Origin of the sequence: Saccharothrix ecbatanensis, from assembly GCF_014205015.1 — a bacterium.
Lineage (GTDB): Bacteria > Actinomycetota > Actinomycetes > Mycobacteriales > Pseudonocardiaceae > Actinosynnema > Actinosynnema ecbatanense.
Window position 1 is genome coordinate 4,658,879 of sequence record NZ_JACHMO010000001.1, and the last position, 458,380, is coordinate 5,117,258.

At 70.7% G+C, this 458,380-nt stretch carries 430 protein-coding genes, 3 rRNA genes and 9 pseudogenes (2 of these 442 cut by a window edge); 173 read left to right on the forward strand and 269 right to left on the reverse strand.

Translation table 11 applies throughout. The features are described 5' to 3' along the window. The 3 genes in view from F4560_RS19085 to F4560_RS19095 are tightly spaced (at most 50 nt apart) and all read right to left on the reverse strand, a layout consistent with a single transcriptional unit that may run on beyond the window. Nucleotides 1-716: the 5' portion of a VWA domain-containing protein gene (locus F4560_RS19085; RefSeq protein ID WP_184921837.1), read on the reverse strand. It extends 250 nt beyond the left edge of the window; only the first 716 of its 966 coding nucleotides appear in the window; the start codon lies at nt 714-716; its stop codon lies off the left edge, out of view. Then, nucleotides 716-1,612, reverse strand: coding sequence for a DUF58 domain-containing protein (locus tag F4560_RS19090; RefSeq protein WP_184929244.1), 897 nt, complete (start codon nt 1,610-1,612; stop codon nt 716-718). The genes F4560_RS19085 and F4560_RS19090 overlap by 1 nt, the downstream gene beginning before the upstream one ends. Nucleotides 1,613-1,662: 50 nt before the next feature. Continuing rightward, a complete protein-coding gene (locus F4560_RS19095; RefSeq protein ID WP_184921839.1) occupies nt 1,663-2,694 on the reverse strand; it encodes an AAA family ATPase in 1,032 nt (343 codons plus the stop codon). Between the two features lie 150 nt (nt 2,695-2,844). On the opposite strand from F4560_RS19095, the gene F4560_RS19100 reads away from it, so the two are divergent. Continuing rightward, the gene (locus tag F4560_RS19100; protein WP_184921841.1) at nt 2,845-3,801 is read left to right on the forward strand and encodes a DUF1152 domain-containing protein; all 957 of its coding nucleotides are present in this window, start codon (nt 2,845-2,847) and stop codon (nt 3,799-3,801) included. Between the two features lie 20 nt (nt 3,802-3,821). Here the strand turns inward: F4560_RS19100 and mobA are convergent, their stop codons facing one another. The 3 genes from mobA to F4560_RS19115 all read right to left on the reverse strand — a co-directional run bounded on the left by mobA (nt 3,822) and on the right by F4560_RS19115 (nt 6,077). Then, nucleotides 3,822-4,358, reverse strand: coding sequence for a molybdenum cofactor guanylyltransferase (gene mobA, locus F4560_RS19105; RefSeq protein ID WP_184921843.1), 537 nt, complete (start codon nt 4,356-4,358; stop codon nt 3,822-3,824). A 21-nt stretch (nt 4,359-4,379) separates the two neighbouring features. Beyond that, a complete protein-coding gene (locus F4560_RS19110; protein ID WP_312869363.1) occupies nt 4,380-5,129 on the reverse strand; it encodes an MHYT domain-containing protein in 750 nt (249 codons plus the stop codon). A 216-nt stretch (nt 5,130-5,345) separates the two neighbouring features. Continuing rightward, entirely contained in the window at nt 5,346-6,077 is a 732-nt protein-coding gene (locus tag F4560_RS19115) for a maleylpyruvate isomerase family mycothiol-dependent enzyme (RefSeq protein WP_184921846.1), read from the reverse strand. A gap of 44 nt (nt 6,078-6,121) precedes the next feature. On the opposite strand from F4560_RS19115, the gene F4560_RS19120 reads away from it, so the two are divergent. Beyond that, on the forward strand, nt 6,122-7,006 hold the full coding sequence (locus F4560_RS19120) for a MerR family transcriptional regulator (protein WP_184921848.1): 885 nt from the start codon (nt 6,122-6,124) through the stop codon (nt 7,004-7,006). Nucleotides 7,007-7,015: 9 nt separating this feature from the next. Here the strand turns inward: F4560_RS19120 and F4560_RS19125 are convergent, their stop codons facing one another. From F4560_RS19125 to F4560_RS19145, 5 genes are all read right to left on the reverse strand, one after another. Next, entirely contained in the window at nt 7,016-8,446 is a 1,431-nt protein-coding gene (locus tag F4560_RS19125) for a sensor domain-containing diguanylate cyclase (RefSeq protein WP_184921850.1), read from the reverse strand. A 372-nt stretch (nt 8,447-8,818) separates the two neighbouring features. Further along, the gene (locus tag F4560_RS19130) at nt 8,819-10,129 is read right to left on the reverse strand and encodes an NlpC/P60 family protein (RefSeq protein WP_184929246.1); all 1,311 of its coding nucleotides are present in this window, start codon (nt 10,127-10,129) and stop codon (nt 8,819-8,821) included. A gap of 181 nt (nt 10,130-10,310) precedes the next feature. Further along, entirely contained in the window at nt 10,311-11,855 is a 1,545-nt protein-coding gene (locus F4560_RS19135) for an AMP-binding protein (RefSeq protein WP_184921852.1), read from the reverse strand. A gap of 46 nt (nt 11,856-11,901) precedes the next feature. Then, nucleotides 11,902-12,465 (reverse strand): carbonic anhydrase family protein, encoded by a 564-nt coding sequence (locus F4560_RS19140; RefSeq protein ID WP_184921854.1) that lies wholly within the window; start codon nt 12,463-12,465, stop codon nt 11,902-11,904. A gap of 62 nt (nt 12,466-12,527) precedes the next feature. Beyond that, nucleotides 12,528-13,265 (reverse strand): SIR2 family NAD-dependent protein deacylase, encoded by a 738-nt coding sequence (locus F4560_RS19145; protein WP_184921856.1) that lies wholly within the window; start codon nt 13,263-13,265, stop codon nt 12,528-12,530. 157 nt (nt 13,266-13,422) lie between these two features. Between F4560_RS19145 and F4560_RS19150 the strand changes: the two genes are divergently transcribed. Both F4560_RS19150 and F4560_RS19155 read left to right on the forward strand, forming a co-directional pair. Then, nucleotides 13,423-13,836: a hypothetical protein gene (locus F4560_RS19150; protein WP_184921858.1), complete on the forward strand. Its 414-nt coding sequence runs from the start codon at nt 13,423-13,425 to the stop codon at nt 13,834-13,836. Beyond that, complete coding sequence (locus F4560_RS19155; RefSeq protein WP_184921860.1) at nt 13,833-15,344, forward strand: proline-rich domain-containing protein; 1,512 nt, start codon at nt 13,833-13,835, stop codon at nt 15,342-15,344. The genes F4560_RS19150 and F4560_RS19155 overlap by 4 nt, the downstream gene beginning before the upstream one ends. A 35-nt stretch (nt 15,345-15,379) precedes the next feature. Here the strand turns inward: F4560_RS19155 and F4560_RS19160 are convergent, their stop codons facing one another. Together F4560_RS19160 and F4560_RS19165 are read right to left on the reverse strand one after the other, a co-directional pair. Further along, a complete protein-coding gene (locus F4560_RS19160) occupies nt 15,380-16,027 on the reverse strand; it encodes a hypothetical protein (RefSeq protein WP_184921862.1) in 648 nt (215 codons plus the stop codon). Next, the gene (locus tag F4560_RS19165; RefSeq protein WP_312869365.1) at nt 16,024-16,770 is read right to left on the reverse strand and encodes an ABC transporter ATP-binding protein; all 747 of its coding nucleotides are present in this window, start codon (nt 16,768-16,770) and stop codon (nt 16,024-16,026) included. Before F4560_RS19165 ends, F4560_RS19160 begins: the two co-directional genes overlap by 4 nt. Before the next feature lie 142 nt (nt 16,771-16,912). On the opposite strand from F4560_RS19165, the gene F4560_RS19170 reads away from it, so the two are divergent. Both F4560_RS19170 and F4560_RS19175 read left to right on the forward strand, forming a co-directional pair. Next, on the forward strand, nt 16,913-19,753 hold the full coding sequence (locus F4560_RS19170; RefSeq protein WP_221483568.1) for an aconitate hydratase: 2,841 nt from the start codon (nt 16,913-16,915) through the stop codon (nt 19,751-19,753). A gap of 417 nt (nt 19,754-20,170) precedes the next feature. Then, nucleotides 20,171-21,871 (forward strand): VWA domain-containing protein, encoded by a 1,701-nt coding sequence (locus F4560_RS19175; protein ID WP_184921865.1) that lies wholly within the window; start codon nt 20,171-20,173, stop codon nt 21,869-21,871. Between the two features lie 76 nt (nt 21,872-21,947). Here the strand turns inward: F4560_RS19175 and F4560_RS19180 are convergent, their stop codons facing one another. Further along, a complete protein-coding gene (locus F4560_RS19180; RefSeq protein WP_312869366.1) occupies nt 21,948-22,550 on the reverse strand; it encodes a TetR/AcrR family transcriptional regulator in 603 nt (200 codons plus the stop codon). A gap of 98 nt (nt 22,551-22,648) precedes the next feature. Between F4560_RS19180 and F4560_RS19185 the strand changes: the two genes are divergently transcribed. Genes F4560_RS19185 through F4560_RS19195 form a run of 3 tightly spaced genes read left to right on the forward strand, consistent with a single transcriptional unit; the run spans nt 22,649 to nt 26,668 of the window. Then, nucleotides 22,649-24,700, forward strand: a complete 2,052-nt coding sequence (locus F4560_RS19185) for an MMPL family transporter (protein ID WP_184921866.1) — start codon at nt 22,649-22,651, stop codon at nt 24,698-24,700. Nucleotides 24,701-24,712: 12 nt separating this feature from the next. Further along, entirely contained in the window at nt 24,713-25,837 is a 1,125-nt protein-coding gene (locus F4560_RS19190; protein WP_184921867.1) for a hypothetical protein, read from the forward strand. A gap of 24 nt (nt 25,838-25,861) precedes the next feature. Continuing rightward, nucleotides 25,862-26,668 carry a hypothetical protein gene (locus F4560_RS19195; RefSeq protein WP_184921868.1) on the forward strand — a complete coding sequence of 269 codons (807 nt, stop codon included), beginning with the start codon at nt 25,862-25,864 and terminating at the stop codon, nt 26,666-26,668. Here the strand turns inward: F4560_RS19195 and F4560_RS19200 are convergent. Continuing rightward, on the reverse strand, nt 26,616-28,202 hold the full coding sequence (locus tag F4560_RS19200; protein WP_184921869.1) for an alpha/beta hydrolase: 1,587 nt from the start codon (nt 28,200-28,202) through the stop codon (nt 26,616-26,618). The two genes, F4560_RS19195 and F4560_RS19200, sit on opposite strands and share 53 nt — an antisense overlap. Nucleotides 28,203-28,313: 111 nt before the next feature. Here F4560_RS19200 and F4560_RS19205 point away from each other — a divergent pair, with 111 nt between their 5' ends. Then, on the forward strand, nt 28,314-29,381 hold the full coding sequence (locus F4560_RS19205) for a DUF4037 domain-containing protein (RefSeq protein WP_184921870.1): 1,068 nt from the start codon (nt 28,314-28,316) through the stop codon (nt 29,379-29,381). Here the strand turns inward: F4560_RS19205 and egtD are convergent. The 5 genes from egtD to F4560_RS44790 all read right to left on the reverse strand — a co-directional run bounded on the left by egtD (nt 29,378) and on the right by F4560_RS44790 (nt 34,377). Beyond that, on the reverse strand, nt 29,378-30,352 hold the full coding sequence (gene egtD / locus F4560_RS19210) for an L-histidine N(alpha)-methyltransferase (protein WP_184921871.1): 975 nt from the start codon (nt 30,350-30,352) through the stop codon (nt 29,378-29,380). The genes F4560_RS19205 and egtD overlap by 4 nt on opposite strands. Beyond that, entirely contained in the window at nt 30,349-31,098 is a 750-nt protein-coding gene (gene egtC, locus F4560_RS19215) for an ergothioneine biosynthesis protein EgtC (RefSeq protein WP_184921873.1), read from the reverse strand. The genes egtD and egtC overlap by 4 nt, the downstream gene beginning before the upstream one ends. 1 nt (nt 31,099) lies before the next feature. Then, the gene (gene egtB / locus F4560_RS19220; RefSeq protein WP_184921875.1) at nt 31,100-32,443 is read right to left on the reverse strand and encodes an ergothioneine biosynthesis protein EgtB; all 1,344 of its coding nucleotides are present in this window, start codon (nt 32,441-32,443) and stop codon (nt 31,100-31,102) included. After that, nucleotides 32,440-33,687: a glutamate-cysteine ligase family protein gene (locus tag F4560_RS19225; protein ID WP_184921877.1), complete on the reverse strand. Its 1,248-nt coding sequence runs from the start codon at nt 33,685-33,687 to the stop codon at nt 32,440-32,442. Before F4560_RS19225 ends, egtB begins: the two co-directional genes overlap by 4 nt. A 138-nt stretch (nt 33,688-33,825) precedes the next feature. Further along, nucleotides 33,826-34,377, reverse strand: a complete 552-nt coding sequence (locus F4560_RS44790; protein ID WP_184921879.1) for a Scr1 family TA system antitoxin-like transcriptional regulator — start codon at nt 34,375-34,377, stop codon at nt 33,826-33,828. 127 nt (nt 34,378-34,504) lie between these two features. Here F4560_RS44790 and F4560_RS19235 point away from each other — a divergent pair, with 127 nt between their 5' ends. From F4560_RS19235 to F4560_RS19245, 3 genes are read left to right on the forward strand one after another with little or no spacing between them, the layout of a single operon-like run. Further along, complete coding sequence (locus F4560_RS19235) at nt 34,505-35,098, forward strand: TetR/AcrR family transcriptional regulator (protein ID WP_184921881.1); 594 nt, start codon at nt 34,505-34,507, stop codon at nt 35,096-35,098. Then, on the forward strand, nt 35,098-36,252 hold the full coding sequence (locus tag F4560_RS19240) for an MFS transporter (protein WP_184921883.1): 1,155 nt from the start codon (nt 35,098-35,100) through the stop codon (nt 36,250-36,252). The genes F4560_RS19235 and F4560_RS19240 overlap by 1 nt, the downstream gene beginning before the upstream one ends. A gap of 10 nt (nt 36,253-36,262) precedes the next feature. Further along, nucleotides 36,263-36,739: an acyl-CoA thioesterase gene (locus tag F4560_RS19245; RefSeq protein WP_184921885.1), complete on the forward strand. Its 477-nt coding sequence runs from the start codon at nt 36,263-36,265 to the stop codon at nt 36,737-36,739. Here the strand turns inward: F4560_RS19245 and F4560_RS19250 are convergent. Next, a complete protein-coding gene (locus tag F4560_RS19250) occupies nt 36,711-37,766 on the reverse strand; it encodes a TetR/AcrR family transcriptional regulator (protein ID WP_184921887.1) in 1,056 nt (351 codons plus the stop codon). The genes F4560_RS19245 and F4560_RS19250 overlap by 29 nt on opposite strands. A gap of 91 nt (nt 37,767-37,857) precedes the next feature. Here F4560_RS19250 and F4560_RS19255 point away from each other — a divergent pair, with 91 nt between their 5' ends. Further along, nucleotides 37,858-39,042 (forward strand): cytochrome P450 family protein, encoded by a 1,185-nt coding sequence (locus F4560_RS19255; RefSeq protein WP_312869368.1) that lies wholly within the window; start codon nt 37,858-37,860, stop codon nt 39,040-39,042. A gap of 30 nt (nt 39,043-39,072) precedes the next feature. Here the strand turns inward: F4560_RS19255 and F4560_RS19260 are convergent, their stop codons facing one another. From F4560_RS19260 to F4560_RS19270, 3 genes are all read right to left on the reverse strand, one after another. After that, nucleotides 39,073-39,555 carry a nucleoside/nucleotide kinase family protein gene (locus F4560_RS19260; protein ID WP_184921889.1) on the reverse strand — a complete coding sequence of 161 codons (483 nt, stop codon included), beginning with the start codon at nt 39,553-39,555 and terminating at the stop codon, nt 39,073-39,075. Further along, nucleotides 39,552-40,034 carry a hypothetical protein gene (locus tag F4560_RS19265; RefSeq protein WP_184921891.1) on the reverse strand — a complete coding sequence of 161 codons (483 nt, stop codon included), beginning with the start codon at nt 40,032-40,034 and terminating at the stop codon, nt 39,552-39,554. The genes F4560_RS19260 and F4560_RS19265 overlap by 4 nt, the downstream gene beginning before the upstream one ends. A 195-nt stretch (nt 40,035-40,229) precedes the next feature. Further along, nucleotides 40,230-40,559, reverse strand: a complete 330-nt coding sequence (locus F4560_RS19270; protein WP_184929250.1) for a winged helix-turn-helix transcriptional regulator — start codon at nt 40,557-40,559, stop codon at nt 40,230-40,232. A 176-nt stretch (nt 40,560-40,735) separates the two neighbouring features. On the opposite strand from F4560_RS19270, the gene F4560_RS19275 reads away from it, so the two are divergent. Both F4560_RS19275 and F4560_RS19280 read left to right on the forward strand, forming a co-directional pair. Continuing rightward, nucleotides 40,736-41,575: an NAD(P)H-binding protein gene (locus tag F4560_RS19275; RefSeq protein ID WP_184921892.1), complete on the forward strand. Its 840-nt coding sequence runs from the start codon at nt 40,736-40,738 to the stop codon at nt 41,573-41,575. A gap of 137 nt (nt 41,576-41,712) precedes the next feature. Then, nucleotides 41,713-42,246: a TIGR03086 family metal-binding protein gene (locus tag F4560_RS19280; RefSeq protein WP_184921894.1), complete on the forward strand. Its 534-nt coding sequence runs from the start codon at nt 41,713-41,715 to the stop codon at nt 42,244-42,246. Between the two features lie 361 nt (nt 42,247-42,607). Here F4560_RS19280 and F4560_RS19285 read toward each other — a convergent pair whose 3' ends face one another. The 4 genes from F4560_RS19285 to F4560_RS19300 all read right to left on the reverse strand — a co-directional run bounded on the left by F4560_RS19285 (nt 42,608) and on the right by F4560_RS19300 (nt 46,315). Then, on the reverse strand, nt 42,608-43,132 hold the full coding sequence (locus F4560_RS19285; protein ID WP_184921896.1) for a DUF4262 domain-containing protein: 525 nt from the start codon (nt 43,130-43,132) through the stop codon (nt 42,608-42,610). A 106-nt stretch (nt 43,133-43,238) separates the two neighbouring features. Beyond that, nucleotides 43,239-43,988 carry a YebC/PmpR family DNA-binding transcriptional regulator gene (locus tag F4560_RS19290; protein ID WP_184921898.1) on the reverse strand — a complete coding sequence of 250 codons (750 nt, stop codon included), beginning with the start codon at nt 43,986-43,988 and terminating at the stop codon, nt 43,239-43,241. 18 nt (nt 43,989-44,006) lie between these two features. Then, a complete protein-coding gene (pdxT, locus tag F4560_RS19295) occupies nt 44,007-44,612 on the reverse strand; it encodes a pyridoxal 5'-phosphate synthase glutaminase subunit PdxT (protein WP_184921900.1) in 606 nt (201 codons plus the stop codon). 479 nt (nt 44,613-45,091) lie between these two features. Further along, on the reverse strand, nt 45,092-46,315 hold the full coding sequence (locus tag F4560_RS19300) for a trans-sulfuration enzyme family protein (protein WP_184921902.1): 1,224 nt from the start codon (nt 46,313-46,315) through the stop codon (nt 45,092-45,094). A gap of 74 nt (nt 46,316-46,389) precedes the next feature. Here F4560_RS19300 and F4560_RS19305 point away from each other — a divergent pair, with 74 nt between their 5' ends. Continuing rightward, nucleotides 46,390-46,863, forward strand: coding sequence for an Lrp/AsnC family transcriptional regulator (locus F4560_RS19305; RefSeq protein ID WP_184921904.1), 474 nt, complete (start codon nt 46,390-46,392; stop codon nt 46,861-46,863). A gap of 80 nt (nt 46,864-46,943) precedes the next feature. On the opposite strand, the gene F4560_RS19310 is transcribed toward F4560_RS19305, so the two are convergent. The 4 genes and pseudogenes from F4560_RS19310 to F4560_RS44795 all read right to left on the reverse strand — a co-directional run bounded on the left by F4560_RS19310 (nt 46,944) and on the right by F4560_RS44795 (nt 50,713). Next, nucleotides 46,944-48,536 carry a M28 family metallopeptidase gene (locus tag F4560_RS19310; protein ID WP_184921906.1) on the reverse strand — a complete coding sequence of 531 codons (1,593 nt, stop codon included), beginning with the start codon at nt 48,534-48,536 and terminating at the stop codon, nt 46,944-46,946. 105 nt (nt 48,537-48,641) lie between these two features. Next, entirely contained in the window at nt 48,642-49,376 is a 735-nt protein-coding gene (locus tag F4560_RS19315; protein WP_184921908.1) for a group II truncated hemoglobin, read from the reverse strand. A 200-nt stretch (nt 49,377-49,576) separates the two neighbouring features. After that, a pseudogene (locus tag F4560_RS43680) lies at nt 49,577-50,359 on the reverse strand (RNA-guided endonuclease InsQ/TnpB family protein); the annotation flags it as partial. A gap of 69 nt (nt 50,360-50,428) precedes the next feature. Continuing rightward, entirely contained in the window at nt 50,429-50,713 is a 285-nt protein-coding gene (locus F4560_RS44795; protein ID WP_246477844.1) for a helix-turn-helix domain-containing protein, read from the reverse strand. Between the two features lie 99 nt (nt 50,714-50,812). Between F4560_RS44795 and F4560_RS19325 the strand changes: the two genes are divergently transcribed. Both F4560_RS19325 and F4560_RS19330 read left to right on the forward strand, forming a co-directional pair. Further along, nucleotides 50,813-52,669 (forward strand): acyl-CoA dehydrogenase family protein, encoded by a 1,857-nt coding sequence (locus F4560_RS19325; RefSeq protein WP_184921910.1) that lies wholly within the window; start codon nt 50,813-50,815, stop codon nt 52,667-52,669. Between the two features lie 19 nt (nt 52,670-52,688). After that, nucleotides 52,689-53,066, forward strand: coding sequence for a DUF6292 family protein (locus F4560_RS19330; RefSeq protein WP_184921912.1), 378 nt, complete (start codon nt 52,689-52,691; stop codon nt 53,064-53,066). Between the two features lie 60 nt (nt 53,067-53,126). Here F4560_RS19330 and F4560_RS19335 read toward each other — a convergent pair whose 3' ends face one another. After that, the gene (locus F4560_RS19335; RefSeq protein ID WP_184921914.1) at nt 53,127-53,435 is read right to left on the reverse strand and encodes a branched-chain amino acid transport AzlD family protein; all 309 of its coding nucleotides are present in this window, start codon (nt 53,433-53,435) and stop codon (nt 53,127-53,129) included. Next, nucleotides 53,432-54,109, reverse strand: coding sequence for an AzlC family ABC transporter permease (locus F4560_RS19340; protein WP_184921916.1), 678 nt, complete (start codon nt 54,107-54,109; stop codon nt 53,432-53,434). The genes F4560_RS19335 and F4560_RS19340 overlap by 4 nt, the downstream gene beginning before the upstream one ends. A gap of 56 nt (nt 54,110-54,165) precedes the next feature. On the opposite strand from F4560_RS19340, the gene F4560_RS19345 reads away from it, so the two are divergent. The 3 genes from F4560_RS19345 to F4560_RS19355 all read left to right on the forward strand — a co-directional run bounded on the left by F4560_RS19345 (nt 54,166) and on the right by F4560_RS19355 (nt 55,458). Beyond that, nucleotides 54,166-54,723: a helix-turn-helix domain-containing protein gene (locus tag F4560_RS19345; RefSeq protein ID WP_184921918.1), complete on the forward strand. Its 558-nt coding sequence runs from the start codon at nt 54,166-54,168 to the stop codon at nt 54,721-54,723. Between the two features lie 88 nt (nt 54,724-54,811). Next, complete coding sequence (locus tag F4560_RS19350; protein WP_184921920.1) at nt 54,812-55,057, forward strand: hypothetical protein; 246 nt, start codon at nt 54,812-54,814, stop codon at nt 55,055-55,057. Next, a complete protein-coding gene (locus F4560_RS19355) occupies nt 55,054-55,458 on the forward strand; it encodes a type II toxin-antitoxin system VapC family toxin (protein ID WP_184921922.1) in 405 nt (134 codons plus the stop codon). The genes F4560_RS19350 and F4560_RS19355 overlap by 4 nt, the downstream gene beginning before the upstream one ends. Nucleotides 55,459-55,525: 67 nt before the next feature. Here F4560_RS19355 and pdxS read toward each other — a convergent pair whose 3' ends face one another. Further along, a complete protein-coding gene (pdxS, locus tag F4560_RS19360) occupies nt 55,526-56,434 on the reverse strand; it encodes a pyridoxal 5'-phosphate synthase lyase subunit PdxS (RefSeq protein ID WP_312869369.1) in 909 nt (302 codons plus the stop codon). 298 nt (nt 56,435-56,732) lie between these two features. Here pdxS and F4560_RS19365 point away from each other — a divergent pair, with 298 nt between their 5' ends. Beyond that, nucleotides 56,733-58,793, forward strand: coding sequence for an elongation factor G-like protein EF-G2 (locus F4560_RS19365; RefSeq protein ID WP_184921927.1), 2,061 nt, complete (start codon nt 56,733-56,735; stop codon nt 58,791-58,793). An 819-nt stretch (nt 58,794-59,612) separates the two neighbouring features. Here F4560_RS19365 and F4560_RS19370 read toward each other — a convergent pair. Genes F4560_RS19370 through F4560_RS19380 form a run of 3 tightly spaced genes read right to left on the reverse strand, consistent with a single transcriptional unit; the run spans nt 59,613 to nt 62,821 of the window. Then, nucleotides 59,613-59,999 (reverse strand): ester cyclase, encoded by a 387-nt coding sequence (locus F4560_RS19370; RefSeq protein ID WP_184921929.1) that lies wholly within the window; start codon nt 59,997-59,999, stop codon nt 59,613-59,615. Nucleotides 60,000-60,035: 36 nt separating this feature from the next. Beyond that, nucleotides 60,036-61,550, reverse strand: coding sequence for a CoA-acylating methylmalonate-semialdehyde dehydrogenase (locus tag F4560_RS19375; protein ID WP_184921931.1), 1,515 nt, complete (start codon nt 61,548-61,550; stop codon nt 60,036-60,038). Then, nucleotides 61,547-62,821, reverse strand: coding sequence for an aspartate aminotransferase family protein (locus tag F4560_RS19380; protein WP_184921933.1), 1,275 nt, complete (start codon nt 62,819-62,821; stop codon nt 61,547-61,549). Before F4560_RS19380 ends, F4560_RS19375 begins: the two co-directional genes overlap by 4 nt. A 107-nt stretch (nt 62,822-62,928) precedes the next feature. Between F4560_RS19380 and F4560_RS19385 the strand changes: the two genes are divergently transcribed. After that, nucleotides 62,929-64,575: a PucR family transcriptional regulator gene (locus F4560_RS19385; protein ID WP_184921935.1), complete on the forward strand. Its 1,647-nt coding sequence runs from the start codon at nt 62,929-62,931 to the stop codon at nt 64,573-64,575. Between the two features lie 5 nt (nt 64,576-64,580). Here the strand turns inward: F4560_RS19385 and F4560_RS19390 are convergent, their stop codons facing one another. After that, complete coding sequence (locus F4560_RS19390; RefSeq protein WP_184921937.1) at nt 64,581-65,048, reverse strand: hypothetical protein; 468 nt, start codon at nt 65,046-65,048, stop codon at nt 64,581-64,583. A gap of 173 nt (nt 65,049-65,221) precedes the next feature. Beyond that, nucleotides 65,222-66,649: a S1 family peptidase gene (locus F4560_RS19395; RefSeq protein ID WP_184921939.1), complete on the reverse strand. Its 1,428-nt coding sequence runs from the start codon at nt 66,647-66,649 to the stop codon at nt 65,222-65,224. Between the two features lie 142 nt (nt 66,650-66,791). Here F4560_RS19395 and F4560_RS19400 point away from each other — a divergent pair, with 142 nt between their 5' ends. Then, nucleotides 66,792-67,142 (forward strand): S26 family signal peptidase, encoded by a 351-nt coding sequence (locus F4560_RS19400; RefSeq protein ID WP_184921941.1) that lies wholly within the window; start codon nt 66,792-66,794, stop codon nt 67,140-67,142. Here F4560_RS19400 and F4560_RS19405 read toward each other — a convergent pair. Then, nucleotides 67,127-68,101, reverse strand: a complete 975-nt coding sequence (locus F4560_RS19405; RefSeq protein ID WP_184921943.1) for a LysR family transcriptional regulator — start codon at nt 68,099-68,101, stop codon at nt 67,127-67,129. The genes F4560_RS19400 and F4560_RS19405 overlap by 16 nt on opposite strands. Nucleotides 68,102-68,334: 233 nt before the next feature. On the opposite strand from F4560_RS19405, the gene F4560_RS19410 reads away from it, so the two are divergent. The 7 genes from F4560_RS19410 (at nt 68,335) to F4560_RS19440 (ending at nt 74,655) form a co-directional block, all read left to right on the forward strand. Beyond that, nucleotides 68,335-69,834 carry an NCS1 family nucleobase:cation symporter-1 gene (locus F4560_RS19410; protein ID WP_184921945.1) on the forward strand — a complete coding sequence of 500 codons (1,500 nt, stop codon included), beginning with the start codon at nt 68,335-68,337 and terminating at the stop codon, nt 69,832-69,834. Next, nucleotides 69,831-70,673, forward strand: a complete 843-nt coding sequence (locus F4560_RS19415; protein WP_184921947.1) for a nitrilase-related carbon-nitrogen hydrolase — start codon at nt 69,831-69,833, stop codon at nt 70,671-70,673. The genes F4560_RS19410 and F4560_RS19415 overlap by 4 nt, the downstream gene beginning before the upstream one ends. Next, nucleotides 70,670-72,055 carry a dihydropyrimidinase gene (hydA, locus tag F4560_RS19420; protein ID WP_184921949.1) on the forward strand — a complete coding sequence of 462 codons (1,386 nt, stop codon included), beginning with the start codon at nt 70,670-70,672 and terminating at the stop codon, nt 72,053-72,055. The genes F4560_RS19415 and hydA overlap by 4 nt, the downstream gene beginning before the upstream one ends. A 9-nt stretch (nt 72,056-72,064) precedes the next feature. Then, on the forward strand, nt 72,065-73,057 hold the full coding sequence (locus F4560_RS19425) for a TIGR03842 family LLM class F420-dependent oxidoreductase (protein ID WP_184921951.1): 993 nt from the start codon (nt 72,065-72,067) through the stop codon (nt 73,055-73,057). Between the two features lie 172 nt (nt 73,058-73,229). Then, nucleotides 73,230-73,667 (forward strand): hypothetical protein, encoded by a 438-nt coding sequence (locus F4560_RS19430; protein WP_184921952.1) that lies wholly within the window; start codon nt 73,230-73,232, stop codon nt 73,665-73,667. A 77-nt stretch (nt 73,668-73,744) separates the two neighbouring features. Next, a complete protein-coding gene (locus tag F4560_RS19435) occupies nt 73,745-74,284 on the forward strand; it encodes a DUF4240 domain-containing protein (RefSeq protein ID WP_184921953.1) in 540 nt (179 codons plus the stop codon). Further along, on the forward strand, nt 74,281-74,655 hold the full coding sequence (locus F4560_RS19440) for a PH domain-containing protein (protein ID WP_033441348.1): 375 nt from the start codon (nt 74,281-74,283) through the stop codon (nt 74,653-74,655). Before F4560_RS19435 ends, F4560_RS19440 begins: the two co-directional genes overlap by 4 nt. Here F4560_RS19440 and F4560_RS19445 read toward each other — a convergent pair. The 17 genes from F4560_RS19445 to F4560_RS19525 all read right to left on the reverse strand — a co-directional run bounded on the left by F4560_RS19445 (nt 74,645) and on the right by F4560_RS19525 (nt 92,391). Then, nucleotides 74,645-76,234 (reverse strand): SPFH domain-containing protein, encoded by a 1,590-nt coding sequence (locus F4560_RS19445; RefSeq protein WP_184921954.1) that lies wholly within the window; start codon nt 76,232-76,234, stop codon nt 74,645-74,647. The two genes, F4560_RS19440 and F4560_RS19445, sit on opposite strands and share 11 nt — an antisense overlap. Nucleotide 76,235: 1 nt before the next feature. Next, nucleotides 76,236-77,504, reverse strand: a complete 1,269-nt coding sequence (locus F4560_RS46230) for a GUN4 domain-containing protein (RefSeq protein WP_184921955.1) — start codon at nt 77,502-77,504, stop codon at nt 76,236-76,238. A gap of 371 nt (nt 77,505-77,875) precedes the next feature. Further along, nucleotides 77,876-78,853: an NUDIX hydrolase gene (locus tag F4560_RS19455; RefSeq protein ID WP_312869370.1), complete on the reverse strand. Its 978-nt coding sequence runs from the start codon at nt 78,851-78,853 to the stop codon at nt 77,876-77,878. Further along, on the reverse strand, nt 78,850-79,971 hold the full coding sequence (locus F4560_RS19460; protein WP_184921956.1) for a glycosyltransferase family 4 protein: 1,122 nt from the start codon (nt 79,969-79,971) through the stop codon (nt 78,850-78,852). Before F4560_RS19460 ends, F4560_RS19455 begins: the two co-directional genes overlap by 4 nt. Then, the gene (locus F4560_RS19465) at nt 79,968-80,900 is read right to left on the reverse strand and encodes a phosphatidylinositol mannoside acyltransferase (protein WP_184929252.1); all 933 of its coding nucleotides are present in this window, start codon (nt 80,898-80,900) and stop codon (nt 79,968-79,970) included. The genes F4560_RS19460 and F4560_RS19465 overlap by 4 nt, the downstream gene beginning before the upstream one ends. 11 nt (nt 80,901-80,911) lie before the next feature. Beyond that, a complete protein-coding gene (gene pgsA / locus F4560_RS19470) occupies nt 80,912-81,520 on the reverse strand; it encodes a phosphatidylinositol phosphate synthase (protein ID WP_184921958.1) in 609 nt (202 codons plus the stop codon). Nucleotides 81,521-81,580: 60 nt separating this feature from the next. Continuing rightward, on the reverse strand, nt 81,581-82,420 hold the full coding sequence (locus tag F4560_RS19475; protein WP_184921959.1) for a helix-turn-helix domain-containing protein: 840 nt from the start codon (nt 82,418-82,420) through the stop codon (nt 81,581-81,583). A gap of 196 nt (nt 82,421-82,616) precedes the next feature. Continuing rightward, nucleotides 82,617-83,375, reverse strand: coding sequence for a zf-HC2 domain-containing protein (locus F4560_RS19480; RefSeq protein WP_184921960.1), 759 nt, complete (start codon nt 83,373-83,375; stop codon nt 82,617-82,619). Further along, the gene (locus F4560_RS19485; RefSeq protein ID WP_184929253.1) at nt 83,372-83,881 is read right to left on the reverse strand and encodes a sigma-70 family RNA polymerase sigma factor; all 510 of its coding nucleotides are present in this window, start codon (nt 83,879-83,881) and stop codon (nt 83,372-83,374) included. The genes F4560_RS19480 and F4560_RS19485 overlap by 4 nt, the downstream gene beginning before the upstream one ends. Before the next feature lie 15 nt (nt 83,882-83,896). Further along, on the reverse strand, nt 83,897-84,739 hold the full coding sequence (locus F4560_RS19490; RefSeq protein ID WP_184921961.1) for an enoyl-CoA hydratase-related protein: 843 nt from the start codon (nt 84,737-84,739) through the stop codon (nt 83,897-83,899). Nucleotides 84,740-84,749: 10 nt separating this feature from the next. Beyond that, nucleotides 84,750-85,979 (reverse strand): FNR domain-containing protein, encoded by a 1,230-nt coding sequence (locus F4560_RS19495; protein ID WP_184921963.1) that lies wholly within the window; start codon nt 85,977-85,979, stop codon nt 84,750-84,752. Continuing rightward, nucleotides 85,976-87,481, reverse strand: a complete 1,506-nt coding sequence (locus F4560_RS19500; protein ID WP_184929254.1) for an amino acid adenylation domain-containing protein — start codon at nt 87,479-87,481, stop codon at nt 85,976-85,978. Before F4560_RS19500 ends, F4560_RS19495 begins: the two co-directional genes overlap by 4 nt. A gap of 249 nt (nt 87,482-87,730) precedes the next feature. Continuing rightward, nucleotides 87,731-88,633 (reverse strand): alpha/beta fold hydrolase, encoded by a 903-nt coding sequence (locus F4560_RS19505; protein WP_184921965.1) that lies wholly within the window; start codon nt 88,631-88,633, stop codon nt 87,731-87,733. A 45-nt stretch (nt 88,634-88,678) separates the two neighbouring features. After that, on the reverse strand, nt 88,679-89,224 hold the full coding sequence (locus tag F4560_RS19510) for an HIT family protein (protein WP_184921967.1): 546 nt from the start codon (nt 89,222-89,224) through the stop codon (nt 88,679-88,681). Then, entirely contained in the window at nt 89,221-91,227 is a 2,007-nt protein-coding gene (gene thrS / locus F4560_RS19515; protein ID WP_184929255.1) for a threonine--tRNA ligase, read from the reverse strand. Before thrS ends, F4560_RS19510 begins: the two co-directional genes overlap by 4 nt. Before the next feature lie 166 nt (nt 91,228-91,393). Beyond that, nucleotides 91,394-91,972 (reverse strand): Clp protease N-terminal domain-containing protein, encoded by a 579-nt coding sequence (locus F4560_RS19520; RefSeq protein WP_246477845.1) that lies wholly within the window; start codon nt 91,970-91,972, stop codon nt 91,394-91,396. Between the two features lie 206 nt (nt 91,973-92,178). Next, entirely contained in the window at nt 92,179-92,391 is a 213-nt protein-coding gene (locus tag F4560_RS19525) for a helix-turn-helix domain-containing protein (protein WP_033440417.1), read from the reverse strand. A 165-nt stretch (nt 92,392-92,556) separates the two neighbouring features. Between F4560_RS19525 and F4560_RS19530 the strand changes: the two genes are divergently transcribed. After that, nucleotides 92,557-93,156: a hypothetical protein gene (locus F4560_RS19530; protein WP_184921971.1), complete on the forward strand. Its 600-nt coding sequence runs from the start codon at nt 92,557-92,559 to the stop codon at nt 93,154-93,156. Between the two features lie 134 nt (nt 93,157-93,290). Here the strand turns inward: F4560_RS19530 and F4560_RS19535 are convergent, their stop codons facing one another. The 5 genes from F4560_RS19535 to F4560_RS19555 form a co-directional block, all read right to left on the reverse strand. Next, entirely contained in the window at nt 93,291-93,989 is a 699-nt protein-coding gene (locus tag F4560_RS19535) for a FadR/GntR family transcriptional regulator (protein WP_184921973.1), read from the reverse strand. Next, nucleotides 93,989-94,756, reverse strand: coding sequence for a 3-oxoacyl-ACP reductase (locus F4560_RS19540; protein WP_184921975.1), 768 nt, complete (start codon nt 94,754-94,756; stop codon nt 93,989-93,991). The genes F4560_RS19535 and F4560_RS19540 overlap by 1 nt, the downstream gene beginning before the upstream one ends. 76 nt (nt 94,757-94,832) lie before the next feature. After that, nucleotides 94,833-96,191: an aldehyde dehydrogenase family protein gene (locus tag F4560_RS19545; RefSeq protein WP_184921977.1), complete on the reverse strand. Its 1,359-nt coding sequence runs from the start codon at nt 96,189-96,191 to the stop codon at nt 94,833-94,835. Beyond that, a complete protein-coding gene (locus F4560_RS19550) occupies nt 96,188-96,883 on the reverse strand; it encodes a gamma-glutamyl-gamma-aminobutyrate hydrolase family protein (protein ID WP_221483574.1) in 696 nt (231 codons plus the stop codon). The genes F4560_RS19545 and F4560_RS19550 overlap by 4 nt, the downstream gene beginning before the upstream one ends. A gap of 64 nt (nt 96,884-96,947) precedes the next feature. Then, complete coding sequence (locus tag F4560_RS19555) at nt 96,948-98,288, reverse strand: glutamine synthetase family protein (RefSeq protein WP_184921981.1); 1,341 nt, start codon at nt 98,286-98,288, stop codon at nt 96,948-96,950. Nucleotides 98,289-98,415: 127 nt separating this feature from the next. On the opposite strand from F4560_RS19555, the gene eat reads away from it, so the two are divergent. The 5 genes from eat (at nt 98,416) to F4560_RS19580 (ending at nt 104,434) form a co-directional block, all read left to right on the forward strand. Continuing rightward, complete coding sequence (eat, locus tag F4560_RS19560) at nt 98,416-99,834, forward strand: ethanolamine permease (protein WP_184921983.1); 1,419 nt, start codon at nt 98,416-98,418, stop codon at nt 99,832-99,834. A 110-nt stretch (nt 99,835-99,944) separates the two neighbouring features. Further along, complete coding sequence (locus tag F4560_RS19565; RefSeq protein ID WP_184921985.1) at nt 99,945-100,415, forward strand: CAP domain-containing protein; 471 nt, start codon at nt 99,945-99,947, stop codon at nt 100,413-100,415. Nucleotides 100,416-100,510: 95 nt separating this feature from the next. After that, nucleotides 100,511-101,374, forward strand: coding sequence for a 3-hydroxybutyryl-CoA dehydrogenase (locus F4560_RS19570; protein ID WP_184921987.1), 864 nt, complete (start codon nt 100,511-100,513; stop codon nt 101,372-101,374). Nucleotides 101,375-101,733: 359 nt separating this feature from the next. After that, complete coding sequence (locus tag F4560_RS19575; RefSeq protein WP_312869372.1) at nt 101,734-102,891, forward strand: tryptophan dimethylallyltransferase family protein; 1,158 nt, start codon at nt 101,734-101,736, stop codon at nt 102,889-102,891. 175 nt (nt 102,892-103,066) lie between these two features. Beyond that, nucleotides 103,067-104,434, forward strand: a complete 1,368-nt coding sequence (locus tag F4560_RS19580; protein WP_184921989.1) for a tryptophanase — start codon at nt 103,067-103,069, stop codon at nt 104,432-104,434. Between the two features lie 468 nt (nt 104,435-104,902). On the opposite strand, the gene F4560_RS19585 is transcribed toward F4560_RS19580, so the two are convergent. The 7 genes from F4560_RS19585 to F4560_RS19610 all read right to left on the reverse strand — a co-directional run bounded on the left by F4560_RS19585 (nt 104,903) and on the right by F4560_RS19610 (nt 113,569). Continuing rightward, nucleotides 104,903-105,496, reverse strand: a complete 594-nt coding sequence (locus F4560_RS19585; RefSeq protein WP_184921991.1) for a GTP-binding protein — start codon at nt 105,494-105,496, stop codon at nt 104,903-104,905. After that, nucleotides 105,477-105,845: a DUF742 domain-containing protein gene (locus F4560_RS19590; RefSeq protein ID WP_033440409.1), complete on the reverse strand. Its 369-nt coding sequence runs from the start codon at nt 105,843-105,845 to the stop codon at nt 105,477-105,479. The genes F4560_RS19585 and F4560_RS19590 overlap by 20 nt, the downstream gene beginning before the upstream one ends. After that, entirely contained in the window at nt 105,845-106,282 is a 438-nt protein-coding gene (locus F4560_RS19595; RefSeq protein WP_033440408.1) for a roadblock/LC7 domain-containing protein, read from the reverse strand. Before F4560_RS19595 ends, F4560_RS19590 begins: the two co-directional genes overlap by 1 nt. 44 nt (nt 106,283-106,326) lie before the next feature. Next, entirely contained in the window at nt 106,327-108,744 is a 2,418-nt protein-coding gene (locus F4560_RS19600; RefSeq protein WP_184921993.1) for a sensor histidine kinase, read from the reverse strand. Between the two features lie 214 nt (nt 108,745-108,958). After that, nucleotides 108,959-109,894: an SMP-30/gluconolactonase/LRE family protein gene (locus tag F4560_RS19605; RefSeq protein ID WP_184921995.1), complete on the reverse strand. Its 936-nt coding sequence runs from the start codon at nt 109,892-109,894 to the stop codon at nt 108,959-108,961. Between the two features lie 153 nt (nt 109,895-110,047). Then, complete coding sequence (locus F4560_RS45670; RefSeq protein ID WP_281391933.1) at nt 110,048-110,173, reverse strand: hypothetical protein; 126 nt, start codon at nt 110,171-110,173, stop codon at nt 110,048-110,050. 411 nt (nt 110,174-110,584) lie between these two features. Then, complete coding sequence (locus F4560_RS19610) at nt 110,585-113,569, reverse strand: ATP-binding protein (RefSeq protein WP_184921997.1); 2,985 nt, start codon at nt 113,567-113,569, stop codon at nt 110,585-110,587. A 285-nt stretch (nt 113,570-113,854) separates the two neighbouring features. Here F4560_RS19610 and F4560_RS19615 point away from each other — a divergent pair, with 285 nt between their 5' ends. Both F4560_RS19615 and F4560_RS19620 read left to right on the forward strand, forming a co-directional pair. Next, nucleotides 113,855-115,003 carry a hypothetical protein gene (locus tag F4560_RS19615; RefSeq protein WP_184921999.1) on the forward strand — a complete coding sequence of 383 codons (1,149 nt, stop codon included), beginning with the start codon at nt 113,855-113,857 and terminating at the stop codon, nt 115,001-115,003. After that, the gene (locus F4560_RS19620; protein WP_184922001.1) at nt 114,990-115,178 is read left to right on the forward strand and encodes a hypothetical protein; all 189 of its coding nucleotides are present in this window, start codon (nt 114,990-114,992) and stop codon (nt 115,176-115,178) included. The genes F4560_RS19615 and F4560_RS19620 overlap by 14 nt, the downstream gene beginning before the upstream one ends. Here the strand turns inward: F4560_RS19620 and F4560_RS19625 are convergent. Both F4560_RS19625 and F4560_RS43690 read right to left on the reverse strand, forming a co-directional pair. Further along, a complete protein-coding gene (locus tag F4560_RS19625; RefSeq protein WP_184922003.1) occupies nt 115,121-117,163 on the reverse strand; it encodes a tetratricopeptide repeat protein in 2,043 nt (680 codons plus the stop codon). The genes F4560_RS19620 and F4560_RS19625 overlap by 58 nt on opposite strands. Nucleotides 117,164-117,533: 370 nt before the next feature. Further along, entirely contained in the window at nt 117,534-118,625 is a 1,092-nt protein-coding gene (locus F4560_RS43690) for an RNA-guided endonuclease InsQ/TnpB family protein (protein ID WP_376775321.1), read from the reverse strand. Nucleotides 118,626-118,784: 159 nt separating this feature from the next. On the opposite strand from F4560_RS43690, the gene F4560_RS19635 reads away from it, so the two are divergent. Further along, nucleotides 118,785-120,197: a DUF1996 domain-containing protein gene (locus tag F4560_RS19635; RefSeq protein ID WP_184922005.1), complete on the forward strand. Its 1,413-nt coding sequence runs from the start codon at nt 118,785-118,787 to the stop codon at nt 120,195-120,197. Between the two features lie 78 nt (nt 120,198-120,275). Here F4560_RS19635 and F4560_RS19640 read toward each other — a convergent pair whose 3' ends face one another. Beyond that, on the reverse strand, nt 120,276-121,754 hold the full coding sequence (locus F4560_RS19640) for a PucR family transcriptional regulator (protein ID WP_184922007.1): 1,479 nt from the start codon (nt 121,752-121,754) through the stop codon (nt 120,276-120,278). Between the two features lie 176 nt (nt 121,755-121,930). Here F4560_RS19640 and F4560_RS19645 point away from each other — a divergent pair, with 176 nt between their 5' ends. From F4560_RS19645 to F4560_RS19670, 6 genes are read left to right on the forward strand one after another with little or no spacing between them, the layout of a single operon-like run. Further along, nucleotides 121,931-122,803: an FAD binding domain-containing protein gene (locus tag F4560_RS19645; RefSeq protein ID WP_184922009.1), complete on the forward strand. Its 873-nt coding sequence runs from the start codon at nt 121,931-121,933 to the stop codon at nt 122,801-122,803. Between the two features lie 2 nt (nt 122,804-122,805). Beyond that, the gene (locus F4560_RS19650; protein ID WP_184922011.1) at nt 122,806-123,279 is read left to right on the forward strand and encodes a (2Fe-2S)-binding protein; all 474 of its coding nucleotides are present in this window, start codon (nt 122,806-122,808) and stop codon (nt 123,277-123,279) included. Further along, nucleotides 123,276-124,631, forward strand: coding sequence for an 8-oxoguanine deaminase (locus tag F4560_RS19655; protein WP_184922013.1), 1,356 nt, complete (start codon nt 123,276-123,278; stop codon nt 124,629-124,631). Before F4560_RS19650 ends, F4560_RS19655 begins: the two co-directional genes overlap by 4 nt. Continuing rightward, nucleotides 124,628-126,847 carry a xanthine dehydrogenase family protein molybdopterin-binding subunit gene (locus F4560_RS19660; protein ID WP_184922015.1) on the forward strand — a complete coding sequence of 740 codons (2,220 nt, stop codon included), beginning with the start codon at nt 124,628-124,630 and terminating at the stop codon, nt 126,845-126,847. The genes F4560_RS19655 and F4560_RS19660 overlap by 4 nt, the downstream gene beginning before the upstream one ends. Nucleotides 126,848-126,876: 29 nt before the next feature. Next, a complete protein-coding gene (locus F4560_RS19665) occupies nt 126,877-127,359 on the forward strand; it encodes a nucleoside deaminase (protein WP_184922017.1) in 483 nt (160 codons plus the stop codon). A gap of 40 nt (nt 127,360-127,399) precedes the next feature. Continuing rightward, nucleotides 127,400-128,749, forward strand: a complete 1,350-nt coding sequence (locus F4560_RS19670; RefSeq protein ID WP_184929258.1) for an FAD-dependent oxidoreductase — start codon at nt 127,400-127,402, stop codon at nt 128,747-128,749. A gap of 11 nt (nt 128,750-128,760) precedes the next feature. Here the strand turns inward: F4560_RS19670 and F4560_RS19675 are convergent, their stop codons facing one another. Genes F4560_RS19675 through F4560_RS19690 form a run of 4 tightly spaced genes read right to left on the reverse strand, consistent with a single transcriptional unit; the run spans nt 128,761 to nt 132,222 of the window. Then, complete coding sequence (locus F4560_RS19675) at nt 128,761-129,378, reverse strand: response regulator (protein WP_184922019.1); 618 nt, start codon at nt 129,376-129,378, stop codon at nt 128,761-128,763. Continuing rightward, the gene (locus F4560_RS46240) at nt 129,375-130,571 is read right to left on the reverse strand and encodes a sensor histidine kinase (protein WP_184922021.1); all 1,197 of its coding nucleotides are present in this window, start codon (nt 130,569-130,571) and stop codon (nt 129,375-129,377) included. The genes F4560_RS19675 and F4560_RS46240 overlap by 4 nt, the downstream gene beginning before the upstream one ends. A 12-nt stretch (nt 130,572-130,583) precedes the next feature. Further along, a complete protein-coding gene (locus F4560_RS19685; RefSeq protein WP_184922023.1) occupies nt 130,584-131,309 on the reverse strand; it encodes an ABC transporter permease in 726 nt (241 codons plus the stop codon). A gap of 4 nt (nt 131,310-131,313) precedes the next feature. After that, nucleotides 131,314-132,222, reverse strand: a complete 909-nt coding sequence (locus F4560_RS19690) for an ABC transporter ATP-binding protein (RefSeq protein WP_184922025.1) — start codon at nt 132,220-132,222, stop codon at nt 131,314-131,316. A 140-nt stretch (nt 132,223-132,362) separates the two neighbouring features. Here F4560_RS19690 and F4560_RS19695 point away from each other — a divergent pair, with 140 nt between their 5' ends. Both F4560_RS19695 and F4560_RS19700 read left to right on the forward strand, forming a co-directional pair. Next, the gene (locus F4560_RS19695; protein WP_184922028.1) at nt 132,363-132,833 is read left to right on the forward strand and encodes a hypothetical protein; all 471 of its coding nucleotides are present in this window, start codon (nt 132,363-132,365) and stop codon (nt 132,831-132,833) included. A gap of 87 nt (nt 132,834-132,920) precedes the next feature. Further along, entirely contained in the window at nt 132,921-133,535 is a 615-nt protein-coding gene (locus tag F4560_RS19700) for a DUF305 domain-containing protein (RefSeq protein ID WP_184922030.1), read from the forward strand. On the opposite strand, the gene F4560_RS19705 is transcribed toward F4560_RS19700, so the two are convergent. Beyond that, nucleotides 133,519-134,031, reverse strand: coding sequence for a DUF2269 domain-containing protein (locus F4560_RS19705; RefSeq protein WP_246477846.1), 513 nt, complete (start codon nt 134,029-134,031; stop codon nt 133,519-133,521). The genes F4560_RS19700 and F4560_RS19705 overlap by 17 nt on opposite strands. Nucleotides 134,032-134,239: 208 nt before the next feature. On the opposite strand from F4560_RS19705, the gene F4560_RS19710 reads away from it, so the two are divergent. Beyond that, a complete protein-coding gene (locus F4560_RS19710; RefSeq protein WP_184922032.1) occupies nt 134,240-134,809 on the forward strand; it encodes a TetR/AcrR family transcriptional regulator in 570 nt (189 codons plus the stop codon). A 70-nt stretch (nt 134,810-134,879) separates the two neighbouring features. Here the strand turns inward: F4560_RS19710 and F4560_RS19715 are convergent, their stop codons facing one another. Beyond that, a complete protein-coding gene (locus F4560_RS19715; RefSeq protein WP_184922034.1) occupies nt 134,880-136,292 on the reverse strand; it encodes an MFS transporter in 1,413 nt (470 codons plus the stop codon). Nucleotides 136,293-136,425: 133 nt separating this feature from the next. On the opposite strand from F4560_RS19715, the gene F4560_RS19720 reads away from it, so the two are divergent. Continuing rightward, complete coding sequence (locus F4560_RS19720) at nt 136,426-136,785, forward strand: BlaI/MecI/CopY family transcriptional regulator (protein WP_184922036.1); 360 nt, start codon at nt 136,426-136,428, stop codon at nt 136,783-136,785. Then, a complete protein-coding gene (locus F4560_RS44805) occupies nt 136,782-137,723 on the forward strand; it encodes a M56 family metallopeptidase (protein WP_184922037.1) in 942 nt (313 codons plus the stop codon). The genes F4560_RS19720 and F4560_RS44805 overlap by 4 nt, the downstream gene beginning before the upstream one ends. Before the next feature lie 130 nt (nt 137,724-137,853). Here the strand turns inward: F4560_RS44805 and F4560_RS19730 are convergent, their stop codons facing one another. From F4560_RS19730 to ehuB, 9 genes are all read right to left on the reverse strand, one after another. After that, nucleotides 137,854-140,166, reverse strand: coding sequence for a heavy metal translocating P-type ATPase (locus tag F4560_RS19730; RefSeq protein ID WP_184922038.1), 2,313 nt, complete (start codon nt 140,164-140,166; stop codon nt 137,854-137,856). Then, complete coding sequence (locus tag F4560_RS19735) at nt 140,159-141,145, reverse strand: DUF8832 domain-containing protein (protein WP_246477847.1); 987 nt, start codon at nt 141,143-141,145, stop codon at nt 140,159-140,161. The genes F4560_RS19730 and F4560_RS19735 overlap by 8 nt, the downstream gene beginning before the upstream one ends. Nucleotides 141,146-141,256: 111 nt before the next feature. Then, nucleotides 141,257-141,463: a heavy-metal-associated domain-containing protein gene (locus F4560_RS19740; protein WP_184922039.1), complete on the reverse strand. Its 207-nt coding sequence runs from the start codon at nt 141,461-141,463 to the stop codon at nt 141,257-141,259. A 26-nt stretch (nt 141,464-141,489) separates the two neighbouring features. After that, the gene (locus F4560_RS19745) at nt 141,490-141,771 is read right to left on the reverse strand and encodes a metal-sensitive transcriptional regulator (RefSeq protein ID WP_184922040.1); all 282 of its coding nucleotides are present in this window, start codon (nt 141,769-141,771) and stop codon (nt 141,490-141,492) included. 237 nt (nt 141,772-142,008) lie between these two features. Then, on the reverse strand, nt 142,009-142,383 hold the full coding sequence (locus F4560_RS19750; RefSeq protein WP_184922041.1) for an ATP-binding protein: 375 nt from the start codon (nt 142,381-142,383) through the stop codon (nt 142,009-142,011). Between the two features lie 54 nt (nt 142,384-142,437). Next, nucleotides 142,438-143,214 (reverse strand): ectoine/hydroxyectoine ABC transporter ATP-binding protein EhuA, encoded by a 777-nt coding sequence (ehuA, locus tag F4560_RS19755; protein ID WP_184922042.1) that lies wholly within the window; start codon nt 143,212-143,214, stop codon nt 142,438-142,440. Then, nucleotides 143,211-143,870 (reverse strand): ectoine/hydroxyectoine ABC transporter permease subunit EhuD, encoded by a 660-nt coding sequence (ehuD, locus tag F4560_RS19760; protein WP_184922043.1) that lies wholly within the window; start codon nt 143,868-143,870, stop codon nt 143,211-143,213. Before ehuD ends, ehuA begins: the two co-directional genes overlap by 4 nt. Further along, nucleotides 143,867-144,544 (reverse strand): ectoine/hydroxyectoine ABC transporter permease subunit EhuC, encoded by a 678-nt coding sequence (ehuC, locus tag F4560_RS19765; RefSeq protein WP_184922045.1) that lies wholly within the window; start codon nt 144,542-144,544, stop codon nt 143,867-143,869. The genes ehuD and ehuC overlap by 4 nt, the downstream gene beginning before the upstream one ends. A 14-nt stretch (nt 144,545-144,558) precedes the next feature. Next, nucleotides 144,559-145,440, reverse strand: coding sequence for an ectoine/hydroxyectoine ABC transporter substrate-binding protein EhuB (gene ehuB, locus F4560_RS19770; RefSeq protein WP_246477848.1), 882 nt, complete (start codon nt 145,438-145,440; stop codon nt 144,559-144,561). A gap of 284 nt (nt 145,441-145,724) precedes the next feature. Here ehuB and ectA point away from each other — a divergent pair, with 284 nt between their 5' ends. From ectA to F4560_RS19800, 6 genes are all read left to right on the forward strand, one after another. Beyond that, nucleotides 145,725-146,261, forward strand: a complete 537-nt coding sequence (ectA, locus tag F4560_RS19775; RefSeq protein ID WP_184922047.1) for a diaminobutyrate acetyltransferase — start codon at nt 145,725-145,727, stop codon at nt 146,259-146,261. After that, nucleotides 146,258-147,505: a diaminobutyrate--2-oxoglutarate transaminase gene (ectB, locus tag F4560_RS19780; RefSeq protein ID WP_184922050.1), complete on the forward strand. Its 1,248-nt coding sequence runs from the start codon at nt 146,258-146,260 to the stop codon at nt 147,503-147,505. The genes ectA and ectB overlap by 4 nt, the downstream gene beginning before the upstream one ends. 13 nt (nt 147,506-147,518) lie before the next feature. Then, nucleotides 147,519-147,986 (forward strand): ectoine synthase, encoded by a 468-nt coding sequence (locus F4560_RS19785; protein WP_184922051.1) that lies wholly within the window; start codon nt 147,519-147,521, stop codon nt 147,984-147,986. Beyond that, complete coding sequence (thpD, locus tag F4560_RS19790) at nt 147,983-148,876, forward strand: ectoine hydroxylase (protein ID WP_184922052.1); 894 nt, start codon at nt 147,983-147,985, stop codon at nt 148,874-148,876. The genes F4560_RS19785 and thpD overlap by 4 nt, the downstream gene beginning before the upstream one ends. Before the next feature lie 144 nt (nt 148,877-149,020). After that, a complete protein-coding gene (locus tag F4560_RS19795; RefSeq protein ID WP_184922053.1) occupies nt 149,021-149,512 on the forward strand; it encodes a MarR family winged helix-turn-helix transcriptional regulator in 492 nt (163 codons plus the stop codon). Nucleotides 149,513-149,606: 94 nt separating this feature from the next. Continuing rightward, complete coding sequence (locus F4560_RS19800) at nt 149,607-149,888, forward strand: hypothetical protein (protein WP_221483579.1); 282 nt, start codon at nt 149,607-149,609, stop codon at nt 149,886-149,888. 9 nt (nt 149,889-149,897) lie between these two features. On the opposite strand, the gene F4560_RS19805 is transcribed toward F4560_RS19800, so the two are convergent. Then, the gene (locus F4560_RS19805) at nt 149,898-150,104 is read right to left on the reverse strand and encodes a hypothetical protein (protein WP_184922055.1); all 207 of its coding nucleotides are present in this window, start codon (nt 150,102-150,104) and stop codon (nt 149,898-149,900) included. A 209-nt stretch (nt 150,105-150,313) separates the two neighbouring features. On the opposite strand from F4560_RS19805, the gene F4560_RS19810 reads away from it, so the two are divergent. The 3 genes from F4560_RS19810 to F4560_RS19820 are packed head-to-tail and all read left to right on the forward strand — an operon-like array spanning nt 150,314 to nt 152,537. Next, entirely contained in the window at nt 150,314-150,991 is a 678-nt protein-coding gene (locus F4560_RS19810; protein ID WP_184922056.1) for a response regulator, read from the forward strand. After that, entirely contained in the window at nt 150,991-152,352 is a 1,362-nt protein-coding gene (locus F4560_RS19815; protein ID WP_184922057.1) for a sensor histidine kinase, read from the forward strand. The genes F4560_RS19810 and F4560_RS19815 overlap by 1 nt, the downstream gene beginning before the upstream one ends. Then, nucleotides 152,349-152,537 carry a hypothetical protein gene (locus F4560_RS19820; protein WP_184922059.1) on the forward strand — a complete coding sequence of 63 codons (189 nt, stop codon included), beginning with the start codon at nt 152,349-152,351 and terminating at the stop codon, nt 152,535-152,537. Before F4560_RS19815 ends, F4560_RS19820 begins: the two co-directional genes overlap by 4 nt. Here F4560_RS19820 and F4560_RS19825 read toward each other — a convergent pair. Further along, nucleotides 152,521-152,748 (reverse strand): hypothetical protein, encoded by a 228-nt coding sequence (locus tag F4560_RS19825; RefSeq protein WP_184922061.1) that lies wholly within the window; start codon nt 152,746-152,748, stop codon nt 152,521-152,523. The two genes, F4560_RS19820 and F4560_RS19825, sit on opposite strands and share 17 nt — an antisense overlap. 31 nt (nt 152,749-152,779) lie before the next feature. On the opposite strand from F4560_RS19825, the gene F4560_RS19830 reads away from it, so the two are divergent. Beyond that, nucleotides 152,780-153,586 (forward strand): alpha/beta hydrolase, encoded by an 807-nt coding sequence (locus tag F4560_RS19830; protein ID WP_184922062.1) that lies wholly within the window; start codon nt 152,780-152,782, stop codon nt 153,584-153,586. A 75-nt stretch (nt 153,587-153,661) separates the two neighbouring features. Here F4560_RS19830 and F4560_RS19835 read toward each other — a convergent pair whose 3' ends face one another. Together F4560_RS19835 and F4560_RS19840 are read right to left on the reverse strand one after the other, a co-directional pair. Continuing rightward, entirely contained in the window at nt 153,662-153,880 is a 219-nt protein-coding gene (locus F4560_RS19835; protein WP_184922064.1) for a hypothetical protein, read from the reverse strand. Nucleotides 153,881-154,290: 410 nt separating this feature from the next. Next, nucleotides 154,291-156,411, reverse strand: a complete 2,121-nt coding sequence (locus F4560_RS19840) for an amylo-alpha-1,6-glucosidase (protein ID WP_312869374.1) — start codon at nt 156,409-156,411, stop codon at nt 154,291-154,293. 153 nt (nt 156,412-156,564) lie between these two features. Here F4560_RS19840 and F4560_RS19845 point away from each other — a divergent pair, with 153 nt between their 5' ends. Continuing rightward, nucleotides 156,565-157,416, forward strand: coding sequence for a coiled-coil domain-containing protein (locus F4560_RS19845; protein ID WP_184922065.1), 852 nt, complete (start codon nt 156,565-156,567; stop codon nt 157,414-157,416). A gap of 101 nt (nt 157,417-157,517) precedes the next feature. Next, the gene (locus tag F4560_RS19850) at nt 157,518-157,853 is read left to right on the forward strand and encodes a PCC domain-containing protein (protein WP_184922066.1); all 336 of its coding nucleotides are present in this window, start codon (nt 157,518-157,520) and stop codon (nt 157,851-157,853) included. Nucleotides 157,854-157,901: 48 nt separating this feature from the next. Here F4560_RS19850 and F4560_RS19855 read toward each other — a convergent pair whose 3' ends face one another. From F4560_RS19855 to F4560_RS19875, 5 genes are all read right to left on the reverse strand, one after another. Then, nucleotides 157,902-160,421 (reverse strand): carbohydrate-binding protein, encoded by a 2,520-nt coding sequence (locus F4560_RS19855; protein WP_184922067.1) that lies wholly within the window; start codon nt 160,419-160,421, stop codon nt 157,902-157,904. 80 nt (nt 160,422-160,501) lie between these two features. Then, complete coding sequence (locus F4560_RS19860; protein WP_184922068.1) at nt 160,502-161,842, reverse strand: ABC transporter substrate-binding protein; 1,341 nt, start codon at nt 161,840-161,842, stop codon at nt 160,502-160,504. 35 nt (nt 161,843-161,877) lie between these two features. Beyond that, nucleotides 161,878-162,789, reverse strand: a complete 912-nt coding sequence (locus F4560_RS19865; RefSeq protein WP_184922069.1) for a carbohydrate ABC transporter permease — start codon at nt 162,787-162,789, stop codon at nt 161,878-161,880. An 11-nt stretch (nt 162,790-162,800) separates the two neighbouring features. Continuing rightward, on the reverse strand, nt 162,801-163,676 hold the full coding sequence (locus tag F4560_RS19870; RefSeq protein ID WP_184922070.1) for a carbohydrate ABC transporter permease: 876 nt from the start codon (nt 163,674-163,676) through the stop codon (nt 162,801-162,803). After that, nucleotides 163,673-165,820: an alpha-galactosidase gene (locus F4560_RS19875; protein WP_312869375.1), complete on the reverse strand. Its 2,148-nt coding sequence runs from the start codon at nt 165,818-165,820 to the stop codon at nt 163,673-163,675. The genes F4560_RS19870 and F4560_RS19875 overlap by 4 nt, the downstream gene beginning before the upstream one ends. 213 nt (nt 165,821-166,033) lie before the next feature. Between F4560_RS19875 and F4560_RS19880 the strand changes: the two genes are divergently transcribed. Continuing rightward, nucleotides 166,034-167,068: a LacI family DNA-binding transcriptional regulator gene (locus F4560_RS19880; RefSeq protein ID WP_184922074.1), complete on the forward strand. Its 1,035-nt coding sequence runs from the start codon at nt 166,034-166,036 to the stop codon at nt 167,066-167,068. Between the two features lie 595 nt (nt 167,069-167,663). On the opposite strand, the pseudogene F4560_RS19885 reads toward F4560_RS19880, so the two are convergent. Both F4560_RS19885 and F4560_RS19890 read right to left on the reverse strand, forming a co-directional pair. Beyond that, a pseudogene (locus F4560_RS19885) lies at nt 167,664-168,863 on the reverse strand (RNA polymerase sigma factor); the annotation flags it as partial. Next, a complete protein-coding gene (locus F4560_RS19890; protein ID WP_184922076.1) occupies nt 168,860-169,219 on the reverse strand; it encodes a YciI family protein in 360 nt (119 codons plus the stop codon). The pseudogene F4560_RS19885 and the gene F4560_RS19890, both read right to left, overlap by 4 nt. A gap of 231 nt (nt 169,220-169,450) precedes the next feature. Between F4560_RS19890 and F4560_RS19895 the strand changes: the two genes are divergently transcribed. Together F4560_RS19895 and F4560_RS19900 are read left to right on the forward strand one after the other, a co-directional pair. Beyond that, complete coding sequence (locus F4560_RS19895) at nt 169,451-170,605, forward strand: glycoside hydrolase family 6 protein (protein ID WP_184922078.1); 1,155 nt, start codon at nt 169,451-169,453, stop codon at nt 170,603-170,605. A gap of 101 nt (nt 170,606-170,706) precedes the next feature. After that, nucleotides 170,707-171,063, forward strand: coding sequence for a DUF2203 domain-containing protein (locus F4560_RS19900; protein WP_376775322.1), 357 nt, complete (start codon nt 170,707-170,709; stop codon nt 171,061-171,063). A gap of 16 nt (nt 171,064-171,079) precedes the next feature. Here F4560_RS19900 and F4560_RS19905 read toward each other — a convergent pair whose 3' ends face one another. The 6 genes and pseudogenes from F4560_RS19905 to F4560_RS19930 all read right to left on the reverse strand — a co-directional run bounded on the left by F4560_RS19905 (nt 171,080) and on the right by F4560_RS19930 (nt 175,308). Further along, entirely contained in the window at nt 171,080-172,624 is a 1,545-nt protein-coding gene (locus tag F4560_RS19905) for a S8 family peptidase (RefSeq protein ID WP_184922082.1), read from the reverse strand. A gap of 137 nt (nt 172,625-172,761) precedes the next feature. Further along, complete coding sequence (locus tag F4560_RS19910) at nt 172,762-173,157, reverse strand: DUF4383 domain-containing protein (RefSeq protein WP_246477851.1); 396 nt, start codon at nt 173,155-173,157, stop codon at nt 172,762-172,764. An 82-nt stretch (nt 173,158-173,239) separates the two neighbouring features. Beyond that, on the reverse strand, nt 173,240-173,656 hold the full coding sequence (locus F4560_RS19915; RefSeq protein WP_184929747.1) for a hypothetical protein: 417 nt from the start codon (nt 173,654-173,656) through the stop codon (nt 173,240-173,242). 61 nt (nt 173,657-173,717) lie between these two features. Next, a pseudogene (locus F4560_RS19920) lies at nt 173,718-174,065 on the reverse strand (STAS domain-containing protein); the annotation flags it as partial. Beyond that, nucleotides 174,040-174,987 carry a Ppx/GppA phosphatase family protein gene (locus F4560_RS19925; protein ID WP_184922084.1) on the reverse strand — a complete coding sequence of 316 codons (948 nt, stop codon included), beginning with the start codon at nt 174,985-174,987 and terminating at the stop codon, nt 174,040-174,042. The gene F4560_RS19925 and the pseudogene F4560_RS19920, both read right to left, overlap by 26 nt. Before the next feature lie 174 nt (nt 174,988-175,161). Next, complete coding sequence (locus F4560_RS19930; protein WP_184922085.1) at nt 175,162-175,308, reverse strand: hypothetical protein; 147 nt, start codon at nt 175,306-175,308, stop codon at nt 175,162-175,164. A gap of 51 nt (nt 175,309-175,359) precedes the next feature. Here F4560_RS19930 and F4560_RS19935 point away from each other — a divergent pair, with 51 nt between their 5' ends. The 6 genes from F4560_RS19935 to F4560_RS19960 all read left to right on the forward strand — a co-directional run bounded on the left by F4560_RS19935 (nt 175,360) and on the right by F4560_RS19960 (nt 180,058). Further along, on the forward strand, nt 175,360-175,731 hold the full coding sequence (locus tag F4560_RS19935) for an SRPBCC family protein (protein WP_184922086.1): 372 nt from the start codon (nt 175,360-175,362) through the stop codon (nt 175,729-175,731). A gap of 9 nt (nt 175,732-175,740) precedes the next feature. Next, the gene (locus F4560_RS19940) at nt 175,741-176,247 is read left to right on the forward strand and encodes a GNAT family N-acetyltransferase (protein ID WP_184922087.1); all 507 of its coding nucleotides are present in this window, start codon (nt 175,741-175,743) and stop codon (nt 176,245-176,247) included. A 42-nt stretch (nt 176,248-176,289) separates the two neighbouring features. Then, nucleotides 176,290-177,216 carry an anti-sigma factor RsbA family regulatory protein gene (locus F4560_RS19945; protein WP_184922088.1) on the forward strand — a complete coding sequence of 309 codons (927 nt, stop codon included), beginning with the start codon at nt 176,290-176,292 and terminating at the stop codon, nt 177,214-177,216. Nucleotides 177,217-177,545: 329 nt separating this feature from the next. Beyond that, on the forward strand, nt 177,546-178,280 hold the full coding sequence (locus F4560_RS19950) for an alpha/beta fold hydrolase (protein WP_312869376.1): 735 nt from the start codon (nt 177,546-177,548) through the stop codon (nt 178,278-178,280). Nucleotides 178,281-178,445: 165 nt separating this feature from the next. Next, entirely contained in the window at nt 178,446-179,093 is a 648-nt protein-coding gene (locus F4560_RS19955) for an HAD family hydrolase (protein ID WP_184922090.1), read from the forward strand. An 8-nt stretch (nt 179,094-179,101) separates the two neighbouring features. Further along, nucleotides 179,102-180,058 carry a TIGR03557 family F420-dependent LLM class oxidoreductase gene (locus F4560_RS19960; RefSeq protein WP_184922092.1) on the forward strand — a complete coding sequence of 319 codons (957 nt, stop codon included), beginning with the start codon at nt 179,102-179,104 and terminating at the stop codon, nt 180,056-180,058. 26 nt (nt 180,059-180,084) lie between these two features. Here the strand turns inward: F4560_RS19960 and F4560_RS19965 are convergent, their stop codons facing one another. Continuing rightward, complete coding sequence (locus F4560_RS19965; RefSeq protein ID WP_184922094.1) at nt 180,085-181,443, reverse strand: serine/threonine-protein kinase; 1,359 nt, start codon at nt 181,441-181,443, stop codon at nt 180,085-180,087. Between the two features lie 193 nt (nt 181,444-181,636). Between F4560_RS19965 and F4560_RS19970 the strand changes: the two genes are divergently transcribed. After that, nucleotides 181,637-181,804, forward strand: a complete 168-nt coding sequence (locus tag F4560_RS19970) for a hypothetical protein (protein WP_184922096.1) — start codon at nt 181,637-181,639, stop codon at nt 181,802-181,804. Nucleotides 181,805-181,856: 52 nt separating this feature from the next. On the opposite strand, the gene F4560_RS19975 is transcribed toward F4560_RS19970, so the two are convergent. Continuing rightward, nucleotides 181,857-182,348 (reverse strand): hypothetical protein, encoded by a 492-nt coding sequence (locus tag F4560_RS19975; protein ID WP_184922098.1) that lies wholly within the window; start codon nt 182,346-182,348, stop codon nt 181,857-181,859. Nucleotides 182,349-182,388: 40 nt separating this feature from the next. Next, nucleotides 182,389-183,690, reverse strand: coding sequence for a PucR family transcriptional regulator (locus F4560_RS19980; RefSeq protein WP_312869377.1), 1,302 nt, complete (start codon nt 183,688-183,690; stop codon nt 182,389-182,391). A gap of 109 nt (nt 183,691-183,799) precedes the next feature. Between F4560_RS19980 and F4560_RS19985 the strand changes: the two genes are divergently transcribed. The 5 genes from F4560_RS19985 to fxsT all read left to right on the forward strand — a co-directional run bounded on the left by F4560_RS19985 (nt 183,800) and on the right by fxsT (nt 192,864). Further along, nucleotides 183,800-185,227, forward strand: a complete 1,428-nt coding sequence (locus tag F4560_RS19985) for an aldehyde dehydrogenase family protein (protein ID WP_184922100.1) — start codon at nt 183,800-183,802, stop codon at nt 185,225-185,227. A 38-nt stretch (nt 185,228-185,265) separates the two neighbouring features. Then, a complete protein-coding gene (locus F4560_RS19990) occupies nt 185,266-185,976 on the forward strand; it encodes an effector-associated domain 2-containing protein (protein ID WP_184922102.1) in 711 nt (236 codons plus the stop codon). 89 nt (nt 185,977-186,065) lie between these two features. Then, the gene (locus tag F4560_RS19995; RefSeq protein ID WP_184922104.1) at nt 186,066-187,568 is read left to right on the forward strand and encodes a VMAP-C domain-containing protein; all 1,503 of its coding nucleotides are present in this window, start codon (nt 186,066-186,068) and stop codon (nt 187,566-187,568) included. Further along, complete coding sequence (locus F4560_RS20000) at nt 187,565-188,575, forward strand: AAA family ATPase (RefSeq protein ID WP_184922106.1); 1,011 nt, start codon at nt 187,565-187,567, stop codon at nt 188,573-188,575. The genes F4560_RS19995 and F4560_RS20000 overlap by 4 nt, the downstream gene beginning before the upstream one ends. Beyond that, entirely contained in the window at nt 188,572-192,864 is a 4,293-nt protein-coding gene (gene fxsT / locus F4560_RS20005; protein ID WP_184922108.1) for an FxSxx-COOH system tetratricopeptide repeat protein, read from the forward strand. Before F4560_RS20000 ends, fxsT begins: the two co-directional genes overlap by 4 nt. 54 nt (nt 192,865-192,918) lie before the next feature. On the opposite strand, the gene F4560_RS20010 is transcribed toward fxsT, so the two are convergent. After that, nucleotides 192,919-194,586, reverse strand: a complete 1,668-nt coding sequence (locus tag F4560_RS20010; RefSeq protein WP_246477852.1) for an aKG-HExxH-type peptide beta-hydroxylase — start codon at nt 194,584-194,586, stop codon at nt 192,919-192,921. A 503-nt stretch (nt 194,587-195,089) separates the two neighbouring features. Between F4560_RS20010 and F4560_RS46245 the strand changes: the two genes are divergently transcribed. Beyond that, the gene (locus F4560_RS46245) at nt 195,090-195,719 is read left to right on the forward strand and encodes a hypothetical protein (RefSeq protein WP_184922113.1); all 630 of its coding nucleotides are present in this window, start codon (nt 195,090-195,092) and stop codon (nt 195,717-195,719) included. Nucleotides 195,720-195,804: 85 nt separating this feature from the next. Here F4560_RS46245 and F4560_RS20020 read toward each other — a convergent pair whose 3' ends face one another. Beyond that, complete coding sequence (locus tag F4560_RS20020) at nt 195,805-196,788, reverse strand: ArsR family transcriptional regulator (protein WP_184922115.1); 984 nt, start codon at nt 196,786-196,788, stop codon at nt 195,805-195,807. Between the two features lie 153 nt (nt 196,789-196,941). On the opposite strand from F4560_RS20020, the gene F4560_RS20025 reads away from it, so the two are divergent. Further along, nucleotides 196,942-197,391, forward strand: a complete 450-nt coding sequence (locus F4560_RS20025) for a peptidase inhibitor family I36 protein (RefSeq protein ID WP_184922117.1) — start codon at nt 196,942-196,944, stop codon at nt 197,389-197,391. Nucleotides 197,392-197,510: 119 nt separating this feature from the next. Here the strand turns inward: F4560_RS20025 and F4560_RS20030 are convergent, their stop codons facing one another. From F4560_RS20030 to F4560_RS20040, 3 genes are all read right to left on the reverse strand, one after another. Continuing rightward, nucleotides 197,511-198,275, reverse strand: a complete 765-nt coding sequence (locus F4560_RS20030; protein ID WP_184922119.1) for a class I SAM-dependent methyltransferase — start codon at nt 198,273-198,275, stop codon at nt 197,511-197,513. 209 nt (nt 198,276-198,484) lie between these two features. Then, nucleotides 198,485-199,030 carry a P-loop nucleotide/nucleoside kinase family protein gene (locus F4560_RS20035; RefSeq protein WP_184922121.1) on the reverse strand — a complete coding sequence of 182 codons (546 nt, stop codon included), beginning with the start codon at nt 199,028-199,030 and terminating at the stop codon, nt 198,485-198,487. Nucleotides 199,031-199,091: 61 nt separating this feature from the next. Beyond that, nucleotides 199,092-199,931: an alpha/beta fold hydrolase gene (locus F4560_RS20040; protein ID WP_184922123.1), complete on the reverse strand. Its 840-nt coding sequence runs from the start codon at nt 199,929-199,931 to the stop codon at nt 199,092-199,094. 351 nt (nt 199,932-200,282) lie between these two features. On the opposite strand from F4560_RS20040, the gene F4560_RS20045 reads away from it, so the two are divergent. Further along, on the forward strand, nt 200,283-201,017 hold the full coding sequence (locus F4560_RS20045) for a class I SAM-dependent methyltransferase (protein WP_184922125.1): 735 nt from the start codon (nt 200,283-200,285) through the stop codon (nt 201,015-201,017). 91 nt (nt 201,018-201,108) lie between these two features. Here the strand turns inward: F4560_RS20045 and F4560_RS20050 are convergent, their stop codons facing one another. From F4560_RS20050 to F4560_RS20070, 5 genes and pseudogenes are all read right to left on the reverse strand, one after another. After that, nucleotides 201,109-202,233, reverse strand: coding sequence for a DUF6183 family protein (locus F4560_RS20050; protein ID WP_184922127.1), 1,125 nt, complete (start codon nt 202,231-202,233; stop codon nt 201,109-201,111). Between the two features lie 160 nt (nt 202,234-202,393). Then, on the reverse strand, nt 202,394-202,888 hold the full coding sequence (locus F4560_RS20055) for a hypothetical protein (RefSeq protein ID WP_184922129.1): 495 nt from the start codon (nt 202,886-202,888) through the stop codon (nt 202,394-202,396). A 257-nt stretch (nt 202,889-203,145) separates the two neighbouring features. Further along, nucleotides 203,146-203,583: an Imm10 family immunity protein gene (locus tag F4560_RS20060; protein ID WP_221483585.1), complete on the reverse strand. Its 438-nt coding sequence runs from the start codon at nt 203,581-203,583 to the stop codon at nt 203,146-203,148. 317 nt (nt 203,584-203,900) lie between these two features. Then, nucleotides 203,901-204,201: pseudogene (locus F4560_RS20065) on the reverse strand (IS701 family transposase); the annotation flags it as partial. Between the two features lie 25 nt (nt 204,202-204,226). Next, nucleotides 204,227-205,129 (reverse strand): phosphotransferase, encoded by a 903-nt coding sequence (locus F4560_RS20070; protein WP_184922135.1) that lies wholly within the window; start codon nt 205,127-205,129, stop codon nt 204,227-204,229. A gap of 123 nt (nt 205,130-205,252) precedes the next feature. Between F4560_RS20070 and F4560_RS20075 the strand changes: the two genes are divergently transcribed. Beyond that, nucleotides 205,253-205,441, forward strand: coding sequence for a hypothetical protein (locus F4560_RS20075; RefSeq protein WP_184929748.1), 189 nt, complete (start codon nt 205,253-205,255; stop codon nt 205,439-205,441). A 188-nt stretch (nt 205,442-205,629) separates the two neighbouring features. Here F4560_RS20075 and F4560_RS20080 read toward each other — a convergent pair. Beyond that, nucleotides 205,630-205,914 (reverse strand): annotated as a pseudogene (locus F4560_RS20080) (type 2 periplasmic-binding domain-containing protein); the annotation flags it as partial. Here F4560_RS20080 and F4560_RS20085 point away from each other — a divergent pair. Continuing rightward, on the forward strand, nt 205,865-206,581 hold the full coding sequence (locus F4560_RS20085) for an SDR family NAD(P)-dependent oxidoreductase (RefSeq protein ID WP_184922137.1): 717 nt from the start codon (nt 205,865-205,867) through the stop codon (nt 206,579-206,581). The pseudogene F4560_RS20080 and the gene F4560_RS20085 sit on opposite strands and share 50 nt — an antisense overlap. A gap of 147 nt (nt 206,582-206,728) precedes the next feature. On the opposite strand, the gene F4560_RS20090 is transcribed toward F4560_RS20085, so the two are convergent. Continuing rightward, a complete protein-coding gene (locus tag F4560_RS20090) occupies nt 206,729-207,292 on the reverse strand; it encodes a TnsA-like heteromeric transposase endonuclease subunit (protein ID WP_221483587.1) in 564 nt (187 codons plus the stop codon). Nucleotides 207,293-207,601: 309 nt separating this feature from the next. On the opposite strand from F4560_RS20090, the gene F4560_RS20095 reads away from it, so the two are divergent. Then, the gene (locus F4560_RS20095) at nt 207,602-208,117 is read left to right on the forward strand and encodes a lytic polysaccharide monooxygenase auxiliary activity family 9 protein (protein ID WP_184922139.1); all 516 of its coding nucleotides are present in this window, start codon (nt 207,602-207,604) and stop codon (nt 208,115-208,117) included. A 162-nt stretch (nt 208,118-208,279) separates the two neighbouring features. On the opposite strand, the gene F4560_RS20100 is transcribed toward F4560_RS20095, so the two are convergent. The 3 genes from F4560_RS20100 to F4560_RS20110 form a co-directional block, all read right to left on the reverse strand. Further along, nucleotides 208,280-209,008, reverse strand: a complete 729-nt coding sequence (locus F4560_RS20100) for an SDR family oxidoreductase (RefSeq protein WP_184922141.1) — start codon at nt 209,006-209,008, stop codon at nt 208,280-208,282. Nucleotides 209,009-209,427: 419 nt separating this feature from the next. Continuing rightward, nucleotides 209,428-210,060, reverse strand: a complete 633-nt coding sequence (locus tag F4560_RS20105) for a UdgX family uracil-DNA binding protein (protein ID WP_184922143.1) — start codon at nt 210,058-210,060, stop codon at nt 209,428-209,430. Beyond that, a complete protein-coding gene (locus tag F4560_RS20110; protein WP_184922145.1) occupies nt 210,044-210,226 on the reverse strand; it encodes a CsbD family protein in 183 nt (60 codons plus the stop codon). Before F4560_RS20110 ends, F4560_RS20105 begins: the two co-directional genes overlap by 17 nt. Nucleotides 210,227-210,602: 376 nt before the next feature. Here F4560_RS20110 and F4560_RS20115 point away from each other — a divergent pair, with 376 nt between their 5' ends. Further along, complete coding sequence (locus F4560_RS20115) at nt 210,603-211,172, forward strand: ANTAR domain-containing protein (protein WP_184922147.1); 570 nt, start codon at nt 210,603-210,605, stop codon at nt 211,170-211,172. On the opposite strand, the gene treZ is transcribed toward F4560_RS20115, so the two are convergent. From treZ to F4560_RS20145, 6 genes are all read right to left on the reverse strand, one after another. Continuing rightward, a complete protein-coding gene (treZ, locus tag F4560_RS20120; protein ID WP_184922149.1) occupies nt 211,150-212,889 on the reverse strand; it encodes a malto-oligosyltrehalose trehalohydrolase in 1,740 nt (579 codons plus the stop codon). The genes F4560_RS20115 and treZ overlap by 23 nt on opposite strands. Then, nucleotides 212,886-215,072 carry a malto-oligosyltrehalose synthase gene (treY, locus tag F4560_RS20125; RefSeq protein WP_184922151.1) on the reverse strand — a complete coding sequence of 729 codons (2,187 nt, stop codon included), beginning with the start codon at nt 215,070-215,072 and terminating at the stop codon, nt 212,886-212,888. The genes treZ and treY overlap by 4 nt, the downstream gene beginning before the upstream one ends. After that, entirely contained in the window at nt 215,069-217,192 is a 2,124-nt protein-coding gene (gene glgX / locus F4560_RS20130) for a glycogen debranching protein GlgX (RefSeq protein ID WP_184922153.1), read from the reverse strand. The genes treY and glgX overlap by 4 nt, the downstream gene beginning before the upstream one ends. Nucleotides 217,193-217,241: 49 nt before the next feature. Beyond that, entirely contained in the window at nt 217,242-217,622 is a 381-nt protein-coding gene (locus tag F4560_RS20135) for a hypothetical protein (protein ID WP_184922155.1), read from the reverse strand. A 103-nt stretch (nt 217,623-217,725) separates the two neighbouring features. After that, nucleotides 217,726-219,612 carry a 4-alpha-glucanotransferase gene (gene malQ / locus F4560_RS20140; RefSeq protein WP_184922157.1) on the reverse strand — a complete coding sequence of 629 codons (1,887 nt, stop codon included), beginning with the start codon at nt 219,610-219,612 and terminating at the stop codon, nt 217,726-217,728. Between the two features lie 104 nt (nt 219,613-219,716). Then, nucleotides 219,717-220,640 carry a LacI family DNA-binding transcriptional regulator gene (locus F4560_RS20145; protein ID WP_184929263.1) on the reverse strand — a complete coding sequence of 308 codons (924 nt, stop codon included), beginning with the start codon at nt 220,638-220,640 and terminating at the stop codon, nt 219,717-219,719. A 109-nt stretch (nt 220,641-220,749) separates the two neighbouring features. Here F4560_RS20145 and F4560_RS20150 point away from each other — a divergent pair, with 109 nt between their 5' ends. Continuing rightward, nucleotides 220,750-221,208 (forward strand): peroxiredoxin, encoded by a 459-nt coding sequence (locus F4560_RS20150; RefSeq protein WP_184922160.1) that lies wholly within the window; start codon nt 220,750-220,752, stop codon nt 221,206-221,208. Nucleotides 221,209-221,381: 173 nt separating this feature from the next. On the opposite strand, the gene F4560_RS20155 is transcribed toward F4560_RS20150, so the two are convergent. The 7 genes and pseudogenes from F4560_RS20155 to F4560_RS44810 form a co-directional block, all read right to left on the reverse strand. After that, nucleotides 221,382-221,978: a TetR/AcrR family transcriptional regulator gene (locus tag F4560_RS20155; RefSeq protein ID WP_184922162.1), complete on the reverse strand. Its 597-nt coding sequence runs from the start codon at nt 221,976-221,978 to the stop codon at nt 221,382-221,384. 2 nt (nt 221,979-221,980) lie between these two features. Next, nucleotides 221,981-222,931 carry an LLM class F420-dependent oxidoreductase gene (locus F4560_RS20160; protein ID WP_184922163.1) on the reverse strand — a complete coding sequence of 317 codons (951 nt, stop codon included), beginning with the start codon at nt 222,929-222,931 and terminating at the stop codon, nt 221,981-221,983. A 167-nt stretch (nt 222,932-223,098) separates the two neighbouring features. Further along, nucleotides 223,099-224,067 carry a M23 family metallopeptidase gene (locus tag F4560_RS20165; RefSeq protein WP_246477854.1) on the reverse strand — a complete coding sequence of 323 codons (969 nt, stop codon included), beginning with the start codon at nt 224,065-224,067 and terminating at the stop codon, nt 223,099-223,101. A gap of 306 nt (nt 224,068-224,373) precedes the next feature. Beyond that, nucleotides 224,374-226,488, reverse strand: coding sequence for a transglycosylase domain-containing protein (locus F4560_RS20170; RefSeq protein ID WP_312869378.1), 2,115 nt, complete (start codon nt 226,486-226,488; stop codon nt 224,374-224,376). A 427-nt stretch (nt 226,489-226,915) separates the two neighbouring features. Continuing rightward, entirely contained in the window at nt 226,916-228,028 is a 1,113-nt protein-coding gene (locus F4560_RS20175) for a PfkB family carbohydrate kinase (RefSeq protein WP_184922167.1), read from the reverse strand. 21 nt (nt 228,029-228,049) lie between these two features. Continuing rightward, a complete protein-coding gene (gene shbA / locus F4560_RS20180; protein WP_184922169.1) occupies nt 228,050-228,748 on the reverse strand; it encodes an RNA polymerase sigma factor ShbA in 699 nt (232 codons plus the stop codon). A gap of 176 nt (nt 228,749-228,924) precedes the next feature. Then, nucleotides 228,925-229,104: pseudogene (locus F4560_RS44810) on the reverse strand (class I SAM-dependent methyltransferase); the annotation flags it as partial. A 396-nt stretch (nt 229,105-229,500) separates the two neighbouring features. Between F4560_RS44810 and F4560_RS20190 the strand changes: the two are divergent. From F4560_RS20190 to F4560_RS20200, 3 genes are read left to right on the forward strand one after another with little or no spacing between them, the layout of a single operon-like run. Continuing rightward, a complete protein-coding gene (locus tag F4560_RS20190; protein ID WP_184922174.1) occupies nt 229,501-230,328 on the forward strand; it encodes an alpha/beta fold hydrolase in 828 nt (275 codons plus the stop codon). Nucleotides 230,329-230,364: 36 nt separating this feature from the next. Then, the gene (locus F4560_RS20195) at nt 230,365-230,550 is read left to right on the forward strand and encodes a helix-turn-helix domain-containing protein (protein WP_184922176.1); all 186 of its coding nucleotides are present in this window, start codon (nt 230,365-230,367) and stop codon (nt 230,548-230,550) included. A gap of 37 nt (nt 230,551-230,587) precedes the next feature. Beyond that, the gene (locus F4560_RS20200; RefSeq protein WP_184922178.1) at nt 230,588-231,154 is read left to right on the forward strand and encodes a nucleotidyltransferase family protein; all 567 of its coding nucleotides are present in this window, start codon (nt 230,588-230,590) and stop codon (nt 231,152-231,154) included. Between the two features lie 9 nt (nt 231,155-231,163). On the opposite strand, the gene F4560_RS20205 is transcribed toward F4560_RS20200, so the two are convergent. Both F4560_RS20205 and F4560_RS20210 read right to left on the reverse strand, forming a co-directional pair. Further along, the gene (locus F4560_RS20205; RefSeq protein ID WP_184922179.1) at nt 231,164-231,790 is read right to left on the reverse strand and encodes a DivIVA domain-containing protein; all 627 of its coding nucleotides are present in this window, start codon (nt 231,788-231,790) and stop codon (nt 231,164-231,166) included. Between the two features lie 22 nt (nt 231,791-231,812). Beyond that, complete coding sequence (locus F4560_RS20210) at nt 231,813-232,571, reverse strand: lysozyme (protein ID WP_312869379.1); 759 nt, start codon at nt 232,569-232,571, stop codon at nt 231,813-231,815. Between the two features lie 435 nt (nt 232,572-233,006). Here F4560_RS20210 and F4560_RS20215 point away from each other — a divergent pair, with 435 nt between their 5' ends. Together F4560_RS20215 and F4560_RS20220 are read left to right on the forward strand one after the other, a co-directional pair. Continuing rightward, nucleotides 233,007-233,402, forward strand: coding sequence for a hypothetical protein (locus F4560_RS20215; protein ID WP_184922180.1), 396 nt, complete (start codon nt 233,007-233,009; stop codon nt 233,400-233,402). A gap of 122 nt (nt 233,403-233,524) precedes the next feature. Next, nucleotides 233,525-235,654 (forward strand): transglycosylase domain-containing protein, encoded by a 2,130-nt coding sequence (locus F4560_RS20220; RefSeq protein ID WP_246477855.1) that lies wholly within the window; start codon nt 233,525-233,527, stop codon nt 235,652-235,654. Nucleotides 235,655-235,668: 14 nt separating this feature from the next. On the opposite strand, the gene F4560_RS20225 is transcribed toward F4560_RS20220, so the two are convergent. Further along, nucleotides 235,669-236,829, reverse strand: a complete 1,161-nt coding sequence (locus tag F4560_RS20225) for an MFS transporter (RefSeq protein ID WP_184922182.1) — start codon at nt 236,827-236,829, stop codon at nt 235,669-235,671. Beyond that, nucleotides 236,822-237,577: a DeoR/GlpR family DNA-binding transcription regulator gene (locus F4560_RS20230; protein WP_312869380.1), complete on the reverse strand. Its 756-nt coding sequence runs from the start codon at nt 237,575-237,577 to the stop codon at nt 236,822-236,824. Before F4560_RS20230 ends, F4560_RS20225 begins: the two co-directional genes overlap by 8 nt. Nucleotides 237,578-237,689: 112 nt before the next feature. Between F4560_RS20230 and F4560_RS20235 the strand changes: the two genes are divergently transcribed. After that, nucleotides 237,690-238,430 (forward strand): SIS domain-containing protein, encoded by a 741-nt coding sequence (locus tag F4560_RS20235; RefSeq protein ID WP_184922184.1) that lies wholly within the window; start codon nt 237,690-237,692, stop codon nt 238,428-238,430. 57 nt (nt 238,431-238,487) lie between these two features. Further along, nucleotides 238,488-240,050, forward strand: coding sequence for a penicillin-binding transpeptidase domain-containing protein (locus F4560_RS20240; protein WP_184922185.1), 1,563 nt, complete (start codon nt 238,488-238,490; stop codon nt 240,048-240,050). 20 nt (nt 240,051-240,070) lie between these two features. On the opposite strand, the gene F4560_RS20245 is transcribed toward F4560_RS20240, so the two are convergent. Then, nucleotides 240,071-241,966 (reverse strand): ABC transporter ATP-binding protein, encoded by a 1,896-nt coding sequence (locus tag F4560_RS20245; protein ID WP_184922187.1) that lies wholly within the window; start codon nt 241,964-241,966, stop codon nt 240,071-240,073. A gap of 89 nt (nt 241,967-242,055) precedes the next feature. Continuing rightward, complete coding sequence (locus tag F4560_RS20250; RefSeq protein WP_312869381.1) at nt 242,056-242,370, reverse strand: acyl-CoA-like ligand-binding transcription factor; 315 nt, start codon at nt 242,368-242,370, stop codon at nt 242,056-242,058. Nucleotides 242,371-242,496: 126 nt separating this feature from the next. Between F4560_RS20250 and F4560_RS20255 the strand changes: the two genes are divergently transcribed. Continuing rightward, complete coding sequence (locus tag F4560_RS20255; protein WP_312869859.1) at nt 242,497-242,742, forward strand: nitroreductase/quinone reductase family protein; 246 nt, start codon at nt 242,497-242,499, stop codon at nt 242,740-242,742. A 111-nt stretch (nt 242,743-242,853) separates the two neighbouring features. On the opposite strand, the gene F4560_RS20260 is transcribed toward F4560_RS20255, so the two are convergent. The 3 genes from F4560_RS20260 to F4560_RS20270 form a co-directional block, all read right to left on the reverse strand. Beyond that, on the reverse strand, nt 242,854-243,663 hold the full coding sequence (locus F4560_RS20260) for an enoyl-CoA hydratase/isomerase family protein (RefSeq protein ID WP_184922188.1): 810 nt from the start codon (nt 243,661-243,663) through the stop codon (nt 242,854-242,856). Nucleotides 243,664-243,729: 66 nt separating this feature from the next. Then, complete coding sequence (locus F4560_RS20265; RefSeq protein WP_015103570.1) at nt 243,730-243,939, reverse strand: helix-turn-helix domain-containing protein; 210 nt, start codon at nt 243,937-243,939, stop codon at nt 243,730-243,732. Nucleotides 243,940-244,116: 177 nt separating this feature from the next. Beyond that, a complete protein-coding gene (locus tag F4560_RS20270; RefSeq protein ID WP_184922189.1) occupies nt 244,117-245,745 on the reverse strand; it encodes an ABC-F family ATP-binding cassette domain-containing protein in 1,629 nt (542 codons plus the stop codon). 152 nt (nt 245,746-245,897) lie between these two features. Between F4560_RS20270 and F4560_RS20275 the strand changes: the two genes are divergently transcribed. Then, complete coding sequence (locus F4560_RS20275) at nt 245,898-246,671, forward strand: SDR family oxidoreductase (RefSeq protein ID WP_184922190.1); 774 nt, start codon at nt 245,898-245,900, stop codon at nt 246,669-246,671. A gap of 610 nt (nt 246,672-247,281) precedes the next feature. Here F4560_RS20275 and F4560_RS20280 read toward each other — a convergent pair. The 5 genes from F4560_RS20280 to F4560_RS20300 all read right to left on the reverse strand — a co-directional run bounded on the left by F4560_RS20280 (nt 247,282) and on the right by F4560_RS20300 (nt 250,045). Then, nucleotides 247,282-247,752: a hypothetical protein gene (locus F4560_RS20280; protein ID WP_184929749.1), complete on the reverse strand. Its 471-nt coding sequence runs from the start codon at nt 247,750-247,752 to the stop codon at nt 247,282-247,284. After that, nucleotides 247,745-248,260, reverse strand: a complete 516-nt coding sequence (locus F4560_RS20285; protein WP_184922191.1) for a SigE family RNA polymerase sigma factor — start codon at nt 248,258-248,260, stop codon at nt 247,745-247,747. Before F4560_RS20285 ends, F4560_RS20280 begins: the two co-directional genes overlap by 8 nt. 4 nt (nt 248,261-248,264) lie before the next feature. Beyond that, nucleotides 248,265-248,696, reverse strand: a complete 432-nt coding sequence (locus tag F4560_RS20290; protein ID WP_184922192.1) for a hypothetical protein — start codon at nt 248,694-248,696, stop codon at nt 248,265-248,267. Between the two features lie 81 nt (nt 248,697-248,777). Then, nucleotides 248,778-249,461, reverse strand: coding sequence for an acVLRF1 family peptidyl-tRNA hydrolase (locus tag F4560_RS20295; RefSeq protein ID WP_184922193.1), 684 nt, complete (start codon nt 249,459-249,461; stop codon nt 248,778-248,780). Next, nucleotides 249,458-250,045 carry a hypothetical protein gene (locus F4560_RS20300; RefSeq protein ID WP_312869382.1) on the reverse strand — a complete coding sequence of 196 codons (588 nt, stop codon included), beginning with the start codon at nt 250,043-250,045 and terminating at the stop codon, nt 249,458-249,460. Before F4560_RS20300 ends, F4560_RS20295 begins: the two co-directional genes overlap by 4 nt. Nucleotides 250,046-250,343: 298 nt before the next feature. Between F4560_RS20300 and F4560_RS20305 the strand changes: the two genes are divergently transcribed. After that, the gene (locus F4560_RS20305) at nt 250,344-251,321 is read left to right on the forward strand and encodes a helix-turn-helix domain-containing protein (protein ID WP_184922194.1); all 978 of its coding nucleotides are present in this window, start codon (nt 250,344-250,346) and stop codon (nt 251,319-251,321) included. A gap of 61 nt (nt 251,322-251,382) precedes the next feature. Here the strand turns inward: F4560_RS20305 and F4560_RS20310 are convergent, their stop codons facing one another. Together F4560_RS20310 and F4560_RS20315 are read right to left on the reverse strand one after the other, a co-directional pair. Further along, nucleotides 251,383-254,172: a S8 family serine peptidase gene (locus F4560_RS20310; protein ID WP_312869383.1), complete on the reverse strand. Its 2,790-nt coding sequence runs from the start codon at nt 254,170-254,172 to the stop codon at nt 251,383-251,385. A gap of 144 nt (nt 254,173-254,316) precedes the next feature. Beyond that, a complete protein-coding gene (locus F4560_RS20315; RefSeq protein WP_184922196.1) occupies nt 254,317-255,882 on the reverse strand; it encodes a deoxyguanosinetriphosphate triphosphohydrolase family protein in 1,566 nt (521 codons plus the stop codon). Nucleotides 255,883-255,948: 66 nt separating this feature from the next. On the opposite strand from F4560_RS20315, the gene F4560_RS20320 reads away from it, so the two are divergent. Beyond that, nucleotides 255,949-256,395, forward strand: a complete 447-nt coding sequence (locus tag F4560_RS20320; RefSeq protein ID WP_184922197.1) for a hypothetical protein — start codon at nt 255,949-255,951, stop codon at nt 256,393-256,395. A gap of 67 nt (nt 256,396-256,462) precedes the next feature. On the opposite strand, the gene rrf is transcribed toward F4560_RS20320, so the two are convergent. The 3 genes from rrf to F4560_RS20335 form a co-directional block, all read right to left on the reverse strand. Beyond that, nucleotides 256,463-256,579 (reverse strand): 5S ribosomal RNA (rrf, locus tag F4560_RS20325). A gap of 117 nt (nt 256,580-256,696) precedes the next feature. Then, a 23S ribosomal RNA gene (locus tag F4560_RS20330) occupies nt 256,697-259,778 on the reverse strand. A gap of 354 nt (nt 259,779-260,132) precedes the next feature. Beyond that, nucleotides 260,133-261,649, reverse strand: a 16S ribosomal RNA gene (locus F4560_RS20335). The 16S, 23S and 5S rRNA genes sit together here, the layout of an rRNA operon. A 337-nt stretch (nt 261,650-261,986) precedes the next feature. On the opposite strand from F4560_RS20335, the gene F4560_RS20340 reads away from it, so the two are divergent. The 5 genes from F4560_RS20340 to F4560_RS20360 all read left to right on the forward strand — a co-directional run bounded on the left by F4560_RS20340 (nt 261,987) and on the right by F4560_RS20360 (nt 267,502). Continuing rightward, nucleotides 261,987-262,955: an MASE1 domain-containing protein gene (locus F4560_RS20340; RefSeq protein ID WP_312869384.1), complete on the forward strand. Its 969-nt coding sequence runs from the start codon at nt 261,987-261,989 to the stop codon at nt 262,953-262,955. Beyond that, entirely contained in the window at nt 262,956-264,029 is a 1,074-nt protein-coding gene (locus F4560_RS20345; RefSeq protein WP_184922201.1) for a lycopene cyclase family protein, read from the forward strand. Nucleotides 264,030-264,070: 41 nt separating this feature from the next. Then, nucleotides 264,071-265,774 (forward strand): GGDEF domain-containing protein, encoded by a 1,704-nt coding sequence (locus tag F4560_RS20350; protein ID WP_184922202.1) that lies wholly within the window; start codon nt 264,071-264,073, stop codon nt 265,772-265,774. 92 nt (nt 265,775-265,866) lie between these two features. Next, on the forward strand, nt 265,867-266,979 hold the full coding sequence (locus tag F4560_RS20355; RefSeq protein WP_184922203.1) for a carboxylate-amine ligase: 1,113 nt from the start codon (nt 265,867-265,869) through the stop codon (nt 266,977-266,979). A gap of 106 nt (nt 266,980-267,085) precedes the next feature. Beyond that, entirely contained in the window at nt 267,086-267,502 is a 417-nt protein-coding gene (locus F4560_RS20360; RefSeq protein WP_184922204.1) for a CBS domain-containing protein, read from the forward strand. Between the two features lie 248 nt (nt 267,503-267,750). Here the strand turns inward: F4560_RS20360 and F4560_RS20365 are convergent, their stop codons facing one another. The 8 genes from F4560_RS20365 to F4560_RS20400 all read right to left on the reverse strand — a co-directional run bounded on the left by F4560_RS20365 (nt 267,751) and on the right by F4560_RS20400 (nt 274,437). Beyond that, nucleotides 267,751-268,110 carry a metal-sulfur cluster assembly factor gene (locus F4560_RS20365; RefSeq protein ID WP_246478614.1) on the reverse strand — a complete coding sequence of 120 codons (360 nt, stop codon included), beginning with the start codon at nt 268,108-268,110 and terminating at the stop codon, nt 267,751-267,753. Between the two features lie 35 nt (nt 268,111-268,145). Continuing rightward, entirely contained in the window at nt 268,146-268,589 is a 444-nt protein-coding gene (sufU, locus tag F4560_RS20370; protein WP_184922206.1) for a Fe-S cluster assembly sulfur transfer protein SufU, read from the reverse strand. Nucleotides 268,590-268,607: 18 nt separating this feature from the next. After that, a complete protein-coding gene (locus F4560_RS20375; RefSeq protein WP_184922207.1) occupies nt 268,608-269,885 on the reverse strand; it encodes a cysteine desulfurase in 1,278 nt (425 codons plus the stop codon). A gap of 70 nt (nt 269,886-269,955) precedes the next feature. Next, nucleotides 269,956-270,729, reverse strand: a complete 774-nt coding sequence (gene sufC / locus F4560_RS20380; RefSeq protein ID WP_184922208.1) for a Fe-S cluster assembly ATPase SufC — start codon at nt 270,727-270,729, stop codon at nt 269,956-269,958. Between the two features lie 67 nt (nt 270,730-270,796). Further along, nucleotides 270,797-271,120 (reverse strand): non-heme iron oxygenase ferredoxin subunit, encoded by a 324-nt coding sequence (locus tag F4560_RS20385; RefSeq protein ID WP_184922211.1) that lies wholly within the window; start codon nt 271,118-271,120, stop codon nt 270,797-270,799. After that, nucleotides 271,117-272,292 carry a Fe-S cluster assembly protein SufD gene (gene sufD / locus F4560_RS20390; RefSeq protein WP_184922213.1) on the reverse strand — a complete coding sequence of 392 codons (1,176 nt, stop codon included), beginning with the start codon at nt 272,290-272,292 and terminating at the stop codon, nt 271,117-271,119. The genes F4560_RS20385 and sufD overlap by 4 nt, the downstream gene beginning before the upstream one ends. 1 nt (nt 272,293) lies before the next feature. Beyond that, nucleotides 272,294-273,739: a Fe-S cluster assembly protein SufB gene (sufB, locus tag F4560_RS20395; protein ID WP_184922215.1), complete on the reverse strand. Its 1,446-nt coding sequence runs from the start codon at nt 273,737-273,739 to the stop codon at nt 272,294-272,296. Beyond that, nucleotides 273,736-274,437 (reverse strand): helix-turn-helix transcriptional regulator, encoded by a 702-nt coding sequence (locus tag F4560_RS20400; protein WP_184922217.1) that lies wholly within the window; start codon nt 274,435-274,437, stop codon nt 273,736-273,738. The genes sufB and F4560_RS20400 overlap by 4 nt, the downstream gene beginning before the upstream one ends. A gap of 98 nt (nt 274,438-274,535) precedes the next feature. Between F4560_RS20400 and mptB the strand changes: the two genes are divergently transcribed. After that, the gene (gene mptB / locus F4560_RS20405) at nt 274,536-276,116 is read left to right on the forward strand and encodes a polyprenol phosphomannose-dependent alpha 1,6 mannosyltransferase MptB (RefSeq protein ID WP_184929269.1); all 1,581 of its coding nucleotides are present in this window, start codon (nt 274,536-274,538) and stop codon (nt 276,114-276,116) included. Nucleotides 276,117-276,413: 297 nt separating this feature from the next. Then, nucleotides 276,414-280,067, forward strand: coding sequence for a patatin-like protein (locus F4560_RS20410; protein WP_184922219.1), 3,654 nt, complete (start codon nt 276,414-276,416; stop codon nt 280,065-280,067). Nucleotides 280,068-280,253: 186 nt separating this feature from the next. Here F4560_RS20410 and F4560_RS20415 read toward each other — a convergent pair whose 3' ends face one another. Beyond that, nucleotides 280,254-282,278 carry a glycosyltransferase gene (locus tag F4560_RS20415; RefSeq protein ID WP_184922221.1) on the reverse strand — a complete coding sequence of 675 codons (2,025 nt, stop codon included), beginning with the start codon at nt 282,276-282,278 and terminating at the stop codon, nt 280,254-280,256. Beyond that, on the reverse strand, nt 282,275-282,970 hold the full coding sequence (locus F4560_RS20420; RefSeq protein WP_312869385.1) for a DUF998 domain-containing protein: 696 nt from the start codon (nt 282,968-282,970) through the stop codon (nt 282,275-282,277). Before F4560_RS20420 ends, F4560_RS20415 begins: the two co-directional genes overlap by 4 nt. A 67-nt stretch (nt 282,971-283,037) precedes the next feature. Between F4560_RS20420 and F4560_RS20425 the strand changes: the two genes are divergently transcribed. The 3 genes from F4560_RS20425 to F4560_RS20435 all read left to right on the forward strand — a co-directional run bounded on the left by F4560_RS20425 (nt 283,038) and on the right by F4560_RS20435 (nt 285,826). Beyond that, complete coding sequence (locus tag F4560_RS20425) at nt 283,038-283,973, forward strand: ABC transporter ATP-binding protein (RefSeq protein ID WP_312869386.1); 936 nt, start codon at nt 283,038-283,040, stop codon at nt 283,971-283,973. 134 nt (nt 283,974-284,107) lie between these two features. Continuing rightward, complete coding sequence (locus F4560_RS20430) at nt 284,108-284,827, forward strand: ABC transporter permease (RefSeq protein ID WP_184929271.1); 720 nt, start codon at nt 284,108-284,110, stop codon at nt 284,825-284,827. Nucleotides 284,828-284,872: 45 nt separating this feature from the next. Further along, complete coding sequence (locus F4560_RS20435; protein ID WP_184922225.1) at nt 284,873-285,826, forward strand: COX15/CtaA family protein; 954 nt, start codon at nt 284,873-284,875, stop codon at nt 285,824-285,826. Here the strand turns inward: F4560_RS20435 and F4560_RS20440 are convergent. From F4560_RS20440 to F4560_RS20455, 4 genes are all read right to left on the reverse strand, one after another. Then, nucleotides 285,763-286,227, reverse strand: coding sequence for a GbsR/MarR family transcriptional regulator (locus F4560_RS20440; protein ID WP_184922227.1), 465 nt, complete (start codon nt 286,225-286,227; stop codon nt 285,763-285,765). The two genes, F4560_RS20435 and F4560_RS20440, sit on opposite strands and share 64 nt — an antisense overlap. 165 nt (nt 286,228-286,392) lie before the next feature. Further along, entirely contained in the window at nt 286,393-286,917 is a 525-nt protein-coding gene (locus tag F4560_RS20445; protein ID WP_184922229.1) for a DUF742 domain-containing protein, read from the reverse strand. 7 nt (nt 286,918-286,924) lie between these two features. Next, nucleotides 286,925-287,368: a roadblock/LC7 domain-containing protein gene (locus tag F4560_RS20450; RefSeq protein ID WP_184922231.1), complete on the reverse strand. Its 444-nt coding sequence runs from the start codon at nt 287,366-287,368 to the stop codon at nt 286,925-286,927. Continuing rightward, nucleotides 287,365-290,049 (reverse strand): nitrate- and nitrite sensing domain-containing protein, encoded by a 2,685-nt coding sequence (locus F4560_RS20455; protein ID WP_184922233.1) that lies wholly within the window; start codon nt 290,047-290,049, stop codon nt 287,365-287,367. Before F4560_RS20455 ends, F4560_RS20450 begins: the two co-directional genes overlap by 4 nt. Before the next feature lie 328 nt (nt 290,050-290,377). On the opposite strand from F4560_RS20455, the gene F4560_RS20460 reads away from it, so the two are divergent. Together F4560_RS20460 and F4560_RS20465 are read left to right on the forward strand one after the other, a co-directional pair. After that, complete coding sequence (locus tag F4560_RS20460; protein WP_184922235.1) at nt 290,378-290,794, forward strand: DUF485 domain-containing protein; 417 nt, start codon at nt 290,378-290,380, stop codon at nt 290,792-290,794. Then, entirely contained in the window at nt 290,794-292,371 is a 1,578-nt protein-coding gene (locus tag F4560_RS20465; protein ID WP_184922237.1) for a monocarboxylic acid transporter, read from the forward strand. Before F4560_RS20460 ends, F4560_RS20465 begins: the two co-directional genes overlap by 1 nt. 142 nt (nt 292,372-292,513) lie before the next feature. Here F4560_RS20465 and F4560_RS20470 read toward each other — a convergent pair whose 3' ends face one another. Genes F4560_RS20470 through F4560_RS20480 form a run of 3 tightly spaced genes read right to left on the reverse strand, consistent with a single transcriptional unit; the run spans nt 292,514 to nt 294,495 of the window. Next, a complete protein-coding gene (locus F4560_RS20470) occupies nt 292,514-293,365 on the reverse strand; it encodes an ATP-grasp domain-containing protein (RefSeq protein ID WP_184922239.1) in 852 nt (283 codons plus the stop codon). Beyond that, nucleotides 293,362-293,649 carry a hypothetical protein gene (locus F4560_RS20475; RefSeq protein ID WP_184922240.1) on the reverse strand — a complete coding sequence of 96 codons (288 nt, stop codon included), beginning with the start codon at nt 293,647-293,649 and terminating at the stop codon, nt 293,362-293,364. Before F4560_RS20475 ends, F4560_RS20470 begins: the two co-directional genes overlap by 4 nt. A 48-nt stretch (nt 293,650-293,697) precedes the next feature. Continuing rightward, nucleotides 293,698-294,495, reverse strand: coding sequence for a nucleotidyltransferase domain-containing protein (locus F4560_RS20480; RefSeq protein WP_184922241.1), 798 nt, complete (start codon nt 294,493-294,495; stop codon nt 293,698-293,700). 107 nt (nt 294,496-294,602) lie between these two features. Here F4560_RS20480 and F4560_RS20485 point away from each other — a divergent pair, with 107 nt between their 5' ends. Continuing rightward, nucleotides 294,603-296,225: a DUF885 domain-containing protein gene (locus F4560_RS20485; protein WP_312869387.1), complete on the forward strand. Its 1,623-nt coding sequence runs from the start codon at nt 294,603-294,605 to the stop codon at nt 296,223-296,225. A 95-nt stretch (nt 296,226-296,320) separates the two neighbouring features. Next, entirely contained in the window at nt 296,321-297,292 is a 972-nt protein-coding gene (locus F4560_RS20490; RefSeq protein ID WP_184922243.1) for a quinone oxidoreductase family protein, read from the forward strand. 55 nt (nt 297,293-297,347) lie between these two features. On the opposite strand, the gene F4560_RS20495 is transcribed toward F4560_RS20490, so the two are convergent. Continuing rightward, nucleotides 297,348-297,941: an FKBP-type peptidyl-prolyl cis-trans isomerase gene (locus F4560_RS20495; RefSeq protein WP_184922244.1), complete on the reverse strand. Its 594-nt coding sequence runs from the start codon at nt 297,939-297,941 to the stop codon at nt 297,348-297,350. A 221-nt stretch (nt 297,942-298,162) separates the two neighbouring features. On the opposite strand from F4560_RS20495, the gene F4560_RS20500 reads away from it, so the two are divergent. From F4560_RS20500 to F4560_RS20510, 3 genes are read left to right on the forward strand one after another with little or no spacing between them, the layout of a single operon-like run. Beyond that, the gene (locus F4560_RS20500) at nt 298,163-299,170 is read left to right on the forward strand and encodes a hypothetical protein (protein WP_184922245.1); all 1,008 of its coding nucleotides are present in this window, start codon (nt 298,163-298,165) and stop codon (nt 299,168-299,170) included. Nucleotides 299,171-299,176: 6 nt separating this feature from the next. Beyond that, nucleotides 299,177-299,824: a hypothetical protein gene (locus F4560_RS20505; protein ID WP_184922246.1), complete on the forward strand. Its 648-nt coding sequence runs from the start codon at nt 299,177-299,179 to the stop codon at nt 299,822-299,824. A 59-nt stretch (nt 299,825-299,883) separates the two neighbouring features. Further along, nucleotides 299,884-300,534, forward strand: coding sequence for an HD domain-containing protein (locus tag F4560_RS20510; RefSeq protein ID WP_184922248.1), 651 nt, complete (start codon nt 299,884-299,886; stop codon nt 300,532-300,534). Between the two features lie 12 nt (nt 300,535-300,546). On the opposite strand, the gene F4560_RS20515 is transcribed toward F4560_RS20510, so the two are convergent. Together F4560_RS20515 and F4560_RS20520 are read right to left on the reverse strand one after the other, a co-directional pair. After that, nucleotides 300,547-301,272 (reverse strand): hypothetical protein, encoded by a 726-nt coding sequence (locus F4560_RS20515; protein ID WP_184922250.1) that lies wholly within the window; start codon nt 301,270-301,272, stop codon nt 300,547-300,549. A gap of 56 nt (nt 301,273-301,328) precedes the next feature. Continuing rightward, nucleotides 301,329-302,252, reverse strand: coding sequence for a heme o synthase (locus F4560_RS20520; protein WP_184922251.1), 924 nt, complete (start codon nt 302,250-302,252; stop codon nt 301,329-301,331). A 255-nt stretch (nt 302,253-302,507) separates the two neighbouring features. Here F4560_RS20520 and tkt point away from each other — a divergent pair, with 255 nt between their 5' ends. From tkt to F4560_RS20570, 10 genes and pseudogenes are all read left to right on the forward strand, one after another. Beyond that, complete coding sequence (gene tkt / locus F4560_RS20525; RefSeq protein ID WP_184922252.1) at nt 302,508-304,598, forward strand: transketolase; 2,091 nt, start codon at nt 302,508-302,510, stop codon at nt 304,596-304,598. Between the two features lie 22 nt (nt 304,599-304,620). After that, nucleotides 304,621-305,733: a transaldolase gene (gene tal, locus F4560_RS20530; protein ID WP_184922253.1), complete on the forward strand. Its 1,113-nt coding sequence runs from the start codon at nt 304,621-304,623 to the stop codon at nt 305,731-305,733. Between the two features lie 31 nt (nt 305,734-305,764). Beyond that, a complete protein-coding gene (locus tag F4560_RS20535) occupies nt 305,765-307,381 on the forward strand; it encodes a phosphoglucose isomerase-related protein (protein ID WP_184922254.1) in 1,617 nt (538 codons plus the stop codon). 73 nt (nt 307,382-307,454) lie between these two features. Continuing rightward, a complete protein-coding gene (gene zwf / locus F4560_RS20540; RefSeq protein WP_184922255.1) occupies nt 307,455-308,996 on the forward strand; it encodes a glucose-6-phosphate dehydrogenase in 1,542 nt (513 codons plus the stop codon). Beyond that, nucleotides 308,993-310,186, forward strand: coding sequence for a glucose-6-phosphate dehydrogenase assembly protein OpcA (gene opcA, locus F4560_RS20545; RefSeq protein WP_184922256.1), 1,194 nt, complete (start codon nt 308,993-308,995; stop codon nt 310,184-310,186). The genes zwf and opcA overlap by 4 nt, the downstream gene beginning before the upstream one ends. Continuing rightward, the gene (pgl, locus tag F4560_RS20550; RefSeq protein ID WP_184922257.1) at nt 310,183-310,947 is read left to right on the forward strand and encodes a 6-phosphogluconolactonase; all 765 of its coding nucleotides are present in this window, start codon (nt 310,183-310,185) and stop codon (nt 310,945-310,947) included. Before opcA ends, pgl begins: the two co-directional genes overlap by 4 nt. 260 nt (nt 310,948-311,207) lie before the next feature. Continuing rightward, nucleotides 311,208-312,482: a sensor histidine kinase gene (locus F4560_RS20555; RefSeq protein WP_184922258.1), complete on the forward strand. Its 1,275-nt coding sequence runs from the start codon at nt 311,208-311,210 to the stop codon at nt 312,480-312,482. A 138-nt stretch (nt 312,483-312,620) separates the two neighbouring features. After that, nucleotides 312,621-312,791 (forward strand): DUF397 domain-containing protein, encoded by a 171-nt coding sequence (locus F4560_RS20560; RefSeq protein ID WP_184922260.1) that lies wholly within the window; start codon nt 312,621-312,623, stop codon nt 312,789-312,791. A 159-nt stretch (nt 312,792-312,950) separates the two neighbouring features. Further along, on the forward strand, nt 312,951-313,358 hold the full coding sequence (locus F4560_RS20565) for a hypothetical protein (protein ID WP_184922261.1): 408 nt from the start codon (nt 312,951-312,953) through the stop codon (nt 313,356-313,358). A 64-nt stretch (nt 313,359-313,422) separates the two neighbouring features. Further along, nucleotides 313,423-313,635: pseudogene (locus tag F4560_RS20570) on the forward strand (Imm1 family immunity protein); the annotation flags it as partial. Between the two features lie 49 nt (nt 313,636-313,684). Here the strand turns inward: F4560_RS20570 and F4560_RS45685 are convergent. Both F4560_RS45685 and F4560_RS20580 read right to left on the reverse strand, forming a co-directional pair. Then, nucleotides 313,685-315,448: a serine/threonine-protein kinase gene (locus F4560_RS45685; RefSeq protein WP_184922262.1), complete on the reverse strand. Its 1,764-nt coding sequence runs from the start codon at nt 315,446-315,448 to the stop codon at nt 313,685-313,687. Beyond that, nucleotides 315,445-316,314, reverse strand: coding sequence for a hypothetical protein (locus F4560_RS20580; RefSeq protein WP_184922263.1), 870 nt, complete (start codon nt 316,312-316,314; stop codon nt 315,445-315,447). The genes F4560_RS45685 and F4560_RS20580 overlap by 4 nt, the downstream gene beginning before the upstream one ends. 99 nt (nt 316,315-316,413) lie before the next feature. On the opposite strand from F4560_RS20580, the gene F4560_RS44825 reads away from it, so the two are divergent. Further along, nucleotides 316,414-317,280, forward strand: a complete 867-nt coding sequence (locus tag F4560_RS44825; RefSeq protein WP_246477857.1) for a hypothetical protein — start codon at nt 316,414-316,416, stop codon at nt 317,278-317,280. An 80-nt stretch (nt 317,281-317,360) separates the two neighbouring features. Here F4560_RS44825 and F4560_RS20590 read toward each other — a convergent pair whose 3' ends face one another. From F4560_RS20590 to gap, 5 genes are all read right to left on the reverse strand, one after another. Then, on the reverse strand, nt 317,361-317,705 hold the full coding sequence (locus tag F4560_RS20590) for an RNA polymerase-binding protein RbpA (protein ID WP_033440747.1): 345 nt from the start codon (nt 317,703-317,705) through the stop codon (nt 317,361-317,363). Nucleotides 317,706-317,741: 36 nt separating this feature from the next. After that, nucleotides 317,742-317,975 (reverse strand): preprotein translocase subunit SecG, encoded by a 234-nt coding sequence (gene secG / locus F4560_RS20595; protein WP_184922264.1) that lies wholly within the window; start codon nt 317,973-317,975, stop codon nt 317,742-317,744. Nucleotides 317,976-318,065: 90 nt separating this feature from the next. Next, entirely contained in the window at nt 318,066-318,854 is a 789-nt protein-coding gene (gene tpiA / locus F4560_RS20600; protein WP_184922265.1) for a triose-phosphate isomerase, read from the reverse strand. Beyond that, nucleotides 318,854-320,050, reverse strand: a complete 1,197-nt coding sequence (locus F4560_RS20605; protein ID WP_184922266.1) for a phosphoglycerate kinase — start codon at nt 320,048-320,050, stop codon at nt 318,854-318,856. The genes tpiA and F4560_RS20605 overlap by 1 nt, the downstream gene beginning before the upstream one ends. 19 nt (nt 320,051-320,069) lie before the next feature. Further along, a complete protein-coding gene (gene gap / locus F4560_RS20610) occupies nt 320,070-321,074 on the reverse strand; it encodes a type I glyceraldehyde-3-phosphate dehydrogenase (protein ID WP_184922267.1) in 1,005 nt (334 codons plus the stop codon). 539 nt (nt 321,075-321,613) lie between these two features. Here gap and F4560_RS20615 point away from each other — a divergent pair. Then, a complete protein-coding gene (locus tag F4560_RS20615) occupies nt 321,614-323,674 on the forward strand; it encodes an acyltransferase family protein (RefSeq protein WP_184922268.1) in 2,061 nt (686 codons plus the stop codon). Between the two features lie 23 nt (nt 323,675-323,697). Here F4560_RS20615 and whiA read toward each other — a convergent pair whose 3' ends face one another. The 7 genes from whiA to F4560_RS20650 all read right to left on the reverse strand — a co-directional run bounded on the left by whiA (nt 323,698) and on the right by F4560_RS20650 (nt 330,666). Beyond that, nucleotides 323,698-324,684 carry a DNA-binding protein WhiA gene (gene whiA / locus F4560_RS20620; protein WP_033440743.1) on the reverse strand — a complete coding sequence of 329 codons (987 nt, stop codon included), beginning with the start codon at nt 324,682-324,684 and terminating at the stop codon, nt 323,698-323,700. After that, entirely contained in the window at nt 324,675-325,706 is a 1,032-nt protein-coding gene (locus F4560_RS20625) for a gluconeogenesis factor YvcK family protein (protein WP_184922269.1), read from the reverse strand. Before F4560_RS20625 ends, whiA begins: the two co-directional genes overlap by 10 nt. Next, nucleotides 325,703-326,560 carry an RNase adapter RapZ gene (rapZ, locus tag F4560_RS20630; protein WP_376775426.1) on the reverse strand — a complete coding sequence of 286 codons (858 nt, stop codon included), beginning with the start codon at nt 326,558-326,560 and terminating at the stop codon, nt 325,703-325,705. The genes F4560_RS20625 and rapZ overlap by 4 nt, the downstream gene beginning before the upstream one ends. 26 nt (nt 326,561-326,586) lie before the next feature. Further along, a complete protein-coding gene (gene uvrC / locus F4560_RS20635) occupies nt 326,587-328,638 on the reverse strand; it encodes an excinuclease ABC subunit UvrC (protein WP_184922271.1) in 2,052 nt (683 codons plus the stop codon). 569 nt (nt 328,639-329,207) lie between these two features. After that, nucleotides 329,208-329,657, reverse strand: coding sequence for a Rieske (2Fe-2S) protein (locus F4560_RS20640; protein WP_312869388.1), 450 nt, complete (start codon nt 329,655-329,657; stop codon nt 329,208-329,210). A gap of 110 nt (nt 329,658-329,767) precedes the next feature. Further along, the gene (locus tag F4560_RS20645) at nt 329,768-330,160 is read right to left on the reverse strand and encodes a Rieske (2Fe-2S) protein (protein WP_184922273.1); all 393 of its coding nucleotides are present in this window, start codon (nt 330,158-330,160) and stop codon (nt 329,768-329,770) included. A 14-nt stretch (nt 330,161-330,174) separates the two neighbouring features. Continuing rightward, the gene (locus tag F4560_RS20650; RefSeq protein WP_184922274.1) at nt 330,175-330,666 is read right to left on the reverse strand and encodes a hypothetical protein; all 492 of its coding nucleotides are present in this window, start codon (nt 330,664-330,666) and stop codon (nt 330,175-330,177) included. A 448-nt stretch (nt 330,667-331,114) separates the two neighbouring features. Here F4560_RS20650 and F4560_RS20655 point away from each other — a divergent pair, with 448 nt between their 5' ends. From F4560_RS20655 to F4560_RS20665, 3 genes are read left to right on the forward strand one after another with little or no spacing between them, the layout of a single operon-like run. After that, complete coding sequence (locus tag F4560_RS20655; protein WP_246477858.1) at nt 331,115-332,500, forward strand: helix-turn-helix domain-containing protein; 1,386 nt, start codon at nt 331,115-331,117, stop codon at nt 332,498-332,500. A 53-nt stretch (nt 332,501-332,553) separates the two neighbouring features. Further along, nucleotides 332,554-333,039, forward strand: coding sequence for a TIR domain-containing protein (locus F4560_RS20660; RefSeq protein ID WP_184922277.1), 486 nt, complete (start codon nt 332,554-332,556; stop codon nt 333,037-333,039). Between the two features lie 30 nt (nt 333,040-333,069). Continuing rightward, on the forward strand, nt 333,070-334,044 hold the full coding sequence (locus F4560_RS20665) for a helix-turn-helix transcriptional regulator (RefSeq protein ID WP_184922279.1): 975 nt from the start codon (nt 333,070-333,072) through the stop codon (nt 334,042-334,044). On the opposite strand, the gene F4560_RS20670 is transcribed toward F4560_RS20665, so the two are convergent. The 8 genes from F4560_RS20670 to rpe all read right to left on the reverse strand — a co-directional run bounded on the left by F4560_RS20670 (nt 334,004) and on the right by rpe (nt 340,780). Continuing rightward, on the reverse strand, nt 334,004-334,672 hold the full coding sequence (locus F4560_RS20670) for a DUF7919 family protein (protein WP_184922281.1): 669 nt from the start codon (nt 334,670-334,672) through the stop codon (nt 334,004-334,006). The genes F4560_RS20665 and F4560_RS20670 overlap by 41 nt on opposite strands. A gap of 13 nt (nt 334,673-334,685) precedes the next feature. Further along, nucleotides 334,686-336,023, reverse strand: a complete 1,338-nt coding sequence (locus F4560_RS20675) for a M28 family peptidase (RefSeq protein WP_184922283.1) — start codon at nt 336,021-336,023, stop codon at nt 334,686-334,688. A 237-nt stretch (nt 336,024-336,260) separates the two neighbouring features. Further along, the gene (locus tag F4560_RS20680) at nt 336,261-336,710 is read right to left on the reverse strand and encodes a PH domain-containing protein (protein ID WP_184922285.1); all 450 of its coding nucleotides are present in this window, start codon (nt 336,708-336,710) and stop codon (nt 336,261-336,263) included. Further along, nucleotides 336,707-337,222 (reverse strand): 6,7-dimethyl-8-ribityllumazine synthase, encoded by a 516-nt coding sequence (ribH, locus tag F4560_RS20685; RefSeq protein ID WP_184922286.1) that lies wholly within the window; start codon nt 337,220-337,222, stop codon nt 336,707-336,709. Before ribH ends, F4560_RS20680 begins: the two co-directional genes overlap by 4 nt. After that, on the reverse strand, nt 337,219-338,487 hold the full coding sequence (locus F4560_RS20690) for a bifunctional 3,4-dihydroxy-2-butanone-4-phosphate synthase/GTP cyclohydrolase II (RefSeq protein ID WP_184922287.1): 1,269 nt from the start codon (nt 338,485-338,487) through the stop codon (nt 337,219-337,221). Before F4560_RS20690 ends, ribH begins: the two co-directional genes overlap by 4 nt. After that, nucleotides 338,484-339,110, reverse strand: a complete 627-nt coding sequence (locus F4560_RS20695; protein ID WP_184922288.1) for a riboflavin synthase — start codon at nt 339,108-339,110, stop codon at nt 338,484-338,486. The genes F4560_RS20690 and F4560_RS20695 overlap by 4 nt, the downstream gene beginning before the upstream one ends. A 9-nt stretch (nt 339,111-339,119) precedes the next feature. After that, nucleotides 339,120-340,115, reverse strand: a complete 996-nt coding sequence (gene ribD / locus F4560_RS20700) for a bifunctional diaminohydroxyphosphoribosylaminopyrimidine deaminase/5-amino-6-(5-phosphoribosylamino)uracil reductase RibD (RefSeq protein ID WP_184929274.1) — start codon at nt 340,113-340,115, stop codon at nt 339,120-339,122. A gap of 14 nt (nt 340,116-340,129) precedes the next feature. Next, nucleotides 340,130-340,780 (reverse strand): ribulose-phosphate 3-epimerase, encoded by a 651-nt coding sequence (gene rpe, locus F4560_RS20705; RefSeq protein ID WP_184929275.1) that lies wholly within the window; start codon nt 340,778-340,780, stop codon nt 340,130-340,132. 193 nt (nt 340,781-340,973) lie between these two features. Between rpe and F4560_RS20710 the strand changes: the two genes are divergently transcribed. Then, nucleotides 340,974-341,618, forward strand: coding sequence for an SDR family NAD(P)-dependent oxidoreductase (locus F4560_RS20710; protein ID WP_184922289.1), 645 nt, complete (start codon nt 340,974-340,976; stop codon nt 341,616-341,618). A 96-nt stretch (nt 341,619-341,714) separates the two neighbouring features. Here the strand turns inward: F4560_RS20710 and F4560_RS20715 are convergent, their stop codons facing one another. The 5 genes from F4560_RS20715 to def all read right to left on the reverse strand — a co-directional run bounded on the left by F4560_RS20715 (nt 341,715) and on the right by def (nt 348,021). Continuing rightward, nucleotides 341,715-344,174 carry a helix-turn-helix transcriptional regulator gene (locus F4560_RS20715; protein WP_184922290.1) on the reverse strand — a complete coding sequence of 820 codons (2,460 nt, stop codon included), beginning with the start codon at nt 344,172-344,174 and terminating at the stop codon, nt 341,715-341,717. Between the two features lie 36 nt (nt 344,175-344,210). After that, nucleotides 344,211-344,759 carry a flavoprotein gene (locus tag F4560_RS20720; protein ID WP_312869390.1) on the reverse strand — a complete coding sequence of 183 codons (549 nt, stop codon included), beginning with the start codon at nt 344,757-344,759 and terminating at the stop codon, nt 344,211-344,213. A 198-nt stretch (nt 344,760-344,957) separates the two neighbouring features. Next, nucleotides 344,958-346,388 (reverse strand): RsmB/NOP family class I SAM-dependent RNA methyltransferase, encoded by a 1,431-nt coding sequence (locus tag F4560_RS20725; RefSeq protein ID WP_184922291.1) that lies wholly within the window; start codon nt 346,386-346,388, stop codon nt 344,958-344,960. Next, nucleotides 346,385-347,314 (reverse strand): methionyl-tRNA formyltransferase, encoded by a 930-nt coding sequence (gene fmt / locus F4560_RS20730; RefSeq protein ID WP_184922293.1) that lies wholly within the window; start codon nt 347,312-347,314, stop codon nt 346,385-346,387. Before fmt ends, F4560_RS20725 begins: the two co-directional genes overlap by 4 nt. Before the next feature lie 164 nt (nt 347,315-347,478). Then, nucleotides 347,479-348,021 carry a peptide deformylase gene (gene def, locus F4560_RS20735; protein ID WP_184922295.1) on the reverse strand — a complete coding sequence of 181 codons (543 nt, stop codon included), beginning with the start codon at nt 348,019-348,021 and terminating at the stop codon, nt 347,479-347,481. A 144-nt stretch (nt 348,022-348,165) separates the two neighbouring features. On the opposite strand from def, the gene F4560_RS20740 reads away from it, so the two are divergent. Continuing rightward, nucleotides 348,166-348,741 carry an RNA polymerase sigma factor gene (locus tag F4560_RS20740; protein ID WP_184922297.1) on the forward strand — a complete coding sequence of 192 codons (576 nt, stop codon included), beginning with the start codon at nt 348,166-348,168 and terminating at the stop codon, nt 348,739-348,741. Continuing rightward, the gene (locus F4560_RS20745; RefSeq protein WP_184922300.1) at nt 348,738-349,949 is read left to right on the forward strand and encodes a hypothetical protein; all 1,212 of its coding nucleotides are present in this window, start codon (nt 348,738-348,740) and stop codon (nt 349,947-349,949) included. The genes F4560_RS20740 and F4560_RS20745 overlap by 4 nt, the downstream gene beginning before the upstream one ends. A gap of 51 nt (nt 349,950-350,000) precedes the next feature. On the opposite strand, the gene ggt is transcribed toward F4560_RS20745, so the two are convergent. The 15 genes from ggt to pyrR all read right to left on the reverse strand — a co-directional run bounded on the left by ggt (nt 350,001) and on the right by pyrR (nt 367,928). Then, nucleotides 350,001-351,791, reverse strand: coding sequence for a gamma-glutamyltransferase (gene ggt / locus F4560_RS20750; protein WP_184922302.1), 1,791 nt, complete (start codon nt 351,789-351,791; stop codon nt 350,001-350,003). A 56-nt stretch (nt 351,792-351,847) separates the two neighbouring features. Then, entirely contained in the window at nt 351,848-353,833 is a 1,986-nt protein-coding gene (locus tag F4560_RS20755) for a primosomal protein N' (protein ID WP_184922304.1), read from the reverse strand. Nucleotides 353,834-353,922: 89 nt separating this feature from the next. Next, nucleotides 353,923-355,083 carry a phospholipase domain-containing protein gene (locus tag F4560_RS20760; protein ID WP_184922306.1) on the reverse strand — a complete coding sequence of 387 codons (1,161 nt, stop codon included), beginning with the start codon at nt 355,081-355,083 and terminating at the stop codon, nt 353,923-353,925. A gap of 236 nt (nt 355,084-355,319) precedes the next feature. Then, nucleotides 355,320-356,522, reverse strand: a complete 1,203-nt coding sequence (gene metK, locus F4560_RS20765; protein ID WP_184922308.1) for a methionine adenosyltransferase — start codon at nt 356,520-356,522, stop codon at nt 355,320-355,322. A gap of 63 nt (nt 356,523-356,585) precedes the next feature. Beyond that, complete coding sequence (coaBC, locus tag F4560_RS20770) at nt 356,586-357,824, reverse strand: bifunctional phosphopantothenoylcysteine decarboxylase/phosphopantothenate--cysteine ligase CoaBC (RefSeq protein ID WP_184922310.1); 1,239 nt, start codon at nt 357,822-357,824, stop codon at nt 356,586-356,588. Further along, entirely contained in the window at nt 357,821-358,099 is a 279-nt protein-coding gene (rpoZ, locus tag F4560_RS20775) for a DNA-directed RNA polymerase subunit omega (protein WP_051772708.1), read from the reverse strand. Before rpoZ ends, coaBC begins: the two co-directional genes overlap by 4 nt. A 110-nt stretch (nt 358,100-358,209) precedes the next feature. Next, the gene (gmk, locus tag F4560_RS20780; RefSeq protein WP_184922312.1) at nt 358,210-358,809 is read right to left on the reverse strand and encodes a guanylate kinase; all 600 of its coding nucleotides are present in this window, start codon (nt 358,807-358,809) and stop codon (nt 358,210-358,212) included. After that, entirely contained in the window at nt 358,806-359,123 is a 318-nt protein-coding gene (gene mihF, locus F4560_RS20785) for an integration host factor, actinobacterial type (RefSeq protein WP_184922314.1), read from the reverse strand. Before mihF ends, gmk begins: the two co-directional genes overlap by 4 nt. Nucleotides 359,124-359,426: 303 nt before the next feature. Then, the gene (pyrF, locus tag F4560_RS20790) at nt 359,427-360,245 is read right to left on the reverse strand and encodes an orotidine-5'-phosphate decarboxylase (protein ID WP_184922316.1); all 819 of its coding nucleotides are present in this window, start codon (nt 360,243-360,245) and stop codon (nt 359,427-359,429) included. After that, the gene (carB, locus tag F4560_RS20795; protein WP_184922319.1) at nt 360,242-363,541 is read right to left on the reverse strand and encodes a carbamoyl-phosphate synthase large subunit; all 3,300 of its coding nucleotides are present in this window, start codon (nt 363,539-363,541) and stop codon (nt 360,242-360,244) included. The genes pyrF and carB overlap by 4 nt, the downstream gene beginning before the upstream one ends. Beyond that, nucleotides 363,541-364,668, reverse strand: a complete 1,128-nt coding sequence (gene carA, locus F4560_RS20800) for a glutamine-hydrolyzing carbamoyl-phosphate synthase small subunit (protein ID WP_184922321.1) — start codon at nt 364,666-364,668, stop codon at nt 363,541-363,543. The genes carB and carA overlap by 1 nt, the downstream gene beginning before the upstream one ends. Further along, nucleotides 364,665-365,150 (reverse strand): PH-like domain-containing protein, encoded by a 486-nt coding sequence (locus F4560_RS20805; protein ID WP_184922323.1) that lies wholly within the window; start codon nt 365,148-365,150, stop codon nt 364,665-364,667. Before F4560_RS20805 ends, carA begins: the two co-directional genes overlap by 4 nt. After that, nucleotides 365,147-366,427 (reverse strand): dihydroorotase, encoded by a 1,281-nt coding sequence (locus F4560_RS20810; protein WP_184929277.1) that lies wholly within the window; start codon nt 366,425-366,427, stop codon nt 365,147-365,149. Before F4560_RS20810 ends, F4560_RS20805 begins: the two co-directional genes overlap by 4 nt. Next, a complete protein-coding gene (locus tag F4560_RS20815; protein WP_184922325.1) occupies nt 366,427-367,359 on the reverse strand; it encodes an aspartate carbamoyltransferase catalytic subunit in 933 nt (310 codons plus the stop codon). Before F4560_RS20815 ends, F4560_RS20810 begins: the two co-directional genes overlap by 1 nt. Beyond that, entirely contained in the window at nt 367,356-367,928 is a 573-nt protein-coding gene (gene pyrR, locus F4560_RS20820) for a bifunctional pyr operon transcriptional regulator/uracil phosphoribosyltransferase PyrR (protein ID WP_184922327.1), read from the reverse strand. Before pyrR ends, F4560_RS20815 begins: the two co-directional genes overlap by 4 nt. Before the next feature lie 258 nt (nt 367,929-368,186). Here pyrR and bldD point away from each other — a divergent pair, with 258 nt between their 5' ends. Beyond that, nucleotides 368,187-368,675 carry a transcriptional regulator BldD gene (bldD, locus tag F4560_RS20825; RefSeq protein WP_015103676.1) on the forward strand — a complete coding sequence of 163 codons (489 nt, stop codon included), beginning with the start codon at nt 368,187-368,189 and terminating at the stop codon, nt 368,673-368,675. 98 nt (nt 368,676-368,773) lie between these two features. Here bldD and nusB read toward each other — a convergent pair whose 3' ends face one another. The 3 genes from nusB to F4560_RS20840 form a co-directional block, all read right to left on the reverse strand. Then, entirely contained in the window at nt 368,774-369,193 is a 420-nt protein-coding gene (nusB, locus tag F4560_RS20830) for a transcription antitermination factor NusB (protein WP_184922328.1), read from the reverse strand. 1 nt (nt 369,194) lies between these two features. Continuing rightward, nucleotides 369,195-369,758 carry an elongation factor P gene (gene efp, locus F4560_RS20835; RefSeq protein ID WP_184922330.1) on the reverse strand — a complete coding sequence of 188 codons (564 nt, stop codon included), beginning with the start codon at nt 369,756-369,758 and terminating at the stop codon, nt 369,195-369,197. Nucleotides 369,759-369,831: 73 nt separating this feature from the next. Further along, nucleotides 369,832-370,920: a M24 family metallopeptidase gene (locus F4560_RS20840; RefSeq protein WP_184922332.1), complete on the reverse strand. Its 1,089-nt coding sequence runs from the start codon at nt 370,918-370,920 to the stop codon at nt 369,832-369,834. A 156-nt stretch (nt 370,921-371,076) separates the two neighbouring features. Between F4560_RS20840 and F4560_RS20845 the strand changes: the two genes are divergently transcribed. Next, nucleotides 371,077-371,496, forward strand: a complete 420-nt coding sequence (locus F4560_RS20845) for a B-4DMT family transporter (RefSeq protein WP_184922333.1) — start codon at nt 371,077-371,079, stop codon at nt 371,494-371,496. A gap of 39 nt (nt 371,497-371,535) precedes the next feature. Here F4560_RS20845 and F4560_RS20850 read toward each other — a convergent pair whose 3' ends face one another. The 8 genes from F4560_RS20850 to F4560_RS20885 all read right to left on the reverse strand — a co-directional run bounded on the left by F4560_RS20850 (nt 371,536) and on the right by F4560_RS20885 (nt 378,736). Further along, complete coding sequence (locus tag F4560_RS20850) at nt 371,536-373,095, reverse strand: glycoside hydrolase family protein (protein WP_184922335.1); 1,560 nt, start codon at nt 373,093-373,095, stop codon at nt 371,536-371,538. Between the two features lie 224 nt (nt 373,096-373,319). Further along, nucleotides 373,320-374,426, reverse strand: a complete 1,107-nt coding sequence (gene aroB, locus F4560_RS20855; RefSeq protein WP_184922337.1) for a 3-dehydroquinate synthase — start codon at nt 374,424-374,426, stop codon at nt 373,320-373,322. 19 nt (nt 374,427-374,445) lie between these two features. Beyond that, nucleotides 374,446-375,474 (reverse strand): DNA glycosylase AlkZ-like family protein, encoded by a 1,029-nt coding sequence (locus F4560_RS20860; protein ID WP_184922339.1) that lies wholly within the window; start codon nt 375,472-375,474, stop codon nt 374,446-374,448. A gap of 28 nt (nt 375,475-375,502) precedes the next feature. Continuing rightward, nucleotides 375,503-376,006, reverse strand: coding sequence for a shikimate kinase (locus F4560_RS20865; RefSeq protein WP_184922341.1), 504 nt, complete (start codon nt 376,004-376,006; stop codon nt 375,503-375,505). Between the two features lie 88 nt (nt 376,007-376,094). Continuing rightward, a complete protein-coding gene (gene aroC / locus F4560_RS20870; protein ID WP_184922343.1) occupies nt 376,095-377,294 on the reverse strand; it encodes a chorismate synthase in 1,200 nt (399 codons plus the stop codon). Nucleotides 377,295-377,387: 93 nt separating this feature from the next. Further along, complete coding sequence (locus tag F4560_RS20875; RefSeq protein WP_184922345.1) at nt 377,388-377,945, reverse strand: prepilin peptidase; 558 nt, start codon at nt 377,943-377,945, stop codon at nt 377,388-377,390. A 105-nt stretch (nt 377,946-378,050) separates the two neighbouring features. After that, entirely contained in the window at nt 378,051-378,503 is a 453-nt protein-coding gene (locus F4560_RS20880; protein WP_184922347.1) for a PTS sugar transporter subunit IIA, read from the reverse strand. Further along, on the reverse strand, nt 378,500-378,736 hold the full coding sequence (locus F4560_RS20885; RefSeq protein WP_033427848.1) for a PTS sugar transporter subunit IIB: 237 nt from the start codon (nt 378,734-378,736) through the stop codon (nt 378,500-378,502). The genes F4560_RS20880 and F4560_RS20885 overlap by 4 nt, the downstream gene beginning before the upstream one ends. A gap of 247 nt (nt 378,737-378,983) precedes the next feature. On the opposite strand from F4560_RS20885, the gene F4560_RS20890 reads away from it, so the two are divergent. The 3 genes from F4560_RS20890 to F4560_RS20900 are packed head-to-tail and all read left to right on the forward strand — an operon-like array spanning nt 378,984 to nt 381,298. Beyond that, nucleotides 378,984-379,685 (forward strand): GntR family transcriptional regulator, encoded by a 702-nt coding sequence (locus F4560_RS20890; RefSeq protein ID WP_184929278.1) that lies wholly within the window; start codon nt 378,984-378,986, stop codon nt 379,683-379,685. Then, a complete protein-coding gene (locus tag F4560_RS20895) occupies nt 379,682-380,998 on the forward strand; it encodes a PTS transporter subunit EIIC (RefSeq protein ID WP_184922350.1) in 1,317 nt (438 codons plus the stop codon). The genes F4560_RS20890 and F4560_RS20895 overlap by 4 nt, the downstream gene beginning before the upstream one ends. Before the next feature lie 30 nt (nt 380,999-381,028). After that, nucleotides 381,029-381,298 (forward strand): HPr family phosphocarrier protein, encoded by a 270-nt coding sequence (locus F4560_RS20900; protein ID WP_184922352.1) that lies wholly within the window; start codon nt 381,029-381,031, stop codon nt 381,296-381,298. A gap of 227 nt (nt 381,299-381,525) precedes the next feature. On the opposite strand, the gene F4560_RS20905 is transcribed toward F4560_RS20900, so the two are convergent. The 6 genes from F4560_RS20905 to F4560_RS20930 form a co-directional block, all read right to left on the reverse strand. Then, nucleotides 381,526-382,365, reverse strand: a complete 840-nt coding sequence (locus tag F4560_RS20905) for a shikimate dehydrogenase (RefSeq protein WP_184922354.1) — start codon at nt 382,363-382,365, stop codon at nt 381,526-381,528. Between the two features lies 1 nt (nt 382,366). After that, nucleotides 382,367-383,587, reverse strand: a complete 1,221-nt coding sequence (mltG, locus tag F4560_RS20910; protein ID WP_184922355.1) for an endolytic transglycosylase MltG — start codon at nt 383,585-383,587, stop codon at nt 382,367-382,369. Further along, nucleotides 383,584-384,096 (reverse strand): Holliday junction resolvase RuvX, encoded by a 513-nt coding sequence (ruvX, locus tag F4560_RS20915; RefSeq protein ID WP_184922357.1) that lies wholly within the window; start codon nt 384,094-384,096, stop codon nt 383,584-383,586. Before ruvX ends, mltG begins: the two co-directional genes overlap by 4 nt. Continuing rightward, nucleotides 384,083-386,755, reverse strand: coding sequence for an alanine--tRNA ligase (gene alaS / locus F4560_RS20920; RefSeq protein WP_184922359.1), 2,673 nt, complete (start codon nt 386,753-386,755; stop codon nt 384,083-384,085). The genes ruvX and alaS overlap by 14 nt, the downstream gene beginning before the upstream one ends. Nucleotides 386,756-386,821: 66 nt before the next feature. Beyond that, a complete protein-coding gene (locus F4560_RS20925) occupies nt 386,822-387,085 on the reverse strand; it encodes a hypothetical protein (protein ID WP_184922361.1) in 264 nt (87 codons plus the stop codon). After that, the gene (locus F4560_RS20930; RefSeq protein ID WP_184922363.1) at nt 387,082-387,477 is read right to left on the reverse strand and encodes a DUF948 domain-containing protein; all 396 of its coding nucleotides are present in this window, start codon (nt 387,475-387,477) and stop codon (nt 387,082-387,084) included. Before F4560_RS20930 ends, F4560_RS20925 begins: the two co-directional genes overlap by 4 nt. Nucleotides 387,478-387,769: 292 nt before the next feature. Between F4560_RS20930 and F4560_RS20935 the strand changes: the two genes are divergently transcribed. From F4560_RS20935 to F4560_RS20945, 3 genes are read left to right on the forward strand one after another with little or no spacing between them, the layout of a single operon-like run. Beyond that, nucleotides 387,770-389,188, forward strand: a complete 1,419-nt coding sequence (locus tag F4560_RS20935; RefSeq protein WP_184922365.1) for a pyridoxal phosphate-dependent decarboxylase family protein — start codon at nt 387,770-387,772, stop codon at nt 389,186-389,188. Then, a complete protein-coding gene (locus F4560_RS20940) occupies nt 389,185-390,834 on the forward strand; it encodes an IucA/IucC family protein (protein WP_184922367.1) in 1,650 nt (549 codons plus the stop codon). The genes F4560_RS20935 and F4560_RS20940 overlap by 4 nt, the downstream gene beginning before the upstream one ends. After that, a complete protein-coding gene (locus tag F4560_RS20945) occupies nt 390,831-391,409 on the forward strand; it encodes a GNAT family N-acetyltransferase (protein WP_184922369.1) in 579 nt (192 codons plus the stop codon). Before F4560_RS20940 ends, F4560_RS20945 begins: the two co-directional genes overlap by 4 nt. Before the next feature lie 106 nt (nt 391,410-391,515). On the opposite strand, the gene F4560_RS43700 is transcribed toward F4560_RS20945, so the two are convergent. Continuing rightward, nucleotides 391,516-392,649, reverse strand: a complete 1,134-nt coding sequence (locus F4560_RS43700; RefSeq protein WP_312869392.1) for an RNA-guided endonuclease InsQ/TnpB family protein — start codon at nt 392,647-392,649, stop codon at nt 391,516-391,518. 116 nt (nt 392,650-392,765) lie between these two features. On the opposite strand from F4560_RS43700, the gene F4560_RS20955 reads away from it, so the two are divergent. Together F4560_RS20955 and F4560_RS20960 are read left to right on the forward strand one after the other, a co-directional pair. Then, complete coding sequence (locus F4560_RS20955; RefSeq protein ID WP_184922371.1) at nt 392,766-394,061, forward strand: lysine N(6)-hydroxylase/L-ornithine N(5)-oxygenase family protein; 1,296 nt, start codon at nt 392,766-392,768, stop codon at nt 394,059-394,061. Further along, nucleotides 394,054-395,814: an IucA/IucC family protein gene (locus F4560_RS20960; RefSeq protein WP_221483592.1), complete on the forward strand. Its 1,761-nt coding sequence runs from the start codon at nt 394,054-394,056 to the stop codon at nt 395,812-395,814. Before F4560_RS20955 ends, F4560_RS20960 begins: the two co-directional genes overlap by 8 nt. 80 nt (nt 395,815-395,894) lie before the next feature. Here the strand turns inward: F4560_RS20960 and F4560_RS20965 are convergent, their stop codons facing one another. Next, the gene (locus tag F4560_RS20965; RefSeq protein WP_184922373.1) at nt 395,895-396,623 is read right to left on the reverse strand and encodes an SAM-dependent methyltransferase; all 729 of its coding nucleotides are present in this window, start codon (nt 396,621-396,623) and stop codon (nt 395,895-395,897) included. 40 nt (nt 396,624-396,663) lie between these two features. Beyond that, nucleotides 396,664-398,010: a replication-associated recombination protein A gene (locus tag F4560_RS20970; RefSeq protein WP_184922374.1), complete on the reverse strand. Its 1,347-nt coding sequence runs from the start codon at nt 398,008-398,010 to the stop codon at nt 396,664-396,666. Between the two features lie 90 nt (nt 398,011-398,100). Between F4560_RS20970 and F4560_RS20975 the strand changes: the two genes are divergently transcribed. From F4560_RS20975 to F4560_RS20995, 5 genes are read left to right on the forward strand one after another with little or no spacing between them, the layout of a single operon-like run. Then, nucleotides 398,101-398,877: a type VII secretion target gene (locus tag F4560_RS20975; protein ID WP_184922376.1), complete on the forward strand. Its 777-nt coding sequence runs from the start codon at nt 398,101-398,103 to the stop codon at nt 398,875-398,877. Further along, nucleotides 398,877-399,905, forward strand: coding sequence for a CHAP domain-containing protein (locus tag F4560_RS20980; RefSeq protein WP_184922379.1), 1,029 nt, complete (start codon nt 398,877-398,879; stop codon nt 399,903-399,905). Before F4560_RS20975 ends, F4560_RS20980 begins: the two co-directional genes overlap by 1 nt. After that, on the forward strand, nt 399,902-400,177 hold the full coding sequence (locus tag F4560_RS20985; protein ID WP_221483593.1) for a YbaB/EbfC family DNA-binding protein: 276 nt from the start codon (nt 399,902-399,904) through the stop codon (nt 400,175-400,177). The genes F4560_RS20980 and F4560_RS20985 overlap by 4 nt, the downstream gene beginning before the upstream one ends. Further along, the gene (locus F4560_RS20990; protein WP_184922381.1) at nt 400,165-400,422 is read left to right on the forward strand and encodes a hypothetical protein; all 258 of its coding nucleotides are present in this window, start codon (nt 400,165-400,167) and stop codon (nt 400,420-400,422) included. The genes F4560_RS20985 and F4560_RS20990 overlap by 13 nt, the downstream gene beginning before the upstream one ends. 34 nt (nt 400,423-400,456) lie before the next feature. Beyond that, on the forward strand, nt 400,457-400,969 hold the full coding sequence (locus F4560_RS20995) for an RDD family protein (protein WP_184922383.1): 513 nt from the start codon (nt 400,457-400,459) through the stop codon (nt 400,967-400,969). Here F4560_RS20995 and F4560_RS21000 read toward each other — a convergent pair. Next, entirely contained in the window at nt 400,966-401,721 is a 756-nt protein-coding gene (locus F4560_RS21000; RefSeq protein WP_184922385.1) for an ESX secretion-associated protein EspG, read from the reverse strand. The two genes, F4560_RS20995 and F4560_RS21000, sit on opposite strands and share 4 nt — an antisense overlap. Nucleotides 401,722-401,775: 54 nt before the next feature. On the opposite strand from F4560_RS21000, the gene F4560_RS21005 reads away from it, so the two are divergent. Continuing rightward, nucleotides 401,776-402,543 (forward strand): helix-turn-helix transcriptional regulator, encoded by a 768-nt coding sequence (locus F4560_RS21005; RefSeq protein WP_184922387.1) that lies wholly within the window; start codon nt 401,776-401,778, stop codon nt 402,541-402,543. On the opposite strand, the gene F4560_RS21010 is transcribed toward F4560_RS21005, so the two are convergent. The 6 genes from F4560_RS21010 to F4560_RS21035 all read right to left on the reverse strand — a co-directional run bounded on the left by F4560_RS21010 (nt 402,470) and on the right by F4560_RS21035 (nt 405,914). Continuing rightward, nucleotides 402,470-403,045, reverse strand: a complete 576-nt coding sequence (locus F4560_RS21010; RefSeq protein ID WP_184929281.1) for a hypothetical protein — start codon at nt 403,043-403,045, stop codon at nt 402,470-402,472. The two genes, F4560_RS21005 and F4560_RS21010, sit on opposite strands and share 74 nt — an antisense overlap. 11 nt (nt 403,046-403,056) lie before the next feature. Then, nucleotides 403,057-403,695, reverse strand: coding sequence for a hypothetical protein (locus F4560_RS21015; protein WP_184922389.1), 639 nt, complete (start codon nt 403,693-403,695; stop codon nt 403,057-403,059). After that, on the reverse strand, nt 403,688-403,954 hold the full coding sequence (locus tag F4560_RS21020) for a WXG100 family type VII secretion target (protein ID WP_184922391.1): 267 nt from the start codon (nt 403,952-403,954) through the stop codon (nt 403,688-403,690). Before F4560_RS21020 ends, F4560_RS21015 begins: the two co-directional genes overlap by 8 nt. Beyond that, nucleotides 403,951-405,087, reverse strand: coding sequence for a PPE domain-containing protein (locus F4560_RS45690; RefSeq protein ID WP_184922393.1), 1,137 nt, complete (start codon nt 405,085-405,087; stop codon nt 403,951-403,953). Before F4560_RS45690 ends, F4560_RS21020 begins: the two co-directional genes overlap by 4 nt. Further along, nucleotides 405,084-405,536 (reverse strand): hypothetical protein, encoded by a 453-nt coding sequence (locus F4560_RS21030; RefSeq protein WP_184922395.1) that lies wholly within the window; start codon nt 405,534-405,536, stop codon nt 405,084-405,086. Before F4560_RS21030 ends, F4560_RS45690 begins: the two co-directional genes overlap by 4 nt. A 222-nt stretch (nt 405,537-405,758) precedes the next feature. Further along, nucleotides 405,759-405,914, reverse strand: coding sequence for a hypothetical protein (locus F4560_RS21035; protein ID WP_184922397.1), 156 nt, complete (start codon nt 405,912-405,914; stop codon nt 405,759-405,761). A 334-nt stretch (nt 405,915-406,248) separates the two neighbouring features. Here F4560_RS21035 and F4560_RS21040 point away from each other — a divergent pair, with 334 nt between their 5' ends. From F4560_RS21040 to F4560_RS21060, 5 genes are all read left to right on the forward strand, one after another. Next, nucleotides 406,249-407,007, forward strand: coding sequence for a GntR family transcriptional regulator (locus F4560_RS21040; protein WP_184929282.1), 759 nt, complete (start codon nt 406,249-406,251; stop codon nt 407,005-407,007). A 57-nt stretch (nt 407,008-407,064) separates the two neighbouring features. Next, the gene (locus F4560_RS21045) at nt 407,065-407,670 is read left to right on the forward strand and encodes a uridine kinase family protein (RefSeq protein ID WP_312869393.1); all 606 of its coding nucleotides are present in this window, start codon (nt 407,065-407,067) and stop codon (nt 407,668-407,670) included. Between the two features lie 30 nt (nt 407,671-407,700). After that, on the forward strand, nt 407,701-408,120 hold the full coding sequence (locus F4560_RS21050) for an SRPBCC family protein (protein WP_184922401.1): 420 nt from the start codon (nt 407,701-407,703) through the stop codon (nt 408,118-408,120). 112 nt (nt 408,121-408,232) lie between these two features. Continuing rightward, nucleotides 408,233-409,525: an MFS transporter gene (locus tag F4560_RS21055; RefSeq protein ID WP_184922403.1), complete on the forward strand. Its 1,293-nt coding sequence runs from the start codon at nt 408,233-408,235 to the stop codon at nt 409,523-409,525. Nucleotides 409,526-409,665: 140 nt separating this feature from the next. Next, a complete protein-coding gene (locus F4560_RS21060; RefSeq protein WP_312869394.1) occupies nt 409,666-410,802 on the forward strand; it encodes a lytic polysaccharide monooxygenase in 1,137 nt (378 codons plus the stop codon). A gap of 37 nt (nt 410,803-410,839) precedes the next feature. Here the strand turns inward: F4560_RS21060 and F4560_RS43710 are convergent, their stop codons facing one another. From F4560_RS43710 to F4560_RS21075, 4 genes and pseudogenes are all read right to left on the reverse strand, one after another. Beyond that, nucleotides 410,840-411,616, reverse strand: coding sequence for an energy-coupling factor ABC transporter ATP-binding protein (locus tag F4560_RS43710; RefSeq protein WP_221484458.1), 777 nt, complete (start codon nt 411,614-411,616; stop codon nt 410,840-410,842). A 15-nt stretch (nt 411,617-411,631) separates the two neighbouring features. Next, a pseudogene (gene cbiQ / locus F4560_RS43715) lies at nt 411,632-412,270 on the reverse strand (cobalt ECF transporter T component CbiQ); the annotation flags it as partial. Beyond that, complete coding sequence (locus tag F4560_RS21070; RefSeq protein WP_184922409.1) at nt 412,267-412,554, reverse strand: PDGLE domain-containing protein; 288 nt, start codon at nt 412,552-412,554, stop codon at nt 412,267-412,269. The pseudogene cbiQ and the gene F4560_RS21070, both read right to left, overlap by 4 nt. Further along, the gene (locus F4560_RS21075; protein ID WP_312869395.1) at nt 412,551-413,240 is read right to left on the reverse strand and encodes an energy-coupling factor ABC transporter permease; all 690 of its coding nucleotides are present in this window, start codon (nt 413,238-413,240) and stop codon (nt 412,551-412,553) included. The genes F4560_RS21070 and F4560_RS21075 overlap by 4 nt, the downstream gene beginning before the upstream one ends. 241 nt (nt 413,241-413,481) lie before the next feature. Between F4560_RS21075 and F4560_RS21080 the strand changes: the two genes are divergently transcribed. From F4560_RS21080 to F4560_RS21115, 8 genes are all read left to right on the forward strand, one after another. Continuing rightward, nucleotides 413,482-415,965 (forward strand): DEAD/DEAH box helicase, encoded by a 2,484-nt coding sequence (locus F4560_RS21080; protein WP_184922411.1) that lies wholly within the window; start codon nt 413,482-413,484, stop codon nt 415,963-415,965. 79 nt (nt 415,966-416,044) lie between these two features. Then, nucleotides 416,045-418,993, forward strand: a complete 2,949-nt coding sequence (locus tag F4560_RS21085) for an AfsR/SARP family transcriptional regulator (protein WP_184922413.1) — start codon at nt 416,045-416,047, stop codon at nt 418,991-418,993. 361 nt (nt 418,994-419,354) lie between these two features. After that, nucleotides 419,355-419,663 carry a hypothetical protein gene (locus F4560_RS21090; protein ID WP_184922415.1) on the forward strand — a complete coding sequence of 103 codons (309 nt, stop codon included), beginning with the start codon at nt 419,355-419,357 and terminating at the stop codon, nt 419,661-419,663. Between the two features lie 36 nt (nt 419,664-419,699). Beyond that, entirely contained in the window at nt 419,700-420,539 is an 840-nt protein-coding gene (locus tag F4560_RS21095; RefSeq protein WP_197043539.1) for a LytR/AlgR family response regulator transcription factor, read from the forward strand. Further along, on the forward strand, nt 420,536-420,922 hold the full coding sequence (locus tag F4560_RS21100) for a DUF485 domain-containing protein (RefSeq protein ID WP_184922417.1): 387 nt from the start codon (nt 420,536-420,538) through the stop codon (nt 420,920-420,922). Before F4560_RS21095 ends, F4560_RS21100 begins: the two co-directional genes overlap by 4 nt. After that, nucleotides 420,919-422,640 carry a sodium/solute symporter gene (locus F4560_RS21105; protein ID WP_184922419.1) on the forward strand — a complete coding sequence of 574 codons (1,722 nt, stop codon included), beginning with the start codon at nt 420,919-420,921 and terminating at the stop codon, nt 422,638-422,640. The genes F4560_RS21100 and F4560_RS21105 overlap by 4 nt, the downstream gene beginning before the upstream one ends. A gap of 5 nt (nt 422,641-422,645) precedes the next feature. Then, nucleotides 422,646-423,809: a sensor histidine kinase gene (locus F4560_RS21110; protein ID WP_184929284.1), complete on the forward strand. Its 1,164-nt coding sequence runs from the start codon at nt 422,646-422,648 to the stop codon at nt 423,807-423,809. A 21-nt stretch (nt 423,810-423,830) separates the two neighbouring features. Further along, nucleotides 423,831-426,695, forward strand: coding sequence for a TIR domain-containing protein (locus tag F4560_RS21115; RefSeq protein ID WP_184922421.1), 2,865 nt, complete (start codon nt 423,831-423,833; stop codon nt 426,693-426,695). Nucleotides 426,696-426,702: 7 nt separating this feature from the next. Here the strand turns inward: F4560_RS21115 and F4560_RS21120 are convergent, their stop codons facing one another. Next, entirely contained in the window at nt 426,703-426,963 is a 261-nt protein-coding gene (locus tag F4560_RS21120; RefSeq protein WP_184922423.1) for a hypothetical protein, read from the reverse strand. 92 nt (nt 426,964-427,055) lie between these two features. Then, nucleotides 427,056-427,397 (reverse strand): annotated as a pseudogene (locus F4560_RS44845) (transposase); the annotation flags it as partial. Nucleotides 427,398-427,817: 420 nt separating this feature from the next. Between F4560_RS44845 and F4560_RS21130 the strand changes: the two are divergent. From F4560_RS21130 to F4560_RS21140, 3 genes are read left to right on the forward strand one after another with little or no spacing between them, the layout of a single operon-like run. Next, nucleotides 427,818-428,663, forward strand: a complete 846-nt coding sequence (locus F4560_RS21130) for a metallophosphoesterase family protein (protein ID WP_312869396.1) — start codon at nt 427,818-427,820, stop codon at nt 428,661-428,663. Then, nucleotides 428,660-429,322 (forward strand): 4'-phosphopantetheinyl transferase family protein, encoded by a 663-nt coding sequence (locus F4560_RS21135; RefSeq protein ID WP_184922429.1) that lies wholly within the window; start codon nt 428,660-428,662, stop codon nt 429,320-429,322. Before F4560_RS21130 ends, F4560_RS21135 begins: the two co-directional genes overlap by 4 nt. Nucleotides 429,323-429,343: 21 nt before the next feature. Further along, complete coding sequence (locus tag F4560_RS21140; RefSeq protein WP_184922432.1) at nt 429,344-430,822, forward strand: glutamate-cysteine ligase family protein; 1,479 nt, start codon at nt 429,344-429,346, stop codon at nt 430,820-430,822. A 27-nt stretch (nt 430,823-430,849) separates the two neighbouring features. On the opposite strand, the gene F4560_RS21145 is transcribed toward F4560_RS21140, so the two are convergent. Then, nucleotides 430,850-431,041: a DUF397 domain-containing protein gene (locus F4560_RS21145; protein ID WP_184922433.1), complete on the reverse strand. Its 192-nt coding sequence runs from the start codon at nt 431,039-431,041 to the stop codon at nt 430,850-430,852. A 2-nt stretch (nt 431,042-431,043) separates the two neighbouring features. Next, nucleotides 431,044-431,901 (reverse strand): helix-turn-helix domain-containing protein, encoded by an 858-nt coding sequence (locus tag F4560_RS21150; protein ID WP_184922435.1) that lies wholly within the window; start codon nt 431,899-431,901, stop codon nt 431,044-431,046. 124 nt (nt 431,902-432,025) lie between these two features. Between F4560_RS21150 and F4560_RS21155 the strand changes: the two genes are divergently transcribed. Together F4560_RS21155 and F4560_RS45695 are read left to right on the forward strand one after the other, a co-directional pair. Continuing rightward, nucleotides 432,026-432,334, forward strand: a complete 309-nt coding sequence (locus F4560_RS21155) for an HC3 family zinc finger protein (protein WP_246477860.1) — start codon at nt 432,026-432,028, stop codon at nt 432,332-432,334. Next, nucleotides 432,331-432,855 carry a helix-turn-helix domain-containing protein gene (locus F4560_RS45695; RefSeq protein ID WP_184922438.1) on the forward strand — a complete coding sequence of 175 codons (525 nt, stop codon included), beginning with the start codon at nt 432,331-432,333 and terminating at the stop codon, nt 432,853-432,855. The genes F4560_RS21155 and F4560_RS45695 overlap by 4 nt, the downstream gene beginning before the upstream one ends. Before the next feature lie 227 nt (nt 432,856-433,082). On the opposite strand, the gene F4560_RS44855 is transcribed toward F4560_RS45695, so the two are convergent. The 3 genes from F4560_RS44855 to F4560_RS21175 form a co-directional block, all read right to left on the reverse strand. Further along, on the reverse strand, nt 433,083-434,537 hold the full coding sequence (locus tag F4560_RS44855; RefSeq protein ID WP_312869398.1) for a cellulase family glycosylhydrolase: 1,455 nt from the start codon (nt 434,535-434,537) through the stop codon (nt 433,083-433,085). Nucleotides 434,538-434,740: 203 nt separating this feature from the next. Next, nucleotides 434,741-435,148: a type III secretion system chaperone family protein gene (locus F4560_RS21170; protein WP_184922440.1), complete on the reverse strand. Its 408-nt coding sequence runs from the start codon at nt 435,146-435,148 to the stop codon at nt 434,741-434,743. Between the two features lie 4 nt (nt 435,149-435,152). Beyond that, nucleotides 435,153-435,722 (reverse strand): TetR/AcrR family transcriptional regulator, encoded by a 570-nt coding sequence (locus F4560_RS21175; RefSeq protein ID WP_184922442.1) that lies wholly within the window; start codon nt 435,720-435,722, stop codon nt 435,153-435,155. A 46-nt stretch (nt 435,723-435,768) separates the two neighbouring features. On the opposite strand from F4560_RS21175, the gene F4560_RS21180 reads away from it, so the two are divergent. After that, nucleotides 435,769-437,379: an AMP-dependent synthetase/ligase gene (locus F4560_RS21180; RefSeq protein ID WP_184922444.1), complete on the forward strand. Its 1,611-nt coding sequence runs from the start codon at nt 435,769-435,771 to the stop codon at nt 437,377-437,379. Here the strand turns inward: F4560_RS21180 and F4560_RS21185 are convergent. The 4 genes from F4560_RS21185 to F4560_RS21200 all read right to left on the reverse strand — a co-directional run bounded on the left by F4560_RS21185 (nt 437,346) and on the right by F4560_RS21200 (nt 442,214). Continuing rightward, a complete protein-coding gene (locus tag F4560_RS21185) occupies nt 437,346-438,068 on the reverse strand; it encodes a DUF998 domain-containing protein (protein ID WP_184922446.1) in 723 nt (240 codons plus the stop codon). The two genes, F4560_RS21180 and F4560_RS21185, sit on opposite strands and share 34 nt — an antisense overlap. Before the next feature lie 141 nt (nt 438,069-438,209). Continuing rightward, the gene (locus F4560_RS21190) at nt 438,210-439,196 is read right to left on the reverse strand and encodes a LacI family DNA-binding transcriptional regulator (RefSeq protein ID WP_184922448.1); all 987 of its coding nucleotides are present in this window, start codon (nt 439,194-439,196) and stop codon (nt 438,210-438,212) included. A gap of 55 nt (nt 439,197-439,251) precedes the next feature. Continuing rightward, nucleotides 439,252-440,955, reverse strand: coding sequence for a discoidin domain-containing protein (locus tag F4560_RS21195; protein ID WP_312869399.1), 1,704 nt, complete (start codon nt 440,953-440,955; stop codon nt 439,252-439,254). Further along, nucleotides 440,952-442,214 carry a DUF1996 domain-containing protein gene (locus F4560_RS21200; protein ID WP_221483595.1) on the reverse strand — a complete coding sequence of 421 codons (1,263 nt, stop codon included), beginning with the start codon at nt 442,212-442,214 and terminating at the stop codon, nt 440,952-440,954. Before F4560_RS21200 ends, F4560_RS21195 begins: the two co-directional genes overlap by 4 nt. 432 nt (nt 442,215-442,646) lie before the next feature. Here F4560_RS21200 and F4560_RS21205 point away from each other — a divergent pair, with 432 nt between their 5' ends. Next, the gene (locus F4560_RS21205; RefSeq protein WP_184922450.1) at nt 442,647-443,135 is read left to right on the forward strand and encodes a hypothetical protein; all 489 of its coding nucleotides are present in this window, start codon (nt 442,647-442,649) and stop codon (nt 443,133-443,135) included. A 115-nt stretch (nt 443,136-443,250) separates the two neighbouring features. Here F4560_RS21205 and F4560_RS21210 read toward each other — a convergent pair whose 3' ends face one another. From F4560_RS21210 to F4560_RS21235, 6 genes are all read right to left on the reverse strand, one after another. Further along, the gene (locus F4560_RS21210; RefSeq protein ID WP_184922452.1) at nt 443,251-443,550 is read right to left on the reverse strand and encodes a KH domain-containing protein; all 300 of its coding nucleotides are present in this window, start codon (nt 443,548-443,550) and stop codon (nt 443,251-443,253) included. Between the two features lie 524 nt (nt 443,551-444,074). Further along, nucleotides 444,075-444,791: a hypothetical protein gene (locus tag F4560_RS21215; protein ID WP_184922454.1), complete on the reverse strand. Its 717-nt coding sequence runs from the start codon at nt 444,789-444,791 to the stop codon at nt 444,075-444,077. Nucleotides 444,792-444,838: 47 nt separating this feature from the next. Further along, nucleotides 444,839-445,417 (reverse strand): isopentenyl-diphosphate Delta-isomerase, encoded by a 579-nt coding sequence (gene idi, locus F4560_RS21220; protein ID WP_184922469.1) that lies wholly within the window; start codon nt 445,415-445,417, stop codon nt 444,839-444,841. Nucleotides 445,418-445,441: 24 nt separating this feature from the next. Beyond that, nucleotides 445,442-446,809, reverse strand: a complete 1,368-nt coding sequence (locus F4560_RS21225; RefSeq protein WP_184922471.1) for a class I adenylate-forming enzyme family protein — start codon at nt 446,807-446,809, stop codon at nt 445,442-445,444. A 5-nt stretch (nt 446,810-446,814) separates the two neighbouring features. Next, complete coding sequence (locus tag F4560_RS21230; protein WP_184922473.1) at nt 446,815-447,888, reverse strand: 3-dehydroquinate synthase II family protein; 1,074 nt, start codon at nt 447,886-447,888, stop codon at nt 446,815-446,817. 34 nt (nt 447,889-447,922) lie between these two features. Continuing rightward, the gene (locus F4560_RS21235) at nt 447,923-448,720 is read right to left on the reverse strand and encodes a 2-amino-3,7-dideoxy-D-threo-hept-6-ulosonate synthase (protein ID WP_184922475.1); all 798 of its coding nucleotides are present in this window, start codon (nt 448,718-448,720) and stop codon (nt 447,923-447,925) included. Between the two features lie 211 nt (nt 448,721-448,931). On the opposite strand from F4560_RS21235, the gene F4560_RS21240 reads away from it, so the two are divergent. Then, nucleotides 448,932-449,888, forward strand: coding sequence for a LysR family transcriptional regulator (locus F4560_RS21240; protein ID WP_246478638.1), 957 nt, complete (start codon nt 448,932-448,934; stop codon nt 449,886-449,888). A gap of 6 nt (nt 449,889-449,894) precedes the next feature. Here F4560_RS21240 and F4560_RS21245 read toward each other — a convergent pair whose 3' ends face one another. Together F4560_RS21245 and F4560_RS45700 are read right to left on the reverse strand one after the other, a co-directional pair. Further along, nucleotides 449,895-450,356, reverse strand: coding sequence for a hypothetical protein (locus F4560_RS21245; RefSeq protein ID WP_184922479.1), 462 nt, complete (start codon nt 450,354-450,356; stop codon nt 449,895-449,897). Further along, nucleotides 450,353-451,939, reverse strand: a complete 1,587-nt coding sequence (locus F4560_RS45700) for a hypothetical protein (protein ID WP_281391943.1) — start codon at nt 451,937-451,939, stop codon at nt 450,353-450,355. The genes F4560_RS21245 and F4560_RS45700 overlap by 4 nt, the downstream gene beginning before the upstream one ends. Nucleotides 451,940-452,015: 76 nt before the next feature. On the opposite strand from F4560_RS45700, the gene F4560_RS21255 reads away from it, so the two are divergent. The 3 genes from F4560_RS21255 to F4560_RS21265 all read left to right on the forward strand — a co-directional run bounded on the left by F4560_RS21255 (nt 452,016) and on the right by F4560_RS21265 (nt 456,857). Then, nucleotides 452,016-453,416 carry an SDR family NAD(P)-dependent oxidoreductase gene (locus F4560_RS21255; RefSeq protein WP_312869400.1) on the forward strand — a complete coding sequence of 467 codons (1,401 nt, stop codon included), beginning with the start codon at nt 452,016-452,018 and terminating at the stop codon, nt 453,414-453,416. 217 nt (nt 453,417-453,633) lie between these two features. Beyond that, nucleotides 453,634-454,587: a P-loop NTPase family protein gene (locus tag F4560_RS21260; protein WP_184922483.1), complete on the forward strand. Its 954-nt coding sequence runs from the start codon at nt 453,634-453,636 to the stop codon at nt 454,585-454,587. Next, complete coding sequence (locus F4560_RS21265; protein ID WP_184922484.1) at nt 454,584-456,857, forward strand: ATP-binding protein; 2,274 nt, start codon at nt 454,584-454,586, stop codon at nt 456,855-456,857. The genes F4560_RS21260 and F4560_RS21265 overlap by 4 nt, the downstream gene beginning before the upstream one ends. Before the next feature lie 121 nt (nt 456,858-456,978). Here F4560_RS21265 and F4560_RS21270 read toward each other — a convergent pair whose 3' ends face one another. Together F4560_RS21270 and F4560_RS21275 are read right to left on the reverse strand one after the other, a co-directional pair. Then, nucleotides 456,979-458,169, reverse strand: a complete 1,191-nt coding sequence (locus F4560_RS21270) for a hypothetical protein (protein ID WP_184922486.1) — start codon at nt 458,167-458,169, stop codon at nt 456,979-456,981. Nucleotides 458,170-458,200: 31 nt separating this feature from the next. Then, nucleotides 458,201-458,380: the end of a hypothetical protein gene (locus tag F4560_RS21275; RefSeq protein WP_184922488.1), read on the reverse strand. The gene runs 783 nt beyond the window's last position; the window shows 180 of its 963 coding nt (coding positions 784-963); the start codon falls outside the window, past its right edge — the gene reads right to left on this strand; its stop codon occupies nt 458,201-458,203.

The window sequence follows — 458,380 nt, forward strand, 5'->3', positions numbered from 1 at the left end:
TCGACCACACCCTCCTCGGTGCCGAACGAGATCGTGGAGATCGGGATGCCGGTCTTCTTCGCGTCGTCGGCCGCGTCGAACGCCTTGCGGGTGCCGACGGTCTCCTTGCCGTCGGTCATCAGCACGACGCGCGCGGGCGGTGGGCCGTCAGCGCCGCCGACGACCTTGCCGAACGAGTCGACCGCCGCCAACGCCGCCATGATGGCATCACCGGTGGCCGTCGACTGGGCCAGCTTCAGCCCGTCGATGCTCTGCGTGACCGCACCGCGGTCAGTGGTCGGCGCGACCAGCACGGTGGCCGATCCGGCGAACGAGATCAGCCCCAGGTTGATGCCCGGCGTGAGCCCGTCCGCGAACGACTTGGCGGCCACCTGCGCGGCCTCCAGCCGGGAAGGCTTGACGTCCGTCGCCTTCATCGACAGCGACGTGTCGATCACCAGCATCACGGTCGCGCGGTTGCGCGGCACCTTCTGCTCGGCGGTCGGCCCGGCCAGCGCCACCGTCAGCGCGATGAACGCCACCATCAGGAACGCCGCCGGCACGTGCTTGTACCAACCCTGCCGCTTGGGCGCGACCTTCTCCAGCATCGGCAGGTTGGCGAACCGCAGCGTCCGCTTGCGCAGCACGCGTTGCAGCACCACGTAGAACGCCGCGAGCGCCACGACCACGACCAACAGCAGGAACCACCACGGCGCGGTGAACCCGGACAAGCTCATCAGGCCACCCCTCCCGACCAGCGGCGCTTGCGTGCGACGACGAAGCGGACGGTGTCGGCGATCCAGTCGGAATCCGTGCGCAGCACCAAGTGGCCCGCACCGGCGCGGCGCAGGCCGGAAGCCACCTCTGCCCGGTGTTCGGCCGCCGCCGCCGCGAACTCACGGCGCAACAGCGGTGACGCCACCACTTCACGTTGCCGACCGCTTTCCGGGTCGGCCAGCACGACCGTGCCGACATCCGGCAGGTCGATGTCACGCGGGTCGATCACCTCGATGGCCACCAGGTCGTGCCGGGCGGACAACGCGCGCAGCGGGCGCTGCCACTCCGTGCCGCCGAGGAAGTCCGAGATCACCACGACCAGGCCGCGGCGACGCGGCGGGCGGCGAAGCTGTTCAACCACGTCGGCCAGCGAACCGCGGGTGCCCTCGGGCGCGCGGGGCGTCTCGGCGACCTTGCGGATCAGGCCCCGCGAGTGCGCCAGACCACCGCGCGCGGGCACGCGGACCAGGTCGGCGCCGGTCGACACCAGGGCGCCGATCCGGTTGCCGCCACCACGCGTCAGGTGCGCGACGGCGGCCGTCGCGGCGACCACGAGGTCACGCTTCTCGCACGCCGCCGTGCCGAAGTCGAGGCTCGGTGACAGGTCGATCGCGAGCCACGTCTCCAACTCGCGGTCGGCGACCGTCTCACGGATGTGCGGCACGGTGGTGCGGGCGGTGACCGCCCAGTCCATCCGCCGCACGTCGTCACCGGGCTGGTAGGGCCGCGCCTCGCCGGGCTCGGAGCCCGGTCCGGGGACGAGGCCCAGGTGGTTGCCCTGGAGCAGCCCGTCGAGCCGGCGGCGCACTTCCAGTTCAAGCGTGCGCAGGGCCGCTTCCATCCGGCCGCCGTGCATGGTCGGCGGCGCCCAGTTCGGCCGCTCGGGGATCGCCGGGGTCGACTCGGTCACGGCCTGCCCGCGGGCTGCGGGGCCTGCGGACGTGCCGAGACCTGCGGCAACGGCACCGTCTGGAGCACCCGGGTGATGATGTGGTCCAGCGGGACGCCGTCGGCGAGCGCGTCGTAGGACAGCACGAGGCGGTGGCGCAGCACGTCCGGCACCACGTCCACGACGTCCTGCGGCAGCACGTAGTCACGCCCGCGCACCAGCGCCAGGGCGCGGGCGGCGGCGATGATCCCGAGGCTGGCACGCGGCGAGGCGCCGTACGTGACCCATCCGGCCACGTCGGTGAGCTGGTGCTCCTTGGGCGCACGGGTCGCGATGACCACCCGCACCACGTAGTCGACCAGCGCGTGGTGCACGAAGACCCGGGAGGCCACGCCCTGGAGGCGGACCAGCTCGTCCGGGCCGAGCACCTGGCTGGGCACCGGCGGCTCGACGCCCATCCGGTAGACGATCTCCCGCTCTTCCTCGGCCGTCGGGTACTCGACCTGGATCTTGAACAGGAACCGGTCGCGCTGGGCCTCAGGCAGCGGGTAGACGCCCTCGTTCTCGATCGGGTTCTGGGTGGCCAGGACCAGGAACGGGTTGGGCATCGGGAACGTCTTGCCGCCGATGGACACGTGCCGCTCGGCCATGACCTCCAGCATCGCCGACTGCACCTTGGCGGGCGCGCGGTTGATCTCGTCGGCGAGGACGAAGTTCGCCACCACGGGGCCGAGCTCGACGTCGAACGTCTCGCTGCCCTGGCGGTAGATGCGGGTGCCGAGGATGTCGGCGGGCACCAGGTCGGGGGTGAACTGGACGCGGGAGAACGAGCCTCCGACGACGTTGGCGAACGTCTCCACGGCGAGCGTCTTGGCCACGCCGGGCACGCCCTCCAGCAGCAGGTGGCCCTTGGCCAGCAGACCGACGAGCATCCGCTCGACCAGCCGGTCCTGCCCGACGATCACCCGCTTGACCTCGAACACGGTGCGTTCGAGCAGCTGGGCGTCACGAGCCGGCGTGTGGATCGCCTCGGCGGCGGGCTCGGACAAAGGTCCTCCTCGACAGGGTTGTGCGACTGCCGGCCCAGTCTCCCCCGAAGACGGTATGGACCTTGTGAAGGGGGTCCTGACATGCCCGACGGCCCACCGGGGTGATCCACAGTGGAGCCCGGTGAGCCGACGGCCGCGTAGCGTGGCCAGGTGTTCTCGCTCGCGGAGCCGCCCCTGTTCACCCGCCTCCGGGCCGCCGAACGCGTCCTTATCGCGGGCGCCGGAGGCGGCTTCGACGTCTACGCCGGCCTGCCGCTCGCGGTGGCGCTGCGTGCGCAGGGCAAGGAGGTGCACCTGGCCAACCTGTCCTTCAGCGAGCTGGACCGGATCGACATCGACGACTGGGTGGAGCCGGGCCTGGCCGCGGTGCGCCCCCACACCGCCGGCAACGAGGACTACTTCCCGGAACGCGTGCTCGCCCGGTGGCTCGAGTCACAGGACATGCCGTCGACCGTGCACGCGTTCCCGCGCACCGGGGTCCGGCCGCTGCGTGCCGCGTACCGGACGCTGGTCGACCGGCTGCGGCTCGACGCGATCGTGCTGGTGGACGGTGGCACGGACATCCTGATGCGTGGTGACGAGGCCGGGCTCGGCACGCCGGAGGAGGACATGGCGAGCCTGGCCGCGGTGGCCGGGATTGAGGGCGTCGAACGCCTGGTGGTGTGCCTCGGGTTCGGCATCGACAGCTTCCACGGCGTGTGCCACGCGCACGTCCTGGAGAACCTGGCCGCGCTGCAACGCGAAGGCGGCTACCTGGGCGCGTTCTCCATCCCGCCGGAGTCGGCGGAGGCGCGGGCGTACCTCGACGCGGTCGCGCACGCCCGTGCCGCCACGCCACTGCGGCCGAGCATCGTCAACGGGCAGATCGCCGCCGCGTTGAGCGGTTCGTTCGGCGATGTCGCCTTGTCGTCGCGCACGGCCGGCAGCGAGCTGTTCGTGAACCCGCTCATGGCCCTCTACTTCGCGGTCGACCTGCCCCTGCTGGCCGCCGGCGTCGGCTACCTCCCACGGCTGGAGCACACCGACGACGCCTTCCAGATCGCCCTGGCGATCGAGCACCACCGCCACGACCTGGACCCGCGCCCCCGCCGGCCCATCCCCCACTGACCCGCCGGCACGTCGACGGGTTACCGGATGAGGTCGTGGGGGGTGTCGACGTCGTGGGCCTCTCCGGGTCGTGCGGCGACCGCCACCGGGGCCAACGGGCCGAGGACGGACCGCATCGAGACGTCACGGGGGTCGGCGGGTAGCGCTTGGCGCAGCGCTTCGGTCCGCCACGCGCCGGTGAGCCACTGGTGCCGGCCCTCGTCGTCCACGAGCACCGCGCCGGTGTCACCGACCGCCGCCAACAGCCGGTCCACAGTGGAGCGGGTGATGCCCGGCTGGTCCACCGCCAGCACCACGACCACCTCGGCGTCGACGTGCGCCAACCCGGCCGCCAGGCCCGCCAGCGGTCCACCGCCCGGCGGATCCTCCCTGGCCCACGTCACCCCGGGCACGTCATCCTTGCGCGGCCCCACGACGACGGTCTGCTCTGCGGACGCGACAGCGTCCAGCACGTGGTCGAGGAGCGCGCGGCCGGCGACCACGACCGACGCCTTGTCGACCCCGCCCAGCCTGCTGCCCCGGCCACCCGCGAGAACCACCGCCGCCCAGGACGCCACAGGCCCCACGGTAGCCGCGACCTACGCGGGCTCGCCCTGCGCGTCGTCCTCGGCGGTGAACAGCATCCACAACAGCGCGGCCACGACCAGCGCGCTCGTCACGAACACCGGGAACACCAGGTCGAACACGCTCGTCCCGAACGGCACGGCGCGCGTCGGGTCGACGCTCACCCGCACCGCCGCCATGCCGGTGTAGTGCATCCCCGTCACCGCCACACCCATGATCAGACCGGCCGCCAACCTCGCCACCGTGGTCTTCACGACCAGGGTGAACCAGAAGGCGGCCGTCGCCGCGACCACCGCGATCACGCACGACAGCACCACCATCGTCCGGTCGTAGGAGATCTCGCCCCTGAACCGGATCGCGGACATGCCCATGTAGTGCATGCCGGCCACGCCGAGCCCGGCCAGCGCACCCGCGATCAGCAGCCGCATCTTCGTGAACCGGATCAGCGTCACCAGGGACAGCCCGATGCCGACCACCACGATCGCGACCACGGCGGACAGCGCGGTGACCGGCGCGGAGTACTTGATCGTGGCACCGGCGATCTCGAAGCCCAGCATGGCGATGAAGTGCATGAGCCAGATGGCGACGCCGCCGATGGAGACCGCCCCGAACACCGTCCACCGCACCTTGGCGCCCCGGGTCTGCTCGGCACGGGCGCGTGCCATGCAGGCCAGGCCGAGCAGCGAGCCGATCACCGAGACGATGAACGCGAGCGTGAGGGTGGAGAGGCCGTCCGAGAAGTGCTGCATCGAGTCGTGGTTCACAAGGGCACCGATCCTGGGTCAGGTGAGACGCGCCGCACTCCCCGTGCGCGCGGCGGCACCCCATATTCCTAACCCGCTGTAGTCACTTTCACTAGAACAGCCCAGTTGAGTTCATCGATTTGCAATCGATTTGGCCGATTTTTCCACCGTGCGTAGCCATCGCCTGGACTGAACGGCCCATCAAGCCCTCACACGGGTGAGGAGCACCGCGGCGGTCTAGAGCGCGGTGTGGGCCAACCAGTGGTCCAACAGCACCCGGTCGCCGCTGATCGTGACGTGCGGGTCGTCGGGTGGCAGCCGCCGGGTGGCGATCAGCAGCAGGTCGCGGGCCGTCGCGGAGACGGTGACGTCGGCGTCGGCGTCGGCGTCACCACGTCGCCAGGTCGGGCCGGCGGGACCGCGGGTGATCAGCCACGGCGTCAGGTCGGGCGGGCGCAGCAAGAGGGTCTGGCCGTCGCCGCGCAGTTCGGCCAACGCAGGTTTCACGGTGGCGGCACCCGGCGCGGTCACGAAGCCCAGGACCTCGTCGACGGCGTCCGACGCGAGGTCGGCCGCGATCACCGGCGCACGGCCCGCGAGGTCGGCGTGGTGCACGGCGGTGTCGTGCACCATCCGGCGCAGCCAGAACCGGGCGGGCCGGTCACCCAGGAACGTCCACACCGGGGCGGTGCCGGCACCCACCACATCGATCAACTCCCGCGCGCCGGCGTGCAGCCACGAGGCCCAGTCCCCCGGCACCTCCTGGGCACGGGGATCGGGCACCGCGGGCGGTCGGCCGGTGCGCACGATGTCGGCGGCCCAGCGGTGTTCCTGGCCGATGTGCGCGACCAGGTCCCGCACCGTCCACTCCGGACAGGTCGGCACCGGCGCGGCGAAATCGCGCACGTGCGCGGCGAAGGCGGAGGTCTGCTCGCACAACCACTCGGCGAGCCGGTCGGTGTTCGTCATGGCCGTACCGTAGGAACGGCACCGGGGTGGAGGTTCAACCGATCGTGACGGGGGACACAGTGCTGGGCATCGGCGACCTGGCCCGGCTGACCGGCGTGCCGGTGCGCACGATCCGGTTCTACTGCGACGAAGGCATCCTCGACCCGCCGCGCAGCACCGGCGGGCACCGGAGGTTCGACCGGGACGCGGTGGAGCGGTTGGAGACCGTCCGGCGGCTGCGCGGCCTCGGGCTCGGCCTGGCCGTGATCGCGGACGTCCTCGCCGGACGGCGGTCGTTGGCCGACGTGGTCGCGGCGGAACGGGCCGCGCTCGACGTGTCGCTGGCGGAGTTGTCCTGGCGCCGGGCTTCACTGCGCGCGGTCGAGGAAGCGTCACCGGCCGCGCGTGACGCACGCCTGGCCCTGCTCGCCGCCGCGCAGGACGGGCAGGCGGTGCGGCAGTCGTTGACGTCGTTCTGGAGCCGGCACTACCTCGGGCCCGCGCCCGCCGACACGGTCGAGATGTTCCTGTCCGTCAGCGCGCCACCGCCGCCGGCCGATCCGACGCCCGCGCAGGTGCTCGCCTACGCCGAGATGGCTGTGCTGACCTCCGACCCGTCGCTGCGCCACCGGTTGGCGGGCCGTGCCCGTGTGCCGGACGAACGGGCGTTGCACGACGGCGTCGGCCAGGCGTGCGCCCTGGCACGTCCGCTGGTCCAGGCCGGTCGGCCGCCGGAGCCAGGGCCTGCGCTGGACGTGTTCGTGGCGGCGTACGCGGCGGTGTGGGGCGCACGGGACACGCCCGCGTTCCGCCGTGCCCTCTTCGGCCGGACGGAGGTCGAGCGCGATCCCCGGCTGCGCCGGTACTGGCGGTTGGTCGGGACGGTGACCGGAGAGGACGTCACCGTCGGCGTGGCGCAATCGTGGCTCCTGGACGCGCTCGCAGCGTGACCACCCGGGCTAACCGCCGCCGGCCCGTCGGCCGATCACCCGGTTCCGGCCCGCGTCCTTCGCCTCCAGCACGGCGACGCTGGCTTCCTCCACCGCGTCCGTCACCGACGCCCCGGGCGGCACCTCGACCACGCCGATCGACACCGTCACCACCCCGCCGGCGTTGCCCCGGTGCTCGACGCCGAGCCGTTCCACCGCCTGCCTGATCCGCTCCCCCAACGCCAGCGCGCCCTCCAGCCGCGTGTCCGGCAGCAGCACGGTGAACTCCTCGCCGCCGTACCGGTACGCGCGATCGGCGGACCGGGCGGTGCGGTGGATGGCCTGGCCGACCTTGCGCAACGTCTCGTGCCCGGCCAGGTAGCGGTACAGGGTGTTGTAGCTGTGGAAGCGGTCGATGTCGACGAGCAGCAGGCTGTAGGGCTCGCCGACGCGGTTGAGGCGGGCGTGGTCGGCGTCGAACGTGGCCGGGTTCGGCAGGCCGGTCCGCTGGTCGATCGTCGCTGCCTCGGCCAGCGCCCGGTTCTCCGCGTGCAGCTCCTCCAGCCGTTCGGCGAGCCGGTCGACCTGGTGCTTGCGGGCCAGCGCCCAGTCCTCCAGGTCCTCGTCGTACACGGCGACGCCCACCGGGCCGATCGTCTTCGCCCGGTACATCGCCAGGTCCGCCTGGTGCAGCAGGTCCTCCGCGCCGTGCCCCGGCCGGACGAACGTGATGCCCGCCGACACCGACACCCGGACCACGCCGTCCGCCAACATCACCGGCGTGGCGATCACGGCCAGGATTTCGTGCGCGGCGGCGATCGCCTGCTGCTCGTCCAGCCGGTCGAGCAGGACGACGAACTCGTCGCCGCCGAGCCGGGCCGCCGTGCCGCGACCGGCCACGACAGCGGCCAGCCGGAACGCCACCAGGCGCAGCACGTGGTCGCCGGCGGCGTGGCCGTGGTGGTCGTTGACCTCCTTGAACTGGTCGAGGTCGAGGAACAGCAGCACCGTGCCCGGCGCTCCGCGCACCGCCTGCTCCAGCCGGGGCAGGAACCCGGGGCGGTTCGCCAGACCGGTCAACGCGTCGGTGTTGAGCCGGATGCCGAGCTCGGCCGCCGTCTCCGCCCAGCCCGTGACGTCGAGCGCGACCACGACGAGGCCGCGCACGTCCGGGTCCGCGCTCAGGTCCCGGGCGACCAGGTCCACCCGTCGGTGCACCGATCCCTCCACCGGCACCGCGCACGTGCACCGCGAAGCACCCGTGCGACCCACCGCCTGGAGGAACGTGCCGACCGCCGCCGCGTCGCCGTCCGCGACGAGTGCGGGGAGGACGCCGGACGCGCCGCCGAACAGCCGCCGTGCCGCCGGGGACGCCCACCGGACGCCGAGGTCGCTCGGGTCGACCACCAGCACCGCGGCGTCGGCGTGTTCGAGCACCGCCTGGTGAAAGCCGCCGTTCATCGCGACGCGCTGGGAAACCGCGGCGCGGCCTGGTCGACGACACCATGGCCACGTCTGTCGATGTTCATTTCGCCGTCGTCGGGCAGCGATGAGCCGGCCGCCATGGTCCCCCCTGGACGTGACTTCCTCAGATCTCCAGAGATTACCGAATCCGTGTCGCGCATTCGGGTGATCATGACCGAAATTCCCAAATATCCGCATTTCCGGACATGAATTCGCAGTCACACCGAATAAGGGGCATATCCGCCCTGAGTCCACAGTGGACCGGTCGCGCTGTTGCTCCTCGGGGGGCATGGTGGCGTGGATGCTCACGTCACCGGGCCGGTCGGGCGACACGGCGGAGTTCTCGGTGCAGGCACCACGCGGCCGCAGTCACAGCAGGCGCGTGGCGTACGGCATGATCCCGCCGTACCGGACCGGGGCGACGCGGACGGACGAGCCGGAGTACGGCGCCTCGACCATCATGCCGCCGCCGAGGTAGAGGGCGACGTGGGTGCCGCCGCCCGGACCCCAGAACAGCATGTCGCCGCGCTGAGCCTGGGCGAGCGGCACTTTGCGGCCGGCGTTGTACTGGTAGCCGCTGTAGTGCGACAGGTAGACGCCCACGCCCGCGAACGCGTACATCATCAGCCCCGAGCAGTCGAAGCCGACGGTGTAGTAGTCGCCGTGCGCATCGCCGACGCCACCGTCACGGATGCCGACGGTCGGCCCGTCGTAGTTGCCGCCGCCCCACGAGTACCGCACGCCGAGTTGGCTCATCGCACGCGCCACGACGGTCTCCACGCCACCACTGCTCGGCGCCACCACGGGTTGCGGTCGAAGCGCCGGCGCCGGGGCGGGCTGAGCGGCAGCCGCCGCGGCCGCAGCGGCCAACGCCGCCTGACGCGCGGCTTCCTCCTCCTCGCGCCGCTTGTCGTCCAGCCACTGGTTGTACTGGGCGCGCTGCCCCTCCAAACCCTGGACGGCACCCAACGCCTGGTCCAGCTGACCCTCCACCGCGGCCTTGTCGTCCTGGATCCGCTGCGCGGCGGCGGCCTGCCCCTGTTGGGCCTGCGAGGCGGCGGTCTGGGCGACCTCCGCGTCACGCTTCGCCTGATCCGCGGCGGCCTCCTTCCGGCCGGCCAGATCCAGCGCGGCACGGGCGGCGGCGTCCTTGTTCGCCTTCTCCCCCCGGCTGCGCTCCACGTCGTCCAGCGCGTCGAGGCTGGACTCGCTGACCGCCTTCAACAGCTGGGCGCGCGCGAGCAGGTCCTCGGGGCTGGACGCGCCGATGTACGCCGAGACCGAGCCGACGAGGCTGCCCTGCCGGTAGCTCGCGCCGGCGAACTCGTCCAGCCGCACGCGGGCCTGCTCGACGGCCTGGCCGGCGGCGGCGGCCTCGACCTTCGCCGACTCGGCCTCCCGACGCGCCCGGTCGGCCTCGGCCTCGGCGGTCTCCAGGTCGACCCGTGCCTTGTTCGCCAGCTCCATCTTGAACGCCACGTCGTCGGTCAGCTGCCGCAACCGGGCCTCGGCGTCGGTGAGCCGACCCGTCAGCTCGCCGACCAGCGCGGCCTTCGCGTCCGCCTGCTGCCGACCGGCGTCGATCTCGGAGTCACTGGGGTTGGGAGGTGGCGGCGGCACGGCGACGGCCGTGCCGGCCACGCCCACCACGGTGATCAGCGCGACCACGGTCGAGACCATCCATCGCGTCACGACTCCCGCCTCCCCGCGCACTCAGCCGATCAGCGTTACGCCGAACGGCGTGACAGGGCCCGACTCTGCCACTCCTACCTCACTGATTCCAATGGTCCCGGCATGAACATCAACCACATGGGTCACAGCAGGCGCGGCAAACACACTGTCCGTCGGACGGGGGACACCCTCAGTTGACCTTGCGGTCCAGATCGGACCAGTACGGCGCGCGCAGCTTGAACTTCTGCACCTTGCCGGTGGCGGTGCGCGGGATGGCGTCGCGGAACTCGACCGACGTCGGCGCCTTGTACCCGGCGAGCCGCGCCTTGCAGTGCGCGATCAGCTCCGCCTCGGTCACCTCGGCGCCCTCGGCGGTCACGATCAGCGCCTTGATCGTCTCGCCCCACTTGTCGTGCGGCACCCCGATCACCGCCGCCTCGGCCACCGCCGGGTGGCTGAACAGGGCGTCCTCCACCTCGATGGACGACACGTTCTCGCCACCCGTGATGATCACGTCCTTCTTGCGGTCCGAGATCGTCAGGTGGCCCTCGTCGTCCAGCGTGCCGCCGTCGCCGGTGTGGAACCAGCCGCCCTCCAACGCCTCGGCGCTGGCCTCGGGGTTCTCCCAGTAGCCGGCCATGACGACGTTCCCGCGGGCCAGCACCTCGCCGCTCTCGGACACCTTCAGCCGCACGCCCAGCCCCGGCGCTCCCGCCCTCGACAGCTTCCGCGCCCGTTCGTCCGCCGACAGCGCGTCGTCGGCCGGTCGGGACCGGTTGAACGTGAGCAGCGGCGACGTCTCGGTCAGGCCGTAGAGCTGGAGGAACTCCCAACCGAGCTCCTCGCCGACGCGGGCGATGGTGCGGCTCGGCGGCGGGGCGCCCGCGCAGATGATCCGCACCTTGTCGCGTCCCGGGATCTCGCCGTCCCACTCCTGGGCCGCGTCGAGGACCGCGTTCCAGACGGCGGGCGCGCCGCACATCAGCGTGACGCCGTGGTCGCGCACCCGCCTCAGGATCTCGGCGCCGTCGACCTTGCGCAGCACGACCTGCGGCACGCCGAGGCCCGCGAGGCCGAACGGCATGCCCCAGCCGTTGCAGTGGAACATCGGCAGGACGTGCATGTAGACGTCCCGCTCCCAGACGCGGGCGTGCATGGCGAACGTGACCGCGTTGATCCAGATGTTGCGGTGCGTCATCTGAACGCCCTTGGGCCGGGCGGTGGTGCCGGACGTGTAGTTGACGGTGGCGGTCGCGTCCTCGTCCGGCTCGCTCCACGGGCGGGGCTCGGTGTCGAACCGCATCAGCTCCGACTCGGTCTGCTCGCCGAGGACGAAGCGGCGCCGGGCGGCGATCCGGCCGAAGTCGGGCGCGGAGTCCAGCTCGGGGTCCACCAGGAGGACCGACGCGCCGCTGTGCTCGACGATGTAGGACACCTCGTCGGCGCGCAGCCGGAAGTTGACCGGCACCGCGATGCGGCCGGACGCGGGCACGGCGTGCAGCAGTTCGAGCAGCCGGGCCGAGTTGTGGCTGACCACTGCGACCCGTTCGCCCTCGCCGACGCCGAGCGCGTCGAACCCGGCCTGCCAGGCGCGGACGCGGGTGGCGAACCGGCCGTACGTGGTCGTCGGCACGGGCGCGGCGGGCTGGTCGGGCTCGTCGACGGCGGCCGTCGTGTCGGCGAAGACCTGCTCCGCCCGGTCGAGGAAATCGGCGACAGTCAGGGGTACGCGCATGCACCGTGACCTTATTGACCACCGCCCGCGTTGACCACCGCTCGGCTCAGCGGGTCGTCAGCACGAACCTGCGGTTGAGGGGCTGGACGGGGCGGGCGCGGTCGGCGTGGGCGCGGACGAAGGCGCGCAGGGCCGGGTCCTCCACCTGGACCGGGTCCTTCATCACCACCCAGCTCACCACCTCGTCGAACTCGCCGGTGGTCAGCGAACCCTCGTAGCGGTGGAAGCCCTCGCCCGGGAACAGCGTGGGCAGGTCGATGCCGCTGGGCGGCTTCGCGTCCGACGCGCCCGGCTCACCGAGGTCGAGGAACACCGCGACCACGCACGCCCGCAACCCGTCGTCCGCCCTCAGGTGGACGGCGTGCATCTCCGCACCCCGCGCCCGACCGTCGATCCAGTGCTCGCCCGGGCGGTGGAAGTGGATGTTGTCGAGCCGGAACTCGTGCCCGGACAGGCGCACCGAGTGCTCGCCCTTCGGCCGCAAGCGCCAGCCGTGACCCTCCTCGGCGGCGCTGAACTGGTCCGCGCGCCACCGCACGGCCAGCTCGTCCTCCAACTGCGGCACGACCACCGCGTCGCGGATGTTGATCGGTGACTGCTGATCTCCCACACCACCGATGCTTCCACCGACGCCTGCTCACGGGAGGATGATCGAGCCGCCCCAACGGGTGACTACCAGCTGCTCGGGTCGCCCCACGTGCGGATCGGCCCGGTCGCCACCACGGGCACCGCCGCCAACTCCGGCAGCGCCGAGGCGGCCGGCTCGCGCACCACGGCAGCCGCCAGTTCGTCGTACGGCGTCGGTTCCAGCGTGCAGATGACCACCGCCGCGCCCGCCCGCGCCGCCAACGGCACCAACTGCGCGGCCGGCTCCACCATGAGCGACGTCCCGGCGACCAACATCACGTCGCAGTCCAACACCGCCGTGCGCGCGGCACGCAGCACATCGGGGTGCAGCGGTTCGCCGAACGCAACCGTGGCCGGCCGGAGAATTCCGCCGCACACCACGCATTGCGGCGACGAGTCACCGCTGCGCACACGCTCCAACGCCCCGCTCATCGCACTGGTGGCCCCGCACGACGCGCACACGACGCGCGACATCGACCCATGCAGTTCGACCACCGACGAAGACCCGGCCCGCTGGTGCAGCCCGTCCACGTTCTGCGTCACCACCGCCCGCACCCGCCCGGCCCGCTCCAGCCCCGCCACCGCGTGGTGCGCGGCGTTCGGCACGGCCGTCCACATCGGATCGTCCAGCCAGGACTCCCACGCCGACCGCCGCGCCCGCGCCGACGTCAGGAACGCCGCCGCGTCGAACCCGAACCGCACCACGCCCGACTCGACGGACACCCCCGCGCCGGTGAGCACGGTGATCCGCCGTGCGACGGCCATCACGTCCCGTGCACTCATGCCACCACCGTCCCACACGCCTGCGAGCATGTCGGGGTGCGTGGGAATCGTCGGCGGAGCCGACCATGAGACAACTGTGGCGGAGCCGACCATGAGACGACCGTCGGCGGAGCCGACCGCCAGGCAACGGGCTGGAGCGGTGCTCGGAGTTATCGGTTTGGTCACAGCGGTGGTGGGCACGTTCCTGCCCTGGCTGCGGTCCGGCACGGTCACGAGGAGCAGTTACGAGGTGCTCGCTCTTCGTGGTTTCGCCGGGTTGGACGGCGTGTCGGGCGAGGTCGTGCGCGGGATCTGGGTCGGGCTCATCCCGTTGGCGGTGTGCTCCGTGGTGCTCTGGGTGATGCGACTTCGCCGGTTCGCCGCGTGCCTGGTTCTGCTCTTTGGCACGATTGCGGGAACGGTGGCGGCACTTGCCGCCGTCCAAGGGGGCAACGAGGCGGCACTGGTCGGGATCAGCACGATCGGACCGGTGACAACCCTCGGTGGTGCTGTGCTGGGGGTCGCAGGAGCGATCACCGTGCTCACCGCGAAATCCCGCACAGCGATCAGCACTCCAGGAGGCGCACCGTGAGCTACCCAGGCGGCGGCGGAGGCGAATGGCCACCGCAGAACAACCCGTACGGCCAGCCGCAGCAGGGGGGCCACCCGCAACAGGGCGGCTACCCCCAGCAGGGCCCGCAGCAGGGGGGCTACCCGAACCAGGGCGGCTACCCGCAGACCGGCCCCCAGCCACAGCAGGGTTACCCGCAGACCGGTCCGCAGGGCTTCGCGCAGCCCCAGCAGCCCGGTTACCAACAGCCCGGCTACCAGCAGGAGTTCGGCCAGCAGCCGTTCGGCTACTCGGGTGGCGAACCGCCGAAGAAGAAGCGCACCGGCCTGATCATCACCTCGATCGTCGCCGTCCTCGCGCTGGCCGCGGGCACGGTCGCCACGGTGTGGGCGCTGCGCAGCTCCGACGACGTCGCGGCCGGCTCCGAGAGCCCGTCCACGGCGGCGAACAACCTGCTCAGCGCGCTGGGCAGCGGTGACGTCATCGGCATCATGAACGGCCTGGCGCCCGCCGAGGCCAAGCTGAGCAAGGACTACACCGAGGCCACCGTCAGCGAGGCCAAGCGGCTGGAGATCCTGAAGAAGGACGCCGACCCGAACAAGCTCACCGGCATCCAGGTCAAGAGCGAGGGCATCAAGTTCGACGACGCCGCCGCGGAGAAGGTCAACGACCGCCTGACGATCAACAAGGTGGTCGAGGGCAAGATCACGATCACCTCGGACGTCAAGCAGATCCCGTTGACGGACAAGCTGGTCGACGCGCTCGGCGCGGACCTCGACAAGGCCAAGCCCGACACGGAGACGCTGGACTTCGCCAAGGAGATGGCCGACCGCAAGGGCAAGCCGATCGGCATCGCCACCATCAAGGTCGGCGACGACTGGTACCCGAGCCTCTTCTACACCATCGCGCACGCCGCGCTGGAGTCCGAAGACCTCAAGTGGCCGGCCCAGGGCATCGCGCCGGCCGGCGCGGGTTCGGCGAACGACGCCGCCAAGCAGATGGTGCAGAAGGCCCTCGCCGGCGACTTGGAGGGTGTCATCGCCCTCCTGCCGCCCGACGAGATGGGCGTCCTCCAGGACGTGGGCCCGGTTCTGCTGGATCAGGCGGGCAAGACGCCCGACACCGGCGCGAAACTGGTGGAGCTGGAGACGGACTCCAAGGACGTCACCGGCGGCACGCTGCTGACCATCCGCAAGCTGGTGGTGGAGGCCAAGGGCGAGCAGTACGAGATCGCCCGCGACGGCGACTGCTACTCGGCCACCGGTGAGGGCAAGACGCAGAAGCTCTGCGCGGACGAGCTCGGGCAGCTGGTCGAGCAGCAGGGCGGTCGCAACGTCCCGCCCGCCGCGGTGGACGTGATCGCACGCGTCGGCGCGCAGGTGCTGAAGGACGGCGTCGGCGTGGTCGCCACCGAGGTGGACGGCAAGTGGTACATCAGCCCGTTGCGGACCTACAACGAGCTGTTCCTGACGCTGATGCGCGGTCTGGAGCCGAAGGACATCGACGAGCTGATCAAGGCCGTCAAGTAGTCCGCTGATCCACCGGTCGGCCCCCGTCGCGAGCGTCACCCGCGGCGGGGGCCGACCGCTGTGCCGAGCCAGGTCGCGCCCGCCACGAAGACCACCGCGAGCACACCCGAGAGCGTCAACGCGGACGTGACGCCGTTGTCGTGGGACAGCGACCACAGCACGTTGCCGATCGGCGGGGTGCTGCCGAACAGGAACACCAGCGCCACCAGGGCGGTCGCCGCGAGGACGGACCAGCCGGGCTGCGTGATCACCGGTCGGCCGCACAGCACGCCGACGCCCACGCCGACCAGCGCGCACACCGCCAGCGCCGCGAACCCCTGCGCCACCGTGCCGGGAGGGTACGGGCGCGGTTGCGTCACCACGGGCACGAGCGCGGCGATCAGGGCCAGCCCCAGGGCCGCGAGGACGGACAACGCCGTCACGGCGGCCTGGGCGCGGGCCCACCCTCCCGCCGTCACCACCGTGATGGTCCGGCGGACCGGGTCCTCGGCGGTCGAGATCACCACCGTCAGCCACACCGACATCGGGTAGACCAGCACGCACGTCCCGGCGTACGCGGGCAGCGGCGGCCCGGCGTCGGAGGCGTAGAGCATCCCGAGCACGGCCAGGTGCACCAGCAGCGGCGGCAGCCAGCGCTGGGTGCGCAGCACGTCCGCCAGCACGTACCGCACCAGAGCCGTCACGAGCGGACGCTCCGCACCGAGCAGCCGAGCCGCAGCGCCTCGGCCAGCACGCCGTCGCTGAAGCCGGCCCGCACCTCGACCCGTGCCCCGCCGCCGACCGCCCGTGCCGCTGACACGCCTTCCAGCGAGCTGATCAGCGTGAACGCCTCCCCCACCGACTCCAGTTCGATCACCACGCCACCATGTGCCACCGTGCCGAGAGCCACCTCACGCGCGCCCGGCACGTCGTGCCCGTGGTGGTCGGTCAGCACGACGGCGGCGTCCGACGACGCCACCAGGTCGGTCAGCACCCCGGCCGCGGCGGCGTCCAGCCCGGACCACGGCTCGTCCAGCACCAGCAGGTCCGTCGCGTGCAACGCCTGCGCCAGCGCGATCTTCTGCGCGTTGCCCTTCGACAGGGTGGCCATCGGCGCGGTCGGTTCGCCGACGAAACCCAGCGCCTCCACCAGGTCCCACCGCACCGGCACGCTCCGGACGGCGGCGAGGTGGCGCAGGTAGTCGCGCGCGGACAGCTTCACGCCGGTCGGGAACCGCTCCGGCACGTACCCGACCGACGCGCCCCTGCTCACGCGCCCGGACGACGGCGCCGTGACGCCCGCCGCGACGCGCAACAAGGTCGACTTGCCGGACCCGTTCCCGCCGCGCAGCACGACGACGTCACCGCGTTCCACGGTCAAGGACACGTCGCGCAACACCCACGGTCCGCGGCCGTAGCGCTTGCCGATTCGATCAAGACGCACCACGGATGTGATGATGCCCCGATCAACGTAGGACCGGGTTGAAGCGGAATACAGGACACGCGTACTGTTTGGGGTGAGAGGGCGCCGCACCGCACGGTGCGGAAGACTCGACAGAAGTTCCCCTACCGACTTCGCGCGTGACCAGATGGAGTTTCACGTGACTGCACCAAGCAAGGACAGCTTCGGCGCCCGCGGCACGCTCACCGTCGGCGACGCCTCGTACGAGGTGTTCCGGCTGAGCGCGGTCGACGGCGCCGAGCGCCTGCCGTACAGCTTGAAGATCCTGCTGGAGAACCTGCTGCGGACCGAGGACGGCGTGAACATCACCGCCGACCACGTGCGCGCGCTGGGCAGCTGGGATCCGTCGGCCGAGCCGAACACCGAGATCCAGTTCACCCCGTCCCGGGTGGTGATGCAGGACTTCACCGGCGTGCCGTGCGTGGTCGACCTGGCCACCATGCGCGAGGCCGTCACCCAGCTCGGCGGCGACCCGACGAAGGTGAACCCGCTGGCGCCCGCCGAACTGGTCATCGACCACTCGGTGATCGCCGACATCTTCGGCCGGCCGGACGCGTTCGAGCTGAACGTCGACCTGGAGTACCAGCGCAACAAGGAGCGCTACCAGTTCCTGCGCTGGGGCCAGACCGCGTTCGACGAGTTCAAGGTCGTCCCGCCGGGCACCGGCATCGTGCACCAGGTGAACATCGAGCACCTGGCCCGCGTGGTGATGGTCCGCAACGGCCAGGCCTACCCGGACACGCTCGTCGGCACCGACAGCCACACCACCATGGTCAACGGCATCGGCGTGCTGGGCTGGGGCGTCGGCGGCATCGAGGCCGAGGCCGCCATGCTGGGCCAGCCGGTCTCCATGCTGATCCCGCGCGTGGTGGGCTTCAAGCTGCACGGCGAGCTGCCCCCCGGCGCGACCGCGACCGACCTGGTGCTGACGATCACCGAGATGCTGCGCAAGCACGGCGCGGTCGGCAAGTTCGTCGAGTTCTACGGCTCGGGCGTCGGCGCGGTGCCGCTGGCCAACCGCGCCACCATCGGCAACATGAGCCCCGAGTTCGGGTCCACCTGCGCGATCTTCCCGATCGACGGCGAGACCATCGAGTACCTGAAGCTGACCGGCCGCACCGCCGAGCAGCTGGCGCTGGTCGAGGCCTACGCCAAGGACCAGGGTCTCTGGCACGACCCGTCGGCCGAGCCGGTGTACTCCGAGACGCTGGAGCTGGACCTGTCGACGATCGTCCCGTCGATCGCCGGCCCGAAGCGCCCGCAGGACCGGATCGACCTGACCAACGCCAAGGAGGCGTTCCGGCAGGCGCTCGGCGCTTACGTCGCGCACACCGACGGCGTGACGAACTCGCCGGTGGACGAGGCGTCCGAGGAGTCGTTCCCGGCCAGCGACTCGCCCGCACTGAGCAACGGTGACGCGGGCGGTTCGCCGCACGTGTTCCACTCCGCCGCCGAGGGCGCGGAGGGCCGGGCGTCCAACCCGGTCAAGGTCTCGCTGGACGGCGCGGAGTTCGAGCTGGACCACGGCGCCGTGGCGATCGCCGCGATCACGTCGTGCACCAACACGTCCAACCCGTCGGTGATGCTCGGCGCGGCGCTGCTGGCGAAGAAGGCCGTGGAGAAGGGCCTGGAGCGCAAGCCGTGGGTCAAGACCACGCTGGCGCCGGGTTCCAAGGTCGTCATGGACTACTACGAGCGCGCGGGGCTGCTGCCGTACCTGGAGAAGCTGGGCTTCCACCTGGTCGGCTACGGCTGCACCACGTGCATCGGCAACTCGGGTCCGTTGCAGGACGAGATCTCGGCGGGCATCAACCAGGGCGACCTGGCGGCGGTGTCGGTGCTGTCGGGCAACCGGAACTTCGAGGGCCGGATCAACCCGGACATCAAGATGAACTACCTCGCGTCCCCGCCGCTCGTGGTGGCGTACGCGCTGGCCGGTTCGATGGACAAGGACATCACCACCGAGCCGCTGGGCACGGACCAGGACGGCAAGCCGGTGTACCTGGCCGACATCTGGCCGACGCCGCAGGAGATCTCCGAGGTCGTCGCGTCGTCGATCTCGCCGGAGGGCTTCGCCAAGGGCTACAAGGACGTGTTCGCCGGTGACCAGCGCTGGCAGTCGCTGCCCACGCCGACCGGCAAGACGTTCGAGTGGGACCCGCAGTCCACGTACGTGCGGAAGCCCCCGTACTTCGACGGCATGCAGATGGACCCGTCCCCGGTGACGGAGATCAGCGGCGCGCGGGTGTTGGCGCTGCTGGGCGACTCGGTCACCACGGACCACATCTCCCCCGCCGGTTCGATCAAGGCCGACTCGCCCGCGGGCAAGTACCTGACCGAGCACGGCGTGGAGCGCACGGACTTCAACTCGTACGGCTCGCGCCGGGGCAACCACGAGGTGATGATCCGGGGCACGTTCGCGAACATCCGGCTGCGCAACCTGCTGCTCGCCGATGAGGGCAACGGGCAGGGCGTGCAGGGCGGGTTCACCCGGAACTTCCTGGAGGAGGGCGCGCCGCAGACCACGATCTACGACGCGTCCGAGGCCTACGCGGCGGCCGGTGTGCCGCTGGTCGTGTTGGCGGGCAAGGAGTACGGCTCCGGCTCGTCGCGCGACTGGGCCGCGAAGGGCACCTCGCTGCTCGGCGTGCGGGCCGTGATCGCCGAGTCGTTCGAGCGCATCCACCGGTCGAACCTGATCGGCATGGGCGTCCTGCCGCTCCAGTACCCGCAGGGGTCGACGGCGGCGTCGCTGGGTCTGGATGGCACGGAGACCTTCGACTTCACCGGCATCACCGCGCTGAACGACGGCGACACGCCTCGGACGGTGCACGTGGTGGCGACGAAGACGGGTGGCGCGAAGGTGGAGTTCGACGCGGTCGTCCGCATCGACACCCCCGGCGAGGCCGACTACTACCGCAACGGCGGCATCATGCAGTACGTGCTCCGCAAGATGGTCCGCAGCTAGTCATCTGCACGTGAACGGGCCGTCCACCTCCGGGTGGACGGCCCTTTCGCTGCTCACGGCCCGCACGGAGCTTGCGGCACTCGGCGCCGGCGACTTCCACGCCTGGGAACGGGTCGCGCGCCGGCCGTCCGGCGCATTGTCGTCACAATTCCGAATACTAATGTAACGAAGCGCCGATCAAAAACGAACGACAATTTCCGCTAGACCGAACGGGTGAACGTATTGTCGTTCCACGGAATGCCCGCCTAACCTCGTCCTGCCGACGCCATCCGATTCGCTCGGAACGTCATCCGGTTCGGATCTTCCCTGGTCCGCACCTGTTCGGGGACTGACACACCCGGCTTCACCGGAATACTCAGGCGTGATTCCAGAGGGGGATTCACACCCGTCGGCACGCACGAGGAGGTGCGAAACCGAATGCTCAAGAACTCTCGAAGACGGGCTTGCGGCGTAACCGCGATCCTGTTGGCCGCACTCGCCGCCCCACTCGCCACCACCACCGCGGCGTCAGCCGCCGATGGAACGGTCACCGGCACGAAGACGCTCGGCGCCACCGACATCACCTGTGGCGGCTCCGTCCCGGTCACCGTCACGCTCGACGCCCAGACCGGCATCGCCGGCAACCCGGTGGACATCGAGCTGGTGCTCGACCGGTCCGGCAGCATGGCGGGCGCCATCGGCGACCTCAAGGTCGCCGCCAAGTCGTTCGTGGACATCATCGACGAGGCCACCGACGGCTCGCTGGACGGCGTCATCGCCAACGGCAGCCGGATCGGCGTGGTCAGTTTCGCCGACGGCGCCTCGGTGGACGCGCCGCTCTCGTCGGACGCGAACGCCGCCAAGTCCGCCATCGACGCGCTCAACGCGTCCGGCGGCACGAACCACTCCGCGGCCATCTCCACCGGCCAGGCACAGCTCGCCGGATCACTGCCCGGCAACTCCAAGATCATGGTCATCATGACCGACGGCATGACGACCGTGGGCAGCGACGCGAGTGACGACGCGGCAGCGGCACGGACGGCCGGCACCGAGATCTTCGGCATCGGCCTCGGCTCCGTCGACTCGGCCGAGATCCGGGACTGGACCACGGATCCCGACGCCACCCACTACTACGAGGCCCCGAGCCCCGCGCAGCTGCAAGAGATCTTCGAGGCGATCGGCGCGGCCATCGTGGTGCCCGCGGCGACGAACGTGACCGTGGTCGACACCGTGGCGCCGCAGTTCTCGGTCAGCGGCGCGGCGGTCTCCAAGGGCTCGGTCAACCAGGCCGGCAACCAGCTCACCTGGACCATCGACGAGTTGAGCACCGAATCGGTGACGCTGACGTTCACCGCGACCCACCTCCCGGCCGCCGGTGGCGGCGTGCTGGCGGTCAACCCGTCGGTCGCCTACTCCGACACCGAAGGCCACGTCGTGACGTTCGGCAACCCGACGGTGAACGTGCGCGGTTGCGCGGCGTTCATCGACGTCGAGCCCGAGCACGAGGTCAACGAGCTCGGCACGCCGGGCCAGACGCACGCCGTGACCGCCACCGTCACCGACGACTTCGGCGACCCCGTGCCGAACACGGCCGTCACCTTCGCGATCCTGTCCGGCCCGAACACGGGCGCGGCCGGTGGCGCGAACACCTCGGCCGCCGGCACGGCGGACTTCGTCTACCCGGCAACCCAGGGCCTCGCGGGCCTGGGCACGGACTCGATCCGCGGCTGCTTCACCCACGCCGCCGGCCACCAGGTGTGCGACGACGTGCTGAAGGACTGGGTGGACACCACTCCCCCGGTCGTGACGTGCCAGCCCACCAACAACCCGGGCGGTGGCAACGAGCCGCCGGCCGACAACGAGGACGGCTTCTTCGTCCTGACCGCGACCGACGCGGTCGACCCGAACCCGCAGATCTTCGTCTCCGACTCGGCGAGCACGGCCGTGTTCGGCGGGTTCGCGTCCGGCACGAAGATCAAGCTGGTGCAGGCGCCGGGTGCGACGCCGAACCAGAAGCCCGGTGTCGGTGACATCGACTGGCGCATCACGCTCAAGGGCGACGCCCTCGTCTACGGCGTGGACGCGTCGGGCAACCAGTCGGCGCCGATCAGCTGCCTGGTCCCGCCGCCGCCGAAGTAAGCGCTGCCGAAGTAAGCGATAGCCGCACGACAGGACGTGAGGGGCGCCGATCAGGGCGTCCCTCACGTCCGCGCGTTCACCCCAGGATCTGCACGAGGTAGCCGCGCAGCACCTTCTTCAGCTCTTCGACCAACGCCGGGCGCTCGTCCTCCCCGGCCGACACGATCATCGGGATCAGCCCGCCGAACAGCCGCATGGTCACCTGCGCGGCACGGGCGCGGTCGGCTGCGGGCAGGTCCGGCCGGCGGGCCGCGAGCACGGCGTCGATCCGCCCGAACAGGGCCGCGTGCACGGCCCGGGTCGGCTCGGCCAGGCGTTCCGGCATGTCGGCCCGGCCGAACAACGCCTTGAAGCCCGGGTTGGCCACGTTCACCTCGATCATCGGCCCGGCCATCCGGTCGACCAGCTCGTCCAGCGGCAGGTGCGCCAGCTCCGGCGTCAACGCGCCGTGCGCGGACCGCAGCTGCTCCAGGTACCGGTCCGCCAACGCTTGCGCGATGGCCTCCTTGTTGCCGTAGAACTGGTACAGCGTGCCCGGCGACACGCCCGCCCGCGCGGCGATGGCGTTGGTCGTCGCGGCCTCGTAACCGACTTCGGCGAACACCGCCGCCGCCGCGTCCTGGAGTTCGGCCATCCGCCGTTCACCCCGCGCCTGCCGGCGCACCACCTTCGGCTCCACGGGCACCACCTTCCCACTCGTTGACAAACACGAGCAAGTGCTCGTATTTTCAGAACACGAGCACTTGCTCGCATTCTGCCCGATCCGAGGAGTACCCCGTGTTCAAGCTGGGGCGATTCGCCGTGCGCCGGCGACGCTTGATCCTGATCGTCGCCGCGATCGTCGCGGTGGCGGCGGCCGTCGTGGGCAGCGGCACGTTGGCGGCGCTGTCCTTGTCCCGCTTCGAGGCGCCCGGCACGGAGTCGCTGCGCGCGGCCGAGGTGCTGGCGGAGGAGTTCGACACCGGCAACCCCAACCTGACTCTGCTGGTCACGGCACGCGACGGCGACGTGGACGACCCGCGCAACGCCGAGCGAGGCCGTGCGCTGGCCGCGGAACTCGCACCCGACGTGCGCCAGGTCGAGTCCTACTGGGACCGCGAGAGCCCCGCGCTCAAGTCCGAGGACGGCAGCCAGGCGTTGATCCTGGCGTGGGTTCCGGGCTCGGCCACCGAGGCCCGCAAGGCCATCGCGGAACTGTCCGAACGGTTCACCCGGGCGGACGACGTGATCACCGTGGGCGTCGGCGGGCAGGACGAGGTGTTCCGCCAGGTCGGCGCCCAAGCCGCCCAGGACTTCCTGCGCGCCGAGATCATCGTGATTCCGGTGGTGCTGCTCCTGCTGATCCTGTTGTACCGCCGGGTTTCCCTGGCGTTGACGACGCTCGGCGTGGGCCTGTTCGCCATGGTCGGCACCCTGGCCGCACTGCGCGGCCTCACGGCCCTGACCGAGGTCTCCACGTTCGCCGCGAACATCACTCTGGTCATGGGCCTGGCGCTGGGCGTGGACTACTGCCTGTTCGTCATCGCCCGCTACCGCGAGGAACTCGCCGGCGGCTCGACCGTGCCGGAAGCGGTCGAACGGGCTGTCGCGACGGCCGGGCGCACGGTCCTGTTCAGCGGACTCACCGTGGCCGCGTCCCTGGCGATGCTGCTGCTGTTCCCCTTCCCGTTCCTGCGTTCCTTCGCCTACGCGGGCGTGTTGGTGGTCGGCTTCGCCGTGGTCGGCGCGCTCACCGTCCTGCCCGCCGCCCTCGCGTGCCTCAAGCCGCACCCGGCCGTCGAACGGTCCAACGGTTTCTGGGCGCGGACGGCGAACACGGTGATGAACCGGCCGCTCCTGGTCGGCGGCGCGGTGCTGGCGTTGCTGCTCCTGCTCGCCTCACCGGTGCTGGGACTGAAGTTCGGCCTGCCCGACGACCGGATCCTGCCCGCCGACGCGTCCAGCCGGATCGTGCAGGACCAGATCCGCGACGGTTTCGGGCAGGAGAAGACCGATGCCATCCGCGTGATCGCCAAGGGCGCGCAGGGCGACGACTTCGCCGCACGGCTCGGGGACGTCCCCGGCATCGTGCAGGTCGACGTGGAGACCAACGGCTACGGCACGGTGTGGACGGCGATCCCGTCCCAGGAAGCCCTCGCGGGTGACGTGCCGGAGTTGGTGGCGAAGGTCCGCGCGCTCCAACCCGACTACCTCGTCGGCGGCTACCCGGCCGAACTGGCCGACTTCCGCGACGCGCTGACCGACCGCGTGCCGCTCGTCGTGGCCCTGATCCTGATCATCACGTTCGTGCTGCTGTTCCTGATGACCGGCAGCATCCTCTTGCCGCTCAAGGCAACCGTGTTGAACCTGCTCAGCCTCGGGGTCATGTTCGGCGTGGTGGTGTGGGGCTTCCAGAACGGGAACCTGTCGGGCGTCCTGGACTTCACGCCGACCGGCACGCTGGAACCGAGCATCCCGATCCTGATGTTCTGCATCGCCTACGGACTGTCCATGGACTACGAGGTGTTCATGGTGTCGCGCATCGCCGAGGAGTACGCGCGCACCGGTGACGAGCGGGCCGCCGTCGCCACCGGGATCCAGCGCAGCGCGCCACTGATCACGGCGGCCGCGGCGATCCTGGCCCTGTCGTTCGCCGCTTACGCGTCGGGCAGCGTGATGTACTTGCAGATGTTGGGCGCGGGCATGGCGGTGGCGATCATCGTGGACGCGACGTTCGTCCGGGCCGTGCTGGTGCCCGCGTTGATGCGGCTCGCCGGTCGCGCGAACTGGTGGGCGCCGGGGTGGCTGCGTCAGGTGCACACCCGCTTCGGGATCTCGGAGAGCCGCTAGGGTTACGCGCCCATGGGGGTCTTCACACCGAAAGCCGTGTGGTTCAACACTGTCTGGGCGTTACTCGTGCTGGTCGGGCTCGTCCTCCCGCTGTGGGAGGGCGGCCCGCCGGTCGAAACCGGGCTCTCGCTGGTGATCGCGGGGCTGTTGCTCAAGGCACGCGAGGTGCACGCCGAGAAGCCCGGCATCTGGTTCCCGTTGCTGGTGACCGGATCGGTCCTGTTCGCGCTCGCGTTGACCAGGGGATCGATCGGCTGGTGGGTGCTCTGGGTCGACCCGCAGGCGTTCGATCTCGGCCGGTTCCTGGTCGGACTCGCGGTGGCCGTCGGCTTGGGCTTCTGGGCGTGGCGGGCGCGCAGCTCCACGATCGCGGCCACGGCGGCGGGGTACCTGGCGGCGCTCTGGTTGTCGCTGCCGATGGACGCCGAGCAAACGGGCTGGATGTCCTACATGCCGCTTCCCACGCCGGAACCGTCCTTCGACGTCAACCTCCCGCCGTACCCGGAGCTGGTGGTGGTCGCGGGCGCCGTGTTCGCGCACGCCCGGATGAACGGCCTGCGACCTTGGCACGTGTTGGCGATCGTCGGGTTGCCCGGCTTGCTGGTGCAGGTCACCGCGGCGACACTGCTCTCGATGGCCCTGCTGGTCGTAGCCCTGCTGGCCGCCGCCTACGACCTGGACTCCCGCCGTCCCGGCGCCTGGTACCCGCTGCTGGTCGTCGGCGTCGGCCTGGTGGTGTGGCTGGCCGTGGACAGGGTGATCCCGGCATCGCCATTTCGCGAGCCGGGGATCTCGAACCTGCCCGACGGCCAGGCCCCGCTCTTGATGGTCTCGGGCCGGAGTGCCGCCACCGAGTCGAACTCGGCGGCCGGCTACGACGAGGTCTTCCTGGCCGTCGTGGTCGCGATCGCCCTGGCCGTGTGGTCGTGGCGGCGCAAGAGCCCGATCATGCTGCTCACGGGCCTTGTCTACGTGGGATTCGCTTACGTGACCCCCAACCAGGAAACCTTGGTCGTCCCACTGTTCATCACGCTGTCGGCGCCGCCGGCGCAGTTCGTGGTCCTGGCGGGTGCGGCGCTCGCGTACGCCACGGCCACCACCCGAACTGTCGGAGGAATGCCCCTGCCGGGTCGCTAGGGTTGTCCGCCGGGGGTGGGGTGCGTGGTCGAACTGATCAGGTTGATGGCCGGGACGGTGATCGCGCTCGGTCTGGGGTTCTGGGCCTGGCGGACACGCGGTGCCACTCTCGGCGGCTCGGCCCTCGGCTACCTGATCGCGCTCTGGTACCTCTACGAGCCCGCTCCTCCGGCGCCGGGCCTGCAGTTCCTGTCCGAGGAGCAGTTCGCGGCGCTGATGTGGAGCGTCACGCCGCTGCCCGGCCCCGGCTACCCGGAGTTCGCGCTCGCCGCCGGCGCGGTCGTCGCCCACGCGCACGCCCACCGCGTGCGGCCGTGGCACGTCCTGGCGGTGGTCGGGTTCGGCGGCGCGCTGTGGGATCCGATGGCGATCCTGCTCTGCCTGGCGGCACTGGTGCTCGCCGGCTACGAGCTGCACGCCCGCCGTCCCGGCGTCTGGTACGCGCTGATGCTCGTCGGCGTCTGGCTGTGGCTGGGCGAAGCCTTCGACGGCTGGTTCATCGCCGTGGACCCGCCGGACGAGGGCTCCTTCACGATGGTGTCGGCCACCGCCGTCTCGTTCGACCACGTGGACCTCGACGAACTGGCACTCGCGGTGGTGGTGGCGGTGGGCCTCGCGGTCCTGGCATGGCGGCGGCGGAACGTGGTCGTGCTGCTCACGTCCGCCGCCTACCTGGCCGGGGCGTTCGCCGTGGAGTCGGGGTCCCTCCGGATTCCCGCCGGCCTGGTGGTCCTGGCGGGTGCGGCCGTCGCGTTCGCCACGGCCGCACCCTGGACCACTAGAACGGCTGGACGTTGGGCTGGAACACCTGGCCGTCGGCCGGGGCCTTGAGGTTCACCAGGTAGTCCGTCACCAGGGTGTCCGCGCCGGCGCTGTCACCGAGGATGCAGTGCCCGAACGAGTCCACGCTGATCAGCCGCGCGTTGCCCAGCTGCCGGGCCATGCGCTTGGAGAACTCGTACTGCGTGGCCGGGTCGTAGTAGTTGCCCACCACGACGACCGGGTTCGGCGTGCGTCGGTGCCACGGCCCGGCCCAGCGGTCGGGACGGGGCACCGGCCAGGTCGCGCACGTCAGCAGGTCGGACGCGGCCTGCTGGCGGCCGAACGTCGGCGACTCCCGCTCCCACTTCGCGGCCAGCGCCGGGAACAGCTGCGGCACGCGGACGAACGGCTTGTCCGTGCAGTTCACGCCGTAGTACGAGTCGTCGTACAGGTACTCGGTGTCGCCGGTGAGCCCGGCCCGGACGTCCGCCAGACCGCGCTTGTTCGCCAACGGCGGCAGCAACTCGGCCTGCGCGGTGAACACGGCCACGCCCGGGTGCAGCACCGCGTAGACGTTCTGCAACCACGCGGCCAGCGCCTTGAACCTGGTCGGCGCGTACAGGTCGCCGCTGACCCGGCCGATGTAGCCGTCGTGGGTCACGACCTGACCGGACGGCAGCGTGATCGACTGCGTGCGCAGGTGGTCGCGCACCTCGTCGAACTTCGCCCGCGGGTCGCCGTCGCTGTACGCGCACTTGTCGCCCTCGGCGTCACAGCGCTTGAGGAACGCGTCCAGCGCCAGTTCGAAGCCCTGCGCTCGCTGCCGGTCGTACTCCGCGCCGTTGGACGTGCGCAGCGCCGGGTCGACGTTGCCGTCCAGCACCAGGGCGCGGGACTTCGACGGGAAGATGTTGGCGTAGGTCGCGCCGAGCAGCGTGCCGTAGGAGAAGCCCACGAACGTGAGCTGCCGGTCGCCGACGCCCTGCCGCAGCAGGTCGAGGTCACGTGCCACGGCTTCGGTGGACATGTGGTTCAGCAGCGGACCCGCGTTGCGCGCGCACGCGTCCGTGTAGTCCTCGGTCGCGTCCATGGTGTTGCGGATCTCGGTGCGGGTGACCGGGATGGCGGACATGCGGCCGAAGATCTCGTTGGCCTCTTCGAGGGTCTTGAAGCAGCGCAACGGCGAACTGCGGCCGACACCGCGCGGGTCGAACCCGATCAGGTCGAACCGCTTCATGATCTCGGGCTGGAAGAACGAGCTGCCGTACGCGGAGTAGATGAGCCCCGCGCCACCCGGACCGCCGGGGTTGATGAACAGCGAGCCGACCCGGTTGGCCTGGTCCTCGGCCGGGCGCTTCATCAAGGCGACGGTGATCTTCGCGCCGTTCGGTCTGGCGTGGTCCATCGGCACCGGGTGGTTGGCGCAGCTGACCTTGTCCCGCTGCGCGGCCGGGATCTCGGCGAGCACGTCGGCCGCGCACGTCGACCACTCGATCGGGGCGGCGCCCCGCGTCTCGGCTTCGGCGGCGGCGATGCCCACGAGACCGGACATCACCGTGCCCACTGCCAGCGTTAAGGCCAGGGCTCTCTGGTGCAGTTGCATGTGGTGGCGCTCCCTCGGTTCACTCGGCGTCGCCCCTCGGTGACACCACGACGCCGTCGCGCGAGAGTGGCACTCGTCGGGGCGGGGCAACACCCGCAGAACGGAGGATTCGTGTCCGACGGACGGTTCGTGCCCGGCCTGGTCCTGTCCGAGCGCTTCTACCGGGAGGCGGTCGAACCGCTGGTCAGGCGGCACTTCGGCGAGGTGCCGCACAGCGCCGCCCGGATCGGCGCGGGTTCGGAGGTGCTGGGCTTCGACACCGAGCGGTCCGCCGACCACGATTGGGGTCCGCGTCTACAGCTGTTCCTGGACCCGGACGACACCCGCGCCGACGACATCCGGACCGCGCTGGCCGAGCACCTGCCCAAGGCGTTCCTCGGCTTCCCCACGCACTTCGAGGGCGGCGACAGCGACCACGTGAGCGCGCGGATGGCCCTCACCGAGGGGCCGGTGGACCACCGGGTGGACGTCACGGACGCGGGCACGTGGTTCGACCGGGAGCTGGGCTTCGACCCGCGCGCCGGCGTGACCGTGCGGGACTGGCTGACCGCGCCCACCCAGCGGCTGGCCGAGACGACGGCGGGCGCGGTGTTCCACGACGGGCTCCGCGTGCTGACCGCTGCACGCGAGGCGCTGGCCTGGTACCCGGACGACGTGTGGCGGCACGTGCTGGCGTGCCAGTGGCTGCGGATCTCGCAGGAGGAGGCGTTCGTCGGCCGGTGCGGCGAGGTCGGCGACGAGCTCGGGTCGGCCGTCGTCGCGGCCCGGCTGACCCGCGACCTGATGCGGCTGCGGCTGCTGGTCGACCGCCGCTACCCGCCGTACGGCAAGTGGCTCGGTTCGGCGTTCGCCCGGTACGCCGACCTGGTGCCGGTCCTGCGGGCGGTGCTCGCGGCGACCGACTGGCACGAGCGGGAGCGCCACCTGGCCACGGCGTACGAAGAGGTGGCGACCCGGTGCAACGACCTGGGGCTGGCCGAGCCGGTGGACCCGACCACCCGGCCGTACCACTCCAGGCCGTTCCAGGTGCTGCACGCCGAGCGGTTCACCGCCGCCCTGCGCGCCGCGATCACCGACCCGGAGGTGGCCGCGCTGCCGCTCGTCGGTGCCGTCGACCAGTACGTCGACAGCACCGACGTGCTCTCGCAGCCGGCCCGGATCAGGGCGCTGGAGCGCTAGCCGGCGGCGCGGGCCAACGTGAGCGCGAACCGGCCCTCCGAGTCGGTCCACCAGCGGTGCACCTCGAAGCCGGAGGCGGCCAGCTCGCGGGCCACGCCGTCAGGCCGGAACTTCGCCGACACCTCGGTCCGCAGCTCCTCGCCCTCGGCGAACTCGACGTCCAGCGCGAGCGCGGCGACGTGCGCCTTGACCGGGCGCAACGCACGCAACCGCATCTCGATCCACTCCTCCTCCGCGTTCCACAGGGCGACGTGCTCGAAGTCGTCCGGGTCGAAGTCCGCGTCCAACTCCCGGTTCATCACGCGCAGGACGTTCCGGTTGAACTCCGCCGTCACGCCCTGAGCGTCGTCGTACGCCCGGACCAGGACCTCCGGGTCCTTCACCAGGTCCGTGCCCAGCAGCAGCCACTCCCCCGCGTTCAGCACCTCGCGCACCGACGCGAAGAACTTGTCACGCTCCTCCGGGATCAGGTTGCCGATCGTGCCCCCGAGGAACGCCACCACCCGCGGCGGCGAGCCGGGCAGCAGGCCCAGGTGCTCGGTGAAGTCGCCGACCACGCCGTGCACCCGCAGCCCCGGGTAGTCGGCCATGATCGCCTTCGCCGCGTCGGTGAGCGCCGACGGCGACACGTCCAACGGCACGAACTCGGTCAACGTGCCGTGGTTGCGCAACGCGCTCAGCAGCAGCCGGGTCTTCTCCGACGAACCGGAACCCAGCTCCACCAACGCGTGCGCGCCGGTGATCGCGGCGATCTCCGCCGCCCGCGCGACCAGGATCTCCCGCTCCGCGCGGGTCGGGTAGTACTCGGGCAGCCGGGTGATCTCCTCGAACAGGTCGCTGCCGACCGCGTCGTAGAACCACTTCGGCGACACCCACTTCGGCCGCGCGGTCAGCCCCGCCCTCGCCTCGGCCCGCAGCGCGACGGCCGCGTCCTCGGGAGTCAGGTGCACGTCCAGCACTGGCTCGGTCATCCTCGTCCAATCCGTCGAACGTCCACAGTAGACACATCTGCCGTGACGACGTGCCCGTCGGGCACCTCCCGCCAACGCGGGTCGTCGTCCAACGGCTCGGAGGCCAACGTCACCGCGCCGTCGCCCGAACGCACCCACAGCGAGTGGGTCCACGTGGTGCCGGCGAGCACAGTTCCGTTGGTGAGCAAAAGGTTCAGCCGCGAACCGGGCGCGGCGGCGGCCACTTCGGACACCACGTCGGCGAGCGCCGGACCGGGCGCGGCGCCCGACGCGAGCCGGGACCGCGCCAACGCCCACAGCAGCGCCGCGTCGGTCGGCGCGTCCAACGTCAGCAGCGTCGCCACCGACAGCGTCTTGGCGACGTCCACCACGGACTCCGGCCAGTCGGCCACCCGCCCGTTGTGGCTGAACAGCCACTGCCCGTCGGTGAACGGCGCGCAGGCGGTGTCCGCCACCGGCATGCCGACCGTCGCCGACCGGACGGCGGCCAGCACCGCGCCGGACACCGTCGCCCGGCTCAGCGCGAGCAGGTTCTCGTCCGACCAGATCGTGCCCGCCCGGCGGTAGCGCAGCGCCGGACCGCCCGGCGCGGGGTACCAGCCCACGCCGTAGCCGTCCACGTTGACCGCGCCGCCGCCGCGCATGTCCCCCGGCGCGTACGACTGCCGGACCAGCGAGTTCGGCGGGTCGTGCACCAGGGCGGCGACGGGCACGGCCGGGCCCAGGTAACCCAGATGGCGGCACACGTCAGACCGACTCGTCGCGCGAGGCGTCCCGCGCGCAGCGGAAGCCGGCGAAGATCTGCCGCCGGATCGGGTAGTCCCAGTTCCGGAACGTCGAGCGCACCGCGGCCTGGTCGCTGCCGAACGACCCGCCGCGCAACACCTTGTGGTCCGGACCGAAGAACACCTGCGAGTACTCCGCGTACGGGAACACCTCGAAGCCGGTGTAGCCGTGGAAGTCGGAGCTGGTCCACTCCCACACGTCGCCGATGAGCTGGTGCACGCCCAACGCCGACGCGCCCGCCGGGTACGCGCCCACCGGCGCCGGCGTGAGGTGCCGCTGGTTCAGGTTCGCGTGCCGTTCCGCCGGGTCCTCGTCGCCCCACGGGAAGCGGCGCGACCGGCCCGTCGCCGGGTCGAACCGGGCCGCCTTCTCCCACTCGACCTCGGTGGGAAGCCGCTTGCCCGCCCACTTCGCGTACGCCTCGGCCTCGTAGTAGCAGATGTGCACCACGGGCTGCCGCGGGTCGATCGGCGCGGTGACGCCGAACGCCGTGCGGTACCACTGGTCCCCGACGCGTTCCCAGAAACGGGGCGCGACCAGGGAAGCCTTGCGCACGTGCGCCCAGCCGGCCTCACTCCACCAACGCGGGTCGGTGTAGCCGCCGTCGGCGATGAACGCCACGTACTCGCCGTTCGTCACCGGGGTGGTGTCGATGAAGAACGCCTCGGTGACGACCTGGTGCGCGGGCCGTTCGTTGTCCAGCGCCCACGCCTCGGTGGACGTGCCCATGGTGAACGGGCCACCGGGCACCAGCACCTCGGCCGGGCCCACCGGACCACCGCGCGGCGGCGGCGGGGCGTCCAGCACCGGCTCGCCCACGCGCAGCTGGTGCGTGGCGAGCATGGTCTCGTCGTGCTGCTGCTCGTGCTGCACGATCATGCCGAACGCGAACCCGCCGTCGATCAGCTTGTGGCCTTCGAGCGGGGTGCGCTCCAGCACGTCGAACACCTTGTCGCGGACCTCGCCGACGTACTTGCGCGCCTCGGCGGGACCGAGCAGCGGCAGTTCCGGACGGGCCGAGCGGGCGTGCTTGAACGCGTCGTACAGCTCGTCGATGTCCGCCCGGACCGGCTCACGGCCGCCCACGTCGCGGACCAGCCACAGCTCTTCCTGGTTGCCGATGTGGGCGAGGTCCCACACCAGCGGTGACATCAGCTTCGAGTGCTGGCGGACGAGGTCATGGTCGTCCACCGCGTCGGTGAGCAGCCTGCTGCGGTCGCGGGCGCGGGTGAGCTGGGCGGCGATCCGGTCGCGGACGCCGTCGACGTGCGACAGGTCGGCGCCGGCGATGTCTGAAGTGGTCATGAACGGCCCCCTGCGGTCTTCTCAGCGAGCGTGCGGTGCAGTTCTTCGGCGATCGCGTCCGTCTGCCCGACCGACAGGTCGGTGTTCGACAGCGCGACGCAGCCCACGTCGACCACGTCGCGCGCCGCGCGGGCGAGCACCGGGTCGTCCAGGCCGTAGCGCGCGGCGGCGAGCCAGCGGTTCGCCGCCGTCTCGGTGGCCGCCAGCACGCCGTCCACGGTCTCGGGGGTGCTGAACAGCGCAGCCATCAGCACCACCGGCGGCAGCCACTGGCCGGCCGGCGGGGTGTCGAGGTAGCGCACCTCCACGTACCCGCGCGGCCGGACCGGCGGGAACTGGAGGGTGAGGTGGTAGTCAAGGTCGTCCGCGGTCGCCGGCCGGTCGTGCGCTCCCGCGATCCAGTCGGCGAACGTGAAGCGGCGCTGTGGCAACCAGTTCGGGCCCGGTCTGCGCACCGCGATGACCGGCGTGTCGAGCACGCGCTTGGCCCAGGCGGCGGCCGGGTCGGCGCACACCGCGGCGGGGCGGGTGCGCACCGGGTCGGTGGCGTAGAGGGTGCGCATCCTGGCGCTGGCCCAGTCGGTGCGACGGCCGTTCACACCGGGCGAGTTGGCGAACAGGGCGTTGAGGACGGGGCCGAGCGCGTGCACCGCGGCCCAGCGCTTCGTCAGGTCACGGGCCAGCCCGAAGTCCAGGCACACCTGGAGGCCGGCGGTGCTGCACATCATCGTGATGCCCTCGGGCCCGAGCGGGGCGAAGGCGTGTTCCATGGCCGCGTAACGCGGGATTCGAAGCATCCGGCGCGGCGGGCGGAACGGGTCCGCGCCGCGGTGGCCGAGCCGCAGACCGGCCGGTTCGAGCAGGTCGCGCAGGTGGTCCATGTCCGCCGAGACGATCTTGATCAGATCCGTCAGCGATTCGCGCGGCGGGGTGGAGATCTCGACCTGGCCACCCGGTTCCACGGTCAGCGGTGTGCCGGAGGGCAGTGGTCGCTGCGGGCTGTCGGGGACGAGCGTCGGTGGAGCGTGCTTGCCGAGGGCGGACGCGAGGGTCTTCGCGTCGAGCGGCCTGGCCGGGTCTTCGACGTGGTGGACGGTCCATTCGAATTCGACTCCGAGCAGCCTCGGAGGTCCGTGTTTGAAGCAGACCGAGGCGACGTAGGCCTCGGCCTCTGCTCGATCCCGGAATACCGCCGGGGTGGGTCCCGGAACCGGGACATTACGCACAGCAGTCACTTTGGGCACTCCCCGTGATCATTATCGCCCGTTCGACGCTACACGGGGGCACCGACACTCGCAGCTATGTAAAAGCCTTACGGATCAACGACATGTCGGTTACCGGCACCACTCGTGACCGCCGATCAGCCGGTGCGCGGACCCGGTTCAGCGGTGGCGGTAGTCGGCGGCCCAGCGGCGGAACTCGGCGCGCGACGACGGCACGTCCAACGCGATCCGGTCCAGCACCTCGACCTGACGGCGCCCGGTGGGCACGGCGAACGACGAGCGCAGCACGCCCACGTGCCCCGCCGCGAACGGCACCAGCCGCACCGGCACGTCACGCCGGTCGGCGAGCACGTCCAACTGGTCGGCCATCACCGATCCGTCGCCGACGCACGCGTGCAACGCCGCCTCGTGCACGAAGAACCGCGCGTGCTGGAGCGCGGCCACCCCGGGACTGCCGTGCGCTCCGTCGTCACCGAGCGCGAGCGTGTACGCGGGTGTGCGCAGCGGCTCCGGGACGCACAACGTCTCGAACACCACCACCTCGCTCCCGATCGAGTTGTCGGCCGGTTCGCCGGGCCGACGACCGACCAGCCTGATCAGATCGATCAAGTCCGGTCCGCGCCGATTGCGGTCCACCGTGGACGGTCCACTCGACCAGCCCAATCCCGGCACCAGCCTCAGCGGCGGCCGGATGTCCTCACCTGCGGTCACGGTGCGCCACCGTAGTGACGTTGACCAGGGGGTTCGAGCGCTGATCGGCAAGTCCACCCCAAAGTGGAACAAGTCAAGCCGTACGTACTGATTGGATTTCCCCGGGCGGCCCTGGCAACATCGACCGGTGCCCAGGGTGAGCCAGGACCACCTCGATGCCCGCCGCCGCCAGATCCTTGACGGCGCGCGTGCGTGTTTCGCGCGTTTCGGCTACGAAGGCGCGACCGTGCGCCGTCTCGAGGAGGCTACCGGCCTGTCCAGGGGCGCGATCTTCCACCACTTCCGGGACAAGGAGTCGCTGTTCCTCGCCCTCGCCGAGGACGACGCGCTGCGGATGGCGGAGGTCGTCGCGGAGCAGGGTCTGGTGCAGGTCATGCGCGACCTGCTGGCGCCGCCCGACCCGGAGGTGGTCGAGCACCCCGCCGACTGGCTGGGCACCCGGCTGGAAGTGTCCCGCCGACTGCGCACCGATCCCGAGTTCCGGGCCCGGTGGGCGGAGCGGTCGCGCCAGCTGACCGACGCGACGCGGCAGCGGTTGGAGCGCCAGCGCGAAGCCGGGAACCTGCGCGACGACGTGGACGTGGACGTGCTGACGTCGTTCCTGGAGTTGGTGCTGGAGGGCCTGGTGTCGCACCTGGCCATGGGCCTGCCCGCGGACGACCTCGAACCCGTGCTCGACCTGGTCGAGGAGAGCGTGCGCCGCCACCGCCGCTCGGGGTGATGGTCCGGTACCTGTGGTCCGCCGGCCTCGCCCGGCTCGCGGACGAGATGGTCGCCGTGGCCGTGGTGCTGCTGGCCTTGTCGCGCACCGACTCGCCGCTGTTGTCGGGTGCCGTGATCGCCGCGTACACGGTGCCGTCGATCCTGTCCGGACCGCTGCTCGGCGCGTGGCTCGACCGGACCCGCCGGCCGGTGTCCGCGTTGGCGGCCAACCAGTTCGTGCTGTCCGCGATGGCGCTGGCGATGGTCTTCGCGTCCGCGCCGTGGCTCGTGGTCGCCGCGTTCGTCGCGGGCATCACGCTGCCGATGACGAGCGGCGGGTTCACCAGCCTGGTCCCGCGTCTGGCGACCGACCTGCCGAAGGCCACGTCGCAGGACGCGCTGTTGTTCAACGTGGCGGCGATCGGCGGGCCCGCGCTCGCGGCGGTGCTGAGCACGGCCGCGTCGCCCGCCGTGGCGGTGGCCGTGGTCGGCGCGCTGTCGTTGGCCGGCGGTCTGTGCACGACGACCTTGCGCGTGCCGCCGCACCCGCCCACCGAGCACCCGTCACTGCGTTCGGCGATGCGGCGGGGCCTGCGGCACCTGGCCACCACTCCCCCGCTGCGCGGCGCCACGGTCGCGTCGGTGATCGGGTACGGGTCGGTCGGCATGCTCGTCACGGCGCTGCCGCTGCACCTCGGCGTGCTGGGCGTCGACGAGAACCAGACCGGGATCGTGTGGGCGGCCATGGAAGTGGGCTGCGTGGCGAGCATCCTGGCGGTCCGCCGGCGGCTGCCGCGGTGGCGTCCCGAACGGGTGGTCTTCACGACCGTCGCGCTGTACGGGGCGACGCTCGCGCTCTGGCCGGTGACCGCGCACTTCCCGGTGCTCCTGGGGTTGGCGGTGCTCAGCGGCATGGCTCAGGGGCCGACGCTGACCGCCACGATCACCGCCCGCCAGCGGTACACGCCCGAGGGATTGCTGGGGCAGGTGTCGACCACCGGGGCGAGCTTGAAGGTCGGCGCGTTCGCGGCGGGCGCGGCGGGCGGCGGCGCGTTGCTCACCGCCTGGCCGCCGACGGCGGTGATCTTGCTGGTCGCGGTCGGGCAGCTGGTGGCGGCGTCGCTCGGAGCAGCAGCCGCTAGGCCGAAACAGGCGGTTCCGGCGACCCCATAGGATCGCCGACATGGCTGACCCGCGAGCTGCCCACGTGCACCGGGTGCGGGTGCGCCCGGTCGACTGCGACCGCCAGGGGATCGTGCACGCCTCGCGCTACGCGGTCTTCTTCGAGGCCGCGATGGTGGAGACCCTGCGCTCGATGCTGGGGTCATACAAGGAGTTGGAGAAGCACGGCATCGACTTCGTGATGGCCGAGACCTCCATCCGGTACCTCAGCCCGGCCCGGTTCGACGACCTGCTGCGCATCTCGGTGCGCGTGCGGACGCTCGGCACCACCACGTTGACCATGGGGTTCGACGGCGACGTGGACGGCACGCCGGTCGTCACCGGCTGGAACCGCTACGTCTCGTTCGGCACGCCGGAGCTGCGCAGCACCCCGATCCCGGCGGACTTCCGCAAGGTGCTGGAACGCCGCCCGGCCACGTCCAAGACCGCGCCCGCGCCGAGGACCGCGCCTAGGTCCGCACCCGCGCCCCGGAGCTGACCGCGTGACCCGCGCCTGAGCCCTCGGCCCGCGCCACGATCCGGCCTCCTTCGACGCGGATCGCGGTCTCGGTCTCGTCGCTCACGGCCGGCACGCCCGCCGCGCCCGCCAACGCGCCCGTCTCGTCGCACACCACCCGCACCGCGGGCCACGCGCCCACCGGGAACGCCTGCCGCAGGCTGACGCACACCTGCGCCACCACCAGTCGTGCCAACGGGGCCAGTTCCGACGGCGTGCCGGTGACCATCGCCAGGGTGACCCGCGCACCGGTCCGCACCGCCTCCTCGACGGCGGCCAGCCGGTTGAGCCCCAGCACGACGACCACGCCGTCCTCGTCCGGCGTCACCGGCTCACCACGCACGAGATCGACCACGGTCGGCGGCGTCCACGGCTTGTCCTCGCGCCGCACCGACGCACGGGCCGGCGGCGGCCACCAGTCGCTCAACTCCAGGCCCGCCAACTGCTCGCACGCGCTGACCACGTCGAACGGCTCCAGGAAGCCGGGCGCGGCGGTTGCCAGCTGGCTCGCGCCGTGCAGGGTCGTGAGCACGATCTCCGCCTTGCGCACCATCCGGAACGGCGGCGAGCCGGGCGGCGTCGTGGCCGGTTCGAGGGCTTCCATCGCCAGGCTCAGCAGCAGCGCGTCCAGCTTCAGCAACTGCGTGAACGGCCGCCGCGTGACCTCCTCCGCGACCACCTCGGGCATGAAGTCCCGCGCCAACGCGTCGTGGCTGAGCGAAGTGACCCACGCGCGGGCCAACGCGCCCAAGGCTTCGCGCACGTCCGGGCCGCGTTGCGGGTTGGTCGGTGTCGAAGCGCGCTCGACGAGGTCGGCCAGCACGGCGAAGTAGAGCGCGCGCTTACCGGGGAAGTTCGAGTACACCGCGCCCCGGGTGAGCTCGGCGCGCTGGGCGATCGTGTCGATCTTGGCGTCCCGGAACCCGCGTTCGGCGAACTCGGCGCGGGCCGCGTCCAACACCCGTGCCCGGTTGCGCTCCTGCGCTTCCGCCCTGCTCAGCCGCACCATCACGCACCCCGTTTGCCACGCGTCACGCAGTCAAGATACCGTCACCATTCAGATGATGAGAACATCTGATCTGAACATGTGGAGGCCCGCGGTGACCGTTCCCGAGATCGACCCCGCCAACCCCGAAGTGCTGCACGACCCGTTCACCGCCTACGCCAAGGCCCGCGAGGACTCGCCGGTGGCGCGGATGACCGTGCCCGGCATGGGTGACCTGTGGATCCTGACCCGGCACGAGGACGCCCGCGCGATGCTCGGCGACCCGCGCTTCGAGCTGAACGCCAACAGCTTCATGCGCCTGCCCGGCATCCCGGACCACTGCCTGCCGTACCTGCGCACGATGTCCGAGATGGAGGGTCCGGAGCACGTCCGGCTGCGCAGGCTGGCCGCGCCCGCGTTCACCGCGCGTCGGGCGGAGGGCTTCCGGCCGCGCATCGAGGCGATCGTGGCCGCGCTGCTCGACGCCCTGCCGGACGGCGACACGGTGGACCTCATGCCGCACTTCGCCCGCCCGCTGCCGATGGACGTGATCTGCGAGCTGGTGGGCATCCCCGCCGAAGACCGGCCGCGGTGGCGTGAGTACGGCGCGGCCGTGGTGGCGGGCTACGGACCGGGGTTCCTCGCCGCGATCCCGGGGATCATCGAGGGCGCGAAGGCGGCCGTCCAGCTGCGCCGGACGTCACCGGGTGACGACCTGATCTCCCAGTTGCTGCGCGTGCAGGACGACGACGGCGACCGGCTGTCCGACGCCGAGCTGGTCACCCTGGTGTGGCAGCTGGTGCTGGCCGGGCAGACTCCGGCGAACCTCATCGTCAACGGCCTGGAAGCGCTGCTCACCCACCCCGACCAGCTCGCGGCCCTGCGGGCGGACCCCAGCCTGATGCCGCGCGCGGTGGAGGAGCTGACCCGGTGGGTCGGCCCGCAACTGCTCACCGCGCCCAGGTACACGCGGGAGGAGGTGACCGTCGGCGACGTGGTGATCGACAAGGGCCAACCGGTGATGGCCGCGATCATGTCCGCCAACCGCGACCCGCGCGTGTTCGCCGCGCCGGACGACCTGGACGTCACCCGGGAGCCCACGGCCGGGCACCTCGGCTACTCGCACGGCCCGCACTTCTGCCTCGGCGCGGCGTTCGCCAAGGTGCAGACCGAGGTGGCGCTTTCCGCTGTGCTGCAACGGTTCCCGGACCTGGCACTGGCCGAGGCGCCACAGGCCATTCCGGACGGCGGCACGTGGCGGCTCGCGTCGCTGGTCGTCAAGACCCGCGGCGCGGAGTGATCAGGCCCGGAATGATCAGCCACGGAATGATCAGGCGCTGAAGAACTCGGCCACGATCCGGTCCGCGATCTCGTCGACGGTCCGGCCGTCGGTGTCGACCACGAGATCGGCGTCCGGCGTGGACGCGGGAACGGCCAGCCGGCGCAGGTCCTCCGCCGACCGTCCCCGGAGGTCGTCACCGGGGATGGGCGGACCCTCTCCCCTGCCCCGCATGAGCAGGCGGGCCACGAGCTCGTCGTGGCTCGCGTCCAGCCTGCACAGCTTCGCCTCCGGCAGCAGGTCGGCGTACTCGCCGGAGACGACGAGGTGCCGGGCGCCTTCCTCACGATGGGTGCGCCAGACCGCGTCGAGCCGGCGTGCCTGGCGTGCCGCGTCGAGCGGCGGCGTGGCGAAGGTGATCTGGGCCAGGTCGACGTAGCCGGCCTTGGTGGTCGTGGTGAGCCGGGTGAACACCGCCCAGCCCACCACCGACTTGCCCACCGCACGCGGTCCGGTGATCCAGAGGACGGTCAATCGATCCACCTCGCGCGCACGTCGGCCGCGACCTCGGCGGGCGCACGGCCGTCGGTGTCCACGGTGAAGTCGCCGAAGTCGGCGCGGTCCAGCTCGTCGGCTTCGGCCAGCACCAGGTCGACCTGGTCGGTGAGCCAACCCCGGCCGAGGAACCGGGTCCGCAGTTCGGCGCGGTTCACCCGCAACCGGCACAGCGTGACGTCCGCGCCGGGCAGCCGGTCGGTGTAGCGGCGGGCGGTGGCCGTGGTGTCGAGACCGCCGGAGACGACGAGCGGGGCGTCCTCGAACTCCGGCCACAGCGCGCCGAGCGCACTGGACTTGACCCGGTGGTTCTCGGGGTCGTCGGCGGACTCCGGGTAGCAGAGGCCGAGCTGGTCGGTGTCGACGTACGCGGCGCGGTCGAGCGTGCGGTAGACCAGCCAGCCGACCGTGGACTTGCCGACGCCGGACGGGCCGAAGAGCCAGAGGACGGTGGTCATCGCGCCGGAGGGTAGTGCGGCCGGGTCCGGCGCGGCGAGGTGTTTTCGGGCGTGACGAATCGACACCCGATCGGGCAAACCATCAGCTGGGATTCAGGAATGTGGTGCATGCTTGTGGGGCGCGTCGACCCGCCGCACCGCCGCCGCGGCGGGTCGTTGCGTTTTATCCGCATTAATGCGGACTTCTCGGGTCACTCAGTTGCGCCGACCACCGACTCGTTCCCGCCCGTCGTGGTCCTGCCGGGCCCGCTCGACTTTCTCCAGGTTGACCGCCGTCCACTCGGCCAAGGCCGCGAACAACGGCGCGAGGCTGCGGCCGAGTTCGCTGATCTCGTACTCGACCCGCGGCGGGACTTCGGCGTGGTAGGTGCGGATGACGAGCCCGTCGCGTTCCAGTTGCCGCAACCGCTGGGTCAGCACCTTGGGCGTGATCGTGGTGATGCGGCGGGACAGCTCCACGAACCGCAGCCGGCCGAACTCGTTCAGCGTCCACAGGATCGGCGTCGTCCAGCGGCTGAACACCATGTCGACCACCGGCGCGATGGGGCACGCCAGCTCCGGATCCGACGTCTCGCCGGCCGTCCACGTTGTGCCACTGGTCACAGCGAGCCCCTTCCGCCATTACTTTCCCCTAGGTACCTACTATACCGAGGACAGTAACTTCCCCCGAGTACGCAGTGAGCGACTACTCGGGAGTGGACATGATCGTGGTGACTGGGGCGACGGGGAACGTCGGCCGGACGCTCGTGCGGGCACTGGACTCGGCCGGTGAGCAGGTGACCGCCGTGTCGCGCAAGATCTCGGCGGTGGACGTGCCCGCGGGGGTGCGCACGCTGGCGGCGGACCTGATGGAACCGGAAAGCCTCAAGCCGGCGCTCGACGGCGCCGACGCGCTGTTCCTGCTGACCGCCACCGCCGACTGGATGGCGGCCGGTGGCGACGGGACCGTGCTGGGAGGCGTCCTCGACCTCGCGCGGGCCGGTGGCGTCCAACGGGTCGTCCTGCTGTCCTCGCAGGGCGTCGGCACGGGCCGCCACCCGTCGGAGCTGGAGGACGCCGTCAAGGGGGCGGGGCTGCCGTGGACGATGCTGCGGCCCGGCGGTTTCGACTCGAACGCCTTCGCGTGGGCCGCGACGATCCGCGCGGAGAGGGTGGTCGCGGCGCCGTTCGGCGATGTCGCGCTGCCCACCGTCGACCCGGACGACATCGCCGAGGTGGCGGCCGTGGCGCTGCGGCAGCCGGGTCACGCGGGCGCGACGTACGTGCTGACCGGCCCCACCCCGATCACTCCCCGGCAGCAGGCGGCGGCGATCGGGGACGCGCTGGGCGAGCCGGTGCGGTTCGTCGAGCAGACCCGTGACGAGGCACGGGCGCAGATGCTGGGGTTCATGCCCGCGCCGGTCGTGGAAGCCACCCTCGGCATCCTGGGCACGCCGTCTGCGGAGGAGCAGCGGGTGAGCCCGGACGTCGAGCGGGTCGTCGGCCGTCCGGCCCGCACGTTCGCCGACTGGGCCGCGCGCAACGCCGCCGCGTTCAAGTGATCCGTCGTTACGCCGTACGGGTGCACTAGATCAAGTCTGCGCACGGTCCCGTGGACCGATACCCGGCTCGGGGTGCGGTTCGGGCCAACGTTTGGTGCACTCGTGGGGTGGATCTGATCGAGGCTCACGGACGCGCGATGACGGAGTTCGACTCGCGGGTGCGCCGGGTGCGCCCCGAGCAGTGGGACTGGGGCACACCTTGCAAGGAGTGGACGGTCCGCGACCTGGTCAACCACCTGGTCCACGAGCAGCTGTGGGCGCCGGAACTGCTGGCCGGCTGCACGATCGAGCAGGTGGGCGACCGCTTCGACGGCGACCAGCTCGGTGAGGACCCGCTGCACTCGTGGGTGCTGGCGGCGGCCGCGGCGAGGGAGGCGTGGATCGCGCCGAAGGCGTTGCTGAAGTCGGTCCACCTGAGCTCCGGCAAGTCGCCGGCCACGGAGTACGGCTGGCAGATGACGACCGATCTGGCCGTGCACGCGTGGGACCTCGCCCGCGCCATCGGGGTGGACGAGCGGATCGACCCGGACGTGGCCGAGGCGGTGCTCGAGTACATCGAGCCGAACGCCGAGTCGTGGGCGGCGAGCGGGCTGTTCGACCCGCCGGTGCCGGTGCCCGCGGACTCGGACGCCCAGACCAGGCTGATCGCACTGCTCGGCCGCACGCCCTGAGCAGCGCCCCGGAGGCTTTGGCCCGAGGTCGTGCCGCCAGCGGTCTTGCCGCCGGAGGTCTTGCCGCCAGAGGTCTTGCCGCCAGAGGTCTTGCCGCCGGAAGTTTGCGGTGGGGGGAGCCTCGGAAACTCCCCCCACGGCCCATTCCTTGGCACGGGCGGGGCCCCCGCGACCAAGCCTCCGTCACGCGCCCCGTCCCACGCAGCTCCCCCTATCGCCTGCGTGGGACGGGGCGTGCCTCCCCCTTACCGCGTGCGGCGTCCCCGACATCCCGGCGCACAGGACAGTGATAACCCAACAGGCGTTGTCCATGGTCGGTCACCTGACACCTGACAACGTTTCCCGGACAACGTGGCGCCGGTCACGGACCGTTGACGCCCGGCTCCCAGCTCTCCGGCCGACCGCTCTCGGTCAGCAGCAGCTGCCAGTCGCCGAAGCCCATCGGCGCGTCGTGGTGCCACGGGAACCGGCCCTCAGCGGTCGGCACGATGATCTGGAGGGCGGCGAAGTCGCCCTTGCCGTAGAGCAGGAACGCGCTGCCGAAGAACTCCGGGTAGAAGCCCTTGAACACCCGCTCGAACGTGACCGGCACGCCCTCGAAGAAGTCGTAGTAGAGCCGGCCCGGCACGAACCGCTCACCCTTACGGGCACGGTCGACGTAGGCGTGGATGAGCACCTTGGCGTGCTCCTCGGGCAGTCCGAGCACCACCGCCTCGGCAACGCCGAATCTGCGCCAGGCGCCGACGGAGAACGAGTACCCGGCGCCTTCGGCGTCCTCGGGCACGGAGACCACCGCGTGGCCGTGCAGTTCGGCCTGCGTCAGCAGCCAATTGCGCAGGTTGATGTCTTGTGGGCTCGGGGCGGCAGGGCTCGACACCCGGCCCATTGTGCCCGTTCCGTCCGTTAACCCCGCATAAGCACCGCTCCGACACAGCCGACAGCCCCGCGCCGGGCACGACCGGACGCGGGGCTGCGGAGACGAGAGCGGGAGGTCAGTCGACCTCCGCCATCACCTCGTCGGTGACGTCGAAGTTCGCGAACACGTTCTGCACGTCGTCGCAGTCCTCGAGCGCGTCGATCAGCTTGAAGATCTTCCGCGCGCCGTCCGCCTCCAGCTGCACGGACACCGACGGCAGGAAGTTCGCCTCGGCCGACTCGTAGTCGTACCCGGCGTCCTGGAGCGCCTTGCGCACCGCGACCAGGTCACCGGCCTCGGACACGACCTCGTAGCTCTCGCCCAGGTCGTTGACCTCCTCGGCGCCCGCGTCCAGCACCGCCATCAGCACGTCGTCCTCGGACAGGTCGCCCTTCGGCACGATCACCACGCCCTTGCGGGCGAACATGTAGGCCACCGAGCCGGGGTCGGCCATCGAACCGCCGTTGCGGCTCATCGCGGTGCGGACCTCGGACGCGGCCCGGTTGCGGTTGTCGGTCAGGCACTCGACCAGCACCGCCACGCCGTTGGGGCCGTAGCCCTCGTACATGATGGTCTGCCAGTCCGCGCCGCCCGCCTCCTCGCCGCCGCCGCGCTTGCGCGCACGCTCGATGTTGTCCAGCGGCACGGAGTTCTTCCGCGCCTTCTGGACGGCGTCGTACAGGGTCGGGTTGCCGTCGAGATCGCTACCACCGGTGCGGGCCGCCACCTCGATGTTCTTGATCAGCCGCGCGAAGAGCTTGCCGCGCTTGGCGTCGATTGCGGCCTTCTTGTGCTTGGTGGTCGCCCACTTCGAGTGGCCGCTCATTTGTCCTCCGTCGAATACTCAGCCCGCCGCACGGACCATGTCCACGAAAAGGCGGTGCACCCGCCCGTCGCCGGTCAGTTCCGGGTGGAACGAGGTGGCGAGCACGTGCCCCTGCCGAACCGCGACGATCCTACCGGCGGCCTCTCCCGCGTCCGGTGATTCGGGCACCCGGGCGAGCACTTCCACCTCTGGACCCGCCGATTCCACCCATGGGGCGCGGATGAACACCGCGTGCACGTCGCCGACGTCGGTGAAGTCGAGATCGGACTCGAAGGAATCCACCTGCCGGCCGAACGCGTTGCGCCGCACGACGATGTCGAGCCCGCCGAGCTGGTGCTGGTCCGGCCGCCCGTCGAGGACCTGGTCGGCGAGCAGGATCATCCCGGCGCACGACCCGTAGGTCGGCATGCCTTCCTTGATCCGCGCGCGCAGCGGTTCCAGCAGGTCGAACGTGGCGAGCAGCCGGCTGATGGTCGTCGACTCGCCGCCCGGCAGCACCACGCCGTCGACCTCGGCCAGTTCCTCCGGCCTGCGGATCGGACGGGCGAGGACGTCGGCTTCCGCCAACGCCACGAGGTGTTCACGGACGTCGCCCTGGAGGGCGAGGACACCGACGACGGACACGGCTGGGATTCCTCTGTCAGGTTGTCGGCTCCGCCGACGGTCTAATTGAACCCCACCAGCCTAGGTGACCGGGCCGGACGGCTGCTCGTGGCACCCGTCCGACCCGGTCGGCCTTCCCGCGGCGCGCTAGTGGTCGCGCACCGCGACCCGTTCGGCGGCCTGGTGGGCTGCCGAACGACGGGCTTGGACGGCTCGCCTGCCGACGGAGGGCGGCACGGCGGGCACCGGAGACACGAGATCCGCTCGACGGTCCGACAAAGATGGATTCGCCGCGGATGCATTGGGTTGCCGGCGGGGCGGGAGAACCGAATTGTGCGGAGACCGCAGTTCGGCGGTCATCACGTCGCCGGCTTCTCGTCGAGGAACGAGCAGACGCGCACGGAGACCCGTTGTGGCAGGTCCGGCAGCCGCACAGCCCGATTGGGGCACTCGACGGCGTCCGACTCCGCAGCACGCTGCTCATTCCTGACGACCGCACATTAGTGGCTCGCGGCGGGCTCCCGGAAACCGCTTGAGGAAGATTTGATGTAATCCTGTTCACAAGGTCCGGAAAGCGCCTGGTCGAGGTCCTCCCAAATGTCCTCGACGTCCTCCAGGCCGACGCTCAGTCGCAGCAGGTTCGCGGGCACGCCGGACGCCTCGCGGGCAGCGTCTGGCACCAGCCGGTGAGTGAGCGCGGCGGGGTGCTCGATCAGCGAGTCGACCGAGCCGAGGCTGACGGCGGGCGTGACGAGCCGCAGCCTGTGCACCACCGCCGCCGGGTCTTCGCGGGTGGTGAACGCGAGCATCGCGCCCGGACCGCGCATCTGCGTGCCGATCAGTCCGGCCGGGTCGGCGCCGGGCAGGCTCGGGTGCCGCACGAGGCCGGTGCCGGGGTGCGCGTCGAGTCGTGCCGCCAACTCGACCGCGCCGCGCTGGGCCGCCTCGACGCGCAGCGGCAGCGTGGCCAGGCCGCGGTGCATGAGGTAGCCGCCCAACGGGTGCAGCACGGCGCCGGTGATGATCCGGACCTGGCGCAACGGCGCGGCGTGCTCCTCGTCGCACGCCACCACGCCGCCGAGCACGTCACCGTGGCCGCCCAGGTACTTGGTGCCCGAGTGCAGCACGTAGGTGGCGCCGTGGGCCGCGGGGTTCTGGAGCACGGGCGTGGCGAACGTGTTGTCCACGACCACCGGCACGTCACCGGCCTGCGCGACGACGGCGGCGATGTCGAGCAGGTCCAGGTTGGGATTGGCCGGTGTCTCGACCACCACGAGGCCGGTCTGCGGGGTGATCGTGTCGGCGACCTCGTCGGCGGCGGCGTAGGTCGTGCGGACGCCGAGCAGGCCGGACGACAGGAGGTGGTCCGTGCCGCCGTAGATGGGCCGCACCGCGACCACGTGCGTCTTGCCGGTCAGCACGCAAGCGGCCTGCACCACGGCGGTCACGGCGGCCATGCCGCTGCCGAACGCCACGGCAGCGCTCGTGCCCTCCAGCGCGGCCAGGGCCTGCTCGAACCGGGCCACGGTGGGGTTGTGCAGCCGGGAGTAGACCGGCGAGGTGGCCCGCGCCGCGCCCTCGGCGAACGCCTGGAGCGCGTGGCCGCCCTCGGTCTGGTCGGGGATCGGGTAGGTGGTGGACAGGTCGATCGGCAGGGCGTGCACGCCCAGGTCGGCGAGGTCGTCGCGCCCACCGTGCACCGCCGTCGTTCGCAACCGCGTCATGCCCGAATCGTGGACTTATCGTCGGCCGCGGAGGGACACTTCCGCAGGTTGTTCGGCGGGCGGAGGGATTCGGCGTGTTGGATTCAGTGGACGCGGCCATCGTGCAAGAGCTCCAGAAGGACGCACGGCTGCCCAACAAGGATCTTGCGGACCGGGTCAACGTGGCGGCGTCCACGTGCGTGGTCCGGCACCGGGCGCTGCGCGAGCGCGGCGTGATCACCGGCTACCACGCGGAGGTCGACCTGGCCGCCGTCGGACGGCCGGTGCAGGCGATCATCGCGGTGCGCGTCCGGCCGCACACGAGGGCGATCGTGGAGCCGTTCATGGACTACGTGCTGTCGTTGCCGGAGGTGATGGCGATGTCGCACGTGGCCGGGCCGGAGGACTTCCTGGTGCACGTCGCCGTCGCCGACACGGCCCACCTGCAACGCCTCGTCCTGGACCGCTTCACCACCCGGCGGGAGGTGAGCGAGGTGCAGACGAACCTGCTGTTCCAACACGTCCGCAAGCACACCGTGCCGCCGGTGGGAGACGACCGGTGGTCTTGAGCACGTGGCCAAGGCGGGGCCAGCGCGAGGCCGGGGCGGGGTCGGGGCTCGGTTTTCCGGGCCCTCGACCCCACGTCCGGTCAGGAGGTGATCCGCACCGACGACGTGCCCGCGCCGTGCGACTTGCCCGGCGAGCGGACGCCGTTCACGGTCGAGGTGTCGAAGGCGAACGTGATGACCGCCGTGGCGATGGCGTCGGCGTTGACGTCCAGCGCCTCCGCGTTGACGTTGCCGCGCAGGTCGTAGCCCGCCGCCAGCTGTGCGTACAGCGCCGCGTCGGCACCGTCCGCGACAGGCGTGAAGCTGTCGCACGGCTGGTGGTAGCACGGGTCGTACGCCGCGCCCGCCACACCGCCGTACAGCGCCGCCTGGGCCGCCGTCTTCACGCCCTCCGCCCCGGTGAACAGGCCACCGGCCGGGATGCCCACCGCGATGAACGGCCCGTAGTCGGACCGGCCGGAGAACTCGGTGTCCTCCGACGGCACGCCGCGGTCTGCGTAGAACTTCTCGAACACGTCCTCGATCTCCGCCGAGCCGGGCGGGATGAAGCCGGGCGGTGCGGTGCCGCTGGAGTTGTCGCCGTCGTAGACGCCGTTGAAGTAGTTCGGCGAGCCGACCATGTCGAAGTTCAGGTACAGCGCGATCCGGTCCTGCTCGGCCTGCGGCAGCGTCGCGATGTAGTGCTCCGAACCGAGCAGGCCCTCCTCCTCGGCGCCCCACCAGGCGAACCGGACCAGGTTGTTCGACTTCACCTTGGCCATCTTGACCGCGACCTCCAGCAGCGCGGCGGAGCCGGTGCCGTTGTCGTTGATCCCCGCGCCGTCCTGGACGCTGTCGAGGTGCGCGCCGGCCATCACGGTGTTGCCGGTGAGGCCTGCCCGCGACTCGGCGAACACGTTCCACGCGGTGCGGGTGTCGGACAGGAAGTCGACCTTCACGCGGACGACGCGCGGACCGTCGGAGGCCAGTTCCGCGCCGACCGCGAAGGTGGCGAAGACGACCGGGATCGCCAGGCCTGGTGTGTCGCCGATCGGCGTGGACAGGCCGGTGCGGCCCGGCTGGCCCTCGTTGAACAGGATCACGCCGACCGCGCCCGCCGCCTGGGCGTTGAGCGTCTTCTGGGCGAACCCGCACGAGCCGCGTTGCAGCAGGGCAATGTTGCCCGCCGGGAACGTCACGAAGTCGGACGCCTCGCAGCCGCTGGTGTTGGAGTTCGGGTCGGGGCCGGGCGGGATGACCACGTCCACGGGGACGACCGTGCTGGTGACCTCGCCGATGAACGTCGGGGTGAAGCCGTTGCGGGTGAAGTCGCGGTCCACGACGTAGGTCTTGGCCGTGGGCGTGAGCTGCTGGAGCTCGGACTTCTCCTCGCTGTAGGGGAACTCGAACTCCTGCACGGTGGGCGCGTAGCCGGAGGAGGTGAGGGTGTCGACCACGTAGTCGACCGACGCCCGGTAGCCCGGTCTTCCCGCGGCCCGGTCGCCGTGGACGTCGGCGATGTCCTGGAACGCGTCGAGGTGGCGCATCACCCCGTCGAGCGTGACGGCTTTGGTGAGCTTGGCGGGTGAGTTGTTGTTGGGATCGGCAGCGGCCGGCCCGACCACGAGGAGTGGTGCGATCAGGACGAGCGCGGAGGTGACGGCGAGCCGCCTGCGGCGGGTACGAGAGGGCATGGCTTGCCTCCATGTGTGACAGACGCCACTAATGGGGTCGCCCGGACGTGGGTCATCCGTTACACCGATCAGCCCAACGCGACGCTGTGTCACCCGCTACTGGGGCTATCCTTGCCAGGGGCGCACGTTGCCCCAGTCCCACGTCGGCATGGGCTCGGCGGGGTTCGGCTCGGCGCCGGGCCGCGAGAAGATCACCGCCATCCTGGTGCCCCACTCCAGGTAGCCGACGAACGCCGAGCGGAACTCCGGGTCGTCCGGCAGGCCGACGTCGTCCGCCGTGTCGAGCAGCAGCGACACCCAGCGCTTGCGCTGCTGCTCGGTGATCCCCTTGCCCAGGTGCCGGCCCACCATCCCCCGGTGCCCGCCGCGCGACGTCGAGTAGGCGCTCGGTCCGCCGAAGACCTCACCGAGCCAGTCCGCGACGTGGTGCGCGTGGTGGGGATCCATACCGGCGAACAACGGCGCCAGCAGCTCGTCCTCGGGCACGCGCAGGTAGAAGGCGTGGAGCAGCTTCTCGAACGCCTCCGCGCCGCCCGCCCACTCGTAGAGCGTGGGCGCCGGCCGGCCGATGTCGACCGGCTCGTGCCGGCGCGGTTCGTCGGCGTACGCGGCGAAGTCGGCGAGTTCGGCGGTGAACGGCGCGAAGTGCGGCCCGGCGCGGAAACCGTCCGGATCCGCCGCCCAGGTGAGGCGGACGACGTAGTCCCCGTCGCCCTTGGTCAGCTCGAAGTCGTGGCACTCGGGGGCGGCGGCGAGGTGCGCGGCGGCACGTCGGTAGGCGGCCTCGAACGCCTCGGCGCGGTCGGCCGGCACCCCGTAGCGGGTGTACTCGATCATCATTTCGGCAGTCGAGCACCTCCGGCCGGACCGGGGCAAGCGCGTTGTCGAGCCGGCGCGGTGGACGTGTGTTAGCAAGGGGGCATGGGGACGACCTTGACAACCTCCCCTCCCTGAAGAGAGGGGATTCCCCGCCGGGCTCGCGCCCGACAGTTCCTGCTTCTTCTCCCCCGGAAGGGAGGTTTCGCCGGATGCCTCGCCGACTAGCGTCGGGTCGGTCTTACCCCGGCTCCACAGGCCGTGACCGCCTGCCCGGCGGCCAGGATGTTGCGCGCGGCGTTCACGTCGCGATCGTGCCGTGCCCCGCAGTCGCACGTCCACTCGCGGACGTGCAGCGGCAACGTGTCCAGCACGTACCCGCAGTCCGAGCACGTCTTCGAGCTGGGCAGCCACCGGTCGACCACGACCAGGTCACGGCCGTACCAGTCGCACTTGTACTCCAGCATCGACCGCAGATCCGACCAGGACGCGTCGGAGATCGCGCGGGCCAACGACCCGTTGCGCAGCATGTTGCGGACCGCCAGGTCCTCGATCACGACCAGTTGGTTCTCCCGGACGAGTCGAGTGGTCAGCTTGTGCAACAAATCCCGCCGACGGTCGGCGATACGGGCATGGACACGAGCCACCCGCAACCGGGCCTTGACCCGGTTCGCGGAACCCTTCTCCTTGCGGGCCAACGCCCGCTGGGCGCGGGCCAGGCGTTCCCGGTCCCGCCGCTCGTGCTTCGGGTTGGTGATCTTATCCCCGGTCGACAGCGTGACCAGGGAAGTGATCCCCGCATCGACACCCACGACGTGATCTGTGGGTGGGGCGTGGATTATGGTGGTTTCGACCAGGATCGACACGTGCCACCGTCCGGCCGGGTCACGCGACACGGTCACCGTGGACGGCTCGGCGCCCTCGGGCAACGGCCTGGACCACACGATGTCCAGCGGCTCGGCCATCTTCGCCAACATCAGCCGGCCGTCGCGCCAGCGGAACGCAGACCGGGTGTACTCGGCGGAAGCCCTGCCCCGCTTGCGGGACTTGAACCGCGGATAGCGAGACCGCTTCTCTCAGAACGCCGCGAACGCCGACTGCAAGTGTCGCAGCGACTGCTGCAACGGCACCTCGTTGAGAAACCCCAACCCGTCGGTCTTCTTCCACGCAGTGAGCAGGGCCGAGGTCTGCACGTAGTTCACCCGACGCTGCTCCCCGAACCACGCCTGCGTGCGGGCCTCCAACGCCCGGTTGTAGACCACCCGCACACACCCGAACGTGCGCAACAACTCCACTTCCTGCGCCGAAGACGGATGAAAACGGTACCGGAACGCCCGCTTCACCACCGACCCCGACACCATGATTCACATTAACACCCAGCGAATGAGCCTTGCCGATGCGGTCGAGCATCGGTTTCCTCCCCGACATGAACGCCGGGGTATCCACCGACAGGAGCCCAGATGAGCGACACCGACTCGTTGCGCGACCTGCTCGACGGCCGCTGGGGGACGCTGCGCCGGAACTCGATGGAACTCCTGGCCGGGCTGCCGCATCCCGGCGACTTGGGCCGCGAGGAGTACCGGGCGTGGGTGCTGGAGCAGCTGCACGCGTTGGCCGACGGTGGTCATCCGCTGATCGGGTTCCCGGCCGAGTACGGGGGCCGCGACGACGTGGGCGGCTCGGTGGTGGCGTTCGAGGTGCTGGGGTTCGGCGACCTGTCGCTGATGGTCAAGGCCGGTGTGCAGTGGGGTCTGTTCGGCGGCGCGGTGCAGGCGTTGGGCACGACCGGGCACCACGACCGCTACCTGCGCGCGATCATGGACCTGGAGCTGCCGGGCTGCTTCGCGATGACGGAGACCGGGCACGGGTCGGACGTGCAGAACCTGCGCACCACGGCGACCTACGATCCGTCCACTGAGGAATTCGTGGTGCACACGCCGGACGTGTCGGCGCGCAAGGACTACATCGGCAACGCGGCCCGTGACGGGCGGATGGCCGTGGTGTTCGCGCAGTTGGTGACCGGCGGCGAGGGGCACGGCGTGCACGCCCTGCTGGTGCCGATCCGGGACGCGGAGAGCGCGCCGATGCCGGGTGTGCGGATCGAGGACTGCGGGCCGAAGGCCGGTCTGAACGGCGTGGACAACGGGCGGCTGTCGTTCGACCAGGTGCGCGTGTCTCGGGAGAACCTGCTCAACCGGTACGGCGACGTGACGCCGGACGGCACGTACTCCAGTCCGATCGAGGGCGAGGGCCGCCGGTTCTTCACCATGCTCGGCACGTTGGTGCGCGGGCGGATCAGCGTCGCCGGCGGGGCGGGCAGTGCGACCAAGAAGGCGTTGGCGCTGGCGATCCGTTACGGCGACACGCGGCGGCAGTTCACCCGGCCGGACACCGGCGCCGAGGTCGTGGTGCTCGACTACCTGGCCCACCAGCGGCGGCTGCTGCCCGCGTTGGCGACGTCCTACGCGTTGCACTTCGCGCAGGAGGAGTTGGTCGCGGCGCTGCACGACGTGGCGGACGACCGGCAGCAGCGGGAGTTGGAGTCGCGGGCGGCCGGGCTGAAGGCGGTGGCCACCTGGCACGCGACGCACACGATCCAGACGTGCCGGGAGGCGTGCGGCGGCGCGGGGTACCTGTCGGAGAACCTGATCGCCGGGCTCAAGGCGGACACCGATGTGTTCACGACGTTCGAGGGCGACAACACGGTGTTGTTGCAGTTGGTCGCCAAGGGGCTGCTGACCAGTTACCGCGACCACGTCGGCGATCTGGATCCTTGGGGCATGGCGCGGTTCGTGGCGGATCAGGCCGTGGGCGTGGTGATCGAGCGGACGGCCGCGCGGGCGATCATCGACCGGTTGGTCTCGGGCAGTTCGGACGCGTTGCTGGACCGGGGCTGGCAGGTGCGGCAGTTCGAGGACCGCGAGAAGCACGTGCTGGAGGGGTTGGCCCGGCGGTTGCGGCGGGCGTCCAAGGAGAACGCGTTCGACGTGTTCAACGCCGCGCAGGACCACGTGCTGCATGCCGCCCGTGCGCACGTGGACCGGGTGGTGCTGGAGGCGTTCGTGGCGGCGGTGGACCGGTGCGGCGACCCTTCGGCCTCGGCGCTGCTGGACCAGGTGTGCGACCTGTACGCGTTGAGCACGATCGAGGCGGATCGGGCTTGGTTCCTGGAACACGGGCGGCTCACGCCGCAGCGGGCGAAGGCCGTTTCGCAGGCGGTGAACGAGCTTTGCGGGCGGTTGCGACCGCGTGCTCGGGCGCTGGTGGACGCGTTCGGTATCCCGGAGACGTTGCTCACGGCCCCGATAGGCGTCTGAAAGGTCCAGAATAGGCGTTATGGATGACAGCGCGCAGATCAGTCTCGGTCTGGCCCGGTACGTGCAGGCGGTGGCCGAGGAGGTCGGCGTGCCGCCCGAGGGCACCGAGTTCGAGGTCAGCGACACCGCCACCGCGTACCTGGGCTTGGAGGGGCCGGGACGTGACCTGATGCTGCTGTGGAGCGAGCACCGCGGTTGGTCGATCGCGGTGGAGACCGATCCGACCGAGAAGCCGCTGGTGGTAGCCCATCTCGGCCTACCGCTCGTGCCGCCGCCGGACGCGGTGGCGAAGTTCGTGGACGACGTGCTGGCGGGCAAGCCGGGCAGCCCGGAGCCGGACCTGGCCGGCACCCGCGACCGCCACCGGCTCGCCAACCGGCTGAGCGATTACCTGTAGCCGGTCAGGTGTCGCGGCGCTTGACCCCCGTCATCGTCCGCCTCGGCCCGCGGGACCGGACTAGGAGACGCCCAGGAACCGCAGGCCGGCGGTCGTCGCGGCGGCGAGGACCACCACCACCACGAACGGGGCCTTCCGCCACGCCGCGATCCCACCGACCACCACGCCGATCGGCAGTGCGAGCCCCGCGAAGCCTTGGCCCTTGGTCAGCGTGGACGTTGCGACGAGCGCGAACAGCAGGACCGTCGCAGAGGTGGACATCAGCAGCTTGACCCGGTCCGACAGCTTGAGCCGGTCGCGCAGCAGCGGTCCGGACAGGCGGATCACGTAGGTGCCGGCGGCGAGCACGAGGATGGCGGTCAACGTCATGCGGGCACCTTCTGACGTGCGGTGATCAGCAGTCCGACCACCGCGCACAGCACCGGCACGCCCGCGGGCAGGAACGGTGTGGCGGCCAGCGCGACGGCCGCGCCGAGCAGGGCGGCGTTCCTGGTCGCGGCGTCCTTGAGCGCGGGCAGCAGGAGCGCGAAGAGCGCCGCGGGGAACACCGCGTCCAGCCCGAAGGCGTTCGGGTCGCCGATGTTCTGCCCGATGAACGCGCCCGCGACGACCGACACGTTCCAGGCGATGAACAGCGAGATGCCGCACAGCCAGTAGGCGGTCTTGGCCTTGCGCGGGTCGGGTTGGGCCATCGCGAAGGCGGTGGTCTCGTCGATCAGGAGGTGGCTGCCGACGAGCCGTTGGACCAGGCCCTTGCCCAGCACGTCGCCGACGGCCAGGCCGAACGGCAGGTGGCGGACGTTGAGCAGGAGCCCGGCCACGACCGCGGCGGCCGGGCTGCCGCCGGCGGCGACCACGCCGACCGCCATGAACTGCGCGCCGCCCGCGAAGACGAGGAGCGACATCACCACGGGGAGCCACCACGACATGCCCGCGCTGGTGGAGATCGCGCCGAAGGAAGCGCCGCTGACTGCGGCGCCGGCGGCCACCGCGGAGACGTCACGCAGCAGTCCGGGGTCCAGGGTTCGCCATATCGAACGCATCGTCTTCTACGATGAACAGTGGGGAAGCGTTCGTCAAGCCGAACGATTGGACTGTCATGTCGAACACAGGCGCGCCGCTCCAGGTCATCGCGGCCTCCCTTCGCCGGGAGCGCGAGCGGGCCGGGCTGTCGTTGAGCGAGTTGGCCAAGCGTGCGGGGATCGCGAAGTCGACGCTGTCCCAGCTCGAGGCGGCGAGCGGCAACCCCAGCGTGGAGACCCTGTGGGCGCTCGGCGTGGCACTCGGCGTGCCGTTCTCCCGCCTGGTCGACCCACCCGCGGCCCGCGTCCAGGTGATCCGCGCGGGCGAGGGCCCCGCGATCTACTCGGAACGCGCCAACTACACCGCGACCCTGCTCGCGTCCTGCCCACCCGGCGCCCGCCGCGACATCTACATGCTCCGCCTGGAACCAGGCGCCGCCCGCGAATCCGAACCGCACATGTCGGGCACGGTGGAACACCTGATCGTCAGCACCGGCCGAATGCTCGCCGGGCCGCGGACGGAACCGATCGAACTGGGCCCCGGCGACTACCTCGTCTACCCCGGCGACATCCCGCACACGGCCCAAGCACTCGAACCGGGAACCACCGCCCTGCTGGTCTCGGAGCACGTGTAGAACGCACGTTCGAGCGATCCAGTCGAGCGAGCAACCGACCGATAGATCTTGCATGCAGACAGCAACCGCACCGCCTACAGTCGAGGACATGAGCGAGCGCGACACCAAGCCGGTCCATGTCCGCGACGTGCCCGCCGACGTGGTCGACACCCTCCAGGCACGGGCGAGCGCCGAGGGCATGTCCCTAACGGCCTACCTGCGCAACATGTTCGTCGAGGTGGCCAGTCGACCGACCATGTCCGAGGTCTACCAGCGAAGCTGGCCGCGCCCGTGGGACGTCGACGGTGAATCGCTCCAGCGCGCCGTCCGGGAAGCGCGGGCGGACGACGAATGAGTTACACCGCCGTGGTGGACAACTCGGCCCTCATCGAGTTCCTGGTCAACCCGAAGCCGAACATCAAGCTCGCACAACGGATGACGACCGGAACGATCGCCGCCCCGGAACTGATCGACGCGGAGGCGCTCAAGGTCATCCAGGGGCTGAACCGCAGTGGCAAGCTGACGAACGGACAGGCGACCGCGATCATGCGGAGCATCCAGGACCTACCCATCGTCCGCTTCGCTCACCGGCACCTGCTCGAACGCGCGTGGGCCATCCGCCACAGCTTGTCCGCGTTCGACTCGCTCTACGTGGCGCTCGCGGAGCAACTCGATGTTCCGCTGCTCACCTGCGACGAGAAGAGCGCCGGCTCCAACAGCCACGGAGCCCGGTTCGAGGTCTACCCCATCTCCTGACGAACGACAGCGGCCCGCCGGGGTGACCGGCGGGCCGTAGTCGTCGCAAAGCGTTACCGCGTCAGGCTTACCAGCCGCGCTCGGCCAGCCGGTGCGGCTCGGGGATCTCCTCCACGTTGATGCCGACCATCGCCTCACCGAGGCCGCGCGACACCTTGGCGATCACGTCCGGGTCGTCGTAGAACGTCGTCGCCTTCACGATCGCCTCGGCCCGCTGCGCCGGGTTGCCGGACTTGAAGATGCCCGACCCGACGAACACGCCCTCCGCACCCAGCTGCATCATCATCGCCGCGTCGGACGGGGTGGCGATGCCGCCGGCGGTGAACAGGACGACCGGCAGCTTGCCGGCCTCCGCCACCTCGCGGACCAGCTCGTACGGGGCCTGGAGCTCCTTCGCGGCGACGTACAGCTCGTCGGTCGGCAGGTTCTGCAACCGCAGCAGCTCCGCGCGGATCTTGCGCATGTGCGTGGTGGCGTTGGAGACGTCGCCGGTGCCGGCCTCGCCCTTGGAACGGATCATCGCCGCGCCCTCGGTGATGCGCCGCAGCGCCTCGCCCAGGTTCGTCGCGCCACACACGAACGGCACGGTGAACTGCCACTTGTCGATGTGGTTGGCGTAGTCCGCCGGGGTCAGCACCTCGGACTCGTCGACGTAGTCCACGCCGAGCGCCTGGAGCACCTGCGCCTCGACGAAGTGGCCGATCCGCGCCTTGGCCATCACCGGGATGGACACCGCGGCGATGATGCCGTCGATCATGTCCGGGTCGCTCATCCGGGACACGCCGCCCTGCGCGCGGATGTCGGCGGGTACCCGCTCCAGCGCCATGACCGCCACGGCGCCCGCGTCCTCGGCGATCTTGGCCTGCTCGGCGTTGACCACGTCCATGATCACACCGCCCTTGAGCATCTCCGCCATGCCCCGCTTGACGCGGGAAGTGCCGGTGACCTGGGTGCCGGTGTCGGGTGAAGTGGTCACGGCCAACCTTTCTCGAAGTAGAGGACCTGCACCTCCATGTTACGGGCAACGTGGACCGCCCAGGCATGCCAATCACGCCCGTTCTCGGCAGGCCACTTGCACTCCCTTCGCAGGTAGTGGCCTACGCCACGGATCGGATCGACACCACCACCCCCAGCACGCCGACCCGGTGCCGCAGACCTGGTCGCACCCCCCGTCCGCGTTCCTCCTGCCGGGTTGGGTCTGGCCGCTTGGGGTTGTCCCCCGAGCCCCACGGGTGTGAGATCGGACACTAATCACTTGTGGAGGTGTGGGTCCCATGGGCAGCAAACACTCCGAAAACGGCCACTCGGCAGGCGCGGTCGCTGTGGACGATCCGGCCAAGGTCCGCAACGTCGTGCTGGTCGGCCCGTCCGGCTCCGGCAAGACGACGCTCGCCGAGGCCCTGCTCGCCGGCACCGGCGTGGTGACGCGAGCCGGATCGGTCACCGAGGGCAACACCGTGTGCGACCACGACCCGGCGGCGGTCCGCCAGCAGCGGTCGGTCGGTCTCGCGGTGGCGCCGATCCGGCACGGTGACATCAAGATCAACCTGATCGACACACCCGGCTACGCGGACTTCGTCGGCGAGTTGCGGGCCGGATTGCGCGCGGCGGACGCGGCGCTGTTCGTGGTCAGCGCGGCGGAGGGCGTGGACGCGGCCACGATCACGCTGTGGGAGGAGTGCGCGACGGTCGGCATGCCGCGCGCGGTCGTGGTCGCGCGGACCGACCACCAGCGCGCCGACGTGGCGGCCGAGATCGCGTCCTGCCAGGCGGCCTTCGGCGCCGGCGTCGTGCCGCTGTACCTCCCCGACGACGATGGCGGCCTGGTCAACCTGCTGATCACCGACGACCCCCGGTACGAGGAGGAGCGCAACACGCTGATCGAGGGGATCATCGCGGAGAGTGAGGACGAGACCCTGATGGACCGCTACCTCGGTGGCGAGGACATCGACCAGGGGACGCTCATCGCGGACCTGGAGACGGCGGTCGCGCGCGGTTCGTTCCACCCGGTGATGCCGGTGTGCGCGCTGACCGGCCTCGGCCTGCCCGAACTGCTCGACGGCATGGCCCGCGCGTTCCCCTCTCCCCTGGAACACCCGTTGCCCGAGGTGACCGGCGTGGACGGCATCCCGCAGCCGCGCCTGGAGGCAGACCCGAACGGACCGCTGGTCGCCGAGGTCGTGCGCACCGCCGTCGACTCGTACGTGGGTCGTGTGTCGCTGGTGCGCGTGTTCTCCGGGACGCTGCGCCCCGAGCGTCCGGTGCACGTGTCGGGCCACGGCATGGCCGACCGGGGTCACGAGGACCACGACGTGGACGAACGGGTCGCGCACATCTACTCGCCGTTGGGCGCGAACCTGCGCGAGGTGCCGTACTGCGTGGCGGGCGACCTGTGCGCGTTGACCAAGCTGAGCTCGGCCGAGACCGGTGACACGGTGTCCGCGCCGGAGAAGCCGCTGCTGATGGCGCCGTGGGAGATGCCGGAGCCGCTGCTGCCGGTCGCGGTCGTGCCGCGCAGCCGCAGCGACGAGGACAACCTGGCCCGCAACCTCGGAAAGCTGGTGGCGGGCGATCCGACGTTGCGGCTGGAACGCAACGCCGAGACCCACCAGCTGGTGTTGTGGTGCATGGGTGAGGCGCACGCGGACGTCGTGCTGGCGCGGTTGCGCGCGGGTGGCGCGGAGGTCGACACGGAGCCGGTGCGGGTGGCGTTGCGCGAGACGTTCGGGAGCCAGGCCAAGGGCCACGGGCGGCACGTGAAGCAGTCCGGCGGACACGGCCAGTACGCGGTCTGCGACATCATCGTCGACCCCCTGCCGCGCGGGTCCGGCTTCGAGTTCGTGGACAAGATCGTCGGCGGCGCCATCCCGAACCAGTTCATCCCGAGTGTGGAGAAGGGTGTGCGGGCGCAGCTCGAACGCGGGCTGCAAGGCGGTCACCCCGTGGTGGACGTCCGGGTGACGCTGGTCGACGGCAAAGCGCACTCGGTCGACTCCTCGGACGCCGCGTTCCAGACAGCCGGTTCGCTAGCCCTGAAAGACGCCGCCGCGAACGGTGGGACCTCGCTGCTGGAGCCGGTGGACGAGGTGACCGTGCGACTGCCGGACGACCACCTCGGCACCGTGCTCGGCGACCTGTCCAGCCGGCGGGGTCGGGTGCTCGGCACGGAGGCGGAGAGCCCCGGCTACACGGTGATCCGGGCGGAGGTGCCGGAGACGGAACTGCTCCGGTACGCGGTGGAGCTGCGTTCGCTCACGTCGGGCACCGGCACGTACACGCGCCGGTTCAGCCGATACGACCCCCTGCCCCACGCGTTGGCGGTCCAGGCGAAGTAGGTCCAACGAAGTAGGCCCGGGTGAGGTAGGCCCAAGTGAAGTAGGCCCGGGTGAGGTAGCGGACACGGGAACGGATCCGGGCCGGCTCCCGCCACCGGCCCGCCACCGGCTCTGCCCTGCCCTGCCCGGCCCAGCCCTGCCCTGCCCAAACGAGCCCTGCCCGCCCTGCCCGGCCCAACCGGCTCAGCCCGACCAGCCCAGCCCAACCGGCCCAGCCCGACCAGCCCGACCAGCCCGACCAACCGGCCCAGCCCAACCGGCCCAGCCCGCCTCGCCCGGCCCAGCCCGGCACGGCCCGGCACAGCCCGGCACGGCACGGCACAGCGGGCCCGGCGCGGCACGGCACAGCGGGCCCGGCGCGGTCGAGGCGAGCGGCACGACCCGGCACGGCGCGGAGCGGTCCGGCATGGAGCGGTCCGGCATGGAGCGGCGCGGTCCGGTCTGAAGCGGCCCGGAGCGGCGCGGCCCGGTCCGGCGCGGTCTGGCGAGCCCTACCTGCCAGCCCTACCTGCCCTGCCCGCCTGGCCTTGCCCGACCGGCTCTGCTCCTGCTTGCCCTGCCCCTGCCTCTGCCTCTGCCTCTGTCTGCCCGATCTGACCCAGCTCGACCTGTTGCGCCCGGCCTGTTCTGCCAGTTGAGCCGGGCTGCCCTGCCCGGGCGCCCAGTCGGTCGGCTCTGACCAGCCGTCAGAGCTGGGTCGGCTCGAGCTGGATGTCCGCTGGAGCTGGGTTCGCTAGAGCTGGGTTCGCTAGAGCTGGGTTCGCTAGAGCTGGGTTCGCTAGAGCGGAATGTGCGCGTCGGTCGAGGTGGGTGGGTGCGCTAGAGCTGGGTGCGCAATGTGTCGAGGTCGCCCAATACCCACGCGTCGGTCAGTTGGCCGTCTGACGCGGTGAAGAATGCTGCGCCGGTGTAGTTGATTGCACGGCCGTTGCCCTGCACGCCCAGCAGTACGCCGTGGTGGTGGCCGGTGTAGAGCAGCCGGGCGGCGGCGGTTGGGGGCTCTACTACCAGGGTCACTATTTCGTTGTGGAAGTCCGGCACGGCGGCTCGCACCTTGTCGCGGTACGTCCGCCAGCCGTCGCGACCGCGGACCGTTGTGCCGAGTGAGCCCCGGAACGTGAAGTCCGGGGCCAACAGCTCGTCCACCGCCGAGTCGTCCCAGCGGTTCCACGCGTCGGCGTAGAACCGCTCGACCAAGTCCCTCATGTCATGCGTTTCCGGTGACTCATGCGTTCCGGTTGCTCACGTGTTCTGCGGGAAGCCTAGGTTGACCCCGCCGTGGGACGGGTCTAGCCAACGGCTGGTGACTACCTTCGTTCGGGTGAAGAAGTGCACACCCTCGGTGCCATACGCGTGGGAATCCCCGAACAACGAGTCCTTCCACCCACCGAACGAGTAGTAAGCCACCGGCACCGGGATGGGCACGTTCACGCCCACCATGCCGACCTCCACCTCGTTCTGGAACCGCCGCGCCGCACCACCATCGTTGGTGAAGATCGCGGTGCCGTTGCCGTACTGGTTGGCGTTGACCACGTCCAGCGCGTCGTCGTACGTCGCCACCCGCAGCACCGACAGCACCGGGCCGAAGATCTCGTCGCGGTAGATCGACATGTCCGCGCCGACGTGGTCGAACAGGGTTGGGCCTAGCCAGAAACCCTCGAGGTTGCCGTCTATTGTATGCGATCGACCGTCTACGATCAGGGAGGCGCCTTCGGATTGTCCATTGTCTACATAAGACAGGACACGATCGCGGTGGGCGCCGGTGACCAGGGGTCCCATTTCGCAGCCAGGGCGGCGGCCGTCGCCTACGTGCAGCTTTTGTATGCGGTCTACGATCTTCGAGACCAGCTCGTCGCCTACCGGGTCCACGGCGACCACGACCGAGATGGCCATGCACCGCTCCCCCGCCGAACCGAACCCGGCCGACACCGCCGCGTCCGCCGCCAGGTCCAGGTCCGCGTCAGGCAGCACCACCATGTGGTTCTTCGCGCCGCCCAACGCCTGCACGCGCTTGCCGTGCCGAGTACCGGTCTCGTAGACGTACCGCGCGATGGGCGTGGACCCGACGAACGACACCGCCTTCACGTCGGGGTGCTCCAGAATCCGGTCCACCGCCACCTTGTCCCCGTGCACCACGTTCAGCACACCGTCCGGCAACCCCGCCTCCGCGAAAAGCTCCGCGATGAAGTTCGCCGCCGACGGATCCTTCTCCGACGGCTTCAACACCACCGCGTTGCCACACGCGATCGCATTCGGCACGAACCACAACGGCACCATCGCCGGGAAGTTGAACGGCGAGATCACCCCGACCACACCCAGCGGCTGCAGCATCGAGTACACGTCAACCCGCGTGGACGCATTCTCGCTGAACCCGCCCTTCAGCAAATGCGGGATGCCACACGCGAACTCCACGGCCTCCAGCGCGCGCTGCACCTCCCCCGCCGCATCGGACAGCACCTTGCCGTGCTCAGCCGTGACGATCGCGGTCAGCTCACCCTTCCGGGCGTTCAGCAGCTCCCGGAACGCGAACATCACGGTGGACCGCTGCGCCAGCGAAGCGTTGCGCCACGACGTGAAAGCCGCACGCGCACCCGCCACCGCTTCATCCACAGTGGACACATCAGCGAAGTCGACCCGCGACGCCACCTGCCCCGTCGCCGGGTCGTAAACGTCACCGGAGCGCGCGCTGTCGCCGTTCCACGGCTTACCGCCGATCCAGTGCGTGATCCTGCCGGGTGCATTCCGCCCACTGCTCACAGCACGTCCTCCAAGATCCCCAACGCCTCTTCGACCTCGTCCTCGGTCACCGTCATCGGCGGCGCGAGCCGGATCACGTTCCCGTAGAGCCCACCCTTGCCGACCAGCAGCCCACGTTCCCGCGCACCCTCCAGCACCGCCACCGCCTTCGCCGGATCCGGCGCCCCGTCGGCGCCGACCAGCTCGACGCCCACCATCAGCCCCTTGCCCCGCACGTCACCCACCACCGGCCGATCCGCCGCGATGGACCGCAGCCCACCGATCAACCGGTCGCCGAGCTTGGCCGCGTTGGCCTGGAGGTCGTGGTCGAGCAGGTAGTTCAACGTCGCCAGCGCACCCGTCGTGGAGATCGGGTTCCCACCGAACGTGGACAGCGAGTGGGCCGTGAGGCAGTCCATCAGGTCACCGCGCGCGACCACGCCGCCGATCGCCAGCCCGTTGCCCAGCCCTTTGGCGAACGTCATCGCGTCCGGCGTCACGCCGTGCGCGTCAATGCCCCAGAAGTGCTCCCCGGTACGTCCCCAACCGGTCTGCACCTCGTCGGAGACGAACAAGATCCCGTACTCGTCCAGCACTTCCTTGAACGCCGCGAACAACCCGTCCGGCGGCGACGAGAACCCGCCGACGCCCTGGATCGGCTCGGCGATCATGCACGCCACGTCACCGGCGGTCGTGGTCTCGATCACCTCGCGCAGGTCCGCCACGCACGCCTTGACGTAGTCGGCGTCCGACAGGTCCTTGAACGGGCTGCGGAACCGGTAGCCGCCGTGCACCCAGCTGACCTTCACCGGGCTGAGCGAGGACGCCGACCAGCCCCGGTTGCCGGTGATCGCGACGGTGGCGAACGCGCGGCCGTGGTAGGAGTTGCGCAGCGCGAGGACCTGGTCGCTGCGGCGGAACTGGGTGGCCAGCATGAGCGCCGTCTCGTTGGCCTCGGTGCCGGAGTTGGTGAAGAACACCTTGGCGTCCGGGATGCCGGACAGCTCGGCGATCTTCTCGGCCAGCTCGACCTGCGACCTGATCAGGTAGAGCGTGGAGCTGTGCAGCACGCCGGTGTCGAGCTGGGACCGGATCGCGTCGGAGATCTCGGCGACGTCGTAGCCGACCGCGTTGGTCAGGATGCCGGCGAAGAAGTCCAGGTAGGTGCGGCCTTCACGGTCCGTGACCCGGCGTCCGCTCGCGCTCGCCAGCTCGATCGGCCGGTCGTAGTAGAGGGCCATCCAGTCGGGCATCACGGCGCGGTGCCGGGCCAGCAACTCCTCGTGTCCCATCGCGTCCTCCGGTGGTAGGTCCGTGACCCAGAAGTCTGGTCGGCCCGGGTGACGCCCGCCATGGACAACCTGTACCGCTTTCCCGCGATCGGCATTACGTTGTGTCCATGTACCCCACGGTCGCCGAAGCGCTCGCACTGCCCGTGGTCCGGCGCGGGAAGCCCACCGTGGTCGCGGGCGCGGCCGGAATGGGGAAGCGGGTGCGTTGGGTGCACGTCGCCGAGGTCGCCGACATCGCCCACCTGCTGCGCGGCGGCGAGCTGGTGCTGACCACCGGGATCGCGCTGCCCGGGGACCCCGAGGGGCTGCGGAAGTACGTCTCGGACCTGGCGTCGGTGGGCGCGTCCGGGCTGGTGGTGGAGCTGGTGCGGCGGTGGAGCGACGAGGTGCCGGGCGCGCTGGTGGCCGCCGCCGAGCAGCACGAGCTGCCGCTGGTCACGTTGGCCGAGGAGACCCGGTTCGTGTCGGTGACCGAGGCGGTGGTGTCGCTGATCGTGGACGCGCAGCTGGCCGAGCTGCGAGCGGCCGAGCAGGTGCACGAGACGTTCACCGCGTTGACCGTGGCCGGGGCCGAGCCCGCCGAGGTGCTGCGCGAGGTGGCGCGGACGGCGGGGCTGCCGGTCGTGCTGGAGACGTTGGGGCACGAGGTGCTGGCGTACGACGCGGCCGGTCAGGACCCGACCGCGCTGCTGGCCGACTGGGGCCAGCGGTCCCGGGCGGTGGCCGTGTCGGAGCGGACGGCGTACCACGACGAGGCCGGGTGGCTGGTGACGGTGGTCGGCGCGCGGGGCGCGGACTGGGGGCGGTTGGTGGTGCTCAGCCCGGACGCGCCGCCGCACCGGCACGTCGTGGTCGCGGAACGCGCGGCGTCCGCGCTGGCCGTGCACCGGCTGGTGGCGCGGGACCGGGAGTCGTTGGAGCGGCAGACCCACCGGACGCTGCTCACCCAGTTGCTCGGTCAGCCGCCGCACGACCTGCCGACGCGGGCGGCTGCGCTCGGCGTGCCGCTGGAACGGCGGCAGCTCGTCGGGGTGGCCATCCGGCCCGGCACGGCCACCGCGCCCGCGCAGGCGTTGGCCTCGCAGGAGGTGTTGCGCGACCTCGCCGAGGCGACGGCGTTGGCGGCCCGGCGGGTGACGGTGCCCGCGCTCGTCGGCGTCGTGGACGACACGAGCGTGCGGGCCTTGCTGTCGCTGCCGACGCAGGCCGGGTTGGACGGTGTGCTGCGGCGGCTGGCGCGGGAGGTGCAGCGGAGGGCGGCGGAGACGCCGCACGCGCTGCCCGTGGTGATGGCCGTCGGGACGACCGTGACCGCGCTGCCGGACGTGCGGCGGTCGTTGGCCGAGGCGGCGCACGTGGCGGGCGCGGCCCTGCGGTCACCGGGAACGCGGCTGTACCACCGGCTGGACGACGTGCGGCTGCGCGGGCTGCTGCACCTGCTGCGCGAGGACGAGCGGGTGTTGGCGTTCGCGGACCGCGAGCTGGGGACGTTGCTGTCGCGGGACAGCGCGCAGGGCACCCGGCTGGTGGAGCTGTTGCGGTGCTTCTGCGAGCACGGCGGCAACAAATCCGCCGCCGCAGCCGCCGCGCACCTCTCGCGGACCGCCTACTACCAGCAGTTGAGCCGAATCGAGCAGGTGCTCGGGGTGTCCTTGGAGGACCCGGAGTCGGTGCTCTCGCTGTACGTGGCGTTGCTGGTGCAGGAAATGGGCGAGCGGGACCCTCAACTGCCCCGCCCGCCCACGTCGTCCTAGGCGATCTAGCCGACCACCGGCACGCGCACCGGCAGCTTCTCCAGCTCCGGCCTGAGGTCCGGCAGCTCCTGAGCCGAGACGGGCGGCGGCAACTGCGGAACGACCGGGGCCGCCGGCAGGGAACGGCCCTGCCCCGTGAGCGCGTCGCCCACCACCGGCAGGCCCAGCTGCGACAGACCCGCCTGCGGCACACCCGGCACGGCCGGGACGTTGGGCGCGGGGGCGGCCTTCGGCACGTTGATCCCCTGCGAGCCGTTGACCACCGGCGGCGGCAGCTTCACGGCCTTGCCGCTGAGCAGGTCGGTGGCGGGCTTGGTGACCACGCCGCCGACCTTGGGCGCATGGCCGATCGTGCTGTCCAGGGAGTCGGTGGGGGCCTCGGCGGCGGACGCGGCGGACGCGAGCAGCGGAGAGGCGCCGACGGCGAGCAGGGCAGCGGCACGCAGAAGGCGGCGCGTGCGGATTCCGGACACGGTTTTCCTAACCTGGTTGGGGACCTGCAAGTGACCCCTATGGCATCGACCGTTTCCGCGTTCTTCCGTAGCCGCTCGATCAGGTGATCTATCCGGGCACGGTCCGTGAAGACCGCGCGGGCCCGTGTCGTGGGAGACGCGACACGGACCCGCGACGGTTCTTCCCCCTGTGGCTAGGGGTTCGTGACCCCGAGCGTGTAGCCGCCGGACCCGCTGTACGCGTGCACCCGGTAGCGGTAGTAGCCGGCGGTGCCGTTGTAGGTCACCGTTTCGTCGGCGGCCGGGCTGTCGCCCTTCGCCACGACGGCCCACGAGCTGCCGTTCCACTTCTGGAGGTACAGGTCGAAGTCCGCGCCGCTCGGACCGACCAGGCAGCCGACGTGCGCGCCGGACACCGTGGACTGGTAGTAGCTGTTGTTCGGCTGGTACGCCTGCCCGCCCGCGGCAAGGGAGCCGTTGTAGGTGGTCTCCGAGCTCTGGCAGCCGGTCGGCGGGTTCGGGTCGCCGCCGCCGGTGACCAGGGTCAGGCCGTAGGTCTGGAGGATCTCGTTGACCGGCTGGAAGTAGGTGGTGCCGCCGGTGCGGCAGTTGCCGGAGCCGCCGGACGTCACGCCCTGCGCCTGCGTGCCCGCGAGCAGGGAGCCGCCCGAGTCGCCGGGCTCGGCGCACACCGTGGTCTGGATCAGGCCGGACACCGTGCCCTGCGGGTACGTCACCGACGAGTTGCGCGCCTGGATCGTGCCGCAGTGCCAGCCGGTGGTGGAGCCGGAGCGGCACACGGTCGAGCCGACCGGCGCGTCCTGCGAGCCCGTGACCGACACCGTGCCGCCGGAGTAGTTGTTGACCAGCCCGCGCGGGGTGTTGCCCGCCGCGACCTGGACCCACGCGTAGTCGTTGCCGGGGAAGCTGGACCCGCGGAACGTGCCGCTCGGGTTGGACGTCGACGCGCCGGTCGAGCCGCAGTGCCCGGCGGTGACGAAGCCGCCGTTGACGGAGAAGCCGACGGAGCAACGGGTGCCGCTGCCGATGTTGTAGGCGTTGCCGCCGATGACGTCGATCAGCGGGCGTGGTTCCTCGGTGGTGACGTAGTAGCGGACGGCGGAGGCCGGGACGCCGGCGGACGCGACGAACTGCCGTGCGGCGGCGACCTTGCCGGGCTGGGACTTCACGACCACGGTGTTGGTGGGCAGGTCGACGTACCAGCCGGGGACGGAACGCGGTGACTTGGCGACGTTCGCGTCCAACGCGGACTTCAGTGCGTCCAGGTCGCTTTCGCTGCGCTGCACCAGCTTCGTGCGCACGCTCGCGTCCACTTCGGACGGTTGGGTGATGCCGACGGTGAGGGTGCCGGAGGAGTCGATCCACGCGCCGCCGAACCGGGCGTCCAGCCGCTTGCGCAGGGTTCGCGCGGTGTCGGCGGAGCGCTCGTCGGCGGCGAGGCGGGCACGCGCCTGGTCAGCGTCCCATCCCAGGTCGCGTTGGATCGTGGACAGGATCTCGGCGTGCTGGTCGGCGGGCGCGGCCTGGGCGGCGGTGGGCGGCAGGGTGCCGGCCGCGACCAGCGCCGCGACGAGCGCGAGCGGTCTGAAGAGTGCTGACATGGGGAGTTCTCCTCGAAGGGAGTGCAGGGATTCCCCGTGAAACCTAGGTCCGCCGGCCCGGCCGCGGTAATACCGGTTGGGTCATAAGACGGGGTGATGGCCAGGCCGGAAAAGCGCTGGCGCCCGTTGTCACACTGGGATCATGGGAGCGCTGGATGCCATGGCGGCAAGGGTCGCCGGAGGTGCGACGGTGCGGTTCCGGCCGACGGGGTCCTCCATGGTGCCGCTGGTGCGCAGTCGTGACCTGGTCGTGGTCGCACCGGTCGACCCGGCGAAGCTGGAAGTCGGCGACATCGTGCTGGTCCGCGTCTCGGGCACGACCTACCTGCACCTGGTCACCGCGTTGCAGGGCGACCGCGTGCAGATCGGCAACAACCGCGGCCGGGTCAACGGCTGGACCGGTCGGCAGCGCGTGTTCGGGCTGTGCGTCGAGGTCGAGGGTGTGCGGCGGCCGAACACCGAGGGCAAGGTGCGCGGTCAGACCAGCGCTTGATGCGGGACCGCGCCGTACTCCGGGTGCCCCGGCAGCCAGGCCGCGTAGCGCGGGTTGCGTTCGGCCGTTTCACGGTAGGCCTCGGCGGCGTACCGGAGCACCTGCGGGCCGACGGCGGCGGCTGGGCCTTCCGGGTTCCAGCCGATCAGGTGCCGCCACCGCAGCGGCGGGCCGGCTAGTGGCATCGCCACGAGGCCCGGGGTGCGGCGGAACGTCGGCTGGCACAACGCCACCGCGTCACCGGACGAGGCGAGCTCGATGCAGCTGTTGGTGTCGACCTCGTACATCGTGCGCGGGGTGAAGCCGGCGCGGCTGCACGCGGCCACGAAGCAGTCGCCGAAGCACCCGTCACCCGGTGTGACGGCCCACTGCATGTCCTTCAACGCCCCCAGCTCGACCTCGTCCAGCAGGGTGAACGGGTGGTCCTCGGGGATCAGCACGAACACCGGGTCGACCGCGATCACGCTCCACGTCAGCCCGTGCTCGGACGGCGGCGGCGCGTCCCCGCACACGCCCACCAGCACGTAGTCGAGCCGGCCCGCGGCGACCATGGCGGCCAGCTCGACACCGGACCACGACACCTGCGTCGAGACGTGCGAGCCGGGGTGCGCCTCGGTCAGGCGGTGCACCAGCCCGCCGAGCATCGGCCCGTTCACCGCGCCGACCCGGTACCGGTCGCCGGGCACGTCGTCGTCCACCAGGCGCAGCGCGTCCTCCTCCAGGCGGGAGAACGCGGGCAGCAGGACGCGGGCGCGTTCCAGCACCAGCTCGCCCAGCGCGGTCGGCCGGGCGCCCTTGTGGTCCCGGTCGAACAGCTTGCCGCCGAGCATGGCCTCGATCCGGTGCAGCTGGGCCGTCAGGGCGGGTTGCGCCAGGCCGAGCAGTCCGGACGCCTTCGACAGGCTGCCCGAGTCCGCGATCGCGCAGACGACCCGCAGGTGCCGCAGTTCGAGCTTCATCCGAAGGACGGTAGGCCACCGGTGAACGGCCAGTCGAGAGCCGACCGGATGCCCCGTGGAACGCACCGGACCAGCGGCTGGAGTGGCAATGGACAGAGTGTGCCCTGATCATGGCAAGCGTGGACACTTTGCCACTGCCGACGCACGCGGGCCGACCGGAGGATGCCGGGATGGAAATCGCGGCGAAGCGCCCGCGCGAAGGGTGTTTCACGAGCGTAACAGGGAAGTGACCGATGGCCCTTGACTCCGCAACGCAGGTCACAGCCGACCCCGACGGCCGCGTCGAACTCCGCGATCATTCGGCGATCGCGGACAGCCCCCACTACAACCCGGAACTCGCGCCGGTTCCGCTGGAGCGTCGCACCTGGACCACTTACAACTTCTTCGCGCTGTGGGTCGGGATGGCCACGAACATCCCCAGCTACCTGCTCGCCGCCGGGCTCGTCGCGATCGGGATGAACTGGTTGCAGGCGTTCCTGACGATCACCCTGGGCAACATCATCGTGCTGGGGCCGATGCTGCTCAACAGCCACGCCGGCACGAAGTACGGCATCCCGTTCCCGGTGTTCGCCCGCGCGTTCTACGGCGTGCGCGGTGCGAACCTGGCCGCGTTGCTGCGGGCGTTCGTGGCGTGCGGCTGGTTCGGCATCCAGACGTGGGTCGGCGGCCAGGCCATCCACGGCATCGTCGGCAAGCTGGCCGGCACGGGGTGGAGCGGGGCGCCGGTCGTCGCGGGCCAGCCGTGGACGCTGTGGTTCAGCTTCTTCGCGTTCTGGCTGCTCCAGATGGCGATCATCTGGCGCGGCATGGACGCGGTGCGGGTGCTGGAGAACTGGGCCGCGCCGCTGGTGGCGCTGGGCCTGATGGCGTTGACCGGGTGGGTGCTGATCAAGGCGGGCGGTCTCGGCCCGATCCTGGCGGAGCCGTCGAAGCTGGGCTGGGGCCTGGACTTCTGGAAGGTGTTCGTGCCGTCGTTGATGGGCATGATCGCGTTCTGGGCCACGCTGTCGCTCAACATGCCGGACTTCACCCGGTTCGGCGGCAGCCAGCGCAAGCAGGTGCTCGGCCAGGTGCTGGGCCTGCCGACCACGATGTCGTTCATCGCGCTGCTGTCGGTGGTCACGACGTCCGGCACGGTCGTGCTGTACGGGGAGGCGATCTGGGACCCGGTCGCGCTGACCGCGAAGTTCGAGAGCCCGGTCGCGGTGGTCATCGGGCTGGTGATGGTCATCCTGGCGACGATCTCCACCAACCTCGCGGCGAACGTGGTGAGCCCGTCGTACGACTTCTCCAACGCCCTGCCGAAGCTGATCAGCTTCCGGGTCGGCGGGCTGATCACCGGCGTGATCGGCATCGTGATCATGCCGTGGCGGCTGATCACCGACCCGAACATCTACATCTTCGCGTGGCTCGGCTTCTACGGCGGTCTGCTGGCGGCCGTCGCGGGCGTCCTGGTCGGCGGGTACTGGGTGCACGCGCGCACCAAGCTGGACCTGCCCGAGCTGTACGTGGCCGGCGGGCGCTACTGGTTCAAGGCCGGCTGGAACTGGCGCGCGGTCGTGGCCACGCTGGTGGGCTCGGTGCTCGCCGTGGGCGGCGCGTACAACGGGCCGTTCCCGGCGGACGGCCTGATCCCGTTCCTCAAACCGCTCTACGACTACAACTGGGTCGTCGGCCTGGTCGGCGGCATGCTCGTCTACCTGGCTCTGACGCCACGGAGGGAGAACGCGTGAGCAAGATCATCCGCGCAGGTCTCGTGCAGCAGAAGTGGACCGGCGACAAGGAGTCGATGATCGCCAACGCGGTCGAGGCGGTCCGCACCGCCGCGTCGCAGGGCGCGCAGGTCGTGTGCCTCCAGGAGTTGTTCTACGGGCCGTACTTCTGCCAGGTGCAGGACGCGGACTACTACTCCTACACCGAGGGCATCCCCGACGGCCCGACCACCGACCTGATGTGCGAACTGGCCGAGCAGCACGGCGTGGTGCTCGTGGTGCCGATGTACGAGGAGGAGCAGCCGGGGATCTACTACAACACGGCCGCGGTGATCGACGCCGACGGCACGTACCTCGGCAAGCACCGCAAGAACCACATCCCGCAGGTCAAGGGGTTCTGGGAGAAGTTCTACTTCAAGCCGGGCAACCTCGGCTACCCGGTGTTCGACACCGCCGTGGGCAAGGTGGGCGTGTACATCTGCTACGAGCGGCACTTCCCGGAGGGCTGGCGGGCGCTCGGGCTGAACGGCGCGCAGATCGTGTTCAACCCGTCCGCGACCAGCCGGGGCCTGTCCGAGTACCTCTGGCGGCTGGAGCAGCCGGCGGCGGCCGTGGCGAACGAGTACTACGTGGGCACGATCAACCGCGTCGGTGTGGAACCGTTGGGTGAGAACGACTTCTACGGCCAGTCCTACTTCGCCGACCCGCGCGGTCAGCTGGTGGGCGAGGCGGCCTCCGACACGGAGGAGGAGATCGTGGTCCGGGACCTGGACATGGACCTGCTGGCCGAGGTCCGGAACCTGTGGGCGTTCTACCGCGACCGCCGTCCCGACACGTACGAGGGGTTGGTGCAGCCGTGAGCATCCTGATCAAGGGCGGCACGGTCGTGAACGCGACCGGCGCCGTGGCCGCCGACGTGCTGGTGGACGGCGAGAAGATCGTCGCGCTGCTGGCGCCCGGTTTCCCGCTGCAAGCCGACGAGACGATCGACGCCACCGGCAAGTACGTGATCCCCGGCGGCATCGACGGGCACACCCACATGGAGATGCCGTTCGGCGGCACGTTCTCCGCGGACAGCTTCGAGACCGGCACGATCGCGGCGGCGTGGGGCGGCACGACCACGATCATCGACTTCGCCGTGCAGGTGAAGGGCACGTCCTTGCTGTCCACGTTGGACAAGTGGCACGGCAAGGCGGACGGCAACTGCGCGATCGACTACGGGTTCCACATGATCGTCTCCGACGTGAACGACACGTCGTTGAAGGAGATGGAGTCCTGCGTCGACGCGGGCGTGAACACGTTCAAGATGTTCATGGCCTACCCCGGGGTCTTCTACGCCACGGACGGCGAGATCCTGCGCGCGATGCAGAAGGCCCGGGAGACCGGCTCCACGATCATGATGCACGCGGAGAACGGCATCGCGATCGACCAACTGGTGGCGCAGGCGTTGGCCCAGGGCCGCACCGATCCGGTCGAGCACGGTCTGACCAGGCCCGCCGAGCTGGAGGGCGAGGCCACGTCCCGCGCCATCACGCTGGCCAAGGTGACCGGGTCGCCGCTGTACATCGTGCACCTGTCCGCCGCGCAGGCGTTGGACGCGGTGACGAAGGCGCGCGACACCGGGCAGAACGTGTTCGCCGAGACGTGCCCGCAGTACCTGTACCTGTCGCTGGAGGACCTGGCGAAGCCGGACTTCGAGGGCTCGAAGTACGTCGCCTCTCCCCCGCTGCGACCCAAGGAGCACCAGACCGAGCTGTGGCGCGGCCTGCGCACCAACGACCTGTCGGTGGTGTCGACCGACCACTGCCCGTTCTGCTTCAAGGACCAGAAGGAGCTGGGGCGCGGGGACTTCTCCAAGATCCCCAACGGGATGCCGGGCGTGGAGCACCGGATCGACCTGCTGCACCAGGGCGTGGTGAAGGGCGAGATCAGCCTGGAGCGGTGGGTGGAGATCTGCTCCACCACGCCCGCGCGGATGTTCGGCCTGCACCCGCGCAAGGGTGTCGTCACGCCCGGCGCGGACGCGGACATCGTGGTGTACGACCCGTCGGCGACGCAGGTCATCTCGGCGGCCACGCACCACATGAACGTGGACTACTCGGCGTACGAGGGCATGGAGATCACCGGCAAGGTCGACACGGTGCTCTCGCGTGGCCGGGTGGTCGTGGACGCCGGCGGTTTCCACGGTGCGCCTGGGCACGGGAAGTTCCTGTCCCGCGAGCTGAACCAGTACCTGGTGTAGGAGGCGCAAGTGGACTTCGGTGTGGTGCTCCAGACGGATCCGCCCGCGCGGGACGTCGTGGCCGCGATGAAAGCCGCGGAGGACAACGGTTTCCGGTACGGCTGGACGTTCGACTCGGTGGTGCTGTGGCAGGAGCCGTTCGTCATCTACTCGCAGGTGCTGGCCGCCACCAGTGAGCTGGTGGTCGGCCCGATGGTGACCAACCCGAGCACGCGGGACTGGTCGGTGACGGCGTCGCTGTTCGCGACGTTGAACGACATGTTCGGCAACCGCACGGTGTGCGGGATCGGGCGTGGCGACTCGGCGCGGCGGGTGATCGGGCAGAAGCCCGCGTCGCTGGCGACCTTGAGCCAGGCCATGACGGTGATCAAGGAGTTGGCGGAGGGTCGGGAGGTCGAGCACCACGGCACGCCGGTGCGCATCCCCTGGGTGCGTGACGGCAAGCTGGAGATGTGGATGGCCGCGTACGGGCCCAAGGCGTTGCAGCTGGTCGGCGAGCAGGCGGACGGGTTCATCCTGCAAACCGCCGATCCGGACATCGCGAGGTGGACGATCGGGTCGGTGCGCGAGGCGGCGGTGGCCGCGGGACGTGACCCGGCGGCGATCACGATGTGCGTCGCCGCGCCCGCGTACGTGGGCACGGACCTGCCGCACCAGCGCGACCAGCTGCGCTGGTTCGGCGGGATGGTCGGCAACCACGTGGCCGACCTGGTCGCGCGGTACGGCGACTCGGGCGTGGTGCCGGCGGCGTTGACGGAGTACATCAAGGGCCGCGAGGGCTACGACTACGCCCACCACGGCAAGGCGGGCAACCGGTCGACGGACTTCGTGCCGGACGCCATCGTGGACCGGTTCTGCCTGCTCGGCCCGGCGTCCGCGCACGTGGACCGGTTGCAGGAGCTGCGGGACCTCGGCGTGGACCAGTTCGCGCTGTACCTGATGCACGACGACAAGGACAAGACCCTCGCGTCCTACGGCAACGAGGTGATCAGCCGGGTGTGACCGGCCCTGGCCGCCATCGTCGCCGATCACGTGGTCGGGTCGGACCCTTCAGCGGTCCGGCCCGGACCGGGTCGTCACCGGGTGCTCGGGCTCGGGCGATTTGCCTTGATCCGGGGGTGGTGTGCTGGGATGGTGCGCATTTCGTTGAAGATCCACAAGGGGGAGTTCGACCATGCGCGCAGTGTTGAACGTCGCTGTCCTCGGACTGGTGGCCGGGCTGTTGGCCGGCTGCGGCGGTGACGGGCAGAACGCGACCGGGACGTCGGCCACGACCACGACCGCTTCGGCGACGCAGGAGCCGACGAAGAAGTCGACCGAGAAGGCGGAGGCCAAGGGCCTGGCCGGGACGTGGAAGCCGATCAACGAGAGCCCGATCGGCACGCTCACGATCACCGGCACCACCGCGGAGACGACCGGTCAGCTCGCCTGCCCCGGCGCCATCACCGGCGCCGACTCGACCGAGCCGGTCCTCACCCTCGACTGCACCACCCCGAACGACGACCGCAAGCGCGGGACCTTGGAGCTCAAGCCGGACGGCTCGGCGCTCGTCATCACCTGGGACGGGCCCTCCTGGGGCGGTGCGATCGACAGCCTGAAGCGAGCGGACTGACCTCACCGGAGCGGTTCCCGGCCGGCCGCCCGCCGCGCTCGCGCGAATTGTCGGACCCCGTTGCTAGCGTCGCCCGCATGATTCTTCCGACCGCTGCCGAAGAGGCCCGTTTCTGGGCGCTGCTGGAGAACGCGTGGGCCGGGCTCGGCCCCGAGCCGAACGGGGTGCGCCGCGCCTTGGCCGGGCGCGACGTGTCCGCGGACGCCTTCGAGGAGGCCACCGAGCTCGAAGAGCACCTCGACCGGGTGCTGGCGACGTTGGCCGATGAGTGCGCAGGGCTGTCCGCCGAGGAGTTGATCGCGCTGGACCGGGTGGTCGAGCGCAAGCTGCACGAGATCGACCGGGCCGACGTGCACGAGGTCACCGAGGGCTCGGACGACGGTTTCCTGTACGCGCGGGGTTTCATCGTCGCCATGGGGCGGGAGTTCTACGAGGCCGTTTCGCGTGATCCGCGGGTGGCCATCGGTGACGCCGAGGGCGAGGCCATGTGCTACTTCTTCGCGCGGGTGCACGCGGACCGGTTCGGGGATTACCCGGAGACGGGGTCGGGGATCTCCCGGGAATCGGGCACGAACCGGGGCGGGTGGGCGGATCTGGAGGTACGGTCGAAGGCGTGATCGACTTCGAGAAGCAGTCCGTCTTCAAGCTCGCGCCGTGCCGTCCCGAGGACATCGCGTCGCAGGTGTCGCCGATCCTGATCCAGGGCGAGCACATCGTGTCGAGCTTCAAGACGGTCCGGGACTTCGTGGTGTTCACCAACAAGCGGGTGATCGCGGTGAACGTCCAGGGCATGACCGGCCGCAAGAAGGACTTCACGTCGCTGCCGTACAGCCGGGTGCAGGCGTTCTCCATCGAGACGGCGGGAACGTTCGACATGGACGCCGAGCTGGACCTGTGGTTCAGCGGCCTGGGTCAGGTGCGGCTGGAGTTCAAGGGCCACGCCGACGTGCGGCTGCTGGGGCAGATGATCGCGACGTTCATCCTGTAGCCGCCGGCGGGGTCAGTTGCTCGGCGGAGCCGTTGTCACCGCTGGTGAGTTCCGACGGCTCGGGTTCCGTCCGTGCCGCCGCGACGTTTCTGATCATGGACATGATGTCCCGCGTCTGCGCCATCGGCATGGCCTGGAGCAAGGCCTGCATGACGTTGCCATCCGAACCGCCGATGTACTGCGGGACGTTGACCTTCACCCACTGAGTGAGGACGCGCTCCACCGCCACGTGCTCGGGACCGAGCAGCTCGACGAGCATCTTCAGCTCGACGAAATCCAGCCTGCGACGTTCTTCTTCCACCTTGACCTGCTGCAACGCGGTGTCGTTGAGGACCGCCTCGCTGTCCTTGCGCGCCCGCAGCTCGGCCAGCCTCGCCTCTTCGAGCTTGACGCTCTCCTGCTGCACGGCGATCTGCCGCCGCATGTCGTTGATCTCCTGCTCGTCGCACTCGAAGTTCTCCAACGTCGTGGTGATGGCCTCGACGCCCGTGCGGGTCAGGGCCTGGCGCACCTCGCCGGCGAGCTCGTTGCACACCTCGTTGTACCGGGTGATGAACTCCTGGATCCGGTAGCGGGAGGAGATCCGGCGGAAGTAGGCGTCCACGGTGGCCGCCAGTTCCTTCTTCACGAACTCCTGCACGGAGCTGCGCCCACCCGCCTCGCCCTGCCCACCGAGGCCGAAGTTGCGCACGATGCCGGGCGCCGCCGTCGCCGGGATACGCACGGTCTGCTTCATGTCCAGCCGGACGGTGTACCCCTGCACGTCCAGGACGACCTGGCCCAGGGAGATGTCCAGGTTGCTGGTGGTCTTCTTGTCCTTGGTCCACTCCAGGATCAGGACCCGCGTCGGCACTTCCACCACGTGCGCGAACCACGGGTTGAGCGCGTAGCGACCGCCCTCGTCCAGCGTCTCCCGCTGGACGCCGCGCCATCCTTCGCCGGCGAGGAACACCCACGGCAGTTGGAAACTGTGATGGCCCTCGACCGGTGGGCCGACGTCGACCAGGTTCGGCTTGGCCCCGAAGTGGGTGACCACCACCCCGGTCTCGCCGATCTCGATCTCGACCTCGGCGAGGGCCTGGGCCGTCAGACCCTCGTGCGCCATCGCCTCCGGCGTGTCCACCGTGATCACCTTGAACAGCACCGGGTTGACGTCGTAGAACCCACTGGTCAACACCTCCAGCTGGCGGCCCTGCTGACCGCCGTCGCGCAGGAAGCGTTCGCCGTTCTGGAAGTGGTCGCACTCGACATACCGGGCGATCGGGCTGTCCGCCGGACGTACGTTTCCCGCCTTGGCCACGACGACGCCGATCGTCCCGCTCGGCACGTACGTCTGCGCGACGAGTTCCACCCGGTACAGCAACGGGACCAGCCACGTGCGTGTGTTCCCGTGCAGCAGCCGCGCCTGGGGACCGGCCGCGGCGCAGAAGCTCACCCGCGGGTCGTCCTCCGGGCGCCGCGGCCGGGTGTTGAACACCTTGGTCACCACGCCGACCTGACCGGCGGGCACGGTCCGCACCCCGGCGACGCCGAACCAGCCGCCGGCGGCGACCACCACGATCAGGATGACGAATTCCATTTCACCGCTCCCACTGCTGCAGCCGGACGTGCACGGCCATGACCGTCGGCGACCACTCGTCGTGCCAGCTCGGATAATTTTCCCGCTCGGGATTGCGCAAGGTCGGGTAGAACGAAGCGTCCGCGCTCGCCCTCCTGACGAATTCCCGGTACAGCGGAATCGTCTCGGTTTTCTCGGCGCGCCACCCCAGTGCGACCGACAGTTCCCGGAACTCGCGCGGCCCGGTCAGCGTCAACCCGCGGACACGGGCGCGCTGGGCACGGAACCCCCACGCGCCGCCGGAGAACTCCGACCACGCCAGGTCCAGTTCGGTCAGCAGCGCGTCGGCCAACAGCGGCCCGTCCGATTCGCGCAGCCACCCCTTGCCGTCGCGTCCCACCGCCACGAGCAGCGTCCGCGTGGTCAGGACGTCCGCGAGGTCGACCTCACCCCGCGCGAGCGCTTCCCGCACTTCACGCATCGCTTGGCGCACCCCGGGACCGAGGTCGACCGGTGTCGGCTCGACCGGCTCGACCACCTCCACCGCACCGGCCGCCGACTCCTTGCCGAACGTCAAGCGCTGCGGGCGGGGCTTGGGTGGTCGCCGTTCGGTGCGCAGCGCGGGCATCACGAAGGGGAAGCCGGGCAGGGGCGACCACGCCGCACTCAGGTCCTGGGGCCGCCCGTCCGGCCGCTCGGCCCGCGGTGCGGGCGACTCACCGGGCACGAACAGGTAGGCCGTCTCGTGGAACTCCTTGGCCGGCAGGTCCACCCGCACTTGCCGGAACTGCCGTGGTCGCAGCCCGCCGAGTTCGGGGAGCACGGCCTTGCGGTAGAGGGAGTCCGAGATGATCTGTGCGAGGTTGGCCTCCGGGGCCGCTGCCAGCGCGTCCCGGACCGGCTCGGAGTCGAGCAGGCGCTGGAGCACGGTCAGGGCCGGCCCGGCGTAGCCGAGCGGACCGGGTCGGGTCACCACGTCGATGTGCATCGCCACCCGCAGCCGGATGCGCGCCCCCGGGTCGTGGTCGTCGTTGTGGTCGGTGAGCCTGATGTCGAGTTCGGTGATGAACCGCCGCACCACCGCCAGGAGGTCCACGTCGGCGGGCAGCACTGCGACCTCGCCGTCCCCTCCAGGGTGCCGCGTCCACAGCTCGCGGCTGAGCCCCGCACTCCACGCGGCCTCGTCGAGCATCCGGTCGAGTCCGGTCTGGAGCACGACCTGCCGGCGGGCCACCCTGGAGGAGAAGCTCTGGATGTCGACGCCGACGACGAATCGCTCAACAAGTGACACGCGGCCTCCCGATGGCGAGAACAAATTCCGCTGATCGAGCCGGACCGACTCGTCCCCGTAGTAGCGGTATTCCCCACCCAGCGTGCCACACACAATAGTCGGATCCGCAGGTAAGAATCCGCAGAAGTGCGGTCGACCCGGTATTCAGGGCAATACGGGCGCACTCGACCTGCGCGTAGCAATCGGATCATCCGCAGAATTGCGGGCACCAATATCCATCACGCGTCAATGACATGCATCCGGCCGGGCGCTCCAGCGGAGGGCGAAATACCTGCTCGCGCTCGCCGTCCTGGTCGTCGGCACGATCGTGTTCACCGTGCGGACCGCCCAAGCCCGAGCCCGAGCCGGCAAGACCCGCCAGACCGGCGGAGTCACCGCACCGAACGCGTCGTGCCGTCCCATTCGGACAATGCGCCGGGCAGCACTTCGGCCAGCTGCACCGGGTACACGGTCTCGTCGGTCGACGCCAGCTCCTCCGCCGACCACCACCGGTGCCGGCGGATGGTCTGCCGCTCGATGTCGTCGAACCGCGAGGTGTCCACGTCGACCCCGGTCACCCGCGCGGCGAAGAACCACTCGGCCGCCGCGTAGCTCAGGCCGTCGAACGCGAACACCGCGTGCCGCTTCCACAGCGGACCGACCAGGTCCTCCCGGGCCAGCCGCACGCCGGTCTCCTCGAACAGCTCCCGCACCGCCGCCGTCCGGATGTCCTCCCCCGGCTCCACCCCGCCGCCGACGGTGAACCAGAACAGCTCGTCCGGCCGGGTCGGGTCGAAGCCCTCGAACATCAGCACCCGGTCCTCGGCGTCCAGCAGCACGACCCGCGCCGACACGCGTCGCGTCAACGGGGACGCCTCGGAATCCACCCCGGGCTCGGCGATCTCGAAGTACGACGGCGTGGGCGCGGTGCCCGCGAGCCGCAGCCACCGCACGGACCTCCGTCGCCTCAACGACAACGTGTCCCGCACCGCGTCGTTGTGCACCCGCCGGGCCAGCACCACCCGCTGCTCGGCGTCCGACAACTCGGCCGCCAGCTCGGGTTTGAGCACCGAACGGTCCAGCCCTTCCAGCAACGCAGACAGCCGGTTCTCCGCCGCCTCGCGATCGGCCCGCGGCGACCGTTCCGCCCGGTCCGCCGCCGCGCGCAGGTCCGGTTTGCCGCACACCGCCGCCACCGCCCGCGTCACCACCGCACGCCGCGCCAGGGCCGCGTCCAGAGCCGCCCAGGCCGCGTCCGTGCGCACGTGCAGCCGGTCCAGCCGGTTCGCCGTGCCGAGCGTCCACGGGCCGATCAGCACCGCCAACCCCAACAGCACCAGGAACGTCATCGCGACGCCGGAACTGGTCACGCCTCGGCCACCCGTCGCGGATCGGCGGCCATGGCGCTCTCGTAGACCCGCACCACCTGCGCCGCCACCACCGACCAGTCGAACATCATCACCCGCTGCCGCGCCGCGGCCACGTAGTCCGCCCGCCGCACCGGATCGGCCAGCAGCTCCCGCAACGCCGCCGCCAACGCGTCCGGGTCGCCGACCGGGGTCAGCACACCGGCCTTGCCGTCGTCCAGCACCCGCCGGAACGCGTCCAGGTCGCTCGACAGCACCACCGCGCCCGCGGACATCGCCTCGGTCAGGATGATCCCGAAGCTCTCGCCACCGGTGTTGGGCGCGCAGTAGACGTCCACGCTGCGCAGAGCGCGCGCTTTCGTCTCGTCGTCCACCATGCCGAGGAACACCATCCGCGACGCCAGCTCCGGCCCCGCCTGCTTGCGCAGCTCGTCTTCGTCACCACGTCCGACGATCAGCAGTCGCACGTCCGGCTCGTCCAGCGCGCGGAACGCGTCGAGCAGCACCGGCATGCCCTTGCGCGGCTCGGTGAACCGGCCGACGAAACCGACCGTGCCGCCGGGACGCGGGTAGCCGTCCAACGGCTTCGCGTCGGCGAAGAACCCGACGTCCACGCCGTTCGGGATCTCCACGGCGTCACCGCCGAGGTGTTCCACCTGCACCCGCCGCGCCAGCGCCGACACCGCGATCCGGGCGGTGATCTTCTCCAGGAACGGCTGGAGCACCGCCTGGAACGCGGACAGCATCTTCGAGCGCGGCGTGGACGTGTGGAAGGTGGCCACGATCGGCCCGTCCGCGACCATCAGCGCCAGCATCGACAACGACGGCGCGGTGGGCTCGTGCAGGTGCAGCACGTCGAAATCGTGCTCGGCGATCCACCGCCGGACCCGGGTGAACGACACCGGCCCGAACGACAGCCGCGCCACCGACCCGTTGTACGGGATGCCGACCGAGCGGCCGGCGGACGTGACGAACTCCGGCACCGGCGTGTCGTCGTCCGCGGGCGCCAGCACCTCGACCTCGTGCCCGAGACCGCGCAGCGCGCGCGCCAGGTCGAGCACGTGGGCCTGCACGCCTCCGGGCACCTCGAAGGAGTACGGGCAGACGATGCCGACCTTCACGCCGTTTCCCCCCGGCGGGCCAGCACCCGGCGCAGCGCCTTCTGCCTGCTCTCCGGCAGGTCGGCCAGCCACAGCTGCTGCATCATGTGCCAGTCGGTGGGGTGCGCGGCGATGTCGGCCGCGAACACGTCCGCCAGCTGCTGGGTCGCGGCCGGCACGCCCGCCGTCCCCTGGACCCTGATCGGCGGGTGCAGCCGGATGACCCAGCCGTCCTCGGTGAACCACAGGCCCGCCGGGATCAGCGCCGCGCCGGTCGTCGCGGCCAGGTGCGCGGGACCGGCCGGCATCAGCGTGCGCTCGCCGAAGAACGTCACCGGCACACCGCCCGCGGTGAGGTCGCGGTCGGCCAGCAGGCAGACGACCTTGTTGGCGCGCAGGCGTTCGGTGAGCACGATCGCCGGGTTGCGGTCGCCCCCGGTCAGCGGGACCACCTCGAAGCCCAGGCTTTCCCGGAACGCGATGAACCGGCGGTACAGCGATTCGGGCTTGAGCCGTTCGGCGACGGTGGTGAACGTGCCGCAGTGGCCGACCAGCCAGACGCCCGCCATGTCCCAGTTGCCGCAGTGCGGCAGGGCGATCACCGCGCCCCGGCCCTCGGCCAGCGCCGCGTCCAGGTTCTCCACGCCGGTCATCGTCCGGTCGCACTCGGCGTAGGCAGCCTTGAGGTCCAGCGACGGCAGCCGGAACGCCTCGCGCCAGTACCGCGCGTACGAGCGCAGCGCCAGGCGGACCAGCTCGTCCAGCTCGGCCTCGCCGGCCTGCGGCACCACCCGGCGCAGGTTCGCCCGCAGCTGCCGGACGCCGTCGCCGCCACGTCTCGCGGCCCGGTCGGCGACGAGGTCGAACAGCGGGCGGGCCCAGCTCTCCGGCAGCAGCCGCACCAGGCGCCACCCGGCCGCGTAGCCGAGGTCGGCCAAGCCGCCCTTGATGTCACGGGCTTTCACGTCCCGAGCTCCTTCGCGGCGCGGCTCACGGCCAGGATGCGCTGCACCACGGTGATCGTGACCAGCGCCGCCAGCAGGTACAGCGCCACGGGCAGGACGTAGGGCACGCCGAGCCCGTGCAGGCCGATGCCGACCAGCGCGATGATGAACCGTTCGGCGCGTTCGGCGATCCCGCCGTCGGCGGACAGCCCGGACGCCTCGGCGCGCGCCTTGACGTACGAGGTGACCTGGGCGCCCACCAGTGACACGAGGGTCGCCGCCGCCAGGCCCTGCTCGCCCTCGCCGAACGCCCACCAGGCGATGGCGGCGAACAGCGCGCCGTCCGCGATCCGGTCGCAGCTCGCGTCCAGCACGGCGCCGAACCTCGTGCCGCCGCCCTGGGCACGGGCCATCGCGCCGTCGATCAGGTCCAGCAGCACGAAAACCGTGACCAGCACGGTGCCGACGAACAGCTCGCCGCGCGGGATGAACCACAGCGACGTGGCGACGGAGCCGACGGTGCCGAGCACCGTGACGGAGTTCGGGGTGAGGCCGCGCCGCAGCAGCCACGCCCCGATCGGATCGGTGACGCGGGAGACGGACGCGCGGGCGAAGATGTTCAGCATGGGGTGGCGAGGCACCTACCGACGGGGACGAAGTGGTCCCCGGCAGCCTAACCGCCCAGCTCAGCCGAGCTTGCGGTGGTCCCTGGAGATCTGCGCGAGCAGGTCGTCCAGCGCGTCGCCGCGCACCGCCAGCCGTTCGAGCCTGCCGAACAGAGCCAGGTACTCGCGCACGTCGTGCGGGTCGGTGATGGTCGCGTTGCCGGTCAGCACGCTCAGCGTCACCACCCGTTCGTCGTACACCTGGAACCCGTGCAGCGCCACCAGGTTGGCGTCCACCGTCCACGGCACCACGCCGAGCTGCACATTGGGTCTTCGGCTGGTGTCGAGCAGGTGGTCGATCTGCTCGCACATCAGGTCGGCCGAGCCCATCCGCCAGCGCAAGGCGCTCTCCGCGAGCAGGAAGACGAAGCGCTTTCCCGGATCGTCCATCCGGGCCCTGCGGGTGCGCAGGGTGGCTATCGCGGTGTCCTGCTCGTGCGAGGGCGTGGCGTTGAGCACGACCCTGAGGTAGTTCTCGCTCTGCAACAGCGCGGGCACACCCGCGTTCTGGAAGAAGCGGCTGGTGGTGGCGCGGGCCTCGATACGTGCCACGGTCTGCTGGTGCCGGTGTGCCCCGCGGTGCAGCACCACTCGGCGGGTCTCCGCCTCGGCGTGCAGCTGGCGGGCCAACTCGACCAGCTCGACCCTGGTCTCCCTGGTCGCGGACAACTCCGCCACCAGGCGCTCCACGTCGGTCACGGACGGGAGGAGCATGCCGTTCTCGATCTTCGACAGCTTGGACTGGCTCATCCCGGTAGCGCGCGCCGTGGCCGTCCCGGTCATCTTGGCCTCGGTGCGCAGCCTTCGTAACTCGCGCGAGAGCCGTTCTCGGGCCAGCCGCGAACGCTCAGGTGCGGTCATGCAACGCACCGTATCGACGCTCACCCCTCTTGACGATCGGCCAGGAAGGTGTCTAAACGTCGGATCATGGTCGCGCTGTGGTGATCTCGACCACGATCAGACGGCGTTCGTGGACGCGCACGCGGGCCGCGCTGGTTCGTTCGCCGCAGGTCCGGGCCCTGCGGGTCGACCGCGAAAGGGTTGATCCGGACGATGTTCAGAACCCGACGCTCAGGATCACCAGGTCGTCCGGCAGCAACCTGATCTCCACACCGGTGATGTCGGACCGTTGCAGCTCGGTCGTCGCGATGGGCCGGGTGGTGGAACCGGGCCCCGCGGTCCAGGTCGCCACGCGCACCGACGTGCCACCCGACACCAGCACGTGCAGGGCGTAGGCGAAGACGGGCGGCCGCGGGCCGTCCGACGGCACGCGGTAGGAGCACAGCACCTCGATCCGGGTGCCCCACGGCTCGTCCAGCAGCTGGACGCTGGCCGTGACGGGGCTGGGCAGGGTCTGGCTCATGATCACGTCCGGCGCGGTCGGGCTCGTCGTCACCGCCGTCGGGCTCGTCGTCACGTCCCGCACGGACGACGGCGACGGGTCCGGGTCCGCCGAGGTGTGGCGGCCGGCCGGACCCAGCGTCATCGCGCCCGCCGCCCCCAACAACGCCGCACCGACCAGCGCGGCGGCCAGCCACACCCTGGACCGCCTCCGCCTGACCCGCTCGACCACCGCCAGCCCGGCCAGCAGGTCCGGGGGCGGCTCCTCCGCCGCCGCGGGCCCCAGCAGGTCGAGCGCCCGGTCACGGGGCACGGCGGAGAGGATGCCGGGGACGCCCGCGAAGGAGGCCACGTCACCCGAGCACTCCTGGCACCCGGGCACGTGTCCCTCGAACTCCCGGCGCTCACCGGGAGACAGCGCACCCATGACGTACGCGGCACCCCAGTCCCGGTACGGATCGACTGGCGAGCTCACCGTCCGGTGACCCCCTTCTCCTCCAGTGCCAGCCGCAGCGCCCGCAGACCGTAGTGCAGGCGGGATTTCACGGTTCCCTCCGGCAGGTCCAGTGCGGCGGCCAGCTCCGCGACGGACTGCCCCATGTAGTACGAACGTACGATCACCGTGCGGTGCTCCGGCGTCAACTGGGTGAGCACGTCGGCCACCAGCCACGCGTCGAGGGCCAACTCGCTCGGGTCGGACCAGGCCCGTTCCGGCAGCCGCTCCGACCCGATCTCCCAGCGTGCGCGAGCACTGCGGCGTTCGTCGATCACCACGTTGCGTGCGACGGTGTAGAGCCACGCGCGGGCGCCCGTCACACCCTGTTCTAGCACTTTCGGATTGCGCCACGCGCGCAGCAGGGTTTCCTGCACCACGTCGCGGGACAGCTCGTCGTCCCCCGTCAGCCGACGCACGTACCGCCACAGCGCAGGAGCGTGCTCGTCGTGGAGAGCACGCAGCAATGTCGTGTGACTGTCCTTGATGGCGCACCTCCTCGGCTAGTCGTGGAACAGCGGTTCCCTGGTGGCGCCGGAGAGGGTCCTGCTGGGGAACGCGGGCGCGCGCTTGGCGAGGAAGGCCCCGGTCCCCTCGCGCATGTCGTCGGCGGTGAACGCCTCGCGGAAGGCGTCCAGTTCGACGGCCAGCCCGGCCTCGACGGTCCGGCCGCCGGCGCCGTTGACCGCGGCCTTGGCCAGCGACACCGCCGTCGCCGAGTTGCCCGCGATCCGGCCGAGCACCTCGCGTGCGGCGGTCAGCATCTCATCGCGCCCGTCGAACACCGCGTTGACCAGTCCCAGCCGCTGGGCCTCCAGCGCGTCGACGTGCCTGCCGGTGTAGATCAGCTCGCGGGCGACGGCCGGTCCGACCAGGCGTTGGAGCCGGACGCACCCACCGAACCCCGGGACGAGGCCGAGCAGGACCTCCGGCTGGCCGAACACCGAACGGCGGGTGGCGTAGGCGAAGTCGCACGCCAGCACCATTTCGCAGCCGCCACCGAGCGCGTAGCCGTCCACGCACGCGACGACCGGGCACGGAACTTCCTCCAGCAGCAGGGTGACCCGCTGCCCGAGGCGCCCGAACCGCTCGCCTTCGGCCGGTGTCATCGCGGCCATCTCCCGGATGTCGGCGCCGGCGATGAAAGCGGGACCGGGCGCGCCGGTCAGCATGATGCCGGCCGGTGCGCGGCCACCGGGGCGTGCGCCGCCGACGAGCACACCGGACAGGAAGTGGTCGAGTTCGGCGAGGACCCGGACGGACAGCGCGTTGCGCGCCGACGGCCGGGACACGGTGACCGTCGTGATGCCGGCCTCTTCTTCGACGAGCAAGGTCGAGTAGTCCACGGAAGGCTCCTCACGAGTCCCAGATGGCGCCGAACGCGGGCACTCCCCGCGCCTCCAACTCCTCCACGACGTGCCACGTCGTCTTCTTGTTCGAGATGCAGATCACCGCTTCCGCGTCGAACTCCCGGCAGGCGCGCAGCGCCAGTTCGACCAAGTCGGGCTTGCCCTGCCCGACCGTGTCCCAGACCAGCGCATCCGGTTGCACGGCTTCGATCTCGTCCACGAGCTCGTCGCCGTAGGTGGCGCGTGGCGTGCGGGTGGACCACACCAGGCGCGACGGCGTCTCCTGCGACAGCAGGTGCGGCAGGCACGGCCCGATACCGCTGCCGGTGGCCACCCACACGACCCGGGTGAAGAGCTTGTCGATGTTGCCCACGCCCGCGGTGGGGACGCCCTTGACCCACAGGTGCGTAGGCATGTCGTCGATCAGCCTGCCGGTCCAGTCGCCCGCCCGGGAGATGGTCAGCCGGAACCCGGCGCGGCCCGGCGCAGGCACGTTGGCGAACGAGTGCCACTCCAGCAGCGGGTGGCGGCTCACCGCCGTGGAGGAACCCGCGAACGGCGTGACGCCGTAGTCGAACGACACCAGGGCGACGTGCTTGGACGGTCGGACGATCCGCACCGGCACCCGGCGCAGCCGCGTCCACGGCAGGACGACGCTCGCCACCACCAGCAGGAGCAGCCAGAACTGGAGGGAGCCGACGAACCCGGGTTGGCGGGAGGAGTGGACGGCGAACAGCGCGAGCACGGTCCAGCCGGCGAACCGGTGCACTCGCTCGAACACGTCGTGCCGCCGTGCCCGCAAGGTCGGCAGGGCGAACACGACCATCGCGACGAGCAGCCCGAGGATCGTCCACGTGAGCGGGTCGGCCAGGGCCCAGGCCAGCACGGCGAACCACGTGGTGGCGCAGAGTGCGGCACCGACGTGCAGGCCGCCGAAGTGGTAGACCTTGCCCAGCGTCCAGCGGACCCGCAGCGGCCAGGTCGTCGGCGCGCTGGTCGCGACCCGGAACAGCAGGTTGATCACGTGCTGCTGGCGGATCAGGACGGCGAGGGCGACGTTCGCCACGACCGCGTCTGAGAGCGCTCCCACCGACTCGATGCCGAACGCCGCGACGGCGTTGATCACGACCACCAGGGCGACGAGTCGGTTGTGGTGGGTGAACGGGCGGCGTCGGAGCGCGAGTGCGAGTCTGGTCTTGAGATGGGTGGACGGCTGGTCGGTGCGCGTGGTGCTCATGCGACCGGCACCAGCGAGGCCAGCGCGGCACGGTCCACTTTGCCCCGTTCGGTCACCGGCAGGTCGTCCACCGCGAGAACCCGTGACGGCACGCAGTAGTACGGCAAGCGGCGGGCGACGGCGTCCTTGGCGTCGCAAGGCGAGACGGTGGCGGGACTGACGAAACCGACGAGTTCGCCGTCGTGCAGAACGGCCGTGGCGCGGACACAGCCCGGGGCCGTCTCCAGGGCCGACGTGATGCCGTCCAGCTCGACCCGGAAGCCGCGGACCTTGACCTGGTCGTCCGTGCGGCCGTGGTGCTCCAGCTCGCCGTCGGGTGTCCAGCGGCCCAGGTCGCGGGTGCGGAACATCAGGTGGTCGCCGCCGCGGAACGGGTCGGGGCGGTACCGCTGGGCGGTCAGCACGTCGTTGCCCAGGTAGCCCGCCGTGACGCAGGCGCCGCCCGCCCACATCTCGCCGACCTCGCCGATCCGGCACGGCCGCAGGTTCTCGTCGAGCACGTAGACCGACGTGTTGGGCACCGGCCGGCCGATGGTCAGCCCACCCGCGGCCGAGTCGTAGCGCTGCACCGTGTTGACGATGGCGACTTCCGTGGGGCCGCAGGCGTTGTGGAACGCGGCGCGGGCGGACCAGGCGTCGGCCAGCGGTTGGGGGCAGCGTTCCCCGGCGACCGCGACCACGCGCACGTCCGGACAGCCATCGGGGTCCACTGTGGACAGAACGCTGGGAGTGGCGATGAGGACGGTGGCGGTTTCCGCCGTCCGTGCCGGGTCTTGACCGCGGATGACGCAGGTCGCGCCGTGGGTCAGCGCGCCGAAGACCTCCCACACCGCCATGTCGAACGCGATGTTGAGCAGTTGCGCGACCCGGTCGCCCGGTCGGATGCCCAGCGAGCCCGGTTCGGTGAGCAGGACGTTGCACAGGTTCCCGTGGGTCACCAGGACGCCGTTGGGGACGCCGGTCGTGCCGGAGGTGAAGATGACGACGGCGGTCTCGCCGTTGGCCGCCGGGCGGGGTGCGGGCGCTTCGCGGTCCGGGAGGGTGTCGAGCACCAGGACCGTGGCCGCGGTGACGGCGGACGAGTGTTCCTTCGTGGTGATCACGACGTCGATGTCCGCGGTGCGCATGACGTGGTCGAGGTGGTGCCGCGGCGTGATCCGCACGTCCTGCGGCACGTAGGCGGCGCCGGCCTTCAGCACCGCCAGCATGCCCACGACCATCGGGATCGAGCGGGTCAGGAACAACCCGACGTGATCACCGGGGCGCACGCCCGCGTCGACGAGGGCGGCCGCGACGACGTTCGCGCGGTGGTCGAGTTCGCCGTAGGTGACGCAGTTGCCCTCGTGCTCGACCGCCCGCGCGCCCGGCGACCGTGCCGCGTGGACTTCGAACGCGTGGTGGATCCGCTGGAACGGCGGTGTGACGCTCGGTCCGTGGCCGAACCGCCGGAACAGCGGACGATCATCCGGGGGCAGGCCTGATAAGGGGTTGGGCTCGGTCATGGCCGTCACAGGTCTTGCACCTCTCGTCCAGCCGGACACGGTCACCCGGTCTGAACGAGACAGCCCCATCAGCCGTTCAAGCTGCGCCCAAAAATGTTTGAAATTTCTCCAAGTTTTCCGACGAGCGCCCGGACCTCGGTGTCGAACACACCGGCCCGGCGCATCGAACACCGAGGACCGGCGTATCGAGCACTCAGGACATTCGAGTCGAACGCTCCGGATGCGACAGTCGAACGGACCGCTCGCGGCTCACGGTGTCGGGACGGGCGGGTGGACGCGGTCCAGGAAGTCCCGCACCAGGGCGACGACCTCGTCGAGGTTGGTCTCCAACGCCCAATGCCCGCCGTCGAGGAGGTGCACCTCGGCGTCCGGAAGGTCGCGGAGGTAGGCCCGTGCGGCGCCCGCCGGCATGTAGCCGTCGTGCGGACCCCACACGATCAGCGTCGGCGGTCGGTGCTCACGCAGGTAGGCCTGCTGGCGGTCGAACCAGTCGAGGGTGCTGCCCTGGTCGGCGAGCAGGTGGACCAGGTTCCGCCGCCGCTCCGGGGTGCCGAGCTGCGACCAGGACAACGTCCACAGGTCGGGGCAGACCCGGTCGACCAGCCGTTCGGGTACCTCGCCGACGAACTCGTCGCGGAAGCCCTCCGCGCTGACCGCGGCGTCGATCTTGGCCCGGCCCTCGGCGGTCGGGTTGGCCCAGTACTCCTTGAGCGGCCGGTACTTCGGGCCGTGCTGGTCTTCGTAGATGTCGCCGTTCTGGATGATGAGCGCGACGACCCGCCCGGGTGCGTGCATGGCGAGCCGGAGCCCGAACTGCGAGCCGTAGTCGTGCAGGTAGATGGCGTACCGGGTCAGGTCGGCCGCGGCGGTGAACCGCTGCAAGAACTCGGCGTACGCGTCGAACGTGTAGGCGAAGCGGGTCCGGTCCGGCGTGCCGCTGTACCCGAAGCCGGGGTAGTCGGGCGCGATCAGGCGCCACCGGTCGCCGAGCGCGGCCATGAGGTTGCGGTACTGGAACGACGAGCAGGGGTAGCCGTGCGGCAACAGCACCACCGGGGCGTCCGGCGGCCCGGCCTCGCGGTAGAAGATGTCGGTTCCGTCGACCGTCATCATCCTGTGGGCCACCGGGGCGGGGATGTTCGACGACGTCATACCTGCCCGGTTACACGCGGAGGTTCGAAGTAAACGTCCGCGTGGTCAGTGGGCCGCCCACGCGTCCGAGAGCAGTCGGCGGGTGTCGCCGAGCAGCTGCGGCAGGACCTTGGTGTGGCCGATCACGGGCATGAAGTTCGCGTCGCCGCCCCAGCGCGGGACGACGTGCTGGTGCAGGTGGGCGGCGATACCGGCGCCGGCCACGACGCCCTGGTTCATGCCGATGTTGAACCCGTGCGGGCTCGCCACGGCACGGATCACGCGCATCGCCGTCTGCGTGAACGCGGCGAACTCGGCCGTCTCGGCGGGCGTCAGGTCCGTGTAGTCCGGCACGTGCCGGTACGGCAGCACCATCAGGTGACCCGGGTTGTACGGGTACAGGTTGAGCACCGCGAACACCAGCTCGCCGCGCGCCAGGATCAGCCCTTCGGCGTCGTCCAGCCCGATCACCCGGCAGAACGGGCACCCCTCCGGCTCGTCGCCGACCGCCTTGCCCTCGCCGCGCACGTACGAGAGGCGGTGCGGGGTCCACAGCCGCTGCAACGCGTCGTGGACCCCGACCCCGTCCTGCTCCTCGTACTGGTCCGTCACTGGACGAGTTCCGCCGTCGGCGAGGAGTTCTCCCGCCGTGCCACCCAGTCCACGACCGTCTCGACGGCCCGCTCCACCGGCACGCCGTTGATCTGCGTGCCGTCGCGGAACCGGAACGACACCGCGCCCTGCTCCACGTCCTTGCCGCCGGCCAGCAGCATGAACGGCACCTTCTGCGTGGTGTGGTTGCGGATCTTCTTCTGCATCCGGTCGTCGGACGCGTCCACCTCGACCCGGATGCCCTTCGCCTTGAGCTGCTTCGCCACCGCCAGCAGGTGGTCCACGTGCTCGTCCGCGATCGGGATGCCGACCACCTGGACGGGCGCCAGCCACGCCGGAAAAGCGCCCGCGTAGTGCTCGGTCAGCACGCCGAAGAACCGCTCGATCGAGCCGAACAACGCCCGGTGGATCATGACCGGGCGCTGGCGGGCGCCATCCGAGCCGGTGTACTCCAGCTCGAACCGCTCGGGCAGCGTGAAGTCGAGCTGGATGGTCGACATCTGCCAGGTGCGGCCCAGCGCGTCCTTCGCCTGCACGGAGATCTTCGGCCCGTAGAACGCCGCGCCGCCCGGGTCCGGCACCAGTTCGAGGCCGGAGTCCTCGGCCGCCTCGCGCAGGGCCTCGGTCGCCTTCTCCCACACCTCGTCGGAGCCGACGTACTTCTCGTCGTTGCGGGTGGACAGCTCCAGGTAGAAGTCGTCCAGGCCGTAGTCGCGCAGCAGCCCGAGGACGAAGGACAGCAGCGACTTCAGCTCGTCCTGGACCTGGTCGGGCGTGCAGAAGATGTGCGCGTCGTCCTGCGTCATGCCGCGCACGCGGGTCAGGCCGTGGATCACGCCGGACTTCTCGTACCGGTAGACCGAGCCGAACTCGAACATCCGCAGCGGCAGCTCGCGGTACGACCGCCCGCGCGACTTGAAGATCAGGTCGTGGAACGGGCAGTTCATCGGCTTCAGGTAGTAGTCCTGGCCGGGCTTGCGCAGCTTGCCGTCGTCGTCGTACTCGGCGTCGAGGTGCATCGCCGGGTACATGCCGTCCTTGTACCAGTCGAGGTGGCCGGACGTCTCGAACAGGTTGCCCTTGGTGATGTGCGGCGAGTAGACGAACTCGTAGTCCTCCTCGGCGTGCCGGGCGCGCGAGTAGTCCTCCATCGCCTTGCGGATGATGCCGCCCTTGGGGTGGAACACCGCCAGGCCGGAGCCGATCTCGTCCGGGAAGCTGAACAGGTCCAGCTCGACGCCGAGCTTGCGGTGGTCGCGGCGCTCGGCCTCGGCCAGCAGCTCCAGGTGCTTGTCCAGCGCCTCCTGCGACTCCCACGCGGTGCCGTAGATGCGCTGCAACTGCGGGTTCTTCTCGTTGCCGCGCCAGTACGCGGCGGCGACGCGGGTCAGCTTGAACGCCGGGATGTGCTTGGTCGTCGGCACGTGCGGGCCGCGGCACAGGTCGCCCCAGACGCGGTCGCCGGAACGCGGGTCGAGGTTGTCGTAGATCGTCAGCTCGCCGCCGCCGACCTCCATCACCTCGGCGGTGTCGACGTCGCTTTTGATGTCCACCAGTTCGAGCTTGAACGGCTCGGCCGCCAGCTCGGACTTCGCGGCGTCGACCGACTCGACCACCCGGCGGTTGAACCGCTGCGCGCCCTTGATGATCGACTTCATGCGCTTCTCCAGCGCCTGGAGGTCTTCGGGCGTGAACGGCTTGTCGACCTTGAAGTCGTAGTAGAAGCCGTCCTTGACCGGCGGGCCGATGCCCAGCTTCGCGTCGGGGAACTGCTGCTGCACGGCCTGCGCCAGCACGTGCGCGGTGGAGTGCCGGATGACGCTGCGGCCGTCGGCGGTGTCGGCGGCGACCGCTTCCACCTCGACGTCGACCTGCGGCGTCCACGAGAGGTCGCGGAGGTGGCCCTCGGGGTCGCGCACGACCACGACGGCGTCCGGGCCCTTGCCCGGCAGCCCCGCTTCACGCACCGCCGTCCCCGCGGTAGTCCCCGCCGGCACCACCACGCGCGGTGGGGTTGGAGCGGCTGCGGGGCGCGGCTGGGACACGGTGACTCCTCGATGTGGGTGCTCGGGCTTTGCCGGAGATGTTATCGGTGCTCACCGACTGGTTTTCCGGCGCACCGGATGGACCGCCGCAGTGCGCCGCCGGATCACCCGCTCGGGGTGCCCGTCAGCCGCGGATCAGGGCCGGCAACGCGTCCGTCGAGGTCACCGCACGTCCGGTGGTGCGCTGGTAGCGGCGAACGAGGTCGCGGTGGCGGGAGGGGAGGGCGAGGCGGCGTTCGGCGGTGAGGAGCGGGTTGCGGCGTGGTGGCGGGAAGGTCGCGGCCAGGTCGGCGAGGAGGGCGTCGCGGTCGACGTTCGCGGTCTTGAGGACCCAGGCGACGCCGGGGTCGAGCGCGATGAGGGCGAGGGCCAGGTGTTCGGGGCGGTGCTCACGTTCACGGCGGGCCAGTGCGAGGCGCAGGGCTGCCTCGTAGGCCGCTTGGGCGTCCAGGCCGAGTGGTGGGGTGAGGCGGGCGCAGTGCCGGCGGGCTTTGGCCGCGCCGAGTGGGAGTAGGGGTTCGCGGCCGGCGGGGTGGTCCAGGGTGGCGGTGGCGGGGCCGAGGAGGCGGTCGAGGTCGACGCCCAGTGGTGCCAGCACGGCCCGATCCGCCGCGCCGCCTGCGCCTAGCGGGGCGGCTAGGTGGGCGGCGTTCAGGATCGCGGACGTGGTGGCGCCGTGGCGGTGCAGGACGTCGCTGAGCATGTCGCCGCGTGTGCCACCGAGTGTGTCGCCGCGTGTCGGGCCTGTTGGGGCTGGTGGGACGTCGCTGATTGCGGAGGTGGTGACGTCCGCAGCGGCGGCGAGTAGGTGTTCGCTGCCGGTTCGCGGGTGTCCTCGGTCAAGGGCTAGCCGGAGTGCGCGGGCGATGGTGCGTTTCAGGTCGGGGTGGTCACCTCTGAACACGTGGGTCAGTCCTCTCGGCCGTACTTGCGGTGGACGGTCTGCTTGGTGACGCCCAGGCGGGTCGCGATGTCGCGCCACGACCAGCCGGCCCGGCGTGCGGCGGCGACGTGCTCTGCTTCAAGTTGCTCCACCAGGCGACGCAGGCGGGCCACGGCGCGCAGGCCGGCGTCCGGGTCCGCACCGTGCGCGGCCTGGTCGAGATCGGCGATCGTCGACATGTCGTCAACATATGCTGACGCTCGCCCGACCGTCAACACATGCTGACGACAGGCGTTCACAGCTGACGTACAGCCGACGATCAGGATCCGCTCAGGTCGACCGCGCATCATGGCGTCAACCAGGACGATCATGTTCATCAGCACGGGAGAGCAGGAGTTCCGCCGATGCCAGACCCGCAGCAACCGTCCCAGCAGCCACCGGAAGGATCGGCCGAGCCGGCCGCGAGCGCCACCACCCCGGCCACCGACCCGGCCACCATCCCGGCTGCCGCCCCCGCGCAGCCCGCGGCCGGCGGCGCAGGTGAACCGGCCGCCGCAGCCCAACCAACCGCAACCCAGCCAGCCGCAGCCCAGCCAACCGCGGCTCAACCAGCCGCCGCGGAGCCGGTCGCGGAAGCCCTTGGTGAACCGGCCGCCGCAGGTCAACCGGCACCGGGCGTGCCGCACCCCGCGTACAGCCGGCCAGCTCCGGGCAAGGGCGCGGTCGTCGGCCGGGTCGTCAAGCACCGGGCCACCCAACTGGTCGCCGTCGGACTGCTCGGGCTCGTCCTCGGCGGCGGGATCGTGGCGCTGGCCGACCGTGACGACCACCCCCGGTACGGCGTCGGGTTCGACCGGTCCGGTCATCCCGATCACCCCCGGTTCGAGGAGCGCATTCCCGAACGCAGGTCAGAGCGTGGACCGGAGCGCGGCTCGGAACGCGGGGCCGAGCGGTTTCCGGAGCGGTTTCCGGAGCGGTTTCCGGAGCGCGATTTCGAGCGCTGAGCCCAGGACCGGGTGACCTCGGGGTTGGTGATCTCAGGGCCGCGCGATCGGCAGGGCCGCGCGATAATCAAGGCCGGGTGATCGTCAGGCCGCGCAATCGTCAGGACCGCGCGATCGTCAGGACAGGGTGATCGTCAGGACAGGAAGCCGCGCAGCAGCAGGGCCGTGCCGTCCAGGTGCTCGGCCATCGCCCGCCGCGCGGCCTCCGGCTCACCCGCCACGATGCCCGCCACGATCACCTCGTGCTGCTCGTTCGAGTGCGCCAGGTTGGGCGCCAACAGCGGGATGCGGTCGAGCAGTGCGTTGACCCTGGTCCGGGCGTCGGCGACGGCCGCCGTGAGCGACGCCGACCCGGTCGCCTCGGCGATCGCCAGGTGCAGCCGCGAGTCCTTGCGCCGGTACTCCTCCAACGTCGCGTCCCGGCACTCGGTCAACCGCGCCACCAGGTTGCGCCGGTCGGACGGCCCCAGCGCGCGCGCCGCCGCGCACTCCGCCGCCCCGGTCTCCACCGCCGCGCGCAACGTCAACGCGTCCGCCAGCTCCTCCGGGTCCACCCGCCGGTCCGGCGCGGGCACCGGGACCGGCGACTTCACGAACGTCCCGCCGTACCGACCACGCCGCGACTCGACGTACCCGGCGTCCTGCAACGACCTGATCGCCTCGCGCAACGTCACCCGGCTGACCCCCAACCGGGTGGCCAGCTCACGTTCCGCGGGCAGCCGCTCCCCCGGCCCCACCACCCCGAGCCGGATCGCCTGCATGAGCCGTTCCACGGTCTCCTCGAACGCGTTGCCCGCCCGCACCGGGCGGAACAACGCGTCCTGCACGGGCATCACAGCGGTGTCACGTAGGCACCGGCGATCCCGCCGTCCACCAGGAAGTTGGAGGCGGTCATGAACGACGAGTCGTCACTGGCCAGGAACGCCACCGCCGCCGCGATCTCCTCCGGCTCGGCGAACCGCCCCAACGGCACGTGCACCAACCGCCGCGCGGCCCGCTCCGGGTCCTTCGCGAAAAGCTCCCGCAGCAACGGCGTGTTCACCGGCCCGGGCGACAAGGCGTTGACCCGCACCCCCTGCCGCGCGAACTGCACGCCCAGCTCCCGGCTCATCGCCAGCACCCCGCCTTTGGATGCTGTATACGATATTTGGGATGTAGCCGCGCCCATCGTCGCCACGAACGACGCCGTGTTGATCACCGAGCCGCGCCCGCGCTCCAGCATGTGCGGGATTGCATACTTGCAGCACAAATACACTGACGTCAGGTTGACCTTCTGCACCCGTTCCCACGCCTCGATGCCCGTGGTCAGGATCGAATCGTCGTCCGGCGGGGAAATCCCGGCGTTATTGAATGCAATATCCAGTGAACCGTATGTGTCTACAGTAGTCCGGTACAGCGCCGAGACCTGCTCCTCGTCGGTCACGTCGACCTGGACGAACAGCCCGCCCACCTCGTCCGACGCCGCCTTGCCCGACTCCGCGTCGACATCGGCGACGACGACCCGCGCGCCCTCCGACGCCAGCCGCCGCACCGACGCCAGCCCGATGCCGCTGCCACCGCCGGTCACCACGGCCACCCGGCCCTCAAGTCGCTGAACCACGTTCTCTCCCATCAGTGTCGGTAGAGCCCAACGAGCATCAGTGATGCCCAACCAGCGTCAGTGAGCCCAACCAGCGTCAGTGAGCGATGAAGACGTTCTTGGTCTCGGTGAACGAGTCGAGCGCGTCCGGCCCCAACTCGCGCCCCAACCCGGACTGCTTGAACCCGCCGAACGGCGTCCAGTACCGCACCGAGGAGTGCGAGTTCACCGACAGGTTCCCGGCCTCGACCGCACGCGACACCCGCAACGCCCGCCCGACGTCCCGCGTCCAGATCGACCCGGACAACCCGTAGGAGCTGTCGTTGGCCAACCGCACCGCGTCCTCCTCGTCGCTGAACGGCAGCACGGCCACCACCGGCCCGAAGATCTCCTCGACCGCCGCCCGGTCACCACGCCCGACCGGAGCCAGAACCGTTGGCGGGAACCAGAAACCCGCACCAGAAGGAGCCGAACCTCGGAACGCCACCGGCGCGTCGGAAGGCACGTAGGACGCGACCTTCTCCCGGTGCGCGGCCGAGATCAGCGGCCCCATCTCGGTCGCCTCGTCCCCCGGCGCACCGACCACGACACCCTTGACGGCAGGCTCCAGCAACTCCATGAACCGGTCGTAGACCGACGCCTCGACCAGGATCCGGGACCGAGCGCAGCAGTCCTGCCCGGCGTTGTCGAACACCCCGTACGGCGCCGTCGCGGCGGCACGCTCCAGGTCCGCGTCGGCGAACACGATGTTGGCCGACTTGCCGCCCAGCTCCAGCGTCACCCGCTTCACCTGGTCCGCGCACCCGGCCATGATCTGCTTGCCGACCCGCGTCGACCCGGTGAACACGACCTTGCGCACGTCCGGGTGCGTGACGAACCGCTGCCCCACCACCGTTCCCGCCCCCGGCAGCACCTGGAACACGTCCGGCGGGATCCCCGCCTCCAGAGCCAAGGACGCCAACTTCAAGGCGGTCAACGGCGTCAGCTCGGCGGGCTTCAGCACCACCGTGTTCCCCGCCGCCAACGCGGGCGCGAGACCCCACGCGGCGATCGGCATCGGGAAGTTCCACGGCACGATCACGCCGACCACGCCCACCGGCTCGTGGAACGTCACGTTCAGCCCGCCCGGCACCGGGATCTGCTTGCCGAACAACCGTTCCGGCGCGGCCGAGTAGTAGTGCAGGACGTCCCGGACGTTCCCCGCCTCCCACCGCGCGTTGCCGATGGTGTGCCCGGAGTTCAGCACCTCCAGCGCCGCCAAGTCCTCCAGCGCGCCGTCGACCGCCTCCGCGAACCGCCGCAGCAACCGGGCACGGTCCCCCGGCGCGACCGAACGCCACGCGGGCAACGCCGCCGACGCACGGGCGATCGCCGCGTCGGTCTCCTCCAGGGAGGTCAGCGGCACCGACCGGACCACCTCCTCGGTGGCCGGGTTGATCACGTCGAACGTCGTCACTTCACTCCCCTGTCCAAAGTGGCCCTGCCCGAAGCAGCGCCGACCAGCGCGGCGAACAAGCGGTCGTCCTCGGTGTCGGCCTCCGGGTGCGACTGCACGCCGAGCACGAACCGCGCACCCGGCAGCTCCACCGCCTCCACCGTCCCGTCCGGCGCGCCCGCGACCACCCGCAGACCGTCACCGACGATGTCCAACGCCTGGTGGTGGTGGCAGTGCACGGTGGTGGCCAGACCGACGACCTCCGCCAGCCGCGAACCGGGCGCCACCGCGATGCCGGTGTGCTCGAACACCGCCGGCGCCGGGTTGTGGCCCTCCACGTGCTGGACGAGCGTGCCGCCCAACGCCACGTTGAGCACCTGCATCCCCCGGCACACCGCGAGCAGCGGCAGGTCCAGCTTCAACGCCGCACGGGCCAGCCCCAGCTCTGCCGCGTCCCGCTCCGGTCGCGCCGGACCGGTGCGCGGGTCGCGTGGCCGCCCGTACAGCGCCGGGTCCACGTCCGCGCCGCCCGCCAGCACCAGGCCGTCCAGGAACGCGATGGCGTCCGCGTCCCACTCGCCGACCGGCGGCAGCAGCACGGGGTTGCCGCCCGCGCGCACGACCGAGTCGAGGTAGTCCCGGTGCAGCACCGCCGCCTCCACGTCCCACACGCCGAACCGTGCGCGTTCCAGGTACGTGCTGACGCCGATCAACGGCCTGCCACCCCGACCGCCAGAGCCGCCAGACCCGACAGAGACGACAGGGCCGCCAGAGCCGCTAGAGCCGTTCGAAACCACGGATGCGCTCCCAATCCGTCACCGACGAGTCGAACGCGGCCAGCTCCACCCGGGCCGCGTTGAGGTAGTGGTCGACCACGTCCTGCCCGAACGACTCCCGCGCCAGCTCGCTCTTCGCCAGCAACGACGCGGCGTCACGCAGGGTGGCGGGCACGGTGGGCTTGTCGGAGCCGTAGGCGTTGCCGATGAACTCGTCCTCCAGCGGCAGCTCGTTGTCCACGCCGTGCAGACCGGCCGCGATCAGCGCGGCGACGGCCAGGTACGGGTTCACGTCACCGCCCGGCACCCGGTTCTCGAACCGCAGCGACTGCCCGTGCCCGACCACGCGCAGCGCGCACGTCCGGTTGTCCTTGCCCCACGCCACCGCCGTCGGCGCGAAGCTGCCCGGCACGAACCGCTTGTAGGAGTTGATGTTCGGGGCCAGGAAGTACGTCAGCTCGCGCAGCGCGGCCAACTGGCCGGCGAGGAAGTGCTCCATCAGCTTCGACATGCCGCGACCCTCGGCGAACACCGGCTCGCCGTCGTCCGAACGCAGGCTGAGGTGGATGTGGCACGAGCTGCCCTCGCGCTCGTTGTACTTCGCCATGAACGTCAGCGACTTGCCCTGCTGCGCCGCGATCTCCTTGGCGCCGGTCTTGTAGATGCTGTGGTTGTCGCACGTCGCCAGCGCCTCGGTGTAGCGGAACGCGATCTCGTGCTGGCCCGGGTTGCACTCGCCCTTGGCCGACTCGACCACCATGCCCGCGCCCGCCATGTTGTTGCGGATGGCGCGCAGCAGCGGCTCGATGCGCGCGGTGCCCAGCAGCGAGTAGTCCACGTTGTACTGATTAGCCGGGGTGAGGCCCCGGTAACCGCGATCCCAGGCGTCCTCGAACGTGTTGTCGAAGACGATGAACTCCAGCTCCGTGCCCACGAACGCGCGCAGCCCGCGTTCGGCGAGCCGGTCGAGCTGGCGCTTGAGGATCTGGCGCGGTGAGGCGACCACCGGCCCGCCGTCCTCCCAGACCAGGTCGCACATGACCAGCGCGGTGCCCTCGTGCCACGGCACGCGGCGCAGGGTGGAGAGGTCGGGGCGCATCACGAAGTCGCCGTAACCGCTGTCCCACGACGACATGGCGTAACCGCCGACCGTGTTCATCTCGACGTCCACGGCCAGCAGGTAGTTGCAGCCCTCGGCGGAGTGCGGCAGGACGACGTCCACGAAGTACCGCGCGGCGCAGCGCTTGCCCTGGAGGCGGCCCTGCATGTCGACGACGGCGACCAGCACCGTGTCGACCTCCCCGGCGTCCACGAGCACGCGCAACTCCTCCACGGCGAGCATCCGCAGTACCTCCAAAGGTATGTCAGCGAGCCATTGGACGGCTCATCTTGACACCATCAGGTGGTCCGCGCCACCCTCCAACCACCCTCCAAAGGAGCGCGACTGACCCATTAGGGAGCGAGCGCAGATGGCCAAGCACGTCGAGTACGAGAAGGTGGGCAGCGATTACCTGGAGCACCGGCAGCTGAAGCGGGGCGCCGCGGGCTGGGTGCTGTTGGCTGGACTGGGTGTCTCCTACGTCATCTCCGGCGACTTCGCCGGGTGGAACTTCGGCATCGCGCAGGGCGGTTGGGGCGGGCTTCTCGTCGCGACGATCCTGATGGGCGCGATGTACACGTGCATGGTGTTCGGCCTGGCCGAACTGGCCGCCGCGCTGCCGGTCGCGGGCGGCGGTTACGGCTTCGCGCGACGTGCGCTCGGGCCGTTGGGCGGGTTCGCCACCGGTATCGCGATCCTCATCGAGTACGCCATGGCGCCGGCGGCCATCGCGGTGTTCATCGGCGGGTACGTGGAGACGCTGGGGCTGTTCGGGCTGACCAACTCGTGGCCGGTGTACCTGGTGTGCTTCCTGATCTTCGTCGGGGTGCACCTGTACGGCGTGGGCGAGGCGTTGCGGCTGATGTTCGTGATCACCGGTGTCGCGGTGGTGGCGCTGGCCGTGTTCGTGATCGGCATGATCCCGAAGTTCGACTCGGCGAAGCTGTTCGACCTGGCCGAGGGCGGCGGTTTCCTGCCGTTCGGGGTGACGGGCGCGCTGGGCGCGTTGGTGTTCGGCATCTGGTTCTTCCTCGGTGTCGAGGGCGTGCCGTTGGCGGCGGAGGAGGCGCGCGACCCGAAGCGCGACATGCCGCGCGGCATCATCGCCGCGATGCTGGTCCTGCTGGTGTTCGCGGGCACGATCCTGGTGTTCGCGCCTGGCGGTGCCGGGTCGGAGGTGTTGAAGGGGTCGGACAACCCGCTGCCGGCGGCGGTGCGCGCGGCGTACGGCGGGGACAACCTGCTCGCGCAGGTGGTGAACTACGTCGGCCTGGCCGGGTTGGTGGCCAGCTTCTTCTCGCTGATCTACGCCTACTCGCGGCAGTTGTTCGCGTTGTCGCGCGCCGGTTACCTGCCGCGGTGGCTGTCGCGCACCGGGAAGCGCAAGACGCCGTACCTGGCGCTGGTCGTGCCGGGTGCGATCGGGTTCGTGCTGGCAGCGGTGACGCGGGACGGCGCGTTGCTGATCAACATCGCGGTGTTCGGCGCGGCGCTGTCGTACGTGCTCATGATGGTGTCGCACATCGTGCTGCGCGTGCGCGAGCCCGGGTTGGAGCGGCCGTACCGGACGCCGGGCGGCATCGCCACGACCGGTGTGGCGCTGGTGCTCGCCGTGGCGGCGGTGGTGGCGACGTTCTTCGTGGACGAACTGGCGGCCGGCATCACGGCGGGCATCGTCGTGGTGGCGTTGGCCTACTTCTGGTTCTACAGCCGCCACCACCTGGTGGCCTCGGCGCCCGAGGAGGAGTTCGCCGCGATCGCGCAGGCGGAGGAGGAGCTGAAGGACTGACCGGCGTGGAGCCGGGTGGCGCGCGGCCACCCGGTTCCACCGATCGTGGAACGCAAGTCCTCCCGGAAGTGGGCACCCCTGGACGGGGCACCGACGAACAGGAGGCAACCATGACACCCAGGATGATCACGGCCGGAGCGGCCGTCGCGGCACTGCTCGTCACGACCGCCCCGGTCACCACGGCCACCGCCGCCCCCATCTACGAGCAGCAGGTCTTCGCGCTGACGAACACCGAGCGGACGGCGGCCGGGTGCCCGGCGCTGGCGTCGAGCGCGCAACTGGACGCGGCGGCGCGCAGGCACACCGTCGAGATGGCGCGGACCGGCAACTTCAGCCATACCGGCGTGGACGGCAGCACGCCCGCGCAGCGCGTCACCGACGCCGGCTACCGGTACCGGATCGTCGCGGAGAACATCGCGGCCGGCCAGACGTCGGCGGAAGAGGTCGTCCGGGCGTGGATGAACAGCGCGAGCCACCGGGCGAACATCGTGAACTGCGAGTTGCGCGACCTCGGCGTCGGCTACGCCGTGGACAGGAACAACAAGCCTTACTGGACCCAGGACTTCGGCGCCCCGGGGTGACCGTCCCCGTCACGGGGGTGACCGTCCCGAAGGGAATCGCACCGGCGGGAGGCCGGGCACGTGCTGCCGGCAGTGCTCCCTGGCAGGATCAGGGCGTGAGTGACATTCAACGTGTTGGAGTGGTGGGCTCGGGCCTGATGGGCTCCGGCATCGCCGAGGTCTGCGCGCGCGCGGGGCTCGACGTGCTGGTGGCCGAGGTCAACCCGGACGCCACCGAAGCCGCGCGAGGGCGGATCGCCTCTTCGCTAGGCAAGGGCGTGCGCAGCGGCAAGCTGTCCGCCGAGGACCGGGACGCCGCACTGGAGCGCCTCCGGTTCACCACAGACCTCGCCGACTTCGCCGACCGTAACCTGGTCGTGGAAGCCGTCGCGGAAATCGAGCACGTCAAGACCGAGGTGTTCACGACGCTGGACAAGGTCGTCGCGGACCGGAACGCGATCTTCGCGTCCAACACCTCCTCGATCCCGATCATGAAGCTGGGCATGGCCACCAGCCGGCCCGAGCAGGTCATCGGAGTGCACTTCTTCAACCCGGTGCCGGTGTTGAAGCTGGTGGAGCTGGTGCCGTCGCTGCTGACCGGCGACCAGACCAAGGCCAGGGCCGAGTCCTTCGTGACCGGTGTCCTGCACAAGGAGGTCATCCGCTCGCAGGACCGGGCCGGGTTCGTGGTCAACGCCCTGCTGATCCCGTACCTGCTGTCCGCGATCCGGATGCTGGAGTCCGGGTTCGCCAGCGCCGAGGACATCGACACCGGCATGGTGCTGGGCTGCGCGCACCCGATGGGGCCGCTGCGCCTGGCCGACCTGATCGGCCTGGACACCACCAAGGCGATCGCCGAGTCGATGTACGAGGAGTTCAAGGAGCCGCTGTACTCCCCGCCGCCGCTGCTGCTGCGCATGGTGGACGCGGGGCTGCTGGGCAAGAAGAGCGGGCGCGGGTTCTACGACTACGCGTCCTGACCACTCGCCCGCGGGCCGTCGACCACAGTGGTCGGCGGCCCGTTCGCATGTCCGGGCAATACCACACGACGCGTGCGGCAGTCACGCCGACAAGATGTCGAACAATTAACAGCAGCATCTTGAATGGCGGGACAAAACATTAGCCGCGAAACGTTCGACCGTACCTCACGGGGGCACCGGCACAAAATGCCACGATGCGTCATCGAAGATCGTCCGGACATTAGTGCGAAAGACTGACGGACGCCTAGTCAATAGGCCATTCGGCGTAGTCTTGATTACGGGCGTCCAGCGTAAGGCAACTGATCGACAGAACCCGTGGGCTGCCTTTAGAGTGCCATACGTCACGCTACGGCCGACCGGTGGACAAGATTGCTTCGCCTAGCGTAACTTTTCGACTCGCCCCCCACGAGGAGAACCCCGCCTTGGACCCTCAAGAAGTCTCCATACGCGATTTCACGGGCCGACAGCTGAGTGCACTTCTGCATTCCGCGGGCATCACGGACAATACCCTTGAATCCGTCGGACTGCTCGCGGACGCACTCGGCCCGGGTGGCCTGCGCCCGGTTTCCACCAGCCCTGCCTGGCCCTCCGGCGTCGCCGACGACCACACCCCGGTCGAGTTCTCGACGGCGTTCGCGGCGGACGAGTCCCCGGTCGTCCGCATGATCGTGGAACCCACCGCGAGCAGGCCTTCCCGCACCGCGAACATGGCGGCGGCGCTCGCCTCGCTCGACCGGATCAAGCGGCGCGGCAACCTGGACACCAGCCGTTTCGACGCCGTTCGGAGCCTGTTCCTGCCGGACGATCCCGGAACGGATTTCACGTTCTGGTATTCACTCGTGTTCCGCGCCGACGCCGAACCCACGGTGAAGGTCTATTTGAACCCGGACGTGCGCGGCGAGGCTGCCGCCGAAGGGCTCGTGCGCGAGGCGTTGGCCCGGACCGGTTTCGCCACCGGTTTCCGGACCATGCGGGACAGCGCGATGACCCGGCCAGGGCTTGACAGGTATTCCTTCTTCGCACTCGACCTGGTCGAACAACGGCAGGCGCGGGTGAAGGTGTACATCTCCCACCACGCCGCGGAAGTAACCGACGTCACTCGTGCGGCTAAGGCGGCGCGCGGGGTGGACGTGGCCAGGGTACCGGACTTCTGCCTGCTCACGGGAGGCAGCACCGGAACGTTCGACAAGCGCCCGCTCATTTCCAGCTACACGTTCCTGGACGGCGACGCCGACGCGCCGAGCGGCTATTCGCTGTACGTGCCGATCAGGGACTACGTGACCGACGACGAGGAGGCCCGGCGACGGGTGCTCGCGGTGATGGCCAAGTACGACCTCGATCCCACCCGGTTCGACAACGCGCTGCGCACCGTCGCACGCCGGCCGTTGGACGAGGGCGTCGGCCTGATCGCCCACGTGTCGCTGCGCATGGGCAGGCCGCGCCCCGGAGTCACCGTCTACCTCTCGTCCGAGGCCTACGACGTGGCGACGCCGCGTTCGATCAGCCTGGCTGTCTAGGCGGTGTTTCGAAAGCCCGTGTTCGCGATAGCCGCGCCGGATGCGGCCCCTGGCGGCACGGGCCGAGGGCTCCGATACAACACCGGTATCGGAGCCCTCGTCCCGCACCGCCAGGAACCACCCCGATCACGACTCTCATCGAACGAGACTTCCGAAACACCGCCTAGGAGTCACCATGCCGATCATGGAGCCGTACCGCATCAAGGTCGTGGAGCCCATCCCGATCACCACACGCGCGCACCGCGAGCGCGCGCTGGCCGCCGCCGGGTACAACCCGTTCAACCTCGCCGCCACCGACGTGACGATCGACCTGCTCAGCGACTCGGGCACCGGCGCCCTGTCCGCCGAGCAGCAGGCGGCGGGCATGCGGGGTGACGAGACCTACGCGGGTGCGCGCTCCTACCACCGGTTCCACGACGTGGTGTCGGAACTGACCGGGTACCCGTACGCGTTCCCCGTCCACCAGGGACGCGCGGCCGAGCGGATCCTGTTCACCGCGCTGATCAAGCCCGGTCAGATCAGCGTCAGCAACACCCACTTCGACACCACCCGTGCGAACGTCGAGATCGTCGGCGGCGAGGCGGTCGACCTGCCGTGCCGGGCCGCCGACGACCTCGACAGCGACGCGCCGTTCAAGGGCGACATCGACCTGGAGGCGTTGGAGGCGGTCCTGTCCAGCCGGCGGGACGTCGCCGTCGTGCTGATCACGATCACCAACAACGGTTTCGGCGGGCAGCCGGTGTCGATGGGCAACATCAAGGCCGCGGGTGAGATCGCCCGCCGCCACGGTGTGCCGTTCTTCCTCGACGCGGCCCGCTTCGCGGAGAACGCGTGGCTGGTCACGCAGCGGGAGCCGGGCTACGAGAACCACACGCCGCGGCAGGTCGCGGAGGAGGCGTTCCGGCTGTCCGACGGGTGCGTGGCGAGCCTGAAGAAGGACGCCATCGTCCACATCGGAGGGTTGCTCGGGCTTCGTGACCCGGAGCTGGCGGCCAAGTGCGAGTCGCTGCTGATCGCGACCGAGGGCTTCCGCACGTACGGCGGTCTGTCCGGCCGCGACCTGGAGATGCTGGCGCAGGGGCTGCGGGAGGTGACCGACCCGGAGTACCTGCGGGCTCGGGCCGACGCGACCTCGTACGTGGCTTCGCTCGCGGCGGCGGCGGGCGTCGACAGCGTGCGGCCGACCGGGGTGCACGCGGTGTACCTCAACGCCGGACGCCTGCTGACGCACCTGCCGCCGAGCCAGTTCCCGGGGTTCGCCCTGGCCAGCGAGCTGTACCTGGCGGGCGGCATCCGGTGCGCCGAGCTGGGTTCGCTGTACCTCGGCGAACTGGACGACGTGGGTGAACTGCTGAAGCCCGCGCCGTACGAACTGGTCCGCCTCGCCATCCCGCGGCGGGTCTACACGCAGAGCCACCTGGAGTACGTCGGCGAGACGTTGGCGGAGATCGCGAAGGAGCCCGAGCGGGTGCCGGGATACCGGTTGACGCACGCGCCGAAGCTGTTGCGGCACTTCAACTGCAAGCTCGCGCCGGTGGTGTAGTCCGACGGTCGGCTCGTGGTTCTTCTCGGGACCACGAGCCGCTGGCGAGGTGCGCCTCACGATCTTCGCGGAGCTGCGTGCCATGCCGGGCGAGTGGGGTTTCACGAAGCGCCGCAGTACCGACGCCGCAGCCATACCCCCACCGCGGGCTATCCACAGGCACCGCGCACAGTGCCCGAATTGTCGGCCCCAGCCGGCAGAATCAAGACAGGGGTCCCCTGCGGGGGACCCCTGCGAAGCAAGACCGCGCCAGGCCGTGGCCGGCGCGGCAGCCACGCGAAGCGATGACCGCGCCCAAGCGCGTACCAGGGCGGCAACCGCGCGAAGCGGTGACCATGCTCAAGCCGCGACCCGGCGACAGCCACGCGAAACGGCGACCATGCTCAAGCCGCGACCCGGCGACAGCCACTCGAAGCGGCGACTGCGCCCAAGCCCTGGCCAGAGCGGGGAACCGCGTGGGGCGGTTCCCTAGGCCATCGCGTCGAGCCGGTCCATGGTGTGCTGGATCAGGCTCACCAGCACCGTCTTCGCCGACTCACGATCCCGCGCGTCGCACAGCACCAGCGGGATCCCGGCGTCGACGTCGAGAGCCCGCCGCACCTCCTCCGCCTCGTACGCGTGCCCGCCCTCGAAGCAGTTCACCGCGATGATGAACGGGATGCCGCGCCGCTCGAAGAAGTCGATCGACGGGAAGCTGCTGTCCAACCTCCGGGTGTCGACCAGGATCACCGCGCCGATCGCGCCGTACGCCAGCTCGTCCCACATGAACCAGAAGCGGTTCTGGCCGGGGGTGCCGAACAGGTACAGCACCACTTCCGGGTTGATGGTGATCCGGCCGAAGTCCAGGGCCACCGTGGTGGTCTCCTTGGCCTCCAGGCCGACCACGTCGTCGACCCCGACACCGGCCTCGGTGAGCAGCTCCTCGGTGTGCAGCGGCGGTATCTCGCTGACGGAGTTGACCATCGTCGTCTTCCCGGTGCCGAAACCACCGGCGATGACGATCTTCACTGGGGTGGGGACCAGCAGTTCCCCACCCGGCCGCTCAGATTCCACGGACACCATCCAGCACCGCCTGCAGCAAGTTCCGGTCCGGCACCTGCGGGACTCGGGAAGGGTCTCTGATCACCACGTCACCGCGTTGGATGAGGTCGCTCAACAACACCTTGACGACCACCAGCGGCACGTCGAGGTACGCGGCGACCTCGGCCACCGACAACGGCCGCCGGCACAGCTCCATGATCTCCATGTGCTCGACCGCCAGCGCGTCCGGGTCCGACGGCGACGGCATCGCGCGCACCTGCGTCACCAGGTGCAGCTCCGGCCGCAGCGGGCGCGTGCGGCCGCGCACCATCGCGTACGGGCGGACCAGCGGGCCCGCGGCCTCGTCGTACCACCAGTCCTTGCCGGCCATCAGGACGACCTTCGGGCGGCGGGCAGGCTCGCGGCGGCAGTGCCGCGCGGCGCCGAGGACAGGTAGGTGCCGACGCGCTTGACGAGCATGTTCATCTCGTAGGCGATCATGCCCATGTCGGAGTCCTCTTCGCCGAGGACCGCCAGGCACGCGCCGTGCCCGGCCGCGGTGACGAAGAGGTAGGCGTGCTCCATCTCGACGATGGTCTGCCGCACCGCGCCGCCCCCGAAGTGCCGCCCCGTGCCGCGGGCGAGGCTCTGGAACGCCGACGCCATCGCGGACAGGTGGTCCGAGTCGTCCTTGGACAGCCCCGGCGAGCGGCCCAGCAGCAGACCGTCCGCCGAGAGCACCACCGCGTGCCGAGCTCCGACCACCCGGGAGACCAAGTCCTCCAACAACCAGTTCAGTTCGTTGTGCTGGCTGGTCATGTCGTTCATCGGGTTGCCTTTCCGGTTTCCAGTCGTCCGGCCACTGCTGCTGGTCAGGGTTCGAGGTCGTCGGGTGTCCGACGGGCGTCGCGTGTGCCCCGTTGGAACGCCGACAGGCCCTTGCGGACCTTGTCGGCGGACTGCTCCGGGTCGACCTCGACGAGCGGTTCGGGCGAAGGGTGGAAATCGTTGCGCACCAACTGCGGCGCCAGGTTCTGCTGCCTGCGCCGCCTGGGCAGTTCGGGTCGGTCGGCACTGCCGTTGGTCGACTCCGAATCCGCCGCGGGCCACTCGGACGTGGCCCGCTTCCGCTGCGGCAGTTCCAACTCGCCGCTGCGCTGCGACAGGTCCAGCCCGCCGCTCAGTCGTTCGACCTCTGGAAGGGGATCCTCGGTGACCGCGGCCTCGGCCTGGGCCCAGAACCCTTCCAAGTCTCGGGAACTGTCGGGAAACCTGGCGTCTCGCACTGAGTCGTCGCCCTGCTCGGGGATGTCGTGGAAACTGCGGCGCGGCAGCTGCCGGGTCTCGGCCGCCTCGGTCGCCGTGGTGGGGCCCGCGACGATCGCGGACGGGATGAGCACCAGCGCCAACGTGCCGCCGTAGGGCGACTCGCGCAGTTCGACGTGGATGCTGCGGCGTGCGGCCAGCCGGGCCACCACGAACAGGCCGAGCCGGGACTCGCCGCGCAGGCGCATCGCGTCGAACTCCGGCGGGTCGGCCAGCATCGCGTTGTGCTGCTCGCGGTCCTCCGGGTTGATGCCGAGACCGTGGTCCTCGATCTCCACCACGATGCCCTGCGGCACTTCGCTGGCGTGCACCTGCACCTGGGAACGCGGTGAGGAGAACGCGGTGGCGTTGTCCACCAGCTCGGCGATCAGGTGGATGGTGTCGGCCACGGCCGCGCCCACCAGCGCGGTGTCCGGCACCGGGTTCACCTTGACCCGGACGTACTGCTCGGTCTCCGCGACGCCGGCGCGCAGCACGTCCAGCAGTCGCACCGGCTTGCGCCACTGCCTGCCCGGCTGCTCACCGGCGAGGATGATCAGGTTCTCCGCGTTGCGGCGGGCGCGGGTGGCGAGGTGGTCGAGCTGGAACAGCGCGTCGAGCTGCTCGGGGTTCTCCTCCTCCCGCTCCAGCTTGTCCAGGATCTTCAGCTGGCGGTGCACCAGGCCCTGGTTGCGGTGCGCGATGTCGAGGAAGACCCGGTTCACGCCTTCACGGGCCTGGCTCTCCTTCACGGCCGCCGCGACGGCGGTGTACTGGGCGGCGTTGAACGCGTCGGCCACCTGGCCGATCTCGTCGCTGCCGTAGTCCAGCGGCGGCACCTCGACCTCGACGTCCACGTGCTTGCCCTCGCGGAGCCGTTCGACGATGTCGGGCAGGCGTTCGTGGGCCAGTTGCAGCGAGTCCTTCTTCAACGCCGTGAGGCGCGTGATCAGGGCGCGGTTGACCAGGCGGTTCGACGTGCGGATCGCGATCATGATGCCGATGATCACGGCGAGCAGCGCGACCAGGCTGCCGATCAGCACGGTGCGGAACTTGCTCTCACCGCGGTCCATGGTGAGGTTCACGGCGCTGGCGGCCTGCTCGTTGACCAGCGCGGTCAGCTCGGCCGAGATCGGGCCGCTGATGCTCTGCCAGTCCTGGAGCGACCCGGCGGTCGACGGCTTCTGGCCGTTCCCGATCAGCTTGCCCTCGAACTCGATCAGCCGCTTCCAGTCGTCGCCCTCGATCATGAACTGGTAGTGCTGGCGCACTTCCGGCTGGGCGTAGGGGGCGATCGACTCGTACGAGGAGTGGTAGGCGCCGACGAGGCTGGCGAACTCGATGTGCTCCTCGGGCGAGAACTGGCCCGCCGCGAGCGCGCCCGAGGCGAGCGAGGTGGCGCGGGACATCCAGTCGGCGGCCTTGAAGTACTCGGTGGCGGTGATCGCGCCCTTCAAGGACTCGTGGTCGGGCACCACCCGGGCCTGCACGCTGAACAGCGCGTGCCCGGCCTCCAGGAGGTTGTTGTAGTACGTGTAGATCTCGGTCTTCGAGGCGCGTCTCGCTTCGAGGGCGGCGCGGCGCTGCGGCAGCTGGTCCAGCAGCACGGTGAGCGCGTCGATCCGTTCGACGATCTCCTGCGGCGCCTGGGTTGCCAGCTCGTCGAACGCCGTGCGCATCTCGGTCACCGCGCGGTCGGTCTCGCCCTGCTGGACTTCGAGGTCGCTGGTGCCGCGGTCGGGCTGGCTCAGCGCCGTCATGCTCAGCTCGCGTTCCTTCTGGAGCGCGGCGAACGTCTCGACGGCCGGGATCGAGGCGTCCTTGACACCGGAGGCGACGGCGCGCAGGTAGAAGCCGTCGAACACGGTGTAGGAGGAGAACAGCGCCCACATGATGAGCAAGACGATGCTGGGGACGACGACGACACCGGTAAGTCGTGAACGGATCGTCTTGTAGTTCGTCTCCGTGGTGCTCTTCTGCTTCACAGCGCTCCGCAGCCTCGTCCGTTGGCAGGTCAGGCGTAGCTCTTATGCCACTGCCTCTTCTTCACCCGATCGGCGACGGAACGGTAACACTCTGAAGATCATCATTACGAAGAGACAGCGATCACTTGCGCGACGCGACGGTCAGGCTACCCAGTCGAGTGACGCCGCGAACAGGGGGCCGATGTGAACTTCTCGACATCGACCCCCTGGACTTTCAGATCCTGGGAACGGAAACCGCGTTGTAGTTCGTCGTCGGCGTCGGCGGCGTGGTGAAACGGGCGTTCGGCAGGTACAGCCGGTGACCGAAGGACGCGACCGTCGTCGGCACGTCGAACCGCGCGTCAGTGATCTTGGTCACGAGCTTTCCGGTGGTCCCGTCCAGCGCCAACGTGAACACCGCGACCGTGTTGAGCCGGTTCTGCACCACGTAAAGGGTCTTGCCCTCCACCAAGAGCCCGTCACCGTTGGTGAGCACCTCGCCTTGAAGGTCGACGAGAGTCGTGCGCCCCGATTCCTTGTCCACCCGATGCAGTTGCCCGGTGTTGCTCTGGACGATCAGCAGCGCTTGGCGGTCGGGGGTCTCCGCGATGCCGTTGGCGTTGTTGACGCCGGGAGTGAGGACGAAGTCGCCGGTCAGCGGAATGGCGGTGTGGGAGTCGGGCAGCGAGCCGTGCCGGCCGAACGCGACCCGGTACAGCACCGCCTTGCGCGAGTCGGTGAAGTAGGCGGCGTCACGGGTGATCGTGACATCGTTGACGAAAGTGTTCGTGTCGTTAACGAATTTGTAGGACTTGAGGACCTCTCCGGTCCGCGCGTCGACAACCCGCCCGTCACCACCGGCGCCGCCGGACACGAACAGCCTCTGCCGCCGGTCGACCTTCAACCCGACCGAAGCCGTCCCCGGCCCCTGGCTGAACACCTCGCCGCGGCCGGTGCGCAGGTCGACCCGGAACAGGTCGCCGTCGGCGCGCGAGCCGAAGTAGGCGGTAGGGGCGGAGCCGATCGCGATGCCCTCCGGCAGGAACCCGTCGGGCAACGGGAACTCCGTCGGGAAGGGCTGGTGTGCTTGCTCTGCGGTGGCGGGCGCGGCGGTGATGAGGGAGGCGACCCCCAGCACCACGGCTGCCAGCGCACCGAGTGTCCGAGACATGACCACTCCTTCTTCGCTTGTGAGGCGATCCGGAGTCTTTCGCAGCTCGCGTGGCGGGGAGTAGGAACTGCGAGCCTCTACAGCAAACCGACAGGGTCGGCCGGAGGTCGGGGCCGGCCCGGTGCACGCGACCGGACCCGACCTCCGCGTGCATCAGGCGGGCTGGACCACCTGGGCGTCGTTCGCCTCGTTGATCGACCAGTAGTCGGTCCCGACGGGGACGGCGAGGACACCCAGTAGAGCGAACGTGGTGCCGATGCGCTTGAAGCGAGCGGTCAAGGGTCTTCCTGTTCTACGCGTGCCGGTGGGAGGGGACCTCCGGCCCCGACTTCGGAGCCCTCTTGATCTTGTCAGAGCGTCCGGGAGCCCCGGCATTCGGGGCAGCGATGCAGGTAGGGCCGAACGGGCGTATACCGTCAACGAACCCTCACGATCGCGCGATGCCCGCCCCAGTGGGTCAGCGCCAGTGAGCAGGATCGGAGCACGGCGACCCGCGATTCCACCCGATCAACGCAAGGCTGGTCCGTTCGGATGATCACTTGCTGTGATCGTACCAGTGGCCACTACTACTTTCGCGCCGTCGCCACTGTCACCCGAGCCGGGATCATCGGCCTACCCAGGCGATAGGCCCCGCAAAATGCGGTGACCCCCACCTGTACGTGCCGGGGTCGCCAACCGCCGACCCTCCGCTCAGGGGTGCAGGGTGTCGCTTCCGGTGCCGGAGCGCTGGTCCGGCCACTGCTGATCCGGCCGCTGCTGATCCGACCACTGTGGATCGCGGGCGGTGGGCACGGTGCGGTCGCCGGTGAACGGGTCGAGCTTGGCGGCCACCTCGGCGGCACGGGGGTCACCGGCCTCGGTGAAGATCCCCCACGCCTGCTCCCAGCCCTCTTGCGCCGCGGCGTACGCCTTCGCCTTCCACCTCAGTTCACCGAGCAGCAGAAGCACCTCGGCCTTGTGCCTGGAGTTGCCCACCCGGTCGAACAACTCGACGGCGCGGCGGGCCCAATTGGTCGCTCCGGCCAGGTCGCCGCGATTCAACCGGATCACGGCCAACACCTCGTACGAACGGGCGGCGACCGCCAGATCCCTGGTCCGCGCGGTCAGCTGGATCGACTGCGTCACGTAGTCCTCCGCCGAGCCCAGCTCGCCCCGCATCCTGTGCAGCTCGGCCAGCTCGTTGTAGGTGTCGGCGAGGCCGGAGTGGTTCTGGAGCTCGCCGCGCAGCCGAAGGGCGTCGTAGAAGAACGTGGACGCGTCGACGCGGTTGTTCTGGGACATCGCCAACACGCCCAACCGGTGCCGAGTGCCGGCCTCGAGTTCGCCCTCGCCGATCTCTCGGGCGATGCGCAAGGCTTCCTGGTACCGGCCTACACCGACTTCCTTCAGTCCTTCGGCGATGTCGACCCGCGCCAAGTTGTGCAGTGCCGTCGCGATGCCGCGTTCACTGCCCATTTTCCGGGCCATCAGCTCCACGAGGTGGAAGTGCTTGCGGGCTTCGAAGAACGCCTCCTGCTGGAAGCAGAGCAACCCGAGGTCGTTCAAAGCGGCGGCCTCGGCATCCGCGCTGCACTCCAGCTGGGCCGAACCGACCACGAGGGTAAGCACCGAGCGGGCTTCCTCGTAGTAACCACACCTCCGGAACATGTCGCTGCTCGCGTGGGCGATCTTGGATACGCGAGAGTGCATGCCCTGGCGTGCGGCCAAATCGATGACGGCGCACAAGTTCGCACGCTCGGCGATGAACCAGTCCTGCGCCGCACGATCGTGGGCGAAGTCGAGCGGCAGGACGTCCGCCACCGGCTCCCCCACCGGCACACCGTCCCGGAACGGGAACGCCACCGAGTCCGCCGCTTTCGCGGTGTGCAGGAAGAAGTCGACGAGCCGCAGTTCGGCGAGGTCGCGTTCCGCCTCGGGTTCGTCCGCCCGCGCGCACTCCTCGGCGTAGTCGCGGAGCAGGTCGTGGAACCGGTAGCGGCGCAGCGAGCCCGGCTGTTCGAGCAGGTGCGCCGACGCCAGCAGTTCCAGGCAGTCCAGCGCGGCCGACCTGGTCGAGCCGAGGATCGCGGTCGCCGCGTCGACGCTGAAGTCCGGCCCGGGGTGCAGGCCGAGCAACCGGAACGCCCGGCGGTCCTGCTCGCCCAACGCGCGATAGGACCAGGAGAACACCGTCTTGAGGCTGATGTCCCCGGTGTCGCCGTGGTTGCCGAGGTCCAGCAGTCGGCGTTCGTGGCGCAGTTGGGCGACGAACTCGGCGAGTTCCGCGCCGGGGCTCGCCGCGATCCGGTGGGCCACGATCCCGATCGCCAACGGCAGTCCTCCGCACAGCGCGACCAGGTCCGCCACGGCGTGCCGGTCCCGCACGGCGCGGTCGCCGATGCGCGCTTCGAGCATCCGCGACGACTCGGCCGCGGGCATCGGCGCCACCGGGAACGCGCGCGGACCGAGGCCCGGCAACCGGTTGCGGCTCGTGACGAGCACGGTGCAGTCCCGCAGCAACGCGAGCAGCGGCGTCACTTGGGGCAGACCGCGGACGTTGTCCAGCACGATCAGCACTTGGCGGTCCTGCAACGTGGACTCCAGCCGCCGCGCCCGCCGGTCCGCGGTGCCGAGGTGGTCGACGTCGACCCGGAGCGCTTCGAGGAAGCGGTCGACCACGACGCCGGCGTCCAGCGCCTTGTCCTCCGAGAACCCCTTCAGGTCGCAGTGCAGCACGCCGTCCGGGAACAGGTCCGCCACCCGGTGCGCCCAGTGCAGCGCGAGCGCGGTCTTCCCGACACCGGCGGCGCCGTCGAGCATGACCACCCCGGGCCGTGGCGCGTTCTTCGCGCAGCCGGTCGCGGCGTCGATCTTGGCCAACAACGCGTCCCGACCCACGAAATCCTCTGCGCCCTGCGGCAGTCGCCTTGGCGTGCTTCCCCGTCGGCCCGGCGCCGGCGATTCCACACGTGCGGGCTCGGTCAGGCCCTGGTAGAACTCCTTGAGAGTCGCCGCCGCGGCGTCCTCGAAATCGTCCTGGAGCCGCCGGCGCATGGTGTAGTAGTACGCGTCCGCCTCGGAGCGCAGGCGCAGGCCGCGCATCGCCTCCAGCCTGCACATCACCAGCGGCAGGTACGTCGAGTCGGCGGCGGGCAGTCCGTCGATGTGCGCGAGCGTGCCGCGGAAGTCGTTGTCCTCCAACATGCTCCTGCACAAAGTGCCCTGGAGGGGCAGCCACAGGTTCTCGCGGGCCTGGCGACGCCACGACCGCGCGGGTTCGCCGGGCAGGTCGGCGAGGGGGACGCCGTCGGCCCAGTGCTCCACCGCCTCGCGGATGATCCGCACCGCCGCGCCCGGTTCCCGGATACCGCGCGCCCGGTCGAGCAGTCGGGCGGATATGAAGTAGTCGATGCTCGTCGGGAGCGCTTTCAAGCGGTACGCGCCTTTTCGCGCCTCTAATTCCACGCCGACGTTCATCGCGGTCAAAGCCCGCTTGATCCGACCGGCGTAGTTGTAGAACGTCTGCGCAAGATTTCGGGGCAGCGGGTCGTCTTCGTCCCACATCCAGGCGACCAGTTCGGAGATCGTGAACCAGCTCCCCGGACGGGTCAGCAGCACACCAAGCATCCCCCGCGGCTTCGGCGGGGCCCAGCTCTCGTGCAGCCGGGAGCCGATACGCAGCCTCGTTTGACCCAAGATCGAAAATAAGCAGGTCACAGCGCCACCCCTCGCTGACGTCCAGTCGGAGTGTGACGGAGAAAGCGACTGACAGGCAATTACCGTTGCGTAATCGCGATTAGCGTTCTGACAGATCCATGACAGCCCCGTGGTGGAACAGGCCGCAACTTTGCGGAACAGCACGTGCAGCACTGCTCCGGACAGCCCGTAGAGGGTTTGGAAAGACCTGCGTGCAGCAGATCGACAGGTGCGCACCGGATTCTCGGGACGACGAGATCGACCTGATGAATGGGGGTGTGCCACATGATCGGAGATCATTGGACGAACGGGCCCGTCGGGCTCGGCGCGGCGGGCCGGGTGACGCGGGCGGGGTGCAAGTCCGTGCTCGTGGTCGTGCCGCACGTGGTCGCGGGGACGCGGTTGGCGGACCTGCTGCCGTTGCTGGAAGCGGACCACCGCGTGCAGGTGCTGTTCACCATCGAGGGGTCGGTGCACGGCACGGAGGAGTTCACCCGCCGGCTCGGCGGGCACGTCCTGCCGTGGGACCAGGCGATCCGGCAGCGGTTCGACCTGGTGCTCGCGGCGAGTTTCCGCGGGCTCGACCGGCTGCACGGGCCGGCGCTCGTGCTGCCGCACGGGGTCGGGGCGCTGAAATCCCGACTGCGGCCACGAGCCTCGAACGCGCTGCCGGCGCACGGCCTCAGCCGGGAGCAGTTGGTGCGCGACGGGCGGGTGGTCGCCGCGGCGTTAGCGCTGTCGCACCAAGACGAACTGGACGCGTTGCGCGCGTCGTGCCCGGAGGCCGAACCGGCCGCGGTGGTGGCCGGTGACATCTGCCTCGACCGGATGGTCGCCGGCCTGCCGTACCGGGAGCACTACCGGCGGGCGCTGGGGATCACGCACGATCAACGGCTGGTGGTGGTCAGCTCGACGTGGACGCCGCACTCGGCGTTCGGTGCGCACATCGGGCTGTACCGCACGCTGCTCGACGCCGGTCACCCGGTGGCGGCGGTCCTGCACCCGAACATCTGGAGCGTGCACGGCGCCAGGCAGGTGCTCGCCTGGCTGCCGGACGGGCTGCTGGTGATCCCGCCGGAGGAGGGGTGGCGGGCCGCCTTGATCGCGGCGGACGTGGTCATAGGCGACCACGGCTCGTGCACGCAGTACGCGGCGGCGATCGGCAGGCCGGTCCTGCTGACCCCGCTCGCGGAAGGTCTGCTGCGCGAAGGAAGCCCTGCCGACGTGCTCTACCGACGTGTGCCCGTGGTCGACCCCGGCCGCCCGGTGCTCGACGACGCCGTCGTCGTGCCGGGGATGGCCGAGGTGATCAGCTCGTGCCCCGGCGACGCAGGCGTCGTCCTGCGCCGCACGATGTACCGCCTCATGAACCTGTCCGAGCCCGCGCGTGCGGTGCCCGTGTCGCCGGTGGAGGTGCCCCGTGTGGTGGGGTGACTGGCAGACGGAGGCGCCGGGCGTGTGGCGGGTGGTGGGCGGTCCGTGGGACGGATTCGTGGTGGCGGACGGCGAAGTCGCCACACGGCGCTGGGTGGCGGTCGCCGATGTGGTGGTCTACTCGGCCAAGCGGGACCGGACGCGGTCCGGCACCGGCTCGCCGGCACTGGTGTAGGTGTCCGCCGCCGCCCTGACGTGGTCCTGCTCCGCCGCCCGTTCACCACGACGGGCCGCCACGTCGGCGAGGAGCAGGAGCACGTCGGCGACGTAGCCGGGCGACTTCGTCTCCGCCATCACGGGCAGGGCCTCGCCCAGGAGCCGGGCCGCCTCGTCCACGCGGTCCAAGGCGAGGGTCGGCACGGCGAGCACGGTGCGGACCCGGGCCAGTTCGAGGACCTGGTTCAGCTCCGCCATGATCGACGCGGACGTGGTGAGCTCGGCCACGGCGTCTTCGTGCCGTCCCAGGTCGGTCAGCGCCTCACCGATCCTGCGGTGTGCCAGTGCCTCGCCGCGCCGCCTGCCCAGCGCCGATTCGATCCCGAGCGCCCGCCGGAAGTACTCCAGCGCGCTCTCGGGATCGCCCTGCTTGCGGGAGATGCGGCCGAGTTGCCGCAACGCGGTGGCGACCGAAGCCCGGTCGCCTTCGCGTTCGGCCAGTTCCAGCGCCGTCGACACTTCACGGGACGCGTCCTCCTGCCGTCCCGCGTTGAGGTAGCCGATGGCGAGCTGCATCCTGAGCCGGGACTGCGCCACGGCGTGGTGGTCGAGTCGCGCGGCCTCCGCTCCGGCTTCGGACACGGCGATCCAGTCGGCGATGTGGTGCCGGTGCAGGAAGAAGCCGAACATGGCCTCGGCCGTCTGCCAGGTCAGCGCGTGCCAGCCGCGGTCGGCTGCCTCGCGGATCGACTGGACCAGGTTCGCGCGCTCGGTCTCCAGCCAGTCGAGCGCCGGGGCGGCGTGGTCGAACGCCGCGACCGCCGACGCATAGCGCGGTCCGAGGCGAGGCCGGTCCGGCACCACGGCGAGGTCCGCGGTCACCGCCCGGTCCAGGTACCACTCGACCACTCGGCGCACCACGGCCTCGTTCTCCGTCGCCGGGTCGCCTTCGGTCTGCCGGCGGGCGTGCAGCCGGAGCAGGTCGTGGAAGCGGAACCGTTCGTCGCCCACTTCCGTGAGGAGGTTCTTCTCCACCAGCTGCTCCACCACCGCACGCACCTCTTCCTCGGGTTCACCGGCTGCCGCGGCCGCGGCTCCCACACCGAACGACACACCCGGATGCAGGCCGCACCTGCGGTAGACCCGGGCGTGGTGCGCCGGAAGCTCCGAATAGGACAGATCGAACACCGCCTCGACCGAAAGCTCTTCGTCCAGCTTCAACGCCGTCAGACGTCCCGCGCGCAGAGTCCCGACCTCCATCGACAGCGAGCGTTTCGGCCTCGTTGACAGACGGGCGCCCACTACCGACAGGGCGATTGGCAGTCCACCGCAGAGCCTCGCCAGTTCGCGCGCCGCGCCGAGTTCCGACGCGACCCTCTCACCCAGCGCGCGGGTGAGCAGTTCGACGGAGGCGTTCTCGTCGAACGAGCCGACGTCGACGAACCGGGCGCCATCGGCGGCGAGCCCGCTCAACCGCCACCGGCTGGTGACCACCACGGCACTGCGGGACGACGCCGGTAACAGCGGCCTGACCTGCGCCGCGGACACCGCGCCGTCCAACAGCAAGGCCACCGCCCGTTCCGCCGTGAGCGTGCGGAACGCGGCCTGTCTTCGGGCCAACCCCAACGGGATGTCGGCGGACGGGACGCCGAGCGCGAGCAGGAACCACTCCAGCACTTCCGTGGGGGTGACCGGACCGTCCACGCTGTCGATGCCCAGGTCGACGTACAGCTGACCGTCCGGGAACCGGGAGCTGGCCCCGTGCAGCCACCGCAGCGCCAGCGACGTCTTGCCCACCCCGCCTGCACCGCTCACCACCGCGACGAGCGCCTCGTCGACGTCCAGCCAGTCGTCCAGCTGGGCCAACTCCCTGCCCCTGCCGGCGAACAGCTTCGGCGCGGGCGGGAGTTGGTGCGGTATCACCGCTTCGACCCGCGGGCCGTGAAAGTGCACCGCCCCGATGCTGCCCGCCTGCACCACCTGCCCGCTGACCGTGCCTGACATGGAATTGTCGCTGCTGTGCGGCAAGTCGCACCCCTCCCCTGACCTCGCCCTCCACCGCAACACGCGGCAGGCGATGGGACAACAGACAGGAAGAGTGGTTCGACGGCGATCTCGGCCAGTGGTCCCAAGTTAGGGGGTGATTTCGGTAACGAACAGATAACGGTCAGGTCGCGGGCCGGGGACGGTACGTATGCCACTGTGTCCACCGCCCACCGGCGGTCGGGGTTCTACGCAAAGCATGCGCGTACCTACGACGAGGTGACACATCCTTGACAACCTCCCCTCCCTAGGGGGATTCCCCGTCGGGCTCGCGCCCGGCAGTTCCTGCTTCTTCTCCCCGGAAGGGAGGTTTCGCCAGATGCCTCGCCGACTAGCGTCGGGTCGGTCTTACCGCGGCTCCACAGGCTGTGACCGCCTGCCCGGCGGCCAGGATGTTGCGCGCGGCGTTCACGTCGCGGTCGTGCGAAACCCCGCAACCGGGGCACGTCCACTCCCGCACCCGCAACGGCAGCAGGTCCAGCAGGTACCCGCAGTCCGAGCAGGTCTTGCTGGAGGGAAACCACCGGTCCACCACGACCAGGTCGCGGCCGTACCAGTCGCACTTGTACTCCAGCATCGACCGCAACTCCGACCACGACGCGTCGGAAATCGCGCGGGCCAACGACCTGTTGCGCAGCATGTTGCGAACCGCCAGATCCTCGATCACGACCAGTTGGTTCTCCCGGACGAGTCGAGTGGTCAACTTGTGCAACAGATCCCGCCGGCGGTCGGCGATACGGGCATGGACACGAGCCACCCGCAACCGGGCCTTGACCCGGTTGGCGGAACCCTTCTCCTTGCGGGCCAGCGCGCGCTGGGCGTGGGCGAGGCGTTCCCGGTCGCGTCGTTCGTGCTTCGGGTTGGTGATCTTCTCCCCTGTGGAGAGGGTGAGCAGGGAGGTGATCCCGGCGTCGACCCCCACGACGCGGTCGACGGGTGGGGCGTGGGCGACGGTGGTCTCGACCAGGATCGACACGTGCCACCGCCCGGCCGGGTCACGCGACACGGTCACCGTGGACGGCTCGGCACCCTCGGGCAGCGGCCTGGACCACACGATGTCCAGCGGCCCGTCCATCTTCGCCAGGGTGAGCCGCCCGTCACGCCAGCGGAACGCCGACCGGGTGTACTCCGCCGATGCCCTGCCCCGCTTACGGGACTTGAACCTCGGATACCGGGACCGCTTCTCCCAGAACGCCGCGAACGCCGACTGCAAGTGCCGCAACGACTGCTGCAACGGCACCGACGACACCTCGTTGAGAAACCCCAACCCGTCGGTCTTCTTCCACTCCGTCAACAGCGCCGACGTCTGCACGTAGTTCACCCGACGCCGCTCACCGAACCACGCCGCCGTACGGGCCTCCAACGCCCGGTTGTACACCACCCGCACACACCCGAACGTACGCAACAACTCCACTTCCTGCACCGCAGAAGGATAGAAGCGGTACCGGAACGCCCGCCTCACCACCGACCCCGACGACACGCATCACATCTAACACCCCAGCAAGTGAACCTGCCGATGCGGGCGAAAGCATCGGTTTCCTCCCCGGCGTGAACGCCGGGGCATCCACCAACAGGAGCCCAGATGACGCGAAACCAGGGGCGGCACCGCTTCTCCCGGCGCACGAAGCTGACTGCCGGCGTGACCGGGTTGGCACTCACGATCGGCCTGGCCGTCGCGATCAGCACCACCGGCGATCAGGGCACCGCCCAGGCGGACGGGGCCGACATCTCCCTGTTCACCGACATCACGAAGCAGCAGCGCAACGTGCAAGCGCCCCGGCCGCAACGGGGCGGCAGCACGGGCACGTTCACGGTGGACTGCGGTCGCAACGAGAACGGCCACTTCAACCCGGACAACTTCATCGCGCAACCCGGCGTCCGCAACGGCGCCGAGCACCTGCACGACTACGTGGGCAACGTGTCGACCGACGCCGACTCCACCGACGAGAGCCTGCTGGAGGCCGACACCACCTGCAAGAACGGTGACAAGTCGGCCTACTTCTGGCCTGTGGTCCGGATCGACCGCGAGAACGAGGACGAGGAACCGGGCGAACCGGCCGCCGCCGAGGTCGAATGCCCGGACGTGCAACGAAAACTGCGCAACGTGCCCCGCCAGGCCAAGGCCGAGGTGGACCGCAACCTCAAGGCGCTCAAGGACCAGATCACCGAGGCCAACGCGAAGCTGAAGGCCGCGGCGGACGTGGACGACGCGAACTTCGTCAACAACACCGTCCTCAAGCCGTTGCGGGACAAGCGGACCGCGACGATCGACCGGATCGTCCAGGCCGTCGACCGGGTCGCGGAACGCCCGCGCGGGCTGAAGAGGCTCGCGCCGTGCACCGTGAAGGACGGCGACGCCAACGACGCCCGGGTCGCCGAAGCGGCGCAGGAAGCCGAAGCGGACGCGCCGGAGAAGGGCGACGGCAAGAGCGCCAGCGACGAGAACGAGTTGCCCGGCAACGAGGGCGAGATCCAGCGCCCCGAGGCCGTGGACATCACCTTCCGCGGCAGCCCGGTCGACAAGGTCGAGGCCATGCCGCAGTTCCTCCGGGTCCTGTACGGCGACGCGAAGGTCTCCACGAACGGCCCGAAGAACGCGCGGAAGTCGTGGACCTGCACCGGGTTCGAGGACAAGGTGCTGATGGACAAGTACCCGATCTGCCCGGAAGGCAGCAAGGTCAAGCGCGTCCACGACTTCGCCAGCTGCTGGGACGGCAAGAACACCGACAGCGCCAACCACCGCGACCACATCGTCTACCCGAACGGGAACGGCAAGTGCCCCAGGGGTTTCAAGGCCGTGCCGCAACTGCGGATCAGCCTGACCTACGACATCCCGCGGGACGTGCAGCTCGCCGGGCAGTACGCCGTGGACGCGTTCCCGCAGGAGGAGCACAACCCGTTCTCCGACCACGACGACTTCGCGAACGTCATGTCCGAGGAGATCATGGACCGGCTGGTGGACTGCGTGAACTCCGGCCGCAGGTGCGGGGAGTGACGACGGTCCAGGCGTGAGGTGACAAGGACGCCATCCCCGACCCGCGCGGCGGCCGGTCGGGGATGGCCCACCTCCAGGTCAACCGGCTTGGAGTGCCAGGTACAGGTCGACGCGTTCGGCGAAGTCCGAGAGGTCCACGCCGAGCAGGTCCTCGACCCGCCCCACCCGGTACCGGAGGGTGTTCACGTGGACGTGGAGGCGGGCGGCGGCTGTGGTCCAGGAGCCGGAGCAGTCGAGGAACGTCCGGAGCGTGCCGACGAGGTCCGAGCCGTGTTCGGCGTCGTAGTCCAGCACCGGCCCCAGGAGTCTGCGGCGCAGTGAACGGCGCAGTTCCTCCGGCACGCCTGCCAGCAGGAGCTGGTGCAGGGCGATCTCCTCCCCCGCCACCACGCACGTCCGCCCCGAACGCCGCTCACCCAGCCGCCGCGCGTGCGACGCCTCGTCCGCCGCACCACGCAGCCCCGCGTGCCCGACCGGTGACGAGATCCCCACCAGCACCCTGGTCGACCGCAGCCCCGGCTCCAACGTCCGCAACGCCGACCGCACGCCCTCGGTCCACGACCCGGACGGCACCAGCGCGTAGACCTCCGCCCCGACAGCGGCCACCAGGAACGTCGGCGTGACGGCGGCCAGCACCTCCTCCACCAGCGCCACGGCCTGCTCGGGCCGACCGTCCGACACCGAAGCCGCCACCACCCGCAGCGGCACGTCCGGGTCCCACCCGACGGCGGCCACCCGGGCACCGACATCACCGCCGGCGAACACCTCGCGCAGCAACGGCCCGGCCGCCCGGTTCTCGATCTCCCGCCCCTGCACGACCCGCGCCCGCTCCACCCCGGCCAGGCTGGCCAGCTCGGCGGCCACGTCGTCCCGCGCACGGTCGCCGGCGACCACCAGGATCCACCCCGTCAACCGCGAACCGCCGCGCGTGGACACCGGCAGCAACGTCACACCGCGCACCACCTTGGGCAGCCGGTCGGCCAGCAGGAACTCGCGGACCAGCGCCGCGGCCTCGGGCAGCTCGGGTCCGGCGACCACGTGACCGGTGCACGACAGGACCCAGCACGGCGCGTCCAGCTCCGCCGCACCGACCGCCACCAGCTCCGACAGCCCACCACCGTCGGCGACCACGGTCAGCAGCCGCCGGTGCCGGCCGAGCTGCGCCCCCGCGTCGCCCACCCGTTCGGCGGCCAGCTCCAGCACCACCCGTTCGGTGATGGCCGCGAACGACAAGTCGACCGGCACCTCCAGCAGCGGCACGCCGTGCCGTTGGCACGCCTCGATCAGCGCTTCGGGCAATTCGCCGACATCGGGTGAGCTGGCTGCCAACGCGGCCACTCCGGAAGACGCCAAAGACGAGACGAACTGTTCACAATCGGCCGCCGTGCGATGCCACAACAACCCGGAAAGCACCAGCTCACCACCGGACAGGTAACGGGCGGGATCGGGCAGTTCGGTGCCATAGAGCCTGGTCACGGGCCTGTCCAGCCACTCGGCGCCGCTGACCAGCCGCAGCCGGAGTTCCGGCATCCCGAGCAGGCTGCGCACCAGCAACACGCCCGCCTCCTCCACGTCACACCGCTCGTTTACCTTCGTCCGATCGTGTTTGTAGGAAAGCACAAATCCACTGCCTGTAGGAGCCTGGGATTCATGCGGCGCCGCCGTAGCCGATCACCCGTCCAGGTCTGTGTACTGGCTCACACACCGCGCACGTCCAGACACCGAGGTAGCCGATGGATTTCCTCCGCCCCGACACCCTCGCCGAGGCGCTGGCCCACAAGGCCGAGCGCCCCGACGCCGTGCCCATCGCCGGCGGCACGGACGTGATGGTGGAGCTGAACTTCGACCACCGCCGTCCCGCCGCGCTGCTCGACCTGACCCGGATCGCCGAGCTGCGGACCTGGGACGAGGACGACGGCGCGGTGCGCATCGGGGCCGCCGTCCCGTACACGCGGATCATCGAGGAGTTGGGCGGGCGGCTGCCGGGCTTGGCGATGGCGTCCCGCACGGTCGGCTCACCGCAGATCCGCAACCGGGGCACGGTCGGCGGCAACCTCGGCGCGGCCTCCCCCGCCGGTGACACGCACCCCGTCCTGCTCGCCGCGGGCGCGACGGTGGAGGCCGCCTCGACCAGGGGCACCCGGCTCATCCCGGCCACCGACTTCTACCTGGGCGTGAAGCGGCACGCGCTGGAGCCGGACGAGCTGATCACGGCGGTCCACGTGCCGGTCACACACGCGCCGCAGCAGTTCTCGAAGGTCGGCACGCGCAACGCCATGGTGATCGCGGTGTGCTCGTTCGCCGTCGCCCTGCACCCGGCGCAGAGCCGGGTCGGCGCGGCGGTCGGCAGTGCCGCTCCCACGCCACGCCGGGCGTCGGCCGCCGAGGAGTTCCTGTCCGCCGAGCTGACGTCCACGAACCAGTGGGAGTCGCCGAAACCGTTGCTGGACTCGGTGAAACGGCGGTTCGGCGACCTGGTCGCGGAGGCCGCGAGCCCGATCGACGACGTGCGCGGCTCGGCCGCGTACCGCAAGCACGCCCTCTCCGTGCTGGCCCGCCGCACGCTCGGCTGGGCCTGGCAGGACTACTCCGGGAAGGTGGCCTGAGCATGCGCGTGAACGTGACGGTGAACGGCGAGCAGCGGCAGGCCGACGACGTGTGGGAAGGCGAGAGCCTGCTGTACCTGCTCCGCGAGCGGCTGGGGCTGCCCGGTTCCAAGAACGCCTGTGAGCAGGGCGAATGCGGCTCGTGCACGGTCTACCTGGACAGCGTGCCGGTGTGCGCCTGCCTGGTGGCCGCGGGTCAGGCGCAGGACCGTGAGGTGCGGACGGTGGAGGGGTTGGTCCAGGGCGATCGGCTCGACCCGGTGCAGGAGGCGTTCGTGGACGCGGGCGCGGTGCAGTGCGGGTTCTGCACGCCCGGTCTGGTGGTCGCCGCGCACGACCTGCTCGACCGGGTGCCGAAGCCCAGCGACCCGGAGATCCGCGAGGCGTTGGCCGGGAACCTGTGCCGCTGCACGGGTTACGAGAAGATCCTGGACGCGGTGCGCCTCGCAGCGAGCCGCAAAGAGGCCGGCGCATGACCCCCACGATCCTGGACGGCGTCGCGGTGGCCACGGTGGACGCCGCGGGCACCGAGCACGCGTTCGGCCACGTCGTCATCGAGCACGGCGTGATCACCGCCGTCGGCCCCGGCCAGGCGCCCAAACCCACCGGCCCGCACACCTGGATCGACGGCAGCGGCTGCCTGGTCACGCCCGGTCTGGTCAACACCCACCACCACCTCTACCAGTGGGCCACCCGGGGCTTCGCCCAGGACGCCACCCTGTTCGAGTGGCTGACCACGCTGTACCCGGTGTGGGGCGGCCTGGACGCGGAGATCACGCACGCGGCTGCATCCGCCGGGCTGGCGCGGCTCGCGTCCACCGGCTGCACGACCGCCGCCGACCACCACTACGTCTACCCGCGCGAGGGCGGTGACCAGTTCGAGGCCCTTGTCGCCGCAGGCAAGCGCATCGGCATCCGCCTGCACGCCATCCGCGGCTCGATGGACCGCGGCCGGTCGCACGGCGGGCTCCCGCCGGACAACCTGGTCGAGGACACCGAAGGCGCGCTCATCGCCACCGAACAGGCCGCGAACGACCACCACGACCCCCTGCCGGACGCGTTGATCCGGGTGGCCGTCGGGCCGTGCTCGCCGTTCACGGTCAGCCCCGAGCTGATGAGCGGAGCGGCGGAACTGGGCCGTGCCAAGGGAGTCCGGCTGCACACGCACCTCGCCGAGACCGTGGACGAGGAGGAGCAGTGCCTGGCCGAGTTCGGCTGCACGCCCACCGAGTACGCCGAACGGCTCGGCTGGCTGGGTGACGACGTGTGGCTCGCACACACCGTGCACCTGTCACCCGAAGCGGTGAAACGGCTGGGCGCGACCGGCACCGGCAGCGCGCACTGCCCGACGTCGAACGGTCGGCTGGGCACCGGTATCGCACCGGTCCGCGACCTGCTCGACGCGGGCGCGCCGGTCGGCTTGGGGGTGGACGGCGCGGCGTCCAACGAGTCCGGCGGGATGGTCGAGGAGCTGCACCAAGCGCTGCTGCAAGCCCGCCAGCGCGGCGGACCCAAGGCGCTGAACGCCCGTGAAGCGCTGTGGCTGGGCACGATGGGCGGCGCGCGGTGCCTCGGGCGTGATCAGGAGATCGGCTCGATCGAACCGGGCAAGCTCGCCGACCTGGCCGTGTGGCGGCTCGACGGCCTGGACCACGCGGGCATCGACGACCCGGTGGCCGCCCTGGTCCTCGGCCCGCAGCCACGGCTCAAGCTGCTGATGGTGGGCGGCCGGACCGTGGTGGACGACGGCGAACTGCGCACCGCCTCCGAAACCGACCTCGCGCGCGACCTGCGTGCCGCGGCCGAGCGACTGAAGGGGACGCAATGAGCCTCACCCCCGCCGACCTGACCTCCGCCGTGGCCGGTGGCATCGGCGCCAGCGCCCAACGACCGGACGGGAACCTCAAGGTGCGCGGCGAGTTCGCCTACGCCTCGGACCTGTGGCACGAGGACATGATCTGGGGTACGACCCTCCGCAGTCCACACCCGTACGCGCGGATCGTCTCGGTCGACATCACCGAGGCGCTGAAGGTCCCCGGCGTGTACGCGGTGCTGACGCACGAGGACGTGCCAGGGCAGAACCGGTACGGCCTGGAGCACAAGGACCAGCCGGTGCTCGCCGAGGATGTCGTGCGCTACCAAGGTGAACCGGTCGCGGTGGTCGGCGCGGACCACCCGGAAACCGCGCTGCGCGCCATGAAGCGCATCAAGGTCGAGTACGACGTGCTCACGCCCGTGGTGGACATGGAGACCGCGGCCGACGACACGCCGCTGCACCCCGCCGGCAACGTCGTGCGGCACGTGCCGATCCGACGTGGCGACCAGCACGCGGCAGCCGAGGTCGTGGTCACCGGGCGGTACGAGGTCGGGATGCAGGACCAGGCGTTCCTCGGTCCCGAGTCCGGATTGGCCGTGCCGGACGAGGAGGGTGGCGTCGACCTCTACATCGCCACGCAGTGGCTGCACGTCGACCAGGCGCAGGTGGCGGTGGCGCTGGGCCTGCCGCTGGAGCAGGTGCGGCTGACGCTGTCCGGTGTCGGCGGCGCGTTCGGTGGGCGTGAGGACCTGTCGATGCAGGTCCACGCGTGCCTGCTGGCGTTGCGCACCGGCAAGCCGACCAAGATGGTCTACAACCGCGAGGAGTCGTTCTACGGGCACGTCCACCGGCACCCGGCGGTGCTGTACTACGAGCACGGCGCGGACCGCACCGGCAGGCTCGTGTACGTCAAGGCGCGGATCTTCCTCGACGGCGGCGCGTACGCGTCCAGCACGTCCGCCGTGGTGGCGAACGCGGCGACGCTCGGTGTCGGGCCTTACGACGTGGACAACGTGACCGTCGACTGCTGGGGCGTGTACACGAACAACCCGCCGTGCGGCGCGATGCGCGGATTCGGTGCGGTGCAAGCGGCTTTCGCCTATGAGTCCCAAATGGACAGACTCGCCGAGGCGTTGGACATGGATCCGGTGGACGTGCGGATCGTCAACGCGATGAGCGAGGGCTCGGTCATGCCGACCGGTCAGGTGATCGACTCGGCCGCCCCCGTCGCGCAGTTGCTGAAGTTGGTGCGGGACAAGCCGATGCCGCCGCTGCCGGCTGCGGTGGACCTGCTGGACATGCCCGGCGGCGTCTCGAACACCACGCACGGCGAGGGGGTGGTGCGCGGCGTCGGTTATGCCGTGGGCATCAAGAACATCTGCTTCTCCGAGGGCTTCGACGACTACTCGACCGTGCGGGTCCGGTTGCAGATCATCAACGGCGAGCCGGCCGCGTTGGCGCACACGGCGGCGGCCGAGGTCGGGCAGGGCCTGGTGACGATCATGCAGCAGATCGTGCGCACCGAGCTGGGGGTGGAGCGGGTGACGATCCTGCCGATGGACACCAGCATCGGCAACGGCGGCTCGACGTCCGCGTCCCGGCAGACCTACGTGACGGGTGGCGCGGTGAAGGCCGCCTGCGCGGCCGTGCGGGAGAAGCTGGTCAAGCTCGCCGGCGGACGTGAGCCGGTGGACCTGGTGGAACTCTTGGGCGACGAGGTGATCGACGAGACCGTGGAGTGGCGGCACCGGGCCACCGAGCGGATCGACCCGCTGACGGGGCAGGGCAACGCGCACGTGCAGTACGGGTTCGCCGCGCACCGCGCCGTGGTGGACGTGGACGTGGAGCTGGGTCTGGTGAAGGTGGTCGAGCTGGACTGCGCGCAGGACGTCGGCAAGGCGCTCAACCCGCAGGCCGTGCTGGGTCAGATCCAGGGCGGGTCGGCGCAGGGGCTCGGGCTCGCGGTGATGGAGGAGATCCAGCTCGCGGGCGGCAAGGTGCGCAACCCGTCGTTCACCGACTACCTCATCCCGACCGTGCTCGACATGCCGCCGATGAGCATCGACGTGCTGGAACTCGGCGACCCGAACGCGCCGTACGGTGTGCGCGGCGTCGGCGAGCCGCCCACCATCTCGTCCACCCCGGCCATCGTGGCGGCCATCCGCGCCGCGACCGGCCTCGCCCTGACCCGCGTGCCCGTGCGGCCCGAACACATCACCGGCACCTGAGCTGTGGCTCATGCCTTGAGGAGCGCTTCATGACCACGTCCGTCTCACCCGATGACGCCTGGCTGCGTGCGTCGATCGACCTGGCCACCCGCAACGTCGCCGCGGGTGGCGGGCCGTTCGGCGCGGTGATCGTCCGGGCCGGCGAGGTGATCGCGACCGGCACGAACCAGGTCACCCCGACCCTCGACCCGACCGCGCACGCCGAGGTGGTCGCCATCCGTGCGGCTTGCCAGGCCGTCGGCGACTTCCGCCTCACCGGCTGCGTGCTGGTGTCGTCCTGCGAACCGTGCCCGCTGTGCCTGTCCGCCGCGCTGTGGGCGCGGGTCGACCGGGTCGTCTACGCCGCGGACCGGGACGACGCCGCCGCGGCGGGCTTCGACGACCGCGCGTTCCACGACCTCTTCGGCCGTCCCCGCGACACGTGGAGCCTTCCGGTGCACCGGATCTCCACCGGCGACGACAACGCCCCGTTCACCGCCTGGCTCTCCCGCGCGGATCGCATCGACTACTAGGCAGTGTCGCGCGTAGAGCTAGCATGCCGCCGTGGCTGACATGATCGGAAAGCGCGCGGTAGTGGTGGGCGGCGGCATCGCGGGTCTCACCGCGGCGCGTGCACTCGCCGACCGGTTCGAAGAGGTGGTCGTACTCGACCGCGACGAGTTACCGGACGAGGTGGAGCCGCGCAAGGGCGTGCCGCAGGGTCACCACGCGCACACCCTGATGGCCGGTGGTCGCCGGGCGCTGGAGGAGCTCTTCCCGGGGCTGGACGCCGAACTGGTCGAGGCCGGAGCCGTCGACCTCGACCACGGCCTGGGCATCTCGACGGCCCGGTTCGGCCGGGTCGGATCGCACTGGACGGCCGGCGTGCACATGATGAGCGCGAGCCGGCCGCTGGTGGAGACCTCGATCCGGCGCCGGGTGCGTGCGGTGGAGTCGGTGCGGCTGCGGACCGGGGTCGCGGTGTCCGGGCTGGTCGGCGAGGACGGCCGGGTCACCGGTGTGTCCCTGGACGACGGCGAGGTGATCGAAGCGGACCTCGTCGTCGACTGCACGGGCCGGGGAACGCGGTCCAACCACTGGCTCGCCGCGCTGGGCCTGGCCGTGCCCGAGTCGGTCGAGGTCAAGGCCGGAGTCGGCTACGCCAGCAGGCTCTACCGCAGGACGGACCTGGTCGAGCCCAAGATCGCGTTCGCGGTGCCCGTCGCGCCCGCGGAGTTCCGGGCCGGGCTCATGCTGCCGATCGAGGGCGACCGCTGGCTGGTGTCGCTCAGCGGGTGGCACGACCGGTTCCCGCACGACGACGAGGAGTTCGAGTCGCACGCCGCGTCGTTGCCGCACCCGGCGATCCGGGAGGTCGTGAGCACCGGCGAGCCGCTGACCGGGATCTCCGTGATCCGGTTCCCGGCCAGTCGGCGGCGGTACTTCGAGCGCTTGCGCCGGTCGCCCGCCGGTTTCCTCACCCTCGGCGACGCCGTGTGCAGCTTCAACCCGATCTACGGCCAGGGCATGTCCTGCGCCGCGATGGCCGCCGCGGAACTGCGTCGGCTGCTCGGCGTGCACGGGGCCGTGACCCCGGAACTGTCCACCGAGTACTACCGCCGTGTCGCCGGGATCCTGGCCACCCCGTGGCGGTTCGCCACCGGCGGCGACTACCGCTACCCGCAGACCGAAGGCCGACGGCCGCGCGGCATCCGCCTGACCAACGCCTACACCATGCTGATCCTGCTCGCGTGCTCGGCGGACGAGGACCTGCGCCGGACGTACGTCTCGGTCCAACACCTCCTCCTCGACTCGGCGGTGCTGCGAACCCCGACCATGGCCCTCCGCGTACTCCGCCGCGCCCTGCAGGCAGCCCGACGTTCACGCCGCCAGGCCGCAGCCGCGAAATCGTCTTCGAGCTGATCACGGCGTAGCTAGGCGCCGAGCAGGCCCCGTTCGTACGCGACCGCGACCGCCGCGGCGCGGTCCTTTACGCCGAGCTTCGTGTACACGTGCACCAAGTGCGTCTTCACGGTCGCCTCGCTGATGAACAGCTTCGCCGCCGCCTCACGGTTCGTGCACCCCCGCGCGATCAACCCCAGCACCTCCACCTCACGATCGCTCAAAGGCTCCGCGGCCGGCGTGCGGACCTGGCCCAGCAATCGCGTGGCGACCGACGGCGACAGCACCGCGTCCCCCCGAGCCGCCGAACGCACCGCACGGAACAGCTCGTCGCGCGGAGTGTCCTTCAGCAGGTACCCCGTGGCCCCGGCCTTGATCGCCGGCAGCACGTCGCTGTCCGTGTCGTACGTGGTCAGGACCAGGACACGGGTGGGGAAGCCGCGCAGCCGCTCGATCGCCGTGACGCCGTCCACCCCCGGCATCCGCAGGTCCATCAGCACGACGTCCGGCGACACTGCCCGCACCACGGCCACCGCCTCCGCGCCGTCCGCCGCCTCACCCACCACCTCGACGTCACCGGCGCCCGCGAGCATCCCGCGCAGCCCGTCCCGCACCACCGGGTGGTCGTCCACGATCACCACCCGGATCACGCGACGACCTCCGCCGGGATCGCGGGCACCGATGCCGACACGGCCGTGCCGCCACCCGGCTCGGACTCCACCACCAACGCGCCCGCCAGCCGTGACACCCGTTGCCGCATGCCGATCAGCCCGAAACCGTCCGTCTGCACCGCCGGGTCGAACCCTGAACCGTCGTCACGCACGTCCAGCGTCACCACGTCCTCCATGTACGACAACGTCAACCCGACCCGTGAAGCGGCGGCGTGCTTGGCCACGTTGGCCAACGCCTCCTGCGCCGCACGCAGCAACGTCACCTCCACCTCGGGGTGCAGAGCGCGCGCCGCACCCGTCGTGTGCACGGACGCGGCCACCCCCGTCTGGTCCGTCCACCCCGTGACGACCTCGGCCAACGCGTCCGGCAGGTTCGCGTCCACCAGCGCGGGCGGGCTGAGGGCGTGCACCGAACGACGCGCCTCGGCCAGGTTCTCCCGCGCCAGCCGCAACGCCCTCTCCACGTGCCGCGGCGGGTTCTCGTCCGCCTGGAGCTGCGTGATGATGCCGGTGAACCCCTGGGCGAGGGTGTCGTGGATCTCCCGCGCCAACCGCTGGCGCTCGTCCAGCACGCCCGCCTCCCGCGCCTGGATGAGCAACTGGGCGTGCAGGCCCGCGTTCTCCTCCATCATCGCCGCCATCTCGGCCACCATCTCCTTGCGGCGCCGGGACTGCTCGGACGTGATGTGGCCGACCGTGGTGAACGTGCAGGCGATGACCACGATGACCACGACGACGACCAGGTACACCACGATCGGCCCGAGCTCCGCCGGCGGGAAGCCGCCGTACAGCGACGTCGCCGCCAGCACCCCGGTCGCCGACACCCCGACGAGCTTCCACCGGCCGGGCAGCACCTCGATGGCGTAGATGTACCCGGCGAAGGAGTAGAAGCCGAACATCGGATCGCGCAGCCCCAGCAGCGCGTACGCCACCAGGATGCCGACGAAGAACACCGCCATCAGGCCGCGCCTGGAGCGCCAGTCCGGGTGCAGGGTGAACCACCACAGCATCCACAGGCCGGTCGCCATCGCGATGCCGGCGTTGACCGCTTCGGTCGGCCACGGGTCCGTCCCGGTCACCAGGTACACGGCCGTCGTCAGCACCAGCACGAAGTACGGGATGGCGTGCCCGGCGACGGTCAGCCGCCGTTCCCACATGTCCAGCACGTCCATCGCGCGCACCCCCTACTCCCAGCGGAAAGACTTCGCCGCGACGGTACCCGCCACCACCGTGACCAGCGCCAGCACGCCGAGGTGCACGGGATCGGGTGCGGCGCCCAGCCACGACTCCTGCAACGCCTCCACGCCGGGCGGCAGGTACGCGCCGATGGTGTTGAGGAAGTCCGGCAGCAGGAACCGGGGCAGGTACACGCCGCCGAAGAACATGACCAGCATGAACACCACGGTCGCCCACCCTCCGGCGGACCGCGCCGTCGGCGCCCAGGCCGCCACCAGCAGACCGATGGCGGACAGCGACAGCATGCCGAGCAGGCACGTCACGAAGAACCCGAGCGGGTGGTGCGGCAGGTCGATGTCGAACACCAGCCGGGCCACCGCCATCAGCAGCACGATCGAGATCGCGCCCGCGATCACGTTGACCGCCACCTGCGCCACCAGCAGGCGTGCCGGGTGGACGGGGGTGGTGGAGAAGCGGCGCAGGATGCCCTTCTCGCGGTAGGTGGCGACGGACGTGGGCAGCTTGTTCAGGCCCAGGAACGCCATCGTGACCACCACCAGGCTGGACATGAAGGCGTCGACGAACCGCAGGTTGCCGAAGTTCGGGTCGGGCGTGCGCAACGCGGGGATCGCGCCGAGCACCAGCAGCAGGATGGTCGGGAAGAGGACGGCGAACACGACCATGCTCGGCTCGCGCAGGAACAGCTTCCACTCGGTGCTGATGATCTTCAACATGCTGCTACTCCGAGAGCGTTCGGCCGGTGAGGCGGATGAAGGCGTCGTCCAGGCCCGCCTGCTCGATGCGCAGGTCGGCGGCGACGATCTGGTTGCGGGCGAGCACGGACGTGACGGCGTGCAGCAGGTTGCCGGTGCCGGTGACGACGAGCTGCGGCCCGTGCTGCTCGACGCCGGAGACCTCCGGCAGCGCTTCGAGCAGCTTCACGTCGAGCGGCGCGGTGGGTCGGAACCGGACCCGCTGCTCACCGTCCACTCGGGACACGAGCCCGGCCGGCGTGTCCACCGCGACCAGCTTGCCCTCGTCGATCAGGGCGATCCGGTCGCACAGCCGTTCCGCTTCCTCCATGAAGTGGGTGACCAGGACGACCGTGACGCCGGAGTCCCGGATCTGCTCGACCAGGCTCCACGTGTCGCGGCGGGCCTGCGGGTCGAGGCCGGTGGTCAGCTCGTCCAGCACGGCGATCCTGGGCTTGCCGATCAGCGCCAGCGCGATGGAGACGCGTTGCTTCTGGCCGCCGGAGAGCTTGCGGTACTCCGTTTTGGCCCGATCGGCCAGGCCGAGACGGGCGAGCAGCTCGCGCCAGTCAGCCGGGTCGCGGTAGAAGGACGCGTAGAGGTCCAGCGCCTCGCCGACCCGGATGCGGTCGGGCAGTTCGCTCTGCTGCAACTGCACGCCGAGCCGGGTGCGCAACTCCGCCCGGTCGCGCTTCGGGTCGAGCCCGTCGACGCGGATCGTGCCGCCGTCCGGTGTGCGCAACCCCTCGACGCACTCGACGGTCGTGGTCTTCCCCGCCCCGTTCGGGCCGAGGATCCCGAAGATCTCCCCCTCGTCGACGGAGAACGAGACACCGTCCACCGCGACCTTCCGGTCGTACCTCTTGACGAGGTCGACCACCTCGATGATTGCCATGCCACAAGCGTCGTCGCGGAGGCGGCCGTGCGGATCACACGGCGGGCCAGACGTCGCATCAACCAATCGGTTGATTCACCCGTAGACCACCCCGAGACCTCAGGGGTCGTCGCGCCGCGCTCGTTCGGTATCGTGGCGGCGTGGTCGCCCCGGTCCGTGTCCGCGCCCTCCAATGGGTGTTGGTGTTGGCGCTCGCGATCGCGGTCGTGGGGATGCACCACCTGAGCGGTCACGGGGCCGGTCATTCCGACGCCGGGATGAACGCCGGGATGCCAGCGGCCGTCGCGGTCGAGTCCGTCGCGGTCGACTGCTGTGCCGGGCACGTGGGCATGGCCGAGCCGCTGCCCGCGATGTCCACCCTGTCCTCGGTGCCGACGGCGACCTTGATGCCCTCGATGCCCGAGCCGTCCGGACAGGACCTGTTGCACCTGTGCCTGGCCGTGCTCGTCGCGGCGCTCGGGCTGGGGCTGTTCCTGCGCGCCCTGCGCCGAAGCCCGGTCTGCGACCTCGTCGGCGCGTTCGTCACCCGGACGATCGGGCGGCGTCCACCACTTCCTCCGCCACGCGGCGCGCCCGCCGTGCTGGCCTCCCTCTGCGTGCTTCGGCTGTGACAGGTCGCGCGTCGATCGTCCTCAAAGGACTGGACGCGCGTCCACACCACACCGCCAGGTCGGCACACACAGAGGAAACACCACACCATGACCAGGAACCACCTGGTCGTGGCGGCGCTTGCCGTCATGACCACCGTCCTCACCGCATGCGGCGGGAGCACGGACCACGGCACGGATCACGGCACGAGCACCACCAGCGCCCAGGCGACGACGGGCTCCGCCGCCGCGCCGTCCGGTGAGCACAACGACGCGGACATCGCCTTCGCGCAAGGCATGATCCCGCACCACGAGGGCGCGATCCGGATGGCGCGGCTCGCGCCGAGCCGCACCACCGACACCCGGATCCTCGACCTCGCGGCACGCGTCGAGAAGGCACAGGACCCGGAGATCAAGACCATGACCGCGTGGCTGGACGCCTGGGGCGCGAGCGCCAAGCCGGGCGGCGGCCACGACGGTCACGGCTCGTCCATGCCCGGCATGAGCGACGAGGACACCGCCAAGCTGGAGGCGGCCAAGGACGCCGACTTCGACCGGACGTTCCTGGAGCTCATGATCGAGCACCACCAGGGCGCGATCGACATGGCGAACGTGCTGCTCGGCTCGGGCCGGAACGCGGGCGCCAAGCAGCTGGCCGGAGAGATCGTCTCGGCTCAGCAGGCCGAGATCACCGAGATGGAAGGCCTGCTCAAGACCGTCGGCTGAGCCTGGACGCGAACGCCGTGACGCCCTGGGGCTTGTACACGCTCAGGGCCGTCGCGGCGACCAGCACGGCCATCGCGGCCACGGCGTCGACCAGGAGTTGGACCCGCATCCCGTCGTGGTCCGCGCCGAGCGACGACGTGGCCGCCGCCGAGGCCAGGTGGCCGATCGGGTTGGTGTGCACCAGCAGCACGATCGTGGCCAGCGCGGTGAGCACCAGTTTGATCAGCACCCAGTAGTGCCGGAACAGCCCCCACTGCGTGCCCAGACCCTGGATCACGCCCGTGACCAGCGAAGCCACGCTCAGCGGCACGATCACGAACCACGTGGTCGGCTCCATCGCCAGGTACGCGGCCCGCGTCAGCCCGTCGTCCCGGGCGGTCAGGCCCACGACGGCCAGCGCGAGGAAGCTCGCGACCGCGCCGAGCCAGCCGACCGACGTCAGCACGTGCGCGGTGAGCGCGAGCTTGCGCGCCCCCGGCTTCATCAGCGACGTCATCAGTGGCCGCTCGGGCTGTTGCCGGTGAGGTGCAGGACCACGAACGCCACGAACCCGACCAAGGCCACCGCACCCCAGACTTTCACCCAACGCGGCACGCCGACCGACTGTTCACCCATGTCACACCTCGATGTCTCGGATTTATCGAGACACTGTGTCACGTCCTCGGTCACGGTGTCCAGACCACGTCGTCCCGTACAGTGACCGGGTGCCCAGGTTGTGGAACGACACGATCGACGCGCACCGCCGTGCGGTGCGGGACGCGACCCTCGACGCGACCGCCGCGCTGGTGGCCGAGCAGGGCCTGACGTCCGTGACGATGTCGCGGATCGCGGAGAAGGCCGGCATCGGGCGTGCCACGCTCTACAAGTACTTCCCGGACGTCGAAGCGGTCCTGATGGCGTGGCACGAACGCCAGGTCGCCACCCACCTCGACCACCTCACCGCCGTCCGCGACCAGGGCGGCAGCCCCGCGGAACGCCTCCGCGCCGTCCTCCACGCCTACGCGTTCATGTCACGGGCGAAGGGCAACCACAGCCCCGGCCTCTCCGCCGTCCTGCACCAGGGTGAGCACATGGCCAGGGCGCACGGGCACCTCCGCGACTTCCTCCGCGAGCTGCTGGCCGAAGGCGTCGAGGCAGGCGAACTGCGTGACGACGTCGACCCCGCCGAGCTCGCCGGCTACTGCCTGCACGCGCTGGGCGCGGCGACCGACCTGCCGTCCGAGGACGCGGTCCACCGCCTGGTCGTGGTCACGTTGGACGGTCTGCGCAAGTAAGAACGGGCCTGGGGCAGCAGTCTGCCCGACACCGTGGCGCCGGGCAGACTGGTCGGTTCGCACTTCCGGTTCACACTTCGGCGGGAACCGGCTCCTGCCGGACAACCCGACCGCGCAACGTGAACGCGGCCAGCAGTGCGGCGGCCAAGGCCACCAGCGCGGCCCCGGTGAACGCCGCCGAGTAGCCGTCGGTCAACGCGACCGCGTCACCCAGCCGGTCCGCGCCCTGCGACGTCGCCACCGCCGTCATCGCGGCCAGGCCGAGCGCCGAGCCGATCTGGTAGGTGGTGTTGACGATGCCCGACGCGAGCCCGCCCTGTTCCGGCGTGACGCCGCCGATCGCGGTCAGCGTGGCCGGGATGAAGACCAGCGCCATGCCGACCGCCGAGATCAGCGAACCGGGCAGCACATCGGCGACGAAGCTGCCGTCCGGATCGGCGGTGGCCAGCAGGCCCAGACCGGCGGCCAGCACGGCCAGGCCCGCGACGATCAGCGGCTTGGTGCCGAAGCGGCCGATCAGGCGACCGGTCACCGTCGTCATCAGCACCGTCATCAACACGGTCATCGGCAGCAGCGCCGCGCCGCTGGCGAACGAGTCGAACCCGAGCACCTGCTGGACGTAGAGGTTGAGGAAGTACCACATCGGGATCCACGCCGCGCCCAGCAGCGCCATCGCCACGTTCGACGCCGCGAGGTCGGGCGTGCGCCAGACCTTCAACGGCATCAACGGGTTCTTGGCCGCCCGCTGCACCAGCAGGAACGCGATCAGCAGCACCACCGCCGCGCCGAGCTGCACGAGCGTGGAGGTCGACGTCCAGCCCCGTTCGGGCGCCTGCACGATGGCGTAGACCGCCAGCGCCAGCCCACCCGTGACCGCGACCGCTCCCCCGACGTCCAGCCCACCGCTGCGACCGGGGACGACGGGCAGCAGCTTCGGCGTGAGGGCGAGGGTCAGGACGCCGATCGGGACGTAGATGACGAACACCCACGGCCAGCTCAGCCACTCGGTGATCACGCCGCCGAGGAACACGCCCGCCGTGCCACCGGCCGGGGCCGCCGCGCCGTAGAAGGCCATCGCCTTGGGGAGTTCGGTCGGCTGACCGGCGAACAACACCATGAGCAACGTCATCGCGGCCGGTGCGATGAGGGCCGCGCCGACGCCCTGCACGGCGCGTCCGACGACCTCCGTGCCCGCGCCGCTCGCCGCCGCCGCGATCACCGAACCGACGATGAGGGTCGTCCAGCCGACGGCGAACACGCGGCGTGCTCCCCAGAGGTCGGCTAGTCGGCCGCCGAGCAGGAGCAGGCCGCCCAGTGCCACCGCGTAGGCGTTGAACACCCACTGGAGCCCGCCGGGCGTGAAGCCCAGGTCGCGCTGCATGTCCGGCAGCGCCACGGCGATGATCGAGGTGTCCATGATGACCATGAACTGCGCCGCGGCGAGCACGACCAGTGCCCACCAGCGCCGGGGATCGGGGTTCATGACGGGTCCTTCCGAGTTGTCGTTGATACCCCCAGGGGGTATCTGCAAGACGGACGTTAACATACCCCTGACGGGTATCAAGGTGAACTGGATCACGGTCGCCGGATACGATGGCCGCGCCGAAGGGGGCGTGATGCGAGGACTGGGCGAGTTGGAAGCGGCGGTGATGGACGTGCTGTGGCGCACGTCGGAACCGCTGAAGGTCCGTGAGGTGATGGACCGGTTGGACACGGGCAAGCAGCTCGCCTACACCACGGTCATGACCGTCCTGGACAACCTGCACCGCAAGGGGTGGGCGGTCCGCGAGCTGGACGGCAAGGCGTACCGGTACGAGCCCGCGATGAGCCGGGCCGAGGCGGCGTCGGCGGCGTTGCGCGAGGTGCTCGACTCGTCGGGTGACCCGGAGGCGGTGCTGCTCCACTTCGCCCGGTCGGCGTCGGACCGGGAGACCGAGCTGCTGCGCAAGGCGTTGCCCCGGAAGCGCCGGAAGTGACCGTCGCGGTCGCGTTGATGCTCGGGGCGGGGCTGGTCGCCTGGTTCGGGCCACGCGGACTGCGACGGCTGACGGCGGTCGGCGTGCACCCGCGGGTGGTGCTGGTGGCGTGGTTGTCGTCGATCGTCAGCGTGGTGACCACTTCTGGTCTCGCCGTCACCGCGCTGGTGCTGCCCGATCACGGCGCGCACGCGTTCGCCGGTTTCCCGCACTGCTTCGAGGTGCTGCTCCACGGGTCGCCGCCGCGGGTGGAGGCGTTGAGCGGTGCGGTCGGCGTGCTGTTGCTGGCCGGGCTCCTGGTGCGGCTCGCGGTCATGGGGACAGGGCTCGTGCGGCGGCGGGCGCGGGCGCGGCGGGAGCACTTGGCGGTGCTGCGGTTGGCGGCGCGGCTGGAGCCGGGCAGTCCGACGATGCTGTGGCTGGACCACGAGGAGCCGTTGGCGTTCAGCCTGGCGGGGTGTCCGGGGGTGGTCGTCGCCACGGAAGGGCTGGCGCGCCGGTTGGCCGGTGCGCAGGTGGACGCGGTGCTGGTGCACGAGCGGGCGCACCTGCGTGGGCGGCACCACCTGCTGATCACGGCGGCCGACGCGGTGTCGGCGCTGCTGCCGTTCCTGCCCCTGTTCCGGCAGGCGCCGACGGCGGTGCGGGAGTTGGTGGAGCTGGCGGCGGACGCGGCGGCGGTGCGGGTGTGCGGTGCGGCGGTGGTTCGTGCGGCTTTGACGGCCGTTACGGGGGATGGTGCGCCTGGTTCGGCGTTGGCTATGGGCCGTGACGCGGTGGAGGCGCGGCTGGCGCACCTCCGTTACGCGGACCACCACCCCGGCCGCACCCGCACCGCCGTGACCTGCGGCATCGCCGGCGTGATCACCATGGCCCTGCCGCCGTTCGCGGCCCTCAGCGGCCTACTCACCCTAGTCACCCTCACCTGCTCCGCGTGAGTCCTACGTTCACGTCGCGTGAGTCCTACGTTCGGAACCCCCGAGTTCAACGCTCAGTACAAGATCGACTGTTCTGAGCGTTGAACTCGGGGGTCCTGAACGTAGGACACGGTGGTCCTGAAGGTACGACTCACGCGTTCTGAACGTAGGACTCACGGGTTGTGGGGGTTGAGGTGGTTGGGGTGGGGGCCGGGAGGGGGGTGGAGGTGGTGGTGCTGCGGAAGCCTCGTAGGCGGAGGCTGTTGCTGACCACGAAGACCGAGGAGAACGCCATGGCGGCGCCGGCGATCATCGGGTTCAGGAGGCCGGCCGCGGCCAAGGGCAGGGCCGCCACGTTGTAGGCGAACGCCCAGAACAGGTTGCCCTTGATCGTGGCCAGCGTGCGGCGCGAGAGCCTGATCGCGTCGACCGCGGCGAGCAGGTCACCGCGCACGAGGGTCAGGTCGCTGGCCTCGATCGCGGCGTCCGTGCCGGTGCCCATGGCCAGCCCGAGGTCCGCCTTGGCGAGCGCGGCGGCGTCGTTGACACCGTCACCGACCATCGCCACGACCTTGCCCTCGGCCTGGAGCCGGGCGACGACGTCGACCTTGTCGGCGGGCATGACCTCGGCGATGACCTCGTCGATGCCCACCTCGGCCGCCACCGCACGCGCCGCGGCCTCGTTGTCGCCGGTCAGCAGCACCGGGGTCAAGCCCAGCGCCCGCAGCTGACGGATGGCCTCGGCGGACGTCGGCTTCACCGTGTCCGCGACGACCAGGACCGCACGAGCCTCGCCGTCCCAGGCCACCAGGACCGCGGTGCGACCCTGCTGCTCGGCCGTCTGCTTCGCCTCGGCAAGAGAACTGGCAAGTGAACCGTCCAGGTGGACGCCCCACTCGGCCAGCAGCCGCTCCCGCCCGACGATCACCGCGTGACCGTCGACCACGCCCTGCACACCGAGCCCTTCGAGGTTCTGGAAGTCCTCGACGGACGGCAGCTCGCCGACCCGCTCCGCCGCGCCGACCGCGATGGCCTTCGCGATCGGGTGCTCGGAGGCGTGCTCCAACGCCCCGGCGAGCCGCAGCACCGACTCCTCGTCCACACCCGAAGCGGTGTGCACGGCCACCAGGCTCATCCGGCCCGCGGTGACGGTGCCGGTCTTGTCCAGCACCACCGTGTCCACCCGACGGGTCGACTCCAGCACCTCGGGCCCCTTGATGATGATGCCCAGCTGCGCGCCACGCCCCGTCCCGACCAGCAACGCCGTCGGCGTGGCCAGCCCCAGGGCGCACGGGCACGCGATGATCAGCACCGCGACCGCCGCCGTGAACGCCGCCGACACACCGCCACCGGCGCCGAGCCAGAACGCCAGCGTCCCGACCGACAACGCGATCACGATCGGCACGAACACCGCCGAGATCCGGTCCGCCAGCCGCTGCGCCTCGGCCTTGCCGTTCTGCGCGTCCTCGACCAGCTTCGCCATCTGCGCCAGCTGCGTGTCCGACCCGACCCGCGTGGCACGCACGACCAGCCGACCGCCCGCGTTCACCGTCGCCCCGACGACCGCGTCACCGGGGCCGACCTCGACCGGCACCGACTCGCCGGTCAGCATGCTCGCGTCGACCGCCGAACTGCCCTCCGCCACCACGCCGTCGGTGGCGATCTTCTCGCCCGGACGCACCACGAACCGGTCGCCGACCGCCAACTCCGCGATCGGCACGCGCACCTCACGGCCGTCACGCAGCACGGCGACGTCCTTCGCGCCGAGCTCCAGCAACGCCCGCAGCGCCGCACCCGCCCGCCGCTTGGACTTCGCCTCGAAGTACCGGCCCGCCAGGATGAACGTCGTCACCCCGGCCGCGACCTCCAGGTAGATCGCCCCCGCGCCGTCACCACGCGAGATGGTGAACTCGAACGGGTGCGTCATGCCCGGCGTCCCGGCCGTGCCGAACAGCAGCGCGTACAGCGACCAGGCGAACGCCGCGATCGTGCCCATCGAGATCAACGTGTCCATGGTGGCCGCGCCGTGCCGCAGGTTCGCCCAGGCGGCCCGGTGGAACGGCCACGCGCCCCACACCAGCACCGGAGCGGCCAACGTCAGCGAGATCCACTGCCAGTAGGTGAACTGCAAGGCCGGGATCATGGCCAGCAGCACCACCGGCACGGACAGCACCGTCGACGCGATGAGCCGCTGCCGCAACGCCGCCGTCGGGTCCACCTCCGCGGGCGCCTCGGCCGACGGGGTCTCGACGACCGGCAACGCGGCCTGGTACCCGGCGGCCTCGACCTGCTCCACCAGCGTCAACGGGTCCACGTCCGCCGGGAACGTGACGCGGGCCTTCTCGGTGGCGTAGTTGACCGTCGCGGTCACGCCGTCCAGCTTGTTCAGCTTGCGTTCGATCCGGGACGCGCAGGAGGCGCACGTCATGCCCGTGATCGCCAGCTCGATCTGCGACTCAGCCATGACCGTGTCCTTCCTTCTCCTCAACGGGCACTGTCTCGACGGGCGCTTCCTCGACGGGCGTCTGCGCAGTAGGCGGGGTTCCCGCTGTGTCCACGGTGAACTCGGCGGTCCGCACGACCCCGTTGTGCTGGAAGTCCAGGAACAACCGGTAGCCACCGGCCGACGGGACCTCGGCCACGAACGCGATCTCCGGCCCGGCCGCCGTCTTGCCGTCACCGGGAGTGCCCTCGGGATGCACGTGAAGGTACGCCAAGTCACCCTGGCGCAACGCGACGAGGTGCCCGTACGCGGCCAGGTAGGGCTGGAGGTCGGTGACCGGCGCGCCGTCCTTGCTCACGGTCAGTCGCACCGGGGAAGCCTTGCCCGCCACCAGGTCACCGTCCAAACGCACCTGGTAACCGTCCACTTCGGCCACCCGTGAAGGCGCGTAGGCACGAGGTTCGAAGTTGCCCGCGACCGACACGTCGACACCCAGCGTGTCCGCTTCGGCACCCGTCGGCTTGAAGTCGGCGAACACCCGGTAAGAGCCCGCCTCGGTGACGTCCAGCGGCACGGTCCACGTGCCGTCCGCCGCCATCTCCGGGTGGACGTGCCGGTAGCCGGACGTGTCGCGCCGGACCACGATCAGGTGCATCCGCTTGTCGTGCTCGACGTCGAACGCGGTCACCGCGGCGCCGTCCGGGCCGGTGATGCGGAATGAGAAGGAGTTGTTCCCCGTGGTCAGCGTCGTGTCGGTGGGCGTGAGGGTGTAACCGCCCCTGGACGACGCCAGCCCGCCGGGCTGGTCGTTCGCGGCCTCCGCGACGGTGCCGCTGTGGTCGTCCCCGTGGCCGGCGCCCTCAGCGCCGGACGTCCCGTCGGCACCGCGCGGGGCGGCTTCGACGGAAAAGGGACCGACAGCGCTACCGGCCGCCCAGGCGCCACCGGCGACCAGGGCGAGTACCGCACCGTAGGCGGAGAGCTTCGCTGCTGTGTTCATGTGCTCAGGTCCTCGAGACTGGTGGAGCCCGCCGCACGGGCGGGCTCCGGATCGGCCACTGTGCCGTTCGTGCCTGTCTTCACCTCGACCGGCCGAGACCGGTCATGCCGTTCAGCCGGCGAGCGCGTAGCCCGCTTCCTCGACCGCCGCACGCACGTCCGCCTCCGCGACCGGGGCCGCGCTGGTGACCTTGACCGCGCCGGTCGGCAGGTCGACGGCCACGTCGGTCACGCCGTCGATCTTGGTGACCTCCTCGGTCACGGACGCGACGCAGTGGCCGCAGGTCATGCCGGTGACGGTGTAAGTGGACTCGGCCATCGGGTGCTCCTCGTAGTCGTTTCGGTTCAGGACCGCACCAGGCGGGCGATCGCCTCGCTGGCCTCGCGGACCTTGTCGTCGGCGCCTTCGCCGCCCTGGGCGAGCGCGTCGGCGACGCAGTGCTTCAAGTGCTCGTCGAGCAGACCGAGGGAGACGGCCTGGAGGGCCTTGGTCGCCGCGGCGATCTGGGTCAGCACGTCGATGCAGTACTCGTCGTCCTCGACCATCCGCTGCAACCCGCGGACCTGCCCTTCGACCCGGCGCAAGCGCTTGAGGACGTCATCCTTGCCCGCCGTGTAACCCCGCATGTCCCACTCCCTTCGGCCCCCGCCGGTCCGTTCGTTCCAGTGGGTCGCCCTACAGCGATATTTATACCCCCAGGGGGTATCGGAGTCAAACAGGTCGCCGACCAAAGGTGAGCGCCGTCACCGACAACCGCTGTTGGTGATACCCTACCGGGGTTCCGTGCCACGCGCGCAGAGAGCCCTCGAAGTGGAGGCAGGCTCGCGCCGGGTGAAGCCGGATGAAGTCGGATGAACGGGCCGCTAGTCCTCGAAGACCAGCTCGGCCCAGACGGTCGTCGTCGTGTCCTGCGACAGCACGCCCCAGCGCGCGGACAGCGCGTCGACCAGCAGCAGACCGGCGGCGGGGCGCCACGGCCCGACCCGCCGGTCCGCGCGGTCGCGGACGCTGATGGTCAGGGACTCACGCCACCGGTCGAGCACGAGTTCGACCACGTACGGCGGCGAACCGTGGTTCCAGGCGTTGTCGAACAACTCCCCCACCACGACGGTGACCAGCTGCACGTCGTGCTCGGGCCAGCCTTCGAGGCGCTCCAGCAGCCACAAGGCGACGTCGGCGGGCGAGGTCGAGTCCTCGTCCTGGACGACCAGGACAACCGCGTCGTCACCGGCCGTCACCACACCAGCGTGCCACCACCGGCCCGGATCGCACCTGACGAGAACCTGACGATCTCAGGACTCGTCGAGCACCGAACGCAGGAACTGCCTGGTCCGCTCCTGCTTGGGCGCGTCGAACAGCTCGTCCGGCGGCGCCGACTCGATGATCCGGCCCTCGTTGAACATCAGCACGCGGTCCGACACGTCACGGGCGAACTTCATCGCGTGCGTCACGCAGAGCATCGTCACGTCGAACGTGCGTGCGACGTCACGCAGCACGTCGAGCACCTCGGCGGCCAGTTCGGGGTCGAGCGCGGACGTCACCTCGTCCAGCAGCAGCACGTCCGGCCGCATGGCCAGCGCGCGGGCGATCGCGACCCGCTGCTGCTGGCCGCCGGACAGCTGCGACGGGTAGGCGTCGAGCTTGCCCGCCAGCCCGACCATGTCCAGCAGCGCACGCGCGCGCTCCTCGGCTTCTTCCGGGGAGAGCCCCAGCACGTGCACAGGAGCTTCGGTGACGTTGCGCAGCACCCGCATGTTGGGGAACAGGTTGTACTGCTGGAACACCATCGTGGTGTGCCGGCGCATGGCCCGCAGGTGCTGTTCGCCGGCCGGGACCAGCGCGTCACCGCGCTTCTCCTGGAACAGCGGCTCACCGGCCACGGTGATCGTGCCGCTGTCGGGCCGGGTGAGCGTCATCAGCATCCGCAGGATGGTCGTCTTGCCCGACCCGCTGGGCCCGATCAGGGTCACCCGTTCCCCCGCGCGGACGCCGAAGGACAGGTCGTCGAGCACGACGGCGTCCCCGAACCGCTTGCCGACCCGGTCGAACGCGATCAACTCCGCGGTCATGCGACTTCCCTTCGGTACCGACGTTCCAGGACCCGCACCGGCCACGCGATGACGAGGGCGGTGATCAGGTACAGCAGCCCGGCGACGGTGATCAGTTCCAGGTACTGGAAGTTCTGCGAGCCGACCGCCTTCACCACGCTGAGCACTTCGGCGATGGTGATGACGGTGAGCTGGGGCGTGTCCTTGAACAGCGCGATGGCGTAGTTGCCCAGGGCGGGCACCACCCGTGGCACGGCCTGCGGCAGCACGACCCTGGTCCACGTGCGGCCACGGGACAGGCTGAGCGCCTGGGCCGCCTCCCACTGCCCGGCGGGGACACCGTCGATGCCCGCGCGGTACACCTCCGAGGTGTAGGTGGCGTAGTGCACGCCGAGGCCGATCGCGCCGGTCGCCATCGCGGACAGCTCGATGCCGACCGTGGGCAGCACGAAGAACAGGAAGAACAGCTGCACCAGCAACGGCGTGGAGCGGATGAACTCCACGAAGAACGCCACCGGCAGCCTGACCCAGCGCCGACCGCTGCGGCGCAGCAGCGCGAACGCCAGCCCGAGCACCAACGCGATCACGTAGCCGAGCGCGGCGGCCTGGAGCGCGATCACCAGACCGCGCAGGAGTGCCGGCACCGCGTCCCACGCGGCCTGCCAGTCGAACGTCATCGTGCCCCCTCGACGGCCAGTGGCCGGGTGGTGCGGCCCAGCGACGCCGCCGCCCGCCGTTCGACCAGCTTCATCAGCCGGGTGAGCACCAGCGCGATCACGCCGTAGCCGACGAGCAGGCCCGCGAACGTGGCGGCGGTGTCACCGGTCGCGGCCCGCACGATCTGACCCTGGAACGTCAGGTCCTGGAGGTACACCAGCGACACCAGCGCGGTCGCCTTCAGCAGCTCGACCAGCAGGTTGCCGAACGGCGGCACCATCGCCACGAGCGCCTGGGGCAGCACCACGAGCCGCATCCGCTGCCAAGGCGTGAAGTTGAGCGCGGTGGCTGCTTCCAGCTGCGCGGTCGGCACGGACACGACCGCGCCGCGCACCACTTCGGCCCCGTACGCGCCGATGTTGAGCGACAGCGCCAGCACCCCGGCGAACAGCGGCTCCAGCTGGAGGCCGAGACCGGGCAGCGCGAACACGAGCCAGAACAGCACCACGAGCGCGGGCAGTCCGCGGAAGCCCTCGGTGTAGGCCAGGGCGACGCCGCGCAGCACCCGGTTCGGCGACAGGCGGGCGAGACCGGCGGCGAACGCGAACACCAGGCCGATCGCCGCGCCGAACACGGTCAGTTCCAGGGTGACGACCAGCCCGTCGAGCAGGCGCAGCCACAGACCTGTGGACATCGGTGCCCTCCCCCTCAGGCCGGATCGGCCCGGCAGAGCCGGTCCGCGGTGAGGTCGGTCATCTCGGACTCGGTGAACCCGAACGGCCGGACGATCTCCAGCAGCTCACCGCTCCGCTTGAGGCCGGTCAGCTCGGCGTTGAACGCGTCACGCAGCCGCCGCTGGTCCGGGCGGAAGCCGAACCCGCCCGCGCCGTACTGCTCGACGCCGTCCAGCACCGGCACGAACGGCTCGGTCAGCTCCACCGCCGCGTCCGGCCTGCGGGCCATCGCGTCACGCAGCGAGATCGCGGTGAGCAGGAAGCCGTCGGCGCGGCCCGCCAGCAGCCCGTCGATCCCGCCCGCCTGGCTGGCGAACGTGACCGTCCGGTCAGCGGGCACCCCGTACCCGGCCGCGATGTCCACCTCGAAGCTGCCCAGCAGCAGGCCGAGCCTCGCGGCGCCGTCGCGGACGAAGTCCTCCAGCGTGCGGAACCGCCCGACGTCCTCACGGCGCACCAACACGGCTTCCGGCGCGTTGTAGTCCGGGTCGGAGAACAGGATCTGCTCGCACCGGGGCGGCGTGATGAACATGCCCGCGGCGATGACGTCGAACAACCCGGCGCGCAGGCCGGGGATCAACGCGCCGAAGTCGGACAGCGCGGGCACGAAGGTGTGCACGCCGAGTCGGCGGAACACGGCCTTGGCGACCTCGGGCGCCTCACCGGTCAGCTCGCCGTCGCTGTCGACGTAGCCGTAGGGGGCTTCGTTGGCGAAACCCATCCTGACCTCGCCGGTCGCGCGCAGGCGTGCCAGCAGGTTGCCGCCGTCGCGCTCGGCGGACAGGTCGACGGCGCTGCACCCCGTCGCGGTGAGGCCGGCGCCCAGGCCGGCCAGCAGGAACAGACGACGGGACAACTGTGGAGTGGACACGAAGCGGGATTCCCAACTTCGACGACAGGACGGCCCGCCGCACCGTGATCAAGCGGGGCGGACGTGGCGACCTTAGAGACCGGTCACCGGACCGTCAACACGGCACGACGTCGCGTTAGGAGCAATCGAGCGGATTCACCTTGCACAGCAACAAGAATTCTCTTGTTGCACAGCGCAATAATCCACAGTGGACGGTCAACCTTGCGGTTTCGTGACAGCTGTCACAACCCCCGTTCGCCCGTTCCGACCGACTGTTACGTTCCAGCAGCATGTTCGCCAAACCGACGAAACACGGCGCGGTCGACGTCGATCCGGGGCCCGGTCTCCAGGTCGGCCGGCCGAGCCCGGCAGACGGGGGCGCGCTCTGGCGACTGGCCCGGGACACCGGGGTGCTCGACGTCAACTCCTCGTACGCCTACCTGCTGTGGACCAGGGACTTCGCGGCCACCTCGGTGGTCGCCCGGCACCACGGCGACGTGGTCGGCTTCGTCAGCGGCTACACCCGTCCGGACGCCCCGGACACCCTGTTCGTCTGGCAGGTCGGCGTGGACGCGCGGCACCGTGGCCGCGGCGTCGCGCGCGCCATGCTGGACGACCTGGTCGGCCGCGGCACGCGGTTCCTCGAAACGACGGTCACCGCGACCAACGAGGCCTCGATCCGGCTGTTCGGCGCGTTGGCGCGGGACCACGACGTCCGGCACACCCGTGAGCCGCTGTTCACCGCCGACCTGTTCCCCGACCGGCACGAAGCCGAGGAACTGCACCGGCTCGGCCCGTGGCCGCACCCGACACCTGGAGTGATGTGAGCATTTTCGCCAGTCTCGAATCCGAGGTACGCAGCTACTGCCGCAGCTGGCCGGTGGTGTTCGACCGGGCGGTCGGCGCCCACCTCTACGACGAGGACGGCCGGGCCTACCTGGACTTCTTCGCGGGCGCGGGCGCGCTCAACTACGGGCACAACAACCCCGTCCTGAAGAAGGCCCTGGTCGAGTACCTGGCCGAGGACCGGATCACGCACTCGCTGGACATGCACACGGCCGCCAAACGCGACTTCCTGGAGACGTTCGACGAGGTGGTGCTCCAGCCGCGCGAACTCGACTACAAAGTCCAGTTCCCCGGCCCGACCGGCACGAACTCGGTGGAGGCCGCGCTCAAGCTGGCCCGCAAGGTCACCGGCCGCGAGTCCGTCGTCAACTTCACCAACGCGTTCCACGGCATGACGCTGGGCGCGTTGTCGGTGACCGGCGACTCGATGAAACGCGGCGGCGCGGGCATCCCGCTCGTGCACGCCACGCCGATGCCCTACGACAACTACTTCGACGGCCAGTACCCCGATTTCCTGTACTTCGAGCGGCTGCTGGGCGACGCGAGCAGCGGGCTCAACGCGCCGGCCGCCGTGATCGTGGAGACGGTGCAGGGCGAGGGCGGGATCAACGCGGCCCGGTTCGAGTGGCTCGCCGGTCTCGCCGCGCTGTGCCGCGAGCACGGGATCCTGCTGATCGTGGACGACGTGCAGATGGGCTGCGGTCGCACCGGCCCGTTCTTCAGCTTCGAGGGCGCCGGGATCGTGCCGGACATCGTCTGCCTGTCCAAGTCCATCGGCGGGTACGGGCTGCCCATGGCGCTCACGCTCGTGCGCCGTGACCTGGACGTGTGGGAGCCGGGCGAGCACAACGGCACGTTCCGGGGCCACAACCCGGCGTTCGTCACGGCCACCGCGGCGCTGCGCGCGTACTGGACCGACGACCGGCTGGAGAAGAGCACGCTGGCCAAGGGTGAGCAGGTCGAGCGCGTGCTCCAGGAGGTCTGCGCGACGGTGCCGGGCAGCCGGGCGAAGGGTCGTGGGCTCGCGCGCGGCATGGCGTTCGAGCAGGCGGGGCTGGCGGGTCGGGTGGCCGGCGCGGCGTTCCGGCGCGGGCTGCTGGTCGAGACGTCCGGGCCGGAGGACGAGGTGGTCAAGCTGATGCCGCCGCTGACCGTCACCGACGACGAGCTGGACCAGGGGTTGGCCCTGTTCACCGAGTCCGTGCGCGAGTGCGCGCCCGCCTGACGAGAGGGTCACCATGATCGTCCGTTCCCTGCACGACCTCGACGGCACGGACCGCGATGTCGTCACGCCGAACTGGCGCAGCAAGCGCATCATCCTGGCCGGTGACCGGGTCGGGTTCTCGATGCACGAGACGGTGCTGAAAGCGGGCACCGTCAACGACTTCTGGTACGCGAACCACGTTGAAGCGGTGTTGTGCGTGGAAGGCCACGGCGAGTTGGTCGACCAGGAGACCGGCGAGGTCCACGCGCTGCGGCCGGGCACGCTCTACCTGCTCGACGGGCACGAGCGGCACCAGGTCCGGCCGATGACCGACATCCGCGCGATCTGCGTGTTCAACCCTCCGGTGACCGGGCGGGAAACGCACGACGAGCACGGCGCGTACCCCCTGATCCGCCTGGAAGACCTGGAAGACCCGGAAGGCCTGGACAACGCCCCGGGCGACAGCGCCGACCGGCCGTCCGACGAGGAGACGCGCGTATGACCACGACCACGACCGCAGACCGGTACCCGACCCGCACCGCAGGCGAGTCCGCACCGATCACCCGCGCCGAGCCCGCCCTGTGGAACGGCGCGGCCTCCGGACCGCTCGACGCCGCGACCGCGTCCTCCTACGACGCCAAGGGTTTCCTCACCGTCGACGGGCTGCTGACGCCCGACGAGGTCGAGGTGTTCCGGGCCGAGGTCGACCGGTTGCGCACCGACCCGGCCGTGCGTGCCGACGAACGCACCGTCGTGGAGAAGCAGTCCGACGACGTGCGCTCGATCTTCGAGGTGCACCGGATCAGCGACCTGGTCGGACGCCTCGCCGCCGACCCCAGGCTGCTCGACCGCGCCCGCCAGATCCTCGGCTCGGACGTCTACGTGCACCAGAGCCGGGTGAACTTCATGCCGGGCTTCACCGGCAAGGGCTTCTACTGGCACTCGGACTTCGAGACCTGGCACGCCGAGGACGGCATGCCGCTGATGCGGGCGGTCAGCGCGTCGATCGCGCTCACCGACAACTACCCGTTCAACGGCGGTCTGATGCTGATGCCCGGCGCGCACCGGACGTTCGTGCCCTGCGCGGGCGCGACACCGGACGACCACTACCGGGAGTCGTTGAAGGAGCAGGAGATCGGCGTGCCGAGCCGGGCGCACCTCACCGCGTTGGCCGCCGCGCACGGCATCGAGCAGTTCACCGGCCCGGCCGGGTCGGCGCTCATGTTCGACTCCAACAGCATGCACGGCTCGGGCAGCAACATCACCCCGTTCGCCCGGTCGAACATCTTCCTGGTGTTCAACAGCGTGGAGAACGCGCTGGTGGAGCCGTTCGCGGCGAGCCGGCCACGGCCGGACTTCGTCGCCTCGCGGGATTTCACACCGCTGGGCTGAGGAACACTCGTCAACTGTTCGTCAGCTGTTCTTCAGGTTCGGCGGGCGCCGGTTGCGCCATGATGGTGCCGCGACTCGCGGAGCTTCACGCGCCGCGAGTCGACCAAACTTCCGGCGCCCGCCGGGTGGGGTACAACTTCACCCATGAACCGGGCCAAGGTCTCCAGCGGTGACGTCGACGCGCTCACCGACGCGGTGCTCACCGCGTCACGGCTCCTGGTCGCGGTGTCGGCCCGGTCCATCGCGGCGGTGGACGAGTCGATCACGCTGGCCCAGTTCCGGATGCTCGTCGTGCTCGACAGCCGTGGTCCGGTCAAGCTGACGTCGCTGGCCGAGCACCTGTCCGTCAACCCGTCCACCGCCACCCGCATGGTGGACCGCCTCGCCGCCAACGGTCTGGTGGTGAGACAGGCCAGCCAGACGTCCAGACGTGAACTGGTGCTGGGCCTGTCCGCCGAAGGCAAGCGGGTGGTGCAGACGGCCACCCGCCGGCGGCGCGCCGAGATCCGCAAGATCGTGTCGCGGATGCCGGCGGAGACGCGGGTGGGGCTGGTCGACTCGCTGGTGGCGTTCGCCGACGCGGGCGGTGAGCCGGTGGTGCCGGACAACTGGACGCCGCTCGGCACACCGGCCTGACGTTCTCCTTGCGGTGCGGCGCAGGACGTCGTAGGGCGTCCACAGCCGACCTAGGCTCGGGGTGACCGCACGTCGCGCACCGGAGGGACGGACCGTGCTGGACATCGACGAGACGGCGATCAGCGCCATCAAGGAGTTGACCGACGCCGCAGGCGTGGCGCCGCGCGGCGGGCTGCGGATCGCCCGGACACCGGACCAGCGGTTCGACCTGTCGATCGCGGCACGGCCGGGCGGTGACGACGAGGTGGTGACGTCCGAGGACGGCGCCCGGGTGTTCCTGGAACCGCGGGCGGCGGAAGTGCTCTCGGAGAAGGTCCTGGACGTGCGCACCGACGACGACGGCCGGTTCCACTTCGGGGTCTACCCCAAGCTCTGACCAGGCGGTTCAGTCGGCGCAGCGGAAGCAGTGATGGGGGCCGGTCGGGTGGTTCTGGCCGCGCCATCCCGCCGTGGACGCCTGCGTCCAGAGTAATCGCCAGTCGTGGACGACCTGGTCGACGCGGTTGTGGGTGCGTCCGCAGTGGTCGCAGACGAGGATGAGGGCAGACTCGTCATGGTCGCCGGGGATGGCGGTCACGGTGCCGGTAGCCACTTTCTCGTCGGGCGTGCTCGTCGGGCGCGGGCAGGTGTCGGCCGCATCCTTGCGGCCGACACCTGGTTGTGCACCCAGTGATTGCTCGGGAGCTTCGTACCACCTTGGCGGAGAACGGCCGGGGTGAACCTTGCGATCGGCTTGCGATCGCGGCGGGACGAGTCCCCGTGCGACAGTCTGGGGCCGACCGAAGGTGAGGATCGGGGTAGATGGAATTCTCTGTGCTGCTGGTCGAGGACGACGAGCACATCCGACAGGCCCTGGGGCTGGCGCTGGACGACGAGGGCTTCGCCGTCCACGACGCGGTGTCGGGTGAGGAAGCGCTCGCCATGCTGGACACGGCCACGTTCGACGTGGTGCTGCTCGACCTGATGCTGCCCGGAGTGGACGGCCTGGAGGTGTGCCGCCTGCTGCGTGCGCGCGGCGACCTGCCGATCATCATCGTGACCGCGCGCGCCGACGCCGCCGACGTGATCGCCGGGCTGGAGGCGGGCGCGGACGACTACGTGACGAAACCGCTGGTGGCGAGCGTGTTGGCGGCCCGGATCCGGGCGCTGTTGCGGCGGCGTGGCGGCGGGCGGCAGGACGAGGTGATCCGGTTCGGGCACCTGGAGATCCGCCCCGACGTCGGCACCGTGCACCGGGCCGGCAACGAGGTCCACGTCACGCGGACGGAGTTCCGCCTCCTGGTCGAGCTGGCGTCGGCCGGCGGCCGGATCGTGAGCCGGGAACAGCTCCTGCAACGCGTGTGGGGTTACGACTACTTCGGCGACACCCGGCTCCTCGACGTGCACATCCGCCGGTTGCGCCGCAAGGTCGAGGAGAACCCGGACGAGCCGAAGCTGGTGGTGACCGTGCGCGGGGCGGGCTACCGGATGGACCTCTGATGGGACGTTTCTCGGTGCGCTGGCGCGTCGCGCTGGCCCTCGGGCTCGGCTCGGTGCTGCTGACCAGTGTCGTGGCGGTGGTGATCTGGAACCTGACGTCGGGCTACATGCTGCGGCAGCGGGAGCAGAGCGCGGTCCGGCAGGCCGAGGTCAACGTGCGGTTGGTCGCCGAGGCGCTGCGCAACGACTCGGACGGGCTGAACGAGCTGCTGACCGGTCTCACCACCGGCCCCGACTCCACCGTCCTGCTGTTCCAGGGCGGGCAGGTGCTCACCAGCGGGCGGCAGGTGGACGCGCGGGCGCTGCCGCGTCGGCTGGTGGACCTGGGCCGGGCGGGCACGCCCGCGTCGCAGCGACTCGTCGTGGACGGCATCCCGGTGCTGGCCGTGACGCTGCCGATCGAGTCGACCGACGGCGCTTACGTCGAGTTGGCGCCGCTCGTGCAGCTGGACCGGACGTTCCGCTTCCTCAGCGGGCTGTTGGTGGCGGTCACCGTGATCAGCGGCCTGCTAGGCGTGGTGCTCGGGTCGTGGGCGAGCCGACGGGCGCTGCGGCCGTTGACGGAGCTGACGAAGGCCGCGTCGCGGATCGCGGGCGGTGACCTGCGGGCGCGGCTGCCGGCCCAGAACGACCCCGACCTGACCCCGTTGGCGGCCACGTTCAACTCGACGGCCGACGCGTTGGAGCAGCGCGTGCGGCGGGACGCGCGGTTCGCCGGCGACGTGAGCCACGAGCTGCGGTCACCGCTGACCACCATGGTCAACGCCGCCGAGGTGCTGCGCCGCAGGCGGGTCGAGGTGCCCGGCACGGCGGGGCGGGCGCTCGACCTGCTGACGTCCGAAGTGGACCGGTTCGCGCGGATGGTGGTGGACCTGCTGGAGATCTCGCGGGCCGACCAGCAGGACGAAGACCCCACGTTGGAGACGATCGACCTGGGATCGCTGGTGCGCAACGTGATCGCGGCACGTCCGGGCGACCAGGCGCCGGTGCACGCCCAGTCGCCGCCGCCGCAGGTGCTCGGCGACCGGCGACGGCTGGACCGGGCCGTCAGCAACCTGCTCGACAACGCCGAACGGCACGCGGGCGGCGTCGTGCGCGTCACCGTGTTCAGCTGTGAGGGACAGGCCAGGATCGAGGTGGACGACGCCGGTCCCGGTGTCCCGCCCGAACTGCGCGACCGCATCTTCGACCGTTTCGACCGGGGCGCGCGGGCCGGTAGTCGCGGTGGGGACACCGGCAGCGGCCTGGGTCTGGCCCTGGTCGCGCAGCACGTCCAGCGGCACGGCGGCACCGTGCACGTGGAGGACCGGCCCGGTGGCGGCGCCCGATTCGTGGTCGAGATCCCCGAGGCGGACAGATGAGAACCGCCGCCGCACTGCTCGCCGTCCTCACCCTCCTCACCTCGTGCGGCGTGACCACCGAGGACGACCCGACGCCACTGGTCACCTCCACCGCCAACCCCCTGCCGACGCCGACGCTCACCCAGCGCCCGGACCCGACCACGCCCTCCTCCCCCACCACGACCGCTACTACGCCGACCACGTAGGCAGGACGGTCGCCCGCGCGAAAACCCGCCGGGCGAACAGCGTCGACACCGCCGCCGCGGCGCCCACCGCCACCGCACCCACCAGGAACAACCCCACGGCCGCCACGTGCGTCGACGCGACCCCGCCGAACCAACTCCCCGCCGCACCGGCGACCAGCCCGACTCCGACCCGCGCAACACCCCGGGCCGCGTGCGCAACACCCCTGCCCACCTGTGCAACACCCAGCCCGGATGATGGGGTGATGCGCAGGCGGGTGGTGGCGGTGGTGGCGGTGGTCGTCGCTATCGTGGCTGTGGTGTCCGGTGGAGCGTTCGCGTTTCAGCGCAAGCTCATCTACCTGCCGTCCGGCGGGCCGCTGCCGAGCGCGGCGGAGGTCTTGGACGGTGGGCGGGACGTCACGCTGGTGACGGTGGACGGCCTGCGGCTGGCGGCCTGGCACTTCCCGGTCGACTCGGCGCGCGCCACCGTGCTGGTCGCGCCGGGCAACGCGGGGAACCGGCGTCTGCGCGCCCCACTGGCCCGTGCGCTCACCGCCCGTGGCCTGTCCGTGCTGCTGCTCGACTACCGCGGGTACGGCGGGAATCCCGGTGATCCCACGGAGGAAGGGCTGGCGCTGGACGTCCGTGCCGCACGCGAGTTCCTGCTGCGCGACGCCGGTGTGCCGCCCGAACGCTTGCTGTACTTCGGCGAGAGCCTGGGGTCGGCGGTCGTCGCGGAACTCGCCACCGAGCACCCGCCGGCCGGACTGGTGCTGCGGTCGCCGTTCACCGACCTCGCCTCGGTCGGCTCGCTGCACTACCCGTTCCTGCCGGTGCGGTGGCTGTTGCTGGACAAGTTCCCGACCGCCGAGCACGTGGCCAGGGTCGACGCGCCCGTCACCGTGGTCTACGGCACGGCCGATTCGATCATCCCGCCGGGCCAGAGCCGGGCGGTGGCGACGGCGGCGGGCGCCAGGACCGTCGAGGTTCCGGGTGCCGACCACAACGACCGCGTGCTGCTGGACGGGCCGGACCTGGTCGACGCGATCACCGACCTGGCACCGCCGTGACCAGCGGCAGCCGGACCACCGACGCTCGTCGGTGACCGACAGCGACTACCAGCGCTCGTTCGTAACCCGCAGTGGCTACCAGCGATCGTCCGGCACCGGCACGTCGTCCGGCAGCGGCACGGCGCGGCGCTGGTCGGCGACGTCCGCGGGGTCGGCTTCGGGCACTTCCGGCGGCTCGGGAGCGGGTTCCGCCCGGCCGACCGCGGCCTCCTCGTCCACGGCGCCGGCGTCCACCTCGGGCTCAGCGGTGCGCAACTGATCGGCCACGTCGTTCCACGGCTTCTCCATGCTCATCACGACCTCCACAGCGGCAACGGGCAGGACAAGGCCCGCTGCGAACAAGGGTCGCAGCGGGCCGACGGATACGACGTTCAGGAACGGATTCACACACCATCGGGGGATACCGCTCGCGGGCCACGCACTAACTCGCCGAACGAGCCGGATCCCCGCATCGGGTCACCTGCCCCTCGCTATCGGTCCTCCAAAAACACGAACGAACAGTCCACCGTCGATCCCGCACAGCGGAGGAGACCGCTCACAGGGATCGACCCGGTGGGCTCTGAGGTGCGCGGGACTGCTGCCGCGACTGGTGACGAACACGTCGATCACTCCCAGGCCACGTTCACCAGGTCTCTGACCGAGTACACCCTCGATTGTAATCGCCATTGGCCGGACAGGCACCCGACCTGCTCGGCGTGCGGCCGTCAGGTGGTCCAGTCGGCTGACAGCCCGGTCACCGCGGCCTCATCGCCACTGGCGCTGATCTGCGCGGTCTCGTTGCCCAGCCTCAGCTCGGACAGCGTCAGCTCGCCCCACCGCGCGGGCAGGTGCGGTCGGGTGGACAGGGTCCGGCGCGGCACGTGCGGCTCCAAGCCGAGGAACGCGCGGACCAGCAGCAACGGTGAGGCGCTGGCCCACGCCTGCGGTGAGCAGGACGTCGGGTACGGCACGGGCGGGTGGAAGTCGTCCCGGGAGAAGCCGCAGAACAGCTCCGGCAGCCGTCCGCCGAACGACGCCGCGGCGTCGAGCAGGCCGTCCGCCAGCCGGTGCGCGAGGTCCACCGCACCCGGCAGGTGGGCGTAGCGGAGCAGCCCGGCGACCGCGATCGCCGTGTCGTGCGGCCACACCGACCCGTTGTGGTAGCTCATCGGGTTGTAGGCGCCCATGGACGAGGCGAGCGTGCGCAGGCCGTGCCCGCTGTCCATGTCCGGCTCGGCCAGCCGCCGGATCAGCACGGCGGCGTGCTCGTCGGTCGCTATACCGGTCCACAGGCAGTGCGCGGTGTTGCTGGTCAACGCGTCCACCTGCTCCTTGCGCCCGTCGAGCGCGACTGCGTACCAACCTCGATCCGGCAGCCAGAACGCCGACGCGAACCGTTGCCGCAGGTCCGCCGCACGTTCGCGCAGACGTGCCGCGGTGGCCTCGTCGCCGAACCCCTCGGCCAACTCGGCCCGCGCCAGCCACGCCGCGTACACGTAACCCTGGACCTCGCACAGCGCGATCGACGGCACGGCCGGTCGTCCGGAGATGTCGTTGACGCCGTCGAAGCTGTCCTTCCACCCCTGGTTGGCCAGCCCTCGGTCGGTGGCGCGGCGGTACTCCACGAACCCGTCGCCGTCACGGTCGCCGTACCGGTCGACCCACGCCAGCGCGGCGTCGGCGGCGGGCAGCAACGAGCGGATCACGGCCTCGTCCGCGCCCCACCGCCAGCACTCGGCCAGGAGCATCACGAACAGCGGCGTGGCGTCGACGGTGCCGTAGTAGTGGTTGCCGCCCAACACGGTCGTGCTGTCCGGACCGAGGCGCAGCTCATGCAAGATCCGGCCCGGCTCCTCCTCGGTCAGCGGGTCGACCGCCGTGCCCTGGGTCTCGGCGAGGGTCTGCAACGTGCCCAGCGCCAGCCCGACGTCCAGCGGCAGCGCCATCCACGCGGTGAGCAGGCTGTCCCGGCCGAACAGGGTCATGAACCAGGGCGCGCCGGCGGCGACGAACGGCCGGCCGTCCCGCGCCGGGTCGTGGATCAGGAGCGCTCCGAGATCGCTTTCGGTGCGGCGCAACACTCCCGTGAGCACCGGGTCGGACGCGGTGACGAGCGTGCTGGCCGCGCGCCACGCACGGATCTTGCGCGCCGGACCGCTGCTCTCGATCCGCTCGCCCCGGTCGAACTGGGGTTTGACCGCCCGGCCGCCCACGGTCGGCTGCACGACCACCTCGGTCGACCACCGCCCGCCCGCCGGCACCACCACCTGCCAGCTCAACGCGCCGGGCACCACCACGGGCTCGGCGGTGGCGGTGAACGACACGCCACGCGAACCGTCCCGGCGGTCACGCAGCAGCAGTTCCGGTCCGGCGGCCGTGGCGTCGGACCCGCCGTGCACCGCCCGCCCTTCCTTGACCGCGAACAGGTCCGCGAAGTCCGCGTCCACGTGCAGGTCCAGCCGCACGGCGGTGGCTTCGCGGCCGAGGTTGTCGACCGTGATCGTCTCCCGCATGCCGTCGCCGACCAGCCGTTCGCGCACGAGGAGCAGCGTGCTGTCGGAGGTCCCTGCGGCGGGTGGCCGGCGCATCACGAACCGCCCCGCGAACGCTTCGGGGTGCGATACGGACAGCGGGTGCGGTGTGCGGCCGTCCAGCCGCAGTTGCCAGCGCGACACCACCCGCGCGTCACGGAAGAACAGGCCGTGCGGTGTGCCGGGCTCGATGTCGCCGGTGCTGCCGGACAGGCAGAACGTGCTGCCCTCGACCAGGGTCGTCGTGCCGCCGACGTCACCGGTGAACGCCGGTTCGCCCGCGTTGAACGGCTCCGGGGGCAGGTCTGCGGTCACGCGCGGTCTCCCGGGGTGTGGGCGGATCCATCGACAGTTCGTTCATAGACGCGGTCGAGCGCGTAGTCCACTGCCACGCCGTAGTGCCGTGTGCGCCTCGCGGGCCACAACGATCATGATGGGGCGGGGCCAGGACGAGAGGATGTTGCGGTGATGGCGGTGGACGTGGACTTGGTGCCGTTGCGATCGGACTTCGACGTGGTGTGGCGCGGGTACGACAAAGGCCAGGTGCGGCACTACGTGGAGGGCGCCGAGGCGGAGCTGCGGATGCTCGCGGTGGACCGTGACGCGGCCGTGGCGCGTGCCGACGACCTCGCCCGTCAACTGGAGGCCGCCCGGTCCGAGATCCGCGACCTGCGGGACCACGTGGACCGGATCAGCCGCACGCCGATCGAGCCGGACGCGCTCACCGGACGCCTGCGGCGGATGGTGGAGCTCGCGCACGAGGAGGCCACCGAGATCACCGACCGGGCGAAGGCCGTCGCGGAGCACCACTGGGCCACGGCGGAACGCGCGGCGACGCGGTTGCGTGAGAGGTCCGACCGGCTGGTCGAGTCACTCGACGCCCGGCGGCGGGAGGCGGAGGCGGAGCACCGGGACCTGATGCGGTGGGCCGTCGAGCGGATCGCGGCAGAAACCCGTCAGGCCGCGCGGCGGCGGCGTGAGCTGGACGAGCGGGCGGCGGGGGTGAGGGAGGAGGTCCGGGTCGACTTCGAGCTGGCCATGAGCGCCCGGAGATCGGAGGCGATGGCCGCGATCGCCTCAGAGGAGGCCGCCGCGAAGGCTCGGGCCGAGCAGGTGGTGCGTGAGGCGACCGAACACGCGCAGCGGATCATGGCCGAGGCGCTGCGGCGCGTGGACGAACTGCGGGCCCGCCGTGACCACATCGCCGCCGGCCTCCGCAACGCCAGACAACTCCTCGCCGAGGCCGACCCGTTGCTGCGCACGCCGTTGGACGACATCCCGACCCAGCGCACCGAGGCACAAGTCGAACCGTCGGGCTGAAGAGCCCCCCGTCGTAGCCCCCGTCCTCCGCACCAGTCGAGCCGCGAAGCCATGACGGATGCCCAGTCCAGGTCACCGCTGTCACCACGCTCGGAAGGTAAATGGTGTTCGTCCTCGAAGTGACCAACGATGAGCTGATGGAATCGCTCACGAGGCAGGCGAAAGAGCGCGGCATCACGGATGCCGCCATTGTCAGCCTGATCGGCGGCGTGGACTCGTTCACGGTCTCGACCATGCCCGCCGACGACGCGAGCAAGGACCTCGTCTCGACGTACTCGCTACCCGCCGAGATGCACGGCTCCGGCGAGATCAAGGACGGCGTCGTCCACGTGCACGCCACGATGGCGGTCCAGGGTGACCGGGCGGTGGCGGGGCACGTTCACCGCGCGCGGATCGGGACGTGGTTTGCTCGGGCGTACGTAATCGGTTTGGAGTGATCAGTGAAGAGCCGGCACCCCGGGATGGGGTGCCGGCTCGTCACCGCACTACCGCTGAGGCGTCACGGACTTCGCCACGACCAGCGGGGCGAGGGAGATCCAGTCGACGTTCGGACCCGCCCCGGTGGCGTTGCCGAACGTGACCTCACCGCCCTCCGTGGTCAGGTCCAGCGGTGACGTCTCCGGCCAGAAGCCGTCCCACGTGTAGTTGTGCCGGTACGGCGCACGGGTCGTCCCGCCACCCGCCTCCGTCGCGTCGAGGTACCGGGTGATCGTGTCCGCGTTGTACGCGTGGCCGGTGTTCTTCTCCGCCTGCGCGTAACCAACGGTCAGGTTGTACTGACCGGGCGCCGCCGGACGCGGCACGGTCACCGTTCCGCCGTTGCCCAGCGACCCGACGTACGAACCGCCGGACGCCCAGACCCCGGACTGCACGACCGCACTGCCGCCCAACCGCCCGGACTCGGCCTCGACGACCGCCGCCCGCGCGTCCGCGTCACTCGCGCGGACCTGGGTGAGCGCACCGAGCACGACCTTCCCACGCGCCTCGTTGGTCAGCTTCACCTCCGTGACACCCGCCTTCAGGTGCACGGTGGCACTGCCGTTCCACACACCCGCCCGGTCGGTGGTCAGGTCGCCACCGGCCACGCGCCGCCCGGACAGCGTCACGCCGATCTTGCTCGGCCCGGCCCCGACCCACGTGGTGGACAAGGTGTAGTAGCCGTCCTGCTTGGCCGACACGTACGTGGTGACCGAAGCGTCCGCGTCGAGAGAGACGGCGGTAGGCGTCAGAACGGCGGCGTCACGCACACCCCGCTCGACCACGGTGCCTGAGGTACGACGGGCGTCCGCCAGCGAGTACACCGCCTTCTCCGGCCCGGTCACCTCGGTGAGGTCGATCCGGTCCAGCGTGTTGTCGCCCGCGGCGCCCAGGTGGCCGGTAGGTCCGCTGGTGCGCAAAGACAGGCGGTGCTTGCCGGCGGACAACGTGATCGGCACGTCGACCCGCCCGCGGTACGTCCAGTTGAGCACCGCCGGGTAGGTCACCGTCTGCACGTGCACGTCATCGACGTACAACGCCTGCTGTCCCACGAACCCGCCGTTGCCGTACAGCACGCCCAGCTCGTACTTGCCGGAACGCGGCACCTCGACGTCCACGGTCACCCGCGAGCCGGCGTTGTTCATGTACCCGACGTCACTGCCGCCCGACGTGGTGTAGCTCCAGCCTCCCGGATCGTGCTGCGAGACGACCCGCGCGTTCTCCACCAGGCCGGACTCGGCCTCGTACTTGGCGGACCAGGGCGCGTTGGCGACCGGCGCCGCGCCGTGGCCGGCGGGCGTGATCAGCACCTGGTACGCGGCGAGCGGGTCGCCACCGGGCACGTCGACCTTCACCTTGCCGTCCACGACGGCGACCCGCGACGCCGCCACGACCGGCGGCTGCTGCGCGTCACCCTCGTAACCGGACCAGGTGGCCTTGGAGACCCGCACGTCGACCGAGCGGCCGAACGTCGACTTCGCCAAGCCCGACACCTCGACCTCGACCGCACTGGCCGAGCCGCCGAGCAGGACGGTGGCCTTGGCGTCGTCGCGGTCGAGCGTCGCCAAGCCCTGCAACGAGTCCTTGGTGCTGGGACGCGGCGGCGTGACGCGAACGGTGTCACCGGACATGTCCGCGTACCACTTGGACAGCCACCAGCCGCCATTCGCACGCGTGGTGCGCACGGCGTGGTCGCTGAGGTTGCCCGCCATGGTCCAGAAGGCCATCTGCCCGTCGACCTTGGTGTCCTCCAGCATGGTGATCCACTGGATCATCTGGCCGGGCACGGAGGTGTCCCGCCGGTTGGCGTACTCGGTGATGTTCACCGGCAGCGGCCCGATGCCCAGCGACCGCTCCATCTCCCGGTAGTGCGCGAAGTGCTCGCGGTAGTTGGTCAGGGAGTCCGGGCTGAGCTCGTGCCAGGTGACGATCTCCGGCAGCACGTCGTTCGCCTTGGCGTAGGTGAGGAAGTCCCGCAGCCGGCCGGGGTTGTAGTTGGCCTCACCGGGACCGTCGATCCGCGCGTTCGGCAGCACGGACTTCACCGTCCGGTACACCTTGGTCCAGTCGGCGAGGAACTTGTCCTTGCTCTTGGACCAGTCCCCGTACCAGATCCAGTCCGGCTCGTTGAAGATCGTCCACACGAACCGGTCCCGATCCGGGCGCGCGGCGACCTTGTCCAACTGGGGCCGCAGCCGGGCGATGTAGTCGTCGATGCCGAGGTCCTGGTACGGCCACTTGCTGTAGATGTCCTGCGAGTTGATGTAGATGTCCGTGCCGCCGGACGACAGGAAGTCGTCCGCGGTCACGAGCGCGTCGCCGCCGGGGTGCTGCTCGCCGTCCGGCGGCTTCTGGGCGACAGTCCGCGGGCGCATCCCCGCGATCAGGTCGCGCGACGGCACGCCTTGGTCACCGAGGCCGTACAGGATGCCGGTGGCGCCGCCGTAGAAGGCCCCGGTGGAGTCGGCCAGGTCGACGCGCAGCGTCTCCGCGGGCGCGGCCGACGCTCCCGTCGGTGTCAGTGGCACGAGCACGAGTGTGGCTGCCACAGCCACGCTCGTCAGTGATCGGTATCTCAAGGGAACTCCTCTTCGAGTGTCTTGAACAGCTACCGGAACAGTGCGTTGACCTGCTCGTTGATCGCGGTCAACGACGAGGGGTCGGCCTGGGAGGACAGCACCGCGTCCACCGCCGGGCCGACGAGCGACGCGATCTCGGGGGCGTGGTCGGTGATCGGGTACAGGTGGGTCGCGCCGTCGTCCACCGCGCCGGTGAACGCGGTGATGTCCACGCCCTTGGCGGCGAACTTGTCCTTGGCGATGGCCAGCGCCTCGGGGATCGCCGGGAACACGACGGCCTGCTCGCCGACCTTCTTCTGGCACTCGGCGGAAGCCAGGTACTTGACCCACTTCCACGCGCCGTCACGGTTGTCCGTGCCGGTGTAGATCGAGTCGGCCAGGCCGTTGAAGATGGTGGCGCGCTTGCCGGACGGCCCGACGGGCGTCGGCGCGACACCGGCCTCGACGCCGTCGTAGCCGAAGTAGCTGCCGATCATCCAGGAACCGTTGGTGCTCAAGGCGTACTTGCCCGCGCCGAACCCGTCGTTGACGCTGGAGCCGGAGCGCGCGGTGGCGAGGCTGGGCATGTAGCCCTTCTCGATGAGGCCGCTGAACCAGCCCAGCGTCTGCTGGAATTTCGGGTCGTCGTAGTTGAACTTCGTGCCCCACGGGTTCTTGTCCGTGTACTCCCAGCCGGTGCTGAGCGCGTACATGCTCCACATCTGCTGGCCGACGCCCGCGCCGTTGTTCTCGTCCAGGCCCAGTCCGTGCACGGCCACCTTGGACTTGTCGAAGCCGGGCTGGTCGCCGCGCACGCCGTTGGCGTCCACGGTCAGGTGGGCGATCAGCTTCTCGTAGCTGCCGCCGTCCTGCGGGTTCCACGTGAGCTTGGTCAGGTCGGCCTCGGCGACACCCGCGTCGCCGAGCATCTTCTTGTTGTAGAACAGGGCGACCGTGTCGAAGTCCTTGGGCAGGCCGTACCGCTTGCCGTCCTGGGCGACCCACAGGTCGGCCAGGCCTTCGGCGTAGACGTCCGTCGCCACCGCATCCCGTTGGACGAACTCGTCCAGCGGCACGAGCTGGTTCTTGGACGCGTAGGTCGGGAAGTAGTTGAGGTGGTTGGTGAACACGTCCGGCGCGGTGCCCGCGACCAGCCCGGTGGTGATCTTGTTCCAGTAGTCGGCCCAGCCGAACTGCTCGATCTTCACCTTCGTGTCGGGGTTGGCGCTCTGGAAAGCGTCGGCGCACGCCTGGTAGGCGGGCAGCTGGTTGGCGTCCCACAGCCAGTACGTGACCTCGTTCGAACCGCCGCCGTCGGCGGGCGCGCCCGCGCAACCCGCCAACGCCAACGGGATCAGGGCGGCGATGGCCGCCAACTTCGGGAACCTCACGGTGAACTCCTTTGTCCCACCCGCGTCCGGACGCCTCACTTGATGCCCGAGAACTGGATGGAGTCGACGATCCGCCGGCCGAAGGCGACGAACAGGGCGATGACTGGCAGCGCCGCGAGCAGGGTGGCGGCCATGAGGCCCGCCCAGTCGGGACTGCCTTGTGGCGTCTGGGAGCGGAACACGCCCAGTGCCACCGTGAGAACGCGGACGTTCTCACCCTGGCCGACCAGCAGCGGCCAGAAGTACTCGTTCCAGGCGGTGATGTACGCCAGCAGCGTGAGCGTCATCAGCGGCGCCCGGCTCATCGGGAGGATGATGCGGAAGAAGATCCGCGGGTGTCCCGCGCCGTCGATGCGGGCCGCTTCTTCCACCTCGCGGCTGATCCCGAGCATGAACTGGCGCATGAAGAACACCGCGAACGGGGTCATGAAGAAGAACGGCAGGATGATCGCGGCATACGTGTTCAGCAGGTTCAGATCCCGCATCAGCACGAAGTTCGGCAGCGCGGTGAAGATCGGCGGGATCATCAGCGCGGTCAGGAAGACGAAGAACACCGCCTCCCGGCCACGCCACCGCAGCCGGGCGAAAGCGTACGCCGCCATCGCGCTGAACAACACCTGCCCGGCCGTGATGACCGCCGACGTGAGCACCGAGTTCCACAAGTAGCGCCAGAAGTCGATGGACGCGCCCGAGCCGCCCTGCTTCCTGGCTTCATCCAACGAGGACAGGCCCAGCACCCGTTCGAACGCGCCGAGGGTGAAGTCGGCCGGCAGCATCGAACCGGCGTTGGCGGCCAGCGCCCGGTTGTCGGACAACGAGATGCGCAGCATCCAGTAGAAGGGGAACAACGTGATCAGGACCAGCAGGCCGAGCACCACCCAGCCCAGCACCTTCTGCCACCGGATCCGTTGCCACCACAGTGGTTTTCCGTTGCGCGCGAGAGTCATCACCGGCTCCTTCAGTCCAGGTCCGAGCTGCCCGCGCGGAGCAACTTCAGCTGTGCCAGCGCCACGCCGACGAGGATCAGGAACAGCACGACGCACAGCGCCGCCGCGTACCCGAAGTCGAACTGCTGGAACGCCTTCTCGTAGATGTAGAAGTAGATGACGCGGGTGGCGTCGACCGGGCCGCCCTTCGTGGTCACCGCGACCGTGTCGAAGATCTGGAACGAGCCGATCACCGTCAGCACCAACACCATCGCCAGCACCGGCCGCAGCAGCGGCATCGTGATCGTGCGGAACACGCGGGCCTCCGACGCGCCGTCGATCGCCGCCGCCTCGTACACCGACGTCGGGATCGCCTGGAGTCCGGCGAAGATCAGCAGCGCGGTGTACCCCATGTGCCGCCACACGTTGACCAGCGCGATGGTCGGGATGGCGGTGGACGTCTCGCCGAAGAACGCGACCGGGTCGATCCCGACCCACGTCAGCATCGCGTTCACGATGCCCAGCTGCGCGTCCAGCATCGTGTACCAGACCAGCGCCACGACGACGTTCGCGATCAGGTACGGCAGCAGCAACGCGCCTCGCACCACGGAAGACTTCGTCAACCGGTGCATCAGCACGGCGATCAGCAACGCCACCACGGTCTGCACGCTGATGTTGATCAGCACGTACTCGCCGGTGACCAGCAGCGCGTTCCAGAACTTCCGGTCCGACATCGCGTCCGCGTAGTTCTGCGCGCCCACCCAGTTCGGCGTGGCCAGCAGGCTGTAGTCGGTGAAGCTCAGGTAGAACGTCTGGAGCGCGGGCCAGGCGTAGAACAGCACGAAGCCGAAGCCCGCCGGCAGCAGGAACAGCAACGCGACCCGGCCTTCGCCGCGGCGGGCGATCATGCGACGTCCTCCTTCAGGTGCAGCACCAGCGCGTGCTCGGGGTGCAGCGGCGGGATCTGCACGCCGACCTCGCCGAGCGCCCGTCCCGACAGGCGTGCGCCGTCGGCGAGCCACGGCACCTGGACCAGGGCGATGGACGACGGCAGGCCGTCGGGTGCGACCGGGCGGACGGTGAACCGGGTGTCCGGCGGGAGGCCCGGCAGCGTCACCCGGCCGGGCGAGGTGGTCGTGCCGGACGCCAGGCGTGCCACGGAGAACAGCGCCTGCGTGCCGTCCGCCGACACGACGCCGTGCACCAGGACGGTCGGGTCGGGCGAGTCGGCGCGGACGACGCGTCCGGTGTGCAGCCAGCCGCGGACGTCCTTGTAGAACGCCACCCAGCGGGCGAGCCCGGCAAGTTCGGCGGGCGTGGCGGCGGTGAGGTCCCACTCGATGCCGAGGTGGCCGAACAGGGCGGTCGCGCCGCGGAACGACAGGTCGTGCCGCCGTCCCGTGGTGTGCGAGCGTTCCGCGCCGATGTGCGTGCCGATCAGCTCCGGCGGCAGCAGCAGACCGGTCCAGCGCTGGATGCCCTGCCGGTCCAGCGCGTCGATGCAGTCGCTGGCCCAGACGCGGTCGGTGCGTTCCAGGATGCCGAGGTCGATCCGGGCGCCGCCGGAGGAGCACGACTCGATCTCCAGGCCGGGGTGCTTGCGGCGCAGGTCGTCGAACAGGCGGTAGGCGGCGTGGGTCTGCGCGTGCACGGCCGGCGCGCCGGTGCGCGAGTCGCCCGCGTCGACCAGATCCCTGTTGTGGTCCCACTTCAGGAACGCCAGTCGGTACTCGCGGATCAGCGCGTCGAGGCGTTCCAGCAGGTACGCGTGGACGTCGTCGCGGGTCAGGTCGAGCACGAACTGGCCGCGGATCAGCGGCGGGTGACGGCCGCAGGTCGCCAGGATCCAGTCGGGGTGCGCGCGCAGCAGGTCGGAGTCGGCGCTGACCATCTCCGGCTCCACCCACAGGCCGAACTCCAGGCCCAGGCCGCGGACGTGGTCGACCAGCGGGTGCAGGCCGTCCGGCCAGACGTTCTCGTCCACGTGCCAGTCGCCCAGGCCGGCCGTGTCGTCACGCCTGCCGTGGAACCAGCCGTCGTCCAGCACGAACAGCTCCGCGCCCGCCTCGGCGCCCGCGTCGGCCAGTTCCTTGAGGCGGTCCAGGTCGTGGTCGAAGTACACCGCCTCCCAGGTGTTCAGCACGACCTTGCGCGGGCCGGTCGGGTGGTGCGGGCGGGCGCGCAGGTGGTCGTGGAAGCGGGCGGACAGCTCGTCCAGCCCGTCGCCGTAGGACGCGAACACGTCCGGGGTCGTGTAGCCCTCCCCCGGCGCGAGCCGGACTTCACCGGCCAGCAGCAGTTCGCCGCCGCCGATCACGGCGTCACCGGTGGGCAGCCGCTCGGCGTACGTGCGGTGGTTGCCGCTCCACGCCACGTGCACGCCCCACACTCGGCCGCGCCGGAACCCGAACCCGGCCTCGCCTGCCACCAGCACCAGCGTCGCGTCGGACCCGGTTCGGCCGCGCCTGCTGTCCCGGACGTGGGCGTCCACTGCGAACGGTCGGCGCTGCGGGGTGCGTTCGCGCCCCCACCGGCCCGTGAGGTCGAGAATTTCGTTGGCGTGACTTGGAATCGGGAGCGCGAGGGCCAGGCCGTCGAGCGTGTAGGGCAGCTCGGCGACGTTGCGCAGCGTGGCCTTCATCCGCACCAGGCCCGCCGGGGTCAGGCCGATCTCCAGGTCGAGCGTCAACCCGGCCTCGACGTCCGCGGCCCGCACCAGGCAGACACCGGAGGACTCGGTCACGGCGCTCACGACGAACAGCGGTGACCAGTCCGCGCCGTCACGATGTCCCCGCACGCCAGGCAATCCGGCCCAGCCGGTGGCGTGCTCGGGGACGACCGCGACGGCCACCGGGACGTCCGGGGAGTTCGGGATCACCGCCGGGACCGCGGTCTCGGCCAGGCCGCGCTCGCCCCCGACGCCGAGGTCCGCGCCCCAGTGCAGCACTTGCGGCAGGCGGAAACCCGCGCAGTGCAACACGAGGCTGACCCCGGCCGCCCTGAGGTGGACGAGCCGGTCGGCTGGTTCGACGGCCGGTGGATCGGCGGACACGGGCGACTCCTGTGCTTCGTAGCCGACTTGGCCGGCTTGGTGGGGCTTGTGAGGGCTTGACGGGCGGGGGCGACATTGACCGTTCAATGGCATTGAACGTTCCATGCAAAATGTCACCGCCATGCCACCCCGTCAACGGAAGTGCGGGTAACGAGTCCGCAACATTGACCGGTCAATGTGTCCATGTCGTCACGGTGGGTCAATCATGTGCGAGTGCGAGGAGACGGACAGGCGCCCAAGGGCGAAGCGCGGCGGATCAGCATCGTGGACGTGGCCGCGGCGGCGGGCGTGTCCCGGCAGACCGTCTCCAACGTCCTCAACGGGCGCGACTCGTACTACTCGGAGACGACGTTCGAGCGGGTCACGGCGGCGATGCAGGCGCTGGGCTACCAGCCGAACCGGGCCGCGCAGACGTTGCGCTCGCGGCGGACCATGCAGATCGGCTACCACATCTTCGGCGAGCAGCTGGAGAGCATGCAGGGCTTCACCCTGCACTTCCTCCAGGCGCTGGTGAAGGCCGCGTCCGAGATCGACAACCAGGTGCTGGTGTTCACCCACCACCGCGACGACCCGCTCGGCGTGTTCAAGGACCTGGTGGCCCGGCGCACGGTGGACGCGGTGATCCTGTCGGAGTCCCGGATCGACGACGCGCGCGCCCGGTTCCTGGCCGAGAGCGGCCTGCCGTTCGCCTGCTTCGGCCGGCTGGCGGCGGACCTGCCGCAGCAGTGGGTGGACGTCGACAACGTCGCCGGCATGCAGCCGCTGGTGGACCTGCTCGTGGCGGAGGGTCACCAGCGGATCGCCTACCTCGGCGCGGAGGGCGAGGAGTACTGGAAGATCGAGCGGCTGGAGGGGTTCACGGCGGGCCTCGCACGTCACGGCCTGCGGTTGCCCAAGGCGTCGGTGTACCGGGGCACGGACGCGGCGATCCGGCGGCGGGCGCGGCAGCTGCTGACCGGCAAGAACCCGCCGAGCGCGATCGTCACCGGCAGTGACTCCGTCGGCGCGGTGGTGGTGAACGTGGCGCACTCGCTGGGGCTGAAGGTCGGCTCGGACGTCGCGGTCACCGGTTTCGACGGCGGCGCGGTGGGGCTGTTGACCGAGCCGACCCTCACGTGCGCACGGATCCCGGTGGAGCGCATCACCCGGGAACTGGTCGCCCGCTGCCTCCGCCAGGTCGAGGGCGGCCCGAACGACGACCCGGGCCAGCTCGTGCCGACGGAGGTCGTGCGAGGCGGCAGCGCCTGACCCAGCGAGGCGGCCAGGCGTTATGGCCGGTCAGGCGTTGCGGCCGGCCAGTGTCGTGGCCGACCAGGTGTTGCGGCCGGCCAGGTGCTGTGGCCGGTCAGGCGTCCTCGCGGTCCGGGTTCTCCAGCCGGAAGAAGTTGCTCTGCGTGCCGTCCGAGCGTTCCTCCTGGTAGATGAAGTTCAGCCGGCGCTCGTCGAACGTCTTGAACCACTCGTCCCAGCCGACCTTGCGCAGCGTGTCACCCCCATACCCCGGGAAGTCGAACCGCAGCACGCCGAGGTGGTCGCCGTGCTCGGTGCCCTCGACGGTCGCCGGGGTGGCGTCACGCGCCGCGGCCCACTGCTGGATGACCTCGTGACTGGTGGTGGCGAGGCTTCGACCAGGGCGTTCCGGCTCGTCACCCGGCGACTTGACCTCCTGCGAGTACTTCAGGCTCTTCGACGTGTCCTCACCGGTCCGGATGCCGCCGCCCGTGTTCTTGCCGCGCGGCGGGCCGGGCTTCGGGGTGCCTTGTTGGTTGGTCATGTCGTCCTCCTTCCCCCGGTTGGCTACCCCCGCACGCGCGGCCGATTCGTTCCAGCCCTCCCGAGGCGGCAGGCGGGCCGCCCGGAGTGCGAGATAACGCTGCTCAGGCGCGCTCGCCGTCATCGTCGCCGCACGCAGGTAGGCCTCGCGGGCGGCGGCCGTCTCGCCTGCTTGTTCCAGCAGGTGGGCGCGCACGGCGTCCAGCCGGTGGGTGTGGGTCATCCGGTCGTCCGCGTCCAGCGTGCCCAGCAGGGCGAGCCCGGCTTTCGGACCGTGCACCATGGCGACCGCCACCGCCTTGCCCAGGGTGACGATCGGTCCCGGCGCGACCCGGTCCAGCACCTCGTAGAGCGCGAGGACCTGCGGCCAGTCGGTGTCCTCGGCAGTCGGGGCCTCGTCGTGCACGGCGGCGATCGCGGCCTGCACCTGGTAGGGGCCGATCGGACCGGCGCCGAGGGTGCGGGCGACCAGCGCCAGGCCCTCGGCGATCGCGGCGGCGTCCCAGAGGTCGCGGCGTTGGTCGGCCAGCGGCACGATCGACCCGTCGGCGTCGGTCCTGGCCGCCCGGCGCGCGTCCGTGAGCAGCATCAACGCGAGCAGCCCGGCCACCTCGCCCTCGTCCGGCAGCAGGCGGCGCAGGAGCCGGGTGAGCCGGATCGCCTCGGCAGTCAGGTCGGCGCGGTGCAGCGCAGGCCCTGAACTGGTCGTGTAGCCCTCGTTGAAGATCAGGTACAGCACGTGCAGGACCACGTGCAGCCGTTGCGCGCGTTCCGACGCGGGCGGCAGTTCGAAGCGGGCTCGGCGGACCACCTGCTTGGCCCGGCTGATGCGGCGCGTCATCGCGGACTCGGGCACCAGGAACGCGGCGGCGATCTCGGCGGTCGTGAGGCCGCCCACGGCCCGAAGGGTCAGCGCGAGCTGCGACGGCGGCGACAACGCGGGATGGCAGCACAGGAACAGCAGCACCAGCGTGTCGTCCCCGTCGACCGGCTGCACGTCGACGGGCGCGAGCGCGGCCACCGCCAGCTCACGACGTCGGCGGGCGCTGTCACTGCGCCACTGGTCGACCAACGACCGTTCGGCGACGGTCAGCAGCCACGACCGGGGCCGGTCCGGCACGCCGTCCGCCGGCCACCGCAGCGCCGCCGCGAGCAACGCCTCCTGCACCGCGTCCTCGCACTCGTCGAACCGGCCGTGCCGCCGCACGAGCACGCCGGTGACCTGCGGCGCGAGTTCACGCAGCAGGTCACCGACCGGCGGTCCGGTCATACCTCGGCGGACTCGTGCATGACCTGTCGCACCTCGATCGGGTACTCGATGAACGCGACCACCCGGGACGCGATCTCCAACGCCCGCTCCTCGCTCGCCTCGATCACCCAGTAGCCCGCCAACGACTCCTTGACCTCGGCGAACGGCCCGTCGGTGACGACCGGAGCGCCGTTCTGGAAGCGGACGGTCTTCGCCCGGCCCGGGTCGACCAGCCCACTTCCGCCGACCACTTCGCCGGACGCGCGCAGCTCCTGGTCCAACCGCATCATGAACTCCTGCATCCCGGTGATCCACTCGGGGTCGCGGTCCGCCAGCGTGGCGCCGAACCCGCCGAACATCATGATCATGTACTTCATCGCGGTCCTCCGTCCGACGCCCGCGGCGAGCGTCCACCTCCCGGTCGGAGCCGCGACCGGGTTCCGGACATCCCACCCCGCAATCGTGCCGCCATGTGGGACGCAGGTCACGACCGCATTGCGAATCGGTGTCCGCAGGCGGCGTGGGGGGTTGTGATCCAGGTCATCAGCACGCATGCTTGCCCCTCGTTATGGGAGCGCTCCCAGATGCGCTACGTGAGGAGCAGTCGAGTGGAAATCGGAGCGAGACGACGACGCGTCGGACTGGCCCTGGCCGCGACCGTCGCGTGTGCGTTGGCCGGCGCCGTCGGCGCGACGGCGCAGACCTCGGACGCGGCCGGACCGCCGCACCTGCCCAAGGGCACGTCGTTCTACGTCGAGCCGGACACCAGCGCCGGGCGCCAGGCCGCGCAGTGGCGGCAGGAGGGCCGGGTCGCGGACGCCGACCTGATGGAGGCGATGGCCGCCCAGCCGACCGCGATCTGGTTCACGAACGCGGGTGCGGACAAGGTCCGCCAGGACGTGAAGAAGGTGGTGCAGGCCGCGCGCGCGAAGGACCAGGTGCCCGTGCTGGTCGCGTACTTCGTGCCTTACCGGGACTGCTCGCAGTGGTCCGCGGGCGGCGCGCTCACCGAGCAGGAGTACAAGGAGTGGATCGACGCCTTCGCCGCCGGCATCGGTGACGAGAAGGCCGTCGTGGTGGTCGAGCCGGACGGCCTGGCGCTGATGACCAGCGAGCCGTGGTGCGCGATCGGCCCGGACGAAGAGCTGGTGCCGCAACGGTTCCGCGAGATCAACCACGCCGTGGACGTGCTCAAGCGGGGCAAGCACACCCGCGTCTACCTCGACGCCGGGCACTCCGCGTGGCAGGCGCTCAACGACTACGACGCGGGCTACGGCGAGCCGCGCCAGCAGCTGGGCATCGTCAACCGCCTGTTGCAGGGTGGTGTCACGCGGGCGGACGGGTTCGCGCTGAACACGTCCAACTACCGCTTCACCGAGGACCTGGTCCGCTACGGCACGCGCGTGTCGAAGTGCATCTACCTGCGCACCTCGCGGGGCGCGGCGAACTGCCCGGCCGACGCCGAGCTGGACGCCATGGACGTGCACAAGCCGAAGATGACCCACTTCGTGCTGGACACCAGCCGCAACGGCAAGGGGCACTACACGCCCGGCGCCGGTGAGACCGACTGGTGCAACCCGCCGGGCCGCGGCCTGGGCGAACGTCCCACCGCCGACACCGGCATCCCGCTGGTGGACGCGTTCGTGTGGACGAAGCGCCCCGGTGAGTCGGACGGCGAGTGCCAGGGCGGGCCCGCCGCGGGTCGTTGGTGGCCCGAGCAGGCGCTGGAGCTGGCGAAGCTGGCCTCCCCGCCGCTGAAGTGATCTCGGAGTGATCTCCGGGGTGGGGCCGCCTGACCGTTCGGGCGGTCCCACCCTTGGGTAGCCTTGTGCGGGTCCGACGTTCACGGCGGCTTGGAGTGACGGTGTTCAGCGTGCCCGAGGCACGAGAAGAGCTGGCCAGGCTGATGCCTGTGCTGACCGAGATCGTCACGATCAGGGCCGACGCCGCCGAACTCGCCGCCTCGCTGCAAGAGGGCGGACGGCCGACCGGCCTCGGCGGCCTGCCCGAGCTGAAAGCCGCGCAGGCCCGGCTGGACGACCTGATGACCACGGTGCAGCAGACCGGCGCCGAGCTGAAGGGCTTCGCTCCCCTCCTGGTGGACTTCCCGTCCGAATTGGACGGTGTGCCGGTGCTGTTGTGCTGGCTGGAGGGCGACGAAGGCCTCGACTGGTACCACCGCGCCGACCTCGGTTTCACCGGCCGACGTCCCCTGGACTGACCGTTCGGCTTCCGTCCTAGAAGGCGATGCTCCAGCCGTCGATGTGGCCGGTGTCGTAGTCGTAGACGTCCTTCACCCGCAGCTGCCACGTGCCGTTCTTCGTCTCCGACGACGTGTCGACGGTGAACGTCTCGTGGATGTCGTCCGGTAGACCGATACCACCGGGCTCGCGCAGCTCGAACACCTTGCCGCTCGGAGCCACCAGGTCGACCGCCAGGTCGGCGGTGTACGGGTGCACGATGTCCACCTTCACCGCGGTCGCGGCGCTACCAGGACCTTCGCACCCGGACACCACGATGCTCGACGTCACCGCGTCGCCGGCGTCCGGGATCTGCACGTCGTCCGTGTTCGAGCCGCCGACGCACGGGTCCGGCTCCGGGTCGCCGCCATCGATGAAACCCGTGTACAGCAACCGGTTCGGCGAACCTGGACCCGGGTCCTTCACCACGTCGGCGGTGGCGTTCTCGGTCAACGCCTTGGCCACGTCGGCCGGGTCGGCCCGGTTGGCGGTGGTGGAGCCGGACAGGTACAGGGCAGCCGCGCCGGCGACGTGGGGTGCGGCCATCGAGGTGCCGTTGATGGTCTTGGTGCCGCCGTCGGACCAGGTCGAGGTGATCTTCGACCCCGGCGCGAAGATGTCGGTGCAGGGGCCGTGGTTGGAGAACGAGGACCGGGTGTCCGAGTCGTCGGTCGCGTTGACCGTGATGGCCTCAGGGGTTCGGGCGGGTGAGGTGCTGCACGCGTCGCGGTTGTCGTTGCCCGAGGCGACGACGACGGTGATGCCCGCCGAGACGGCCTTCCGGACGGCGTCGTCCAGGGAGGTCTGTGCCCGGCCGCCGAGACTCATGTTGACCACCGCGGGCTTGGCCGCGTTCGCCACCACCCAGTCGATGCCGGCGATGACCTGCGACCACTGGCCGGAGCCCTGGCAGTTGAGGACCCGGACGCCGACCAGCTTCACGCCCTTGGCCACGCCGTACGTGGTGGAGCCGATGGTGCCGGCGACGTGCGTGCCGTGACCGTTGCAGTCCTCGGCCACCTCGTCCTCGTCGATGAAGTCGTAGCCGTCGGTGGCCCGGCCGCCGAAGTCGTCGTGCGCCTTGTGGATGCCGGTGTCGATGACGTACGCGGTGACGTCGGACGCGGTGGTGGTGTAGGTGTACTTCGAGTCGAGCGGCAGGTTCTTCTGGTCGATCCGGTCCAGGCCCCAGGTCGGGTCGGTCTGGGTGTCGGTGGTGTGCGCGATGCCGTCCTGCTCGACGTACGCGACCGTGGGGTCGGTGGCGAGCGCGTCCGCCTGCGCCCCGGTCATCGCGGCCGAGAAGCCGCTCAGGGCCGCGGTGTAGGTGAGCTTGACCTGGCCGCCGTACTTGCCGACGAGGGCGGCGGCCGTGCTCGCGGTCTGCTGCGGGGTGGTGTCGCGCAGCACGACGATGTAGCTGTCAGGCACCGCGCTCATGCGGCTAGCGCCCGCGGTCGCGTGGGTGGCGCCGGCCAGCACCAGGGCTGTAGTGGCCAGGCAGACGGTCGCCCGTCGCCGGGCAGAGGGATCGTGTCGCATCGGCGGTCGCCTCCGGACCTCGACGGGCTCAACGATCCACGGCTACCCGGGGTCCGGACGTTGATGCGCCGGGCGGTGTCACTGGATAGTGGGATCAACCAAGATCAGCCGCCGCGCGGGGTCACGCACTGGGGTGGTCAGGCGCTGCGGGCGGCGGGGTTGCCTTTGAGCGCCAAGGCCAACGCGACCATGCCGAGGCCGAGGCCCAGGTGCAGCCAGTCGTCGGCGTCGTTGACCGGCACGAAGTTCGCCGCACTCGCCTTGTCCACGATCAGCCCGTAGAGCCACAGGACCAGGTAGATCAGGCCGCCGCCGAGGAGGAACGCCCTGGCGGTCGCCGCGCTGCGCGCCATGGCAAAGCCGACGACGCCGAACAGCAAGTGCACCAGGTTGTGCAGGACCGACACGTGGAACACGCCCAGCAGGTGCGCGCCCGAGTCGGGACCGGCGAACGTGATCCGGTCGAGGTCGCTGGTCAGGCCCGGCACGAACCCGAGCACGCCGACCAGGAGGAAGACGACGGCAACCGCCATCGCCGCCCCCCGCACCGGATGCGGTAGACGCGTTGTGGAAGCCATGCGGATCACCCCGCCTAAGAAGGTGGTTTCCGCTCGACTACCCCTTGCTCACCCCCCGAAACCGCCCGCCCATCCCCACCAGAGCCGGCAAGCCCCTCCCCCGCCGACCCAGCAGACCCACCACCAGCCACCGCACGCCCGCCATCCACCGACCCAGCAGACCCGCCGCCACCACTCGCCGCACCCGAGCCACCCGCCGATCGAGCAGACCCGGCCACCGCACGCCCGCCACCCGCCGACGCAGCAGACCCACCGCTACCAGACACGGCACGCGAGCCACCAGCCGACGCGGCAGGCCCGCCACCGCCGCCGGCCACCGCACGCCCCCCGCCCCTCGACACCGCACGCCGACCACCGGCCGACGCCACCCGCCCATCACCAGCCGAGGCAGCACGGCCGCCACCACCCTCCCCAGCAGCGGCAACACCAGCAGCCCCGGCAACACCAGCGGCACCCGGAGTCCCCGCGACCCCGCCACCGCTCGGCGCCGCACGTCCCGTCGCCGCCGCCCCCACGTCCGGATAGCGCGGGAACAGCCGGTCCAAGTCGGTCCGCTCGAACACCCGCCGCACGTGCGGCGGCACGGCGGCCAGCCGCAGCCAACCCCCCGACCGCTGAGCCCGTGCCCGGGTCCGCACCAACGCGCTCATCGCCTGGGCGCCGCAGAACGACACCCCGGACATGTCGAGCACGATCCGGTCCCGACCCTCCGTCACCAACCGATCCATCCGGTCCAACACCCGGCGCGCACCCGCCAAGTCCAACTCCCCGGTCGCCACGACCACCGCACACCCCGTCCGGTGGGCCTCGACCGACAGCGCCAGCATCCCGATCCCTTCACGCCGCCCGGCAGTACTCGTCATCGCCCGCCCTGGTCAGGGTGAGCAGCAGGCCTTCTCTGGTGGACCAGGGACAGATCTCCACCTCGTCGTGCCCGGTCGCCACCATCAACGCCTCCGCCACCAGCGCACCGGCGAGCGACTGCTCCGCCCGGTGCCGGGAGATACCGGGCAACCGCGCGCGTCTGGGCGCGGGTATCCGGGCCAGCTTCGGTATCCAGCCGCGCAGATCCGTGAGCCGCAACGTCCGCCGCACGAACGGCCCGTCGTGCTGCGGTCGCGCGCCGGCCAGTCGCGCCAACTGCTGGAACACCTTCGAACAGCCCACGGCCCGCTGATCGGCGACGCCCGCACCCTCCAGCGCGGCCACCACCCGGTCGTGCACCAGAACCTGCTCGTGGGCCAGACCGCGGTGGTCCCGTGCCCTCTCCAGGGCCAACCTGCGGGTCAACGTCCGGGCGCCGAACGGCAGCGAAATCGCCCACGACGGCTCGACATCGTCGCCGGCCGCGAGTTCGACGGTACCGCCGCCGACGTCGAGCACGAGCAGCGGACCGACGTGCCAGCCGAACCAGTGCCGCGCGGCCATGTAGGCGAGGCACGCCTCCTCGCAACCGGGCAGCACCCGCAGCCGCGTGCCGGTGCGGCGGGCGACTTCGCTGATCACGTGGTCGGCGTTGGCGGCGTCACGGATGACCGACGTGGCGAACGGGACCACCTCGACCACGCCGGCCCGTTCGGCGATCCGACGTGCGGTGCGAACAGCGGTCACAACCTGTTCCACGCCTTCCGGGTGGAGTCGATTGTCCTGATCGAGGGTCCGGTCGAGGCGGAGCCGGGTCTTGTGCGAGACGACCGGGCGCAGCGGGGAGCCCGACACGACCACGAGGTGGGCGCTGAAGCAGCCCACGTCGAGCACACCGACCTGACCAGGCCGTCCGGACATACGTCACCACCAGCCGCTGCTTGTGAGGTACCGAGGGGTGCCCACGAACACATCGGGTGAAACCGGATTGGGTGATCCGACTCCGGGTAGTTCACGGCCAAGGGTGCTGCGGAGAGGCCGTCGGCGGTGGTGACCGGCGCGTCGAGCGGGATCGGTCCGGCTCGCCCTCGTCCATCACCGCTTCGGGTCTTGGTCACCTATCAGCTCGCGGTACTCGTCCACTTCCTGCGGAGTGGGATCGACGGGCGCGTCCTCCGCGATCTCGTCCGGGTCGATGGGGTCGCCCACGGGCTCTTCCGGCGGTTCCTCGATTGTCGTCATGGCCGCTGGTTACCCCGGTGTGCCCGCGCTCGAACGGGGTAACCGCACGCCGTGACCATCCACGCCAGACGCGATGTGCCGGCCCTGCCCGACCTCGTCTTCAACGCCGCCGCCGATCCGGTCCGCCTCGCCTCGTGGCTCCCCGCCCCGTACCAGGTCGTCGGCCGAACGGACGACGTGCTGATCCTCCGCAGGCACGACGAGCAGCGCCAGGTCCAGCTGGCCGCGGACTACGACCAGCTCCTGCTCACCTGGGAATCGCTGGCCGACCACGGCTGCCGTGGAGCGCTCCGCGTGTCGCTGGCCGGCGTCGCGAGCAGCGTCGCCGAACTCCAGCTGGACGGCTGCCCCGACGACCAGCTCCCGGCACGTCTGCTCGAAGCGCTCGCAAACGAGGTTGAACAGAACCTCACCGCCGGTTGACCATGCACCGTGGACATCCGCCCCGCCCGGCCCGACGAGCTGCCGCTGCTCCCCGAGATCGAACGGGCATCCGGTGAGCCGTTCCGCGATTTCGGCATGCCGGAGATCGCCGACGACGACCCGATGCCGCTGGAGACCCTGCGACACCTGCACGTCTGGGTGGCCGCCGACCCGCACCCGGTGGCCTGGGTCGCGGTGGAGGTGGTGGACGGCGCGGCCCACGTCGAGCAGATCAGCGTGCACCCCGACCACGCCCGGCGCGGTATCGGCGCGGCGCTGCTGGACCACGTCGCGCGGTGGGCCGGTGCGCGGCGCCTTGAGGCGTTGACCTTGACCACGTTCCGCGACATCCCGTGGAACGGCCCGTACTACCGTCGGCTGGGTTTCCACGAGGTGACGGATCCGTCACCGGGTCTGCGGGCCGTCGTCGAGGCCGAAACCGCACGCGGTCTCGACCCGTCGACGCGCGTTTGCCTGCGCAGACCACTCAACAGCGGCGTTTGGGCGCAATACTGAACAGGCAGACCTCCCGCCAGCAACCGTTCGGAGGTTCCCCCGGTGGTCGACTTCGTGCACGAGGCACTGCTCTACCGCGACGACGAGCAGTACCTCACGGGCACCGTGCCGTTCGTGCGCGACGGGTTGGCGGCCGGCGAGCCGGTGCTGGTCGCGGTGCCGCAGCGGGGGATCGACCTGTTGCGCGGCGCGTTGGGCGGGCAGGCCGACCTGGTCGAGTTCCTGGACATGAGACGTGCCGGGCGCAACCCGGGCCGCATCATCCCCGGAGTGCTGTCGACGTTCACCAACCACGCGGCCGAGGCGGCGGCCAACGGGCGGGTGCGGATCGTCGACGAGCCGACGTGGCCGGACCGCACCGAGCTGGAGTACCCGGCGTGCGTGCAGCACGAGGCGCTGATCAACACCGCGTTCGAGGACCGTCCGGCCTGGATCCTGTGCCCGTACGACACGGCGAACCTGACGCCGGAGGCGGTGCGCGACGCGGAGGCCACGCACCCGATCGTGGTCGAGGGCGAGCACCGCCGGCCGAGCACCCACTACCGCGAGCCGTACCTGATCGCCGAGGAGTTCAACCGGCCGCTGCCCGCGCCGCCGCCGGACGCCATCACCCGCGGCTTCGACCTCGACGCGCTGGCCGCCACCCGACGTCTGGTGGCCGGGTTCGCCACCGAGGCCGGGCTGTCCGCCGACCAGGTCGAGGACCTGGTGCTCGCGGTGAACGAGCTGACCACCAACAGCGTGGTGCACGCGGGCGGCTTCGGCACGCTGTTCCTGTGGCGCGAGGGCGGCGTGGTGGTGTGCGAGGTGCGTGACGCGGGGCGGATCCACAACCCCATGGTGGGCAGGCGGAACCCCGGCGTGAACGCGCGCGGCGGCTACGGCGTGATGCTCGTGAACCTGCTGTGCGACCTGGTCCGCGTGCACACCCGCGAGAACGGCACGACGATCCGCGTCTACGTGGGCTGACCCCCGCTGCGAGCCGACCCCCGCAGTACGCCGACCCGGTTGTGCGCCGACCCCACAGTGCGCTGGCCCCGTTGTGCGCTGGCCCCGTTGTGCGCTGGCCCCGTTGTGCGCTGGCCCCGTTGTGCGCTGGCCCGTTGTGCGCTGGCCCGTTGTGCGCTGGCCCGTTGTGGGCCGGCCTCGCTTGGCCCACCGCCCGTCGGCGAACCGAAGCCACGTTCATGTGTGCTTGCACACCAATCAGCCCCCGACCGCGCGTTCTCGGTGCTCGCGGGCCGTCTTCGTGCGGAATCGGCCCCGCCGCACGTCCGCGTCCCGGCAGAATCGGCCGAGTGACTCCCGCACTTCTGCTCGCCCACGGGGCCGGTGGCACCGTCCGCGCGAACTTCAGCCCGCTCATCCCGCAGCTGTCGCGCAAGCGCAAAGTGCACGCGGTGGACTTCCCCGGCTCCGGGACGACGCCGCGCGCGACCGCGCCGCTGGAGCTGGACGACCTGGCCGACCGCCTGGTCGCCGCCGCCGACGGCGAGGAGCGGTTCGCGATCATCGGCTTCTCGATGGGGTGCGCGGTGGCGATTCGCGCCGCCCAGCGGCACCCGGAGCGGGTGACGGCCCTGGTGCTCACCGCCGGGTTCGCCCGCATCGACGACGAGACCCGGGCGCGGATGCAGAAGTGGGCTCGGCTGCTGGACGGCGACCGCACCGCGTTGGCGCGCTACCTGATGACGATCGTGCTGGGCGAGCCGTTCCACCGGCGGATGACGTCCGAGCAGGCCGAGGGCTTCCTGGAACTGATCGCCCTCACCGTGCCGCCCGGCACCCCCGAACAGGTCGACCTGGTGCTGCGCGCCGACCTGCGCGCCGAAGTCCCGTCCCTGACCGTGCCGACCCTCGTGATCGGCACCAAGCACGACCGCCTGATCAACCCGTCCACCACCCGCGCCCTCGCCGACCTGATCCCCGGCGCCCAGTGGGCCGAACTGGACAGCGGCCACGCCCCCTCCATCGAGGCCCCCGCCGAGTGGTTCCGCCAGATCGAACAGTTCCTGGACGCCCAGTCCCAATAACCCGCGAGCCGAACCTTCAGGCCCCGCGAGTCGAACGCTCAGGCCCCGCGAGTCGAACCTTCAGGACCCCCGAGTTCACCGCTCAGACGGACGACTCGGGGTGTCCGGGCGGCGGGCTCGCGGGTGGGCGGTTTGCGGGTGGTCCGGCCGGGCTAACCAGGCCACATGACCAACACGCTCGTCCTCGACGTCGACGGCACGCTGGTGGACACCAACTACCACCACGCCGTGGCGTGGTTCCGCGCGTTCCGGCGTTTCGACATCACCGTGCCGACCTGGCGCCTGCACCGCGCCATCGGGATGGGCGGCGACAAGCTCGTCGGCGCGGTCGCGGGCGACCACGTCGAACGTGAGCACGGCGACGACATCCGCACCGCCTGGGAAGCCGCGTTCGAGCCGATGCTCGCCGAGATCCGACCGCTGGAAGGCGCGCACCGCCTGATCTCCACCGCCATGGAGCAGAACTGCACGGTCGTGCTGGCGAGTTCCGGCAAGCGCCACCACGTCGACCACTACCTGAAGCTGCTCGACGCCTCCGGCATCACGTCGACATCAGCGGACGACGTCGACAACAGCAAACCCGCGCCGGACCTGATCGAGGTCGCGCTGCGGCGGGTCGACCGGAACGGTCGCGCGGTGATCATCGGCGACTCCGTCTGGGACTGCGAAGCAGCGCAACGCGCCGGCCTGCCCTCGGTCTGCCTTCGCACGGGTGGTTTCGGCGAAGCCGAGTTGCGGGAGGCCGGGGCGTCGGAAGTCTACGAGGAACTCGACGAGTTGCGGGCGGATCTCACCGACCTGCCCATGGCGTAGGAGGAAGCGTGCGGATCGGCTACACACTGATGACGGAGCAGGCCGGCCCACGCGAGTTGGTCGACCACGCCACGCTGGCCGAGCAGGCCGGTTTCGACTTCGAGGTGATGAGCGACCACTACTCGCCGTGGCTGGACGAGCAGGGGCACGCCCCGTACGCGTGGAGCGTGCTCGGCGCCGTCACGCAGGCGACCGACCAGGTCGAGCTGATGACCTACGTGACGTGCCCGACGGTGCGGTACCACCCGGCGGTCGTGGCGCAGAAGGCGGCGACCGTGCAACTGCTGTCCGGCAACCGGTTCACGTTGGGCATCGGCGCCGGGGAGAACCTCAACGAGCACGTGGTGGGGCGCGGCTGGCCACCGGTGAACGTGCGGCACGAGTTGCTGCGCGAGGCCGTGGAGATCATCTCGCAACTGTTCGACGGCGGGTACGTCAACTACTCGGGTCAACACTTCCGGGTCGACTCGGCGAAGCTGTGGGACCTGCCCGAACAGCGGGTGCCGATCGCCGTGGCGGTGTCCGGCGGCCAGTCGGTGCGGACGTTCGCGCCCTTGGCCGACGCGATGGTCGCGGTGGAGCCGGACGCGGCGCTGAGCCAGGAGTGGGACGTCTTCCAGGGCGGGCAGTCGCGGAAGATCGGTCAGCTGCCGATCTGCTGGGACCCGGACCGGGACAAGGCGGTCGAACGGGCGCACGAGCAGTTCCGGTGGTTCGCGGGCGGCTGGAAGGTCAACTCGGAGCTGCCCGGGACGGCGGGGTTCGCCGGTGCGACGCAGTTCGTCCGACAGGAGGACGTGGCCGCGAAGATCCCGTGCGGGCCGGACGCCGGGCCGGTGGTGGAGGCGGTGGCGAAGTTCCGCGACGCGGGCTTCACCGATCTCGCGCTGGTGCAGATCGGCGGCGACCACCAGCCGGAGTTCCTGGACTTCGCCAAGGCGGAACTCCTTCCCGCCCTGCGCTGACGACGAGCCGCTGACGAGGCGACCCGTCACCCGCGGCCGGTCACCGCGCCTTCCCTCGCCGGGGGCCCTGTGGTCGGGATGACCGGCGTGGGAGTGACGACCGGCGGGTTCGGTGGCGTCTTGGTCCCCGGATCCACCGGCTCCTTGCGGGCCTTGGTGGTAGTGGCGGTCGTGGTGTCGCCGTCGTCCACACCGTCCGCCGGCACGTCGGTCCCGGCGCCGGGCGTGACCCCGCCGACGGTGCCGTCCTCCTCGGTGCTCCCCGCCGGCCTCGCCTGCGCGGGCGCGCCATCCCGCACGGTGTCCGTGACCGGGGAGTTCGGGTCCACCACGCCGCTCATCGGAGCCTGTCCCGCGACCGGCTCGGTCGCGGTGGTCGTGGTGGTCTGGCCGGCGTGCTCGCCGGAGCCGGACCCCGGCGCGAACGCGTCCCCGAGCGTCACCGCGCCAAGCAGCGCCAACGCGCCCGCGGCCACCGCCGCACCGGCCAGCACCGCCCGGTTCTTGCCCTTCTTGCGCTCGACCGCCACCTCGGCCCGGTCCACCACCGCCAACTCGACCAGCGGCAGCAGCCCCACGCTCGCCCGCGCCGCCTCTTCGAGCATCCGCCGGCACTTCGCCGCGGTAGGCCGCTTGGTCGGGTCCGACGCGGTCATCCCGGCCAGCACGGCGGTCCACGGCTCGGGCAGGTTCGCCGGGATGCGCGGCTCGCGGTGCAGCCGCGACAGCGCCGCCTCCGTGTCACCGCCGGGGTACTCGGGCCGCCCGGTCAGGCACTCCAGCAGCACCAGGCCCAACGCGTAGACGTCGGCGGCCGGCAGCACGTCGCCGCCACGCACCTGCTCCGGCGCGAGGTAGCCGGCGGTGCCGACCAGTATCCCGGACCGGGTGACGCGGGTGACCTGGCCTTGCAGCGCCAGCCCGAAGTCGGCCAGGTACGCGCGCCGCCCCTCGGTGTCGAGCAGGATGTTCGACGGCTTCACGTCCCGGTGCACGACGTCCTGCGCGTGCACGTGGGCCAGCACGCCAGCGATCTGCGCGCCGACCGTGGCGACCACCTCGGGCGCCATCGCACCGCGCATCCGCCGCCGCAGCGTGCCGCCCTCGACCGCCTGCATGACGAAGTAGGGCCGACCGCGGAAGACGCCGGTGCCGTAGACCTCGACCAGGCCGGGGCAGTTCATCTCGCCCAGCACCTGCGCCTCGCGGTCGAGCCGGATGCGGTCCTCGCCGGAGGCCTCGCCCTGGAAGAACTTGATCGCGACCTTCCGGTCGAGACGGGTGTCGAACGCGCGGTACACCTCGGCCATGCCGCCCGACCCGTACAGGGCGCCCAGCGCGTACCTGCCGTCGACCACCTCTCCGGTCAGGTCACCGTCCCACATTCCGGCTGAACCTCCGCTGTGTCGACGACGCCGGCCCGGGGGCCGTCGCGAAAGCTACCGGTCGTGTGACACGGGCAGCCACCCTGTTTGCACTTTCCAGTCCACTTACCCGTTGCGCGTCCGTCACAAACCCATCATTTCTTCGCGTTCCCGAACCCGTGTCGGACCACCGTCGGATGGGTACCTCCGCGGCATGACCGAACGCGAGCGGGAGCCCACGATCAACGAGTTCATCGACGACCCGGCGGCCAAGGTGGACGCCCTCGGCGAGGTGAACGAGGTCAGGCCTGCGCAGTACGGCGCCGACCCGGACGAAGAGTACGAGCACGGGCCCGTCGGAGGCGACGAACCAACGGGATGAGCGCCGGAGATCACCCAAGCGAGTGAACCCCGGCGCTCAAACGGCCCAGCTGTTACGGCGTAGCGGTCGCGCACGGTGTCGTCATGGGCGTGGTCGTCGTCGTCATTCCGGGAGAGGACGGCGACGTGGTCACCGGCGGGCCCGACGCGGCCGACCTGGTGCCGCCGCACTGGTCGATCTCCACCAAGCCGTCCGACGAGAGCAGCTTCGAGAAGATCACGTACTCGCTGCCCACCGTGAGCTTCAGGCCGCACGAGTAGTTCCTGAGCGTCACGACGTTGACGAACTTCGGCACGTCGCCCTTGTACTCGGCGTGGACGACCACCCCGTACCGGTACCGGTCGTTGTGACCGTCCCGCACGTCGACCTTCTCGCTGACCACCTTGCCCGAGAAGACTTGCGTCGCCTGCTGGTAGCGCCACGCCTCGTTACCGCCGGGGAAGCAGACGCATGCGCTGGCAGGACTGGTGAGCACTGCGGCGAGCAGCACGGCGGTGACAGTGACGACACCGGCCGCGTGCGCCAGGAATCGGAAGCGCGCCAAGGGGTCCCCCTCGAAATAGGGCATGGGCGGCGGTGCTTGATCACCTTATCGGCCGAACGTGCAGAGCCAGCCACAATTCGGCCCGCAGACCTGCGGATTCCAACGAACGCCCCAGCAGTTCCTCCACTCGCCCCAACCGGTTCCGGACCGTGTGCCGGTGCACGCCGAGGCGTGTGGCGGCCGGATCGGCCTGACCGTGGCACGACAGCCACACCCGCAACGTCTCGCGCAGCACGTCGTCCAGCGGCGCCAGCAGCACGGCGGCGAACTCGGCCGCGTCCGCCGCCAGCAGACCGGCGCCGGCGACCTCCTCGAACGTCGCCACCCCTTCCTCGAACGCCCGCAGCGCCTCCCGATAGCCCCGCGCGACGCTCCGCACGTCCACCGGGCTCGACGCGGCGGCGGGCACGTCCACCTCGTGGGCCAGCACGACCACCCGCCCGTCCACCTCGGCCCAGAACCCCGCACGCGGTTCAGCCGCGCCACGCAACACGAAGACCCGGAACTCCCCCTCCGGCACCCCATCGACCGGAACACCGGCCAGCAGCAGCCGGAACCGCGCCTCCCGCAGGTCCCGCCGAACCGCGTCGACCTCGTCCGACCGCGCCAACGCCACCGTGAGCAGTGACGCCGCGATGTTGACCGCGCCCGCGTCCAGCGCCCGGTCCGCCGCTACGGCCAGGTACCCGAGCCGGCCGAGCACCTGCATCGCGGCGTGCCGCTCCCCCACCTGCCACGCCGCGCCCGCCGGTCCGCCCGACGCCGCCAGCCGCCGCACGTGACCGGAGAGGTCGGGGAGCGAGCCCACGACGTGCAGCGGAGAGCCGTGGGGATCCAACAACGCCGCGCCGCCGTCGATGAGCCGCGCCAGCCTCCGCACGACACCGAGGGGCCCCTCGCCGACCGCCGCACGGGTCAGCGCGCGCTGTGCCTCACTGGTGCGTGCGAGCGCCGCGTACTCGTCTGCCGCGACGGCCCGCGACACCGCCTTGGTGATCGCGATGAACGGCGTGGCCCTGGGCACCTCCAGCAACGCCAACCCGGCCTCGCGCGCGGCCTCGATCAACCCGTCGGGCACGTGCTCGTGGCTCAGCCCCGTCCCGAACCCGAGTCCCACCACGCCGGCCGCCACCAGCCGCCGCACGTACTCGGCGTGTGGGCCGAGCGCGATACCCGTGGTCAGCAGCAGCTCGCCGCCCTCCAGGAACGGCGTCGGATCGGCCAACTCCGTGCTGTGCGCCCACGCCACGACCCGGTCCAGCCCGGCGTCCACGCGCACCGCCAGATCGAGCTCGCGGGCCAACGCCCCGACCGTCAACGCCATGGACACTGTGTACAACACTGATCGGCAGGGTCGCCATATTGGATACTGTCGCCCGTCCACCGTGAGGTCGATGCTGGACCCCACTGCCCGACTGCGCACCGAGGGACGTCCTCGAAGGAGCCATTCAGTGACGACGCCGTACTGGGTCGCGGGGCAGCCCGCGACGAGTGCCGACCTGGTCGAGATCCGCACCCCGCACGACAACGCCCTGGCCGGCGTCACGTCGAACGCCACGGCCGAGGACGTGGAACGGGCCGTCGCCGCCGCGCACGCCGTGGCCGAGGAGTTCGCCGCACTGCCCGCGCACGCCCGTGCGGCGGCACTGGACCACGTGTCGCGGCGGCTGGCCGAACGTGCCGACGAAGTGGCCGAGCTGATCACGTCCGAGTCCGGCAAACCGGTGAAGTGGTCGCGGATCGAGGTGACCCGGGCGGTGTCGACGTTCCGCTGGGCGGCCGAGGAGGCACGCCGGTTCTCCGGTGAGCTCCAGCGGCTGGACACCGATCCGGCGGCGGACGGCAGGCTGGCGTTGGTGCGGCGGGCGCCGCGCGGGCCGGTGCTGGGCATCGCGCCGTTCAACTTCCCGCTGAACCTGGTGGCGCACAAGGTCGCGCCCGCGTTGGCGGTCGGCGCCCCGATCGTGGTCAAACCCGCGCCGTCCACCCCGCTGGTCGCGTTGCTGCTGGGCGAACTGCTGGCGGAGACCGACCTGCCCGCCGGGTCGTGGTCGGTGCTGCCGGTGCCGAACGAGGTGGCGGGCGCGCTGGTCGAGGACCCTCGGCTGCCCGTGGTGTCGTTCACCGGATCGGGTCCAGTGGGCTACTCGATCCTGGACCGCGTGCCGCGCAAGCACATCGTGCTGGAGCTGGGTGGCAACGCGGCGGCCGTCGTCTGTCCGGATTGGACGGACCTGGACCGGGCGGCGCAGCGGATCGCGATGTTCTCGATGTACCAGGGTGGACAGTCGTGCATCTCGGTGCAACGCGTGTACGCCCACGAGGACGTGTACCCGGCGTTGGCGGAAGCGGTGGTGGCGCACGTGCGCAAGCTCGGCACGGGCGACCCGACCGACCCGGCCACCGACGTCGGCCCGCTGATCAACGAGGCTGCCGCGCGGCGGGTGGAGGCGTGGGTGGACGAGGCCGTGGCGGCGGGCGCGCGGGTGTTGACCGGAGGCCGGCGGGCGGGTGCGGTGTACGAGCCGACCGTGCTGGCGGACGTGCCGGCGGGGTGCAAGGTGGTGGACGAGGAGGTGTTCGGCCCGGTGGTGGTGCTGGACTCCGTCCCGTCGGTGGAGGAGGCGTTCGACCGGGTGAACGCGTCCCGGTTCGGTTTGCAGGCGGGGGTTTTCACGCACGACGTCCGGCTGGCGTTCCGCGCGGCCAAGCGGCTGGCGGTGGGCGGGGTGATCGTGGGCGACGTGCCGAGCTTCCGCGCCGACCAGATGCCGTACGGCGGGGTGAAGGAGTCGGGAACCGGCCGCGAGGGTGTTCGTTCGGCCATGGACGACCTGACCGAGCAGCGGGTCCTGGTGCTCACCGGTCTGGAGCTGTAGATCTTGACGCCCTCGGGCGGTGTCCGCATGCTCGTGCCATGCCGGTCACCGCCGGGGGCGCTCACGCCGTCCTCGCGATCGCAGCGGACCGAGCCGCCGGGATCGAATCCGCGTGGCGGCTGGTGCGCGGCGCGCTGACCGGCCCGACCCGGTCCACCGACCACGACGCCGTGCTGCTGATCCACCCGCCGTCCGACCGCTTCCCGGTGCGGCTCACCGAAGCCGTGCACCGGCACAACGACTCGGCCCCCGCGCCGATCCGGCTTCGGGTGGTCGTGGCCGACGAAGTGCCCGAAGCCTTGGCGGTGCTCGACTCGGACGCCTTCCGCTCGGCGCACGCCGCGTCCACCAAGCCGGTCCTGATCGCGATGACGGACGACTACTTCCGCGTTCACCCGATCGACGGACCGGAGCGCCACCGCACCGTGCGGGTGCCCGGCCTGGCGGAACCGGTCTGGCTGCTCGACGCCCGCGTGCCGGACCAGGAAGCCCTGTTCCACGCGCTGATGGCGATGCCGTCGATGCGGACCGAGGCCGACCGCCGGCTGGTGCTCGACCTGCTGCCGCCGGCCATCGCCGGCGCGGTGCCGCATCACCCGGTCGCCGCGTTGCACGTGCACGGCCTGCTCCAGACGTGCCTGGAGTACGAGCACGGCCTGACCGCGCTCAGCCACGCATTGCACACGGTGGAAGGTGAGGGTTCCACACTAATGAACCGAATCGACACCCTATTGCGCACCGAAGGTTGAGCGGCAATCCGTAGCCTGTACCCGGTAATACTGAGATCGTTGAAAGGGCTTCGACACTGGGTGCGGACCGCTCGAACGGGGGACCACCAATGGTCCATGCGGACGACAACGACGGCAGCCGGTTGCTCTTTCCCCTTGTCGACGTGCTGTGCCGGGTGCCGACGCTGACCAATCTCGTCGGACGGAACCTGGTCGTCCGGGCAATGTCCGCAGAATTGCGGGAAACCTTGGCGGTCGAGGAGCACCCGAACACCTACGGGCACCTCTACAGCCTGGCCGAAGTGTGTCAGCAGAGCCCAGAACGGCTATCCGCGCTCGTGCGCATCGTGAGTCGCTTCGAGCAGGATTCGCGCACGATGGTTGAATTGCGCCGCGTCATCGCCGAACTGACGCCGTTGGACCTGTTCCCGACCTCCGAACGAGCAAGGCTGTTCACATTGCTGGCTGGCGTCGTCGTGCCCGACATCGCGGACATCTACCGCGTCGTGGCGGGCGAGACCGCCCCCGGCCTGTACGGGTCGACCACGTACGCCGGCGTGTTCCGGGTGCTGGAGACGCTGAACGCCGGGTCGGACGGGGTGCCGAGGCCGATGGTGTTCGTGGAGCACATCGCGGCACGGGTGCGCACCGAGTTGGCGATCGACCTGCACCGGTGGAACGAGACGCAGGCCGAGTCGATGGACCTGATGGACGAGCTGACCGCGATCCGGGAGAGCCTGCGCCCGGAGACCGCGCCGCCACTGGCGCCGCCGCTCGGCTCCCCCGCCTACCTCGTGCTGCTGTTGCGCCGCGAAGGGCCGGCCGGCGACTGGTTCCGCCTTTCGCACTGGCGCCAGCTCGGCGGGCCCGAGCCGTGGTCGCCGCTGCACGGCACGGACGAGGTCGGCACGCTCGCCGAGATCAAGGGCCACGTGGCCACGCTCATCGAGAAGGTCGAGGACGACTGGGCCCAGTACCGCCCGGACATCCGGATCGAGTTCGTGCTCGACTACGAGAACCTGAACCTGGACGTCGACCAGTGGCCGTGGGAGAACGACCCGGACCTGTCGGTGCCGATGGGCTGCCGCTACCCGGTGGTGGTGCGCAGCCTGGAGCGGATGGTGGCGCGCAAGTACCACCGCGAGTGGCGGCAGCGGTGGGACGAGATGGCCGGACAGCTCGGCCGGGACAAGGGCCTCGCGCACACCTCCACGTGCCGCGCGCTGAGCGACAGCGAACAAGGCCTGCGGGAACTGCTGTCGCGGTTCAACCGGGAACGCGCGCTGGTGTCGCTGGTGCTCAGCGCGCCGCCGCGGCCGGAGAGCGCGGGGCGGGACGAGATCGCGGCCGGGGTGCGGTCGGGCGTGCCGCTGATCGTGTGGCACCGGCGGGACTGCGGCACCGGCGAGTTCACCGAGGTGGTCGAGTCCGTGCTGCACGGCCAGGACGAGCTGCACCTGTTGGAACGGGTCCGCATGACCCGGACCACGGCGTTCGCGGAAGGCCCCACGCGACGCCACGTCGGCGAGGCGCTGACGATCCTCTACGACGACCCCACGCGGCTCGTCGTGCCCAGCCAACCGGGGCCGCCGGAAGGGATTGCGGTCGGATGAACGACGGTCGAGTCGGCCCTGGCAACGTCTACCAAGGCACCGGTGACGTCGCGCAGACGCCCGTCGCGGACCTGCCACCGCCACCGCCGTGGCGGACGTTCACCGGTCGCGGCGCCACGTCCCGGCCCGCGGACGACGGCGGCGAGGGCGACCGGCGGGTGGGCGGCGTGCGCGCGGTGCGCCGGACACCGCACCCGAACGAGGTCGCGATGGTGAACGCGGCGATCAGGCTGCGCCGCCCGCTGCTGGTCACCGGCGCGCCCGGCACCGGCAAGTCGTCGCTGGCGTACCTGGTGGCGCGTGAGCTGGGCCTGGGTCCGGTGCTGCGGTGGCCGGTGACCAGCCGGACCACGTTGAAGGACGGGCTGTACCTGTACGACGCGATCGCGCGGGTGCAGGCGGTGGGCGCGAACGACCCGGAGTCCGGTATCGGCGACTACATCCACCTGGGGCCGTTGGGCACCGCGCTGCTGCCGTACGACCTGCCGCGCGTGCTGCTGATCGACGAGCTGGACAAGGGCGACATCGACCTGCCGAACGACCTGCTGAACACGTTCGAGGAAGGCGAGTACGAGATACCGGAGCTGGTCCGGTACGCCAAGCACCGAGACGAGGTGGAGGTGCTGACGGCGGACCGCGGCCACTCCGCGACGGTCCACCACGGCATCGTCCGCTGCCGCGAGTTCCCGGTCGTGATCATCACCAGCAACGGCGAGCGCGAGTTCCCGCCCGCGTTCCTGCGCCGCTGCCTGCGGCTGCACGTGCGGCAGCCCGGCACGGAGCAGCTGGGCGAGATGGTGGCGGTGCACTTCGGCGACGCGCACGGCGTGGACGTGGCCCGGCTCATCGGCGACTTCCTGGCCCACCGGTCCGACGTCGGCACGGTGTCCGCAGACCAACTGCTCAACGCGGTGCACCTGGCCACGTCCGGCGCCTACCAGCCGGACGAGGAGTGGACCGAACTGCTCAAGGCGATCTGGCACCCGCTGTCCGCGGAGGCCGGGTGAACGGACCACGGGCCGAGCCGGCGGGTGTCGAGGTGCTGCTCCAGCACCTCGACGCGACCGACAGCCGGGTGGAGGCGCTGCGCACCGCGGACCTGACCTTGCGCGAGGTCCGGGATTCGCTGTGGCTCGCCGGCGCGCTGCGACCGCCCGCGCAGCCCGAAACCATCGCACCGGAGGCAGAACCTCCCGAGCCTGAGGACGAAACGGACCCCGACGAACCCGGTCCGACGCCGGAACCCACGCCCGAACCAGAGCCGGAATCCGTCCCCGACCCCGATCCGGGCCCCGCGGAACCCCAGCGGTGGACGCCGACGCCGACCACGATGGCGCGCGCCGACCCGGTGCTCGCGCTGGGAGGGAAGGTCGGCGCGGTGTCCGCGTGGCCGACGGTGCCCGCACTGCCGGAACGGCGGGGTATCAGCCGGGCGCTGCGGCCGTTGGCGCGCAGGCAGACGTCACGGCGGCTGAAGGTGCTGGACGAGGAGGCGACCGCCGTGCGGGCCGCCCAGGACGGGCTGTGGCTGCCGGAGTGGCGTGCCGCGCCGTGGCGCCGGTTCGAGGTGGCGCTGGTGGTCGACACGACCGTGGCGGCCGAGATCTGGCGGCAGACCGTGCGCGAGTTCCGGGTGCTGCTGGAACGCCAGGGCGCGTTCCGGGACGTGCGGGTGTACGAGCTGAACAGCTCGTGCCCCATGCCGCACGACGTGACGCTGCGGTCCGAGGGCGGCGCGACGCACGAGTGGCGGTACCTGGTCGAGCCCGCGGGCAACCGGATCGTGCTGGTGCTCACCGACACCATCGGCCGGGCCTGGCACAGCGGCGCGGTCGGCCACGTGCTGCACCGGTGGGGCCGCTCGATGCCGGTCGCGGTGGTGCAGACGCTGGCGCAGCGCCTGTGGTCCTGGGGCGGTCTGCCGACCCGCCGGCTGAGGCTGTCCGCGCCCGCGCCCGGCGCGCCCAACCGCCAGTTGCGCGTCGCCGGGGCGACCGAACCCGGCGCGATGGCGGTGCCCGTGCTCGGCCTGTCCGCCGAGTGGATGGCCCGCTGGGCCCGGCTGCTCACCGCGCCGGGCGCCGAGTGGGTGGAGACGACCGCCGCGCTCGTCACGCCCCAGGCCGCGCCCCCGCCCGACCCGGCGGCGGACGAGCCGTCGACCGCGGCCGAACGCGTGCTGCGGTTCCGCACGTACGCCTCGGTGGACGGGTTCCAGCTCGCCGGCCTGCTCGCCGCCACCCCGTTGAGCCCGCGGCTGATGGGCCTGGTGCAGCGCGTCCTGCTGCCCGGCTCGGATCTGTCGACGCTGGCCGAGGTGATGCTCGGCGGCCTGATGACCCGGCTGCCCGGTGTGGACGGCGCGGCCGACGCCGTGGCCTACGACTTCGACACCGGCGTCCGGGAAGAGCTGCTGGCCGGCTCCCGCCGTTCGGACACCGCACGGGTCGCCCGGGTGCTGGACGACTACGGGGGCGCCGACAACGCGGCCCTGCGCAACTTCCGGCTCGCCCTGGACGAGCCGGACGACACGCGCGACCTGGACCCCTCCCCGGAGAACCTGCCTTACCTCAAGGTCCAAGCGGCCGTCTTCCGCGCCCTGTCCGGGCCCTATTCCCGGAGGTCGCAGCGCCTCCGGCGAGTCCTCGGCACCGGCGGCGCGGGCCCGGACGGAACACCGAACCAGGAGAACAGCGCTGTGACGAACACCGACACCCGACCGCCCGCACCAGAGGTCGGGTCGTTGCCGCCAGAAGGAGACGACGTGAACGCTCCCGACACCCCTTTGTTCGTCGCCGATCGGCAGCCCGGGACACAGCCGCAGGTGTGGGGTCACGTGCCGTTGCGCAACCCGGACTTCGTCGGGCGGGTCGACCTGCTGGCGCGGCTGGGGCAGAAGTTGGACGAGGCCGGGCCGACCGCGGTGCTCCCGGAGGCGTTGCACGGCATGGGCGGCGTCGGCAAGTCGCAGACCGTGGTCGAGTACATCCACCGGCACGCCTCCGAGTACGAGGTGGTGTGGTGGATCACGGCGGAACAGCCGGCGCAGATCAAGGCGAGTCTCGTCGAGTTGGCCAAGAAGCTCGGCGTCGCCGCGGCGGCCGCGGCTGACACCGCCGTGCCCGCCGTCCTCGAAGCGCTGCGCCGCGGCGAGCCGTACTCGCGCTGGCTGCTGGTGTTCGACAACGCGGACCAGCCGCAGGACGTGCGTCCGTACTTCCCCGCGGGCAACGGCCACATCGTCGTCACGTCGCGCAACTCCGAGTGGGGCGGCTTCGCCCGTCCCGTCGAGGTGGACCTGTTCACCCGGCAGGAGAGCGTCGAACTGCTCCACCGCCGCGGCGGCGACCTGGACCCGGCCGAGGCCGACGCGCTCGCCGAAGCCCTCGGCGACCTGCCGCTGGCCGTCGAGCAGGCCGCGGCCTGGCGCGCGCAGACCGGCATGCAGGTGTCGGAGTACCTGGAACTGCTGGAGCAGAACCGCACCGAACTGCTGGAGACGGGCACGTCCAGCGCGGACCAGCTGCCGGTGGCGGCGGCGTGGAACGTCCCGCTGAACCGCCTGAAGCGCGACCACCGCGCCGCCCTCGAACTGCTCCAGGTGTGCGCGTTCTTCGGCCCGGACCCCATCTCGCAGAAGCTCTTCCGTGGTGTCCGCGACGCACCGGTGCCGGATGCGCTGGCGGACGCGCTGCGCGACCCGATCAAGCTCAGCCGGGCCGTCCGGGAGATCAGCCGGTACAGCCTGGCGAAGATCGACCACCGGGCCAACTCGCTCCAGCTGCACCGGCTGGTGCAGACGGTGCTGAAGAACCGGCTCGACCCGGAGGAGCAGGACCGGATGCGGCACGCGGTGCACGTGCTGCTGGTCAACGGCGACCCCGGCGACCCGGACGTCACCGTGAACTGGCCGCGGTACGCCGAGCTGCTGCCGCACGCGCTGGTGTCGCGCCTCATCGGCTGCCAGGACAGGTGGGTCCGGGTCCTGGTCATGAACCTGGTCCGCTACCTGCTCAACGCCGGCGACTTCGACGGCGCACGCGACCTGGCCGAGCAGGCCATGCAGTCTTGGCGGAAGTCACTGGGAGATAAGGCCTTCGACACTCTGGAGATGACCCGCCGGTACGCGATCGCGTTGCGCCGCATGGGGCGCAACGCGGAGGCGCAGCAGCTCAACGAGCGGACGCACGAGCTGATGCGGGAGGTGGCGGGCGACGACCACGAGATCATGCTGAACATGCTCGACACCCTCGCCGCCGACCGCCGGGAGCAAGGTGAGTTCGCCCGGGAGCTGGAGATGCGCCAAGAGGTCTACGACCGCGCCGCGGCGATCCTCGGCAAGGACGAGCCGCAGACCACGAGCTACGCCAACAACCTCGCCAGCGCGTTCCGGCTGATGGGCGACTACGACCGGGCGCGCCGGATCGACGAGGCGAACCTGCGCCGGCGGATCGCGGTGCTCGGGCCGGACCACACGCTCACGTTCAGCTCGCACAACAGCCTCTGCATGGACCTCAGGGAGTTGGGGCGCTACGGGGAGGCGGTCCGCCGGCAGGAGGAGTCCCTGGTCGTGCAGCGGGACCTGTTCGGCACGGACCACCCCCGGGTGATCGGCGCGACGCGGAACCTGTCGGTCGCGCTGTGCCGGGCGGGTGATCACGTGCGGGCGCTGGAGCTGGCCGAGGAGTGCGCCGCGCTGTACCGGCTCCGGCTCGGCGAGGAGCACGTCGACACGGTGACGTCGCAGATGAACGTGTCCATCGACCTGCGCCACCTCGGCGATCTCGAACGGTCGCTCGTCCTGGCGCGGGAGAGCTACGCGGACATGCGGCACGGGATGGGCGAGACACACCCGTTCACACTCATCGCCGGGCTGAACCTGGCGGTGGTCCTGCGCCTGCGCGGCGACGTCACCGAAGCGCTCGACCTGGACCGCGCGATGTACGCGCAACTCGTGGAGGTGTTCGACGCCGATCACCCGTTCAGCCTGGTCGCCGCGACGAACCTGGCCAGTGACCTGGCCGCCGGCGGTGACCACGCGGGGGCGCGGGAATTGGACGAGGACACCCTCGAACGGTCCACCAGAGTGCTCGGGCCGGAGCACCCATCGACGCTCGCGATCGCGTTGAACCTCTCGATCGACCTGCGCGACCTCGGCGAGGAGAACGAAGCCGCGGTGCTGCACGCCCGCACGGTGACGAGTTTCCGCAAGGTTCTCGGCGACGAGCATCCGGCCACAGTCGCCGCCACTCAGTACGCACGGGCGAACTGCGACACGGACACCATGCAGTTCTGACCTCCAACCGGGTGGTGGTCCGCTGACATCGGGCCACCACCCTGACTCGTCCTTTCAGGCGTCTCCGGTGAACACCGGCCGCGCCATCGCGCGGTCGAACCAGGCGACCAGCCGCAGCGGCGCGGGCGCGGTTCCGGTGCGGACGGCGATGTCGTGGTGGACAGCTCGGACCAGCTCGGGGACGCGGCGCAGCGCGGTGGAGTCGAGCGCGAGCCCCAGTCCGGCCCACGAGGCGACGTCGTGCGACGCGGCGCGCAGGCGGGCGGCGTAGCCATCGGCGGCGGCAGCCCGCTCACCTCGGACGTACGCGAATTCCGGTCCCGCGCGGTCCGGCACGCGGTCGAACTCGACCGGATCGAGCACGCGCAGCTTGAGCAGGCCCGCGAGCAGCGATTCCCCGGACGCGGCCGTGGGCACGACCTCCCCGTCAGGCACAAGGTCTGGTGGCGTGCGCCCATCCAGCCACGCCGCGACCACCTCGGCCACGCTCCGCTGATCCGGACGGATGTGCCGCAGGCGCCAAGTGGTCGCGTGCTCGGCGGTGAGCTCCGCGACGGCGGTCTCCGTCGCCGGTGACACGTCCACCGGTTCACACGCCGCCAGCCGCACCGCGACCGCCGCGACGAACTCGCGGCCCAGGTCGGTGAGCTGCGTCAGGCCGCACATCCCTGCCACCGCGACGCCCACCTGACGTGCCCGGAACGCGAGGTTGAACTCGGCGCGCCGGGCCAAGGGCGGGGTCACCAGATCGTGTTGGGCGTGCCAGAACTCCACCACGCTCACGAACGCGTACACGCCGTGCAGCAGTCCGTCGAGCGGGCGCGGGTCGTCGCGCCACGGCGCGTAGAACGCGGGCTCACGGTCGGCGCGGTGCAATTCGACCAGGTCGAGGAGGGCGTTGACCTTGGAGTGCTGCAACTCGTGCACGAGCGCTTCGCCGAACTCGGTCGCGGACCGCTTGGGTGACATGGCGATCGCGCCGTACGCCGCAGCCGAGGACGCCGCGAACATGTCCCGCCGGGCGTCCAGCGGGATGACGGTCGTCAGTCCGGCCGCCAGTTCCTCCGCCGGCCCGGGGTGCCGCGCCGTCAGCAGGTCCCAGGCCTCATTCAGGAGTTTTCGCCACTGGTCCCACTCACTGTCGTCCAGCGGGCCCGGTGGCACCGGACCGGTGAACTCGCGGTAGGGGTCGAGGTCGTCCACCACCACGTCGACCGTGTGCCCGCGCGCGGTGCCTCGGTGCCGCTTGACGGCCTCCCACCCCACCGTCCGCGTCTCACCCGCCACCTCGACCGAAAGACCGTTGTCCGAGTTGAGCAACCGGGCGTGGCCCACCGGGAACCGGTTCGGCAGCCGGTACGCACCCACCGACGGCAGCGACACCGCGCCGTGCACGACGGGCACGGCGATCGCGCAGGACAGTCCACTTCGGACAGCCGCGGCGGCGGCGACGGCGTGGAACCAGCCGACCTCCGACCACAGCGGGGTGGCGTCGGCCGCCGTGCCGAGCACTTGGCGCAGGGCGCGGCTCAGCCAGACACCGACCGACGGGTGCATCAGCACGTCCTCGACCACGTCCGGTGCTATCCGCTCCGCCTCCGCCAGCACGGTCCACGACCCGTCCAGGTCGGCGAAGGGCCCGAGCCGGCCTGTGACCGCGTGCGCGGCCTCCAGCAACGTGCGCAACCGCAGCCGCCGGACGCTGTACTGTGTTTTCCGCAATATTGCCATTCCAGCAGCGGATACCGATCCCGCGCAGATCTCGTCGAAGACGAAACGCGGGAGCCAATGGGCCCGCAGTCCGCTCGACCTCACATCGGCGCCGACGAGAAGCCGCTCTCGCCCTGCTTTTGGACCGAATCTCCCGCACGGCCATGCCGAAAGCGGGTCAACGTGCACTGAATCGCCTGGTCAAGGGCGCTACAGCGGAGCGTTCTCATCTCGGACAACGACGTCGCCGTCAGGTCCAACAAGTCCGAGGACAGTCCTTCTGGTGTTTCCACTGTCATACCGGCCACCTCCCCGATACCGCCCGATTCCATCATGCACGAACATGCACATGCGCGGGAGCGCCCAGCCGGATAATCCATCCGACGGCTACCTCGTCTACGGCGAACGGCCCCACTTCCGCAGCTTCCGCAGGAACGCCATTCGACGCACCGGCGCCGTACGTGGAGGGGGTGGAGCAGCGCGGGGCGCGACGCGCACAGGTACGGTCGCCGATCGTGGACAGGGTGCGCGTCACGTCGAGGGCCGGGCTTCGCGGTGCGGGTCTGCCGGTGAGCCGGCCGGTGCTGGTACTCGTCGGTGGTGCCGCCGGGATGGAGCCGGCCGACTTGGAGGCGCTGGAACTGGTGCTGCGCGGGCTTGTCGGGTTGTTGGACGAGCTCGACGCCGTGGTGGTCGACGGCGGCACGGACATCGGCGTGATGCGGGCCGTCGGCCGGGCACGGGCGGCGGAGGGCGGGCGGTTCCCGCTGATCGGGGTGGCCGCCGAGGTCGCCGTCGACGAGGTCGCGTTCGAGCCGAACCACACGCGCCTGGTGCTGGTCCCGGGCGGCAAGTGGGGTGACGAGTCGCCGTGGCTCGCGGACGTGGCCGACGTGGTCGCCGGGCCGCAGCCGTCGCTGACCGTGCTGGTGAACGGCGGCGCGATCACGTTCGAGGACGCCGAGCACAGCCTCGGCCGCAACCGTCCGCTGGTGGTGCTGCGCGGCAGTGGGCGCACGGCGGACGCCATCGCCGAGAGCGCCGACGAACGCTCCACCGCGATCGCCACCTCACCGCTGACCACCGTGCTCGGGCCGCACGAACTGCGCACGCACGTCGAACTGCTGCTGCGCCCGCCGCACTGACGTCCCTGCCCGAGTTGACGCGGGCGGTGCTGCCCGGCCCGAGCCGGCGACGAGAAATGCCTGCCCATCCCGGGAGTCCTGCCGGCTAGTCGCGAGCTTCCTCCAGCAGACGTGCTGCCTGAGCGGTCCGCTGGTACAACACGAAGCGCCCGTCCCTGACCTTGGTGACGAGACGTGCGCGGTGCAGTGCGCTGAGGTGGTAGGAGACGGTGCCCGGGGTGTACCCGATCCGGGTGGCGAGTTCCGCGGTCGACCGGGCGGCTTCGAGGTCCGCCAGCAGGGTCGCCCGGACGTTGCCGACCACTTGCGCGATCCCTCCGGACCTGCGGTCCCGGCCGGCTCCGATCCGCTGGGCGGGGTAGTAGAGGACGAACTGCCCGGGGACGTCGACCTGGATGACGACGTCGGGCCGGGTGAGCACGCCGGGGGCGAGGACCAGGTCCCGGCCGGTGACGTCGATCTCGCCGTCCCACGACGTGGCGAGGGTGACCGCGTCGCCGGCCCACTCGATGTCCGGGTGGAGTGCTCCGAGCGCTCGGCCGACGCCGTGGGTGGCGATGGCCGTCGCGCGATGGGCGATGTCCTGATCGATGATCGAGCGCAGTTCCGGCCAGCCGTCGGCGAGGGTGTCCCGCCAGAACCGGGCGAGACCGTTGGCGAGACGTCGCTGCATCCGGCCCGACTCCGCGATGCGGCGCGTCGTGGCCGGCAGCGGCCTGCTCCAGTGAGTGCGGGTGTAGGTGAAGACCTGGGTTTCGAGGTCGTCCTGCGCGGTGGCCTCGATCTGCGCGATCTGCTCGTCGAGCAGGTCACGACGCTGGGCGTCCGTTCCTGGCTGCGGGGTGAGCATGTCGGGCGTGTAGGTGTCGCCGTTCTGCGGCAACAGGTCCGCGAGCAGGGCGACGTCCGGATGGGCGAGAGACGCGCGGGCGAGTGGCCCGGGATCTCCGAACACCGGGTGGCATCCCGACGCGGCGGCGAGTTTCAGCCACGCCATGGATTCCGACGCCGGCGAGGGCGACAACCGTGTCCTGGACACCGTGTCGGCGTCTACACGCAGCGTGAGCACCACCCCGACGGTAGCAGTCGTCGCGGTGGATTCGAACTGGCTCGAATGCTTTCCGGTGCGAGGTCGTCGCCCGGTTGAGTGGTCGTGTTCGCGCTTCATCTCTCGCAGCCGGCTCCGGGTCGGCGCAGCCAGAGCAAGTTAGGGAGACATGTCATGAGCACTCGGAGAAGGCACCTCGTCCGTGCGGTGGTCGCCATCGGCGCCGCTGCCGCGCTGGCGCTTCCCCTGGCAGGCTCCGCGGCCGGCGCCCCGACCCCGCGCAACGGGGTCTGCGAGGCCGGCGAGTTCTGCCTGTACTGGGGTCTCGGCGGCCCCTCCGGAGGATCGTCGGTGTCGGACTTCACCACCTCCATTCCGGAGTACGGCAACACCCAGCCCACCTGCTACGACTTCAAGGGTCCGGGCGTCGGCAAGGGCGAGTGCGTCAAGAACAACGCCGCATCGGCCTACAACCGGAGGTCGGGAACCGTCCGCCTCTACATCCTGCCGAACTGCGGGAGCACCGGGAGGTGGGTCCTCCAGCCGGGTCAGCGAGTCGACGATCTGACCCCTTACATCGACAGGAACCAATCGCACAGCGTGGCGTCGTCGGGAACCTGCTGAGCCCTGCGGGGTGGGCAGGCTGCTGATCTGCGGTTTGCGCGGTGGGCCCGGACAGTTGGCGGGTGCTGTCCGGCCCCACCATTGTGGACGAGCATGCCCTGACAGTCGATCGATGGCTTTCAGAGCCGCCGGACGCGCAGCACACCGGTCAGCATCGGAAGGGTGAACTCGCCGCGGCCGGTTTCCGGTCTGCTCGCGAGGAAAGCGCGGATCCCGCCGAGCGTGGCCTCTTGGTCCCGTTGCGGCATGACCAGCATCCCGGCGCGCGTCGCGAGGGTCGCGACGAGGGAGTCGGCGGTTCGGCGCTGCCCGTGCGGGAACTCGGCCTGCTCCGACGAGCCGAACCGGCCGGTGTTCGGAAGGTGCATGTCCGCCGTCGCGGCGCGCCAACTGCTCAGCGTGTCACGCGGGCCAATGGCCGCGCTCCCGCTGATCCGCTCAAGTCCCGCGACCCAGTCGACCCGGTCGTCCAGGACGTTCCACAGGCCGGCCAGGACGCCCCCGGGCGCGAGGACCCTGGCCATCTCCGGTCCCGCGACGACCATGTCGAACCAGTGCAGGGCATTGCCGGCCAGCACGGCGTCGACGGACGCGTCCGGCAGCGGTATCGCCTCGGCACTACCCGGCAGGACGCGGACACCTGGCAGCGCGCGGCGCAGCTCGATCAGCATCGCCGAGTCAGGCTCGACCGCGACAACGTCAGCGCCCAGCGCGACCAGCGTGGCGGTCAGCTTGCCGGTTCCGGCCCCGAGATCGAGCACCCGCAGACCAGGCGCGGGCTCCAACGCCCAGCGCACCGCAGCCTGCGCGTAGTCCGGGCGGTGCTCGGCGTAAGCGGCCGCCGCTGAGCCGAACGACGAGCCGAAAAGCAGCCGTTCCTCCACACGGCCACCCTACCCACCGCGCCCCACCGTCAAGGAGGAGAGCGCTCACCGTTCGGCACCCTGCCGCCGCTGACTCCGCGTTGCCGTCGCTGCATCCAACGTCGTCGGCCTGCTGGTTGAGGTGCCCGAGTACCGGACACCGCAAGGTTTGGCAGGGCAGGACATCCGTCAGGTAGGTCCGGACACTCCGCTCGGCGAGTCGTCCGGGTCTACTTGCCGGAATCGAAGCGCTGGTGGCCTGCGGCCAGCACCTCGTCGGCCAGTTCGGCCGGGGTGAGCCGGTCCGAGCGCAGCACGACCGTCCCGTCCGGCTGGCGGGCGCCGGCAGCCGGATCCATACGGCTCAGAGCCCATTCGAGACCCGACTGGCCCGACTCCGGATGGCCAGGGACCGGCGTACGGGCGCCGAGCCGCTCCCTTAGCACGTCGGCGTCCGCCTCAAGGAAGACGTGCAGGACGTCCTCGCCCGCGTCAGCCAGGCCGCCAAGGATCTCCGCCCGGTAGGCGTCGCGGATCAGCGACATCGGCACGATGAGCGTGTGCGCGTGGTGCCTGCGCAGCGACAGCGCCGTAGCGACGACCAGCTCCCGCCAGCTAGGCAGGTCCTGGAAGTCGTCATTTGGCCGCATCCACTTCCACAGCATGAGGCCGACGTCCTCGGGGTCGTACACGAGCGCGTCCGGGAGCCGCCGTCGCAGCTCCTCCGCCAACGTCGTCTTCCCCGCCGCGAACCCACCGTTGAGCCAGATGATCACCGCCGCAACGTATCCGGGTAATCCGCGACACGGCCACCTCCAGCCGGCGAGGACGGACGTGTCACCCCACGAACGACACGACGGCCTTGGTGAACCAGGTGGGGTCGTCGAGCCAAGGGAAGTGGGCGGTTCCCGGCTGGGTGACAAGCGTGGCGTTCGGGAAGAGGTTCGCGCATTCGGCCACGACGCGCGGCGGGCTGTTCACATCGACTTCTCCGGCGATCACGAGGACCGGCGCCCCGAGGGTGGCCAGGGCCGCGCGCGTGGCCTCGGGGTGGAAGGCGCCGTCGGTGCCGAAGATCGCGGCGGCCTCGGTGTTGCGCCGAGCCTCGCCCCTGGCGCGGTGGGCTTGTGTCGCGGCGTCCCACCGGCCGTAGGCGAGGGGTGCGAGAGCGGCCCAGTCGTCGTCCCCGGCCTGTCCGGCGTTGATCCTCTCGAAAGCCGCCGACGCCGGCCCGAACCACGATTCGCCTTGGCGGAGCCACAACACCTCACGCCGGTCCTCGACGGTAGCGGTGAGGCCGACCGCGTAGGTGCTCGGTGTCACCAACACGAGCTTGCCGATGTGCTCGGGGTACCGGGCCGCGTACAACATGGCGAGGTTCGTGCCGCCGGAGTGGGCGAGCAGGTTCATCCGGGCCAGGCCGAGGTGCTCGCGCAGCGCCTCGACGTCGTCGACCAGGCGATCACAGCGGTACGAGGCGGGGTCGGCCGGCGTCGCCGACCGCCCGGTGCCGCGATGGTCCAGCAGGATCAGCCGGAGATCCTCGGACAGGCCGCCGAGGTCGCCGAGGTATTCGGAGTCCTGCATCGGACCGCCCGGCAGACACACGACCTGGGCGCCCTCGCCGAGCACGTGGTAGGCGAGTTTCGTTCCGTCATGTGCGGCGAGGGCAGGCATGGACCGGATCGTCCCACGCGATCTTGGCCGGGCAACAAGCTGTCGTCCAACGTCCGCTTCTCGACGGAAGCGGACGTTCGTTTGATGGGCTCGGTGGCCGCTATGCCCTGTTGCGGTCGGCGGCGAATTGCTGCGCTCGTTCTGCGGTCGAGTCGATCCCGCGCGGTGGTTTAGCTGGACCCAGCAGCCGGCCGGTGGTCATGACCTGCCGGATCACCGGCGTGTGCGCGAGCGGGAGTTGCGCGTGGTAGTCCCGTCGTGCCTGGTCCAGTCTGGACCGCTCGGCATTCGACAGGGTCAGCAGATCGGATCTCGTGGCGACCTGATTGATCGTTCGGCAGTATGGGAATCATGCCTGCCGATCCCGAGAGTTCCGCCGACGTGGCCGTGGAAAACGACTACGACAGCTTCGCCGAGGCGTACACGGTCGAGAACGACACCAGCCTCATCAACGCCTACTACACCCAGCCCGCGATCGTGGACCTGGCCGGGGACGTGGCCGGTCGGCGGATCCTCGACGCCGGGTGCGGCTCCGGTCCCGTGTCCCAGGCGCTGCGCGAGCGGGGCGCCGTCGTGGCCGGCTTCGACCGCAGCGCGAAAATGGTGGAGCTGGCCCGGCAGCGGCTCGGCGACGACACGGACCTGCGGGTCGCCGACATCGGCCAACCGCTGCCATACCCCGACGGCGCGTTCGACGACGTCGTCGCCGCCCTGGTGCTGCACTACCTGGAGGACTGGACCTCACCGCTGGCCGAGCTGCGACGGGTCCTGAAGCCCGGCGGCCGGCTGATCGTGGTCGTCAACCACCCCATCGTCCTCAAGATGGCGCATCGCGAGGCTGACTACTTCGCGACCGCCAAGTGGTCCGACGAGTACGACTTCAACGGTCAGAAGGCCGTGCTCACCTTCTGGCACCGGCCGCTGCACGCGATGACCGACGCCTTCACCGCCGCCGGCTTCCGCACGGCCGTCATCAGCGAGCCGCCCCCGGCGCCGGAAGCCCGCGAACTCTTCCCCGACGAGATGGCGAGGTTCCCCTCCGGGGCCTTCCTGGGCTTCCTGTTCTTCGTCCTGGAGGCCGTCTGACTGCGACGCGGCGGAGCGGCCCGCAAACCAGCTCCGGATGGTCAACGCCGAAGTTCGTCCGGACCTGCGTTGCGGATTCGGTCCGGGATCCTCAGTCGGTATCCGTCGCGGCCAGCACTGCTAGTCGCGTTCCGTTCGGAGCAACTGCGGCCACACCGAGGTCCCAGGCCACGTGCTCGAACCACTCAGTGTCAGCGTCGAAGACGTGCCATGCGCAATTCCCCACAAGTGCTTCAACCTCGTGGAAAGAGGCGCCTTCCGGAGCGCCGGAGAGACCGGCCAGAGACTGCCACGCTGCAAGGCGGCCATAGGCACCGTAGACACCAGAGTTGTAGGCGCCTCCCGTGGACGCGGCAGCGTAAAGCAACGCCCACACCTGGCTGGGCGCGCAGGCGGACACCGAGACCGCGGCCTTCTCGCCCACCCCGTTCAGGCACTCCAGCTCCAAGGCCGGCAGCGCTTTCGGGGTGGACTCGGCGTCCAAGGGCTCGGCGAAGTCGAACACGCGTGCCTCGATGCGCCCGTTCGACTCATCGGTCCAGTTCATCACGGCCGCGGTCACGGCCGCGACCGCTTCTTGCGTTGTGGTCTCCCGTGCCAGCGGTCCGCCGGCCGTGCTCACGGTCGCCGCGCCACGGCCTTCGGATGGGCCGAACGGAAGAGAGTGAGAGCCGCCGTGGCGGCTGTATCCCGGCATGCTCGGGCGGCCCTCGACGTTCGACAGCGTCAACGGCAACCAGCTCAACGGGTGGTCCTGCCAGTACGACGATGTCGCCCACTCCGCGATCCGTGTTTCCGTGACGACGACGCCCCTGAGCACCAGCTCGTGGACCAGGCAGGCATGCAGCTCCTCCGCTGCCTGCCCGGCGAACGCGACGGCGAGATCGTCCGGCGATTGGGCGGCCGCCAGCAACGAGGCCGCGTAGCGACCCAGCGCGTTGCCACCGGCCCCCACGGAGGAAACCAGTCGCAACGCCTGGGTGACGTTCTGCTGACCGGCGGTGGTGGTCAACGACCGGAGCAGGTAGTTGAAGACACTCTTGTACTGCCACATCCGGTCGGCGTTGTCGCCGTACGCCGTGGCGAGGGCGATGCCGAGGTCCGAGACGAAGGCGGCGTCGCCTCGCGCGAGACGGTCGTCGGCGACCGCCCACACACCCTTGACGTCCGCCAGGTCCGGCAGCCCCGCCACGATCTTCTGGATCTCTTCGGTCACCTCTCGCAGGGTAGAGCCGAAGTCGGCGCTGCCGTGAACAGGACAGCGGTCCGCCAAGTAGGTCCCGGACGGCCGTTCGCCGAACTGTCCGGACCTACCTGGCGGATTCGACGCCCCTGCGCGGTCACGGGTTCAGACCGGACTGCGCCGCAACCGCCGATCAGCCATCAAGGGGCGGCGAATAGGGCCTCCCCACATAGGGACCGTCGCAGAAGCTGAAGCCGCGATAGCAGGTGAAGTATTCGAGGCCGTCGTAAGCGTTTCCGCTGGTCATCCAGACATCGACCTCGGTGGCACCGCCGGGGACGTCCGCGAGGAGGGAAAGGGGTGCATGGTCGGCGCGGTCGCACCAAGTGCTGGAACTCGCCCAGCTCAGCCAGGTGGCGCCTGCCCAGGCCTGGGCGTACACCCGCCGGCACCCGACTGCCTTGAACGCTCCGGTGACGCCGACCGAGCGGTTGTACCAGGTGACCGTGCCTTTGTAGTAGCTCGCCCCAACCTCGATCGAGAAGGTGCTGGTCGGGTAGGCGGCGGCAGTGGCGGTGGCCGGCGCCGCCGCGAAAACCATCCCGGCAACCGACGCCACCGCGGCCACTGCCGCGCCGAACTTCCTCGTGCGGCTCTTCGTCGCCGTTCCGTGTTTCAGTCTCGCCATGACAACCACCCCCGGTTCTCCGGACCACGGGCGCACATCGCCCGATAACGGTTAGTCGTCACTCACTTGCAGAACGTTACATCGCGAGTCGCCCTGTCGACGTGCTGACCCGACCCGACGGGAGGAACCGCCCCGCGGATTCTGTGCTCGAACAGCGACAGCGAGCCTCGTCGATGGCGATCCTGCGGTGGTCGACGCCCGGCGGGGCTGCTCCCCCTCGTACCCCGGATCCCACCCGCCTTCGACGCCTGGGAACTTCACTCACCGGAGGAGGGACCGGAAACGCCCAACCCGATCAACTCCGGTCGCTTCTCGCGAGCGCCCCAGTCCAGGATCTCGCGGAGCCTCCCGGACAGGTCCGCGTCATCGACCCCCGACCCGCTCAGGTCTACCTCCACGTGAGTCGGGACCTCCAGGATCCCTGCGTCCTCGGCCGTGAACTCCAGGGTGAGCAGCGCACCGGTGAGCCGCACGCTGCGCAGGCAGCCGTACACCGTGAGACCTCGTTCCGTCGAGACGTTGTAGGAGTCCATCCCTGACCGGACTTCCTGTTCGTCGGGCTCGTAAGTGGACCGCTGGATCGAGAACGACCTCCGGACCCTGGCGCCGTCGACCCCAGCGATCCCCACCTCCAAGGTTTCCTCGTCCTCGTGATCCTCGAAGAACCCGACCTCCGCAGCGGTCAGCCTCATCATCGGCCTCTTTCTCGCGACCCACGTCCCGGAGCCCTTGACTCCGGACCACTCGTGACGCCACCGGGACCAGACCCGGGCTTCGGCACGTGCCACATTCTCCTGATCGGCTACCTACCGATGGTCAGCACCCCGCAACCTGGGTCGGGACACCGCAAGGTTCCGGACAGGACAACGACTGTCCGTTCCGCTCGAAGTTGGCGGCGGCACGAGCGGCTGACCTGCGGTCCGCCAACTAGATCCGGACAACTGGCAGGCGAAGTGTCCGGACCTGGTGGGCGGAATCTGCTGGCGTCTGAACTCGTTGCACGACAACGGAATCAGACACTTTCGACCTCTGGTGGAGCCCTCTTTGCGTCGCGGACCCGTTCGGCGTGTGCGGTGACGGCGAGGAACGCGGCGGCGAGCATGGACAGCGTGATGTGGCGGTACCAGGCGTCGTACTCGCGGACCGGGTAGTGGTCAAGGCCGGTCTCGTTCTTGGCGAACTGGAAGGTTTCCTCGACACCCCACCGGCTCCCGGCGGACGAGGACGAGTTCTGCCAGTGGCGCGGGATGGCGGGTGTGGCAGACGTAGTGGGCCAGTTCGGCGGGTTTGCCGATCGAGCGACGCACCAACAGTTCGCGCGTGTCGAGGCAGCTGACCTCAGCAATCTTGTACTGCTTGACCTTCAGCGACTTCTACAGGGCCGCCCACTCGTTTGTTCATCGTGTCGAGTGTCGGCCAAGGAGGACCGTCGTGCAGCGCGCGCAGGAGTTCTTCTCCGAATAGCCTCCCATTCGGAAACTCGTCGCCAAGCTGCCAACGCCACGCTGCGACCATCGCGAGGACGAGCTGTCGGCACTCGTCCAGCAGCCCTTGGTCGATGTTCGGGTAGTGCTCGCAGACCGCCTCGGGAACATGGGCGAGGTCGAACTCGACGGGTCCACGGCAGCACGTCTCAAGGTCGATGAACAACGGGCCGTCTTTCGTGCTGAGCACATTGCCTGGATGCGGCTCGCCGTGGAGCAACTGCTCCACGGCGCCGCGCTCCTCGATCGCTCGTCGCAGGCTTGCCAGCCTGCCGCCGAGGAAGACGCGGTCTGCGTCGGCGAGGTCCGGCGAGCGATCCGGGTCGGCAACGATTTCTTCCGCCTCCGTGATCCGGTCCGTGAACCGTGGGCTCGGCAAATCGACCTTGCGCATGCCGACGTGCAGCAGTTCCAGCGCCTTGGCGCAGTCGACTGGTGAGACGTGAGGTGTCACGGGCTCGTAGTAGGTCCACAGCGTCACTGTGAAGCCATCGCGCGTGTACGCACGCGGGTCCGCCCGAGGCTCCAAAGGGCACACCGGGCATCCGACCTCGGCGAGCCGCTGAGCGAGCTCGACTTCGAACTGCGCAACCTCTTGTCCCACAGGGGCGACCCGGGCAAAGACGTCGCATGGCGTCAGCCGCAGTGCCAGCTTGTTCGAGTTGTGGAGCACGGTTGCGCCGCTGACTGGCAGGCCGAGCGATGCGGCGACCGAAGTCGCAGCCGCCATCGCACGCGTAACGTCGGACGTCTCCATTCTCAGATCTTGGCACACTGGCCGCCCGCAGTCTCCTCGATTTCTGCGTCAGGCGCGCGAACATCTGAACGGGAGAATTAGTGGGAACGTTTGGCGAGAGCCGACTACAGATCTTGAAAGGCCATGGGTGATCGTGCGGTTCTCGGTGTGTCCTGTGTGATGGTGATCGGCGTTTGGTCTACTCAGGAGTACGGCATCGACCACCTGGCCGCGATCGTGAAGAACCGGCTCAAACGGATCCAGTACCGACCCGACCTGATCGACGCCTTCTTCGCCCATACCGGACTGAACCTCGAAACAGAACCGCCGTAATGCCAGCGTTTCAAGACCTGGAGCCGCTAAGTCACTGCAGGATGATCGCTATCGCGATCAGGTACGCATGGATGGAACCCAGCCCGGGGATACCCTCGCCTCAAGCGCTCGGCTTTCGCCGTTTCTGCAGGGTTGACCGGTTGTCGAGCCGGGCCACGATAGGTGGAACGTGGCCAGGCATGTTGGAACTACTGGAGATGTGTCGCAGTCCGGACAAGGTCGGCGACGGCTCTGGACCGACTGTGCGGTGGCCAGGCGATCACGGTGGTGACTTTCGGCGCGTCCAGCACGGGCACGGCGGCGAGGTCACCGTGCAGTTGGGCTCGGCACGACTCCGGTGAGACCGCGCAAGCCCGGCCGAGCCCGACGAGCTGCAACAACTGCGCGTGGTCGCGGACCTGCGGGCCGGGGCCGGGTGGGTAGGTGCCGTCGGGGTTGGGCCAGCGTGGCAGGGGCAGGCCCGGCATCGCCGCGGGCCTGGGCGCCCTCGGCTGGAGAGTCGGCGTCGGCGCCCGCGACGATCAGCGCCGCAGGGCCGCAGTGGAGCGACTGCGCGCGGCCGGCGTCGACGCCTTCGGCGTACCCCTGGACGTGACCGACGACGCGAGCGCGACCGCCGCCGCACAACTGATCGAGGAACAGGCCGGGCGCCTCGACGTGCTCGTCAATAACGCCGCCATCGCCGGTGGCATGCCGCAGGAGCCCACCCGTGTCGATCCCGCCACCATCCGAACGGTCGTGGAGACCAACGTGATCGGCGTCATCCGCGTCACCAACACGATGATGCCGCTGCTGCGCCGCTCTGCCTCACCGCGGATCGTGAACATGTCCAGCAGTGTCGGCTCCCTCACCCGGCAGGCAGGACCCGCTGCAGAGCAGACGGCAGGTCCGGTGGCCGTGGCGTACGCGCCGTCGAAGACGTTCCTGAACGCCGTCACCCTCCAGTACGCCCGGGAGCTGAGCGGCACGAACATCCTGATCAACGCCGGCTGCCCCGGCTACGTCGCAACCGACCTCAACGGCTTCCGCGGCGTGCGCACCCCCGAACAGGGCGCGGCGATCGCCGTCAAACTCGCGACCCTGCCCGACGACGGCCCGACCGGCCAGTTCTTCAACGACACCGGCGTCGTGCCCTGGTGATGTGCACGGCGCACGTGCCGGGGTGAGGCCGCGTCGCGGAATCCGCGCGCAGACGCACCGACGTGCCGGCCAGCCCGACCACCAGATGGTCGTCACCGTCGAAGGCGATCCGGTCCCCGACTCGCAATACCGCTCCGTGCCCGGTCATCACGCCGCCGCCGTGGTGACCACCGCGTCCGGGTGCAGCGGACGGTCAAGCTCGGTGCAGAGCCGCTGGCGCCAGAGCAGGTGGTAGAGCACCGGCAGCACCGCGATCGGATCGCCGACCTGTTCGGCACCGTTCAGTAGGCCCGTCGGGACGGCGAACGCCGCGCGCAGCGCGGCGGCCGTGTCGGGCACGTGGTGGCGTGGGTGTCGGTAGCCGGCCAGCCATCGGAGGTTGGCCAGTAGCGTTTCCAGTGGTGCGCCACCGACCTCGTAGCGCCGGCCCAGCTGTGCGCAGGCGGTGCGGGCGGCGTCGAACGCGGCCTGGTCGCGAGGCTTGATTCGGTTGAGCGGGCGGCAGTCGAGGACCAGCGCCGTGCCGTCGGTCAGGCGCGCGAAGTAGTCGGGGGCGTGAGAGCGGGGCTTGCCTTCCGGGTGGTCCAGAACAGCCAGAACGGCTGTGAGGCGATATCGACGATGCTGGGCTCGAAGTCGAGCAGGACCAGCCTGTCCCGTTCTAGCCAGGACTCGTAGCCGATCAGGGTGCCGGTCGTGGCGGTCCGCCAACGGCCGACGAGGTTGCGCTGTCCCTTGTAGGAGGGGAATCCACGTACCGGCTGGCAGGACTCGAACGGCACACCCGCCAAGTTCTCCGGACTCCGCCACCGGCCCCGCCAACTACCCCGGATACCCACAACTTCAGCCGGACGGGACAACGACGGCTGATCCTGTCCGGTTGACCGTTGTCATCATGCAGTCACAGAGAGTATGGTCTAGACCTGCCGCCGCGTTGGGTGAACGCCTGTTCCGACCCACGCGCACCTCGGGTTGGCGTTCGCCACAAGCGTTTCCGCCCATCCGACCAGAGGAGTCCACATGTCACTCCGCCGAAGGATCGCCGCGGTGGCGGCAGGCGTGCTCGCCGCGCCGCTCGTGACGGTCGCCCTGCCCTCGGCGCCCGCGTTCGCGCACGGCTACGTCACTTCACCGCCCAGCCGTCAGGCCCAGTGCGCCCGTGGCCTCGTGCCGTGCGGCGACATCAAGTACGAGCCGCAGAGCGTCGAAGGCCCGAAGGGGCTGCGCAGCTGCAACGGCGGCGTCGCCCGGTTCGCCGAGCTGAACGACAACAACAAGGGCTGGCGGGTCGCCTCGACCAGCCGGTCCGTCACCTTCAACTGGACCTTCACCGTCCGGCACCGCACCGCGAACTACGAGTACTACGTCAGCGGCAGGCGGGTCGGCTTCTTCGACGGCGGCAACCAACAGCCCCCGGCCACCGTGTCGCACACGGTGAACCTGGGCGCCTCCGGCCGTCAGACGGTGCTCGCCATCTGGAACATCGGCGACACCGGCAACGCGTTCTACGCCTGCATCGACGTCAACGCCGGCTAAAACCAGTGAGTCCTACGTTCAGAACGCGTGAGTCCTACGTTCCGGTACCCCGAGTTCAACGCTCAGGAGCGCCCTGCCCTGTTCTGAACGTTGAATTCGGGTGTTCCGAACGTAGGACTCACGCGACGCGAACGTAGGACTCACGCGGAGCGGAGCGGGAGGTCAGGCGGTGAAGCCGCCGTCCACGTGCAACTGCGCGCCCGTCACGTAACGGGCCTCGTCGGACGCCAGGAACGCGACCGCCGCGGCGACCTCCTCGGGTGAGGCGTACCGACCGACCGCGGTGAAGCCGCGGATCACGTCGGCGCCCGGGCCGTCCGCCGGGTTCGAGTCGGTGTCCGTCGCACCGGGGTGCACCAGGTTCACCGTGATCCCCCGCGGCCCCAACTCCCGCGCCAACGCCTTCGTCATACCCGCCAACGCCGCCTTGCTCGCCGCGTACAGCGAAAACCCGGGGAACACCGCGCGCACCGAAACGTTGCTACCGATGCCGATGATCCGCCCGCCGTCACCGAGGTGCGGCAACGCCGCCTTCACCGCCACGAACGCCGCCCGCACGTTCACGTCGAAAGTCCGGTCGAACTCGGCCACGCCAAGCTCCTCCACCGGCCCGACGATGAACGCTCCGGCGTTGTTCACCAGCACGTCCAAGCCCCCCAACACGGCCACGGTCTCCTCCACCGCCGCGACCACCGCCCCCGGATCACCGCTATCCGCCTGAACCGCGACCACGCGCCGTCCAAGCCCCTTCACCCGGTCGACCACGTCTCCCAGGCTGTTCTGGTACGTGAACGCGACATCCGCGCCCAACTCGGCCAACCGCACGGCGATCGCGGCCCCGATTCCCCTGCTGCCGCCCGTGACCAGTGCGACCTTGCCTTCGAAGTTCATACCGACAACCCTGCCCGCACAACGCATCCACGTCCGGCGGGAATCGGACTCCGTGCTGCCACAACGAATCCCGGACGGCACGACCCGAGGCGACCGTGATCAGGTCCACCTGGTGGACCCGCGAATAATTCCCGTTGCGAGGCACGGGGAAGCTCGCATAGCGTTCGCGGTACACGAGGAAGGAGGTGGTCCGAAGTTGAATAGCTATAGGACTCGTCGTGAGGTGGCTGTCCGCTAGGACCGACCTTTCCCAGGTGGTCTGGGCGAATCCCAGGCAGCCACCCGGCCCCCGTGACCCCGAGCCCAGTCCAGCTCGGCCCGCACCGAGTGCGGGAAGCGGTCAGGGGGCCGCTTCACGTTCCCCGCCAGCCCGAATCCGCTCAAGCAGCTCAAGCAGCTCAAGTCAGCCCAAGCTCAAGTCAGCTCAAGTGCGAGCGCACTACGCGCAGGTCGGCCAGGAAACCCTGGTACGCCTCGTCACGGTCGGGAGCTCGGAGCACCGACGACGGGTGCACGGTCGCGATCACGTCGTACGGGTCGACGTGCTCCAGCCGACCACGACGCTCGCTGACCTTGTACGCGTTCCCCAGCACGGCCTTCGCCGCCGTCGCCCCCAGGCACACGATCAGGTCGGGCCGCACCTGCGACAGCTCCGCGTGCAGCCACGGCAGACAAGCCGCGACCTCGCCACGTGACGGCGCCTTGTGGATCCGCCGCTTCCCCCGCTCCGCGGGCACGAACTTGAAGTGCTTCACCGCGTTGGTCACGTAGACGCCCTCACGCGCCAGATCGGCCTCGTCCAACGCCTTGTCCAGCAGCCGACCGGCGGGCCCCACGAACGGCTCACCCTGCCGGTCCTCCACATCACCCGGCTGCTCGCCGACGAACATCAACCGAGCGTCCTCCGGTCCCGCGCCGAACACCGTCTGCGTGGCCGGTTTGTACAGGTCACAGCCCTCACACCCGGCCGCCGCACGACGCAGCGCCGCCAGGTCCGCGCCCTCGGGCACGAACGAGGCGGCGCTGGAGGTCCGCTTAGCGGTTGTCGTCACGGAAGGCGTCCTTGACCTTCTCCCCCGCCTGCTTCATCGAGCCCTTGGCCCGCTCGGCGCGCCCCTCGGCCTGCCACTGCTCGTTGTCGGTCGCGTCGCCGACGGCTTCCTTCGCCCGGCCCTTGAGCTCTTCAGCCTTGTTGCTGAACTTGTCGTCCGTACCCATGACCGGTCCTCTCGTCAGGCGTCTCGTGCCGTCCAGGAGTACCCGGCACCCGATCGGGGAAACTTTGACGACATGGGCGCCCACCTGGTCACCAACGCCGTGGACAACCCATCAGAGCAGGTCACAGCCTTGATCAACGGATGAGTTCCGGTGCCGCGAGACCCGCTGAACCCCTCCAATTTCGCCGAGCCGCACGCCCTCTACTACGGTGATCGTCTACGCGGTTGAAAAGCCAGCCGCAAGCCACCCGGCACCCGCGAGGGCACTCTGGGTCAGCGAGAGCTGTGGGCTTGCCTGTGCCTGCGACCGCGTGTCCGGACGCTCTCGCACTGCCGGCCTGGCTGACCGGTTACCGACGTGCGAGAGGAGCCCGACCGTGGTCGGGGACAACGGCCGTGACGATTCGCTGACCGCGCGGATCGCCGGCCTGGAGGCCGAGATCGCCGGTTTGCGGAAAGCGGTGCAGACGCGCACCGTGATCGGGCAGGCCACAGGCTTGATAGCCGCCGTGCAGGGCTGCACGCCCCAGGAGGGGTTCCAGCTGCTCGTGCGGATGTCGCAGCACCACAACGTGAAGCTGCACACCATCGCACTGAAACTGCTCGACCTCGCCGCCGAACTGGGCCCGCACCACGCCGTGCGCGCCGTGCACTCGACCGCAGAGCCAGCCGAGCCGTCCGAACCGGCCGAACCCATCGGGGCCGTCCAGACCGCAGCGCCGGCCGAACCGGTCGGGACGGAGCCACGCCGGGCCGACGAGTGGCCCGGCGTGGAGGTCGTGCACGCGGCACGTCGGCTGGTCGCGGCCTACGACGCGGCCCAGCACTCCGGGGACGACCGGCCCGAGGTGCGAAGACAGCTGGCCGACCAGGTCGCGCTGGCCGGTCGGCAGCTCGCCGAGAAGCTCACCGAGGTGGGCTGGCTCACCCCGGAACCGGCGGAGTAGACGCGACGACCGAGACGACCGCGAAGGAGTCGGCGGGCAGGCGAACCACCTGCCCGTCCACCTCCGCCCCCACGTCCGACGACAGCAGCACCTCACCCACCGACGCGTCGAGCCGGACCTTGGCGTCCGCCCCGAGGTTGCACACCACCCGCAGCGAACCCCGGTGCAGCACCAGCACCGATCCTTCTTCCCGCACCACGAACCGGTCCAGCCGCGGATCCGCGAGCTCCGGCCGTGACCGGCGCAGCGCGATCAACGCCCGGTACAGGTCGAACAGCTCCCGGTGCCCGGGCCCGGACACCTCGTCCCAGCGCAGCGTGGACCGGCGCACGGTCTCCGGGTCGATCGGGTCGGGCACCTCCGACTCGCCCCACCCGTGCCGGCCGAACTCCCGCCGCCGCCCCGTGCGCACCGCCTCGGCCAGCTCCGGGTCCGGGAACGACGCGAAGAACTGCCACGGCGTGCTCGCCGCCCACTCCTCGCCCATGAAGATCATCGGCGTGTACGGCGAGCACAGGACGATCGCCGCGCCCACCGCCTGCCGCTGCCACGACACCGTCGCCGACAGCCGGTCACCGGTGGCGCGGTTGCCGACCTGGTCGTGGTTCTGGAGGTAGGCGAGGAACCGGTAGCCGGGCAGCCGGTGCCGGTCCACCGGACGGCCGTGGCGCCGCCCCCGGAACGACGACCACGTGCCCGCGTGGAAGAACACGTCCCGCAGCGTCGTGCCCAACGCGCCCTCGAAGTCCGGGTAGTAGCCGAACGTCTCCCCGCTCAACGCCACGTGCAGCGCGTGGTGCAGGTCGTCCGCCCACTGCGCGTGCAGCCCGTGCCCGCCGCCCTCCCGCGCGGTCACCAGCCGGGCGTCGTTCAGGTCGGACTCGGCGATCAACGTCAGCGGACGGCCCGCGGCGGCCGACAACGCGTCCACCTCGACGGCCAACTGCTCCAGCACGTGCAGCGCGCTGCGATCCGCCAACGCGTGCACGGCGTCCAGCCGCAGCCCGTCCACGTGGAAGTCCCGCAACCAGCCGAGCGCGTTGTCGACCACGTACCGGCGCACCTCGTCGGAGCCCTCGCCGTCGAGGTTCAGGCCGGGCCCCCAGTCGTTGCTGCCCGCGAAGTACGGCCCGAACCGGTCCAGGTACGCGCCGGACGGCCCGAGGTGGTTGTAGACGACGTCCAGCAGCACGGCCAGCCCTCGCCCGTGGCACGCGTCCACGAACCGCTTGAACCCGTCCGGACCCCCGTACGGCTCGTGCACCGCTCCCCACAGCACGCCGTCGTAACCCCAGCCCGCCGTGCCGTCGAACGAGTTGACCGGCATCACTTCGACGTGCGTGACGCCCAACTCCACCAGGTGGTCCAGCCGCTCCACCGCGCCGTCGAACGTCCCGGCCGCCGTGAACGTGCCGATGTGCAGCTCGTAGACCACCGCACCCGGCAGCCCGCGCCCGGTCCACGCCTGGTCTGTCCACGTGAACGCCGAGTGGTCGTACACCCGGGACGCCCCGTGCACCCCGTCCGGCTGCCACCGCGACCTCGGGTCGGGCAGCGCGTCGTCCGAGTCGCCCAGCAGGAAGGCATAGGCGGTGCCCGCTTCCCCGGGTACGTCCGCGTGCCACCACCCGCTTTCCCCGGCCGCCATCTCGTGGTCCCGACCGTCGACCCGAACCCGGACGCGCTCGTGCGACGGCGCCCACACCGCGAAAGTCACCGATCTCCTCTGACCAACAAAGCCACCGGGTAATGATCAAGCATGTCGGCCACCCGCGGCGCGGCGGGACGGGAGGTGAGCACGTCGGTCCACTCCCCCGGCGGCAGCGGCAGCACCGTGTCACCCCAGCCGCCCGCGTCCGCCAAGCCCACCGGAAGCCGAGTCGCCACCGTGACCAGGCCGTTCCGCTCGAACGCGACCACGTGCGACGCCGCCTCACCCGACGCCGACAACGGCCGGTAGCCGCGGAACAGCTCAGGCCGTTCCCGACGCAACCGCAGCGCGCGCTGCACCACGAGCAGCTTGGCCGCACCCGAGTCGTCCACGTCCGGCAGCCAGCCGTCCTCGATCCGCTCCAGCAGCCGCCGCCGCACCTCGTAGTCCACCGGCCGCCGGTTGTCCGGGTCGACCAGGGACAGGTCCCACAGCTCGGTGCCCTGGTACACGTCCGGCACGCCGGGAGCGGTGAGCTGCACCAGCTTCTGCCCCAGCGCGTTGGACCAGCCCGGCGCCACGATCCGGTCCACGAACGACGCCACCTCGGCCGCCACCGGACCGGTCAGCACCTGCTCCGGCCACGCCTCCACGGCCGCCTCGAACTCCTCGTCGTGGTCGATCCACGTGGTGCGGACCTTCGACTCCTTGGCCGCCTTGTCCAGGTAGCCGCGCATCCGGTCGGCCGTGATCGGCCACGCGCCCACCAGCGACTGCCACGCCAGCATGTTCAGCGACGGCTCGTCGATCGGGTGCGCGGCGGTCCACCTGCGGACCAGTTCGGCGAACTCGTCGGGCACCTCGGCCAGCACCGCGAGCCGCGCGCGCACGTCCTCGGACCGCTTGGTGTCGTGCGTGGACAACGCCGTCATCGCCGCCGGGTACCCGGCCTCGCGCAACGCCGCCCGCGCGTGGAACTCCTCCGGTGGCACGCCGAACCGGTCCGGCGCGCCACCGACCTCGTTCAGCGCCACGAACCGGCTGTACCGGTAGAACGCGGTGTCCTCGGTGCCCTTGGCGACCACCATGCCGGACGTCTGCTGGACGCGGGTGGCCAGCTCGCCGTGCGGCTCGGCGCGCACCTGCCGGTCCAACGCCCGCGCCGCCGGCGATGTCGCCGCGCTCACCGCCGCCGCCCACGCGTCCAGCCCTTCGGGCAGGTAGGAGCGGTAGACGGGGAAGTGGACCATCACCTCGGCGACGGCCTGTTCGGCCTGCTCGCGGTCCGCGTCACGGACCAGGGCGGCGATCCGGCGGATCTCGGCGCGCAGGATCGTCCGGGTGATCAGCTCGCGGCACTCGTGCTCCACCGCGGCGAAGTCCGTCGGCACGCCGAACTCCTCGGCCAGCGCGGTGAACCCCGCCTCGCCCGCCGGGTCCACGAACAGCCCGCACACCTCGCGCAACGCGTCGTAGCCGGTGGTGCCGTCGACCGGCCACGACGCGGGCAGCCGCTCGTCCGCGCCGAGGATCTTCTCCACCACCAGCCACACGCCCGAACGTTCCTTCAGCCGCCGCGCGTACCCGCCGGGGTCGGACAGGCCGTCCGGGTGGTCCACCCGCAGGCCCGTCACCTCGCCCGCCGCCACCCACCGCAGCACCTCGCCGTGGGTGGCCTCGAACACCTCCGGTTCCTCGACGCGCACCGCGGCCAGCGAGGTGATGTCGAAGAACCGCCGGTAGTTCAGCTCCGAGTTGCCGCGCCGCCAGTCGACCAGCCGGTAGTGCTCGTGCTCCTCCTCCGACGCCTTGTCCGCGGCGAACGGCAGGAGCAGCGGCCCGGAGTCCCAGTCGATGTCGAAGTACTCCGCGTACCGGGAGGCGCGGCCGTGCCGGAGCACGTCCCACCACCAGGCGTTGGTGTCGTCGTGGCCGACCGCCATGTGGTTGGGCACGATGTCCAACACGAACCCGAGACCGGCCCGCTTCAGCGCCTTGTGCAACGCGACCCGGCCCGCCTCGCCGCCCAACTCCTCCCGGGCCCGCGTCGGGTCGACCACGTCGTAGCCGTGCGTCGAGCCGGGCGCCGCTTCCAGCACCGGCGAGGCGTACAGCGCTCCGACACCCAAGGCGTCCAGGTAGTCGACCACCACTTCAGCGTCCGCGAAGGTGAAGTCGGGCGTGAACTGGACCCGGTAGGTGGACGCAGGCGCCGCTTCACCGGGCGCCGCTTCCCTGGGCGCCGTCATTCCTGGCCCGTCCGCTGGAGCACGACCAACGACCGCGCCGTCAACGTGACCAGGCCGCCCGCCGGCACCGGTTCGCCGTCGTCGGGCGCGGTGACCTCGCCGGTCGCGGTGTCCACCACGACCGTCCACTGGAGACCGTAGCCCTCCTCGGGCAGGGTGACCTCGATGTCCTCGTGGTGGGCGTTGAACGCGAGCAGGAACGAGTCGTCCAGCACCCGCATCCCCCGCTGGTCGAGGTCCGGGATGCCTTCGCCGTTGAGGAACACCACGACGCAGCGGCCGAAGTCGTCACCCCAGTTCTGCTCCGTCATCTCTTCACCCGACGGCGTGAACCAGGCGATATCGCGCAGCTCGTCGCCCTTGCGGATCGGCTTGCCCTGGAAGAACCGGCGCCGGCGCAGCACGGGGTGCTGCCGTCGGAAAGCCGTCAACGCGGAGGTGAACTCCACCAGGTCGCGGTTCTTCTCCGCGAGCGTCCAGTCCACCCAGGACAGCTCGTTGTCCTGGCAGTAGGCGTTGTTGTTGCCCTGCTGCGTGCGCCCCAGCTCGTCACCGTGCAGCAGCATCGGCACACCCTGCGACAGCAGCATCGTGGCCAGCAGGTTCCGCCGCTGCCGCGCCCGAAGATCGTTCACGTCCGGGTCGTCCGTCGGCCCCTCGACGCCGCAGTTCCACGACCGGTTGTCGTCCGCGCCGTCCCGGCCGTCCTCGCCGTTGGCCTGGTTGTGCTTCTGGTTGTACGACACCAGGTCGTGCAGCGTGAACCCGTCGTGCGCGGTGACGAAGTTGATCGACGCGTACGGACGGCGGCCGTCGTCCTGGTAGAGGTCCGACGAGCCGGTGATGCGGGACGCGAACTCGCCCAGCGTAGCCGGCTCGCCACGCCAGAAGTCACGGACCGTGTCCCGGTACTTGCCGTTCCACTCCGTCCACAACGGCGGGAAGTTGCCGACCTGGTAACCGCCGGGCCCGACGTCCCACGGCTCGGCGATCAGCTTCACCTGGCTCACCACCGGGTCCTGCTGCACCAGGTCGAAGAACGTCGACAGCCGGTCCACGTCGTAGAACTCGCGCGCCAGGGTCGCGGCCAGGTCGAACCGGAAGCCGTCCACCCGCATCTCGGTCACCCAGTACCGCAGCGAGTCCATGATCAGCTGGAGGGTGTGCGGGCTGCGCACGTTCAGCGAGTTCCCGGTGCCGGTGTAGTCCATGTAGAACTCCGGCTCGTCGTCCACCAGCCGGTAGTAAGCCTGGTTGTCGATACCGCGCATGGACATCGTCGGGCCGAGGTGGTTGCCCTCGGCGGTGTGGTTGTAGACCACGTCGAGGATGACCTCGATGTCCGCCTCGTGCAGGGCCCGCACCATGCCCTTGAACTCCTGCACCTGGTTCGCCGACTCCGGCAACGCCGCGTAACCGGCGTGCGGCGCGAAGAACCCGATCGTGTTATAGCCCCAGTAGTTGCGCAGGCCCTTCTGATCCAGCCCGTGGTCGGTGATGAACTGGTGCACCGGCATCAGTTCGACGGCCGTGACGCCGAGGCTCTTCAAGTGCTGGACCACCGCCGGGTGCGCCAGGCCCGCGTACGTGCCGCGCAGCCGCTCCGGCACCTCGGGGTGCAGCATGGTCAGGCCGCGCACGTGGGCCTCGTACACGACGGACTCGTTGTACGGCGTCTTCGGCGGCCGGTCGTTCGCCCAGTCGAAGAACGGGTTCACCACCACGGACAGCGGAACGTGACCGGCCGAGTCCTGGTCGTTGCGGGTGCCGGGCGCGCCGAACCGGTAGCCGAACAGCGACTCGTGCCAGTCCACACCACCGCTGATCGCCTTGGCGTACGGGTCGATCAGCAGCTTGTTCGGGTTGCACCGCAGGCCGCGCTCCGGCTCGTGCGGGCCGTGCACGCGGTAGCCGTACTTCTGTCCCGGGCCGACGCCCAGGAGGTAGCCGTGGTGGACGAAACCGTCCACTTCGGGCAGTCGCACGCGGGTCTCGGCGCCGTCGTCGTCGAACAGGCACAGTTCGACGTACTCCGCGACCTCCGAGAACAGGGTGAAGTTGGTGCCGACGCCGTCGTAGCCCGCACCGAGCGGGTAGGGCGTTCCGGGCCAGGGCCGCACAGGATTCCTCCGGGACGAGCTGGGACGATCCGACCCGTACCGTTCTAGATCATGTCCGGCCGGCGTGCGACCTGGCGAGTTGACCGCGGGCGGCGACCAACAGCAGGCGGGCCTCCTGGAGTTCGCAGTAGCGCAGGTGTTCGCAGGCGGCTTCGGCGCAGGCCACGGCCTGGGCCAGAGCCTTGTCGGCGTCCGCGTCGACGCGCCGGAGGATGGCGCGCAGGGATTCTTCGGCGTTGCGGGCGCCGGACAGCGAGTCGGCCAGGTTCGCCGGCCTCACCGCCGTGAGGATCCGCTCGACGGTCGCTTCGAGAGCGTCGGCCGGGGTGCTCGGCGCGGTGCTCGTGGCAGCGGCGCCCATCGGGGCAGGGCTCTGCGGGGTGCTTTGCTCGGGCACCATCCCGGTGCGGGACACCAATTCGGTGTTCACGGGTGAATGCCACCTCCAACCATGGCGCGGGTGACGGCTTGACGATACCTCGCGGCTGGGCCGCGTGCTGTGACGTGGGTGTTTCGCTTCGCGCGCAAGCGCTTCACGGCCGGCCGCCGGCGCGGGGAGCGCGGCTTTCGGCCAGCACGGCGGCGACGCGACGCACCCTCGGGTCGGCGAACAGGTCGTCGAGCCCGACGGGCAGTGGGATGCGCCAGTTCGGGTACTGGTCGGTGGTGCCGGGCAGGTTGGGCTGGCGGGTCTCCCCCAGCGCATCCTGTGGCGATGTCAGCACGAGCACGGAACGGGCCTTCGCGAGAAGTGCGTGGAACGCGGTAACCAAGTCATCGGCATCCACGCCTTCCTGCTTGAGGAGTTCGAGCAATTCGCCGCGTTCGCGCTCGGCGGCCCGGAATTCCCGGTCGACCGGCCCGTCAAACCGGTCCAGCTCCGCTCGTACCCGAACGTGTTCGGCGGCCAGGAACCCGGCCACGGTCGGCAGGTCGTGGGTGGAGATGCTGGCCATCGCCGACGTGGTCCACTTCTCCGGCGGGATCAGCGGGTGGTCCGGCAGGTCGTACTCGCGCTGGAACCACAGCACCGCCGAGCTGAGGATGCCGTGCTCGTGCAACGCCGCGGTGACCCTCGGCTCGATCGTGCCCAGGTCCTCACCCACGACGACGGCGTTCGCGCGGTGCGCCTCCAGGGTCAGCACGGCCAGCATCGCGTCCTCGTCGTAGTAGACGTACGTGCCGCGCTTGGGCGGCTCGCCCGGCGGGACCCACCACAGCCGCCACAGGCCCGCCACGTGGTCGATGCGGATGCCGTCCGCGTGCCGCAGCACGCTGCGCACCACCGCCCGGAACGGCTCGTAGCCCTGCTCGGCGAGCCGATCGGGTCGCCACGGCGGCAGGCCCCAGTCCTGCCCCTGCTCGCTGAACGCGTCCGGTGGCGCGCCGACCGTGACGTCCGCGGCGAACGCGTCGCGCACCGCCCACGTGTCCGCGCCGCCGGGGTTCACGCCCACCGGCAGGTCGTGCACGACGCCGACGGGCATGCCCGCGTCGTGCGCGGCGCGGCGTGCGGCGGCCAGCTGCTGCTCGCACAGCTCCTGGAGCCACGCGTGGAACGCCACCCGTTCGGGGTCGGCGGTCGCCGTGGCCGGGTCCTGCTGCGCGGCCGGCCACTCGCGCCAGTCCGGGCCGTGCGCCTCGGCGAGCGCGCAGAACCGGGCGAAGTCGAGCAGGTCGCCTTCGGGCGCGTGGTGCTCTTCGTGCCGCCAGAGCAGTTCCAGCGCTTTCGCCTTCGCGGCCCACACCGCGTCGTAGTCGATCAGGTCGGTGTCGTTCGGCGGGCGCAGCGCGTCGATCTTCGCCCGGGTCTCCGGGTCGGCGTTCGCGTAGGCCGGGATGTCGGCGATCCGCAGGTAGAGGGGGTTGGCGAACCGGCGGCTCGACGGCGAGTACGGGGACCGCTCGACCGGTGAGGTGGGGCTGATCGCCTGCACGGGGTTGACCAGCAGCACGCCCGCGCCCAGTTCGGCGGCGCTGCGCCGGGCCAACGTCGCCAGGTCGCCGTAGTCGCCCATGCCCCACGACTCGGCCGACCGCATCGCGTACAGCTGGAGCATCCAGCCCCACGACCGGGGGACGGGCCGGAGCTTGCGCGGCGCGACGATGACCGTGCGGTCGCCGAAGCGGTGGTAGCCGAGCGGGAGCGCGGCGGGCAGCTCCAGCCGTCCGCCGTCCTCCAGGTCGACCGTGCCGGTCTCCGCCAGCACGTCACCCTCGCGGAGGACAACTGTTCCGGGTGGTTTCGCGGGCGCGGCGAGCGCGCGGCGCACGGCCTCCGGCGTCGAGGCGTCCACGTCCAGCTGTGCGAGGACGGCCACCACCACGTCGGGGTCGACGTCCGCCCGGCGTTGTCCCGCGTCCTCGTAGTAGGTGGCCACACCGTGTGCCTCGGCCAGTGCCGCGAGCTCGTCGTCCACGACGGACAGCTTCGCCCTCACCTCGGGTCGGAAGCCAGGGCGGTGACGTCCGGTCACCCGAAGGTTGCAGAAAGTTCCCCGTGGGTAACAACCCGTCCGGGTGATCAGCGCTCCGGCCGCGGCCCGGTCGAGTCACGGACCGCGAGGTGCACGGTGGGTGGCTTGGTCTCGTGCTCCTCGCCGCGCAGAGTCGCCAGCAGCACGTCTACGGCGTGCTCACCGCGTTCGCGCCAAGCTCCCTCGACCGCGGTGATGCCCACGGCGCGGGCCAGGTCCGGGCCCTCCAGGCTGACGATCGACACGTCGCCGGGCACGTCCCGCCCGTCGCGGCGCAGCCGCAGGAACACCCCGAGCGCCACCTCGCCGCTGGTGGTGATGACGGCGGTCGGCAGGGGTTCGGCGTCCAGCAGCGCGTCCACCACCTGCTCGCCGCCCGCGACCGTGGACGACGACCACAGCGTCCACTCCGGACGGACCAACAGCCCTTCGGCGACCAGGAGCTCGTCGTAGAACTCGTCGATGTCGCCGGCCAGCACCAGGGCGACGTCCCGGTGGCCCAGCCCCATGAGGTGGCCGACGGCCAGCCGCAGCGCCTCACGCAGGTCTTCGTCCCGCACCGAGACCACGGGCACGTCCAGGCTCCTGAGCGCGGCGTCCTCGGAGTCGGTGAGGTGCACCGACAGGGCCAGCACGCCGTCCACGCGTCGGCCCAGCGGCAGCTCCTCGAAGAACCGCCGGCGCCCCTCGGCGTCCTTGAGCACGTAGAGCAGGACGTCGTACCCGGCCTGCCGCAAAGCGCCCTCCGCGCCCGCCAGCAGGTCGCCGCGCGCGACGTCGGCGGTGAGCACCGCGATGGCGTACCGCCGCCCGCCCGCGAGGCTGGACGCGTCCCGTGCGATCGCGTACCGCATCTTCTTGGCGACCTCGGTGACGTACCGGCGGGTCGCCTCAGAGACGCCGGGCTCGCCGCGCAGCGCGCGCGACACCGTCGCCGCGGACACCCCGGCGGCCCGCGCCACGTCGGACATGCTCGTCAACTCACACCTCCCGGCCTGGTACGAGGTTAGCGAGAACCGTACGGTTGCCTTGTCGCGAGCACCCTGCGAGACGTGATCGGCACCCTCCGGAAGGATTTACATGAAGCCCGGCGACCAGGCACCCGACTTCGACCTGCCCGACCAGGACGGGACGCCCCGCAAGCTGTCCGAACTGCTCACCGGCGGGCCCGTGGTGCTGTTCTTCTACCCGGCCGCGATGACCCCCGGCTGCACCGCGGAGAGCTGCCACTTCCGCGACCTGGCGGCGGAGTTCGCCGAGGTCGGGGCGCAGCGGGTGGGGATCAGCCGTGACGCGGTGGAGCGGCAGAAGGAGTTCGCCGACAAGCACGACTTCGGCTACCCGCTGCTCTCCGACGGCGACGGCGCGGTGGCCGGGGCGTTCGGCGTGAAGCGCAAGCTCGGGCCGCTGCCCGTGAAGCGGCACACGTTCGTCATCGACACCGACCGGACCGTGATCGAAGTCATCAAATCCGAGTTCGCCATGAACGCCCACGCCGACAAGGCGCTGACCGCGCTGCGCCAGCGGGACTCTGTTTGATTGCCGCTGCTCCGCAGACGGCGGGCTCGGTCGCCTCGAAGTCGACCGCTCGCGACCCATTTTCCGACGATCGAAGAGCGTGATCGCCGGAAAATGCACCGCGAACGATCGACGCGACCTCGCTTCTCAGCGGCCGGGAGCTTCCGGTCGGCGGCCCGGCGTTCCGGTCGGAGCTAGCGGCCGGGGGGTTCCGGTCGGAGGCCGGCCAGGACGAAGTCGGCGATCTCGGCGCCGAGCCGGGCGGGGGATTTGGGCCCGTCCGGCCGGTACCAGGTGGGCAGCTGGTTGACCACGCCCAGGGCGATCAGCACGGTGGTCTCGGCCGGCACGGCGGAGCTGAACTCGCCCGCCTCCTGGGCCTGCTCCACCACCGCGCGGAACGTCTCGTGGTAGCGCCGCCGCTCGGACCGGAAGCTCGCCATCCGGTCCGCGTCCAGCCGGTGCATCTCGCGGACGAACACCGCCGTCTCGTCCACGCTCTCGGCGGTCGTCTCGACCAGGCTGACCAGGATCCGCCGCACGGTGGTGGCGGCGTCGAGCCGGGCCGACACGATCCGGTCCAGGTCGGTCATCTGCCGGCCGATCAGCGACCGGTAGATCTCGAACAGCAGGTCGTCCTTGGACTCGAAGTAGTGGTAGAGCGCGCCCTTGGTGACGGAGGCGGCGTCGACCACCTCCTGCACCGTCGTCGCGTCGAACCCCTTCGCGGCGAACAACCGCACGGCCGCGCCCACGATCCGCTCGGACGTCGCCCCGGTCCGCCGCGCCACGGTCAGGCCCCTGGCGCCAGCGCGCGCACCAGGTCGAGCTGGTCCGCACCGGTGGGCAGCAGGGCGATGACGGGCGTGTCCACGCCGTTGGACGCGTACTTCGCCACCCGCGCCCGGCACTCGTCCACGCTGCCGTGCACGATCAGCGCGTCCACGACCTCGTCCGGGATGAGCGCGCCCGCGCCACGCCGGTCACCGGCCGCCCACGCCTCGTGCATCGGGCGCAGCGCCTCCCCGCGCCCCAGCCAGTCGTGGAACGCCGCGTAGGCGGGCACGGTGAGGTAGGTGCTGATGAGCATCCGACCCAACGCGCGCGCCGCGTCGGCGTCCTCGGTCGGGCACACGAAGATCCGCGCGGCCAACTCGCCGCCGCCCATCTCGGCGCGCACCTTGGCCACGTCGTCGGCGCCGAGCCAGTTGGTGATGGCGCCGTCGGCCTCACGCCCGGCGAGCCGCAGCATCCCGGGGCGCAGCGCGGCCAGCATGATCGGCACCCGGTGCTCGGGCTTGCGCTCCAGCTTGAAGCCGCGCACCGAGAACGTCTCGTACTCCTCGGTCACCTTCTCGCCCGCCAGCGCCGCCTTGAGGAACCTCAGCGTGTCCCGCGTGCGCTTGAACGGCTCGGTGAACGGCACGGAGTTCCACCGCTGCACGATCACCGGGGACGACGACCCGATGCCCAGCACGAACCGGCCGCCGGACACCTCGGCCAGCGTGGCGGCCGTCATGGCCAGCGTCGCCGGGCCGCGCGTGTAGACGGGGGCGATCGCGGTGCCCAGGCGGACGCTGTCGGACCACTGGGCGGCCAGGGCCAGCGGCGTGAACGCGTCCGTGCCCGCGGTCTCCGCCGACCACACGTCCGTGTAGCCGAGATCGGCCAGTTCGGCCACCAGCGCGCGGTGGTCGAGCACCGGCACACCGGTCAACGGCAAGGTGATTCCCCAACGACCCACGATCGCCTCCCTGAAACGCTCGGACCGCCACCGTACCGCAGGTACCGACCAGTCGGTATGTCCGCCGACGACACATCGGCCTACACCGCCGCCGAACAGAGCTCTGCCCCGCCGGTCGGGGTACCGGCGGGGCAGAACAGGGGAGGTCGTCTACTGGGCTGCGAACGTCAGAGCGAGATGCCCCGCTCGCCCAGCCAGCCGACCGGGTCGATCTTCTGCGAGCCGTTGATCCACACCTCGAAGTGCAGGTGGGGACCGGTGGACTGGCCGCGGTTGCCCATGGTGGCGATCTGCTGGCCGGCGCGCACCTGCTGACCCTGGGACACCAGGGTCTCGTTCACGTGGCCGTAGATCGTGATCGTGCCGTCGTTGTGCTGCACGCGCACCCACAGGCCGAAACCGGACGCGGGGCCGGACTCGACCACGACGCCGTCCATCACGGACAGGATCGGCGTGCCGATGGCGTTCGCGATGTCCACGCCGTAGTGGGTCGTGCCCCAGCGGGCGCCGTAGCCCGAGGTGAACGAGCCCTCGGCGGGCTTGACGACCGACGGACGCCGGGCGGCCTGCTCGGCGGCGACGCGAGCCGTCTCCTGCTGGGCCGCCTGCTGGGCCGCCTGCTCGGCCGCGACGCGCGCGGCCTCCTGCTGCGCGGCCTGCTCAGCCGCGACCCGGGCCTGCTCCGCGGCGACGCGGGCCTGCTCGGCGGCTGCGGCTTCCTGCTGCTTCTTGAGCTCGACCTGCCGCACGGTGTAGGTGTTCGACGCGTGCTGGATCGCCTGGTCGATGCACTGCCGGACGATGAGCCCTTCGGACCGCATGAGCTTCGCGGCCTCGAACGAGGGCTGGACCGAGTGCACGGTCCTGACCTCGGGAGCCTTGGGCGCCGAGGTGGCGGCGAGCGCCGCGATCAGGTCTTCGCTGGCGGCGAGCGGGATGATCGGGGTGTCACCGCCGCTCATGGGGCCGGCGGCGCCGACTCCGGTGGCGAGGGCGCCGGCCGCGACCACGACGGCCGCGACCCTGCCGCTGATGGGTTTCCGGTCCTGCTCCGCGCGGTGGGAGCTGCGGTTGCCGGTGGTGTTGGGGGGCGCTGAGAACGCGCGTCGACCACTGGCTTTCGAATGCCGTGCCAAGGTGTTGCCTTCCTGCATCGGGGAGCACGGGCCGGCCAAAGGGACGCCTGGCGGGGGATCCAGGTGGCGCCGCTTTCGGGGAGCGACGCCGTGTCCCTTTGGTGACCGAACCGTGACATGCGGCCGGAACCGTAACCCGATGTGACAGGAATGGGCAACCCCCAGCGGGATTGCTGGGCCTTTTGGTGAGAAGGACCACGGAAGGTGACTCTACGTGTTCAGTTCCTCATGGCTTCCGTGGTGGTCCGTTATAAAAGGCCTGGTCAGAGGTGACGTAAGCCGTGACGGAACGGCGTCCGAGGGCCGTTACCGGTAGCGCGGGTCCACCGGCGGCAGCGGCGCGACTTCCTTGCCCTGGTGGATCACGTTCATCGCCCTGAACCAGGTCGGTGCGGCCACCAGACCACCGTAAACACCGTTGGCCTCGTTGGTCCCGCACAGCCTCGGCGGGTTGCCGATGCAGATCACCTGCGGTTGCGCGCCATCGGTGAAAGTCATCACCGCGCCACCGAACTGGGGGGTGGCGCCCATGAAGGCCACGGAGTGGTGGTTCTCGGTGGTGCCGGTCTTGCCGATCATCGGCCGGTTCCAGCCGGCCGACGCACCCGCGGCCGTGCCGCCGGGCTTGGTGTCGGCGCTCATGCCGTTGGCCAACGCGTTCGCCACCTCGGGCGCGACGGCCTGGTCGCACGGCGTTTCCTTCAGCTGCACGGGCTGCCCGTTGCGGTCCACGACCTTCTCGACCGGCGTCGGCGGGCACCACTTGCCGCCGCTCATGATCGTGGCCGAGACGTTCGCCAGTTCCAGCACGCTGGTCGGACCGGCGCCGAGGGTGAACGAGCCGCTGTTGTCCCGCTTGTAGGTGTCGCCCTGGGACGGTCCGTTCGAGCCGTCCGGCTTGAGCGGGTTGCCCTCGTTGTTGACGCCCTGCATGGACTCGCGCAGACCCAGCCGGTGGGCCATGTCCACCACGTTGTTCAGGCCGGCCTTCTCCTCCAGGATGATGAACGCGGTGTTCGGCGACTGCGCCAACGCCTCCGTCAACGTCATCTTTTCCTTGTAGTTGCCGGCGTTCTTGACCGTGTACGGCTTGCTGCCGTTCTTGTAGACCCGCGAGGTGTACGTCTTCGGCACGTCGATCTGCTTGTCGATGCCGGTGATGCCCCGCTCCAGCGCGGAGGCGGCGGTGAACACCTTGTAGATCGAGCCGGCGCCGAACTTGGTCACCTCGGCCGGGATCGAGTAGGCGCTCTGCCCGGCGTCGGCGTTGTTGCCGAAGTCGCGGTTCGCGGCCAGCGCCCGCACCCGGTGCCGGTCCGGACCCGGTTCCACGACGGCCATCGCGTTGGCGATGCCCGGCTGGGTCTTGGGCACCTGCGCCTCGGCCGCTTCCTTCGCGGCACGCGTCGCCACGGGGTCCATGGTGGTGCTGATCGTGTAGCCGCCGCGCCGCAGCTCGTCGACCGGCAGGCCGGCCTTCTCCAGGTAGTCGATCAGGTAGCGGCAGAAGAAGCCGTAGACCGGGCCGTCGCCCGCGCCGACGCAGCCGTTGGGCAGCAGCTTGAGGTCGGGGACGACGCCGATGTCGGCGGCCTTGTACTCGGCGGCCTTCTCCTCGGCGTCCTTCGCGTCCGGGCCGAACGCGCCGTTGTCGCGCATCCGGTCGAGGACGGTGTTGCGGCGCTTGATCGCGGCGTCCACGTCGGAGCCCGGGTTGAGCCGGCTGGGCTCGTTCACCAGGCCCGCGAGCATCGCGGCCTGCGGCACGGTCAGCTTGTCCGGGGTGGTGTCGAAGTAGGTGCGGGCCGCCGCGCCGACGCCGTACGCGCCGTTGCCGAACGGGACGACGTTGAGGTACGCGGTGAGGATCTCGTCCTTCGTCATCTTCTGCTCGAGCTGGGTGGCGATGCGCGCTTCGCTGATCTTGCGGCCGATCGTCGCCTCGGTCGCCTTCTCGTACGCCTCTTCGGAGCCCTTGCCCACGACGAACGCGAGGTAGTTCTTCACGTACTGCTGGGTGAGCGTCGAGGCGCCCTGCGTCGTCTCACCGTCCACACCGGCCTTGGCGGCGGCACGGGCGATGCCCTGCCAGTCGACGCCCTTGTGCTCGAAGAACCGCTTGTCCTCGACCGCGATGATCGCGGCCTTCATGGTGTCCGAGATGCCCTCGGACGGGACCGGGATGCGGTACTGGTCGTACAGGTAGGCGATCGGCTGGCCGTGCATGTCCAGCACGGTGGTCACCAACGGCAGCTCGGCCTTGGTCAACTCACCGGAGGTCTGGTCCACGGTGTCCGCGGCCCGGTTGGACGCCAGCCCGAGACCTCCGACGACCGGGAACAGCATCGCCGCGACGAGCACCCCCGCCATCAGGCACAACCCCATCAACTTGATCAGACCTGTCGCGCGCGCGGCGAACACTGAACCAGCAACCCCTTCCAAGCACCGCGGGAAGCCCCCACTGACTAAGTCGCACGACGACCACCGCGGGTTGCCCGAGGCCGGGCAGAAGTTTTGCGGGGTGATCTCCGACGACCGTTGTCGAAGTTACTCCTGCCCACGGAAGCCCGTGGTCAAACCCCGGTGGGCCGAACGGAGGCGTGCGCCAGGCACGGGCGGGTGATCAGCCTCACGTCGTGCGGACGGCTCCGGCGGACGGCTTTCAGCGGGGTCGCACCCAACGCGTTACACCTCGGCGCGTGACGGCTCGGCGGGTAGCGGCCCAGCGGGTGGCGGTGGCGGGCGGCGGGTGGCGGTGGCGGGTGGCGGTGGCGGGCGGCGGTGGCGGGCGGCGGTGGCGGTGGCGGGCGGCGGGTGGCGGTGGCGGTGGCGGGCGGCGGGTGGCTCGTCACCGGGTGGCGCGCAGCCGGATCGTCGCGCTGGCCCGACGCACCTCGACCCCCGCGTGGTTGGGCAGCACGTCCTCCAGGAACGCGTACCCCTTCAGCTCCTCGTCCGCCCGCCGCGACACCGTCCGCCACCACGTGGCGATGTCCACCCACCCCGGCGCGGACAGCGAGCCGCCGAAGTGCTGCACCGACAACGCGGCGCACAGGTTCGCGAACCGCACCCGCTCCACCAGCGGCCACCCGGCCAGGGTGCCGAGCACGAACCCGGCCCCGAACACGTCACCCGCCCCGGTCGAGTCGAGCGGCGCGACGTTCAGGCCCGGCACGTCCGCCACCTCGCCGGTGGCCGAGTCGACCGCGACCGCCCCGCCACCGCCGCGCGTCACCACCACCACGGGCACGTGTTCCGCCAACGCCGCCGCAGCGCGCTCAGGCGTGTCGCACCGCGTGTACCGCTGGGCCTCCGCGTCGTTGGGCAGGAACACGTCGTACCGCTCCAGCCGGCGCAGCAGCTCGGGCGCCCACAGCCCGGTCCGGTCCCAGCCGATGTCGGCGAACAGCAGCGCGCCCTGCTCCTTGGCCCGGATCACCCACCGCTCGTCCTCGGCGCCCACGTGCACGAAGCACGCCCGCGTCCGGGGCGGGGGGTCCAGCATCTCGTCGGCCGACACGGGCGGCCGGTGGCCGTGCGTCACCATCGAACGGTCGCGGTCCATCGCCATCGACACCGTGACCGGCGAGTGCCAGCCGTAGAACCGCCGGCAGTAGGAGAGGTCGACGCCCTCCTGCTCGGCCAGCACCTCCCAGCAGAAGTCGCCGTAGGCGTCCTCGCCGAACGCGGCGGACAACGCGGTCCGCAGCTCCAGCCTGCTCAGCGCCACGGCCAGGTTGGCGATGCCTCCCGGGCACGAGCCGAGGCCCTCGGCCCACACCTCCGTGCCGGGCGCGGGCGGGCGCGGCAGACCGGTGAAGATGATGTCCAGGAACACCGTGCCGGACAGCAGCACGTCGAACACGGGCGAACTCGCCGGGGCGGGAGCCGGACCCGACGACCGCGTGGGCGGCGCGACGGGCGGCTGGGGCGGCGGCACTGGCGGAGGCGTGTCGGCCATCCCCACACGATGCCAGTCCGGTCAGCCGTTCACAGCGGCGAACATCTCCCGCATCCGCGCCAACGCCCGGTGCTGGGCCACGCGGACCGCGCCGGCGGTCGAACCCACGGCCGCCGCGGTCTCCTCCGCCGACAGACCAACCGCGATCCGCAGCACCAGGATCTCGCGCTGCCGCACGGGCAGCTTCTGCAACAACTGGGTGACGTGCCCGATCATCTCGCCGGTCATGGCCCGCTGCTCCGGCCCGTCCTCCAGGGCGGGCGTGTCGGGCAGCTCGGGCACGACCTCGGCACGGCTGCGCACCGCACGTCTTCGCGCGTCGGCGACCTTGTGCGCGGCGATGCCGTACACGAACGCGAGGAACGAGCCGGGCTCGTACCGGTACGTGCCGAGCGCCGACACGACGGCCAGGCAGACCTCCTGGGCGATGTCCTCGGCCGAGACGAGCGTGCGCTCGCGCGAGCCGACCCGTGCCCGGCAGTAGCGCAGCACCAGTGGCTGGATGCGCGCCAGGACCTGGCCGATCGCGCGCGGGTCACCCAGCAGCGCCTCGTCGACCAGCTCGGACAGGTCCGCCTCGGCCAGCCACCGCGCGGTGACCCGCTCCGGGTCGCCCACCGCGACCAGCCTGACCCCGCGATGACCGGGCACGTCCGCGTCGCCGCGGACCGCAACAGTCTCGACCTCGACGTCGGCTCGCACGGATGCGTGCTGCACCATCCGGCGACCTCCTCACGCTCGTCAACCTCCGGCCATCCCGGCTCATTGATGTAGAGCGCGTGGAAGGGCTCCTGATACCGGAATGGTGAAAAGCCGACCACGGTCCGACGGAGCGTGGTGGAACGACACCCGAGCGCGACGGCGGATGAGCCGATCGGCCGAGTGGCAGCCGCCGGCTACTTCACCATGGCGAACTGCCGCACACCCAGGTGGCCCACCCGGAAGCCCGCTTCGGAGTAGGCGAGGTAGAACTCCCACATCCGGCGGAACGTCTCGTCGAACCCGAGCGCGGCGACCTCGTCCCAGCGGTCGAGGAAGCGCTCGCGCCACCGGCGGAGGGTCCGGGCGTAATCTTGGCGTCCACGCCGAGCCTGGCGAAGAACGCGTGCGGCCGGTGGATGCGCATGACGGGCGCGTCCGGACCGCCCGCGCCGAGCCCGCGCCCACCGGGCAGCAGCACCCTCACCGGCAACGAGCGCACCGCGCGGCGGAACAGGGATTCGGCGATCCGGGCGCGGAACGCGGACCTGGGCGGCTTCCGCAGACCGGGCCAGCTCCCCTGGCCTGGACGGGGCAGGTCGACGGTGCTCATCGGCTACGCCTCCGTGGCACGCGTCGATCCCCTGGTCGACGCGATCGGTCGGTTCAGGGTTACCACGTGTCACCCGGCTCGACCAGCGTGATTCCGGCGCTCGGCGACCCGCGAGAATGACCGCCGAGCGAGTCGACCGGTGGAGGGGCTGGAGATCACGGTGATCGAGCAGGTGGGCGTGCGGACGGACCAGGGCGACTTCGACGCGATCGCGGCGGGTCCCGAGGACGGTCGGCCGGTGTTGCTGCTGCACGGCTTCCCCGAGGCCGCATTGGAGTGGGAGCACCAGGTCGCGGTGCTGGGCCGCGAGGGGTTCCGGGCGGTGGCGTTCGACCAGCGCGGCTACTCCCCCGGCGTGCGGCCGGAGCGTGCCGCCGAGTACGGCGTGGACGCGCTCGTCGGCGACGTGCTGGCGGTGGCGGACTCGTTCGGCTGGTCGACGTTCGACCTGGTCGGCCACGACTGGGGCGGCGCGGTGGCGTGGTGGACCGCGTCGGAGCACCCGGACCGGCTGCGGAAGCTCGCGGTGGTGTCCACGCCGCACCCCGGCGCGCTCGCCGACGCGCTGCGCACCGACGAGGACCAGCACATGCGGTCCGGGTACATGGTCGACTGGCGCAACAGCAACACCGAGAAGCGGATGCTGGCCGAGGACGGCGCGGCGTTGCGGCAGATGTTCGAGTGGCGGGTGCCGCCGAGCCGGGTGGACGAGTACGTGCGGCGGCTGTCCGAACCGGGCGCGCTGACCGCCGCCCTGAACTGGTACCGCGCCGGTCGGCCGGGCGGGAAGGCCGGGAAGGTGTCCGTGCCCACGATGTACGTGTGGAGCACGGAGGACGTGGCGTTCGGCTCCACGGCGGCGTTGGCCACCGGCGACTGGGTCACCGGTCCGTACCGGTTCGAGATGCTGGAGGACCTGTCGCACTGGGTGCCGGAAGAGGCCCCCGAGCTGCTCACGTCGCTCCTTTTGGAGCATCTCTCACACTGATTGAACCGCGCCGCGACGCGGGACGTGTTCTGGCGTATGACGGAGTTGACCTACTCGGAGCGCAGGGTCGCGACCCTCGCCGCGTGTGGCCACAGCAACCGGGCGATCGCGATGCGGTTGCACATCACCGTGAGCACGGTCGAGCAACACCTCACCAGGGTCTACCGCAAGCTGTCGGTGGCCAGCAGGGCGGAGCTGAAGGGTCACCAAGCGCTGGTGTGACGGGTTCCCGGTCGAGGGCAGACCCTAGGGTGGCCCCATGCGGGTCGCCGGGTTGCTGCTCGCCGCGGGCGCCGGACGGCGGTTCGGCGGGCCCAAGGCGCTGGTGTCGCACGGCGGCGTGCTCTGGGTCGACCGGGCCGCGGGTGTGCTGCGTGACGCGGGGTGCTCGCCGGTCGTCGTGGTGCTCGGCGCCTCGGCGTCGTCGGTGCGCGCGCGGGCGGCGTTGGACGGCTGCGTCGTGGTCGACAACGCCGAGTGGGCCACCGGCATGGGGTCGTCGTTGCGGGCCGGCCTGGCGGCGCTGACCGGCACGGACGCCGCGGCGGTCGTCGTGCTGCCCGTGGACACGCCTGGCGTCACGGTGGCGGCGGTGGAGCGCTTCCGCGAGCTGGCGACACCGACGGCGCTGGCACGTGCGTCGTACGACGGCACGCCCGGCCACCCCGTGCTGATCGGCTCCGAGCACTGGCCGGGGGTGTCCGCGTCGGCCACCGGTGACGCGGGGGCGCGGGACTACCTGCGCACGCACAGCACGCTCGACGTGCCGTGCGGGGACGTCGCGGACGGCGCCGACGTGGACCACCCCGGGGACCTCACCAGCTGAAACCGCCGGTCAGGCCGACGTGGGGCGTTGTCGCCCGGCGTCCGGCTGCACGACCGGCTGCACGACCGGCAGCGGGCCGGAGGTGATGCGGGGCAGGGGCAGGTCGGGCTCGGTCTCCGCGGTCCACCGGTCCGGCACGTCCAGGTGGCCGGCCAGCAGGGCGCGTGCCTCGGCGGTCGCCTGCTCCACGATCCCGCGGGCGCGCTGCTCGGCCTCGGCGAGCCGCCGTTGCGTCTCCTGCTCGGCCTCGTCCAGCAGCACGGCCTGCTGCCGCGCCACGTCCTCGGCCCGTTTGAGCATCTGCTCGCTGCGCTCCCGCGCGTCGGTCTCGAACGCGTCCGCCTTCTGCCTGGCCACGTGCATCAGGTAGCGGATGCAGCCGGACACGGCGTTGTCCTTGGAGTAGCCCGCGTGCAGGACCCGGTACTCGCCGAGTTCGCTGCGCGCGTCCTCCAGCTCCCGGATCAGGTCGTCGGCGGTGGCCAGCGCGGCGTCCCGGTCCACCCTGAGCACGTCCAGCTCACGCCGCAGGCGGGCCAGCTCCGCGTCCACCTCGTTCCGGTCGTAGCCGTGCCACCGCACGGTGAAGGGTGTGCCCTGGGTTTCGCCTGCGCCCCGGGGGTTGTCGTTGTGCATGGCTGCCGCCGTTCCGGACGACTCAGCCCCGGGCCAGCGCCACGAGGTCGTCCATGGTGCCGTTGAACAGGTTCTGGTCGATCGGGGTGGACGTGTGCTGCCAGATGGTGTGCACCGACCAGCGGTGCGGGAGCGGGCCGACGCTCTCCGCGTAGCGGGCCACCCAGACCGGGTTCGTGGTGGTGAAGTCACCGAGCTTGCCGGTGCACTGGTCCCACCACAGGGTCGACGTGTAGATCACCGGCCGGCGGCCGGTGCGGGCGAGGTAGGTGTCGCTGAACTGGCCGATCCAGGCCACCATCGCCTCCGGAGCGAGGCCGTAGCACTTGTTGTCGCTGTACGGGTTGTACTCGACGTCGAGGGCGCCCGGCAGCGTCCGGCCGTCACCGGACCAGCCGCCGCCGTTGTCCACGAAGTAGTTCGCCTGCGCGGCGCCGTCCGAGCGGTCCGGCAACGCGAAGTGGTACGCGCCGCGGACCATGCCCACCTGGTACGAGCCGTTGTACTGCTGCCCGTACTTGGGGTTCACGTAGCCGGTGCCCTCGGTGGCCTTGACGTAGGCGAACCGCTTGCCCTGGCCCCACCAGTGCGGCCAGTCCACGTCGCCTTGGTGGCTGCTCACGTCGATGCCGGGGACGCCGGCGCCGTCGAGGCGGAGTTCCGCCGGGTCGACCGGCGCCTGGCGCTCGTGCTTGGCGATCTCGGAACCCGCGTAGGCGGACCCCTCGGGCGGCTCGGCGGACGTCACGGGCGTGTCCGGCCCGGCGACTGTCGCTGACATATGCGGTCCGGCGCCCGACGCCGGCGTGTCCCGCCCAGTGGCCGTCGCCGACATGTGCGGTCCGGCAGCCGACGCCGGGGTGTGCAGGACGGCGAGGCATGCCAGCACCAGTGCGGACGCGGCCGTCCGGGACATCAGCCTGTGCGATCGCGCCGGCATCGGACCGTCCTCCCCTTCGCCGCCGACTCTTCGGCGGAGCCCGTGTGACTTCTGGAGAACGGCTACCACCACTGACACCCGGACAACCTGAAGATGTCGTTTCCACCCGACCGAATGACGGCCGACGCCTTTCGAGTCGCGTGCGTGACCGTCCGACTCCGGTCCGACATGATCAATTCCCCCTCAGCGGGGATATGCCGGCATTAAGGATCACATCCGGGGGCACTCCGTTATCGGGCGCGACTTCGGGGCGCGACGCATCGGAAGGTGGGAACCATGAGCTCGACCCAAGTGGACTGGGAGCCGTTCATCGAGTCGCTGCACGAGGCGGCCGGACTGTGGGACCGCGGCCTCGCGTGCCGGGCCAGCCGGTGCGACCTCGACGCGGAGGTCGACGCCGACCCGCCGCGGGTCGTGCCGATCACCGAGGCGGAGGCGGAGCGGCTGATGAGGGCCGTGGCCTTCCTCGCCCGCCGGCTGAGCGTCGCCGCCGAGTGCGTCGTCTACGTGACGGCCGAGTCGCGGCTGGAACCGGCCATGGGCAACCCGGAGGCGGAGGCCGACGCGCTGTCGCTGACCGCGCTGCACGCCGCCGCCATGCGGCACGCGGCCGATCTGGCCAGCGCCGCGTTCACCCGCACCGACCACACCGACCGTTTTCACGCTGCGTGAATTCGTTCACGATCGGGTGAACAAAGCCGGGTTAAACGTCGGGGCGCTATTATCCGTACGTTACAGTGAACCCGGTTCCGCGGGCCCTTTCGGCCGGCCGCCCGAGCGTAACGTCAATGGTCATGCGAACCGCGTGCCTCGCCAAACTCGCCGGCCTCTGCCTGGTGGCCGGGCTGCTGCTCGCCGGAATGGCGATGCCGGTCGTCGGCGCGGCCGGCCTGCTCTCCAACAGGATGAGCGACCACGTCGCCGCGACGTCGGTCAACCTGCTCGACACGCTGCCGCCGCTGATGACGACCATCACGGACAAGGACGGCGTGCCGTTCGCGTACCTCTACGACCAGTACCGCGTGCTGACCCCGCCGGACAAGCTCGCGCAGGTGATGAAGGACGCCCTGATCTCCGCCGAGGACCGCCGGTTCTACGAGCACAAGGGCGTCGACTGGCTGGCCACCATCCGGGCCGCGTTCCGCAACCAGTCCGAGGGCCAGATCTCCCAGGGCGCGTCGACCATCACGCAGCAGTACGTGAAGAACCACCTGGTGCACGTGCAGGAACGGGAGAACGTGGCCGGGCAGAAGGCGGCCCAGGAGCAGACGATCGCCCGCAAGCTGCGCGAGGCCCGGATCGCGATGCACCTGGAGAACCAGCTGAGCAAGGACGAGATCCTGTCGCGCTACCTGGACGTGGTGCCGTTCGGCGGCACGGTCTTCGGCATCGCCGCCGCGTCGCAGGCCTACTTCGAGACCACGCCGGACAAGCTGACCGTGCCGCAGGCCGCGATGCTCGCCGGACTGGTCAACAGCCCGACGTTCCTCGACCCGGAGGCCCGGCCGGACAAGGCGATCGAGCGGCGGAACATGGTCATCGACCTGATGGTGGAGAACGCCAAGCTGTCCCCCGAGCAGGCCGAGGCGCACAAGCGCTCGCCGCTCGGCCTGGCCACCCCCGTGCGACCGCTGCCCACCGGGTGCGTCGGCGCCGGGCCGGACTTCGGGTTCTACTGCTCGTTCGTGGTGAACCACCTGACCCGCACCGGGTACACGCTGAACGAGCTGAAGGTCGGCGGCTACACGATCCGGACGAACCTGGACCGGGCGCTCACGCAGCAGGCGAAGTTGGCGGCCGAGGCGCAGGTGCCGAAGACGACGCCGGGCATCGCGAACACGGCGGCGGTCGTGAAGCCGGGCAAGGAGCGGCACGAGGTCGCGGCGGTGGTGTCGAACCGCGATTACGGGCTCGACCAGGCGAAGTTCCAGACGCAGTTCGACCTGCCGACCGCGGTGGAGAACAAGTTCGGCGCGGGGTCGGTGTACAAGGTGTTCACGGCCGCCGCGGCGTTGGAGAAGGGGTACGGGATCGAGACGGTCGTCGACTCCCCGTTCCACCACACGTCAAGGGTGTTCCGCGGTGGGGCGCCGTCGTGTCCGGGCACCGGCGAGCCGTACACGTACTGGTACTGCCTGCGAAACCACAACTCCAGCTACCCGCCCCGGATGACGTTGAAGCAGGCGTTGGCGACGTCGCCGAACACGGCGTTCGTGATCCTGGAGGAGAAGGTCGGGTTGGACGCGGTGGTCGACATGGCGTCCAGGTTGGGCATGCGGGACACGATGGCGACGAACATCGCGGGCGTGCCGCCGGACAAGAAGTCGAAGCAGAAGGAACTGCGGGTGACGCAGTCCGAGTTCTTCAAGTCGGCCGGGAACGCGTCGTTCACGTTGAGCCCCGCGCCGACGAGCACGTTGGAGCTGGCGAACGTGGCGGCGACGCTGATGTCGGGCGGCAAGTGGTGCCAGCCGTCGCCCGTGGACGCGATCCTGGACCGGTACGGGAAGCCGGTGCAGCTGACCGAGCCGCCGTGCGAGCAGGTGGTGGACGAGGCGTTGGCGAACGCCCTGGCGGTGGGGTTGAGCGAGGACGACCAGGGCCAGGGCACGGCCGCGGCGGCGGCGAAGCAGTTCGGGTGGACGCGGCCGGCGTTGGGCAAGACGGGGACGACGGAGGAGTACAAGTCCGCGGCGTTCCTGGGTGCGACGCCCGATTACGCCGGCGCCGTGCAGGTGTTCAACGACAGCACCTCTCCGTCCGGTATCTGCGTCAACGCCGGGCCGCCGCGGTTGTGCGGCGAAGGCGACATCTACGGCGGCACGCTGCCCGCGCGGACGTGGTTCGACTTCATGTCGAAGGCACACGCCAACCTGCCGGAGAAACCGTTGCCGCCAGTGGAACCGCGCTACATCGGACCGTGATCAGGCGGACGTGATCAGGCGGACGGGCGACCGCCGAGCGACCGTGCGCCCAGGACCACGCCCAGGCACAGGACGGGCAGCACAGCCAGCGCCCAGGTCTGCGAACTCGCGTGCGAGAGCAGCCCGATCAGCGCGGGACCGAGCAGGAACCCGGCCCAGCCCGCCGTCGCCACACCCGCGATCGCCTGCGCGGCATGGGCGTCGGACTGCGCCGCCGCCGCGCTGAACGCCACTGGGACGATGCACGCCAGCCCCAGCCCGAACGCGCCGAACCCGGCCAGCGCGACCCAGAACTCCCCCACCACCAGCGCCACCGCCATGCCCACCGCACCGACCGCCGCGAGGCCGCCGACGACGCGGGCCGGGCCGAAGCGCACCACCCACCGGTCACCCATCACCCGGCCCACGAACATCAGCGCCGCGAACACCGCGTAACCCCACGCCGCGCGATTCGCCGGCACCCCGACGGTTTCCCGCAGGTACAGCGCCGCCCAGTCGCCCACCGCACCCTCGCACAGCAGCCCGGCGAACATGATCGCGCCCAGCAGCAACACCCGCTTGTCCCGCCACGGCAACCCGAGCCGGTGCTCGTCCACCGAGTGGTCGTCACCCAGCATCGCCCTGGTCAACGGGAACGCGAGCAGCAGCACCAGCCCGGTCACGACGAACATCTGCGTGGTCAGGTCCAGCCCCACGGCGATCGCCACCGCGCCCAACCCCACCCCGACGAACCCGCCGAAGCTCCACCACGCGTGGAAGCTCGACAGGATCGGCCGGCCGTACCCCCGCTCGACCGCGATGCCCTGCGAGTTCATCGCCACGTCCAGCGCGCCCTGGAACCCGCCCCACACCGCCAATCCCACGAACAACGCCCACGGTTCCCACGCCAAGCCCAACAACGGCGACGCCAGGCCGTACCCGACGAACACGCCCAGCACGACCCGCCGGCTACCCCAGCGCGCCACCCACCCGCCGACCAGCAGCATCGCGGCGACCGAACCCACCGGCGCGCCGAGCAGCGTCAACCCCAGCGTGCCGTCGTTCAGCTCCAGCCGGTCCTTCACCGCCGGGATGTGCGGCGTCCACGCGGCGAACACGGCGGCGTGCACGGCGAACACGATCGCCGTCGCCACCCGCGCCCGACGGGCCGGAGCCCTCACTGCGACGTCAGACAAGCCGCACCTCCACGCCGGCTTCCCTCAGCAGTGCCACCTCGTCCTCCGGAGCGTCCGAATCGGTGACCAGGACGTCGATGTCCTCCACCGGGCATACCCGCCCGAACGCGGTCCGCCCGAATTTCGAGCTGTCGATCGCGGCGACGACCCGTGCCGACGCCTCGACAGCGGCCTTCTTCACCGCGCCCTCGGCGAGGTCGTGCGCCGACACACCGTTGCGGGCGCTCAGACCACAACTACCGAGCACCATCGTGTCGAACCGCATCACCTGGAACGCGTGCTCGGTCAGCGGCCCCACGAACGCCAGCTCACCGGGCCGGACGTCGCCACCCGGCAACACCAGCCGCACCTGCCCGCCGCCCCGCAGCACGTCCGCCGAGTGCAGGGACAGCGGCAGCACGGTCAGCCGCCGGTCGGCCAGCCGCCGCGCCACCTCCAGCGTGGTGCTGCCGCCGTCGAGCACGACCGTCTCGCCGTCGTCCACCAGGTCCGCGACCGCCGCGCCGATCCGCCGCTTGGCCTCCAACCGCTGACGGGAGCGCGCCGCGTACGGGGTCTCCTCACCCGTCAACATCCCGACCGCCGCACCGCGAACGCGCCGCAGCAGCCCTTCCCGCTCCAACACGTCGAGGTCGCGCCGCACGGTCATCTCCGAAGCGCCCACCAGTTGCGCCAGGACGCCGACGGCCACCCGCTCGCCACCCCGCAGGCGCTGGAGGATCTTCTCGTGCCGCCAAGCAACATCCATGGTGTTCATCTGAACATCCGGCGTGTTCAAACGTCAACACCCTGGCAACTGGTGGGACTATCCGGTAGGACTTGGCGTGCGACAGGTTGGTATAGACCACTGGAGGGTCCGCATGACGATCGAGACGGTGACCGACTCCGACTACGGCGACGTCGTGCGCACCCACCTGACCAGAGTGGAGCAGCACAACGCCGCCGCACTGGACGACGTCGCGGAACTGGTGCTGGCCAGCGTGCGCGCAGACGGCATGGTGCTCACCGCGGGCGCCGGCCACTCCCTCGCCGCCGTCGCCGAGACGTTCTACCGCGCGGGCGGCCTGGCGTGCGTCCGACCGGTCTACCACCCGGAACTGCTACCGATGCACGGCGCGGTCAGCAGCACGTCCGCCGAACGCCGTTCCGGCCTGGCCGCCGAGGTCCTGCGCGAAGCCCACTTGGCCGCGCACGATGTGCTGTTCGTGTTCTCCACCTCGGGCGTGAACCCGTACCCGGTCGAACTGGCCGTGCTCGCGGCCGACGCCGGCTGCCCCGTGGTCGCTGTGACCTCGGTCGCGGCGAGCGCGCTCGCACCGCGCCGGGCGGGCACGACGCTCGCCGAGAACGCGACCGTGGTGCTGGACAACATGGTCCCGCCCGGTGACGCCACCTACCCGCCGGACAACCCCGTCACCGCCGCCGTGTCCACGCTGGCGACGACGTTCCTGTGGAACCTGCTGATGGTGCGGCTGTTCGACAAGGCCGCCGAGGCGGGCGTGCCGCTGCCGCTGTGGCGCAGCGCGAACGTCGAGGGCGGCGACACGGCCAACGCGGACCTGCTCCGCAAGTACCAGACGAGGGTGCCGCAGCTCGGCTGATCGTTCACGAAATCTCCACACGTTCGCGTTAGCCTCCGACTCAAGGGGGTTCTATTCGTGAACACGAGAACAAAGCGCTGGGTGCTGGCCGTCGGGGGCGTCGCCACGGTCGGGATCATCGTCGCGGGGTCGTTGGCGCTGTGGTCGGGCGACGAACCGAAGGCCGAGGAGAGACCGGCACGGGTGCCGCCGGGGACCGTCGCCCAGCAGTTCGCCAGCGCGTTGATGTCCGGCCAGGCGGGACAGGCGGGGGTGTTCACCGACGCGTCGGAGGTGGCGGCTCCCGTCATCACCCGCACGCGGCAGGGAATGCCGGGCGCGACCGTCCACGTCCAGCTCGGCCGCAGTCCGCAGGTCCCCGAAGGGACCACGACCAGCTCGATCGACGCGAACGTCACGTGGACGCTGCCCGGCGGCGTGCCGCTGAAGTACCCGGTCAAGATCGAGATGCGGCTGGTGGACGACAACTGGAAGGTCCACTGGTCGCCGATCTTGCTGCACCCGCAGCTCACCGAGGGCCAGAGCCTGGCCTACACCACGACGTCCGGTGACGGCGCCCTGCTCGACCGGGCCGGCCAACCGGTGCCGCCGGGCTTCGCGCCCGCGGTGACCGGGTCGGTCGTGCAGAGCGTCGGGTCGCTGGCAGGCACGCCCGGCTGGCAGGTCGCCGTGGTCGACGCGGCGGGCACTCCCGTCACGGTGTTGCAGGAGCAGAAGCCCTTCGTCAAGCAGTCGATGACGCTCACCCTCGACCCGAAGGTCCAGGCCGCCGCCGAGGCCGCGGTCGACCAGTTGCCGCAGGCGGCGATGGTGGTCGCGATCCAGCCGTCGACCGGCGAGATCCTGGCGGTGGCGCAGAACGCCGTCGGCGCGGCGCGTCCGCTCGTGGACTACTACGAGCCGGGTTCGACGTTCAAGGTCGTCACCGCCACGGCGGCGATGACCGGTGGCCTGGCGACCATCGACACGCCCGTGGCGTGTCCGGGCAAGGAGACCATCGGCACCCGGACGATCACCAACGAGGACTCGTTCGAGCTGGGCACGGTGACGTTCCGCCGGGCGTTCGCGGCGTCGTGCAACACGAGCTTCGGCCGGTTGGCGGCGACCCTGCCCACGTCGGCGTTGCCGAACGCGGCCGGCTACTTCGGGCTGACGTCGGACTTCACGGTCGCGGGCGTCACCACGAACACCGGCCAGATTCCCGAGCCCGCGCCGGGGGCGGCGCAGGTGGAGGCGGCGATCGGCCAGGGCACGATCAGGACGACGCCGTTCGGCATGGCTTTGGTGGCGGCCACGGTCGCGCAGGGCCGCACGCCGGTGCCGCGGTTGATCCGGGAGATCGAGACCGAGGGCGTCCAGCCGCCGGCGTTGCCCGGTGGGGTCGCCGGGGCGCTGCGGTCGATGATGAGCGACGTCGTCACCGGCGGCACGGCGCGCGAGTTGGCCGGGTACGGCGGCGTGCGCGGCAAGACCGGAACCGCCCAGTTCGGCGACGGCACCCGTTCGCACGGGTGGTTCATCGGCTATCGCGGTGACCTGGCGTTCTCGGTGTTGGTGGTGGAAGGCGGGTCGTCCAAGGCCGCGGTCGCCGCCACCGGCACGTTCCTCTCGGGTCTCTAGACAGGTCTCCAGGCGGGTCTTTAGACGGCGGCGGGAGTCTCCAGATCTTCGTCGTCCCGGGTGGGCGCTTCGTCGAACTGCGTGTGGTACAGATCGGCGTAGCGTCCCCCGGCCGCCAGGAGTTCCGTGTGCGTGCCGCGTTCCACCACCTGTCCGGCCTCGACGACGAGGATCTGGTCCGCCGCACGGACCGTGGACAACCGGTGCGCGATCACCAGCGCGGTCCGGCCGCGCAACGCCTCGGTCAACGCGACCTGCACCGCGGCCTCGGACTCCGAGTCGAGGTGGGCGGTCGCCTCATCGAGGATGACCACGCGTGGCCGGGCGAGCAGCAGGCGGGCGATCGTCAGCCGCTGCCGTTCACCGCCGGAGAGCCGGTAACCGCGCTCCCCCACCACCGTTTCGAGGCCGTCGGGCAGCGACTGGACCAGCTCTTCCAGACGTGCGCGGCGCAGTGCGTCCCACAGTTCTTCTTCGGTGGCCTCGGGTCGCGGGTAGGTCAGGTTCGCGCGGATCGTGTCGTGGAACAGGTGGCCGTCCTGCGTCACCACGCCCACGGCTCCGCGCAGCGACTCGAACGACACCTCACGAACGTCCACATCGGACAGTCGGACCGTGCCGCCCTCCACGTCGTACAGTCGCGGCACGAGCGAGGCGATGGTCGACTTGCCCGCGCCCGACGACCCGACGAGTGCCACCAGCTGGCCAGGCTCGGCCCGGAAGCTGATGCCGTGCAACACTTCCTCGCCACCACGTGCGTCCAAAGTGGCCACTGATTCCAGTGAGGCGAGCGACACCTTGTCCGCCGACGGGTAGCCGAACCGCACGTCCTCGAACTCCACCGACACCGGCCCGTCCGGCACGCGGCGCGGCTGCTCCGGCTCGGCGATCATCGGCTTCAGGTCCAGCACCTCGAAGACCCGCTCGAACGACACCAGCGCGGTCATCACGTCGACGCGCGCGTTGGCCAGGGCGGTGAGCGGCGAGTACAGGCGGGACAGCAGCAGCGCGAGCGACACGACCGTGCCGGCGGCGAGGCTGCCGGTGAGCGCCAGGTAGCCGCCGAGGCCGTAGACGAGGGCCTGGGCGAGCGCCGACACCAGCGTCAGGCCGGTCATGAACCAGCGGGTGGCCATCGCCGTGCGGACGCCGATGTCGCGGACGCGCGCGGCCCGGTCGGCGAACTCGTCCACCTCGGCACGCGGTCGGCCGAACAGCTTCACCAGCGTCGCGCCGGGCGCGGAGAACCGTTCGGTCATCTGGGTCGTCATGCCCGCGTTCAGCGTCGCGGCCTCGCGCTGGAGGTCCGCCATCCGGGTGCCCATCCGCCGCGCGGGCAGGATGAACACCGGGAGAAGCAGGAGGGCGAGAGCCGTCACCTGCCACGAAAGGGTGAACATCACGGCGAGGGACAGCCCGAGCTGGATCACGTTGGTGACCACGCCGGACAGGGTCGAGGTGAACGCCCGCTGCGCGCCGATCACGTCGTTGTTCAGCCGGCTCACCAACGCGCCCGTGCGCGTGCGGGTGAAGAAGGCCACCGGCATCCGCTGCACGTGCTCGTACACCGCGCGGCGCAGGTCGAAGATCAGACCTTCCCCGATCTGCGACGACTGCCAGCGCTCGACCAGGCCGAGCGCCGCGTCCAGGATCGCGATCCCCGCGATCGCCACCGCGAGCCACACCACCACGGACACGTCCCGACCGCCGACGATCGCGTCCACCACCCGCCCCGCGAGCACCGGCGTGCTCACCGCGAGCACCGCCGACACCACCGTGAGCAGCAGGAACACGACCAACTTCGGCCGGTGGGGGCCGGCGAACGCCAACACCCGCCGGAACGTCCCGCGCCGCACCCCGCCGGGTGCGTCCGACGCCTGCATCGCGCTGCGCATCAAACCCCAGTTACCGTCCACGACAGACAGCAACGCCGGCGGAGTGCGTGACGTTCCCGTTTCACGCGCGCAAGTGCACATCGTGACCACATGCGCGCGTGAGGTTCGGACTAGCTCGGGGCGGCCGGGTAGTCGAGGCCCGCGGACAGCAGGTCGAACGCCTGGCCGATCAGCTCGGAGTCCGGCGCGTCACGGCCGGTGGCCCGCCACGCGGTGACCGCCGTCTGCACCGCGCACAGCACGACCGAGGCCACCAGGTGCGGCCGCGGGTCGGTGGCCGGGTCGACCCCCATCCGGGCGCCGATCAGCCGCGCGACCTCGTCCAGCCGGACCGCGCCCCGCTCGACGGACGCCGCCATCAGCGCCGGGCTGACCGAGACCAGGTCCCGCATCCGCTGGTAGCAGGCCCGGTCGAGGCCGCTCACCCTCACCCTCAGCCTCGGCCTCGTAGTCCCAGGCGCCCCCGTGCTGCTGCTCAACCACGTCTGCCGCAAGTCCGGACAGGCCGAACCAACCCGCTGATCTACCTCGACGACGCGCCCCGCCTGGTCATCGTCGCGTCGAAGGGCGGCACGGACGCCAACCCGGCGTGGTTCCACAACCTGATGGCGATGGCGACCACCGAGGTGGAACTGCCCGGCGGCGAACGTCGCCACGTCCGGCCGCGCGTCGCGGAGGGCGACGAGCGTGCGGCGCTGTGGGAACGACTGGTCGCGGTCTACCAGCCTCACGCGACCTATGCGACCCACACTGAACGGCAGATCCCGGTGGTCGTCCTGGATCCCGCCACCGCGTAAAGCCGACCGCCGCCAGTGCCGACCGCCGCCGGCCCAGGAACGTGATCAGCCCTGGGCGCCGTCAGTCTCGGGCGCTGTCCGTCTTGGGGCGTGGGCCGGTTCCAGCTCGCTCTAGAGTCCGGCGAGCGTGCTCAGCTCGGTCATCCGACGAAGCTGGGCTTCGCGTTCGGCCCGCAACTGCTCCTGCTCGCTCGCACCGTCCGCCGCCGACGCCAGCAGCGCCAACGTCTCGCGCACCGCGCCCGGCAGGGGTCGGAGGAGTTGGGCGACGAGGTCGTCGACCGCCGCGTCCAGCCCGTCCCCGGGCACCACGGCGTTGGCAAGGCCGATCCGCAGCGCCTCGTCCGCGTCCACCCACCGCCCGGTCAGGCAGATTTCAGCCGCGCGGGAGTACCCGACCAGCCGCACCAGGGGCAGCGTGCCGCCGAGGTCGGGCACCAGGCCGAGTGACGTCTCGGCCATGCGGAACTTGACGTCGTCGGTGGCCACGCGGAAGTCGCACGCGAGGGCGAGTTGGAAGCCCGCACCGATCGCATGCCCGCGCACCGCGGCGATCGTCACCCGATCGGGATCGCGCAGCCAGCGGAACCCCTCTTGGAAGTCCGCGATCCGCGCCGCACCCTCGACCGGGCCCAGGCGGGTGATCTCCGCCAGACCCGGTTCGCCCTCCAGCGGGGGTCCGGCGAACATCTGCCGGTGCAGCCCCGCGGAGAAGGCACGACCGGAACCCCGGACGACCACCACGCGGACGTCCGGGCCCAGCTGCTCACCGATCGTCCGCAACGCCACCCAGGTCGACGGCGTCTGTGCGTTGAGCACGTCGGGACGATCGAGCGTGATCGTCGCGCGCGGTCCGTCCACGACGAGCCGCACGCCTCCGCGTTTCAGCAGGCCGGCGTCGATGGTCGTCGGTGCCGACATGCGTGAGCCTCCGGGTTTCGTCAGGCGTCGTCTCTCCTCGACACCGTGTGGTTACCGGAGGGTAGCTTACTTCTTCTTCGTGCGGGTGGCGCCACCGCGACCGCGCAGCTGCACACCGGACTCGCTGAGCACCCGGTGCACGAAGCCGTAGGAGCGTCCGGTGGACTCGGCCAACGCCCGGATGCTCGCGCCCTTTTCGTACTTCTTCTTCAGGTCAGCGGCCAGCTTGTCCCGCGTGGCGCCGGTGATCCGGGCGCCCTTCTTCAGGTCAGCCACCTTGTCCCGCCTTCCGTAGACAGCAGGTCGGGCCTTCGAAAGCCCCTGTCGTCGCAATGATCGAACACGAAGACCAAGAACGCCAGGTGATCAAGCGAAAAGATCGGCGAGCGGTCGTTCGATCACAGAGAGTCGATCAAAGCTCACGTTGCGGGCCAGGCGGTGGAAACCGTTGGCTCAGGCCAACTGCACGAGTTCCAGGTACTCCTGGGACCAGTGATCCTCGGTCCCGTCGGGCAGCAGGATCACCCGCTCGGGCTCAAGGGCCTCCACCGCACCGGCGTCGTGCGTGACGAGCACGACGGCCCCCTCGTAGCGGCGCAGCGCGTCGAGCACCTGCTCGCGGCTGGCCGGGTCGAGGTTGTTGGTCGGCTCGTCCAGCAGCAGCACGTTCGCCGCGCTCGACACCAGCCCGGCCAGCGCCAACCGGGTCTTCTCGCCGCCCGACAGGGTGCCCGCGGGTTGTTCCAGCTGCTCACCGCTGAACAGGAACGTGCCGAGCAGCGACCGCAGCTGCTGCTCCGGCGTGTCCGGCGCGGCGTGTCGGATGTTCTGCCAGACCGTGGCCTCGTGGTCGAGCGTCTCGTGCTCCTGCGCGAAGTACCCCAGCTTGAGGCCGTGACCTGCGATGACCTCGCCGCTGTCCGCGCGCTCCATCGAGCCGATCAGGCGCAGCAGCGTCGTCTTGCCCGCGCCGTTCAGGCCGAGGATGACCACCCGCGAACCGCGGTCGATGGCCAGGTCGACACCGCTGAAGACCTCCAGCGAGCCGTACGACTTGCTCAGGCCCTCCGCGGTCAACGGCGTCCGGCCGCACGTGGCGGGCTGCGGGAAGCGGATCTTGGCGACCTTGTCCGCCTGGCGGGTGTCCTCCAGGCCGGAGAGCAGCTTCTCGGCACGGCGGGCCATGTTCTGCGCGGCGACGGCCTTGGTGGCCTTCGCGCGCATCTTGTCCGCCTGCGCCATCAGCGCGCCGGCCTTCTTCTCCGCGTTCGCACGCTCACGGCGACGGCGCTTCTCGTCGGCGGAGCGCGCTTCGAGGTACTTCTTCCAGCCCATGTTGTAGATGTCGACCTCGCCGCGCGTCGCGTCGAGGAACCACACCTTGTTCACCACGTCCTCGATCAGCTCGACGTCGTGGCTGATCACGACCAGACCGCCCTCGTGGGACTTGAGGAACCCGCGCAGCCACGCGATCGAGTCCGCGTCGAGGTGGTTCGTCGGCTCGTCGATCAGCAGGATCGTGCCGGACTTCGCGCCCACGCCGCCCTCGGAGGCGGCGAACAGGATGCGGGCCAGCTCGACGCGGCGGCGCTGGCCGCCGGACAGGGTGCGCAGCGGCTGTGCCAGCACGCGGTCGGCCAGGCCGAGGTTCGCGCAGATCCGGGCGGCTTCGCTCTCGGCCGCGTACCCGCCGAGGGCGGCGAACCGCTCTTCGAGGCGGCCGTACTTGCGCACGGCGTTGTCGAGCTCGGTGTCGTCCACCAGCTCGGCCATCGCGGACTGCATCTTCTCCATGTCGCGGAGCAGCTGGTCCAGGCCTCGGGCGGACAGCACGCGGTCCTTGGCGACGACCGACAGGTCGCCTTCGCGCGGGTCCTGCGGCAGATAGCCGAGCTCGCCGGACCGACGCACCTCGCCCGCGTACGGCTGGCCCTCGCCCGCGAGCACGCGGAGGGAAGTGGTCTTGCCGGCGCCGTTGCGGCCGACGAGGCCGATCCGGTCACCGGCCTGGACGCGCAGGGTGGCGCCGGACAGCAGAATGCGCGAGCCCGCGCGCAACTCGACATCGGTTGCGGTGATCAAGTTTTACTCCGTGGTGTGGTCATGCGAGGTCAACGGCGCGGCTGAGCGCGGGACTACTCGAGCAGGATGACCACCGGGTCAGTCTACTGGGTGGATGCCAACGGATTGACGGTGTGTGTCCACCGGCATACCACCGGCATACATTGCCCGCTATGACTTCGGACTTCACGGGCAGGGCGGCCCTGGTCACGGGCGCCAGTCGGGGCATCGGGCACGGCATCGCGTTGGAGCTGCTGTCACGCGGCGCATCCGTCACGATCACCGCGCGCAAGGCGGAGGCGGTCACGGAGGCGGCGGCCACCCTGGCGTCCACGGCGGGCGTGTCACCCGATCGAGTGTTGGCGGTGCCAGGAAACGCAGGCCGTGCCGACGACCGGGCGGAGGCGGTCGAGCGGACCATGGAGCGGTTCGGGCGGTTGGACGTGCTGGTGAACAACGCCGGTATCAACCCGGTGTTCGGGTCGTTGATGGACGCGGATCTGGATGCCGTGCGGAAGATCTTCGACGTGAACGTGGTGGCTGCCCTGGGGTTCGTGCAGCTGGCGTGGAAGGCGTGGATGGAGGAGCACGGCGGGGCGGTGGTGAACATCGCGTCGGTGGGTGGGATCCGGTCGACCGGGGTGATCGCGGCGTACGGGGCGAGCAAGGCGGCGCTGATCCGGTTGACGGAGGAGCTGGCGTGGCAGCTCGGGCCGAAGGTGCGGGTGAACGCCGTCGCGCCGGCGGTGGTGAAGACGCGTTTCGCGGAGGCGCTGTACACGGGGCGGGAGGAGGAGGCTGCGGCCGGTTATCCGATGAAGCGGCTCGGCACGCCGGAGGACGTCGCGCGGTTGGTGGCGTTCCTGGCTTCGGACGAGGCCGAGTGGATCACCGGGGGGACGGTGCGTGTGGACGGCGGGCTCCTGTCCACCGGCACCGTGGGGTAATCGCCGGCCCGGCCCGGCCGGACGCCGGGGCGCCGATCGCTGCGTCGCCGGATGCCAGGACGGCAACGGCCAGCCGCCAACAGTCGGCCCGACTCAAGCCCGAAACGGCGGGGCTCGCAACTAGCGGGTCCCGCCGTTGACGTGTGCGGGCACGTTCGCACCCACCGAGCGGGCAGACCGCAACTCGGCCGGGCCGGGCAGGCATGCAGGCAGGGCAGACCGGGACCGAACCGCCAGCTCCGACTCGACCCGCAGCAGCTTCAGCGCCACAGCCCAGTTGGACCAGAACGCGCCGGCCCGCGCGCCTGAGCAGCCGCCCGACCGGTCGATCAGCGCCGTGACGACGGCCGCCGCCAGGTAGAGCGGGCAGGCAGGCAGATACGCCGGGCGGGCGGGCAGGCCGGGCCGGGCGGGCAGGGCCAGGCGGGCAGGGCCAGGCGGGCAGGCCAGGCCAGGCCAGGCGGGCAGGGCAGGCAGGGCTGCTCGATGGGTGCGGCCAGGCGAGGGTGAGCGGGCTGGGTGGTTCTGGCGAAGTCCGGCGGGCCTGCGAAGGGCGAAGGGGCGGTCGGCAGGTGGGTGTGTGTAGGCCGGTGTGCGGGTGTGTGGCGGGCTAGTTGGGGGCGGTGGTTTGTAGGGGTTGGTGGGTCGTAGTGATGGTGGGGTCGTGGGTGGTGGGGGTGGTGGTGGTTGTGGGTCTTGGGCCGGTCGTGCTGGTTATGGGGGGTGGTGGGCTCGTTGTCGTTCTCGGGGGGCCGGCGGTCGTGGAGGTGGCGCCGTTCGGTTCGGTGCTGCGTGGGCTGGTCGGGATCCCGGTCGTGGTGCTGGTGGTGGTAGTAGTGCTGCCGGGAGCTGGAGGGCCGGCGGGGCTGTCGTGGTCCTGGTCCGGGGACTGGTTCAGGGCGATGGCGACCACCACGGCCACCATCGCCGCGGTACCGGCGCCGGTCGCGCCTACCGCGTAGGCACGGCGGCGGCGTTTCAGGCTGACGCCCCGGTGGACGATGTCCATCGCACCGAACGTGCGTGGCAGCGGCTGGATGTTCAGTTCCTCGAACGTCTTCTTCAGTTCGTCCTCAAGCACCGCGCGACACCTCCTGCCACAACGCGCCGAACTCCTGTCCCAGCCTCTGCCGCAACACCTTGAGGCCACGGCTCGTGTTGCTCTTCACCGTCCCCACCGAGCAACCGAGCGCCTCCGCCGTCTCCTCCACCCCCAGGTCGTGCCAGTACCGCAGCACGAGCGTCGCCCGCTGCTTCGCGGGCACGGCCCGCAGCGCCTGCCACACCACCAGCTTGTCCTCGCTCAACGACCCCGCCACCGGCACCTCCGGCAGCACGTCGGTGAGCTTCTCCCGTTTCCACCGCACCCGACGCCGCTCCGCCAGGAACGTGCGCACCACGATCTGCCGGAGGTAGGCGTCCAGCCCTCCCTGCTGCACCAACCTCGGCCCGGCCAGGTAGAGCTTGAGGAACGCGGACTGCACCACGTCTTCGGCCTCGTGGTGATTGCCGCACAACAAGAACGCGGTGAAGCGCATCGAGTCGGCACACCGGTCGAAGTGGTGGGTGAACTCCGCGTTCCAGCTCACGCCGTCAGCGCCTCGTGGTGACCGTCGTCGTGGGCGGCGCTTGCCATGTCGTCGTCAACGTGGGCAGCGGCGCGCCGGGCGACGTCGTCACCGTCGGGCGCGGAACGGGATCCGCCGGGGTCGTGGTGACCGTGACCGGCGGCGGCCAGGCGATCGGAGGCAACGGGGGCGACGTGGCGATGGAGGTCGGCATCGGACGCGTCGTCTCGATCGACGTCACGGGAGGCGACGTCAGGGGAGGCGACGTCAGGGGAGGCGACGTCACCGGAGCAGACGTCACGGGAGGCGACGTGGCGATCGACGTGGTGGTGGTCGGTGCGACCGTGGTGGACGGGGGCGCCTCGTCGCCACCGCCGGACGCCAACGCCGGCACCGCCACGGCGACACCGCCGAGCAGGATGGCCCCGACCGCCACTACGAGTCGTTTGCGCAGCAAGACTGCTCCTCGGGTTCGTGAGGCCACCGGTGGTCGGTGCCCTCTCACCCTTAGAAATGCGGTCGGGGTGCCGCGGGGTTGTCACGAGTTTTCCGGGAGTTCCCGGACGACGACCTCCACCGCGCGGGCACGGACCGCGGCCTCGTCCAGCACCGCCCGCCGGGGCTCCGGCACGTCCAGCACCCGCGGTGACGCCAGGGCGAACACCTCGTCCAGCCGACGGTCACCCCGAAGGGCGTCCAACGCCTGACGGTCACCACCGAGCACGACCGCGTCCAGCTCACCCACCCGCGCCGCCAACACCCGCACCGCGTCGTCCGCCGCGGCCTGGAGGGCGACCCGCGCCTGCCCCTCCCGCCGCCGCGCGAACCGCTGCTGAGACCACCCGCCGGCCTTGTTACGCCCGTGCACCTGACGACTGTCCGTAGTCGACACGAGGACCACGCCGTCCTGCGCGATCCCGATGCTGTGCCCGCCGAGCCGCACCAACAGCAGCCCGATCCGACGCGGGGCGAACGCGTAAAGAAGCAACGGACCCAGCTCCAGCCCAGAAAACTGTTCACCCGAACGGGTGAATTCTCCAAAGGCCGGCGAGACCGAAACCTCGGCCTCGTCCGCCGCTGTGACCAGGAGGAGATCGGGCTCCACCGACGTGGACACCACCCCGCCGTGCCGGGCGCCGAACCGCGAGAACCACCCTTCCAGGCGTTCCGGCGGCACCTCGACCGCCCGCCCACCACCGGCGACCGGGCGGATCCGACTCATGCCGGCGCGACCGCCGGCGCCACCGCGACCCACACCGGCAGCGGATGCCCGCATTCGGCGGGCGACAGCCGCTGCACCGCGCCGAACCCGGCGTCGGCCAGCGAAGCGGAGACCTGTTCGGGCGACAGCACGCGATGCCGGGTGGACACGGTGTTCCCCACCTCCCACGTCTCCGCGCCGCGCACCAGCTGCACGACCTCCAGCGCATAGGACTCGCCGTCGGCCGCCCAGTCCCACAGCTGCACCGTCACCTGCCGGTCCTGGCCACGCCCGGACACCTTCGGCGGTGGCGCGGTGGGCCGCAGCCGGCCGAGCTTGTCCAGCTCGGGCACCGCGGCGACGAACAGGCCACCGGGCCGCAACGCCTGCCGCGCGAGCACCAGCGCCTGGTCGAGCGCGTTCTCGTGGGCCAACCGGGGCAGCAGGTCGTCACCCGCGCGGACCACGTCCACCGGCGGCCCTCCGTGGTGGCGCACGACGTCCAGCAGGTCGATCACCACGTGGTGGCCGGTGCCCAAGACGGCGGAGGCGACCTCCGTCAGCGGGTCCTCCGGCAGCGGCACGAGGTCCTGGGCGGCGGTCACCCCGGACACAGTAGGGCCAACGGATCAGTGGCCGCCAACGGCCCGCGCGCCCCGGTGGGGCGTGCCCGCCGAGCCCCGAAGGTCCCGCCGCCACACCCCCGAAGAAGCCGTTGCACAATGTTACCGACGGGTTTACAAAGGGGGGAGCCAGGATGTTCACCACTTGACAGAACGATGCCCATCCCAGTGAACTCGTAACCCGTATGGCCCAACCAATGACTCCACCTGGAAGGCACCAACGCCCTGCGTTGGCGGGTAGGGTCACTGGGGCGTGATCTCATGACAGCGGGGAGTCACAATGACCAACGCTGCCGGTCGACCCAACCTGTCCGTCGACGAACTCGACTCGACGGGCCACGGCAGTCTTGCGCAGCTTCTCACCACGGGACCGTTTCCCGAGGCGCTGAGAGCTGCGATCAAAGCAAGCAGGCTGAGTCTCGACCGCATCCAGCACCGGCTCGCGCTGCGCGGGGTCACCATCAGCGTCGCGACCCTGAGCTACTGGCAATCCGGCCGCCGCCGACCCGAACGACCGGAGTCGTTGGAGGCCCTGCGTCACCTGGAGACAGTCCTCGGCGTGCCTCAGGCAGGCCTGTCCGCGCTGCTCGGCCCACCGCGTCCGCGCGGCAGGCGGTCGCGCCCGACGACGATGATGCCGATCGACGCCCTGTGGGAGCGCCGCGAGCGGGTGGCGAACCTGCTCACGCAGGTGGACACGTCCTCGGACGTGAAGCTCGGCCGGATCAGCCAGCACGACCGGATCGAGATCGCCGCGGACGGCGGTCAGCGCTCGGTGTGGGTGCGCCAGATCCTGCGCGCCGAGCAGGACGGCCCCGACCGGTGGGCGCTGGTGTTCGAGACCGAGCAGGCCGACGTGCTGCCGCAGGTGGTCAACCTGCGCAACTGCCACCTCGGGCGCGTGGTCGAGGACACCGAGGTCAACATCATGGCCGCGGAGATGATGTTCGACAGGCCCCTGGCCAGGGGCGAGACCATCATCATGGAGTACCAGCTGCTGTTCGCCGAGGGCCACTACCCGGCGGGCAACAACTCGTTCACCCGCAAGTTCCGGCTGCCGGTGCGCGAGTACGTGATCGAGGTGCGGTTCGACCAGTCGAACCTGCCCGCGCGCTGCCAGCAGTTCAGCCTGCCCGCCGGTGACGACACGCCGTCGCGTCGGCGCAACCTGGCGCTGGACAACGCCGGTGGCGTGCACGCGGTGGCGCTCGGGTTCGGCCCCGGCGTGTTCGGCATCCGCTGGGAGTGGCCCAAGTAACACGTTACGAAAAAGGCCCCGGGAGCGTGCTCCCGGGGCCTTTTCACGCACAAACGATCACTCAGACGTAACCGTTGATCTTCAACGAGACCGAGCGCAGCGAACCGCGGTCGGACGAGGCCGCGTCCACGACCTTGAACGTCCACGTGCCGTCCACCGGCTCGGTGAGCAGCGCGCTCAACGGAGTGGTCGGCCGCCAAGTGCCCGTGAACGGCGCCAACGCGCTGGTCACCGACGAGAACGGCCGCTCGGCCGAGTCGTCGAACACGACCTGGCACAGGTTGTTGCCGCCCGCGCCGTTGCGCTGGAACACCGTCGCCGTCGCGCCGGACGGCGAGGTCAGCGTGCCGACCAGGTCACCGACGAACGTGTGGTCGATGCCGACCGTGGTCGCGCCGGTGGTCGAGCTGCACGTGTCACCGTCGATCGACAACGCGATCCGCGAGCCGCGGCCGACGTCGCTGACCGGGATCTCCACCGTCACGCCGAGCGCGCTGTTGTCCGGGATGGCCACGACCGGGCCGCCGTACGCGAACGTCTTCGAGTCACGGGACGGCTCGCCGACCGTGAGCGTGAACGCGCTCGTCGTCGGTGACGTGGACCCGGCGAAGGTCACCCGCGCGTCCAACTTGACCGCCGTGCCGACCGTCGCCGTGGCGGGCACGCTCACCTTGAACGTGTTCGTCACGGTCTGGCCGACCTCGACGTTGCCGTAGTACTTCGACCGCGGCGCGATCGTCACGCCCGCGGTGGGCGTGGTGAGCACGAGGCTGGTCGACGACGCCGTGCCGTCACCCGAGTTGACCACCGGCACGGTGACCGTGGCCGTGGTGCCCGGCTTGAGGTACTGGCTGCCGTCGCTGTCGTTGACCACGGACGGCTTCGCCGCCTTCGCCAACGGCTGCGGCGACGCGCCGGTGTAGGCGAGCACCAGGTCGGCGCGCACGACACCCGCGCCGGTGCGGTTGTCCACACCGGTCTCGGCGATGTCGATCGCGGTGGCGGTCATCGCCTCACGGACCTCGGCCGGCGACAGGCCCGGGTTGCCGGACAGCACCAGGCCCGCGATGGCCGCGGCGTTCGGCGCGGACGCCGACGTGCCGAAGAACGGGTTGAACCCGGCCACGCTGGTCTGCACACCGTCCGCCGCGGTCAGGTCTGGCTTCTGCCGGACCTCCTCGCTCGGCGTGCCGTCGGGCGCGAAGAACACCCGGCGCGGACCGTCGGACGTGAACCGCTCGGGCGCCTGCGTGCCGTCGTACGCGTTCGGGAACGGCCCGCGCGGGTTGGCCGGGTCACCCGGCTCCAGGTCGAACGGCAGCGGGTTGTTCGCCGGGGCCGCCGCGACGCTGATCGCGCCCTTGGCCGCCGAGTGCCCGCGGGTCACGCCGGACGTCGCGAACTTCTTGAGCCCGTCGGCGGAATCCTTGAACCGACCGCCCAGCGCGGACAGCGACAGGTACTTGTCCTCACCGCGGAACTTCACCACGGCCAGCCGCAGCCCGAACGCGGTCGCCGGCGTGTCCAGCCGCTCGTACGGGTCCTGCGTGCCGTCCTGCACGCTCTGGCTGAACGCCACCACGTTGCCCTGCGCGTTCGCCAGGTACAGGTCGTAGTCGTTGAACGACGACGTCAGCGGATCGGACCAGAACAACGTCACCGGGACGTTGCCCGAGCTCTCCGACAGCGGGTTGAACACCTGCTTCGAGTCCGGCGACGGGTTGAAGTCGTGCGCGCTGCCGGCGAACTTGCCGACACCGACACCCGAGTCGACGAACCGGCCCTCCCAGTGGCCGGACGTGCCGTCCGCGACGTTGCCCTCGTTGCCCGCGGAGGAGAAGAACAGCGCGCCGTCGGCGGTCACCGCGTCCACGGCCCGCGCGATCACGCCGTCCTGGAACGGCGACTCGTTGAAGTACAGGACGTCGTCCACGATGACGTCGCAGCCCAGCCGGAAGCGCAGGCCGCGGATGTTGTCGGCGAAGCTCGCGTCACCGTTGAACGCGGTCGCGAAGCCGAGGCTGGCGTTCGGCGCGATGTCGTGCAGGATCTCCAACATCGCCGTGCCCTCGTTGCCGGAGCCCTCCTGACCGGGAAGGATCTCCACGCCGGCGGGCAGTTCACCGGCGGTCTGCGACAGGGCGATCGAGTCGACGCCGTCGGACAACGCGCACAGCTTCACGCCGGTGCCGGTGACGCGGAAGTCGTCACGCGCGGTGTCGGCGGCGTGCGCCCGGTCGCCCTCACCGGTGCGGATCGCCTGCGGCGCGATCAAAGCCTCGCGGGTGCGGGCCTCGATCTCCTTGGCCTTGTCCTCCTTGGAGGGCGCCGGATCGGCCTTGCGGTCCTGCTTGTGGAACGTCTTCGCCTCGACCGCGGTCTCGACGCGACGGACGTCGTCGCGCGCCGAGAGCTTGGCGAGCGAGTCGAGCGGCACTTGGGCCCGAACCGTCGCGCCTTCGGTGGAGACGGAACGGACACCGCCGCCCGTGGCCAGCACTGCGTCGACCAGCTCATCGGTGACCTTGTGCGCGCGGATGTCCACCAGGACGGTGTTTCCGCTGTGGACCTTCACGCCCGTCTGGAGCGCGGGAAGCTTCTTGAACGTGCCGGCGTTCACCCGGCGGCGCTGCTCGACCACGAGCGCGCTGTCCATTTTGGACTCTGCTCCGGAGAGCGACTTCTTGATGTCCTGGAGGGCGGCGATCTGAGCCGCGGTGTTGGCCTCGATGCCCTTGGCGGCCTTGGGCGGATCGGCGGAAGCGGGCGACACCACGCCCAGGGCTAACAGTGCCGCGGCACCCGCCGCGAGCAGGGCGTTTCTTCGGAAACGAAGTTTCGGTGAGCGCACAGGCGTCTCCCCCAGTTGGGCGTGCCCCCGACGCACGCAGCCACTCGGTCTGGAATCTTCGACCGAGGGGTCAACGTATTGCGCACGCCCAAGTACCGTCTGCCACCGTTCGGCCTACTCCTCAGACGGCTGTCCCATCACAATTCACAGTACGAACGCATCTGTCCACAGCTGACCGGTTCGTCCGGACAGTGCGTCGAGCAGCGCCGCGGCCTGGTTGTCGGTGAGCGAGGCGATGAAGTCGACCACCGCCCGGCCGCGCGCCAGTGCCCGAACGGCGTCCGGTCCGGTCGGCGTCTCACCCGTGGCGCCGACCAACATCGACGGGTCGGTCCGAGCGATCACCGCGTACTCGGCGCCCGCCAACTCGACCAGGTCGTGCAACCGGCGCGGCAGCCGGTTCGCCTCGTGCCGGTCCGTGACCCACTGCTCCAACGCCTCGACCAGTGCGGTGAGCAGCCGGGCCTGACCGCGTTGGTGCAGCGCGAGGTCCGGGCGCAGGAGCACGAACCGGCGGTGCACGAACTTCAGCACCTGCACCTCGTGCCACTGCGGCACGGCCAGCACCACGTGCCCGGAACGCGTCGTGGGCTCCTCGATCACGGCGACCGCGTCGACCAGGCGACGGGTCCAGCGGGCAGAGAACCCGGCCACGGCCTGCTCGGCCTCCACCGAACCGTCGAACCGGACCGCCAGCAGGCCGTCGACCAGCTCGCTGCGGACCTTCGCCACGGCGTGCGCGAACGCGCCGTCGTCCACGGCCCACGAGTCCTTGGCGTGCAGGCGGCGGCGCAGGGTTTCCAGTGAACGTCCTGGCTGCCGTTCCTGGGCGGCTAGGTCGGCGGCGCTCAGACCGGCCAACTCCACGGCGTTGTCCAGCCACGTGTTCAGCTCGGCGGACACAGTGGCGTGCTGGAGCACCCCCACGCGGTGGAAGTCCTCCAGGTCGTGGATGGCGTAGGCGATGTCGTCGGCGGTGTCCATGACGGACGCCTCGACCGTCTGCTGCCACGGCTCCAACCGGCCCGTGTAGAACGTGCGCGACTGCACGACGTCGTCGAGTTCCGTGACGTAGGCGGAGAACTTGCTCGAACCGGTGCCCGGCGCGTCGGTGGGTTCGGCCGCGCCCCGCGGCGGTGCCGCCATGTCCTTGGGGTGCGGTCGGGGATACGACAGGCGCGTCCACGGGTACTTGAGCATCGCCGCGCGCACTGCCACGGTGAGGTCGAGCCCCACCGCCGCCGGGCCGCGCACGTCCGTCGTGGTGACGATGCGGAACGACTGGGCGTTGCCCTCGAACCCGTCGGACAGGCCGAACCGGTGCCGGGCCAGTCGGTCCAGGACCTGCTCGCCGAGGTGCCCGAACGGCGGGTGGCCCAGGTCGTGGGCCAGCGAGGCCGCCTCCACCACGTCCGGGTCGCAGCCGCCGAGCTTGTCGAGCAGGTTGGCGAGGTCGGGGCGGGCGTTGAGTCGTTCGGCGATGGCGCGGGCGGCTTGGGCCACTTTGAGGCTGTGCGTGAGGCGGTTGTGCACCAGGAGGCCCGAGCCGGTCGAGCTGACGACCTGCGTGACGCCGCCGAGGCGGGCGAAGAACGGCGAGCTCGCGACCCTGTCCCGGTCGACCCGGTACGGGTTCGTGGCGAGGTCGGCTTGGACGGCGTTCCCGCCGGAACGTCGCTGCGTCCTGGGATCGGCGTGCTCCTGCTGCATGAGCAGAACCTAACCGCACCGGCCACGCCCGGCGCGTAACCGGGCTGTCGATAACATCGTGACGCCATGAGTGACGACGTCCTCTCCGTCATCCCGACCGATCCGCACTGGCAGCCGGACCAGGCAGCCGCCGATCGGGCCGCCCGAGTGGTGGCCGGTCTGGAGGACGTGCGCATCGACGTCACCTGGCACGACGTGCTCACCGTGGTGGACTGCGGCGCCAACCTGGAGCAGATCGAATGCGACCTGTGCGGCGGGTCGATCCCGGTGGAGTGGTGGGGTGACCTGCTCGAAGCCCACTGCGACAGCGGCTTCCCGACGCTGGACGTCGAGGTTCCGTGCTGTGGTGGCAACACGTCGTTGGACGCGCTGCGCTACGACTGGCCGTGCGGGTTCGCCCGGTTCGAGATCACGGTGTGGAATCCCGAGCGCCTCTGGCTCAGCGATGCCGAGTTGTCCACGCTGGCCGAGGCGTTGGGACAGCCCGTCCGTCAGATCCGGGCTCACCTCTGAGGTGCTGGAACGCAAAAAAGCCTTCAGGGGCACTCGCATTAAACGAGTGCCCCTGAAGGCGAAGTATGTTCGGCGGCGTCCTACTCTCCCACACCCTCACGAGTGCAGTACCATCGGCGCTGGAAGGCTTAACTACCGGGTTCGGAATGGGACCGGGTGTTCCCCAACCGCTATGACCACCGAAACACTATGAAATTACCAACCCGTAGGCACCCGACCCACCGCCGACAACAATCGTCGTGGTGGACCTGGTGGTCCGGTTCGGTTCTTTCAGAACCGCACAGTGGATGCGTAGCGTCTTCATGACAAGTCCTCGGCCTATTAGTACCGGTCAACTCCAGCCGTTACCGACCTTCCATCTCCGGCCTATCAACCCAATGGTCTGTTGGGGGCCTTAACCCACAAAGGGGTGGGATACCTCATCTAGGAACAGGCTTCCCGCTTAGATGCTTTCAGCGGTTATCCCTTCCGAACGTAGCCAACCAGCAATGCCCTTGGCAGGACAACTGGCACACCAGAGGTCCGTCCGTCCCGGTCCTCTCGTACTAGGGACAGCCTTCCGCAAGTATCCTACGCGCGCGGCGGATAGGGACCGAACTGTCTCACGACGTTCTAAACCCAGCTCGCGTACCGCTTTAATGGGCGAACAGCCCAACCCTTGGGACCTACTCCAGCCCCAGGATGCGACGAGCCGACATCGAGGTGCCAAACCATGCCGTCGATATGGACTCTTGGGCAAGATCAGCCTGTTATCCCCGGGGTACCTTTTATCCGTTGAGCGACCACGCTTCCACAAGCCATGGCCGGATCACTAGTTCCGACTTTCGTCCCTGCTCGACCTGTCGGTCTCACAGTCAAGCTCCCTTGTGCACTTGCACTCGACACCTGATTGCCAACCAGGCTGAGGGAACCTTTGAGCGCCTCCGTTACCCTTTGGGAGGCAACCGCCCCAGTTAAACTACCCACCAGGCACTGTCCCTGATCCGGATCACGGACCGAGGTTAGACATCCAGTACGACCAGAGTGGTATTTCAACGACGACTCCACACTGACTGGCGTCAGCGCTTCACAGTCTCCCACCTATCCTACACAAGCCGAACCGAACACCAATACCAAGCTATAGTAAAGGTCCCGGGGTCTTTCCGTCCTGCCGCGCGTAACGAGCATCTTTACTCGTAATGCAATTTCGCCGGGCCTGTGGTTGAGACAGTCGAGAAGTCGTTACGCCATTCGTGCAGGTCGGAACTTACCCGACAAGGAATTTCGCTACCTTAGGATGGTTATAGTTACCACCGCCGTTTACTGGCGCTTAAGTTCTCAGCTTCGCCCCGAAAGACTAACCGGTCCCCTTAACGTTCCAGCACCGGGCAGGCGTCAGTCCGTATACATCGTCTTGCGACTTCGCACGGACCTGTGTTTTTAGTAAACAGTCGCTTCTCGCTGGTCTCTGCGGCCGAAAAATCCTAGCCCGCAAGGGGCTTCAAATCCCTCGGCCCCCCTTCTCCCGAAGTTACGGGGGCATTTTGCCGAGTTCCTTAACCACAGTTCGCCCGATCGCCTCGGTATTCTCTACCTGACCACCTGTGTCGGTTTGGGGTACGGGCCGCATGAACACTCACTAGAGGCTTTTCTCGGCAGCATGGGATCACTCTACTTCGCCTCAATCGGCTATGCATCACGTCTCAGCCTTAATGCAGCACGGATTTGCCTATGCTACGGCCTACACGCTTACACCAGTACTACCACTCACTGGCGGAGCTACCCTCCTGCGTCACCCCATCGCTTGACTACTACAAGTTCAGGTCCCGCGCTCCACGTCACCCCACTCCCGAAGGAGTAGGATGGGCTTCGGGCGGTTAGTATCACAAGGTTCGCCATGGGCGCGTTCACACGGGTACGGGAATATCAACCCGTTGTCCATCGACTACGCCTGTCGGCCTCGCCTTAGGTCCCGACTTACCCTGGGCGGATTAGCCTGGCCCAGGAACCCTTGGTCATCCGGCGGACGAGTTTCTCACTCGTCTTTCGCTACTCATGCCTGCATTCTCACTCGTCCAGCCTCCACACCTGGATCACTCCGGCGCTTCAATGGCTGAACGACGCTCCCCTACCCATCCCAGCGTTACACTGAAATGACACGGCTTCGGCGGTGTGCTTGAGCCCCGCTACATTGTCGGCGCAGGACCACTTGACCAGTGAGCTATTACGCACTCTTTAAAGGGTGGCTGCTTCTAAGCCAACCTCCTGGTTGTCTGGGCGACCCCACATCCTTTCCCACTTAGCACACACTTAGGGGCCTTAGCCGGCGTTCTGGGCTGTTTCCCTCTCGACTACGAAGCTTATCCCCCGCAGTCTCACTGCCGCGCTCTCACGTACCGGCATTCGGAGTTTGGTTGATTTCGGTAAGCTTGTGGGCCCCCTAGACCATCCAGTGCTCTACCTCCGGCACGAAACACACGACGCTGCACCTAAATGCATTTCGGGGAGAACCAGCTATCACGGAGTTTGATTGGCCTTTCACCCCTAACCACAGCTCATCCCCCAGGTTTTCAACCCTGGTGGGTTCGGGCCTCCACGTAGTCTTACCCACGCTTCACCCTGGCCATGGCTAGATCACTCCGCTTCGGGTCTAGACCACGCGACTCAAACGCCCTATTCGGACTCGCTTTCGCTACGGCTACCCCACACGGGTTAACCTCGCCACGCAGCACTAACTCGCAGGCTCATTCTTCAAAAGGCACGCCGTCACCCCTAAAGGCTCCGACGGATTGTAGGCACACGGTTTCAGGTACTATTTCACTCCCCTCCCGGGGTACTTTTCACCTTTCCCTCACGGTACTAGTCCGCTATCGGTCACCAGGTAGTATTTAGGCTTAGCGGGTGGTCCCGCCAGATTCACAGCGAATTTCACGAGTACGCTGCTACTTGGGAACACTGTAAGAAGACGGTGAGTTTTCGCGTACGGGACTTTCACCCTCTACGGCCACGCTTTCCAGACGCATTCCGCTAACGACACCGTTTTATGACTTCTTGTCAGCTCGGCAGAACTGACGAACAGGTCCCACGACCCCGCACACGCAACCCCTGCCGGGTATCACACGAATACGGTTTAGCCTCTTCCGCTTTCGCTCGCCACTACTCACGGAATCACGGTTGTTTTCTCTTCCTGCGGGTACTGAGATGTTTCACTTCCCCGCGTTCCCTCCACACGCCCTATGTGTTCAGGCGTGGGTGACCCCACATGACTGGGGCCGGGTTTCCCCATTCGGATACCCTTGGATCTCAGCTCGGTTGACAGCTCCCCAAGGCTTTTCGCAGTCTCCTACGTCCTTCATCGGCTCCTGGTGCCAAGGCATCCACCGTGTGCCCTTAATAACTTGCCACAAAGATGCTCGCATCCACTGTGCAGTTCTCAAAGAACAACCAGACACCGCCCCACACTGCCCACGCCTACCGGCTACCCGGCGGTTCGCGGACGGAGACCGTCCTGTCGCTTCCTCGCTGAGCAAAACACTGTGCGTGTTCCCTCAGGACCCAACAGCGTGCCGAACAGAAGTCTCGAACCCTCTGGAGACCCTTCCATGTTCCCGAAGGAACCGTACTAACTCCCCAAACAACCCAGGATTCTGTATATAGCCAGCATCCACATCATTGAGCAACCATCCGACGATCATTCGCCGCCGGCATGGCTCTCCACAGGCCCTCTCGAAAGAAGACCGGTGAGGAATGCTCCTTAGAAAGGAGGTGATCCAGCCGCACCTTCCGGTACGGCTACCTTGTTACGACTTCGTCCCAATCGCCAGTCCCACCTTCGACCGCTCCCCCCCTTACGGGTTGGGCCACGGGCTTCGGGTGTTACCGACTTTCGTGACGTGACGGGCGGTGTGTACAAGGCCCGGGAACGTATTCACCGCAGCGTTGCTGATCTGCGATTACTAGCGACTCCGACTTCACGGGGTCGAGTTGCAGACCCCGATCCGAACTGAGACCGGCTTTGTGGGATTCGCTCCACCTCACGGCTTAGCAGCCCTCTGTACCGGCCATTGTAGCATGTGTGAAGCCCTGGACATAAGGGGCATGATGACTTGACGTCATCCCCACCTTCCTCCGAGTTGACCCCGGCAGTCTCCCATGAGTCCCCGCCATTACGCGCTGGCAACATGGAACGAGGGTTGCGCTCGTTGCGGGACTTAACCCAACATCTCACGACACGAGCTGACGACAGCCATGCACCACCTGTACACCGGCCACAAGGGGGGCCGTATCTCTACGGCTTTCCAGTGCATGTCAAGCCCAGGTAAGGTTCTTCGCGTTGCATCGAATTAATCCACATGCTCCGCCGCTTGTGCGGGCCCCCGTCAATTCCTTTGAGTTTTAGCCTTGCGGCCGTACTCCCCAGGCGGGGTGCTTAATGCGTTAGCTGCGGCACGGAGGACGTGGAAGTCCCCCACACCTAGCACCCACCGTTTACGGCGTGGACTACCAGGGTATCTAATCCTGTTCGCTCCCCACGCTTTCGCTCCTCAGCGTCAGTATCGGCCCAGAGACCCGCCTTCGCCACCGGTGTTCCTCCTGATATCTGCGCATTTCACCGCTACACCAGGAATTCCAGTCTCCCCTGCCGAACTCAAGTCTGCCCGTATCGACTGCAGGCTCCACGTTAAGCGTGAAGTTTTCACAGCCGACGCAACAAACCGCCTACGAGCTCTTTACGCCCAATAATTCCGGACAACGCTCGCACCCTACGTATTACCGCGGCTGCTGGCACGTAGTTAGCCGGTGCTTCTTCTGCGGGTACCGTCAGTTGCCCTTCGTCCCCGCTGAAAGAGGTTTACAACCCGAAGGCCGTCATCCCTCACGCGGCGTCGCTGCATCAGGCTTTCGCCCATTGTGCAATATTCCCCACTGCTGCCTCCCGTAGGAGTCTGGGCCGTGTCTCAGTCCCAGTGTGGCCGGTCACCCTCTCAGGCCGGCTACCCGTCGTCGCCTTGGTAGGCCATTACCCCACCAACAAGCTGATAGGCCGCGGGTCCATCCTGTACCGCCGGAACTTTCCACCCACCACCATGCGGAGGCAGGTCATATCCGGTATTAGACCTAGTTTCCCAGGCTTATCCCAGAGTACAGGGCAGGTTACCCACGTGTTACTCACCCGTTCGCCGCTCGTGTACCCCGAAGGGCCTTACCGCTCGACTTGCATGTGTTAAGCACGCCGCCAGCGTTCGTCCTGAGCCAGGATCAAACTCTCCAATAAGGAATGTTTGATCGCTCCGAACAACACTGACATTAATGTCAGTTGTCCAGTAACAATCTCAAAGGAAACCTCTTGACAGAGGTTCATAAATTTACTGGCTATTCGGCACGCTGTTGAGTTCTCAAAGAACACGCGCACACCGTCACTCATCACATTCAGTGATTCGATCCGGGGCTTCTATGTTCGCCGCGCTCCGTTCCGGTCTCTCTCCGGCCCGTTCCGCGCTGACATGGAGAAAGCTACACGAGTGTCCCTGGATAGTGAAATCGGGGGGTCGGTTACGGCGTCTCCGCAGCTAGGCGTGGTGCGACCCCCTGGAACGGTGGATGCTGGGCCGGTGCAGCTCTCGCCTCGGCTCGGTCGGTACGCGCTCCATCTCCTCTTGGTGGCGGCCGGCTACTACCTGGGCGCGCGTCTCGGCCTTCTCCAGGCGTTGGTCAACGACCAGGTGACCCCGCTGTGGCCGCCGACCGGTGTCGCGGTGCTCGCGCTGGTGCTCGGTGGGCTGAGGATGTGGCCGGGTGTCGCGGTGGGCGCGTTCGCGGTCAACGCCACGCTGACCGACATCGGCTCCACGGTCCTCATCAGTGCGGGCAACACGCTCGGCCCGGTGGTCGCCTACCTGTTGCTCAGTCGGGCGGGTTTCCGACAGGAGATGGACCGCACGCGTGACGCGCTCACGTTGGTGTTCCTGGGCGCGTTCGTGGCCATGGCGGTCAGCGCGACGATCGGCAGCGGCACGCTCCTGCTGACCGGGGTGATCGACGGAGCCGGTTTCTGGTCGACGTGGGCCGTGTGGTGGACCGGTGACGCGCTGGGCGTCCTGGTGCTCGTGCCGATCGCGTTGGCGTTCCGCACCCTGCGCCTGCGGAACCACCCCGCACGCCGGTGGATGGAAGCCGCCGCACTGCTGGTGAGCACGACGGTGGTCATGGCGGTGGCGACGACGCACGACCTCCGGCTGATGTACCTGGTGTTCCCGTTCCTCATCTGGGCGGCGCTGCGCTTCCAGCACCTGGGCACGGCGCCGTGCGCGCTGATCGCGACGACCCTGGCGGCACGTGGGGCGGCGATGAGTTCCGGCCCTTTCGCGGGGCTGGACCTCTTCGTGCGCATGGTGACGTTGCAGGCGTTCAACGCCACGACGGTGTTGACGGCGCTGCTGTTGTCGGCGGTGATCGCGGAGCGCAACGCGGCGCGGCAGGCGATCGAGCGGACGGTGGCGCAGTTGGCGGACGTGGTGCAGCAGTACCAGCCGCTGCTGTTGGGCAACGTGCAGCCGCCGCAACGTCCGGAGAAGCGCTAAGTGGACGTCGTCGTGGTGGGTGGTGGCCCGGCGGGTCGGGCGCTGGCGCGCGCGTGTGCGGCGAAGGGCCTGGGGACGACGTTGGTCGATCCGAACCCGGGACGGCCGTGGCGGGCGACCTACGCGGGGTGGGTGGACCAGTTGCCGGCTGACGCGCCGATCGCGGTGGCGTCGTCGAGGTCGCGTGCCGTGACGACGGCCGAGCACGTCATCGCGCGTGGGTACGCGGTGTTGGACAACGAGCGGTTGCGGTGGCTGCCGGAGGAGGTGCGGGTGGTCGCGGGCCGGGTGGTCGGGTGGTCGTCCACGGAGGTGGCGGTGGCCGGTGGACGAGTGGTCACCGGCCGGGTGGTCGACGCGACCGGCGCGGCGGGCGGTCGTGCGGCGCAGACGGCGGTCGGTGTGGTGGTCCCGGCGGAGCACGCGGCGCCGTTCGTGGGTGCGGACGAGGCGCTGATCATGGACTGGCGCAGGCCGCCCGCGGCGACGACGGCCGATCCGACGTTCCTCTACGCGATCCCGGTGTCTGCGGACGAGGTGCTGCTGGAGGAGACGTCGTTGGCCCGGCGGCCCGGTCTGCCGTTGGGCGAGTTGCGACTGCGGTTGCACTCGCGTCTGGCCGCGCACGGCATCCCCGTGCCGGACGGTGAGGAGCGGGTGCGCATCGCGTTGGACGGGCGTGCGCGGAACGGCGCCTTCGGCGCGGCGGCCGGGTCGATCCACCCGGCGACGGGGTACAGCGTGGCGGCGGCGTTGCGGCGGGCGCCGGTGGTGGCGGAGGCGATCGCGGACGGGCGTCCGGTAACGCGGTCGGCGTCCGAACGGGTGGTGCGCGGCTTGCGACTGAGGGGCCTCGCGGCGTTGCTGGCCATGCGGCCCGACGAGGTTCCGGAATTCTTCAACCACTTTTTCCAATTGCCCGACAATCTTCAACGAGACTACCTCGACGGGGACGATGACCTGCGGGGAACGGTCCGCGCGATGCTCCGGCTGTTCGGTTCGGCGGGTTGGCGCATGCGTGCCCGCTTGGCATTTCCTGTGCAATCGGCCAAAAGTTTGGAAACTCCTGGTTAACGCTCTCGGCAAAAGAAGATCGACCAGGCACGATCGTTGCCGTGCCCGCCTTGCTGGATGACGTTCGCTTCGCCTTCCAGCCGTTGTTCAACCTCCACACCGGAGGGGTCGTGGCGGTGGAGGCACTGGCCCGGCCGCACGACGGCAACGTGCAGGACCTGCTGCGGATGGCGTTCCGCGCGGGGTACCTGGCGAACACCGACGTGGCCCTCGCGTGCCGCGCGATCCGCCATGCGGCCGACCACGGCCTGGGCGTGCCGCTGCACGTGAACCTCCTCGCGATGACGATCGCGGACAAGCCCGAGTTCATGGCCCCGCTGTACGGCGCGCTGCGCGAGACCGGCCGCACCCCCGCAGACCTGGTCCTGGAGGTCGGCACGCCGTACTCGCGGGCGCCGCGCCGGCTGCTGGTCAAGGGCATCGACCGGTTGCGCGAGGACGGGTTCAAGATCGCTCTGGACGGGGTCGGCGAAGGTGACACGCCGTTGTCGCTGCTCACCGAGGTGCAGCCGGACATGGTCAAGCTGGACCGCGAGGTGGTGGTCGCGCTGCCGTCCGACCCCGCCCGGTACGCGCTGGTCCAGGCGTTGCAGCACGTGTGCGAGCACATCGGGTCGCTGATCGTGGCGGAGGGCGTGGAGACGGAGGCGGAGCTGGGGGCGCTGCGCCGCCTCGGCGTGCGGCTGGCGCAGGGCAACCTGCTGGCGACCGCGCAGCGCCGGCCCAAGGTGGACGCGACGATCTCGGCGGTGTTGAGCGAGGTCAGCGACCCGGAGGCGGTCACCAAGACGATGACCGGGCCGTTGCGGCGCAACTCGGGGCCGCGGGTCACCGACTTCCTGCACCCGGCGACCACGCTGCCCGAGTCGGCGACGTCCGAGGACGTCCGGGAGGTGCTGGCGAACCAGCCGACGGTGACCGGCGTGGTGCTGGTGGACGACGAGGGCCGGCCGCTCTGGACGGTGGACCGCAACCGGTTCCTGCTGGGTGTGACGGGGCCGTTCGGGCACGCCCTGCACGCCAAGCGGGAGGCGGCGCGGCTGGCGGACAAGCCGAAGCTGATCGGCGCGGATTCGAGCGCGTTGGACCTGCTGGACGTGGTGGCGCACGCGAACCGCGAGCGGACCAACGACGACCTGGTGGTCGTGGACGACGACGACCGCTGCCTGGGCGTGGTGCGGGTCGCGGACGTGGTGCGCGGTGTGGCCGAGATGAAGGTGGAGCAGGCGGCGGCGCTGAGCCCGCTGACCAGGCTGCCGGGCAGTGACTCGATCGCGCGCGAGGTGGACCGGCGGATCATGGGCGGCGACCTGTTCGCGGTGGGCTGGCTGGACGTGGACGCGTTCAAGCGGGTGAACGACTCGGCCGGGTTCGCGGCGGGTGACGACCTGATCCGCGCCATAGGGCGTTCGTTGACGGAGGGCGCGGCGACGTACCCGGGCGTGCAGGTCGGGCACGTCGGCGGGGACGACTTCCTGGTGGTCGCGGGGCTGAACGAGATCGTGCCGTTCGCCGCCGCGGTGCTGGACTCGCCGTTCGAGGCGGAGGGTCGCGGGGTGACGTTGTCGCTGGCGACGTTGATCTGCGCGGCGGGGACGGTGGGGTCGTACCGGGAGGTGTCCCGGCTGCTCGCGCCGTTGAAGGAGCACGCGAAGTCGTTGCGCGGCACGAGTTGGGTGCTGGGTCGGCCGGGCAGCGACCACGTCGACGTCCTGCGCGGCGGGCCGCATCTGGCGGTAAGTTAGGGGAAGTCAGGGAAGTTCACCACTTCGACGCATGCGCTGCCCGATCGATTACTCATAGCATCAGGATGACTACCCAGCGCAGGGAGGTCCTGGTGAGCGAGGTCACCGCCCTACCGCTTCCACGAGTCGTCTCCGACCTTCCGTTGTCCGTGGGGGTCGAGGAGGAGTTCCTGCTCGTCGACGCGGACACCGGGACGCTCATGCCGTTGGCCCCCGCGGTGCTCGGCGGGGTGCGGTCGGCGCTGGACCTCCAGCAGGAGATGACCCTCTACCAGGTGGAGAGCGCCACTCCGGTGTGCCGGACCATGGCCGAGGTGAAGGCGCAGCTGCTGGCCGCACGGGGTGCGCTGGCGGCGTTGGCGAGTGGGCACGGCGCGCGGATCGTGGCGACGGGGACGCCGGTGTTCGGCGGGGACAGGCCGCCGCCGTTGGCCGACGACGACCGGTACCGGACCATCGCCGCCGAGTACGGGACGTTGATCGACGGGTTGACCATCTGCGGGTGCCACGTGCACATCGGCATCCCGGACGAGGAGACCGGCGTGCTGGTCAGCAATCACCTGCGGCAGTGGCTGCCGGCGCTGTTGGCGATCAGCGCGAACTCCCCGTTCGCGGAAGGTCGGGACACGGGGTACGCGAGTTCGCGTTACCTGGCGTGGAGCCCGTGGCCGTCGGCCGGCCCGCCGCCGTGGTTCGAGTCGGCGGAGGACTACCACCGGCACACGGGGGTGCTGCGGACGGCCGGGGCGGCGTTGGACGCGGCGATGGTCTACTGGGACGTGCGGCTGTCGGCCCGTCACCCGACGGTGGAACTGCGGGTGTGCGACGTGGCGGCGACGGTGGACGAGGCCGTGGTGCTCGCGGCTCTCGTGCGGGCGATCGCGCGTACGGCGATGGATGGTCGGCCTGCCCACCGGGTGTCGGACTTGGCGTTGCGGACGGCGTTGTGGCGTGCGGCGCGGGACGGGTTGGACGGGGCCGCGATCGAGCCGCACACCGGCCGGTTGGTGCCCGCGGTGGACGTGGTGCGTTCCCTTGTGGACTGGACGCGTTCGGCGTTGCGGTCGGCCGGGGACGAGGACCTGGTGCTGGACGGTCTCGACCGGGTGCTGCTGGACGGGACGGGGGCGGCGCGGCAGCGGCGGGCCTATCGGCGGCGCGGGTCGTTGCTGGACGTGGTGGAGATGCTGGTCGCCCAGACATAGCGGGCCCAGACGTAGCCGGACCTTTTCGACGTGTAGACGGCGGCTGCGATGTGTAGACGGCGGCTGGTCGGCGCATCCTTGTGCCAGACGACCAAGGAGGTTCGCCATGACCACCGCACGGGAAATCATGAACGCCGGTGTCCAGTGCGTCAAAGAGGACCAGAACCTGCTCGACGCGGCGCGGATGATGCGGGACCTGGGCGTCGGCTCGCTGCCGATCTGCGGCAAGGACGACAAGCTGCACGGGATCATCACGGACCGCGACATCGTGCTGCGGTGCGTGGCGGAGGGGCGGGATCCGGCGTCGATGAAGGCCGGGGAGATGTCCGGGCACCTGCACTGGGTGAACGCGGACGACGACATGTCGCACGTGCTGCGGACCATGGAGGACAACCAGATCCGCCGGCTGCCGGTGCTGGAGAACCACCGGTTGGTGGGGATGGTGTCGGAGGCGGACATCGCGCGGCACTTGGACGAGAGCCAGATCGCCGAGTTCGTGGAGCGCGTGTACGCCGGCGCTTGAGCGCTTGAGCTTGCCGCGCACGCTGCTCCGCACCGCTTCGGGAACGCTTCGCACCCTTGTGGACAGCCGTTGTCGGCTGTGGACAGTCGACGTCCGCGGCCCGGAATTGTCGGACCCCGCCGGTAAAATCAAAGCAGGGGTCCCCTTGGCGGGGACCCCTGCGAAGCGTTCCGGGTGGAGCGGTCTGGCGGTGTGCAGGCCTCACGGTGTGGGGGTCTGCGCCGGGCTGGTGCTGCGCCGGGTGGGTGTCAGACGGTGAAGCCGAGGGCGCGGAGTTGGTCGCGGCCGTCGTCGGTGATCTTCTCGGGGCCCCACGGGGGCATCCAGACCCAGTTGATGCGGAAGTCGCTGACGATCCCGGTGCTGCCACCGCCACCGCCGACCAGCGCGGACCGGGTCTGGTCCTCGATGACGTCGGTCAGCGGGCAGGCCGCGGACGTCAGCGTCATGTCGATGATCGCGACGTTGTCCTCGTCCACCCGGATGTCGTACACCAGACCCAGGTCGACGACGTTGATGCCGAGCTCGGGGTCGACCACGTCGCGCATGGCCTCCTCGAGGTCGTCCAACGTCGGGACGTCTGCCTTCGGCGCAGGCGCCTCGGGCATGCCCTCGACACCGCGCACCACGTCTTCTTCGGCGGTCATGCCTTTGCTCCCTCGCTGCGTGCCACCGCGTCCTTGAACGCCATCCAGCCCAGCAGCGCGCACTTCACGCGCGCCGGGTACTTCGCCACGCCCGCGAACGCGATGCCGTCCTCCAGGACTTCCTCATCGGGCTCGACCTTGCCGCGGCCCTGCATGAGCTCAACGAACGCGTCCATCTTCTTGAACGCCTCGCCGAGCGGCCTGCCCACCACCAGGTCCGTCAGCACCGAGGTGGACGCCTGGCTGATGGAACAGCCCTGCCCGTCGTACGAGACGTCGCGCACGGTGTCGCCGTCCAGGCTGACCCGCAACGTCACCTCGTCGCCGCAGGTCGGGTTGATCTGGTGCGACTCGGCGTCGAACGGGTCGCGCAGGCCGCGCCCGTGCGGGTTCTTGTAGTGATCCAGGATGATCTCCTGGTACATCTGCTGCAACTGCATCTCACGCCCACCCAAAAGTCATCGGACGCCGAAGAACCTCTGCGCCTCGCGGACGGCGTCGACCAATGCGTCCACCTCGTCCAGTGTGTTGTACAGGTAGAAGCTGGCCCGCACGGTCGCGGCGACGTTCAACCGCTGGTGCAGGGGCCACGCGCAGTGGTGGCCGACGCGCACCGCGACGCCCAGGCTGTCGAGCACCTGGCCGGCGTCGTGCGCGTGGATGCCTTCGACGTCGAACGACACCGCGCCGCCGCGGTCCACCGTGTCCAGTGGTCCGACGATCCGGACGCCGGGGATCTCCGCGAGACCCCGCAGCGCCGCTTCGGTGAGCACGTGCTCGTGCTCGGCGATCCGGTCCATGCCCACGGCCTTGAGGTAGTCGACCGCCGCGCCCAGCGCCACGGCCTGCGACGTCATGGGCACGCCTGCCTCGAACCGCGCGGGCGGCGGGGCGAAGGTGGACTTCGCCATCCGGACCATCTCGATCATCGAACCGCCGGTGAGGAACGGCGGCAGCGCCTCCAGCAGCTCACGGCGGCCGTAGAGGACGCCGATGCCGGACGGGCCGAGCATCTTGTGGCCGCTGAACACGGCGAAGTCCACGCCGAGCGCCTTGAAGTCGACCGGGCCGTGGGGCACGGACTGGCAGGCGTCCAGCACGGTCAGCGCGCCGACCTCGCGCGCCGCGTCCGCCAGCTCGCGGACCGGGTTGACGGTGCCGAGCACGTTGGACTGGTGGGTGAACGCGACGACCTTCGTCCGCGCGTTGACCAGCTCGTCCATGTTCGACAGGTCGAGCCTGCCCTCGTCGGTGACGCCGAACCAGCGCAGCGTGGCGCCGGTGCGGTCGGCCAGCTGCTGCCACGGCACGAGGTTCGCGTGGTGCTCCATCTCGGTGACCACGATCTCGTCACCGGGACCGAGGCGGAACCGCTCGGCTTCGGGGCCGGCGGTGGCCGCGTTGCCCATCGCGTACGCGACGAGGTTCACGCCCTCGGTCGCGTTCTTGGTGAACACGATCTCGCCGTAGCCGACGCCCACGAAGTCGGCGATCTTCTGCCGTGCGCCCTCGTAGGCGTCCGTGGCCTCTTCGGCCAGCTGGTGCGCGCCGCGGTGCACCGCGGCGTTGGCGGTCTCCACGAAGGCGCGCTCGGCGTCGAGGACCTGCCTCGGGCGTTGCGAGGTGGCGCCGGAGTCCAGGTAGACCAGCCGCTTGTCTTCCCGCACCGTGCGGCCCAGGATCGGGAAATCCGCCCGGACGGTGACGACGTCCAGTGGAGTAGCGGTGGTGGTCACTGCCCCGACGCCTCCTCTCGAAACGAGTTCACGACAACGTGCCGACGACGTGCCGACATCAAGTGCAACGTCAGCCGATGCTGGCGGCTTCCTGCTTCCCGATGTACTTCACGTAACCCTCGGCTTCGAGCTGGTCGGCGAGCTCCGGGCCGCCGGACTCGGCGATGCGGCCGTTCGCGAACACGTGCACGAAGTCGGGCGAGATGTACTTGAGGATCCGGGTGTAGTGCGTGATCAGCATGACGCCGACCTCACCGGACTGCTTGTACCGGTTCACGCCCTCGGACACGACGCGCAGCGCGTCGACGTCCAGGCCCGAGTCGGTCTCGTCCAGGATCGCGATCTTCGGCTGGAGCAGGCCCAGCTGGAGGATCTCGTGGCGCTTCTTCTCGCCGCCGGAGAAGCCCTCGTTGACCGAGCGCTCGGCGAAGGCCGGGTCGATGTCCAGGCCGGTCATCGCCTCCTTGACCTCCTTGACCCAGTGCCGAAGCTTGGGCGCCTCGCCGCGCACGGCGGTGGCGGCGGAGCGGAGGAAGTTCGACATCGAGACGCCGGGCACCTCGACGGGGTACTGCATGGCGAGGAAGAGACCCGCGCGAGCGCGCTCGTCCACGGTCATCTCCAGCACGCTCTCGCCGTCCAGCAGCACGTCGCCGGAGGTGATCTGGTACTTGGGGTGCCCGGCGACGGCGTAGGACAAGGTGGACTTGCCCGAGCCGTTGGGCCCCATGATCGCGTGGGTCTCGCCTGCGTTGATGGTCAGGTCGACGCCCTTGAGGATCTCCTTGGAGCCCTCGTCGGTGTTGACCGAGACGTGCAGGTCCTTGATCTCCAGAGTGGCCATTGGTGGTTCGTTCTCCTGGTGTGACGAGCGGAAGTCAGTTCGGGGCCACGTCAGTTCGCGGCCAAAGTCAGTTCACAGCCGTGGTGACGTCGACGTAGACGTCACCGGCGCGGAGCTCGACGGCGAACACGTCGACCGGCTCCGTTGCGGGAGGCGACGACGGGCGGCCGGTGCGCAGGTCGAAGCACGACCCGTGCAGCCAGCACTCGACACCGTCGCGGCCGACCTCGCCGCCGTCGCTGAACGCGACCTCGGCGTGCGAGCAGACATCGCGCAGCGCGTGCACGGTGTCGCCGTCGCGGACGAGCACGATCGGGGTGTGCTCGTCGCCGACGTCGAAACCCGAGGGCTTGCGGTCGTCGAGGTCGGTCAATGAGCACACCTTGATCACACGCCCACCGCTTCCAGCTCCGCCTCGATGGCGGCTTCCAGGCGCTCTCGCACCTCGGGCACGGTGATCTTGAGCAGGATCTCGTGGAAGAACCCGCGCACGACCAGCCTGCGCGCCTGGTCCTCGGGGATGCCCCGGGCCTGGAGGTAGAACAGCTGCTCGTCGTCGAACCGGCCGGTGGCGCTGGCGTGGCCCGCGCCCTCGATCTCGCCGGTCTCGATCTCCAGGTTCGGCACCGAGTCGGCGCGCGCGCCGTCCGTGAGGATCAGGTTGCGGTTGAGCTCGAACGTCTCGGTGCCCTCGGCCGCGGCGCGGATCAGCACGTCGCCGATCCACACCGTGTGCGCGCCCTCGCCCTGGAGGGCGCCCTTGTAGACCACGTTGCTGCGGCAGTTGGACGCCGAGTGGTCGATGAAGGTGCGGTGCTCCTGGTGCTGGCCCGCGTCCGCGAAGTACAGGCCGAGCAGTTCGGCGTCGCCGCCGCGACCGGCGTAGGTGACCACCGGGGTGAGGCGGACGATGTTGCCGCCGAGCGTGATGACGGTGTGCTTGAACGTCGCGTCACGGCCGAGCTTGGCGTGGTGCGACGACACGTGCACTGCGTCGTCGGCCCAGTCCTGGATGGCCACGACGGTGAGGTGCGCGCCGTCTTCGACGACGAACTCGATGTTGTCGGCGTACACGCCGGAACCGCGGTGGTCGATGACCACGACGGCCTCGGCGAACTGCCGGGCGTGCACGTGGAGGTGGCCGTAGGCGATTTCGCCGACGCCCGCCCCGGTGACCGTGACGACGGTCGGCTCGACCTTCGCGTCACCGGGGAGGGTGAGGACGGTGGCCTCGGCGAACGAGGACCACGCCTGGGCGGCCACCCGGTCACCGGGGGTGCCGGCGACGCCGAGGCGCTTGTCGTCCCGGCCGACGGTCTCGACCGAGACGCCCTCGGACGCCTTGACCTCGACCGTCGCCGTGCCCGTGGCCTCGGCGCCGTTGTGCAGGTTCGCCAGGCGCTTCAGGGGGGTGAAGCGCCAGATCTCCTCGCGACCGCCGGGCACCTCGAACGCGTTCACGTCGAAGGACGTGAAGTGGTCCGCGCGCGAGGAGACCGGGGCACCCGCACCGTGCGAGTGGGCCGTCAGGCCGTGCTGCTGCTGTTCGGTGGTGACGGCCATGTCAGCCGACGGCCCCTTCCATCTGAAGCTCGATCAGGCGGTTCAACTCCAGCGCGTACTCCATGGGCAGCTCGCGCGCGATGGGCTCGACGAACCCGCGCACGATCATGGCCATGGCCTCGTCCTCGTTGAGACCGCGGGACATCAGGTAGAACAGCTGGTCCTCGGAGACCTTCGAGACCGTGGCCTCGTGGCCCATCGACACGTCGTCCTCGCGGACGTCGACGTACGGGTAGGTGTCCGAGCGGCTGATGTTGTCCACCAGCAGCGCGTCGCACTTGACCGTCGACTTCGAGTGGTGCGCCCGCTTGTTGACCTGCACGAGGCCGCGGTACGACGTGCGGCCACCGCCGCGCGCCACCGACTTCGACACGATCGTCGACGACGTGTACGGCGCCATGTGGACCATCTTCGCGCCGGCGTCCTGGTGCTGGCCCTCGCCCGCGAACGCGATCGAGAGGACCTCGCCCTTGGCGTGCTCGCCCATCAGGAACACGGCCGGGTACTTCATCGTCACCTTGGAGCCGATGTTGCCGTCGACCCACTCCATGGTCGCGCCCGCTTCGGCCTTCGCGCGCTTGGTGACCAGGTTGTAGACGTTGTTCGACCAGTTCTGGATGGTCGTGTAGCGGCAGCGACCACCCTTCTTCACGATGATCTCCACGACCGCGGAGTGCAGCGAGTCCGACGAGTAGATCGGCGCGGTGCAGCCCTCGACGTAGTGCACGTAGGCGCCCTCGTCGACGATGATCAGCGTGCGCTCGAACTGGCCCATGTTCTCGGTGTTGATCCGGAAGTAGGCCTGGAGCGGGATGTCGACGTGGACACCCTTGGGCACGTAGATGAACGAGCCGCCCGACCACACCGAGGAGTTCAGCGCGGAGAACTTGTTGTCACCCGAGGGGATGACGGAGCCGAAGTACTCCCGGAACAGCTCCGGGTGCTCCTTCAGCGCGGTGTCCGTGTCCAGGAAGATGACGCCCTGCTCCTCAAGGTCCTCACGGATCTTGTGGTAGACGACCTCGGACTCGTACTGGGCCGCGACACCGGAGACCAGGCGCTGCTTCTCCGCCTCCGGGATGCCGAGGCGGTCGTACGTGTTCTTGATCTCGTCAGGCAGGTCGTCCCAGGTCGCCGCCTGCTTCTCGGTCGACCGGACGAAGTACTTGATGTTGTCGAAGTCGATGCCCGACAGGTCGGAACCCCAGGTCGGCATCGGCTTGCGGTCGAACAGGCGCAGCGCCTTCAGCCGGAAGTCCAACATCCACTCGGGTTCGCTCTTCTTCGCCGAGATGTCCCGAACGACGTCCTCGTTCAGGCCCCGGCGAGCGCTCGCGCCTGCCACGTCCGAGTCGGACCAGCCGAACTCGTAGTTGCCGATGCTCGCCAGGGTCTCTTCCTGGGTGAGCGGGGCTGTGGTGGTGCGCTGCTCGGCAGCGGCAGTCATGCGGGCTCCCCTCCATCTGGGATCCGGGGTGTGTTCGGGATGTGAGTCGTGCACACGGCATCGCCGCGGGCGATGGTGGCCAGGCGCTGGACGTGCGTGCCGAGCAGGTCGGCGAACGCCGCCGTCTCGGTCTCGCACAGCTGCGGGAACTCCGCCGCTACGTGTGCCACGGGGCACAGGTGCTGGCAGAGCTGCTCGCCCGCCCCCACGTGGCGCGCCGAGGCAGCGTAGCCCTCCCTGGTCAACGCCACCGCGAGGGCCTTGGCCCGCGCCGCGGCGTCCGGTTGGGCCACGATGGCCGCGCGGTGCTGGTCGACGAACGCGGACACCCGTCGTTCGGCGAAGGTCCGCACCGCCTCTTCCCCGCCCTGTTCGGCGAGGAAGCGCAGCGCGGCCACGGCGAGGTCGTCGTAGGCGTGCCCGAAGCGGGCCCGCCCCTGCTCGGTCAGCAGGAAGAACTTGGCCGGCCGTCCCCGGCCGCGCTGCCCCAGGCGGGGCGCCTCCCTGCTGGTCGCCTCACCGTCGGCCACCAGTGCGTCGATGTGCCTGCGCACCGCCGTGGGGCTCAGGCCCAGCTGCTCCGCGACCGAGGCCGCGGTGACCGGGCCCTGCTCCAGCAGCAGGCGTGCGACGGCATGCCGGGTCCGCCCGTCGTGCCCGGACGGCACCACGGTCGAATCGCTCCCGACGTTTTTCACAACACCAGTGTTGCGTATTTCATCGGCGGCCGCAAAGATCGGCCCGGGTCGGGTGACCCGACTCACGCGCCGGGGCCGGTCGCTACCCTTCCGACGTGATGGCGGGCGGAATGGCGATGGCGAACCGGGAAGAGATCGCTGAGGCGGCCCCTCTCGACGCCCCCGAACGGCGGCAGCTCGACGTCATCCGCCGCTGGGGCACCGTCGGCGCGTTGCTGCTGGCCGTCGGGTCGCTCGGATCGGGCGCCGCGCCGGTGTTCAGCCCCCTGCCCGGCACGCCGCTGCTGGGCCTGTTCCCCCGGATGCCGAGCGCGGCCATGGGCGTCGCGTGGACGGGCATCTTCCTGATCGTGTCGGCGTGGCTGTGGCTGGGCCGGTTCGCCCGGCCGGGCCGTCCCCGGCTGATGTCGCGCAGCCAGCTCGACCGCACGCTGCTGATGTGGATCACGCCGCTGGTGTTCGTGCTGCCCATGTTCAGCCGGGACGTGTACAGCTACCTGGCGCAATCGCAGATCGCGGCCAACGGTCAGGACCCGTACGAGCTGGGTCCGGCCACGGCGCTGGGCGTCGACCACACGTTGACGAAGAACGTGCCGAACATCTGGCGTGAGACTCCCGCGCCGTACGGGCCGCTGTTCCTGGCCGCCGGGCGCGTCATCTCGATGCTGACCGGCGACAGCGTGCTGCCCGGCATCTTCCTGCACCGGCTGCTCGTGCTGCTGGGGCTGGCGATGATCGTGTGGGCGGTCCCCCGGCTGGCCCGGCGCTTCGGCGTGCCGCCGGTGAGCGCGCTGTGGCTGGGCGCGGCGAACCCGTTGGTGCTGTTCCACCTGGTGGTGGGCGTGCACAACGAGGGGCTGGCGATCGGCCTGATGCTGGTGGGGCTGGAGTTGGCGTTGCGGCGGATGCCCACGGTCCCGGGCACGCCCATGACGCGGGAAGAGCTGCTGTGGATCGTCCTCGGCGCGACCATGATCACGTTGGGCGCTGCGGTGAAGATCCCGGCCGCGCTGGCGCTGGGCTTCCTGGGCGTGATGATCGCGCGGCGGTGGGGCGGGCGGTTCTCCGACCTGGTCCGGGCGGCGCTGTTGTTGCTGGTCATCTCCGGTGTGGTGATGGTCGGGACGTGCCTGGGCACCGGGCTCGGGTTCGGCTGGGTGGAGACGCTGAACGTCGCCGGCACGGTGAAGAGCTGGATGTCGCCGCCCACCGCGATGGGGTTCATGGGCGGCGGGCTGGGGCTGGTGCTCGGGCTCGGCAACCACACCGAGTCGATGATCGCGTTGATGCGGATCGTGACGCAGGCGGTGTCGGTGGTGCTCGTGGCGACGCTGCTGTGGAAGGCGTTCCGGGGGCGGATCAAGGCCGTCAACGGGCTGGGCGCGGGGTTGGGCGCGGTGCTGGTGCTGGGGCCGGTGCTCCAGCCGTGGTACGTGCTGTGGGCCGCGTTGCCGCTGGCCACGGCGGTGCTGGCGCGTCGGTTCCGGATGTTCGCGATGGTGACGAGCGCGGTGATCGCGGTGATCCTGCCGCCGACGGGCTCGGCGTTCGACGGCCGTGCGTACATCGTGCCGCAGGCGGTGGCGGGCGCCCTGATCGCGTTCGCCGTGTGCCTCTTCGTGGCGCGCAAACAGGTGATCCCGCTGATCAGACGCGACCCCCTCCCCGGCTCCGTCTAACCCTCCCGCGAGTCGAACGCTCAGGCCCCGCGTGTCGAACCGTCAGGCCCCGCGAGTCGAACGCTCAGACCCCGCGAGTCGAACCGTCAGGCCCCGCGAGTCGAACGCTCAGACCCCGCGAGTCGAACCGTCAGGACCATCGAGTTCTACGTTCGTGGCCGCCTCCGCTGACGCGAATGTGGAATTCGGGGGACCCGGGTGTTCGACACGCGGGGCCTGGACGTTCGACTCGCGCGGAGGTGGGGTGTAACTGGGTGGGGTGGGCGGGCGAGACATCGGTACGGGAGGGAGTGCGCGATGGTGGACGTGCCGCAGGAGCAGATCCGGTTCGCGGTGGTGCTCAACGGGGGTGTGAGCCTCGCCGTCTGGATGGGCGGGGTCGTGCTCGAACTCGATCGGCTGACCAGGGCGGACGGGCCGTACGCCGAACTGCTGGACATGGTCGGCAGCACGGCCCGCGCGGACGTCATCACAGGCACGTCGGCAGGCGGCATCAACGGCGCCGCGCTGGCGTTGTCGCAGGTCAACGGCAACGCCCGGCTGGAACGGCTGCGTGACCTGTGGGCCGAGCAGGGGCGAATGGAACAGCTGCTCCGCACACCGTTCCGCGGGCAGCCCGTGTCCCTGCTCAAAGGCGACGAGTTCTTCCTCCCCCGCCTCCAGGAAGCGCTGGCGCGGCTGACCACGGACTTCGCCCCCACCCCGCAGGACGACCGGCCGGTGGACCTGCGGATCACCACGACCCTGCTGGCGGGCGTGCCGACCGTCACCCACGACGACCTCGGCCAAACCCTCGTGCAGGCCTCCCACCAGGGCAGCTTCTCGTTCCGCCGCGACCCGGGCGGCCGGGACGACTTCAGCGCCGACAAGCTGCCGGCGCTGGTCGACCGGATGGCGCTGGCCGCACGGTCGTCCGCCTCGTTCCCGTTCGCGTTCGAGCCGTCGTTCATCCCGGTCGCACCCGGCGCGCCCGACAGCGACAAGCCCAACATGGCCGACGTCGCGTCCTGGGCCAACGGCACCGACAACCGGTCCCGGTACGCGGTCGACGGCGGCGTGCTGGTCAACACGCCCACCAAAGAGGCGCTGGAGGCCATCGACCGGATGCCCGCCGAGGGCCCGGTGCGGCGGGTGATGCTGCTGGTGTTCCCGCACGCCCCCGAGGCGGTCGTGGAACCGGTGGCCCCCGTGGACGGCGCGCTGCCCAGCACCATCGCCACCGGCACCAAGCTGCTCGGCGCGTTGACCAGCCAGAGCGGTCGCACGTATGTCGAGCGCATCGAGGAGCACAACCGCAACGCGGCGTCCCGGCGCGGAGGGCGCAGCGCCCTGCTGGACCGGCTGGCGTCGGGCGGTTCGGTCACCGAGAAGCTGTACGCGCTGGCCGCGACCCTGCACGACCACTACGAGGACGTGCGCATCCGGCACGCCGCCCGTGACGTCACCACCCGCCAGTTCGAAGTGCCGGGCGCGAACGCCGCCGGCTGGTCGTTCGAACGGGTGCGAGAGGCGGCCGAGGCGGCCCAGCGGGAGTACCGCGCGGAGCACAGCAAGGTGCCGTACGTGCCGACGAAGCCGCAGCCCGCCGCGTTGCCGGAGCACGGTTGGCCGTGGGGCGTCACGATGGCCGACCGCCTCGCGTCCGCCGCGATGGACCTGCTCAAACGCCTGGTGTGGGTGATGCCGGACGCCCAGCGGCTCGCGTTGGCCCGCACGAACCTGTTCGACGTGCGGGCGAAGCTGCGTGCCGCCCGGATCGAGCTGGACGAGCACTGGACCACCAGCGAGCACGAGGAGCTGGACCAGGCGTACTGGGAACTCCGGGTCCACCGGTTCGCGCAGAAGATGCTGGACGAACCCGACGGCGTCGGGCAGCGGGTCCGGCAGCAGGTGGAGCGCATCGCGGGCGTCCTCGGCGACGCGCACGACATCCTCGACCAGCTGGACGACGACCAGCTGCGGGCCGGGTCGCTGCGGTCGTGGCACCGGCTGCTGACCGAGCCGCGCACCGAAGCGGAGGCCGTGGCCGGGCTGGTGGCGGGCGACCTGTGGCTGTCCCGGGTGCTGGCGCTCGAAGTGGCGACCACGTGCCTGGCGGACGACTCGCGCGGCGGCATGGACCAGGCCGTGGAGCTGGTGCAGATCAGCCTCCAGACGCGCAACGCGTTCGCCGAGTACAGCCTCACCGCGGAGGACAAGGCGGGTGGGGCGTCGTTGAGCCGGTTCTCCGGGTTCCTGAAGCGGTCCTGGCGCGTGAACGACTGGATCTGGGGTCGGCTCGACGGCGCCACCATGCTGTGCAAGGTGGTGTTCGACCCGAAGCGGCTGCTGCGGGTGGAGCGCATGACCGGCGCGGGCGGCGACCCGGTGGAACGTGCGTCGGCCAAGGTCGACGAGCTGGTGCTGAAGCTGTTCGGCGACGGGGTGCCGGACGAGCTGGAGCCTTACGTGACGCGGGCGAAGGCGGAGCTGGCCGCTGTGTTCGCCAAACCGGACGGTGACCATCCCCCGACGTGCGCGGCGTTGGCGGAGTTGGCGGCGTGGGCGCTGCACATCCGGATCATCTGCGAGGAGCTGCCTGCCCTGCGTGCCGCGATCCTGGCCGACCGGCACGAGGGCGCGGATCGGCGGTCGCGTGGCGAGCTGTTCCTGGAGGAGCAGGCGGCGCTGCTGGCCCGGCTGCCCGTGCGGACGGACGCGGAGCGGGTCGAGGTGGGCGTGCGGGCGTTGAGCGCGTTCGACCGGGCGGGGATCGGGCGTGAGCCGCTGGTGCAGGAGGCGAGCAGCGACCAGGTGATCCGGACGGCGGCGACGGCCGCGGCGGTGGCGATCACCGTGGCGGACAGCGACAACTCCGGGCTGGGCACGGCGAAACCGCTGACCAGGACGTTGCGCGGGGCGGCGCTGCTGCCGTACTGGACTATCACCGGGTTGACGCGGGGAGGGCGGCTGGCGCAGTTCCTGGGGCTGCTGGGGTTCGCGTTGGGCGGCGCGCTGCTGGTGCTGGCGTTGTTCGACCTGCTTCCGCCGTGGGCGGTCGGCCCGTCGGCGGCGTTCGGCGGTGGCACGCTGCTGGCCGCCTTCGGTTACGCCGCGCTTCGGTCCGGGACGTTGCTGCACGGGCTGGTGCTGCTGTCGCCGGTGATCCCGCTGGTCACGGTGGCGATCGACCGGACCCGTGACGCGCTGGCGTCGGGTGAGACCGGTGATCAGGCCGTGACGGGGATGGTGGCGGTCGGTGGCGTGCTGCTGGTCGTGGTGGGTTTGCTGATAATCGGCAGTCTGCCCGCGCCGGTGGGCACGCCGCTCGCGGTGCTGGGCAAGATCCGGTTCCGGCCGCGGCTGCTGGTGCGGGTGCTGGTGGCGGCGGCGATCGTGGCCGGTGTGTGGGCCGTCGTGCGGTACCGGTTGTACGACCTGGACCCGGCGTTGGTGGTCGTGGGCACGGTGGTCGCGATCTTGTTCGGCGCGGCGGCTTCGTACGTGCTGGGCAGTTCGCTGCGGCGGTGGCGTCAGGTGGACGGGGTGTGGGACACGGAGGCCGCCGAGCCGCCCGCGTCCGCTACCGCAGGGTGGGCCGCGGTGTACGGGTCGGTGCTGCTGGTGATCGCGGCGGTGGTGCAGGTGTTCTCGCTGCGGTTCACCGGGTGGGAGGCGGTGCTGGCGACGGCGTTGTCGTTCGGGCTGGTGCTGCTGTTGGTGACGACGTGGTGGGTGCCGTTGCAGGCTCGGCGGACCATCGCCCGGTCCCTGGTCGAGCAGATGTCCATTGTGGACTTCGAGCCGGGTGACGTGGCCGCGGCGCTGCTCAAGCGGCTGGAGGGTCACGGGATGCTGTTCAAGTTCCTCACCGAGCTGGACGACACCGGCAGGCCCCACCTCAGCTCCACGGGCCTCCGCGTGGCCCACCGCGCCGCCGGCCGTTCCGCCACCGGCCACGACCCCGACTGACCCCACCCACCCGCGTGAGTCCTACGTTCAGAACGCGTGAGTCGTACCTTCAGAACGCGTGAGTCCTACGTTCAGGACCCCCGAGTTCAACGCTCAGAACAGTCGATCTTGTACTGAGCGTTGAATTCGGGGGTTCCGAACGTAGGACTCACGGGTCCTGAACGTAGGACTCACGCGACGTGGGGGTTAGGCGGCTAGGGCGGGGGCCTGGACGAGGACGGGGAGGCCCAGGGCGCGGGCGTAGAGGGACTCGAACGTTTCGAGGGTGGTGTCGATGGCGTGGGCGGCGATCAGGTCGCTGCTCGCGGCGCCCATGCGGGCGGTGACGGCGGGGTCCGCGGTCACGGCGTGCAGGCGGTCGGCCAGGCCACGCACGTCGCCCGGCGTGAACAGCCAGCCGTTGCGGCCCGGCTTGCACAGGTGCGGCAACGCCATCGCGTCGGCGACGACCACCGGCTTGCCCGCCGCCATGGCCTCCATCGTGGCCAGGCTCTGGAGCTCGGCGATGCCCGGCATGCAGAACACGTCGGCGCCGGCGTAGGCGTCCAGCAACTCCGACTCGCTCACGAAACCCCGGAAGCGGACGCGGTCCGCGATGCCCAGGTCACGGGCCAGCAGCTCCCAATCCCCCCGGCACGAGCCGTCGCCGACGATCTCCGCGTGCAGCCGCGGCACCAGCGCCAACGCCCGCAGCAGCTCGTCCACCCGCTTCTCCTCGTCCAACCGCCCCACGAACAGCACGGTCGGCGCGTCGGTGTGCCGCACGGGCTTCCGCGACCGGTACCGGTCGATGTCGATGCCGCACGACACCGGCACGGCCCGCGACGGGAAACCGTTGTCGTGCAACAACTGCACCGCACGCGGAGTAGGCGCGGTCACGACGTCCGCCAGCCCGAACACCCGACCCAGGTCACGCCACGCCCACCGCGACGCCATGCCCTGCAACCACGCCGGCACGTGCGCGTGGCCGAACAGGTTCTCCGGCATGAAGTGGTTCGTCGCCACCGTCGCGATCCCCAGCGCGGCCGCCTGCCGCAGCACGTACCGCCCGACCACGAAGTGCGCCTGAACGTGCACCAGGTCCGGCCGCAACTGCTCCAGCAGCGCACCGACGTCCTTGCGCACCTCCCACGGCAGCCCGATGCGGAACGAGCGGTGGAACGGCGTGCGGTGCGAACGCAGCCGGTGCACGGTGATGCCGTCGACGGGCTCCGTCCGGGCCGGGCCGTCCGGCGACACGCAGATCACGTGCACGTCGTGGCCGCGGCCCGCGAGGCCGGTGGCGAGGCTGTGGGCGAACCGGGCCGCGCCGTTGACGTCCGGGGGGAACGTCTCCGCGGCGATGACGATCCGCATGGCGCGTCCGTTGGTCACTGTCGTCTCCGATCTGGTGGGAACTTCAGGAAGGTTTCGGGTGCGGGCCAGCACGACGACTCCGCCGACGGCGACCGCGGCGCAGACGAGTTCGGCGGCACCCACGAGCAAGCTGGTACGGGTCGCCTCGCCGAGCAGCCCCGCGCCGATGCCGACGGCGACGAGCGGGTCCACCACGGTGAGGCACGCGACCGCCACGTGCGGCGGTCCGCTGGCGTAGGCGTGCTGGATGAACCAGCCGCCGACGAGGAGCGCGGCGACGATGCCCGCCGCCGAGAACGCGGTGGTCCACGCCAGTCCGCCCTGCTGGACGTCCTGGGACACCGACCGCATGAGAACGGAGACGAAGCCGTAGGCGACACCGCCCGCCGCGCCGAAACCGAGGGCGCGCACCGCCGGCCGGGTCGACAGCACACCGACCAGACCGGGCACCGCGATCAGGCCGAGCGCCACCAGGGCGGCCTTCAACTCGGCCTCCGGCACGACCGCCGTGGACGTGGCGCTACCCGCCGCCAGCAGCACGAACGCCCCCACGCCGAACGTGGTCCACGCGACCGCCGGCAGCTCGCGCCGCCGCCCGTCCAGCACGGCGGTGATGCCGATCGCGACCACCCCGACCGGCTGCACCACGCTCAACGGCGCCATCCCCAACGCCGCCGCGTGCACACCCGCGCCGACGACGAGCAGCACCAGGCCCAGCAGCCACCGCGGCCGGCGCAGCAACTCACGGACCCGCAACGCGCCCTCGCTCGCCCGCACGGCCTCGTGTTGCAGGCGTGCGGCGAACGCGAAGAAGACGGCGCCGAGCACCGCGAGCAGGACGGCGAACCACGTCATGACGACACCTCACGGCGGAGGACGGCGGAGGCGACGGCGAACAGCAGGCAGTACAGGAGCGCGAACAGAATCCGCTCGAAAAGGCCCAGCACGACCGCGCCACTGCCCGGGTAGACCACCGCGACGTGACTCACCATGAATGCCAGCGAAGTGACCCCTGCGGCGACCGAGAAACGGCGGACCGTGGTACTCGCGATGAACGTCCGGGAAATCAGCCACCCCGCCAGCGGAAGGCTCGCGAACATCACCGCGCCCGCGTACCGGTGCACCGCGCCGGAAAACGACGTCGGCGCGCCGGACGGGTCGGTGGGGAACACGGTGGCCACGGTCAGCCCCGCCGCCCACAACCCGATCAGCACCGCGACCGGCCCCCGCCTGGGCAAACCGGACCGGACGAGAGCGACGAGCAGGCCCACCGAGGCGGCGGCCAGGGACAGCGCGGTGACGGCCAGCAGCCCGCTGCCGTTGTCGACGAAGATGTAGTCGCTGATCGTGTGGCTGATAGGGCTAAGTTCGCCGACCGACGCCACGTGCAGGTAAACAATCGGGAACAGCGACAGGACAAGGCCCACAACAGCCAGCGGCAACACCGCCGTCCGACTTTTCCCCAGGATCTCCACCACGAGGAAAATCCTGGTGCGGAATGGCGTCGGAAGATATCCGGAACACCCCCGAGCCGACCCTGAAGCCACCCCGAGATCCCTGGTAGGGCTGACCCCACCACGGGGTGGGGGTGGGCACGCCCTAGGCTTCCCCGTCGTGAGCCCGCACCAGCACCCTGCCGTGGAAGTGTCGGGGCTGGTCAAGCGCTACGGCTCCACCGTCGCGGTGAACGGACTCGACCTCACCCTCGAGACCGGCACGGTTCTCGCGCTCCTCGGCCCGAACGGCGCCGGGAAGACGACCACCGTCGAAGTGTGCGAGGGATTCCGGACGGCCGACGGCGGCGAGGTCCGCGTCCTCGGGCTCGACCCGAAGCGTGACGGCGACAAGCTGCGCCCCCGGATCGGCGTGATGCCGCAGGGCGGCGGCGGCTACCCCGGCGTGCGGGCGGACGAGATGCTGCGGCTCATCGCCACCTGCGCCGCCAACCCTCTCGACCCCGCGTGGCTGATCGACGTGCTCGGCCTGTCGTCGTCGGTGCGCACCCCGTACAAGCGGCTCTCCGGCGGGCAGCAGCAACGGCTGTCGCTGGCCTGCGCGTTGGTGGGGCGCCCGGAGCTCGTGTTCCTCGACGAGCCCACCGCCGGCATGGACCCGCAGGCCCGCCGCCTGGTGTGGGAACTCGTGTCGGCACTGCGCGCGGACGGCGTCACCGTGCTGCTCACCACCCACCTCATGGACGAGGCCGAAGCCCTCGCCGACCACGTCGTCATCGTGGACGCCGGCCGGGTCGTCGCCCAGGGCAGCCCCGCCGAGCTGACCGAACACCACGCCGACGACCGGCAACTCCGCTTCCGCGCGCGCCCCGGCCTGGAGCTGACGCTGCTGCGCGACGCCCTGCCGGAAGGCCTGAACGTGCGTGAGGCCAGCCGCGGCACCTACCTCGTCCAGGGTCAGATCGACCCGCAGGTCCTCTCCACCGTCACCTCGTGGTGCGCCCAGCAGGGCGTGCTGGCCGAGGAGCTGACGGTGGCGCGGCGCAGCCTGGAGGACGTGTTCATCGAGCTGACCGGCAGGGAGCTGCGCTCGTGACCGAATCCTCCAGCCCCGGGACCTCCAGCCCCGAGTCTTCCAGCTCCGGCACCTCCAGCTCCGGCACCTCCAGCTCCGGCACCTTCGCGCCGGGCACGTTCACGCCCGCCCCCGGCCGGGGCAGGCTCGGCCGGATGCTGCTCGCGCAGGCCCGCACCGAGACCGTGCTCACGCTCCGCAACGGCGAGCAGATCCTGCTGACCGTCCTCATCCCGGTGGCGCTGCTGCTCGCGATGGGCCTCATGGACGTCATCCCGGTGCCCGAACCGCGCGTCGGCTCGGCCACCGCACGGATCCTCGCGCTCGCCGTCATCTCGTCCGCGTTCACGGGGCAAGCGATTGCGCTGGGCTTCGACCGCCGTTACGGCGTGCTGAAGCGCCTCGCCGCGACCGCGTTGCCACGCTGGCTCCTCGTCGCCGGACGGGTCGCCGCCGCGCTCTCCGTGGTCGCCGTGCAGGTCACGATCATCGCCGTCGTCGCCCTGCTGATGGGCTGGCGGCTACCGTCCGCGATCGGCGTCCTGTGGGCGGTCGTGCTGATCGTCCTCGGCACGCTGTCGTTCGGTGCGCTGGGCGTGCTGCTCGGCGGGGCGTTGCGGGCGGAGATCGTGCTCGCGCTGGCGAACATCGTGTGGTTCGGGCTGCTGCTCGTCGGCGGTCTGTCGCTCGGCGTGGACAGCCTGCCGACGTGGCTGGCGACGATCGTGGACGCCCTGCCTTCCGCCGCGCTGGCCCAGGCGCTGCACGACGCGGTGGTCGACGGCGCCGCGCCGGGTGTCGGCCACGTCACCGTGCTGGTGGTCTGGGGTGTGGTGGCCGGCGGGCTCGCCATGAAGACGACCAAGCTCGGCTGACACCCCGGCGGGCAGGCCTCAGCCGGCGGTACCTACCATCGGTTCGTGTCCGCCCCACCCTGGCTCACCACCTTCCTGAGCAAGTTCCAGCGCACGTTCGCCATCGCCGTGGTGATCGCTCAAGGCGGCATCGCGGTCACCGGGTCGATCGTGCGGGTGACCGGATCGGGCCTCGGCTGCCCCACCTGGCCGCAGTGCTTCGAAGGCAGCCTCGTACCGGTCGAACACCCCGAGGTGGCGTCGCTGCACCAGTGGGTCGAGTTCGGCAACCGCACCCTGACCGGCGTGGTCGGCGTCATCGCGGGCCTGTGCGTGCTGGCCGCGTGGTTCCACCGGCCGCGGCGCAAGCGGGTGCTCGCGTTGGCGCTGGTCCAGTTCGGCGGCGTCGTGCTCCAGGCCGTGATCGGCGGCTTCACCGTGTTGACCGGCCTGCTGTGGTGGACGGTCAGCGTGCACTTCCTGGTGTCGATGGGGCTGGTCTGGTTCGCCGTGCTGCTCGTCGCGGCGCTCGGGGAGGGAGACGAACCCGCCCGGCCGCTCGTGCCCAAGGCGTTGGTGGCGCTCCAGACCGTGCAGGCGGTCACCCTCGGCCTGCTGCTGATGGCGGGCACTTTCGTCACGGCCGCCGGGCCGCACGCCGGTGACGCAGCGACCCCGCGCCTCGAGCTCCCGGTGGACACGCTGTCCCAGGTGCACGCCGACCTGCTGTTCCTGTTCCTCGGCATGCTCATCGCGCTGGGGTTCGCGTTGCGGAGCCACCCCGTCCCCCGGCGGCCCTACTACGCGCTCGTCGCCACGGTGCTCGCGCAGGGGTCGTTGGGCATGGTCCAGTACTGGACCGGCGTGCCGGAAGTGCTGGTCTCACTGCACGTGCTGGGCGCGGGTGCGGTGGTCGTGGCCACGGCGGCGTTGTGGGTGTCGACCCGCGAACGGCCTCACCGTGAGGACGAGGGCCTGCGGTCCCAGACGGCGGGCAGTTCCGTCGCCAGCCACGTGTAGAGGTCGTCCACGGTCCGCAGCCGCATGGCGCGTTCCGGGTCGCCGCTCATCAGCCGCATCCCCGATTCGGTCAGCTCGCGCACGCTCACCAGCGCGTCCAGCTTGCGCTGGATCAGGTCGACCCACCGCTTCTCGTCGATCCGGTACTGCGCCGCCTGCCGCCCGCGCCGGGTGCGTTTCGTCACCAGACCGGCGTTGACCAGGAACTTCAGGTTCGTGCTGATCGAGCCGCTGCTGGCCTCCAGCTCCTGCGACAGCTCGGCCGCGGTGCGCTCCGTCGGCTGGCACACCAGCAGGTAGCCGAGGATGCGGCCGCCGATCAGCGGGATGCCCTCCTCGGCGAAGTGCGCCGCGAACCGCTCGATCCACGCCGACAGCCGCGTTTCCCGTCCGACGCTCATCCGACCCCCTGGGCTCTCCGGCCGACACTTCGGTCGACACTGAAGTCATAGTAGGTCGGATGCTGATCATCGCGCAAAGGCCACGCCGTCCTGAGCGTTGAATTCGGGGGTCCTGAACGTAGGACTCACGCGTTCTGAACGTAGGACTCGCGGGTTCTCTCGGGGTCAGAGGCGGCGGAGGCCTGCCAGGACGCGCTCCATCAGGCCGAGGTCCGGCAGTTCGCCGTCGGTGGTGGCGGTGCTGTGGACCTCGATCAGGCCGCGCTCGGCCATGTCGCCCAGGAGCACCTTGGCGACGCCCAGCGGGAGGCGGAGGAGCGCGGCGACCTCGGCCACCGACCGAGGCCGGGCGACCAGCGCGATCACCTCGTTGTACTCGGCCTTCATCCCTCCCGGGTAGTCCCAGTCCACCGCCGAGACCAGCGTCTCGATCTCCAGCTGGTACGACGAGGTGGTGCGGCCTCCGGTCCACGAGTAGGCGCGGACGATCGAGGCCGCCTCCTCCCGCGGGTACTCGAAGTCGTCCTCGTCGTCGAACACCGGGCGGTGCGGTTTGGTGTCGCTGGTAGCGGGTTGTTCGGGCGGCTTCGGCTTCCCCGGCGGCTTGCGCCGCCGGGCGGAGTCGAGGCTGAACCCGTTGAGCAGAGCGGCGAACGTCTCGTCCGACGCGGGCTCGTCGTTCCGGTCCATGACCACCTCACGCAGACGGGCGGGCCATCATCCGCTTCGCGCCGTGGAGCTGGGCGCGCAGCTCGGGGGTCAGGAGCTGGCCCACCTGGTCCACCACCACGGTCATCTCGTAGGCGACCTGGCCGACGTCGGCGTCCGGCGCGGCCAGCACTGCCAGGCAGGAACCGTCCCGGATCGACATCAACAGCATGATCCCGTACTGCATCTCGACCACCGAGCGCAGCACGCCACCGCCGTCGAAGCACCTCGCCGCCGACTCGGTCAGGCTCGCCACGCCCGCGGCGATCGCGGCCAGCTGGTCGGCCCGGTCGTCCGGCAGACCGCTCGACGCGGTCAGCAGCAGGCCGTCCACCGAGATCACCACCGCGTGGGCCACCCCGGGCACGCGATCTGCGAAGTTGCCCACCAGCCAGCCGAACTGGTCGACCTGTCGCGACTTCTGCGTGCTCATCCGTTCTCCTGCCCAGCTCGATTTTCACCGGATCCCCGCACACTTTGCCGGATTCCGGTCTGGTAGCTGGCGAGAAACCCGCGTGTCGCCTGCGGATCCCTCCGAACGGGTGCGACCGCGTCCTGCGCGTTCGGCCGTTCGGCCACCAGATTGGTCCGCGGCTGCCGTTTAGGCAGTTCCGTCGGATTGTCGTTCACTGGCTTCTCGTTCACTGGCTTGTCGTTCACGGGCGCCTCCCCGCGCGCGTGGGTTTCCCCGGCGCGGTGCCGCGCCGGTTCCGCCGGCCCGGCGGGCGCCGAGGCGCCGCCGAACCAGGTCGAGGCCGTCCGCCGCGGCGGGGACGCCGGTGCGGGCGGAGGTGTGTCGACGGTGCGACCGCGGAACGGCGCCCACCCGTCCTGCGCCAACGGCACGGCCGGCGGTAGGGCCGGCTGCGGCGGAAGCGACTGCGGTGAAAGCGGTTGGGCCGGAAGCGGCTGCGACACCGGTTGCGACACCGGTTGCGGCTGGGCCGGAAGCTGGGACGTCGACTGCGGCAGTGCCGCGCGCGGGCCCACGCCGTGTGGCAGGGCGGGCTGCGGACCGGTCGAGTAGAACGGCGCCTGTCCGTTGGTCGACAGGGCGTTGGTCGACAGGGCCGAGTTCGACAGGCCTGAGGTCGACAGCGCGGCGTTCGAGGTGGCCGAAGAACTGGAAAGGGCCGCCTGGATCGGGGACGACGCCTGCGCGGGCACCTGTCGAGCCGACAGCGGTCCGGTCGCGCGGACCAGTTCGGCGGGCAGCGCCACGACCGCGCGCAACCCCTCGCCCTGCTCGCGCAGCATCACCTCGATGCCGTGCCGACCGCCGAGCCGGCCCACCACGTACAGGCCGAGCTGGCGGGACACCGGCAGTTCGCCGGAGTTCTCCGACGCGGCCAGCGCGATCCGGCGGTTGGCCTGCGCCAGGTCCTCCTCCGACATGCCGACGCCCACGTCGACCACGTCGACCAGCACACCGCCGCCGGGCCGCGGCCGACCGCCGACCACGACCTGGGTCCGCGGCGGGGAGAACGTGGTCGCGTTGTCCAGCAGCTCGGCGACCAGCCGGACCAGGTCGCCCGCGGCGTAGCCGACGACCTCGACCGACGGGGTGGTCTGCACGACGACCCGCTGGTACTGCTCGATCTCGGACGCGGCGGCGCGCAGCACGTCGCCCAGCGGCACCGGGCGGGTGAACCGGCGGGCCACGTCGCTGCCCGACAGCACCATCAGGTTCTCGTTGTTGCGGCGCATCCGGGTGGCGAGGTTGTCCAGCTTGAACAGGTTCGCCAGCTGCTCCGGGTTCTCCTCCTGCCGCTCCAGCTCCTCCATGAGCTTGAGCTGCCGCTCCACCAGGCCCTGGCTGCGGCGGGACAGGTTGATGAACGCGTTGCGCATGCCGGTGCGGAGGTCGGCCTGCTCGGCCGCGGAGCTGACCGCCTGCCGGTGCACCGCGTCGAACGCGCGCGCCAGCTGGCCCAGCTCCTCCCTCGTGTCCACGGGCACGGGTTCCACGGTGATGTCGTGCGCGGCGTTCTCACGCAGCTGCGCCACCAGCTTGGGCAGGCGGTGCTCCGCGACGTCCAGCGCGGCCGTGCGGAGCGTGCGCAGGGAACGCAGGAGGTAACTGCCGATGATGTAACCGACGGCGGCGGCGGCGAACAGCGACGCCAGCAGGATCACGGACGCCGCGCCCGCGCGGTCGCTCGTGGTGTCCTGCAACCGGGCCGCGGCGGCGGCGAGCTGCTCCTCCAGGGACCGCAGCACGACGTCGATCTGCTTGAGGGTGCTTTCCGCGCCGACGTCCCAGCCCTCGGGGTTGATCATCTTCTCGACGACGCCCGAGTTGGTGCGGATCTGCTGGAACAGGCTGTTGCGGAGGTCGACCTCCTGGCCCGCGACCGTGCTGCGGTAGTCCGCCTGCTGCTGCGGCGTGGCGACGGCGGTGAAGTCGGCCAGCTTGTCGTGCTGGCGGGTGTAGGACTGCTCCAGCATCGTGGTCTCGGTGTCGAGCAGGTAGCCGCGGCTGATGCCGGCGTGCACGGTGGCGTGCTGCCACGACACCTGTTCGCTCGCCATGGCGAGGTTGTGCAGGGCGGTCGCGGTGCCGGACAGCGCCGGGTCGCCGAAGTCGCCGACCATCGCCAGGTCGAAGTCGAGCAGCGCTCGCAACACGACGGTGTAGCCGCCGACGCTGCCTTCCAGGTCGACGCTCCCGGACAGCACGCGCTCGCGCAGCTGCGGCAGGCCGTCCAACTGGACCTTGACGTCGCGGAACCGGGCGTTCGCCACCTCGCCGAGGGACGTCGTGCGGTCCATCAGGTTCCGCACGCCGGCAGCCGCGTTGTCGGTCGCCCGAACCAGGTCCGGGAACTCCTCGGCGTTGGCCCCGGCGCCTTCCGGCCGGCGCGCGGACAGCGCGCGTTCGGCCTGGACTGCGGCGACCAAGGGGTCGAGGCCGCCGCGCAACGTCACGATGCGCTGCATGGAGGCGTAGTTGTCCGCGCTTCTGACGTAGCCGTGGATCTGCACCACACCCGCGCCGACGGCGACGAGGACGGGCACCGCCAAGACCGCGGCCAGCTTCACCGGCAGTCGCCAATTCCGCCAGTCCGCGACGGCGCTCCACCACTGCCTGCGCGCGTTGTTGTCGCCAGTCACCAGACAAGCCCCGGGGAGTCCGTAGTTGTTTCGAGCAGAACGACGCCGACGATCAACGACGACGGACGTGGATGTTGCTGCGCGATAGTAGGTGGTCAACAGGCGTGGGACAACGACCTTGCGGTTGGTTCTCATCCGATCGGCGCAGCGTGACGGCCGAAAAGCCCAGCGGCCCCAAACGAGACGTACAGCCGGTCTTGACGACCCACCGGTGACACGATCGAGGCCGTCTCGTCGTTGACTGACGGCCTAACGCGGTTACGCTGAGCGCTCGCTGCCGGCCCGCGTATCCGCGTGCGTGGCGAGTCGAATCCCCCGTGGAGGATTGATGACGAAGGCGATCCTGCCTCCGACGGATTCGCGACCCGCCAGAGGTGGTCGCGGCTTCGCCACGTTCGACGATCCGGGGTCGTCGCTGCTGGTCGACGAAACCGGGGCGCCGGACTTCGTCGCACTCCAGGACAGCGCCGATTTCCGCGAGTTGCGCCGGCGGATCGTGGTCTTCGTGGTGCCCGCCACGCTGGGATTCCTGCTCTGGTACTTGGGTTACGTGGCGATGTCGGCGTACGCGCCGGACCTCATGGGCACGCCGGTGTTCGGCGTCGTCAACCTCGGTCTGCTGTTCGGCTTGTTGCAGTTCGTGTCCACGATCACGCTGACCCTGGCGTACGCCCGTTACGCGCGGCGCAGGCTCGACCCGCAGGTCGCCGCGGTCCGCGCGCTCACCGCGGAGGACGAAGCCTGATGGGCGGCAACACCGCGATCAACCTTGGCGTCTTCGCCGTCTTCGTGTTGATCACGCTCTACATCGTGTACCGGGCGGGCAGCCGCAACGCGACCGCGTCCGACTACTACGCCGCGGGCAGCAGCTTCACCGGTCCGCAGAACGGCATCGCGCTGTCGGGCGACTTCCTGTCTGCCGCGTCGTTCCTCGGCATCTCCGGCAGCATCGCGGTCAACGGGTACGACGGCTTCCTCTACTCCATCGGCTGGGTCGTGTCCTGGCTGCTCGGCCTGATGATCATCTCGGAGAGGTTGCGCAACACCGGCCGGTTCACCCTCGGCGACGTGCTGGCGTTCCGGATGCGGCAACGCCCGGTGCGCGCGGCGGCGGCGAACGTGACCCTGGTGATCTCGCTGTTCTACATGATCGCCCAGATGGCGGGCGCGGGCGCGTTGATGGCGCTGCTGCTGGACGTGCACAGCAAGGTCGGCCAGGCGATCATCATCGCCGTGGTGGGCATCGTCATGGTGCTCTACGTGCTGGTGGGCGGCATGAAGGGCACCACGTGGGTGCAGATCATCAAGGCCGTCCTGCTGATCATGTGCGTGACCCTGATGACGGTGTTCCTGCTCGGCAAGTTCGGGTTCAGCCTGTCCGCGATCCTGGAGACGGCGTCGCGGAACACGCCGCTCGGGCCGGAAGTGCTGGAGCCGGGCGTGCGGTACGGCAGCACGCCGACCAACAAGCTGGACTTCATCTCGCTGGCGTTGGCCCTGGTGCTCGGCACCGCCTCGCTGCCGCACGTGCTGATGCGCTTCTACACCGTGCCGAACGCCCGTGAGGCGCGGCGTTCGGTGGTGTGGGCGACGTGGATGATGGCCACCTTCTACCTGTGCACGCTGGTGATCGGCTTCGGCGCGCTGGCGTTGGTGGGCAGCAAGGCGATCTCGTCGGCGCCCGGTGGCGAGAACTCCGCCGCGCCGCTGCTGGCGTACGAGATCGGCGGCGCGGTGCTGCTCGGCGTGGTGAGCGCGGTGGCGTTCGCGACGATCCTGGCGGTGGTGGCGGGTCTGACGTTGACCGCTTCGGCGTCGTTCGCGCACGACGTGTACGCGAACATGATCAAGCAAGGTCAGGCGGACCCGCGGTCGGAGGTCCGGGTCGCCCGGTTGACGGCGGTCGTGGTCGGCCTGCTGGCGATCGTGGGCGGTATCGCGGCCAACGGGCAGAACGTGGCGTTCCTGGTGGCGCTGGCGTTCGCGCTGGCCGCGTCGGCGAACCTGTCCACGATCATCTACTCGATGTTCTGGAGGCGGTTCAACACGACGGGGACGCTGTGGGCGGTGTACGGCGGGCTCGGGTCGTGCATCTTCCTGCTCGCGTTCTCCCCCGCCGTGTCGGGCGCCAAGTCGTCGATCCTCCCCGACGTGGACTTCGCCTGGTTCCCGCTGAGCAACCCGGGTCTGGTGTCGATCCCGTTCTCGTTCCTGTGCGGGTACCTCGGCACGGTGCTGAGCAAGGACAAGTCCGACCCGGTGAAGCAGGCCGAGATGGAAGTCCGGTCGCTGACCGGCATCGGGTCCGGGCTGAAGGGCTGAAGTAGAGGCCCCGAGGTGTCAGCGGCGTGAGTGGGCGGCGCAGGTCGGGTCAGCGGCGGGAGTGGACGGCGCCGGTCGGATCAGGGGCGGGAGTGGACGGCGCCGGTCGGATCAGCGGCGGGAGAGGACGGCGCGGGTCGGGTCAGCGGCGGGAGAGGGCGGCGCGGACGGCCGAGGCGAACCGGAGCGGCGCGGTGGCGTCGGTCTGGCGGAAGCCCAGCGAGGGCTCGACCAGTTCGAGTTCCAGCAGCAGCGGCGAGCCGTCGGCGCCGGGGACGAGGTCGACCCGCGCGTACAGGAAGTCGTTGCGGCGCAGACCGGTCAGGGCCGCGGCGGCGTCCATCACGTCCTCCGCGACGCGGCGCTGCGCGGCCGACGGAGCCGCACCGGACAGCCGTTCCACGACGTAGAGGCCGGATTCGTCGAACTCCGCGTCGGCCGTGAGCATCGCGCCCTTGGTGAACGCGTGCGAGTACTGGCCGCCGAGGAACACCATCGCCGTCTCGCCGACCGCGTCCACGTTCGCCTGGTACGGCTGCACGAGCGCGGGCACGTCCAAGGTCGCCAGGTGCGCGGCGGCGGTTTCGTGGTCGCCGGCCGTGACGCGCAACGCGCCGCGTGACCCCGCGCCGACGGTCGGCTTCACCACGAACTCGCCGTCCGGCCAGTCGGTGAAGCCGGGCTTCGCCACCGCCGTCGGCACCACCGGCACGCCGGCGTCCGCGAGTCCGACCAGGTACGTCTTGTCGACGTTCCACCGGACCACGGACGCCGGGTTCACCAGCGTCGGCTCGCTGTCGCACCACGCCAGGAACTCCGGCAGCCGTTCCGGGTAGTCCCAGGTGGACCGCAGCACGACGAGATCCGCCTCGACCGGCGTGCCCCATGCCGTCCACGACGCGTGCACGCCGACGTCCGCCAGGGCGTCCACCAGCGCGTCGTCGTCTCCGTCTCCGGCGGGCAACGCCGCGCAGGTGGCGAAGAGGACCTTCATCGGCCCGCCATGCGGCGGCGGTGCGCCGGCCCGATCTTCACCGCGTCCGTGGTCTCGCGGTCCCACTCGTGCCGGTCCAGGTCCGGCACCGCCTCGATCACCGCTTCGGCCGACGCCACGTCCGGGAGCACGACATCGCCCATGGCCCCGTCGTCACCGACCAGCACGATCCGCGCGCTCGTCCGTCCGACGTTCTCCACGACGGCGCGCGCGGGCTTGCCGTGCGCGGCCACGAACTCGGAAGCCGTCTTCACGGCGCGACCGACCTTCTTGTCCTCTGCCACGTCGGTCAGACTAGAACCTGTCGGTAACTTACGCGCACGTGACCGCACTCACGGCCTCGGCCACGACGCCCACATCGATTCGTAGGCGTCGACGAGCCACTTGTCGGCCCGCGCGTGGTCGGGCCGCTCCGGCAGGTCGGAACTGGTGATCAGCTCCTCCAACCGCGCCTCCAGCCCTTCCGCCGCGTCCATCGCCTCCTGCTGCGTGTGCCGCCCCTGGCGCAGGTCGCGGATCCACGTGAGCCACGGCTCGGGCATCGGCAACGTGATCCGGCCGGTTTCCAGCAGCTCGACGCCCTGCACGCCCAGCCGCACCATGTGCGACGCGTACTTCGAGTCGAAGCCGTGCCGCGCCACCAGTTCGGGCCGGTTGACCCGCCGCGCGACGGTGCCGTCCACCATGCGCCGACGCTGGCTGTGCAGGTATCCGATGAACCGCCGTCCCGCCAGGCGGGACACGATCATGTCCGAATTGTCGCGCAAATCACGTCCCAGCGGCGTGATCGACACGATCTCGTGCTCGGGCGCGAACAGCAGCAGCAACACTGTCGGGTTGCCCTGAAGCGCCAGGCGCAGCCATTTGCGGAGCGAGTACACGACAAGATCAAGATCTCCGGGACCGGACGGGGTGTTCATCACGCCCGTGCGCTCCTCGGCGCTGCGGTAGATGTACTGCTCGAAGCGGCGCAGCCCGATGACGAACTCGGGCGGCTCGACGCACACGCCCATCTCGTCACGGTCGTCGGTGCCCTCGATGGCGGTGCCGTGCACGCCCGAACCCACCTGGGTGCGCAGGATCGTGCCGCGCCGGGCGATCTCGGCGAATTCGGGGCTGTTGTGCTGCATCGTGTTCTCCTTCTCCGGAAGCAGAACCTAGAGCGTCAACAGGCAATTCCCAACGGAATATGCGCCGCCGCCCGATCAGCGCGGACGCCGGGGTAGCTTCCGTGGTCGTGACCGGAAACGCATCCCTCGGCCGGCTGGTCGAACAGTTCCTGACCTGGCACTTCGACCGGAACCCGGGCAACGCCGCGATGCTCGGCTCGCTCGCCCACGACCACACCCTCGGTGATTTCTCCGCTACCGCGTTCACCGACTACGAACGCGGCGCAGACGCGTGGCTCGACCGCTTCACCGTGATCGAGACCGACGACCTCCAGGGTTCGGTGGACCGGGACCTCGTCGTCGCCGTGCTCCGCGGCACGCGGGCGAAGGCCACTTGGCCGACGTGGCGGCGCGACCCGTCCCTGTACACCGGCGCGGTGCTGTACCCGTTGTTCAGCGCGTTCCTCAACCGGCTGCGGCCGGAGCCGGAGCTGGTGGCGACGGTGGTGAAGCGGCTGGCGGAGGTCCCGGAGGTGTTGGCCGCGTGCCGGGCGAACCTGGACCCGGAGCTGGCCTCGCCGAAGATCGTGCGACGGGCGGCCGACCAGGCCAGGACGGGCCGGGCGTTCCTCACCGTGACGCTGCCCGCCGAGGTGTCCGACCCGGCGTTGCGCGCGGAGGTGGCGGAGGCCGCCGAACCGGCCGCGCGGGCGTTCGACGAACTGGCGGCGTTCCTGGACGAGTTCGCCGACCGGGCCGCGGGCGACTGGAGGATGGGCGAGGAGCTGTACTCGACGCTGTTGCGGGACCAGGAGGTCCTGGGCTACGGCGCGGCGGAGCTGCACGAGCGCGGCAAGGTCGCCTACGCCGAGCTGGACGCGGAGATGCGCGAGCTGGCCGGGTCGGACGACTGGCACGCGGTGATGGCGTCGTTCCAGGACGACCACCCGCCGACGCCGGAGGCGATGCGCGCCGAGTACGAGGCGGAGACGCGGCGGGCGCGGGCGTTCCTGGTGGAGCACGGGCTGGTGACGTTCGCGGAGGGCGAGGAGTGCCGGGTGGTGCCGTCGCCGACGTTCCAGCGGCCGGTCCTGTCGGTGGCGTCCTACATGTCGCCGCCGCCGCTGACCGACCAGCGGACGGGTCACTTCTTCGTGCCGTTCCCGCCGGACGGGTTCACCGCCGAGCAGACCGCGCAGCGCCTGCGCACCAACTCCCGCGCCCAGCTGGCCACCATCGCGGTGCACGAGGCGTACCCCGGCCACCACTGGCACCTGTCGTGGCTGGCCGCGCAGGACCGTCCGGTGCGCAAGGTGTTCCGCACCCCGTACTTCTCCGAGGGCTGGGCGCTGTACGCGGAGAAGTTGTTGCGGGAGCACGGTTACTTCACCGCCGAGGTCGTCGGGGACGCCGCCAAGGCCCGCGCGCAGGAGCTGGCGCACGTCGAGTCACGGCTGTTCCGCGCGGCACGGATGATCGTGGACACCGCGCTGCACTGCGGCGACATGAGCGTCGCGGAGGCCGAAGAGTTCATGACGACCAAGGCGTCGCTGACCCCCGGCACGGCGGCCGGCGAAGTCAACCGGTACTGCGCGTGGCCGACGCAGGCGCCGTCGTACCTGACCGGCGCGTTGGAGATCGAGCGCATCCGGTCCGAGCACACGGGCTCGCAGCGCGAGTTCCACGACACCATCGCCGGTTCGGGCGCGTTGCCGCTCGGTCTCGCCCGGCGGGTCGTTCTCGGTCGGTGAGACGCGCCGCCGGAGGATGGGCGGGCGTGGAACAGGCGGGCCGTCGAGGCGGTTGGCCTACTGACGTACGGACATCGCTACAGGAGGAACGACACATGCCCAAGGCAGTGGTGGTGCGCGCGACCGGCGGGCCGGACGTGCTGGAGTTCACCGACGTGGAGGCGAAGTCACCCGGCGCGGGCGAGCTGCTGGTGGACGTGGCCGCGGCCGGGGTGAACTTCATCGACTGCTACCACCGCGAGGGCCGCTACCCGCTGCCGACGCCGTTCGGGCTGGGGCTGGAAGGCTCCGGTCGGGTGAGCGCGGTCGGCTCGGACGTGACCGGGTTCGCGGTGGGCGACCGGGTGGCCTGGTCGCAGTCCCTCGGCAGCTACGCGGAACAGGCGGTGGTGCGGGCCGGGGACGCGGTGCCGGTGCCGGACGGCGTGGACGACGACACCGCTGCCGCGTTGCTGCTCCAAGGGCTGACCGCGCACTACCTCGTGGCGTCCACGTACCCGGTGCAGAAGGGCGACACGGTGCTCGTGCACGCCGCCGCCGGTGGTGTGGGGCTGCTGCTCGTGCAGCTGGCGAAGGCGCGCGGCGCGCGGGTGATCGGCACGGTGTCCACGGAGGCCAAGGAGGCGCTGGCCCGGGAGGCGGGCGCGGACGAGGTGATCCGGTACGACCTGACCGACTTCGCGCCCGAGGTGCGGCGGCTGACCGACGGCGTCGGTGTCGCGGCGGTGTACGACGGAGTGGGCGCGACGACGTTCGACGGGAGCCTGGCCAGCTTGAAGCCGCGTGGCGTGCTGGCGCTGTTCGGCGCGTCGAGCGGTGCGGTGCCGCCGGTGGACCCGCAGCGGCTCAACCAGGCGGGGTCGGTGTACCTGACCCGGCCGTCGCTGGGCGCGCACGTGGCGACCCGCGAGGAGTTGGAGTGGCGGGCCGGTGAGCTGTTCGCGGCGATCGCGGACGGTTCGCTGACCGTGCGGATCGGCGGGCGCTACCCGTTGGCCGAGGCACGGCGGGCGCACGAGGACCTGGAAGGCCGCCGCACGACCGGCAAGCTGCTGCTCGTCCCGTGAGCGAACGGGAGGGCGACCCCGATGTGGGGCCGCCCTCCCGGTGGAACGGTCCGGCTCAGCCCTCGACCTTGACCGCGTCCACCACGAAGACCAGCGTCTCGCCGGGCTGGATCTCGCCCCGGCCCTGCGGGTAGCCCTTGTCCGACGGCACGACGAGCAGCCGGCGGCCACCCTCCTTCAGCCCGATCAGGCCCTCGTTCCAGCCCTGGATGACCTGGGCCTGGCCGACGTTCTCGACGGTGAACGGCTGACCGGCGTCCCAGGACGCCTGACGGGTCTGCTGGTCGCGGAACGTCGCCAGGACGTAGTGGATCGTGGCGTTGGAGCCGGCCTTGATCTCCGGGCCGGTGCCCTCGGTGATGTCCTTGACGACCAGCCCGTCCTGCGGCGTGCAGCCGGTCGGGACGGTGATCGTCGGCTTCTCCCCCGGCGCCCCACTCACTTCGTACTGCGCCACCTCGCACGGCGGACCGCTCGGCTCGGGCAGCTCGGCCTGAGTGGTGGTCTCCTGCGCCTCCGGCTGGGCGGCGGTCGCCGACGGAGTGTTGGTGAGAGTGGACGGCCGGTCGCTAGCGGTGCACGCGGTCAGCGCCAGACCGGCGGACAACAGGGATACGAGAGCCAGGGCCGTACGGCCGACAGTACGCATGGTTGCCGAGCTTAGGGTCCATCCCCGAACGCCCCGCCGCAGACCCCACCGGCAGGCCCAACGCGATCACCGTCCGCTGTCGTCGGGCCCCGAATTATTCGGTGAATGTGCCACTAATTGCGGCTTCCGCCGTTGCGTACCCGCGAGTACAGTAACTCCGCGCACTTGATCGGACACCCATTGCATTCGTCCGTTCGAGTGCCCACCAGGGAGGTGACGCTGTGTCCGCGGAGCCGAAGGGCGTCCGCACCACCTTGCTGACGGAATTGTTCTGGACCCGGACCGGTCTGCTCCTGCTGATCCTCGTCGTCACTTCCGGCAGTTGTCTCGCGATTTCCAGCACAATGGATCAAGGCGCCTTCCGCACGTTCCTCACGTCGGTCGGCACCGGCACGTTGATCTCGGCCGTGGTCGGGTTCGGGCAGACGCTGATCACCAGCTCGGCCGCGCAACGTGCGCTGATCACCCCGGTCGTGGAGGAGAGCCGCAAGGCGCTGCGCGACCTCACCGCCGAGTACCGGGCGCTCGACCGCGAGTTCTTCCCCAGCCACGTGTTCGAGCCGACCGCCAAGCCCGACCCGGCGTTCAACCAGGTCATGATGCAGGACCTGGAACGCACCCGGCTCTACGTGTTCCGCGGCTTCGCGGGCCGCTACGCCGCCTGCCGGCTGCTGTTATCCCACACGGAGTGCGAGCTCAAGGCCGTCCTGGCCGATCCCCGGGACGGTGACGCGATCAGCGGACGGGCCCGCTACCTGCTGCGCAACGAAGGCGCGGACGGCGACTACGACTCGATCGTGGCGAAGCTCCGCGAGCAGGTCTACGTCGGTCTGGTGGGCCTGTTCCTGGCCCGTGGCCGGTGCTCGCGGATCGACCTGACGATCGTGTCCGACCCGCCGCTGGACCGACTGGAGCTGTTCGACGACAGCGTGTGGCTCACCCTCTACAGCAACACCAACGCGGGCGTGGTCCGCCTTTACCCGCGCACGGTGCGGTTCACGGAGGGTTCGTTCGTCTACGGGATGGAACGCGCGGAGTTCCTGCGCATCAGCAATTCCAAGGCGGGGCTCCACATCGTCATCACACCGGGAACCAGTCGGGCGGACTTCCTCGCCCTGTTCGAGAAGATCACCGGGGTCGCGCTCACGGAGGACGGGTTCCGGTCGCTCGAAGAGAAGTTCCACCTGTTCCGCAAAGAATTCTCCGCCTTCGCCCAGTTGGGGAGCTGATAAGTCGTGCTGACCGAGTTCACCGGGTTCTCCGCCCTCGCGGAGCTCGCCAGGATCGTCACCGTGGCCGACCCCCCTGTCGTCGACCACTGGGAACACGTCGAGAGGCGGTTCCGGGGGTGGGCGGGTCGACCCGGCCTGCGGGAGAGGCTGCGCGGGCACCTGCGCGCCCTCTCACCGCAGGACGAGATGCGCGTGGTGGCCAGATCCCGTGAGACGACGACGCACTTCGCGTGGTGCCTGCGGGACGAGCCGGCCGAGCCGTTCACGTTCTGGCTGCACGAGTACAAGCCGCAGCGCGACTGGCGGCCCGGCTACGCCGACTCGATCCACAACCACCGCTACCACTTCTGCACCATCATCCTGTCCGGCTCCTACCTGCACGAACGCTTCACCGCGGACGTGGCGGACGACGGTCGGGAGATCCTTTCGACCACCCTGCTGCGCAGCGCCGAAGCCGAGGAGGGCGCCTCGGGGACCATGCTGGCGCACGAGTTCCACCGCATCCCGAAGGCGGCGGACGACACCATCACGTTCCTGGTGAAATCGCGCGCGGTCCGCCCGTGGAGCCTGAGCTACGACCCCGACACCCGGACCAGCCACCGCCACGTGCCGGTCGAGGCCCGGTTGGAGGTCCTGACGAACAACCTGTAACGAGCGCCAAGGATCACCGCGCGCCTTTACCATCGGCCCACCCGGCACGGGAGGGTCCAATGAGCACTGTCACGAGTGGTGTCACGGCGCGGGCGATCTCCGAGGTGGAGCACGAGGTGTGGCGACTGTGCCGCGACCTGGCCGCGAAACTCCAGTTCCACGGCTGGCACCACGTCAGCTTCGTCCGGGACAAGGCCGTCCACTTCGCCCGGCGGAACGGTTCGGACGTCCCGCTGGTCGAGGTGGCCGCACTGGTCCACGACGTCAACTACATGGTCCGACGCAACTCCCTACCAGTGGACGGCCGCCGCCTGAGGCTGGACATCCTGACCCGCGCGGGTGTGCCGGAAGACATCGCGGCCCGGGTCGACGAGATCGTGGAAGAAGCCGAAATGCGCACCCGCCACCGCGACATCTCGCTGGAGGCGCAGGCCCTGTCGGACGCCGACACCCTGTTCAAAGCCCTGCCGGTGACGCCGGTGGTCCTCGCGCCCAAGTACCTCGAAGAGAACGGGATCACGCTCAAAGAGCTGGCGCACAAGATCGTCGGCGAGCAGCGCGACAAGCACGACGCGGGCTACTACTTCTACGACCCGGAGGCGGCGGCCACCTACTCGCGGTGGGTCAGCGCCAACCTGGAGCTGTGGTCGTGCATCGTCGAGTCGCTGGACGACCCGATGGTGAACGACCTGCTGTCCGCGGTGTCCTAGACGGGCCGCGCCCTAAACGGGCCGGGTCTCCCAGACCACCAGGTCGAACTCGAACACGGCCCCGTCCACCATGACCACCACCAGCCCGGCCCACCGCCCCTCGGACGTCTTCACGCACAGCGCGGAGCCGTGCTCCACCTGCTCGAACGCCACGGTGGTCGCCGGGTCGGCGGAGGTCGCGCAACTCCGGTACGACCGCGGTCCGTCCAGGACGACGAGGTGCCCGGCCTGGACGGACCGGTCGAAGGTGAGGTCCGTCCGGGGCGTCGGGAAGGCCGACACCCCGTCGCCCTCGGCGGTGGTGTCGAAGTCGATCGAGGAGCCCGCGTTCAGCCTGACCGTCCCCGTGCGGAACTCGGCCGCGGTCTGCCCGTCCCCGGTCTGCCCGTCCCCGGTCTGCCCGTCCCCGGTCGGCGCGGGCCGGTCGGCGGGACGGAGTTCGAGCAGGCCGAGCACAGCGGCCGTGACCAGGCCGACGACCGTCACGGCGACGGGCAGCACGGCGCCCTTCGCCGTGCGCGGCGGCCGACGTGACCACCGATGGAGCAGGCCGATCCCCACCAGCGTGACGACACCGGCCGCGACCAGCGACAGCGGAACGAGGTCCCGGACACCGCCGAGCACCGACAGGACGAGGGCGGCCACACCGGCCATACCGCCGAACACCTGCCAGCGGTCGACCGTCGACTTGTCGAAGGAACGCCGGTCGGGCGGCGGCCCATCCCCCTGCTCGGACATGGGATCAGGCTAGCCGGCGTGACAACGCACCAAGGGAGAACGCCCGCGATATCGCGTCAGAAGGGCCAGCCGAGGACCGGGAGGCCGATCACGGCGTCCACGGCGAGGCCGCAGAAAACCAACATCAAGTACAGGTTCGACAGGTGGAAGAACTTCATCGTGTTCGTCGACCCGCCACGCCGCACGACCCCGTGCAGCCGGTGCGCGAACACGGCGAACCACAGGCCCGACACGGCGGCCACGGCGACGTAGATCCACGAAGTCACCGGAGCAAGCAGCAGCGTGCACACGACCGTGATCCACGAGTAGATGACGATCTGCCGGGTGACCTGCTGCGCCGTCGCCACCACCGGCAGCATCGGCACGCCCGCCCGCGCGTAGTCCTCCTTGAACTTCATCGCGAGCGCCCACGTGTGCGGCGGCGTCCAGAAGAAGATCACGCCGAACATCACCAGCGCGGGCCACGCAACGGTGCCGGTCACCGCGGACCAGCCGATGATCACCGGCATGCAGCCGGCCATACCGCCCCAGATGATGTTCTGCGACGTCCGGCGCTTGAGCACCAGCGTGTAGACGAAGATGTAGAACAGGATCGTGGCCACGGCGAACACGGCCGACATGAGGTTCGTGGTCAGCCACAGGAACCCGAACGACACGATTCCGAGCACGATGCCGAAGATCAGCGCGTTGCGCGGCGGGATGGTGTCCTTCGCCAACGGCCGGGCGCTCGTCCTCTTCATGATCGAGTCGATGTCGGCGTCGACGTAGCAGTTCAGCGCGTTCGCCGAGCCCGCCGCCAGGGTGCCGCCGGCCAGCGTGCACGCGATCAGCCACAACGGCGGGAGGCCGCGGGCGGCCAGCAGCATCGCCGGGATCGTGGTGATCAGCAGCAGCTCGATCACCCTGGGTTTGGTCAGCGCGACGTAGGCGCCGACGACCTGCCGGGGCGACCGCGCCGGAGCCTCGGTGACGGCACTCATGCGTCGCGCTCCTCGTCAGGTCAGGGATGTGCGCAGATAGTAACGGCGCGTTCCCCGAGCAGCCCGTTCGGGTACTCCCTGAACGCCCTGCCCCTGCCTGTGCGTACACCCACAGAGCGCGAGTAGTACGAGTGTCCGCTCGTCGGACTAGGCTGGCCGCGGACCTTGGGAGCCGCGGATCGGGCCTGACGGGATCGATTAAGTTCACCGCCGGCCGTCACAACCGCCGCCTAGTGAGTTTGGAGCTGGAAGTCAGTGTCCGTCACCGATGACATCGCCCGGTTGACCGAAGCCCGCCTGCCCGAAGACTGGACCGACCTGGACAAGCGCGCGGTCGACACCGCCCGCGTCCTGGCCGCGGACGCCGTGCAGAAGGTTGGCAACGGCCATCCCGGGACCGCCATGAGCCTGGCGCCGCTCGCCTACACGCTGTTCCAGCGTGTGATGCGGCACGACCCCGCCGACGCCGACTGGATCGGCCGCGACCGGTTCGTGCTCAGCGCCGGCCACTCGAGCCTGACGCTCTACGTGCAGCTCTACCTCAACGGCTACGGCCTCGAACTCGACGACCTCAAGGCCTTGCGCACGTGGGGTTCGAAGACGCCGGGCCACCCCGAGGTCGGCCACACGCGGGGCGTCGAGACCACGACCGGCCCGCTGGGCCAGGGCCTGGCGAACGCGGTCGGCATGGCCATGGCCGCCCGCCGCGAGCGCGGCCTGTTCGACCCGGACGCCCCGGTCGGCGCGAGCCCGTTCGACCACCACATCTTCGTGATCGCCTCCGACGGCGACATCGAGGAGGGGGTGACGTCCGAGGCGTCGTCCCTGGCGGGCACCCAGAAGCTGGGCAACCTCACCGTCGTCTACGACGACAACAAGATCTCCATCGAGGACGACACCACGATCGCGCTGTCCGAGGACACCGCGAAGCGGTACGAGTCCTACGGCTGGCACGTGCAAGTCGTCGAGGGCGGCGAGAACGTCGCGGGCCTCCTCGAGGCGCTGGAGAACGCCAAGGCGGAGACCGAGCGCCCGTCGTTCATCCTGCTGCGCACGATCATCGGCTTCCCCGCGCCGAACAAGCAGAACACCGGCGCGGCGCACGGCGCGGCCCTGGGCGCGGACGAGGTCGCCGAGGTCAAGCGCATCCTGGGCTTCGACCCGGAGCTGACGTTCGAGGTCTCCGACGAGGTGCTGGAGCACACCCGCTCGGTGGTCAAGCGCGGCGAGGCGGCCAAGTCCGAGTGGCAGAAGTCGTTCGACGCGTGGGCGCAGGCCAACCCGGAGCGCAAGGCGCTGCTGGACCGCCTGGTCGCGCGCAAGCTGCCGGAGGGCTGGGCGGACGCGCTGCCGTCGTGGGATGCCGACGCCAAGGGCGTGCCGACCCGCAAGGCGTCCGGTCAGGTGCTGGCCGCGCTCGGCCCGGTGCTGCCGGAGCTGTGGGGCGGCTCGGCCGACCTCGCCGAGTCCAACCTGACCACGATCAAGGGCGCTGACTCCTTCGGCCCGGAGGAGATCTCCACGAAGATGTGGTCGGCCAACCCGTACGGCCGCACGCTGCACTTCGGCGTCCGCGAGCACGCGATGGGCTCGATCCTCAACGGCATCGCGCTGCACGGCCCGACCCGCCCGTATGGCGGCACGTTCCTGGTGTTCAGCGACTACATGCGCCCGGCGGTCCGGCTGGCCGCGATCATGCAGGCCGCGGTCACCTACGTCTGGACGCACGACTCCATCGGCCTGGGCGAGGACGGTCCGACGCACCAGCCGATCGAGCACCTCGCGGCGTTGCGCGCCATCCCGGGCCTCACGGTGCTGCGCCCCGGTGACGCGAACGAGACCGCCGCCGCGTGGAAGGCGACCCTGGAGCAGACCGGCCCGGTGGGCCTGGCGCTGACCCGCCAGAACATCCCGGTGCTCGAGGGCACGAAGGAGAAGGCGGCCGAGGGCGTGGCCCGCGGCGGCTACGTGCTCGAAGGCGAGGGTCAGCCCGAGGTGGTGCTGATCGCGACCGGCTCGGAGCTCCAGATGGCGGTCGAGGCCCGGAAGGTCCTGGAGGCCGAGGGCGTCGCCACCCGGGTGGTGTCCATGCCGAGCATCGAGTGGTTCGACGCCCAGGACGAGGCGTACCGCGACGGTGTGCTGCCGCCGACCGTGAAGGCGCGCGTGGTGGTCGAGGCGGGCATCGCCCAGCCGTGGCACCGGTTCGCGGGCGACTCGGGCGAGATCGTGTCCATCGAGCACTTCGGCGCCTCGGCGGACTACCAGACGCTGTTCCGCGAGTTCGGCTTCACGACGGAGAACGTCGTCGCGGCGGCCCGCCGGTCGCTGGCCAGGACCAAGTAGACAGTTCAGGGGAGTTGACGAGATGACCACCAATCCACTGGCCGCGCTCAGCGACGCGGGCGTGTCGATCTGGCTGGACGACCTGTCGCGCGAGCGGCTGAACACCGGCAACCTGGCCGGCCTCATCGCCGACCAGCACGTCGTCGGCGTGACCACCAACCCGACGATCTTCGCCGGCGCCCTGGCCAAGGGCACCGCCTACGACGAGCAGGTCCGCGAGCTGGCCTCGCGCGGCGCCGACACCGACGCGGCGGTCCGCGAGATCACCACGACGGACGTGCGCAACGCGTGCGACGTGTTCCGCGATATCTACAACGCCACCGAGGGCGTCGACGGCCGGGTGTCGATCGAGGTCGACCCGCGGCTGGCGAACGACACCGAGGCCACCGTCGCCGAGGCGCTGGACCTGGCCAAGGCGGTCGACCGGCCGAACCTGCTGGTGAAGATCCCGGCCACGGTCGAGGGCCTGCCCGCGATCACCCGGGTGATCGCGGAGGGCATCAGCGTGAACGTGACGCTGATCTTCTCCGTCGAGCGCTACAAGCACGTGATGGAGGCGTTCGTCGCGGGCCTGGAGCAGGCCAAGGCCAACGGGCACGACCTGCGCGGCATCCACTCCGTGGCGTCGTTCTTCGTGTCCCGTGTGGACAGCGAGATCGACAAGCGGCTGGACGCGCTGGGCACCCCGGCGGCGACGGGGCTGCGCGGCAAGGCCGCCATCGCGAACGCGATCCTGGCCTACGCGGCGTACCAGGACACGTTCACCGGTGAGCGCTGGGAGGCGCTGGCCGCCGCCGGCGCCCGCGCGCAGCGTCCACTGTGGGCGTCCACCGGCGTGAAGGACCCGCAGTACTCCGACACGCGGTACGTGGATCAGCTCGTGGTTGCCAACACGGTCAACACGATGCCGGAGAAGACCCTGCACGCGGCCGCCGATCACGGCAAGATCGAGGGCGACACCGTGACCGGCCGTGCGGCTCAGGCGCAGGAGGTCTTCGACGAGCTGGTCGAGGTCGGCATCGACCTCGACGACGTGTTCGTCGTGCTGGAGACCGAAGGCGTCGACAAGTTCGAGAAGTCGTGGGCCGAACTGCTGGAGACGGTGACCGGACAGTTGAACCAGGCCAAGGGCTGAGGCCGAAGCCAGATCGGGACGGGTACAGAAGATGACCGAGGTGATCTCCGTGGAGATCGTCCGCACACCGAACCAGGACCAGGTCGACACCGTCATCGGTGACCTGGTGCGGGATTCGGCGCCGAGCAAGCTGACCGCGGGGGACGCCACGCTGTGGGGCCCCGAGGCGGAGCCGGAGGCGTCGATCCGGCTGGCGTGGACAACCCTGCACGAGACGTCCCGCCCGCTGGTCGCGGAGATCACCGCGCTGCGCGACGAGCTGCTCGCCGACGGCGTGGACCGCGTGGTCCTCGCCGGCATGGGCGGCTCGTCGCTCGCGCCCGAGGTGATCACCGGCACGGCCGGCGTGCCGCTGGTCGTGCTCGACACCACCGACCCCGGCCAGGTGGCCGAGGCGTTGGCGGGCGATTTGCAGCGCACGGTCCTGGTGGTGTCGTCGAAGTCCGGCGGCACCGTCGAGACCGACAGCCACCGGCGGATCTTCGAGGCGGCGTTCGAGGCGGCCGGCATCGACCCGTCGTCGCGGATCGTCGTGGTGACGGACCCGGGCTCCCCGCTGGAGGCGGCGTCCGCGGAAGCGGGCTACCGCAGGGTGTTCCTGGCCGACCCGCACGTCGGCGGCCGGTACTCGGCGCTGACCGCGTTCGGCCTGGTGCCGTCGGGCCTGGCGGGCGCGGACGTCGGCAAGCTGCTGGACGAGGCGGCCTCGGCCGCGCCGCTGGTGTCGGCCGACTCGCCGGACAACCCGGCGGTCGTGCTGGCCGCCACGTTCGCCGTGGCGCACGCGCACGGCGCGGAGAAGATCGTGTTCGCCGACACCGGGTCCGGCATCGCCGGGCTCGGCGACTGGGCCGAGCAGCTGATCGCCGAGTCGACCGGCAAGAACGGCACCGGCCTGCTGCCGGTGGTGGTCGAGGGTCCGGGCGCGGCCGGTTTCGTGGACGCCCGCACGGACGCCACGACCGTCGCGATCGGACCGGCCACCGGCTCGTCCTCCATCGCGGTGGAGGGCTCGCTCGGCGCGCACTTCCTGCTGTGGGAGTACGCGACCGCGCTCGTGAGCCGCGTGCTGGAGATCAACCCGTTCGACCAGCCGGACGTCGAGGCGGCGAAGAAGGCGTCCCGGTCCTTGTTGGACGCGTCCGCCGCGTCCCCCGTGGACCCGGCCTTCGTGGACGGTCCGATCGAGGTCTACCCCAGCAAGGGCTGGCTGCCGGCGGACGTCAAGACGGTCGCCGAGGCGTTGCAGGCGCTCGTCGCCGCCGCGCCGCAGCACGGCTACCTGTCGGTGCAGGCCTACCTGGACCGGATCGACGACGCCTCGTTCGCCCTTGTTCGCCCCGAGTTGGCGCAGCGTTCGCACCTCCAGACCACCTTCGGGTGGGGGCCGCGCTTCCTGCACTCGACCGGCCAGTACCACAAGGGCGGTCACCAGAACGGCGTGTTCCTCCAGCTGACCGGCGCGTCCGAGGCGCGGCTCGACGTGCCGGGCAGGCCGTACGACCTCAGCACGTTGCAGCTGGCCCAGGCGTTGGGTGACGGTCAGGTGCTCGCCGAGCGGGGTCGTCCGGTGCTCCGCCTGCACCTGACCGACCGCGTCGCCGGGCTCGCGCAGCTCGTCGAGGCAATCCAGGAGGACGGCACGTGACCGAGCTCGCGAGGTCGCCATTCAGCACAGCACAGTGCGGTCATCTGTCCGACGAGCCCTGCGAGGAGGTCCGATGACTGCGCCTACTAAGCGCAACCCACTGCGCGATCCGCGGGACAAGCGGATGCCGCGCATCGCCGGGCCTTCCGGCTTGGTGATCTTCGGCGTGACGGGTGACCTGTCGCGCAAGAAGCTGATGCCCGCGATCTACGACCTGGCCAACCGCGGCCTGCTGCCGCCGGGCTTCGCGCTCGTCGGCTTCGCCCGCCGCGACTGGGCCGACCAGGACTTCATGCAGGTCGTGCACGAAGCCGTCAAGGAGCACGCGCGCACGCCGTTCCGGCAGGGCGTCTGGGACCAGCTCGCCGAGGGCATCCGGTTCGTCCAGGGCACGTTCGACGACGACGTCGCGTTCGACACCCTGGCCACGACGCTCGCCGACCTGGACCGCGACCGCGGCACCGGCGGCAACCACGCGTTCTACCTGTCGGTGCCGCCCAGCGCGTTCACCACCGTGGTCAACCAGCTCAAGCGCGCGGGCCTCGCCACGCCGCCCACCGAGCACCCCGGCCAGTGGCGCCGGGTGGTCATCGAGAAGCCGTTCGGCCACGACCTGGCCAGCGCCAAGCAGCTCAACAAGACGGTGAACGAGGTCTTCCCCGAGGAGTCGGTGTTCCGCATCGACCACTACCTCGGCAAGGAGACGGTGCAGAACATCCTGGCGCTGCGCTTCGCGAACCAGCTCTACGAGCCCATCTGGAACGCCAACTACGTCGACCACGTGCAGATCACCATGGCCGAGGACATCGGTCTCGGCGGTCGCGCGGGCTACTACGACGGCATCGGCGCGGCCCGTGACGTGATCCAGAACCACCTGCTCCAGCTGCTCGCGCTGACCGCGATGGAGGAGCCGGTGTCGTTCCGGCCGAGCGACCTGCGCGCCGAGAAGGTGAAGGTGCTGTCGGCGACGCGCCCGCTGGCGCCGTTCGCCGAGACCACCGCGCGCGGCCAGTACACGGGTGGCTGGCAGGGCGGGCAGAAGGTGCCCGGCCTGCTGGAGGAAGGCGGCTTCGCGCAGGACTCGACCACCGAGACCTACGCGGCCATCACCTGCGAGGTGAACACCCGCCGCTGGGCGGGCGTGCCGTTCTACCTGCGCACCGGCAAGCGGCTCGGCCGCCGCGTCACCGAGGTGGCCGTGGTGTTCAAGCGCGCGCCGCACCTCCCGTTCGACGACACCGCCACCGAGGAGCTGGGGCAGAACGCCCTGGTGGTGCGGGTGCAGCCGGACGAGGGCGTGACCATCAGGTTCGGCTCCAAGGTGCCCGGCAACACCATGGAGGTCCGGGACGTCACGATGGACTTCGGCTACGGCCACGCGTTCACCGAGTCGTCGCCCGAGGCCTACGAGCGGCTGCTGCTCGACGTGCTGCTCGGCGAGCCGTCGCTGTTCCCGAAGAACGACGAGGTCGAGCTGTCCTGGGAGATCCTGGACCCGGTCCTCAGGCACTGGGGCGCCGACGGCGCGCCGGAGAAGTACAAGGCGGGCACGTGGGGGCCGACGTCGGCGAACGACATGCTGGCCCGCACCGGCAGGCACTGGAGGCGTCCGTGATCATCGACCTGCCCTCGACGACCACGTCGCAAGTCAACAGCAAGCTCGTGCGGCTGCGCGAGGAAGGCGGCGCCGTCACCCTCGGGCGAGTGCTGACGCTGGTCATCGTGACCGACGACGGCACCAAGACCGAGGAGGCCATCGACGCGGCGAACGACGCCAGCCGTGAGCACCCGTGCCGGGTGATCGTGGTGGCGCGTGGCGCGCGCAAGGCCGCACCCCGGCTCGACGCGCAGATCCGCGTCGGCGGTGACGCGGGCGCGTCCGAGGTGATCGTGCTGCGGCTGTACGGCGAGCTGGCCAACGAGGGCGCTTCCTGCGTCGTGCCGCTGCTGCTGCCGGACACCCCGGTGGTGGCGTGGTGGCCGAACGAGTCGCCCGCCGTGCCCGCCGAAGACCCGATCGGTCAGCTCGCGCAGCGCCGGATCACCGACGCGGCGGCGGAGAAGAACCCGATCCGGGCGTTGGAGCAGCGGCCAACGTCCTACCGGCCGGGCGACACGGACTTGGCGTGGACGCGGCTGACGCTGTGGCGGGCCATGCTCGCGTCGGCGTTCGACCTGCCGCCGCACGAGAAGGTCACCGACGCCGAGGTGAGCGGGGAGAGCGACTCGCCGTCCACCGACCTGCTGGCCGCGTGGCTGGCGGGGTGCCTGAAGGTGCCGGTGAAGCGCGCGAAGGCCACCCGCGGCGTGGGCATCGTGGACGTGCAGTTGGAGCGGCGGTCCGGTGTGGTGTCGCTGACCCGGCCGGACGGGAAGGTCGGCACGTTGCGGCAGCCCGGCCAGCCGGAGCGGCGGGTCGCCTTGCAGCGCCGCGAGGTGCGGGACTGCCTGGCGGAGGAGCTGCGCCGGCTCGACCCGGACGAGGTGTACGAGGCGGCGTTGCGGTCGTTGGGCAAGGTCGTGCGCGGTAGGCCCGCGCCGAAGGCCGCCGCGGCCCGCAAGTCCGCTTCGAAGCCCGCGTCCAAGCCCGCTTCGAAGCCTGAAGCCAAGCCTGCAGCGAAGACGGACGCCAAGCCTGACGGCAAGGTGGAGGCGGTGTCTTCCGCGAAGCCGTCCGCTCGGGCATCGTCCGGCAAGGCGAAGTCCGGCGGCACGCCCGATGGTCAGGCGAAGTCCGCCGCACCGAAGTCCGCCGCCCAGAAGTCCGCCGCATCCAAGGCGGCCAAGGTCAAGGCGGGCTCGTGAGCCGTCCCGAGGTGGTGGTGCACCGTGACGGCGACCTGCTGGCCGCCGCCACGGCCGCCCGCCTGGTGACCAGCCTGGTCGACGCGCAGACCGCGCGCGGCTCGGCGTCGCTGGTGCTGACCGGTGGGCGGACCGGTATCGCGGTGCTCGAGAACCTGCGCGACACACCGGCCCGGGACGCCGTGGACTGGACCCGCGTCGACCTGTACTGGGGCGACGAGCGGTTCCTGCCCTCCGGGCACCCGGACCGCAACGAGACCCAGGCGCGGGCGGCGTTGCTGGACCACGTGCCGGTGCCGGTGTCGCGGGTGCACGTGATGGAGCCGTCGGACGGCCGGTTCGGCGACGACCCGGACGCCGCCGCCGACGCGTACGCCGAGGTCCTGGCCGCCGCTGTGCGCCCGGACGACCACGGCTCCGTGCCGTCGTTCGACGTGTGCCTGCTCGGTGTCGGGGAGGAGGGCCACGTGGCCTCGATCTTCCCGGACAGCCCCGCCGTGCGTGAGGGCGGGCGCAGCGTCGTCGGGGTGCGCGACTGCCCCAAGCCGCCGCCGACCCGCGTCAGCCTCACCCTCCCCGCGATCCGTGCGGCGCGTGAGGTGTGGCTGATGACGACGGGCACGGCCAAGGCGGACGCCGTCGCCCTGGCCCTGACCGGCACGGCCGAGACCGACCTCCCGGCCGCAGGCGCCCTGGGCCGTCACCGCACCCTGTGGCTGCTCGACCCGACCGCCGCCGCGAAGGCTCCGTCCGTGGCGTGATGCCGAGCTCTGACTCCTTGCCGCTGCCGCCGTCGCCTTCGGGCCCGGCGGCAGCGGCGTCTTCACGAGTGCGGGCCAGGCGGCAGCGGCGGCTTCGCGAGTGATCTGGCGCACTCCCCACCCTCCCCCAGCCACGATGTCCGCTTATCGGACGTTCGCGCTCGCAATTTTGTTGGCTCCCCCGCGTCCCGTCCGGGTAATCAGCGCATCTCGCATGGTGAGCGGGTCGATCGAGCACGTCCGGGGCGGGGAGGCGGGTCATGCCAAGCGTGATGACGGCGCAGTACGGTGAGGACCGGATAGCTGACACAGGAGGTCCGACCCTGGCCGGCGATGCTGTCGAGAGGCTGCCGAGCGGTCGGGTCAACGGCGTTCCGACCGGACGGGTGCGCCGGCCTGCCGTGGTGGAGGCGCTCTCGCGGTGGATCGGCCGGCGCAGGCAGTTGGCGTTCGACGTGGGCGCGGTGGCGATCGCGGCGCTGGACGTGTGGCTGCGGGTCGTGCCCGAGGCGGAGACGTACAACTACGTGCTGTCGGTGATCTCGGTGGCGGCGGTGGCGTTGCGGCGGCGGTTCCCGTTCCTGGTGGTGCTGATCGCCGTGCCGGGGTTCCTGGCCGGGTGGGCGCAGTTGGCGGCGATGATCGCGCTGGGCACGTTGGCGCGGCGGAAGCTGTTGTCGACGCAGACGTACATCGCGGCGGGGTTGGTGTGGCTGAGCAGGTTCTTCCTGTGGCCGCCGGCCGAGTTCCTGGCGTTGGACTGGAAGACGCACGTGCACGACGCGATCTACGGGTGCATCGTGGCGGGGATGCCGATCGCGATCGGGTTGCTGGCGCATGCGCGGGAGGAGCTGTCGGCGCGGATCACGGAGCTGGCGGCGAGTCGTGAGCGGGAACGGATGTTGCACGCGCACGCGGTGCGGGCGGATGAGCGGACCAGGTTGGCGCGGGAGATGCACGACGTGGTGTCGCATCAGGTGAGCTTGATCGCGATGCAGGCGGGTGCGCTGCGGATGGCGGCGGCCGATCCGGATGCGCGGCAGGTGGCGGGGACGATCCGGATGCTGAGCACGCGGACGTTGGACGAGTTGAGGCAGTTGGTGAGCGTGCTCAGGACCACCAGCGGCGACGATTCACCCCAACCTCGCGTCGCGGACCTTCCGGCGCTGGTGAGCAGTGCGGGGATTCCGGCGACGTTGACGGTGCGGGGTTCGGTGGACGACCTGCCGGCGCCGGTGTCCGGTGCGGTGTACCGGACGGTGCAGGAGGCGTTGACGAACGTGCGGAAGCACGCGGGCGGGGCGGTGACGTCGGTGTTGGTGGTGGCGGAGGCCGATGAGCTGCGGGTGGAAGTGCGGAACGAGGCCCCCGACGGGCCGCGCGAGTGTGGGACGTTGCCGAGCGGCGGTCATGGGTTGGTGGGGTTGCGGGAGCGGGCGGCGTTGCTGAACGGCGAGTTCGAAGCCGGCCCGACAGACGGCGGCGGCTTCGCAGTCGAGGTAACGTTCCCCCTGGTCAGGCCCCTGACCACCTGACGTGCTGGCAACACTAATGGGTGATCTTCGAACAGCTATCTCGGAAAACGCTGTTATCTTCAACCTGAAACGTCGGTTGAAACAACGAGGCCGCCCGACCAACCCGGCAGACTGGGAACGGCCGGTCGATCAGGAAGCATGTGCGCCGATCAGTTCCGGCACTGCTCGGCGGACCCGCTACCCGACGGCGGCGTGGCCATGCGCAACAGCACCCTGGGCGACGCCGGCCCGGTCATCCGCTACACGAAGGCCGAGCTGAGGGCGTTCATCCTTGGTGCCCAGGCCGGGGAGGTCGACGACCTGATCTGACCACCAGGCTCCCCGATCGAACGGGCTCTGCCGTCAACGCGCCGGCGCCCCGGTCTGGTCAAGCGGGAAGCTGTCGCGTTCCTGAACGGCTTGGCCCAACGCCCAGGACAGCGTCCGCGATTGTCGGTTGCTGCCTGCACATCGGGAATCGGGGTGGTCGTGGCGTCGCTCGGAGAGGTGGCGGCGTCCGTGTCCGCCGCATGCGACAAGGCGTCGAAGTGCAAGGACGCCCTGGCTGCCGCGCAGGATCTCGCAGAGGCCGCCGAAGCGCTGTTCGCGATGGCGCTGGAGGGCGACACGACCGGCGACAAGGACAAGATCCTGGCCGTCCTCGCCGAGGTCGTCACGGGCGTCAACGACCTGTGGAGGTCCCTGGCCAAGGGCATGGATCACGCGCAGGCTGTCCTGACCCGCCTACGCGGTGATCCGCCGCCATCCCCCGCCACGCCGTCGACCGCACCCCGGCGACCGGTGCCCTCACCGCCCGTGATCAAGGCCGCCCACGACCTGGTCGTCACCGACGGCCAACGATCGACAGCCGTCACGTGGCGACCGTGGGAGCCGTGAGCAACCCGCATTACGTCTTGGCGGTGGTGCTCAAAGGACGCCTCGGCCGCCGAGGCAGGACCGAGGGCTGCTCACCCATACCGACGCCGGCGGGGCGTTCATCACCACCAACGGCGGCACCCGCGACGGCAGCCCGCTTACCTACGACTACATGGGCAATGTCCGGGAGTTCCCGGCCGACGCCGAGGTGCCGCTGGACGACCTCCGCCGCGCCGTGCACGAGTTCGTCATGACCGGCCGCCGGTCGTCCGCTGTGAGGCGGCGTCCCGACAACTGAACGGCGACGGGTTGAACGGTAGGACCGTCCTGTACGACGACTTAGGTCCTTAGCGGAGGGCGGCCCGGCGAGTGGCCACGGCCGTGCACACAGCCGCCGCCACGCCCAGTCCGCCGCACACCAGCGCCGGCCACACGTCAGGCGTGTGGCGCAGCAGCACGGACGGCAGCAGCCACACCGCCACACCGAGCGCGAAGCCCAACGGCGCCGCCACGATCACCGCCCCCGTGCCCGCCTGCCGCCGCCGCAACGACCGCAGGATCGACTCCAGGTACGCGAGCGCGAACAGCAGCAGCACCACGCTCCCCGCGCCCATGATGCTGATCAACGGGTGGGTGTCCGGCTGGAGCGAGTACTCCTGGGACTTGCCGTCGGCCGTCACCGTGGCCACCGCCGCGCCGCCCACGATCCAGCGGGTCGCGCCGGGGAGCTCGAACGTCAACGGCACCGGGACCTCGACCTGTGCCCCGCCCGCACCGCCCGCACCGGTCGAACCGGTCTCACCGGTCTCACCGGTCGAACCGGTCTCACCGCCCGCACCGGTCGCCGGCGCGACCACGGCGGGCACGTCGGCGAGGGTGATGCCGGCAACCGTGAGCGCCAGCCGTGCGGTCGCCGGGTCGCCACCGGCCACCGACACGGTCACCGGCTTGCTGAGGTCGCCCCGCAGTACCTGCAGGTCCCGGTTCGAAATGGTGAAGGGGACGGCGAGCATCAGGACGCCGGCCAAGGCCGCCGCGAGCGTGAACCAGCGGGCGGGTTTGGGGGACGCCAGGACCTGCGCCGCCGGCACCAGCGTCTGCGCACCCAGCTGCACGGGCGGCGTGGCCGGGGAATCGGTCAACGTCGCGCGGACGGGGAGGTTCAGGGTTTCGCGCGGCGCGTGGGAAGTCGCGTGGGAAGTGGTGAGCGGGCGGGTTACCGACGCGGCGACCTGTGGCGACAGGTGGACCGGGGTGCCCAGCCGGAGCAGCCAGTCCGGGCCGAAGAGGGCTGCCGCGGCGGCTGCCAGGTCTACCGCGAACGTCTCCGCGTTGCGGTATCTCGCCTGCGGGTCGCGCTCCAGCCCGCGCATGATCACCCGGGCCAGTGGATCCGGCACCTCGACCAGCTGGCGCGGCTGCTGGTACACGTGCCGCTGGATCATCGCCAACGCCCCGCCACCGCTGTCGAACGGCAGCCGGCCGCTCACCAGCTCGTACAACACCGTCGCGGCGCCGTAGACGTCGGCGGCCGGGCTCAAGGGGTTGCCCAGCGCCTGCTCCGGCGACAGGTAAGCGGGCGTGCCGAGGACCTGGCCGGCGTGCGTCACGAGAGTCGCTCCCTCGCTCACCACCTGCGAGATGCCGAAATCGGCGACCTTCAGCACCCCGCCCGCCGTGAACAGCAGGTTCTTCGGCTTCACGTCCAGGTGCAGCACCCCGGCCTCGTGCGCGGCGTGCAGGCCGGACAGCATCGCCAGGCCATAAGCACACGACGAAGCAGGCGTGACACCTGAAGCGGTGAACTTCGACCACACCGTGCCACCGTCGAGCTTCTCCATCACCAGAAGATGCTCACCGCGATCCTGGACGTAGTCGTACACAGGCACGATGTGCGGGTGGTCGAGCCGCGCCAGCAACCGCGCCTCGTGCGCGAACCGAGCGCTCATCCGCTCGTCCTCCGCCAACACCCCCGGCAGCCGCTTGACCGCCACCGGACGCCCCAACGGCCGGTGCACGCCCGCGTACACGACCCCCATGCCGCCGCGCCCGATCTGCGGGCCGATGTCGTACTGCGGCAACGCCGCGACGACGTTCGCGGAGACCGTCACGCCCCACCGCCGGGCAACGGCCGCGTGATGCGGTGCGTCGAGTCCGGGTCCACGAAAGGCTGGTCCGCATGAGCCTGGTCCGCGTACGGCTGCGTGTAAGGCTCCACGAAAGGCGCGGCCTGAGGCGGGTCGAGCAGCAGGTCGTCGGCGTTCGGGTGCGGCGTCAGGTAGCCGAGGACGAACGCCGCAGCCGCCGCGCCGAGGATGAACGGGATCTCGGCGGCCGGTGACGGCGCCATGATCCGCAGCACTGACAGCGAGATCACCGCGACCAACCCGGTGCCGACGCCGGCCGGCAGGAACCGCATCGCCCGCTGCCACCGGTTCGCCGGCAGCCGACGCCGGGCCAGCGCGAACAACGCCCCCGCCCACGCCAGCACGGTCAACCCGAACACGGCCAACCCGAACACCCCGTACACCGACCACATCGACCCGCGCACGTCACCGGTCGTCCCGATCGACGCGATCACCTCACGGTCGGCGGCCAGCACCTCCAGCTCGGTCGGCAGCAGACCGGTCGCCTGCTCCCCCAGCTGACCGAGGTCGAGCACGAACCCGCGGGTGACGCTCTGCCTGGCCGGCACGTCGAACGGCACCGTCGTGTCGTAGGAGAAGAACGTCAGCGCCAACGCCGTGCCCGACAGCCGGATCGTCTTGACGTGGCGGACGGTGTCCGTTCCGTTGTGGACGGTCACCGAAATGCGGGAGGAGCCGGTCGGGTCGAGCAGCAGCTCGTCGTCGCCCACCGGGGTGCCGTCCACCGTGACGTCGATGGTGACCTCGTCACCATCGGCGGCTGCCGGGCCGACGCCCAGGAAGATCCCGCACAGGAGCAGTAAACCGACGCTGCTCATAATGCGTCTCACAAGGACACCTCGTCGGTGGGAAGCGGACTAGTCCGGGAGTCGGGTATGCGATCGGCAGGAACACTAGCTTTACTCGGTGCCTTGGCGTACGGCGTTACGGTGCTTGTGGCTGCACCGGTATCCGCGCAGCAGCAGGGCGCCGCCACCGCGACCCCGGATTCCGGTCCGGCGGGGAGCACGTTCACGCTCAGCTGGTCCGGTGTGTACCTCGATCCGGACTGCCGTGACTACACCGTAGAGATCTTGTGGGACGGCAGGCAGGTGGTCGGCAGCGGCCGGCACTCGGGGCGCGGCACGGGTTCCGGAACGGCGACCGTGCCGGGAAATGCGGGCGTCGGAGGCCATCGGGTCACGGCCAAGCCGGTGTGCGCGGCGACGTCGAACCCGACGGACAGCTTCACCGTGACGCCGACGCCCATCACGACGACCACCCCGCCGCCGGTCGTCATCACGACCACCGCTCCCCCAGCGCCGACGACCACGACCACCGGGCGCCCGACGGTCACCACGACCACCACGTCGACCACGACCACAACCACCACGACAACGACCACGACGACCACCGGGACGCAGCCGCCGGCGACCACGACCACGCCGTTCGACGGTGATGGCGCGTTGACCCTGGACAAGGACAACATCCAGCCGGGCGACCCGCTGACCGCCACCGGCACGGGCTGTGATCCGGGCGCGCCGGTGCGACTCAGCTCGCTGGGCGAGGACGTCGGCACGGCAAAAGCGGACACCTCGGGCACGTTCAGCACCAAGGTCGAGTTCGCCATGATCCAGCCGGGCCGGCACGTGATCCGGGCCGACTGCGGCGTGGTGCTGGTCGGCAGCGTGGACATCGCCCTGACGAGTTCGACCGGCGGCACCACGTCCACGCTCGTGGTCCTGGTGTTCTTCGTGCTGGTGGGCGCGATCCTGGTCCGACGCCAGTTCTCCGGCCTGTTCACCAAGCGCCGCTAGATTCACCAAGCGCCGCTGAGACCGAACGGCGACGGCCCCCGCGGGAATCCCACGGGGGCCGTCGCACCGTTCTCGCCTGACTAGGGCTCTTCGCGCTGCTTGCGCAGCTTGATGAGCGCCTCCTCCAGGATCGCCTCACCGTCCGCGTCGGAGCGCCGCTCCTTCACGTACGCCAGGTGCGTCTTGTACGGCTCGTTGCGCGGCGGAGCAGGGGGAGCCTGCTCGTCACGCCCGGCCGGCAGGCCGCACCGGGGGCAGTCCCAGTTCTCCGGGATCTCGGCTTCGACCGCGAACGACGGCCGAGACTCGTGCGCGTTCGCGCACCAGTACGACACCCGACGTCGGGGCGCGGACTCGCCGCGCTCCGATTCGCCCATCGGGCCTGCGCCGACGCGGGTACCGCGAATCGCGTTACCACCAGCCATCGACCCTCACACCCCCACCACGTGGTTTCCCTGCTGTCAGTTGACCTTCATCAGCAGTCCGACGCCCACGATGGCGATGACCCAGACCGCGCCGACGAACAGCGTCAGCCGGTCGAGGTTCTTCTCCACCACGCTGGAACCGGACAGGCTCGACTGCATGCCGCCGCCGAACAACGAGGACAGACCGCCGCCACGCCCGCGGTGCAGCAGCACCAGCAGGATCAGGACGAGACTGGAGACGATCAACAGGATCTGAAGGAACAGGATCATTTCTTCCTCGCTGTCAGGCAGGTGACGCCACAGAGTACCCGGTCGACTGCCGACCGTGGACCACCGTAGTAGGAGTGCGTTTCAGTCACATCAGGGTAGAGGTCCGCCGGCGGCGAGCGCGCACAGCTTGGCGAACTCGTCCGCGTCCAGGCTCGCACCACCCACAAGGGCGCCGTCGACGTCCTTCTGGGCGACGAGCTCGGCGATGTTCCCGGACTTGACGGAACCGCCGTAAAGCACCCGAACGGCCGAAGCGACGTCCTCGCCGTACAGCTCGGCGAGCTTGACCCGCAGCGCCGCGCACACTTCCTGCGCGTCCGCCGACGAGGCGACCTTGCCGGTGCCGATGGCCCACACGGGTTCGTAGGCGACGACCACGTCGCGCACCTGCTCGGCGGTGAGGCCCTTGAGGCCCGCGACGAGCTGGTCGGTGCAGTGCTCGACGTGCCTGCCGGCCTCGCGGACGTCCAGCTGCTCGCCGAGGCAGAAGATCGGGGTGACGCCGTGCTTGATCGCCGCCTTGACCTTCTTGTTGACGGTGGCGTCGTCCTCGTTGTGGTACTCGCGGCGCTCGGAGTGGCCCACGGTGACGTAGGAGCAGCCGAGCTTGGCGAGCATCACGCCGGAGACGTCACCGGTGTAGGCGCCCGAGTCGTGCGCCGACAGGTCCTGCGCGCCGTACTTGAGCAGCAGCTTGTCGCCGTCGCACAGGGTCTGGATGGACCGGATGTCGACGAACGGCGGCAGCACCGCGACCTCGACCTTGGCGAAGTACTTCTCCGGCAGCGAGAAGGCGATCTTCTGCACCAGGGCGATGGCCTCGAGGTGGTTGAGGTTCATCTTCCAGTTGCCCGCGATGAGGGGCTGACGCTGAGCCATCACGCTCCACCTTCGCTCGACCCTGCAAGCAGGTCCTCGTCCAACACGGACACGCCGGGGAGCTCTTTGCCCTCCAGGTACTCAAGGGACGCCCCACCACCGGTGGAGATGTGCGAGAACCCGTCCTCGGGGAGGCCGAGCGCGCGCACGGCCGCGGCCGAGTCGCCGCCGCCGACCACGGTGAACGCGTCGCTCTTGACGAGCGCCTCGGCCACCGCGCGGGTGCCGCCGGAGAACGCCTCGAACTCGAACACGCCCATCGGGCCGTTCCAGAAGACGGTCTGGGCGTCGGCGAGCTTGGACGCGAACAGCTCGCGCGTCTTCGGGCCGATGTCGAGGCCCTGCCGGTCGGCCGGGATGGCGTCGGTGGCGACGACCTCGAACTCCGCGTCGGGCGCGAAGTCGTCGGCGGCCAGCACGTCGACCGGGAGCACGAGTTCGACGCCGCGCTCCTCCGCCTGGGCGAGGAAGCCGCGGACCTGGTCGAGCTGGTCCGCCTGGAGCAGCGAGCCGCCGACCTCGTGGCCCTGGGCCTTGAGGAAGGTGTAGGCCATGCCGCCGCCGATGAGCAGCCGGTCGACCTTGCCGAGCAGGTTCGCGATGACGCCGAGCTTGTCGGACACCTTCGCGCCGCCGAGCACGACGACGTACGGGCGCTTGAGGTCGTCGGTGAGCTTGCGCAGCACCTCGACCTCGGCCAGCACGAGGCCGCCCGCGTAGTGCGGGAGCTTCTTGGCCACGTCGTACACGGAGGCCTGCTTGCGGTGCACCACGCCGAAGCCGTCGGAGACGAACGCGTCGGCCTTGGCGGCCAACTCGTCGGCGAGGGCGGCGCGCTCGGCGTCGTCCTTGCTGGTCTCACGGGCGTCGAAGCGGATGTTCTCCAGCAGCACCACGGTGCCGTCGCCGGCGGTCTCGGTGCCGATCTCGACCGCCTGGCCGAGGAGTTCACCGAGCCGCACCGCGACGGGCGCGAGGGAGAACTTGGGGTCGGGCTCGCCCTTGGGGCGGCCCAGGTGTGCGGCGACCAGCACGCGGGCGCCCGCGTCAACGAGCGCCTTGATGGTGGGCACCGACGCGCGGACGCGGCCGTCGTCGGTGATCCGGTCGCCGTCGAGGGGGACGTTCAGGTCGGCGCGCACGAGGACGCGCCGACCCGAGACACCCTCGCTGAGCAGATCGTCGAGAGTCTTCACAGCGAGTGACCTGTTTCGCTCAGAGCTTGGTGGCGACGAGGCTGACCAGGTCGGCGAGGCGGTTGGAGTAGCCCCACTCGTTGTCGTACCAGCCGATGACCTTGACCTGGTTGCCGAGGACCTTGGTCAGCGGCGCGTCGTAGATGCACGACGCCGGGTCGGTGACGATGTCCGACGACACGATCGGGTCGGTGTTGTAGCGCAGGTAGCCCTTGAGGGCACCGTCAGCCGCGGCCTTGTACGCGGCGTTGACCTCGTCCACGGTGACCTCGCGGCCCACGTTGACGGTGAGGTCGGTGGCCGAGCCGGTGGGCACGGGCACGCGCAGGGCGTAGCCGTCGAGCTTGCCCTTGAGCTCCGGCAGGACCAGGCCGATCGCCTTCGCGGCACCGGTGCTGGTGGGCACGATGTTGACCGCGGCGGCCCGGGCGCGGCGCAGGTCCTTGTGCGGCGCGTCCTGGAGGTTCTGGTCCTGGGTGTAGGCGTGGATCGTGGTCATGAGGCCACGCTCGATGGTGAAGCTGTCGTGCAGCACCTTGGCCAGCGGGGCCAGGCAGTTCGTGGTGCACGAGGCGTTCGAGATGACGGTCTGCGAACCGTCGTACTGGTCGTCGTTCACGCCCAGGACCACGGTGAGGTCTTCACCCTTGGCCGGTGCGGAGATGATGACCTTCTTCGCGCCACCCTCGTCGACGTGCTTGCGGGCGGCCGAAGCGTCGGTGAAGAAGCCGGTCGACTCGACGACGACGTCGACGCCGAGGTCCTTCCACGGCAGCTTGCCGGGGTCGCGCTCGGCCAACGCCTTGATGACCTTGCCGTCAACCGCGATGCCCTCATCGGTGACGGTCACCTCGCCGTCGAGACGGCCGAGGATCGAGTCGTACTTGAGCAGGTGGGCCATCGTGTTGACGTCACCGAGGTCGTTGAAGGCTACGATCTCGATGTCGTGCCCACTGGCCTGAACGGCGCGCCAGAAGTTGCGACCGATGCGGCCGAAACCATTGACACCTACGCGAACCGTCACGGTGAGTCTCCTCGGTACTCGACTGGCGTTGTCCGCCAGGGGCGTGCAAGTCATGGGCTGACCAGGCAGCCGAGAGCCAGCCTAGCCTCCGGGCTGCGGCCCTGGTCACGTGGACCACCAGGATCTCTTTATCGAACAAGAAAATCCAGCTTGACGGCCTTGTTACCTCCGGGTAACAAGTCGCCGCGCGTTCGGGACCCCGCAGTACGCGACTCGCGGGCGCCTCACCTGAACCGGCCCGGTTCCCAGCCTATGTCTCACGGTGCGTGAACGCAGAACTCGCAGAACCCGGAGAACTCGCAGGCCGCGCGGTGACCGAGCGTTGGACTCGCAGGACCTGAGCGGCGAACTCGGGGGGCCTGAACGTTCGACTCGCGGGGCCTGAGCGGCGAACTCGGGGGGCCTGAGCGTTCGACTCGCGGGGCCTGAGTGTTCGACTCGCGGGGCCTGAGTGTTCGACTCGCGGTTTGGGGTGTGTGTAGTGGGCGTCACAGGGGCGGTTAGGCTGCGCGCCGTTCCTCAACCTGTGGCGGTGGACGGTGGCGTTGGCGACGGGTGGTCCTGAGGTCGCAGCGCCTGTTCGGGGGCCGTCCGCGGTCAGGGCCGACGTTCAAGGGCTGCGGGCGCTCGCCGTGGGGCTGGTGGTCTGCTACCACCTCCGCCCGGAGTGGCTGACCGGCGGTTTCGTCGGCGTTGACGTGTTCTTCGTGATCTCCGGCTTCCTGATCATCGGCACGCTCACCGGCGAGGTACGGCGCACCGGACGGGTCCGGCTGCTCGACTTCTACGCCCGCCGCATCCGCCGGTTGCTGCCCGCCGCCACCGCCGTGCTGCTGGCGATCACCGCGGCCGTGTTCACGCTGCTGCCCCAGTCCCGCTGGCCCGTCGTGCTGCGGGAAGTGGTGTTCTCGGCGCTGAACGCGCAGAACTGGCTGCTGGCCGTGCTGTCGGACGACTACGGGCACGCCACCGTCGGCGCGTCACCCGTGCAGCACTTCTGGTCGCTGGCCGTCGAGGAGCAGTTCTACCTGGTCATCCCGCTGGTCCTGCTGGCCGCCGCGCTGCTCGCGGCACGTCGGGGCGGCGGACCGGTGCGGTACGCGGTGGCGGCGGTCGGCGCGGTCACGGTCGTGTCGTTCGCGTTCTCGGTCTGGTACACGCCGGTCGACCACGGCGCGGCGTATTTCGTCACGCCGACCCGGATGTGGGAGCTGGGCGTCGGCGGACTGGCAGCGATGGCGCTGCACCGGCTGCGACCAGGTCCGTCGGCACGTCTGCTGCTCGGCTGGGGCGGGCTGGCGGCGGTGCTGGTCAGCGCGTTCTGGTTCACCACCGACATGGCGTTCCCGGGCTGGATCGCGGCACTGCCGACGGTCGGCACGGTGGCCATGCTGGTCGCCCGGGACGACTCGCTGGCCCGCCTCCTGGGACTCCGTCCGCTGACCTACGTCGGCGACGTCTCCTACAGCCTGTACCTGTGGCACTGGCCGGTGATCGTGCTGCTGCTGGAGCTGACCGGCCGGGACGTGCTGAGCCGGTACCAGGTGGTGGCCGCCGCGGTGCTGAGCCTGGCGCTGGCGGCGTTGTCCAAGCACTTCGTCGAGGACCCGTTCCGGCACCGGCGCAACCGCAAGCGGACGACGTACGCGATCGGCGCCGGCCTGGTCGTGGTGACCGTGGCGGTCGCGTCGGGCGGCTGGGCGTCCGCCGAGTCGACGCTGGCCGCGCTGCGGACGAAGCCGGTGCTCGACGCCCGGTACCCCGGCGCGCTCGCCCTCGACCCGAGCCGGGCACGGCCCGTGCCGACAGGTGTCGCGCTCGCGCCCGCGCCCGCCGTTGCCGAGCAGGACGGGCCGTTGGGCGACCTGCCCAACGACTGCAACATCTACGACATGGGCGGGCGGGTCACGTCGTGCATGTACGGCGATCCGGGCGCGGCCAAGACCGTGGTCGTGGTCGGCGACTCGCACGCCGCGCAGTTCAGCAGCGCCCTGGCGGAGTACGTGCGGCACGAGGGCGCGGGCCGGTGGCGGGTGAAGGTCGTCGTGCGCAACGGCTGCCCGTTCACCTCCGTGCCGCCGTCCGAGGCGGGCACGCCGATCGCCGTGTGCGCGGACGAGAACCGGCTGAAGCTGGACCTGATCCGTGATCTGGACCCGGACCTGGTGGTCACCGCCGCCATGTCGCCGGAGTCCTACCGCGCGGACCTGAACTGGACGTGGGAGTCACCGGAACGCCAGGTCGAGGGCTACCGGACGATGCTGGCCGCGCTGTCCGAGGCGGACATCCCGGTCGCCGTGATCCGGGAGGTGCCGCGCCCGGTGACGTTCGTGGCGGCGTGCCTCGAACGCCACCCGGACCGGCGGGCCGAGTGCGACACGCCCCGTGAGCTGGCCGTCGGCTCCCCCACCGACCCGCTGGCCGAGGCCGCGACCGGCCTGCCGGGTGTGCGGGTGGTGGACCTGACCGACTGGATCTGCCGCGCCGACGTGTGCCCGGCCGTGGTCGGCAACGTCGTCGTCTACCGCAACAACCACCTGACCGACACGTACGTCAGATCCCTGGTCGACCCGCTGGTGGCCGCCCTCGGGCTCCGCTAGACGCCCGCTCCGAGCCCGGGGGGTCAGACCTCGGCGTCGAGCATGTCCGCGGTCACGGCGGACTCGGTGTCGGGCATGCCCAGCTCCTTCGCCCGCTTGTCCGCCATCGCCAGCAGCCGCCGGATCCGGCCCGCCACCGCGTCCTTCGTCATCTGCGGCTCGGACAGCTGGCCCAGCTCCTCCAGCGACGCCTGCCGGTGCGCCAGCCGCAGCTCGCCCGCCGCGGCCAGGTGGTCCGGCGCCTCGGCGCCCAGGATCTCCAGCGCGCGCTGCACCCTGGCCGCCGCCGCCACCGCGGCACGTGCCGACCGGCGCAGGTTCGCGTCGTCGAAGTTCGCCAGCCGGTTCGCCGTCGCACGCACCTCGCGGCGCATCCGGCGTTCCTCCCAGGCCAGCACGCTGTCGTGCGCGCCGAGCCTGGTCAGCATCGCGCCGATGGCGTCGCCATCCCTTATCACCACGCGTTCCGCGCCGCGCACCTCACGCGACTTGGAGCCGATGCCCATCCGCCGTGCCGCGCCGACCAGCGCCAACGCCGCTTCCGGCCCCGGGCACGTCACCTCCATCGAGGACGACCGACCGGGTTCTGTCAGCGAGCCGTGCGCCAGGAACGCGCCGCGCCACGCCGCCTCCGCGTCGCACACACCGCCCGACACCACCGGGGCGGGCAGGCCGCGGACCGGTCGTCCGCGCGGGTCGAGCAGGCCGGTCTGCCTGGCCAGTCCTTCGCCGTCCTTGACCACCCGCACCACGAACCGGGTGCCCTTGCGCAGGCCGCTGGACGTGATGGTGAACACGTCCGACTGGTGCCCGTACAGCTCGTGGATCTCGCGCCGCAACCGCCGCGCCGTGGAGCCCAGGTCCAGCTCCGCCTCGACGACCACCCGGCCGCCGACGATGTGCAGTCCGCCCGCGAAGCGCAGGAGGGAGGCGACCTCCGCACGGCGGCAGCAGGTCTTCGAGACGGCCAGCCTGCTCAGCTCGTCTTTCACCGCCGACGTCATCGCCACGGTGCCTCGCCTCCCCTGCTCGCACGATCTTCCTGGTGGGTTGTACTCGACGCCCCGCCGGTCCCGTCACCAGGGCCGGCCAACGCCCGCTCGATGCTCAACGCCAGCGCGGCCGGATCGTGACGGTCCGGCGCGCCCGCCACCGCGATCGGCGCGAGGTGCGCCGCAGCGCCGAGAGCTGCGGCGGCCCGTCCCAGCCGGTCCGGCACGGGCACCGCGCCGACGTCCGCGATCACCGCGTCCACGCGCAACGCCGGGGCGTGTTCGCACAGCACGTCCAGGTGGAGCTCCGGTGAAAACCCGGCGGTTTCCCCCGGTTGGGGGACGAGGTTGAGCACCACGACCTTCCGCGCCGACGTGCGGACCAACGCGTCGTGCAGCTCCGGCACGAGCAGGTGGGGCAGCACGCTGGTGAACCACGAGCCCGGTCCGAGCAGCACGACGTCCGCGTCCAGGACCGCTTCGACCGCCTGCGGGCAGCCGCGCGGGGCCTCCCCCGGACCGCCGGGGCCGTTCAGCCGGATGCGCTGCACCCGGCCGGGCGTGGTGGCGATCGCGACCTGGCCGCGGATCCGGCGCACCACGTCGGCGTCGTCGTCCAGCCCGGTCACGTCGGCCTCGATCGACAGCGGCTCGGTGCACATCGGCAGCACCCGGCCGCGCACGCCGAGCAGCCGTCCGGCCTCCTCCAGCACCGCGACCGGGTCGCCCAGCTGCTCCAGCAGGCCGGCCAGCACCAGGTTCCCCACGGCGTGCCCGGCGAGCGCGCCCGTGCCTCCGAACCGGTGTTGGAACAGCCGCGACCACAGCGCGCTCGACTCGTCCGTGCCGGCCAGCGCCACCATCGCCTTGCGCAGGTCACCGGGCGGCAGCAGGCCGAGTTCGCGGCGCAGCCGTCCCGAGGAGCCGCCGTCGTCGGCGACAGTCACCACGGCCGTCACGTCGTCGGTCAGCCTGCGCAGGGCGGTGAGCGTCGCGTGCAGCCCGTGCCCACCGCCCAGCGCTACCGCTCTCCGGCTCACTCGCGTCCCAGGTCCCGGTGGACCACCTTGACCGCCATGCCGTCCTCGCTGGCCAGCCGGCCCGCCAACTCCTCGGAGATGGCCACGCTGCGGTGCTTGCCGCCGGTGCAGCCGACCGCCAGCGTCAGGTACCGCTTGCCCTCACGCCGGTAGCCGGCGCCGATGAGCCGCAGCAGCTCGTGGTAGCGGTCCAGGAACTCCTCGGCGCCTTCCTGGGTGAGCACGTAGTTGCGCACCTCGCCGTCCAGGCCGGTCTGCTCGCGCAGCTCCGGGATCCAGAACGGGTTCGGCAGGAACCGCACGTCCATCACCAGGTCGGCGTCCATCGGCAGGCCGTACTTGTAGCCGAACGACAGCACCGTGACCCTGGTGCGCATCGCCGACTCGGTGCCGAACGTGTCCTCGATCTTGGCCCGCAGCTGGTGCACCGACAGCGCCGACGTGTCCAGCACCAGGTCGGCTTCCTCGCGCAGCGGCGTGAGGAGGATCCGCTCGTTCTCGATGCCGTCGGCCAGCCGCCCGTCCGCCTGCAACGGGTGGCCGCGCCGGACCGACTCGAACCGGCGGATCAGCACGTCGTCGGTGGCCTCCAGGAACAGCACCTTCGGCTTGTAGCCGCGCGCGTCCAGGTCCTTGATCACCGCCGCCAGGTCTTCGGTGAACGCGCGGCTGCGCACGTCCATCACGACCGCGACCCTGGTGATGGCGCCCCTGGCCTGCGCGCCCAGTTCCACCATGGTCGAGATCAGCTCGGGCGGCAGGTTGTCCACCACGAACCACCCGAGGTCTTCCAGGCACTTCGCGGCAGTGCTGCGGCCGGCCCCCGAGAGGCCCGTCACCACCGCGACTTCGATGCCGGACTTCTCGCCGGCCGGTGCGCTCACGTTCGCTCCTGTCCGATCGTCGACTCCGTCGACCCCTGTCCGATCGCCGACCCCGTCGACCGCTGTCCGATTGTCGACTCCGCCGGCCCCTGTCGGATCGTCGACTCCGTCGACGGGCCTCCACTGCCGGCCGCGCCCAGCGTCGCGCGCACGGCCTCCGCGGTGCGCCGGCCCACACCGGGCACCACGCTGATCTCGTCGATGCTCGCCTCACGCAACTTCTTGAGCGAGCCGAAGTGCTTCAGCAGCGCGGCTTTGCGCGACTGGCCCAGACCCGGCACCTCGTCCAGCGCCGACGTCGTCATCCGCTTGGACCGCTTCTGCCGGTGGTAGGCGATGGCGAACCGGTGCGCCTCGTCGCGCACCCGCTGCAACAGGTACAGGGCCTCGCTGGTGCGCGGCAGGATCACCGGGTCGGGCTCGCCGGGCACCCAGACCTCCTCCAGCCGCTTCGCCAGGCCGACCACCGCCACATCGGTGATGCCCAGCTCCGCCAGCACGTCGGAGGCTACCTGCGCCTGCGCGGCGCCGCCGTCCACGACGAGCAGGTTCGGCGCGTAGGCGAACTTGCGCGGCTTGCCCGTCTCCGGGTCGATGCCCGGGTTCGGTCCGGCAGGGTTCTTGTTCTCCCGCAGGTACGCCTGGAACCGCCGCCGCACGACCTCGGCGATGGAGCCGACGTCGCCCTGCTCGGCGCCTTCACGGACGGCGAACCGGCGGTACTCGGACTTGCGGGCGAGGCCGTCCTCGAACACGACCAGCGACGCGACCACGTCGGTGCCCTGGACGTGGCTGATGTCGGTGCACTCGATGCGCAGCGGCGCGGTGTCGAGGCCCAGGGCCTCCTGGAGCTCCTGCAGGGCCGCGGAACGGGCCGTCAGGTCGCCCGCGCGGCGGAGTTTGTGCTGTTGGAACGCTTCCTTGGCGTTGCGCTCGACCGTCTCCATGAGCGCGCGCTTGTCACCCCGTTGCGGCACTCTCAGTGCGACCTTGCCCTTGCGCAGCGCGGACAGCCACTTCTCGACCGCCTCCGCGTCGTCCGGCAGCTCCGGCACCAGCACCTCGCGCGGCACCGGCGCCGCCTCGACGCCGCCGGCCAGGGCGGACTCGGCCTGCTCGCCGTAGAACTGGGTGACGAACTGGTCGACCAGACCGGCCACGCCCGACTCGTCCACCTTGTCGACCACCCAGCCGCGCTGACCGCGCACCCGTCCGCCGCGCACGTGGAAGACCTGGACGGAGACCTCCAGGTCGTCTTCCGCGAAGGCGACCACGTCGGCGTCCGTGCCGTCACCGAGGACGACGGCCTGCTTTTCGAGGGCGCGCTTGAGGGCCGCCTGGTCGTCCCGGAGGCGGGCGGCCTTCTCGAACTCGAGCTCCTCGGCGGCGGCCGTCATCTCGCGTTCGAGGCGGCGCACCATCGAGTCGGTCTTGCCGGCCAGGAAGTCGCAGAAGTCCTCGACGATGTCGCGGTGCTCGTCCGCGTCGACCCGGCCGACGCAGGGGGCGGAGCACTTGTCGATGTAGCCGAGCAGGCAGGGGCGGCCGATCTGTCCGTGGCGCTTGAACACGCCGGCCGAGCAGGTGCGGGCGGGGAAGACGCGGAGGAGGAGGTCGAGGGTCTCGCGGATCGCCCAGGCGTGCGCGTAGGGGCCGAAGTAGCGGACGCCCTTGCGACGCGGGCCGCGGTAGACGTGCAGGCGGGGGAATTCCTCGTGCAGCGTCACGGCGAGGACCGGGTAGGACTTGTCGTCGCGGTAGCGGACGTTGAAGCGCGGATCGAACTCCTTGATCCAGTTGTACTCGAGCTGGAGGGCCTCGACCTCGGTGCCGACGACGGTCCACTCGACGCTCGCCGCGGTGGTCACCATCTGGCGGGTGCGCGGGTGCAGGCCGGCGACGTCGGCGAAGTAGGAGTTGAGGCGTTGGCGCAGGCTCTTGGCCTTGCCGACGTACACCACGCGACCGCCGGCGTCGCGGAACTTGTACACGCCGGGGGCTTCGGGGATGGTGCCTGTCGCGGGGCGATAGGTCGACGGGTCGGCCACGTGGCCAGCCTAGTTGGAGCGCGCCGCCTGGAGCGTCCCGGGCTGTGTTGGATTGCTGTGTTGGATTGCCGCTGCTCCGCAGGCGGCGGCTCGGTCGCCTGGGAGTCGACCGCTCGCGGCGCATTTTGCGACGATCGACGCGACCTCGCGTGGTGGGCCGGTTTTAGGGCACGCGGCGGAGGTTGAGGTGTGGCGGGGGCGGGCGAATCGCGGGCTCGGAGGCCGGAGGTTTGGGCCGCGCGGGGCTGAGGCCGAGGTTGGAATGGGGAAGGCAGCCAGGATCGGCTTGGCGCGCGGGTGTGGAAGGCCCGCAAAGGGCGCGCGGGTGCGGCGGGCCGACAAAGGGGCGCGCGGGTGCGGCGGGCGGGTCGGAAGGCCAGCGCGCGGGTCGGAAGGCCGGCGGGGGGTTGGGCGTGCGGCGGCGGGTAGGGCGTGCGGCGGCGGGTAGGGCGTGCGGCGGCGGGTAGGGCGTGCGGCGGCGCCGGGCGGTCGGGGGCGCGAGGGGCGGCTCGCGGCGCCGACTGCCCGGCTGGGCGGGGTGCGGTCGGGTGGGTTGGTGGCGGTGGGGGTCAGGCCAGGATGATCTGGCCCGCTTCCACCTTGACCGGGACCTCGGTCAGGCCCTTGGTGGCCGGGCCCTTCGTCACCGCGCCGTCCGACGCGTTGAACGTGCTGCCGTGGTTCGGGCACGTGATCACGCCGCCCTCGGGCGGCGCCACGGCGGTGCCCTGGTGCGGGCAGGTGGCGTCGTAGGCCTTGACCGTCTCACCGGTGCGCACGAGCACCAGCGGCTTGCTGTTGGACGGGTTGCCGGCCAGCATGCCGCCGCCGTCGGGCACGTCGGCCAGCGCGGCGATGATCGCGGGCCCGGACGAGCCGGGGGTGGTGCCGTCCGCCGGGGCGGTGCCGGTGTCGGGCGGTGTGGTCTCGCTGCCGCAAGCGGCCAGGCCGCCTGGGACGGCCAGCGCGACCAGCACGCCGCACAGCATCGAGCGGCGAGACAGCGCTGTCTTCTCCACGGAACTCAAAACGATCCTCCGCTGCGTGGTGGGTAGTCGTTCGGATTCACAGGGAATACGACACCACGTGAAAGCGGGGTTCAACGCGCCCAACAGTTGAGACGGTTCTTTCAGGAAAGCACCACTTCGGGGCCGGACACGGCGACCGCGACCTCGGTCAACCCGCGCGGCGACGGGCCGGACAACACCGCTCCCGACGCCGGGTCGAACGCGCTGCGGTGCGTGGGGCACGTGATGACGCCGGCCGCGGGCGGGTTGACGGTCGTGCCCTGGTGCGGGCAGGCCGGGTGGAACGCCCGCACCTCCGACTCCGACGGCCTGACCAGCAACAACTGGCCGTCACCGCCGACGTCGACGAGCGCGCCGGACCCCACGGGCACGTCGGCGAGCGCGGCGACCCGGTCCCCCGGCCGGGCCGATCCGACACCGGGTTTGCGGGTGGGCGACCCGGTCCCGCACGCGGTCAGGGCGAGCAGGCCGCACAGCAGAGTCCGTCGGTCCACTCGCCCATAATCGCCTACTTGCCCTTCGCCACCGCCGTCCGGGCCAGCGCCAGCACCGCGGTGAACGGCGGGAACCAGTGCCGCGAGTGCGACGGCGGGTTCGCCCACCTCAGCGACCCGTAGCGGGTCATGGTGGGCGGCAGGGCGATGCGCTGCGGCGAGCGGACGAACTGGACCTCGGCGGGCGCCTTCAGGTGCGTGGGCAGCAGGGCGACCAGCTCGGCGAGGAAGATCCAGTGCTCTCGCGGGCCGGGGATCACGGTGACGGGGCCGGCGAGCATCCGGGCCTTGAGGTCGGCCAGGACGCGGGAGCCGATGCGGGCGGGCATGGCGAGTGCGGTGGTCGCCGGGCCGAGCGGCAGGAAGACGCCCTGCTCGGTGACGGACACCTTCCAGCCCAGCAGGCGGTAGCCCGCGATCGCCTCGCCGAGTGCCTGCTGGTGCGCGCGGTCGCGCGGGCCGGAGCGCGGGCCGGTGTCTGCGGTGGTGGAGGCGGTGATGCTCATGGGCGGAGGTCCCTCCCCGGTCGGGTGGAGCGGGCGGTGCGCGCGGGCCGCGAGGTCGTCCCGGCACTGGCGCACACCACGGAGGGTCCGACCATCCGGCGCAGTCCACAACACCGTTATCGGGTGGGAACCATGCACCGTGCGGATCTGCGTCATCCACCACACGGCGTCACGAGGGCTCCGACATGGGGCCTACCCCGGCTTATGCACGAAATGCATGGACTCCTGATCACATCTCTATAGACTGGTGACCACGCTCAGTGACGGGAGCGAGCCGATGGAACGCAAAGCTCGAAGAGCAGCCAGTACCAGGCGCGCATGCCCGTCGTGCGGGGCGTTGATCGCCGCCGACAACACCGACCTGCTCTGCCAGCGTTGTCGCCGCAACGCGCGGACGGAGCTCTACGGACCACCCGGGGTCCCCGCGGATTTCTGGGACCACGAGGCGATGACTGCCGCATTCGCCGACCGGAACATGGGCGCCCTCCTCGCCGCCTACCGGCACCATCCCCAGCACGTCAGCCGCGTCACCCAAGACCGCATGGCGTCCTGGCTGGGGATATCCCAGGCACAGCTGTCGCGCTACGAGACCGGTGAGAACCCGATCGACCGGATCGACCGCCTGCGGCACTTCGCGCGGGTGCTCGGCGTCCCGGCCGACCGGCTGTGGTTCGACCGCGTCGGAATCCCAAGCCAGGCGGGCCCCGATCGCGGTGCCCCGCCCGATGTGCTCGCCGCGGCGTGGGACGCGTCGAGCATTGCCAGATCGGTCGAGGAGACGGCGAGGAACGACTTGGCGATCAGCAGACGAGCGGCGCTCAGCGGAGCTGCCGCGGTGGCGATGGGTCCCGCACTGGTCGAACCGCTCCAGCGGTGGCTCCACCCGTTACAGCCCCTGTCCAAGTGGTCGTCCAGCGCGGCGATCAGCGAGGAGGAGTTGGCCGCGTTGCAGCGCGTCGCCGACGGGCTGCGCGGGTGGGGCGGACGAGGCGGGTACGGGCTGGCGCGCAAGGCGGTGCTCGGGCAGTTGGAGGAACTGGCCGAGCGGCTGTCGCGTGCGCCGGCGGGCCCGACGACGGAACGTGCGTTCTTCATCGGGGCGGAGTTGTCCAAGGTCGCGGCGAGCATGTCGTGGGACGCGGGCATGCACGACGCGGCGCAGCGGTACTACGTGCTCGGCGTGCGCATGGCGAAGGCGGGCAAGAACGATCCGTTCGCCGCGCTGTGCCTGGCCGCGATGGCCCGGCAGATGTTCGACCTCGGCCGGCCCGAGGACGGGTTGGAGCTGGTCCAGCTGGGCCAGTACGGCACCAGGCGGACGGCCACGCCGACGTTACAGGCGCTCTTACTGACCCGTGAGGCGTGGGCGTACGCGCAGATGGGCCGGGTGCGGGAGTTCCACCGGGCGGTCGGCGAGGCGCAGGAGAGCTTCTCCCAGCGGCGGTCCGGTTCCGACCCGTGGTGGCTGGACACGTTCGACGAGGCGGAGCTGGAGGGGGTCATCGGCGCCCGGATGCGCGACCTGGCCGGGCACGACCCGAAGCAGGCGCCGATGGCCGAGCAGCACATCCGGCGGGCGTTGAGCCTGCGGGATCCGGCACGGGTGCGGAACAGGGCGTTCGACGTCATCGGGTTGGCCCGCACGAAGATGGTGGCGGGCGAGCCGGAGGAGGCGTGCGGGCTGATCCAGGAGGTGCTGCCGACGGCGGCGGGCCTGGCGTCCGGGCGGGTCGTGCGGAAGTTGCAGGACTTCGCCAAGGAGGCCGAGCGGCACCACGACCTGGCCGTGGTGCGCGACACCCGTGAAGCGATCCGCGGGGTCCGGACGGCCTAGAGGGATGACGGCCTAGAGGGATGACGGCCTAGAGGGATGCGGACGGCCTAGGAATGCGGGTGGGAGTCACCGGGCACAGCAAGCTGATGCCCGATTGCGTCGACGCCGTGCGCGAAGCGATTCGCGCGGCGTTGGAGGCCGAGGCGGCGGGCGGGTCATCCCTGGTCGGGGTGACCTGCCTGGCGCCGGGCGCGGACCAGCTGTTCGCGCGGGTGGTGCTGGAGCTGGGCGGCCGGGTCGAGGTCGTGCTGCCCGCCATGGACTACCGGGACAAGCTCAAGCCGGAGAAGCGTGCGGCGTACGACGAGTTGTTGGCGCGGGCGCACGTGGTGAGCGTGCTGCCGAACGAGCTGTCGGGGCGGCACGCGTACGTGATGGCGAACGAGCGGATGCTCGCGTCGGTGGAGTTGCTGATCGCGGTGTGGGACGGCGAGCCGCCGGACGGGCGTGGCGGCACGGCGGACGTGGTGGAGACGGCACGGGCGTCGGGCGTGCCGGTGGTGGTCGTGTGGCCGGAGGGCGCGAGACGCGGACAGTAGTTGTCCGCGTTGGCCGGCAGACTTCGGCTCATGCTGGAGACCTCGGCACGTCTGCTGAAACTGTTGTCGCTGTTGCAGGTGCGCCGCGACTGGACCGGCGCGGACCTGGCCGAACGGCTGCGGGTGGACGTCCGGACCGTGCGGCGGGACGTGGACAAGCTGCGCAGCCTCGGCTACCCGGTGAACGCCGCGCCCGGTGTGTCGGGCGGTTACCAGCTGGGCGCGGGCGCCGAGCTGCCGCCGTTGTTGCTGGACGACGACGAGGCGGTGGCGGTCGCCGTCGGGTTGCGGACGGCGGCGAACGGGACCGTGGCGGGCATCGAGGAGACGTCCGTGCGGGCGTTGGCGAAGCTGGAGCAGGTGCTGCCGTCCCGGTTGCGACGGCGGGTGAACGCGTTGCAGGCGCACACCATCGCGTTGCCCTCGCGCGGGGTCCAGGTGGACGCGGGCACGTTGACCACGATCGCGAGCGCGTGCCGGGACCACCAGCGGCTGCGTTTTCCGTACGCGGGGCGTGACGGGGACACTCGCCGCCACGTGGAGCCGTTGGGGATGGCCCACACCGGCCGGCGGTGGTACCTGGTGGCGTGGGACGTGGACAAGGAGGACTGGCGGACGTTCCGGGTGGACCGGATCGAGGAGGAGCCGACGCTGGGCGCCCGGTTCACGCCCAGGGAGCCCCCGGCGGAGGACCTGGCGTCGTACGTGTCGCGGCAGCTGTCCGTGGCGCCGTACCAGTACGAGGCCCGGTTGATCATGCACGCGCCTTACGACGTGGTCGCGGCGCGCACTTCGTACACCTCGGTGCACTTGGAGCGGATCGACGACGAGCGGACGTTGTTGACGGTCGGCACGTCCGCGCTGGACGAGGTCGGGCCTTGGATCGCGATGATCGGGGTCGAGTTCGAGGTGGAAGGGCCGGAGGAGCTGAAGCAGCACCTCCGGGCCTTGTCGGAACGTCTGCTCAGGGCGTCCGGCGCGGCTGGTCCTCGACCTGGAGGATGATCCGCCGCTCCTGGTCGGAGTGTCCGACGACCACCGCGTCGACCGGCACGCGGTACTCGACGTCGTCCCGGCCCGGACCGTACAGCTCGAGCGGAACGGCGCCTCGCAGGTCGGGGAACCCGTCGAGGTGGAACGTGAGGCCCAGCGGGGACCAGCTGCGGATCTCGCCGTGCACGGACGTGCCGACGGGCAGGGACCGCTTGGTCTCCTCCCACGCGCGGGCGCGCGCTTCGGCTTCCGCGAGTACCGCCCGGACGAACGCCGCCGGTGGCCGGTAGTGGTGCCGCACGACGTAGTGGTGGAGCAGGTTCGGCGCCGCGTAGACGACACCGTCCGCCCCGGGCACGCGGATCTCCGCGCTGCCCAGCGCGACCTCGCCATCCCCGAACGGCTCGCGCGCCGGATACGGGGCGCCCGGTCCGCACAGCTCGCACCCGTGCCAACCCCGTGTGACGTGGACCCGGTGGAACCTGGCCAACGTCAGCAGGGCGTCGGCCAGGCCGGGTTCCGGTTCACCCACCTCGAACCGCGACTCCCGGCCCAGCCAGCCGACGTTGAGCGTCGGCTCCGTCTCCTCCGGTTCCAAGCGCCAGTAGGCGTAAGGAGTCAGGTCTTCGTACGTTGTCATGCCGTCCCGTCGTTCAGCCGCGTGTGCAGGCCAGACGGTAGGCGGCCGCGCCGATGAGCTCCATGGAGATCTGGAGGCGCTCCGGGCTCACGTTCTGCGCGATCGTGTCCTCGGGCGTGTGGTAGAGCGGTTCCAGCTGGTGGGGACCGGCCTCGCCGCGCCAACTGAAGTTCGCGGCGGCGATCTTGCGCTCGTGGAACGGCACGTGGTCGCTGCTGCCGCGCGGCACGGGGCCGTGGACCTGGGCGCCGTAGCCGAGACGGGCGGCGGCTGCGGCGACCTGTGCGGTGGTGGCGTTGTCGCCGCCGTCCACGGACAGGAGCCAGTACGCGGACGCGGGGCCGTGGCTGGTGGCGACCATGTCGTTCTGGAACACGCCGGTGATGCGCGCGGCGTCGGCGTCGGACAGCTGGTTGACGTAGTAGCGGGAGCCGAGCAGGCCCTGTTCCTCCGAACCCCACAGCGCGAACCGCAGCGCCTTGTGCGTCGGCAGGTGGCGCAGCACGCGGGCCAGTTCGAGGGTCAGGACCGTGCCGCTGCCGTCGTCGTTCGCGCCGGGCGAGCCGGGCACGCTGTCGTAGTGCGCGGTCACCATGACCACGCCGTCGTCCTGGCCGGGGAACGTCGCGGGCCGGTCGGCGATGACGTTGTACGAGGTCAGGCCCGCGAGGTGGGTGGTGGACACGGTCACCGTGACGGCGCCGGCCGCACGCAGCCGCTCGACGTGCACCTGCGCGACGCCCAGCACCGGCACGGCGACGTTCGCGGTCAACGTCGGCGAGAACGCACCCGTCTTACCCGCCGGAGGGACCGTTACCCGGCCCACCAGCACGGCCGCCGCGCCCAACCGCACCGCGTCCAGCACGGCGGTCGAGCCGGTCGGCAGGTTCACCAGCAGCGCGACCTTCCCGGTCAGGTCGGCGGGCAGCGTCGCGCCGTTGTCCAGGTCCACCACGGGTCCGGTGGCGGTCGCGCCGAGTGCGCCGAACCGTGAAGCGGCGGCGTTCCAGGTGTCCGGGCCGACGGCCAGCGTGGACAGGTATTTGTCCGGCACGGCGAACGGCTGGAGCGTCACGTCGTACTTCAGGCCACGCAGCACCGAGGCGATGTAGTCGCGGGCCCGGTGCTCGGACTCCGTGCCGCCGATGCGCTGGCCGATCCCGTCGCTGAGCGCCCGCAGGTGCTCCATCGCCTTGCGCGACCGCACTCGTCCCACCACGGGGAAGTCACCGAGAGCCAGGTCGGGCACGTCGGACGCGCCGGGTCGCTGGGCCCGTGCGGCCGGGTTCAGGCCGAGCGTGACCGCTCCCGCCACCGCCGCGGCACCGGTGAGGAGTGAACGTCTGCGCATGTGCGGACCCCCAAGCTCGTAGATCACACGAACCTAGGCAGGGCCCCTCACCCCTACAAGGGTGCCGTTGGCGGATACCGATCCGCCAACGGCACCACGACGATCAGCCCTTACGCCACGAGCCCGCACCGGCTACGCGAACGTTGAATTCATGCGTTCCGAACGTAGGACACGGCTGTTCCGAACGTAGGACTCACGGGTTCCGAACGTAGGACTCACGGGTTCTGAACGTAGGACTCACGGGGTGGCGGCTCGGTGGAGTTCGCGGAGGGCGCGGACTGCGGCCACGGCGTGGTCGCGGTCGACGGCCTGCACGGCCATGATCGAGACGTACTCGTCGTCGGGCAGTTCCAGGCGGGCCCACGAGGCGCCGTCGGGGAACGACACGTGCAGGACGTCGGTCCACGCGAACCGGTGCACGGTCACCACGTTGCGCACCTCGACACCCTCGGCGTCGGCACGGACGCGCGGCCGGGCGAGCAGCAGGATGCCGCCCGCCAGCAGCACGCCCAGGCACACCATCGCGACCTGGTCGGAGGTCCGGAAGATCACGCCGGTCGGCGTGTCGCCCAGCAGCAGCCCGACCACGGTGAACACCGCGACCAGGAACACCGCGCTGAGCACGGCGACCAGCCGGATCCTCTTCGGGCGGAACTCGACGGCTTCGGCGGCCACGGCGACCCTCACGACCCCGCCCGCGGCGAAGCCGACGGCAGCGACCCCGAGTCCGAGCGGAGCGAGCGCAGCACGAGCGCCGTCTCCAACGCCGCCACGCAAGCCTCGAAGCCCTTGTCCTCCACCGAATCGGGGAACCCGGCACGTGCCAGCGCCTGCTCCTCGTCGTTCGTGGTCAGCACGCCGTTGCCGACGGGCGTGGAGGCGTCCAGCGCCACCCTGGTCAAGCCGGCGGTCACCGCGTCGCACACGTACTCGAAGTGCGGCGTCCCACCCCGGATCACCACACCCAACGCCACCACTGCGTCGTGCGTCCGGGCCAGTTCCTGGGCCACCACCGGCAGCTCCACCGCACCCGGCACCCGCACCACCGTCGGTGACACGACCCCGGCCTTCGCGGCGGCGGTCAACGCCCGCTCGACCAGGTTGTCGGTGATCCTGGTGTGCCAGCGGGTGGCCACCACGGCCACCGTCAGCCCCGTCGCGTCCGGCACGACGGGGTCCGGCCGCCCTTCGCCGCTCATTCCGCTCCCTCCGTGGTGGACACCACCGCGCCGCCCTGGCCCAGCGCCTCGTACTGCTCCAGCTGGTGCAGCTCGTGGCCCATCCGGTCGCGCTTGGTGCGCAGGTACTTCAGGTTCTCCGGGTTGGGCGAGATCGGCAGCGGCACCCGGTCCAGCACGGTGAGCCCGTAGCCCTCCAGCCCGACCCGCTTGGCCGGGTTGTTGGTCAGCAGCCGCATCGACTTGATCCCCAGCGAGCACAGGATCTGCGCGCCGGTGCCGTAGTCGCGGGCGTCCGCGGGCAGACCGAGCCCGAGGTTCGCGTCCACGGTGTCCGCGCCGCGGTCCTGCAACTGGTACGCCTGCAACTTGTGCATCAGGCCGATGCCCCGGCCCTCGTGGCCGCGCATGTAGAGCACGACACCACGCCCCTGCGCCGCCACCGCCGCCAGCGCCGCGTCCAGCTGCGGGCCGCAGTCGCAGCGCAGCGAGCCGAACACGTCGCCGGTCAGGCACTCGGAGTGCACCCGGACCAGCACGTCCTCGCCGTCGCCGATGTCGCCGTAGACCATCGCGATGTGCTCGATGCCGTCGAGCTTGCTGTCGTAGCCGACCGCGGTGAACGTGCCGTGCGCGGTCGGGATGCGCGCCTCGGCGACCCGCTCGACCTGGGTCTCCATCCGCCGCCGGTACGCGATCAGGTCGGCGATGGTGATCAGCACCAGGTCGTGCTTGCGGACGAACAGCTCCAGGTCGTCGCGCCGGGCCATGGTGCCGTCGGCGTTGGCGATCTCGCAGATCGCGCCGGCCGGGCGCAGGCCCGCCATCCGGGCCAGGTCCACCGCCGCCTCGGTGTGGCCCGCGCGCCGCAGCACGCCGCCCTCCTTGGCGCGCAGCGGGAACACGTGCCCGGGGCGCACGACGTCTTGGGAGGTCGTCGCGGGGTCGGCCAGCAACCGGATCGTGCGCGCCCGGTCGGCGGCGGAGATACCCGTGGTGACGCCTTCGCGGGCGTCGACCGACACGGTGAACGCCGTGCCCATCCGCTCGGTGTTGTTCCCGACCATCAGGTCGATGCCCAGCCGGTCCAGCGCCTCGGGCTCCATCGGCGTGCACAGCAGGCCGCGGCACTCGGCCATGGTGAACGCCACCAGCTCCGGCGTGGCCTTCTCCGCGGCGAAGATCAGGTCGCCCTCGTTCTCGCGGTCCTCGTCGTCCACGACGACGACGGGCCTGCCCGCGGCGATGTCCGCGATGGCCCTCTCGATGTCGGCGAAGTCCTTCACCGGGCCTCCTCGGCACGCAGGTGTGCGGCCTGGAGATGCGGCGCGGCGAGCCGCTCGACGTACTTCGCGAGCACGTCCACCTCCAGGTTGACGTGATCGCCCGGCACGCGCCGGCCGAGGGTGGTCAGCTCCAGCGTGGTCGGGATGAGGCTGACCGCGAACTGGTCCTCCGACACCGACATGACGGTCAGCGAGACGCCGTCCACGGTGATCGAGCCCTTCTCCACCACGTACCGGGCCAGGCCCGGCGGCAGTCCGATGTGGACGATCTCCCAGTGCTCGGCCTTCTCGCGGGCCAGCACCACCCCGGTGCCGTCCACGTGGCCCTGCACGATGTGGCCGCCCAGGCGCTGGCCGACGGCGGCGGCGCGCTCCAGGTTGACCTTCTCGCCCTCGGCGACCTTGGCCAGGCTGCTGCGGGTCAGCGTCTCGCGCATCACGTCCGCGGTGAACACGCCGTCGGCGACGTCCACCACCGTGAGGCACACGCCGCTGACCGATATCGAATCGCCGTGCTTCGCGTCGCTGGTCACCAACGGGCCCGCGATGGTGACGCGGGCCGCGTCCGGCAGATCGGTGACAGCGACGACCTCACCCAACTCCTCGACGATCCCGGTGAACACCGTTCCTCCTCAACGCGCGGGGACTGCGGAAATCCGCACGTCCGGCCCGCACATGCTTACCTGCTCCACGACCAATGCCACCGCGCCGGTGACGGTCGACACCCCGGCGTCCGCCAGAGCGGACGGACCCGCGCCCAGGAACTTCGGCGCGAGGTACGCGAGCACCCGGTCGATGCGGCGCGCTCCGGCGAACGCACCCGCCAGCGTAGGCCCGCCCTCCAGCAGCACGTCCACCACACCTCGTGCGGCCAGCGCGCCGAGCACCACGTCGGCGTCGTGCGTGCGCAGGTGCAGGGTCTCGGCCTCGTCGTCCAGCACGCGCGCGCCCGGCGGCAGGTCGCTCGTGCCCACGACGACCCGCAACGGCTGGCGGACCACGTCCTGCCCCCGGCGCGGCACGCGCGCGGTGAGCCTCGGGTCGTCGGCGCGGACCGTGCCGGTGCCGACCATGATCGCGTCGACCTTGGTGCGGAAGTCGTGCACCTCGGCGCGCGACTCCTCTGAACTGATCCAGCGGCTGGTGCCGTCGGCGGCGGCGACCCGGCCGTCGAGGCTCGCGGCGTACTTCCACGTCACGTGCGGGCGGCCGGTGCGGGCGAAGTGCAGCCAGGCGCGCAGCGGACCGCGTTCGACGTCGTCGGCGAGCACACCGGACTCGACGCGCACACCGGCGGCGCGCAGCACGTCCGCTCCCCCGGCGGCCTTCGGGTTCGGGTCCGCGACGGCGTGCACCACCCGTGCCACGCCCGCGTCGAGCAGCGCCCGGGTGCACGGCGGGGTGCGGCCGTGGTGGGCGCACGGCTCCAACGTGACGAACGCCGTGCCGCCCCGCGCCCGTTCACCCGCCTGCGCGAGCGCGACGACCTCCGCGTGCGGCCCACCCGGCGGCTTGGTCGCGCCCTCGCCGACCAGGACTCCGTCCGCGTCCAGGATCACGCAGCCCACCGGCGGGTTCGGGCTGGTGGTGCCCCGCACCCGCTCACTCGCCGCGATGGCCAGCGCCATCGCCTCGTCGGGGTTCACCGGGCGCGCGTCGCCTGTGCGCGCAGCCGCTCCAGGGCCGCGCCGGGGTCCGCGGCGTCGTAGACGGCGGACCCGGCCACGAAGCAGTCCACGCCCGCCTCGGCGGCCTGCTCGATGGTGTCGGCGTTGATGCCGCCGTCGATCTCGATCACGAGCTTGAGGTGGCCGGTGTCGACCATGCGGCGCGCGGCGCGCACCTTGTCCAACACCTCGGCCATGAACGACTGGCCGCCGAAGCCCGGCTCCACCGACATGATCAACAGCGTGTCATAGTGCTTGAGGACGTCCACGCAGGACTCCAGCGTGGTGCCCGGCTTGAGCGACAGACCGGCCTTCGCGCCCGCCGCGCGCAGGTCCTTCGCCAGCCGCACCGGGTCGTTCGCCGCCTCGACGTGCACGGTCACGTTGTACGCGCCGGCCTCCGCGTACTCGACCGCCCAGCGGTCCGGGTCCTCGATCATCAGGTGGCAGTCCAGCGGGATGTCGGTCGCCTTGCGCAGCGACTTCACCACCGGCAGGCCGATCGTCAGGTTCGGCACGAAGTGCGCGTCCATGACGTCCACGTGCAGCCAGTCCGCGGTCGCCACGGCGGCGGCCTCGTCGGCGAGTCGGGCGAAATCGGCGGACAGGATGCTCGGTGCGATCATCGGCTGGTGGACCACGGCTGGTGAGTCTAGGCTCCCACGCTCGCCCGGACCCGCCGGACCGCGTGTCCGACCTCACCCTTCCCGGTCCGCGCCTTCCACCTGGTCTTTTCCGACTACTCACCCAAGTAGTTCCCCTAACGTCGTGGTGCCCATTACGTTCGGCGCGGGGGCGCAGAACTGGGGAGCACTGGGGATGAATGCCGAATTTCACGACAAGATCGCACTGGTCACGGGAGCCTGCACGCCGCTCGGCGTCGAACTGGTCGAGTCGCTGGCCGGGCAAGGGGCGCTGGTGGCGGCCGTGGACAGCGACGGAGCCGGGCTCGCGGGCCTGGTGGAACGGCTGCACGGCGAGGGTTTGAGGATCGCCGGGCGGCAGATCGACGTGACGTCGAGCGCCGCCGTCGACGCGTTGGTCGACCAGGTCGAACGCGAGTTCGGCCCGATCGACGCGTTGGTGACCACGGCGGGCGCGTTGCGCCCGGGTCCGGCGCTGTCGGTCACCGACGAGGATTGGGCGCACAGTTTCGCGGTCAACGTGGACGGCGTGTTCAACGTCTCGCGGGCGGTGGCGTCGCGGATGGTCGGGCGCGGTCGCGGGACGATCGTGATGGTGCCCGTGCAGGCGGTCGCGGTGCCCCGGTCGGGGATCGCGGCGTACTCGGCGTCACGGGCGGCCGCGGTGGCGTACATCGAGTGCCTGGCCGTTGAGGTCGCGGCGCACGGGGTGCACTGCGCGGTCGTCGCGACGGCGGACATGTCGGAGGTGGCCGACGAGGTCCGGTTTCTGATCTCCGACACGGTGCCGGACTCGATGTCGGACCCGGTCGGCGCCTGATCGGGTCGGACGCGGTCGGCGCCTGATCGGGTCGGACGTGGTCGGGGCCTGATGGCGTCGGACGTGGTCGGGGCCTGAGGACGGCGCGCGGGCAGGTCAGACCGTCGAGGTCTCGGCGGTCTGCTGCTCGTGCGCCCACCTCGCCAACTCCACCCGTGAGCTGATGCCGAGCTTCTTGAAGATGCCGCGCAGGTGGTAGTTCACCGTGTGCGGTGACAGGTACAGCTGCCTGGCCACCTGCCGGTTGGTCATCCCGGCGCCCACCAGCCGGGCGATGTCCCGTTCCGGCCCGGACAGCCGCCGCCACTCCACGCCGGTCGCCCCGTTCACGTCGGGCCACCCGCGCAACCGGGCCACCTCGCCATCCGCGCCCATCCGCTCGAAGATCCGCAACGCCCGCGTCGTGTGCGCCGCCGCGCGGTCCGCCTCCCCCGCCTCGGCGAGCAGCGCGGCCAGGTCCTCGTTCGCGTTCGCCCTGGCCCACGGGTGGCGGTGCCGACCGGCCGCCGCCAGCAACTGCGCCGCGTCGCCCTCCAGCAACGCCCGCGCGTGACCCGCGGCGACCGACACCGCCGCGAAACCGGGGTTGTCGGCCGCCAGCCGCTCGGCCGCGCCGACGACGTCACCGGCCAGGTCCCGGTCGCCGACCGCCGACGCCTGCCGCACCAGCCACGGCGCGGCGCCCGGCTCGTCCACGAGCATCCGGCGGGCGACGACGGCGTCGGCGATCCGCCCGCGGGCCAGTTCGGCGACCCGGTCCGGCCCGCCCTCCGCGTGCGCCAGCAGCAGTTCGACCCAGTCGTACTGGCCGGAGTGCAGCACCGCCTCGCCCGCCGCCAGGTCGGCCCGGTACCGGCGCACGTGCTCGGCCGCCGCCGCGATCTCGCCCCGCTGCAACGCCACCGTCGCGAGCACGGTCGACGCGAACGGCACCAGGATGCGCAGACCGCGGTCACGGGCGGTGCACAGGCCCTCGTCCGCGGCGGCCGCCGCAGGAGCCAGTTGGCCGGCCTGGGTGAGCACCCTGGCGCGGGCGATCTTCCGGGCGGTCGGCGCGCCCGCCGTCACCGCCTCGTCATCGTCCTCGGGGCTTTCCCGCACCAGGCGTTCCGCCTGTTCGAACTCGCCGAGCGCCGACAGCTTCATCGCGTGCGACACCGCGGCCTGCGACTGCCACCACGCGGTGGGCCGGTCCGCCTCCCACCGGGTCGACTCACGGCCCCAGTACACGGCCTCGGCGAAGTTCCCGTCGCTCCACTCCAGGCACGAGTGGACGGTCGCGGCCATCACCACGTCGGCGTCGCTCGGCTCCCGTTCGCGGGCCGTCAGCACGGTCATCGCCCGCGCGCCCGCCGGGACGCCGGTGGCGAAGTACAGCGACAGCAGCCGCCCCGCCGCCGCCAGCCGGCGCAGCGGTTCGGGCGCGCCCTCCGCGTTCACCGCGTGCTCCATCTCGGACGCCGCGTCGGCGGGCCGTCCGTCGGCCAGCAGGATGCCGCCCAGCACGACGTGCAGCTCGGCGACGGCGCCGGCGGGCGCGTCCTGCGCCAGGCTCTCCCGGGCCAGCGCGATGGCGGAGCCGAGCCGGCCGTTCACGGCCAACTTGCGGACTTCGTGCACGGCGTCCGTGCCCGGGACTCCGGCCGGCTCGTCCTCGTCGGGGGCGCGCAGAACGGCGGTGTCGTGCCGCAGGGCGTGCCGCACCGATTCCGGCATGGACTCCACCACGGCCCGCCAGACCAAGTCGGAGACGAACTCCAGGCGTTCGTCGATTCGCACCACCAAGCCGGAAGCGAGCACTTCGTCCGCCACCGGACGTAAGGCGTCCTCGGTTTCACCCGTTCTTGTGACCACTTCGCGCGGCGAAAATGCCCGGCCGATCACGGCGGCGACTCGCAACAGCCGGGCGGCTTCGGCGGACAGCGCGTCCACCTGACCGCGCACCAGCTCGCTCACCCGGCGCGGCAGCCAGCCGCCGCGCAGCCGGGCCACGCCGCCGTCCACCTCCAGTTGACCTTCCTCGCGCAGCCCGGTGATCAGCTCGCCGGCCAGGTGCGGGTCACCGCCCGCGGTGGCGATCAACGAGGCCAGGTCGGGGTGCGGGGTGGCGCCCAGGAGGGTGGTGGTCATCAGCCCGATCACGTCGTCGCCTACCGGGCCGAGCTCGAGCACGCAGCCGTGCTCGGCCAGGGCGTTCCGCACTTCCGGACCCGCGTATGCGCTGGTCAACGTCAGTAGCGCGGTGATCCGCCGTTCCCGCAGCCGGGGCAGCAAAGCGAGCAGGGCGGCCGGGTCGCGGTGCGCCTGGTCGACCGCGATCAGCGTGCCGCTGTCGGCGCGGTCGAGCGCGCGGGCCACGTCGGCGGACGCGGCGAAGTGCTCACCGCAGGCCAGGACGACTGTGTAGCCGAGGTCGCGGGCGGCGGCGACCGCCTCGTGCAGCAGGAGCGATTTGCCGCAGCACGGCGGCGCGTCGATGGCCAGCAGGCCACCGGGTGCGGACAGGAAGCGAAGAACCGAAGCCCATTCACGATTCCGGCCGTGCAATTTCGACACAATCCAGACTGCTACGTGTCCGGACTTACTGTCAATTCAGCCGCGAGCGCCGTTCTCCCGATTTTCCCGGAATACGGCGAATGGCGCAGTCCGGTCCAGTTCCCGCAGCACCGACTCGGGATCGGACGCGAGCACCACTCCGGCGGAACGCAGCACGGCCAGGTGACCGGGGAACGCGGGATGGGCGGCCTGGTCGTCGGACAACTGCGGCAGCACCACCATCGGCGTGCGGCGGCCCAACGCCTCGCACAGCACCGTCAGCGCCTGGTTGTCGCCGATCCCGAGGGCGAGTTTGGCCAGCGAATTCGCCGTCGCGGGTGCGAACACCACCACGTCCGGGACCGGGTGGGGTTTCGGCTCGGTCGGCAGGCGCGAGGTCGAGCGCACCGGCAGGTCCGTCGTCGCCGCGAGTGCCACTGTCTGCGGCTCCAGCCAGCGGGCGACGGTCGGGGTCAGCGTGACGGCCAGCCGCCAGCCCTGCCCGGCCAACGGCCGCGCCAGACCGTCCACCAACCACCGCTCCACCCCGCCCGCCGCGGACGCGACCAGCCCGAGCACCGGACCGGCCGCCTCTGCTCCTGTCACACCGCCCCCGTCATCCCGCCCCGCCAACACCGCTCCGCCACCCAGCCCGCCAACCCTGCCGCCGTCATGCGGCCCCACCAACGCGGCCCCGCCACCCAGCCCGCCAACCCTGCCGCCGTCATGCGGCCCCACCAACGCGGCCCCGTCGCGCAGCCCGTCAACCCGGCCCCGTCCGCGCGGCCCGTCACTTGGCGACCGTCAGGCGGGCCGCTGGAGCATCGCGCAGAACATCGCGTCCGTGCCGTGCTTGTGCGGCCACAGCTGCACCTGCGGGCCGTCACCCAGGTCAGGCACACCGGGGAAGTACTCGCGGGCGTCCAGCCAGGTCGCCCCGGTCCGGCGGGCCACGTCGGCGACCACGCCCACCGTCTCGGACAAGTGCGGCGTGCACACCACGTACGCCACCACCCCACCCGGCCTGACCAGCGTCAACGCCGCGGTCAGCAGCTCGCGCTGCAACCGGGCCAGCGGCGCGACGTCCGACGGCTGCCGACGCCACCGCGCCTCCGGCCGCCGACGCAAGGCACCCAGCCCGGTGCACGGCGCGTCCACCAGCACCCGGTCGAACGAGCCCTCGGCCAGGCCCGACTCCCGACCGTCGGCCACGTGCACGGTCATCGGCACGTCACCCGCCGCCTTGCGGATCAGGTCCGCCCGGTGCGGCGCCTTCTCCACCGCGTCCAACGACGCGCCGGACAGCGACGCCAGCGAGCCCAGCATCACCGCCTTGCCGCCGGGACCGGCGCACAAGTCGAGCCACCGCTCGTCCGAACCCTCCAGCGGCACCCGCGTCAACGCCACCGCGCACAGCTGGCTGCCCTCGTCCTGCACCGTCGCCAGCCGCTCGCGCACCGGGTCCAGATCGCCCGGATCACCCGAGCCGGTGTCCAGGTGCACCCCGTACGGCGAGTACGGCGCGACCTCGCCACCGGTCATCGCGGCCAGCTCGTCCGAGCTGCACTGACCGGGCCGGGCGGCCAGGTGCACGGCCGGGCGCATGTCGTCGGCGGCCAGCGCGTCGCGCAACGGCTCACCGCGACTGCCCAGGGCCTCGGCGAACGCCTGCGCGATCCACCTCGGGTGGGCGTGGGCCATGGCCAGGTAGCCGATCGGGTCGGCGTCCTCGTCGGGCGCGACCTCCTCCACCCAGCCAGCCTCGTCCTGCCCGGTGACGCGGCGCAGCACCGCGTTGGCGAAACCGGCCGCGCCCGAACCGCGGTCGGCGCGCACCAGGTCCACCGTGGAGGCGACCGCGGCGTGCGCCGGGATCCGGGTGCGCAGCAGCTGGTAGGCGCCCAGCCGCAGCGCGTCCAGCACCGCGCCGTCCACTTCGGACAGCGGACGGTCGGCGCACGCGGTGAGCACGGCGTCCAGCAGGCCCTGCGCGCGCAACGAGCCGTACGTCAACTCGGTGGCGAGGGCCGCGTCACGTCCGGTGATCTTGCGTTCCCGCAGGATGCCGGGCAACACGAGGTTCGCGTAGGCGTCCCGCTGGCGGACCGCCCGCAGCGTGTCCAACGCGGCCTGCCGCGCCGGGTCGCCCACGGGCGGGCGGGGCGGGGTGCCGGTGCGTCCGCGCGGCGGGTGTGCCCGCTCCGGTCGGGACGGCCGGGAAGACCTCTGGGTCATGAAATCCGCTCCCCCGCCTCGATCCGGGCGCCGCGCGCCCAGTCTGCCGCCGACATCCGCTTCTTGCCCTGCGCCTGCACGTCGCCGAGTTCCACCGGGTCGGTGGCCGTGCCGACGAGCACGCGTTTGCGCTCCACCCTGATCTCGCCGGGCGGCAGCGGTTCGTCCGACTCGACCGGGACCACCGGGCCGAGCTTGATCCGTTCACCGCGGAACTCCGCCCACGCGCCCGGGTCCGGCGTGACCGCGCGGGCCACCCGGTCGAGGGCGGCGGCGGGCGTGCCGAAGTCCAGCCGGGCGTCGTCCACGCTCACCTTCGGCGCGTAGCTCACGCCCTGGTCGGGCTGCTCCACCGCGCGCAGCGTGCCGTCCGCGACACCGTCCACAGTAGACAGCAGCAGCTTGGCGCCGGACTCGGCGAGCCGGCCCAGCAGTTCGCCGGCCGTGTCCCGCTCGCGCACCTGCTCGGTCACCACGCCGTACACCGGGCCCGCGTCCAGCTCCTTGACGATGCGGAACGTGGTCGCGCCGGTGATGTCGTCGCCGTGCCGCACGGCCGCCTGCACGGGCGCCGCGCCACGCCAGGCGGGCAGCACCGAGAAGTGCAGGTTCACCCAGCCGTGCTTCGGGATGCCCAGCGTGGACTCGGGCAGCAACGCGCCGTAGGCCACCACCGGGCACAGGTCGGGCTCCAGCTCGGCCAGCCGCGCCCGGAACGCCGGGTCGCCCGCCTTGGCCGGCGCCAGCACCTCGATGCCGTGCTCGTCCGCCAACGCCGCGACCGGCGACCGTTCGACCCGGCGACCGCGACCGGCCGGCGCGTCCGGCCTGGTGACGACCGCGACCACCTCGTGCCGGTCGGAATCCAGCAGCGCCCTCAACGACGGGAGGGCGACCTCGGGCGTGCCCGCGAAGACCAGGCGCATGTCAGAGCCCTCCGGACGGCACGTGAGGGCTTGGTCGAGACGGCCGGGTTTCTTGGACGAACACGCACTCTCCTCGCATCTTCTGCGGATCCGCAGACCGCAAGTCTAGGAGAGTGCCCGCGAGCCGGCTCGCGGGCGAGCCGTCGTGCGCCGAACAGCGGCCTTTAAGCACCGAAGAGGGGGTGCGGTGACTGCTTGATCGCCGGCACGCCGCCGTCGAACCACGACTGCTGCCGGATGGCCTTCATGGCCTCCTTGCGGGTCGCGTCGTCCAGCCGGTCCACGAACAGCACGCCGTCCAGGTGGTCGGTCTCGTGCTGCACGCAGCGCGCCAGCAGGTCCGAACCCTCGACCTCGACCGGCTCGCCGTGCATGTTCCAGCCCTTGGCCACGACGTGCAGGTGCCGGCGGCAGTCCCAGGACATGCCGGGGATCGACAGGCAGCCCTCCGGACCTTCCTGGTACTCGTCGCCGACCACGTCGAACGTCGGGTTCACCAGGTGCCCGGCGAACCCGTCGCAGTGGTAGGTGAACACGCGCAGGCCGACACCCAGCTGGGGCGCCGCGAGCCCGGCGCCACCGGCCTCGCTCATCGTGTCCCACAGGTCCTTGACCAGCTTGCGCAGCTCCGCGTCGAAGTCGGTGACCTCGACGGCGGGCGTCCGCAGCACCGGGTCGCCGAACAGCCGGATCGGTTGGACGGTCACGCGCACTCCTCGCAGCCTGGGAAGGACCAGTCTACGAAAAGGCGTTCAGTGCTCCAGGTCACGGCCGCCCGGTAGCGTCCCGATCCCACTCCCCCGGGCTGAAATCGACTGCAACGCCGGGGGTGCGTGCGGCTACCTATTGTCATGACTGCTGCGACAACGGGACGGCAGGGGGCAGTGCCGGTGCCGGACAGCGACGCGGAACTGTGGGCGCGCGGGGACAAGGCCGCGTTCGCCACGCTGTTCGACCGGCACGCCGAGGCGGTGTGGAACCACGCCTACCGGTTGACCGCGTCGTGGTCGCTCGCCGAGGACCTGACCTCCGCCACCTTCCTGGCCGCGTGGCGCCGCCGGGCCGACATCACCCTGGTCCGCGACAGCGCGCTGCCGTGGCTCTACACGGTGGCGGGCAACCTCGCGCGCACCGAGTTCCGCCGCCTCGGCCGGTTCAGACGCGCGTTACGGCGGGTGGTCGACGACGACGTGGCGCCCGATCACGCCGAACGCGTCATCGCGGCGGTCGACGACGACCGGGCGTTGCGCCGGGTGCTCGCCGTCGTGGGTTCCCTGCCCAAGGCCGAACGGGAGGCCGTGGAGCTGTGCCTGCTGGGCGAGCTGTCCACGGCCGAAGCCGCCGAAGTGCTCGGCGTCGCCGAGGTGAGCGTGCGCTCGCGGATCTCGCGAGCCCGTGCCCGACTGCGTGCTGTGGAGGAGCGATGAGCCAGCCGAACATGACCGCGCCGGGCCTGCCGCCACGCCGTCCCCTCCCCCCTGACGTGCGGGAACGGATGCGCCGACGAGTCTTGAGCGGCGGGGCCGTGCGCTCGCCGCTTGCCGCTGCGGCGGCCGTTGCCGTGCTGGCGGCGGGCGGGGCGATCATCGCCCAGTCCACCGGCGGCGACATGACCGCCGTCTCGCCGCCGAGCACCACGTCCCCGGCGACCGGGTCGCACCTGCCGGACACTCCGGTCACCTCCGTCTCGCCCGGCGCGACCACGACCGACGCGGCGCGGTGCGGGCTCGGCGACGCGGACGTGCGGTTCACCCTGGGCCTGGCCGGCCGCCGGATCCTCGTGACCCGGGACGACCGGTTCTGCGAGCTCACGCACACGACGATCTCGAACAACAACCCCGAGGTCGGCCCGGTGCCGTTCGCGGGCGGCGTGGCGGCGGTGTTGTGGCGCAGCGGCAGCGGCGTGCTGATCGGCCGCGCGCCGGCCGGGACCAGCGGCGTCCGGCTGGAGTCCGGGGACCCGACCGGCACCGGACCCATGCCGGTCTCGCTGGTGGACGAGCTGTTCGTGACCCCGTACACCACCGCGGGCATGTCGGCGGACTTCACCACGCCGTCCGGACCCGTCACCGCCGGGATCGACCTCGTGGCGCTGCCCAGAGCGCAGGTGTGGGCGGCGGCGCGGGAGGAGCTGCCACCGGGCGACCCGGACGTGGCCCGATGCCTGGACCGGGCCCTGCTGGACTCGGCGCGGTGGGTGGGCGACCCGCTGAAGTGGCGCCCCGGAGCGACCTCGGGGCAGGCGCCCCACACCCGACTGGTGATCCACGACCAGGCCGGGAAGATCGCCTACTGCGAGTTCCTGCAGGACCGGCCGTTCCTCGTGGCTGAAGAGAGCGGGCCGCCGCAGCGGGGCGAGTCGTTCGAGGTCCGCTACGTGACCAGCAACGCGACCGGCCCTGGAGCCGGCGACGGGTACGTGCTGCTGGCCGGCACGGTCGACGCGGCGCGCGTGGGCGGCATGGAGATCACCACCCCCCAGGGGCGAACGGTCGCGGCCACCTTGCGGGACGGCACGTTCCTCGCCCAGGTGGACCAGCAGGACCTGTCCGCCAGGGACGCTCTCCTCGACGGCTTCCGGGTGCGCGTGCTCGACCACGGCAACCAGCCCGTCGAGACCGTCACGCTCGACTGAGACCGGTGTGGTCCCACCCGGTCGAGGGGTGGGTGGGACCACATCTCCACGTCATCGCGTCGGCCACACCACCCGGGCCGCGCCGCCGCCACGCCTGGACGTCTCAGCCGCCGCACGCCAGCGGCCGTCCGGCAGGCGTTCGACGGCCGTGACCGCGCCGATCTCGTTGGTCGAGGAGAACCGGTGGCCGAGCAGGCGCAACGCCTCGGCTTCCGGCGTGGCCAGGAACGCGGCCTCGGCCTGGGTGTTGGCAGCGTTGCGCTGCGAAGCCCGCGGCGCGGCGATGGCCTGCACGAGCGGCAGGCCGCGGTCCAGTCGTCGGGTGAGGACCTGGAGCACGGTGGTGATGATGCTCGCGCCGCCGGGTGAGCCGAGCGCCAGCACCGGCCGGCCGTGGTCCAGCACGATCGTCGGCGACATCGAGGACCGCGGCCGCTTGCCGGGGCCGGGCAGGTTCGGGTCCGGCACGCCCGGCGTCACCGGCGTGAACGAGAAGTCGGTCAGCTCGTTGTTCAGCAGGAACCCGCGGCCCGGCACCACGATGCCGCTGCCGCCTTCCTGCTCGATCGTCAGCGTGTAGGCGACCACGTTGCCCCAGCGGTCGGCGACCGTGAGGTGCGTGGTGTCCGTGCCCTCGTACGGGGTGACGGCGGGTTCGGCCGTCGTCGCGCACGGGGTCGGGTTGCGCGGGTCGCCCGGTGCGACCGTGCCGGTCATGGCGGACGTCGGCGAGATGAGGCACGCCCGGCTGTCGGCGAAGCGCTGCGACAACAGCTCACGGGTCGGCACGTCGCTGAACGCCGGGTCGCCCACCCAGCGGTTCCGGTCCGCGAACGACAACCGGCTGGCCTCCAGGAACCGGTGCAGGTACTGGACCGGGGTCTCGCCGGCGAGGTCGGTGGTCTCCAGGATGTTCAACGCCTCGCCCACCGTGGTGCCGCCGGACGACGGCGGGGCCATGCCGAACACGTCGAGGCCGCGGTAACGGATGCGGGTCGGCTCACGCAGCGGCGCGTCGTACCCGGCCAGATCCGACGGGGTCATCTCACCGGGCCGGACCTTGCGGGTGACGCCGGGTGCGACCGGTGGCTGCCGGACGGCTTCGACCACATCGCGGCCGACGTCACCTTGGTAGAGCGCGGACACGCCGTCCTCGCGCAGCTCGCGGTAGGTGTCGGCGAGGTCGGGATTGCGGAACGTGCTGCCGACCGCCGGCGGTGTGCCTTCGGGCAGGTAGAGGGCGCGGGTCGAGGTGAAGTCGGCGAACCGGGCGGTGTTGTCGGTGACCTGGCGGTGGAACGTGGCGTCGACGGTGAACCCGTGCCGCGCCAACTCCTCGGCGGGTCGGACGGCCCGGTCCAACGACCACGTCCCCCACCTCCGCAACGCCTCCTGCCACGTGCGCGGCGTGCCCGGCACACCCACCGACAACCCGCTGGTGACGGCCTCCGAGAACGGGATCGGCGCGCCGTTCTCCACGAACAGGTCGGCGTCGGCCGCCGCGGGCGCCGTCTCCCTGCCGTCCACAGTGGACACGCGATGGGTGCGGGCGTCGTAGTGGACGAAGAACCCGCCGCCGCCGATGCCCGCCGAGAACGGATCGGTGACGCCCAACGCCGCGGCCACCGCCACCGCGGCGTCCACGGCGTTCCCACCGCGACGCAAGACGTCGACACCGATCTGCGACGCGTCGGCGTCCACGCTGGACACCACCCCGCCGAAGCCGACCGCTTCGGGGACGCGTGGCGCGTCGGTGACCACAGGAGCGGCGGGTGCGGTGACGGGCAGGAGCGGGACGAGGAGGAGGGCTGCGAGGGCGCTGGCGACCTTCGACCGGAGCATCACTCCCTTCTACTCCACACCGGACGAAAGCAGAACCGCCTACTCGGGGGACGACGTCAGAGGACTTCGAGCGGGTCGAGCTTCACGCGGACCACGTCGGGTTCTTTGCGGGCGCTCCGGACGGCCAGCACGTCGGCCAGCATGGTGGCCAGCGCGCGGCCTTCCGTCCTGGGCACGCGGACCAGCGCGCGTTCCTTGTCCTCGGACAGCGGCACCGGCCCGAGGATCTGCCCGTTCGGCGGCAGGTGCAGCTCTTCCAGGACACCGGCCAGCGCATCCGGCGAGCCGTCCACCGTCGCCATCCGCACGGCCGGCGGGAACCCCAGCTCCGTCCGGGCCGCCAACTCCTGACTCGCGTGCCACACCGGGTCCCAGCGGACCAGGGCCTGGACCGGGGCCAGCGAGGAATCGGCCACCACGACCACCCGACCCGCCGCGTGGACCAGCGCCGCCGCCGTCATCCACCGCCGGAGGGTTTCCTCGGCCGCTCTCAGGTCGGCCCGCCCCAGCAACGCCCAACCGTCCAGCAGCAGGGCCGCGCCGTAACCTCCTTCGGCCACCGGTTCCGCGCCGGGCGTGGCCACCACCAGCGACTGACCGCCCGGAACGCCGGCCAGCACCTCGTCGCCGCCCGACGTCCGCACCGGCACCCCGCTGAACGCCCGCCCCAGCTCCTCCGCCGTGCGACGGGCGCCGATGACCTGGCCGCGCAGCCTGCGGGAGCCGCAGTTCGAGCAGCGGAACGCGGCCTCCGTCGCACCGCACCACCGGCAGTACGCGGGCCTCGGCACGCCGTCCTGGGTGCCACCCGGCAACGCCAGCGGCCCCGCGCAACGGCGGCACCGCGCGGGTGTTCGGCACTGGCCGCACGCCAGAGCGGGCACGTAACCGCGCCGCGGCACCTGGACCAGAACCGGCGTGCCCGCCGCCAAGGCAGCACGAGCCGCATCGAAGGCGATGGACGGCAGCCGCGCCGATCGGGCCGCCGCGTCCTTCACCTCCTGCCACTCGTGATCGCCCACGGCCGCCACCCGCGGCGCGACCGACCGCAACGTGTCCCTGGCCGCCACGACCTCGTGCGCCCAACCGCTGTCGACCAGCAGCTGGGCCTCCGCCGTGCGGGCGAAGCCGCCGATCAGCAGCGACGCGCCGGTGAGGTGGGAACGCTGCACCAGCACGTCACGCACGTTCGGGTAAGGCATCCTCGGCTCGGAGTGCAGGTCGTCACCGTCGTCCCACACCGCCACCAGACCCAGGTCGTGCACCGGCGCGAACGCCGTCCCGCGCGTGCCGAGCACCACCCGCACCGCGCCTCGCCGCACCGCCAGCCACCGCTTGTACCGCTCGGACGGCCCGAGATCCGCCGACAGCGACACCACGCCCGCCTCGCCCACGAGCGCCGCGCAAGCCTTGTGCAACCGCGCCAGGTCACGGTGGTCCGGCACGACGACCAGCGCGCCCCTGCCGGTCGACGCCACCGACGCCGCCGCCTCGGCCAGCCGCGCGGGCCAGTCCTCGGCCGGCAGCGCCTGCCACACCGCCCGCGCGGCACGGCCGGAGCGCAACGCGTCCAGCAGGTTCGGCCCGAACGGGTAGCGCGACCACCCTTCGTCCGACGGCGCCTCGGGCACCGGGGCGGGCTCGCCGGAGGGCTTCGCCTCGACCCGCGCGTGCCGGGGCGGGACCGCCATCCGCAGCACGTCGATCAGCGACCCCGCGTACCGGTCCGCCACCACCCGCGCCAGCTCCGCCACCTCCGGCGAGAGCACCGGCTCCGGCGAGATCACCCGGTCCAGGAACGTCAGCTTGCGCCCGTACTCCGACGACTCGACCCGCTCCAGCAGGTACCCGTCCACCAGCTGCCCGGCGAACCGCACCCGGACCCGGCAGCCGGCCACCGCGTCCGCGTCCTGCTCGGTGGACACCTGGTAGTCGAACGCCCGGTCGAGGTGCGCCAACGGCACGTCCACGCAGACGCGGGCAACCGGCAGCGAGGCGGCGGGAACCTGCTCCCCGCGCCTGGTAGTCGCCTTGCCCGCCACGGGTGGAGGTCTACCAGAGACCGGCGGGAACGTTCATGGGACCTGGAGTCATGTCACCATTATCGAACATGTGTTCGACCTATGCAAGATCACGATCGGGTGATCACCGGCGCCACGCTCTCCCGGCCGTTCTCCACGTGCCCCGCCAACCTGCGGCGGAAGGCCCCGGCGGACACCGTGAGGTCGTACCAGCCGTGCCGGAACTCCGTCAGCCACGGCACCAGCCGCCGCTTGCCCGGCCGCACCGTCACCTTGAAGTCACGCCCGTCGCCCACCACGGAGAACGTCACGTCCGACGGCCCGGAGTTCCCCAACGTCACCGACAACACCCGGCTGTGCCCGTGCACCGACGACTCCACCACCGCGGACTCGCCCCGGACCCCGGCGAACTCGCGCCGGAACCCGTTCGGCCCGACCACCGCGAACCGGTACTCCCGCTCGAACGGCACCGCGAACTCCACCGAGGACCGCACGTCGAAGTGCACCGCGTCCCCCGCGTCCGGGCACAACGCCAGGTGCACGCTCTCGTCCCCCGAGTTCCGCAGCCCCAGCCGCACCTCGCCACCGACCACCACACCGGACGCGTCCGGCTGGTAGGGCAGCGGACGGGCCGGTCGCCAGCCGGGAAGTCGGGCGCCTGACGGCCGCCGCCGACCGAAGTCGAACGCCGAGGTCAGGTCGCCGCACGCGGTCCGCTGCCAGGCACTGATCCCCGGCGCCGGCACGCCCAGCCACCGCTCCAAGAACCGCGCCGTGGACGAGTGGTCGAACACCCGCGAGTCGACGTACCCGCCGACCGTCCACGGCGACGCCACGACCACCGGCACCCGAGGCCCCAACAGCCCTTCGCGCGCGTCCTCATAGCCGATGAACAACGCCGTCGAGTCCCACAACTCCGGCGCCAGGGCGTCCAACACCTCGTAGGCCCACGAGGCGGCGGGCGGCGGCACCAGGTACGACACCTGCGCCAACCGTCCGGCCTCGACGTCGGCCCGGAACGACTCGACGTCCTGGTGGACGCGCCACGACTTGCCGGCGTCCCGGAGGTGCTCGGCGTAGGTCGCCCACGGGTAGTCGGAGGCGTGGAAGGCGTCGCACACCGTGAAGGTGTCCGCCAGGTCGTCGTAGTGGTCGTTCTCCCGCATGAGGAACACCACGTGCCGGAGGGCGGCCAGGCCACCGTGTCGCGGCTCACGGGCCAGCGCCTCGTGCACCGACAGCGGCAGCGTGGTGCGACGGGAGACCGGCATGACGTGGTGTCTAACGCGCGCGGGTGAACTCAGGAGGTCTTGCGGACCAAGCCGGTGAAGCCGGCGACGAACAACGTCGCAAAAGCCCGCGAGCATGCCCGGAAATGGCCGCGTCGCCGACCCGGAGACCACGCTGATCGAGTTGATCGGTCAGCAAGTCCCGGATCAGCGACGCGGATGACTCGACGTCACCGAAGTCCACGGCCTCGCCGCGGCTCAGGCGTTTGGCGGAACGGTCACGCGCCCGCGGCGGCGCGGAGGGCGTCGGCGCGGTCGGTGCTCTCCCACGGCAGGTCGATGTCGGTGCGGCCGAAGTGGCCGTACGCGGCGGTCGGCGCGTAGATCGGGCGCAGCAGGTCGAGGTCCCGGATGATCGCGGCCGGACGGAGGTCGAACACCTCGCTGATGGCCTGCTGGATCTTGGTCGGGTCCACCGTCTCGGTGCCGAAGGTCTCCACGAACAGACCCACCGGGGCGGCCTTGCCGATGGCGTACGCCACCTGGACCTCGATGCGCGTGGCCAGACCCGCGGCCACCGCGTTCTTCGCCACCCAGCGCATCGCGTACGCGGCGGACCGGTCCACCTTCGACGGGTCCTTGCCGGAGAACGCGCCGCCGCCGTGGCGGGCCATGCCGCCGTAGGTGTCGACGATGATCTTGCGGCCGGTCAGGCCGGCGTCACCCATCGGACCGCCGATGACGAACCGGCCGGTCGGGTTGACCAGCAGCCGGACGTCGGTGGTGTCCAGGCCGAGCGCGGCGACCTCGGGGGCCACCACGTGCTCGCGGATGTCGACGCCGAGCAGCTTCTCCAGGTCGATGCCGTCCGCGTGCTGCGTGGACACCACGACGGTGTCCAGCCGCACGGGCTGGTCGCCCGCGTACTCGATGGTGACCTGCGTCTTGCCGTCAGGACGCAGGTACGGGACCGTGCCGTCCTTGCGGACCGCGGTCAGCCGGCGGGACAGCCGGTGCGCCAGCGCGATCGGCAGCGGCATCAGCTCGGGGGTGTCCGTGCAGGCGTAGCCGAACATGAGGCCCTGGTCGCCGGCGCCCTGCTTGTCGATCTCGTCCTCGGTGCCCTCGACCCGCTTCTCGAACGCGGTGTCCACGCCCTGCGCGATGTCCGGCGACTGCGAGCCGATGGCCACGTTGACGCCGCACGAGAAGCCGTCGAAGCCCTTGGCCGACGAGTCGTAGCCGATCTCGACGATCTTGTCGCGGACGATGGACGGGATGTCCGCGTACGCCTCGGTTGTGACCTCGCCGGCCACGTGCACCTGGCCGGTGGTGACCATCGTCTCCACCGCGACGCGCGAGCGCGGGTCCTTCGCCAACAACGCGTCGAGGATCGAGTCGCTGATGGCGTCGCAGATCTTGTCCGGGTGCCCCTCCGTCACCGACTCACTGGTGAACAGCCTGCTGCTGTGCTCGCTCACGACACTCCCTAACTGTCCGATCTGCGAATGCTTGAAGAATACTGAGCACCTGGGCGCGTACGGTCAAAGTCCGAGAGCGGGAGCCACGGTGTCCCACAATGTGGACGCCAGCCTGGCCTTCGAACCGTGCGGGATCGGGGTCTCGGCGCCGTCGGCGGACAACAGCCAGCCGGCGTTGTCCTCGACCTCGAACGCGCGGCCGTCGCCGACCGCGTTGACCACGAGCCAGTCGCAGCCCTTGCGCTTGAGCTTCGCGCGACCGTACTCCAGGACGTCGGTCCCGTCGTCCCCGGTCTCGGCCGCGAACCCGACGATGACCTGCCCGGACCTCCGCGCGGCGACCAGTTCGGCCAGGATGTCGGGGTTGCGGGTGAGCGCGACCGGTTCGGGGTCCCGCTCGGTTTTCTTGATCTTGTGCTCGACCGCGGTCACGGGCCGGAAGTCGGCGACCGCGGCGGCCATCACGATGACGTCGGACGTCGCGGCGACCTCGTGCATCGCGGCACGCAGCTCCAGTGCGGAGCCGACGCGCACGACGTCCACCCCGGCGGGCGCGACCAGGTCGGCGGTGTGCGCGGCGACCAGCGTCACCCGCGCGCCGCGCTGGGCGGCGACCCGGGCGAGCGCGTAGCCCTGCCGGCCGGACGAGCGGTTGCCCAGGAAGCGCACCGGGTCCAGCGGCTCACGGGTGCCGCCGGCGGACACGGCGACGTGCACGCCCTCCAGGTCGCGCGGCAGCGCGTCGGGGCGCGCCAGCAGCAACCGGGCCAGGTCGACGATCTCGGCCGGCTCGGGCAGCCTGCCCTTGCCGGTGTCCTTGCCGGTCAGCCTGCCGCTGGCGGGCTCGGCCACGATCACGCCGCGGGAGCGCAGCAGCGCCACGTTCGCCTGCGTCGCCGGGTGCTCCCACATCTCGGTGTGCATCGCCGGGACGAGCAGGACCGGGCAGCGCGCGGTCAGCAGCGTGTTGGTGAGCAGGTCGTCGGCCAGGCCGTGGGCCGCCTTGGCGATCAGGTTCGCGGTGGCGGGCGCGACGACGACCAGGTCGGCGGTCTGGCCCAACTTCACGTGCGGCACCGACGGGACGTCCTCGAACACGCCGGTCTGCACGCGCTGGCCGGACAGCGCCTCGAACGTGGCCGCGCCGACGAACTTCAGCGCGCCGTCCGTGGGCACGACGCGCACGGAGTGGCCTGACTCGGTGAGCCGGCGCAGCACCTCGCACGCCTTGTAAGCGGCGATGCCCCCACCGACCCCGAGGATGACCCTCGGGACGACAGGGGCGTCAACGGCCTCGGTCACTCGCCCTCGGTGTGCTCGAGCAGACCCGCGTGGATCTCCCGGAGCGCGATCGACAGCGGCTTCTCGCGCGGGCCCGGCTCGACCAGCGGGCCGACGTACTCCAGCAGGCCCTCGCCCAGCTGGGCGTAGTAGTCGTTGATCTGCCGCGCCCGCTTGGCCGCGTAGATCACCAGCGCGTACTTCGAGCTGACCTGCTCGAGCAGGTCGTCGATCGGCGGGTTGGTGATGCCCTCCGGGGCACCCGAAAGCGGGCCCAGCTCGGTGTGCGTGGTCACTCGTCAACGCTCCTGCGGTCGGTGTGTCGTGCCCGGTGTTCGTGCCACCCGAATGTTCGCGGGCACGGTTGTTCGCTGCGGAGTCGTCCCGTGCCACTCGACGCGCGCGATCACGCGCCGGGCACCGGGCCGACCACCAAGTTTAGCAAGCTCGCGGCGGCGGACTTCACGTCGGCGTTCACCACGACCTCGTCGAACTCCGGTTCGGCCGCCAGTTCCTCCCTGGCGATCTCCAGCCGGCGGGCCACCACGGTCGGGTCTTCCGTGCCGCGGCCGGTCAACCGGCCGACCAGGTCCTCCCATGACGGAGGGGCCAGCATGACGAGCTGTGCGTCCGGCATCGCGCGCCGGACCTGCCGCGCGCCCTGCAACTCGATCTCCAGCAGGGACGGCCTGCCTGCCGCCAGCGCCCGCTCGACCGGCGCCCTGGGGGTGCCGTAGCAGTTGCCGGCGAACTCGGCGTGCTCCAGGAGCTCGCCGTTCTCGATCATCTTGTGGAACTCGGGGACGTCCACGAAGTGGTAATGGACGCCGTCGATCTCGCCCGGCCTCGGCTTCCTGGTGGTCACCGAGACGCTGAAGTGGATCTCCGGTCCCATTCGGCGCAGCTCGCCCAGCACGCTGGACTTGCCGACGCCGGACGGGCCGGACAGAACGGTGAGGCGGGGCCGGACGCGAACGTCCGACCCCACCCCGGCGCCATCACTCACTCGCCGCTGAACTCGGTGAGCAGCGCCTTGCGCTGCCGCTCACCCAGGCCGCGCAGCCGACGGCTCGGAGCGATCTCAAGGCGCTCCATGATCTGCTGCGCACGCACCTTGCCGACGCCCGGAAGGGCCTCAAGCAGCGCGGACACCTTCATCTTGCCAAGGACCTCGTCGCTCTCGGCGGCCTTCAGCACGTCCGTCAAAGTCGTGCCGCCACGCTTGAGGCGCTCCTTGAGCTCAGCCCGAATGCGACGAGCTGCAGCAGCCTTCTCCAGCGCTGCGGCCCGCTGCTCCTCGGTAAGCTGGGGAAGGGCCACGATTTCCTCCGTGGTGTGGGAATTTCAATTCTGGATCGGTGCCGCGACCGTACCGAGCGCAATTGCCTGGGTACAACGTGGGTCCCAGTCAGGTGAATCTTTCAGCGCTGGAGTTGGTAGCGGCGGGTGGTAGTAGTACCAACACCCTCCGACTGGCCCATCACCCGCCACCGGTAACGCTTTGCGCACAGCCTGTGTGGTATGCGCTTGGCGGGTGCTGGTCCTGCCGGTGGCCAGGACCGTACCAGGGACCGTTTGCGCAGGTGAGCGGACCACGTAAAGCGTGTCGAGATTTGATGGCGATCACATCTCCAGGGACGCCCGGATCGCGTCCACCGCAGACCGCAAAGATGCGGTCCCGGGGCCGTGCCTGAGCACGTCCCGCGAGGACGTCGGGAGCACTCCGCGCAGGTCGGATCCGAACAGCGAACGCAGGTCCGCGACCGTTGCGCCCTGAGCCCCGAAACCCGGCGCCAGGACGGGTCCGTGCAGGTCAGAGAGGTCGACGTCGAGTTCGTCCAGGGTCGCGCCGACGACCAGGCCGACGTCTCCGAACGGCTCCGCGCCGGCGTTCGCACGGGCCGCCGCGTCCACGATCGACTGCGCCACCGAGCGCCCTTCCGAGCCCACCGCGCGCTGCACGGAAGCGCCCTCCGGATTCGAAGTCAGGGCGAGAACGAATATTCCGCGACCGCTCGCCGAGGCGGCTTCGAGGGCCGGATCGAGCGATCCGAACCCGAGGTACGGCGACACGGTGACCGCGTCGCCGGCGAGCGGCGAGCCCTCGGTGAGGTACGCCGCCGCGTACGCGGCCATGGTCGAGCCGATGTCACCGCGCTTGGCGTCGACCAGGACGAGCGTGCCGCTGTCCCTGAGGTCCGCGATGACCCGTTCGAGCACCGCGACGCCCCTGGAGCCGTGCGCCTCGAAGAACGCCGACTGGGGCTTGACCACCGAGACCCGGCCGCCGAACGCCTCCACGCAGGTCAGCGCGAACCGCTCCAGCCCCGCGGCGTCCTGGGAGAGCCCCCAGGACGCCAGCAGGCCCGGGTGGGGGTCGATGCCCACGCAGAGCGGTCCGTGCTCGGAGATGGCCTTGGAGAGGCGCGCGCCGAACCTCACGCGTCACCCCGCAGGGCCGCCTGGAGCGCCTGGAGGGGCCGGACCCCGATGTCACCGCGGATGGCGGCCTCGATGCCGTGCACGGCCGCCGCCGCGCCCTGGATCGTGGTGACGCACGGGATGTCCTTGGCCACGGCCGCCGTGCGGATCTCGTAGCCGTCGATCCGCGGCCCGTTGTTGCCGTACGGCGTGTTGATGATCATATCGACGGTGCCCGCGAGGATGGCGTCCACGATGTTGTCGGCGCCCTCGAAGTGCTTGCGGACGACCGTGCACGGGATGCCGTTGCGACGCAGGACCTCGGCCGTGCCGGCGGTGGCCAGCACCTCGAAGCCCAGGTCGGCGAGCCGCTTGACCGGGAAGATCATGGCCCGCTTGTCCCGGTTGGCCACCGACACGAACACCCGGCCCGACGTGGGCAGGGAGCCGTACGAGGCGGTCTGGGACTTGGCGTAGGCCATGCCGAACGACACGTCGATGCCCATGACCTCGCCGGTCGACTTCATCTCCGGGCCGAGCAGCGAGTCGACGCCCTTGCCCTCCGGCGTGCGGAACCGGTGGAACGGGAGGACGGCCTCCTTGACCGCGACCGGCGCGTGCGCGGGCAGCTTGGCGCCGTCACCGGTCTTGGGCAGCAGCCCTTCCGCGCGGAGCTGGGCGACGGTCGCGCCCAGCATGATCCGGGCGGCGGCCTTGGCCAGCGGCACCGCCGTCGCCTTGGAGACGAACGGCACGGTGCGCGAGGCGCGAGGGTTGGCCTCCAGGACGTAGAGCACGTCGTCCTTCAGCGCGTACTGCACGTTGAGCAGGCCGCGCACGCCGATGCCGTCGGCGATGGCCAGCGTGGACCGCCGGACCGCCTCGATGTCCGACTCGCCCAGGGTGATGGGCGGCAGCGCGCACGCCGAGTCGCCGGAGTGCACGCCGGCCTCCTCGATGTGTTCCATCACACCGCCGATGAACACGTCGGTGCCGTCGTAGAGGGCGTCCACGTCGATCTCGATGGCGTCGTCGAGGAACCGGTCGACCAGCACCGGGTGCGCCGGGCTGACGTCGGTCGCGCGCTGGATGTAGCCGCGCAGGGACTCCTCGTCGTAGACGATCTCCATGCCGCGCCCGCCGAGCACGTACGACGGCCGCACCAGCACCGGGTAGCCGATCTCGTCCGCGATGGCCTTGGCGTGCGCGAACGACGTCGCCATGCCGTACTTCGGCGCGGGCAGCCCGGCGTCGGTGAGCAGCTGGCCGAACGCGCCGCGGTCCTCGGCGAGGTGGATGGCGTGCGGCGGGGTGCCGACGACCGGCACGCCCGCGTCCTCGAGCCGCTGCGCCAGGCCCAGCGGGGTCTGGCCGCCGAGCTGCACGATCACGCCGACGACCGTGCCGGAGCGCTGCTCGGAGTGGAACACCTCCAGCACGTCCTCGAACGTCAGCGGCTCGAAGTACAGCCGGTCCGCCGTGTCGTAGTCGGTGGAGACGGTCTCCGGGTTGCAGTTGACCATCACCGTCTCGTACCCGGCCGCGCGCAGCGCCATGGCCGCGTGCACGCACGAGTAGTCGAACTCGATGCCCTGGCCGATCCGGTTCGGCCCGGAGCCGAGGATCAGCACCTTCGGCTTGTCCCGCTGCTCGGCCACCTCGGTCTCGGCGTCGGGGTCCAGCTCGTAGGCCGAGTAGTGGTACGGGGTCTTGGCGGCGAACTCGGCGGCGCACGTGTCGACCGTCTTGAACACCGGCCGCACGCCCAGCCGGTGGCGCAGGGTGCGGACGCCGTCCTCGCCGGCCAGCTCGGAGCGCAGCGCGGCCACCTGCCGGTCGGACAGCCCGGCCCGCTTCGCCTTGCGCAGGAGGCGTTCGTCCAGCACCGGCGCGTCCTCGATCTCGCCGCGCAGCTCGACCAGCCACGCCATCTGCTCGATGAACCACGGGTCGATGCGCGACGCCTCGTGCACCTGCTCGATGCTCGCGCCCATCCTCAGCGCGCGGTCCACCGTGTACAGGCGGCCGTCGTGCCCCTTGCGCAGGGCGTCCAGAGTGGACTCCAGCGTCTCGTCCGGGTCGGGCGTGGTCCAGAAGCCGGCGGCCTTGGTCTCCATGGAGCGCAACGCCTTGCCGAGCGCCTCCACGAAGCTGCGGCCGATGGACATGGCCTCGCCCACCGACTTCATGGTCGTGGTGAGCGTGCTGTCCGCGCCGGGGAACTTCTCGAACGCGAACCTCGGCACCTTCACCACGACGTAGTCGAGGGTCGGTTCGAAACTGGCCGGCGTCTCACCGGTGATGTCGTTCTGGATCTCGTCCAGCGTGTAGCCGATGGCGAGTTTCGCGGCGATCTTGGCGATCGGGAAACCGGTCGCCTTCGACGCGAGCGCGGAGGAACGGGACACCCGCGGGTTCATCTCGATCACGACCATGCGGCCGTTCTCGGGGTTGATCGCGAACTGGATGTTGCAGCCGCCGGTGTCCACCCCGACCTCGCGGATGACCGCGATGCCGACGTCGCGCATGTGCTGGTACTCGCGGTCGGTGAGGGTCATCGCCGGTGCCACGGTCACCGAGTCGCCGGTGTGCACGCCCATCGGGTCGATGTTCTCGATGGAGCAGACGACGACCACGTTGTCGTTGCGGTCGCGCATCAGCTCCAGCTCGTACTCCTTCCAGCCGAGCACGCTCTCCTCGATCAGCACCTCGGTGACCGGGGACTCCGCGAGGCCGGACGCGGCCAGCCGCTCCAGCTCCTCCGGGGTGTGCGCCATGCCCGAGCCGAGGCCGCCCATGGTGAACGACGGCCGGATGACGACCGGCAGGCCCAGGTCGGCCACGGTCGCGCGGACGTCGTCCATGGTCTTGCAGACCGCGCTGCGCGGCACGTCCGCGCCGATCTTGCGGACCAGGTCCTTGAAGATCTGCCGGTCCTCGCCGCGCTGGATGGCGTCGATGTCCGCGCCGATCAGCTCGACGTCGTACTTCTCCAGCACGCCGCGCTCGTGCAGCGCGATCGCCGTGTTCAACGCGGTCTGGCCGCCCAGCGTGGCCAGGATGGCGTCCGGCCGCTCGGCCGCGATGACCTTCTCCACGAACTCCGCGGTGATGGGCTCGACGTAGGTGGCGTCGGCGAACTCGGGGTCCGTCATGATCGTCGCCGGGTTGGAGTTGACCAGGGAGACCCGCAGGCCCTCCTCGCGCAGCACCCGGCACGCCTGGGTGCCGGAGTAGTCGAACTCGCAGGCCTGGCCGATGACGATCGGGCCGGAGCCGATGACCAGAACGTGCTTGAGATCTGTCCTCTTCGGCATCAGCGACCCTCGCCCATCATCGTCACGAACTCGTCGAACAGCGGTGCGGCGTCGTGCGGACCGGCCGCCGCTTCCGGGTGGTACTGCACGCTGAACGCGGGCACTTCCAGGGCGCGGACGCCCTCGACCGTGCCGTCGTTCGGGCAGTAGTGGCTCAGCAGCACGCGGCCGAAGTCGGAGGTGAACTCCTCCCCCGGCTCGCCCTCCAGCGCGAAGCCGTGGTTCTGCGACGTGATCGCCACCTTGCCGGTGGACACGTCGATGACCGGGATGTTGATGCCCCGGTGGCCGTAGCGCATCTTGTACGTGTCGCGGCCCAGCGCGCGGCCCAGGATCTGGTTGCCGAAGCAGATGCCGAACAGCGGGATCTTCCGGTCCAGCACGCCGCGGGTCAGCTCGACCGCGTGCGCCTGGGTGGCCGGGTCGCCGGGGCCGTTGGACAGGAACACGCCGTCCGGCTTGAGCGCCACCAGGTCGTCCACGGTGGAGGTCAGCGGCAGGACGTGCACCTCGATGCCGCGGGCGGCCATCATCCGCGGGGTGTTGGACTTGATGCCCAGGTCCAGCGCGGCGACGGTGAACCGGCGCTCGCCGACGGCCTCGACCACGTACGGCTCGGCCGTGGTCACGTCGCCGGCCAGGTCGGCGCCCTTCATGGTGGGCGCGCTGCGGACCCGTTCCAGCATCTCCTCGACGCCGCCCAGGTCGTCACCGGAGAACACGCCGGCGCGCATCGCGCCCTGCTCGCGCAGGTGGCGGGTGAGCATCCGGGTGTCGACGCCCGCGACGCCGACGATCCCCTGGTTCGCCAGCTCCTCGTCCAGACCGCGCTTGGACCGCCAGTTGGACGGCACCCGCGCGGGGTCGCGGACGACGTACCCGGCGACCCAGATGCGGCCGGACTCGTCGTCCTCGTCGTTCCAGCCGGTGTTGCCGATCTGCGGCGCGGTCTGCACCACGATCTGGCGGTGGTAGGACGGGTCGGTGAGGGTCTCCTGGTAGCCGGTCATGCCGGTGGAGAACACGGCCTCGCCGAGGCTCGCGCCGACAGCGCCGTAGGCCTCACCGCGGAACACGCGGCCGTCCTCCAGGACCAGTGCCGCGTCGGTCTTGCCCAGGTCGATCATGCGGAGTCTCCCAGCGCTTGCACCCACTGCTCGTACACGTCCTTGTCGTCGCCCCGGAACCCGGTGTCGAGCACCTTGTCCCCGAGCTGCCAGCGCACGACCAGCAGGCCGTCCGCCGTCATCACCTTGCCCGCGAGGCCTCGTGCCGTGCGGGCGCTCGTCACCTGCTCCACCGGGATCCACAGCGCGCTCGCGCCCGTCCGCTCGACCAGCACGCCGTTCTCGGTGAGCTTGAGCGTGGCCTCGGCGCGGTGGCCGATGTCGCCGACCGCGACCCGGTCCTGCCAGTCCTCGCCGATGGTGGTGCCGACGTAGACACCGGTCGTCTCCAGCATCGTCGCACCGGTCTCGGCGGGCGGCTGCGGGAACTCGGGCAGCACCTCGGCCTGGCGGCGGGCACGGCGCTGCCAGCCGCGCCACATGCCGTAGAGGCACAGCAGGAAGATGGCCAGCAAGCCCAGGGACAGCAACAGCCGCGTCATGGGCGAATCCTTCCGCCGACGGCCGTCACGCGCCCGCGCAGCAGCGTCGCCACCACCGCGCCCGGCAGCTCCATGCCCTCGAACGGCGTGTTGGCCGCGATGCTGGCGAACTCCGCACCGCGCACGGTCCAGGTGGCGTCCGGGTCGACCAGGGTCAGGTTGGCCGGCTCGCCGACCTCGATCGGTCGCCCCTGATCGGGCAGGCCAGAGATCTCGGCGGGCCGCTCGCTCATCACCCGCGCGACGCCGCGCCAGTCCAGCAGGCCGGTCTTCACCATCGTCTCGACCACGATCGACAGCGCCGTCTGCAACCCGAGCATGCCCGGCCGTGCCGCGGACCACTCGCAGTCCTTGTCCTGCACGGCGTGCGGCGCGTGGTCGGTGGCCACGCAGTCGATGACGCCCTCGGCCAGCGCCTCGCGCAGCACCTTCACGTCGGCCGCCGTGCGCAGCGGCGGGTTGACCTTGTTGACCGGGTCGTAGGTGCCCAGCCGGTCGTCGGTCAGCAGCAGGTGGTGCGGCGTGACCTCGGCCGACACCTCCGTGCCGCGGGCCTTGGCCCACCTGAGCACGTCGGCCGTGCCGGTGGTGGAGACGTGGCAGACGTGCAGCCGGGCGCCCGCGTGCAGCGCCAGCAGGCAGTCCCGCGCCACGATCGACTCCTCGGCGGCGGCGGGCCAGCCCTGGAGGCCGAGCCGGGACGCCTGCTCGCCTTCGTGCGCCTGCGCGCCGACGGTCAGCCGGGGCTCCTCCGCGTGCTGCGCGACGACGACGTCCAGCGCCTTGCTGTACTCCAGCGCCCGACGCATGATCAGCGGGTCGTGCACGCAGTGGCCGTCGTCGGAGAACACCCGGACGCCCGCCTTGGCCATCGTGCCCAACTCGGCGAGCTTCACGCCCTCCAGGCCCACGGTGACCGCGCCGACCGGGTGCACGTCGACCAGGCCGACCTCGCGGCCCCGGCGTGCGACGTGCTGGACGATCACCTCGTTGTCGGCGACCGGGTTCGTGTTGGCCATGGCGAAGACGGCCGTGTAGCCGCCCAGCGCGGCGGCGGCCGACCCCGTGGCGATGGTCTCGGTGTCCTCGCGGCCCGGTTCGCGCAGGTGGGTGTGCAGGTCGACGAAGCCTGGCAGCAGGACCGCGCCGTTCCCCTCGACCACTTCCGCGTCGTCTGCTTCGACGGACCCGATCCCGGCGATCACGCCGTCGCGGATCAGCACGTCAACCAGGTCACCCTCGCCGTACGGTCGTACTCCCTTGAGGATCAAGGGCATCACGCGGTTTCCTCCTCGTGGGCAAGCAGGTGGTAGAGGACGGCCATGCGCACGTGCACGCCGTTGCGCACCTGGTCGGTGATGGCGGCACGGGGCGAGTCGGCGACCGCCGAGGCGATCTCCATCCCGCGCAGCATCGGACCGGGGTGCAGCACGACCGCGTGCTCCGGCAGCAGCTTCAGCCGGTTCTCGCTGAGCCCGTAGGCGATGGAGTACTCACGGGCCGACGGGAAGAACCCGCCGTGCATCCGCTCGGCCTGCACTCGCAGCAGCATCACGGCGTCGAGGCTGGGCAGTTCGGCGTCCAGCTCGTGCGAGACCGTCACCGGCCAGCTCGACACGCCGATCGGCAGCAGGGTCGGCGGCGCGACCAGCGTCACGTCCGCGCCCAACGCGGTGAGCAGGTGCACGTTCGACCGGGCGACCCGGCTGTGCAGCACGTCGCCGACGATCGCGATCCGGCGGTCCCGCAGGTCGCCTAGGCGTTCCCGCAGGGTGGCCGCGTCCAGCAGGGCCTGGGTGGGGTGCTCGTGCATGCCGTCGCCCGCGTTGACGACCGACGTGCCGGCTTCCTTCAGCCAACCCGCCAGCCGGTGCGCCGCGCCGGACGCCGGGTGCCGCACGATGACGCAGTCCGCGCCCGCCGCGGCCAGGGTCAGCGCGGTGTCCCGCAGCGACTCGCCCTTGCTCACGCTGGAGCCGGACGACGAGACGTTCACCACGTCCGCGCTCATCCACTTGCCCGCGATCTCGAAGCTCACGCGGGTGCGGGTGGAGTTCTCGTAGAACATCGTGATGACCGTGCGACCGCGCAACGTCGGGAGTTTGCGCACTTCACGGCCTTCGAGGGCCTGCTTGAGGTTCGCCGCGGTGTCCAGGATGGCGGTCGCCTGCGCCGGGTCGATGCCCTCGGTGGTGAGCAGGTGCTTCACCGCAGCACCACCCCGTCCCGCTGGTCGAACTCCTCCAGCAGCACGTGGACCTCCTCGGTCCGGGCCGTGGGCACGTTCTTGCCCACGTAGTCCGCGCGGATCGGCAGTTCGCGGTGGCCCCGGTCGACCAGGACGGCCAACTGGACGGCGCGCGGGCGGCCGTGGTCGCGCAGGGCGTCGAGCGCGGCGCGGATCGTGCGACCGGAGAACAGCACGTCGTCCACGAGGATCACGAGCTTTTCGTCGACGCCGCCTTCGGGCAGCTTCGTCGCCTCCAGCGGGCGGGTGGGGCCGCGGCGCAGGTCGTCCCGGTAGAGGGTGACGTCCAGCGTGCCGGTCGGCACCTCGACACCGGCGAACTCCGCGATCCTGACGGCCAAGCGGCGGGCGAGCGGCGCTCCCCGGCTCGGAATCCCCATCAGGACTACTGCGGGTGCGCTCGGTGCATCAAGAGCGGTCTTCTCGATGATCTGATGGGCCATTCGGGCGACGGTGCGCGCGACGTCGCCGGCCGACAGGAGCTCGCGCTCCCGGGCCGGGTCCGTCGCGCCACGTTGACGTGGCGCCACGGTTGGACCTCCTTCCCCGCCTCGCTGGACGGGTCCTTAAAGGACGTCGGACACCCGGCTGCGACCGGGCTGACCAGGACCGTATCAGGCGCGGAGGGTCAATCTTCCGGGTGGTGTGCGTGGTCTCGCCCACCTGGGCCGGCGAGATCAGCTTGACCTGGTGACCACGGAGAGCAATCATTACTCTGCGTATTGATCTAAGCCTCCCCGCGGCAGTCCCCTACCGGCTGACGGGGCGAATGAACGGAGAACCGCCACATGGGCGACTACGCCAAGGCGCTGGGGGCCAAGCTCCGCGCGATCCGCCAGCAGCAGGGCCTGTCTTTGCACGGCGTCGAGCAGAAGTCCGGCGGTCGCTGGAAGGCCGTGGTCGTCGGCTCGTACGAGCGCGGCGACCGCGCTGTCACCGTGCAGAAGCTCGCCGAACTGGCCGACTTCTACGGCGTCCCGGTGGCCGAGCTGCTGCCCGAGGGCCGGGTGCCGTCCGGAGCGGAACCAGCCACCAAGATCGTCATCAACCTGGAGCGGCTGCAACAGCTGCCCGCGGAGAAGGTCGGGCCCCTCGCCCGGTACGCGGCGACCATCCAGAGCCAGCGTGGCGATTACAACGGCAAGGTGCTGTCCATCCGGACCGAGGACCTGCGGTCGCTGGCCATCATCTACGACATGACCCCCGGCGAGCTGACCGAACAGCTCATCGACTGGGGTGTGCTGCCCCCCGAGGCCCGTCCGGCCAAGGAGGACTGAACACGCTGAAGGGCCACCCGCCGGTTCGGACGGGTGGCCCCTTCGCCGTGCTGTGAGCTGCGCTTTTCAGTGCAGTTTGGCGTTTTCCAGCCTTCGGGCTAGAGGACGGCCCGGAGCTGGTCCGCGATGACCGCGATCCGGCCGAGCACACCGTTGACGAACCGCGGCGAGTCGTCCGTGGACAGGCCCTTGGCCAGCTCCACCGCCTCGTCGATGGCGACCGCGTCGGGCACGTCGGCCGCCCACAGCAGCTCGTACAGCCCGATCCGCAGCACCGCCCGGTCCACCGCCGGCATCCGCTGGAGGGTCCAGCCCTCGGCGTGCTCGGAGATGAGGTCGTCGATGCGCGAGCGGTGCGCCGTGACGCCTTCCACGAGGGCGATCGTGTAGTCGTTCACCGGCGGCACGTCCGTCGAACCGACCCGGTCCGCGAGCAGCGTCACCGGGTCGACGCCCCGCAGGTCCGCCTCGTAGAGGACGTCGAGGGCGCGTTTGCGGGCCTTGCTCCGTGCGCCCATCTCAGCCGTTCACTCGGCCGAGGTAACGGCCGTCGCGGGTGTCGACCTTGATCTTCTCGCCGGTGGTGACGAACAGCGGGACCTGGATCTCCGCGCCCGTCTCCAGCGTGGCGGGCTTCGTGCCGCCGGTGGAGCGGTCGCCCTGGAGGCCCGGGTCGGTGTGCTGGATCACGAGCTCGACCGAGGTCGGGAGCTCGATGAAGAGCGCGACGCCCTCGTGCATGGCGACGATCGCTTCCTGGTTCTCCAGCATGTAGTTCGCCGCGTCGCCGACGGTCTCGGCCGGGATGCTGATCTGGTCGAACGTGTCGCCGTCCATGAAGACGAAGTCGGCGCCGTCCTTGTACAGGTACGTCATGCCGCGCTTGTCGACGGTGGCCGTCTCGACCTTGGTGCCCGCGTTGAAGGTCCGGTCCACGACCTTGCCCGACAGGACGTGCTTCAACGTGGTGCGCACGAAGGCGCCGCCCTTGCCCGGCTTGACGTGCTGGAACGCGGTGACGGTCCACAGCTGGCCGTCGATGTTCAGCACCAGGCCGTTCTTCAGGTCGTTGGTGGTGGCCACGGTGGTGGGCTCTCCTGTTGCGTGAGTGAGGGGAGGTCGGCTCGGCCGACGGATCCGACTTCAGACGATCCGACTAACAGAGCTCGACGAGCTCTTTCATGGTCAGGGTGAGGAGCTCCGGGGCGCCTGCGCGCACCACGAGCGTGTCCTCGATGCGGACACCACCCTTCCCGGCCAGGTACACACCGGGCTCGACGGTGACCGCCATACCGGGCAGAAGTGTACCGTCACCCGCCCTGGAGAGAGTTGGAGCCTCGTGGATCTCCAGGCCGACGCCGTGGCCGAGGCCGTGCAGGAACTGCTCGCCGAACCCGGCCGCCTCGATCACGCCGCGCGCCGCCGCGTCCACGTCCGGGATGCGCGCGCCCGGTTCGAGCGCGGCACGGCCGGCCGCCTGCGAGGCCGCGACCAGTCGGTACAGGTCGCGCTGCCAGTCCGCGGCCCGGCCGACGACCAGGGTGCGGGTCATGTCCGAGTGGTAGCCGTCGACCAGGGCGCCGAAGTCCAGCTTGACGAAGTCGCCGTCCTTGACCACGGCGTCCGTCGGCCGGTGGTGGGGGACGGCCGAGTTGGCGCCCGTCGCCACGATCGACTCGAACGAGGGGCCGGCCGCGCCGTGGTCGAGCATCCGGCTCTCCAGCTCGCGGGCGATGTCCTTCTCGGTGCGGCCGGCGCGCAGGCCACCGTGCTCGATGAGGTCCGCCAGCGCCCGGTCCGCCGCCGCGCACGCCATCCGCAGCGCCTCGACCTCGGCGTCGTCCTTGACCACCCGCAGCTGTTCGACCAGGTCGGACGCGCGGACCAGCTCGACGCCGTCGCCCGCCTCCGTCAGCGCGTCCAGGCCGTCCACGGTGACGTGGTCGCTCTCGAACCCGACCCGGTCCAGGCCCGCCTTCGACGCCCGGCCGACCAGCGCCGCGTCGCACGGCCGGTCGATGACGCGTTCCAGGTCCGGCACCTGCGCCGCGGCCTGGGTGAGGTATCGGCCGTCGGTGCAGAACACGGCGTTGTCGTCCGTGTCGGCGTGGACCAGCAGCGCCGCGTTCGAGCCGGTGAACCCGGTGAGGTAGCGGACGTTCAGCAGGTTGGTCACCAGCAGGGCGTCCAGCTCCCGGTCCCGGAGCGTGGCGCGCAGGGCGGCGCGGCGAGTGGAGTGCGGCATACAGGCAGCCTAAGGCCCGGTGGGCCACCCCACACCGCCACTCGATCGGGTGAACCGTGCCGAATCGTGCGACGGTTCTCGTGACTCGCCGTGCCGTCGTGGCCGGCTCCCGAGGGCAGCTATGAGCGGCCGTCCGTCACCCCTAGGGTGGAACGCATGCGCACGTGGCTGGTCCGAGGTTTCTGGATGGGGTTGTTCCACGGCGGGGTGCAGACCGGCACCTCGGCGGTGAGCGTGTACAGCCCCGAAGCGGCCTCGTCGATCCGGTACATCGCGATCGCGCTGGTCGTCGTGATCGGTCTGCTGTGGGGCGCGCTGGACGCGTGGCGGCAGCTCGAAGGGCGCGGCATGGTGTGGTTCATCGCGGCTTTGGTGGCCGGGCCGCTGGCGGGGATCGCGAGCGTGATCGGCCGCTCGCTGGTGGACCAGACCGGCTTGGAGGAGCTGTGGCCGGCGCTGACCGGCGGGGCCGCGTTCACCGCGCTGTTGGTCATGACTACATCGGGGGTCGGAATCGCCATCGGCAACGCCCTACCCCAGCCGGACGGGTCGCGGCAGCCCGACGGGACTCTCTAAGTCTCGACAGCCCGGCGGCTCCCGGCAACCAGCGCCCGGTCAGCGGCGGAGGTTGCCGGCCTTGGGGTACGCCTCCCAGGCGGCCTTGGTCACCAGGGTGGGTTCGGAGGAGTTCAGCGCGACGATCTCCTCAGCGGCCGGGCCCGCGCCGAGGACCCACAGCTGGTCCTGGTCCTCGTCCTTGCTGAGCAGCAGCCCGATCTGGCCGTCGGACGAGCGCACCGCCTTCGCCCCCGCCGGGATCCGCGCGACGACCGGCATCCTGTCCACCACCGCCGGTCGCCGGTCGAGCACCTTCGCGGCCAGCCGGTCGGTCACCGAACGACGCTCGATCCGGACCACCTTGCCGCCCAGCACGAGGTCCATGGTGTTCTGCGGTGACGGCATGGCGAACCCGTGCAGCACCGACGCCGACGGCACGGTCGTGCAGCCGGGCACGCCCACCAGGTCCAGGCCGAACTGCTGGAGGTCGGTCGGCGCCGCGGCCGCGCCGTCCACGGTCGCGCGGATCACGTCCACCGCGATCCGGCCGCACGGGTCCTCGAGCGACACCGGCGCATGGCCGTGGGCCGTGCGGACCAGGCCGGGGCCTTCCCGCCACTGGCCGGGGATGTGCACCACGGGGTGCGGGCTGGCGGTGAAGTCCTTGTTCCAGAAGGTCAGGGTGGTGCCGGCATCGGTCTCGTGCGCGATGGCGAACGCACCCAGCACGTCGACGTACATCCAGTCGGCGCTGAACGCGTCCACCACCGAGCGGGTGCGCTTCGTGCGGGTGTCGGGCACGGACTGGAAGCCGTCGGGGCCCAGCGCCTGCACGCCGGAGGCGAACGTCGCGTCCTTGGAGCGCAGCACGAACTGGCCCGCGCCGTTCCACCCGGCCGCCTCGCCGGTGGTGTCGGTGAACATCAGGTAGAACCACTCGTCCACGACCAGCACCGACGGCTGGCCCGCGCCGTAGGTGTTCTCGCGGGTCTTGTCGTAGGACGGGCTCACGATCGGGGCACCGCCCGCGAGCCTCGTCCACGACAGGCCGTCCGTGCTGCTGGCGACGCCGATGGCGTTGCCGTGCGCGTGATCACCCGCCGCGCCGGTGTAGTAGAGGAAGTACGTGCCGCCGACCTTGACCACCGACGGGTCGCAGGTGTGCACGCCGTCGAAGCCGGTGACGCTGCCGGACAGCACCGGCATGGCCGGGGCGCCGTTCGGCGCGACGAACGGGCCGGCCGCCGAGCCGCTCTCCGAGTAGAGCAGGTCGTCGCCGGCGGGCACGGCGGCGCCGAGCTGGCTGCACCACCACATCCGGTGCCGACCGCTCTCCAGCAGGACCGTCGGGCCGTAGTTGTACGGCGAGTCCCCGCCGCCGTAAGCCACCACGGCCGCGCTCCACCGACCGCGGTCGGTGGCCAGTGGCACCGGCGCGGGCTTGCGCGTGCTGCTGGGCGTGGCGGTGGGCGTGGCGCTGCCGGTCACGCTGCTCGACGCGGTGTCGCTGCTCCCGGAGGCGACCGGCGCCGGGTCTGCGGCACCCGGCGCGCAGGCCGCCAGCAAGGTGGCGACCAGCGTGGATCCGAGGACTCTCGCCGCTCCGGGACTGGCCATGGCGGGGCGGATCTCCACTTCTCGAGACGGATGGACATCGGGCACGACGCGCGGGGAACGGCACGGCACCCGGTGTCGTGACAGTGTAGAGATCGACTCAACCGCTCGGGTGTCAACCGGACGAGGCGACCAGCTCCACTTCGAAACCATCCGTGTTCGACGTGGTGCAGGTGCCCTGCGCTCATCCCCGCTTGCCGTCCGGCGTCACAGCGTTCCGGTCGGCGTCACAGCAGGATGCTCCCGCCCGACTTCGGCTCGGCCGCCACCGCGGAGTAGGCCGCCGCGATCAGCGCCGGGTCCGGGCCTTCCAGCCGACCCGGCTTGGCCAGGCCGTCGAGCACCACGAACCGCAGCACCCCTGACCTGGTCTTCTTGTCGGAACGCATGCCCTCCATGAGCTGGCCCAGCGCGTCCGGGTCGTAACCGGTCGGCAGGCCCAGCGAGGTGAGGATCGACCGGTGGCGGTCGGCGGTCGCGTCGTCCAGCCTGCCCGCGAGGCGTGCCAGTTCGGCGGCGAACACCAGGCCGACGCTGACCGCCGCGCCGTGCCGCCAGCGGAAACGCTCGCGGCGCTCGATGGCGTGCGCGAGGGTGTGGCCGTAGTTCAGGATCTCGCGCAGGTCCGACTCGCGCAGGTCGGTCGAGACCACGTCCGCCTTGACCTGGATCTTGCGCCGGACCAGCTCCCCGATCACGTCACCGGTCGGGTCCAGCGCGGCCTCCGGGTCGGCCTCGATCAGGTCGAGGATCACCGGGTCGGCGATGAAACCGCCCTTGACCACCTCGGCCATGCCGGCCACGAGTTCGTTGCGCGGCAACGTCTCCAGCGTGACCAGGTCGACCAGCACGGCGTTCGGCTCGTAGAACGTGCCGACCAGGTTCTTGCCCGCGTCGGTGTTGATGCCGGTCTTGCCGCCGACCGCGGCGTCCACCATGGCCAGCAGGGTGGTCGGCACGTGGACCAGCTGCACGCCGCGCATCCAGGTGGACGCGACGAACCCGGCCAGGTCGGTCACCGCACCTCCGCCGAGGCCGATCACCACGTCGCTGCGGCCCAGGCCGATGCGGCCGAACACGTCCCAGCAGTACCCGGCGACCCGCAGGTCCTTGCCGTCCTCGGCGTCGGGCACCTCGACGCGGTGGGCGTCGATCCCGGCCTCGGCCAGCGCCTCCCGGACCGCTTCGGCGGTCTCGGTCAGCGTGGGCGTGTGGACGATCGCCGCCTTGGCCGTGCCCTTCAGGGTCTCCACCAGGTCGCCGAGCAGGCCGCGGCCCACCACAACGTCGTACGGTCGTTCCGCGGTCACGCGGATCCGCACCGGCTCGCCCATCACCACTCCCCTCGTCGGGTCACCATTCGACCACGTTCGCTTCGAGCGCCCCCGCGCCCCACACCCCGGCCAGCACCTCTGCCTGGTCCTTGACCGCCCCGCGCGCGGCGCCCTTCACCTTCGACCAGCCCTTGACCTGGAACGTCACCGTGCGGCCGCTGAACTCGTACCGCCACGTCCCAGCCACCCGGCCGTGCAGGACGAGGGCGCCGGGGCTGCCGACCGGCCGCCACACCTGCCGGGCCACGTCCGGGTCGGCGACGAGGTGACGTGGGCCGAGCAGGTACGGGTCGCGAGGGAACAGCAGCAGGCCGGCGGGCGGGTCCGGCGCTTCACGCACGTCCTCGTGCGCCAGCAGCCGCTTGCCGTCGACCCGGACCGGGCGCAGGTCCGGCCAGGTGTCCTGAGGTCCCGCGCCGAGCCACTTCTCCGCGTCGGCCTTGGCGAACGGGCCGACGAGCCGGGCGTAGTCGCGCAACAAGGTCGGTTCGCCGGGCGCTTCGGGCTCAGGTTTCGCGGTCGGGCGGCGGAAGGTGAGCTTCGCGCCCTGGTGCTCCAGTTCGATGCCGGCCAGCAGCGTGCACAGCCGGAACACGTTCTCGATGACGTGGTGGGCCTTGCAGCCCGCGCAGTACGGGGTGACGACCTCCGGCAGCCCCGGGGTGATCGCGGCCGACAGCTCGCCCTTGGTGGCGGTGTCGCCGGGGAGCTCGCGGCGCATCGCGTCCACGACCAGGTCGACGTGCGCCAGGTCGGGCACCGGGAACGCGCCGCACCACGCGGCCAGCTGCTTCTCCGTGCGCGGGCGGAGTTGGCGGCGCAACGCGGGCAGGTCCTCACGTCGGTGCAGGTGAGGTGCGCCGCGCAGGCTGAGCACGCGGACCAGGCCCTCGGTGCCTTCACGGCGGCCTCGGACGCCCAACGCCGCCGCGCCCGTCTTGGGCGGGCTGTCCACGACCCCCAGCGCGAGCACCGCGTCGGGGTCGTCCCCGTGCAGGCCCTGCACGGCGGCACGGTGGGCGAGGACCTGCGCTCCGGTCAGTTCCACGGACCCATTTTCACCGGATCGGGTCGGGTCAGGCGTGGTGGGCGAGCACGGCGTCGACCACCTGCTCCGGGGTCAGCCTGTCGGTGACGACCTCGATGGTGGCGACCTCCCGGTACAGCGGCAGGCGGGCGTCCAGCAGGGACTTGAACGTCGCGCGCGGGTTCACGCCGGCCAGCAGCGGACGTGCGGCGGACATGCCGGTGCGCTTCACGCCTTCCGCCATGCCGACGTTCAGGAAGACCACGATCTGGTCGGCCAGGAGGGCGCGGGTGGTCGCGGACAGCACCGCGCCGCCGCCGAGCGCCAGCACGCCGTCGTGGGTCTTCAGGCCCTCGGCGACGGCTTCCTCCTCCAGCGCGCGGAACACGGGTTCGCCGTCACCGGTGAAGATGTCGGAGATCGGCTTGCCCGCGGTGGCCACCACGTCCTCGTCGGTGTCGCGGAAGCCGACGCCGAGGCGTTCGGCGAGCAGCCGGCCGACCGTCGTCTTACCGGCCCCGGGCGGCCCGAGAACGACGAACCGGGGGCTCATGCGCACACCTCGCCGGGGCTCGGCGTGGCAAGAGCCCAGGGCACTGTGTTGAACGGTTCGCTGTTGAACAATTCGCTCGCGGACTCGCTCACAGGCCTTCCCAACGGGCTTCCAGCGCCTCCAGGTAGGAAGCGACGTTGCGCTTGGTCTCGGTGATCGAGTCGCCGCCGAACTTCTCCAGCGCCGTCTCCGCCAGCACCAGCGCCACCACGGACTCCAGCACCACGCCCGCGCGCGGCACCGCGCACACGTCCGAGCGCTGGTGGATGGCGACCGCCGCCTCTCCCGTTCGGACGTCCACAGTGGACAGAGCACGCGGGACGGTCGAGATGGGCTTCATCGCCACCCGCACGCGCAGCGGCTCGCCGTTGGTGATGCCGCCCTCCAGGCCACCGGCCCGGTTGGACCGCCGGGTGACGCCCTTCGGCCCGGTGCCCCGGTCGATCTCGTCGTGCGCCTCGCTGCCCCACCGCTCGGCGGTGGTGAAGCCGTCGCCGATCTCCACGCCCTTCATCGCCTGCACGCCCATCAGCGCGCCGGCCAGGCGGGCGTCGAGGCGGCGGTCCCAGTGCACGTGCGAGCCGAGGCCCGGCGGCAGGCCGTAGACGATCACCTCGATCACCCCGCCGACCGTGTCGCCCGCCTCCTTGACCGCCTCGACCTCGGCCACCATCGCCTCGGTGCCACGCGGGTCGAAGGCGCGGACCGGGCTGGCGTCGACGGCGTCCAGGTCACCGGGACCGGGCACGGGGGCGTCGGCGGGCGTCTTGGCCTTGCCGATGGAGACGACGTGGCTGATCACGTCCACGTCGAAGACCTGCTTGAGGAAGTGCCGGGCGACCGTGCCGAGCGCGGTGCGGGACGCGGTCTCGCGGGCGCTGGCGCGCTCCAGCACCGGGCGGGCCTCGTCGAAGCCGAACTTCTGCATGCCGGGCAGGTCGGCGTGGCCGGGCCGGGGCCTGGTCAGCGCCTCGTTGCGGCCGGTGGACTTGAGCAGGCTCGGGTCGACCGGGTCGGCGGACATCACCGTCTGCCACTTGGGCCACTCGGTGTTCCCGATCCGGACCGCGACCGGACCGCCCTGGGTGAGCCCGTGGCGGACACCGCCCAGGATCTCGACCTCGTCGGCCTCGAAGCCCATCCGGGGGCTGCGGCCGAAGCCGAGCCGGCGGCGCTCCAGTTGAGCGGTCAGGTCGGCAGTGGTGACCTCGACCCCGGCGACCATGCCTTCCAGCACAGCGACGAGGGCCGGTCCATGGGACTCCCCAGCAGTGATCCAGCGCAGCACGTGCCGAATCCTTTCACAGTGTGAATCCGGATCGAGAGAGCCCAGGTGGGAGGCCTCGACGCCATCCCGTCTGATGGGACCACCGCCGGGCCTTCACCCGGCTGACACCGCGACCAGCCACGTCGCCGCCAGCAGGCCCGGTCCATGCGGGACGGTGGTTGACGGCCACCAGATGGCCAGCACGAGGGTGATCACGCTCGCCAGCAGCGCGCCCGCCGGCAACGCGAGCCACGACACCGAGGCCAGCACCGCGCCCAGTGGCCCGGCCAGCTTCACGTCTCCCCCGCCCATCGCCGACGGCGCGACGACGCGAACGAGTAAGTGGAAGCCGCCGAACAACAGGCAGCCCGCCAGCGCACGCCACAAGTCCGCACCGCACAGCCACAGCGTGAGGCCGACCACCGGGTACGCGGCCAACGTGAGGGCGTCCGGCAGCCGGCCGTGACGCAGATCCGTCACCGTCAGCAGCACGCCCAGCCACCCCAGCACCAGCGGCACCGGGAGCCAGTGCGGAGGGGACAGTGATCGGGCTGCGAGCCACAGCACCGCTGTCGGGACCGCGCACCAGAGCCAGCACACGCCGGCGCCGCGAGGAAGTCGGCGGAGCAACCCGGCGCCCAGAGCGCCGGCCAGGAATCCCGAGATGACCATGCACCCAGCGTCGTGGCGCGGACACCCTTGGTGCAACGAGGAATGCGGATGAATGGTCCATTCATCCGCATTCGTCCGCCACGGGCCGGGATCAACCCCGCGCGATCACCGTTGCCAGGAGAACAGCGCGTCACCCGCCGCCACCGGGCCACCGGCCTGGTCCAGCAACACCTCCGGCGCCGCGTCCAGCGCGATCACCGGGCAGATCGGCGCGAACCCCGCCGCCTCCACCTCCGCCGGGTCCCACGTCACCACGACCTGCCCCGCGCGCACCGTCTCGCCCTTGACCACGTGCAGCGTGAAGCCCTCGCCCTTGCGCTTCACCGTGTCGATCCCCAGGTGCACCAACACCGCCGCACCCTCCGGGGTCGCCACCACGAACGCGTGCGGGTGCAGCGTCACCACCGTCCCGTCCACCGGCGACACCACGTCGGCGCTCACCCGGTCCGGCTCCACCGCCACCCCCGGACCCACCATGGCCTGCGCGAACACCGGGTCCGGCACCTCGGTCAGCGGCACCACCCGGCCGCTGACCGGGCTCGCCACGCGCAACGTCACAGCAGGTCCTCGATGTCGCTGGCGATGGTGTCGGCCTCCGGACCCACCACCACCTGGACGACGTTGCCCGCACGCATCACACCGTGCGCGCCCAGCCCCTTCAAAGCCTTCTCGTCCACCAGGGAACCGTCCTCCAGCTCACAGCGCAGGCGCGTGATGCACGGCTCGATCTCCACGATGTTGTCCGCACCGCCGAGCGCGGCGAGGATCCGCTCCGCCTTGTCGTCCGCCACTTGAAGTCCCTTCTCGACACCTGGCCTGAGGGTGCCACCGCTCGGGCACGGTCCCGTAACGGCGGTTGACACCCGGTTGGCGCGCGGAGCATCCTCCCCGTCACCAACTGGTCTAGACCGGAAAGTACCAATCCGGCATTACCGACGCGAGCACCGGGGAGGTGTCGTGAGCCGCACCGAGATCGCCACCGAGATCGTCGAAGGGCCGAAACCCAAGCACGCGCAGCTCCGCGACATCCTGCGGCGCATGGCCGAGCACGAACTACCGCCCGGCTCCCCGATCCCGTCCGAACGCGACCTGGCCGAGCAGTACCGGGTCTCCCGCATCACGGTCCGCGCCGCGGTCGGGCAGCTCGTCGCCGAAGGACTCCTGACCAGGGCGAAGGGCCGCGGCACGTTCACCGCGCGGCGTCGGCTGGACGTCCAGCTGTACCTGGAGTCGTTCACCGAGGACATGCGGCGGCGCGGCCTCACCCCCGCGACCGAAGTGCTGGCGTGCGCCGAGGAGGCGCCGCCGGCCGAAGCGGCCACCGCGCTCGACCTGATGCCGAACGAACCGGCGTGCAGGCTCGTGCGCCTGCGCCGGGCCGACGGCGTGCCACTGGCCGTCGAACGCGGTTGGTACAGCCCGCGGGTCGTGCCCGATCTCGACCGGCACGACCTCACGACCTCGCTCTACACCCTCATCGCCGACCACTACGGCGTGCAGCTCGACCACGCGGCGCAGACCGTGTGGGCCGAGGGCGCCGACCCCGAAACGGCGAAGCTGCTGGGTGTTCGGACCGGCAGCCCGCTGCTCGTGTTCCACCGCGTCGCCGGCTCACAAGGCCGGCCCGTGGAGGCCATGACGTCCTGGTACCGGGGCGATCTCTACCAGGTGACCATGCAATTGGACCGGACCGTCCCGGAATCCGGCCCGCACCACTCCGCCAAAGGAGGTACCCCATGAGCGCCAGCGCCCCACAGGCGACCGGCGGTCGTGAGATCAAGGGACTGGCCGGGCTCCAGCGGTTCGGTCGCAGCCTCATGCTGCCGATCGCCGCGCTGCCCGTCGCCGCTCTTCTTCTGCGACTCGGCCAACCCGACCTGCTCGGCAAGAACGGGCTCGGCTGGAACGCGGTCGCCAGTGTCATCGGCGGGGCGGGCGACGCCCTGTTCGCCAACCTGCCGCTGCTGTTCGCGGTCGGTGTGGCGATCGGCTTCGCCAGGCGAGGCGACGGCTCCACCGCGCTGGCCGCGGTCGTCGGCTTCGTGGTGTCGGAGGCCGTGTTCAAGGCGATGTCGCCGCTGGTGCTGCCGCTTCCTGAGGGCGCGGCCGCGGACGCCAAGCAGGAGATGATCAACTACTCGGTGCTGACCGGCATCGTGGTGGGTCTCATCACGGCCGTCCTGTGGCAGCGGTACCACCGCATCAAGCTGCCCGCCTACCTGGCGTTCTTCGGCGGCCGGCGGTTCGTGCCGATCATGGTCGCGGGCGTGATGATCGTGGTCGCGGTCCTCATGGGCCTGATCTACCCGTGGTTCGACAAGGGCCTGACCTGGGTCGGCGAGAGCATCTCCGGCAGCACGATCATCGGCGCGGGTGTCTACGGCACGATCAATCGCCTGCTGATCCCCCTCGGCCTGCACCACATCCCGAACACGTTCATGTGGCAGGTGTTCGGCGACTACGAGGGCAAGACCGGCGACATCCCGCGGTTCTTCGCGGGCGACCCGTCGGCGGGCACGTTCATGACCGGCTTCTTCCCGATCTTCATGTTCGCGCTCCCGGCGGCGGCCCTGGCCATCGTGCACACGGCCCGCCCGGCGCAGCGGAAGATCGTCGCCGGCATCATGGGCTCGGCCGCGCTGACGGCGTTCATCACGGGTGTGACCGAACCGCTGGAGTTCGCGTTCATGTTCGTGGCGTGGCCGCTCTACGTGATCCACGCGTTCCTCACGGGCACGTCGCTGGCCATCAGCAACGCGCTGGGCATCCACGACGGGTTCGGGTTCTCCGCCGGTGCGATCGACTACGCCCTCAACTTCAGCATCGCGACCAAACCCCTGCTGATCCTGGTGCTGGGCGTGATCTACGCGCTCATCTACTACTTCCTGTTCCGCTTCGTCATCACGAAGTGGAACCTGAAGACGCCGGGCCGCGACGAGGACGAGGACCCGGAAGCCGACCAGAGCATCGTCGACGGTCCCGAGGACAAGTCCGGCGAGGCCAAGAATGGCAAGAACGGAAAGAAGGGCCGGCGGGACGCCACCGCGTCCTGAACCGGCGGAGGAAAGACGAGAGGACGGGTCATGCCTGAGCGACGGGTCACCGTGGCGAGCAAGGTCGGACTGCACGCACGCCCTGCCGCACTGCTGGCGAAGGCGGCGGCCGGGCAGTCGGTCAAGGTCACCATCCGCAAGGACGACGGCCAACCGGTCGAGGCGGCGAGCGTGCTGAATCTGATGACGCTCGGCGCGATGCACGGCGACGAGGTCGTGCTGGCCGCGGACGGCGACGGCGCGGACGCCGCGCTGGAGACGATCGCCGAGATGATCGCCACCGACCTGGACGAGGGCTGATCCCCCTCAGCACCACGGCTGGGCCCTGCTCGCACCCTCGCGCGGGCAGGGCCCAGTGGCATGTCCAGGGGTCCCGGAGTGGACGACTCACGGTGCCCGAGTGGACGACTCGCGGTGCCGGACTGAAGCGCTCGCGTGTTCTGAGCGTTGAATTCGGGGGTCCTGAACGTAGGACACGGTGGTCCTGAACGTAGGACTCGCGGGTTCTGAACGTAGGACTCTCGCGGTTAGAGGGGGAGCGGGAGGAGGTTGGCGGTGGCCTCGCGGAGGGCGGAGCGCATGGCCTCGCGGGGGGCCGGGAGGCCGGTGAACTGCTCGGCCTGGCCGAACGCCTGGTGCAGGAGCATGTCCAGGCCGGTGGCCAGGGTCCGGCCCCGCTTCTCCACCGCGTAGGCCAACGGCGTCGGCCACGGGTGGTAGATGACGTCCAGGATGGTCGGCGCCTCGGCCAGCGCCACGGCGATCGGCTCGGTGGCGGCCGGCGGCACGGTGCTCACCAGCACGTCCGACGACGCGGCCAGAGCGGCGAAGTCGGCGTCGTCCCAGGTGACCAAGTCCAAGTCCAAGCCCAGCCTGGACGCGCAGGTTTCCGCCTCGGCGGCACGGGAGACCGAGCGGACCACCAGCGAGACCGACCGGACGCCGACCGACGCCAACGCCACCAGGGCCGCGGTAGCCGTGCCGCCCGCGCCCAGCAGCACGGCACGCGTGCCTGACGTGAAGCCGCACACCGCACGAAGCGCGCCCAGCACCCCGTCCACGTCGGTGTTGTCCGCACGCCAGCCGTCGGCGACCGGCACCAGGGTGTTCGCCGCGCCCACCTGGACCGCACGCGGAGTGGACGAAGTGGCCACGGCCAGCGCCGCACGCTTGTTCGGCATCGTCACCGACAGCCCGGCCCACGACGGATCCAGCCCCGCCACCAGGGACGGAACGCCGTCCGCCTCGCACTCGATCCGCGAGTAAGTCCAGTCGGACAGCCCGAGCGCCGAGAAAGCCGCGTTGTGCAGCACGGGCGACAAGGAGTGGGCCACCGGCGAGCCGATGACCGCCGCACGCCGCGTCACGTCAGAAGACGCCTTCCGCTTCGGCCCTGGCCGCCACGACCTTGTGCTCGTCGTAGGTGTTCGTGAAGCAGGACGTTCCGTCCTTCTGGCACTTCACGAAGTACATCCAAGGGCCCTCTTCGGGCGCGATCGCGGCGGCGATGGCCTGCTGGCCGGGCGAGCCGATCGGCGTCGGCGGCAGCCCCTTCACCTTGTAGGTGTTGTACGGCCCGGAGGCGGCGCGGTCCTCGTCGCTGGTGGTGATGATCGGCCGGTCGAGCTTGTAGTTGACCGTGGAGTCGAACTGGAGGATCTGCCCCTCCGCGAGCCGGCTGTACACGACCCGCGAGATCTTGCCGAAGTCCTTGGTCAGGCCTTCCTTCTCGACCAGGGACGCGATGACCAGCACCTCGTACGGCCGGAAACCGGTCTTCAGCGTGCCGGTCGGGATGCCGTAACCCTGCAACCGCGACAGGGACGTGGCGATCACGCTCTTCAGCACCTCGATCGGTTCCGCACCCGGCTTGACGTGGTACAGGCCCGGCACGATGAGGCCTTCGAGCCGGTTCTCCTTCGGCGCGTTCGCCACGTCGCCCAGCGCCCAGTCCGGGATGCCGAGCGCGGCCGGGTCGGCGTTGTCCGCCGTTTCCCGCAGCTGCTCGGTCGTCACGCACCGCTGCTGTCCGTCCAGCTCGACGCACGACGCGGTGGACAGCTGCGACAGGATGCCCTTGGTGATGCTGCCGTCCGGCGCGGTGATGTCGTGCAGGACGTTGCCGCCCTTGACCTCCAGCGGCACGACCTTCGCCGCCGGGTCCACCATCCGCGACACCGCGGCCTCACCCGACATCTTCGTCTTCATCAGGTAGAAGCCGGGCTGGATGGCGGTGACCCGCGCGTCGTCCGCGCCCGCCTCGGTGAACGCCCGCGAGCTGGCCACCACGCCCTGGTCCTTGAGCGTGTTCGCGATGGTGGTGACCAGGTCGCCGTCCTTGACCTCGACCACCACGTCCGCCTCGCCCGCGCCCGCGAAGTCGTCGTACGAGCCGATGCCGCTCAGCGTCTGGTACCCGTAGTACGCGCCGACACCACCGCCGGCCAGCACCAACGCCACGACGACCCAGAGGATCGTCCGCTTGCGCCTGCGCTTGGCCCGACGGGCCGCCGCCGTGTCGTTCTTGCCGCGCGTCCGCTCGTCTGGGCGCGCGTCGGGATCGGTGAACAACCCGAGGTCGTCGTTCACGAGCCGTCCTTAGCTCCGGGGGCCCGCTCCTCAGCGGCGCGGGCCACGTGTCGCGCCCGTCCGTCCAGCCACGACTGCAAGATCTCGACCGCGGCAGCCTGGTCGACGACGGCGCGTTGTTTCTTGCCTCGCACGCCCCGCTCGGCGAGCACCCGGCTCGCCGTGACGGTGGTCAACCGCTCATCGGTGAGCCGCACCGGCACCGGGGCGACGCGCTCGGCCAACGCCGCAGCGTACGCCGCCGCCGCCGATGCCGCCGGCCCATGTCTGCCGGCGAGCGTGCGGGGCAGTCCGACCACGACTTCGACCACGTCGTGCTCGGTGACGAGAGCCGCCAGGTCCGAGAGGTCCCGACCGGTCTTCACGTCACGTGCCAGGGTAACCAGCGGCGTCGCGAGGAACGCGCCGGGATCGCTCAGCGCCACCCCGACGCGGACCGCGCCGACGTCGACGCCCAGCCTCCGACCGAGGCCGGGGTCGTCGACGCCGGGGCGATCAGCGCTGCTCAAGAGCCCGGTCCACCTCGGCGCGGAGCGCGGTGATGGCCTCGGCGACACCGCTCGGGTTCGTGCCGCCACCCTGGGCGAGGTCCGGCTTGCCGCCGCCACGACCACCCACGGCCGGGGCGAACGCGGGCATCAGCTTGCCGGCGGCCAGGCCCAGGTCACGGGCGGCGGCCGTGGTGGCCACCACGAAGCTGACCTTGTCGCCGTCCGGGGCGAACAGGCCGACCACGCCGGGCTTGGCGCCGAGCCGGTTGCGCACCTCGCCGGCGACGGTCCGCACGTCGGCGGCCGACGTGCCCGCCGGCAGCTCCAGGGCCACCAGGGCCACGCCGCGCACGTCCAGTGCCTGGTCGGCCAGGGCGCCGGCGTTGGCCACGAGCTGGGCGGCCTTGACCTTCTCCAGCTCCTTCTCGGCCACTCTCAGCCGCTCCACCAGGGCCTCGACCCGGGCGGGCACCTCGGCGTCGGGCACCTTCAGCATGGCGGCGACGTTCTGCACCAGGGCCCGTTCCTGGGCCAGGTACTTGAACGCCTCGATGCCGACGTAGGCCTCCAGGCGGCGCACGCCGGAGCCGATGGACGACTCGCCGATCATCGTGACCGGGCCGATCTGGGACGAGTGCTCGACGTGCGTGCCGCCGCACAGCTCGCGCGACCACGGTCCGCCGATCTCGACGACGCGCACCTCTTCGTCGTAGGTCTCGCCGAACAGGGCGACCGCGCCCATCTCCTGGGCGCCGCCCATGTCGGTGTACACGACCTGGACCGGCAGGTCCTTGCGCACGGCGAGGTTGGAGACCTCTTCGATCTCGCTGCGGGTCTCCTCGGAAAGACCACCCGTCCAGGCGAAGTCCAGCCGCAGGTAGCCCGGCTTGTTGTACGAACCGCTCTGGAGGGCGGACGGGCCGAGCACCTGGCGCAGGGCGGCGTGCACGACGTGCGTGCCGGAGTGGCCCTGACGGGCGCCGATGCGCCATTCCGGGTCGACCCTGGCCTCGACGTGCTCGCCCTCGGCGATCTCGCCGCTGACCACCCGCACCTGGTGCACCCACAGCTTGCGGGCCACCTTCTGGACGTCCACGACCTCCAGCTCGGCGCTGCCGGACACGATCACGCCGGCGTCGCTCTCCTGGCCGCCGGACTCGGCGTACAGCGGCGTGCGGTCGAGCACGACCTCGACGATGTCGCCCTCGCGGGCCGACTTGACCCGCTTGCCGTTGCTGACGATGCCGCGCAGGGTGGCCTCGCTGGCCAGCTCCTGGTAGCCGGTGAACTCGGTGGCGCCGAGGTCGAGCAGCTCCCGGTACACGGTCTGGTCGCCGTGGCCGGTCTTCTTGCCGGCGGCGTCGGCCTTGGCGCGGGCGCGCTGCTCGGCCATCAGCTTCCGGAAGCCGTCCTCGTCCACGGTCAGGCCCGCTTCGGCGGCCATCTCCAGGGTGAGGTCGAGCGGGAAGCCGTACGTGTCGTGCAGCTGGAACGCCTTGTCACCCGGAAGGGTGGCGCGGTTGTCGGCCTTGACCTCGGCGGCGGCGGTCTCGAAGATCCGCGAGCCGGCGTCGAGCGTGCGGAGGAACGTGTCCTCCTCGGCCTTGAGCACCTGCTGGATCCGGGCGAAGCCGCTGACCAGGTCCGGGTAGGCCGGGCCCATGGCGTCGCGGACGATCTCGGCGAACGTCACCAGCACCGGCTCCGTCACGCCCAGCAGGCGGGCCGAGCGGACGATGCGGCGCAGCAGCCGGCGCAGCACGTAGCCGCGGGCCTCGTTGCCGGGGGTGACGCCGTCGCCGACCAGCAGCACACCGGACCGGGCGTGGTCGGCGATGACGCGGAAGCGGACGTCGTCCACCTCGTTGTCGCCGTACTTGCGGCCGGACAGCTCCTCGGCCTTCTGGATCACCGGGCGGACCAGGTCGGTCTCGTAGACGTTGTCCACGCCCTGGAGCAGGGAGGCGACCCGCTCGATGCCCATGCCGGTGTCGATGTTGCGGGTGGGCAGCTTGCCGATCGGCTTGTGGCCCAGCTTGGGGCTCAGGTCGCCGCGCACGTCCTGCATGAAGACCAGGTTCCAGATCTCCAGGTACCGGTCCTCGTCGGCCACGGGGCCGCCCTCGATGCCGTACGCGGGGCCGCGGTCGTAGTAGATCTCCGAGCACGGGCCGCCGGGACCGGGCACGCCCATGTCCCAGTAGTTGTCCTTGCCGTCACGGCGCTGGATGCGCTCCTGCGGCAGGCCGGCGACCTTCTGCCACAGCTCGATGGCCTCGTCGTCGTCCAGGTAGACGGTCACCCAGATGCGGTCCGGGTCGAAGCCGTAGCCGCCGTCGTCCTGGGACTTGGTGATCAGCTCCCAGGCGAGCCGGATGGCGTCTTCCTTGAAGTAGTCGCCGAACGAGAAGTTGCCGGCCATCTGGAAGAACGTGTTGTGCCGGGTGGTCTTGCCGACCTCGTCGATGTCCGGCGTGCGCACGCACTTCTGGATGCTGGTGGCGCGCTTGAACGGAGCCGGGGCCTCGCCGAGGAAGTACGGCTTGAACGGCACCATGCCGGCGTTGACGAACAGCAGGTTCGGGTCGTCGAGGATGAGCGAGGCGCTGGGCACGTACTTGTGGCCGGCGCGTTCGAAGTGCTCGCGGAAGCGCTTGATGATCTCGTGGGTCTGCACGGGTCTTGATTCCTTCGAAAGGGTGGAAACCTGGGCGCGGTGAGGCGACCGACCGGGCTGTCCGCCTCAGTCGATCGCCCGGCGCGCTCGCCGCCCCGGTGTGACGCCCGTCTGACGTGTCACGGTCTCGTGCAACTCGTCCTCGCGCTCGGACATCCCGGCGCGCACGTCGGCGCCGAAGGAGCCGAGGGCGCCGGCCAGCTGGCGCAGTCCCTGTCCGACGTTCTCCCCGATGCCGGCGGGCGTGGCGGCGTGCGCGGCCTGACCGGCCTTGCGGGCGGCGGCCACGCCCGCGGCGATACCCAGTCCGAACCAGAACAGCCGACTCATCGCCTACCCCTGCGTCGCGTGTGCTTGTTGGGCGCTTCCTTCGCCGCGCGCCGGGCGCGGACGGCCTTGCTCACGCCGTAGGACAGCGCGGCGGCCTTGACCAGCGGCCCGCCCAGTGTGGCGGTGAACAGCGAGGTGAGCGCGGAGACGTTGCCGGTGACCGCGCGGGCGTTGGCGGTGATGCCGTCGACCCGCTCCAGCTGCGTGTTCACGTGCGAGATCGTCGTGTTCGCGCCGGTGAAGATCGGATCGCTGTTCTCGTGCGCCTTGCGGATCGCGACCGTGGCCTCGTCCAACGTCCGGCCCAACTTGATCAACGGGATCGCCAGCAGGAGCACAAGCAGCACGAACGCGCCGGCGGCGACCAGCGCGGCGATCTGCCCTGGCGACACGGATCCTCCTGGTGGATTGCGAGGGCCGAATGGCGGCCCTCGAACGGTGGTCAAGGTTACCGCGCCGCCCTCGGCGGGCTCGAACGAGATCAGCGGTGGGCGCGCGTGCGCCGTGCCAAGGGTTGGGACGGTGGCCAAGACCCCCCATTTGGCGTCGATTGGATCGTGGTCGCGGCGGCTAGCGTGGGTCGCGCAGTGATCGTCGCGTCACAGGTCGTCACTCAGGGCTTGACATACACGACACCGAGTAGATGAGGTAAGCCTAACCTTAGTCAATTCGGTCGGAGGTGCCGTGTTCGTCGTCAGTTCCTCCGGCTACTTGATCCAGGCCGGCCACTCGACCGAAGCGGGCCGACCGATCCCGCCGGGGCGGCCCGCCGACGTGCTGGCCGAGGCGCACCGGGTGCTCGGCGAGCTGACCGAGCACGGCATCGGCGCGGACGCCGCCCTGGCCCTCGTCACGACCGTGCTCGCGGACGGCGGGGTCGACCTGACCCACCCGCTCGCCGCCGCCCACCTGCAACCGCCGCCACTGGCCGTGGCCGTGTCCGCGGACGCCCTGGCCAGCGCGGGCAACGCCTCCCTGGACACCTACGACTCCGGCCCGGCCGCCATCGCGGTGGAGCGGTGGGTGGTCGCGGCACTCGCGCGGATGGCCGGGTTCGACGCGGAGGCGGACGGCGTGTTCACGCCCGGCGGCACGTTGTCCAACCTGACCGCGTTGTTGCTGGCCAGGGACGCGGCGGCGGCACGGCTAGGCGTCGACGTGCGGTCCGACGGGGTGGCGGCGTTACCCGATCCGGTGGTCTTCTGCTCGGAACTTGCCCACTTCTCCGTGTCACGGGCGTGCGCGGCGCTGGGCATCGGCGAGCGCGCCGTGCGGCCGGTGTCGGTGGACTCGCACCGGCGGATGCGGCCGGACGCGCTGGCGTCGATGCTGAGGGCGTGCGGCACACCGGTGGCGATCGTGGCGACGGCGGGCACCACGGACTTCGGCTCGGTGGATCCGTTGCCGGAACTGGCCGTGATCGCCCGCGAGCACGGCGTGTGGCTGCACGTGGACGCGGCGTACGGCTTCGGCGCGGTGTTCTCGTCCAAGCTCGCGGGGCTGGTGGACGGCCTGGCCCTGGCCGACTCGGTGACCGCGGACCTGCACAAGATCGGCTGGCAGCCGGCGGCGGCGAGCGTGCTGCTGGTGCGTTCGTCGGCGTCGTTCGGGCCGTTGGAGCGGTCGGTGGCTTACCTGAACCCGGAGGACGACCGGGCGGAGGGCTACGACGGCACGCTCGGCCGTTCGTTGCAGACCACCCGGCGGCCGGACGCGGTGAAGGTGGCCGCGACGCTGCTCGCACTCGGCCGGGCGGGGCTGGGCGCGCTGGTGGACCGGTGCCACGAACTGGCCGGCCACGCCGCCGGGCTGATCGCCGCCGATCCCGCGTTCGAGCTGGTGGGCGGTGCGACGTTGACCACGGTCGTGTTCCGGTACCGGCCGGCGGACGACTCGGTGGCGGACGAGGTGAACGCGCGGCTGCGGCGGGCGTTGATGCGCGCGGGCGAGGCGCTGATCGGCCGGACCCAGGTCGACAAGGTGACGTGCCTGAAGTTGACCCTGCTCAACCCGAACGCCCGGGAGTCGGACCTGGTCGCGCTGTTGGCGCTGGTCCGTGAGGCCGGATCCGCCGCCGAACGACTCGTGGAGGGAGCGGCATGAGACCAGATCCTCTTGAAGGCGACGCGCGGGCGACTGCGGAGCACGCGCACCTTGAAGCGCTGCTGCGCTGCTGGGTTCAGGAGCGGAACGTGCCGGTGACGGACCGGGTGCGGATCGAGGTGCTCGGGCTGCCGTTGGAGGCGGAGGTGCGGTACGCGTCGCCTACCGGGCGGCACCGGTTCGGGGCGGTGACGTTGGCGGGCAAGCCGGTGGACCCGGTGGTCGCGGTCGCGTTGGCGGGCGCCGAACTCGGTGGTGACACGGCGGACCTGGTGGAGCGCACGGCCGAGTCGGTGCGCCGGGTGACGGGGTTCGTGGCCTACCGGCGCCGTGAGCCGGTGGGGCCGGCGGACCGGTTCCTGGACGCCGAGCAGCGGTTGATGCTCGGCCACCTGCACCACCCCGCGCCGAAGAGCCGGGACGGCCTGTCGGACGCGGACAACGCCCGGTACGCGCCGGAGCTGCGCGGCTCGTTCCCGCTGTTCTGGTTCTCGGCGGCCGAGGAGGTCGTGTCGCACGGCTCGGTGGCCGGTCCGGACGCGGTGTCGTTGATGTCCACGCTCGCCGGTCGCAGCCCGGAGCCGGGCCGCGTGCTCGTGCCCGCGCACCCTTGGCAAGCGCATGACCTGCTGCACCGGCCACGGATCGCGTCGTTGATCTCGCGCGGGCTGCTGGAGCCGCTGGGCGAGTTCGGACCCGCCTGGTCGCCGACCTCCAGCGTGCGCACGGTGTACCGGACGGGCGCGCCGGTGATGCTGAAGCTGTCGCTCGGCCTGCGGATCACCAACTCACGGCGCGAGTCCACGTCGACCGAGCTGCGCCGGGGCTCCGAGGTCCACCTGCTGCTGGAGTCCGGGTACGCGGCGGGCACGGAGAAGGCGCACCCCGAGTTCAGCGTCGTGCGCGACCCGGCGTGGATCGCGGTGGACGAGGGCGGCGAGGTCACCGGGCTGGAAGTGGCCGTGCGCGAGGCGCCGGAGGACATCGGCGATTCCCGCTGCCTGGCCGGGATGGTCGCGCCGAGGCCCGGCATCGGGCGCTCGCTGCTGGGTGAGCTGGTGCTGCGGCTGAACGCCGCCGAGTGGGTCGCCGACTACACCGACCACGTGCTGGTGCCGATGCTGCGGCTGTACGCGGAGACCGGCATCGGGTTGGAAGCGCACCAGCAGAACACGTTGGTGCGGCTCGACCCCGCCGGCCGGGTGGTCGGCGGGCGGTACCGGGACAACCAGGGCTACTACCTGGCGTCCTCGCACCTGCCGAAGGTGTTGGAGCGGCTGGGGGTCGAGGAGTCGACGCTGGCCGTGGTGGACGACGCGATCGTGGACGACCGGCTCACCTACTACCTGCTGCGCAACCAGGCGTTGGCGGTGATCGGCTGCATCGGCGTGGAAGGGCTGGCCGACGAACGGGACCTGCTGGGCGTGATGGCGGCACGGCTGGAGGCGGCGCTGCCCGCGTTGGCCGAGGCGGGTCCGGACGGCGACCGGTTGGCGCGCAGGTGGCTGGAGGCGGACGTGCTGCCGTGCAAGGCGAACCTGCTGACCAGGCTGGGGGGCATCGACGAGGTGCTGGCGCCGGTGGAAGCGCAGTCCGTGTACTTCGACGCGCCGAACCCGTTGCGGGAGGGCAGGTGCGCCCGGTGAGCCACCTCGACGCTTACCGGCCGACCGACGACCTCTCCGCGGTGCCCGGTCCGCCGCTGCCAGTGCTCACGGACGGCTGGCACGCCCGCGTGGTCGACCCCGTCACCCCCGACCTGGACCTGGTGCACCGCTGGATGCAGGCGCCGCACGTGGCCGCGTTCTGGCACCAGGCGTGGCCGCGTGAACGGTGGGAGGACGAGGTGCGCCGGCAGCTGTCCGGGCGGCACTCCCTGCCGGTGCTGGTGAGCCGGGGTGACGACCCGGTGATCTACCTGGAGGTGTACCGGGCGGCGCGGGACGTCGTCGCGCAGGTGTACCAGGCCCGGCCGCACGACGTGGGGCTGCACGTCGCCGTGGGCGATTTCGGGATGACCGATCGAGGGCTGGTGCGCGTGTTGCTGCCGGTGCTGACCCAGGCCCTCTTCGACGTGGACCCGCGGTGCACGCGGGTGCTGCTGGAGCCCGATGTGCGCAACCGTCAGGCGATCGCTTCGTTCACCGCTGGCGGGTTCGCGCCGGTGGGTGAGGTGTTGTTGCCGGACAAGGTGGCCTTGTTGATGGTGCGGACACGTTGACAACCTCCCCTCCCTGAAAGGGGTGGGGGATTCCCCGTCGGGCTCGCGCCCGGCAGTTCCTGTTTCTTCTCCCCCGGAAGGGAGGTTTCGCCGGATGCCTCGCCGACTAGTGTCGGGTCGGTCTTACTCCGGCTCCGCAGGCTGTGACCGCCTGCCCGGCGGCCAGGATGTTGCGCGCGGCGTTCACGTCGCGATCGTGCGAAGCCCCGCAACCGGGGCAGGTCCACTCCCGCACCCGCAGCGGCAGCGTGTCCATCAGGTGCCCGCAGTCCGAGCACGTCTTCGAGCTGGGCAGCCACCGGTCGACCACGACCAGGTCACGGCCGTACCAGCCGCACTTGTACTCCAGCATCGACCGCAACTCCGACCACGACGCGTCGGAGATCGCGCGGGCCAACGACCTGTTGCGCAGCATGTTGCGGACCGCCAGATCCTCGATCACGACCAGTTGGTTCTCCCGGACGAGTCGAGTGGTCAGCTTGTGCAACAAATCCCGCCGACGGTCGGCGATACGGGCATGGACACGCGCCACCCGCAGCCGGGCCTTGACCCGGTTCGCGGAACCCTTCTCCTTGCGGGCCAACGTCCGCTGGGCGCAGGCCAGCCGTTCCCGGTCCCGCCGCTCGTGCTTCGGGTTGGTGATCTTCTCCCCGGTCGACAGCGTGACCAGGGAAGTGATCCCCGCATCGACACCCACGACGTGATCTGTGGGTGGGGCGTGGATTATGGTGGTTTCGACCAGGATCGACACGTGCCACCGACCGGCCGGGTCACGCGACACCGTCACCGTGGACGGCTCGGCACCCTCGGGCAACGGCCTGGACCACACGACGTCCAGCGGCTCGGCCATCTTCGCCAACATCAGCCGGCCGTCGCGCCAGCGGAACGCAGACCGGGTGTACTCGACGGAAGCCCTGCCCCGCTTGCGGGACTTGAACCGCGGATAGCGAGACCGCTTCTCCCAGAACGCGGTGAACGCGGCCTGGAGGTGTCGCAGCGGCTGCTGCAACGGCACCGCCGACACCTCGTTGAGGAACGCCAGCGCGTCGGTCTTCTTCCACTCCGTGAGCAGGGCCGAGGTCTGCGCGTAGTTCACCCTGCGCTGCTCGCCGTACCACGCCGCAGTGCGGGCCTCCAACGCCCGGTTGTACACCACCCGCACACACCCGAACGTGCGCAACAACTCCACTTCCTGCGCCACAGACGGAAAGAAGCGGTACCGGAACGCCCGCTTCACCACCGATCCCGACGCCGTGATTCACATTAACACCCAGCGAATCAGCCTTGCCGACGCGGTCGAAAGCATCGGTTTCCTCCCCGGCGTGAACGCCGGGGTATCCACCGACAGGAGCCCAGATGAACTCCCGGGGGACGGTCACAGATGTGGTGGCTGTCGGGTGCGGTCCGTTCAACCTGGGCCTGGCCGCACTGGCGTCCACTGTGGACGATCTGGACGTGGTCGTGCTGGAGGCGCGGCCGGAGCTGCGGTGGCACAGCGGGATGATGTTCCCGGACGCGGTGTTGCAGGTCAGCTTCCTGGCCGACCTGGTGACGCTGGTCGATCCGACGCACCCGCTGTCGTTCCTGGCCTACCTGCGGGACGCGGACCGGCTGTACCCGTTCTACGTGCGGGAGAGGTTCCACCCGACCCGGCGCGAGTACGAGGACTACCTGCGTTGGGCGGCGTCCCGGCTGCCGGTGCGGTTCTCGCACCCGGTGACGTCGGCGCGGTGGGCCGACGACCGGTTCGTGGTGTCCGGGGAGCGGTTCTCGGTGGAGGCGCGGCACCTGGTGCTCGGGGTGGGCACCACGCCGTTCGTGCCGCCGGCGTTGGCCGGGCTGGGCGACCGGCTGGTGCACAGCTCCGACTACCTGCACCGGGAAGTGCCCGCTGACCGGGTGACCGTGGTGGGCTCGGGGCAGTCCGGTGCGGAGATCGTGCTGGACCTGTTGCGGCGCAACCTGGACGGCGGGCCGGCGGTGGCGTGGCTGACCCGCACGCCGGTGTTCGCGCCGCTCGACTACACCAAGCTGGTGCTGGAGATGACGACGCCGTCGTACGTGCGGCACTTCCACTCGTTGCCGCAGGAACGGCGGGACGCGTTGCGGGCCGAGCACTGGCGGCACTACCGGGCGATCTCGTCGGAGACGCTGGAGGAGCTGCACGACCTGCTGTACCGGCGGGAGTGGGAGCACGCGCGGGCGCCGGTCGAGCTGCGGCCGGGAGTGGCGGTGGTGTCGTCGGCGCTGGAGAACGGCGAAATCGTGCTGACGTGCGCGCACCGCGACACCGGCCGGACGTTCCGGCACCACACCGACCTGGTCGTCGCGGCCACCGGGTACGGGCAGGCGCCGACGCCGTTCCTCGCGCCGCTGGAACCGTTCGTGCACCGGGACGACCAGGGCCGGTACGTCGTCGCGCTGGACCACTCCATCTCGCTGGACCCGTCGATCACCGGCCGGGTCTTCGTGGCGAACGCCGACCTGCACAGCCACGGGGTGGCCGCGCCCGATCTCGGCATCGGGGCGGTCCGCAACGCGACCATCGTCAACGCGGTGACCGGCCGCGAGGTCTACCCGCTGCCCAAGCACACCGCCTACACCAGCTTCAGCGCCCCCCACGAGGGGAAATCCGGAGACGATCTTGACTGACTTGTGGCACGAGTGCTCGACGGCCTTGCTGGCCAAGGCGATCGGCGAGTTGTGCTTCGAAGGGCTCCTGAGCCCCACCGCGCACAACGATCCGGCGTCCTACGAGCTGCGGTTCGAGGACGCCGTGTACACGTTCTCCGCGAAACGGACGGCGTTCGACGGGTGGGCGGTCGAGCCCGGGTCGGTGCGCCGGGCGGCGGCGGGCATCCTCGGTGACGACGTGGTCGAGCCGTGCGACGACGTGCAGCGGTTCGTGGTGGACGCGTTCCGGCACCTGCGGGTCGACCCGGCGACGACGGCCGGTTTCCTGGCCGAGGTGACGGCGACGCTGGCCGCCGACGTGGCTCTGGCCTCGACCGCGTTGCCGGTGGCGGAGCTGGCGTCGTTGCCGCAGGCCGAGCTGGACGGGCACCTCACCGGGCACCCGTGGCTGATCGCGAACAAGGGCCGGGTCGGGTTCTCGGCGGATGACCTGGCGCGGCACGGCCCGGAGTCGCGGGCTCCCGTGCGGCTGCCGTGGGTGGCCGTGCACCGGGGGTTGGCGGAGTTCCGCGGCACGTCGGAGCTGTCGGAGGAGGGCCTCCGCACGCGGGAGCTGGACCCGATGACGGTCGAGCGGTTCACCGAGTCGTTGCAGGAGGTCGGGGTCGATCCGGCGGCCTACGTGTGGCTGCCCGTGCACCCGTGGCAGCTCGACCACGTCGTGCGGACGTTGTGGGCGCCGGAACTCGCCACCGGGCGGCTGGTCGAGCTGGGCGAGGCGCCGGACTGGTACCTGCCGACCCAGGCGATCCGCACGATGTCCAATGTGGACTCACCGGGGCGCTACCAGGTCAAGTTGCCGCTGCGGATCCTGAACACGTCGGTGTACCGGGGCATCCCGCCGCACTGCACGCTCGCCGCGCCGGTCGTGACGCAGTGGCTGTCCGGTCTGTGGCAGGCCGACAAGTTGATCGGCGAGTGGGGCACGGAACTGCTGGGCGAGGTCGCTTCGGTGACGGTGCGGCACCCGCAGCTGTCGCGGGCGGGCGACGTGCCGTACCAGTGGCTGGAGACGATGGGGTGCATCTGGCGCGCGCCGGTGACGTTGCGGCCCGGTGAGCGTTCCTGGTCGTTGGCGGCCCTTCTTCACGTGGACCGCGCCGGTCGGCCGCTGGTGCTGGAGCACATCGGGGACACGGACCCGGCGGTGTGGTTCGCCGCGCTGCTCCGGGCGTTATTCCGGCCGTTGCTGCACGTGCTCTACACGTACGGGATCACGTTCAACCCGCACGGCGAGAACGTCGTCGTGATCACGGACGGGGACGACGTGCCGGTCCGGGTGGCCATCCTCGACCTGGTGGACGACGTGAACGTGTCGGTGGACCGCGTCCCGGCGCGTGGCCTGGAACCCGACGCCCACGACCCCGTGCTGCCGCGCAAACCGTGGCCGATCCTGCGCCAGTACATCGTGGACGCCCTGCTGGTGGGCGTCTTCCGCCCGCTGTCCGGGCTGCTGCCGCTCCCCCAGGACCGGTTCTGGGGCATGGTGCGCGGCGAGGTCGACGCCTACCGCGACCACTTCCCCACCCTGGCCGGACGGATGGACGAGGGTTCGCTGACCGTCCGGGACTTCCTCCGCTACCCGCTGAACAGCTACCGGATCACCCTCGGCTACCAGGACCTGACCGCCCGACCACCGGTGCCGAAGACGGGCACCCTGCCCAACCCGCTGCACTCCGCCGTGCCAATCCCACCGCTGGACGGCTGGTGAGGCTCGGCGGCTGGTGAAACTCGGCTGTCTCGCCCGGTATCCCCGACCGGGCGAGACGAGCCGGAGTCCTCACAAGCCCGCTAGAGGCGGGCCAGGGTCAGGTAGGCGAAGCCGAAGTGGTCCCGGTAGCCCTTGAGCCAGCCTTCGCGGTGGTCGTCGACGATCGCGCGGACCTCGTCGGCGTTCGGGTGGTCGGGGTGCGCCAGCAGCCAGCGTTCCCGGGAGGCGCACCAGCGGGACTCGAAGCTGTCCCACTCGTCCAGGCTGGCGGTGGCGAGGTTCAGCAGGCGGTAACCGCAGGTCATCGCCAGGTCCACCAGCTTGGTCAGGCTGCCGAACTCGTCCTCGCCGAAGATCTCGACCGACCGCGCGTTGGGCGGCTGTTCCCAGAAGCCGTCACCGAGGAGCAGGGTGCCGCCGGGGCGGAGGCGGGCGTGCATGGCCTCCAACGTCTGCTTCGTGCCGCCCCAGGCGTGGGAGGAGCCGATGGAGATCACCACGTCGGCCGGTGTGGTCTCCCAGGTGGTGACGTCCGCCAAGTCCAGCCGAACGCGTGACGTCAGGCCGCGGGCCTCCACGTTCGCCTGTCCCCGGCTGATCGCGTAGTCGTCGCTGTCGACGCCGAGTCCTCGCGCGTTCGGCTCGTGCTCCACCGCCCTGAGCAGCAGTTCCGCCCACCCGCAGCCGTAGTCGACCACGGTGGAGCCCGCACCGAGGTGCAGGCTGCTGATCAGGTCGTACGCCTTGCCGTCGGACAGCGGAGCGTTGAAGTCGAGCAGGGCGTGGCCGTTCAGCGGTACGTCAGTCACGGGCACACCGTGTCAGAACGCGGGCGGATCGGAAATGGAATTACTCCTCGCCCCGGACCACGCGCCGCAACTTCGGCAGGCGTTCGGCGATCACGCGTTCCGCCCCACGGCCCGTCGGCTGGTAGTAGTCGCGGCCGACCAGGTCGTCCGGCGCGTACTGCTGGGTCAGCACGCCCTCCGGCACGTCGTGCGGGTAGCGGTAGCCCTGGGCGTTGCCGAGTTTGGCCGCGCCCGCGTAGTGGCCGTCACGCAGGTGCGCGGGCACGGAGCCAATAGCGCCCTTGCGCACGTCCGCCATCGCCTCGCCGATCGCGGTCGTCACGGCGTTCGACTTGGGCGCGGTGGCGAGGTGGACGGTGGCCTGGGCCAGGTTCAGCGCGCACTCCGGCAGCCCGATGAGCTGCACGGCCTGCGCGGCGGCCACGCACGTCTGCAACGCGGTCGGGTCGGCCATCCCGACGTCCTCGCTGGCGTGGATCACCAGCCGACGCGCGATGAACCTCGGGTCCTCCCCCGCCTCGATCATCCGGGCCAGGTAGTGCAGCGCGGCGTCCACGTCGGACCCGCGGATCGACTTGATGAACGCGCTGGTCACGTCGTAGTGCTGGTCGCCCTGCCGGTCGTAGCGCACGGCCGCCTTGTCGACGGTCGCCTCCAGCGTCGCCAGGTCGAGCACGCCGCCGGGCCCGACCGAGTCCGCCGCCGCCTCCAGCGCCGTCAACGCGCGCCGGGCGTCACCTCCGGCCAGCCGCACCATGTGGTCCTCGGCGTCCGGCTCCACGGTGACCGAGCCGTTCAGTCCGCGCGCGTCCTCGATCGCCCGCTTGACCAGCACGCGCACCGCGTCGTCGGTCAACGGCCGCAGTTGCAGCACCAGCGACCGCGACAGCAGCGGCGAGACGACGGAGAAGAACGGGTTCTCCGTGGTCGCCGCCACCAGCAGCACGATCCGGTCCTCCACCGCGCCGAGCAGGGCGTCCTGCTGGGTCTTGGAGAACCGGTGCACCTCGTCGATGAACAGCACGGTCGACTCGCCGGACCGGACCAGGCGGCGGCGTGCCTCCTCGATGACCGCACGCACCTCCTTCACGCCCGCCGACAGCGCGGACAGGGCGGCGAACCGCCGGCCGGTGGCCTGGGAGACGAGCGTGGCGAGGGTCGTCTTGCCGGTGCCCGGCGGGCCGTAGAGCATGATCGAGGCCGGTGACGAGCCCTCGACCAGCCGACGCAGCGGCGCGCCGGGACCGAGCAGGTGGTCCTGCCCCACGACCTCTTCCAGCGTGCGCGGGCGCATCCGCACGGCCAGCGGCGCGTTGGCGGCGATGCGGGCGGCCTTCTCCTCCGGGTCGACGCCGAACAAACCCTCGTCGAACAGCCTTTCGTTCACGTGTTCGACTGTAGCTCTCCTGTGCACAGCCGCTGTCCGAGCGTGCAACGCCGGTTCCGCCGCAGGTCGTGGCCGGTGCAGGGTGTCGGCATGAGCAAGCTGAGTCCGGAGCAGGTCGCCCTGCACGCGCACGACGCGGGGTTCCGCGGGCAGGACCTGACGATCGCGGTGGCGGTCGCGCTGGCCGAGTCCGGCGGTGACCCGCGGGCGCACAACGCCACCCCGCCGGACAACTCGTACGGGCTGTGGCAGGTCAACATGCTGGGCTCGCTGGGGCCGGCGCGGCGTGACGAGTTCGGGCTGGAGTCGAACCGGGAGCTGTTCGACCCGGCGGTGAACGCGCGTGCGGCGAACAAGATCTCCGGTGACGGGCAGTCCTGGACGCCTTGGACCACGTACACGAGCGGCGCTTACAAGCGTCATCTGGACGAGGCGCGGCGGGGCGTGGAGGCGATGAAGCGCGGCGGCTCGCAAGGCGGCTCGGGCGGCGGCGCCGGAGGCGGCTCTGGAGGCGGCGGGTCACGGGGGAACGGCGGGTTCTCGGTCGACGTGGGCGTGCTGCGCGACTACGCGCGGCGGACGCAGGACACGGCCGACGGCCTGACCGCGCTCGGCCGGCGGCACGTCCGCGAGGTGCGGGAGATCGCCGAGGACAGCTTCGGGCGGATCGGCAAGCAGTCCGGGTTCGCCGCCGCGCTGGACGACTTCGGCGCGGCACTGCGCAAGCAGGTCAAGGGCGTCGCGCGCAACACCGACACGCTCGCCACGTCCGCGGCCCGTTCCGCGCGGGCGTACCAGGAGCAGGACGAGGACACGGCTCGCGCGGTCACCGGCGGACGCGTGATCACCGGCGGAGGGGAGGGGTAGTGGACACCCGTGAGATGGCCCGGCACTTCGCCGAGAGCATGATCGGCCACCGGAACTCGTTGGCGGGCAAGGCGGAGGACGCGGTGAAGGTGCAGTACGCGTTGCACCAGACGGCGTCCGGCCTCACCGACCGGCACGAGGACCAGAACAAGGCCGCCAAGACCGTGCTGGAGCACTGGAAGGGCGACAACTCCGAGGGTTTCGAGAAGCGCTCGAACCGGCTGGGCAGGCAGCTGCGGGTGACCGCCGACGCCGCCCGGGACGCGGAGAAGGTCGTCGCCGGGGTGACGAGCGCGTTGACCACCGGGCACGCGCAGGCGCGGCGGGCCGTCGAGGAGTACCTGGACCAGGCGAGCAAGCTGCTCGACACGGGCAAGGGCGTGGGCACGCAGGCCGCGCTCCTCAAGGCCGTGGCGCAAGCGGCGGACCTGGAACCCAAGTACACCAAGGAAACCAGGGCGACCGTCCGGCACGTGCGGGCCGAGATGGAGGAAGCCGCCCGCAAGCTGCGCGGGTTGGTGCAGGAGGTCGAGCACGACGGCATCGCGGACGGCCGGCCAGAACGAAGCCGGGCCGAACGCGGCCGGACGAAGCCGTCGCGGGCTCGTGACCGGGGCCGTTCGCGCACGATCATCTCGGCCGCACGGCGTGAGCTGGGCACCCGCGAGACCCCGCCCGGCAGCAACCGCAACCCGTACGGGCCGACGGCGGCGTGGTGCTCGTCGTTCGCCACGGCGATGTGGCGCAAGGCCGGCGTGGACATCCCGGTCCTGCCGTTCACCGGTGACGTGTTCCGGTGGGGGCAGCGGCACGGCAAGGCGTACACGAGCCTGAGCGCCGCGCGGCCGGGTGACGTGCTGCTGTTCGGGAGCGGGCCGGGCAGCCCGGCGACCAGCACGCACATCGGGATCGTGGAGAAGGTGTCCGGCGGCACGGTGACGCTGATCGAGGGCAACTCCGGTGACAGCGTGCGGCGCAACACGCACAAGCTCAGCTCGGCGACGTTCTACGGAGGGGTGCACCCGTGATCACCGGCAACGCGCACGACCCGGACACCGGGATCGCGGTCGAAGTCGGTCCCGGCGGTGGTCTGCTGGACCTGACGCTGGACGCGCGGTCGCTGCGGCTGGGGCAGACCCGGTTGGCGAAGGCGATCCTGGACCTGGTCGACACGGCCGCGGCCAGGGCGAACGCCCGCGTCCAACGCTCCCTCGGTGACGTCAGCGGGCTGGGGCTGGCAGTGGAGACGCGGATGGCCGAGTCGGTCGAGGACACGACTCCCGAGACGTGGCGGGTGTGATGGGGCTCGGCGAGCGGTTGGACGCCATCCGGCGGGAGGCTTCGGCGTCCGGGGTGACGGTGGTGGTCGACCTGCACGGCAAGCCCGTCGACCTGGAGTTCACCCGGGAGGCGCTGTCGCTGCGGCCCGACGAGCTGGCCGGTGTCGTCCGCCGGCTGGCCGGTGAGGCCGCTGCCGCCGCCTTGGCGGACGGGATGGCGGTGGTGGGCGAGGTCGTGCCCGACGGGTGGTTGGCCGAAGCCTGACCCGCGCACCGACCGGAGGCCGTACCGTCCGGCAATGACCGGACGACCGTTCGCCCGCCTCCTGGCCTGGTTGATCGACTGGTTGTGCGTGTTGGGGTGGGTCGCCGTCACCGCCGTGGTCGGCGTGCCGCTGTACCTCACCGGTGTCACGGCCGCGGTCGGTCAGGTCGGGCTGAACGTGATCGCGACGGTCGTGACGGTCGTCCCGGTGGTGCTCTGGCTCAGCGTCTCCGAGTCGTCCAGGCAGGCCACGGTGGGCAAGCGCGTGCGCGGGATGAAGGTCGTCGACGCGGCAACCGGTGCGCCCGTCTCGTTCGCTCGGGCACTGGTCCGCAACACCCTGAAGATCGGTGTGCCGTGGCTGATCGGCCACGCCGCCGCCATCGCCATCGTCGGGGCGAGCGCCGAGGCGTCCGTGCCGCCGCAGGTGTGGGTGCTGACCGCGGTCGCCTACGTGCTCCCGCTCTCGTACGTCGTGTCGCTGTTCATCGGCAGCGGTCGGACGCCGTACGACCTCGCGGCCCGCACGGTCGTACGGCAGGCCTAGGAACCGGAGAGCAACGCGGTCACGTGGCGGGTCAGCCACGGGGTGTCGGCCGGCGAGAGGTGGACCCACTCCTCGTCGCCCACCCGTTCGGTGGTCAGGGCGTAGCGGCCTGCGGCGGTGTCGGTCCAGCTCAGGGTGCGCGAACGGCCGGAAGGTCCGTTGACGGCCAGTTGACCGGTCGACTTGCGCGCGGAGTCCACCAGGGTGGTGATCGACCGGGTAGCGCGGCCGGTGATGTGCGCCTGGGCGAGGGCGCGTTCCATCGCGGCGTGCCCGGAGGTGGCGTAGGCGTCCATCGCGGCGGAGAAGACGGACCTGGGCATCCGCACCTGCTCACCCGGACCGGCCGGGGCGTCGCCGATGATCCTGGTGATCGCGGACGGCAGGTCGGTGATGGGTTCCAGGGCCACTTCACGGTCGTTCAGCACGACCAGCACGCCGCGGGTGCCCCTGGACGTCGCCAACACCCGCCACGGGTGCGGTCGGAAGACCAGGGCGTCGATGGAGATCGCGCCGTGCGACAGCAGGCCGAACAGGTCTTCCAGCTCCGACGAGATCTCCTCGCCGTCCGCCAGACCGGCCTCGGTCAACGTGCGGAGGACGTCGGCGCCCAACGCGTCCCGTTCGTCCATCGTCTCGCCGTGCGAGGGCACCTCGAGCGGGTACGGCGGCTCGCCCACCCCCAGGTCCTCCCACAACAGGTCGAACTCCAGGTGGGACAGGACGACCGCGGTCGCCGAACGTCGCGCCATGGGCAACGAAGGTAGCGGCCGGCGGCGTCTGCCGCGGCCGGATGGGCAACACCGGTGGCTACGCTGCTCACCGTGGACGTCGCCGGCGGGTTCCTCACGGTGCGGGCCTCCGGTGCGGCGGCGGCCAAAGCCGCGCTCAGCGGGGGTGCGTCCACGCCAGAGCACATCCAGCTGCTGATCGGCTGCACGGTCCCGAAGGACGTGCCCGGCAACGGGACGGCGCTTCGGTTTCCCGACTGCGCGCTGCACGTCCTGCCCACCGTGGTGATGCTGACGGTGGCCGAGGCGCGGCTGACGGTCGGCTTCGGCGAGCTGAAACCGCTGATGTTCCAGCCGGTTCCGGTCGACGCGGCGCTGGAGTCCGTCTTCTCCGGCGCGGTGGCGCACGTGCTCGCCGCCGCGCACGTCCTGGACCCGCACGGCCTGTCCCACCACCTCTTCGGGCTGGCCGAGCTGGTGTTGCGCAGCGCCCTGCGCGCCGAACTGGACCGCGTGGACTCGTTGGTCGCACGGCGGCGCGACGCGTTGGAGTACATGCGGGAGCACCTGTCGGACCCGAACCTGGGCGCGGACCGGGTGGCCGAGGCGTTGTTCATCTCCCGCCGCCGCCTCTACCAGCTGTTCGACGATGGGCAGGGCGTGTCCGAGCGCATCCGCGGCCTGCGGATCGACCGGGCGAAGGCGTTGCTGGCCGACCCGGCGAAGGCGGCGCGCGGCATCGGCGAGATCGCCAAGGACTGCGGTTTCGTCAGCGCCGCGCACTTCTCCCGGACGTTCCGCCAGGTGGTCGGCCGGACGCCGAGCGAGTTCCGTGCCCGCTGACCGTGCCGGCAGTGGAGACTTTGGCGTCGCCGAACCGCATGCCCGACACGAACCGGCCCGCGACGCCCGCCACGTCGAGCCAGCCGCGCCCGGTCGGCGAGTGCAGCGTGAACACCGCCAGCCGCGGGTGGTCCGGATCGGTCACCACGACCTGCAACTGGGCGCCCGGCCCGGAAACCGGGATGCGTTCCACGATCATCACCGGGTAGCCGGTCGCCGTCTCACCCCGGGTGACCTCGCGGATCGCCGGGCCGTCGAGCGGGAAGTCCAGTCCGGGCCGGTCGACCGGAACCACGCACGCCATCAGCAGCGCCGGATCCGCGTCCCGGTGCTCGACCACGGCCAGCAGCCCGGCGTTGTGCCGGTGCGCCAGCTCGGCGGCCTGCGTCGCGGACACCTCGAGACCGGGGTCACGCGTGCCCTTGAGCCGACGCAGCACGGCTAACAGTTCTGCGGCGGTGTGTTCGGGGGTGCCGAGCGCCACCGGGGTCACCCCCGGCACGGGATCAAGTCTCACCCGAGCCCCGCCCGGAACGCCGCTGCCGCGCCCTTCGTGGACGCCGGTCGACTACCCCCGAGCAGCACGGACGCCAGCTCGGCGGTGATCGACGAGAAGCCGGCGAGGGTGTCCGCGATCGCGGTCGACGGCTCCTCCGACCGCAACCGTTCGGCGACCCGCCTGGCCTCCGCGCGGTGGTCGCGCTCCAACAGCCGGGCCTCCTCCAGCACCTCGTCCAGCTGCCGCCGCAGGTCGTCGTGCCGCGTCACGGCCCGCTCGTGCGCCTCGCCGTCGGCCGCGGTGAAGCTCGCCATGGCTCCGGTCCGGTCGACCTCGTCGGCGGCGTCGGCGAGCGCCCGCCGCACACCCAGCGCCCGCCGGTCCAGCTCCTCGGCCCGCCGCTGGTTGCCCAACAGCGTGGTGGCCCAGCCGTCGAGCACCTCGGCCGCCGCCCGCATCGCGCGCCGCACCGCCGTCAGCTCCGACACCACCGCCTCCAACCGGGTCCTGAACCCGTCCGCCGCCGCACCCGTCCACCCTTCCGGCGGCTCACCGGGAACCGTGAAGGCGACCGCGCACCGCTCGCTCGCCGCCGCCACCGCCCCCGCGTGGCCCGGCGTGGGGTCGAACCCCAGGCCCCGGTAGTCAGTCATGGCGCAGCTCGTCGGCCTGCCGGTACGTCTCGGCCGCCGCCCGCACCCCGTCCGCCTCCGCGTCCAACCGCAAGCCGCGCAACGTCCGCGCCCACTCGGCCACGAGTTGCCCGACCGCCTCCGTGACGCCCTCGGGGCCGAGGTCGCCCACCGGTCCGTCCACAGTGGACGCGGCGGCGCGGACCTCGTCGGCGGTCTCGTCCAACCGGCCGGCGAACGCGGTCAGCGCGTCCGGCTCGACCCGGTAGCCGTCGCTCATTCGCCGAGCACCGGCGGGAACGCGGGCGGCAGGTCGTCCAGCAGGTCGAGGCCGTTGTCGTAGCGGTTGCGGTGCTCGCCGTCCTCCTCGCGGTTGCCCGGCGCCATCGGCGGGTACATGCCGAAGCCCTGCGGGCCGCCCGCGCCGACGACCGGTCCGATGCCGCCCCTGGCCGCCGCGCCACCGGGCACCGCGCCGAGCACACCGGACGCGCCACCAGGGCCGATCGGTCCGAACGAACCGCCGCCGTACCCGCCGTGGCCACTGCCCGGCATCCCGTGGACACCGCCGTGTCCCGGAGTGCCGAACGCGCCGTAACCACCGGGCACGCCCACCGCCGGTGCGGCAGCCGCTGCCACCGACGTCGTGCCCTCGCCCGGCACCACACCGGGCGTAGGCGTGGGCACAACCGGGGAAACAGGCGCGGGCGCGGGTAAGGGAGCGGGCACGGGCCGGTGGTCGGGCTCGATCCGGGCGACGCCGGGCGCGTGCTCGAACGTCGGCAGCGTGGTGTGCACGCCGCGGCTGGCAGCCTCGTACTCCTCCATCACCCGAACCGCCTCGGCCATCGCCGCCTGCTGCTCCTTCTTGGACGGCATGTGGTCGTCCAGCAGCTGGTCCAGCATGTAGGCGCCCTGCGGCCCGTCAAGCGTGGTCACGTCGTACCCGTCGCGGAACCACCGCTCGGCGTCCGGGTGCACCGGCTCCGGCATCCGCCTGGCAGCCTCGTCCACCGCCGACGTGTACGCGTCGAGCCCTGAGCCAACCGCGTACGCCCGCTGCGACGCGTCCGCCGCCCACTCGGTGAGCCGCGACGCCGACCCGGCCGCCGCCACCGCCGACGGACCGCGCCACGACACCACGAGCTGCTGCACGATCGTGCGCACGTCGGCGGTGGCCTGGTCGACCTCGTCCGCCAAGGAGCGCCACGCGACCGTCCGGGTGGTCATCCGCGCGGTGTCCGCGGACTTCACCATGTCCCACAGCGTCCGGTGCGTGTACGCGTTCCAGTTGATCTTGCCGAAGTTCTCCGGCTGCCGGTTCGCCCGCTGGCGCCGGATCCGCCGCTCTCCCCGACGCCGGGCGGCCGCGGAGGGCTTGTGGTTCTTGGAGTAGTACTCGTCCCGGTTCACAGCCGCCTCAGCCCTTCGGCCACCTGCTCGTCCTCGGCCTGGTGCGTCGCGCCGACCCGGTGCAACGCGTCGCGCAACGTCTCCAGCTCGTCCAGGTACGACCGCAGCGCCGCCTGCACGCCGCCTCCCAGCTCGCCGGCACGCAGCCCGAACGCCTGCCGCATGTGCCGCGCCACCGGACCCCGTCCGTCGCCGAGCGGCTGCCCCAGCTCGCCGCCGGCCCGGCCCAGCAGCTCCGACAGGGTGCCGTGCAGCTCGGCCAGGCGCGACTCGGCCCGGGTGAACTCGTCCAGGTCCACCTCGATCCGGTCACCACCCTCGGCGACCACACCCGCCGCACCCGCCCCGGTCGGCGGCGCGATCACCGGCACAACGGCCCCATGCCGCTCATCCCGCAGCTCTTCGCGCATCCGCCTGGCGTCCTCGACGCCGCGCACCCTGACGACCATGCCCCATATCGTGGTGTGCCCGCGCGCACGTGACCAGAGCGGGTGCACGGTGGGAGAAGCAGCGGTGCACGGTGGGACAAGGGACTGTGCCGTGCTGCTAGCGCTCCCGATCACACCGGTACGCCGAGTAGAGGAACGCGCCGACGAACCCACCGACGCAGACGATCACAAGCGCCGCTTGTGAGTTGATCGCCTCGCACAGCCATAGCCGGCCCGTGATGATCACGGCCGCCGGTTTCGTGACCGGTCACCCAAGGTGTCGACGATGTGCTGCCGCGTCGCCGCGTCAGCGTTGACGAACGCCTTGACCAGCGCCTCGGCCAGATCGGAGCTGTCAACGATGACTTCGAGGTCGTGGGGCAGCTCCACGTCCGCCATCACGACACCCTCGGAGCGGGGAGTTCTTGAAGCTGCCGAAGGACTTCGGTCAGATTCGACTGCGTTGACCAGACCGGCGCACCGCCCGGATCCAGCCGCACGGCACGCGCGGCCATGAGCCCGGCCGTGAACAGGTGGTCACGCTGACACGTAGACGAACACCGCCGTCACCGGACACCCACCCCCGAACTGGTAAAGACGTGTTGACCAGTTGTACTGCGGCAGTGGTGGGCAAACTGGTCAATACCAGTTCGACCGCTTAACTCGAACAGGCGCAACCACGGTCGGTAGGCTCGATCAACCGGCGTGGCGTGCAGCGGAGGAGGCGGCAACGGTGATCGACAAGTCGAGCGGCGTGCCCGCGTATCGCCAAGTCGCCACAGCCATTCGCGCCAAGATCGACTCGGGCGAGTACGCGCCCGGAACGCCGATCCCGTCGGAACGCGTGCTGGTCGATCAGTACGGCGTCAGCCGCCCGACGATCCGTGACGCCATCGCGTTGCTACGCCAGGAGGGCGCGTTGATCGCGGAGCATGGCCGTGGCGTGTTCGTCCGGCCACGGACAACGGTGGTCCGACTGTCCCGGTCCCGACTGTCACGGGAAGCCCGATCGGCGAACCGCGGCGCGTTCCTCGGCGACGCCACCGCCGGAGGATTCACGCCGTCCACCACGATGAAGGTCCGCTTCGATCCTGCCGACGAACGCACGGCGGAGCTACTCGGGATCGACGCCGGCGAGGAAGTCACCGTGAGGGACCGGGTGATGCGTGCCGACGGCCTGGCAGTCATGATCGCGGTATCCCGGCTGCCACGCTCGGTCACACGCGGAACTGCGATCGAAGTGGTCGACACCGGCCCCGGTGGCGCGTACGCGCGGCTCGAAGAGTCCGGACACCGACTCGACCACTTCGAAGAGATCGTCTCCGCCAGGATGCCCACACCTGAGGAAGCCTCGATCTTGCAGCCCTCATCCGGCGTACCGGTGATCAGAGTGACGCGTGTGGCCTACGCGGCAGACCGCGCAGTCGAGGTCAACGACATGACCATGGCCGGCGATCGCTACGAGTTGATCTACCACATCCCGGCTGATTGATCAGCCCAGCAGCGGCGGTGCACGGGGGGACAAGGGACTGTGCGAAAATCGTCCCCCGTGCCGTCACCTGCCGTTCACGCGCGCGCCGTGCTGCTCGCCGGTCCCTCCGGTTCGGGCAAGTCCACCCTCGCCGCCAAGCTGGGTCTCCCCGTGCTGCGACTGGACGACTACTACCGCGAGGGCCACGATCCGCTCCTCCCCCGTGACGACGCCGGCCGCCCGGACTGGGACTCCGAGGGCTCCTGGAACACCGCCGACGCGCTGGCCGCCGTGGTCGAGTTGGCCACCACCGGCACGGTCGAGGCGCCGGTGTACGTCCTCGGCGAGGACAGGCGGGTGGGCTGCCGCACGGTGACCGCGCCGGACCTGTTCATCGCCGAAGGCCTGTTCGCGGACCGGCTGGTGGCGGGCTGCCGCGAGGCGGGCGTGCTGGCGGACGCCATCGTGCTCGCGCCGAACGCCGTGGTGACGTTCGCGCGCCGGTTCGCCCGGGACGTCGCGGAGGCCCGCAAGCCGGTGCCGCTCCTGGCCCGCCGCGGCCTGCGGCTGATGACCGAGCACTCGGGCGTGGTGCGGCGGTGCGTGGACGCGGGCATGCGGCCGGTCCGCCCGCACCTCGTGCGACCTGCCACGATCGGGGAGAGGGCGCCCGCGGCGGTGTAGCCGGACGGCGTCGGGGGTACTGCTGCCGGCATGGCTGTGTTCGAGCATGAGCAGACGATCCCGGTGGACGCGGGGGTGGTGTTCGACCTCGCCAAGGACGTGACCGCGATGGAGGCCTGGCTGCCGGACGGGCTCCAGGTCGAGTCGAGCGGCCCGGAACGGGTCACCGGACGGGTGTCGATGGGTGACGAGGTCGACGAGGGTGACGGCTACCTCGCCGCGGACGATGAACAGCGCCGGCTGGAGTGGGGCGATTTGGCGGGCGGCGGCTATTCGGGGTGGCTCCAGGTGGACGAGGAAGGCCCCGGCCGCTGCCGCGTGGTGCTTCACCTCGATGTGAGTGGTGATCATCCCGAAGCCGTCGGTGGTGAAGCACACGAAATAACGGACGAATACATCGAGCAGGCCCTGAGCCGGCTCGCAGCGCTTGCCATGCAGAGCGTTACGTGACTGTTTTCACTGATCATCGAGTTTGAACCCGGAAAAGCGCCGCCTAGTGTGAACGCCGTTCACCGGGTACGTCTGCACGTCGAGGCTCCGGATCGTCTTCAAGGGAGCTTCGATGTTCCGCGCTTTGCGGGGCCGCAACTACCGTCGTTGGGCATTCGCCGATCTCATTTCGGTGACCGGCTCGTGGATGCAGTTGATCGGTCTCAACTGGGTCGTGCTGGAAAGCACCGGCTCGGCCACTTCCGTCGGCCTTTCGGTGCTGCTGGGCACCCTGCCGTCCGTGCTGCTCGGCCCGTGGGCCGGCTCGCTCGCCGACCGGCTGCCGGTGCGCCGGATCATCCTGACCTGTCAGTCCCTGCACGCCGTGCTGGCCGCGTTGCTGGCGCTCGTGGTGTGGCAGGGAGCGCCGATCACGGCGGTGTTCGCGTTGACGTTCGTGTCGGGCCTGGTGTCGGTGTTCGACGGGCCCGCGCTGGGCCGCTACGGGGCGCAGGTGGTGCCCCGGGAAGACCTGGGCAACGCCGTCGCGCTCGGCTCGGTGCTCAGCTCCACCGGCCGCATCCTGGGCATGAGCAGCGCCGCGGTGCTCGCCGCCGCGTTCGGCTCGCCGATGCTGTTCGTGATCAACGCGCTGAGCTTCGTGGCCGTGATCTTCGCGGTGCTCGCCATCCGCCGGGACGAGCTGCACCCGTTGGAGGCCAGCCCGCCCGGCCGGGTCGGTGTCGCCGCCGGCCTGCGTTACGTCACCGCCAGCGGGCGGCTGCTCCTGCTGTTCGCGCTCGGTTTCACGCTGTCCAGCCTGGGCCGCAACTACCAGGTCACGATGGCCGCGATGAGCCCGGACGCGACCACGTACGGCCTGCTGTCGACGGTGTTCGCGGTCGGCACGGTGCTGGGCGGGCTGGCCGCGGCGGCGCGGAAGACGTTGACCGTGCGGCTGCTGCTCGCGGTCGCGTGCGGGACGAGCCTGCTCCAGGTCACCAGCGGGCTCGTGCCCGGGATGCTCGGGTTCGCCATCGTGCTGCTGCCGATCGCGGCGGGCGCGGTGGTCATCGACACGACCATGAGCACGCGGATCCAGCTGGACACCGAGGACGGCATGCGCGGCCGACTGCTGGCGGTCAACTCGGCCGTCGGCGCGGCGGCGGGCGCGGCCGGCGCTCCGCTGCTGGGCTTCCTGTGCGAGCGGATCGGCGCTCCGGAGACGTTGGTCCTCGCGGGCGCGCTCACCCTGCTCGGCACGGTGTTCGCGGCGTCCGTGCTGGCCGCCCCGGCCCACCGCCGGACCGCGTTGGCGCACCGCGTGCTGCGGCGTCCGCACCAGCCGCCGGCGCCCGCCGGGCACCCGCATGGAGCAGTGCGGCCTGGGAACCGTCCCAGGCGGCGTGCCCGCGTCCGGGTGTAGCACCACGCGTCCACAGGGCCGTACGCACTAGGCCGCACGGATGCAGTGCGTAGTGGCCCATTCACAGAACGATGTGGGCGAGGCTACAGTCAGGTCGTTCCTGGGAGCGCTCCCAGAACCTCAATGAGGAGGTGAACGACGTGACGGCCCGACGATGGATCGCGCTGGCCGCGGCCGGTGTGGCCGGCCTGCTGATCGCGACGCTCTTGAACGTGGTCAGCCCGACCACGGCGTCCGCACACGGCGCCATGATGAAGCCGGGCAGCCGGACCTTCCTGTGTTGGCGGGACGGCCTGACCCCGCAGGGCAACATCCAGCCGAAGAACCCCGGTTGCGCCGCGGCGGTGGCGGCGGGTGGCGACAACGCCCTCTACAACTGGTTCGGCGTGTTGCGTTCGGACGGGGCCGGCCGCACCAGCGGCTTCATCCCCGACGGCAAGCTGTGCAGCGGCAACAACCCGACGTTCGCCGGGTTCGACGTCGCCCGCAACGACTTCCCGGTGACCCACCTGACGGCCGGCGCCAACTTCGGCTGGTCGTACAACAAGTGGGCCGCGCACCCCGGCACGTTCCACCTGTACGTCACCAAGGACAGCTGGAGCCCGACCCGTCCGCTGGCGTGGAGCGACCTGGAGAGCACGCCGTTCCACAGCGTCACGAACCCGGCGAACAGCGGCGCCGTCGGCTCGGTCGAGGGCCAGTACTACTGGAACGCGAACCTGCCGTCCGGCAAGTCCGGTCGCCACATCATCTACTCGGTGTGGACCCGGTCGGACAGCACGGAGACGTTCTACAACTGCTCCGACGTGACGTTCGACGGCGGCAACGGCGAGGTGACCGGTATCGGCGGCGGCAACACGACCACCACCACTACCACCACCACGACGACGAGCACGTCGACCAGCACCACGACGCCGACCAGCACCACCACGACGACCCCGACCACCACCACCACGACGCCGTCGGGCGACTCGAAGTGCATGGCGATCTACAAGATCACCAGCGCGTGGTCGGGCGGCTTCCAGGGCGAGGTCGAGCTGATGAACCACAGCACAGCCTCGTACAACGGCTGGACCGCTACGTGGACCTACGCCAACGGTCAGTCGATCAACAGCCTGTGGAGCGGCGTCAAGTCCGGCTCCGGGGCACAGGTGATCGTCAAGAACGCGGCGTGGAACGGCACGGTGGCGCCTGAGGCGTCGGTCAAGTTCGGCTTCACGGCCACCTACTCGGGCAGCACCAACTCGCTGCCCACGGTGACCTGCACGAGCCCGTAGTTCTCCACGGGCGGCCAGTCGCAGTCAGTCGAAGCGGCTAGTCCAGGCGGAACCCGAACGGGAGCTCCAGCCGGTGTTGGGCGAGAAGCCCGGTGTCGGCCAGGAGCTCCCGTGTCGGTCCGTCGGCCACCACGACACCGCCGTCGATCAACACGCTGCGCGGGCACAGCTGCAAGGCGTAGGGCAGGTCGTGCGTGACCATCAGCATGGTGCGGTCCAACCCCAGCAACACCTCGGCCAGCTCCCGGCGGGCCACCGGTTCCAGGTTCGCCGAGGGCTCGTCGAGCACCAGGATCTCCGGGTCGCAGGCCAGCACGGTCGCCAGCGCGACACGGCGGCGCTGACCGCCGGACAGGTGCAGCGGCGACCGGTCCCCGAACTCCTCCATGCCGACCGCGCGCAACGCGTGGTCCACCCGTTCGTCCAGTTCCGCGCCGCGCAGCCCGAAGTTCGCCGGGCCGAACGCCACGTCCTGCCGCGCGGTGGGCAGGAAGAGCTGGTCGTCCGGGTCCTGGAAGACCACCCCGACGCGGCGGCGGATCTCCTTGAGGTGCTCCTTCGCCACCGGCAGCCCGGCCACCTCGACCCGGCCGGAACCACCGCCCAGCACGCCGTTGAGGTGCAGCACGAACGTCGTCTTGCCCGCGCCGTTGGGGCCGAGCACGGCGACGCGCTCGCCGCGTTCGACCGTGAGATTGATGCCGAACAGGGCCTGGTGGCCGTCCGGGTAGGCGTAGGCCAGCCGCTCGACCACGAGCGCGGGCGCGGACCGTTGCGGCGCCACGACTTCCGGCGATCCCCCGCCGTCGGGCATCCGGCCCGTCCACCCGCGCGACACCATGGCGAGGTGCACCCTTTCACCGCGTTCGTAGGAGCGGATGAACAGGCTGCCGATGCCCCTTGCGGTCGCGCCGAGCTGCCACAGGAACCTCGGGTCGTCACCGCGGGAGATCCGCGCCACCCGCATCCGCTTGGCCTCGCCCACGATCACCTCGGCGTAGCGGAGCATCAGCGTGGCGATGGTGATCATGACCGACGGCATCCGCAGCCGTTGCAGGCCCAGCAGGATGTCCTGGGGGGCGGTGGTGGCGGCGAGCGTCAGCGAGGTCAGCAGGCCGAGCGTGCCCTTGGCCAGGATGTTCCAGCCGGCCAACGCGCCCTCTTCGGACACGGACACGCCCAGCACGTCGACCCGGTCGCCCGCGCCGGTGAACGGCAGGAGCAGGGCCAGCAGCACGAACGGCGCCTCGATCACCGACCGTGCGGCGAACCAGCGCACCGGGACCCGTGCCACGGCCCAGACCGCGGTGAGGGCGAGCAGGTAGACGCCGAACGCCCAGAACGCCTCGCGGGGCGTGGCCACCACGCACAGCACCGCCACCACCGTGGCGACGATCTTCGTCTGCGGGGTGAGGCGGTGCACCGGCGAGTCGCCGGGCCGGTGCAGGAACCCGTGGCCGGCGCTCACCTCACATCGGAACGCTTGCGCAGCAACCAGAACAGCCCACCCGCGAGGGCCAGCGTGGCGACGACGCCGAGGACGCCGGCGAGCCCGGTGAACCGGTCGTCACCGCCCACCGCGTAGTCCGCCAGCGGTGACCCGGCCAGCGGGTGCTCCCGCGCGTGTTCGGCGATGCCGTGCTGCTCGGTGACGTGGTCGAGCCCGTCCGGGTCCGAGTCGGCGAAGTAGGAGACGGCGCCCGCCAGCACCAGGCTGACCACCGCGAACCATGCGAAGAAGCGCTTGTTCACGCCTTCAGCTCCAGCTTCTGCGGCACGCCGCGCAACAGGTACACGAGGTCCGGTCGGGCCGAGGCGACCGCCGTCACGGTGACCGCGGTGATCACGCCCTCGCCGATGCCGATGAGCACATGCACGCCGAGCACGGCGGCGGCGACCGTGCCGAACGCGACACCGCCCTGGCCGCCGATCGCGTACTCCAGCACGAAGCCGAACGACGCGAGGACCGTGTTGACCAGGGCGGACACGAACGCGACCGCCGCCAAACCGCCCTTGTTGCGGGTGGCGAGCTTCCGCAGCGCGACGGCCGTCAGGTAGCCGACCGCGGTGCCGATCAGGGCCATGTTGGTGATGTTCGCGCCGAGCGCGGTGACGCCGCCGTCGGCGAAGAAGAGGGACTGGACGACCAGCACGATCGTCACGCACAGCGCGCCGACCCACGGTCCGACCAGGATCGCGGCCAGCGCGCCGCCGAGCAGGTGGCCGCTGACGCCGGGCAGGACCGGGAAGTTCAGCATCTGGGTGGCGAACACGAACGCCGCCACCAGGCCGGCCAGCGGCGCGGTCCGGTCGTCGAGGTCGCCGCGGGCCTTGGCCAGCGCCACGCCAACCCCGACCACCGCGACCGCCACGAACAGCAGCGACGTCGGCGCGTCGAGCAGGCCGTCGCTCATGTGCATTGCTACCGGATCGGACACGTGCTCCACGCTAGTTGCAAGTAGCCCGCTATGGCCAGCAGATTGCAACAACGATTCCGATCACACCTCAGGCCCACTGCCCTGGTCTTCGCCGCGACTGGCGCGTGTCGGCACTTGGTGCGCTTGCCCGACGCGTTACCGGGTTGCACAAGTTCATCTGCTGCTCGTTCAGTGGCCGGCCTGACCAGGGCGGATCGGGTGGGCGTTGCTCACTGGGCGTTACCACTATGCTCTGCCTGCGATGACTCTCACCGACCGCCTGCCGGCCACCCCCGACCCCGACCTCCTCTACGACGCCTTCTCAGAGTGGGCGCAGGAGCGGGGGCTGTCGCTGTACCCGGCGCAGCAGGAGGCGTTGATCGAGATCGTCTCCGGCTCGAACGTCATCCTCAGCACCCCCACCGGCTCCGGCAAGTCGCTGGTCGCCATCGGCGCGCACTTCGCCGCCCTCGCGGAGGGCAAGCGGACGTTCTACACCGCCCCCATCAAAGCCCTCGTGTCGGAGAAGTTCTTCTCCCTGATCGACACCTTCGGCGCCGAGAACGTCGGCATGATGACCGGCGACGCGAGCGTCAACGAGACCGCTCCCATCATCTGCTGCACCGCCGAGATCCTGGCCAACATCGCCCTGCGCGACGGCACGAAGGCCGACGTCGGCCAGGTCGTGATGGACGAGTTCCACTTCTACTCCGAGCCGGACCGCGGCTGGGCGTGGCAGGTGCCGCTGATCGAACTGCCGCAGGCCCAGTTCCTCCTCATGTCGGCCACGCTCGGCGACGTCGCTTTCTTCGAGAAGGACCTCACCCGCCGCACCGACCGCACGACGACGGTGGTCCGCTCCGCCGAACGCCCCGTCCCGCTGAACTTCCAGTACGTCACCACCCCGCTGCACGAGACCATCGAAGAGCTCCTGCACGGCCGCGAGGCTCCGATCTACGTCGTGCACTTCACCCAGGCCTCCGCCCTCGAACGCGCCCAGTCGCTGATGAGCGTGAACGTCGCCACCCGCGCCGAGAAGGACGCCATCGCGTCCACGATCGGCCGCTTCCGCTTCACCTCCGGCTTCGGCAAGACGCTGTCCCGCCTGGTCCGGCACGGGATCGGGGTGCACCACGCGGGCATGTTGCCGAAGTACCGGCGGCTGGTGGAGCAGCTCGCCCAGGCCGGCCTGCTGAAGGTCATCTGCGGCACGGACACGCTCGGTGTGGGCATCAACGTCCCCATCCGCACGGTCGTCTTCACCGCGCTGTCGAAGTACGACGGCCAGCGCACCCGGCACCTCAAGGCCCGCGAGTTCCACCAGATCGCGGGACGGGCGGGCCGCGCGGGCTACGACACCATCGGCACGGTCGTGGTGCAGGCGCCCGACCACGTGGTGGAGAACGAGAAGGCGCTGGCCAAGGCCGGTGACGACCCGAAGAAGCGGCGCCGGGTGGTGCGCAAGAAGGCGCCCGAGGGTTTCGTGTCGTGGAGCGACCAGACGTTCGAACGGCTGAAGACCGCCGAGCCGGAGTCGCTGACGTCCAGCTTCCAGGTCAGCCACGCCATGCTGCTGAACGTGATCGGCCGGCCCGGTGACGCGTTCGGCGCGATGCGGCACCTGCTGGAGGACAACCACGAGGAACGGCCCGCGCAGCGCAGGCACATCCTCCGGGCCATCCAGATGTACCGGGGCCTGCTGGCCGCGGGCGTGGTGGAGCGGCAGGGCGGCGAGATCCGGCTCACCGTGGACCTCCAGGTGAACTTCGCGCTCAACCAGCCGCTGTCGCCGTTCGCGCTGGCCGCGATCGAGCTGCTGGACCGCGAGACGCCGAGCTACCCGCTGGACGTCCTGTCCGTGATCGAGTCCACTCTGGACGATCCGCGCCAGGTGCTGTCCGCGCAGGAGCACAAGGCGCGCGGCGAGGCGATCGGCGCGATGAAGTCCGAGGGCATCGAGTACGACCAGCGGATGGAGCTGCTGGACGAGGTGACGTACCCGAAGCCGCTCGCCGAGCTGCTGGACGCCGCGTTCACCACGTACCGGCGCGGGCACCCGTGGGTCGCCGACCACCACCTGTCGCCGAAGTCCGTGGTGCGGGACATGTTCGAACGGGCGATGACGTTCACCGAGTACGTCTCGTACTACCAGCTGGCACGCTCGGAAGGCCTGGTGCTGCGGTACCTGGCCGACTCGTACAAGGCGTTGCGGCAGACCGTGCCCGAGGACGCCAAGACCGAGGAGCTGAGCGACCTCCAGGAGTGGCTGGGCGAGCTGGTCCGGCAGGTCGACTCCAGCCTGCTGGACGAGTGGGAGAAGCTGCGCAACCCCGCCCAGGAAGCGGCGGAGACCTCGATCAGCGACTCGCCGCCCGCGGTCACGGGCAACGTGCGCGCGTTCCGGGTGCTGGTGCGCAACGCGTTGTTCCGGCGCGTCGAGCTGGCGGCCCGGCGCAACTACTACGAGCTGGGACAGCTGGACGCCGAGGCGGGCTGGACCGCCGAGGAGTGGCAGGACGCGCTGGAGCCGTACTTCGAGGAGCACGACGAGATCGGCATGGGGCCGGACGCGCGCGGACCGGCGCTGCTGACGATCACCCAGGAGCCGGGGCTGTGGCGGGTCCGGCAGGCGTTCGACGACCCGGCGAAGGACCACGACTGGGGCTTCACCGCCGAGGTCGACCTGGCCGAGTCGGACGAGATCGGCACGGCCGCGCTGCGGATCACCGAAGTGGGCAGGCTGTAGGAAGCGTCGGGTCCATCCGGTGGTACTCCGGTGCGAACCGGAGCACCAGCATGTCAACGTCGGGAGAGAACGGAGGCGGTTGACCCTGTCGCAGGACGAGTTCGGCGTGCTGGGGCCCCTCGTGGTCCGCCGGGACGGCCGTTCGGTCCCGGTCACCGCCGCCAAGCACCGCATCGTCCTCGCGACCCTGCTGCTGAGCGCGAACCGCTCGGTGCCCACGAGCGACCTGATCCGCCGGGTGTGGGGCGACACGCCGCCGGACCGCGCCGCCCAGACGCTGCCGGTGTACGTGATGCGGTTGCGGCGCACGCTCGGCGACCCGCAGCTCATCCACACCACCCCCACCGGCTACCGGATCGACCTGCCGCCCGACGCGCTGGACCTGCACCGGTTCGAGGCGCTGGCCGAGCGGGGCGCGGCACTGGCCGCCGCCGAGGACTTCCCGGCCGCCGCGGCGGTGTACGAGCAGGCGCTGGACTGCTGGCGCGGCACGCCGCTGGCCGACGTGCCGTCCGACTCGCTGCACGAGACGGAGGCGCCGAACCTCGCCGAGCGGCGGCTGCGGGTGATCTCCGAGCTGGTGGACGTGAAGCTGCGGCTGGACCGGTGCGACGAGGTGATCGCGGACCTGCGCCGGCTGACCGCGCAGCACCCGTTGCGGGAGCCCTTCTGGTCGCAGCTCATGGTGGCGCTGTACCGGGTGGACCGGCAGGCGGACGCGCTGGACGCGTACCGGCAGGCGTCGACGGCGTTGGCGCGGGAGCTGGGCGTCGATCCCAGCGACTCGCTGCGCGCGGTGCACCACGCGATCCTGACCGGCGATCCCGCGCTGTACCAGCCGGCCGCGAGCACGTGGGCGCCGGTGTCGCAGCTGCCCGCGCCGGTGGGCAACTTCGTGGGACGCGGCGCGGAGCTGGCCAGGGTGACGGGGCTGCTGACGCGTTCGACGGCGACCGTGCTGGTGTGCGGGCCGCCGGGGGTGGGCAAGACCGCGTTCGCCACGTCGGTGGGGCACGCGGTGCGCGACCGGTACCCGGACGGGCAGCTGTACGTGAACCTGCGCGGGTACTCCACGTCGCCGCCGCTGTCGACGTCCGCGGTGCTGGCGCGGTTCCTGCGGGCGATGGACGTGCGGACCGACCACATCCCGGTGGACGAGGAGGACCTGGTCCGCAACTACCGGGCCCGGCTGCGCGGCCGGCGGGTGCTGATCACGCTGGACAACGCGGCGTCGGTCGACCAGGTGCTGCCGCTGCTGCCCGGCGACCCCGGCTGCTCGGTGGTGATCACCAGCCGCAACGAGCTGAAGTTGCGTGCCACGGCGGTGCGGCTGGACGTGCTGCGGGTCGACGAGGCGTGGAAGCTGCTGGCGCGGTCGCTCGGGCCGGAGGCGGCGGTGGCGCAGTTCGACGCGCTGAGCGAGCTGGCGCGGCTGTGCGGGTACCTGCCGTTGGCGTTGCGGATCGCGTTGGGCAACCTGGTCGGCGCGCCGCACGCCGACGTCGCGTCCTATGTGGACGAACTGCGCGGCGGTGACCGGCTGTCCGCGCTGGCGGTGGACAACGACGACACGGCGGCGGTGCGGCGGGCGTTCGACCTGTCGTACGCGGCGTTGACGCCGGACGCGGCGCGGCTGTTCCGGTTGGCGGGGCTGGTCCCGGGGCCGGATTTCAGCGTGTCCGGTGTGGCGGCGTTGCTGGACACCCCGGACGACGTGGCCGGAGGGCTGCTGGAGGACTTGGCGTCGGCGCACCTGGTGCAGCGGGTCGGGTCGGACCGGTTCGCGCTGCACGACCTGCTGCACGTGTACGCGGCGGACCGGGCCGAGGCGGCCGGTGACGACGTGGAGGCGGCGCGGCGGCGGCTGTTCGACTGGTACCTGCGCACCTCGATCGAGGTCGGCGACGTGCTGTACCCGGAACTGGGCGTGTCCGGGCCGCCGCGGCTGAGCCCGGACGTCGCGCGGGCGTGGCTGGACGCGGAACGGGCCAGCGTGCTGGCGGCGACCGAGCACTGCGCGGTGCACGGGCCGTTGCCGATGACGTGGAAGTTGATCGACGCGGTCGGCGGGTACTTCGGGTCGCACGGGCACCACGTGGAGTTCGTGCACGCGATCGACGCCGCGCTGGGCGCCGCACGGGCGGCGGGCGACCACGACGCCGAGACGTTGATGGCGGTGTGGCTGGCGGCGGAGCACCGGAACCTGGGCGACCTACGTGCCGCTCAGCGGTACCTGCGGTCGGCCGTGCCGACTGGGCGGACGGTGTGGCTGCACACCGGGTTGGACGGGGTGGTGCACCTGGAGCTGGGCGACATCCCGGCCGCGTCCGCCTCGTTCGAGCGGATGATGTCGTTGAGCGGTGAGCCGTGGGCCGGGCCGCACGTGCGGATCGGGGCGCTGGCCGGGCTCGGCGCGTTGCGGATGATGCGCGGCGAGCTGGCGGCGGCGGAGTCGTTGCTGGGTGAGGCGCTGGATCTGGCGCGGTCGGCCGACGGGATGAACGTCGAGGCCACGTGCGCCGCGTTGCTCGCGCGGTGCCGCATCGCGGCCGGTGACCACCGGCAGGCCGTGGAGCTGCTGCGGCACGCGCTGGCCGCGTGGTACCGGACGGGTGCCCGGCACGCGCGGGCGGAGTCGATGTCGCACCTGGCGGTGGCGTTGTGCCTGGGCGGGGAGCAGGCGGAGGCGTTGCGCACGGCTCAGCGGGCGTTGGCGCTGGTGCAGGAGCTGGGCGGCAATCCGCGGATCGAGTCGGAGGTGCACAACGCCCTCGGTCTCGTGCTGCTCCACCTGGGCAAACCGGCCCGCGCCGTGGCGGCCCACCTGCGTGCCCTGGAACTGGCCACGGCGGCGGACTACCGCTTCGGCGTCTGCCGCTCGCACATCCACCTGGTCCAGGCTTTGGCCGCCGACGACCGCCGTGCCGACGCCCTCCGCCACGCCCACGTGGCCCGCGACCTCGCCGCCCACAGCGGCTTCGGCCAGTTCGAGCACCTGGCCACCACCGCCCTCACCGCCCTCGCCTGACCCGAACGCAGAACTCGGGGGACGCGAGCGTTCGACACGCGGGACCTGACGGTTCGACTCGCCGGACGCGAACGTTCGACTCGCGCGCGTGTCGAACGCTCAGGTCCCGCGTGTCGAACGTTCGGGACCGGCGAGTTCGCCGTTCAGGGGCGGCCCGCCGGTCGTCCGGCGGGGCGGCGCATGACGAGGAACACGCCACGTGGAATTATGGGGAAAAGCGGCGTGACCGGCGGGTCCGCGCGTTTCGGGTGTTTCGGTTTCGACTGCCAATTGAGACCACTCCTCCGGATCGTTGACCGGCCCGACCGTGAACGAGAACATCGGCTGTCGATACTTCGACGGCTTACTCCTGGGGGATGTCATGGATTCCGATCCGCACGTCGACCTGGCGCGGATCGCGGACGTGACGCCCCGCACTTCCGCCGAATTGGTCACCGCGCTCACCGAGTTGGCCCGCTTGGCGAACGAGTGGTCCGACGTCGTCCGCGGATTGCGCGAACCGACGCGTAGGCTGGTGGGGAGCGCGGCGGCGGCGTCCGTGTCGCTCGCCGCGCGCCGGGCCGAGGAGGCGTCCCTCGAGCTGGAGATGAGCCTCGGTGACGCGCAGGCAGCACGCCGGTCATTGCCCTTGGCCACCCCGAAGGGCGAGGATAGGCGTCCGGTGGTCTAATCGCCGACGCTGCCGACCACATCGCATTGGAACTCCATGACCTCAGGACTTCCCTGCCCTCTCTGCGAGGGCCCGGAGCGCCGTGGGGCGCTTGAGCGCACGCTGCGGGTGCTCGCCGTCGACGACGAGGCCCCCGCGCTCGAAGACCTCGTCTACCTGCTGCGCTCCGACCCGCGAGTCGCCCACGTCGAGGGCGTCACGGACGCGACCAAGGCGTTGCGGACCCTGCACCGGGCCATGGACGCCGGCCAGCCGGTCGACGCCGTCTTCCTCGACATCCGGATGCCCGGCCTGGACGGCCTGGACCTGGCCCGCGTGCTCTCCCGGTTCGCCCAGCCGCCGCGCATTGTTTTCGTCACCGCGCACCAGGAACCGGCGGTCGAGGCTTTCGAACTCAAAGCGCTCGATTACCTGCTCAAACCCGTCCGGGCGGAGCGGTTGGCCGAGTCCGTGCACCGGATCGTGCACGAAGTGCTGGATTCGAAGACGACGGAACCGGCCGGCGCCGCGCCGGCGGAGAAATCACCCGAAGTCGGTGACGAGGTCATTCCGGTCGAATTGGGCGGTATCACCCGGTTCATCCGGTTGGCCGACATCCGGTACGTCGAGGCGCACGGCGATTACGCCCGACTCCACACGGCCACCGGAAGCGGATTGGTCCGCGCCGCGCTCAACGGGTTGGAAGAGCGGTGGCGGTCGGCCGGGTTCGTCCGCATCCACCGCAGTCACCTCGTGTCGCTCGGGCACATCGACGAACTGCGGCTGGAGGACGGGCACCTGAGCGTGAACATCGGCGGCGCGGTGCTGCCGGTCAGCCGGCGCCACGCCCGGCACCTCCGGCAGCTGCTGGTGCGCCGCAACCGGCAGCCGTCGTGAGCTCCCCGCAGCGCCCCCACACCCAACGGGTGGTGGTGACGAGCCCGCGCACCCGCGCGCCGCGCGCACCCCGCCCGTATCCCGCTTCACGCGAGATCGACGAGCAGAGCGAGCTGGGCGCCGTCTACATGCGGTCGCTCATCCGCACGCAACGGCGGCTCGGCCTGCTGCTGTGCGCGGTGGTCTGCGGAAGCGTGGCGGCGCTGCCGCTGGTGTTCACGTTCATGCCGTCGGTCGGCGCGCAACGGCTGTTCGGCCTGCCCCTGCCGTGGCTGCTGCTGGGCGGGCTGGTGTTCCCGGTGTTCGTGCTGGCCGGCTGGTTCTACGTGCGGCAGGTCGAACGCAGTGAACGGGAGTTCGCCGAACTCGTGGAACGCTCGTGAGCAGTACGTACGGCATCATCGCGGTCCTGGTCGTCGCGGTCGGCACGATGTTGGTGGGCACGTACGGGCTGCGGATCTCGCGCACCACGTCGGACTTCTTCGTCGCCTCGCGCACGGTGTCGCCGTGGTGGAACGCGTCCGCCATCGGCGGCGAGTACCTGTCCGCGGCGTCGTTCGTCGGCATCGCCGGGCTGATCTTCGCGCACGGGCCGGACATGTTGTGGTTCCCGGTCGGCTACACGGCCGGTTACCTGGTGCTGCTGGCGCTCGTCGCCGCTCCCCTGCGCCGCAGTGGCGCGTACACGCTGCCGGACTTCGCCGAGGCGCGGTTCGCGTCGCCTGCGGTGCGTGCGGTGGCGAGCGGGTTCGCGTTGGGCATCGGGTGGCTGTACCTGTTGCCGCAGTTGCAGGGCGCCGGGCTGACGTTGCACACGGTGACGGGCGCGCCGGACTGGGTGGGCGCGCTGGTGGTCGCGGTCGTGGTGACCGTCAACGTGATCTCCGGCGGGATGCGCAGCATCACGTTCGTGCAGGCCTTCCAGTACTGGCTCAAGCTGACTGCCATCGCGGTGCCGGTGGTGTTCCTGGTGATGGCCTGGCACGCGCACGGCGCGCGTGACCTGACCGGGCCGGCGTTCCCCGAGTTCCCGAAGCAGACGACGGTCACGTTCGACAGCAACACGGCGTTCGTGGTGGAGCGGGCCACGCCGTACAACGGCTCGGGACGGGTGGACGGGCAGCGGGTCGACGGCGGCGCCGAGATGACCGTGGGCGAGCACACCGTTGCCGCCGGGTCGAGGCTCACGTTCCCTCAGGGCGCGGCCGTCCCGCACGTGCGGTCGATCCCGTCGAACACGAACGACATGTGGGCGCTGCCCATGCGCAGCGGCGAGCACTTCCCGTTGTACGCGGTGTATTCGCTGATCATCGCCACGTTCCTGGGCACGATGGGCCTGCCGCACGTGATCGTGCGCTTCTACACCAACCCGAACGGCCGCGCGGCGCGGCGCACGACGTTGATCGTGCTGGGCCTGCTGGGCGTGTTCTACCTGATGCCACCGATCTACGGCGCGCTCGGCCGGCTGTACACACCCGAACTGCTGATGACCGGTGACACGGACGCGGTGGTGCTGGTGCTGCCGAGCCGGATGATCGACGGCTTGGGCGGGCAGCTGTTGGGCGCGCTGGTGGCCGGTGGCGCGTTCGCCGCGTTCCTGTCGACGTCGTCGGGGTTGATGGTGTCGCTGGCGGGCGTGCTGAGCCGGGACGTGCTGCGGTTGCGCGGTGTGCGCGGGTTCCGGGTGTCGACGGTGCTGGCCGTGCTGGTGCCGTTGGGCATGACGTGGCTGGTGGGCAAGGTGCCGGTGGCGGACATGGTGGGTCTCGCGTTCGCGGTGGCGGCGTCGTCGCTGTGCCCGTTGCTGGTGCTGGGCATCTGGAGCACGCGGATCAGCACGACCGGCGCGGTCGCCGGGATGGTCGCCGGCGGGCTGCCCGCGCTGGTGGCCGGACTGGTGACGATCAGCGCCGGCAGCAGGGGCGAGTGGTACCACGTGTTCCTGGCCCGTCCCGCCGCTTGGACGGTGCCGTTGGGCTTCATCGTCATGTACGTGGTGTCGCTGCTGACGCCGCGCAAGGTGCCTCCGGGGGTGAACCACGTCATGGTGCGCTTGCACGCGCCGGAGAACCTGGGTCTGCGCAGTCAGGACCGGTTGTGACCGCGATGTGGACGGCCGGGGCGATCCTGCTCGTCGGGCTGGCCGTGGTGATCACGCTGTGGCGGACTTCCCGCACCCGCAACGACTTCCTGACCCACGAGCAGCGGATCACCTTCGAGACCCTGCACACCGCGTGGTCCGCCGCTCCCCCGCTGCGGGCCGGGCTGGTGCCCGAGGCGGCGAAGAAGTCGGCGAAGCACCTGCGCACGCTGCTCGGCACGCCCGCGCTCGCGTTGACCGACGAGACCGAGGTGGTGGCGTGGGAGGGCGACGGCGACCACCACGCGGCGGAGGCGATGGACCTGGCGGCCGACGTGTTCAGCACGGGCCGGACGCGGGCGTTCGACATCACGTGCTCGGCGGCCGACTGCCCCGTCCACACCGCGGTTCTGGCTCCGCTCACCGTCGAGGGACGAGTGGTCGGCGTGCTGGCGGCGTACAGCCGGGAGGCGTCGGCGGGGTTGGTGCGGGCGACGAACGAGGTCGCGCGGTGGGCGTCCGGCCAGTTGGAACTGGCCGAACTCGACCGGTCGCGCACCCGGCTGGTGGAGGCGGAGGTGCGGGCGCTGCGGGCGCAGATCTCGCCGCACTTCATCTACAACTCGTTGTCCGCCATCGCTTCTTATGTCCGCACGGACCCTGAACGCGCTCGCACCCTGTTGCTGGACTTCGCCGACTTCACCCGCTACTCGTTCCGCCGGGCGGGTGACTTCACCACGTTGTCGGAGGAGTTGAAGTCGATCGACCAGTACCTGGCGCTGGAACGGGCCAGGTTCGGCGAACGGCTGAAGGTGACGTTGCAGATCGCGCCCGAGGTCCTGCCGGTGACCGTGCCGTTCCTGTGCCTGCAACCGTTGGTGGAGAACGCGGTCAGGCACGGGATGGAGGGCAAGGTCGGGCCGGGGCACATCACGATCCAGGCGGCGGACGCGGGCGAGGAAGCGCACATCACCATCGAGGACGACGGCATCGGCATGGACCCGGACGCGCTGCGCCGCACTTTGGCGGGCCAGGTCGGCGCGACCGCGGGGATAGGGCTGGGGAACATAGACGAGCGACTGCGTCGGTGTTACGGCGACGACTACGGTCTCGTGGTGGAAACGGCGCAGGGGCTCGGGACGAAGATCAGTGTGCGGGTGCCGAAGTACCAGGCGGGCGTGCACGCCTAGCCGCGAACGAGGGTGGAGCGGATGACGCGACCGGAGAACTACCCACTCCACCACACCATCGTCGCCATCCACTCGGGGACCCGCTTCGAGCAGGAACCGGTGAACGCCCGCCGGACGTTGTACGGGCTCGTGCGGTACTCCCTCCGGCAGGAGGGCCTGATCCGGGACGACACCCACATGCGGGTCTACCCGGACCGGATGCTGATCCTCATCCCGGCGGACGTGCCGAAGGTCGTGGTCACCGACCGCTGGCGCGCCGCGCTGGAGCTCCGACTCGATCAGCACGGCGCCGACGAGTCCGGCGCGTTGTCCGAAGTCAGGATGGCGGTGCACGCGGGCGAGGTGTTGCTCGTCGACGACTTGGCGACCGGCGCCGCGGTGCACGCCACCTTCCGCCTCCTCGACTCGGCGGCCATGCGGTTCGCCGCCACACCCGGCCCGTTGAACATGATCGTGTCGGACCTGTTCTTCGACGACGTCATCAAGGGCACCGACGAAGCCGCCGCGTACGAGCGGATCCGGGTCGACACGAGTACTGTCGCCTGGCTCCGGACGGGCGGGCCGTCGGCGGCGAAGGCCACTCGCGCGGACTTCGCGGTCCTGTACGACTCGGAGGACGCCGAGTGGGCCGAGTGGGTCGCCTACCACTTGCGCCAGGCCGGGTACTCCGCCGTGTTGGACGCACTAGCCCTGACACCGGGCGGGGTCACCGCCGCGATCTTCGACCGGGCCGACCGGCTGGTGGTCGTCGTGTCGCCGAACCTGTCCTCCCGGGAGTCGCACACCGCGGCCTGGCTGCCGGGCAACGTCGCCGCGGTCCAGGTCGCCAAAGGCGGCTCCACCAGGCCCTTCCGACTCCTGTGCAACATCGTCGGAGTGGGCGCGGAGGAGGCTCGTCGGCGGGTGTTCGCGATGTTGGGCATCGTCGGCGGGGCCGACGACGAGCCCCGGTACCCCGGCAAAACCGGCAGGCTCCCCCTGCCGGTCGTCCGCGTCGAACCTCGTGCGCCGGAACTGGTCCTGGTGCACGCCGCGCGGGACGGGCGGTTCGCCGAGGAGCTGGCGGAGTCGCTGACGGGTCTGGTTGGCCGCCGTGGGCCGCTGTCGCGGATATCCAACAGGAGCGTCTCCGCGAACGACATCGACCTCCAGACCGAGGTCTACGGGTTCGTGCGGGACGCCGACGTGGTCGTCCTGGTCGTCAGCCGCAACCTGCTGGCCACGCAGTACGGTTCCAGCCGCGAACTGCGGGTGGTCATGGACCGGCACGAACGTGAAGCCACCGTGGTGCTGCCGGTCGTGTATCGGGCGACGTCGTGGGAAGACCAACCGTTCGGGTCGCTGGCGCCGCTGCCCACTGGTGGTCGGCCGGTGACCGAGTGGGAAAACCGGGACGAGGCGCTGCTGAGCGTGGTCGAGGGTGTGCGGTTCGCGTCCTTGGAGCTGCGCGGTGGCCCGCCGATGCCCATCGACACCAAGGCGTCGGAGCGTCGGAGCCTGGGTGAGGTGTTCACGGTGGCGGGCGTGCCGACGGTGACGTTCGTGGAGCCGGAGGACTTCGCCGAGTTCCGGATGGCGTTGCGCCAGCCGGGCTTGGGCATCGTGCTGGAAGGGCCGTCCGGCATCGGGAAGACGACGTTGCTGCGTAACGCGGTCGCCCTCGACGCCGAGCGATTAGGCCAGGTCAGGGTGTTGAGCGCGCGCAACCCGGCCGACCTGCCCGCCATCACCGCGTTACCCGAGAAGCACGAGGGCATGGTCGCGGTGGACGACTTCCAGCGGCTGTACGTCGACCTCCAGAACCGGCTGGCCGACTACCTGAAGTTGTTGGCGGACAACGGTTCGCGCGCCAAGAGGCTGGTCCTGCTCGGCATCCCGGGCACCGCGCGCAGCCTGGTGTCGGTCGGCACGGACGTCGCCACCCGTATCCGCGTGTTCCGGCTCGGCGCGGCGGTGGAAGGGCTGGTCATGCGGATGATCGAGCAAGGCGAGAACGCGCTGAACATCGCGTTCGACCGCAAGGCCGAGATCTCCCGCACCTCGGCGGGCAGCCTGCTCACCGCGCAGATGCTGTGCTGGCAGATCGCGGTCACGGCGGGGGTCGAGCAGACCGAACCGAACCGCAAATCAGTGCGCACCGACCTCGCGCACGCCCGCGCCAAGGTGACCGAACGGCTGAAGCTCAAGTACCACGACGTGGTCGCCGACTTCATCACGCGCGACCGGCCGGACGAGGCGGTGTGCGTCGACCTGCTGCTCGACCTGGCCAGGGCCGAGGACGGGATCGTCAAGCTGACCGGGCAGCGGGCCGAGCTGTTCACCGGCCTGCGCGGCGACCACCTGTTCCACGACCCGCGCGGACAGCGGCTGGTCGTGGACGATCCGCAGTTCCGGTTCTACCTGAAGCAGCTGCACCGCGACGACCTGCTCGACCTCGCGGGCAAGCGGCTGCCGATCCCGCGCGACCAGGTGTTCGTCTGCTACAGCCACCAGGACGTGCACTGGCTGACCAGGCTCCAGGTGCACCTGAAACCGCTGCAACTGGACGTGTGGTCCGACCGCCGGATCGAGTTGGGCGACGACTGGCAGCGCGAGATCACCCAGGCGCTGGCCCGCGCCAAAGCGGCGTTGGTGCTGGTCAGCGCCGACGCGCTGGCCTCGGACTACATCAACTCCGAGGAACTGCCGCACCTGCTGGCCGCCGCCGAGGACGGCGGGTGCCGGATCATCCCGGTCCTGGTCGGACCGAGCCTGTTCCACGACACGCCGGCGCTCAACCGGTTCCAGGGTGTGCCCGCGAAGTCCACGTTGAGCGAGCTGCCGAACCACGACGGTGAGCGGGTGCTCGCCGACCTGGCGGCCAAGCTCTCGAAGCTCTTCGCGTGACCGGGCCTCAGGCCACGAGCACGGCCATGCCGAGGGCTTCGGCCCCGGCGGCGGTGAGGCGGGCCGGTGCACGGTGACCGGGTGCGACAGGGGTCGCCGCTTCGATCAGGCCCGCGTGCACTAGAGACCTGGCAGTGGTCGGGTCGCAGAACGGAAGACCGTCCACCCGCACGTCCGGCTCGGCGCTGCGGGTCAGGTCGACCCGGTTCGCGGCGGTCGCCCTGAGCAGGGCGACCTCGCGTCTGGACAATTCCTGCATCTCTTCCATCTCCACACTGGGGCAAACGGACCAGCCGACGTTCCTGTTCACTTTTAGGACGTCCGTCCGCCTGCCCCCGTTCCGTTCATTCAGCCCGCGACTCGCGCGCCACGTCGTTCCGCCGCTTCCAGCACCAGCCGCAGCCACACGGCGTCGTCGACCGTGCCTTCCAGCGCCACCCGCCGCAGCCGCAGCCACAACCCGGCCTCGGTCCACTCCTGGAACCGCCGGTGCACGGTCGGCACGGTCACGCCGAACGTCGGCGGCAGGTGCCGCCAAGCGCAACCACTCGTCAGCACGAACACGATCGCGGTGAAGAGCGCGCGGTCCGACACGCGGCCCCGTCCACCGCCCTGCCGGCGCACCTTCGCGGGCGGGATCAGCGGCTCCACCGCCGCCCACAGCGACGGCGGCACCAACCGCGCGGCGAGGTGCTCGATCACGTCCGCGTGCGGCGGTCGGGGCGGAGCTTCCGGCGCCCGGCGCACCCACGGCTCCTGCCGCTGGGCGTCACCGCGCTGGCGGGCGCGCAGCAACATGGCCAGGGCGGCATCGTCGGTGCGCCTGGGCGCGACCGCCGGGTGCGTGTGCTGCTGCACCTGGCGTGCGATCTCCGCGCCGACCGTTCGACCGAACGGCTGCGCTGGTCGTACGTAGTTGGTCATGAGGTCCTCCGCCCAGGACTGTCGTGATGCCCATCACGCTAGGAACCCGGACGCCCCCTGGTAAGGGAACACGCGCCGAACGGGAGCGGTACAGCGTCACGCGGACACCATCGTTCCGCCGAACGGCTCCGGGGGAGCGACGAGCGGATGAACGGTCACTGCCTGAGAACGTCAACGCCCGGATATACGCTCGAAGGTGTGACCACCCCGCCGCGGCTACTCGCAACCAGTGACCTGCACATCACCTACCAGCAGAACCGGGACTTCGTCGAAGCCATCCACCCGCACTCCCCCGACGACTGGTTAATCGTGGCGGGCGACGTCGGGGAGAAGTTCGACGACGTCGAATGGGCGTTGGGCACGCTGCGCCGACGGTTCGCCAAGGTGGTCTGGTCGCCGGGCAACCACGAGCTGTGGACCACCAAGGACGACCCGGTGCAGGCGCGCGGCGAGGTGCGCTACAAGCAGCTGGTCGAGCTGTGCCGGAGCATCGACGTGCTCACGCCCGAGGACCCGTTCGCCGTGTTCGAGGGCGCGGGCGGGCCGGTCGCGGTGGCCCCGCTGTTCACCCTCTACGACTACACGTTCCGGCCGCCGGGCACGACGGACAAGGCGTCCGCGCTGAACGCAGCCCAGGACGCCGGTGTGATCTGCACGGACGAGTACTTCCTGCACCCGGACCCGTACCCGAGCCGTGAGGCGTGGTGCGTGGCGCGGGTCGAGGAGACCGAGCGGCGGTTGCTCGCTGTCGACGCTACGTTGCAGACCGTGCTGATCAATCACTGGCCACTCGTTCGGGACCCCACGTTCGTGCTGCGGTACCCCGAATTCGCGTTGTGGTGCGGCACCGAGCTGACGGCGGACTGGCACCTGAGGTTCCGGGCGGCGGCGATGGTCTACGGGCACCTCCACATCCCGCGCACGATCCGCAAGGACGGCGTCCGCTTCGACGAGGTGTCGCTCGGCTACCCGCGGGAGTGGCAGCCGCGCGGGTGGACCTCCGCGCCGCTCGTGGACGTGCTGCGTGAGGGGGACGCGCGATGATCATCGACCTGCTGCTGCCGCCGCCGGTGTCCGCGGTCGAGTCCTTCAGCGATCCCGATGGGGTGGTGCTGTTCCCCGAGGAGGAGGAACTCATCGCCAAGTCGGTCGACAAGAGGCGCAAGGAGTTCACCACCGGCCGGCACTGCGCGCGCACGGCGTTGGGCGCGCTGGGGTTCCCGCCGGCGCCGGTGCTGCCGGGCCCGAAGCGCGAGCCGATCTGGCCGGAGGGCGTCGTCGGCAGCATCACGCACTGCACCGGCTACCGGGCGGCGGCCGTGGGGCGCACGGCCGACGTGTGGTCGATCGGGCTCGACGCCGAGCCGAACGAGCCGACGCCGGAAGGCGTGCTGGACGCCATCGCGGTGCCCGGCGAGCTGGCCCGGATGCCCGAGCTGAGGGCGTCGGGCGACAAGGTCGCGTGGGACCGGCTGCTGTTCAGCGCCAAGGAGACGGTCTACAAGGCGTGGTTCCCGCTGGCGCGGATGTGGCTGGGGTTCGAGGATGCCGAGGTGACCATCAACCCGGACGACGGCACGTTCACCGCGCGGATCCTCATCGAGCCGCCGGTGGTCGACGGAGTGGCGCTGGACGGGTTCACCGGTCGCTGGGTGGCGCGGGACGGGTTTGTGGTGACCGCGATCGCGGTACCCGCGCGCTGATCACGGCTGGAAGGCGGCGGCATGGGTGACGAGGTCGGGCGACAGGAGTTCACCCGCGACGACCGGACGCGCTACCGCACGAAGGTGCGCCGCTGCCTGGACGTGTTCGCCCGGATGCTGGAGGAGTCGCGGTTCGAGTTCGACCGGCCGACCACCGGGTTGGAGATCGAGCTCAACCTGGTGGACGACGCGGGCGACCCGGCGATGCGCAACGCGGAGGCGTTGGAGGCGATCTGCGACCCGGACTTCGTGACCGAGCTGGGCCAGTGGAACCTGGAGATCAACGTCGCGCCCCGGTTGCTGACCGCCGGCGGGATCACCGAGTTCGAGGACGTCGTGCGGACGTCCTTGAACGAGGCCGAGCACAAGGCGCGTGGCGTGGACGCGCACATGGTGATGATCGGGATCCTGCCGACGTTGCAGCCGAAGCACCTGGCGGTGTCCGCGCTGTCCGGGAACCCGCGCTACGCGTTGCTGAACGAGCAGGTGCTGGCGGCCCGGGGCGAGGACCTGCACATCGCGATCAACGGGATCGAGCGGTTGCAGCTGACGGCCGATTCGATCGTTCCCGAGGCGGCCTGCACGAGCGTGCAGTTCCACCTGCAGGTGTCGCCGGAGTCGTTCCCGGCCTACTGGAACGCGGCACAGGCGATCGCCGGGGTGCAGGTGGCGATCGGGGCCAACTCGCCGTTCCTGCTGGGCAAGGAGCTGTGGAGGGAGACCCGGATCGCGCTGTTCCAGCAGGCCACGGACACGCGCAGCGACGAGCTGAAGGAACAGGGCGTCCGGCCACGGGTGTGGTTCGGGGAGCGGTGGATCACGTCGATCTTCGACTTGTTCGAGGAGAACGTGCGGTACTTCCCGGCGTTGCTGCCGATCTGCGACGAAGAAGACCCGGTGCAGGTGATGGAGCGCGGTGACACGCCGTCGTTGGCGGAGCTGCGGTTGCACAACGGGACGATCTACCGGTGGAACCGGCCGGTGTACGACGTGGTGCGGGACCAGCCGCACCTGCGGGTGGAGAACCGGACGTTGCCGGCCGGGCCGACGGTGGTCGACATGATGGCGAACGGGGCGTTCTACTACGGGCTGGTGCGGATGCTGGCCGAGGACGAACGGCCGCTGTGGTCCCAGATGTCGTTCAGCGCGGCCGAGGACAACTTCGTCGCCGGCGCGCGGGCGGGGATCGACGCGCAGGTCTACTGGCCGGGGTTGGGCACGGTGCCGGCGGTGGAGTTGGTGCTGCGGCGGCTGCTGCCGTTGGCGCACGAGGGCTTGGTCCGGATGAAGGTGGACGCGGCCGAACGCGACCGGCTGCTCGGGGTGATCGAACAGCGGTGCCTGACCGGGATGAACGGCGCCACCTGGCAGGCCCGCACCTTCCACCGCCACTACGACCACACGGCGTTGGACCGGCCGGAGGCGTTGCGGCGGATGCTGCGGACCTACCGGGACCTCATGCACACCAACGAACCCGTGCACACCTGGCCGGTGTCGTGACCGTGCCCGCTTGGGCGCACGTGCTGGTCAGCGCGCCAGGCGACGCTCCTCGATCGCGGTGACGAGGCGGGCGAGCGTGCCCCTCGGCCAGGTCAGCACCGGCCCTTCGGGGTTCTTGCTGTCCCGGATGCCGAGGCGTCCGGCTGCGACGGCCACTTCCACGCACTCGTTCTGCGCGCCGCTGTAGCTGGACTTCCTGAACTCGCCGAACCTGATCATGGTCACTCCATCTCCGTTGCCACCTCCCGCACCAGCGCGGCCGATTCATCGGTCGGCAATGCCACCGCGGTCAGGGCTGCGAACTCTGCCACGTAGTGCGTGACGGTCCCTTCATCCTCGATCCACCGACCTCCGCCGTGGTACTCCGAATAGACGCAATCGGGGTCGCTCGGGTCGGCGAAGCCGAGGATCGTGATGGCGCTGGTCATGACGCCGTACGCGCCGGACCGGTAGGGCAGCACCTGGACCGTGATGTTCGGCGCCTCCGCACTCTTCAGCAGATGATGCAGCTGCTCGACCATGACCTCCGGCCCACCGACGACACGGCGAAGGGCTGCCTCGTCGATGATCGCGTGGAGGGTGAGCGGGTTGCCGTCGTCCACGAGCCGCTGTTGCCTGGCCATGCGGGACGTCACCGACTTCTCCAAGACCCGCTTGCTCGTCTGGAAGCGCCGTTCGGCGACGTGGATCGCGGTGGCGTAGCGGGCGGTCTGGAGCAGGCCGGGAACGACGGTCTGCTGGAGCGTGCGCGCCGAGACCGCGTCGGCTTCCGAGCGCAGGAAAGCCCGGTACTTCGGGCTCATGTCCACCGTCTGCTCGACCCTCGTCCCTTCATCGACGGCGTCCTCCCACAGGGACTCCGCCGTCTTCCGCTGCTCCTCGCCGGCGTTGTAGAGCGCGAGGAGCACGGACAGCGTCGGGAAGTCCGGGCGGATGTGACCGTTCTCGATCTTGCTGACCGTCGCGGGCGACTTCCGCAGGATCCTGGACACGGACACAGGGTCTTGGGACGCCGCCTTGCGCAGCCCGGCCAGGTACTCGCCCAGCCGACGCTTGCGGCGGGTCTGCGTACTGGGCACAGCGTTCCTCCTCGGTTCGAGACGCCGCCGAGCGTATCGGAGAGGTGCGCTGTCCACGTTCACTCTATTAGGTAATACCAAGCGGGAAATGAACCGGATAACTTCGCTTGCGGAGGTGGTCCCCTTGCCCGATTTCCGATGGCTGCCGTACGAAGGCTCGCGTCACGCGATCCCTTACGCGCTGGTGCCCCGTGATGAAGGCCTGACCTTGTGCGGGGTGGAGGTCAGGGTGCCGCACGAGCCGCCGCCCAGGTCGCCCGACGGCTGCTGGCCCACGTGCCGGGCGTGCGACGTGGAGTGGCGCAAGTCCGAGGGCATCAGGGTCTTCCCGTGGCCGCGTGAGACCGGGGACAGCGAGCCGACCACCGTCCGCCGACGACTCCCCACCGCACCGATCCCCACCGCACCGACACGGAAGGCGACGGCTCGATGAAACCCCAGCCCACGCTCCAGGCCCGCCTGCTCGGCCACGAACTGCGCCGGATCCGTGAAGCGTCCGGCCTGACCGTGGCCGAGGTCGCCGCCCACACCGGCCAGTCGCCGGGCGACGTCCAGCGACTGGAAGACGGCGTCACCGACGCGCCCGAACCCGAACCGACCCTCTGGTGCCGCTGGGACACCACCGCCACCAGCGTGATCAACGTGCTGTGCCGCCTCGCCGACCGCATCGACATCTACGCGCCCCTGGGCATCCACCCCGCCCTCGAACACCTCGACCCCGACCGCTGCACCGCCTACGTCCTGACCGGCACCGCCGTCGACCGCACCGACGTCACCATCCGCCACATCACCCACGTCGCACACCCCGGCGCCGACCGCCCACTCACCCGCTTCACCCTGCCCAACGGCCCCGCCGTCGTCCTCTACCCCTACCTCCACGGCGCGCAGTTCACCGAGGAACCAGCCCACCTCACGTCCGCCTACGCGCTCTTCGAACTGCTCTCGGTCACATGACGGCGCAGCACATGCGGGAATCCGGGCTCCTGCGCCGCCGAGTCACCGGCCGCCGAGTCACCGGCCGCCGGCTCCACATGCTCACCGCTCCGCGCGGGTGCCGAACAGGTCCTGGCGGGCAGGACTGGGGAAACGTCGTTGCCCTCGACGGGAAGTTGGTGTTGTCGCCCCGGTCCAGGGCCGCGTTGGTCGACCGGCCGGGTCGCCCCGACCGGCCGACAGCGTGATCAGGCGGTCGGGAAGTCGTCCGGGGTGCGCATCCGGTCGCGGATCCAGACGCCGGCGGGCTTCAGGACGGTCGTGCCGGTGAACGTGGAGCCGGCGCAGGTGCCTTCCTTGAACACCGCGCCCGACCGGAAGTCGTCGGAGAAGTTCCAGTTCGTCCAGCCGATCTTGTTCGCGGCCAGGAAGTCCAGGTACTTCTGGCTGTACGCGAAGTCGTTCCCGCCGTCACCCGTGTACGTCTGGGTGCCGAACTCGGTCACGAAGATCGGGATTCGCGACGCCGCCCGCTGCAACGCGGTGAAGTACTCGTCCTGGTGCGACGCCGCGTAGAAGTGGAACGTGTACATGAAGTTCGTGGCGTTGATCGGGTTGCCGATGATGTCCTGCTCGGTGCGCCCGTCCGAGATGCCGAGCGAGCCCCACCCGTGCGTCCCGACGAACACCACGCCGTCCGGGTCCTGCGCCCGGATCACCGGGATCATCTGCTCCGCGTAGGACTTGATCCCCGCCCACGACACGTTGTTCGGCTCGTTCGCGATGTCGTAGATGATGTTGGTCTTGTTGCGGTGCCGCGACGCGACCTCGGTGAAGAACGTCCGCGCCAACGAGATGTTCGCGTTCGGGTCACCCGGGTCCAGCTGGTGCCAGTCGACCAACGCGTACATGCCGCGCCGAGTCGCCTCCTCGATGTACCCGTGCACCATGTCGGTGAACCGGCGCGGATCCGTCTCGTACCCGCCTTCCTGCACGTACATCGAGATCCGCAGCACGTCGGCGCCCCAGTCGGAGGCCAGCGCGTCGAGGGACGCGGTCTTCACGCACTGCGAGTACCACTGGATGCCGTGCGTGCTCATGCCGCGCAACTGGATCGGCTGCCCGTACTGGTTGCACAGCTTCACGCCGCACACCCGCAGCTGGCCGTTGACGTCGGCGGGCCGACCAACACCGACGGTGCCCGTGTCGACGGTCAGCCGGTCGAGGTTGGGGCCGCCGGTGGACGTGGTCGCGGTGGCACGGATCCGGTTCGTGCCGGCGGGCAGGGTCACGGACGCGGTCGCGGTGCGCCAGGTGCTCCACGCGCCGGTTCCGGGGAACGCCACGCTCACGGCGGTCCCGCCGTTGACGGTGACGGCCATCGGCCGGTTGACGGTGGTTCCGTTGGCGTACCTGAAGGTCAGGGTCGCCGGGCCGGACGACGCCGCACCGACGGTGAACTCGACGTAGGAGCCGGTCGCGTTGTCGTAGTTGACGAATCCGGTGCCGGTGTAGCCGGCGTGGTTGGACTCGGCCAGGCCCTGGGAGATCGTCGCGCTCTCCGCCTGGTGTTCGGTGACGGCGAGGGCAGCAGGCTGCGCCCAGCCGGACGTCGGCGCGGCGAACACGGCACTCGTGGCCAGCAGGGTTGCCGCGAGAACAGGTCCGCCGAGCAATCGGGAACGGAGGAAACGGGGTGCCACAGGGTGCCTCCCACGGGTCAGGGATGGGGGGTGAAACCACTGGCGACGGATTCAGTTAGGAAAGTTTCCTATCTGTTGCGTGGATCACAGCATCCCCGGGCACCCGCTGTCAACGGATTCAGGGCATCGCGACAGGGACCTGCCGGGCGACTACCGCCAAGCAATACCGCCGGGCGGCTACCAGCGGGCAGCTACTGCCGGGGCTAGTAGTCGTCGCCGCCGAAGAAGGTCTCCTCCAGCCGGTCCGCCGTCCCCGCGAGCAGCGCCAGCGGTTCGGTGAACTCGTGGATGTCGAGGTTCGTCAACGGCAGCGAGTGCCGCAGCACGACGTGGTCGCCCATGATCGCCGCGCCGCACGCGATGGTCGAGTTCCCGACTTCGGCGAGGAACGCGAGCAGGTCCACCTTCTTGGCGAGCCCGATCGGCGACGCGATCTGCACCCACTCGTGCAGCTTGTCGAGCACCTCGCGGACCAGGATGACCACCTGGGTCCGCTCGTCGTCCTCGTCGAACTGCTCGAAGTTGAACAGGATCCTGATCTCGTCCTCGTTCTCCGAGATCACGTCATAGGTTTCGTGCACGTATGCGGCGAGGTCGCCCCAAGTGGCCATGCGATCACCCTACGGGCGCGACCGCCGCCCACACCGCATCACCGACGAACTCGCCCACCACGGTCAGGTCCAGGGCGCCCGTCAGGTACCGCCGAGCGCACTCGTGCGCGGGGCCCATCACGATGGGGTCCAACGCCCACAACGGGAATTCGCGCACCTCGCCAGCCGCCATCCGGGCTTCGAACCAGTGCGCGACCGGTGCGAACACCTCCGCTTTCGCGGCCGGATCGGCGGTCAGCGGCGCTGCGTAGAGGAACCTGGCCCGGCCGGGGTTCGCCACCACCCACTCCAGGTAGCGGACCACCATCGCCCGCACAGCCTTCTCCGCGTCACCGACCTCAGAGTCAACGGCATCTACGTCGAGCGCTGGGAGCATCGCGTCTACGCAGTGCGCGAAGCTCTCCCCGTACAGAACGGCGAACACGCCTGCCCTGCTGCCGAAGTGGTGGTAGACGCTGCCGTTGGACACCCCGGAACGGGCGGTCAGCGCGCTGATCGTGACCGCGGCCAGCCCTCCCTCGTCGACCAGCGCGAGGGCCGCGTCCAGCACAGCCTGCTGACCAGTCGATCTCACGGGGTTAGAGTAGCGCTCTAGAGCGCCGCTCCTCCAGGAGGTCACCGTGGCCCGTTCCATCCCCGATCTGTTGCGCGAGCGGGTGCGTGCCACCCCCGACACCGAAGCGCTGCGCTATCGCATCGGTGACACGTGGACGTCGCTGACGTGGGCCGAGGTCGGCGAACACGTGCGCCGGCGTGCGCTGGGCTTCCGCGAGATGGGCGTGCGGGACGAGGCCCGGGTCGCGATCATGGCCGCGACGAGCGTGGACTGGATCCTCGCCGACTTGGCCGTGCTGGCGGCGGGTGGCGTCACGACGACCATCTACCCGAGCAGCACGCCGGACATCGTCGCGCACATCATCCGTGACTCTGGCAGTGTGCTCGTCGTCGCGGACCCGGCGCTGGCGGGCAAGGTGGACGCGAAGGTCGTCACGCCGGACTGGGAGCCGGATCAGGTCGACGGTGACTACGACGCGATGGTGGACGAGCTGACGCCGGACCGCCTGGCCACGCTGATCTACACGTCCGGCACCACCGGCATGCCCAAGGGCGTCGAGCTGACGCACGACAACTGGCTGCACACGGCGGACGCGATCAACGATCTGGGCGTGCTGACCCTGGACGAGCTGCACTTCCTGTGGCTGCCGATGTCCCACGCGTTCGGCAAGGTCCTCGAAGTCGGCATGATCGCGACCGGCGTGCCGACGGCCGTGGACGGCGACGTGGACCGGATCGCGGCCAACCTCCAGGAGCTGCGGCCGACCGTGGTGGCCGCCGCGCCGCGGATCTTCGAAAAGATCCACCAGAGGGTGGTGGCCGCCATGCGCGAGGCGGGCGGCGTGAAGGCGAAGCTGTTCGACTGGGCGCTGGCGGTGTCCGAGCACCCGGAGTGGAAGGTTCGGCGGAAGATCGCGGACAAGCTGGTGTTCAGCAAGCTGCGGGAGCGCGTCGGCGGGCGGATCAAGTACTTCGTGTCCGGCTCGGCGCCGCTGTCCCTGCCGGTCGGCGAGTTCTTCGAACGCGCGGGCATCACGATCCTGGAGGGCTACGGGCTGACCGAGTCGTCCGCGGCGTCGTTCGTGAACCGGCCCGACTCGAACCGGCTCGGCACGGTCGGCCCGCCGCTGCTCGGCACCGAGGTGCGCATCGCCGACGACGGCGAGGTGCTGATCGGCGGGCGCGGCATCATGCGCGGCTACCGCGGCCTGCCCGAGGAGACCGCCGCGACGTTGCGGGACGGTTGGCTGCACACGGGCGACATCGGCGAGCTGGACGAGGCCGGCCGGCTGCGGATCACCGACCGGAAGAAGGAGCTGATCAAGACCTCCGGCGGCAAGTACGTCGCGCCGCAGTCGGTGGAGGGCCTGGTCAAGTCGCACAGTCCGTACATCGGGAACGTGCTGGTGCACGGTGACCGGCGCAACTACTGCGTCGCGCTGGTCACCATCGACCCCGACCTGGCGCCCGCCGACCTCGACGCGGAAGCCGAGGTCGGGCGTGCCGTCAAGGCCGCCAACGAGAAGCTCGCGCGGCACGAGACGATCAAGAGGTTCGCGGTGCTGCCGAAGGACTTCACGGTGGCCGACGGGACCTTGACGGCGAGCCTGAAGATGCGGCGCAAGGAGATCGAGGGCCGCTATCAGGACGTGCTGGACGGCCTGTACTCGAGCTGACCCGTCCGGGTCACCAGCTGACCGGGGCGGGTCACCGCGATCGCCCACACGGCCGCCACCAGCACGGCGACCACCTCGGTGAGCACCAGCAGCCGTTCCACGTAGCCGAGCGGGATCACCCGCCACCAGGACGTGCCGACGACGGCGTTCACCGCGATCGCGTACAGGATGGGAGTGAAGGCGAGGGCGGACAGCACGCCGAACCCGAACGTCCAGCGGGCGTGCGCGCCCCACACCCGGTCGCGCAGCCACGGGCGGGCGAGCAGCATCGCCGCGATCGGCAGGGCGATGAACGCCACCATGCTGCCGAACCGGTGGATGCTGCCGCTCATGCTCGGGCCGATGGCCCAGTTGTTCTTGGGGAAGATCACCACCAGGGTCAGCCCGACCGACCACGCGCCGAACGCCAACGCGCCCGCCGAGTGCCACTTCGCCACGCCGTGCCGGACCAGCACGGCGAGGATCGCGACCGACCCGGCCACGAGCAGGAGCACGCCCGTGTCGAACACCCAGCGTTGCGGCCCCAGGGCGTACTCGCTGATCGTCCGACGCAGGTGTCTCGTGGAATCACCAAGCCGGTAGAGGTCCATGCCGCCGACCAGGACGACGGTCAGCACGACGGCCGCGGCGCCCCCGAAAGCGGCGAAGCGGGCCGGGGCACGGGTCTGGGCGGGTTCAGCGGTCAGCACAACGGACAGAACGGTCGGGGACCGGCTCGTTGTTCCGCCAGCCGGTAGGTCGACAGCATTCCGACAGAAACCCCGTGAGTCCTACGTTCAGGACCCGTGAGTCCTACGTTCGGAACCCCCGAGTTCAACATTCGGGAGCGGTCAGCTCGACTGGCGGATCACCAGGGTCGGCGCGAAAACCACCGAGCTGACCGGGCGGTCCGGGCGCTCTACCCGTTGCACGAGCAGGCGTGCCATTTCGGCGGCCATGTCCTCCACCGGCTGGCGGACCGTGGTCAGCGGCGGGTCGGATTCCACTGCCGGGCTGCTGTCGTCGAAGCCCACGACCTTGATGTCCTCGGGTACCCGGCGGCCGGCTTGCCGCAGCACCGGCAGTGCGCCGGTCGCCATCAGGTCCGAGGCGATGAACAGGCCGTCGATTTCCAAGCCCGTGAGTTTGTCCGCCGCTGTGGCGCCGCCTTGGCGGGAGAAGTCGCCCTCGATGACGATGGGGTCGGGTAGGCCGTGTCGGGCGGCGGCTTCTCGGAAACCCCGGAGCCTGTCCTGGCCCGGGGGTGTCTCCAACGGGCCGGTGATCGTCGCCAGGTGGCGGCACCCGCGCTCCACCAGGTGGTCTGCCGCGAGGGCCGCGCCGGCGGCTTGGTCCACGTCCACGTAGGTGATCGACATCGGGCGGACCGGGCGGGCGGCCAGCACGACCGGGAGGTTCGCCTCGATCAGCTGGCGCGGCAGCGGGTCCGCGCTGTGGGTGTGGATCAGTATCACGCCGTCGAGCCGGTGCTGCCGGATGTCGTCCACCACCTCGCGGTGGTCGCCCGAGGTCAGCACGAGCTGCACGCCGAGCGGTCGGATCACCGGCAGCACGCCGCTGACCACCCGGCCGAAATACGGGTCGTGCAGGGTGCGGCCCTCGTCCGGCAGGACGAGGCCGATCGCGCCCGCCCTTCGGGTGACGAGCGAACGTGCCGCGCGGTTGGGGGTGTAGCCGGTCTTGGAGATGGCCTTCTCCACTACCTGGCGCAGCTCCCGGTCCACCGTGGCAACCCCGTTGACGACCCGGGACACCGTGGCCCGGGAAACCCCCGCGATCCGCGCGACCTCTTCCAACGTGACTGGTCTGCGGTCCACGTGAGCCTTTATACCGGGCGTGCGGCCCCGCCGAGACGAGGCCGCACGCACCCCCTCACTGGTAGACGCGCACGTAGTCGACCAACATGCGCTGCGGGAAGGACGTGGTGGCGTCCGGCGGACCGGGCCAGTCACCGCCCACCGCGTTGTTGAGCAGGATGAAGAACGGCTTGTCGAACACCCACGGACCCCGCGTCGCCTCCACCGTCGCCTTGTCGATGGTGATGACAGTCACGCCGTCGATGCTGAACACCATGCCCTTGCTGTTCCAGTCGACCCGGAACAGGTGGAAGGCGTTCGCGTAGTCCTGGCCGATGTCACGCATCTGGCCGATCCCGCCCGCGCCGAAGTACGCCGGGCCGTGGATCGTCTGGTACGCGGTGTTCGGCTCACGACCCAGGTGCTCCATGATGTCGATCTCACCGCTCGCGGGCCACGCGGTGCCCTTGAAGATGTCGTTGCCGAGCATCCAGAACGCGGGCCACAGGCCCTTGGTGCCGGACACCTTGATGTTGGCCTCGATCCGGCCGTACGTCCACGACGCCTTGCCCTCGGTGATGAGCCGGGCCGACGTGTACTGGCACGTGCCGCTGCCGCTGACCGGGTCGACCGGGCACGCCGAACCCGGCGTGACCTCCCGCCTGGCCTCCAGCACCATGTTCCCGGCGCCGTCGGTGAACGCGTTGCGGTTGTCGGTGTAGTACTGGAGCTCGGCGTTCTGACCGGTGCCGATCTCCGGACGCCACTTGGTCGCGTCCGGCCTCGTGCCCGCGGGCGCGTTGAACTCGTCGCTCCACACGAGGCGCAGCGGGTTGCCGGGATCGGGGGCCTGCGGCGGTGGCGGTGTGGGGCTGCCGCCGGTGCCGTAGACCTGGAACTCCCACAGCGAGTAGCCGTACTGGCCGCTGCGCGCGGTGAGGTTCACCCGCACGTACCGGCCCGTGCCGTTCACGGCGAGGGTCTGCTTGAACCCCGTGCCGTTCGTGACCGAGTGGATCGTGGTCCAGGTCGAGGCGTTGTCGGAGGTCTGGATCTGGAACGCGGACGCGTGCGCCGGGTCCCACTGGACGACGACCTTGCTGATCCGCGCGGACGCGCCCAGGTCGACGTAGATCCAGCCGGGGTCGACCCAGCCGGTGGTGGGGCTGGTGGCCCACCGGGTGGCGGGGTTGAAGTCCAGCGCCTTGGCGGGCGTGCAGACCGGGCAGGCGCCGTCGTCCTGGAACGACGACGCGAACGCCGGCTTGTTGTACGACAGCAGCCCTTCAGTCGGCGTGGTGTTCGTGCCCGTGCGGACGGCGAACTCCCACAGCGAAACGCCGTACTGCGTGGCGCGGGCGGTGGCGTAGAGGCGGATGTAGCGGCCCGTTCCGGTGAAGGTGACGTTCTGCGTGCCGCCCGTGCCGGTGGTGGTCTGGTGGACGGTGGTCCACGCGGCGCCGTCCGGGGACACCTGGATCTGGAACGCCGTCGCGTAGGCGGCCTCCCACTGCAACGTCGCGCCGCAGACGTCCCGGCTCGCCCCGAGGTCGATCCGCAGCCACTGCGGGTCGCTGAACGCGCTGGACCAGCGGGTGCCGGCGTTGCCGTCCACGGCCGAGGTCGCCGCGAACGGGCTGCCGGACTCCACGGACGACGCGGTGACCGGCGCGTTCAACGCCGCGTTGGCCGTGCCGCACTCCGCCGCCTGGACGCCCGCCACCGGCACGACCAGTGCGGTGAGCAGTGCGAACGCCGTGATCGCGCTGCGTCTTCTCACGGTCGGCCGTCCGCGCCGCACTTGATGATCGGGTTGATGCAGTCGCGCACCCGGCGGGCGAGCTCGTCCACCGGCCACGCGTTGAAGAAGTCGCCGTGCATGGTGAAGCCCGGTCCGGACGCCAGCCTGAGCCGTGCCGGATCGCCGTTCACCGGGTAGCGCAGCACCTGGCGGAGCTTCGGCACCGGCACCGGGTGGGTCGACGGGCAGTCCGCGTTCACCGGGTAGGCCATGTGGCTCTTGTGGTCCGCCGAGTCCAGGTCGCGGCCGTTCCAGCACTGCGGGAAGTCCAGGTAGGACTCCAGCATGGTGCCCGACGGGCAGTTCACGAAGTCCTTGGACGCGCCGACGTGGCCGGCGTGCAGGCAGGACCAGCGCGAGATCGTGCTGGCGTCGGGCTGGGTGGCCTTGGCGTTGCCCGCGACGATCCGCAGACCCAGCGGGAACGGCTGGATGCGGGCGATGACGTCGTCGCGGACGCCTTCACCCAGGTAGTAGAACGTGGTGCCGGTGGGCTCGACCGGCTGGTTGTCCGCGTACAGGGTGGGGACCCAGTAGGAGGACAGGTCGGTGCCCGGGTTGCAGTTGCTGGTGCCCGCGAGCAGGGACTCGACGGTCGACCGGGCGTTGGTGGTCCGGTTGCCGAAGAAGCTGTGCATGTGCGACGCGCCGGGCAGGTTCGGCGCGACGATCGGGTCGTCCGGCAGTCGGTGGCTGTACGGGCAGTCGGCCAGGAACTCGGCGACCCGCACGATGGGGCCGCTGGTGTTCCGCACGCCGAACACCTGGAACTCCCACAGCGACACGCCGTACTGGGTGGCGCGCGCGGTCGTGTAGACGCGGACGTGGCGGGTGGTGGCGGAGACGGTCAGGTTCTGCACGCCGAGGACGCCGGACGCGGTGGCGATCGTGGTCCAGGCGTTGCCGTCGGCCGAGGTCTGGAGCTGGAACGACCGGGCGTAGGCGGTTTCCCAGTTCAGCGTGACCTGGGTGATCGCGGTGGACGAGCCGAGGTCGACGCGGATCCACTGCGGGTCGGCGGCGGCGCTGGACCAGCGGGTGCCGGCGTTGCCGTCGACGGCCGCGGTGGCGGGCGTGCCGCCGTTCTCGGTGGAGGAGGCGGACACGGGTTTGCCCTGGGACAGCAGTACCGGGGCGGCGGAGGCCGGCGAGGTGACGAAGGTCAGTGCCGACGCGGTCAGGGCCGTTACGGCGAGTGCGGTGACCAGTCGACGACATCGGCGAATGGTGGGGATCACGGCTCCCCTTTCGTGGACGTTGCAGGACGAGATCGGGAGAGCGCTCTCACAGCGGAACGTAGGACCGCCCTGCTGATCAGTCAAGGAAAGCGCCGAGTTCCGGTCATCCCGTAACAGCGCTCCAGAGAGCGCTCTCTCACCCGAGCGTTGAACTCATCCGTTCTGAGTTGAACTCGGGGGTCCTGAACGTACGACTCAAGTCAAGTTGTGACTTCAGCAACCTGGAATCAGGAGCTGTTTCCGCAGGTCAGCATCAATGCTCGGTGTGAGCCGTGTCTGCTGACATCGACACTGCCGATCCGGGCTGTGGGCCACCGCAGCACCAGCCGCTGAAGACTCGGGGCGTCCCTGCCAGCCGCAGCAAGCTCACCCCAGGCGTCACTTTCGAACAGGACGAACTCCATCGGAGTCAAAGCGGCCAAGGCACCGGCGATGAACGCCGGGCCGGGCTTGAGCTGGCCGCTGAACACTCGCGCGCTTCTCGCAGACGATCACGCGGGAGTTGGGACGGGGAAACCCCTGATCGTCGCCCACCTGCTGGCGGACGACACCACCGCGACCGCACTCGAAGTCGACTTCCTGCGCTACGGCCTGGACCTGCTGGACCTCTACCGGGGCGGGTTGTCGTTCCGGCGGGTGTGCGCGGTGGTCGCGCACCTGCCCGACGACGCCGCCGTATGGCGCGCGACCGGCCCGGATGCCGGATGGACCCGCCCCGAAATCCTGCTCGCCGCACTGGAACGCCGAGTGACCTTGCTGTGGGCCACCGTCGCCACCGCCCTGGGCACGAAGATCGGCGACGCCGACGTGGCCGCGCCACTCGCCCTTGGCACTGCCACCCCGGTCGCACAGCCAAGGGCTGAACCCGAACCGGAGACGAAGTCTCTGCGCGAGATCGCGCTGTGGATGCGGGGCGGTTGAGCACCGCCGCCTCGCATGAAACGGGACGAACAGCGGTGGTGAGTGACGAAGATCGGGGACAACCGGTCGATCCCGGCTCCGTTGTACGAACAAGCCGGGATCGACCGGTCAGTCGCTACGAATCCCTCGCGATCAGGCACGCGCGACCAGCATCCTCGCGGGTGTAGTCGAGATCCACGAGAGTGCGGTTGCAGGCGCCCATATTGCCCTGCTCGCCCTGGTGGCAGGCGTACCACTCCAGGTTGCCGGTCGGACGCCCGGTTGCGTCGTAGAGGAATTCGACGCACTCGGGTGCGCCGGTGACGGCCACACGCGCACTCTGCTCAGCCTGGGCCGGAAATGCTACAGCGACCGGCGCAAACAGGGACATCATGCCGATCGCCGCTCCAGCCGCGACCTTGCCAATTTTGATCATCGATCTTACCTCCGATACTGGACAGTTATGGCCAACGATTTACGTCGACGTAATCAATGTACCCAGATCAACGAAGGTAACAATAGGTTCACCCGGATCGGTGAGCCGCCGCATCTTCGCTCCACACTTCCGCTTCAACTACCCGCCGACTAAGCAAATTCAGAAAATGCAACCCACTCGGGTGGTTTGACCATCTAATGCCACTAATGAACGGTGATGTACAACTACAGAGTTGTCAGATGGAACAGTAGAACGTGAACCACGACGGTGACCATCCCGATCAAGTAAGCGCGTGCTCGACTGTGATAGTCGTGACCGGCGGTGGTCGCATCGGCTACCGCCGGACACGCCTACCTCAAGGTTCTACGGTCCGTTCAGGGCCTCGGGCGTCACGTCCGTGATCAGATCAACCAGGCTCAGCGCGGCGCGCCCGACATCTCGTTGGCGCGCAGATCCGAACCGCGCTGGTGCGCGCCCAGCTCGCCGAACTGGCCCGCGCGGGCGACCGGACCGCCCTGCGGCTGCTAACGCAGCTCGACACAGGGCCGGCCGAGTCGGAGTTCGCGGCGTTGCGCCGCTGCCTGTCCGGGCACACCGTCACCGTCCGCACGGTCCTGGACCGCTCGGTCGGCGCGTCCGTGCGCGGCCTGGCCCAGCTCGACACCGGCGTCGCACGTCTGACCGGCAGCGTCACCGCGCACACCGCCACCGTGGGCGCGGCGACGCTGAAGTACGCGGCGCTGGCCGGTGGCATCGCCCAGGTCCTCGGGCTGATGGGCGGGCTCGGCGCGGCGGCCGGCACCGCAGCCGGGTCGCTGCTGATCGTCCCCGCGATCGGCGTGGCCGCAGCGGTGGGCGTGCGCACGCTCAAGCTCGGGGTCGACGGCCTCAACGACGCCCTGTCCGCAGAGACCCCCGCCGAGTACGCCAAGTCGGTCAAGGACTTCCCGCCCGCGATGCGGGAGACCACCGACGCCGTCCGCGCCCTGCGCGCCCAGCTCGACGGGCTCAAGCTCGACGTGCAGGCCCGCCTGTTCGCCGGACTCGGCGACGAGGTCACCGCGCTCGGTGAGCGGTACCTGCCGGTCCTGCGCGACGGCCTCGGCGGCATCGCCGACGGCTACAACCACGCCGCACGCCAGGCGGCCGGGTTCGCCTCCGAAGCCCGCACCGTCGACGACGTCCGGCTCATCCTGGACAACACCGGCCAAGCCGTCCGCGCGCCTCGGCGAACCCGTCACGGCCACCGAACCCAGGACTCACGGGTGAGTCCTGGGTTCAGGTGGGGTCAGGAGAGGCGTGCGGCGGCGGGGAGGGTCGAGGGCTGGGCCACGGGCCAGGCCGACGGGTCGGGGCCGAGTTCCCACAGCTCCGCGACCTGGAGGGCGCACCACGGCGAGATCGGACGGGCGCCGGCCAGCACGGCGGGCGCGAACTCGGCCCACGGCGCCCACTCGAACGAGTCAACCTCGTCCGGGTTGAGCGTCGGGTCGCCGGTGACCAGGCCCCGGAAGACGGGGCACATCTCGTTCTCGGTGACGCCGTTCTCCATCACCGCCCGGTACCGGAACGCGGGCAGCACGAGGTCGAGGGTGACGTCCTTCAGGCCGAGCTCGTCGAACAGCCGCCGGGCCACCGCCGTGTCCATCGGCTCGTCGGGCGCGGGATGGCCGCAGCACGTGTTCGTCCACACCCCCGGCCACGTCTTCTTGTGCAGGGCGCGTCTGGTCAGCAGCAGACGGCCCTCCGAGTCGAACACGTACGACGAGAAGGCCAGATGCAGCGGGGTGGACGAGTGGTGAACGGAGGCTTTGTCGGCGACGCCGATCCCGACCCCGGACTCGTCCAGGAGCACGACTTGTTCCACGCGCCCACCCTGCCACATGAACGATCACCGCGCGTCCGCGAGCACCCTCGGGTTGCGCACCAGCTTGCCGCTCGGCGTCCGCGGCAACGCCCGCAGCACGTGGATCCGCCGCGGCATCTTGAAATCGGCCAACCGGTCGGCGCACCACGCCTCGACCTCCTGCGAGGTCAGCGTGTCCGACTCGGTCGCCACATAGGCCTCGATCACCTTGTCGTGCACCGCGATCGCCTCCGTGACCAGCGGGTGGGAGCGCAGCGTCTGCTCCACCTGGACCAGGTCCACCTTGTGGCCCTCGATCACCACGAGCGAGTCCGCCCGGCCCAGCAGCCGCAGGTTGCCGCACGCGTCGAACTCGCCACGATCACCCGTCCGGAACCACCCGTCCAGGTAACGGCCGGACTCGTCCTCGCACAGGTACGGCGACTGGTCCAGCGCCACCTCGACCAGCCCGTCCCGCACCCGGATCGTGGTGTCGGGCAAGGGCTTGCCCACCGACGGCCGGCTCGCGCCGGTCACGTCCATGGTCAGCGCGCCGGTCTCGGTGGTGCCGAAGCACTCGCCGACCATGAAGCCGTAGGCCGCGGCGAATCGGTCGGCGATGTCGGGCCGCATCAGCTCACCGCCCGCGAACGCGCCGCGCACCGTGCGCAGCGCGGAACGGCAGGAGGCGGACTGCTCGGCCGCCGACGCCAGCATGTCGTAGTGGAACGGCAGGCCGGTGATGAAGTCCACCTCGTGCCGTGCGGCGGTCCGCAGGATCTCCTCGGCCGTGCTCCGGACGGCGAACACCAGGTGCACCCCGGTGGCCAACGCGTGCAGCAGCCCGCCCATCAGACCGAAGCTGTGCGCGGTGGAGTGGAGCAGCAACTGCTTCTCGCCGTGCTTCGGCATCCCGTCGGACGCACCGAGCCGCAGCACCTCGCGGATGATCGACTCGGTGCTGCGCCCGACGACCTTGGGCCGCCCGGTCGAGCCGGACGTGAACTGGACCAGCCGGTGCCGGGTGGCGGCGGGCACTCCCTCGGGCCGCCGCTCGGTCACCAGCTCGTAGCGCTCCCGGAAGACGCCGCCGGATCCGCCGGAGGCGCGCACGATGAACTGCGGGCGGGTCAGCGCGCGCAGCACGTCGACCTCGGCGGGCGTTAGCCGGTGGTCGATCGAGACCACCCTGGCGCCGAGGCTCCACAGCGCCGCCACCACCTCCAACTGGGTGAAGCTCGGGGGCATGTGCAGCGCGACGACACTGCCCTCCCCCACCCCCGAGGCGGCGAACACGTTCGCCTCGGCGGCGATCGAGGCACGCAGAGCGCCGTGGGTCACGGTGTGCTCGTGGGTGAACACCGGCACGTCGTCGCCGTGGCGGCGCAACAGGTCGGTGACGAACTCGCGCATCCGGCTCAGGTCTCCTTGCAGAACTCGCCGATGGGGATGCCCACGTGCCGCTGCTCGGTCGCGATGTAGCCGAGCAGCTCGTCACCCCGCTGGAGCTCGGTGACGTTGCGGACCTTCCCGCCCGGGCCGAGCACCCGCACGTGCCAGTCGTCCTGCACGGTGAGGCTCACCTCGACGCCCTCGGGCGAGTGCGCGGTGATGGTCAGGATCGGGCGGGATTCGAGCTTGGCCCGGCCGACGGTGAGCTTGCGGGTGCGGCCCTCGGAGTCGACCGCGAGCACCGTGCTGCCCGAACGCAGTTCGGAGAGGTAGTTGGTGCGGTTGTCCGGGCCGAGCACGTACGAGTGCAGCGCGCCCGCGTTGACGCGGAACGGCCGGGTCGGCATGTACGGCAGTGGGTGCGTCTCGCTGCAACACAGGATGAAACCGGAGGAGTAGGAGCCGACGAGGATGCCCTCGTCCTCCCGGAAGTGCGAGGCGGTGTCGACGCAGACCCGGTCGCCGAGGCCGTTGTGGGTGATGCCCTGGACGACGAGCGTGGTCAGCTCCAGCGGCGGGGTGGTCGCCTCCAGCAGTCGGGCCAGCTTGAACACGTCGGTCGCGTCGCGCGGCGCCATCAGCACGCCGTCCGAGCCGTGCTCCAGCACGTCCAGCACGATCCCGGCCTCTTCGAGGTCGGCCACCACGCAGATCAGCTTGCCCGTCGCGCTGTCGGCGGCGGCGATGACGATCTCCAGCGGGATCTTCGTCGGGTCGGTGAACTCGACGACGGTGTGCCCGAGCCGCACCGCCGCCTCGCACGCCAGCTTGAGCGTGCGGTCGTCGCGCACCTGCACGAACGCCGCGTCGGCGGCGAGCCGGTCCAGCCGGTCCTGGTCGTCCACCACCACGGTGACCAGGTGCGGGCTCTCGACCGGCGCGTCGGCGATGAGCACCCGGCTGATCGTCGGCGGCAACGTGTCCAGCAGCGCCGGGTCGTCGGAGACCACGCCGGCGAGTCGGGCGTGCACGGCCGCGTCGACCACGGCTTCGCGGTGCGCTTCGGGGACGGTTCGGAGGTCGATCCAGGCGAACTTCAACGGTTCTCCAAATGAGTGAAAAGCCCGAACGTCGTCATGACGAGGCCACGACGCCCGTCATGGCGCGGACCAGGTCCGCCTCGGTGTCGTCGTGGACGATCGACGCGAGCTCCGCGACCAGCGACATCGGCGCGGGCGAGGTGAAGACGCGACGGCCGACGGCGAGGCCCGAGCAGCCGACCGCCATCGCGGTGCGGGCGTGGTCGACCACGCTGCCCCCGGTCGCCGGACCGCCCGCGACCAGCACGGGGATGGGGCAGCTGGCGATGACGTCGGCCATCCGCTCGGCGGGCAGGGCGAGGTTGGTCTTGACGATGTCGGCCCCGAGGTCGACCGCGATGTTCACCACGTGGGCGAGCAGCACGGGGTCGTTCGGGTCGGCGATCCGCGGCCCGCGCGGGTAGGCCATGGCGATCAGCGGCACGTTCCAGTCGTCGCACGCCTTGGCGACCACACCGAAGTCGACGAGCTGCCGCTCCTCGGTGTCCGAGCCGATGTTGACGTGCACGCTCACCGCGTCCGCGCCCAGTCGCAGCGCCTCGTCCACCTCGCCGACCAGCACCTTGGCGTTGGTGTCGGCGGCGTGCGCGGTGCCCGCGCTCAGGTGGACGACCAGCGCGCAGCCGGCCAGCACGCCCGGGTCGATGGTGCGGACCCGTCCTTTGTGGACGATGATGGCATCGGCGCCGCCGACGACTACGGAATCGATGAGGTCGTGCCACCGGTCGCGCGGCACCACCGGACCATCCGAAACACTGTGGTCGAGCGGGACGAACAGGTACCTGTCGTCGCGCGGACGGGAAAGGCGTCGCAGCCGCAACGCTTTCCTCATGTCGCTCACACCTCCCCAAAGGATTCGGCGATAGCCACCAGCAGGGTGGTCGAACCGGTCAGCGCGGCGGGAGGTGTGAGGTGGCGATAATTCCTCAGTTATGCACCTATTGGAGCAACGGAAGCGCACGTTCACAACGCTGCGTCACACCCGCCCACTCCCCCGGTCGGTGTTTGATTTGTCCGCCTTGCCCTAGGCTGCCGCAGTGAACATGGAGCTCAGGCACCTCCACGTCGTGTTGACGGTGGCGGAAGCGGGCAGCATCAGCCGGGCCGCCTCCTCGCTGAAGATCGCGCAGGCCGGGTTGACCGCCCAGCTGCGCCGCATCGAACGCGGCTTCGGTGCTCCGTTGTTCCTGCGCCGCACGGACGGTGTCGAACTGACCGAACTGGGCCGCCACGTCGTGTTGCGTTCACGTGACCTCGTGGAACGATTCGACGATCTGCTTGTCACCGCACGCAAATTGGCCGCCGAGCACGACGCCACGGGCATCCGGCTCGGCGGCGTGGCCGGTTCGCTGACCGCGTTGCTGGTGGGCGTGGTGCGCACGTTGTTGCCGACACACCCGCAGACCACTCACATCGAACGCAACAGCGACGTGGTGCTGGAACTGGTGCGTGCGGCGAAGTTGGACGTCGCATTGGTGACGGAGTTCCCCCAGAGTCCACTGCGGATACCCGAAGAAGTCGACTACCGCACTGTCGTGACGGAACCGATGTCGATCGGAATCGCGGCGGGGCACCGGCTATCGGGCCGCGGCGAGATTCGGCTGTCCGAACTGGCCGATGAGGAATGGGCGGTGCCCGACGAGAGCTGTGGCGGCGGGCGGCTGAACCTGCACCTCGCCTGCGAAGCAGCCGGATTCACGCCGCGTTGCACGCATTTCGGCGTCGATCCCGCGACGGCCGCGGAACTCGTGCGTTCCGCGCACACCGTGGCGTGTTTCTTCCCGACCGGACACGACTTACCGGGCGTCCTGTTGAAACCGATCGTGGGCAATCCCGTTCACCGGCGCGTCACGTTGGTGTGGCACCGGGACTGCGCGGCGGCCGAGTACGTCGACGACATCCACGCGGCCATGCTGGGCGCGTACCAGGAACGGATCTGGGGTCACGCGCCGCGGACCGCGAAGCTGGCCGCCACCGGCTTGGCCGTGGCAGCCAGCTGAAGCCCGCTACGCCGAGTGGCGGAGCACGCTCTCGACCTCGGTGCGGAACGCGTTGACGCCGTCCTCGCCCTCCGGAGCGCCGTGCGCCTGGAGCAGGTGCAGCAGCGCGACCCCGTCCGCCGACCGACGGGACAGGACGCGGAACGAGAACGTGGCCTCGTAGGTGGTGACCGCCGTCGCCAGCGCCGCCGCGACCGTGGCCAGGAACGCCCACAGCGCGCGCCTACCGTCGTCTGCCACGGCCACCGCGCCCAACGCCGCCGCGGCGGTGAACAGCAGCACGGTGAGGGCCGTCGCCCAGCGCCGTGCCGACGTGTAGCGGGACTGCGCCTGCTCGAACCCGGCGAGCCGTTCACCCACCCGGTGCCGCAGGTAGGCGCGGAGGAACTGTTCGCGGTGGTCGTCGACCGCGGGTGACGGTGCGGGTGACGCAGTGGGTGACACGGTGGTGGATCCGGCGCGGGTCATGTGCGGCTCACCGATTCGTGGCGGAGCCGCGCCACGGACGTCGCCAACTCGCGGGAACGCTCTTCGCGCTCGGCGTCGTCGGCGGCGGGTGGTGCGGCGAGGTGGTCGAAGTAGAGGGCGCGCAACTGTTCGGCGCGGACGCGGGCGTCGGGGTCCTCGCCGCCGCGGGCCATGACCGTGAGCACCGCGGCTGCCGCGCCGGACACGGCGAGCAGCACACCCGGCCACGGCTCGTCCCGCAGCCAGACCTGCAACGCGGCGGACAGCGTGGTGCCGAACCCGGCGGCGATGGCGAGCACCACGAGGAGTCGGGCGCGTTCCTTGGACCTGAGGGCAGCGACCTCGCACTCGTGCAGCGCGGGGGCGACCGCCTGGTTGGCCTCGTGGATCGCGTCGGCGAGCAGGGGGTAGTCCAGCACGTAGCCGGGGTCGACCACCGGGCGCGGATCGGGCGCGCGGAACCGCACTCGCGGCCACACGGCGGGCGGCGGCACGTCGGCGTGCAGCTTGGCGCCGGGCCGGTTGCCCAACACCCGTCGCAATACCGCGACCACCTTGTCCGCGCCTTCGTCCAGGTGGACGACGGCCACTTGACCACTGCGCACCAGGACCGCGAGATCGTCGTTCTGGACGCCGCCACCCGGTTCAGCGCCGGCCTGTCCACCGCCACCGCCACGCGGACCGGCACCGCCACCGGCACCAGCACCCTCGCCGCCACCAGCAGCACCAGCGCCAGTCCGGCCACCGGCACCGGCGGGAAGGGGCGCTGCGAAGGCGGGCGAGTCGGAGACAGCGGCGCCGGGGGCAACCGGGGCATCTGGGGCGATCGAGGCGTCCGGTGTGAGAGCGGCGGTGACCGCGGCGACGGGTCCGGCCATCGGATCGAGGTCGGCGGCTTTCGCCTCGTTCGGCCCGGTCGCCTCGGCCGGGCCGTTGGCTCCGTTGGCTCCGTTGGCTCCGGTCGCCTTGATGCCTTCGCCCGGTTGGTCGAGCCTGCCGCCCGCGATCTCGTCGGCCAGCGCCCCCGTGCCCGCGAGCACGAGCAGCGGCCGGTCCCGACCCAGGTGGTCGACCAGCGCGGCCCGGGACAGGTCGTCGCCGCCGATCAGCAGCGCGAGCGCCGGGCGCTTGGACCCGACGACGGCGTCCACCGTCCGGAACAGCGCGGGCGTCTCCTCGCCCCAGCGCGACCCCGGCACGAGCACCGCAGTGTCGTGATTCACGTTGAGCCGCACCTCACCCTCGGCGGGCTCGGCGTCCTCCGCCGCGACCCGGCCGGACGGCGCGACACCGACCAACCTCGGCCAGTTGCCGTCCAACGACTCGGCGGCCAGGCCGAGCAGGTGCGTGACACCGACGTCGGCACCCGCGGTGATCACGACCGCGCCCTCCCGCGCAGCGGCGGCAAGTACCGCACGCAGCACCGGAAGCACGGTCGCGGCCAGTTCGGTGTCCAGGGAATCGGCCGAGCCGAACACCGCGAGGACCGGACGACCGCGGGGCAGGCCGAGCGCACGTGCCTTGATGTCGGCGTCCGGATGGGCCAGTCGGCGCACCCTTGGGCCGGTACCCGCTGTAGGCATGCCGGGCACCCTAGCGGGGGCTCACGCGAATTTCACCCGTCCGAGGGCGAATTTCACCACGGGTAGAGTGCCGGTCGTGTCGATTGACCCCGCCGAACTGGAAATCGCCCTCCGGGTGCTCGCCCAAGTGGACGAACTGGACACCGAGCACCCCGACGCGGTAGCCGTCCGCCGGGCCACCGCCGGCATCTGGAAGAACCTCCGCAAGCGCCGCAAGGCCGACCGCCGCGCCACCATCTCGGCCAACGACCGCGCCGTCATCGAGGCGACCGCGACCGGCTCGCCGTCCCGCATCGACGACGAGACCCGCGGCCTGTTGCTGCGCGAGCCGGACCCCGGCGAGAAGGCGGGCACGTTGCTGCGCGCCCGGTCCTGCTACACGTGCAAGCGCCGGTACACCGAGGTCGACGCGTTCTACCACCAGCTGTGCCCCGAGTGCGCGGACCTGAACCGGGCCAAGCGCGACCAGGGCGCGGACCTGAGCGGCAAGCGCGCCCTGCTCACCGGCGGCCGGGCCAAGATCGGCATGTACATCGCGCTGCGGCTCCTGCGTGACGGCGCGCACACCACCATCACCACCCGGTTCCCCCATGACGCGGTGCGCCGGTTCGCGTCCATGCCCGACAGCGCCGACTGGCTGCACCGGCTCCGCGTGGTCGGCATCGACCTGCGCGACCCGGCCCAGGTCGTGCAGCTGGCGGACGAGGTGGCCGCCGCCGGTCCGCTGGACATCCTGATCAACAACGCCGCGCAGACCGTGCGCCGGTCGGCAGGCTCCTACGCGCCACTGGTGGCCGCCGAGTCGGAGCCGCTGAACCTGGGGCACCTGCCGTCCGACGCCCGGCCGGAGCTGGTCACGTTCGGGCACACCATGTCCGCGCACCCGGTGGCGTTGGCGGGCACGTTGGCCGACACGATCCCCGCCGTCACGGCACTCGCGCTCACCGCCGGCTCCAAGGAGATCGACGCGGGCGGGCTGGTGCCGGACGAGGCGCCGGTCAACAGCTGGGTCCAGCGGGTCAACGAGGTGGACCCGGTGGAGCTGCTGGAAGTCCAGCTGTGCAACAGCACCGCGCCGTTCATCCTGATCTCCCGGCTGCGCCCCGCGATGGCCGCGTCGCCCGCGCGCCGCAAGTACGTGGTGAACGTGTCGGCGATGGAAGGCCAGTTCAGCCGCGCCTACAAGGGCCCCGGCCACCCGCACACGAACATGGCCAAGGCCGCGCTGAACATGCTGACCCGCACCAGCGCCGAGGAGATGCTGACCGACGGCATCCTCATGACCGCCGTCGACACCGGCTGGATCACCGACGAACGGCCGCACCCGACCAAGATGCGGCTGGCCGCCGAGGGTTTCCACGCCCCGCTGGACCTGGTCGACGGCGCGGCCCGGGTGTATGACCCGATCGTCCGCGGTGAACTCGGCGAAGACCTGTACGGCTGCTTCCTGAAGGACTACGCCCCTTCGGCTTGGTGACCGGAGCGTCGCCGCATCCCCCGCAGCGGTGATGCGACCGAATTAATCCCACTGGGCCGTTCGGGTTGGCGGCCTCACGGTTTCGCGTCCGCGTGCGACTCTCCGTCGGTAGGCTGAACCTTTCGCTATGCCGCCGCGAGGCGACGGGGGTGGGCATGGACCGCGGGCGGGCCGGTCGAGCCGCCGCGTTGTCGTGCGTGCGCACGGGAGCGGCGTGGTGAACCCGCCCCGCGAACCGGTCAACCCGTTCCCGCTCCCCGGCTGGGAGAGCACGCCGATGCGTCCCCTGCGGCCGTGGCACCGGCAGGAACACCGCGCGTACTACGTGCCCGTCGACGGCACCGAGAGCGCGTTCCAGCAGTTCCAGCAGGAGATCGGCGACCTGACCGGGCTGCTGGAGTACGGCCGGCTGGTGCTCGTCACCGGCGAGTCGGGCTGCGGCAAGACGGCATTGGTCAACCGGTGCGCGGACTGGGTGGTCGGCGAGTTGGCCGGGCTCGGGATGCGCGGCGTGGTGCTGGACCTGACCGGGTGCCTGCCCGCCGACCACGAGCTGTCCATCGACCAGCGCGCCGTCGAGGTGTGCGACCGGATGTTCGACCTGCTGGTGGACCACGACGCGTTGCGGGTCGAGGCCGCGGACCGGCTGGCGGGCGACCGGGACGTGCCGCGCCGGGTCTTCCCCCGCCTCGGCCGGTCGCTGCGCGCCGAGATCGCGCTCATCGTGCTGTTACCGAGTCCGAACGAGCTGGTGGACGAGGTGATCCGGTACGCGCGGGTGTTCAGCAGCGCGAAAGTGCTGTTCCTGGCCGAGTCCGCGTACTTCGGGCCGGACGAGGTGGCCGACGTCGTGCGGCAGCTGGAGACGTGGGTCCCGCCGATCACGCTGTACGTCGGCCCGCTCGACCCGGGTGACGCGCAGCGCTTCGCCGAAGACCGGTTGTCCCGTCACGTGGCGGCGGGGCGCTATCCCGGGTTGAGCGACGACGCGATCGAGCTGGTGGCGAAGCACTGCCAGTCGATCGCCATGCTGCAACGCTTCCTGCACGGCACGTACCAGCACAAACTCGGCTCGGGACTAGGCTACTCCGAAGCCGATCAGGTGTCCGTCGAGGACATCAGGGCGTTCTTGAACACGAAGTCCCGGAACGGACTGGGGAATGGGCCATGAGCGGTAGCAGCGACCTCCCGCCCACGCGGAAGAACCCCTTCTCGCCGATGGCGGTCGCCCGGATCACGGACTTCGACGCCGATCCCGACGCGGTCGACGTGGCGATCACCACCGACGCGACCCGGCAGGCGCTCGCCCACCTCACCGCCTACCTCGACGCGCCGCCCGCGCGCGGCGGACGTGACCGCACCGGCACCGTCGTGGCCGTGCTGGGCGACTACGGCACCGGCAAGACGCACCTCGCGGTGCGGCTGGTCCGGCACGCCCGGCAGGCGCTGGCCGACCCGACGCACGCGCTGTACCTGGACGCGACGGCGGAGAGCTTCATCGAGCTGTACCGCCGGTTCATGCAGAAGCTGGGCCGTGAAGGCGTGCGCGCGCAGGTCAGCGAGTACTACGCGGACATCGTCGCCGACTCGCTCCAGAGCAGCGGCCTGACCAGCGACATGCTGGAGTGGCTCGGCAGCAGGCAGCTGGAGCCGCAGGAAGTCGTGGAACGGCTGGGCCTGATGGAGAGCGCGTTGCTGCGCAAGGTCCAGGACACGCTGCGCGAGGTCACCAACAACAAGGCGTTCGGCACCGCGCTCACCCTGTTGCTGCGACCGGGGTTCGAGCACGCGGTGTGGTCGTGGCTGCTCGGCGGCACGCCGGACCAGGTGCTGGTGGAGCGGGGCATCGCCACGCCGATCGACACCGAGGTGGCCGCGCTGGAGGCGATGGGCGTGTTCGCCCTGCTGTTCGGCGGCCGGCAGCGGCGGTTCGTGCTGGCGGTGGACGAGCTGGACAAGATCTTCTCCGCGGACAGCAGGCCGCACGCCCGGACCATGGCCGCGTTCCAGACGTTGTTGCAGGTGTTCGCCAAGGCCGGGGCGTGCCTGGTGCTGTGCGGGTTGCCCGACTTCAAGTCCGTGCTGCCGCCCGCCGTTCGCCAGCGCATCCCGTACACGGTGGTGATGTCCGGGCTCAGCCAGGGCGAAGTGCGGGAGTTCATCACGTTGGCGCAGGAGCAGGTGTTCGGCTCGGCGCAGTTGGCGCCGTTCACCGTGGACACGACCCGGTACCTGCGTGACATCGCGCGCGGCAACGCTCGGAACGTGATCCGGTTGTGCCACCGGGTGTTCCGGATGGCGGACGACCTGGCGCGCACGCCGGGCCACGAGTTCGTCGTCACCGAGGACATGGTGCGGCAGGCGGCGCGTGACCTGTTCGGGTCGCTCAGCTCGGACGACATCGACGGCGTGGTGCGCCGGCTGCTGGACGCCAACGGCCTGGACTACCTGCACCGCCACCTGCTCGGGGCGGCCGAGGACTCGTTGGTGGACTTCTGGGTGACGTTCCCGGACCGCACGGGCGGCTGTGCCGTGCTGCTCACCCGGTCGTTGCTGGACAACGCGGACGTGAGCGCGGTGATGCGGCGGATCTCGGCGGTGCGCGAGGCCGATCCGGACGCGGAGATCATCCTGCTGGTGAACGGGGTGGTGGCGGACGGCGTGGCGATCCAGCTGCGCGAGCTGCTGGGCCGGGAGCCGCTGGTGTACGTCGAGCGGACGTTCGCGGACGACTTCAAGGCGTTGGTCGGCGCGATGAGCGCGCGCTTGGACGGCGACTCGGACCCGTTGTCCGCGCTGCGGCTGGGGATGGACCGGTTGGCGCGGCAGCAGTCGAGCATCTACGGGTTCATCGAGCAGCTGGCCGAGCACATGGACGGGGTGCGCGCGTCGTCGGACCGGCAGCTCGGCGCGATCCAGCGGCAGCTCGGGTCGTTGGCCGGCACGCCCACGCCCGTGGACTCTCCCCGGCTGCCCGGTGAGGTGGAGCGGCTGTTCCGGGACGCGGTGGACGCGTTGGAGGACTTGACCCAGGTCGACGTGATGTTCCAGGAGGCGTTCGACCACGCGCCGACCGCCACCCAGGAGGCGGTGCACCGCAGGCTGCGGATGCCGGAGTTCACCCAGGCGGCGGTGCAGGCGGAGTTCATGCGGAAGGCCGTGCAGGCGTTCCGGGGCGCGGTGTCGCAGTGGTACCAGTCGTCGTCCGACTCCGATGCCGAGGACCGGTTGGACGAGCTGTGCGGGATCTACGACGGGATCGTGGAGTTCCTGCCGCTGTTCCTGCTGGACCCGCTGTTCAAGCTGCCACCCTGGTCCGCCCGCACCGGCACCTTCGTGGCCGAGGTCAACCAGAGTTCACGCCGGACCCGCGTGCACGAGGCCCTGAGCAACCTCAGCCCCCGCGTCCGCCGCGCCGTCTTCCGCTCCTCCCCCACCTGACCCGAACGCGGAACTCGGGGTACCTGAACGTTCGACACGCGGTACGCGAACGTTCGACACGCGCGCGAGTCGAACACTCAGGTCCCGCGAGTCGAACGTTCAGGACCCCTGAATTCAACGCTCAGGGCGTGGGGTTGGGGCGGGGGAAGGCCGGTCGAGGGGGTGCCGGGGTGGGGCGCGGGCGGGTTGGGGTGGGGGGTGCGGCGCGGAGCGGGGTGTGCAGTGCCGGGCGCGGAGTGTGCAGTGCCGGGCGGGGTGGGCGTAGGCGGTCGTAGGCGCCGTTGGTGATGGCGTTGAGGAGGTTCACCGCTACGACAGCGGGGGCGACGACTGCGATGGCGCCGGGGAACGTCGGTTCCAGCAGCAGCGCCAGGATGATCGCGGTGAGGCCGTTCTGCTGCCCTAACGCGAGCCGCATCCGGTCGCCACGCCAGCGTTTCGGCACAGTCAAGGCGAAAGCGACCACGGACTGCGAACCGAAAGCGGCCACGCCCAGGACCACGCCGACCAGCGCCAACGTCCAGCTGAACTCGGCGGCCAGCACCAGGCCGACAGCGGCGATCGCCAGGAACATGCCCGCCTCCGCGAGCCCGTCCACCCACCGCCCCAGGTTCGGCCGGAAGAACAGGCCCAGCAACGCCAACGCCAGCAGCAACGCGTACTGCACCGCCACGAACCCGAGCGCCAGCACCGCCACCACCATCACGGCACGCACCGAGTACCGGACCAGCAGCCCGCCCGCTTCCGCCCGCCGCACCCGCCCGCGCACCAACGTCCACAGCATGAACGCCACCCCCGCCAACGCCAGGTTCAGCACCAGGTTCACCGCGAACGACCCCACGCCACCGACCGCGCCGCCACCCTGGAGCGCGTACGCGGTGATGTAAACGGTGAGCAGCACGGTGATCGGGTCGTCGAACGACGCCCACGCGGACAGCAGCGCCTTCGCCGAGTCCGACATCTTCGACTTGGCCCGCATCGCGGCGACCGACAGCGGGTCGATCTGCGCCACCGCCACCGCCAGGATCAGGTGCCGCGGATCGCGGAACACGAAGAACATCACGCCGAAGATCAACGCGACCTTCGCCAGCACCCCGAGCGTCACCGCCAGGACGACGGTCCTCAGCTGCCGGCGGAACTCCGCGATCACGATCCCGCTGGTGCTCGCGTACAAGCCGAAGCCGAGCAGCGCGGTGATGAAGAACCCGTACGCCGGCGACTGGTCGACGTCACGCAGACCCAGCTGCCACGCCGCGATCCAGCCCGCGCCAAGGGCCGATAACAGCGCGGCCGAACGGGTCACGGGCGTCACCACTACACGGTAGGCAGGGTTGGATGAGCCTTCAAGGACCGGTTGGAGTGAGTTCTTCGGCCAGCGCGGACATCCGGTCGTCCGCCGCACGCACCCGCGCCTGGTCGATCGTCACCCCGACGAGGTACTCCCCCGCGCGCAGCCGGTAGTAGTAGATCGCGCCCATCTCGACGTCCAGCACGAGCCGTTCCACCAACCCGCCGACGACGGG

Bases quoted from the DNA above. Each gene is read 5' to 3' on its own strand.
- F4560_RS20075 (WP_184929748.1), top strand. From the start codon at position 205,253: ATGGGTGATCGTGCGGTTCTCGGTGTGTCCTGTGTGATGGTGATCGGC.
- F4560_RS19730 (WP_184922038.1), bottom strand. From the start codon at position 140,166: ATGGCTGAGTCGCAGATCGAGCTGGCGATCACGGGCATGACGTGCGCC.
- F4560_RS19955 (WP_184922090.1), top strand. From the start codon at position 178,446: ATGACCAACACGCTCGTCCTCGACGTCGACGGCACGCTGGTGGACACC.
- rpe (WP_184929275.1), bottom strand. From the start codon at position 340,780: ATGATCGCACCGAGCATCCTGTCCGCCGATTTCGCCCGACTCGCCGAC.
- F4560_RS19670 (WP_184929258.1), top strand. From the start codon at position 127,400: ATGATCGGAAAGCGCGCGGTAGTGGTGGGCGGCGGCATCGCGGGTCTC.
- F4560_RS46240 (WP_184922021.1), bottom strand. From the start codon at position 130,571: ATGGACGTGCTGGACATGTGGGAACGGCGGCTGACCGTCGCCGGGCAC.
- F4560_RS20490 (WP_184922243.1), top strand. From the start codon at position 296,321: ATGCCCAAGGCAGTGGTGGTGCGCGCGACCGGCGGGCCGGACGTGCTG.
- F4560_RS21030 (WP_184922395.1), bottom strand. From the start codon at position 405,536: ATGGTCGTCAGGGTGCGCGGCGTCGAGGACGCCAGGCGGATGCGCGAA.
- F4560_RS20895 (WP_184922350.1), top strand. From the start codon at position 379,682: ATGAGCGCCAGCGCCCCACAGGCGACCGGCGGTCGTGAGATCAAGGGA.
- F4560_RS20210 (WP_312869379.1), bottom strand. From the start codon at position 232,571: ATGTCAGCGACAGTCGCCGGGCCGGACACGCCCGTGACGTCCGCCGAG.
- F4560_RS20460 (WP_184922235.1), top strand. From the start codon at position 290,378: ATGACGAAGGCGATCCTGCCTCCGACGGATTCGCGACCCGCCAGAGGT.
- F4560_RS21020 (WP_184922391.1), bottom strand. From the start codon at position 403,954: ATGAGCGACGGCTACCGGGTCGAGCCGGACGCGCTGACCGCGTTCGCC.
- F4560_RS20555 (WP_184922258.1), top strand. From the start codon at position 311,208: ATGCCAAGCGTGATGACGGCGCAGTACGGTGAGGACCGGATAGCTGAC.
- F4560_RS20660 (WP_184922277.1), top strand. From the start codon at position 332,554: ATGCGGGTGGGAGTCACCGGGCACAGCAAGCTGATGCCCGATTGCGTC.
- F4560_RS19785 (WP_184922051.1), top strand. From the start codon at position 147,519: ATGATCGTCCGTTCCCTGCACGACCTCGACGGCACGGACCGCGATGTC.
- F4560_RS20655 (WP_246477858.1), top strand. From the start codon at position 331,115: ATGACTGCCGCATTCGCCGACCGGAACATGGGCGCCCTCCTCGCCGCC.
- F4560_RS20070 (WP_184922135.1), bottom strand. From the start codon at position 205,129: ATGGAGACGTCCGACGTTACGCGTGCGATGGCGGCTGCGACTTCGGTC.
- F4560_RS19530 (WP_184921971.1), top strand. From the start codon at position 92,557: ATGCCAGACCCGCAGCAACCGTCCCAGCAGCCACCGGAAGGATCGGCC.
- F4560_RS20865 (WP_184922341.1), bottom strand. From the start codon at position 376,006: ATGAGCCCCCGGTTCGTCGTTCTCGGGCCGCCCGGGGCCGGTAAGACG.
- F4560_RS20725 (WP_184922291.1), bottom strand. From the start codon at position 346,388: ATGACCCAGAGGTCTTCCCGGCCGTCCCGACCGGAGCGGGCACACCCG.
- F4560_RS19700 (WP_184922030.1), top strand. From the start codon at position 132,921: ATGACCAGGAACCACCTGGTCGTGGCGGCGCTTGCCGTCATGACCACC.
- F4560_RS21245 (WP_184922479.1), bottom strand. From the start codon at position 450,356: ATGACCCGCGCCGGATCCACCACCGTGTCACCCACTGCGTCACCCGCA.
- F4560_RS19125 (WP_184921850.1), bottom strand. From the start codon at position 8,446: ATGAACGGCGGCTTTCACCAGGCGGTGCTCGAACACGCCGACGCCGCG.
- ggt (WP_184922302.1), bottom strand. From the start codon at position 351,791: ATGCTCCGGTCGAAGGTCGCCAGCGCCCTCGCAGCCCTCCTCCTCGTC.
- F4560_RS19300 (WP_184921902.1), bottom strand. From the start codon at position 46,315: ATGACGCGGTTGCGAACGACGGCGGTGCACGGTGGGCGCGACGACCTC.
- sufD (WP_184922213.1), bottom strand. From the start codon at position 272,292: ATGGCCGTCACCACCGAACAGCAGCAGCACGGCCTGACGGCCCACTCG.
- F4560_RS19190 (WP_184921867.1), top strand. From the start codon at position 24,713: ATGGGGGTCTTCACACCGAAAGCCGTGTGGTTCAACACTGTCTGGGCG.
- F4560_RS19965 (WP_184922094.1), bottom strand. From the start codon at position 181,443: ATGTGGGACGGTGACCTGACCGGAGAGGTGGTCGACGGCAGGTACGCG.
- F4560_RS19200 (WP_184921869.1), bottom strand. From the start codon at position 28,202: ATGCAACTGCACCAGAGAGCCCTGGCCTTAACGCTGGCAGTGGGCACG.
- F4560_RS19330 (WP_184921912.1), top strand. From the start codon at position 52,689: ATGGATGACAGCGCGCAGATCAGTCTCGGTCTGGCCCGGTACGTGCAG.
- F4560_RS19145 (WP_184921856.1), bottom strand. From the start codon at position 13,265: ATGAGTGCACGGGACGTGATGGCCGTCGCACGGCGGATCACCGTGCTC.
- F4560_RS21080 (WP_184922411.1), top strand. From the start codon at position 413,482: ATGACTCTCACCGACCGCCTGCCGGCCACCCCCGACCCCGACCTCCTC.
- F4560_RS20040 (WP_184922123.1), bottom strand. From the start codon at position 199,931: ATGCCTGCCCTCGCCGCACATGACGGAACGAAACTCGCCTACCACGTG.
- F4560_RS19500 (WP_184929254.1), bottom strand. From the start codon at position 87,481: ATGACCGAGCCCAACCCCTTATCAGGCCTGCCCCCGGATGATCGTCCG.
- F4560_RS20000 (WP_184922106.1), top strand. From the start codon at position 187,565: ATGAACGACGGTCGAGTCGGCCCTGGCAACGTCTACCAAGGCACCGGT.
- F4560_RS19650 (WP_184922011.1), top strand. From the start codon at position 122,806: ATGCGCGTGAACGTGACGGTGAACGGCGAGCAGCGGCAGGCCGACGAC.
- F4560_RS19590 (WP_033440409.1), bottom strand. From the start codon at position 105,845: ATGGCCGGCAAGGACTGGTGGTACGACGAGGCCGCGGGCCCGCTGGTC.
- F4560_RS19810 (WP_184922056.1), top strand. From the start codon at position 150,314: ATGGAATTCTCTGTGCTGCTGGTCGAGGACGACGAGCACATCCGACAG.
- F4560_RS20510 (WP_184922248.1), top strand. From the start codon at position 299,884: ATGAGCACTGTCACGAGTGGTGTCACGGCGCGGGCGATCTCCGAGGTG.
- F4560_RS19090 (WP_184929244.1), bottom strand. From the start codon at position 1,612: ATGCACGGCGGCCGGATGGAAGCGGCCCTGCGCACGCTTGAACTGGAA.
- F4560_RS20850 (WP_184922335.1), bottom strand. From the start codon at position 373,095: ATGGCCAGTCCCGGAGCGGCGAGAGTCCTCGGATCCACGCTGGTCGCC.
- F4560_RS19445 (WP_184921954.1), bottom strand. From the start codon at position 76,234: ATGGAATTCGTCATCCTGATCGTGGTGGTCGCCGCCGGCGGCTGGTTC.
- F4560_RS43710 (WP_221484458.1), bottom strand. From the start codon at position 411,616: ATGCCCGACGGCGGGGGATCGCCGGAAGTCGTGGCGCCGCAACGGTCC.
- F4560_RS19520 (WP_246477845.1), bottom strand. From the start codon at position 91,972: ATGCTCAGCGACGTCCTGCACCGCCACGGCGCCACCACGTCCGCGATC.
- F4560_RS20590 (WP_033440747.1), bottom strand. From the start codon at position 317,705: ATGGCTGGTGGTAACGCGATTCGCGGTACCCGCGTCGGCGCAGGCCCG.
- F4560_RS20900 (WP_184922352.1), top strand. From the start codon at position 381,029: ATGCCTGAGCGACGGGTCACCGTGGCGAGCAAGGTCGGACTGCACGCA.
- aroB (WP_184922337.1), bottom strand. From the start codon at position 374,426: ATGGGCGAGCCGGTGCGGATCCGCGTGACCGCGGAACGACCGTACGAC.
- F4560_RS19115 (WP_184921846.1), bottom strand. From the start codon at position 6,077: ATGACGAACACCGACCGGCTCGCCGAGTGGTTGTGCGAGCAGACCTCC.
- F4560_RS19890 (WP_184922076.1), bottom strand. From the start codon at position 169,219: ATGAAGTACATGATCATGATGTTCGGCGGGTTCGGCGCCACGCTGGCG.
- F4560_RS20495 (WP_184922244.1), bottom strand. From the start codon at position 297,941: ATGCGTACTGTCGGCCGTACGGCCCTGGCTCTCGTATCCCTGTTGTCC.
- F4560_RS20465 (WP_184922237.1), top strand. From the start codon at position 290,794: ATGGGCGGCAACACCGCGATCAACCTTGGCGTCTTCGCCGTCTTCGTG.
- F4560_RS19740 (WP_184922039.1), bottom strand. From the start codon at position 141,463: ATGGCCGAGTCCACTTACACCGTCACCGGCATGACCTGCGGCCACTGC.
- F4560_RS21110 (WP_184929284.1), top strand. From the start codon at position 422,646: ATGTGGACGGCCGGGGCGATCCTGCTCGTCGGGCTGGCCGTGGTGATC.
- F4560_RS19495 (WP_184921963.1), bottom strand. From the start codon at position 85,979: ATGAGCACCACGCGCACCGACCAGCCGTCCACCCATCTCAAGACCAGA.
- F4560_RS21090 (WP_184922415.1), top strand. From the start codon at position 419,355: ATGGATTCCGATCCGCACGTCGACCTGGCGCGGATCGCGGACGTGACG.
- F4560_RS19595 (WP_033440408.1), bottom strand. From the start codon at position 106,282: ATGAACGACATGACCAGCCAGCACAACGAACTGAACTGGTTGTTGGAG.
- thpD (WP_184922052.1), top strand. From the start codon at position 147,983: ATGACCACGACCACGACCGCAGACCGGTACCCGACCCGCACCGCAGGC.
- F4560_RS21115 (WP_184922421.1), top strand. From the start codon at position 423,831: ATGACGCGACCGGAGAACTACCCACTCCACCACACCATCGTCGCCATC.
- sufB (WP_184922215.1), bottom strand. From the start codon at position 273,739: ATGACTGCCGCTGCCGAGCAGCGCACCACCACAGCCCCGCTCACCCAG.
- F4560_RS19795 (WP_184922053.1), top strand. From the start codon at position 149,021: ATGAACCGGGCCAAGGTCTCCAGCGGTGACGTCGACGCGCTCACCGAC.
- F4560_RS20515 (WP_184922250.1), bottom strand. From the start codon at position 301,272: ATGTCCGAGCAGGGGGATGGGCCGCCGCCCGACCGGCGTTCCTTCGAC.
- pgsA (WP_184921958.1), bottom strand. From the start codon at position 81,520: ATGCTGAACATCTTCGCCCGCGCGTCCGTCTCCCGCGTCACCGATCCG.
- F4560_RS20675 (WP_184922283.1), bottom strand. From the start codon at position 336,023: ATGCGCAGACGTTCACTCCTCACCGGTGCCGCGGCGGTGGCGGGAGCG.
- F4560_RS21225 (WP_184922471.1), bottom strand. From the start codon at position 446,809: ATGCGCGAGTTCGTCACCGACCTGTTGCGCCGCCACGGCGACGACGTG.
- F4560_RS19705 (WP_246477846.1), bottom strand. From the start codon at position 134,031: ATGACGTCGCTGATGAAGCCGGGGGCGCGCAAGCTCGCGCTCACCGCG.
- tal (WP_184922253.1), top strand. From the start codon at position 304,621: ATGACCACCAATCCACTGGCCGCGCTCAGCGACGCGGGCGTGTCGATC.
- F4560_RS20440 (WP_184922227.1), bottom strand. From the start codon at position 286,227: ATGAGCGTCGGACGGGAAACGCGGCTGTCGGCGTGGATCGAGCGGTTC.
- F4560_RS20410 (WP_184922219.1), top strand. From the start codon at position 276,414: ATGGTGGACGTGCCGCAGGAGCAGATCCGGTTCGCGGTGGTGCTCAAC.
- F4560_RS19685 (WP_184922023.1), bottom strand. From the start codon at position 131,309: ATGTTGAAGATCATCAGCACCGAGTGGAAGCTGTTCCTGCGCGAGCCG.
- F4560_RS20845 (WP_184922333.1), top strand. From the start codon at position 371,077: ATGCGCACGTGGCTGGTCCGAGGTTTCTGGATGGGGTTGTTCCACGGC.
- ehuC (WP_184922045.1), bottom strand. From the start codon at position 144,544: ATGTCCACAGGTCTGTGGCTGCGCCTGCTCGACGGGCTGGTCGTCACC.
- F4560_RS19410 (WP_184921945.1), top strand. From the start codon at position 68,335: ATGGCCCTTGACTCCGCAACGCAGGTCACAGCCGACCCCGACGGCCGC.
- ectA (WP_184922047.1), top strand. From the start codon at position 145,725: ATGTTCGCCAAACCGACGAAACACGGCGCGGTCGACGTCGATCCGGGG.
- F4560_RS20215 (WP_184922180.1), top strand. From the start codon at position 233,007: ATGAGCTCGACCCAAGTGGACTGGGAGCCGTTCATCGAGTCGCTGCAC.
- F4560_RS19835 (WP_184922064.1), bottom strand. From the start codon at position 153,880: ATGAGCATGGAGAAGCCGTGGAACGACGTGGCCGATCAGTTGCGCACC.
- F4560_RS19820 (WP_184922059.1), top strand. From the start codon at position 152,349: ATGAGAACCGCCGCCGCACTGCTCGCCGTCCTCACCCTCCTCACCTCG.
- F4560_RS20295 (WP_184922193.1), bottom strand. From the start codon at position 249,461: ATGAGTCGGATCCGCCCGGTCGCCGGTGGTGGGCGGGCGGTCGAGGTG.
- F4560_RS20315 (WP_184922196.1), bottom strand. From the start codon at position 255,882: ATGCAGCAGGAGCACGCCGATCCCAGGACGCAGCGACGTTCCGGCGGG.
- F4560_RS19665 (WP_184922017.1), top strand. From the start codon at position 126,877: ATGACCACGTCCGTCTCACCCGATGACGCCTGGCTGCGTGCGTCGATC.
- F4560_RS45695 (WP_184922438.1), top strand. From the start codon at position 432,331: ATGAAACCCCAGCCCACGCTCCAGGCCCGCCTGCTCGGCCACGAACTG.
- F4560_RS20955 (WP_184922371.1), top strand. From the start codon at position 392,766: ATGAACTCCCGGGGGACGGTCACAGATGTGGTGGCTGTCGGGTGCGGT.
- F4560_RS19525 (WP_033440417.1), bottom strand. From the start codon at position 92,391: ATGTCGACGATCGCCGATCTCGACCAGGCCGCGCACGGTGCGGACCCG.
- F4560_RS19715 (WP_184922034.1), bottom strand. From the start codon at position 136,292: ATGAACCCCGATCCCCGGCGCTGGTGGGCACTGGTCGTGCTCGCCGCG.
- F4560_RS19645 (WP_184922009.1), top strand. From the start codon at position 121,931: ATGGATTTCCTCCGCCCCGACACCCTCGCCGAGGCGCTGGCCCACAAG.
- treY (WP_184922151.1), bottom strand. From the start codon at position 215,072: ATGACGGCGCCCAGGGAAGCGGCGCCCGGTGAAGCGGCGCCTGCGTCC.
- F4560_RS19405 (WP_184921943.1), bottom strand. From the start codon at position 68,101: ATGAAGCTCGAACTGCGGCACCTGCGGGTCGTCTGCGCGATCGCGGAC.
- F4560_RS19930 (WP_184922085.1), bottom strand. From the start codon at position 175,308: ATGACGACAATCGAGGAACCGCCGGAAGAGCCCGTGGGCGACCCCATC.
- carB (WP_184922319.1), bottom strand. From the start codon at position 363,541: ATGCCGAAGAGGACAGATCTCAAGCACGTTCTGGTCATCGGCTCCGGC.
- ehuA (WP_184922042.1), bottom strand. From the start codon at position 143,214: ATGACCGCGGAGTTGATCGCGTTCGACCGGGTCGGCAAGCGGTTCGGG.
- F4560_RS19380 (WP_184921933.1), bottom strand. From the start codon at position 62,821: ATGGGACACGAGGAGTTGCTGGCCCGGCACCGCGCCGTGATGCCCGAC.
- F4560_RS19245 (WP_184921885.1), top strand. From the start codon at position 36,263: ATGGCTGACCCGCGAGCTGCCCACGTGCACCGGGTGCGGGTGCGCCCG.
- F4560_RS20450 (WP_184922231.1), bottom strand. From the start codon at position 287,368: ATGAGCACGCAGAAGTCGCGACAGGTCGACCAGTTCGGCTGGCTGGTG.
- sufC (WP_184922208.1), bottom strand. From the start codon at position 270,729: ATGGCCACTCTGGAGATCAAGGACCTGCACGTCTCGGTCAACACCGAC.
- F4560_RS20025 (WP_184922117.1), top strand. From the start codon at position 196,942: ATGAGCACTCGGAGAAGGCACCTCGTCCGTGCGGTGGTCGCCATCGGC.
- F4560_RS19555 (WP_184921981.1), bottom strand. From the start codon at position 98,288: ATGCTCGCCGTGGAGGAGTTGCGCGTGCTCGTGGACGCCGGGGAGGTC.
- ehuD (WP_184922043.1), bottom strand. From the start codon at position 143,870: ATGACGTTCGACTGGCAGGCCGCGTGGGACGCGGTGCCGGCACTCCTG.
- ribH (WP_184922286.1), bottom strand. From the start codon at position 337,222: ATGAGCGGCGAAGGGCGGCCGGACCCCGTCGTGCCGGACGCGACGGGG.
- F4560_RS19655 (WP_184922013.1), top strand. From the start codon at position 123,276: ATGACCCCCACGATCCTGGACGGCGTCGCGGTGGCCACGGTGGACGCC.
- F4560_RS19565 (WP_184921985.1), top strand. From the start codon at position 99,945: ATGACACCCAGGATGATCACGGCCGGAGCGGCCGTCGCGGCACTGCTC.
- F4560_RS20470 (WP_184922239.1), bottom strand. From the start codon at position 293,365: ATGAAGGTCCTCTTCGCCACCTGCGCGGCGTTGCCCGCCGGAGACGGA.
- F4560_RS19290 (WP_184921898.1), bottom strand. From the start codon at position 43,988: ATGAGCGGCCACTCGAAGTGGGCGACCACCAAGCACAAGAAGGCCGCA.
- F4560_RS20320 (WP_184922197.1), top strand. From the start codon at position 255,949: ATGAGTGACGACGTCCTCTCCGTCATCCCGACCGATCCGCACTGGCAG.
- F4560_RS19265 (WP_184921891.1), bottom strand. From the start codon at position 40,034: ATGACCACCGTCCTCTGGCTCTTCGGCCCGTCCGGCGTCGGCAAGTCC.
- F4560_RS19340 (WP_184921916.1), bottom strand. From the start codon at position 54,109: ATGCGTTCGATATGGCGAACCCTGGACCCCGGACTGCTGCGTGACGTC.
- F4560_RS19505 (WP_184921965.1), bottom strand. From the start codon at position 88,633: ATGACGTCGTCGAACATCCCCGCCCCGGTGGCCCACAGGATGATGACG.
- F4560_RS19430 (WP_184921952.1), top strand. From the start codon at position 73,230: ATGCGCGCAGTGTTGAACGTCGCTGTCCTCGGACTGGTGGCCGGGCTG.
- F4560_RS21240 (WP_246478638.1), top strand. From the start codon at position 448,932: ATGGAGCTCAGGCACCTCCACGTCGTGTTGACGGTGGCGGAAGCGGGC.
- F4560_RS20875 (WP_184922345.1), bottom strand. From the start codon at position 377,945: ATGGTCATCTCGGGATTCCTGGCCGGCGCTCTGGGCGCCGGGTTGCTC.
- shbA (WP_184922169.1), bottom strand. From the start codon at position 228,748: ATGGTGCAGCACGCATCCGTGCGAGCCGACGTCGAGGTCGAGACTGTT.
- F4560_RS19325 (WP_184921910.1), top strand. From the start codon at position 50,813: ATGAGCGACACCGACTCGTTGCGCGACCTGCTCGACGGCCGCTGGGGG.
- F4560_RS20535 (WP_184922254.1), top strand. From the start codon at position 305,765: ATGACCGAGGTGATCTCCGTGGAGATCGTCCGCACACCGAACCAGGAC.
- F4560_RS19995 (WP_184922104.1), top strand. From the start codon at position 186,066: ATGGTCCATGCGGACGACAACGACGGCAGCCGGTTGCTCTTTCCCCTT.
- F4560_RS19905 (WP_184922082.1), bottom strand. From the start codon at position 172,624: ATGCGACACGATCCCTCTGCCCGGCGACGGGCGACCGTCTGCCTGGCC.
- F4560_RS20760 (WP_184922306.1), bottom strand. From the start codon at position 355,083: ATGCCGGTCTCCCGTCGCACCACGCTGCCGCTGTCGGTGCACGAGGCG.
- F4560_RS19170 (WP_221483568.1), top strand. From the start codon at position 16,913: ATGGAGTTTCACGTGACTGCACCAAGCAAGGACAGCTTCGGCGCCCGC.
- F4560_RS19315 (WP_184921908.1), bottom strand. From the start codon at position 49,376: ATGATGATCGAGTACACCCGCTACGGGGTGCCGGCCGACCGCGCCGAG.
- ribD (WP_184929274.1), bottom strand. From the start codon at position 340,115: ATGGCGCTGGCCATCGCGGCGAGTGAGCGGGTGCGGGGCACCACCAGC.
- F4560_RS19690 (WP_184922025.1), bottom strand. From the start codon at position 132,222: ATGGCAATCATCGAGGTGGTCGACCTCGTCAAGAGGTACGACCGGAAG.
- F4560_RS20235 (WP_184922184.1), top strand. From the start codon at position 237,690: ATGACGATCGAGACGGTGACCGACTCCGACTACGGCGACGTCGTGCGC.
- F4560_RS21235 (WP_184922475.1), bottom strand. From the start codon at position 448,720: ATGAGGAAAGCGTTGCGGCTGCGACGCCTTTCCCGTCCGCGCGACGAC.
- F4560_RS45700 (WP_281391943.1), bottom strand. From the start codon at position 451,939: ATGCCTACAGCGGGTACCGGCCCAAGGGTGCGCCGACTGGCCCATCCG.
- F4560_RS19365 (WP_184921927.1), top strand. From the start codon at position 56,733: ATGGGCAGCAAACACTCCGAAAACGGCCACTCGGCAGGCGCGGTCGCT.
- fmt (WP_184922293.1), bottom strand. From the start codon at position 347,314: ATGCGCCTGGTCTTCGCGGGCACGCCCGAGGTCGCCCTCCCGTCGTTG.
- F4560_RS19910 (WP_246477851.1), bottom strand. From the start codon at position 173,157: ATGGCGGTTGCCGTCGTCTTCCTCCTGGTCGGCGTGCTCGGGTTCGTG.
- F4560_RS20205 (WP_184922179.1), bottom strand. From the start codon at position 231,790: ATGCACAACGACAACCCCCGGGGCGCAGGCGAAACCCAGGGCACACCC.
- F4560_RS19830 (WP_184922062.1), top strand. From the start codon at position 152,780: ATGCGCAGGCGGGTGGTGGCGGTGGTGGCGGTGGTCGTCGCTATCGTG.
- F4560_RS19580 (WP_184921989.1), top strand. From the start codon at position 103,067: ATGCCGATCATGGAGCCGTACCGCATCAAGGTCGTGGAGCCCATCCCG.
- F4560_RS21170 (WP_184922440.1), bottom strand. From the start codon at position 435,148: ATGGCCACTTGGGGCGACCTCGCCGCATACGTGCACGAAACCTATGAC.
- F4560_RS20430 (WP_184929271.1), top strand. From the start codon at position 284,108: ATGCTGCTCGCGCAGGCCCGCACCGAGACCGTGCTCACGCTCCGCAAC.
- mptB (WP_184929269.1), top strand. From the start codon at position 274,536: ATGGCGGGCGGAATGGCGATGGCGAACCGGGAAGAGATCGCTGAGGCG.
- F4560_RS19250 (WP_184921887.1), bottom strand. From the start codon at position 37,766: ATGGTGCGGCTGAGCAGGGCGGAAGCGCAGGAGCGCAACCGGGCACGG.
- F4560_RS20740 (WP_184922297.1), top strand. From the start codon at position 348,166: ATGACTGCTGCGACAACGGGACGGCAGGGGGCAGTGCCGGTGCCGGAC.
- F4560_RS20940 (WP_184922367.1), top strand. From the start codon at position 389,185: ATGAGACCAGATCCTCTTGAAGGCGACGCGCGGGCGACTGCGGAGCAC.
- F4560_RS19135 (WP_184921852.1), bottom strand. From the start codon at position 11,855: ATGCGCGTACCCCTGACTGTCGCCGATTTCCTCGACCGGGCGGAGCAG.
- F4560_RS19270 (WP_184929250.1), bottom strand. From the start codon at position 40,559: ATGGTGTTCAGCCGCTGGACGACGCCGATCCTGTGGACGCTGAACGAG.
- F4560_RS21095 (WP_197043539.1), top strand. From the start codon at position 419,700: ATGACCTCAGGACTTCCCTGCCCTCTCTGCGAGGGCCCGGAGCGCCGT.
- F4560_RS19400 (WP_184921941.1), top strand. From the start codon at position 66,792: ATGGGAGCGCTGGATGCCATGGCGGCAAGGGTCGCCGGAGGTGCGACG.
- F4560_RS20670 (WP_184922281.1), bottom strand. From the start codon at position 334,672: ATGACAACGTACGAAGACCTGACTCCTTACGCCTACTGGCGCTTGGAA.
- F4560_RS19815 (WP_184922057.1), top strand. From the start codon at position 150,991: ATGGGACGTTTCTCGGTGCGCTGGCGCGTCGCGCTGGCCCTCGGGCTC.
- F4560_RS20445 (WP_184922229.1), bottom strand. From the start codon at position 286,917: ATGGACCGGAACGACGAGCCCGCGTCGGACGAGACGTTCGCCGCTCTG.
- F4560_RS20415 (WP_184922221.1), bottom strand. From the start codon at position 282,278: ATGACGTGGTTCGCCGTCCTGCTCGCGGTGCTCGGCGCCGTCTTCTTC.
- F4560_RS19615 (WP_184921999.1), top strand. From the start codon at position 113,855: ATGATCGGAGATCATTGGACGAACGGGCCCGTCGGGCTCGGCGCGGCG.
- F4560_RS20560 (WP_184922260.1), top strand. From the start codon at position 312,621: ATGTGCGCCGATCAGTTCCGGCACTGCTCGGCGGACCCGCTACCCGAC.
- F4560_RS20260 (WP_184922188.1), bottom strand. From the start codon at position 243,663: ATGTCGGCACCGACGACCATCGACGCCGGCCTGCTGAAACGCGGAGGC.
- F4560_RS19350 (WP_184921920.1), top strand. From the start codon at position 54,812: ATGAGCGAGCGCGACACCAAGCCGGTCCATGTCCGCGACGTGCCCGCC.
- zwf (WP_184922255.1), top strand. From the start codon at position 307,455: ATGACTGCGCCTACTAAGCGCAACCCACTGCGCGATCCGCGGGACAAG.
- F4560_RS20110 (WP_184922145.1), bottom strand. From the start codon at position 210,226: ATGGGTACGGACGACAAGTTCAGCAACAAGGCTGAAGAGCTCAAGGGC.
- F4560_RS21210 (WP_184922452.1), bottom strand. From the start codon at position 443,550: ATGATCAAAATTGGCAAGGTCGCGGCTGGAGCGGCGATCGGCATGATG.
- F4560_RS19475 (WP_184921959.1), bottom strand. From the start codon at position 82,420: ATGACCGCACCTGAGCGTTCGCGGCTGGCCCGAGAACGGCTCTCGCGC.
- F4560_RS19720 (WP_184922036.1), top strand. From the start codon at position 136,426: ATGCGAGGACTGGGCGAGTTGGAAGCGGCGGTGATGGACGTGCTGTGG.
- F4560_RS20840 (WP_184922332.1), bottom strand. From the start codon at position 370,920: ATGCCGCACTCCACTCGCCGCGCCGCCCTGCGCGCCACGCTCCGGGAC.
- F4560_RS19310 (WP_184921906.1), bottom strand. From the start codon at position 48,536: ATGCCCTCTCGTACCCGCCGCAGGCGGCTCGCCGTCACCTCCGCGCTC.
- F4560_RS19435 (WP_184921953.1), top strand. From the start codon at position 73,745: ATGATTCTTCCGACCGCTGCCGAAGAGGCCCGTTTCTGGGCGCTGCTG.
- F4560_RS19745 (WP_184922040.1), bottom strand. From the start codon at position 141,771: ATGCGGGGTTACACGGCGGGCAAGGATGACGTCCTCAAGCGCTTGCGC.
- F4560_RS19535 (WP_184921973.1), bottom strand. From the start codon at position 93,989: ATGCCCGTGCAGGACGCGTTGTTCCGCCCGGTGCGGGCGGGCAACGCG.
- F4560_RS19850 (WP_184922066.1), top strand. From the start codon at position 157,518: ATGGTGTTCGTCCTCGAAGTGACCAACGATGAGCTGATGGAATCGCTC.
- F4560_RS20055 (WP_184922129.1), bottom strand. From the start codon at position 202,888: ATGGCGAGACTGAAACACGGAACGGCGACGAAGAGCCGCACGAGGAAG.
- F4560_RS19990 (WP_184922102.1), top strand. From the start codon at position 185,266: ATGCCGGTCACCGCCGGGGGCGCTCACGCCGTCCTCGCGATCGCAGCG.
- F4560_RS21035 (WP_184922397.1), bottom strand. From the start codon at position 405,914: ATGGCGGACGTGGAGCTGCCCCACGACCTCGAAGTCATCGTTGACAGC.
- F4560_RS20095 (WP_184922139.1), top strand. From the start codon at position 207,602: ATGTCACTCCGCCGAAGGATCGCCGCGGTGGCGGCAGGCGTGCTCGCC.
- F4560_RS20145 (WP_184929263.1), bottom strand. From the start codon at position 220,640: ATGTCCGACGTGGCGCGGGCCGCCGGGGTGTCCGCGGCGACGGTGTCG.
- F4560_RS19275 (WP_184921892.1), top strand. From the start codon at position 40,736: ATGATCGTGGTGACTGGGGCGACGGGGAACGTCGGCCGGACGCTCGTG.
- F4560_RS19970 (WP_184922096.1), top strand. From the start codon at position 181,637: ATGACCGAACGCGAGCGGGAGCCCACGATCAACGAGTTCATCGACGAC.
- F4560_RS19625 (WP_184922003.1), bottom strand. From the start codon at position 117,163: ATGTCAGGCACGGTCAGCGGGCAGGTGGTGCAGGCGGGCAGCATCGGG.
- F4560_RS19335 (WP_184921914.1), bottom strand. From the start codon at position 53,435: ATGACGTTGACCGCCATCCTCGTGCTCGCCGCCGGCACCTACGTGATC.
- egtD (WP_184921871.1), bottom strand. From the start codon at position 30,352: ATGACCGAGCCAGTGCTGGACGTGCACCTGACTCCCGAGGACGCGGCC.
- nusB (WP_184922328.1), bottom strand. From the start codon at position 369,193: ATGGGCGCACGGAGCAAGGCCCGCAAACGCGCCCTCGACGTCCTCTAC.
- sufU (WP_184922206.1), bottom strand. From the start codon at position 268,589: ATGCAGTTGCAGCAGATGTACCAGGAGATCATCCTGGATCACTACAAG.
- F4560_RS21135 (WP_184922429.1), top strand. From the start codon at position 428,660: ATGATCATCGACCTGCTGCTGCCGCCGCCGGTGTCCGCGGTCGAGTCC.
- F4560_RS20365 (WP_246478614.1), bottom strand. From the start codon at position 268,110: ATGCCCGAGGCGCCTGCGCCGAAGGCAGACGTCCCGACGTTGGACGAC.
- F4560_RS20710 (WP_184922289.1), top strand. From the start codon at position 340,974: ATGAATGCCGAATTTCACGACAAGATCGCACTGGTCACGGGAGCCTGC.
- F4560_RS21000 (WP_184922385.1), bottom strand. From the start codon at position 401,721: ATGGCGCGACGTTCGGCGACCGCGGTCGTCCTGTCCCACCTGGAGTTC.
- F4560_RS20975 (WP_184922376.1), top strand. From the start codon at position 398,101: ATGAGCAAGCTGAGTCCGGAGCAGGTCGCCCTGCACGCGCACGACGCG.
- egtB (WP_184921875.1), bottom strand. From the start codon at position 32,443: ATGACCACTTCAGACATCGCCGGCGCCGACCTGTCGCACGTCGACGGC.
- F4560_RS19345 (WP_184921918.1), top strand. From the start codon at position 54,166: ATGTCGAACACAGGCGCGCCGCTCCAGGTCATCGCGGCCTCCCTTCGC.
- F4560_RS20060 (WP_221483585.1), bottom strand. From the start codon at position 203,583: ATGATGAGGCTGACCGCTGCGGAGGTCGGGTTCTTCGAGGATCACGAG.
- F4560_RS19735 (WP_246477847.1), bottom strand. From the start codon at position 141,145: ATGAACACAGCAGCGAAGCTCTCCGCCTACGGTGCGGTACTCGCCCTG.
- F4560_RS20230 (WP_312869380.1), bottom strand. From the start codon at position 237,577: ATGGATGTTGCTTGGCGGCACGAGAAGATCCTCCAGCGCCTGCGGGGT.
- F4560_RS19355 (WP_184921922.1), top strand. From the start codon at position 55,054: ATGAGTTACACCGCCGTGGTGGACAACTCGGCCCTCATCGAGTTCCTG.
- F4560_RS21145 (WP_184922433.1), bottom strand. From the start codon at position 431,041: ATGATCAGGTTCGGCGAGTTCAGGAAGTCCAGCTACAGCGGCGCGCAG.
- F4560_RS20805 (WP_184922323.1), bottom strand. From the start codon at position 365,150: ATGACGCGGCTGTTGCTGTCCCTGGGCTTGCTGGCCATCTTCCTGCTG.
- F4560_RS20220 (WP_246477855.1), top strand. From the start codon at position 233,525: ATGCGAACCGCGTGCCTCGCCAAACTCGCCGGCCTCTGCCTGGTGGCC.
- F4560_RS19635 (WP_184922005.1), top strand. From the start codon at position 118,785: ATGACGCGAAACCAGGGGCGGCACCGCTTCTCCCGGCGCACGAAGCTG.
- F4560_RS20665 (WP_184922279.1), top strand. From the start codon at position 333,070: ATGCTGGAGACCTCGGCACGTCTGCTGAAACTGTTGTCGCTGTTGCAG.
- F4560_RS19605 (WP_184921995.1), bottom strand. From the start codon at position 109,894: ATGTCTCGGACACTCGGTGCGCTGGCAGCCGTGGTGCTGGGGGTCGCC.
- F4560_RS20275 (WP_184922190.1), top strand. From the start codon at position 245,898: ATGACTTCGGACTTCACGGGCAGGGCGGCCCTGGTCACGGGCGCCAGT.
- F4560_RS20480 (WP_184922241.1), bottom strand. From the start codon at position 294,495: ATGCAGCACAACAGCCCCGAATTCGCCGAGATCGCCCGGCGCGGCACG.
- secG (WP_184922264.1), bottom strand. From the start codon at position 317,975: ATGATCCTGTTCCTTCAGATCCTGTTGATCGTCTCCAGTCTCGTCCTG.
- F4560_RS21015 (WP_184922389.1), bottom strand. From the start codon at position 403,695: ATGACTGACTACCGGGGCCTGGGGTTCGACCCCACGCCGGGCCACGCG.
- carA (WP_184922321.1), bottom strand. From the start codon at position 364,668: ATGATCGACCTGGGCAAGACCGACGCGGCACTGGTCCTGGAGGACGGC.
- F4560_RS20360 (WP_184922204.1), top strand. From the start codon at position 267,086: ATGACCACCGCACGGGAAATCATGAACGCCGGTGTCCAGTGCGTCAAA.
- F4560_RS20175 (WP_184922167.1), bottom strand. From the start codon at position 228,028: ATGGCCGACACGCCTCCGCCAGTGCCGCCGCCCCAGCCGCCCGTCGCG.
- F4560_RS19285 (WP_184921896.1), bottom strand. From the start codon at position 43,132: ATGGGCCGGGTGTCGAGCCCTGCCGCCCCGAGCCCACAAGACATCAAC.
- F4560_RS44795 (WP_246477844.1), bottom strand. From the start codon at position 50,713: ATGGTGTCGGGGTCGGTGGTGAAGCGGGCGTTCCGGTACCGTTTTCAT.
- tpiA (WP_184922265.1), bottom strand. From the start codon at position 318,854: ATGGCTCAGCGTCAGCCCCTCATCGCGGGCAACTGGAAGATGAACCTC.
- F4560_RS20200 (WP_184922178.1), top strand. From the start codon at position 230,588: ATGCGGGTCGCCGGGTTGCTGCTCGCCGCGGGCGCCGGACGGCGGTTC.
- F4560_RS20890 (WP_184929278.1), top strand. From the start codon at position 378,984: ATGGCCGAGCACGAACTACCGCCCGGCTCCCCGATCCCGTCCGAACGC.
- F4560_RS19585 (WP_184921991.1), bottom strand. From the start codon at position 105,496: ATGGTGTCCGTGGAATCTGAGCGGCCGGGTGGGGAACTGCTGGTCCCC.
- F4560_RS21140 (WP_184922432.1), top strand. From the start codon at position 429,344: ATGGGTGACGAGGTCGGGCGACAGGAGTTCACCCGCGACGACCGGACG.
- F4560_RS21055 (WP_184922403.1), top strand. From the start codon at position 408,233: ATGTTCCGCGCTTTGCGGGGCCGCAACTACCGTCGTTGGGCATTCGCC.
- F4560_RS20195 (WP_184922176.1), top strand. From the start codon at position 230,365: ATGACGGAGTTGACCTACTCGGAGCGCAGGGTCGCGACCCTCGCCGCG.
- F4560_RS19395 (WP_184921939.1), bottom strand. From the start codon at position 66,649: ATGTCAGCACTCTTCAGACCGCTCGCGCTCGTCGCGGCGCTGGTCGCG.
- F4560_RS20150 (WP_184922160.1), top strand. From the start codon at position 220,750: ATGAAGCCCGGCGACCAGGCACCCGACTTCGACCTGCCCGACCAGGAC.
- F4560_RS20045 (WP_184922125.1), top strand. From the start codon at position 200,283: ATGCCTGCCGATCCCGAGAGTTCCGCCGACGTGGCCGTGGAAAACGAC.
- F4560_RS19925 (WP_184922084.1), bottom strand. From the start codon at position 174,987: ATGTCCGGACGGCCTGGTCAGGTCGGTGTGCTCGACGTGGGCTGCTTC.
- bldD (WP_015103676.1), top strand. From the start codon at position 368,187: ATGGGCGACTACGCCAAGGCGCTGGGGGCCAAGCTCCGCGCGATCCGC.
- F4560_RS20305 (WP_184922194.1), top strand. From the start codon at position 250,344: ATGACCAACGCTGCCGGTCGACCCAACCTGTCCGTCGACGAACTCGAC.
- F4560_RS21120 (WP_184922423.1), bottom strand. From the start codon at position 426,963: ATGGAAGAGATGCAGGAATTGTCCAGACGCGAGGTCGCCCTGCTCAGG.
- F4560_RS19240 (WP_184921883.1), top strand. From the start codon at position 35,098: ATGGTCCGGTACCTGTGGTCCGCCGGCCTCGCCCGGCTCGCGGACGAG.
- F4560_RS20650 (WP_184922274.1), bottom strand. From the start codon at position 330,666: ATGAGCATCACCGCCTCCACCACCGCAGACACCGGCCCGCGCTCCGGC.
- F4560_RS19175 (WP_184921865.1), top strand. From the start codon at position 20,171: ATGCTCAAGAACTCTCGAAGACGGGCTTGCGGCGTAACCGCGATCCTG.
- F4560_RS19385 (WP_184921935.1), top strand. From the start codon at position 62,929: ATGTACCCCACGGTCGCCGAAGCGCTCGCACTGCCCGTGGTCCGGCGC.
- F4560_RS20745 (WP_184922300.1), top strand. From the start codon at position 348,738: ATGAGCCAGCCGAACATGACCGCGCCGGGCCTGCCGCCACGCCGTCCC.
- F4560_RS19845 (WP_184922065.1), top strand. From the start codon at position 156,565: ATGGCGGTGGACGTGGACTTGGTGCCGTTGCGATCGGACTTCGACGTG.
- F4560_RS19865 (WP_184922069.1), bottom strand. From the start codon at position 162,789: ATGACTCTCGCGCGCAACGGAAAACCACTGTGGTGGCAACGGATCCGG.
- F4560_RS19660 (WP_184922015.1), top strand. From the start codon at position 124,628: ATGAGCCTCACCCCCGCCGACCTGACCTCCGCCGTGGCCGGTGGCATC.
- F4560_RS19870 (WP_184922070.1), bottom strand. From the start codon at position 163,676: ATGATCGCCCGCCGCGGCGAAGGCCGGGTCGCGTTGCTGTTCCTGCTG.
- F4560_RS20100 (WP_184922141.1), bottom strand. From the start codon at position 209,008: ATGAACTTCGAAGGCAAGGTCGCACTGGTCACGGGCGGCAGCAGGGGA.
- F4560_RS21205 (WP_184922450.1), top strand. From the start codon at position 442,647: ATGAACGCCGGGCCGGGCTTGAGCTGGCCGCTGAACACTCGCGCGCTT.
- F4560_RS21050 (WP_184922401.1), top strand. From the start codon at position 407,701: ATGGCTGTGTTCGAGCATGAGCAGACGATCCCGGTGGACGCGGGGGTG.
- F4560_RS20925 (WP_184922361.1), bottom strand. From the start codon at position 387,085: ATGAGTCGGCTGTTCTGGTTCGGACTGGGTATCGCCGCGGGCGTGGCC.
- F4560_RS19370 (WP_184921929.1), bottom strand. From the start codon at position 59,999: ATGAGGGACTTGGTCGAGCGGTTCTACGCCGACGCGTGGAACCGCTGG.
- eat (WP_184921983.1), top strand. From the start codon at position 98,416: ATGGCCAAGCACGTCGAGTACGAGAAGGTGGGCAGCGATTACCTGGAG.
- F4560_RS21265 (WP_184922484.1), top strand. From the start codon at position 454,584: ATGAGCGGTAGCAGCGACCTCCCGCCCACGCGGAAGAACCCCTTCTCG.
- F4560_RS20810 (WP_184929277.1), bottom strand. From the start codon at position 366,427: ATGCCCTTGATCCTCAAGGGAGTACGACCGTACGGCGAGGGTGACCTG.
- F4560_RS19130 (WP_184929246.1), bottom strand. From the start codon at position 10,129: ATGGTCTCGACCGTGGTCGCGCTGATCACCGTGGTGGGCGTGGCCGGC.
- F4560_RS20995 (WP_184922383.1), top strand. From the start codon at position 400,457: ATGACCGGACGACCGTTCGCCCGCCTCCTGGCCTGGTTGATCGACTGG.
- F4560_RS19280 (WP_184921894.1), top strand. From the start codon at position 41,713: ATGACGGAGTTCGACTCGCGGGTGCGCCGGGTGCGCCCCGAGCAGTGG.
- F4560_RS20520 (WP_184922251.1), bottom strand. From the start codon at position 302,252: ATGAGTGCCGTCACCGAGGCTCCGGCGCGGTCGCCCCGGCAGGTCGTC.